This window comes from Hymenobacter sp. BT559 (genome assembly GCF_016427535.1).
GTDB lineage: Bacteria > Bacteroidota > Bacteroidia > Cytophagales > Hymenobacteraceae > Hymenobacter.
On record NZ_JAELXV010000004.1, the window covers coordinates 1 to 454,085 of the forward strand.

Here is a 454,085-nt window from a genome sequence, read left to right on the forward strand (position 1 = left end):
GCTGCAGCCCGAGCAGTGCCGGCTACTGCCGCTGGCGGGGCGCCGGCAGCCGGGCGCGGGGTATTGCCGCGCGGGCGCGCAGCCCCGTTTTCGGGGGGCGCGGCGGGGGCCGGGCGGTTGCTGGCCGCCGGGCCCGTTGTTGGATTTTTGTAGTTGTTAGAAGCCATGCGCGGGGCAAGCGTAAAAGCCAAATCTACGCTACAGGCCGCGGTTTTGAAGCAACCCGCAGCTTAGCTTTGGCGTCAACTAGCGTAGTTATCTAACTTTTATCCGCTCTACTGTTTACTATACATTATCCTTCCGCTCCTGCACTTTTACCATGGTTACTTATAGTTTTACACACCCGGACGGCCGAGAGTATTGCCGCGCCGAATACAACGAAACCGACCACTGGCTACAGGCTACCTGGAAGGGCGTAGTGACTACGCCCGATGGCCAGCACGGGGCTGCCGCCATGGTGCAACAGCTCCATTTGACGCAGGTACCCTATCTACTCAACGACAACAGCCAAGTGGTGGGGCCGTGGTTCGATTCGGTCGATTGGCTCCAGCGCATCTGGGCACCCCAAACCGAGCGCTTGGGTCTGCGCTATGTGGCGCACGTGCTGCAGCCGCACACCGAAGACGACCTAGGGCTGCTGCTTCAGCACAACCCTTTTGCGGGCAAGTTTGAGTTGCAGTTCTTCTCTACCCTGGCCGACGCGGCCACGTGGCTGCGCGACTGCCAGCGACTCGATGCCCAGCGTGGCTTGCAAGCGAACCCGCCCCACGCGACTACGGCGTAAGTGGTTTTAGCGCAACACAAACGTTTGATTCGTCTTGGCACCCTAGGGAAGGTCACTCCTACCCTAGTGGCTGCTCGTGGCAGGCGGTACCACTTCGTAGAGGTGCAGCCGCCAGTAGGCCTCCGAGTCGTCGAACACGCCCAGCAGGCGCAGCCCACTTTCAGCAGGCCGGGCCAGGCGCACTGCCGACAACACGTAGCGCCCACCCAGCCGCCGGAAGGCAGCTGCATCGAAGGCCCAGTGCTGCACGGTGCGCACGGGCCGCTTGCCCACCAGAAAATTGCGCCCAAGTTCGGCTGAGAACAGGTAGCAGCGATTGCCCCAGGCGTCGAAGTATGTGGCTAGCTCGGGGCTCTTGGCGAGCTCGCCAGCAATGAGCGGCCGGAAGGCGTGCTTGTAAGCCAGCGGGTAAAGCGTCTGGTACGAGTCGAGGGTGTAAAACCCGTTGAACTGCGCCACAGCGGGCGGCAGCCCCAGGCAGGCCACGCGGTAGGCAGGCGGCAGCTGACCCGTGCGGGTCTGAATAAGCGCCCGCGCCTGCCCCAACAACTTGGGCGCCACGTAGGCGGCGTAGCCCGGCGCATCGGGCCTAGGGCGCCCCGCCAGGGTGCGCACGTTGTTGGTAAACTCGGGATTGGCGGCCAGCGCGAAAGGTACTTGCAGCGCTACCAGCACGTAGGCCAGCCGCCTAGGTGGCAGCTGGCGCAGCACCAGCACCAACATTAACACCCAAGGCAGCGCCAGCAAAAAATAGAATCGCCCCAGCGAAAAAGCGTGCAGCAGCGGCAGCCGCCCCTGCAGCGCGGCCGACACCTGCGGCAGCAGGCCCGCTAGCAAGCTCAGCCCCGCACTAACGGCCAGCAGCCCTGCCACCTGGCGGCCCAGCTGCCCGCGCTGGGCGCCGGCCAACCGCCCCAGCCCCACGGCCACCGCCACCACAATGCCGCCCTTGAAGAACGGACTCGCGTGGTAGTGCCCTAGCCAGAATAGCTGCGCCGCCTCGCGCAGCCCACGGCCCAGGCCGGGCCGAGCCAGGCGCGCTAGGTCAAACTCTTCGCGGTGCGCCACGAAAGCCTTGGCAACCAGCAGCCCATAGAACAGTTGCCACTCGACCACCACGTAGCTAACCAGCAGCAAGGCCAGTCCGGCAATCCCGCGCCCGGTGGCGGGCCATGCGGCCCGGCCGCGCCGCCCTAGGTCGAGCAGCAGGCCCAGCCCCCACCCCACCGCCACAAATGGCCCCACCAGCACAAACGACGACCACCACGGCAGCGCCGCGCACACCAGCCACTCGGGCCAGCGGGCGCGGCCGTCGCGCAGGCTTAGAGCGGCCCGTAGTAGCGCCGGCTGGCCCAGCACGCTCAGCCCAAAGATGCTGTAGGCCGGCAGCACCGCCCACAGCAGCGCCACGGCCGCCGCCAGGCCACGCTGCTCGGGCCGGGCTAGGCCATAGCGGCGTAGTAGCCAGTACATGCTCAGCAGCCCGGCCACGCGCACCAGCGCCTCGTGCAGCAGATAGGCCGCCAGCGGCGCCGTGGGTAGCAAGTGAAAGATAAAAACCGTGACGCTCAGCCCCGAGCGCAGCGCGGCCCGCGGCAGCCCATCCATGATGGGCAGCACTACCGCGCCTGGGCCGTGGGCCAGCGCCAGGTGCAGCTTGGCCAGCAGGTGCGCCCACACCACCTCGGCCTCTAGGTTGTCGTGCAGCAAGATGAACGTGCGCGGCCCTAGGGCCATCAGCGGCAGCAAAAACAAAAGCAGGCCCGGCAAAGCCCAGCGCAAAGGCGAAGTAGTGGCAGAAGGCATCATGTAGAATAGCCGCAAAGAACGGCACCCCGCGGCGGCGTGCGTTGGCACGGCAGCTTTAGCTACCCCACGCCACCTGTGCCGTGCCGGGTGGCGAGAGCTGAGCCGGCACTACGCGCTACCTTGTGCAGCTAAGCTCCTTAGGCGACTTGTCTACTCTACACTGTCTCTCTCCGTGCCCTTCTCTCCCAAACCTAAACGTACCTGGCTATTGCCCGCCCTGCTGGCTGCCCTGAGCAGCCCCGACGTCCAGGCCCAAACCTACCTACCCACCCCGCGCGACGCCCGCATGAAAGTGCAGCCCCAGGTGCCAGTGCGGGCTTACGCCTTCCCGCTGGCCCAGGTGCAGCTGCTCGATGGCCCCTTCAAGGTGGCGGAACAAGCCGATGCTAAGTATCTGCTAAAAATCGAGCCTGACCGGCTGCTGGCCGACTTTCGGGAGCACAGCGGGCTGCAAGCCAAAGGCAAGCGATACGGCGGCTGGGAATCGACGGGGCTGGCCGGGCACACCCTAGGGCACTACCTCTCGGCCTGCGCGCTGGCCTATGCCTCTACGGGCCAGGCTGAGTTTAAGCAGCGCGTAGACTATATCGTGGCGCAGCTGGACGAGTGCCAGCAGGCCCGCAAAACCGGCTACGTGGGGGCTATTCCGAAGGAAGACCAGCTGTGGGCTGAGGTGGCCAGCGGCAACATCCGCTCCCACGGCTTCGACCTGAACGGGGCGTGGTCGCCGTGGTATACGGTGCACAAAATCATGGCCGGCCTGCTTGATGCCTACTTGTACACCGGCAATAAAACGGCGCTGGCCGTGAACCAAGGCATTGCCGACTGGACGGGCAACACCGTCAAGGGCCTCGACGAGGCCAAGATGCAAGACATGCTGGTGTGCGAGTACGGCGGCATGGCCGAAACCCTGGCCAACACCTACGCCCTGAGCGGCGACCGGAAGTACCTCGATTTGTCGTACCGCTTCTACGACAAAAAAATCCTCGACCCGCTGGCCGCCCGCACCGACATTCTGCCTGGCAAGCACTCCAACACCCAGATTCCGAAGGCCATCGCCAGCGCCCGCCGCTACGAGCTAACTGGCGATAAGAAGGATGCCGCCATTGCCGATTTTTTCTGGCAGACCGTGACTGACAACCACTCCTACGCCACCGGCGGCAACAGCAACTACGAGTACCTAGGTGCCCCGCGCAAGCTCAACGACAAGCTCAGCGAGAACACCACGGAAACCTGCAACACCTACAACATGCTGAAGCTCACGCAGCATTTGTTCGCCCATCAGCCCTCGGCCAAGTTGATGGACTACTACGAGAAGGGCCTCTACAACCACATTCTGGCCTCGCAAAACCACGCTACGGGCATGACGACCTACTTCGTGCCGCTGCGCATGGGCGGGCGCAAAACCTACAGCGACGAGTTTGACACCTTTACCTGCTGCGTGGGCTCGGGCATGGAAAACCACGTGAAGTACGCCGAGAATATCTACTTCCAGGGAGCCGATGGCAGTTTATATGTCAACCTATTTATCCCTTCAGAATTGACTTGGAAAGCGCAGGGCCTAACCCTGCGCCAAGAAACCCAACTGCCGGCCACCGACCAGGTAGCCTTCACCCTAACGGCAACTAAGCCCCGCGCTTTCAAGCTGCGCCTACGCCAGCCTAGGTGGACCAAAAACCCGCAGGTGCGTGTGAACGGCCAGCCAGTGGCCGCCATGCCCGACGCCGAGGGCTACCTCGTGCTCGACCGCAAGTGGAAAAATAAGGACCGGGTAGAACTGACGCTGCCCGCCGACTTCCACACCGAAGCCCTGCCCGACAACCCCGACCGCCGCGCCCTCTTCTACGGCCCCACGCTGCTGGCCGGCGTGCTCGGCAACACCGAGCCCGAGCCCGTAACCGGCGTGCCCGTGCTCGTGACCGCCAACAACGACCCTAATAACTGGGTGAAACCCGTGGATGCCCGGCAGCTGCGCTTCCAGACCGCTGGCCTGGGCACGCCCCACGACGTACCGCTCGTGCCCTTCAACCAAACCGGTAACGAGTACTACACCGTGTATTGGGACGTGTTCACGCCCGAAAAGTGGGCCACCCAGCAGCGCGTGTACGAGGCTGCTCGCCAAAAGCAGCAGGCCCTAGAAGCCCAAACCGTGGACATTCTGCGCGTAGGCGAGATGCAGCCCGAGCGCGACCACAATTTCACCGTCAGCGAAAAGGCCGAAACCGGCGAGGAACACGGCCGCAAATGGCGCACTGTGAACGAAGGCGGCACCATGGCCTTCACCCTGAAAGTAGCGCCAGCCAAGGCCAATACGCTGCTGCTCACCTACTGGGGCATGGACAACCGCGGCCGCGTATTCGACGTGCTGGTGGATGGGGAGAAGATTGCCACCGAAGACCTTAACAAGTACAAGGAGAGCCGCTTCTATGACATCTCCTACCCTATTCCGCCCGCCCTTACCAAGGGTAAGCAGCAGGTGAAAGTGACGTTCCAGGCCAAGCCTAATAACAGCGCCGGGCCAGTGTATGGCGTGCGCAGCGTGCGGGAGTAAAGTACCAGTGGTGCAGACTGCTCATGCTAGCTCCTCGGGTGAAACTCCGTAATGACTTGGCGCAAGTAATCGCGGTCGAGGTGGGTATAAATCTCGGTGGTGGTGATGGAAACGTGGCCTAGCATTTCCTGCACGGCCCGCAGGTCGGCGCCGCCTTCGAGCAGGTGCGTGGCGAAGGAGTGGCGCAGCGTGTGCGGGCTGATGGTTTGGCGCAGGCCGGCCAAATCGGCCAGCTTCTTGATGGTGGTGAAGACCGTAATGCGCGACAATTGCCGCCCCCGGTGGCTCAGAAACACGATGTCTTCGTAGCCGGGCTGCACGTTTAGATGCTGGCGCACGCCCCCTAGGTAGAAGTGCAGGTGCTTCACGGCCTCGCGCCCGATGGGCACCAGCCGCTCCTTGTTGCCCTTGCCCAGCACCCGCATAAAGCCTTGGTCGAAGTAAATATTCGAGAGTTTGAGGTCGCACAACTCGCTCACGCGCATGCCCGACGAATACAATATTTCTAGCAGGGCGCGGCTGCGCAGGCCCTCATTGGTGCTGAGGTCGATGGCGCCGAGCAGCCGCTCGATGTCGGGGTAGGACAGCGTATCGGGCAGGTGGCGGCCGGGCTTGGGCGCTTCGAGCGTGTCGGTGGGGTCGATTTTGAGTTGGTCTTCCATGAGAAGAAACTCATAGAAGGCCTTGAGGCCCGAGAGCGTGCGCGCCTGCGAAGTGCTCGACAGCCCGAGGTCGGTGAGGGCAGCTAGGAAGTCGCGGAGCAGGCGCGTGGTTACTTGCAGGGGGCCAGCCTTTAGGTTTTCAAGCTCCAGCCACTGGTGCAATTTGCGCACATCGCGGCGGTAGGCCTCGACCGAATTGGGCGAGAGCGATTTTTCCAGGCGCAGGTAGCCGTCGAATTGTTTGATAGCTTGGGGCCAGGTCACTTTGGTACGGGGTGAGTTATTTGCGGCGCGAGAGCAGGGCCGCGCCGCAAAAGTCGGGCAGAGTTGCCTTACTGCCGAGTCAGGCCGACTTTGCGCAGCCAGCTGGCAAACCTGGCACGCGTTGGCCACGCTCCATTTACTTACCTACCCCACCTACATGCTGTTTCTTTCACAAGTGCCACCTAGGAGCCGCGGACTAGCGGCGCTGCTGGCCTTAGCTGCCTTCGCCGCCCAGGCCCAAAGCCCCGTATCATCCGCCACAAGGCTTTGGTATCGGCAGCCCGCCCAGCAGTGGGTCGAGGCCCTGCCCGTGGGCAATGGCCGCCTCGGGGCAATGACATTCGGCGGCGCCGAGCACGAGCTGCTGCAGCTCAACGAAAGCACGCTGTGGAGCGGCGGCCCCGTAAAAACCGGCATCAACCCCGGCTCGGCGGCGGTGCTGCCGCAGGTGCGCCAGGCGCTGCTCCAAGACCAAGACTACGGCCGGGCCGACCGCCTGAGCCGCCAGATGCAGGGCTTTTACTCGCAGTCATACCTGCCGCTCGGCGATGTGCACCTGCGCCAGGACCTAGGTGGCCAAACGCCCACCGACTACTCCCGCGACCTCGACCTGGCCACCGCCACGGCCACCACCCGCTTCACGGCCGGGGGCGTGCGCTACGAGCGCACACTCTTTGCCTCGGCCCCCGATAGGGTGCTGGTGCTGCGCCTAACCAGCAGCCAACCCGGCAAGCTGAACCTGGACGTTTCGGCCCGCTCGCTACTGCGCTACCAGGTGGCCGCTGGCGCCCCCGCCGAGCTAGTGGTGCGCGGCAAGGCCCCAGCTAACGTGGACCCCAACTACTACAACCAGCCCGGCCGCCAGCCCATTGTGCAGGCTGACACCGACGGCTGCAACGGCATGCGCTTCGAATACCGCCTGCGGGCGGCCACCAAGCAGGGCACGGTGCAAGCCGACACGGCCGGCCTGCACGTGCGTGGCGCCACTGAGGTAGTGCTGTTCATCGCGGCCGCTACGTCGTTTAATGGCTTCGACAAGTGCCCCGACAGCCAGGGCCTGAACGAAGATGCACTGGCTACCGCCGCCCTGCGCGCCGCCAGTGGCCGCAGTTACGCCACGCTGCTGCGCCGCCACCTAGCCGATTATCAGCCCTTGTTTAACCGGGCTACCCTTACGCTGGCTGCGCCCGCAGCGACGGGCGGCGGTGCGACTCTGCCTACCAACGAGCGCCTGCAAGCCTACACGGCCGGCGCGGCCGATATGGGGCTAGAAGCGCTCTATTTCCAGTTTGGGCGGTATTTGCTCATTTCGTCGTCGCGCCCCGGCGGGCCGCCCGCCAACCTGCAAGGCATCTGGAACAAGGAGCTGCGGGCACCCTGGAGCTCCAACTACACCATCAACATCAACACCCAGATGAACTACTGGCCCGCCGAGGCCACCGGCCTCAGCGAGCTGCACCAGCCGCTGCTCGACTGGCTGCCCGGCCTAGCCCGCACTGGCCGCGCCACGGCCCGCGAGTTTTACGGCACGCGCGGCTGGGTGGCGCACCACAACTCTGACATCTGGGCTATGTCGTATGCGGTGGGCGACCGCGGCAACGGCGACCCGGTGTGGGCCAACTGGTACATGGGCGGCAACTGGCTGTGCCGCCACCTCTGGGAGCACTACCTCTACACCGGCGACCGAGATTTTTTGCGCCGGGCCTACCCGATGATGAAATCGGCCGCCCAGTTCTCGCTCGATTGGCTGGTGGACGATGGCAAAGGCCACCTGGTAACGGCCCCGTCGACGACGCCCGAAAACAAGTTTAAAGACGCCAACGGCCGCGAGCAAAGCGTATCGGTAGGCACCACGATGGACTTGTCCATCATCCGCGACCTGTTTGCCAGCGTGCGGCAGGCCTCGGCGACCCTCGGCGTAGATGCACCGCTGCGCGACAGCCTGCAAGTGGCTACGGCCCGCCTGCTGCCGCTGCAAGTGGGCAGCCAGGGCCAGCTCTTAGAGTGGTCGCAGGAGTTCACCGAAACCGACCCCAAGCACCGCCACGCCTCGCACCTCTACGGCCTGTACCCCGGCTGGGAAATCACGCCCCACACCAGCCCCACCCTACTGGCCGCCGCCCGCAAGAGCCTAGAAATAAGAGGCGATGCGGGCACGGGCTGGAGCAAGGGCTGGAAGATAAACTGGTGGGCCCGCCTGCTCGACGGCGACCACGCCCATCGCCTGGTGCGCCAGCTGCTGGCCTACGTGCCGCCCACCACGGGCTGGGGCGGGGCCGGCGGCACCTACCCCAACCTCTTCGACGCCCACCCGCCCTTCCAAATTGACGGCAACTTTGCCGGCACGGCCGGCATGGCCGAAATGCTGGTGCAAAGCCACGATGGCGCCCTGCACCTGCTGCCCGCCCTGCCCAGCGCCTGGCCCAGCGGCACGGCCACCGGCCTGCGCGCCCGCGGCGGCTTCGAGATAGTAGCCCTGCGCTGGGAGCAGGGGCGCCTCGCCGGCCTCACGGTGCGCTCGGCCCTAGGTGGCAACCTGCGCCTACGGCTACCGGCAGGCCTCAAGCCCGCTGGCGGCCCCGCCCTCACGCCCGCCAGCGGCCGCAATGCAAATTCCTTTTACCAGCAAGGCGAGTATTTTGGGGCCCAGGCCGGCACGCCAAGCGCCACAACGGCAACGGCCGATTATGACTTGGCTACAAAAGCGGGGAAAGAGTATACCTGGCGGTGGTAGGGCACAGCCCTGGCTAGCCTAAACCCGTCTGTGAGCGCAGCGAAGCAATCGCACCCGAACGGCGGCGCTTAACAGGGGCGATTGCTTCGCTGCGCTCGCAAGGACAGACGACACCTATTTTCTTTTATTTACATGAATATCCTCATTCTTAACGGTCCCAATCTCAACCTCCTAGGTCGCCGCGAGCCGCACATCTACGGCCATCGCTCGTTTGATGACTACTTGCCCGAGCTGCAAGCCGACTTTCCCGACCTCACGCTAACTTCCTTCCAGAGCAACCACGAGGGCGTACTGCTCGACCGCCTGCACGCCGCCGCGGGCTGGGGCGAAACCGGCGCCGAAAGCGCCAGCCAGGCCGTGGTGCTCAACGCGGGCGGCTTCACCCACACCAGCGTGGCCCTCGGTGATGCCGTGGCCGCTGTGGCCGGCGCGGGCCTGCCTGTTATTGAGGTGCACCTCAGCAACTTGGCAGGGCGCGAAGATTTTAGACATGTCAGCTACATTGGCAAGCATTGCGTGGGCAGCATCGCGGGCTTCGGGCTCGAAAGCTACCGGCTGGCCCTGCACTACCTGCTGCGGCAGCGCCCTAGGCCGGTGGGCTTTGGGCGGCGATAGGTGGCAGTAGCCCTGACTTTGTGGCCGGGGGGACGAGCAACAGCGGGCATCTGGGCACGCAAACGCTGAATGCTTGCTATGTCGCCTTCGGACTATAAAGTCGGGGCTACTGCTGAATACCTTTGCCGCTACTATGGCAACTCTCCCGACTTACACCTTCAATCCCGGCCCCGCGGCCGTGTACCCCGAGCTGCGCCAGTACCTGACCGATGCCTTCGAAGAGGGCTGGCTGTCGGCCCCGCACCGGGGCGAGCGCTTCACGGCGCTGGTGCGCCACTGCCTCGACCAGGCTCGTGCCAAGCTCAACATCCCGCAAGACTATACCATCCTGTTCACGTCGTCGGCTACCGAGTGCTGGGAAATCCTGGCCCAGAGCCTCACGCCGCGCCGTTCATTTCACCTCTACAACGGTGCCTTTGGGCAAAAATGGTTTGACTACGCCCGCGCCCTGCGCCCCGGCTGCACCGGCCTGCGCTTCGACATCAACGATGTGCCCGACCCGGCCACGCTGCCTTTCAACCCCGAGGAAACCGACCTCGTGTGCCTCACTCAAAACGAAACCAGCACCGCTACTCAGCTGCGCGATTCGTTCATTCTGAACGTGTATAACCGCCTCGGGCCGGCGCTGCTGGCCATTGATGCTACGTCGTCGCTAGGTGGGGTACAACTCAAGTTTATCAAGGCCGACGTGTGGTACGGCTCGGTGCAAAAGTGCCTGGGCTTGCCCGCCGGCCTAGGTATCATGGTGCTGTCGCCCCGCGCCGTGGCCCGCGCCCGCGAAATCGGCGACAAGGCCCACTACAACAGCATCAACAGCATGGTATCGAACATGCTGAACCACCAGACCACCCACACGCCCAACGTGCTTGGCATCTACCTGCTGAGCCGGGTACTGCAAGCCCGCGAGGGCATCAAGGCTATTGCGCCGCACCTGCAAGAGCGCGCCCAAAAGCTCTACGACTATTTCGAGCAGGTGCAGCCCCTAGGTCTGCGTCCGCTCATCGAAAACGTGGATGCGCGCTCCACCACCGTCATTGGCCTGCAAGGTCCGCCCGCCGTTATCGACGAGGCGAAGCGTCGCGCTCGCGACGAGTTTGGCCTGCAGCTCGGCTCGGGCTATGGCGACTGGAAAACCACGAGCCTGCGCATTGCCAACTTCCCGGCCGTGCCCGATGCAGCCTTTGAGGCGTTGGTGCAGTTTTTTGAAAGAGTTCGCAGCGAAGAAGTAGCGGCCAAGTAACGCGGTTACCCCACCCTCAGCCCCTCCCCTCCGGGAGAGGGGAGCCTGACGACTATAAACGTTCGCTTGCGGTCGGCTCCCCTCTCCCAACGGGGAGGGGCCGGGGGTGGGGTAACACGGCCGACAAGTTCTCCTATCTTCTTTACCCTCCTACCCTAAAACCTTGATTACCCTCTTCACCGATGGCTCGTCGCGCGGCAATCCAGGCCCCGGCGGCTACGGCACCATCTTGCGCTACGGCCCCCACGAAAAAGAACTGACGCAGGGCTTCCGCCGCACCACCAACAACCGCATGGAGCTGCTGGCCGTGATAGTAGGCCTCGAAGCCGTGACCCGCCCTGAGATTCCCATCCTGGTCGTGTCCGACTCGAAGTACGTGGTCGATGCCGTCGAAAAGCGCTGGGTCTTCAATTGGATTAAGAAACCCGACTTCGGCAAAAAAGCCAATGAGGACCTGTGGCGCCGCTTCCTGCGCATATACGAGCAGCGCAAAGTCTCCTTCAAATGGATAAAAGGTCACGCCGGCCACCCCGAAAACGAGCGCTGCGACGTGCTGGCCGTGCAAAGCGCCCTAGGTAAGGGTTTGCTGATAGATGAGGGCTACGAGGCGCTGGGATGATTTTGATGCTGCCTATCCAGCAGAGCAGTTCAACGACTGTTTTCGATTTAGAAAGCTTGACTCGGCCTAGAAAGGCAGCTACGCTGGCCAACCGCTACTCTTAAGTTTTATGCTGGCACCCAGCGCCACGCGGTCGCCCGCCAAGCTTCATTTTCACTCGCTGGAAGCGCTTCGGTTTTTTGCGTTTTTCAAGGTGTTTCTGCTGCATTTGCCACTGGCGATTCCATCGCCGGTGCTTAGCTACCTCAAGCGCGGCGGGGGCATCGGGGTGCAGTTTTTCTTTGTGCTGAGTGGGTTTTTGATTACCTACCTGCTGGTAGCCGATAAGCTAACGCGGGGGCAGGTCGATATACGCCGCTTTTTCATTCGGCGCAGCCTGCGCATTTGGCCGCTGTTCTACGCTATGGTGGGGCTGGCTTTTTTGCTGCCCGATGCCTGGGCCGACCGCTGGGGCCTACATATGGTCGGCGGCGGCTACGTGCCCGACTGGCGCTTCTCGTTCACCTTTCTGGAGAATTACAAGATGCTGCTTGCCGACAACTCGCCGCGCACCACGCCGCTGCCGGTGTTTTGGTCGCTTTGCATCGAGGAGCATTTTTACCTGGTTTGGATGCTACTGGTATTTTTGCTACCAGTGCGGCGGCTGCCTTGGTTTTTGTTGGCTTGCCTGCCGCTGGCCTGCTTATTTCGCTATCTCGAGCCACTGGCTCTGCCCACCAACACGCAGGTCGAAACCAATGACTTACTTACGCACCTAGATGTATTTGCCGTGGGTGGCCTACTGGGTTACTGGGTAGCTACCGACTACCCAGGCTTTTCGGCCAGAGTTAACAGTTGGCCACTACCGCTGCGCTACGGCATTATGAGCGTGGTGCTGGTCGCAGTGCTGTTCCAAGTTGATGTGCTGCCCTACGTTCCGCGGAGCTTGTTTAACGTATTCCGGCCGCTCCTGATTGCGACGCTTTTCAGTGCGCTGATTGCGCTCTTTCTACCTGCCCACTCAGCTATTCGCCTCAAAAGCCGTGTGCTGGCTTACCTCGGCACCATCAGCTACGGCCTGTATGTCTTTCATATTGTGGTCATCCACGTGGCCTTTCAATACTGCCTACTGTACCATATCACGCTTGATACCTGGGGTAAGGGCACTGTCATGTTCTTGGTCACCTTTGGCGGTTCCGTAGTACTTAGCAGCTTATCATTCCACTATTTTGAGCAGCCTTTCTTGCGGCTCCGCGACCGGCTAGCGCGGCCTTAATACTTGTCCCTTCTCACCCTTGCCCAACGACTACTTCCAGTTTCAGCAGTTCCGCATAAACCAAGCTGATTGCGCCCAGAAAGTCAGTACCGATGCCTGCATCCTGGGCGCGGCGGCCAACCTCACCGAGGCTACCCGCATCCTCGACCTAGGTACTGGCACTGGGCTGCTGGCTCTCATGGCGGCCCAGCGTGCCTCGGCAGCGGCTATCGAAGCTATTGAAATAGACCCCGCCGCCGCCGCCCAGGCGGCAGCCAACGTGGCGGCTAGTCCGTGGGCCAGCCGCATACAGGTGCACCCGCTGGGCCTGGCTGCCTACGTGGCTACGCAACCGGGCCTATTTAGCCACATCATTTGCAATCCGCCATTTTTTCGGCGCAGCCTGGCGCCGCCCGATGCGGCCCGCGCCACGGCTCGGCACGAGGGCGAAAACTCGCTCACGTTTGGCGACATCATCAGCTTTGCGGCAGCGCACCTGGCCCTAGGTGGCACACTCACGGTGCTGCTGCCCCCACCCGAGATGCAGCAGTTTGAGCACGAAGCGGCGGCCGCAGGGTTGCCCACGCAAGCGCGCCTCGTGGTGCAGCACCGGCCGGGCGGGCGCGCTACGCGCAGCATCAGCACCTTCGGGCAAGAAGCACCGAGCAGACTTCGGACCGACAACCTGATAATTCAGGATGCCGAGGGCGCATATTCAGCGGCGTTTCAAGAACTACTAGGCGGGTTTTATTTGGCTTTATAGTTTACGTAGCGTGGACTTTTAGTCCGCGACCCAAGCGGCTACATTGGCTTGCGGACTGAAAGTCCGCGCTACTTATAGCAGGGTGCGCAAGTGTGCTAGCTTTTCGCCGTGCAAGGCGGCCAGCAAGTCGGCTTCTAGGGTGCCAAACTCGGCGGCCGTGTAGTGGCGCTGCACCCGGCCGCCTACCAGCACACTAGCCTCATCGGCCACCTCGGTGAGGGTACCTAGGATGTGCGAGGTGAGCAGCAGGCCGGTGCCGCGGTCGCGCAGGCGCTTTAGTATTTCTTTGAGCAGTAGGTTGGCTTCGAGGTCGAGGCCATTGAAAGGCTCATCTAGAATGAGATAGGCAAAGTCCTGCACCAATACGGCGAGCAGCGCCAGCTTTTTCTTCATACCAGCCGAGTATTCGTCGGCGTATTGGTCGAGCGGCAGGTCGAGCAGTTGGTTCCAGGGGCGTAGGTCGGGCACGGCTCGCCGCCGCGCCTGCAGGCAAAACTCTACGTATTCGCGCCCCGTGAGGCGCGGGTAGAAATGAGGATCGTAGGGCACCAAGCCGGTGCATTCGCGCACTGAGCCGCCCGCTGCCGCAGCCCGTATTACGCCCGTAAAACCGGTCTCTAGCCCGTAGAGGCAATTGATAAGCGTCGTTTTACCCGCGCCATTGGCCCCAACCAAGCCGTGAATAGTGCCGGGCCGCACGGCCAGGCTCACCCCGCGCAGCACTTCGTGCTGGCCATAGGCTTTGTGGAGGTCAACGACTTCGAGCATACTTTGCTACGTGTAGTGGAAGGGAAAATAAAAAGACTAGTTACGCCGCTATCATTTACTACTAATCCTTTTTATAATCAATCAATTGCTGCAGCCGCCGCCGGCTTTGCCAGGGCAGGCCAATGGCCGCTACCAGCAGCAGCACCGGGTACAATGGGTGACCTAGAAGCAGCAAGACTATACTCAGCACCAACCCCTGCGTGGTGCGGAAATGAGTTTCGTTAGGGTAAAAAGCGTACTTCGCCACCACAAACAAGGCCACCAGCGCCAGCCAGCTAACGGCCACGGCCAGTGCCCCACCCCAGCCCGCCGGCCCGCTCACCAGCAAGACCCAGAACGGCACGGCTGTGACCGCCGCGTAACCCAAGCCTAGCCCCAGGCGCCGCCGCAAAAACTGCTTCGGCGAGCGAGCCGCTAGCGCCAGCATCGGAACCGGCTCGGCCGTGCCGTAGCAAGCTATCACCACCAGGAGCCAAATGAGTAGCGCCGCCAGCGGTGCCAGTGGCGACGCCCGCTGCCAACCGGCCAGTCCCACCAGCACGGGCCACAGCCACAGCCCCTTGGTAGCGCGCATGCCGCTTACCCACTCAAACGCCTCGCTGCGGAACGGGCTGCGCCAGCGGCGCCGACTGGCGCGGTCCTCGCCGCGGGGCGGGGCCCATGCCACTAGCGGGACTAGCGCTAGCAGCAGTACGGCGGCCCCGTAGGCGCGCCCAGCCACAAGTACGATGGCCACTGGCAACGCCAGCAGCCCATACTCCCAGGCCAGCCAGGTTCTAAAGCTAGGTGCTGTAGTGGCTAAAAATAGGTAATCGCCCCGCTGCCGGTGCACTGATAGCAGCAGCCACGCCACTACTACGGGTACCGCCCACCGCCCCCTAGGGTGCGCCGTGGCTACCACCAGCGCCTGCCCCACCGACATGAATAGAAAAGGTAATAGCAATGCCAAGCGCACGGCTCCCACCTCGCGCAGCAACCGGCCCGTTAGTCGTAGTCGCAGCCGGAGGTACGCCTCGGTGGGCGACACCCACACGTCAGCGAAGCTCATCCTGCTCCTGAAACGCGATGCCGTAGTCGGCCGCCAACTCGGCCAGAATGGGCTCGTAGAGGTCGGGCGTGGTTGGAATGACTACGCCACGGCCGGCTATCTCGCCGCGCAGCACGCGGCGCACGGCCATGCCCAGGGGCAGCCCCACCGTTTGGGCCATGGCGGTGTGCGTAGCATCGGTGCCCGTGACCACCAGCGAGGCAGTGCGGCTGCGTGCCTCGCCCCCAAGCTCGTAGTCGAACTGGTGCTGCATCACTACCTGGTCGCGGTCGTGCGGGCCTAGGGCCCATTTCTCGACTAATAAATGCTCAAGCAGCTGGGCCGCCGTGGCATCGGCCAGGCCCACCGGCTGCTCACCAAAAATGCCTAACCAAGCTAGGCGCTCTAGCTCGGGGCCGTGGGGGTCGAGACGCAATTGGGCAGCAAGCTGAACGGCCGCCTCGGCGGGTGCTGCGGGCTGCGGCAAGCGGCTGGCTACTAGTTCTTGCCAAGGTAACGTGGCGGCGTTACCCAAGCGCTCGGCATCGTTGGTGAGGCCTAGGGCCACCAGCGCCTGCCAGGCTCCGCAGTAGCCGGGGCGGCGCAGGGTACCGCGCAGCATGGTTTGCAGGTCGGACAGGCCATAAATAGCTTGGTAGCTCAGCGAATCGCGGTTAGCATAACCTTCAAAGTGGCCGTGGCCGGGCACCGCCAGCACCTCGGCCCGGCCAAATAGTTCGTCGTAATGGATGCTTTTTACCTCCCCGTTTTCCAGAAACTGCGCGGGACCGCCCTGCCCAGCCAGCACCACGTTGCGCGGATTCCAGCTGAGCTTGTAGCGCCAGGGGTTGGCTCCTTCCGACTCGGGCGCCACCAGCCCGCCGCAATACGATTTGAAGCCCGTGATGCGGGCGCCGGCGCGTTGCAACTCCCCGATGGTTTGCATGGCCGACATATGGTCGAGGCCTGGGTCGAGGCCGCATTCCATCAGAAATACCAGCCCAGCGGCGGCGGCTTCGTCGTGCAGGGCCCGCAGCTCGGGGCTCACGTAGCTGGCGGTGGCCAGGTGCCGGCCGTGGCGCAGGCAAGCGCGGGCTACCGCCGGGTGCAGGGCGGCGGGCAGCATCGAAATCACCAGGTCGGCTTGGCTCACCAGCTCGTCGAGCTGCGCCTCGTTGTGCCCCTCAAAGGCCACGGGCCGGGTGTAGGCCGAGTGAGCGGCCAGCACGGGCACCAAGTGCGCGGGCTGCGCATCGGCCACGGTCAGAAACCAGTTGGAGGCGGGCGCGTGGGCTAGCAAGTACTGAATGAGAGCAGAGGCCGAGCGGCCAGCCCCGAGCAGCAGAAGGCGGGTGGAGTGGGTCATGCCGGGCAAAAGTACATTTCGGGCTTACTTTGCCGCCCCATTTTTTCATTTCTGCGCATGGCCGCCCTTCCCGACCCCTCCACCCGCCGCCAGCTTAGCTTGCACTATCACGAGCTCGATACGCCCGACCAGCTCAGCACCCCCGAGCGCCGGGTGTGGGATGCGGCCCGCGCCGCCACGGCCCACTCCTACGCGCCCTACTCGCATTTCCACGTGGGGGCCGCCCTACTGCTAGCCGATGGCACTGTTTTTCAAGGTACTAACCAGGAAAACGCCGCCTACCCTTCGGGTCTGTGCGCCGAGCGCACGGCCCTCTTTGGGCTGGCCGGTAGCCACCTAGGGGCGCCGCCGCTCATCCTAGGTATGTCGGTAGCGGGCCGGCCAGCGCAAGGCGAATTTGCCGCCGCCCTGCCCTGCGGGGCCTGCCGCCAGGTAATGCTAGAGGCCGAAATGCGCCAGGGCCAGCCCATTTGGCTGCTGCTGCCGGGCCCCGTCGGTACGGTATTGCGTTTTGAACGGCTCGCCGATTTGCTACCATTTCACTTTTCGCCCTCCGATTTGCCGCCCCGGCTTTAGCATGGCGGCTGGGCGCTACTTATTTTGTAAACAAAGCGCCTGGCTAGCTATTCTAGTAGCTGCCACTTTTCGTTTTTTATGTCTACTCGTCTTATTCTGCAGCTAGCCGCCCTGCTCGGCGGCCTAGGTGTAGCCATCGGGGCCTTCGGGGCCCACGGCCTGCGGGCCATGCTCGAAGCCAGCGGCCGCTTCGATACCTTCGAAACCGCGGTACGCTACCAGTTCTACCACACCCTGGCTTTGCTGGCGGTGGGTGTGCTGGCCACCGCGCGGCCCGAGCTGCGCGGCCCCATCGGCACCACGGCGGCGCTGTGGCTAGGCGGCATTTTATTCTTTAGCGGCTCGCTCTACCTGCTGTGCTTCACGGGCATTACCAAACTGGGGGCGGTGGCGCCCATTGGTGGGCTACTGCTGATTGCGGGCTGGGTGCGCCTACTGCTGCTAGTAAGTAAGCTTTAGCGTAAACCTCGCCTCATGCAAGCCATAAAATTCTCCGAAAAAGTAACTATTTCCGCTGAGCCAGCGGTAATATTTGACTTCACGCAGGATTATGCGAACCGGCTAGTGTGGGACACTTTTCTGCGTAAGGCAGTCTTAGTTGAGGGCGCCACTAGCGCCGCGCTGGGCGTGAAGGCGTACTGCGTGGCCAAAAACGGCCTGGGCATGGAAACCGAATACGTCAGCTTCAACCGGCCCAAGGTAACGGCAGTGAAAATGACGAAAGGCCCCTTTCTATTTAGCTCTTTCCTAGGTTCCTGGAACTTCAAAGAGTTGACCAAAGGCACGACCGAAGTCACCTTTCTCTACTCATTTGGCCTCCGCTTTCCGTTCAATCTGATGGCACCGCTCATCAAGCAAAACTTGCAGCGCAACGTCAGGCAGCGGCTACGCGACTTGAAGCATTGCCTTGAGTAGCACGCTTCTACTTGGCCGGGTTAGCAACTCGACGTAGGTACTGACTACAAAAAGGGCGGCCCGGCAACTATTGCCGGGCCGCCCTTTCATTTAGCAATCAGCTAGCTGATTACGATTTTTTCATTTTGGCTTTCACCTTAGCGTCGCCGTCTTTGGTCTTTTGCTTGCCAGTCTCAGCCGTGTTTACGTCGGCAGTGGCCGAGGCAGTGCTTGGGTCTTTCACCTCGCCTACCAGCGATACAGTGGCGGCACCAGCGGCCGAGTTCGACTCGATGGTCAGCACCTTGGTTTGCATGCCCATTTTGCCAGCCGAGTTGAATTTGGCCGAAATCATACCCATTTTGCCGGGTGCGATGGGCTCCTTCGTCCAGTCGGGCACGGTGCAGCCGCAGCTCACTTGCACATTCGAAATCACGAGCGGCTGAGTGCCCGTGTTCTTAAACTTAAACACGTGGTCTACGATGTCGCCCTGCTTGATGGAGCCGAAGTCGTACTTCTCTTCCACAAACTTAATCTGGGGGCCGGCTGCTTTAGTGGTAGCAGCAGTAGTCTGAGCCTGAGCGGTGTAGCTTCCGGCAAATGCAAGGCCCAGGGCCAACAGCAGCATTTTAGTCATGGCAAGTAGTAGTAAAAAAGGGAGTAGGAGGAATAAACAAATTTACACGCGAAGAGGGCCCCGGCAAATCGGGGGCCAAACTAGCCCGCCTAGGTGGCCGCAGCATGAAGCTGCCCCGCCTAAACCCAAATCCTGGCTTTTCAATTCCTTAGAATAAGCAAATTACTGGGCTTACCTTTCAATCGGACTATTCTTCGCTCACTTCGCTTTCGTCGATGAGCCGCTGCTGAAAGTTGAGCAGAAACAGCCGCTCCGAGGCCCGCGTGATGGCCGTGTAGAGCCAGCGCGCAAACTCGCCCCCTACCGGCTCGTCGGGCTTCAGAAAGCCGTGGTCGACAAATACTGCCTGCCACTGGCCGCCCTGCGCTTTATGGCAGGTGAGGGCGTAGGCAAATTTTATTTGCAAGGCATTGAGGTAGGGGTCTTTGCGCATCTCGGCATTGCGCTCGCTCTTCTTGGTAAGGTGGCTGTAATCTTCGCCAATGGCTTGGTACAGGGCCTCGTTTTGGTCGCGGGGCAGCGAGGGGCTTTCGGTGTGCAGGGTATCGAGCAGCAGCTTTACTTCTAGCTCGGGCTCGTCGGGGTAGTCCACAAGCCGCACCCGCGCCTGGGCAAAGCGGCAGCCGAACACTTCTTCGCGGCGAATAATCTTGGTGACTTCCAGAAAGTCGCCGTTGGCTAAGAAGCCGATTTCCGAGTCCTTAGGTAGCCAGAAGTAGTTGTTGCGCACCACCATGATGTAGTCGCCAGCTTCAATCTCCTCTTCGGCATCGAACAGCGTGCGCCGGATGAGCTGGTTGTACTGGTTTGCGTTGCGGTTTGAGCGGCAGATGATGGTGGTGTTCTCGTGCCCAAAATTGCGGTAGGCCCAGCGCAAGCCGTCTTCGAGCTTGTCGCCACCCATCTTGAACATATCCTTGAAGCCCTTGGTATGCAAGTGGATAGCAGGCACCTCCTCGCGCAGTTCTTCGCGCAGCTCGGTAGCATTGACCAAGATGCCCGAGGCCTCGGCTTGGCGCATTACCTGGCGCAGCTCCACGCCCTCTACGCGAGCCCGAAAGCGGTGCGCGAGCAGCTCGGGGTCGAGGGCCGGGCTCAGGAGCTGGCCCACCGGCGGCAGCTGCGCCGTGTCGCCGATGAGCAGCAGGCGGTTGGTGCTGCGCTCAAAGACGTAACCCATCAGGTCGTCGAGCAAGCCGCTCTCGCCAAAAGCCTTCTCGTCCGATATCATGGACGCCTCGTCCACGATGTACAGCATTTCCTCCTGGCGGTTGGGCTGGCGCTGGAAGCTGAGGCGCTCGGTAGGCGCGCCGCTGGTTTGGCGATAAATCTTCTTGTGAATGGTACTGGCGGGCACGCCGGCGTAGGCGCTCATTACCTTGGCGGCGCGGCCGGTGGGCGCCATCAGGGTGTATTTGCGCTGCAAGCGCGCCAGCCACTGCACCAGGGCGCTCACCACGGTGGTTTTGCCGGTGCCGGCATAGCCGCGCAGCACAAATACTTTGCGGCCCGGCAGTGGGTCACGCAAAAACGCATCGAGCTGGGTGAATAGAGTGGCTTGGTCGTCGGTCGGCTCGAAAGGGAAATAGTCGCGAACGGACGGAAATCGGGTTTTTAACATCAGAAGGATAAACGTCTCACGCTTGCCAGCAAACGTGCTGTTGCCAAAGCGCAAAGCCTTGGGTTAATATATCACGAAGCAAAGTTTGCTCCGCTAAAGGCCACTGTGCTTTCGATGGCGTTTGCCAAGGGCCACTATCTGCATAGAGCAGGTCAAAAACTCGGTTTCGAAGGGGCGTTTTGTAGTTGCCAGCAAAGGGCTTACCCGTACCTGCACCTACATCATCAAACAAATTCCAAACTGCTAAACATTCGTGTAGTGGGCGCTTTTTATCATTCTTTAGCCAACTGGCTACGCTGTCTAAGTCTATTAGTGGAGGCACTTGCTTTACTAGCTCGTACCCTAGGTGCTGCGCAAAAGCAGCCAAGGCAGGCGCTGTTGCGAAAAGCGGCGCCATGCTCTGCGTGTCAACCCAAATGCTCTCGCGCGCCGGCTCGGGTGGGTCTTGCCATAGCAGAAAGCCGTCTTGCTGCTGCCAGCGCACCCCACAGGGATAATACATAGTTTCTGACTGCATCATTGCGACTGCGGCAGCGCTTTTTTGGTATAGCTAAGGTAGGCAAGCTAACCTGCGCTAGCCAATGTCATCTTTACCAGACCTAGGTAGCGTACAAGTTTATCCCGGCTTCCTGCTTAGCTTGCAGGGCTCATTCCTACCCTTTTCTTTCACTCCTGTGTCCTCCGTTACCCTGAAGCAACTGGCGCAACAGCTAGGTCTGGCTTCTTCTACCGTGTCGCGCGCGCTGCGCAACGGCTCCGACATCAGTGCCGAAACCAAGCGCCGTGTACAGGCCATGGCGGCCGAGCTACACTACCAGCCCCACGCTTACGCCAGCGGGCTGCGCAACCAGCTTAGCCACACCATCGGCGTAGTAGTGCCGGAGGTAAACGACCGTTTTTTTTCGCTGGCTATTGATGGCATTGAGGAAGTGGCGCGCCAAAACGGCTACCACATGCTCATTTGCCTCACCCACGATAGCTACGACCTCGAGGCCCAGGTAACACGGCAGCTTACCCGGGGCCGGGTCGATGGCGTGCTCATCTCGCTGGCCGGCGAAACCCAGGGCCCCGCTCACTTCGAGCAGCTGAGCAGCCGGGGCGTACCGCTGGTGTTCTTCGACCGCGTGAGCGACGCCCTAGGTACGGCTACTGTCACCACCAACGACTTCGACGCAGCTTACCAGGCTACCGAGCACTTACTTAGCACCGGCTGCCGCCACATAGCCTATTTGCTGATGTCGGGCAAGCTCTCCATCGGCAACCAGCGCCAGCGGGGCTACGAGGCTGCCCTAGGGGCCCACGGCCTAGCCCTCGACCCCGACCTGCTGCTCGAAAGCGGCGGCTCGAACGACGAGAACACCGGCGCTATCAGGGCCCTACTGCAGCGGCGGCCCGATATTGATGGGCTATTTGCCTCCACCGGGCGGCTGGCCCTCAGTGCCTACCAGGCCTGCCAAGAGCTAGGCCGGACCATCCCGCAGGATGTCAAAGTCATCGGCTTTTCGAACCTAGAAATCGCCTCACTACTGGCGCCGCCCCTTTCCACCGTCACGCAGCCGGCCTACGAAATTGGCCGCGAGGCCGCCCGCCTGCTGTTCAGCGCCATTATTGAGAAAAAGCCCTTGCTGGCCACCCAAAGCGTAGAGCTACCGGCCGAGCTTATCGTGCGGGGCTCTACCGCAAGCTTAGTGCATAGTGTATAGTGCGTAGTTATTGGTGCTTAGGGCATAGTTGTTATGCCCTAAGCACCAATAACTACGCACTAATAACCTATTGCACCACAGCCATGGTAGCCGAGGCCTTGGCCACGAGCACGTCGTCGCACCACACTTCGGCTTCGCAGAAGTGCAGGCGCCGCCCGGCCTTAAGCACCCAGCCAATGGCCTTGAGCCGGGTGCCCACGCCGGGATTGAGGTAGCTCACCTTGAGGTCGGACGTGACCACGCCCACCTCATCGGGCACGAGCGTGACGGCGGCAAAGCCCGCCGCCAGGTCAGCCATAGTGGCCACCAGGCCGCCGTGGGCAAAGCCCCGCTGCTGCTGGTGCTGCTGACCTAGGGCCAGTTCGGCCTCAATGCGGCCAGGCTCAATGCGGGTGAGGTCGGCCCCAATGAGGTGCATAAAGTGCTGGCGCTCGAGCTTGCGGCGAATGCGGGTTTCCAGGTCAGCGGTGGGAAGCAGAGAGGAGTCAGACATAAATGACAGAATAATTAATTGGTGGCAAGTGGCTCAGCAGCCGGGCCCGTTACCTCATACAAGGTGCAGCTCTCGCGCTGGTCGACGAGGCGCACGGCGTAGTGTTGTAGCAGACGTGCGCGCAGGTCGGGCATACATACCAATACCTGGGCGCCGGGGGCCAGCGTTAGGGGGAGTTCGGATGGGCTATAGGTTTGAAGCAACAACCCTCGGCTAACCGATACTTCTTGGTAAAACTGCAGGCCGCCGATATAGCAATTGGGATAATAAATCAGCAGGTGCGCGGGCGTTTTAGCAGGCTGGTAGTCGCGCACATAGGTGCTATACGCGTGTTCGCTACCCCATACCATTGTACTCTGCCGCTCCAGCAACAGCCAGTAAAAAGCTCGGCCATAGGGCAATACAAGCAAGGCTATAGCAAGCGCCCCACCCAGTAGCTGGCTCCACCGTGCGTACCGAATGGTAGCTGGTAGCCAGGTCCGCACATGGCCATAGGCTGCCCCCATCCCAAGCGCTATTAAGAGAGCCAGCGCCGGCATCATCGGCGCTACGTACCAATAGTGTTTTGTCTTGGACAGCGTAATAAGCAGCATCCAGCTAATTATGAACACACTCAGCAATACCCCTAGGCGGCGTACGGGCGGCGGCGCGAACACGAGCAACCCGGCAAGGGGCAAGAAAGGCACCCACAGCTGACACTGATAGCCGAAGAAATCACGAACGTAGAACAGAGTCGATATCGGGGGCAGGCCCGTCCCGGTGGGGCAGCCGGGTAGTACCTCATTAATCAAGTCGTGCGCAAACCTCCCGCCTAGCTCATTATTCCATACCGCAGCCAGGTAGCCTGGGAGAGCGTGCTCGCGCAATGCGTAAAAAAGCACCGGCCCCACTAGGGCGGTGGCAACGGCAAGCCAGCATTCTGGCTTGCGCAGCGTAGCCCACAGCTTTTTTTCTAGCAGTAGGTATAGCGCTAAGCTAGGCACACCCAGCAGCCCGGCTACGCCTTTGGTAAGCACAGCTGCCCCTACTGTACCAGCTGCTAGCACTAGATAGCGGGCCCGGCCAGTTTCTACATAAATAAAAGTAGCCACTAGTTGCCCAAGCACCCAGCAGCACAGCAGGGCATCGTAGTCGCCGCTACGGGCGACGTGCGGACTGCGAAAGCCCCCCATTGTGACAAGCACCCCCCCCGCCAGCAGGCCTATGCCCGGCTTACCGAGCCGCCGCCCCGCGAGATAAAGCCACCCCAATATTCCCACATCAGCTAAGAGGGAGGGCACGCGCACAGCCAGCGCAGTAGGTCCTAGCCAGTGCATACTCAGCGCCTGCAGCCAGATAAGTAGCGGAGGCTTCGTATTCCAGAGGTCGGGTTGATGATTGAATGTTGTTACCAACCACTGCCCATTCGAGCGCAACATCTCCAATGCATTCACAGCCTGCCGTGCCTCGTCGTCGGTTTGGAGCGGCACTTGCCCTAAGTCAAAAGCCAGCGGCAACGTGAGAAGCACAAAGGCTAGAATAGTCAATAAAACTTCACTTTTTTTCGACATAAATGCCTACAATATAACTACCTAATTGCACCCTAAGCAGCTGAAACAGAACTAGCACCGAGGAAGGCCGAGGTTCTGCTCTGTTCACAAAGATTGCGTGCCCTGCAGGGCAACCCACCCTCCATTTTAGCTGCTGGCAAAAACGAGAACGTAGCCTCTTGTCACTTTTCCTTCTCATCAAAGCTTGCCCAGCAGCTCAGTAACAGCGGCCGGGCCAGTGACTTCATATAGGGTGCAGGTCTCGCGCTGGTCGACGAGGCGCACGGCATAGCGTCGCTGCAAGCGTGCACGCAATTCGGGCAGGCACACCAATACTTGAGTGCCAGAGGCTAGCGTGGCGGGCAGGCTGTCGGGGCCGCAGCAGCGCAGGTGCAGCCCGCGTGCGCGCAGCGTTTGTTGGTAGAAGTGTAAGCTACCGAAATAGTTATCGTCGTAGTAAGCCAGGATGTGCGCCGGGGTTTTGGCCGGGCGGTAGTCGCGCACGTAGGCGGTGTAGGCGCGGTACTCGCCCCACACCTGGTAGCCCGAGCGCTCCTGCTTTATCCAGTAGAACACCCGGCCTAGCGGAATGGCGACCAATCCCACAGCTAGCGCGCCGCCCAGCAGCGGGCGCCACCAAGCGCGCTGCACCCAGGCTGGCAGCCAGCACTGGGCCCTAGTGTAAGCCGCCCCCGCCCCCAGCGCCAGCAGCAGAGCCAGCGCTGGCAGCATGGGGCCCGTGTACCACTCAAACTTGGTTTCAGAAAATGTAATGACGGCCAGCCACTCCAGCAAAAACAACCCTAGTAAGGCACCTAGGCGGCGGCTCGCCGAGGCGGGCCCCACCACCAGAAACCCCACCAGCGGCAACAGCGGCAGCCAGTAGCGGCACTGGTACTTCACGAGGTTGTTGACATGAAACAGCAGCGGGTGCGGGCCATACGACAAGTCGTGGGCATAGCGCCCGCCCAGCTCATTATTCCACACGGCAGCCAGGTAGCCCGGCAGCGCCCACTCGCGCAGCAGGTAGTAGCTCACCGGGCCCGCCAGGCCCACTGCCACGGCCCCCCAGAAGGCGGGGCGGCGCAGCGTAGTCAGTAGTTTCTTTTCCAGCAGCACGTAGAGCACCAGGCTGGGCAGGCCCAGCAGCCCCGCCACGCTCTTGGTAAGCACGGCTCCGCCCACGGCCACGGCTGCCGCAAACAGGTAACGTCGCCGTCCGGTTTCGGTGTAAGCGAAGGTGGCCAGCAGCTGCCCCAGCACCCAGAAGCAAAGCAGGGCATCGTAGTCGCCGCTGCGGGCCAGGTGCGGGCCGCGGTAGCCAGGCATCGTCACGAGCAGCGCCCCGGCCAGCAGGCCCAGGCCGGGGCGCCCCACCCGGCAGCCCGCCAGGTACAGCAGCACTACTACCCCCAGCGAGGCCAGTAGCGACGGCAGCCGCACCGCCACTTCGGTTGGCCCCAGCAGGCCCAGGCTCATAGCCTGCAGCCAGATAAGCAGCGGGGGCTTGGTGTTCCAGAGGTCGGGGCGGTGGTCGAAGGTGGTGATGAGCCACTGCCCGCCCGAGCGCAGCATTTCCAAGGAATTGACCGCCTGGCGGGCTTCGTCCCAGCTCTGGATAGGTAGGGCACCTAGGTCGAAAGCTAGCGGTGACCCAATCAGCAGCAGGGCCAGAACAGTTAAAATTATTTCGTATTTTTTCAGCATAAATGCTTACGCGCCAACCTGGCACCGGGCAAAGATAGCCGCCGCCCCAGGGGCCGGCCGGGCCAGCAGGCCAACCGCTGGGCCACCCTACACGTTAGGGCAGGGCTACGCTTTCGACTTCAAGCTTTGGTAAGAAGCTTGGCCTGACTACAACTATGGTACAAACTGATGACTTACTGCGCCCCTACGCTGGGCAGGTGCGGGTGCGAGTAGGCGGCGTGCTGCTGCGCGAAGGCACGCTGCTGCTAGCCGCCCACCGCGGGCTGCTGGCCGATGGCGCCCCCTTCTGGTCGCCACCCGGCGGGGGCTGGGTGTTTGGCGAGTCGCTGCGCGAGGCAGTGCGGCGCGAGTTTTTAGAAGAAACTGGGCTGGCCGTGCAAGCCGGCCGGCTGCTGCACCTGCACGAGTTTCGGCAGGGTGAGCTACAAGCGCTGGAGCTTTTTTTTGAAGTGCAGCCCGACGACCCCGCCGCAGTGCCGCGGCTCGGCCACGACCCCGAGCACGCCCCCGAGCGCCAGCTGCTGGCCGAGCTGGCCTGGTTTAGCCCGCGCCAGTTGCTAGCCTTGCCGCCCGCGCAGGTGCATCCCGTGCTGCGCGGCCTGCTCAGCATCGACGATGTTTTTGTACCCCAGCAGCTACTTAACTAACTGTGAGCTAGCACTCCGCCCAAGCTCCGCGCCGGGCCAGAGCGGTACACGGCACGCATTGGTGGGGGCGGCATGCTACTTTTACGGCTGGTGGCTGCCAGCGGCTGCCGCTTTTGCCCGTGCTTGCTACTGCTATTCTTCCGCCCTCGTCGGCCCTGCCGCCTGCTCCCGTGGCGCAGCTGCACGATGAGGCCTTCGACCCGGCCCGCCTAGGTGCCTACCACCTCGATATTCTCCTCACTGAGGGCCACTGCCGCTTGACGGTGCGCGAGGCGGCCCGCCAAAAAGTGCTGGTGCTGGAGGACTGGACACTGGCCACCCCCACGGCTCTGCCGGCCCTGGCGGCCGGCCACGAGCTGCTGGGCCGCACCGGCTGGGCCGGCGTGCGGCTGGCAGTGGGCGGCGGGGCCTTCACGCTGCTGCCCGCGCCCCTGTTTCGGCCCGGCGACGAGGCCGCGTACCTGGGCCTGCACCACCCCCTAGGGGCTACCGAGCAGGCCCTGGCCTACGCCCTGCCGCCCGGCTCGGCCGCGCACGAGCTCGTGAGCATTTTTGCCGTGGAGGCGGCGGTGGCCGAGTGGCTGCACGCTACCCACGGCCCGTCGGCGCGCCTGCTGCACCACACCAGCGCCCTGGTAGCCGGGCTGCTGCACCAGCGCGGCCCGGCCGCCCCCACCCGGCAGCTCTACCTGCACCTGGCCGGCCCCGAGCTGACGCTAGTGGTGCTGGGCGCGCAGCTGGAGTTTTGCAACGTGTTCGCCATCAGCACGCCCGAAGATGCCGTTTACTACACCATTCTGGTAATGCAGGAGCTGGGCCTTAACCCCGACCAGGATACCGTGGCTATCTGGGGCGACCTCACCAGCGAGTCGGCCATCTTCACGCTGCTGCGCACCTACGTGCGCTACCTGCGTTTTGGCAGCCGCCCCTTCGGCCTGCAATACAGCTACCGCCTCAATGAGCTGGCCGAGTGCCGCCACTTCGAGCTGTTCAGCCTCGCTTTTTGCGCCTAGGGCCTTTACATTTCATCTGGGTAACTATCAGTTATCATTTAGCAGACTAATGATAACTGCATCACTGGGCTGTTAACGGATACCTACTTGCTTGTTAAATGAAAAAGATTGCGCTTTTCCCCGGCTCTTTCGACCCGTTTACCAACGGGCACCTCGACGTGGTGCGCCGGGGCGCCGAGCTGTTCGATGAAATCATTATCGCCATCGGCAACAATAGCAGCAAGCAGCGCTACCTGCCCGTGGAGTGGATGGAGCAGCAGATAGCTGAGCTGTTCCGGGACGAGCCGCGGGTGTCGGTGCGCAGCTACCGCGGCCTCACCGCCGATTTTGCCCGCGATACGGGGGCGCGCTACTTGCTGCGCGGCTTGCGCAATACTACCGATTTTGAGTACGAAAACACCATTGCCCAGGCCAACCGCCACGTTAACCCGGCCCTGGAAACGGTGTTCCTTATCACCTCGCCGCTGCTGGCGGCCATCAGCAGCACCATCATCCGCGAGATTCATCGCTTCGGCGGCGATGTAAACCAGTTTGTGCCGTTTGCCCTACCTAGAGCGCAAAGCTGAGCGTGGTGTGACCAAACTAAAAAAGCCCCGACTTCTTGGTAGAAGTCGGGGCTTTTTTAGTAAGAGAAGGACTATCCTAGCTTTCTTCCAGCATTTGCAGCGGGTTCGATACCTGCACTTTGTAGTACTGCATGGCCACCAGGGAGGTAATAACCCCCGTCATAGCGCCCAGCAGCACAATGGCCAGCAAGGCAATCACAACCGATAAATCAAAGCCAAATAGATTTTCGACCTGCGTGAGGTCCATCGAGCTAGGCATTACTACCGTCAGGATAACAAAAAACAGTCCTAAGATGATGGAGGCCACCAGCGCTGCAATAATGCCCGTGCCATAGCCACCGAGGTAAGACATATGCTCGCCACGCACGTTGCGGTAGTTGCGAATCGCTAATACCGAGCCGATGATGAGGATAAGTACATCAAGCGAACCGGCCTCGATGCGTGAGAAAAAGCCGAGCAGCGCGGCCACTAGTGTGTAGACGCAGAGTACAGCCGCCGTGATGAGGCCGTAGCGGAAGCCGTTTCGTTCGGGGGTCAGAACAGGCGTAATGGAAGTGGAATGGGCAGCCATAAAAGACAAGTACGTGAGGTGAGAAAGCCGCCAAGCCAACTAGTGCGGCGGCCTAAGCAGCTATACTGTTTTTCGGGGCTTGGTGTTGTGCCTAGGTCACCTAAAAACTGCTGAGTGGCGCCCTAAGCTCAACCATTACCAGCTAGCCATTGGTGGCTGGCGCAGGGCACAAATTGGCGGGCGGGGGTGTTAGCTACCCTAGGGCCCCAGGGCGCCCATGCGGCAAACCCGGGGGACGCTGTATTTTTGCAGGGCTATTTGTAGTTTTTATTCTGGCTTAGATGATTTCGACCACCAACGTGAGCTTGCGCTACGGCAAGCGGGTACTGTTTGAAGACGTAACGGTGAAGTTTCTGCCCGGCAACGTGTACGGCCTCATCGGGGCCAACGGGGCGGGCAAATCCACCTTTCTAAAAATTCTTTCGGGCGAGATTGAGCCCAACACGGGCTCGGTCGAAATGCCGGCTGGCCAGCGCCTGGCCGTGCTTAAGCAGAACCAGTTTGCCTACGACGACCAGGAAGTACTGAAAACCGTCATCCAAGGCCATCAGAAGCTGGCCGACGTGATGAAGGAAAAGGACGCGCTTTACGCTAAGTATGACGCCGGCACGGCCACCGACGCCGACGGCGAGCGCCTAGGTGTGCTAGAAGGCGAGTTTGCCGACATGGAAGGCTGGGACGCCGAGTACAAGGCGGCCGAACTGCTGAGTGGCCTCGGCATCACGGAAGACAAGCACTACGCCCTGATGGCCGACCTAGGCGCCAGCGAAAAGGTGCGCGTGCTGCTGGCCCAGGCCCTGTTTGGCAACCCCGACGTGCTGCTGCTCGACGAACCAACCAACAACCTCGACGCCGAGAGCGTGCTGTGGCTGGAGAACTTCCTCGACAATTTTGAGAACACCGTTATCGTTGTAAGCCACGACCGGCACTTCTTGGACGCCGTGTGTAACTACATGGCAGACCTCGACTTCTCGAAAATCACGATGTACCCCGGCAACTACACCTTCTGGTATGAGAGCAGCCAGCTCGCGCTGCGCCAGCGCCAAGAAGTGAACAAGAAAACCGAGGACAAGCGCAAGGAGCTCGAAGAGTTTGTACGCCGCTTCTCGGCCAACGCCTCGAAGAGCAAGCAGGCTACCAGCCGCCAAAAGCTGCTGCAAAAGCTGACGCTGGAAGAAATTAAGCCTTCGTCGCGCCGCTACCCCTACATTGCCTTCAAGCCCGAGCGCGAAGCTGGCAACCAGCTGCTGAGCGTAGAAGGCATCAGCAAGTCGGTGGACGGTCACCCGGTACTGAAAAACGTGTCGTTTTCGCTCGACAAGGGCGATAAAGTAGCCATTGTGGGCCGCGACGACCGGGCTGCTTCCCTCCTATTTGACATCATCTTTGGCGAGGCCAAGGCCGACAAAGGTGACTACAAGTGGGGCACTACTATCACACCGAGCTATTTCCCGAAGGAGAACAGCGCTTACTTCCAGGCCGATAATATGAACCTTGTGGACTGGTTGCGCCAGTACTCGGTAGAGAAAGACGAGAGCTTTGTGCGCGGCTGGCTGGGCCGTATGCTGTTCTCGGGCGAGGAAAGCCAGAAGAAGCCTAACGTGCTGAGCGGGGGCGAGAAAGTGCGCTGCATGCTGAGCAAGATGATGCTCGAAAGCGGCAACGTACTGGTACTCGACGACCCCACGAACCATTTAGATTTGGAAAGCATTCAGGCCCTAAACAACGGCCTCAAAGACTTTACGGGCTCGCTTATCTTCGCCTCGCACGATTTGCAGTTTATTGACACGGTGGCCAACCGCATCATCGAGCTCACGCCCGATGGCATCATCGACCGCCGCATGAACTACGAAGAATACCTAGCCGACGAGACGCTGAAGGCGCAGCGCCAGAAGATGTACCAACTGGCCTAGGCAGACTAAGTTAAAGATTATGAATTAGAGATTATGAATTGCTTCCTAGGCTTGCTTGGGAAGCAATTTTTAGTCAATCTGCTCCTAATCAGTAATTTTTAATTCATAATTCTTACTTCTTACTTCTCCCCAATGAAGCGTTTGCTTTTCCCGTCGCTGCTGCTAGGTGCAGTAGCGCTGCTAGCTCCTGGTCGCAGCTGGGCTCAAGAAAAACCGGTGCTGAACACGGCGCCCGTGGTAATACCGGCTCCCGCCCCGGTAGTGACACCGGCCCCCGCACCCGTGCCGCCCACTACCCCGGTCGAGACTCCAGCCACCACAACGCCCACACCCACTACCCCCGCCAACGCTGACCTGCCCCAGCCCGACACGTACAGCCCCTCGGGCCTGGAGCTGCCCGAGCGCGAGCAGAAGCGCAAAGCTCTAGAGCAGCACGCCGAGCAGTACACCAAAATGTTTGTGTACTCGGGTATCGGGCTGGGCTACAGCTCGTACTTCGGCCTGAGCAACTTCAATTTCAGCATTTCACCGGCTATTGGTTACCGCGTCAGCGACCGCTTTTCTATTGGGCCGGGCATTAGCTACGCTTATAACTACTACGGTCAGGACAATGGCCGTGGCGGCAGTGTTAGCCTCAATACCAGTAGCTTTGGGGTTAAAGGATTTGCGCAGTTTATGGTGTATAACCAGTTCTTTGTGCACGCGGAGTATGAAGTAACGCGGGCAGAACTACTGGGCTTTGACCAAAATAACTACTACACCGGCAAAGTGACGCGCTCGGTGCAAACGCCGCTGCTTGGGGCTGGCTACCGCTCGCAGATTAGCAACCGCGCCGCCGCTGATATTGTGCTGCTCTACAATTTTCAGGATGACTACAACAGCATTTATCCCAACCCCGTCATCCGGTTTAACTTCTTGTTTAACATCGGACGCTAGCCGACAAATGTGACCCACAAAAAAGCCTCTGCTACCCTAGGGCAGCGGAGGCTTTTTTATAGTGTTCTAGCTACTAGCTTTATACAGGGCGACGGCCGCTGATAACACGCAGCAGAATAGCTACGATAGCAATTACTAGTAGGATGTGAATCAGGTTATTGCCGGCAATACCAGTGCCTAGGATGCCGAAGAAGCCGAGGGCCCATACGATGATGAGGATGACGGCGATGAGATACAGGAGGTTACCCATGAGTGAAAGGAGACGTGTTAAGATTGGAAGGGTGGTAAAAGGCTTTCTGGGCCTTCTGAGGCATTGTACGACGTCGCCAAAAAAAGGATGAATTTGTTATTATAATTTTGACTATTGTGGGCAACATCCCGGCTGCCGGAAGGCTGGCGAGTAATTTTGCGCGACAGAATTAGCTCTTTTCCGCCTCTACTAACGCTCCCACCCATGCAAGTTGCCGTTATCGGTTCGGGTACTATGGGCAATGGCATTGCCCACGTGTTTGCCCAGCACGGCTTCGCCGTTTCGCTCATCGACATCAATCAGCTCGCCCTCGACCGGGGCATGGCCACCATCACCAAGAACCTCGACCGCCAAGTAGCCAAGGCGACCCTGAGCGAGGACGACAAAACGGCCACGCTAGGTCGGCTGCGCACCTTCACCAGCCTCGAAGCGGGCGTGGCCGGCGCCGAGCTTGTAGTAGAAGCCGCCACCGAAAATGTGGACCTCAAGCTCCAGATTTTCCGAGACCTCGACCAGTACGCGCCCGCCGGGGCCATCTTGGCCAGTAACACGTCGTCGATTTCGATTACCAAGATTGCGGCCGTTACCAAGCGCCCGGCCCAGGTCATTGGCATGCACTTTATGAACCCCGTGCCGGTGATGAAGCTGGTGGAGGTAATTCGGGGCTACGCTACCTCCGACGAGGTGACACAGCGCGTGATGGATTTGTCGCGCCAGCTCGGCAAAACGCCTACTGAAGTCAACGACTACCCTGGCTTCGTGGCCAACCGCATTCTGATGCCCATGATTAACGAGGCCATTATTAACCTCTTCGAGGGCGTGGCCGGCGTAGAAGAAATTGATACGGTGATGAAGCTCGGCATGGCCCACCCCATGGGCCCGCTGCAGCTGGCCGACTTTATCGGCCTCGACGTGTGCCTAGCCATCCTGCGCGTATTGCACGACGGCTTTGGCAACCCCAAGTATGCGCCCTGCCCGCTGCTGGTAAACATGGTGATGGCCGGCCGCCTAGGGGTGAAATCCGGCGAAGGCTTTTACCAATACACCGCCGGATCGAAGGACTTGGTAGTGGCCCCTTACTTCAGACCGCAGATTCAAACGGATTTATAAGATTTAACGGATACGCTTGCTCCGCAAGCTGACTAGGCTAGGGTGCGAAATGTCATGACTGTTTGCGAACGACTTACTCGCTAGGCCACGCAAGCTGACTAGAGTGCAAAATGAGAAAAGCCGCAGTATAAGGACGAACGCAGCGCCACTTTTCTTCGTTAATAAACCAGCACGGTAGCGGAGTAATAGTCCGCAGTCAGCTTGCGCAGCAAGCGTATCCGTTAAATCTTATAAATCCGTTTGAATCTGCGATATGGAACATGCAACTTTCGGTGCCGGCTGCTTTTGGTGCGTCGAAGCCGTTTTTCAAAATTTGAAGGGGGTAGAAAAAGTGGTTTCGGGCTATACTGGAGGCCGCATTAAAAATCCTACGTACCGCGAGGTGTGCAGCGGCATGACCGGCCACGCCGAAGTGATTGACATCACCTACGACCCGGCCGTTATCAGCTACAAAGAGCTGCTCGAAATTTTCTGGAAAACCCACGACCCCACCACCCTCAACCGCCAGGGTGCCGACGTGGGCACGCAGTACCGCTCGGTTATTTACTACCACAACGACGAGCAAAAGCAGCTCGCCGAGGAGTACAAACAAAAGCTCAACGACGGCCAGGCCTTCCCGAACCCTGTGGTAACAGAAATCACGGCTGCGCCGGAGTTTTACCCCGCCGAAGACTACCACCAGAACTATTTCAACATGCACGGCCATGAGCCCTACTGCCAGTTTGTGGCTAAGCCCAAAGTGGACAAGGTGAAAGCGCTGTTTGGCGAAAAGCTAAAGTCGGTGGCCGCGTAGGAATTGGTCTTATATCATAAAAAAAGCCCGCTTGTCAGCGGGCTTTTTTTATGATATAGCGAAAGTCAGCGTCTCTTGAAGTTGCTTTAATCGCGGCAATGGCCAGCCAGCGCTTTCCTGTATTGCCCAAGCCTGCCCTTGAGGACCAAATGCTACTAAGAAATGAACGCTACCACTATGACTGGTTTGGCGGCTCAGTTGATAGTGCATTCGGCTCAGGGGCAGCGCAGTGCGCCAAGGCATCCTTAGCTGGTAGCAGGTTACTTGCGCCTTCTGGTAGTCAATGCATACAGCCAATGGTTCTGGCTTTAACAACAATGCCAGCACAGCAATAAGTAAGGAACTACCTACTACAACCAGTAGCACGTGCCACGCCTCTACTAGGGTAGCCGCGGGCTGCGAAGCAGTCCAACGCCATTCTAACAATGCCACCGCAACGCTAAGCCATAGTTGCCAAAGCGCTTGCCAGCGAATAAAGAAGCAGTTTGTAGTTGCGCCCACGCCAGCTACTTTCTTATACGCTCACGCCAAAATCACGCAGCGCATCATTCAGGCTCGTTTTCAAATCGGTGCTGGGCTTGCGCTGGCCGATAATGAGGGCGCAGGGCACTTGGTAGTCGCCGGCCGGGAAGCTCTTCGTGATGGAGCCCGGAATGACGACCGAGCGGGGCGGTACGTAGCCTTTGTACTCCTTGGGCTCGTCGCCAGTCACGTCGATGATTTTGGTGCTGCCAGTGATGGTCACACCCGCGCCGATTACGGCTTCTTTGCCGATGCGGCAGCCTTCAACTAAGATGCTGCGCGAGCCGATGAAGGCACCGTCCTCAATGATAACCGGGGCTGCCTGCACGGGCTCCAGTACGCCACCTAGGCCTACGCCGCCACTTAGGTGCACGCCTTTGCCTACTTGGGCGCAGCTGCCCACGGTAGCCCAGGTATCGACCATAGTGCCTTCGCCTACATAGGCGCCGATGTTGGTGTAGCTCGGCATCAGGATGACGCCGGGGGCCAGGTAGGCGCCGTAGCGGGCCACGGCGGGCGGTACTACGCGTACTTTTTGAGTGGCGTAGTCGGTTTTGAGGGCCATTTTGTCGTGGTACTCAAAGGGGCCAACTTCCTGAGTTTCCATCTTGCGGATGGGGAAATATAGAATCACGGCCTTCTTCACCCACTCGTTGATGGTCCACTCGCCGCCTTCCTCGGTGGGCGGCTCGGCTACGCGGAGTTTGCCTTTATCGAGGTCCTCAATGACGTGCTCGATGGCGGTTTGGGTTTCGGGCTGGTCGAGCAGGGTTCGGTCGGCCCAGGCAGCTTCGATGGCCTCTTGGGCGGCAAAGCGGTCGAGCACGGGGCTATGGTGGTTGGTAGTATCCATGAAAAAGAGAAGTAAAACTGGGCGCAAAAATAGCCCCGCGCTACCTTCGATTTTTTAGAAAAAACCAGCACCGACAGCGCCTAGGTGCCGCCAGCAGCCCGCCATGCGGCCAAGGCACTGCTAGTCAGCCCTCCGCCTTAGCAGCAAGCCGCAGCCTACGGGGCCCGTCAGCTTATTTATCCAGCGACTGCAGCCAAGGTAGCGCGTCAGCCATCATGGGCAAGATGCTCGATATGTGGGTACCGCCCTGAATGGGAATAAGCGTAACATTGGGAGCGCCGGCAGCCTGGAAACGAGCATAGGTGCTCGCCGAAGTCTGGTAAAATACGCTCTCGTCGGCGGTGCCGTGGTAGAGGCGCGTGGGGCTGCGCGGCACCCAATTGTTGAAGCTATTATCGGCAAGCTGCTGTTTGAGTACGGGCTCGCCGCTGGCACTACCTAAGGCGGTATAGAAAGCAGGTGTGAACAAAGCCGCCGGGCTGTTGGTGAGCTGGGCGTCGATAGTAGCCCGGTCTTTGGTGCCATCAAGTAATGATGGAATCCGCGCCGCGTAGGGCGTCTGGAAGAAGTCGGTCAACGGCCGGTTCCAGCCGTAGGTGGTGTTGTAGCCTTGCAGCAAAAGCGCCAGAAAAGAGGGCGTATTGTAGGTAGGCGCGGCTGCAATACCACTGAGCATGCCTGGCAGGTCGTAGCCACCCGCCCCCTCGGCGGCGGCCGTAAGCGTGAGCTGGTGCATGGTGTTGGTTTCGATTTCCTGCTGCGCGGCCATCGTCACGTAGCCCCCTTCGGAGTAGCCTATCAGAAACAGATTTTTATTGGTGGTAATGGTTTGCTGTTGCAGGTAATATTGCGCGGCCTTGAGCATATCCACGACCGTGCTGGCCGAAGTGGCCTTATCAAAATAGGGCTGTGCCACGTTGCTCGACGCACCTAGGCCAATAAAATCGGGAATGACTGTGACAAAGCCCGCGCTCGCAAAAAGCTCAAACCCCGTGAAGGTGCTTGGGAAATTGGACGGCGCTTCGGCCTGCCGAAACATGGTGCCGTGCTGCGCGCTGAGTAAAGCAGGTGGCTTGGGCGTATTGAGCGGCACGCCGAGCAAGCCGGACACCTGAATGAGCTGCCCCTTATACGTGGTCTTGTACAAGAACTTGTAGTACGTAGCATCGTACTTGAGCTGAGATGCAAACGCTCCGAAGCCGGCGAGCGTGGCCACGGTTTGCAGCTGCAATTTTGTAACGGTGCCAATGGGCTGCGCCGACACAAACAGGTCTTGGCCAGTGGGCTGGGTAGGCTGTGGGTCTTCGCTAGTATTGCGGCAGTTGCTGAGGCTGCCTACCAGCAAGCTGACCAGCAACAGCAGGCGAAAGGGGCGAACTAGTGTTTTCATAGAGCTAAGAAATTAAGAGCGACTTCGTGGGTGTGCAAGGCTGGCAGCTTTGCACGCTAGCCCTTGATGCCTAAGCAAGATAGGCGATAATGAAGCTATATGCTGTATGTCAGCCTAATCCGCCCGCACTGCGCTGCCTGGCAGCACCAGCAGCTTCTGCGCTTTAAGGAAATGCGCCACATCTTTGAAACATGTTACCGCCTCGCCCCGTGGCTCCGCGCTTCGAGTTTACCCCTAGGCTAGCTCCGGCCGATGACACGCTGCGCCCCGTGGTGCTGGCCTCGGTGCTAAAGCCCGTAGACGATACCCGGATGCGCGGCAAATTTGCCGAAACCATTCTGCAGCGGCCCGACTTGCGGGTGCACGTAGTGGGCCGCGACACTGGCGCTGACCTGCATGCGGACTTAGTGCAGCCGCGCATCACGCACAATCGCATTCTCTGGAGCTCGCGCCTGAGCCTGGGGCGCTTGGCGGCGCAGGGGCGCTACTGGCGCCTATTGCGGGCGCTGCGCCACGCCCCCGCGCTGGTGGTGGTGCACGCCCCCGAGCTGCTGCCTCTCACGCTGCTGTGGCAGCACCTAGGGCGCGGTCGGCAGTTTATCTACGACATCCAGGAAAATTACGCGCTCAACATTCGCAGCCAAGGCGTGTACCCAGCCGTGGTGCGCCAGGCGCTGGCCGCCGCGCTACGCTGGGTAGAGGCGCTGGCGGCTCGCCACGCCGCCGCCGTAGTGCTGGCCGAGGCCAGCTACGCCGACGAGCTGCCCTACCTAGCCACCCTGCCCGGCCACCGGGTGCTCCTGCTCGAAAACAAGTACCAGCCCCAACCCGGCGAGGTACTGCCTCGCACTGCGCGGCCGCTACCGGCCCGCACCGAGCCGCTGCGCCTCCTGTTCTCGGGCACCATTGCGGAGCTGACTGGGGTGCGCGAAGCCATAGCGCTAACTCGGCACCTAGGGGCTGCCTGGCCGGGCGGGGCACGGCTTACTATCATCGGCTTTTGCCAGCAGCCGACGCTACTAGCCGAGCTGCAGCAGCTGGCAGCCACCGAGGCCAGCTGGCTCACCCTCATGGGGGGGGCGGCCCTGGTGCCCCACGCGCAGATAGTGGCTGAGATGGGCCGCAGCCACCTAGGGCTGCTGCCCTACCGCCCGCACCCCAGCACCGAGCGCTGCCGGCCCACCAAGCTGTTTGAGTACCTAGCGCACGGCCTGCCGGTGCTGGTGCCGCCCAACCCGTTGTGGACGGCGCCGGTGCAGGCGCACCAAGCGGGGCTGGTAGTTGATTTCTCGCAGCCCGCGGCGTCGGCGGCGCAAGTGGCCGCGGCATTGCCAACGGCCATTTTTTACCCGGCCGGGCCGCCCACCGATGCCGTATTGTGGGCGGGCGAAGGCAAAAAATTACGGCATTTGCTGGAAAGCCTGCTGCCGCCCGCCACCTTTGTGCCCGCTTAGCGCGTTCCGGAGGAGGTAATTTTGCTTTTTCCCCTAGGCTGCTTTTCGCTATTGCTGGCCAGCTCTGGTTAGCCAATTCGCTCCCCTCCCACCCACTTTCCCGTTCATACTCAATGGCTTCATCTAACACTTTGCGCCACGCCGAAATTGCGGGCGTGGGCCACTACGTGCCCGACCGCGTGGTCAAAAATGCGGAACTCGAACAACTCATGGACACTACCGACGCCTGGATTCAGGAGCGCACGGGCATCCAGGAGCGCCGCTGGTTTGAGGAAGGCAAGGACACTACCGCCGGCATGGGCGCCGAGGCATCGCGCCGCGCGCTAGCCGCCGCGGGCCTCACCCCCGACGACGTGCAGCTTATCGTGTTTGCCACGCTCTCGCCCGACTATTTCTTTCCCGGCTCGGGCGTGCTCATGCAGCGCGAGCTAGGCATGAAGGACAACGTGCCGGCCCTCGACGTGCGCAACCAGTGCTCGGGCTTTATCTACGCGCTCTCGGTGGCCGACCAGTTTATCCGCACCGGCATGTACGACACGGTGCTGGTGGTGGGCTCCGAAATTCATTCTTCGGGCCTCGACAAGTCGACCCGCGGCCGGGCCGTGTCAGTTATCTTCGGCGATGGCGCGGGCGCGGTAGTGCTGCGGCCGTCGAGCCAAGAGGGCCACGGCATACTGAGCACGCACCTACACGCGCAGGGCGAATTTGCCGAGGAGTTGATTGTGAAGGAGCCCGGCGCCAACCGCGACGACCGCACCAACTACGTGGCTGACAATCGCGAGGGCATGTACCCCTACATGAACGGCCAGAATGTGTTTAAGCACGCTGTAGTCCGCTTTCCCCAGGTTATTAAGGAGGCTCTCGACCAGAACAACTACCAGCCGGTCGACATTGACCTGCTCATTCCGCACCAGGCTAACCTGCGCATTACGCAGTACGTGCAGCAGAAAATGGGCTTGGGCGACGATAAAGTGTTCAGCAACATTCAGCGCTACGGCAACACCACGGCCGCCAGCATCCCGATTGCGCTCAGCGAGGCTGTGCAGCAAGGCCGCGTCAAGCGCGGCGACCTCGTGTGCCTAGCCGCTTTTGGCTCGGGCTTCACCTGGGCCTCAGCCCTGATTAAATGGTAGTTGGCAATGAGCAGTTAACAATGAGCCATGAGCAGTTCGCTGCGACTTAGCGCCTTTGTTACCTGCTCTTTGCTCATTGTTAATTGCTCATTGAAAGCAATGCCCTCGCACACCGAAGAGAATTATTTAAAAACCATCTATAAGCTAGCCGAGGCCGAGCCGGGGCAAGACGTGAGTACCAACCGCATTGCGGCGGCGCTCACCACCCGGGCGGCCTCGGTGACGGATATGCTGCGCCGCTTGGCCGAGAAGGAATTGCTGCGCTACGAAAAATACCGCGGCGTGCAGCTCACGCCCGAGGGCCGGCGGCTGGCGCTGCTCACAGTGCGCAAGCACCGGCTGTGGGAAGTATTTCTGGTGCAGCAGCTGGGCTTTAACTGGGACGAGGTGCACGAAGTGGCTGAGGAGCTGGAGCACGTGCAATCGCCGCTGCTGATGCGGCGGCTCGATGAGTTTCTGAACTACCCCACCCTCGACCCGCACGGCGACCCCATTCCGGCCGAGGATGGGGCCATGCGCCGCCCCACCCAGCGCCTGCTAGCCGAACTGGAAATAGGCGAACGCGGCACCCTAGCAGCCGTTAAAGATACTTCCGCGCCCTTCCTGCAGTACCTCGACAAGGTAGGCCTGCCCCTAGGTGCCCAGGTTAAAGTACTGGATAAGGTAGCGTTTGATAACTCACTAGAGCTCCGTATTAACCGCGAGCGTACTATTTTGATTTCGGCCGAAGTTGGGCGCAATTTGTTTGTAACGTAGCCGTGTTGCGCTGGCCATTTGCTGGCGCGCATAGGGCCGTATACAAAATCCGACCAACCCGAAAAATTCGACGAATCCGTGGTTCAGACACTATCCGATACTATTGTGGCTTTGTCCACGCCGCCCGGTGCGGGCGCGCTGGCCGTGGTGCGCCTTTCGGGGCCCGAGGCGGTAGCCATCACCCAGGCGCTGTTTTCGAAGAAAAACCTGGCTGCCCAGCCCGGCCACACCCTACACTACGGCACCCTGCGCGACCCCGCCAGCGGCCAAATCCTAGACGAAGTAGTAGCGGCCCTCTACCGTGCGCCGCGCTCCTACACCCGCGAAGACGTAGTGGAGCTGTCGGGCCACGGCTCCGACTTCATTGTGCGCCAAATACTGGCTGCGCTGCTGCGCCAAGGCGCTCGCCTGGCCGAAGCCGGCGAGTTTACCAAGCGCGCTTTCCTAAACGGAGCCCTCGACTTGGCCCAGGCCGAGGCCGTGGCCGACCTTATCGCCGCCGACTCGGCGCTCTCGCACCAGGTGGCGCTGAACCAACTGCGCGGTGGCTTTTCGGACGAGCTGCGCGGGCTACGGGCCCAGCTCATCCAGTTTGCCGCGCTGCTGGAGCTAGAGCTAGACTTTGGCGAAGAAGATGTAGAGTTTGCCGACCGCACTGGCCTCACACGCTTGCTCACGGAAGTACAAGGTGTGGTGCATGGCCTGCTGCGCTCGTTCGAGCTGGGCAACGTGATTAAGAACGGTATCACGACCGTAATCGCTGGGCGACCTAACGCGGGCAAGTCTACGCTACTCAACGCCTTGCTGCGCGAAGAGCGCGCTATCGTATCGGCCATTCCGGGCACGACGCGCGATTTTATTGAGGATGAAGTCAGTATTGACGGGCTGCGCTTTCGCTTTGTGGACACGGCCGGCCTGCGCGACGACCCCGCTGACGAGGTAGAAGCCATTGGGGTGCAGCGCACGCGCCAGCGCATTGGGCAAGCAGCCCTGCTGCTATATCTCTTCGACTTAACGGCTATGACGCCGGCTGAGGTAGAAGCTGACCTAGGCGAGCTTACGGCCGCGCATCCCAAGCTGCCCGTGCTCGTGGTAGGCAACAAGCAAGACGCGGCAACGCCCACGCAGCTCGCTGCCTTTGCAGCGCTTTCTTTCCAAGACGTTGTGCTTCATACCATTGCTGCGGCGCCGCGCCAGGGGCTCGCGGAGCTGCAGGAAGCCTTGCTCACGCAGGTGCGCGGCGCTGGCCTGGCCACCACTGGCGCGGCCACTATCGTTACCAATGTGCGCCACGCCCGCGCCCTGGAGGCCGCCGCGCAGCACCTAGGGGCCGTGCAGCTGGGCCTGGCCACCGGGCGCGGCACCGAGCTGCTAGCCGCCGACCTGCGCCACGCCCTCGGCGCACTAGGCGAAATCACGGGTGATATCTCGTCGGATGACCTACTGACGAGCATTTTTACCCAGTTCTGTATCGGTAAGTAAATCGCAGATTCAAACGAATTTTTAGGATTTCACAGATACGCTTTCTGCGCGAGCTGACTATACGAAGGGCTTGAGTTGGGCTCTATACATAACCTAAGCTTGGATATACCAGTTCTAGTATAGGCGAGCAGTTTCTTATGTCTTGTGTAAGAGCTCCTCTTACTCCACCAGTCAGCCTGCCGCCGGCAGGCGTATCTGTGAAATCCTAAAAATCCGTTTGAATCTGCGGTCCGGCAGTTAGCTTCGCGGCCAGATTATTCCCTGACGTTTACCACCCACTCTTCTTTAGTACAATGGCAGAAACTGCTGACCTCACCCTCGACGGCAAGACAATTAGCTTGCCCGTTATCGAAGGCACCGAGCACGAAAAGGCCTTCGACATCGGCAAGCTGCGCGACCAAACCGGCTACGTTACCTACGACCCAGGTTACAAGAACACTGGTGCTACCAAAAGCGCCATCACGTTTCTCGACGGCGAGGAAGGCATTCTGCGTTACCGCGGCTATCCCATCGAGCAGCTCGCCGAGCAGGCCAGCTTCCTGGAAGTAGCTTACCTACTGATTTATGGCACCTTGCCCACGCAGGCCGAGTTTGATGCCTTCCGCTACAAGATTTCGCAGCACACACTGGTGCCCGAAGACGTGCGCAAGATTCTCGACGGCTTCCCCTCGTCAGCTCACCCCATGGGCATCCTAGGGTCTATCGTGTGTTCGCTCACGGCCTTCTATCCGCAGAGCATTTCGCCGCAGATGAGCGCCGAAGAGCTGGACCTCAACATTGTACGCCTCATTGCTAAGATTACGACCATCGCGGCTTGGAGCTACAAGAACTCGGTAGGTCACCCGTTCATCTACCCCCGCAACGAGCTCGACTACACGGCCAACTTCTTGTACATGCTCTTCAGCTACCCCACCGAGGAGTACAAGCAAAACCCCGTGGTAGTGAGCGCCTTGAACAAGCTCTTCATCCTGCACGCCGACCACGAGCAAAACTGCTCGACCAGCACCGTGCGCCTGGTAGGCTCCAGCAACGCTAGCCTCTATGGCTCGGTATCGGCCGGCATCAACGCCCTATGGGGCCCGCTGCACGGCGGTGCTAACCAAGAGGTTATCGAAATGCTCGAAGCCATCGAGCGCGATGGTGGCGATACCAGCAAGTTTATCGCCAAGGCCAAGGACAAGAACGACTCGTTCCGCCTCATGGGCTTCGGCCACCGGGTGTACAAGAACTTCGACCCGCGCGCCAAAATCATTAAGAAGGCTGCCGACGAGGTCTTGCAGGCCCTAGGCGTGCAAGACAGCCCGCTGCTGAAAATAGCCAAGGAGCTGGAAGAAGCCGCCCTCACCGACCAGTACTTTGTAGACCGCAAGCTGTACCCGAACGTGGATTTCTACTCGGGCATCATCTACAAGGCCATGGGCATTCCGACCGAAATGTTCACCGTGCTCTTTGCCATCGGCCGCCTCCCCGGCTGGATTGCCCAGTGGAAAGAGCTGCGCGAAAACAAAGAGCCCATCGGCCGCCCCCGCCAGATTTATACCGGCGAAACCGAGCGCAACTACGTGCCGATGGCCGAGCGAGCCTAGGTAGCTAGTTACCAACAACTAAAAGCCCCGCCTGCTACTAGCAGGCGGGGCTTTTAGTTGTTGCTTCTCCCCTATTTCAGCGGTTAGTAGCGCGCGTTTTCTAGCTTGCGCTGCTACTAAATTTCTCGCTTGAGGGTGATAAGGAAACTGGTGGCAGTACCGGCCGTGGTCACGCTTAGCATCGACACCATTTCCCACCCTAGGGCCCCCAGCTGGTTGAGGTGCTCGTTGAGTTGCTTGTAGTCGAATAAAGAAGCCACTTTTAGTATCCAGCAATTTGTACTCGAATTTCTTCATCATAACCCGCGGATTTCGGCCGCCGCCGATTTAGTCTCAAGCTATATCGGCGGTGGCGCAAATGCATTACAGCCGGTGGGCCGTCATGTTGGCCCGCAGCTGCTGGTAGGCCAAGCGCTGCTCGGGCCGGAGCAGGGTGGCAAGGGCGTGTTCGTAGCGGCGCTGGTAGTCGGCCAGCTGCTCGTCGCGCTCAGCGGCGGGGGCTTCGGCTAGGTTCAGCTCAAACTCTAGCTGGCGGCGCTCTTCGAGGTAGCGCAGGTGCAGCTGCTTTACTTGCACGTACTGGCCTTCATCGAAGTGGATGCGCTGGGCCAGGGCCTGCGTGAGCGCGGTAGCGTGGATGGCGACCGACTTAGGAAAGGTCTTAGGTTCTTCGCCGGGGCCATGAGCGGGGCGGGCACTGGTGAGGCCCGTCAGGAGGCAGGCGGCAGCTACTAGGTTTTTCATGCGTAAAAAAGGTAGAGGTTGGAAAAAGATGATGTTGTGTAAAGAGCCAGTCAGCAGCGTTGCCTAGGTGGCCGGGGTAACTGATTTCAAACCTACACGCTTTTTATTTTTTGGACAAAATCGGGTGACCATGTCACTTTTTTAATCAGGCCATTTTTCACAAAAAACACAACCCTCTCATTTTCGAGTTTTTATTTCAACTTGAAAAAGCTAAGCTTGAGGCATAAAAAATGCCCGCACAAAGGCGGGCACTACATTTTATTCGAACAATCCTAGTAAATTTTCGCCTTCTTAAAGCCTTGCTTTAAGTCTGCTTTACAGAATTCGCAGCTCGATGCGGCGATTTTGAGCGCGGTGGGTCTCCGTATCGTTAGCAGCAAGGGGCCGGGTTTCGCCATAGCCTTTGGCTCGCAGGCGGCTGGCGGGCACGCCTTGGCTGGTGAGATAGTCTAGTACTGCCTGGGCGCGGCGCTGGCTCAGGCTTAGGTTGGCGGCGGGCGTACCTACGTTGTCGGTATAGCCAGCCACTTCTACACGCAGGCTGGGGTCTTGGCGCAGAAACTCAACCAGGCGGCTCAGCTCGGTGCGCGAGCGTGGCTTGAGCGTGGCTTTATTCGAGTCGAAAAACAGGTTGTTGAGTACCGCACTCCGGCCGCTCTTGGCCGGGTCGAGGTAGATGTCCAAGGTCAGCGGGTCGAACTTTTGCTGGTTGGAATAGTCGAAGCTCAGGCTCTTGAGTAGGTAGCCGGGCGCGGCGGCGTACATGGCGTAGGCGCGGCCCTCGTTGAGCACGGCGGTGTACTCGCCGGTTTCGCCATCCGAGTACACTTGCTGCGTGAGGGCATTAGTATTTAGGTCGAACAGCTGCACCACGGCCTCAATGGGCTTCTTGGTCACGGCGTCGAACACACGGCCCTGGGTATAGGTGCTGGTTTCGCGGGCGCGGGCACTGGCGGGCACTTCGCTGCCGTAGAGCAAGATGGCGGGCGGCAGGCCCGGCGCATCGCCCGACTGCGGCCGCTCGGTGCGGGTATAGTAAGCGCGCTTGTTGTCGGAGCTAATGAAGAGCGAGGCCTCATTAGCAAACGTGTTGAGCGGGTACCCCACGTTGAGCGGCTCGCTCCACTGGCCCTTTTCGTCGAGGTAGGCCCGGAAGATGTCGGAGCTACCTAGGCCCACCCGGCCATTGGTACTGTAGTAGAGCGTGGTGCCGCTGGCATGAATGAAGGGCGCCAGGTCGTCGCGGGTGGTATTGATGGGCGCGCCTAGGTTGCGGGCGGCGCCCCAGTTGCCATCGGCCCCGATGGTGGTCACGTAGATGTCGTAGCCGCCCACGCCGCCACCGCGGTTGGAGGAGAAGTACAGCGTGCGGCCATCGGCCGATAGCGAGGGCTGCGAATCCCAAGCTTTGGAATTAACCAGCACGCCTAGGTTGCGTGGGGCCGTCCATTGGTTGCCGCGCCGGTGCGAGATGTAAAGGTCACAGTTGCCGAGGCCACCCGCCCGGCCGCAGCTGGTGAATACCAGCGTCTTGCCATCGCCTGAGATAGTGGCCGCGCCTTCGTTCTCTGGCGAGTTGATGACCGGTGAAATCGACTGCGGCGCCCCAAACTTGCCGTTGGCATCGACGGCGCTGATGAGCAGGTCCTCGTTTTCCTGGCCTTGCTTCTCGGGGTTGCGGCGCACCGTGAACACCAAGAAGCGGTTATCGGCAGTGAGCACCGGGAAGTACTGGTTACGAAATTGGTTGAGCGGCGCGGCCAGGCGCTCGGGCGGCGGGCCAGTGGGATGCGCCATGGCCTCGGCCGCAAAGTCACAGTTTTGCAGCTGTAGCTTGGCCGTTTCCACCTGCGTTTTGTTGGTGGGGTTAGTTTTCAAGTAATTGGTGAAGGCTGTGCGCACGGCGGCGTAATCGCCTACCTCCCCGGCTAGGCGGCCCATGACGAAGTAGTCGGCGGCACGGGCGGGCTCCACGGGCAGCTTGCTGAGGCCCGCCTGGTAGGCTTCGAGGGCCCTAGGGTGGTCGCCGAGGGTTAGCAGCAGGGAAGCCTTGCGCAGGTATGGCTCGCCGTAGTCGGGATACTTATCCGTAAGCTGCTGCCACACGGCGAGGGCCTGCTGGGGCTGGCGGTCGCGTTGCAATAGCTGCTGCGCCTTTTCGTAGAGGCCGCGGGCTTTGTTGTCGGTGATGCTGGCGGGCACTTGCGCCAGGGCGGGCGCCGTGGCTAGGCCAACCAGCAGGCTGGCAGAAAACAGGAATTTGGGCAGCATAGAGCAGGAAAGTCGCAAACGAGTACCCTAGGCAAGGTATTCTGACCAACCTAACGGTACAAGCCGCCGGACCGTTCAGGTTGCCTTCACCCAGGTGCCGCAAAGATGCACTGCCCCGCCCGCTACGGGATGTCGAGGTATTTGTGTGTTTGCAGCGACACCTGCCAGCGCGGATTAGCCTTCACGTACTCGATGAGGGCGGGCGTCATGCGGGCGGCGCGGCTCCACTCGGGCTGCAGGTAGAGGCGCGTGGTGCTGGGCACCAGGGCCGCGTGCTCCTCGGCCCATTTGAAGTCGCTATCGTTGAAAACGATAATTTTCAGCTCGTCGGCGTGGGCCAGCACTTCGGGCAGCGGGGCCTTAAACTTCTTGGGCGACACGCATATCCAGTCCCAGTTGCCCGAGAGCGGGTGCGCGCCGCTGGTTTCAATCCAGGTTTTAAAGCCAGCCTCTTGCAAGGCCTTGGTCAGCGGCAGGCAGTCGTGCATCAGTGGCTCGCCACCCGTAATCACAACGTTGCGGCCAGGGTACTCACTGGCCGACGCTACCAAGTCGGCAATGGCGTAGCGCGGGTGGGCGTCGGCGTCCCACGACTCTTTTACGTCGCACCACACGCAGCCCACGTCGCAGCCACCTAGGCGAATAAAGTAAGCCGCCCGTCCCGTATTAAACCCTTCGCCCTGAATGGTATAGAACTGCTCCATTACGGGCAGCGCCGCAGCGGGCTCGTTGGGCGAAAGAATGGGCAGGGCAGCAAAAAAATCGGTAACGGCAGACATAAGCAACTAAAAAAGGGCGCGACTTACGTCAACGCCCGAGGCGCGGCCGGGGGTTCCGGCCGCTCAAATTTACGAAGTAACTTATTCTTATCTGTCATTGCGAGCGTAGCGAAACAATCGCACTAGGACTGGCTCGCCTAGGTCCCGTTTGGGTGCGACTGCTTCGCTATGCTCGCAATGACAGGACAACTTTATTTCGGGTAGATTTCGCCCTTGGCCGCGCGCAGCGTATTTAGCAGCAGCATGGCAATGGTCATGGGGCCCACGCCGCCCGGTACGGGCGTAATGCGCGAGGCCAGTGGCGCCACTTCGGCAAAGTTCACGTCGCCCTTCAGGCTGAAGCCGCTCTTCTTGTTGGCGTCGGTCACGCGGGTTGTGCCCACGTCAATCACCACCGCGCCGGGCTTCACCATGTCGGCCGTTACAAACTCGGGCCGGCCGATGGCGGCCACGATGATATCGGCCTGGCGCACGATTTCGGGCAGGTTCTTGGTGCGCGAGTGGCATAAAGTAACCGTGCAGTTAGCCGTCTCCAAGTTCTTAGCCAGCAAGATGCTAACGGGCGTACCCACGATGTTGCTGCGGCCGATTACCACGGCGTGCTGGCCGCTGGTTTTGATGCCGGCGCGGGCCATTAGCTCCACGATGCCCGAGGGCGTGGCGGGCAGCAACGCGGGCAAGCCAGCCACCATGCGGCCTAGGTTGGTGGGGTGAAACCCGTCCACGTCCTTCTCAGGGCGAATGGCTTCAATCACCTTCTCGGCGTCGATGTGCTTGGGCAGCGGCAGCTGCACAATGAAGCCGTCGATGTCGGCATCCTCGTTGAGCTGCTGCACCTGGGCCAGCAGCTCGGCTTCGGTAATGTCGTCCTCGAAGCGCAGCAACGTGCTACCAAAGCCCACGCGCTCGCAAGCCAGCACCTTGTTGCGCACGTAGGTTTCGGAGCCACCATCGTGGCCTACGAGAATGGCGGCTAGGTGCGGCACTTTCTGGCCGGCTTCCTTTAGGCGGGCTACCTCGGCAGCAATTTCAACTTTGATATCCTCGGCGGTTTGCTTGCCGTCGATGAGATGGGGAGCTTCTTGGGGCATAAGGTTGCGCGGACTTTGTAGTCCGCGATTGGTTGAAAAAGGTATCTATTACATCGCGGACCAGCACCAAAGGGCAGCTTGGCTACAGTCCGCATACTTACTTACCGCATGGCAATACCCGCCGCTGTTAGGCGCTGGTAGATGCCGGCCAGTAGTTCGCTTTTCAGCACGTCCTCCTGGCGAATGTTGTTTATCCAGAACTGCACTTTGAGGTCGTAGCCGCTGGTGGTGATGCTACTAACCAGGATTTCGGGCGTGATGCGGTGCAGGGTGTTAGGGTTAGCTAGAATCTCCTCGCCGATGAGGCGCCGGGCCTCGGCCAGGTCGATATCGGGACCTAGGGCCAGGGCCAGCTCGGTGCGGATGTGGCTGTTGCTGAGCGTCCAGTTGATGACGTGGTTGCTAAGCAGGTCGCCATTGGGTAGGATGATTTCGGAGCCAGCCTGCGATGTGAGCTTGCTAGCCCGGATACCTATATCCTTCACCCGGCCCGTCTGGCCCTTCACCTCGATATAGTCGCCCACCTGGAACGGCCGCTCGAAGATGAGAATCACGCCCGACACAAGGTTGTTGATGATATTTTGCAAGCCCAGGCCAATACCGACACCTAGGGCGCCCAGCACAATGGCAATTTTATCGACCGGCAGCCCCGAGGCGATGGTAGCCAGAAACAAGCCCACGGCCAGAATCCCCAGCCGAACAGCCACCATCCAGGAGCCCTTGCGGTTGGCATCGGCGTTGAAATCATCGTCGGTTTCGCCGAAGAAATACCCCACGTACTTCTGCAACTGAATAGTAATCAATACAATGCCCACGAACAGCAAAATATTACCTAGGGTAAACGTAGTGCTGCCGAGCTGGTGCGGCGCCGTGAGCGCGTGCTCAATCAGCCGGTAAAAGAGGTTGTATAGGTTTAGGTTGGAGGTGAACAGCATTAGCCAGAGCACGCCCACCACTACCACCAGCGCCTTGCGCAGGCCACTCTCAATTTTGCCAAAGCTGAATCGGGCCGACATGCCGCCCGCCAACCGGCTGCGCTTGACTTGCAGGAAAAAGGCCTCGGTGGTGACCCGCACAAAGGCCGAGAGCGCCACTATCTGGGTCAGCCCAAAGATGGCCGTGGTGCTGAACATCTTGGCCAGGCTCACCCGGCCGAAGGCATTGGCCAGGATGGCCAGCGCGTTTAGAAAAATGAAGAGCAGCGCCACCGGCCGCACAAAGCCCGCAATGAGGTGGCGCTGCCGCAGGTAGCGCCAGAAAGCGAACCCCAGCACGCCCGCACCCACGTTGAGCAGCACCGCTACCCAGCGCATACCGAGGCCCGGTGCCCGCACCGCATAGCCTATCGTGAGCGCAAAAAACGCCCCCACAATACCGAGCCAGTACCAAAACAACGGCCGCGGCCAACTGCGCCAACCCAGCACCGTAAGCGTGAGCAGCAGCAGCAGTTGCAGCAAATCGGTATAGGCAGCGGGCGCGTGCAGGTCGAAAAACGGAGCCAGGCTGAACACCACCAGCAGCGAGGCCGCCACCGGCACCGGGCCTAGGTAGCGCAGGCGGTGCTCAGGTATCTCGGCCAGGGTAGTAGCGCCCGTAGCTGGCGTCTGGGCCGCCAGGCGCAGCGCCCGAAAGTTCTGAAACACCCAGCCGAAGAAAGCCAGCGCGAGGATGGCCATCCATACCCAATAATCCCAATTTTCAGCAAAGTAATAGCCTGTGAGCGAGCGCTGGGCAGCGTACGACTCGCGCACCAAGGCGCTAGTTTCTTCATCGGCCCGGATGCGGCTGGGGTGCCAGAGTGGCGGCAGCTCAGCCTGGCGGTTGCGGCCGTTGAAGCGGCCCATCTGCTCGCGCACCACGTCTTGCAGCTCCAGCACCTGGATGTAACCGTCAGATACCCGCGTTTGCAGGCCGGTTACGGTTTGGCGGCTGCGGCGCAACAGCACGGTAGCTTGGTCTTCCTTGCCTTGAAGGCGACCTAGGGCCCGACCCACGGGAGTAGTAACGGGCGGGCGAGCAGCAGCGGGCGGCAGCTGTCCGCTCAGTGTATCGAGCCGGGCCTGCATAGCGGCGAGTTGCTTGCTGCCATCGGCCAGGGTTGTACGCCAGCGGCCCAGCTTCTCCTGCATGTCGGCCAGCAGCACGCGGTACATCTGCAGCTGCTTCACATCTACCACGTTGCCGTACTGGTCGAGGTTCTCCCGAATGATATCAAGGTTGTCCTCCACCGTGGGTAGGTCGTCGCTGAGGTCTTCGGTATTGGTAGCGCGGCGGGCAGTGCCGTTGATGCGGCTCAGCACGAAGTACGCCCGCTCTACGCGCTGGGCCAGCGAATCGGGCAGCGCGGGCGGCGGCTGGCGGCGGGCGGGTATCTTGGCTTTAGCAGCCGGCTTTTGCGGCGCGGGGGCGGCCACTACACTACCTAGGTGGCCTGCCAGCAACAGCAGGAATATTATCCGAAAAGATACAGCGAGAGCTAATTGACGCATTCAATAATAGGATGTGATACAGTATATTGGCTTCTGTAGCAACCACTTTCGGGCCACCGTTCACTTTTATATGAAATATTATTTTAAAGCTTTAAAAAAGTATGCAAATGTTGAAGGCCGCGCAAGCAGGGCAGAATACTGGAACTTTATGTTATTTAATTATCTCATCTCGCTGGTGGTAGCTTTTATCGAAATCCGCCTGCGCACCAACTTCCTGGCTATTACTTATGCAGCAGCATTATTTCTACCGAGCCTCGCCGTCGGCATGAGAAGAATGCACGACCTAGGAAAGTATGGTATATATGCCCTCATACCGGTTTACAGCCACATCCTAGCTTGCTTCGCGGCCACTGCAGGCCCTAATGCCTACGGGCCTGCTCCTGGCAAACGGTAAGAAGTAGCCAACTGGTCTTTACGCACACATACCCAAACCCTTATTGAAAAAGGCCGGCCCCCTCGCAGGGGCCGGCCTTTTCGCTACTAGTCAATCTTGAGCACCGCCAGAAACGCTTCTTGCGGAATCTCCACTGAGCCCACCGAGCGCATCCGCTTTTTGCCTTCTTTCTGCTTTTCGAGCAGCTTGCGCTTACGCGAAATATCGCCGCCGTAGCACTTGGCAATTACGTTTTTGCGCAGTGCCTTCACCGTTTCGCGGGCGATAATCTTCTGGCCGATAGACGCCTGAATGGCGATGTCGAACATCTGACGGGGCAGCAGCTCGCGCAGCTTTTCGCAGAGGCGCTTGCCCCACTCGTAGCTCTTGGAGCGGTGCACGATGGCCGACAGGGCGTCCACCTTCTCGCCGTTCAGCATCACGTCGAGCTTCACCATGTCCGACTCGCGGTAGCCAATTAGCTCGTAGTCAAGCGAGGCGTAGCCGCGGCTAATGGTTTTGAGCTTATCGAAGAAGTCAAATACAATCTCCGACAGCGGCAGCTCGAAGTTCATCTCCACGCGCTCGGAGGTCAGGTAGCTCTGGCCTTTGATGATGCCGCGCTTCTCCATGCAGAGCGTGATAATCGGCCCCACGTACTCCGACGCCGTGATAATCTGCGCTTTGATGTAGGGTTCTTCAATGAGCTTAATCAGGTTCGGCTCCGGCATTTCGGACGGCGCATTGATGATAAGCTCCTGGTCTTTGGAACCTAGGGCGTGAAACTGCACGCTGGGCACGGTGGTAATCACCGTCATGTTGAACTCGCGCTCCAGGCGCTCCTGCACGATTTCCATGTGCAGCATACCTAGGAAGCCGCAACGGAAACCGAACCCTAGGGCCACTGAGGTTTCGGGCTCCCACACCAGCGAGGCGTCGTTGAGCTGGAGCTTTTCCATGCTGCTGCGCAGCTCCTCGTACTCAGTCGTATCGACCGGGTAGATGCCAGCAAATACCATCGGCTTCACATCGGCAAAGCCCTGGATGGCCTCCGGCGTGGGGTTGCCCACCGTCGTGATGGTGTCGCCCACCTTCACCTCGCGGGCTTCCTTGATGCCCGAAATGAGGTAGCCCACGTTGCCGGCGCTCATTTCGGTGCGCGCCTCCTGGTTGAGCTTGAGCACCCCGATTTCGTCGGCGCCGTACTCCTTGCCGGTGGCCATGAAGCGCAGCTTGTCGCCCTTGCGCATAGTACCGTTCTTGATACGGAACAGGACCTCAATACCACGGTACGAGTTAAATACCGAGTCAAAGATGAGCGCTTGCAGCGGAGCCTCGGGGTCGCCCTGCGGCGCGGGAATGCGCTCGCAAATGGCGTTCAGAATGTTCTCGATGCCGATGCCAGCCTTACCCGAGGCGTGGATAATGTCTTCCGGCTTACAGCCAATGAGGTCCACAATTTCGTCGGTTACTTCCTCCGGCATGGCGTGCGGAAGGTCGATTTTATTGAGCACCGGAATGATTTCCAAATCAGCCCCAATGGCGAGGTACAAGTTGGAAATCGTCTGCGCCTCAATACCCTGCGAAGCATCTACAATCAGCAGCGCGCCTTCGCAGGCGGCAATGCTGCGGCTTACTTCGTAGCTAAAATCGACGTGGCCAGGCGTATCAATCAAGTTGAGCGTGTACAGCTCCCCTTTGTAGGGAAACTGCATCTGGATGGCGTGGCTCTTGATGGTGATGCCGCGCTCGCGCTCCAGGTCCATGTTATCGAGGAGCTGGGCCTGCATGTCGCGCTTGGCCACGGTGCTCGTGAACTCGAGAAGCCGGTCGGCCAGCGTGCTTTTGCCGTGGTCGATGTGGGCAATAATGCAAAAATTACGGATATTCTTCAACGGAGAGCGGTTTTATCGCACACGAAGATACGGCCGATTTGCGGCCAGTTGTATGTTTGGGTATGGACCCACTCGCGACGGCTACTGCCCAGCTGCCCCCTACTGGTGCCCCCAGAGCCAGCGCGGCCCGTGTGGCGCACGGCAAGTTTCTGAAGATATTCTTCAACGCCACGGCCTGCTACCTACTAGCGTACCAGCTCGTAAGCCTGGCGTACCAAGCAGCCACGGTGTACGTGGCGCGGCGAGCCAGCGTGCCCGGTTTGTGGAACCTAGGTGGCGTGCGGTTTGAGCTGGCCGACAGTGGCTGGCGGCGCGACATGGTGCTGGACATTTACGGCGCAGGCCCTGCGCTGGTACTGCTGCTGGGTGGGCTGAGCTTTCTGTGGTTTTGGCAGCGGCGCCAGCAGCCGGGCCTCGGCAAGCTGCTGCTGCTGTGGGTGGCCCTGCACGCCACCAATACGGTGCTGGGCGGCCTGCTCGCCGATACGGTAACGCAGTCGGGCTCATGGTACCTGCCCAACTGGCTGCTGGGGCTGGGCAGCACCTGGCCCAGCACAGTGCTGGGGCTACTTTTTGCGGCAGGGCAGGTCGTGCTGGGGTTTGGGGCGGCCGGGCCCTTTTTGCAAGCGCAAGACTCGCGCACGATTATGCAGTTTGACCGGCGGGCGCACCTGGTGGTGTACGCCGTGGTGGGTCCCTGGCTGGTGGGCTCGCTTTTGCTGGCGCTCAGCAAAATGCCGCACCTAGGGGTAAACGAAGCGCTGCACTACGCCACCATGAGCCTGCTACTGATTCCGCTGACTATGGGCTGCCAGCGCGAATTCATCCGCGAGCGCGAGCTGCTGCCCCGCCCCACCCGCGTGGCCTGGGGCTTGGTGGGGTTGGCGCTACTGGCCCTGCTAGCGTGGCGGCTGGCCTTGGGCGCGGGCGTGGCTTTCCAGTAGATTGGATGGCCGTGGCTCGGGTTACAACGCCCAAGCTACTTGTTAAGCAACTCTGCGCTAGGCGCCAGGCACAGCGCCCGGTATTCGGTGGGCGTCATGCCCTCTAGCTGCCTGAACATGCGGGTGAAATACGCTAGGTTGCTAAAACCTGCCTTGAAGCAGATTTCGGTGATGCTGAGCGTTGGGTTGCGCAGGCAGCGCTTGGCCAGGCGCATGCGCTCCTTAATAATGTAGTCGATGGGCGACAAGCCAAATTCTTGCTTGAAGGCGCGGAAGAAATTGGGCTTGCTCATGTAGGCCTGGGCGCTGAGCTCATCGACACTGATTTTCTCGGCAATGTTTTGCTTGATGTAGTGCAGCGTGTGGGCAAAGCGGTTGGAAGTAGCTAGCACGGCCACGTTGCTTTCGGTGGCGTGCAGGCTTTGCAGCTGCATCAGGCGCAGCAGCAGCTCCTTCACGGCAAAATCGGCCAGGATGTCCTTATTCTGGGAATCGTCGAACCCTAGGCGTACCAGCTTATAGATGAGCGCCGTTATCTCTTCATTATTGTAAAAGTGGTGCTGCGTGAAGCTAAAGCTCCACTTGGCGCCTTCGGTGCGCGGGTAAAACTCGTTGAGGTAGTTGACCGTGTCGATGATTTGGAGCCGGTCGATGGCCAGCGCCACACACTGCGTGGGATTGGCATCCGAGGCCTCCGGGAAGTCAATCATCATCTTAAGGTGGGGCGGCACCACCATTGTGTGGCCGGGCAGATAATGAAAGGCCTGCTGGTCGAGCAGGTGCATTACCTTCTTACCGCGCAGCATATTGGTGAGCACTAGGTCGTTGAACGATTGCACCACCTGGTCGCTGGGCACCAGCGTTTCCAGAATGCTTAGCTCATACTTTTCTAAGGTCTGCACCCGGCGGTGGTCGATAAGGGTGGTTAGCTCGTGCGGCGGGGTACGCGGAATAATGGGCAATAAATCGGCGGATGACATAGTGGAAGAGAATAGCGGAGTGAGAATAGGAGGAGTAATGGCTTGCCCGGCGGCCTTGCTCACAAGACAAGCCTGCCTTTGCTAGGATACTGCCAGCGGTTGCTAGGATAGTGCAAGCCTTGCTTTTTAGGCGATTCTACTTTTGTGAAGCATTTATCGGCCGGCTAAAATGCTGGCCAAAACGCCTCTTTCTTCCTAATAAACCAGGGTTGAAAAAGCAGCAGTAGTTTCCCGATGAGCGAGTTAGATACCGATAGGCTAAGCCACGACCTGCGCCACAGCTTGCAGGTAATTATTCAAGAAAACCAGCGCCTGGCTGCGCAAGTAGATTTTGCCCCAGTGGCGGCCCTGATACCGCTGCTTCAACACGCCAAGCGGGTCTTTGTTGTGGGCGCGGGCCGCACCGGGCTAGCCCTTAAGGCCGCCGCCATGCGCCTGATGCACCTAGGATTCACGGTGTTTGTGGTGGGCGAGACTACTACCCCAGCCATTCAAGCCGGCGACTTGCTGCTAGCCGGCTCGGGCTCGGGTACTACCAGCACCATCGTGAAAGCGGCCGAAAAAGCTAAAGCAGCCGGGGCGCAAGTGGTGGCTATTTCTACCACCGCCGACTCGCCGCTGGCGGCACTGGCTACGCAGGTAGTGGTACTGCCCGCCGCCCAAAAGCAAGACCACGGCGGCACCATCTCGCAGCAGTATGCGGGTAGCCTCTTTGAGCAGTTGGTGCTGCTACTCACTGATGCCATTTTCCAAACGCTGTGGGCGCTGGATGGCACCCCAGCCGAAGAACTCTGGAAACGACACGCCAACCTGGAATAACCCCTAGGTGGCTTTTAACTAGTTTATTTTTCTTACCTCTGACCCCAACTGCCCCATGGCTAAGTTACAAGTTGCAATCGACCTACTGAGCACCAAAGAAGCCCTCGAACTGGCTGCCAAAGTTGCTCCCTACGTGGACATTATCGAGCTGGGCACCCCGCTCATCAAAAGCGAAGGTCTCGCCGTTATTAAGGCCATGAAAGCCGCGCACCCCGACAAGCTAGTGTTTGCCGACTTCAAAACTGCCGACACCGGCGAACTAGAAGCTGGCATGGCTTTCGGTGCGGGCGCTGACCTAGTTACCATCCTAGGCTCGGTAGACGACGCCACCGTAATCGGCGCCGTGAAAGCTGCCAAAGAGCACGGCAAAGGCGTGGTAGTAGACACCATCGGCGTAAAAGACCGCGTGAAGCGCGCCCAGGAAGTGAGCAAGCTCGGCGTTGAATTTGTGGAGCTGCACGCCGGCCTAGACGAGCAGGCTCAAGAAGGCTATTCCATCCAAGTGCTCATCGACGAAGCCAAGCGTGCTGGCGTGCCCGTATCCATCGCGGGCGGCGTCAACCTGAAGACCATCGCGGCCGTGAAGGCAGCCGGTGTGGCCGTAGCCGTAGCCGGTGGCGCCATCTACGGCGCCGAAGACCCCGCTGCTGCCGCCAAAGCCCTGCGTGAGGCGCTAAATGCTGCCTAGGGTACTCGCACTTACGCGTAGATTTCAAAGAGCCCCGGCAGGTCGCCGGGGCTCTTTTCGTGTTAGGCAAGTTATCAAAACCAGCAGAGTTAGCCTTAGTAAAGAGCTATTGAATAATTAGGTGCCCTAGGGCGCCGCCGCTAGTAGCACCGGCGCTGCAACCCCAAAGAGCAACTAGGGGCTCTGCCTAAGTACTGGCACCACGAAGGGGCCGTCGTTCTGTACTATGAATATTCGTTTTGTTGGCTACCTAGTGGCTACTAGTTTAGGAGTTGGGGTTGCGCTGGCCAAGCAGGTGCAGCCCAGCCAATCTGTGGAGGTACGGGTAGTAGATAGCCAGCGCAAGCAACCTATCCCCTATGCGTCGGTAGGCGTGGTGGGCCGCCCCCTCGGCACCGTGGCCGATGCTCAAGGCGGCTTTTTGCTGGCGCGGGTGGGTGCCGCGCCCACCGATACGGTGATAATTTCGTGCGTGGGCTACCAATCGCGCCGGCTGTTGGTGGCCGACCTAGGCAAGCTGCCCGAGCTGACGCTGACGCCCCAGGCCGCCGCACTCCAAGAAGTACAGGTGCGCGCCGACACCTGGAAGCGCCGCAACGTAGGCCGCGAAGGGTCAGGTGGCTTCACATTCTATAACTTCCACTTGCAGGCCGATAAAGAACCCGCCAACAAGCTGGGCCGCGAAGTGGGCGCCATCCTAGGGGTGAAACCCAACAGCTTTGTGGAAGAAGCTTACGTGTACCTCAGACAAAGCAGCTTCCGGCACCTGCGCTTCCGGCTCAACGTGCGGGCCCTGGATAGCCAGGACCACCCAGCGGCCAGCCTGCTCACCCAGGATGTGCAGTTTGCCGTGGCTGACTCCACTGCCAGCTGGCAGCACCTTGACCTCAAGCCCTACAACATCAATGTAGGCCCGCAAAGGCGCATCGCCGTGACACTAGAGTGGCTCGACGGCATCCCCACTAAGCAACAAGAATGGTACAGTGTCTCGATTCCAGCGGCGCTGTCGGCCACGCATCGCATGGTATTTCGAGACAAGTCGGAAGACCAGTGGAAAGTGCAGCCGATTAATTTGAGCTTGTATATTACTACCGTGAGCCCTGATTGACATAATTAATCCGCATGATTGACTTCACTCTTTGGCTCGAATTTGAGGAATTTTATTTTTCGGCTAGCCACGACTTCGCAACTGGTCAGCTTGAGACACATGACTGGAATAACAAAAATGACTTTTGCAACATACACGTTACGCTCGCTGATGGCCGACGCTACGGTATTAATGTGTGGACATTTGACTTTCTTGCGACTACCGTCAGCCAAGACAAAGCAAGCGGCGAGAACCTAGGTGGTATTTACCAAATACCACCTGACTTATTCGTGCATGAGCTTACCCGCGAGTGCATTGAGGCTACTATCGCAGACCTTCTAAAACGTGGCAACTTAGAGACTGTATTGAATCCATCAATTATCGATTCCACTTTAGCTGAATACGAAGGATAGAATACGCGCCCCGGCCGACCCCGCCGGGGCTTTTTCGTACCTTTATCGCACCCAAATACGGTGCGCTTAGTTGACTAGACCAACTGAACGTGCCCTGAAACTTCGCCCTACCCCTACCCCATGCATCCCACCCCAGCTGCCCCCTACAAGCCCAAAAACCACGTTCGCATCGTCACGGCCGCCGCGCTGTTTGATGGGCACGACGCGGCTATCAATATCATGCGCCGCATCATTCAGAGCAGTGGCGCCGAGGTTATCCACCTAGGGCACAACCGCTCGGTGCAGGAAATTGTGGACTGCGCCATTCAGGAAGACGCCCAGGCCATTGCCATCACCAGCTACCAGGGCGGGCACAACGAGTACTTCAAGTACATGTATGACCTGCTGAAGGAGCGCGGCGCGGGCCACATCCGCATCTTCGGCGGCGGTGGCGGCGTTATTCTGCCCTCCGAAATAGAGGAGCTGCAAGGCTACGGTATCACGCGCCTCTACTCGCCCGATGATGGCCGCTCGCTAGGCCTGCAAGGTATGATTAATGACTTGTTGGAAAAGAGCGACTTTCCCACGGGCGAGAAGCTGAACGGCGAAGTCGGTCATATAAAGGAGAAAGACGCCCGCAGTATTGGCCGGCTGATTTCGGCCGCCGAGAATTTCCCGGAGGAATTTGAGCGGGTGAAAAGCCAGTTAGTAGCTGATTTTCAGCAACAGGAAAACGGTGCCCAATCAACAACCGAAAACCAAAAACCACAAACCAGCGAAGCCCCCATTCTAGGTATCACCGGCACGGGTGGCGCGGGCAAGTCGTCGCTGGTCGATGAGCTGGTGCGGCGCTTCCTGCTCGACTTCCCGGAGAAGACGCTAGCCATCATTTCGGTGGACCCCAGCAAGCGCAAAACCGGCGGCGCGCTACTTGGCGACCGCATTCGGATGAACGCCATCAACTCGCCTAGGGTATATATGCGCAGCCTAGCCACGCGCCAGAGCAACCTCGCGCTGAGCCGCTACGTGCAAGACGCGGTGGACGTGGTAAAGGCCGCCGACTTCGACCTGATTATTCTGGAAACCAGCGGCATCGGCCAGAGCGATACCGAAATCATCGAGCACTCCGACGTGAGCCTCTACGTGATGACGCCCGAGTACGGCGCCGCCACGCAGCTCGAAAAGATTGACATGCTGGACTTTGCCGATGTCATTGCGCTCAACAAGTTTGACAAGCGCGGCGGCCTCGACGCCCTGCGCGACGTGCGCAAGCAGTACCAGCGCAACCACCAGCGCTGGGATTCGCCGCTCGACGAAATGCCGGTGTTCGGCACCATCGCCTCGCAGTTCAACGACCCCGGCATGAACCGGCTCTACCGGGCCATCCTCAGCACGCTGGAGGAGAAGACGGGCGCGCAGTTTGCCTCGCAGCTCGAAACCAGCGCCGAGCAGTCGGAAAAGGTCTACATCATTCCGCCGAGCCGCACGCGCTACCTCTCCGAAATCGCGGAGACCAACCGCGCCTACGACAAGCGCGTGGCCGAGCAGGTGGCCATTGCCGAGGTGGCGGGCTCGTTTGCGACCCTAGCCAAGCACTACGGCGCCGCCGATAGCGCCGACGCCACGGCCCAGGACTTTGCCAAAAACGTGCAAACCCAACTGCGCCGCCTCGACGCCGACGCCCAGGCCATTCTGGAAAACTGGGAGGCTACCCTCCAAAACTACCGCAACCCCGAGTACGTGTACAAGGTGCGCGACAAGGAAATTCGGGTCAAGACGCACACCACGTCGCTGTCGGGCAATGAGATACCGAAGGTGGCCGTGCCGCGCTACCTAGGCTGGGGCGACCGCCTGCGCTGGGCCATGCAGGAGAATTTCCCCGGCGAGTTTCCCTATACGGCGGGCGTGTTTCCGTTCAAGCGCGAGGGCGAAGACCCCACCCGCATGTTTGCAGGAGAAGGCGGGCCGGAGCGCACCAACCGCCGCTTCCACTACGTAAGCAAAGGCTTGCCCGCCAAGCGTTTGAGCACGGCCTTCGACTCGGTGACGCTCTACGGCGAAGACCCCGACCACCGGCCCGACATCTACGGCAAAATCGGCAACGCGGGCGTCAGCATCGCCTGCCTCGACGATGCCAAGAAGCTCTACTCGGGCTTCGACCTCTCGCACCCGGCCACCTCGGTGAGCATGACCATTAATGGCCCGGCGGCGACCCTAGCGGCGTTTTTTATGAACGCGGCCATCGACCAGAACTGCGAGAAGTACATCTACCAAAATGGCCTCGAAGCCGAGGTGGATGCCAAAATCGACGCCATTTTTGCCGCCAAGCAGCAGCCCCGCCCCCGCTACCAGGGCGAGCTGCCCGAGGGCAACAACGGCCTAGGCCTGCTGCTGCTCGGCGTGACGGGCGAAGACGTGCTGCCCGCCGACGTGTACCAGCAAATCAAGGCCTCGACGCTGACCCAGGTGCGCGGCACCGTGCAGGCCGACATCCTGAAGGAAGACCAGGCCCAGAACACCTGCATTTTCAGCACCGAGTTTGCGCTGCGCCTGATGGGTGACGTGCAGGAGTATTTCATCACCGAGAAGGTGCGTAACTTCTACTCGGTCAGCATCTCGGGCTACCACATTGCGGAGGCGGGCGCCAACCCGATTACGCAGTTGGCGCTCACGCTCTCCAACGGCTTCACCTTTGTGGAGTACTACGTGAGCCGGGGCATGAACGTCAACGACTTCGCGCCCAACCTGTCGTTCTTCTTCTCCAACGGTATCGACCCCGAGTACGCCGTCATTGGGCGAGTAGCGCGCCGCATCTGGGCCAAGGCCATGAAGCTGAAGTACGGTGCCAACGCCCGCAGCCAGATGTTGAAGTACCACATCCAGACCTCGGGCCGCTCGCTGCACGCCCAGGAAATCGACTTCAACGACATTCGCACCACGTTGCAGGCGCTCTACGCCATCTACGACAACTGCAACTCGCTGCACACCAACGCTTACGACGAGGCCATCACTACCCCTACCGAGGAAAGTGTGCGCCGCGCCATGGCCATTCAGCTCATCATCAACCGCGAGCTGGGCCTGGCCAAAAATGAAAACCCGCTGCAAGGCTCCTTCATCATCGAGGAGCTGACCGACCTGGTCGAGGAAGCGGTGCTGCTCGAATTTGACCGCATCACGGAGCGCGGCGGCGTGCTCGGCGCCATGGAAACCATGTACCAGCGTGGCAAAATCCAGGAGGAAAGCCTGCACTACGAGATGCTAAAGCACACCGGCGAATACCCGATTATTGGCGTCAATACCTTCCTCTCGTCCAAGGGCTCGCCCACGGTCATCCCGGCCGAAGTCATCCGCGCCACGGAGGAGGAAAAGCAGTACCAGATTACGATGCTCGAAGCCCTGCACGCCCGCAACGCCGCCGCTACCCCCGCCGCCCTGAAGCGCTTGCAGCAAATCGCCGTGCAGAATGGCAACCTCTTCGCTGAGCTAATGGAAACGGTGAAAACCTGCTCCCTAGGTCAGATTACGAACGCGCTGTTTGAGGTAGGCGGGCAGTACCGGCGGAATATGTAATCGAATTAATTTAGGTGCGTTAGAGAGCCTGCTATCATAATAAGAATAGTAGGCTCTTTTTTAGAATATGAGAATTCATTATTCAACTGCAATCATTCTGTTCGGGTTTCTTTCTGCTTGTTTAAATGCTTGTGGTCAGAACAAACATCTTAGAACAGATAATGCCCCAAAACTTTGGCAATATATAGATAACCCAGCTGCTAAAGATACTGAGTGTCGCACGGAAGTAGCTAGGGCAGAGCGTGATTTGCATGCTGGCAGGCTAATATTTTGCTCTCCCTCCGGATTTGGGTCTTCTCCATTAAGATACGAGCAACAACTACGAACATTAGCCAAAATGTACGGGCTCAGTTTCAATTACGAAATATTTTCCGATGTAATATTTGAGGGCCAAACTCAAGGTTGCTATAGTGCTGTTATGGACAAAGCTATTGCTGCTAAGTTCGGAAACGATTTTAAGAAGAAGATAGAGTCTCGTGCTGACAGTCTATTTACTGTAGCAGCAGAAACATCTACAGTTGATTATACTAATTGTGATACTCACCCCTCTCTACCCAACGAATCTGACCGCGACCCCGAGATTTATCTTAAGGTTTCGCCAAAATTGATTGCTAAACCTCGGCCAAAAATAGATGATTACGGCCCATTTATGGATATCAGATTTATAATCGAAAAAACAGGAAAAGGACACGATTTCGAGATGGTTTCCTATCTGGATTCGAGTAAGGACGGTGACACTATCAAGCCTTTTGAAGCAGAACTTTGGTCAATTGCTCAAAGTGAGTTACAAAGCATTTCGACTTGGGTGCCTGGTATGATTAAAGGGAAAGCAGTCAAAACTAGAGCGGTTGTAAGAGTACATTTTCAAGCAGATAAATAGCTTCTCAAACTGGCGCGAGTTTAGGCGCAGCCGTAACTCGTGCCTAACTATGATATGGAGGTTGCACCTCCACTGTCGCGCTAGCGACACGTAATGGTAGACGAGACTAGCGGAAAAGGCTGCGCGGACGTTGTTTGCCGCGTTGCGGCAGTGGAGACACAGCCTCCACGTCATGGCTAGGCACGAGTTACGGCTGCGCCTAAACTCGCGCCAGTGTTGTAGCCGGGGGAATTAAGCTGGTTGCTTAGTCGATTAGCAGGACTTCTAGTAGGCCGGGGCGGCCGGCGTAATTGCGGGCGCTGCTGTAGAGGAAGTCTTCGGGCGTATCGACAAAGCCGGCTACTACGGGGTTGCGGTGGAGGTAGGCTAGCCGCTGCTGCCGCAGGTCAGTAGAAGGCAGTTCGATGGGGTGGTTGCTTTGCTGCCAGAACTGATACTTGGTATTGTGCGCGTTGCGCTGTCCGGCGCGCTCAAATAGCCAGAGCATCCACTCGCGGCGGCTTTCCTGCCCATTTTCTTCAATGGCGCGGAGCACCTCTTTGGCCGTGTGCCGCTTCAAGTCGCGCAAGATGCCCGATAGATTCTCGGCTTCGCTACTAATGATAAGGTGCGCGTGGTTGGTCATGAGGCACCAGGCATATAGCTCCAACCCTTTGTGCTGCTGGCAGTAGCGTAGGCTATCCACGAAGATGTCGTTGTAAAGCCGGCGCGTGAATACGTCTATCCAATTGACGGTAGCAAAGCTGACGAAGTACAGCTGCTGCGAATCACGGACTTTGTATTTCTCACTCATCGCGGTAAAGAAACAGATTTAGCGCGAGTATAGGCCGAGTATACGCAAGCACTGGCGCGAGTTTAGCGCAGCGTAACTCGTGCCTAGCTATGACGTGGAGGCTGTGCCTCCACTGCCGCAACGCGGCAAGCTTGCGTAAGGGCTTCAGCTACAAACTGACAAATCAAACGTCGATTGCCGCTAAAGCGGCAGTGGAGGTGTAACCTCCACATCATGACCAGGCACGAGTTACGCTGCGCTAAACTCGCGCCAGTGCTTACCAATACTTACCAGTGCTAGCTCGACAATGCTAAGCCCTGCGTGGAATTAGCCTGGGCGGGCAACTCGGTACGTACCGCTGGCTGCTGGTGTAGCGAGCGCCAGTGTAGCGCACCTAGGCCGAGGGCCAGCACACCTTGCACTAACACCGTGTTTTGCACGCCGATGTGCTGCGCCGCTACCCCCACCAGCAGGCTACCTAGGGGCACCATGCCCGTGTAGGCCAGCACGTAGAAGCTGATGACCCGCCCGCGCATGGCGGGGTCGGCGGTGGTTTGCAGCAGCGTGTTGCTGATGGTGATTTGCGACATCATGCCGAACGCGCCCACCGCAATAAACGCGAGGGCCAGCGGGTACCACGGAGTGTGCGAAAACAGGATGAGCCCGACCCCAAAAATGAGGGTGTTGGTGGCTAGTATTCGGTGCAGGTTGGTTCCCGGCGGGCGCGAGGCCAGGTACAGCGCCCCAATAAACGCCCCCAGGCCGATGGAGCTGTCGATGAGCCCGAACGTGGTGGCCGTGCCGTGAAAAATGTCTTTGGCGTACACCGGCATCAAGGTGGTGAAGGGCAGCACCAGCAAGCTTACTGCCGCCAGCATCAGAATGATATACCGAATATCGGGGGTGGTACGCACGTACTGAAACCCTTCTTTCAGCTCGCCCAGGATGTTTTTGGCGTGCGGCTTGGCCACGTAAGCCGGCCGCTTGATGGCCAGCAGCGAGCCAATGACGGCCACGAAGCTCAGCGTATTGAGCGCGAAGCAGGTGGTGGCGCCCAGGGCCTCGATGGCTAGCCCGGCCACGGCAGGCCCTATCAGCTTCGAGAGATTGACCATGGACGAATTGAGGGCCAGGGCGTTGGGTAAGTCCTGCTTGTCTTCCACCAGTTCGTGCACCAGCGATTGTCGGGCCGGCACATCAAAGCCGTTGATGATGCCCAGCACCACGCTCAGCCCCAGGATGCCCCACACCGCACCCGGGCGGCCAAACACCAGCAGCGTGAGCAGCGCGGCCTGCACCATCGAGAGCACCTGCGTGGTGAGCAGCACGCGGTAGCGGTTGTAGCGGTCGGCCACGCCGCCGCCCACCAGCGTAAACGCCGCCGATGGAAACATGGTGGCAAACACGCTCAGCCCGAGCATAAACTTGGAGTTGGTTTGGGCATAGATGACCCAGCTCACGGCCGTTTTTTGCATCCAGGTGCCCAGCAGCGAGAGGGCCTGCCCCGTAAAGTAAAGACGAAAATTGCGGCTTCGCAGCGCGCGGAAAGTGCTTGTATTCATAGTAGTAATAAACGGGAGGCCTAGGGGCGCTCCCACTAGTTATTCGCTGGCAACCAGCTTGGTGAGCACCGGCAGCGCCTGCTGCAAGGCCGCTAGTTCGGCGGCCGAGCAGTGCTGGGTGAGGGTGGCGTGCAGCCACTCGTCACGCTCCTGGCGGGCGGTTTGCAGCAGCTGGCGGCCAGCGTCGGAAATGGCGATGTGCACCTTGCGCCGGTCGGTAGCCGAGGGCCGGCGCTCGATGTAGCCGCCCTCGGCCAAGTGGCGCAGTATCTGCGACATCGACTGGGTGGTGACCTTCTCCATCTCGGCCAATTCGCTGGGCAACAAGTGTGGGTGCTGGTCGAGCAGGCGCACCACCGAGCGCTCGGTGAGCGAAAGCTTTTCGCGGGTGGGCGAGTGGGCCCGCAGTTTCTTCACTAGCCGCGTTACCACGGTGCGCAACTCGGTGGCCAAGTGCTGGGCGTCGTCGGGGGCAAAAGCTTGAGTAGCCATAGTTACCAAGTAAACTTGTTAAGTAAGCTTACTATTATTTAACTATGCAATGCCTGCAAAAGTTTGCGGAGATTCTTATTCTTACGCCCCCTCCCATCGCCTATAGATAAGAGGTATACTCGCCGCCGCTTCTCTGGCCTACCAGACAAGCCGTTTCATACCCAGTCGTTTTGCAGATGGTGTATTGGCTAAGAAGCTGTTTGAGTTAGCCGGAAACAGGCCAAGATGTCTGTCATTGCGAGCGCAGCGAAGCAATCGCACCTGTTCAGTCGCGCCGCTCGAGTGTGATTGCTTCACTGCGCTCGCAATGACAGACGTTTTTAGCTAACTCAAACACGCCCTGAGTAGCCCTGCGCCTCAAGTGGCTATGGTGGCGAGCGCATTTGGCGTGCCTAGGTCTAAAAAGATGCTCCAAGTGGCCGCTAGCCTCGTTTTGCCTACGCAATTCCTCAATTAGCCTACAATCTCCTCCTAGGCCGCCGGCAACCTTTGCAGTGTTATTAACGCACCCAACTACCTTATGGCACAGCAACAAACAGCCGACAGCGGCACCGCCACCACACCGGGCAAAGTATGGTTTATTACGGGGGCCTCGCGCGGTTTTGGCCGCATCTGGACCGAGGCCGCCCTGCAACGAGGCGATAAGGTGGCCGCCACGGCCCGCTCGCTGGCTAGCCTAGCCGACCTCCAAGCTGCCTACGGGGCCAACGTCTTAACATTGGCCATGGACGTCACCCAGCCCGACCAAGTGGCGGCGGCCGTGGCGCAGGCGCACGCCCACTTCGGCCGGCTCGATGTGGTGCTCAACAATGCCGGCTACTCGCTGGTCGGCACCATTGAGGAAGCCAGCGCGGCGGACGTGCGAGCGCTCTACGAAACCAATATTTTTGGTACGCTGGCCGTTATCCAGGCCGCGCTGCCGCTGCTACGAGCCCAAGGCCACGGGCATATCATCGGCATTTCGAGCGGGCTAGGGCTGGTGAGCCTGCCGCTGATTGGCTACTACTGCTCTTCCAAGTGGGCCTTCGAGGCGATTCACGAAAGCCTGGCCATCGAAATAAAACCGTTTGGCCTGCACGTCACGCTGGTCGAGCCGGGCGCCTACGCCACCGAGTTTGGCAGCGACAACTCCCTGAAGTTTGCGCCTAGCATGGATAGCTACGCCGATTTTCGGACCAACTTTATGGCGCGTCTAAAAGGGTCCGAAGGCGGCGACCCGCGGGCCACGCCTCCGGCGCTGTTCGCCGTTGTGGATGCGGCCGAGCCGCCGCTCCGTATTTTCCTAGGTAGCCAAAATCTGCCCTGGGTGCGGGCCACCTACGCCGAGCGGCTCGCCACCTGGGAGCAGTGGGCCCCCGTGTCGGATGCCGCCCAGGGTACTGCCGGTAAGGCTCATTAAGGAGCCGGCCGGTAGTCCCGCCGCCCACTTACCCAACTACTCCCTACCTTACCAGTGCGGCCACCAGCGACGCGAGGCCTTTCCGCCCGCCGCTGGTGGCTTTCGGCTGCCCCATGAAAAAATCAGAAACCAGTCCGCTGCGGTTTAACTCCCTCGCTGAGGCCCACCAGGCGCTGGGCCTGCCCCAGCCCCAGCACCCGCTCATCAGCCTGCTCGACGCTGCGGCCCACCCGGTGCAGGGAGCAGCAACGCGGGAGCCCCACGTGCTCAGCTTTTATAAGATTGCCCTCAAAACCGAGGCCGGCCAAGTGGCCTACGGCCAAGGTCACTATGACTTCACGGAGGGCAGCTTGCTGCTAGCGGCCCCCAATCAGCTGCTGGGCAGCGCCCATGACACGGGTTGCCAGAGTGGCGTGGTGCTCCTAGTTCACCCGGATTTTCTGCTGGGCTATCCGCTGGCGAAAACCATCAAGCAGCACGGCTTCTTCTCCTACGCGGCCAACGAAGCCCTGCATCTCTCCGACAAGGAAAAAGCCACCCTAGTGGCCCTGTTTGCCAATATGCAGGAGGAGCTAAGCAGCCGGCTCGATGACCTAAGCCAGGAGGTGCTACTAGCGCAGCTCGACCTACTGCTAACCTACGCCCAGCGCTTTTATCAGCGGCAGTTCCTGACCCGGCGCCCGGCCAACCGCGTGCTGCTCCAGCAGATTGACGAGTTGCTAGATGCCTATTTCGAGGCCCAGCAACCTCTTGTGCAGGGCCTGCCCACCGTGCATTACCTAGCGGCGCAAGTAAACCTAACTCCCAGCTACCTAAGTGATATGCTGCGCTCGCTGACCGGCCAAAACGCCCAGCAGCACATCCATCACCGGCTGATTGAGCGGGCCAAGGAGCGCCTGGCGGTCACCAGCCTATCGGTGGGCGAGATTGCCTACGAGTTGGGGTTTGAACACGCCCAGTCATTTAGCCAGCTGTTCAAGGCCAAGACAAATACCACTCCCCTGGCCTTTCGGCGGTCGTTTGCCCCTCGGCGGTAGCAGAGGAAGTGACTTCTGGTAAGCTGTTCAAATTCGGCCGACTACTGGGCAGCGCTGCTAGACGTTGGCACGGTAATGCAGCAACCTCCTAGGGCCCGCGGCGGTTTGCCGCAGGCCCTCATACACTTTCATACTACTTTATTATCCGGCAATACTTGCAAGCCTTATCTGCTCACAAGTTCTGCTATGCCCTTAGTAGCCTGGGTTTTGCTCGGCCTGACGCTCGGTGGCACTCAGGGGCTGGCCGTTGCGGGAGATGCGCTCCAGGTGCGTTTGCGGAATGGGGCGCAGTTTGTGGAAGGGCTGGATGGCTACGGCATCGGGGTTGAGGTAGCGGGTGCGGACCACCAGCGTTTCGGTGCGGGCCAGGTCCTCCCAGCGGTGCAGCTCGCCGAGCAGCTCACGGGTGCGCTCATTCAGTATGAAGTGAATAAAGCGCTCGGCTGTAGAGCTCACCGAGGGCGGGTACATCTCCTTGGGGTCGTTGGTGGTGAAGCTGGCCTGCGTGGCCGTGAGGGCCGGGTAGGTGCTGGTCACGTCGCCGCGCACGCCGCCCTCGAAGCGGTAGTTAGCGTTGGGGCGCACCTCGCCGGCCTTGTAGGCGGCGCGCTGGCGCACGATGTTCACGTACTGCAAGGCTTTGTTGTAATCGCCCTTGCGGCCGTAGGCCTCCGCCGCAATCAGATAGGTTTCCGCGAAGCGAGCCAAGATGCCGTCCTTGGTGCCGGCCTCATCGGCGGCGCTGGTGCGGAAGGGGTCGGTGTACTTGATGAGCTGCGGAAACTTGTTGCGCAGGCCTACTGCGCCGGTGGGGTCGTAGCCGGGCACCACAGTGCCGGCAGCATTGCGCACGTAGCGGGCAAAGATGCCGTAGCGCGAGGCGTTTATTTGGGCCTGCGGAACAGGGTTTTGCGGCGTATTTACGATAACCGCAAATGCCGTATCGCCCACCGCAAACTTCGGCTGACCCACTAGTGCGGGCGTGGGCGCGTTGGCGGCGGTCCACTTGGGTAGGTTGGTGGCGCTGTTGGCAATCCAGGCCGTTTTCATCGTCTTATAAAACCGCGAATCGTTGCGGCGGTCGAAGATGTCTAGCGCATAGTTGGTGGGCATGATGCGCCGAAACGGACGGTCGTTGAGCAGGTCGCGGGCCATGCCGGGCTCAGTGTCGTACTGCAAGGTGAAGTACGAGTGCACCCGGTTGCCGAAGCGCCCGGACAGCGCGGGCACGTTTACAAACTGCGACGAGAAGATGATTTCCTTGCTCGTTTGGGCCGCCACGCTATTGGTATAGCTCGATATATCGAACAGCTTGGCGTAGTCGCTTTCCAGCGTGTAGCGGCCGCCGCTAATCACTTGGTCGGCGTAGTAAGCCGCGCTGTCGATGTCGGTGGGCCGCTGCCCGCGCACGTCGGTGATGGCGCTGCCGCGGGTCAGGTACACCTTGGCTAGGTAGTGCTGAGCCGCGCCCTGGGTGGCCCGCCCAAAGTCGCTGGTGGTCGGCGCTAGGTTGGTAGCGGCAAAGCGTAAGTCGCTGATAATGGTCCGGTACACGTCGGGCACGGGGGCGCGGGTGTACTCGAGCTGCACGCCCTCGGTGGGCTGCAGCACCAGCGGAATGGCCCCGTACTGCTGTACCAGCTGAAAGTAGTAGTAGGCGCGCAAAAAGCGCAGCTCGGCCAGGCGCTGGTTTTTCTGGACGTCGGTGCGCAGCGTAGTGGTGCCCTGGATGGCGGGGATGCGTGCAATGCCGATGTTGCAGCGGTTGATGCCGTCGTAGTCGGCCGTCCACACGCCATCCACGAAGCCATCGGAAGAGTTGAGGCGGCTGTCGTAAATATCCCACCAGTAGAAGTTTACCTGGTCGGCGTAGGTTAGCTCATCTACCCCAAAGTTGAACATGGCGTAGGAGTGCTCGTTGGCAAACTTGTAGCGGGTTTGCTCATAGCTCGACTTCACGAGGTCTTCCAGCCCCTGCTCGGTGCTGAAATAGTCGTTGGTGAGGGTCGAAACCAGTTCTTCGTTGAGGTAGTCTTTGCACGAGCCCAGGCCCAGCCCAAGCAGCGCCGTAAAGCCCAGAGTACGGAAAGTACGGGTAATTTTCATGAGAGATAGCAGCGGAGTGGGTGGGAATTAGAAGCCGAGGCGCAGGCCCACGATGAGGCTTTTGGTACCTAGGTTGCGGGCCTGGGCCAGTTCGCCCGAGGTAGAGCCAACGTCGCTGGCTTCGGGGTCAAGGCCCCGGAATTTGGTGAACAGGAAGGGATTGACCGCGTTGACGTAGATGGCCAGGTTGTTCGCCCGAATTTTGGTGCTGATGGCCGGCGGCACGGTGTAGGTGAGCGAGATGTTGCGCACCCGCACAAAGCTGCCGCTCACGAAGGGGTAGCCCGAGTTGTTTTTAGCCGCATCCTGGCCGATGGCCGGGCGCGGGTTCTCGTTGCTGGGGTTGGTGGGCGTCCAGTAGTCCACGGCTTGGCCGGGGTAGCGCCCGCCTAGGCCCGGCGAGTAGCCAGTAGCCACCAGCTGCCCTACCCGGACGTACACCAGGAAGCTCAACTCGAAGGCTTTATACGTCAGCGTATTGTTGAGGCTGCCGCTCCACTTGGGGCGGTTCGAGCCAAGTATCACAAAGTCGTTGGCGTTGATGATGTTATTGCCATCCTGGTCTACTACCTTGATTTCGCCAGGCTTGGCGCCGTACACCTTGGCCGCGTCGGCCTCCGAGGTTTGCCAGATGCCGTTGTTCTGGTAGTTGTAGTACACGCCCAGTGGCTGGCCGATAAACCAGCGGTTGCCCACGTCGCTCACCGCGCCCGAGGCCAGGCTCACAAACTCCTCTTTGTTGCGGGTAAATACGTAGTCGGTGCTCCAGCGGAAGTTTTTCGTTTCTACGTTCACCGTTGTCAGGCCCACCTCCACGCCGCTGTTGCGGGTGGCACCCACGTTTTGCAAGATGCTCACCACGCCGCTCACCGCGGGCAGGGCGCGCGGCAGCAGCAGGTCGGTGGTATTGGCGCGGTACACTTCGACCGAGCCCGTGATGCGGTTTTTGAAGAAGCCAAAATCTACCCCTAGGTTGAGGGTCGAGGTGCGCTCCCACTTCAGGTTGGGGTTGGGTAGGCCGCCTAGGGTGCCGGGCAGCGTGCCGGGCGTGGGCGAGTAGCCGTAGGCGGGCGTTTCGTTGAAGGCATAGGCCGACTGCTGCAAGGTGCCACCCGTAGTGTAGGGGTCTACCGAGGCCTGGCCTACGGTGCCGTAGCCGCCGCGCAGCTTTAGCTCGCTCACCACAGCCACATTGCGCAAGAAGTTCTCCTGCTGTACTTTCCAGGCCACGGCCACCGATGGGAAGAAGCTCCACTTATTGCCCGGCGCCAGCACCGACGCGCCATCGGCGCGCCCGGTCAGCGTCAGCAAGTAGCGGTCGAGGTAGCCGTAGTTGACGCGGCCCATCCACGAGGCCAGCGACCGCGCCGTGTAGTAGCTGCTGAAGCCGTTGGCCGCCGCCTTGTAGGTCGAGCTTAGGTTGTACCACTTCTGGCTGTCGTAGGGCAGGTCCAGCGCGTTCACCGACGAGCCTTCGCCGCGGTCGGACTGCACGCTTTGCAGCGCCGTGAGGCTCAGCGAGTGCTTGTCGCCAAACTGCCGGTCGTAGAACAGCAGGTTTTCCACCACATAAGTAAAATTCTGCCCCTGGTCGTACTGCCCATACGACACCGAGTTGGGCCCGCCCGCATCGCGGGAAATGGCCCGCGCCGACTGGAAAATACCCGTGCGGTTGTTGCGGAAATCAGGCCCCACGTTCAGGCGGTAGCGCAGGCCCTTCACGAAGGGCAGCTGCACATCGGCGTAAAAGCTGCCGAAGAAACGCGTCACGCGCCGCTCGTTGAAAGCATTGCTTTGCTCGCGCAGCGGGTTAAAAATCAGCGGGTCGCCGCCAGGATTGGTGATAAATGCACCATCGGGCGTGTAGGGCACGGCGTAGGGCAGCTGCCCGGTAGCCCGGCCGTAGACGTCGGGCCCGTAGTTCTGCACCGATAGGCTGGCATTGGTCGAGGCCCCTAGAGTCACGATAGGGTTTACCTTGAAGTCGAGGGTAGCGCGGGCGTTGTAGCGCGCAAAATCCTGACCTGGCTGAATGCCGTTCTGCTTGAGGTAGCCTACCGACATGGAAGCCCGCAGCTTGTCGGTGCCGCCGCTGGCGCTGAGCTGGTGGTTTTGGGTAAGGGCCGTGCGCAGGGCCAGGTCCTGCCAGTCGGTGGTGCGCACTTTGCTGGCGTCATAAATCGGGATTTGCGTCACGCCAGCTCCGTAGAGAGCTTTTTCGGCGTCGGTAGTGGGGCGAGTAGCCACCACGCGGTTGGCGCGGTCTACCCACTCGTAGCCGTCGGCGATGCCTTCCCAGGCATTCAAATCCTTGACGCCAAAAAGCGCAAAGTCGCGGGCCGGGTCGGCGTAGAGCGGCGCATAGGTGCCGTTGGCGCGGTTGGCCTCGCGCTGCACTTCCAGGAAGCCGCCGCCGTTAAACAGGTTCAGGGTGCGCGAGGCGCGGTCGGCGCTGAAGTAGGTATTGTAGTTAATCGAAAACTTACCTTCCTGCCCGCGCTTGGTGGTCACAATCACGACCCCGTTGGCCCCGCGCGAGCCGTAGATGGCGGTAGCCGAAGCATCTTTCAGAATCTCGACCGACTGAATATCCTGGGGGTTAAAATCATTGAGGCCAGTGCCTTGCGCCAGCGGAATACCATCGACCACGTACAACGGCTCGTTGGAGGCCCGCACCGAGCGGTTGCCTCGGATGCGGATGGCCGGCACCTCGCCGGGCCGGAAATTGCCCCCGGCTACGTCTACCCCCGCCGCCCGGCCTTGCAGCGCCTGCGTGATGTTCTGGGTCTGTACCTGCTGGATTTCCTTGGCCGACACCGACGAGAGGGCGCCGGTCACATCGCTCTTTTTCTGCGAGCCGTAGCCGACCACCACTACTTCGTCGAGGCCCTTGGCCTCGCCTTGCAGCCCTAGGTTAATGACCGACTGCCCGGCAATCTGCACTTCCTGGGTAGCATAGCCCACGTAAGAGAAGATGAGCACCCCGCCCCCACCGGCCGGCACTTGCAGGCTGTAGCTACCATCGGGGCCAGTGCCAGTGCCGTTGCTTGTGCCTTTGAGCAGGACAGTTACGCCGGGCAGTGCTTCTTTGCCATCGGCCGACGTAACCTTGCCCGTAATGGTTACGCGTTGGGTTTGAGCCTGGGTTTGCGCCTGAGCAAAGGCGGCGGGCACACTTAGGCCGGGCAGTAGCCATAGCAAGCGGCTAATTTGGTAGAAGTTACGCATACTACAAGCGGGGTGGGCAGATGAAAAGGTTAGTAAGTGCTTACTCGGCTGAGTGCCGAAAAGTACAGTCATCATTTTGACGTACTTGCCTGTACTTACCTGTTCTTCATCTTTCCCTCTCGCTTAGTCGGCAATGGGTCTTCTGACGCTATTACGGGTAGTTGCCTTAGCTGCCCTAGGCCGCTTGATTACCGACCTAGGGCAGTTGCGGCGTTATTGCTTCTGGCCGCACTCGTTGCAAAATCGTTGATCGGCTTTAATGCTGCTGCCACAGCCACTGCAAAACTTACCCGCAGCCGAAGCCGACGCGGCGGCCGTGCCGCACGAGCTGCAGAACTTTTGGCCGGGGCTGAGCTTAGAACGGCAATTAGCGCACTGTGAAATGCCCCCGCGATTCAAGAAATCAATGTTTTGGGTGTAGTCCTGCGCGCGGATTTTGGTATAAATCTGCTCGCTGGTAGCGCGGGCCTGCTGGGCCGACAGCTCCTCCTGCTCGTCGGGGGCGCAGGTTTCGCAGAGGCCGGCTTGGTAGTTCCAGCACACCTCGGGACACACCCAGTGACCGCAGCGGGTGCACTGCTTAAAGTGCTGCTTACCCTCTTGCACGGCAACGGCCAAGGCTTCGTCGTGGGCCTTGCCGCCCACGGCGCGCTGCATCTGGTACGCCGCGTTGCCGGCCTCATTAAAGAAGCCTCCAAAGAGGCTGCCGGCCGCATTCAGCAGGCTGCCCGCCATGCCGATGGTGCTAGTCTGGTAGCGCGACATGTAGCCGTTGTGGCACTTATCGCAGTGAAATTTAAACTGGTAGCCTTTGTCCGTAGACAGGTCGTCGTAGTTGGCAACGAATTGCAGCAGGTTACTCATGAGGTAGTAGCGAAAGGAATAGGGTGCAACGTAGAAGAGTGATTTGGGGCAGAAAAATACTAGCTAATCCGCGAGCACAAGCAAGCCAAAACCAAACTTAACAAGCCGCAGGAACCAGCCGCCGACCCTAGGAATAGCGCATTCTCTATCGCTGCTAAGCAGCCCGCATTACACCACACCGCCACCTGCTGGCGCGTCGCTCAGCGCCATTTTAGTGGAAAGCTCCGAACCTAGGCGTATCGCATTGGCCTACTGATGAGTAATACTAAGCGCATTTTCGCTCAAGAGTAGCACCAAGCATTGTCTGAACTCGCGCCATGTCGGGCGTCGGCCTTTGCGCTCGCCCCGATGTTTTCGGCTTACGTTTACTGCTTCACTACAACCTCACCTAGCTTCGCCCCGAAACCTATGCAACTCGCTTCTTCTACAGTTTTATCTCTGGCGGCGCTCCTGCTGCTGGGCAGTTGTGCTGAGCATAAGGTCCCCGAGGCAGCGGCTACTACCACGCCCCCGGCCAGCCCCGGCGCAGCGGCGGCCGATACTGCCCGCGTTAGTGGCCAGCCGTGCGACATCAAGCTGGCTGGCATCCACTTTACCAAGGCCGTGAACGGGGCCGACACCCTCACTAAAACCGATGCCCAAGGCAGAATGGCGTTTCGGGTGGGCGCGAAAAAAGACTTTTTCTGCGACCCCAACGACAATAAGCTCACCAACAACACGGCCCCTATCTTACTAGCCAAAGTCGATAATACCAAGCCCTTTACGCTAGTGGCCAAGGTAACGCCTGGCTTCACCGCCAAGGGGCTTTACAACGCTGGGGTGCTGTACGTGTACGTAAACGACCGGCGCTGGCAAAAGCATTGCTTCGAGCAAGACGAGCGGGGCAACCACCGCATCGTGTCGGTGCGCACCCTAGGTACCTCCGACGACAACAACCACGACATCGTGAAAGCCCCCACGGCTTACCTGAAAATATCGTCGGATACGCGCACCGTGGCCAGCTACTACTCGCTTGATAAGAAAACCTGGCAGCTGGTACGCCTCTACAAAAACGACTATCCCACCGAGCTGTGGGCCGGCGTAAGCTCGCAGTGCCCCATCGACACAGGGACCACCAACTATTTTGAGGACATCAGCCTGACGCAAAACAGCGTAACTGACTTCCGACTGGGCAACTAGCGGCCGGCTCGTGCTGGCGGCACCTAGGCGCCCGCCAGCACGGGCTTCTGGCCAGTACCCGCAGGAGCCGCGGCGGCCGCCGACCCGGTTTCGCGCAGCAGCAAGCTCGCCAGAATGGCCAAGCTGGTGCACGCTATCCAGAATAATCCGCCCTGCTGAAAGTGGGCGCTGGGGTCGGCGGTGTGGCCCAGGCTTTGGCCGTAGAAGCGCGCAAACAGCGGCCCCAGCAACGCCGACACGCCAAAGGTGAGGAAGTTCATGGCGCCGGTGGCGCTGCCCTTCACGTGGTCGGGGTTTGCTTCTTTGATGATGGAATACGGAATCATAGCCGCGCCCGAGGCCACACCAAAGAGCAGCAGGCTGAGGTAGAGCGGCAGCAGCGCGGGCAGAAATAATTGCTGCAAACCTATCAGGACCATGCCGCTAGCGCCCAAGAGCAGGGCCGGCTTGCGGCGGCCCAGGCGGTCGGCGAGCCACCCTAGGGCTGGGCAGCCCACTACCCAGCCCAGCGGCACCATTGAGCAAGCCCAAGTGGCGGCCGCGTAGCTCATTTGCTGGTCTTGCTGCAAGGCGGCCACGCCCCAGTTCATGGCAAAAATGGTAGTGGGCGCAAATAGCAGGCCCGCAACCAGCCCGCATAAATACGACTGCGGATTGCTAAATACGATTTTGTAGGGCGCCAGCAAGCCGCCTTGCGCGGCGGGCTGCTGCGCCTGGGTGCGGGCGTCGCTAGGGGTAATAAAGTAGAGCGCTACGCCGGTAGCCAGGTTGGCCAAGCCCATCAGCACCCAAAACAGGCGCACATCAAACCCCTGGTGAATGAGCGGACCCACCGCCGACTGGCCCAGCGCGCCGCCCAGCATACCTAGGCACTGCGTGGCCCCAATGGCCGTGGCCAACGACCGCGCCTGAAACCCGCGCGAAGCCAGATACACCGAGCCCGTGAAGGCAAACGCCGAGCCCGCACCTTGCAGCAGCCGACCGCTATTGCCAGCCGCCGCGCCGGGCAGTGCAAACAGCAGGCAGCCCAGTGCCACAATGGCAATGCCCGCCGGCAGCGCGTATTTGGCGCCAGTGCGGTCGAGAGCAACGCCGGCTACTAGCCCCGCTACCGAATAGGTGTAATAATACGTACCCAGGATGGCTCCAACCCCCACCGTATCAACCCCGAACGTGTGCGCCAGCTCGGGTATCATCACCGCTGGCCCCGACCGCACCGCGTACTCCAGAAAGTAAAAAAGGAGCGAAAACACCCACGCGATTACGTAGGGCCGGGTGCGGGTGGGGCTGTTGCTATCTTCCATTTTGCGCAGGCTTGTAGCCACTAGAACTGCCGACGCCAGCCAAAGGTTGGCCTGACTAGTGCAGCGCCATGAGCCAACCGGGCCCTATACCCAGCCGCGCGAACACCTCCTAGGGTGCCTAAATTGGTGCGGTGAGCCAAGTGCACCGCCCGCGGTAGCTGGCCACTCGCGGTTCTCTGCCTAAGTTCGCCTATGCGTTTTTCTACCCGCCTAGCCCTCGCCGCCACTCTCTTACTCGGCCACCGTGCCGCCACCGCCCAAACCAGCCCCGGCAGCGTTTGGAACAACAAGCAGTGCGCCGTGGTGCTCACCTACGACGATGCCGTAGATGTGGACCTAGACAATGCCGTGCCGGCTCTAGACTCCCTCCACCTGCGGGGCACGTTTTACCTCATCGGCTCGGCGCCGGCCCTGAGCAAGCGCCTGCCCGAGTGGCGCAAGGCCGCCCAGCGCGGGCACGAGCTCGGCAACCACGCCCTGATGCACCCCTGCGACGGTAGCCTGCCCGGCCGCGGCTTCGTGACGCCCGACAACGACCTGAGCAAGTACACCGTGAGCCGGGCCGTCAGTGAAATACGCGCCATGAATACGCTGCTCAATGCCATCGACGGCAAAACGACGCGCACCTTCGCCTATCCTTGCGGCGACCGCCAGATAGGCGGCGTCCGCTTCTACGACCAGCTCAGAAACGACTTCGTGGCCGCCCGCGGCGTTACGAGCGGCTTGCAAACAGCCGCGCAGGTGCAGCTCGACAACGTGGACAGCTACATGATTAATGGCCAAGATGGCAAGTACCTGATTGACCTGGTGAAGCAGGCGCAGCAGTCGCACACGCTGCTGGTGTTTCTGTTTCACGGGGTAGGCGGCGGCCATTCGCTCAACGTGGACCTAGGCGCGCACCGCCAGCTGCTGCGCTACCTCAAGGCGCACGAAAAGGACATCTACATCGCGCCGATGGTAGAAGTAGCCGAGAAAATCCGGGCCGCCCAGCAGGGCAGCGCCCGCAAATAGCGCGGGCTAAAAGTCCGCGCTACTTGTGCAGTTGCCTCTTGCCACCTAGGGCAGCAAATCGAGCACCTCGGCCAAGTGGTTTATCTGCTGAAATTCAACCCCGACTAAATCGCTATCAGCTACCTGCTCGTGTATCCAGGTGGCGTGGTAGGGCACGTGGATGGCGCGGTAGCCAAGGCGCGCCACGGGCAGCACATCGGATTTGAGCGAATTGCCAATCATGACAAAGTTGTCGGGCGTGGCTTGGTAGCGCCGAAAGAGCCGCTGGTAGGTAGGCTCGTCTTTTTCGCTCACCACCTCCACGTGGTCGAACAAGTCGCCGAGGCCCGAGCGGGCCAGCTTGCTTTCCTGGTCGAAAAGGTCGCCTTTGGTGAGCAGCATCAGGTGGTGGCCGCGCAGGCGCAGGGTGGGCAGCACCTCGGCCACGCCCGGCAGCAGCTCAATGCGAAAGCGCAGCAAGTCCTTGCCCAGGTCGAGCAGCTGCTGAATGTCGGCGCTCGTCACGGCCCCGTCAGTAAGCTGAATGGCGGTTTCTATCAGCGAGAGCGTCAGCGCTTTGGCGCCGTAGCCATACAGCGCCATGTTGCGCCGCTGCACCGCGTAGAGCTGCGGGTGCAGCGTGGCGGGGTCGCCACAGTGAGCCAGAATGTTGAAGAACGCGGCCTCTACCTCATCAAAGTGCGGCTGGTTGGGCCACAGGGTATCATCGGCGTCGAAGGCGATAAGCATTGCAATGAGTAGGCAGCCACTTAGCAGCAGAATAGCCTGTTACCGGCCACCTAGGCGGCAAAGGTACGGCTCTCCCCTGCCGACCTTTGCCGCCATGAAACACTTGCTGAACCTGACCGACTGGAACCGGCGCGAACACTTTGAGTTTTTCTCCCGCTTCGAGGAGCCCTTCTTTGGATTGGTGGCAAACGTCGATTGCACCCCGGCCCTAGCCGAAGCCAAGCGACTGGGGGTGCCGTTTTTTCTGTATTACCTCTACCAAGCGCTGCAGGCCGTCAACCAGGTAGAGGCGTTGCGCTACCGCATCGAGGACGGGCAAGTGTACACCTACGACCGCATTCACGCCTCGGCTACCATCGGGCGTCCTGACCATACGTTTGGCTTTTCCTTTATCGAGCTGCACGACAACCTAGGAGCCTTTGTGCAAGCCGCTAAGACTGAAATAGCAGCCGTGCAAGCCAGCTCGGGCCTGCGCCTGAGCCCCAATACCGCCCGGCTAGATGTCATCCACTTTTCGGCTATCCCGTGGGTGCGCTTCAGCGGCCTCACCCACGCCCGCAGCTTTTCGCACCCCGACAGCATGCCCAAGATTTCGGTGGGCCAAACCCACCAAGAAGGCGCTGCTACGTTCATGCCCGTGTCGGTAAACGTGCACCACGGCCTGGCCGATGGCTACCACGTGGGGATGTTTCTGGACGAGTTTCAGCGGCGACTGAGCTAGACAGCAGGCACCCAGTCCAGCCGCTACGCTATTGCTTCAGCAGCTTGTATGTGCCTGCCAGTTCGCCATCTGGGTTGCGGACGTGCACCAGGTACAAGCCCGTAGCCCAGCCGCTGATTTCGAGCGCCTGGTCGGCGCCGGTAGCCGGCCCGGTGTATACCAAGCGGCCGTCGCTGCTGTAGATGTGCAGGGCCTGGCCGGCGCGCAGCCCCTGCAAGTGCACCGTGGTGGTGGCCGGGTTGGGCACGAGGCGCACGGGGCCCGCCGCGCCGCAGGCCACCGCGAGGGTGGCTACGGAGCTGTAGGTGCTGGTGCGGTCCAGGTCCACCACCCGCAGGCGATAGTACCTGGTGCCTTCACCGGGCTGCTGGTCGGTGTAGCTGTAGGTGCCGCCGCTGGCGCTGTTGCGGCTCGCCACGGTAGCTAGCTTCTCAAACAAGTGTCCATCGAAGCTGCGCTCCACCTCAAACCGGTCACTCTGCACTTCGCTGGCCGTGGCCCAGTTGAGGCGTACGCCGCAGGTGCCGCTGGCCGCCGCCCGGAAGCTGGTCAAGGCCACGGGCAGGGGGCTAGGCACTTGCAGCTGCCCTACGCCAAACTGGCTAAAGCTGCTCAAACCCAAGCGCAGGGCATAGCCATCGGCTAGCTTTCGCCCAGCGCCGCCGCTGGGGCTAAGGGTGCCATTGCCGCTGGTCCAGTCGGCCGCGCTGCTACTGGCATCGGGGCGCTTAAGGATAGCGAAGTAATTATCTACCAAACCGCTAAACGGCAGTAGGCTAACCTTGGCGTCGTAGGTGCCGCCGCTGGGCTGGGCGCTGGGCGTGAGGGTCCAGACCCCAGCGCCGTGCACGGCGTAGTAAGGCGTGAGAAAACCGAGTTCCAGGAACCCTAGGTTGGTATCGGTGCCGGGCTTGGGGCCAAAGCGGGCGTCGAGGGTGCTGAAGCCCGTGCCCCGCAGGTTGTGGTCAACCAGCTCGTACAGCGCGTACTGGCTGGCCGTGCCCACCGGAAAGGCGTAGGTGGCCGCCACGTTGCTGGCAATGGCCCGGCGCAGGGTGCCCGCCACGTAGCCGCCTGGGCCGTAGCCGCTAATGCTGGTGGCGGCCGTGTTGCGGTGCACCCACTTGAAGCTGCCCGTAGCGATGCGGCCCGCCGTGAGCACGAGCGTGCCAGTGGTGCTGGCATCAGTAGCCAGCGTGAGGCCGGCGTCGTTATCAACCACCACGCTGCCAAACGTGCCGCCGCTTAGCGTTTGGGCACTGGTACCTAGGAACGTAACCTGGCTGGCGGGAGCGGCCGCAATGGTGCCAGCGGCCAGCCAGTCGCCGTTTACGGCCAGCCGCGCACTGCTGCCTAGGGTAAACGTAGTGCCTACTGGCACGGTAAGCATGTGCACGACGGCCCCGGCGTTGTTGAGGGTGGGCTGCATGGGCACATTGGCTGTCAAACCGTTGCCTAGGTCTACTAGGGCATCGTTTACGTTGATAGTGGCGTCGGTAGTGGCGTCGGGCACAGTGCCGCTGGCCCAGTTGTGGCAATCGAGCCAGTTGCCATCAGCCAGCTCGCCGTTGCCGCTCCAGGTGCCGGCCGCGCCCCCTAGGATGGCGTCGGTCACGATTGGAAACGTGCTGAGGTCTGTGTTGCTAGACGCCCCGCAGCCGCTGGTGGCCGACGTAGCCAAGGCCGTAACCTGGTACTGCATAGCGGCGGTACTGGTCGGAATGGGATAATAGTAGGGCGAGGCCGTGGCGCTTACGTCTTCGTAGGTATCGGTTGTGAGGTTGTGCACGCGCAGGCTGAGGGGGAACTGGGCCGTAGTGAGCGCCAGGCCCCCTACGTCGTTGGTACCATCATAGGCCGTGAAGTCGATACGTAAAAAGTGCGCCCCCTCGGCGGGGCAAGTAGTACGGTTGGTATAGTTGGCCTGTGGCACAAAGCCAAAGCTCCAGCCAGGGTTGTTACCCTGGTTGTTGGCCCCGTTGCGGCCGGCCTCGAAGTAGGCGCCGCCCGTGGCCCGGCTGTCGCGGATATAGGTGTAGTCGGCACAGATGCCGCCCGCGGCCTTGGTCCAGGTAAAGAGGCTGCCGTTTACGGAGCTTTGCAGCGTCACGGGGTTGTTGCGCAGGCCCACCGAGGCCAGCACTGCGCTAGGGCCAAACGTGGTAGTGGTGCCCACCGTGAACACGTAAGCCCGGCCCGGAAAAAAGGTCAGTGTGCCATTAACAGTGTTATTATTCTGAATATTAGTAGACCCCGTCAGCTGCAGGTTGCGAAAGGTGTTGTTGCCCACGAGCGAGCTGATGGTGGTGGGGCTGTTCAGCACGACATCGTAGTAGGGCTGGCCGCTGCCGCCAAAGTAGCTGGCGTTCACGGTGAGCAGCGAGGTGCCCGGTACGATGGTCGTGCCAGCGGCGTTCCAGGTGCCATTAATGTTGAGCCGCGAAGCCCCTAGGTCGAGCACTTTGGTCGCCGCCGTTAGCGTGGCGTAGTTGGCGATGGTCACGGCTTGGTCGTTGGTACTGAGCGTGCCGGCCGTGTGCGAAATGCCCGCCGCGCTGGTAAACCCATCGGCCAGCGTCACGCTGCCGCCGGGCACGTTCACGTTAAGCAAGCTAGTCAGCCGCTGCCCCGCACTAGTGAGGGTACTGGTGGTGTTTGCCCCTAGTATCGACAGGGTGCCGGCCAGGGCTAGGGTCATGCTGGGCGCGGGGGCCCAGGTTACGGAGCCATACACGCCCAGCAGGTTGCCCGCCACGCTGCGCAGGGTCATGCCGTTGGTGGCAGCGCGGCAATCGATGCTGCGGCAGCTCGCCGAGGCCAGGTCGAGCGTCAGCGTTTGCCCCGCAGTCAGAAACGAATTAGCATCCACCACCACATTATCGACGAGCGAAGGGCTGCACTCGCCGCTCGGGCCGCCGCTGCTCAGGCTCCAGTGCGCCACGTCGCTCCAATTGCCGCCGTTATTTACCCAATACAGCGTGCGCGCCGCTGGCAGCGTAATGCTGATGCCCGTATTGCTGCCGTTGTCTACGCCGCCTAGGTCCTGCCACCCCGCGCCGCCCGAAAAAGCGGTGTACTGCAGCGCCACGTATTGCAGCGGCGCATTGCTAGCCGACACAAAGCGCGTAGGCGCACTGGGCGCGGCCGGCCCCGTGATGGTGATAAAATTGGAGCACGTGCCCACGGCGCTCAGCGTGGCTTCGTTCCCGAACGTCTGAGTGACGGAACTACTGAATGTGTACGTCTTGCCGGGGCTCAGCAGCAGCTGCCCCCGGATGGTGTTGTTGCTGCCAATGGTGGCCGACCCATAAAACCGCAGGTTCTGAAAAGTGGAGGCCGAACCCGTGCTACCGACGATGTTAGCCGAGCCTCCGCCCACATTATTACTAAAGTTGACGGTGCCATAGGTCAGGCCCAGCGCCCCGCGGAAGTAGCTATTGTACGTGGCCACGTTGTTGCCATTGAGCATGTTGATGGTGCTGCGGCTGGCATCGAGCGCGACGGCCGACGTGGCCACGCCCCCCACCGGCACGCTGGCCACGTCCCAGGCGTAGTTAGTAGTCAGCACGTTGCCATCGTTGCGGCTGGTGGTACCCAACAGGTTCAGTACGCTGGCGCCTAGGTTCACGGTAGGCGGCGACAGGCTAACGGGGCTGTTTTGCACCGTGCCGGTGCCGTACACCGAATAGTTGAAGGCATAGCCGCTGCTAAACGACTGGGCGTTGATAGTGCGGTCGTTGGTGACAAATGTGCCCGCTTCCACAAATACGCGCCCCGAGGTCGTCACATCATCGAGCAGCGCGTAGGTGCCGCCCGCTGCCCGAAACCACAGGTGCGCCGCCAGGGGCTGCCCGGCCGTGGTGAGCGTGTAGCTGCCCGCCCCCGGCTGGCCCAAAAACAAGTCGACCGCCAGCGTCTGCGTGAGGGCGGCGGGCGGCACCAGCGTGAGCGAGCCAGCCACCGTGAGCATGCACCGCGAGGCCGTGGTCAGCGTGGGCTTGTTCGTAACGCCCGTCCAGTCCATGTTGCGGCACTGCTGCCCGCCGGGGTCCAGCGTCACCACGGCGCCCATGGCCGTGAAGGAGTTCGCATCGAAGTGCACGTTCGTAAACACGTTGGGCACGCAGGTGTTGCCGCCGCCTAGGTCGCCGCTGCGGCTGGCCCAGTGGCTGGGGTCGTGCCAGTTGCCGCTGTTGCCCACCCAGTAGAGGTCGGTCATGGGCAGGCCCTCCATGGCCACGCCCGAGTTGCCGCCCTGGTCGGCGCTGGCCATAGCCACGGCGCCCCCGTTGGCCGGGTAGCCAGCGCTGCCATCCGTAAACGTCAGGTCTTGCAGCACCACGTAGCTCAAGGGGTTTGAGCCCCACCCTCCGCTGCGGGCCAGCAGGGCCGGGCTGCCCGCCAGCGCCGACTGCACCGTGCCAAAGCCCGCGCAGCTGCCACTCGTAGCCAGTGTGGCCCCGCTGCCAAAGCTCAGTACCTTCGAGGTGCCCGCTCCCACCAGCAGCGTGGCATCGGGGCCCAGCGTGAGGCTGCCCCCGGCCCCAATGGTAGCGGCGCTGTTCAGAATGGCCCGGCTAGTTACGTTCAAGGATTTGAACGATGAGTTGGCCACGTTGAAAATTACACCCTGGCCGGCGGTTACGTTTACTTTGTTAAAAGCCAACACCTTGCCCGCGCTAAAGCTAACCGGGCTGGTATAGTTGGTGAGGGCACTGGCCCCAATGTTAATAGTGCTGGTGCCGGCCGTTAGCGTCAGGTTGGGGTTCGTGAGCAATAGGGCGCCGGTGCTGGCTTGCACCAGCAGCGTGGTAGTGCTGCTGCCTAGGTCCAGGGTACCCGCCACCGTACTGGCCGATAAGGTCGAGCCCGTGTAAGTGCTTAGGGTGCTCATGGTGAGCGTGGCACTGCCAAAGCTCACGAGCTTGGCCGCCGAGATATTAACAGTGGACCCCGCCGTGCCATTGAAGGCACTAGTAAACGTCCAGCCACCAGCGGCGTTATCAAACAGCAGCGTCGTCCCGAACAGAACCCCCTGCATATCTACAACCCCGCCCGTGGTGGCCGCCAGCAGCCGGTGGGGCACCGCAATGGGTGCGGCCGTGGCCATGGTGCTGGTATAGCGCAAGTTGCCATTTATCTCCAGCACGCTGCCGGCTCCCGGCGTCCAGGTGGCTTGGCGCACGTTGCCGCTCCAAGTCATGTCGTTGCAGGTCACGGTGCCCGCGATAGTCACACGCTGGTTGTCGACCGAGAAAGAATTGGCGTCAAAATATACGTTATCAGTGCTTTTGGGCACGTTTGGGTAGGCGTTGCCAGGGCCACCGCTGGTGCTGGCCCAGTGCCCTAGGTCGGTCCAGGCACCGGTGTTGCCTACCCAGTAGTAGTTGGCCGCGTGGGCAGCTGTGCTTAGGCCCAGCAAACTCAGCAGCAGGCCGAAGCACCTAAACCAGGCGCTGGCAGCACGGGCCCTAGGTAGAGAAAGCGGTATAAGGCGATAGCAACTCATAATAAACTTATAATCAATCAACACCAAGCAGTAGCACGCCCGTATTATTTCTGCATTAGCCTGACTCAGCACGCAGCACTGCACCCGGCCGTGCTATCTGCTAAGTGCAGTATTTATCTGCTTCTTATGTGCTGGGGGTGGCTGGATGAGTACCCCAGGGAGCATGCTGCTACCCTGCGCGACTTAGAATCTATTTTTGACTGTCATGCTGAGCCCCGCGAAGCATCTCTGTCGTTTCGCTAAATGGCTCTAGCATTGCGACAGAGATGCTTCGCGGGGCTCAGCATGACACGTGTTAAATTCCTAGGCAGGTTCTTAGGAACTGTTGCGGGCAACTTGCTTTAGAAGTAGTGCTGAGCTAATGGCGAAAAACTGAACAGACAGGTGGGTGCAATCACCACCGGTAGGCCCGCAGCAATTGCTTCCGGGCTCCGTACACCAAGCTTGTGCCAGCGCGCTGCTCGCTTGTAAATAACTAATGGTGAATGCGCTACGCAGTGAGTCCATAAGCCCCACTCTCCGAATGCTGGAGTAAGCTCTACTATCTGGAATGGCCACGCTTATGGTGGGCGGCTTTCGTTATGGGTAACTGCAGAAGAAAGCAGGCCCGACAGCCATTAGTGCAGCTAAGTCTGTCTCAAAATAATATGCTACTTTACAGCGTTTTTATTCTATAATAAAAACTCGCTATGAGGTTTGCTTACATGAAATGTGGTTTGTGGTTTGTCGCTGGCTCGTTGCTACTAGCTGAGGCGGCGCACGCCCAGACATCTACGCTAGCCGGTGCCTGGCAAGGGGTAGAAACCTTGCCTGACGACCCGCGCTACTGGCCGGTGGTGCTGCGCCTGCAAGGCTCTGACAATAATTTATTTGGCGTACTGTACCAGGAGGTAGGCGGCCAGGATTATGTCACCGTCAACTTCCAGATGAAAGGGACGCGCACCGCCAATAGCTTGCAGCTCACCCACGTGCGCAAGCTGAACGAAACCGGGCAAACGCCCAGGAGTTACTGGTGCGCCGGGGCCATTACCTTCACCTACGACGCCGCCCAGGAAAAGCTAACTGGCCATGCCGCCTACCGCCCGGTGCACGACTGCGACACCGGCGACTTCACCTTCTACCGCGTCAAGCTCAAATCGGCCGCTACCGTCAAGGCGGGCGCTCTCAGCACCCTGCGAATATCGGGCCGCGACGTGCGCTGGTTTGCCGATGCCGAGCTGAAGCAGCCTGTAAACACCGGCAATACCTACCGCACCAAGCTCACCAAAGCCACTACGTTCTATCTCACCCAGGGCTACTACCCCAGCGCCGAGAGCCCCGTGGTGCCCATTACCATTCAGGTGGCGGGCGCCGCCAAAACGCCACCTAGGGCTACTTCGCCTACACCAGCCCCGGCGCCCAAGCCAACTCCGGCCGACTCGCTGCCCCCGGTGGCTACCCCCGCGCCGCCGGTAGCGGTGGTCCCGCCTGCCCCCGCTGCCCCCACCCCCGCGCCCGTGGTGCTGCCTAAAGTGCTCTTCAAGCTGGGCAAAGCCGAGCTGCTATCCGAGTCGGGCCCGGCCCTCGACAAGCTGGTGTCCGACCTACAGGCCAACCCAGCACTGCGCCTGCGCGTGGCGGGCCACACCGACCGCATCGGCGAGCCCGGCAAAAACCAGGTGCTTTCGGAGCAGCGCGCCGCGGCCGTAAAAGCCTATCTGGTGAAAGCCGGCGTGGCCGCCGCCCGTCTCGAAACCATTGGCTACGGCGACAGCCGCCCGCTCTACCCCTCCCCCGATGTGCGCAACCGGCGCGTGGAGGTCGAGCAGCTACCCTAGGGCGGGGCGGCGCGTATTTTTGCGGTTTCCCTCATGGCCGACGACTTTCGCGCTTCCCTCCTAGCCCAGCTGGTAGCCCGCATTGCGGCGCTGCAATCTACTGGCGACCAACATTATCCGGCAGGCTTGTTTCCGAGCCTGCGCTGGAAGAAGGCGCTGGGCTACCGGCGCCCCGACACGAATGGCTTTTTCACGTCGCTCATCGTATTCACGCTGCGTGAGCGGCAGGCGCAGTTGCCCGCCGCGAGCCAGGCGGTAGTAGACGACATTGCAGCTAAGGCGCTGGCTATCTACCCACTGTACCAAAGCAAGAGCGGGCAGGCCACCTACAATTTCTACCCGCCCCGGCCCAAGCAGCACTTTCCGCATGGCTATCTACTGCACCGCACCCGGCATTTTGCCGCGCCCGACGACCTCGACTCAACCTCGCTAGCGTACTTGAGCTACCCGCGCTCAGACGCCGAAAACCGCTGGCTCAAGGCCAAGCTGCAAGCCCACGCTAACACCGTGAAGGGCTGGGCCGCCACCGGCCCTAGGTCGTTTCGGTGTAAGAAAGTTTACTCGGCCTGGTTTGGCGAGCGCATGCCCATTGACATGGATGCCAGCACCTTATCCAACGGCATGCTGTGGGCCGTGCGCACGGGGATGCCGCTCAATGAGTTTGACGAGGATAGCCTAGCTTTTATCAACTGGACCATTACCTCAGGCGAGTATCGCCGCCGCCCGCTCGATGTGTCGGCCTACTACGCCACGGCGCCACTCATTGCCTACCACGTGGGGCGCCTGCTGGCCGAGGCCGAGCTGCCGCAGTTGGCCGACGCCCGCGCCACCCTGCGCCGCGACTTGCCGCAGCTGCTAGCGGCCGCGCCAACCTTCATGGATAAGGTACTGCTGGCCACTACCCTACTGCGCCTGGGCGGGCAGCCCGCACCGCTCCTCGACCCCGCCTGGACGCTGGCCGAACTAGAACAGCGGAGCCGCGGCCTGTACTTCTGCATTGCGCCGCTACTCAATTACTACCCCCAAACGCGCTGGTTGGCCCGCTGGCGCCTCAGCCAGATTGACTGGGAGTGCCCCGCCCACTCGCTGGCGCTAGTAGCCGAGTACGTAGCCCTAGGTGGGGAATAGGAGTAAAATATTATGTATCCTAACGTGTTACCCCACCCCCGGCCCCTCCCCTCCGGGAGAGGGGAGCCGGACGACTGAATGACGGTCGCTTGCGGTTGGCTCCCCTCTCCCGGAGGGGAGGGGCCGGGGGTGGGGTCGTACGAGCGGCGAGCAATTATTTAGCTAAAATTAGCACTGCGCAAACACCTCCTGGCCAATCACCTGCGCTTGTTGAAACGCCGCCTTATCGATGCGTAGCAGCTCGCCCTGCGACTCCAAAAACGCCAGCAGGTTCTCAGTGGCCAGGTTGCCAGTGAGCGTGTCGGCGGCCATGGGGCAGCCGCCTATGCCACCTAGGGCACTGTCGAAGCGGCGGCAGCCGGCCTCGTAGGCGGCTTGCACGTTGGCCTGCCAGGTGGCGAGCGTGGTGTGCAGGTGCGCCCCAAACTCGATGTGCGGGAACGCCGGAATCAACTCTTTGAACAAGGGCGTAATAAGGGCCGGCGTAGCTGCCCCGATAGTATCGGACAGCGCCACAATGCGCACGCCCAGCGCCGCCAGCTCGGCCGTGAACTCGGCTACTATGGCGGGGCTCCAGGGGTCGCCGTAGGGGTTGCCGAAGCCCATGGAGAGGTACACCACCAGCGTTTTGCCGCTGCGCTCGCAGAGGGCGTGCATGGCGGCCACGTCGGCGCGGGCCTGGGCCAGCGTCTGGTTGGTGTTGCGGCGCTGGAAGGTCTCGCTCACCGACAGCGGAAAGCCTAGGTAGCTGATTTCGGGATAGCCGACAGCCTGCTCGGCCCCGCGCTGGTTGGCCACGATGGCCAGTAGCTTGGTCGATGTCTGGCTAAGGTCGAGGCCGGACAGCACCTCGGCCGTGTCGTGCAGCTGCGGAATAGCCTTGGGCGATACGAACGAGCCAAAGTCGAGCACGTCGAACCCCACCGCGAGCAGCTGCTGGAGGTAGGCCGTTTTGGTGGCCGTCGGGATGAAGTCGGCCAGGCCCTGCATGGCATCGCGGGGGCACTCGGTGAGCACTAAAGGAGACGTAGACACGGGTGGGAAGCTAGGTAAGTACGGGGCCGCAAAAGTAGGCAGGGCCGCCGCCCCTGGGGACGCTTCTCCCCGAACTTGCCCGCCGCGGCCTGTGTTGCAGGGCCATGCCCTTTTCGTTACTTACCGCCCTCGGCACGCGCCGGGCCGGCGGCTTGCTGCTAGCCTTGCTAGTAGTATTCAGCAGCTGCAGCACCTCCCAAACGCTGACGACGCTGTTCCAAAAAACCACCCCGCACGAAGACTACGCCCGCGCCCTCGACCGGGCCGGCCTGCGCAATGCCGCCCTAGGGCAGCGCTGGCAAGCCGCCGCCGACCAAGCCCTGCGCGACTCGCTGGTGGTGGCGCTGCCCGTGCTCGAAACTGGGTTCTTTCGGGCCGACCAGCCCACGGCCGCCAGCTATCGCTACCAGGTGCTGGCCGGCGAGCAGGTGCACGTGCGCCTGAGTTTGCAGCCGGGCGTGGCCCCGGCCCGCGTGTTTGTCGATGCCTTTGCCCTGGCGCCCGGCCAGCAGCCCGAGCTAGTGAAGTGGACCACTACCGACACCACGGCCGGCACCCTCGACCTGCGCTACCGCATCGAGGCCAGCGGGCAGCACCTGCTGCGCGTGCAAGCCGAGCTGCTGGCGGCCGGCCGCTACACCCTGCGCCTGTGGCGCGAGCCTAGCCTGAGTAACTTCCCGGTGCGCGGGCGCGGCGACCAGGCCGTGGGCAGCTTCTGGGGTGCCGAGCGCGATGGCGGGGCACGCCGCCACGAAGGCGTTGACATCTTTGCCCCACGTGGCACGCCCGCCGTGGCGGCGGCCGCCGGCGTCATTACGCGGGTAGGTGACACCAAAATCGGGGGCCGCGTGGTGTGGCTGCTCGATGCCGCTACTGGCCAGCACCTCTACTACGCGCACCTCGACCGCCAGCTAGTGCAGGCCGGCCAGCACGTGTGTCCCGGCGACACCCTAGGGCTGGTGGGCAACACCGGCAACGCCCGCACCACGGTGCCGCACCTGCACTTTGGCATCTACAAGAGTGGCCGCGGCGCCGTTGACCCCTGGCCCTACCTACACCGCGCCGACCCCGTGCCAGCAGCCCTGCCCGCCTCGGCCGGTGAGTACCTAGGCCAATGGGTGCGGCTGCGCAGCGCCAAGCCTGGCACTCAGTTTAAGCTAACTGATAGCCGCACCGAACTCCTGACCAGTAGCACGCCCCTGCGCGTGCTAGGCCAGCAGCGCGAGCGCCTGCGTGTGGAGCTGCCCGACGGCCGCCGCGGCTACGTGGCTACCCGCAACGTAGCTCCGGCGCAGCCCCTGCGCCGCCTCACGCTGCCCGCCGAGGTAGAAATTCAGGCCCAGCCGGCACCAGTGGCCGCTGCGCTGGCCGCTTGGCCGGCGCGCACGCCCGTGGTAGTGCTGGGCCGCGCGAGTGGCTACGCGCTGCTGCGCGGCCCGGCCGGGCAAGAGGGCTGGGCCCGTATTTAATTAGTCTTGGCTAAGCGCCTCAGGTGATTCGCTTTTACGCGCCTAGGGTGCTTTCACTAGCGTAAAGTGCACGGCCTGCTGCCCTAGGTGCCCCGTGGCTTGTAGGCTGCCGGATGCGGCAGGTGAGAGCGTGGCCGTGAGCGTATCGGGCCGTGGCGTGGGGCGGCGCCACACTACGCGCAATCGCCGCCGGCTGGCCTCGTAGGTGTAGTTTCCGTACAGGCGCCGCTTCGTGTCGTTAAACTCAAACACGCAGTCGTGGTCGATATCTAGGTACACGGTCGTCAACACGCTGTCTTGGCACGAGTGCGCCGCTAGGGCGCGGCCGTTGAGCTGGACGTTGCGCACGGCATATTTACCGGTGAGCTGCGGATAGGTATCCGGAAACTCGTGGACACTTAGCAAAAGCAAAGGGCCGTACACCACCGATAAGCGGAGCAGCGTGCGAACCAGCGGCCGGCGAATAGCGAGCCGAGGCAGGTGCGGGGGCGTGCGTAGAAAAAGCGTAATCAGCCGCTCATAGTCCAGCCCTCCTAGGTACAGCAGGCAAATGAAATGAATCAGCGCCTGCATGAACACGCCCACCGGCAGCTGGTAGAAATAATCGACGAGCAGGATGTTGACCATTACCGGCAGCAAGGTCAGCACGCCCAGCAGCCGCGTGCGGTGAAACAGCAGCAGCAACGCGCCCCCGATTTGCAGCGCCCCAATCGTGCACCGATACGGATAGGAGTACCCAAAATAGGCCCAGGTCAGGTCTTCGCCGGAGAAGCTACTGAAGGGCAAATCGAGCATGCCCAGCGGCACAAAAAACTGAAGCTTAAAAATTTTCTGCCACCCAATCAGCGATAAGTCGAAGGCGACGGCATAGCGCAGCACCCCTTGCCAGAAAGCCAGAATAGACGCATCGGCGGGCCGGCCCACCGGCTGCCGTCCCCAATAAACGCCGTAGCCGATGGCGCCCACCAGCACGAGCACGGCCCCGGCAAGCAGCCCAGCATACGGGGCCCAGGGGCCAACCACCCACCGGCCGACGCGCAGTAGCACGGCCCCGGCTACCAGGCCAGCCAGCGAACACACTAGTAGTTTGGCGTGCCCCCTAGGGCGGAAAGCAATGGTCGGCGGGGCCATGAGCGAGGGGAGGGTTAAGGAGGGAAAGCTCAAACCTCACCCCGCCCCGCTCCCACCGCGTTCGGCCTTATCCAACCGAACCCATTGGGGGCAGCCAAGCCCGGCCCGGCGGCGCCGGCTGTGGGGCGCTACCGGCCCGCACCTGTTGCAAAAACTGACTGGGCGTCAGGCCAGTTACTTTCTTGAAGGTGGTATTAAACGTAGTCTTAGAGCTAAAGCCGGCCTCGAAGGCGATGCCCACCATGCTTAGGTGCTGGTGCTGGGCCGAGGCTAGCAGCCGCTGCGCCTCGGCCACCCGGTAGGCATTGATAAACTGGAAGAAATTAACCCTGAACCCCTCATTGAGCACGTAGGAAAGCTCGTGGGTGGAGAGGCCCGCCCGCTCTGCCAAGGCCGGCAAGCTCAGGTCGGCTTCTAGGTATACTTTTTCAGCTTGTAGTAGCTGAAGCAGGCGCTGCTGCCAGTACGCCACCTGGCTTGGTGACAGGCGCGCCTGCTTGGGGGCAGCGGGCGCCGGGCCAGGCAGCGCGGGCGAGTCTTGCTGCCACAGCTCCTGAAGCTCGGCCCGTACCGGGGCCGGAAAGGCGAACACCTCGGGCTGGCGCAGGGCATAGTGGGCCAAGTAAAACACCGCACCTAGGTAGCCGACCGGGGTAAGCGCGAGCACCCAGCCTAGGTGGAAAAAAAGCTCATTCAGCCATAGCCCCACTAGCAGCGCCAAGCCCCACAGCACCTGCTTGAGCCACTGCAAATTGACTGGCTCTGGCTGCGCCGTGAGTTGTGGCAAGTGCTGTTGATGCCGCCGTAGGGCCAGGTAAGCCGCCAGCCAGTAGCCGATAGCCTGCACTTTAGGCGTCGTAAAAACCAGCAGGCGGCTAGCCGGAGCAGCACTGCTTGGCACCGCACCCAACGACCACCAGCCCAGGAGCGGGGGCAGCATTACCAGCAAAAACAGCAGCCAGGGCAGAAAATGAAGTCCGTCGCGCCACCGCGGCGGGCGGCTGGGCGCGGTGAACTGCACCACGCTCAAGTAAAAGGCCGGGGCCATGGCAAGGCGCGTCAGCTCTAGCCACCCGGGCAGGCTTGGGTAGTGCGCGGCTACCGTGGTGCCCGGCAGCACGCGGCCCAGCAATACGCACCCCACGCACGCCAGAAAAACTCCTAGCCACCGATTGGCCAGTTGGTTTACGCGGAGCGCGTTTGTAATCAGCAAGAACGCTAGCAGCAGCACGCCACCGCAAGCAAGGGAGTATACTAGTGGCACGGGCAAGCAACTGGATAGGAAAGGGTACTTGCTGGTGAAGATAGAAGAGAGAGGTTATGATTCGCTAAGTGCTGCGCTTGCCTACCTAGGATAAAGTAAATACCTTCCCTTTCTTCATAATCAACTTACATTTAGGCAGATATTTGCTCGCCTTCTACCTAAGTATACTCGTTCGCTTGGATAGGATGGCACACCTTGGCAAGGGCAGAAACCGAGCTTTGCCTTATTGGAGACCCTTTACTGCTTGAAGACACTCCTCTTTTTAAAGAAAGTAAGCTATGCACTGGATTCTGCGCGTGGGGTTATGTCTGGGGCTATTGGCAGTTGCCCCAGGGTTAGTAGTGGCACAGGAGGCAGCGGCCCCGGTGGGCGATGGCTTGCTGGGCAGTTATTACCGGGGGCGCAATTTTGAAGAGTTCCGGCACCGCCAGGTCGATGCCACCATCGACTTTCAACGCCGCAACCAGGCCCCGGCGGAAGGAGTACCGGCCGAGGACTTTTCGGCTCGCTGGACGGGCTGGCTGCGTGTACCTACGAGTGGCCACTACGTGCTGCACCTCGTTGTGGACGATGGTGCCCGGCTCTGGCTCGACGGCCGCCTCCTACTCAATGAATGGCGCGGTCAATCCGTCAGCTCATACACGCTCGACCTCAACCTGCAAGCGGGCCGCGCCTATGCCCTACGCCTCGACTATTGCCAATATGGGGCCGATTCGTATGCGCAGCTCGCTTGGGTGCGGCCCGAGCAGCTGGCGAAAGCGGAGCAGGCGGTTTCGTGGCGAACCCTGTGGGGCCTGGTCGCCGACCCGCCGCAACGTACGGTCATTCCCACTCGCTACCTCTTCAGCTATAACCCGACCCCGCAACCAGTGCCAGCACCCGCTCGCCCTGCCCCCCTGGTGCGGCGTCCGCAGGCACCGGTGCCGACCCCGCGCCACGTGAGCCGCCCTCTGGCCCACCGCCAGCCACCTGCTCGGGCCCGACAACCGGTGGCCACACCGCCTCGGCCGGCCTTGCCCGTTGCCGCACCTGTTTCGATAACTCCAGCAGATACCCGGCTGGCTGAGCAACTAGCACAGGGCCAGGCGCTGGTTTGGCCCAATCTATATTTTGCGCAGGGCCAAGCCGACCTGCTGCCAGCCGCGCGGGTTAGCCTCGATACGCTGGCGACCATTTTGCGTCAGCAGCCGGGGCTGCGGCTGCAAGTGCAAGGGCACACCGATAACCAAGGCGATTCGGTCCTTAATCGCCAGCTATCGCAGCGGCGCGCCGAAGCAGTTTGCCGCTACCTCGTGGCGGGCGGCGTCGCCGATGGTCGCTTACAAGCGAAGGGATATGGTGGCTCTCGCCCCGTTGCCGATAACCGCGTAGTAGGACTTCGGGCACGCAATCGGCGGGTGGTCTTGCAGCCACTACCTTAGCTAACAGCTCGGCAGCTCGCTGCTACTACGCCGCATATCCCTTGCCTTTTAATTCAAAACCCCCAAGCGCCCTACCTAGGACACTTGGGGGTTTTGGTTAGAGGTGTAGCGGTTGCTTATTCGCTCAGCACCACGGCGCGGCCGAGCTGGCGCGAGTACGCCAGGCGGCGGTCGTTGCCGCCGACACTAGGATACTCGAAGCTGATGGCATTGGGGTCGGCGAGCAGCGTGGCCCAGGCTTTGGCATCGAGGCCGGCGGGCCGGCGGGTGCTGCTGGGCACTGCCAGCGCTGCGAAGTGGTCTTCGCTGAAAAAGCCGTTCATGCGCCGCAGTATCGTAATCTCCTGGTCGCGCACGGTAGTTAGCTTGCTGCTCTGCGTCTCGGTGCCTTGCAGCAGGGCGCGGGCGGGCATTACTTCGTGGCGCAGCGTATCGCCCTTGGCCGTGAGCACAATAAGGTGCAGGCGGCTGGTAAGGATGCGCGGCCCACGCAGCTGCAACAAGAAGTTGTCTTTGGTTTTGGGGTCCGAAAAGCTGTGGCTGGCGCGCACTGTGTTGAGCACGGTGGCGCCGCTTACGCGGCGGCCCGCCCCGGAAGGCGGAATGTACAGGCTACGAGGGTCTTTGGTCGAAGCCGCTAGTTCGTGCTCCGAGTTTACGCAGGAGGTACCTAGCTGGAGTAGACCAGCTACCGCAAGCATAGTAATAATCGACGTTTTCATAGGTGGGAAAAGGATAACAAGAACCGCGCCGCCTAGGTCGCTCACTGGGCCACGGCGCCATGTTTATGTACGAATAATGAGTTTGGCAAGATTTAAAACCACCCGATTTCTAGGCCCAGCACATAGCGCGGTGGCTGCAGCGGCGCGCCGCCCTCCAGGGGCCGCAGGGCCTCGCTGAGGCGATAGCGACCTACCAGCGCCAGCGGGCCGCTGCCCAGGCGCAGGCCCACGCCGCCCAGCCAGCGCTGCAGGTAGGGCGGCTGGTGCCGGGTCACTTCAAGCCGGCCCTCAGTGGTTGTCTCGTCGATGGTCGTGTGGTTGGCACCTAGGGTGGGGCCACCGTAGGCGAGCAGGTCGAGGTAGGTGCCGACCACGTTGCCCCGCGGGCGCAGGCCAGCATTTAAGCGCAGACCTATTTCGCCTTGCAGCTGGTGATAAGTCAGCGTTTCAGTATCGTGCAGGGGCCCGAAGGGCGGGGCTTTGGGGCCCGCATCTTGGGCCAGCGCGTAGCGCAGGTAGGCATAGCGCAGGTCGGCGGTGAGCGCCAAGTTATCGGTAAAGCGGCGCTTGAGGCGCCCTCCTAGCTGCACCTCGGTCGAGCCCACGCCGTAGCGCAGCGGCAGACCCGCGCTGCTGCCCCCCAGCACCAGCCCGTAGCCGGTGTAGAAGTGCCCAAAGTAGCGGCGGTTGGGCCCCGTGCGGGGGGGCAAGGTATCGCGGGCCACGTCAGCTTGCAGCAGCACCTGCTGGGCACGCGCCACCGGCCCGGCCCCGCCAAGGCTCGCTACCAGTAGCCACGCGTACTTATTTTTCATAGAAAGAGCAACTTACGGGAATTCAGAAGCACAAAAGAGACCTTCTGGGTTGGAGGCGATTGGCTAATCTAAGCAACGAGCTTATTGGCACAATGCCAGAAATTCCAGCGAAGCTACTAGCAATAGGAGTCCATTTGCTACCTAGGGGGTTGCAGCGAATCTGTTATTTTTCTGAATACTCCCCAGTATACCCCTGATAATGTACACGCAGCACGGTGCCGCCGTGCAGCAGGCGGCGGGGCAATTGCAGCATGACGCGCTGCGCCACGGCGCGCACCTCATAGCGGTGCAGCACGCCTCGGGCGTTGGCTAGGTGCCAGTAGAGGCGCGCGGGGTAGGCCGCCGGGGGCAGCGGGGCATTGTCATCGGTAGTGGGCTTTTCCTGGCCCACGGGGGCAGCATCGGGGGGCGCCGTGGGCGTGGCCGGCGGCGTCGCAGCCAAAGCCGGGGCCGCCGCAGGACCTAGGGTTGCCAACCAGGCGAGGCCGGCCTCGTCGGGGTCGGTGAGCAGGGGCAGCGGCCGGGTGCTGGGCAGCGTAGCGGTAGGCCGCAGCACCACCACTACCACCGAGTCGTGCGCCACAAAATCGAAGGTCGGCTCTTTCACCTTGGCCGCTGCGGGTGCCGTGAAGTACTCGGCGCGCGGGCGGCCGTAGCCGTGGGCATAGTCATAATATGGGTAAAGCTCGGACGACGCGCGCACCTGCCGAAACACCTCCATGGCACCTAGGCGGCGCTGCTGCTGCCACACGCAGGCGGCAAAGCCCGCCACCAGCGGGGCCGAAAACGAGGTACCCTCCAGCCGCTCGTAGCCGCTGGGCGTGGTAGTGAGCACGATGCCGAAGGCCGATACGTCGGGCTTGAGACGGCGGTCGGCGCTGGGCCCTGTCGAGCTGAAGGCCACGTGCAGGCCAGTAGCCGGGTCGAGGCCCCCCACGGCCAGTGCCGAGTCGGCATCGGCGGGGGTGCCGATGCGGCCCCAGTCGTCGTCGCCGTCGTTGCCGGCCGCGCTCACTACCAGCATCCCCTTGCGCGCCGCGATGTTGGCGGCCCGAGCAATGAGCGAATGCCGGCCATCCATCCACTCGGGAAAGTAGCGCTGCGCCGTGTAGGCCAAGGACGAGCTAACGATGTCGGCGCCTTCGCGGTCGGCCCACTCGGCGGCGCGCAGCCACGCTTCTTCTTCGCCGATGCGCTCGCGAGCTAGGCTTTCGGTGCGGGCCAGCAGATAGGTGGCATCGGGGGCCAGCCCTAGGAGGGGGCCAGCCGCCAGGCTGTCGACAGCAGCCTCGGTGCGGCCGGGCAGGCGGCCCGCCAGGCAGCCTAGCACCTCGGTGCCGTGCGAGCCGGTGCGAAAGACATCGACGCGGTTTTTCAGAAAATCATAAGTAGCTACGATGCGCTTGTCGCGCCGCAGCGCCGCAAAGGCCGGGTGCGTTTCTACCCCATTGTAGCCCACGTCGAACACCGCGATGCGCACGCCCCGGCCCGTGAGGCCGGCCCGCCCAAGCGCCGCCCGGCCCAGCACGGCCGTTTGCTGGCGCGCCAGCAGGTAGTCGTTGGTACTTAGCTCGTCGTGGCGGCCGGGCCCTACCGGGGCGCTGGCAGGCCGGGCCGCCAGCGCGGCCGGCGCCAAAGCCTCGGGCCAGCGCACCACGCGCACCACGCCCGGCAGCTGGCGCAGGGCCGCCGCCTGGGCGGGCGTGGCCCGGCACGCCGCGGCATTAAACCAACGGCTGACGAGCGTGAGCGTATCGCAGCCGGCTCGCACCCGAGCCAGGTAGTCGGGCCGCACGGGCAGGTCGGTAGCCTCGTAGGCGGGTAGGCCCTGGCGATGGCGGCGCGCCTGCGCGGCCGGGCTGAAGTACCTAGCCGGATTAAACGCCACGCCGGTTTTGTCGGCAAAACTGACCCAGTAGCGGGCTGGCGCGGCTGGGTCCGGCCCGGGGCCTACTGCCCGCGCAGCCAGGGCCAGCGGCAGCAGGTATAGCCACCCTACCAGCGGCCAGCGGCCGCTCATTCTTATTCGCATAGCTCGGAGGAGAGATGTAGCAAGGACCCAGTGGGGCCGGCGCCGTAGCGGCCGGGGCAAAAGTACCTCCTGCGGCGCTCCTAGGTGCCGCCTGGGCGCGCCAGCAACCCCTAGTCGAGTCGTTTCGTTTGTAAGCCTGCTCCCTGGCCCACTGGCCGGGGTTACTTTTTTTTGCATTTTTGCGTATGCTTAAGCTCCCTGCATTTGTTCCCGCCGCCGCACTGGCGGCCTCGCTGCTCGTGTTGCCCGGTTGCAACAAAAAGGAAATTGCTCTCTTGCAGCAACAGAACGCCGACCTTACCAAGTCTCGCGACCAGCTTCAACTCGAAAAAACGGCTCTAGAGCAAGACAAAGCCCGCACCGAGGCCAGCCTCAACAATAGCTTGCTCAACAAAGACCGACAGGTGTCGCAGCTCAACCAGGCCCTAGGTACTACCGAGCAGGACCTGGCCGGCAAAAACGCTCGCATCGCCGAGATGCAGCGAATCCTGGATGAGAAAGACGCTGCCACCAAAGCGCTGCGTCAAAAAGTGAGCGATGCCCTCCTAGGCTTCAATTCTAACGACCTGCAGGTGAACGTAAAAAACGGCAAGGTTTACGTGTCGCTTTCCGAGCAGCTGCTTTTCAAGTCGGGCTCGACCAAAGTAGACCCCGCTGGCCAAGACGCCCTCATTAAGCTGGCTAACGCTCTCACGGGCAACAAGGATATTAACGTGCTCATCGAGGGCCACACCGACAACGTGCCCATCAAGGGCGTGGTGAACGGTGCCCGCGACAACTGGGACCTGAGCGTGCTGCGCGCCACTGAAATCACGCGCCTGCTCACGTCGGCTGGCATTGCGCCCGAGCAGATTACGCCCTCGGGCAAAGGCCAGTTCCTGCCCGTGGCGGCCAACGATACGCCCCAAAACAAAGCCCTGAACCGCCGCACCGACATCATCCTGACGCCGAAACTGGATGAACTGTTCTCGATTCTGAATCAAAACTAGAATCGCAGATTATAGCGGATTTAACGGATTACGCAGATACGCCCGCCTTCGGCGGGCTGACTATTCGAACGCAGGAGCGGCTTCGCCGGCTCATTTTGAGTTAGCCAAAGGCTACTCTGCATTCGAGTAGTCAGCCCGCCGAAGGCGGGCGTATCTGCGTAATCCGTTAAATCCGCTATAATCTGCGATTATTGGAGGCCATATTTGCTGAGCAGGTAGATGAGCGAGGCCATGCTGGCACCGCCTAGCTCTAGTTCGCGGCGATTCACTTTGTCGAACGTGTCGGCAGACGTGTGGTGGATGTCGAAGTAGCGCTGCGAGTCGCAGTCGTAGCCAAACAGGGCGGTGGGGTGCACAGCGCCTACCAACGGCTCGATGTCGGTACCCGAGTGGCCGGGCGTTAGCTCATTGGCGTGGTAAGGCGCCAGCAGCGGTCCCCAGGCCGCCACCTTCTTAAACACAGCGGGAGTCGACTCCACATTGAAGCCGCGGGGCGTGAAGCCACCGCCGTCGCTCTCGATGGCGGCCACGTGCTTTTCGTTGTTTTGCTTGGCTTGCTCGGCGTACTTGTTGCCGCCGCGGGTACCGTTTTCCTCATTCATAAAGAGCACGGCGCGTACCGTGCGCTCGGGGCGCAGGCCAGCCGCCTTCAGTAGGCGCACAGCCTCAATGCTTTGCACTACGCCGGTGCCGTCGTCGTGGGCACCCTGGGCAAGGTCCCACGAGTCGAGGTGGCCGCCCACTGTGATAATCTGGTCGGGGTACTTCGAGCCGCGCACCTCCCCTATCACGTTATAGCTAACCACATCGGGCAGGGTTTGGCAGCTCATTTCCAGCTCAAACTGCAAGCTCGGGTCGGCCTTGAGCAGCTGGCTGAGCTGGTCGGCGGCCAGGGTGCTGAGGGCCGCGCCGGGCACCTTGGTAGGCGTGTCGCCGTAGGCGGTGGTGCCGGTGTGCGGGTTGTTGTCGCGGGCGCTGGTGAGCGAGCGCACCAAAGCACCTACGGCACCACGGCGGCCAGCCTCGGCCGGCCCGCTGCGGCGCTGGTCGCCGGCCCCGCCGTAGGCCGCGCCGGGCTCGATGAGCGCATCATCGAAGGGCCGGTTGAAGAACACGAACTTCCCCTTCACGGCCGCGTCGGGCAGGGCTTTCAGCTCGGCTAGGCTTTTCACTTCTACCACGCCAGCGCGCAAGGGCTTGTTGCCGGGCGTGGCTACCGAGCCTCCTAGGGCGCACACGGCCATTGGCACGCCTTTGCCCTTATTTCCAAACACTTGTCCTTTTTCTTTAGCGCCACGCACCCAATGCGGCACCTGGCACTCCTGCAAGTATACTTTATCGAAACAGCCGGCTTTTTCCATAGTCAGCTTGCCCCAGGTTACGGCCTGCGCTGCCTGCGGCGAGCCGGCCAGGCGTCCGCCTATCTTTTCGCAGAGGTAGCGCAGGTTCTCGTAGCTCTGGCCATGCAGCAGGGCCTCGTCATAGATTTTGCGCAGGGTCAGCGAGTCGGTTTTGGTAGAGGTAGCGGCCGTAGTTTGAGCCTGAGCAGCAGCGGGGAGGCCGCCCACCAGCAGGCCAGCCAGCAGCAAGGAGGAAAGTAAACGCATAGGAAAAAGTAAGGCGGCAGAAAACGCAGTCGGCCAAAAGTACCAGCCTAGCGGCTTTTGTTCCTACTATTTCTTATTAGCGCCCTAGCTCACGCGCCCGCGCTGGCCCTAAGCTGCTAGTAAAGCAGCACTCAGGCGGCCCTAGGTCCCTCCAAAGCCGTACCCTGCGCTGCTGCGGCCAAAAGGCCACCTAGCTTACCTAGGCACTACTTGCGCTGGCTTACTGCATTTTATTGCTGCTCACAGTTTGGGGCGCGGCGCCGTAGCGGCTCATTACCAACCGGGCGGGCTGGCCCTGGCGCAGCTTTACTTTGAAGAGGTAGTTGTACTCCTCGTCGCGGATTTCGCCGGGCAGCGGGGCCACCCCTAAGGCCGATAGCAGTGGAAGAAGCGTATTAGAATGGCCCACTACCACCACCGTTTTGCCGCCAAACTCTTGGCTGAGGCGGGCGGCCAGCGCGGCCGGATTTTTGGCATCGTATACCTCGGGGGTGCGGCCGGTGGCCTGCGCCAGCGGGGCCAGGGTAGCGCGGGTGCGGCGCGTATCGGTGGTGAACAACGCTGCCGGGTGGCGCTTGGCGAGCAGGCGGCCCAGCTGCTGGGCGCGCACCTCGCCGGCGGGCGTCAGGGGTGGGTCGGAGAGGCCGGGCGTAAGGTCTTTTTCGGCGTGGCGCACTAGGTAAATAGTGACGGGCGGGCCTGCCAGCGCTGCACTCCACACCGTGAGTAGCAGCAGGCTTAGTACCAGCGGTAAGAATCTCGTTTTCATTGACCGGAGAAAATTTACGTATTGAGAAGTTGCAACATATTTCCCTAGGTACGCAACTAGCCCACGTACGGTAGCAAAGCAGTGTCTTCATCAAATAGACACCCAATCTTCATCTTTCCCTTAACGGGGCGTGCCGTATGTTGCAGTATCAATCCCTTCTCCCTCCCCGATACCATGCATGTTCTGCTAGTTGAAGACGAAAAAAGCCTGCACCAGGAAGTAAAGCAATTCTTGCAACAGGCTCAGTATTTGGTCGATTCGGCCTACACCTTCACCGAGGCTTCGGAAAAGCTGTACGTCAATTCCTACGACTTCGTGCTGCTCGACCTGGGGCTGCCCGGCGGCGATGGCCTGGAGCTGCTACGCGAGTCGCGCCGCAGCGAAAAGCAGGAGGCGTCCTTTATTATTCTCACTGCGCGCGGCGACCTCGACGACCGCATCAAGGGCCTCGACCTGGGGGCCGATGACTACCTACCTAAGCCCTTTTCGCTGCTCGAGCTCACCAGTCGCATGCAAGCCATCACGCGCCGCAAGTTTGGCCTGAAGCGCTCAGAAATCGTCTTCGGCGATGGCTTTGTAATGGACGTAACGGCCCGCACCGTGCGCCACGGCGCTCCTGACTCGCCCGAGGTGCCGCTCACCAAGAAGGAGTTTGACTTGCTGAACTATCTGCTGCTGCACAAAGGCCGCGTACTCACGCGCTTGCAGCTCGGCGAGCACCTGTGGGGCAACGTGCTCGAAGATGACTCCGACTCGAACTACATCGACGTGCACATTAAAAACGTGCGCAAGAAGCTGGCCCAGTTTGGCTCGGCCGACTTCATCGAAACTGTGCGCGGCATCGGCTACCGGGCCGTGTAGCTAGTAACCCGCTAGGTAATATTGTCATTGCGAGCGCAACGAAGTGAAGCGCGGCAATCGCATCAGCACGAGTTCCTCGAGAACCGTTCTAGTGCGATTGCCGCGCTTCACTTCGTTGCGCTCGCAATGACAAATTTGTTTTAGCAACTCGATTTATAATGAGACTAGAAACTAAGCTGGGTCTTTTTAACGGGCTTTCCAAGCTGCTGCTAGTAGTGCTGGGGGTGCTGCTGATTCCGCCCGTGGTGCAGCGGGTGGCCGTGGTGCACACCGACGAGCGCCTGCAAGAGAAAAAGCAGGAGGTGCTCAATCTCATTGCCCGCGATGGCCTGACTACTTTCCTGCGCGAGGAGCACGACGAAACGTATGCCGACTACAACATCCTGAAGCAAGAGTACATTACCATCACGCCCCTAGGGCCCAACAACGGCAGCGGCGCGACGACCGAGCGCATTTTTGAGGAACCTAGGCAGGTAGGCAAAGAGGTTGAAGACTTTCGCATTCTAAGCTGCGAAGTGCCGCTCGGCGCCACCAAGGGCGATACCGCTACCCGCCGCTACCGCCTCGAAATCGGCTCGTCGCTGGGCACCGTGGAGCTGCTCACCGATACCTTGCGCAGCCTGGCGCTGTGGGTGCTGGTGGCCGGGGCGGCCCTCACCGTGTTCACCGATGCGGCCTTTGCTCACTACTCGCTACGCCCGCTGCGCGAGCTCATTTCACGCAAGCTGCGGGGCATTCGGCAGCCGGGCGAGTTCTCGTTTGAGCGCCTGCACACCGACACCACCGATTTTCGGCGGCTCGACGACTCGCTCTCGGCCCTCATGCGGCAGCTGCAAGCCTCGTTTGATAAAGAGCGCGAGTTTATGAGCAACGTCTCGCACGAATTGCTAACGCCCACCAGCATTCTGCAATCACGCTTCGAGAACATGCTGCAAGACCCCACCCTGCCCGAGCCCCACGCCCGCCAGATAGTGGAAAGCCAGCGCACCCTCTACCGCCTGCGCAATACCGTGCGCACGCTACTGCTCATCGCCAACATCGAAAACGACCAGTACCTACGCGACGCCAGCGTGAGCCTGCGCCAGACAGTGGCCGACGTGGCCGAAGAGCTCGACGACCGCCGCCAGCAGCGCGAAATCTCGCTGCACGTCGACCTCAGCCCCGACTACGTGGTGCCCCAGGCCAACGCCACCCTGCTGCACACGCTGCTGCGCAACCTGCTCTCCAACGCCCTCAAATACAACCACGAAGGCGGCCAAGTGCGCGTCCTAGGTCGCCCGCGCCTCGAAGGCGGCTACCAATTGCGCGTCGAAGACGACGGCCCCGGCATTGCCCCCGACAATGTGCCGCTGCTCTTCGACCGCTTTCGACGCTTCCACGCCACCGGCCCCAAGGCCCCCGAGGGATACGGCCTGGGCTTACCCATTGCGCAGACTATCGCGCAGTTTCACAAAGCCGAGCTGCGCGCCGAATCAGAGCTGGGCAAGGGGACGGCATTTGTGGTGGATTTTGCTGCCTGAGCCATAGCAGCTGACTACTCTGCAAAATCGACGCAGAACACGCGTGTGCTATCGGCCGACGCATAAAGCGTTTGACCGCTACCGTAGTTGTCTCTTTTATAGAGAAATACTAGCACGCTATCCCCTAGGATTTCTGGTTTAAACCAATTTTTATCCGCCGCTGGGCCCGCTACAGTCCAGCCGGCAGTGGCTTGCTTTTGCACCCTGAAGCGGTGCAGTTTAGTGATACGCGCTAGTTCTTGGGGACAAGTTTTGAATTGTAGCCAAATAGCGTAATCAATCTTCGGAATTACTTGGTCTTGGTAGTTTATGACCTGCACACACGCTGCTTTCTGCTGGCCAAAAAGCGCCCGATAGATTTCATCCCCTGTTCGAGGCTCGCCTAACGCAGCCAGTTTGTGGTATGATTTAGTGGCCAGCCGAAATCCGGCCCACGCCACCGACCCTAGGAAAGCAATGAATAGCACGAATGCCAAGTGCTTAATTCTCTTTGCCTTTCTCAGTACTCCCCAAGTCAGCGCTCCCACAAAAAGCATAAATAAGAGACCCGCTACTTCAACTATTATGAGCAACTCCTTCATATATAGGCTTGTGTCAGCTATCACAGCGATGGGATAAGCGCTACCCCATTACCGGCAGCGTCACTGTCAGCTCTGTAAACTCTCCTTCTTCACTCGCCAGCTCAAACGTGCCGCCGTGGCCCTTCGTGATGATGTCGTAGCTCAGCGAGAGACCTAGGCCGGTGCCTTCGCCGGTAGGCTTAGTGGTGAAAAAGGGCTGAAAAATCTTTTGCCGGATGGCCTCGGGGATGCCGGTACCATTGTCGCGAATCTGGATTTTGACCTGGCCCGCTTCGCGCTGCGTGCGCACCTGCACCTCGGGGTGGTAGGCGGAGCCGGAGCTGCGCGCCTTCTGCTGCACGGTGTAGAAAGCATTGGTAAACACGTTGAGCAGCACGCGGCTGAGGTCCTGCGGCACGGCGGGCACCAGCCCTAGGTGTGGGTCGAGGTGCTGCAGTAGCTTGGCCTCAAAGGCTTTGTCTTTGGCGCGGGCGCTGTGGTAGGCCAGCTTGCCGTATTCTTCTATCAGGGCGTTGAGGTCAGTGGGCTCTTTCTGGCCGGTGCTGGTGCGGGCGTGCTCCAGCATGCCCTTCACGATGGTAGAGGCGCGGTGCCCGTGCTGGTTGATGCGCAGCAGGTTTTGGTGCACGTCGGCCAGCAGTTCGTCTTCCAGAGCCGGGTCGGGGGTGGGCTGGCGGCGCTGCTCCAGCAGCTCGTCGAGCAGCTCGGTACTTACTTCAGAGAAGTTGTTGACGAAATTGAGCGGGTTCTGAATTTCATGGGCGATACCGGCCGTCAGCTCGCCCAGGCTGGCCATTTTTTCGGATTGGATGAGCTGGCTCTGAGCGGTTTTCAAGTCGGCCAGCGCCGCTTGCAGGGCATTTCTCTGCTCTTCGAGCTGCTCGTTGGCCAGGCGCCGGGCGCGGTTGCTGCGGCTCAGAATAAAGGCAAACAGCGCCAGCAGCCCCACGCACACGCCCAGCCCCACCACAAACTGCTCTTGCCGCCGGGCGGACTGCGCCCGCAGCAGCCGCTCTTTGGTAAGACGCTGAATCTGAGTTTCTTTTTTGAGCAAGTTCTGGCGGTATTCGAGCGCGGCTAAGCGGCGGGTGGTGGCCTCGGCAGTGAGGCTGTCCTTGTAGGCGGTATATTGCAAAAAGTACTGGTAGGCTTTGGCGTAGTCGCCTTCTTTGGCAAAGGCCGTGCTCAGGGCCGCGTTTTTATCGCGCAGCTGGCGGCGGGCTGCCAGCTGCCGCACCACCTGTGGCGAGCTGTGGCGGCCCGCCAGCAGGGTATCGAGCCACTTGTCGGCCTGGGTGATGCGCGCCAGCCCCAGCCTACCTAGGGCCACGCCGGGCACGGCCGGCAACGTGGATACCACCCCCAGGGCCGCGGCTAGGCTCCGCACCCGGCGGCGCTCGTCTAGGCCCAGGGCGGCGCTACTTGCCTCCCTAGGCACGGCGGCTTTGAAGGCGGCGCTGGTGTTCATAGCATCGCCAAGCGCTTGCAGCAGCGGCGCGTAAAAATCGGCCTGGTCCGGTGCTTGGCGAGCCAGCTTCTGCTGCAATTGGCTCACCTGCCCTAGGGTCCAGCTGGCCTCCGCTACATCGTGCAGCTGGCTGGCCAGTTGGGTAGCTTCCTGCAGCCGGGCCACGGCGGCCGGGCGCTGCAGTGGTAGCTGCGCGGCGGCCAAGCGGCTGAGCACCACCACCTGCACCGGCACATAGGCTACGCGCCGGGCCTGCGCCAGCACCGTGTCGAGGGCACTGAGCGACGCGTGGGCTATTACTTTCTTCAGGCGCTCAATCTCTGCGGCCCGCCCATCGCTAGCAGCCTGAGGCTGGGGCGTAGTTTTTCCTTCTGGCCTAAACTCAATGCTGCCATTGGCGGTGCTGGCTTTGAGCAGCGCCCCGCCCTGGCCGAGGGTAGCCAGTACTTCCTTGTGCCCGTTGGTGGTCGTCACGGGCAGGCTGGTGTTGAGGCTGCCCGTGCCGGTGCTCAGCTGCACCTGGGCCGAGTAGCCGGCTGGCACCTGCCACCGAATGCTGCCGTTGGTAGTGTGCACATCGAGACCCTCGCCCTCCCACTGGCTGCCGCCGAGCACGATAGAAATGCTGCCGTTGCTGACGCTGCCCGTTACCTGGCCGCCTAGGTTGCGGAGGGTCACGCTGCCGTTGCTGCCCCGAAACTCGACGCGGGCCTGTATGTCTTCGAGCCGAATGCTGCCATTGGTCGACGACACGACGAGCGCCGTTTGGTGGGGCACAAATACTTCGTAGCGCACCAGGCGCTCGGCGCCGTCGTCGGGCAGGGTGGCCCGCAGCGCATTGCCCGCCGCCGCGATAGTTACGGCCTGCACCAGCGCCTGAGCTTCCTCGGTGGTGCGGCCACCGCTCTGCACCAGCGCTCTGATGCGTACATCGGGCCCGGCCCAGCCGTGCACGGTGGTGCCACCGTTGCCACCGTCGATGAGCAGCGACTGCCCCACGGGCGCGGGCATGGTCAGGTCCCGCACTTCGCAAAATTGCTGCTTGAGCCTGCCCACCCGCGCCCCCGGCCGGCACACGAGCGAAAACGCCGGCTCGGCCGGCACCTGCGCCGCGCCCGGCAAACCCAGGCTGCTGAGCCACAGCACGGCTAGTAAAGTTTGAAAAAGTGCTCGCATATCGTTGCCGAACGCCCAGCCACCACCGCAGTGCGCGGGCCAACAAAGGAATTACCGACCGGGCTTTTAATCGTTACCGGCGTACAGTTTTTTAATTCGGTTAGCCGGGCGCAGCAAAACTATCGGTAACGATTCCTATTTGTGGCCCGGTATCGGCTTGCTAAAAAAGCAGCTGATTTTGGTACTGTGGGCCTTATGCGCTACCCGCTAGCTGCCGTAACTTGCCGCATCCTTCCCCTTCGAAGCCCGATATGAAAGTCAGAAAAGCCGTCATTACGGCGGCCGCCCGCGGCGAGCGGCTCTACCCCGTAGCCGATACCATCCAGAAAGCCATGCTGCCGGTCGTAGACCTCGACGGCCTGCACAAGCCTACCATTCAAATTATTGCGGAAGAAGCATTTAGCAGCGGCATCGAGGAAATCTGCGTGGTTTGCGCCCCCGGCGACGGCGAGCGCTACCTCAGCGCCTTTGCCTCGCTGCGCGACAACCTAGGGCGCTCGTACCAGGGAAGCGACTGGGCCACCCAGCAGGCCGAGAAAATCGACTTCCTACTAAATCGCCTGCACTTCGCCGAGCAGACCGAGCCGCTGGGCTACGGCCACGCCGTGGCCTGCGCCCGCGATTTTGTGCAGAACGAGCCGTTTTTGCTTTTGCTCGGCGACTATCTCTACGTATCGGCCCAGGCCGGGCAGCGCTGCGCAGCCCAGCTGCTAGCGCTAGCCTCGGCAGAGGGCTGCGCGGTGTCGGCCGTGAACCCTACTATCGAGCACCAGATTGGGCGCTACGGCACCCTCACCGGCGCGCTCGTGGCCGGGCAGGCAGGCGTGTACGAGATTGAGAAAATCATCGAAAAGCCTTCGCTCAGCACCGCCGAGCTGGAGCTGGCCACGCCTGGCCTACGCGCTGGCTATTACCTGTGCTTCTTCGGAATGCACGTGCTCACGTCCAGCGTTTTCGACATTCTGGAGCGCCACCAGGCTACCAGCGGCGGCAACCTGCTGCTAACGCCCGCCCTGCAAGAACTGGCGAATACCGAGAAGTACCTGGCTCTCGAAGTGCAAGGCACCCGCTACGACCTCAGCCGCCCCCACGGCCTGCTGCGCGCCCAGCTGGCCCTAGGCCTGGCCGGCGACGCCCGCACCGAAACGCTTAGCACTATGGTCGAACTACTGGCCGAAGCCAACGGCCGCTAATCACTGAGGCATTCCTGCTACTTTCCATGAATATCCTCATTGAGACGATAACCGCGACCGACCCCGCCAAGCGGGACCGGTCGTTTTACGAGCTAGCCAAGGCCCTATCGGCTAAGGAACTGCTGAAAAGTCTGCGCGAGCTGGACGACTTCCGAAAGGCCACGCCCAGCCTCTACGACAAGGTGCGGGCCATCCTGTTTTTGTACGCTGGCTACCGTTTTTTCTTGCAGGAAGCGCCCGCCACGCCGGCCGTGGGCAAGATTCCCTACGCGGGCTTCGAGGACTTGCTGGCGCGACGCTTCGAGCAGGCCATCAGCACGTTTTTGGCGGAATTGGACGCACACGGGCCGAACGCCATGCTCTTCAGCGCGCTCGCCGACAGCTACCACCAGCTTTCCTTCCAAACACTGGCCAACCAGGTGCGCAAAAGCGTGCGCTCGACCAAGGGCAACCAGTGGATGTTCCGCGTGGGGCACCAAGACGAGCACCCCATCCGCATCCATAAAGCGCTGTTGCACCGCCAAGAAGGTTCGCTCTTCTACCCGGTGTTGCACGAGCATACAGCCGTGAGGATGGACCTGACGCACAGCGGCTGGTCGGATATTTTCTTCCTGGGCATGGACTACCCCGAGGGCGCGCGGGTCGTCAACCTGTCCATCGACCTAGGGGTATTTGGGCGCGATAAGGACATCCGGCCGCCGCTGCACGCCTTTGTGCGCGTCATCGCCGAGCCGGTACTGCGCCTCACGAGCATCGACCTGAACACGACCAAGGACGTGACCGACCTGGCCGACTTGTTCAACTTCGGCAACGACTACCTGAGTCTGGTAAAGGCGGGCGTCATTGCCTCGGGGCTCATCCCGCCCTCCTTCGAGGGCACGGCGCAGTCGCTGCCGCAGCTGCTGGAGCGCATCGTGGCGCCGGGCATGGGCATCGAGTTGGTTACCAAGGTTAATGATATCCCAAAGGGCTCACGCTTTGCGGTGTCCACCAACCTCCTAGGGTGCATTATCAGCCTGCTGATGCGCGCCACCGGCCAAACCAAAAACCTGACTGGCGGCCTCGATGAAGACGAGCGCCGGCTGGTGGCCTCGCGGGCCATTCTGGGCGAGTGGATTGGTGGCTCGGGCGGCGGCTGGCAAGATTCGGGCGGCGTGTGGCCGGGTATCAAGGCCATTCAGGGCACGTTTGCCCAGGCCGGCGACCCCGAGTTTGGCATCAGCCGGGGCACGCTGCTGCCCCGCCACCGCGTGCTGGCGGGCGATGACATTCACCCCGAAATGGGCGAACGCATCCGCAACTCGCTGGTGCTGCTGCACGGCGGCATGGCCTCCAACGTGGGGCCCATCCTGGAGATGGTGAGCGAAAAATACCTGCTGCGAGGCGAGAAGGAATGGGCCGCCCGGCAGTTTACCAACCAGGTGTTTGACAACATCCTAGGTGCCCTGAAAGAGGGCGATGTGCCCAAGCTAGCCGCCAACACCGCCCGCAACTGGGAGTACCCGATTAAGACCATTATTCCGTGGGCCTCGACCTACTTTACGGAAGAGATTATTGCCCGCGCCAAGCAGCAGTTCGGGGCCGATTACTACGGCTTCCTGATGCTGGGCGGCATGTCGGGCGGCGGCATGGGCATGTTTGTAAACCCCGAGCGCTACGAGGAATACAAGCTGCGCGTGCTGGAGCTGCTGCGCTCGACCAAGCAGGAGCTGTCGGCCGCGCTGCCCTTCGCCATGGAGCCGGTGGTATACAACTGGGACATCAACTACAAGGGCAGCTGGAGCACGCTGCACGAGGGCCCCGAGGCGCTGATGCCCGAGCAGTACTACGCCATCCACGTTTCGCAACTCGTTAAGCAAGACCCGGCTAGCATCTCCTATATCCGGCGGGCGGAGATTGATTTCTTCACCGCCCACTGCGAGCAAAACAACCTGGCCTACCCCCTGCTGCGCACCATCGTCAGCAACTTGTTTCAGGTATCAGACCCCGGCGCGCAAAACAACCGCAGCGCCGAAAACGACAAGGCCGACCGCATCAAGCAGGAAAACGGCTTCGATTATATTCAGCACGAAGACATTCGGGCCGACTTGCAGAAGGGCCGCATCGGTCTCTCGCGCAACCAGTTGCCGCTCGAAACCACCATCGCCGACGTGCAGCCCGGCGACGCTGCCTCGCTCACCGACCTCGGCGAGTACGCCCCGGCCGGCGAGGCCGCCATTCGGGCCGGCAAGGTGGGCGTGCTGAGCCTCGCAGCCGGCATCGGCAGCCGCTGGACCAAAGGCGCAGGCGTTATTAAGGCCCTGAACCCGTTTGTGGAAATTGAGGGCAAGATGCGCAGCTTCCTCGAAATCCATTTGGCCAAAACCCGCCGCACGGCCGAGCGTTACCAGGCCGTGATTCCGCACCTCGTGGCCACGAGCTACCTCACCCACGCTCCCATTCAGGCGCACCTGGCCAAGACCAATAACTTTGGCTACAACGGGCCGGTGTACCTTTCGGAGGGCCGCTCCATTGGGCAGCGCTTCGTGCCGATGGCACGCGACCTGCGCTTTTTGTGGGAGGAAATGCCCCAGGAAACGCTCGACGTGAACAAGCAAAAAGTGCGCGACGCCGTACGCAACACCATGATAGGCTGGGCCAAGGCCAAAGGCGAAGGCACCGACTACGTGGATAACATCGCGGCCCAGCGCTTCTCGCCGCTCGGCCACTGGTACGAGGTTTCGAACCTGCTGCGCAACGGCACCCTGGCCCGCCTGCTGCGCGAACAGCCGCAGGTCGAAACCCTGATGCTGCACAACATCGATACGCTCGGCGCCGACCTCGACGCGGCTGCCCTAGGATATCACTTAGCCTCGCGCAACGTGCTGACCTTTGAGGTAGTAGCCCGTCGCATCGAGGACCGCGGCGGGGGACTAGCCCGCGTCAACGGCCAGTTGCGCCTGCTCGAAGGCCTGGCCCAGCCCCGCGAGGAAGACGAGCTCGGCCTGAGTTACTACAACACCATGACCACCTGGGTACAAGTTGACCCGCTGCTGGCCCTCTTTGGCCTCACCCGCGCCGAGCTGCAAGCCGCCGATGAGGCGCGCCTGGCCCGCGCCGTGCGCAGTGTGGCCCAGCGCATCCCCACCTACGTCACCATTAAAGAGGTGAAATACCGCTGGGGCCACGGCCAGGAAGACATCTACCCTGTGGCCCAAATCGAGAAGCTTTGGAGCGATATGTCGGCCCTGCCCGACGTGCCCTGCGGCTACCTCGTGGTGCCTCGCCAGCGCGGCCAACAAATGAAGGACCCCGCGCAATTAGATGCCTGGGTCATTGACGGCACGAAGGATTACGTGGCGGAATTGGCAGCATTTTAGGCTGCTGGATAAATGGGAAGGCGGTGCTATCGAAACAGCATTTCGATAGCACCGCCTTCCCATTTATCTTGGCGCGAGTTTAGTGCAACGCAACTCGAGACTTATTATGAAATGAGATTGTATCTCATCTGCCGCAATGCGGCAAGCAACGTTTGTTCAAACTTGGAATAGCTTAGTACCTGTTGTCCTTTGTCGCTAGTAAGGCTAGTTGAGGGGGCTGAAATTAATCAAACGTAGCTAATACCTAGCTGTAAAAGGTGCTACCCAACTTTTTCGAGACATGATGACTTTCACTTCTTCATAAGAGAGCGGATAGAAGTTGTGGCAATCTACCCCTACATCAATGGATAGCGAATTCTCGTCGTCAGGCAGGTCGCCGTGCGAGTGGCCGTACAGGTGCCAGGTGCCGTAATGGCTGGCATTCCACACCCGCATGGCGTAGTGAAATAGCATTATGTGCCGCTTGCCGCGTGAGGCATCCGGGTCATCTAGCGTTAGCTCGTAGTAGGGTTTTATCCAGTCAAACCTATCGGCGCAGGCTAGGGCGGCATTTTCGTGGTTACCAGTTATCAGGCATATGCGACCGTTGAGGCGGTTGAGCAGAGGCCGCAGCTTGGCAGGCGGCAGCAGTGCTACATCGCCTAGGTGATACACTAGGTCTTCCGGGCCTATTTTCTCATTCCAGCGCTGCACCAGTATTTCGTCCATGTCCGCTGCGCTGGCGAAAGGCCGCTTCGAAAACTCGATGATGTTTTTGTGGCCAAAGTGAGTATCTGCGGTAAACCAGATGTTATTCATAGATAGAAAGGCAGTTTACGCTTGCCCTAGCATTGCCCCGCACTTGTACTACCCGCCCCCTACTGGCGCGAGTTTAGGCGCAGCCGTAACTCGCGCCAATTTCGCAATTTACTCTTACCCTAGCACCGACCGCACCTGCGCCACGCGCTCCTGCACCGAGCCATCCAGTAAGGTATAAGGGATGCCCAGCATCTCCAGCTGCATCAGGATGGCGCCGTGCTGAAACTGCCGCAGGGCCTCGGGGCCGCGCCAGCCGTCGTCCTCAAAGGGCGTGGTGGGCAGGCACACGAAGGTGTGGGCGTAGCGCTGGCGGCACACCTGGGCGAGGCGCTGCAAGGCAGGGTCGCAGCGGTGAAAATAGTAGTAGGAATACAGCGCCGTGGTGGCCGCGTTAGTGTCACACACGAGCCAGCCGTGGGCCTGGGCGGCGGCCTCGTCCTCCAGCTCCAGCTGGCGGCGGCCGATGTAAAGCAAGTCCTCGTAGATTAGCTGGCCATTTTTCTGCTCGTGCAGCGTGCGACCAAACTCAGGCACCCAGGCGGTACCTAGGGCCTCGGCTAGGGCGATAGACAGCGTGGTTTTGCCGCTGCTCTCGGCCCCAAGCAGCACTAGGCGAGGCACGGGGGCGGCGGGTACCACCCCGTATTGCGCCGCGATGAAGGGGTGAATATGCAGCGCCGACTCGGCGAAGCTTTCAGCCTCGGCAGCCAGGGCAGCACGCAGGTGGGTGCCGCTGGTGGGCACCTGCTGTCGCGGGTTATCTACAGCTACGTGGGTAGCCCCTAGGTGCTCGGCAAAGCCAGGCCCATAGGCTTCACTGCTGAATACTACATCGATACGCTGGCCTAGGTCGGTTAACCACTGGCGCACAAATTCGCGGTGCGTGTGGTCGTCGGCAGCATCGGGGGGCACGGTGGCAGTAGGCAGGCCCACGATGCGCAGCGGCGTGGCGCCGTAGTGCGGACCTAGGGCGTAGTCGTCGCCCCGGTACAGCTCGCGCAGCCAGTGGGCGCGCTCGGGGGCGGCGTGGCGGGGGTCGTCGGGGCTGGCATAGACCAGCACTACTAGCTCGGATACCTGGGCGGCGGCGGTTTCGAGCAGCAGCTGGTGGCCCCGATGCGGCGGCCAAAACTTGCCGACCACGAGGCCGGTGCGCGGGGGCGTGGGAGAAGCAGCGGGTAGTACGTTTGTCATGGGAAGGGCGCTTGTGGCGGCAAACGTACTGCCCGCTTTTCTATAAACGTTTCTGCTTTTTCCGGCATGACCTTGCCTCTTCTTGCCTTCGAGCACTGCACCGTGCGCTACCTAGGGCGTATCCTGTTCACCGACCTTAGCCTGCGCGTCGAGCCGGGCCAGCACTGGGCGCTGGTGGGCCCCAGCGGCGCGGGCAAAAGCACGTTGCTCGCTACGCTGGCGGGGCACTACGTGGTGACGGGCGGGCCGGCTACCTACCCGCTGCTGGCGGCCGAAGGCGAGCACCTGGCTGACCCCTTTTTTTCGTGGCGCAAGCGCGTGGCGCTGGTGGGCCCGCGGGCCACGTTTCGGGCCAGCGACAACCAGGGCCAGCTTTACTACCAGCAGCGCTACAATGCCGCGGCGGCCGAGGAGGTGCCCACCGTGCGCGAGTACCTAGGGGCCGTGGCGCATCCCGCCGGGCCCGCCCCCTGGACCTACGAGCGCACCACTGCCCTGCTGCGCCTTAGCCACTTGCAAGACGAGCGCCTCATCAAGCTTTCCAACGGCGAAACCCAGCGCCTGCGCCTGGCCGCCGCCCTACTGCGCCAGCCCCGGCTGCTGCTGCTCGATGCGCCCCTCACTGGCCTCGACACGGCCACTCGCGCGTGGTTTGATGATTTTCTGGCCGAAGTGGCCGCCTCGGGCATTACGGTAGTAATGGCCACGGCGCCGCACGAGGTGCCCGCGCTCATTACGCACGTGGCGGTGCTGGCCGAGCAGCGCATTATGCACACACTCCCTAGGGCCGAGTTTCGGCCCGACTTAGCACCTAGGGCCACCAGCCCGGCATTGCTGGACGAGCCCGAGCTGCGGGCCCTGAGTACGCCCGCGCTCGGTGCCCCCGCCTACCACACGCTGGTGCGCCTGCGCCAGGTAACGGTGCGCTACGGCGATAAAGTAGTGCTCGATAACCTAAGCTGGGAGGTAAAGCCCGGCGAGCGCTGGGCCCTCACCGGCCCCAACGGCGCCGGCAAAAGCACACTGCTGAGTTTGCTCAACGGCGATAACCCGCAGGCCTACGGCAAGGACCTGGTACTGTTTGACCGCAAGCGCGGCACCGGCGAAAGCATCTGGGACATCAAGCGTACTATTGGCTACGTGTCGCCCGAGCTGCTGCATTATTTTCCGGGGCAGCTGACCTGCCAGCAGGTGGTCGAAGCCGGCTTTACTGATAAGCTGGTGCGGGCGGCCGTCACGCCCGCGCAGCGGGCGCTGGCCAGCCGCTGGCTGCGGGTGCTGCACCTAGAGGCCAGCGCCGCGCTGCCCCTGCGGCAGCTACCCGCCAGCCAGCAGCGCCTAGTGCTGGTAGCGCGGGCCTTGGTCAAAAGCCCGCCGCTGCTACTGCTCGATGAGCCGGGCCAGGGCCTCGATGCCGCGCAGCTAACCCACTTCCGGGCCGTGCTCGACCGCCTGTGCCAGGTAAGCCCAGTGGCGCTGATTTACGTCAGCCACTACCCCACCGAGCTGCCCGCCAGCGTCACGCACGCCCTGCGGCTAGACCAAGGCAGAGGGCGCGTGGAAGAGCTATAGGTACGCTTACAGCACATTGAGACTGAGAACGCGTTTGGAATTTCAATTTTTGGGTTATGCTGAGCTTGTCGAAGCATCCCTACCGCCTCTAGCAGCTTTCTAGCAAAGCGGCAGAGATGCTAGAGGCAAGCCCAGCATGACAAATATTGTGTTTTCGTAACTCCCAAACACATTATTATTACCTATTCTACTAAGCGTAGCTAGGGGTTCGCACTTAGGCTGAACGAGGGCTAGGAGCACCTAGGGCTGCGCTATTTCATCGCGGCGCAGCTCGTGGCCCAGCACGCGCACCAGCAGGTAGCGGTGGCGGACTGCATCGTAGCGCAATGCCACGCCGGTACCCGTGCTGGGCCAGGGCGCTGTGCTACCTAGGGGCTGCCCCTTGCCATCAAGAAGCGACACTAGGCCCGGGCCGGGCTCGGTGAAAGCCAACACCTGGCGGCTGGCCCCAAAATCTAACCATTGCACCGGCTTGGGGCCCGATGTGAGTAGCTGTCGGCTCAGCAAGGGAGCACTGGTGGCAGTGGGGTTAAATACAGCGAGCTGGCCGCCATCTTCGCGGGCCACCACGAAGGCCCCGGCGCGGCCACTAGCCTCGGGCACCAGCGTGAAGGTGGCCGTGCGGCTCCAGGTAGCCACCCGGCGGCGGTTGGTGATGTCGCCGCTCAAGGTCAGGGTCAACAGCTCGCCGTGCTGGTTTACGAGGCGAAGTACGCTGCGAGCCAGCGTAGCGGCGGGCTGCGCCAGCAGCGGCCCTTCTAGGTGGGCCCCAGCACTGACCGGAAAGCCAGGGTAGCGCTCGCCGGCCTGCGTGAAGGCGTAGACGTAGCCATTGCGCAGGGCGGCCACCACCACATCGCGCCCGCCCACCGTGAGCAGCAGCGGCGGGCCAGCCAGCGGCGCTTCGAGGCGGCGGGGCCAGCCCGCAAACTGCCGCCCGCTGGCGTCGAGTAGCAGCAAATCGTTATCGGTGGTGGCGAGCAGAAGGTGCGGCACTGGGCGCGGCGCCACCGAGGTAGCCACTGCCGCAATGGTCACCGAGTCGGGCAGGTTGAGCGGGAAGCCGGGCGCCTGCTGGCCATCGGTGGGGCTGAGCCAGTGCAAGCGGTGGGCCGTGGCCAGCAGCACGCGGCCCCGCACCAGGCGCGGCGCGCCGCCCGCCACCACGGGCCCCGGCAGGGTATCGGCCCACAGGGCCACGTTGTCGCGGCTGCTGAGGGCGCGCACCACGCCCAGCGAGTCGGCCACTACGGCGGGCGTGAGGTCGTCGGGGGTGGCGGGTAGCAGCAGCGGCTGGCCCACCAGCGCCGTGCGGAACCTAGGGCTACCGGCCGCGGCATCGGCGTCGGCACCCGGGGCCGCGCCCTGGCCGGGGCGGCGCATCAGCAGTTGGGCGTAATACTGATTGCTGGGTTCATCACTGGCATCGGGCGCGCGCTCGGACGCGGCATCTGGCGGAAAGAGCTGCCACGCCACCTGCGGAAAGTGCTTGACCAGGCTTTCATTGCGCAGCAGGCCAGCGCGGCGCTCCTCGGCCAGGTAGCCCAGCAGGGCGTTCCAAGCTTGGCGCGTATCGGCCAGCACCGTGAGGCGGGCCTGCGGCAAGGTTTGCTGCAGCAGCGCCACCTGAGCGGCCGAGCGGCTCCAGGTTTGGCCGGCGGCTACGTCGGTGAGGTAGGCTTGCAGGGCCGTAGGCTCGCCCAGCACGAGGTAGTCGCGCACCAAGGCCGCCGACAGCGCCGCACCGGGGCTGGCAGCCCCCGCAGGCAGCAGCGCTGGGGCCAGCTGCTCGGCCGTGAAGCCCGCTCCGTACACGTTGTAAGGCCCCATGCGCACAAAAGCCGGCGATACGCCATTGAGGCGCCGCAGCCGGGCCAGCCACAGCGCCGCCCGCGCCGGGGCCGCGCACCGGGCCAGCACCAGCCGCGCTGGCGCCACGGCCGGGGCAGGCGCGGCCAAATACGTGAGGGCCAACCCTGGCCCTAGGGCTGCCCGCAAGCTATCGAGTGCCGCGCGGCCCTGTTGGCCAGCAGAGTCGGCTCGGGCAGCCGGTGGAGGTGGGCTGGCCAGTGGCCCAGCCACCGCTAGCACCAGGGCGGTGCGCAGCGTCAGCACATCGGCTAGGGGGCGCAGCGACTGCGCGGGCTGGCCGCGCAGCTGCTGGTGCCACGAGCGGGCGGCCGTTTCGGGGTTGGCCAGGCCCGTGAGCATTAGTTGGCCGGGCTCGATTTTCAGCCCTAGGAGGGCTTCGCGGGCCAGGGTGGCGGCTTGGTCGAGCTGGGCGTGGGTGCCGGGCCGAAACAGCACATCGAGCAGCCCCGGCAAGCGGCGAAAGTTGAGCAGCAGGGTAGCATCTACATCGCGCAGGCGCAGCAAGTCGGTGTCTTTGAAGCCGGCGCGCACAGTAGGCGCCTCGGCAGGCAGCTGCAGGCGCTGCACGGCGGCCTCTACCAGTGGGGCGTGGGTACTCAGCAGCAGGTGATTGCGGTAGTTGAGCACCGTGAGACGGCCCCCGCCTTCGGTAGCCGTCAGCTCTTGCAGCTCGTAGCCTTCGTAGGTGCGGGTGCTGAGGGTGTAGCGCGCATCGCGCCCTAGGGTCTCGAGCAGGCCCCGCGCCTGGCGGTACTCGCGCACCGTAGCCAGCGGTATCTGGTACAGCACATCAACCTGCCCCGGCCCCGTGATGTGCAAGGACGTGAGCACCAGCTTGCGCCCCAGCAGCGCTAGCAGCCCGCGCCGCTGGCGGGCTGCGGGGCTGGTGTTGCCGCCCGTGTCGAGGCTATCGGCCAAGGCCAACTGCCCGGCCACCTGCTGAAAATACCGTACCCCGCTGATATTGTCCCACACGCCGGCCTCCTGCAGGTGGCGCACCAGGGCGGGATGGTCGCGGGTAGCCAGCACCAGCACCGCATCGTCGGGCACTAGGGCGTAGGGGTCAATAGGCACGCTGGCCAGCGTGCGGCGGTAATACACGTAGGTGGCCAGCGAGAGCAGCAGCAGCGCGGCCCCCAGCAGGGCCAGAAGCTTGCGGGACATGAGACAAAAGTAGCCTGCCTAGGTCCTACTGCTCCCCAAACGACCAGGTCAACTGGGTATTGGCGGACGTAGCTGCTACGCAAAAGCGGCTTGGCAGTACTTACTTGCCGCTTGTTTAAGCTCCACTTTATAAGCCACCTAGGCTTTTCCATCTTCTATGCAACTACCTCTACCTTTCTTTCTATTCACTCGCCAGTGGGCCTCCAGATTGCGCCTCACGCTCGGGCTGCTTGGTGGCTCGCTGACTGCCGCGCACGCGCAGCAGCCAGTTTTTGGCGCGGCCCTCACGGTGGGCAATACCCGCACTAGCGGCGAAAGCTGGCTGCCCTGCATGGGCACCGATGCGCAGGGCAATGTGTACGTGGCGGGCCACTTTACAGGCAGCACGTACTTCGGCGCGCAACAGCTAACTAGCCGCTCTAGCCAAACCGATATTTTCATAGCTAAGTATGACGCGGCGGGCCGCAACCTTTGGGTGCGGCAGGCAGGCGGTGAGGGGCCCGAATCGGTGACGGGCTTAATGGTCGATGCCGCGGGCAGCGTGTACCTGGCGGGCCGCTATTATGGCCCGGCACCCTTTGGCCCTTACACCCTCACGACCAACCAACCGGCATCTATTTCCTCCGACATCTTTGTAGCCAAGCTCAACGCGGCGGGCACTTGGCAATGGGCCGTGTCGGGGGGCGGCCCCGGCGACGACGAGGGTGGGCGCCTAGCCCTAGGCAGCAGCGGGCAACTTACGCTGGTCGGTTCATTTGCGGGGGGCACGGCTACGTTTGGCCCGGCGCAGGTGGCCAACTCACAGCCCTCGGCCAGCACCCGGGACATCTTCGTGGCCCAGCTGAGCACCGATGGCGCGTGGCTAAATGCCGTGAGCGCTGGCGGCGCCGGCAGCGAAAGCGTTACGGACGTAGCTGTGGATGCGGCCGGTAGTACCTACCTCTGCGGCTCTTTCGGTAGCGAGCAGACCCAGTTTGGGGCCATTACGCTACCGAATGCGGTAGCCGACGGCTCGCACGACGCTTTCGTGGCCAAGCTCTCGGCCGCGCGCACCTGGGAGTGGGCCACTAGGTTTGGGGGCGCTGGCCACGATGCGCTGCAAGGCCTGGCGCTCGATGGCGCCGGCCGGCCCTACGTCACGGGCAGCTTCACAGGGGCGGCGGTGGCCCTAGGTTCCTTCTCACTTTCCAATGCCGCGCCAACCTTGCCTGAGGTAGTAGTAGGGGCGCTAACCACCGACGGCACTTGGCGCTGGGCGGTCAGCGCTGGAGGCCCGAGCGGCGATATTGGCAGCCAGCTTACTGTCGATGCGGCGGGCCAGCTTACCGTCACGGGTAGCTTTGGCAGCCGCAACGCGCAGTTCGGTGCCCTCACCGTACCTAACGCCAGCGCAGCGGACAATGCCAACGTTTTCCTGGCCCGCCTCGACGCCAGCGGCGCTTGGCAGTGGGTGCTGGCATCGACCGGGCCGGGCGAGAAGTACGGCTCTCAGCTGGTGACTGCGCCCGATGGCGGCCTGTACCTGGCGGGGGCTTACTGGCAGCAGGCCACGTTCGGGGCTACCGAGCTGGCGGGCAATGCCCTATTTCCTAGCATCTTCCTAGTGCGCGCCTTCGACCATATCGCGGTGCCGATGGTTTCAGCCGTGGCGCCCAGCAGCGCGTCGCCCGGCCAACTCGTCACGCTCACGGGCACGGGCTTTACCGGCGCCACCGAGGTCCTGTTCGATACAACCCCAGCGGACTTCACGGTGCAGTCGGCCACCCGACTCACAGCCACCGTGCCCCAAGGGGTCACGGCGGGCCTGGTGAGCGTGCGCACCAGCGCCGGCATTGGCACCTCGCCGCTGGCTTTCACGCCTACCGTGCTGGCAACCTCCCCCGCCAGCCCCAGCCACCCATACTTGTGGCCCAACCCGATTGAGACCAATGGCTTGTTGCATATCCAGCTACCTGCTTCGCTGGCGCCAGCCACCTCAACGCAGGTGGAGGTACGCAACCTCCTAGGGCAGCTTGTGCAGCAAGCGCAGTTTAGCGGGCGCACGCTGGCCGTGCCGCTCCGAGGGGTGGCCCCGGGCGTGTACCAGCTTACCCTAGTACCAGCGGGGCAGCCAGCCCTTTCGCGACGCCTCACCGTGACCGAATAGCCCTTAGGCCAAGCGCGAGCTTCAGGGTAACCTAGGGCGGCCCAAGGACCTTTATTCGTAGGGTAATGCAGCAGCAATCTACCTTACCTAGCCGCGGCAGTAGTTTATTTGACAAAAAACTAGTCTGATGGCCGACTCCCTACCCCCTGTTTCCGACAACTCAACGCCGCACTTCAAGCGTGCGCTCACCCTCTTCGACGCCGTGATGCTCGTGACGGGCAGCATGATAGGCTCGGGCATCTTCCTCGTGTCGGCCGACATTGCCCGGCAGGTGGGCTCGGCGGGCTGGCTGCTGGTGGTGTGGCTGCTCACGGGCCTCATTACCATGGCCGGCGCCATCAGCTACGGCGAGTTGGCGGCTATGTTCCCCAAGGTAGGCGGGCAGTACGTGTACTTGCGCGAGGCCTTTGGCCGATTAGTGGCGTTTCTATACGGCTGGACGCTGTTTCTAGTAATTCAGACGGGCGTTATCGCGGCCGTGGCCGTGGCCTTTGCCAACTACACGGGGGTGCTGGTGCCGTGGTTTTCGAGCCAGCACGTGCTCTTTACCCTAGGGTCGTTCAGCTTTACCACGGTGCAGCTGCTGGCCATTGCGCTCATCATGGGCATCACGGCCATCAATGCTCAGGGCGTGCAGTCGGGCAAGCTGATTCAGAACGTGCTGGGCTCGACCAAACTGGTGGCACTGGCGCTGCTCATCATCTTTGGGCTGGCGCTGGGGCTGAATGCCGACGCCGTGCAGGCCAACTTCCACGACCTCTGGACGGCCACGCGCTCGCCCGCGCCGGGGGTAGCGGGGGCCACCGTGCCCCTAGGTACCGGGGCGCTCATTATCGGCATTGGCATGGCCATGACCGGCTCGCTGTTCTCGTCCGACTCTTGGAATAACATCGGCTTCGCGGGCGAGGAAATCCAGAACCCCGAGCGCACGCTGGTGCGCAGCATGGCCATCGGCACGGCCATCGTCACGGCGCTCTACATTCTTATCAATGTGGTGTACCTGCTGGTGCTGCCCCTCAAGGGCTCGCCTGAGGCTACCACGCTGGCGGGCCGAGGCATCCAGTATGCCGCCGACGAGCGCGTGGCTACGGCCGTGGCCGAGTCGGTGATGGGACCTAGGGGCGCCATTGTGCTGGCTGTGCTCATCATGCTCAGCACCTTCGGAGCCAACAACGGCATTATCCTGAGCGGGGCGCGGGCCTACTACGCCATGGCTAAGGATGGCCTATTCTTCCCGTCACTGGCTACCCTCAACCGGGCTGGGGTGCCGGGCCGGGCACTGTGGGCGCAGTGCCTGTGGGCCTGCCTGCTGTGCCTGAGCGGCCGCTACGGGCAGCTGCTCAACTACGTTATGTTCTCGGTTATCCTGTTCTACCTCGTCACTATTATCGGCATTTTTGTGCTGCGCCGCACCCGGCCCGATGCACACCGCCCCTACCGCGCCTGGGGCTACCCGGTGCTGCCGGGCATCTACGTAGCGCTGGCCTCGGCCTTTTGCATTATCCTGCTCATTGCGCCCGACACGGCCGAGTATTCGCGCTACGGTCTAGGGCTGGTGGCCCTAGGGCTGCCCGTATACCTGCTTTTTGGCCGGAAGATGGGTGGGGCCTAATCTTGCGCTTCGCCCTGGCTTTTCACCTTTTCACTTTCACATGTCCTCCTTTTTTCTCAGTGGCCTGCTCGTAGCGCTGGCCGCTACTACCGCCTTGGCGCAGCCTACTCCTCCCGCTCGCCGCTGGCTCAATGCCCCTAAGCAAGTGACGCGCACCCCCAAGGGCCTGCGGGTGCAGGCAGAGGGCGGCACCGATTTTTGGCGCGTCACGCACTACGGCTTCATTCGCGACAACGGGCATTTCTACTTTCAGGAGCAAACCGGTGATTTTGAGGCTAAAGTAAAGGTAGTGGGCCAGTACCGCGAGCTCTACGACCAAGCCGGCTTGATGATTCGGCTCGATGAGAAGAACTGGATTAAAACCGGCATCGAGTACGTAAAAGGCGTGCAAAACGTGAGCGCCGTTGTCACGCGCGAGGTATCCGACTGGTCGGTGGTGCCCCGGCAAGACAGCCCGGCAGCGGTTTGGCTCACACTACTGCGCAAGGGCGACTACGTCGAAATCAAGTATTCCTTCGATAACAAGGACTTTAAGATGCTGCGCCTCGCGTACTTTCCGCCCACTCCCGGCCGCAGCGTGCAGATTGGCCTGATGTGCGCCGCGCCCGATGGCAAGGGCTTCCCAGTCGAGTTCGAAGACTTTACTGTAGCGCCGCTCGCGCCGGCCAAGAAATAACTGGCCCGGCCACGCTGCCGCTTATTAAAAAAGGCCCCGCAACCTACGTTGCGGGGCCTTTTTGCTACCTATGCTCAGGTTAAGCACCTAGGGTACTAACGAGCCTTCGCGCTCACGGCTAGCTTTATTGAAATGCCGTCTTCAAACGGTCGGCCGCGTGGTTCTGCGCCTCATTGGCGAGCGGCACTACATCGTAGGTACCAAAAAACTCGTGCGTGGTGCCCGTGTACAACGTGTAATCGACGCTTACGCCAGCGGCGGTCAGCCTATCGCGCAACGACATACCTTCCGTCTGGAGCGGGTCGATTTCGGCGGCGATAATGGTCGTGGGGGGCAGCCCCCGCAGGTCGGCTACGTCTACGAGCGAAATCAGGCGGTTGTCGCCGTCAGCAGGAGAATTAAAATACAGCCCGGTAAAATATTGAATATTAGGCCGATTCAGCGGTACTGCGCTGGCGTACTGATTGTAGGAGGCAGTAGACAGGTTGTTGTCGGCCACGGGGTACACCAGCAGCTCGTGCGCGGGCAGCGTGGCGCCGCGCTCGCGAGCCAGGATGCACACGGCGGCGGCCATGTTGCCCCCGGCACTTTCGCCAGCTACCGCAATCTTGGCGGGGTTCACCTTCAGCGCGGCGGCATTGTCGCGCACGTACTTGTAGGCGGCGTAGGCATCTTCGTGAGCAGCCGGAAACTTGTTCATCGTTTCGGAAGCCAAGCGGTAATCAACCGAGAACACGATGGCCCCGGTGCGGTCGGCCAGCGCCTTGGCCGAGGGCTCGTACACATTGAGCGAGCCAATCACCCAGCCCCCGCCATGATAGTACACAATGGCCGGGCGCGTGCCATCGGCCGCCAGGTTGGTCGTATTAGAGCTAGCCGGGGTGTAGATACGCACCGGCACGCCATCAGGGGCCGAGTTATAGGTATTTGGCGACGGCGCGGGCAGCACGCGCTGGCTTATAGTCAGACTGGGAGCCGAAGCAGGCTTGTCATTCTTAGCTAGCAGGGTATTCACGGCGTCAGTTACGCTGTGGTTCATGCGGGCCTGGCGAGCGCTGAGGGTAGGTAGCGCCGGGTCGTTGAAGGCAATAAACTGCTCGATAACGGCCCACATCTGGTCGTCTTCGTTGGGCGCGTAGCTGGGCTTGGGCGTAGTGGGCTGCACTAGGTCGGGCGCGGGGTCTTCGACGCGGCACGAGGCCAGCGAGCCACCTAGGGCCCCAGCTATACCGGCTAGCAGCAAAAATCGGGTAAATCCGCCTGCTAATCGGCCGGTAGAAGATGCGTGAGGTTGTTTCATGAGTAGCACTCCGGCAAGAAGAAAAATAAATAAACCGGAGCGTGAAACATGTACGGCGCCGGCTAAACCTAGTTTATCAAAGGCGCCATATCCCCATCTTTTTCTTGTCGTGCACAAAAAAGCCTGTGCTGGTTGGCACAGGCTTTTTTACTATACTTATATACCTACAAGACCCTCAGCTGGTGCGGGCGCCTAGGTAGCTGTTACCGCTTTCGGCGGGCGCTTGCCTTGCTGGGCCGCATTGGTTGGCCATCGGCGGCGGGCACCAGCGTTATGAATAGCGGCTGGCCGTCGCGGCTTTGAGCTACTTCCTGCTCGTAGCCGCTGTAGGCAAAAACGAACGTGTTAGTGCCAGCCGGCACGGGCAGCGAGTAATCGCCATTTGCATCGGTGCTGGTACCGCGGGTAGTGCCTTTTAGCAGTACGGTGGCGCCCACCAGCGGCTGGCCAGCTTCGTCTAGTATGCGCCCCGCCTGAATGCGCCGGGTAGGCGAGCCGATGGCAACGGCGCGGGCCTCGGCCGTCACGTCGCCAGTGCTGGCCGCGGGCGTCGTTTCGGCCGGCGGACGCATGGCTACCCGTGCCGTAGCGGCCACTGGGCGTGAGGCGCGGGGGTCTCCAGGAGCGGTTTTACCCACCGGGGTTTCCTCCGAGCTAGGCTCAATGGCTACGGAGGTAGCGCTAATAGGGTGCGTCGTAGCTACTTCGCTCGTTACGCCACAGCCCAGCACGCCGCCGCTTACAAAACCTACCAGCAAGCCGCTAGCTAGTATTCGTACCAAATGTTTCATTGCCACCGTAGCTGTTTGCGAAGTTAAGTTAGGGCCTTGTTGCTGCAATGTACAACCAAAGCCTTTGTTTGTGCAATGGGCCGCGCTACCCTAGGTGCTCTAAAATAGCGCGGCCAGTTGCACTTTAATAAGCTCAACTATTACAGGCGCTCGTCTTGGGGACGCTGCACCGACTTGCCAGGTGCGTCTTCGCCAAACTGCTGCTCGTGCATCCGAATGCCTTCGCCTTGCTCGTCAAGCTCGTAGCTACCCTCCTGGGTGAAGCCGGGGCCTTGGGCCTGCTCGCCGGCCGTGTCATGGTTGTTGCCACCCTGGGGCTCGGTTTCGGAGCCGCCAATGTGTAGGTTCTGCAGTTGGTCTTTTTGGTCGCTGCGCTGGGTGTAGCCATTGGCGCCCATGTTGCGGTGGGCGCTAGCGTCGTCGCTGTTTTTGTTGTTGCTCTGGTCGCGCTGGTAGTCGCGCTGGGCTTCGAGCTCCTCGTTTTTGGGGTCCACGCTGTTGGTGGGGTTCTGGTTGGCGGGCTCGTGCTTTTGGCCGCTGGCCTGGTTGTCGCTGTCGTCGCCGAACAGCTCGTCGCTGAGTATCATAATCTGAGTGGGTTGAGGAAACGAAGGAAGAGCCTCCGGCAACCGGGCGGGCCGTGCTTAAGTACACGGCCTGCGGCGCGGCCGGAGGTTACTCGGTGTACGCGCCAGCCGGCCCGAAGTTGGTCGGGCGCGGCCCCGGCGGCCGTTTCTTTGCGTTTTATTTTTCTCCGCGCCTTCTCATGGATTTTGGCAAGCTCTACCGCCCTACCCTTTTCAACTCCTGGCAATTTATCGCCTTCGTGGGCCTCATCATGAGCGGCGGGGCTGAGCTGATTATGCGCCTCATCAGCTACCCTAGGCCGGTGGGCTACGGCTGGCTCTATCTGTGCTGGGCGGCGCTGTTCGTAGGCGGCGCGCTGGTCAATGTCTTTGGCAAGCCCAAGCCACACGGGCACCATCACCATCATTGAGATACGAAACGCTAGGTATGAGAACTATACTATCTAAGCCTCTCGTGCCTCCTATCTTCCTAAAAATTCAGCGTTACGGCACGGCTTCCCGGGTAGCGCGCATAGCGCTTAACTCGCAATCCAACTGAACGTATAGCGGCTTCTGTCGGCACAATGAAGGGCGTGGTCTTTTTCTACCCTACCGGCCTGACCTTCCTGCGGCTTCTTTACGTTTCAGCCCCTATGCGTACCCGATTACCAGTCCTCGCGGCCGGGCTGCTGGCCCTCAGCGTTGCCGCCTGCGGCAAAAAGAAAGACGAAGCCAAAAAGGGCCCGCCGCCCATCAAAGAGTACCCCGTGCTGATGGTGCGCCCCGACTCCGTAACGCTCTACCAAGACTACCCGGCCACCGTGCAGGGCCAGCAAAACGTCGAAATCAGACCTAAGGTAGATGGCTATGTAGAAGCTATTTACGTAGACGAAGGCGCCAACGTAAAGAAAGGCCAACGCCTCTTTCACATCTCGGCGCCGCAGTATGAGCAGGATGTACGCACCGCCCGCGCCGGCGTGCTCACGGCCGAAGCCGACGTGAGCACCGCCCGCATGGGCGTGAATAAAGTGGCCCCGCTGGTGGCGCGCGGCATCATCAGCAAGTACGAGTTGGAGGGCGCGCAGTACACCCTAGAGGCCAAACTGGCCGCCCTGGCCCAGGCCAAAGCCACGCTGGCCAACGCCCGCACCAACCTAGGGTACACTGATATTGTGAGTCCGCTCGATGGCGTTATCGGCTCGCTGCCCAATAAGATTGGTAGCTTGGTGAGCAGCACCTCTACCGAGCCGCTCACTACTATTTCGAGCGTCAACAACGTGTATGCCTACTTCTCGCTCAGCGAGAAAGCCTTGCTCAGCTTCACCCGGCGCCGGCCCGGCCGCACCTTACAAGAAAAGCTGAATAAAGTGCCCGACGTACGCTTGGTACTGGCCGATGGCACCGTGTACAAATATCCTGGCCGTGTTAAAACTGCTATCGGCCAGATTGATACCGAAACCGGGGCCACTAGCTTTCGTGCCACTTTCCCCAATCCACAGGGCTTTTTGCGCAGCGGCAGCAGCGGCTCGGTTCGCACCTTCCAGCCCAAGGAAAACGTGCTCATCGTGCCTCAAAGCGCTACTTACGAGCTGCAAGGCAAGCGCTTCGTGTACGTGGTGGGCCAGGACACGGCGGCCCACGCCGTGGCCGTTACTACCACCCCTACCCCCGATGGCCAGTCGTTTGTGATAGACAAGGGCCTGAAAGCCGGCCAGAAAGTGGTACTAGAAGGCGTGGCGACGCTGAAAGAGAATACCAAGTTGAAACCTAGGGTAGTGTCGCAGCAAAAGGCAAAGACCGAGCTGGCGGGGTAAAGCCTAGCAAGTGCTGGCGCGAGTTTAGGTGCAGCCGTAACTAGTGCCTAGGTATGATGTGGAGGCTGTGCCTCACTGCCGCAACGCGGTAAGCGGCGGCTACATACGTCTTGCTAAGCTGACCTAGAGAAAATTGCCGCTAGCGCGGCAGTGGAGTTGAAAACTGCACCTCATAGCCGGCACGAGTTACAGCTGCGCCTAAACTCGCGCCAGCACTTGCTAGCCTGTTAGTACTGGATTAAGTAGAAGATTCTTATGTTAAAAATATTCATCGAGCGCCCGGTGCTCTCCACCGTTATTTCAGTTATCCTCGTGCTGCTGGGAGTGCTGGGCCTCACCACGCTGCCCATTGCGCAGTACCCCGACATCTCGCCGCCCACGGTGCAGGTATCGGCCAGCTACGCGGGCGCCAATGCCGACGTGGTGCTCAAGAGCGTGCTTACACCGCTAGAAGAGCAGATAAACGGCGTGGAGGGCATGACCTACATGACCTCGACCGCTACCAATGCGGGTGCGGCTACTATTCAAGTGTATTTCAACGTGGGCCGCGACCCCGATCAGGCGGCCGTAGATGTGCAAAATCGCGTGGCCAGCGCCACCAGCCTGCTGCCGCAGGAAGTAACCCTGGCCGGTGTAACCGTGCGCAAGCAGCAGAGCAGCAACTTATTGATTTTCGCGCTTTACAGCGATAACCCGGCCTACGACCAAACCTTCCTTCAGAACTACGCCCAGATTAACATCACGCCTCAGATTCGGCGCGTCACGGGCGTAGGCGCGTCCAACGCCTTTGGCTCGCGCGACTACTCGATGCGCGTCTGGCTCAAACCCGATGTAATGGCCATCTACGGCCTCACCCCGTCCGACGTAACAGCCGCGCTGGCTGACCAAAATGTGGAGGCCGCGCCCGGCGCGTTCGGGCAGAATTCTGACCAGAGCTTTCAGTACGTTATCAAGTACACCGGCAAGCTGGTGTCGGCCGAGCAGTTTGGCAATATCGTGCTCAAGGGCACGGCGCAAGGCCAGCTGCTGCGGCTTAAAGACGTGGCCCGCATCGAGCTAGGTGCCCAAGATTATAGCAGCAACAGCGCCACGTTTGGCAAGCCCTCGGTGGGCATTTCCGTAAACCAAACGCCGGGCTCCAACGCCCGCGAGGTTATCGAAAACTCGGTGAAGGTGCTGGAAACCGCCGCCAAGTCCTTTCCGGCCGGCATCCACTACGTGCCGCTGGTGAACATCAACGACTTCCTCGACGCCTCGATTGATAAGGTAATTCACACGCTCATCGAGGCGTTTGCGCTGGTGTTTCTGGTGATTTTCATCTTCCTGCAAGACTTCCGCTCTACCATCATCCATGGCGTGTCGGTGCCGGTGTCGATTATCGGCACGTTCTTCTTTTTGAAGGTCTTCGGATACTCCATTAATATCCTGACGCTCTTTGCTTTGGTACTCGCCATTGGTATTGTGGTCGATGATGCCATTGTGGTAGTGGAAGCCGTACACGCCAAGCTCGAAAACGGTTATTCGTCACCTAGGCGGGCGGCTATTGACGCCATGAGTGAGATAAGCGGCGCCATCGTGAGCATCACGCTGGTGATGGCGGCGGTGTTCCTACCCGTGACCTTTTTGGAAGGCTCCACGGGCGTATTTTACAAGCAGTTCGGTATTACGCTGGCCATCGCCATCATGATTTCGGCCGTAAATGCTTTGACCCTTTGCCCGGCGTTGGCCGCGCTGTTTCTGCTGCCACCCGACCACGGTAATGAGCAGCCCGCTGGCGACCAAGGCTCGGCCGGCGAGCTAGGACCGGATGACGCGAAAGACAATAAAAAGTCCGAAAAGAAAACCTTCCGCCAGCGGTTTAGCATCGCCTTTAATGCTGCTTACGACGCCCTGGTGGCCAAATACACCAAGGGTGTCGAGTTCCTAGGTGCCCACAAAGTGGTGGCGCTGGCGGGCGTGGCGGCCTTCAGCGCGGGGCTGTATTTCCTGATGTCGACTACCCCGAGCAGCTTCGTGCCGGCCGAGGACATGGGCACCATTTTCGTAAACGTGAGTCTGCCCCCGGCCTCGGCCCTGGAGCGCACCACGGCCGTGAATACGGAGGTTGATAGCCTCATTCGCACCATCCCGGCGGTGCGGGGCACGCTGCGCATCACGGGCCAAAACTTCCTGGCCGGCGCGGGCAGCAGCTACGGCATGGTCATCGTGCGCCTCAAGGAGTGGAGCGAGCGCCCCGATATGAATAACACGCAGGTTATCGACCAAATAACGAAGCTCACGAGCCACATCCGGGCTGCCGAAATCCGCAGTATTTCGCAGCCCACCATCACGGGTTTTGGGGCTACCAGCGGCTTCACCTTCCAGCTGCAAGACCGGGGTGGGCACAGTACCCAGGAGTTTTACCAGGTGGCACAGGACTTCTTGGCGGCACTCAACCAGCGTCCTGAAATTCAGTATGCCACCACGGCCTTCAATCCTGGCTTTCCGCAGTACCAGCTGGCCGTGAACGTGGCGAAAGTAAAGGAAGCCGGCCTCACCGAGGCCAACGTACTGAACGCCATGCAGGTGTACTACGGCGGGCTGTACTCGACCAACTTCAACCAATTCGGCAAGCAGTACCGCGTGATGGTGCAAGCCGACACCAGCTACCGCGCCAGCCCCGAGGGCCTGAGTAAAATATTTGTGCGCAATGCCAGCGGCACGATGGCCCCCATCACGGAATTTGTGACCCTGACGCGCATCTACGGCCCCGAAAGCCTCAACCGCTTCAACCTGTTCACGGCCATTTCAGTGAATGGCTCGCCCAAGGAGGGCGTCAGCTCGGGGCAGGCCTTGATAGCCATTCAGGAGGTAGCGTCGCAGAAGCTGCCGGCTGGCTACGGCTTCGAGTTTTCGGGCCTCAGCCGCGAAGAGCAGAAGGTAGGCGGGCAGGCGCTGTACGTATTCGCGCTTTCGCTCATCTTTGTCTACCTGCTGCTTAGCGCGCAGTACGAGAGCTACTTGCTGCCGTTTGCGGTGCTATTGTCCATTCCAATTGGCTTGTGCGGCACGTATTTGTTTGCCAAGGTGATGGGCATTGATAGTAACATCTACTTGCAGATTTCTATCATCATGCTCATCGGCTTGCTGGCTAAAAACGCCATTCTCATCGTGGAGTTTGCCTCGCTGCGCCGGCTGCACGGCCTAGGTATCGCGGAGGCAGCCCTAGAGGGCGCCAAGGCCCGCTTGCGGCCTATTTTGATGACTTCGCTCGCTTTTGTGGCGGGGCTACTGCCGCTGCTGTTTGCCAGCGGCGCGGGCGCGCAGGGTAACCGCAGCATCGGCACGGGTGCAGTGGGCGGCATGCTGTTTGGCACGCTCATCGGGGTATTTTTTATCCCGGTGCTCTACATCATTTTTGAAGGCTTGCAGGAGCGCATCAGCGGCCCGCCTAAAACGCGCGAGCAGATTGATAAAGAGAACGAAGAAGGCGGCCCCAAAGACCCCAAGAAAACAGATGAGCCTAAGGAACACCGCGCCGAGCCGGTAGTAGAGCTAGCGAATGACCATGCGTAATCATCATCTCCGTATAAGCAACAAAACCAGCGTGATGACTACCGCTAAGCTACCTAGGCTGCTCTTACCACTACTGCTGCTGGCCGGCAGTGGCTGCGACATCCTGCGCCCCTACGGCCGCCCCGACACGGCCACCACTGGCCTTTACCGTGACCGTACCCCTACCGACACTACCAGCTTGGCCCAGCGGCCCTGGCAGCAGCTTTTTACCGACCCTAATCTGCAAAAGCTTATTGCCGAAGGCATCGAAAACAACCGCAACTTAAAGGTGGCCGATGCCCGCATTGCACAGGCGCAGGCGTTGCTGGCCCAAAGCCGGGCCGCCTTTTTGCCTAGCCTGACGGGGCGCGCCACTACCACGCTTTCACGGGCAGGTGGTGCATTTGTGAGCACCGGCATTGGTGGCGGCTCCACTACAGTAGGCGGCACCACGGGCACGGGAGTTGGAGGCATTGGTACTGGCACCGGCGGAACGGGTACCGGAACAGGCACTGGTGGTACCGGCACGGGCGGTACGGGTACTGGCACCGGCGGAACGGGTACCGGAACAGGTACGGGCGGTACCGGGACAGGCGTAGGCGGCACTGGCACTAGCACGACCACCGACCAATCGACGGTAGTAACCGGCGGGGCAGCGCACCAATACCTGCTGGGCCTCAGCAGTAGCTGGGAAGCCGATGTGTGGGGCAAGCTACGCAGTACCCGCCGCGCCTACGCTGCCAGCGTAATGCAGAGCGAGGCGTACCGCCGCGTGGTGCTCACGCAGCTCATCGCCGATATTGCCGACAACTACTACTCGCTGCTGGCGCTGGATGCGCAGCTCGAAATAACCCGCCAGACGGTTAAAAACCGCATTCAGGACGTGGAAACCATGAAGCTGCTGCTCGAAGGTGATGTGGTGACCGGGGCCGCCGTGGTGCAAAGCGAGGCCAACCGCTACGCCGCCGAGGTCACTATTCCGGACCTAGAGCGCAACATTCGGGAGGCCGAAAACCTGCTGGCGACCCTCCTAGGTCGCACGCCCGGCCCCATCGCGCGCGGCACGCTAACGGGGCAAGATGCGCCGCCCGAGCTGCTCACGGGCGTGCCCGGCCAACTGTTGCGCAACCGCCCCGACGTGCAGCAGGCCGAGTACGCCTTTGCGTCGAATTTTGAGTTTACTAACGCGGCGCGCACCTATTTCTACCCCTCGTTTACCATCACCGCCAACGGCGGCCTCACCACCACCACGCTCACCAACCTATTTTCGCCTAACGCCATTTTCGCCAGCATCGTGGGTGGGCTGGCGCAGCCTATTTTCAGCCAGGGCCTCAACCGCGCCCGCCTGCGCCGCTCCGAAGCCTTGCAACAAGAATACCTCTATACTTACCAGCAAACCATGTTTGTGGCAGGCCAGGAGGTGAGTAACGCGCTGTTTTCGTACCAAAGTGCGGCCGACAAAAAGCGCATCCGCGCCCAGCAGCTCGCCGCCCTCAACCTGTCGGTCGATTACACCCAAGAGCTACTGCGCGCCGGCTTCGCCAACTACACCGAAGTACTGCAAGCCCAACAAAGCCTGCTGCAAGCCCAGCTCAACAGCGTGAATGACGAGCTTCAGCAGCGCCAGGCCGTGACCGACCTCTACCACGCGCTGGGCGGCGGCTGGCAGTAGTCACCCCAGCCCTAGGTACCCGATATTGCTAGCTGCTCAAGAATACCCGAGCAACTAGCTAGCAATATACTACTTGCCGGCATTATTGACCAGCCCGCGCAGCACTTCTTTGGTTTTGCTAACGTGGTCGGTGGCCCCGCTCATGGAGTTGAAGATGTAGGCAATTTTGCCTTGGGCGTCGATAACGAATGTGACGCGGCCCGGTAGCAAACCTAGGAAAGCCCTAGGTACCTCGTACTGCTTACGTAGCGTCCCACTGGTGTCGGCCAGCAGCGGAAATGGCAGCCGGTGCTTCTGGGCAAACTTCTGGTGCGAGGCTTCGCTGTCAGAGCTTACGCCCACTACCACGGCGCCTAGGTCCAAAAAGTCCTCGTATTGGTCGCGAAAGGCGCAGGCCTCGGCCGTGCAGCCGGGCGTGTCATCCTTGGGGTAGAAATACAGTACTACCGGCTTGCCGCGCTGGTCGGCTAGGTGAAAAGTACTGCCGCTGCCAGTGGGCAGGGAAAAATCGGGGGCTTGGTCGCCGAGCTGAAGCATAATGAGGATAATAAAAGGTGAGAGGTGAACAGCCGAACTCACAATTGTTCTGCTGCTCACCTCTCGCTAGTTCGCTTTTGCGCTTATTTCGTCAGCCAGCCGTTGGCGTCCATCCAGTTTTGCAGGCGCTCTATCCACTGGTCTTTGGTGGTTTTATTGTTCATGCCAAAGCCGTGGCCACCTAGGGGGTAAAGGTGCATTTCGGTGGGCACGTTGTGGCGGTGCAGAGCCTGGTAGAAAACAACGCTGTTTTGCACGGGCACTACCTTGTCATCCTCCGCATGCACGAGGAAGGTGGGCGGCGTTTGAGCCGTCACTTGCAGCTCGTTCGAGTACAGCCGCACTTGGTCGGCGCTCGGCGTCGCCCCTATCAGGTTGTTGCGCGAGCCGGCGTGTTTGAGGCTGTCGCTGAAGCTAATAACTGGGTAGATTAGCATCAGAAAGGCCGGCCGCACCGACGTGGCACCGGGGTTAGGGCCCACGGGCTTGGCAAAGTGCGTGCCCGCCGTGGCAGCTAGGTGACCACCCGCCGAGAAGCCCATCAGGCCAATGCGCTCGGGGTTAAGGTTGTACTTGGGCGCTTGCTCGCGCACCAAGCGCAAGGCCTGCTGAGCATCGAGCAGCGGCGCGATGCTGGGGTCGGGCTGGCTTTGGCCGTTGGGCAGGCGGTACTTGAGCACAAAGGCCGCCACGCCCATCTCGTTTAGGCGCTTGGCTACGTCGTGGCCCTCGTGGCCGCTAGCCAGCATGGCGTAGCCACCGCCAGGGCACACAATAACCGAGGTGCCAGTGGCTTTTTCCCGCGGGGGCAAGTACACCGTGAGCGTGGGCTGCACCACGTTAGAAATCCGCCCGTCCGTGTTCACCTCCTGCACGCGGCTGGGCTTCGAATCGGGGATAGAGCCGCTATAGAGCGGCAGCACGGGGCGGGGCACTTCCTCGAGGGGCGTAGCCGGCACCTCGGCGGCTTTATCTTCTGGCTGGCTCATGGTAGACGCCGGCGCAGCCGGCTTGGCCGTTTTAGCTGCTTTGGGGGCTTTGGTAGCTTTTGGCGCTTGCGCCAGCACCGCTTGCGTAGTGCCCAGCCCGAGGGCGAGCAGCAACATCGTTCTTTTCATAAAGCAAGAAATAATGCCCATTAGCGGGCAGTGGGACCACTTTACGCGCCGCGGCCGCTGCTGTTGCCAGTATGCTACCTAGGGCGCCTCCCTAGGCGCGCTAAAACCGAACCTCGGCCGCCACCTGCACCGACTGCCACTTAAACTCCCGCACTGCCGAGCGCTGCCCGATGCCCACGTGGTTTAGCCCTTGCAGGTAGCGGGCGCTCAGGCTCAGGCTGCGCCACACGCTCACCTCCAGGCCCGCCGTGGCACCTAGGCCGCGCTCTTCGGTGTCGTGCGTGATATTAGTGGTTTGGCCGCTGGCTTCCTGCTCCGCTTTCAGCATTAGGTCAAACTGGGGGCCTGCCACCACCGCCAGGCGGGGCAGCACGCGGTACTTCAGCAGCAGGGGCAGCGACAGGTACTGCATCTGGTAGCGAGCGCCGCCGCTAATCTCGCCGCTCTGCTGCGAATACAGGTATTCCTGCTGCAGCGCAAAGTGGTCATTCAGCCCTACTTCTACCAAAGCTCCCACCACAAACCCGGTCTTCCACTTGGTATCCACGGGCACCACGGGCTTGGGCTCGCCCATGTTGAAGTTGGTATTCGACTGGTTCAGCCCCAGCCGCAGCCCGAAGCGCACCGGTAGCCGGCGCGTGGACGGCGCATCGGCCGCGGCTTGCGCGCTAGCAGATGCCGCCCAGGCACCTAGCAGGCAGGTAAGTACTGCTTTTTTCACAAAGCAAAGCCCCGGATTTTGCCGAGACCGTGCAATATAGCGATACCTAGACGCTTAGCCCAGGCGCCGCCGCAGCACCTTGGCTACGCTATCGAGCCGGCGGGTCATCAGCTGCGCTACCTCCGGGTCGGTCAAGTCGATGCGTTGGTTGCGGGTGATGAGGTAGCGCGCCAAGGTCGCGTTCTCATCCAGGGCAAACACCAGTTCGTGCTGCGCGTCTTCCCATTCTGTGGCTTGGTCGGCCGACAGGTAGCGGTAGCGCAGTTCTATGGTTTGAGTTACGAGCTCAGACAGGCGCGTGAGCACCTCTACTTCGGCTGTAGATGGCACGCGGTATTCCTTGCCTATAACGGCCAGCATACCGAGCCGGGCGCCATCGCTGGCAATAAGGGCAGCTCCTACGTAGAAATTCAGCCCAATGGCCTGGGCTACATCGGGCTTGATGAGATTACAGCTCTCTGGCTTATAGTCAGATATTACGACCATCTCATCTGTCGAAATCGCTGCCGAGCACATGCTTTCGCTACGCACCAGGCCGTTTATTTCTGGCCCACCCGTGCGCGACTTAAACCATACGTAGTCTTCGTCGACGAGTGAGATGAGGGCAATGGGCGTGTTAAATAGCTGCGCGGCCCAGGCCGTGTAGTTATCAAATACCAGCTCGGGCGTCGTGTTTACGATGGCAAACTTATGCAGCGTCCGCAGGCGGGCGTCGTCGTGCGCTGGTATCAGCGAATCTGGAAAGGATGTGAGCATCAACTAGAGGCTGGCTTAGTAATTGGCCTCGCTACCCGGCAAATCAATTAAAATAAATTCGGCATCCTTGCTGGCCGTAATCTCCACTACTTCCTCGGCCGTAAGGCGAGCTTGGTCGTTCGTATTCAGGGTCGTACCATTTATAAGCAAGCTACCCTGCTTTACGTAGATAAAGGTAAGGCGGATTGCGAATGTCTTGAAGGTAATCGTCTTTTCGGCGTCGAGCCGCGCCCAGTATATTGTGCTGTTTGAGTTCATGTACACCACGTCTTCCAGCACTTTTTGGCCGGTCACGAGGGGTATTAGCTCGTTTTTCTTGCTGCTCAAGAAGCCTAGGTCCTTCTGCTCGTAGCTGGGGGCCAGGCCCCGCTGGGTGGGCATAAACCACAGCTGATACATGTGCAGCTGGCTGTCTTGGCGGTTCATTTCGCTGTGCGCCAGGCCGGTGCCGGCCGTCATGCGCTGCACCTCGCCCGCCGTGATGCTGGTGCGGTTGCCCAGCGTGTCCTCGTGGCTTACTTCGCCTTCCAGCACCAGCGTCACGATTTCCATTTCGGAATGCGGGTGCTGCGGAAAGCCATTTTGCGGGGCCACCGTGTCGTCGTTGAACACGCGCAGCGGCCCGAAGTGCATATTGCCCTTGTCGAAGTAGTCGGCAAACGAGAATAGAAAATACGAGCTGAGCCAAGTGGCCGGTGCGGCGTGGTGGCGCTGGGCCGCCGAGATGTAAGCGAGCATAAGGCAGAGAATTTTAGTGGACTTACGCGAGGGAATCGCTGAAGTTAACGATTGCTTATGCCGTCCACCCCAGCTAGCATCCTGATACTATTGCCATTCAAGTAGTTAACCCCTTAGCTCACCTTGGCCGATTACGCCGCGGCCCTGCTTGCCTGCCCGCAGGACTTAGGTTTGGCACCAAATATGTACTACCCATCTCGACAGTAAAGGCCGGCTTTCGGCCGGCTTTTTTGTGCCCTAGGTAGTCGGGTTTTCTATTTCGCGGGCCAGCTCGGCGTACCACGCCGCGCCATATTTGCGCTCCAGGGGCTCCTTCAAAAACTTGTAAACTGGCACCCCCAGCTTGGCCCCAAACGAGCAGGCTGGCGAGCAAATGTCCCAGCGGTCGTAGTTCAGCGCCTCAAAGCCTTCGTATTTAGTCACGCGAATGGGGTACAAGTGGCAGCTAATCGGCTTTTTAAAGTCGGTAACGCCCGCCAGATACGCCTGCTCGATGCCGCATTTCAGAATGCCCTGCTCATCGTAGAGCGCATAGGCACACTCGCGGTCGTTGATGGTGGTGGTGCTGTAGTCGCCTTCCCAATCCTCAATATACAGGCCTTGCTCGGCAATGGCCTGCTTACCCGCCTCGGTCAGAAAGGGCTCTATCTTAGCGTACTCCTGCTTCAGAATATCAAGCTCTTCTAGCTCCAGCGGGGCGCCTAGGTCGCCTTCTACGCAGCAGGCGCCCTTGCAAGCCCCGAGGTTGCAAACGAAGAACTGCTCGGCTACGTCGTCGGAAATAACGGTATTTTGGATAACAATCATGGATGGGGGCTGAATTTATAGGCTATAAAAAGCGGTTAGCTAACGGGGTGGTCGGCCGCGGGCTTGCTTAGCAAGCGGCGCGGGTGCTGCCAAAAACGGTAGCACAAAGATACCGCTCGCCCACCCGCCCAACTTATCTTTGTCAGCTAGCCGCTTTGGCACCTAGGGCCACCGCAGCCCCGCGGCGCCTCCCTTTTACCAAAAGCTAACGGCTAGCTGCTACTAGCTAACAGCTTACTTTAGATGGCTTTAGATTATCACGCTCTCCTCAATCCCTCGCAGGCCGCGGCGGTGCTCCAAACCGAAGGCCCCTGCATGATTATTGCCGGCGCCGGCTCGGGCAAAACGCGGGTGCTCACCTATCGCATTGCCCACTTGCTCGAGCAAGGCGTTGACCCATTCAATATCCTGGCCCTCACCTTTACCAACAAGGCCGCCAAGGAGATGCGCGCCCGTATTGAGAAGGTAGTGGGCCCGCAGGCCAAAAACCTGTGGATGGGCACCTTCCACTCAGTATTTGCCAAGATTTTGCGCACCGAGGCCGAGCGCATCGGTTTTCCGCGCTCGTTTACCATCTACGACACGCAGGACTCGAAGACCCTTATCGGGCAGATTGTGAAGGAGCTGGAGCTAGACGACAAGCTCTACAAGGCCAGCACGGTCTTAGGTCGCATTTCGGCCGCCAAAAACAAGCTGGTGTCGGTGCAGCAATACGTCAACGACCCCGTGATTCGGCAGGACGACGAGGCGGCACTGCGACCCAAGATTGGCGTTATCTACCAGCAATACCAGCAGCGCTGCTTCAAGGCCGGCGCTATGGACTTCGACGACCTGCTGTTCCAGACCAACGTGCTCTTCCGCGACCACCCGGATATTCTGAACAAGTACCAGAATAAATTCCGGTTTGTGATGGTGGACGAGTACCAGGATACTAACTATTCGCAGTACCTCATCACCCGCAAGCTGGCAGCTAAGGAGCGCAATATCTGCGTAGTAGGCGACGATGCGCAGAGTATTTATGCCTTCCGCGGAGCCGACATCTCGAACATTCTCAACTTCGAGAAAGATTACCCCGAGCTGAACGTATTCAAACTGGAGCAGAACTACCGCTCGACCAAGAACATTGTGTGGGCGGCCAATTCGGTTATTAAAAACAACCAGGAGCAGCTGCGCAAAAACGTGTTTTCGGACAACGAGGATGGCAACCTCATCGAGCTGATTAAGGCGGCGTCGGACAACGAAGAAGGCAAGCTGATTGCGCAGTCGATATACGAGGACAAGATGAATCAGCATCTGTCCTACGACAGCTTTGCCATCCTCTACCGCACCAACGCCCAGAGCCGGGCCATGGAAGAAGCCCTGCGCAAGCTCAACATCCGCTACAAGATTGTGGGCGGCTTGAGCTTCTACCAGCGTAAGGAAATCAAGGACTTAGTGGCCTACCTGCGCCTCACCGTCAACCCTAACGACGAGCAGGCACTGCGCCGGGTTATCAACTACCCCAAGCGCGGCATCGGCGACACAACTATTAGCAAGCTGATAAACGTGGCTGAAGAAGCCAACCACACCATTTGGGAAGTGGTGAGTAACGCCGAGCAGTTTTTGCCGGCCCGCGTGAGCAACCCAGTTGTGGGCTTTGCCGAAAAAATCAAGAGCTACACCATCGTAGCGGGCAAGGAAGACGCCTTTGAGGCGGCCAAGTTCATTGCCAAAAACTCGGGCATGATTGAAGAGTTGTACGCCGATAAGAGCATCGAGGGCTTGTCGCGCTACGAGAACATTCAGGAATTGCTCAACGGTATCAAGGAATACACCGACGACCCTGAGCGCGAAGACAAGTCCCTAGGTGCCTTTTTGCAGGATATTGCCCTCGTAACGGACTCCGACCTGAAGGACGCCGCCCAGGAAGGCGAGGCCGTGACGCTGATGACTATCCACTCGGCTAAAGGGCTGGAATTCCGCAACGTATACATCGTGGGCATGGAAGAAAACCTCTTCCCGAGCCAGATGATGATAACCTCGCGGGCTGACCTAGAGGAAGAACGCCGCTTGTTTTACGTAGCCATCACGCGGGCCGAGAAGAAGCTGACGCTCAGCTACGCTACCTCGCGCTACCAGTGGGGCAACCTGCGCAGCTGCGAAAAGTCGCGCTTCTTGGACGAGATAGACCCGCAGTTCCTGAACGTGAAATTTGCGGCTGGGCCGGCGGTGGGCGAGTCGCCCTTCCAGCACGTGTTTGAACGCCGCTCGAACCTTGTGGCTGCCCCTGTTCGTAAAGTAACGCCGACCAAGTACGTGGCCCCGGCCGACTTCAAACCTTCGGATACGAGTAACTTGCAGGCCGGTCAGCGCGTTGAGCATCCCAAGTTCGGCTTTGGCCAGGTGACGACGCTGGAAAAGCAGCAAGGCACCGTGAAGGCAATTATTCAGTTTGAAGAAGTTGGCGAGAAAACGCTGCTGCTGAGCTTTGCTAAGCTGCGGGTGCTATAGCGCGTCATGCTGAGCAAAGCGAAGCAGCTTGTGAGGCTCTTTTGAACTCCCATTCTAATGCGCGCCAATAAGCTGCTTCGCTTTGCTCAGCATGACAGCCACTCTTTGTTTGGCGCGACCAATTATTACTTAATGCAAGAAACACCCACCCCCCTGCCCTTCCACCTGCAACTGCTGGTGCGCGAATATGGGCAAAGCACCTACCAGCTCATTCAAGGGCTGGCTCAGATTGAAGACGTAGCCGAGCGCACGCGCCGTGCCGCCGGCATCGTGCAAATGATGCTGCGCCTGCGCCCCAGCCTGCGCGACCAGCCCGACGTTCAAACCCGCCTCTGGAACCACCTGCACGCGCTGGCAGGCACCGACGTGGCCCTCGACGCCCCCGTGCCGCTGACGCCGCCCCGCCTATATGCCGAGCGCCCCAAGCGCGTGGAGTACCCGCGCCAGGCTCCGAAGCTGAAGGCTTATGGCCGCGGCGTGGAAGCCCTGGTGGCCAAGGCCATTACCCTAGGTGACCCCACCGAGCGCGAGCAAGCTGCCGTGCAAATTGGGCGCACCATGAAGTTTTTGTACCGCCAGCACAACAAGGAAAACGCTAAGGATGTGACCATCATCCGGCACCTGGCCGAGCTGTCGGGCGGGCAGCTCAAGCTTGACGTGCAGGCCGTGGCCGACCAAGGCTTGTTTGAGCTTGCTAACATGCCCGCTACCGCACCTAGCACGCAGCGCTCTGCCGGTAGCCAATCGAGCAGCCGGCCTGAAGGCCGCGACAACCGAGAGCGCCGCGCTGAGCGTCCTGAGGGTGCCGCTTCTGGCTTTGGCAATAATAAAAAGCGGGATAAAAAGCGTAATAAAAAATTTCGCTCCGAGCCTCAGCAACCGCCGCAGTAGCTTTGCAGCTTGATTGGCGGGGCTTTTTAAGTCGTTCGGCCAATTGCTACTTGTTCATTGTTAATTGATAATTGGAAAAGAATGGCTGCATTTGAAGTACGCGGCGGACAGAAGCTGCAGGGGGAGATAATCCCGCAAGGAGCTAAAAATGAGGCGCTCCAGATTCTGTGTGCGGTGTTGCTCAGCCCCGAGCCCATCACCATCAGCAACGTGCCCAACATTCGGGACGTGAACAAGCTCATTGAGCTGCTGCGCGACCTAGGGGTGAAAGTGGGCCGTGTGGCTCCTGACACCTATGTATTTCAGGCTGAAGACGTACATATCGATTACCTCGATACGCCGCAATTTGTGGCCCAAGCCCGCGAGCTCCGCGGCTCGGTAATGCTCCTAGGCCCCCTGCTGGCCCGCTATGGCCGCGCCCAGCTGCCCAAGCCGGGTGGCGATAAAATCGGCCGCCGCCCGCTTGATACGCACTTTGTAGGCCTCGAGAAGCTGGGCGCCCAGCTCACGCTCGAAGGCACCGACTTTTACCGCCTGCACGTAGCCGGCAAGCTACACGGCGCCTCCATGCTGCTCGACGAAGCTAGCGTGACTGGCACGGCCAACATCGTGATGGCGGCCGTGCTGGCCGAAGGCACCACCACCATCTACAACGCCGCCTGTGAGCCTTACTTGCAGCAGCTGTGCCGCATGCTGGTGCGCATGGGCGCTAATATTCAGGGCATTGGCTCTAACCTACTCACCATTGAGGGGGTAGAGAGCCTAGGGGGCACTGAGCACCGTATGCTGCCCGACATGATAGAAATCGGCTCCTTCATCGGCCTCGCGGCCATGACGGGTTCCGAAATCACCATCAAAGACTGCCAGATTCCGGAGCTGGGTATCATCCCCGATACCTTCCGCAAGCTGGGTATCAAGCTGGAGTTCCGCGGCGATGACATTCACATTCCGGCCCAGGAGCACTACGAACTGGCGACCTACCTCGACGGCTCCATCCTTACCGTGAGCGACCACACCTGGCCGGGTTTCACGCCTGACTTGCTGAGCATTATCCTGGTAGTAGCCACCCAGGCCAAGGGCACGGTACTGATTCACCAGAAGATGTTTGAGTCGCGCCTGTTCTTCGTGGACAAGCTCATCGACATGGGCGCGCAGATTATTCTCTGCGACCCGCACCGCGCTACAGTTATCGGGCTCGACCGCCAGAAGCAGCTGCATGGCATCACCATGTCGTCGCCCGACATCCGGGCGGGCGTGGCGCTGCTCATCGCCGCACTCAGCGCCGATGGCAAGAGCACCATCCTGAACGTGGAGCAAATTGACCGCGGCTACCAGAACATTGATGAGCGCCTGAATGCCCTAGGTGCTGATATTCGCCGCGTGTGAGGTTCAAGCTAAATTTAAGTTTGACGCTATAACTAGCTTGCTTCCTGCGGGAAATAAAAAAGCCTGGTCAGTACTGACCGGGCTTTTTTAGTGGGCAGGTGGGTTACCCGCTCGGGGAAGCTGGATAAAGAGACAGCTGCGCAGCTGAGTTTTTTTTCCTTCAGCTTTCCCCCCCTTTTTTCTGATGAAACGCCTGATTTATCCGGCCCTGCTCGGGCTGGCATTGGCAGGGTGCAGCTCAGCCTCAACCGAGCAAAGCGCTACCAGCTCAACCGAACCTACAGCTAACCAGAAGGTTATTACGCCGGGGCCGGCCCCAGAGGTAGCTGCGCCATCCGAGGCGACTACTGCGTTCGCCGCCCCGGTACCCGCCGCCCGCTCACTAGGGCGCGATGTGGTGTACCAAGGCGAGCTCAATTTGGCAGTAGATAATTTTGAGCAGGCATCGGCGGGTATCAACCGGCTGCTGGCGCGGCACGATTCTTACTTAAGCACGGCGCACGAAGAGCGGGCCAACGGCCAGCAGCGCCAGGAAATGACGATAAAAGTGCCGCCGACCGAGTTTGCCGCTCTGGTGGCCGACCTCAGCCGCCTAGGTCATGTCGAAAACAAGGACATCGCCTCGACCGATGTCACGGCCGACCTAGTGCAAGCCGCTACCAACCTAGCGGCCAAGAAAACAGCCGTGTCCAAGTACCAGCAGCAGCTTGCCACCGCTACCAACCCTGCCGACGCGCACCGCCTCGAAGAGCAAACCCGCCAGCTGCGCCTCGACCTGGCCGCCGACCAAGCACGCTTGCAGCAGCTCGGCGCACGCAGCACTTGGGCCGTGCTTACGCTACGCTATTACCAGGTGCTGCCGACTCCCGAGCCTACTGCCCCGCTGCCCCAGTTTGCGCCGCAGTTTTTAGCTGCTTTCTACCGCGGCTGGTCGGTGGTACTCAGCATCTTGGTTGCGCTCACCAATTTTTGGCCCCTAGGGCTGCTGGGGGCTGCGGGCGTGTGGGCGGTGCGGCGCTGGCAGCGGCGCCAAGCCGCGGAGCTGTAGGCGGTATGCATTTGTGGCTTTAATGGCATCTGTTGAGGGCACCTAGGCCACCTGCCGCGCACGCAGCTTGGCTGGGGCTGTTCTTTTCACCCATTCTCTTTTAGGCATGAAAAAGTATCAATGGTTGGCCATCGGGCTGGTGGCTAGTATGCAATGGGGCTGTCAGCAGGCCGCTGAGAAGAGTGGAAGCACCGAGACATTAGAATTAAAAGAAAATGTGGTGATGGACGCTCTGCCGCCTCCCCCGGCCGCATCCACTCCCCCACCTCCAACCATTGACTCTGCCGCCGCGGTCGCCGAGGCTAAGGCTGCTGCGCCAATGGCCCGACTGCTCGTTTATCATGCCGAGGTACGGCTCAGAGCGGCCAGTATGCGCCGCGCTATACCCCAGCTAGATAGCCTAGTGCACCGCAGCAGCGGCTACCTCAGTAGCGCCGCTGAAACCCGCGCCGACGGCGAGTGGCGGCAGGTAACTACCCTGCGGGTGCCGCCTTCCCGGTTTCAAGCGCTGCTGAGCGGCTTGGCGGGCCTAGGAACCATCGAAGAGAAAAAGCTGAGTACCGACGACGTAACCGCCGAGCACGCCGATGTGGCAGCGCGCCTCCAAACCAAGCGCGCCGTGGCGCAACAGTACACCGCGCTGCTTGGCAAAGCTCAAAAAATCAAGGATATTCTGGACATTGAGGAAAAGCTAGGCGAGGTACGCGAAGAGATAGAAGCGACCGAGAGCCGACTCAAAACCCTGAACAACCAGGTAGCCTATTCCACCATCGAGCTTACGCTCTACCAGCCGCTGCCGCAGTCTGTGCCCGATGCCCCAGTCGTGTCGCTAAGCAGCCGTGCCGTCGAAGCCTTTTACGATGGGTGGCAACTGCTTACCTCGCTCTTGATTGGCGCCATTAACCTCTGGCCAGTATTGGTGCTCGGGGCGGGCGGCTGGGTGCTATGGCGACGCCGCCGGACGCGGGCCCATCATCTAGCAGTGCCGCGCCCGCCAGCCCCTGCGGCAGTTTCCTAACGCAAAAGCGGCCGCTGCATACCTAGGAGGATGCAGCGGCCGCTTTTATTATTTAATCGACTAATCTTTAGTCAACTACCATATCTACCACGCTCGTTACCAACGACAGGGCCAGGCTGAAAATTAGCGCGCTCAAAAAGCCCGTGACCGAGAAGCTGCTCATCAGATAGTCGGCGAGCTTCACGATGATGACGTTAATAACCAATAGGAAAAGACCTAGAGTTACTAGCGTAATCGGAAAGCCAATGAGCTTGAGTATCGGCTTCACAGTGGCATTGAGTAGCCCCAGCACGATAACTAGGATAGCCGCGCTGCCCACGCCATTGAGGTGCACATTGGGCAGCACCTGCGCCAAGCCGTAGGTAAGCACAGCCGTGAGAATGAACTTAATCAGGATTTTGCCCATGTGAGTGAAGGTGTTTGGGTGAAAGAATTAGTCGGCGCTTTCCTTGCCTTTGCCCTTAGCCGTCAGGCGTCCCTGCGATACGGCCATCCAGTTGCAGAGTTGGTAAAGCAGGCGGGCGCCTACAATGCCGTTCCACTCACTGTCGCCGGGCGCTACCTCATTCAAGTCGAGGCCGATGATGGTGCGGCCCGAGCGCACTACCTGGCGCAGCAGATAGGTGGCTTCTTCAAACTCCAGGCCTCCGGGCACAGGCGTGCCAGTACCGGGGCACAGCTTGGGGTCGAGGCCGTCGATGTCGAAGCTGATGTACACCTTCTGCGGAAGCTGCGCGATGATTTTACCACAAACCTTCTTCCACGACTTCTTCACAAACTTCTCTTCGCTCAGGAAGCGCTGGCCAAAAATGGCCACCCGGCCCACCGAATGCTCGATGAGGTCGGCCTCTTGCTGGCACATATCCCGGATGCCCACCTGCACTAGTTTCTTCACCTGCGGCAGTTGCAGAGCGTTGTACATAATGCTGGCGTGCGAATATTTAAAGCCTTCGTACGCCGGGCGCAGGTCGCAGTGGGCGTCGAACTGCAGGATGCCAAACCCTTCGGGGTGGCGCTCGGCCAGCGCGTGCAGGTACCCTAGGGGCGTGCTGTGGTCGCCGCCAAGCACGGCCACAGCCTTACCCGCATCGAGCAGGGCGCCGGTTTTTTGCTTGAGCCACTGCAGCAGTTTGTCGCCTTCGGCGTTGATGCGGCTTGTGGCGGGGCCGTGCAGGGTGGCTTCGGCGGCGGGCTGGCCGTTTTCGAGCCAGCCAATGTAGCCAGATGCCAGCGGCCGCAGGTCGCGGCTGGTCTGGGCAATCACCTCGTCTTCCTCTTCCATAGCCAGACCTAGCTTCCAGGCATCAGGCAGGTCGGGGTCGTAGAGGTCTACTTGCAGCGAGGCTTCGCGGATGGCTTCGGGGCCTTGCGCCGTGCCGGCGCGGTAGCTCACGGTTACTTCCCAGGGCACGGGCACTACTACTACCTGCGCTTCGTCGGGGGTAAAAGGTAGGCCAAATAAGCCGCCTGCCGCATCGCCCAAGGCATTAGGGTCAAAATTGGCTATTTTTTGAGCGCGAGAATCTGTTGACACGGGTAAAAAATAACACCAAGTGCCGGGCACTTGGTGGAGTGAAAAGTGAGCTTATAAATAGATAGAGCAAGTACCTAGGGGGCCAGCTACGCGCGGCGAACCGCTGCTAGGCAGCACTTTGCGTTTTCCCTAAAAAATCGTAGGTACGAATAATTTCCAGAATCTTTTCGAAGGTAGCCCGGTCGAAAAACAGCATGAGTGGAAGCTCTACCGAGTTGTTTTTGTCTGAGAACTGGGTAATAACCGAAAAAATCAGTGGCTGCAACGTGTCGGGGTCCGGCATTAAGCTATGCAAAGCCGTTGACAAGTCGCCAGTTGGCGTGAGGGGTGGTGCTCCGTAAATATTTGCCTTCAGAATGTTAGCCAACTGGGTCACCAGTGCTCCCGTAATGATATTGCTGATTTCCAACAGTAACGACTCCTGCAACTCATTAAGCTGCAAGGAATCGGGCACTTGCATGCGCAGGCAGACCTTGGACAGCCGCTGAATGTGCTGGCCCGAGAAGAACATAAACGTCGACCCGTTAAAATCGCCTCTGATGTCGCTTTGAATGGCTACGTAGCGCGCCTGGTACTCGCGCACCCGCCCAATGATATCGGTGCTCGGTAGCAAGTCTAAGTTAGGAACTTCCAGCATCACCCGCTCCTGCGCAATCACTGCGAAGCTATCGGCCGCACGTGCTAGGCCAATATTGAGAATTTCGCGGATAATGTCGCGTTCCAATTCATTCATTAAGACACTCATAACATTCTAGGCATAGAAGCAGCAAGCATAGCCTGCGCGGTACTTACGAAAGCAAGTGAAAAGCGGCTGAAGTCAGGGCCGTTTAGTTAGAAACAAGCGGGTGAGAGCGGGCACATCGAGCACTAAGCATAGCTGCCCGCTGCCCAGCAGCGTAACGCCCCCGAACAAGTCTATTGTGTCGAGCGGCTTACTCAAGGGTTTGACAACGATATTTTGCTGACGCAGGAAACGGTCTACTATCAACCCCAGGCGGCGGTTGTTGTAGCTCACCACCAGCACCTGGTGCAAGGTATCGTCGGCGGGGAGGTCGGCGCGGGTGGCGCGGGGCAAGGGCTCGTCGCCTTCCACATATAGCAGTTGGCGCAGGGGTACGAGGGGCACATTTTCTTCCTGCACGCGGGTCATGAGCAGGCCGCCCACGGCAAAAATCTCGTCGGCGTGTAGCGCCAGCACCGTATCGGTGTGTAGCAGCGGCACGGCGTAGGCACGGGCATCGAGCTCGACTAGCAAGGCGCCTTTTACGGCAATAGACGTGGGCAGCACCAGCGTAAACATGGTGCCCTTGCCTAGCTCCGAGCTCACGCGCAACTGGCCACCTAGGGAGTCGATAGCCAGTTTTACAACATCGAGACCTACGCCCCGACCCGAGATGTCAGTAATCTTTTCAGCCATCGAGAAGCCCGCTTCAAACAAGAGCATCCACACGCCTTCCTCATCGAGCAAGGCGGCGGCCTCGGCTGTTATCACGCCTTTGCGAATGGCTTTTTGGCGTACGGCCTCCGTGTCGATACCGCGGCCATCGTCCTGTATCTGAATCAGCACGTCGTCGCGCTCGGTAAGGGCCGAAATACGTAGCTGGCCCACCGCTGGCTTGCCAGCGGCTACGCGGGTAGCAGCATCTTCAAGGCCGTGGCTGACGCCATTGCGCACGATGTGCAGCAGCGCATCAGTGATGAGCTGCAACACATTGCGGTCAATCTGCACGTCTTGCCCGGCCAGCGTCAGCTCCACTTGCTTGTTTTCGGCCGCGGCCACGTCGCGCACCACCCTAGGAAACTTGTTGAGCAAAACTCCCGCACCTACCAGGCGCACATCCATCACGGAGTACTGCAAGTCGTCGGAAATGCGGAACAGGTGCTGGGCGGTGGTTTGCAGCGCCGCGTTGCCAAGCTCGGCGGCCAGGGTCAGAATGCGGTCGCGGTCAATGACCAGTTCCCCCACCAGATTCAACAAGTTGTCGAGCTTCTTAACCGGGATGTATACCAAGTCCGATAGCTCCAGCTTGCGGCCAGCGTCGGCGTCAGCTTCCTCGGTAGTTTGTTCTGGAGCGGCCTGCACGGGCTCCTCTCCCCGAATAAGCCGGTCGAGGTTGTCAAGCAGTACGTGGGCATCTGCCGATTCTTGGCCGGCACCCACGGCCCGAATCATATTGCCTAGGGTATCTACGGCCCCAAAGGTGAGCTGTACCAGCGAGCCGGTGAAGGTGCGCTCCTGCCCCCGAATCTGCCCGAAGAGGGTTTCCATTTTGTGGGCCACCTCCCCCATATCCACAAACCCCATGGCTCGGGCATTGGCCTTGAGGTTGTGCATAAGCCGGAAGAGCTCGTTGAGCGCCTCCGTGTCCTGCGGATTGCGCTCGAGCTCGCTCAGGTGGCGCGACATGGCGTCGTAGTATTCCAACGCCTCGGCCATGAACAGCTCCCGGTATTCCTGGTCGCGTGATTTCATAGCCGGTTGAGTAGTGCTTTGCGCGGGCTAGCTGGTAGCGGGCTTCTGGCTAGCCTATGCGCGCCCCGCCTACCGGCCGGGGGCGCCCCAACCGGCCAGCAAAGGCCCGATAGCAAACTAGCAGTAGACATCAGCAACAACACGATGCAGAAGAAGTAGATAAAACTCAGCTATTAGGCTGGTAATGAGGCTACGATATACAGCGAACCTAGGCGCGGGGGCCGTCGCCCTGTAAGGCACCACCTACTATTTCGAGCACACGCTCTTCCGAAAAGGGCTTCACGATGTAAGCCAGCGCCCCATTTTCAATGGCCTCGTTTACAATGGTTTCTTGGCCTACGGCCGAGCACATTACTACTTTGGCATCGGGCTGCTGCTGGCGAATGCCTTTGAGCACGTCGAGCCCCGTGTTGTCGGGCAGAATTACATCGAGGGTGATGAGGTCGGGCGTGGTAGCCACGGCCATTTCCAGCGCCTGCTGGCCGTTGGCGGCTTCGCCCACTACGTCGTAGCCGGCGTCGGTGAGCATATTTTTGAGCATCGTCCGCATATAGAACGAGTCGTCGACGATGAGAATGCGCTTATTCATGAAGCTGTACTTGGGATAAAGAGAAAGCGGTGGGAGGCTGGTGGCACAAGGCCACGCGGGCTCTCTACGGCTTTTCGGGCGGGGTGGGTGCGTTCGGGGCCTCATCGGCCTTAGCAGCAGGGGGCTCAACTCGCCCAGGCAGGCGCATTATCTCACTAGGAGTTAATAGCTTAGCCATATCTAATACAATAATAACCCCTTCGCTATCGGGCAGCTTAGCAATGCCTTCGAGGTACTTATCGCGCTGGCCGCTGTCTTGCACAAACTCGGGAGCCGGCTCGATGAGGCTAACCGGAATGGTGAGGGGGCGCGGCACCTCGCGCACCATCAGCCCTAGGGTGTAGTCGGCAGCCTCCACGGCCAAAGTGTAAGAAAAGTCGGGCACGGGCCGACCAGCCGGCCGCAGCTGAAACCGCTCTTCCAGGTCTACGATAGCGATGATGTCGCCCCGCAGGTTGGCAATGCCCTTGATAAAAGGCGGTGTTTTGGGCATTTTCACCACTTCGGGTGTCACCGTTACCTCCTTCACCTGCTCGATGCGAATGCCGTAGTCCTCGTCGCCCAGCCGAAAAACGATGAGCTGGACCACGGCTTCGGGTGCTACCGGGGCCGCGCGCCGCGAACCGGGTGCCGCAGAAGAATCAGCCATATATAGTTACGTACTTCCTAGGTTAGGCCTAGGTGCCTACCTCCGTGGGGTAGGCACCTAGGCAGCATTGCATTAGTTTTTCGAGCGAGCTTTAGTGGCGCGCGGGTGCGCAGCTTTAGCCGGAGTGGTGGGGGCGGGCTCTTCGGCCGCCGGGGCCGGAGTAGCTGCCTTTGCGCGGCGGCGCGGCGGCGCAGCAGCCGCCTGCGGCTCAGGAGCCGGCGCAGCCACGGCGGTAGCGGCGGGCTTGCGCATTGGCCGGTTGGGGCGGGCAGTAGCCATTGGAGCCGCCTGACCATTAGGGGCGGGTGCACTGGTATTAGCAGTGCCATAGCCTAGGGCACCACGCCCTGGCTGCGGGCGGGTGCTCGTCGGGGCGGGTGCCGCTGGGGCAACGGCGGGCGCCACTGGGCGCCGCACCAAACGACGCGGCAGGGGCTCGGGTTCCGGCTCTGGTTCGGGCTCGTAATATTCCACGAGCTGGAAGGTTTCGAGGCCGCCTTGCAGGTCGTCGGCAATGTCGGAGAGGCGCTGCGACGAGCTTACCAGCTCTTGCATCGAGGTCGAGAGCTGGCGGGCCGTGCCAGCCACCTGCTGGGTGCCGGTAGCCGTTTGCTCAGCAATGGCTACCACCTCTTCCACGTACTTCACTACGTCACCAATCGACGTTTGCTGCTGGGCCGTGGCCGTGAGAATGTCGCGCGACGTACGCAACGTTTCGCCGCTACTAGTCGCAATATTCTTAAAGGCCGTGCTGGCTTCAAACGTAGCATTTTTGCCCTTGAGTACCCGGCTTTCCATGGCGCTGATGGCCGCCGCAGCGCTAGTTGTATCCTTGCGAACGTCCTCAACGAGCGTCGCGATTTCACTGGCCGACTTGCGCGAGCCTTCGGCCAGCTTGCGGATTTCTTCGGCTACTACGGCAAAGCCACGACCAGCTTCGCCAGCGCGAGCCGCTTCGATGGCGGCGTTGAGGGCCAGCAGGTTGGTTTGCGAGGCAATGTCCGTAATCACGCCCAGCGACTTGCTGATTTCCTGCGAGCGCGTACTGAGTACTTCGATGGTACGCGAAGTCTGAGTGGCAGCACCGGAGATTTCCTCCATGTTCTTCACCACTTCGGCCACCGTTTTCAGACCCTGCTGCGAGCTTTGCTCACCCATGATAGCCGACTTGTTCACCACGTCGGCTTTGTTGGCCGTTTCGCGGGTGGCCGTCATGATTTCCTCAATCAGCTTAAAGGCCTGGTCGGTCTTGAGAGCCTGGTTTTGGGCACCTTCGGCCATCTGCTGCATGGCCAGGGCCACGTCAACCGTTACTCGGCTCATTTCCTGGCCTTTGTCCACCATCTCTTCCGAAGAAGTACCCACTACTTGCGCCGAATCGTTGATTTCGCCAAGTAGCGTGTTAAGGTTTTCCACGGCTAGGTTCAGCGAGTTCGACATCGAAAGAATGTCGCCCGTCGTCTGAATCTCTACGAGCTGCGTCAGGTCGCCCTCCGACATAGCCTGCACCACGCGGCTCACTTCCAACACTGGCAGGCCGATGCTTTCGATGAGCGCATTCAGGGTATCTACCAGCTCTTTCCACGAGCCCGATACGCCGCCCACCGTGGCGCGCTCGGTCAGTTTGCCCTCGGCACCCGCTACGCGGGCCACACGGCTTACCTCTGAGGCTAGGCGGTTGAGGTCATCCACCATCAGGTTGATGGTTTGAGCTAGGTCGGCTACCTCACCGGCGGCCTCTAGGGTCAACTTCTGCGTCAAGTCTCCTTGGCTTACCGCCGTCACGATTTTTACGATACCCCGCACCTGCGTGGTGAGGTTAGTAGCCATCGTGTTTACGTTGTCGGTCAGGTCTTTCCACACGCCGCTCACATTGGGTACTTCGGCTTGGCCGCCGAGTTGGCCTTCGGTGCCTACTTCTACGGCCACGCGAGTTACCTCGCCAGCGAAGATGTTGAGCGAGTCCACCATCTGGTTGATGTTGTCCTTGAGGTCGAGCAGCTCGCCGCGCACATCTACCGACACCTTTTGCGAGAGGTCACCGCGGGCTACGGCCGTGGTCACGTTGGCAATGTCGCGCACTTGGCTCGTGAGCGAGGCGGCCATGGTGTTCACGTTGTCCGTTAGGTCTTTCCAAGTACCTTTCACGCCTGGCACGTTGGCCTGGCCACCGAGTTTGCCTTCGGTGCCCACCTCGCGGGCCACGCGGGTTACTTCGTCGCCAAATACGTTCAGCGAGTCCACCATCTGGTTGAGGTTCTCCTTGAGCTGCAAGAGCTCGCCACGCACGTTCACGGTGATTTTCTGGCTCAAGTCGCCGCGGGCTACCGCCGTGGCCACGTTGGCGATGTCTCGTACCTGCGAGGTCAGGTTCGAGGCCATTGTGTTTACGTTGTCCGTCAGCTCTTTCCAAGTGCCCGATACACGAGGCACATTAGCCTGGCCACCTAGGATGCCTTCGGTACCCACTTCGCGGGCCACGCGGGTTACCTCGCCGGCGAAGATGTTGAGCGAGTCCACCATCTGATTAAGGATGTTTTTCAGGTCGAGAATCTCGCCCTGCACATCCACCGTCATCTTCTGGCTCAGGTCACCACGCGCTACCGCGGTAGCCACGTTGGCAATGTCACGCACCTGCGAGGTCAGGTTGGCTGCCATCGTGTTTACGTTGTCCGTCAGCTCTTTCCAGGTACCACCTACCCTAGGCACTACGGCCTGGCCACCTAGTTTCCCTTCGGTACCTACTTCGCGGGCCACGCGGGTTACTTCGTCGCCGAACACGTTCAGCGAGTCCACCATCTGGTTCAGAATATTCTTCAGCTCCAGAATCTCACCCTTCACGTTCACCGTCATCTTCTGGCTCAGGTCACCACGCGCTACGGCCGTGGCCACGTTAGCAATATCGCGCACCTGAGAGGTCAGGTTGGCAGCCATATTGTTCACGTTGTCGGTCAGGTCCTTCCAAGTGCCCGATACGCCGGGCACGTTGGCCTGACCGCCGAGCTTTCCTTCAGTGCCTACGTCGAGGGCCACGCGCGTCACCTCACCCGCAAACAGGTTGAGCGAGTCCACCATCTGGTTGAGGTTCTGCTTGAGTTGGAGTAGCTCGCCCTTCAACTCTACGGTCACCTTCTGCGAGAGGTCGCCACGGGCTACGGCCGTGGCCACGTTGGCGATGTCACGCACCTGCGAGGTCAGGTTCGAAGCCATCGTATTCACGTTGTCCGTCAGCTCTTTCCACACGCCCCCCACGTTGGGCACCACCGCTTGGCCACCTAGGCGGCCCTCGGTGCCCACTTCCTGCGCCACGCGGCTTACCTCGCCTGCGAAGACGTTGAGGTTGTCGATGGTGCGGTTGATGGTTTCGGCCATCAGCTTAAAGTCGCCCGATACCGGAATCTGGAAGCTCTCATCGAGGTTGCCCCGACTGATGTTTTTCAGCACTTTACCTACTTCCAACACCGGCACTGCAATGCTATCCACCAGACCGTTGATGTTGTTGAGCATGTCGCGCCAGAAGCCAGCCGCTCCGTCGGCCGAGGCACGGGCCTTGAGGTTGCCCTCTACACCGGCCACTTTCGAGATGCGCGACACCTCGCCCCCTACCCCGCCTATCATCTCTACCATCGAGTTGTAGGCTTCGGCGATTTCCGAGAAAATATCGTCGTTCTGCTTGGTCAGGCGTACCGATACGTCGCCTTTTTTGAAGGCGTCGAGCGCGAAAAGCACGCGGTTGAGCTGTTCATTGACGTAGTCAGAATCCTGGGTCGAGCTGGCATTGACACGGCGCGCGTCACGCTTGCGCGTGCTATCGCCACGTCCGGCACTAAGCGCAGGGGGCGCAGTAGTTACCTCCGCCGCGCCATCGACTTCGGGTAACTCAGAATTTCTTTTGGCAGTAGCCATATAATAAGGACAACGGGAAAGCTGGGCCCGCGGGGCCCGGCTGGTGGGGTTTGGCAAAAGTATAACAACGGCGCGGCTTGCCAAGGCGCGCCGCCTAGGGTACGTTTTTAAATCGGGTGCGGCGAAGCGTGCATCTTTGCCCCCGTTTTCAACTTTTCGGCCGGGCGCAACGTTCTTCGCACCGAGAACAAACTTGCTACCCGTCTTTTTCCCGCCTGCATGGTCAAGAATTTAGTTATCGTCGAGTCGCCCGCCAAAGCCAAGACCATTGAGGGCTACCTCGGTCAAGACTTTGTAGTGCGCTCCAGCTACGGGCACGTCCGCGACCTGCCTAAGGACAACAACGCCGTCGATATTGCCAATGGTTTCAAGCCGACCTACGTGGTGGATGCCGACAAGCGCGAGCTGATTTCGCAGCTAAAGAAGCTGGCCAAAGAAGCCGAAACTGTGTGGCTGGCGAGTGACGATGACCGCGAGGGCGAAGCCATTTCCTGGCACCTTTCCGAAACCCTTAACCTCAAGGCCGACAAGACGAAGCGCATTGTATTTCGCGAGATTACCAAGCCTGCGATTCTCAACGCTATTCAGCACCCGCGCGAGATAAACCTGGACCTAGTAAATGCCCAGCAGGCCCGCCGCGTGCTCGACCGCTTGGTGGGTTTCGAGCTGAGCCCCGTACTGTGGCGCAAGGTGAAAGCTGGCTTGTCGGCGGGCCGCGTGCAGAGCGTGGCGGTGCGCCTGGTGGTAGACCGCGAGCGCGAAATCAATCACCATAAATCGGCCAGCGCCTACCGCGTGGTGGCCCGCTTCGACGCCGGCCAGGGCACTACCCTAGAGGCCGAGCTGCCCGCTCGCTACAAAACCCGCGAAGAAGCTGAAGAATTTCTGACGCGCTGCATCGGGGCTACTTATAGCATTAATAGCCTCGATAAAAAACCTGGCAAGCGCAGCCCCGCCGCGCCGTTCACCACCTCGACCCTGCAGCAGGAAGCTTCGCGTAAGCTTGGGTTCTCGGTAGCCCAGACCATGACGGTGGCTCAGAAGCTGTATGAAGCCGGCCGCATCAGCTACATGCGTACCGACTCGGTGAACTTGAGTGAGGAAGCCCGCAAGGGTGCCCGCGAGGCCATCGAAGCGGCTTACGGCGCCGAGTACGTGCACGAGCGGCAGTTTAAAACCAAGTCGGCCTCGGCCCAGGAGGCGCACGAAGCCATCCGCCCCACCGATTTCAAGCAGGTAAAAGCCGGTGCCGACGCCTCAGAGCAGCGGCTGTACGACCTCATTCGCAAGCGCGCCATGGGCTCGCAAATGGCTGATGCGCAGATTGAGCGCACCACGGCCGTTATCGGCATCAGCACCCAGCCAGGCACTACGTTCTCGGCTACGGGCGAGGTCATCACGTTTGAGGGCTTCCTGAAAGCCTACGCCGAAAGTAAGGATGATGAAGACCAGCCCGCCGATGGCGAAAGCTCGTTCTCGCGCGGCCTACCGCCCCTGAGTGTGGGTCAAAACCTGCCCCTGCAAACCCTGACCGCCACCGAGCGCTTCTCGACCCCGCCCGCCCGCTACACCGAGGCTTCGCTGGTAAAGAAGCTAGAGGAAATGGGCATCGGCCGCCCCAGCACCTACGCTCCTACCATCAGCATCGTGCAAAAGCGCGGCTACGTGGAAAAGGATTCGCGCGAAGGCAAAGAGCGTAAGATTTACGCCTTGGCGCTGGTTGGCAATGAGGTGAAGACTGAGCAGCGCACCGAAACCTACGGCGCTGACAAAGCCAAGCTTTTCCCAACCGATACAGCCTTAGTAGTCAATGACTTTCTGGTGGAGCATTTCCCTGCTATCGTAGACTTTCAGTTCACGGCCAAGGTAGAAGATGAGTTTGACCAAATTGCCAACGGCCACGAAGACTGGGGCCATATGCTAGCCGGCTTCTACGAGCCCTTCCACAAGAGCGTGGAGCGTGGCCAAGACATTGAGCGCAGCACCCTAGGTAGCACGCGCGAAATAGGGGTTCACCCCGAAACCGGCGAAAAAATAACCGCTCGGCTCGGCAAATACGGCCCCTATGTGGCCCTAGGTGATACGGAAGGCGAAACCAAGCCCGCCTACGCCAACCTGCGCAAAGGCCAGTTTATCGAAACCATCACCCTCGAAGAGGCGCTGGACTTGTTTAAGCTGCCCCGCGTGGTAGGCGAGTTTGAGGGCAAGGACATGACGGCCGCCCTAGGTCGCTTCGGCCCCTACATTCGCCACGATAGCAAGTTCTATTCCTTGACTAAGGAGCAGGACCCGCACACCATTACGGGCGAAGAAGGCGTGACTCTCATCGAGGCCAAACGCAAAGCTGACGCCGAAAAGCTAATTAAGGATTTCCCGGAGAACCCCGATATTCAGGTACTAAACGGCCGCTTTGGTCCCTACATCGTGGCGGGCAAGAAGAACGTGAAGATTCCGAAGGGGGAAGAACCTACCGAGCTCACGCTAGAGCGCTGCCTCGAGCTAGCTGCCGCCACCCCCGACAAGCCCGCCAAAGGTGGCCGCTTTGGCAAAAAAGCCACCGCTGAGAAGCCCGAAAAAGAAGCTGACGCCCCGGCTAAAAAAGCGGCCAAAGCCCCCAAGGAGCCAGCGGCCAAAAAGAAAGCTCCTGCCAAGAAAGCAGCCACTGCCAAAGCTCCTACCGCTAAAAAAGCAGCTGCCAAAAAATAAAATTGTCAGCCCCTGCCTATAAAAAAAGCCTCGCTTACTGCGAGGCTTTTTTTATACATATCCGACCCTAAGCGTCGTTGATGGGCTTTATTCACCGCATGAACTGTCTCTACGTGCTTAGCCTGCTGGCTACCACCCTAGGGCTGCTGCCAGCCGCCAACCAACCGTCGCAAGCGCCCCCACCAGCGGCCGCCCCTGCTTATCCGTGGTTGCTGGCCCCGCCGCTGGCGCAGCAGCTGACACGACGCTTTCCGCCGCCCGCGGGCTGCCGGCGCGTGGCAGTGGCTGGTGGCTCATGGGGCGCGTGGCTGCGCGAGCTACCACTGCGGCCAGCGGGCACCCCCGCCCGCCTCTACACGGGGCAGCTCAAAGACAACCAAGCAGTGGTAGCAGCAGTAATTGACATCGACCCGGGCAGTAAGGATTTGCAGCAGTGCGCCGACGCCGTAATCAGGCTACGGGCCGAATACTTATTTAGCCAGAACCACAATAAAATACACTTTCACCTGACGACTGGCTACGACGCTTGGTTTTCGGACTACGTAGCGGGCCACACCTTCCGGGTGCAGGGCGAACAGGTGTTGCCGGCGTCTAAACCAGTGGAAGCACCTACCCACGCGGCCCTAGGCCGCTATTTGCTGCCGGTGTTTGGCTACGCGGGCACGCTGTCGCTCAGCCGCGAGCTACGGCGAATTCTGGTAGAAGAAGCGCGGCCGGGCGACGTATTCATTCACGGCGGCCGGCCGGGTCATGCCGTGCTGGTAGTCGATGTGGCCGAACACCTACAAAGTGGCCAGCGCTACTTGATGCTGGCGCAGAGCTACATGCCGGCCCAAAACATCCACATCTTACGCAACACCGCCCAGCCGGCCCTAGGTGCGTGGTTTGCGGTGCCAGCGCCCGAAGCGCCACTCGTCGAAACACCCGAGTGGACCTTCGCCCGAACCGAGCTGGGCCGCTTCGACTAGCGGCGGCCCGCTGGCGGCCGCTACGCGCCGTAATTTGCGCTTTCTGGTAGTTTTCTTGCATGAATCTGTTTTCCTACGCCACCCTAGCCAGCTACGAATGGCAGCACCCGCGCCTGCTGCTGCTGCTGGGGCTGGTGCCGCTGCTGCCGTTACTGCGGGGGCTGCTGGCGCGCCGCCGGCGGCAGGTAGTGGTGGCCTTTGGTCCGGGCGGCATCCGGCGCGACTGGCGGGCGCTGCTGCGCTTCGTGCCCGATATCGTGCTCAGCCTCAGCCTTGCGCTGCTCGTGGTAGCCGGCGCCCGGCCCCAGCACCCGAGCGAGCACCTCACCCAAACAGGCCGCGGCATCGACATCATGCTGGCCATCGACGTATCGGCCAGTATGGAGCTGGAAGACCTGAAGCCCACGCGCCTCGAAGCGGCTAAGCGCTTGGCCCGCAGCTTTGTGCAGCAGCGGGCCGGCGACCGGCTCGGGCTCATTGCGTTTGCGGGGCAGGCCTATTCGGCCGTGCCGCTGACTACCGACTACGACCTGCTGCTCGACAACCTAGGGGGCCTGCGCCCCGGCCTCATTGCCGACGATGGCACGGCCATCGGCACGGCGCTAGGGGTGGCCATCAACCGCCTGCGCGAGTCGGCGGCCCGCTCCAAAGTGTGCCTGCTGCTCTCAGATGGCGAGAACACGGCCGGCAGCCTCGACCCGCTGCTGGCCGCGCAGCTAGCCCACGCCTATGGTATCCGGCTTTACACCATCGGGCTGGGCGAAGACGGCTTCGTGCCCTACGGCCGCGACTCGACCAGCGGCAAGCCCCGCTACGTGCAAACCCGCCTCGACGAAACCACCATGCGCCAGTTGGCGCAAGCGGCCGACGGGCAGTTTTTTCGGGCAACCGATAATGTCGCCTTGCGCCAGGTCTTCAGCGCTATCAGCAAGCTCGAAAAATCGGACATTCGCACCCAGCGCTACCGCAGCGTAGAAGACTTCTACCGCCCCTACCTAGGGTGGGGCCTCGTGCTGTGGCTGCTGTGGCTAGGGCTCAAAAGCACCTTTATGAGCAATGTGCTAGAAGATTAATTATAAGTGGTAAATGATTAGTTGTCAATGACTGAAAATTAACCATTAACCATTAACCATTAACCATTAACCATTAACCATTAACCATTAACCATTAACCATTAACCATTAACCATTATTGATAATGTCGATTGCTGAAAATATTGCGGCGATAGAAAAAACGCTCCAAGGCACCGCGGCCCGCCTAGTAGTGGTGACCAAGACGCACCCTGTTGAGCGCCTGCGCGAAGCCTATGCGGCGGGCGCCCGCCTCTTTGGCGAGAACCGGGTGCAGGAAATGGCCGCCAAGCAGCCCGAGCTACCGGCCGATGTAGAGTGGCATCAGATTGGGCAGTTGCAAACCAATAAGGTGAAGTACCTGGCCGCCTTCGTGCACACCGTGCAAAGCGTAGACAGCCTGCGCCTACTGCTGGAGCTTGACAAGCACGCCGCTCGCCACCAGCGCGTTATCAACGGCTTACTGCAATTTCACATTGCCCAGGAAGAAACCAAAACGGGGCTGAGCCTAGCCGAAGCCGAAGCCATACTGCAGGCGCCCGAGTACCAGGCTATGCGGCACGTGCGCCTCACCGGTGTCATGGGCATTGCTACCAACTCGCCAGATGAGGCCGTGGTGCGTGGTGAGTTTCAGCAGCTAAAACAGCATTTCGACTATCTCAAGCAGCGCTATTTTGCCGCTAGCGCCGACTTCCGCGAAATATCGATGGGCATGAGCGCCGACTACCCGCTGGCTGTGGCCGAGGGCAGCACCCTGGTGCGGGTAGGCAGCGCCATCTTCGGCAGCCGCGGCTAGCTTCTTTTATGGAGCATCACCTCACTATCCCGCGCACGGCCCGCTACGAGCAGTTGGGTGAGCTCTCGGCCGCTACGCGCCAGCTCTGGCTGGTAGCACATGGCTACGGGCAGTTGGCCGAGTATTTTAGCCGCCACTTTGAATCGGTGCAGGCCCTCGACCCGGAGGGCACCGTCATTGTAGCGCCCGAGGCGCTGTCGCGCTTTTACCGCAGCGGCACCAGCGGCTACGTGGGCGCCTCCTGGATGACCACCGCCGACCGCCTCGCCGAAATAGCCGACCAAGCCGCTTACCTCGACGCCTTGCTCGACCATCTGCTGCGCGCCTGCCCGCCCGACGTGCGCGTGACAGTACTTGGTTTTTCGCAGGGTACTGCCACCGTCAGCCGCTGGCTAGCGGGCAAAGCTGGCCATTGGCGCCCCCAGCACCTAGTGCTGTGGGCTGGTGATTTTCCGGCCGATATCGAAGCATCAGCCGCCCGGCAATTACTGCACGGCCTACCCGTGGTGCTGGTAAGCGGCGAGCTAGATGGCTACGTCAGCCCCGAGAAGCTACAAGCGCAAGCTGAGACCCTAGGAGCTTTCGGCGCGCAGCCAACCATACATAGCTTCGAGGGCAAGCACACGATTTACCCACCCTTGCTGCGGCAGCTGCACGCGGTTTTTGCATAACTTAGGCATTTATAAAATGCTGGGCTGCGCATAACAAAGGCCCCTTCGAGCAAGGAACACGCAGCACGTGCGCATCCTTGCTCGAAGGGGCCTTTATCTAACCTATGGGCCACTGCTTACGCCTCGCGGCGGACGGTAGCGGCGGCAGCCTGCGCCGCCGGGAAAATTATGACCTCGGCCAACTGCACGTGCGGCGGGCGTGTCACTATAAATTGAATAAGGTCGGCCACATCTTCGGCGCGCAGCGGCTGCACACCCTTATACACGTTGGCCGCTTTCTCTTCGTCGCCCTTAAAGCGAACCTCCGAAAACTCGGTTTCTACCATGCCCGGCGCCACTTCGGCCACCCGGATGCCCTTCGGTAGCAGGTCGATACGCATGGTGCGGGTAAGCATAGACACGGCCGCTTTAGAGGCGCAATACACGTTGCCGTTGGCGTAGGCCTCGTGGCCCGCAATAGAACCTAGGTTGACAATGAAGCCTCCTTCGCCCATGTGCGGCAGCACGGCCCGGCTCACGTAGAGCAGGCCCTTCACGTTGCCGTCCATCATGGCATCCCAGTCGGCCACGTCGCCCTCCTGAATGGGTGCCAGGCCGTGGGCGTTACCCGCATTATTAATGAGCACGTCGAGGTGCTGAAACTCGGCGGGCAGCTCGGCCACGGCCGCCTCTACGGCTGCCCGGTCGCGCACATCAAACGTCAGGATATGCACGGGCGTAGGAGCCACCGCCTGGGCTAGCTCTTCTAGCCGCTCGCGCCGCCGGCCAGTTACTACGAGCTGAAAGCCCGCTGCCGCCAGCGCCACAGCCGTGGCCCGGCCAATCCCCGAAGAAGCCCCCGTCACAAACGCCGTCTTTTTCATTTATTTACTAGGTATCAGTTAATAAGCTACAGATTCTTAAATAGGCCTAAGCTTACTCGATGTTCAAGTAAAGCGTCACGGTGTTAGTGCGCAGGCTTTGCAAGCTGTTGCTGTACGTATTGTCGCGCGGGGCCAAGATGTTGCGGAGCCCGTGCGAAAAACGCAGCTCGGGGCCGAACTTGAAGTAGGGGTAAAATAAATCTAGCCCGAAGCCATATTCCAGCAGCACATCGTTCCGATTGATGGTCAATTGGTTGATAGCCTGATTATTTTGGCGTTGCGTCACAGCGAAGCTAGGCTTGACACCGGCAATCATATACACCCGCGTATTGCGGCGTCGGTTAGACTGGTATTTGAGCAGCAGCGGCAGCTCTAGCTGGGTCGTGGCCACTTCCTGCGTGCGGATGGTATCGGGCCTGCCTACCCCCCGCCCCGTAAATTCGACGCTACGAGTTTCGAACCGCAGGCCGGGCGCAAAGCGCAAGTGAAAAGGCGTGTTGACGTTACCTAGGCGGATGTCACCGATAAAGCCAACGGCCAGGCCCGGGCTTATTATCGAATTAGCCGCGATGCCGCGGCCTTGCTGCAGGGCCTGCACATAGGCATCGGACTGCTCGATAAAAAAGCGCGAAAATGAAGGCGCGATATAGATGCCTGGCCGAAAAAACCGCTGGTTGTAATTCGACAGGTTTTCGACGGTGATGCCCTTAATCCGGCCTTTGCGGCTGCGGTCAATGGCGTCGCTACGCTTGCGTTGGGCCAGCGCCGGGCCAGCCAGCAGCAAGAGCCCTAGCACGGCAAGCAGGCTCCAGCGGTGGCGGCGTCCTATTTGCGAGCCGTGTAGATAGAGCTGATGCCGAACGTGAGGGGTTGCCATGCGGGAGAAGTAAAGCCGACGCGGCGCAGAATGGCCACGAAGTCGGCACCATCGGGGAATGCCTGCACCGATTCGGGCAGGTAAGTGTAGGCTGACTGGTCTTTAGAAATCACTTTCCCAAACACCGGCAGCACCCGACTAAAATAAAAGTTATAGGCTTGCTTGAGCGGAAACGCCGTGGGCTTGCTGAATTCTAGAATCACCAACTGGCCGCCCGGCCGCAGCACGCGACGCATTTCGGCCAGGCCACGCTCTAGGTGCGCAAAATTGCGCACGCCAAACGAAGCCGTTACGGCGTCAAATGTATTGTCTTCAAACGGTAGGTTTTCCGAATCGGCCTGCTCCAGTCGGATGCGGTGGCTCAGGTTTTTGGCGGCCAGCTTTTGGCGCCCCACTTCTAGCATACCGGCCGAAATATCAACGCCCGTCACGTGCGCCTCGGGGGCAGCAGCGCGCAGCGTTTCGATGGCAAAGTCGGCTGTGCCCGTGGCAATGTCCAAGATGCGGGCCGGCCGCAGGGCCTTGAGTTCATCCACGGCCTTGCGGCGCCAATAGATGTCGGTGCCTACGCTCAGGAAATGGTTCAGGAAGTCATACTTCCCGGCGATGCTGTCAAACATCCGCGCCACCTGCGTTTTCTTATCGGCGGCGTCTTCTTTGTAGGGTACTACGGCCATAGTTTTCGGAGTGCAAAGAACGGCATACGGCCGCACAAAATTGTGATACGCGGCCCGAAGCTTTCGCAGCGGCCTAGGTTGGCACAGTTACGTAGCCAGAAGCCTTGCGGTATAAGCAGGACAAAAAAACGGCCGGACTGTTCGTCCGGCCGTCTCTTTTTTGTGGCAAAACTAAGCTAACCTATTCGGGCTTTGCTTTGATTTTGGCCTTTTCGCCCGAAGCGTCTTTGGCTTTCGAATCAAGTTCGCCGTCTTTGGCCTTCGTCTTCGATTTTTCGCCATTGGCGCCTTTGGTCTTTACTTTCACTTTGTCGCTGTCGTCGTCCACTTTGGTTTTCACCTTAGTGCCGTCGGCGAGCTTCACTTTGCTCTTGCCAGGCTGAGGACGAGCGGGCTTCACCGGTACGGCGATGATGGTCGTAGTCGGAGCGGGCTCCTGAATAACGGGCATCGACTCACCTTCCTTCAGCACCACGCGGAACTCATCGCGGCGGTTGAGCTGCATGTTCTCGGGCGTATCGTTCGGAGCAGCAGGGCGGCGCTCGCCGTAGCTAACCGTGGTGAGGCGGGCACCAGCCACACCTTGCTTCACGAGGTAGTTGCGGGCGGCATCGGCGCGGTTCTGGCCGAGTACCATGTTGTACTCATCCGTGTTGCGCGAGTCGCAGTGGCCTTCAATCGAGATGTTCAGGCCAGTGTTAGCTTGCAGAATAGCCGCCGTATTCTTGAGGGTCTTGATAGACTCCGGACGTAGCGTGTACTTGTCGGTGTCGAAGTATATCTTCTTGAACTGGCTGTTAGCCGTCGTGTCGATATAGTTAACGTAGAAGTTCTTAACAATCGAAGCCGAGTCAGCCGTCGAAATCGGTACTGCAAACTCTTGCGTTTCGATATTCTTACCGTCTTTGTTTACCGCTACCTGGTAGGTACGGCCCGACAGCAGGTTTACGCTGTAGTCACCATTCGGCTGCTTCGTGATGTCGCGGAAGCTGATAGCCTCGTTCGAAGCCGTTTTGCCGCTGAACACCAACTCTACCCCGGGGATAGACTGCAAGCTGTCGCGCTTCGAGAACACCTGACCTTTGATGGTGACGTTCTTGATGTAGTTGATGGTATAGATGTCTTTCTCGCCGTAGCCACCGATGCGGTACGAGCTGAGGTAAGCATACGAACCATCGGGAGCGAGGCGGTAGTACGAGTCAGCATCCGGCGTGTTGATGGGGTAGCCCAGGTTTTCGGGGCGGCCCCACTTGCGGCCAATGCTGTCCCACTGCGACTTGAAGATGTCGTAGTTACCCATCGTGTTGTGGCCACGCGAAGCAAAATACAACGTCTTGCCATCGCGGCTCAGGTACGGGCTGTCTTCGTCGTACTTGGTGTTGATAGCGTTACCTAGGGACTTAGCCGGGCCCCAGTCGCCGCCGTTCGAGCGGGTGCTGTAGTACAGGTCTAGCGTGCCATCTTCCGAGTACTTACCAGTCGAGAAATACAGCGTCTGGCCGTCGGGCGTAATGTAAGCGTCGCCTTCGTAGTACTTCGAGTTAATGTTGTCGTTCAGGCGCTTAGGAGCCGTCCAGTCGCCACCCGTTTTCTCCGACACGAAGATGTCACCGTTATTGTCGTTGCGGTACAACAGCAGTTTGCTATCGTTGTCATACAGCTGGATAGAGGCGTCGTGGCCTTTTGCGTTGAGCACGCCTGACAGCGAGCGGGGCTTCTCCCAGTTATCAGCATCAACACGGTGGGTTTCGAAGATGTCTTCGTAGTACTCACCGTCGGCCGCTAAGCCTTTCTTCTTTACGTCCGAGCCCGTTACCTGCTCGCCACGCGACGTATAAATCAGCGTTTTATCATCGGCCGAAATTACGGGGCTGTGCTCCGAGTACTGCGTGTTTACCGTGGGCCCTAGGTTCTTCACGAAGATGTCCTTGGGCTGGTTGAAGAGCACTTTCGCGTTCTTGCTGTGCTGAATCAGCTGCGCTACCTCTTCGCGGCGCGCGTCGTTGCGCTTCTTCAGCGTGGCATTGTACGCCTGGTAGTGCGTGATAGCCTCGTCGAAGTTATAGTTGAGGTGGTCAACCTGACCCAGCCAGTACTCAATGTCGCGCGACACCTTGGGCTTCAGCTTCTGCGCCTTATAGATATAGTCGCTGGCTTTTTCCTTATCGAAGGACAGGTACGCTACACCGGCCCGGAACAACGCTGTGGCGTTATTGGGGTCTTTGGCCAGCACCCGCTCGTAGTAAGGGATGGAGGCGCGGTAGTTTTCCAGGTCGAAAAGCTTGTTGCCAGTCTTAAGGTCCTTGCGCGTGCTCTGCGCCAGGGCGGGGCTGCTCGCGGCCGCCGTCAGGGCCAGCGCGCACGAGGCGTGCAGCAGCTTTCTGGATAGGTTGTCCATTGAAAAGAGGTGTTTGGGGTAATTAAAGAAGCGCATAGAGACGGAATAAGCCAGGACGTATCCCATAAGCAGTTCGGCGTCTTATACTAATTTTTAACGTCAGGGTTGGTAGTACTACTTCTAAATTGCTGCTGAACGACCGAAACAATTGGCACAAATATAGGCACCTGCCCGTGGCTGCTGGGCTCCTTTGCACCACCTAAGGCTTCAAACTGTTCGCTTCTCAACCCGTTACTATATCTGTTCAAGCAAAAGGTAACCCGGCAAATATAGGAAAGCTGCGAAAAAAGCTTGAAAAAGGTTCCTTTCCGCTAAATGCTTGGGCGGCACTGCCAGCCGAGGCGTGCTGCCAAGCTTTGGCGCGGCATCTTTGTACTACCTAGGGGCCATTCGCTCCTTTTTACTTAGCACCACTAACCTCCACGCTATGCTCATTCGCGACGCTCACTTTGTGAGCAGTAACACCCAGCTGGCGGCCTGCCCCACCCCCGACCGCCCCGAGTACGCCTTCATTGGCCGCTCCAATGTGGGCAAGTCTTCGCTGCTCAACATGCTCACTGGCCGCAACGGCCTAGCCAAAATATCAAGCACCCCCGGCAAGACGCAAGTCATCAACCATTTCATGATAAATGATGAATGGTACCTCGTTGACTTGCCCGGCTACGGCTACGCCCGCGTGAGCAAAAGCTCGCGCGCCGACTGGGGCAAAATGATAAATGCCTACCTCACCCGCCGCGAAAACCTGACTTGCGTGTGCGTGCTGCTCGACTCGCGCCACCCGCCGCAAGCCGTGGACCTAGAGTTTATGGAAAAGCTAGGCGAGGACGGCGTACCATTTGTGATGGTTTTCACCAAAACTGATAAGCAATCGGCCACTCGCACTAATGAATTGGTGACCGCCTACCTGGCCAAAATGGGCGAAATATGGGATGAGCTGCCGCGGCACTTCCTCACGTCATCCGAAACCGGCGCCGGGCGGGAGGAATTACTCGGCTTTATTGAGGAAGTAAACCGCCAGGTGGCCGCCGGAGCCGCCGATGCGCAGTAATTTGGCCCCTCAATTGCTCTTAGACCAATCTATTTTCTCGTAATCCTTTATTTTCCATGAAAAAAATTATGCTTTCGGTGCTAGGCCTGGCCCTGGCTGCTAGCGCCGCCCAAGCCCAAGCCACCAAACCTAACACTACGCCTCCCGCCCAAGCCCCCTCGCAAACCGAGCAGGGCACCGGCCTCAACCACGTAGGGGCCAGCATTCCGGTGGCGGCCTACTACGAAGGGGGCCAGGAGGCTATGTATGCCTTTATTGCTAAGGAGCTGAAGTATCCGCTGCTGGCCAAGCGCAACCGCATGCAGGGCCGCTGCATTGTGAGCTTTACCCTCAATCCCGATGGCACGATGCAGGGCATCAAACTGGTGAAGCAAGTGGGCGGCGGCACCGGCGAAGAAGCGCTGCGCGTAGTACGTTTGCTTAAGTTTAAGAAACCCGAATACCCCATCCTGACTAGCCTACCCATCGATTTCAAGCTCGGCGTAACGGGCTCGAACGCGCTGGAAAACTAGATTTTTTAATGGTGAATTGTTAGTGGTTAATGGTTAATTTATCAATCAACCGCTCTTTTACTCAAGTCATTAACAATTCATCATTAATCCTTAACCATTAAGAAAATGCCTTACGATTTGAAAGAACTGGCGGCCATCAGCGGCCAGAGTGGTCTGTACCGCCTCCTGAAGCCCGCCCGCCACGGTGTGTTGGTTGAAAGCCTCGATGCCAAAGCCGCTCGCTCGCTGGCGCCAGCCAGCAACAAAGTATCGCTGCTGAGTGAAATCGGCATCTACAGCCAAGACTCGGACGATACGGTGCCGCTGACGCAGGTTTTTGAGAACATCTACCAGAAGTATGGTACCAGCCTGCCGGTAAGCAACAAGTCGTCGGAAGCCGAGCTAACGAGCTTTCTGGCTGAAGTGCTGCCTGAGTACGACCGCGAGCGCGTGTACCTCTCCGATATTAAAAAGCTGGTGACTTGGTACGGCATCGTAAGCCAGCACCGCCCCTACGAAGAAGCGACCGAGAGCGAAGCATCTACCACCGAAACGACGGAAGAAGCTTAATTCCTAGGTTCGAAATTCTTCCATGCAAAAGAGACGGCGCCCCAACTGGGGCGCCGCCTCTTTTTTGATGGACCTTGGCCTGAATAAAGCTCTATAGGGGACCTAGGCGCCAGCAAAGGCGGCGGGCGTAGCTGCCGTTTCCTGCGCCATAAAGGCCTCGGCCTGCTCTACTAGGTCTTGGCTGCCGATGAAGATGGGGCAGCGCGCGTGGCATTCTTTGGGCTCGATGCTGAGCGTGCGCTGATGGCCGTCGGAGCTGCGCCCGCCGGCCTGCTCCACGATAAAAGCTAGTGGGTTGCACTCATACATGAGGCGCAGCTTACCCTTAGGGGTCTTGCCGGTGGCGGGGTAGATGTAGATGCCGCCCTTGAGTAGATTGCGGTGGAAGTCGGCCACGAGCGAGCCGATGTAGCGGGCTGAAAAGCTCGCGTCTTTGCAGTACTTCACAAACGCCGTTACGCCGGGCGAGAAGGTTTCGGACGCGCCTTCGTTGATGGAATAGACGGCGCCGGTTTTGGGCGTCTGAATGTCGGGGTGCGATAAGAAAAATTCGCCTAGGCTCGGCTCATAGGTAAAGCCATTGACGCCGTTGCCGGTGGTGTACACGAGCATGGTGCTGGAGCCGTAGATGACGTAGCCAGCTGCTACCTGGTGGGTGCCAGGCTGCAGGCAGTCGGCCGTGGTGCCGGGCCGGCCGGTGGGCGACACGCGACGGTAGATACTGAAAATGGTGCCGATGCTGACGTTGACGTCGATGTTGCTGGAGCCGTCGAGCGGGTCGATGGCCACCACGTACTTGCCCTGGTTGTTACCAGTTTGAATCATGTCCTCATCTTCCTCGGAGATGATGGTGCAGACCTCGCCCCCATTGCGCAGCGCCCGGATAAAGCGGATGTTGGCAATCACGTCGAGCTTTTGCTGGTCCTCGCCCTGCACGTTGCGGTTGCCATAGGCCCCGGCAATGTCGATGAGGCCCGAGCGGTTGATTTCGCGGTTCACGATTTTGGCCGCCAGCGCAATGTCGCGCAGCAGCTGCGAAAGCTCCCCAGTGGCGTAAGGGAAGTCTTCCTGCTTGCGCATAATGAAGCGGTCGAGGGTGGTGCCGACGGGCAAGGCGAGTTTGTTGTGGTCCATATAAACGTGAGGGAAGGAGAGCCTTCGCAAAGCTAGCCTTTTTTGACCATGCCACCTACCTGCGCCTTACTGCCTAGTTTTGGGGCCTATGGCAACTGAACTAACGGGCCTACAGGTCTACAAATTTGGCGGCGCCTCGGTGAAGGACGCGGCCGCCATTCTCAATCTGCGCCACATCGTCGAAACCACCGCCGCGGGCCGCCCGCTGCTCATTGTGGTATCGGCCATGGGCAAAACGACGAATGCCCTAGAGGAGCTGTTTGCCCTGGCCCACGCCGGCCGCGACTATACAGCTCCGCTGGTACGGCTGGAAGCCTACCACCAAGAAGCCGCCCACGCCTTGGCAGCCCATTTGAAGCCAGCTACCCAAACTGATGTGCAGGAGATGCTGCACGAGGCGTTTGAGGCACTAAACGAGCAACTAGCGGGGGTAGGCAGCGCGGCTAGCTACGACGAGCAGTACGACCAAGTGGTAAGCTACGGTGAATTACTCGCCTCTCAGCTCATTGCCTTAGTGCTGAATGACCTGCGCCCAACGCGCTGGCAGGATTGCCGCCCGCTGCTGCGCACCGACACTAGCTGGCGCGAAGGCCGGATAAATTGGACCGTGACCGAAAACAACCTGCGCGCCGCCCTGCCGCCCCTACTGCGCGAGGCGGGCGTAGTAGTGACTCAGGGCTTCGTGGGAGGCACTACCAAGGGACGCACCACTACCCTAGGGCGCGAAGGCTCCGACTACTCGGCCGCCATCTTTGCCTATTGCCTGCGAGCCGAGAGCGTGACCATCTGGAAAGACGTGCCGGGCCTGCTCAATGCCGACCCCAAAATCTTCCCGGACACAGTACGCTATCCCGAAATCAGCTACCAGGAGACAATAGAGATGGCGTACTACGGGGCTAGCGTTATTCACCCCAAGACGCTGAAGCCGCTGGCCGACCGCAAGATTCCGCTGCGGGTGAAGTCGTTTCTGGACCCCACGGCCGAGGGCACGCTTATCCACGACTGCCAGCACCCGCCGCTGGCGCCTGCTTTTATCCGCAAAACGGGGCAGTGCCTAGTGTCGCTGGAAAGCAAGGACTTCGCGTTTATTTCGGAGGAGAACCTGGAAGTAATTTTTGGAGCGCTGGCTCAGGCTCGCCTGAAAATCAACCTCATGCAAAATTCGGCGCTTAGCTTCTCGGTGTGCCTCGATGGCGAGCCTACGCGGCTGGCGCAGGCCGTGGCGGCCCTAGGTGCTCAGTTTCGGGTGCAGTACAACGAAGGCCTGACGCTCTTTACCATCAAAAACTACACGGCCGCCAGCGTGGCTCAGCTCGTGGCCGGGCGCACGGTGCTGCTGGAGCAGCGCACGCGCAGCACGTTTCAGGTGGTAGTGAGGGAGTAGCTGCGCATGTAAGGCTCAAGCTAGGCCCTAGGTATAGTCGAAAGCCGACGTGTAGAGTGGCTGCGTTGGGTTTTGCTTTACTTGTTCAGGCGCTAAGCCGTTGGCTCTGCATAGCACCTGCGTGTAGGTGGGCTGCTTCAGACGCTGCAGCAGCCCTAGCTTGCCGCTGCCTTTGAGATAGTGGTGCAAAGGTGAGGCAACATCGAGCAGCACCAGCGCCGAGGTGTAGCCGAAGTGGACCAGCACACTTTCTAGCAGGCGCAGCAGCTCGGGCTCGCGGCCGGGCAGTACATACAGGGCTTCTAAGGCAGCAAATTCGTACTTGGCAGGGTTGATGAGCCGCTTGAGCACTGGCACGTGGGGCAGCACCCGCAAGAGCAGCTGCCCACTGAGGCCAGGCATGGCCACGATGCGCCACCGCACCGGATTAGCCTGCACGCCAGCAATGATTTCGCCGTTTTCGCGCAGCACGAAGTAGTGCTGCTGGTCGTACAGGTGGTCGAACTGAACTAAGGAGTAGCCGGCGTAGGCCGCCGCCAGAGTGGCGCGCATTGCCGGCAACTCGGGCGCCGCTAACTGCCCAAAGCGGGCGTCTAGGCGTGGGTACAGCCGGCCAAAGGCCAGCGCCTCTAGCTGGGCTATCGGGTGAAAGCCTGCTTGGGCCGAGATGCGCAACGAGCGGGCATTGGCTTCTTCGATATAAGAGTAAAATACCTGGGGCGCGGGCCGGGTGCGCTCGATATAGCGCACAGCTTCTTGCTTGAGCCGGTGGCCATAGCCGTGGCCCCGGTGGGCGGCAGCTACGGCTAGGTAGCGGCCGTAGTAGCCGGCTACCTGCCCGGCGGGCGTTTGTACTAGGCGCTCCGACAGGCAGTAGGTGCCCACGAGCTCCTCGCCCACCCACAAGTCGAAGAAATAAGGGCCTGTGATGTGGTTTACTTTTTCGGCCTGGCCGGTGTGGCTGTACTGCGGGCCGTGCGTGCCATAGATAGTTTGCTGCAACAAGGCCACGCTCAGCGGGCTGGCCGTGCGGCTAATGGTGAGCCGCAGCGGCGGCGAATCGGCAAGGAGTAGCTGCTCCATAGAAGGTGGTAGTGCGTTGGGCGCAAGAAGTAGGCCGGCAAGCAACCGCCGACGCAAATTTGGAGTAAGCAGGCGCATTTGTACGCCACTGCTTTACCTTTCTCTTATGGCCGTTCTCGTGGGCAAGCGCGCCCCTTCCTTTAAAGCTACCGCCGTCATTGGCACTCAGGTCGAAGAAGAATTTTCGCTCGACCGCTACCTAGGCAAGCGCTACGTGCTGCTGTTCTTCTACCCGGCCGATTTTTCGGGCCTTTGCCCGACCGAGCTGTACGCTTTTCAGGAAATGCTGCCCGAGTTTGAGCGCCGGGGCGTGGCCGTAGTGGGCTGCAGCACCGACTCGCACCAGACACACCAGGCTTGGCTGCGCATGCCGCGCGAGTCGGGCGGCATCGCGGGCACTACTTTCCCGCTGGTGGCCGACGCTACCAAAACCATCTCGGCCAACTACGACGTGCTGGCCGGCCACTACGACTACAACGAAGCCGGTGAGATGGTCTTTGTGGGCGCGCCAGTAGCCTACCGGGGCTTGTTTTTGATTGACCGCGACGGCATTGTGCGGCACCAACTCGTGAACGACCGGTTCCTAGGTCGCCGCATTTCGGATGCGATGCGCATGGTCGATGCCTTGCAGTATTATGAAGAACACGGCGAGACCTGCCCCGCCAACTGGGAAGCAGATAAATAATTATGAATTAGTGGTTAGAAGTTAAGAAGTATGACTGCACAGTACTACCAACTCTTAACTCCTAACTATTAACTTAATTTTGTAGCCCCGCCCGGCCTGATGCCGGGCGGGGTTCTTGTTTTTGCGTTTCTTGTATTCATTGGGCTTGGCCCTGTATGCGCTGCTGCTGCGGCTAGTAGCACCTTTCAACCCCAAAGCGGCGGCTTGGGTAGCGGGCCGGCAGGGGCTGCTGCTGCGCATAGCGCAGGCCCTAGGGGCCGAAACGGCGCCGCGCCTATGGGTGCACTGCGCTTCCCTAGGCGAGTTTGAACAGGGGCGGCCGCTCATCGAGGGGCTGCGGCGGCAGTACCCGAGCCACAAAATTGTGCTGACTTTTTTCTCGCCCTCGGGCTACGAGGTGCGCAAGAATTGGGCGGGGGCCGACTACGTCTTTTACCTGCCGCTCGACACGGCTGAGCACGCCCGCCAATTTGTGGCGGCGGTGAAGCCCGCGCTGGCCGTATTTGTGAAGTACGAGTTTTGGTACTACTACCTGCGTGAGCTGCGCGAGCAAAGCATTCCGGCAGTGGTAGTGGCGGCAATATTCCGGCCCAGCCAGATTTTCTTCAAGCCCTGGGGTGGCTTCTTCCGGCAGATTCTAAGCCAACTCAGCTTCATCTTCACCCAAAACGAAGAGTCGGCCGAATTGCTGCGCGGTATTGGCCTGAAGCGGGTGCGCGTGGCCGGCGATACGCGCTTTGACACCGTGGCGGCCACGGCCGCCGCGCCGCCTAGGTCGCTACCGCTCGTTGAAGCCTACGTGGCCGACGGCGCGCCCGTGCTGGTGGCCGGCAGCACCTGGCCCGAAGACCTGCCTGCCCTAGCGCCGCTGCTACGCAAACACGCCCGCACCATGCGCTTTATCGTGGCGCCACACGAGGTGTCGGAAACCCATTTGCAGGAGGTAGAAGCCGCCATGCCGGGCCTCACGGTGCGCTACTCACAGGCTACACCCGCTACCGTGGCCGAGGCACGGCTACTGCTCATCGACAACGTGGGACTACTGAGCCAGCTCTACCGCTTCGGGCGGTTTGCCTACGTGGGCGGCGCCTTCGGGGCGGGCCTGCACAACACGCTGGAGGCGGCAGCCTTTGGGTTGCCCGTCTTTTTTGGGCCGCGCTACGAGCGGTTTCAGGAGGCCGTGGCGCTAGTGAACCTAGGGTGCGCTTTTTCGGCTAGCTCGGCCAAAGAGCTGGAAGCGGCTTTTGACAAGCTCTATTATAATGAAGCTGCCCGCCTCTCGGTGCAAGACGTAAGCCTCGACTACGTGCACCAGCACGCGGGCGCTACAGGGCGCATTTTGCGAGAATTAAGAGTTAAGGAATAAGAACTAGACGGGCGGTGCGCTTACGAACGCGTCTTTGCATTGCGTTTACCAAGTGTCATCTTCAAGGCCTAACCCAATATGACCGGAATCATCATTAAATCTACCGGCTCGTGGTACGTGGTGCGCGGCCACGAAACGGGTGAGCTTTACCGCTGCCGTTTGCGGGGCAAGTTCAAAAATAAAGGCCTGAAAGTGAGCAACCCGCTGGCCGTGGGCGACGGGGTAGAGTTTGACTTGCCCGAGCAGTCGGAGGGCGCGGGCGTGATTCATACTATCGCGCCGCGGCGCAACTACATCATCCGGCGCTCGGTGCACAAGAGCGAGCACGCCCACATCGTGGCCGCCAACCTCGACCAGGCGCTGCTGGTGGTCACGCTGGTGTCGCCGGCTACCTCGTTTGGGTTTATCGACCGCTTTTTGGTCACGGCCGAGGCGTATCATATTCCGGCCCTGCTGATTTTTAATAAGTCGGATTTATATGATGAGGACACGCTGGAGTATCAGCAGCAAATAGCCGGCATGTACGCCAGCGTGGGTTACCCCAGCGTGCTGTGCGCCGCCGAATCGGGCGAGAACGTGGCGGCCGTAGCGGCCCTGCTGCCCGGTAAAACCTCGCTGCTTTCGGGCCACTCGGGCGTGGGCAAGAGCACGCTCATCAATGCCCTGGTGCCCGACCTTGACCTGAAAACGGCCGAAATCAGCGAGTTTTCTGACAAAGGCAAACACACCACTACTTTCGCTGAGATGCTGGAAGTAGAGCCTGGCACTTATATCATCGACACGCCCGGCATCAAGGAGCTGGGCCTTGTGGACGTGCCCGCCGCCGAGCTGGCGGGCTACTTCCCCGAGATGCGGGCGCTGCTGGGCCAGTGCCGCTACCACAACTGCCGCCACGTGCACGAGCCTGGCTGCGCCGTCATCGAGGCCGTAGACCAAGGGCGCCTGGCCGTGCCGCGCTACGAGAGCTACCTCAGCATGCTGGCCGACGAGGACAATCGGCATTAGGAGTTAAGATTGTCCTTGCGAGCGCCGCGCAGCAATCGCATCTGTTCAGACGCGCCGTTCTGGTGCGGTTGCTGCGCGGCGCTCGCAAGAACACTTTTTAGCTTAGTTTTTCTTACCTACTAACTTCCCACCGCTATGCTGGTCAGCGTCCTACCCGTACCCTTCGGCGATGCCGGCCGCCAGCGGCAGTTCGAGGCCGTGCGAGCCACGCTAGCGGCTGAGGCCGACGCGCCGGCTACCGTGCTGCTGGGCAACCTAGGGGCCTTTTCGCCCATCCAGGCAGATATTCTTGTGGTGCGGCCCACAAGCTTGTCACTTGGGGTGCTGACGCCCCAGGCTGGGCAGCTCACGATACCGGCGCTGACCTATGGGAGCTGGCAGCTCGACGGGCAGCCTCTGCTAGATTTTACGGACGCCGACAACCCATTTGTGCAGTACCAGCAGCAGCTGCCAGTGGCACTGGCTTGGCTGAGCGAGCACCTAGGCTTGCCTGAGGAGGAGCTGCCGCCCTGCACGGGCTTTGCGCTGTTTGAGGCGCCGCTCACTTTCGGGCCGGGGGTAGAGGCGCAGCTGCACCAGCACGCGGCAGCTACTGATTTTCAGCTGGTGGGCGGAGCCGGGCAGTTTCTCACGCGCTTGCGCCAGCTACCAGCGGCCGCGGCTGCGCTAAACGAAGACGAGCTGCTGGACTGGGGCGAATACCTGGCCCGCGAGCCTTATGTTGACCATGAGCAAGACATACCCGTCAGCCCTTTCGACGACCTGCCTGCCTTGCTAACGCAAAAGCTGCGGCAGCTTTGGCACTGGCTTGGGGCTGCCGACATTCCCGCCGACCCGCCCTACGGGGGCGCCCCGCTCCTCCCCGACCCCGCCCTGCGCGACGAGCAAGAACAAGCGCGCCTGCACCAACTGCGCCAAGAGCTGCTGGCCGAGCTGCGGCAGCAGCGCGAAGAAGCTGCCGCCCGCGAGGCTACCCGCACCCAAGAGCTAGCCCAGCTGCGGCAGCAGCTAGCCCAGGCCGGGCAGCCCGCCGCCGAGCACCAAGCCGAGCTCGCCGCCAAAGCAGCTCTGGAAGAATCGTTGCGCACTGCCCGAGTCGAACTCGCTGCTCGCAACCAGGAGCTTGATGCCCGCCTCCGGCAGCTAGAGCAACTTAGCCAGCAGCTACGCACTGCGCCGGCAGCCGTGCCCGCTCGGCCTGCTAGCACGCCCGTGGCGACACCTAGGCAGGCTGCGGGCCGCGTAGCCCCTCCCAAAGTAGTTTACCGGCGCATGCAGCAGGCCGAGCGCTGGGGCCTGATAGCCCTGGCAGTAGGCATTCTAAGTGCGGGCGGAGTTGGCTTGTCCCGCTGGCTGCACCCACCTCAAGGCAAGCCTCTCACCAAGGCCCCCCACCGGACGGCGCCCGTCTACCAACCGGAGGAAGACGCAGTACCATCTCCCGTCATTATTTATGACAGCGTGGCGCACACGAGCCTGACAATGGCCGACACTACCCTAGTGCGCGAAGCTGCGGCATCCGATGCCAACCACGAAGCAGCCCGCCGAGCCGAGTCGGCGCCCGAGCGCTTAGATAGCGCGGCCTCGGCCCCCGAGCCACCTAGGCCCGCCCTTCCCGACTCGGCTGCCGCTAGCCCTGCGCCCTAGTTTCCGCGTACACTCAGCCATTTCAAGTATTCTTTACTTTTCATGGCTGATAAAATTGCCTTCCTAGGCCTGGGCAGCATGGGCGCCGCTATGGCCGCCAACCTGCTCAAGGCCGGCTTCCCGCTCACCGTCTACAACCGCACTGCCGCCAAAGCCGAGCCCCTGCGCCAGCAAGGAGCCGCCGTGGCCACCACTCCCGCCGAGGCCGTACGCGACGCCGACATCGTGTTCACGATGCTGACCGACGACAAAGCTCTCGAAGAAATAACGACCGGCCCCGACGGCTTTATTAACGAGCTGAAACCCGGTGCCATCCACGCCTCGTGCAGCACGGTGGCCCCCGACACCAACCGACGCTTGGCCGAAGCGCACCGCGCCCACGGCTCCTTCCTAGTAGCCTCGCCAGTGTTTGGCAAGCCCGATGTGGCGGCTGCCGGCAAGCTCTGGGTTGGCTCGTCGGGCCCCGCCGAGGCCCGCGAGCGGCTGAAGGCGGCGCAAGCCGCCATTGGCCAAGGCACCCACGATTTTGGCGACGACCCTGGCGCAGCCAGCGTGGCCAAGCTCTGCGGTAATTTCCTCCTAGGTACCGTGATAGAGGGCATGGCCGAGGCGCTGACGCTAGCCGAAAAATGCGGGCTAGACCGCATAGGCTTCTACGAGATGCTTACCAGCACCCTCTTCAACAATCCTATTTACAAGAGCTACGGCAAGCTCATTGCCGAGCAGCACTACCAGCCGGTGGGCGCGCCGCCGGCCATCATCCGCAAGGATATGAACTTGGTGGTGCAGGAGGCTTACAAAAACGAAGTGCCCATGCCCTTCGCCAACCTCATCCGCGACCGCCTTACCGCTACCGTGGCCCTAGGTGAGCCCGATGTAGATTGGGCCAGCTTTGCCAAGCGCGTGTCAGAAGACGCGGGGTTATAGTGTATTGGGTACTTAGTGTAATAGGTAAGGGGCATAATGCCGTTCAGCTTATGCGAACGGCATTATGCCCCTTACCTATTACACTGGGTGCTTATTTTTTCGCCGTCGGCAGCACTACGCCGTCGATGACGTGGGTAACGCCATTTTTGGAAATAACGTCGGCAATCTGCACCGTGGCCGGCGCGTCCTTACCATTGCTAACCATTACTTTACCGTCCTTCACGGTGAAGTGCAGCTTCTCACCGTTTACGGTAGTTATCTCCTGGCCATCGCGGATATCGGCGGCCAGAATGCGGCCCGGAATGACATGGTACGTGAGCACACCCTTAAGCTTAGCCTTGCTGGCCTCGTCGGTGAGGGCGGCTAGGGCAGCTTTGGGCAATTTGTCGAAGGCCGCATTGGTGGGCGCAAATACAGTGAAGGGGCCAGTGCCTTTCAGCGTTTCAACTAAGCCCGCGTCTTTCACCAGCGTTACCAGCGTACTCACGCTTTTGGCCTGGCTGGCGTTGTCCACGATGTCTTTGTCGGCCGTCATGGCCACGCCGTCTACCATCACCCCGCCGGGCTTGGCCATGCGCAGCGAGTCAGTGGGCATAGCAGCCGAGTCGGCCGTGGCCTTAGCAGCGGCAGCCTCTTCGGCAGTGGGGGTTTCTTTTTGGTCGGTACCGCCGCATGAGGTCAGCAGCAGGGCAGCCAAGGCCGTGGCGGGCAACTGGCGGAAAAGATTGGTCATAAAAATGAAAAGGTAAATTTTTGCCACTAAGCAAAACCCGTGGCCTATTGTTTGGCTTACGTAGCAGTAGCCGCCCTAGGTTATCCTAAACCCTGCGGCCAGGCTGCCGTTTTTACTTTTGCCGAGCCAGCGCGTAGCTGGCTTTTTCAACACCCTCCACCCGCATGAAGACTGCCGAAATCCACACGCCTAAAGGCGTCATGAAAGTTGAGTTCTACGAGCAAGACGCTCCCAATACCGTTAAGAACTTTATCGACCTAGCCGAGAAGGGCTTCTACGACGGTACCAAGTTTCACCGCGTCATCCCGAATTTTATGATTCAGGGCGGCGACCCCAACACCAAGCCCGGCGCCAAGGGCATGCCCGGCACCGGGGGCCCCGGCTACAAAATCAAGTGTGAAACCAGCGGCAACAACCAGTACCACGACCGTGGCGTGCTCAGCATGGCCCACGCTGGCAAAGACACTGGTGGCTCGCAGTTCTTCATTGTACACAATCGCCAAAACACCGCCCACCTCGACCGGGTGCATACGGTATTTGGCAAGGTAGTAGAAGGCGAAGATGTAATTGACCAGATTCGCGGCAACGACGAAATCACCAAAATTGTGGTGAAAGACGACGCTGCTGCGTAGTGTTCTTCTGCCTTATTGCACAAAATGCCCGGATTAGCGTCCGGGCATTTTTTTGTTTTGGCTTGGTTGTTTAGGCAGCAGCCCCGTATAAGCTAGTATCCTACTACTAGCAAGAAAACCATATTTAATTGAACTTGCCGTTAACTGGGCACAAGTTTAATCAGGCTCGCAGCAGCCGGTTTTCTTATCCAATTCCAGACCCATGAAAAGACCTAACCAACTCCTTGCCTTTGCGCTGGCCGCCAGCCTTTCTCTAGGAAGCTGCTCCTTAATTCGCTCCGATGCAAATTCCAGAAATCCGGTTATTGCCGAGCAAGCACAGCGTGTCAATGACTTGGAGCGCCAGGTCAGTGACCAGAGCCGCCTGGTTGATAGCGAAAGAGCGAAGGAGAAAGCGTTAAAATACCAGCTCAAAAGCGCCAAGCAGGAGCTGAAAGCTCGCAAACAACAAGCGAAAAGCGGTTACTAACGCTTAGCTGCTTACCTAGTAAAAAGCCCCGCGCACCTTTCGGTACGCGGGGCTTTTTTTAGTGCATCTATACGCGCGCAGGATGCTGCCTAGCGGCGGCGGCGGGGCTTCTCTTCTTCCTCATCATCGTCGTCATCGCCGAAGCTTGGCATGGTGAACATCGACGAGAGCAGGTCTTTGAACTGCGCGCCAGCCGTGAGACGATTGCGCGAGATGAGCGAGTGCTCGGCCAGGCCGTGCAGCAAGAACTCCATGAGGAAGTACGTGGTATCAGCGTCCTCTTTGGGGTGCAGCTCAGTCACAATGGCGCGCAAGCCAGGCACTTTGTCGAGGGCCGCGTGGTAATCATTCACGTGGGCATCGTGCAGGATGTCAAGCGTATTGCCATTGCCAAACCACTCCTGCACCGCTTTGTATGGCGAAGGGCGGTTCTTGAGCTTCTTGGCCTTGTCGGGGTCGGGGAAATATTGCAGAAACAGCGTGCGGATGGCTTTGCCCATCAGCTTCTCGGCTACGATGCCCGCGCCTTCCTGCTCGCCTTCGTACACCAGCTCCACCTTACCCGTAATAGCAGGCACGGCCGAGATGAAGTCGGCTACCCGCACGTAGGTGCGTTTCTCGCCATTGATGAGCGCGCGGCGCTCGGCGCCGGCTATCACCTGCTCGTAGGCCGAGATGGTGAGGCGGGCCGACACGCCCGACTTGGCGTCCACAAACTCGGAGCCGCGGGCCTCTACGGCCACTTGCTCCACGAGGTCGTGCACGATTTCATTGCTGATTACCAAACCTTTCTGCTCCTCTTTAATGCGGGCTTCCTGCTTGGTAATGCGCTTGCCGATTTCTATCGACTTGGGGTAGTGCGTGATAATCTGAGCGTCGATACGGTCCTTGAGGGGCGTCACGATGCTGCCGCGGTTGGTGTAGTCCTCGGGGTTGGCCGTAAACACGAACTGAATATCCAAGGGCAGCCGCACTTTGAAGCCACGAATCTGGATGTCGCCTTCCTGTAAGATGTTGAACAGCGACACCTGAATGCGGGCCTGCAAGTCGGGCAATTCGTTGATAACGAAGATGCCTCGGTGCGCCCGAGGTATCAGGCCAAAATGAATCACGCGCTCATCGCTATATGGCAGCTTGAGCGTGGCCGCTTTAATAGGGTCAGCGTCGCCAATAAGGTCAGCTACGCTCACGTCGGGCGTGGCCAGCTTCTCGGTGTAGCGGTCGAGGCGGTGCCACCAAGCTATCGGTGTGTCGTCGCCTTTTTCGGCAATGAGGTTGCGGGCAAATACCGACAACGGCTGCAGCGGGTCATCGTTCAGTTCCGAGCCTTCGACTACTGGCACGTACTCATCGAGCAGGTTGATAAGCAGGCGCGCAATGCGGGTTTTGGCCTGCCCGCGCAGACCTAAGAGATTGATGTGGTGCCCGGCCAGAATGGCGCGCTGCAATTCGGGAATAACGGTTTCTTCGTAGCCGTAGATGCCCGGAAAAACGTCTTCTTTGTTACGGAGTTTTTGGATGAGGTTGTCCCGCAATTCCTCTTTCACGGAGCGGGGCTTGTAGCCACTGGCGCGCAGTTGGCCCAGGGTGCGAATAGCGTCGTGTGTCATTACCCCTTAAACCCACTAAGGGGGCCTGAGGTTCAGCTAGCCGCGGTGGAGTTTTAAGGCACCTAGGTGCCTCTTGCGCCGCTGCCCAGCACCACGCCCCAATTGCTACTGCCCGCGCCCCTACTGCGGCGGCAACGAGAGTAGGTAGCCAATGGTAAAGTTAGCGTCCCAGTCAAATACAAACTGCTTGCAGCCAGTGGCTTCGGCTAAAGAGCGGTAAATAACCAGCCCGGCCTTAGTCTTGGCTTTATCAAATTGATACGCGCTGGGCACGTCGAGCACGGTATATCGCTCCTTGCCCTGGCGCACTTGCTTGGCCATTTCGTAGGGCACCCCGCCAATGATAAAGCAGGTTTGGCGCAGCTTGGCAGGCACCTGCTGGGCCTTGGCTTTTACATCGGCGGCCACTACATCATCGGCCGCCCCATACTCGTAGTATTTCGAGCCGAAGGTACTCACCGACTGTGGCTTGCCGTCGGCCACCCACGAAATCTCGGTGCCACCCGAGCCAATGTCCACCACGAAGGCCCGCTCGCTGAAAGGCGCCGGCATGGCCACGCTGAGGCCCAGGGCCGCTTCTTTTTCGGGGGTCATGCGGTTTACCACGTAGCCCATTTGGGTTAGCTCCTTGGCAATGCGGTGGGTGGCCGCCATCTTGAGTGCCCCCGAGCTTACTACGAAGTGAATATCCTTACCGCCCACACCGTAATCCAGCATATTGGCGATGTAGGCGCGCAGTCCCCGCCGAATTTCTTCGTTCGTAGCCAGGTTTTCCATCAGCAGGCTGTTGTCGAACTCGGCCTTCTGCAGCTCCCAATTGCGGCGGGCATCGGTACGCACCACAAAGGAGTTGAAGCCGCTGGCCCCGAGCTCTACTACGCCTCGTAGCTTGCCTCCTACAGGCTTGGGCGCGGGGTAGTTGAAGGCCGGCCGGGCGCTCGAGGTAGTGGTAGCGGTCGATTTTCCCTCGTCGGCGCCAACACTATCGGCAGCCTTCGACGTGTCCGAAGAGCCGGTTTCGGCCGCGGACTCTGGCTTGCTATCGCAGGAGAGCACGGCAAAACATAGTGCTGCTGCGGTGAGCAAGGTGCTTGGGCGCGTGAGAAGGGAGAGGTTTCGCATAGAGCTAGGGCCAGGGAAGGAATGAGGGCCTAAATATAGAGGTTGCTATTACAATACAGAATTGCACTACAGCCCGCCCAGCTGTGCGCCCTAGGTCAACTTGACGCAAGTAGTAGCACCTGCAGCCGCCCTACTTAGCTGGGCAGTTGCCCGGCTCGCTTAGGACTGAGCACGAAAAAGGGCAGCTTCCCAAAAGGAAGCTGCCCCATCATTCTTCTTACTTAAGAAAGCACCTTACAGCGACTTGCGCCGGTTTTTCTTGTAGTCTTCAAATACCAGATGCCCTAGGCCCTTCAGGCCCGAATAGTAGGCCTTGCCTTGGTTGACCTCCGTAAATTCCTCCACGAACTTTTGCAGGTACGGGTCGGAGGTAATCATGAAAGTGGTAATCGGAATCTTGACGCGGCGGGCGGCTGCGGCCAGGTTCAGGGTCTTGTTGACCACCTTGCGGTCAAGGCCAAACGAGTTTTTATAATAGCCGCCGGGCTCTTTCAAGCAAGTGGGCTTGCCGTCGGTTATCATAAATATCTGCTTGTTGGGCGTTTTTCGCTTGCGCAGCAGGTCCATCGCCAGCTCTAGGCCAGCTACGGTATTGGTGTGATAAGGGCCTACTTGCAGGTACGGCAGGTCTTTCACCTCAATCTGCCAGGCGTCGTTGCCGAATACAATCACGTCGAGCGTGTCCTTGGGGTACTTCTGCTTCACAAGCTCGGCCAAGGCCATCGCCACCTTTTTAGCAGGCGTGATGCGGTCTTCGCCATAGAGTATCATCGAGTGCGAGATATCTATCATCAGCACCGTGCTAGTCTGCGACTTATGCTCGTTTTCGCGCACCTCTAGGTCGCCCTCGGTCAGCATAAAGTTGTCGCCCTCCATGCCGTGGTTGAGCTGGGCATTGCGGATGGACTCGGACATCTGAATCTGCTCGAGCGAGTCGCCGAAGCGGAACTCGCGCAGGTCGGTGCTTTGCTCGTCGCCCTGCCCGGTTTGGGGCGTGCGGTGGTTGCCGGTGCTGCTTTTCTTGAGCTTGCCAAAAATTTCTTCCAGCGCCGATTTCCGAATTTTCTGCTCGGTCTTGGCCGTGATTTTTAGCTCGCCCCGCTCCTGCTCATTTTCATCGATATACCCCTTTTTCTTGAGGTCTTCGATAAAGTTGCCCATGCCGTAGTCATCGTCGGTGAGGCCGTACTGCTTGTCGAGCTCATTGAGCCACTGCAACGCCTCCCCTACATCACCGCTGGTAATGGTTATTAATTGCATAAACAGCTTGAGCAGCTGCTCAAAGCCTTTATCGCCCGAATTTTCATCGGGCACAAAATCACGAAAGCGGACGCCGAGAGCCATAGAAGGGGTAATAACGTATAGGCCAAGAAAACAAGCTCCGCGGCGGCAATGTTCAATTTGAGAACCTAGAGCGAGCAGTAGTGCGCCCTAGGTCAGCTTTTGAGCCGCGCCTCACCCAAGCTCCCTTTACCCCATTTCGATGAAAGCTATTTGGAACAACACCGTCGTGGCCGAGAGCGACGACACCATAGTTGTTGAAAACAACCACTATTTCCCCGCCGACTCTATTAAGCAAGAGTACTTCGAGGACAGCATTGCCCACACCACCTGCCCCTGGAAGGGCCGCGCTAGTTACTACTCGCTGCGCGTAGCAGATGAGCTGAACAAAGACGCCGCCTGGTACTACCCCGAAACCAGCCCCGCCGCCGAAAAAATAAAAGGTCGGGTCGCCTTCTGGAAAGGCGTGAAGATAGAGGAATAGTACGTGCTTATCGCATAAAAAAGGCCGCCTGCGAGGTATGCAGCTGGCCTTTTTTATAAGGAGGCTGTTCAAAATAACGCCTAACGCGGCAATCCCTAGGTGGTTGTGCCGCGCCCCTGTGCAGCCAAAAGCCCCGGCTGCACGGGGCAGCCGGGGCTTTTATAATACGCTCCTAGGTAGGCTATTGCCTAGCTAATCCACTTAAACTGGTACTCCAGCTTGGGCACGGGCATGCGGTCGCTCACGCGGCGCAGGCGGGCGGGCAGGGCCATGAGGTAGTCACGGCCCTTTTCGGCGGCCGGCGTGAGGCCAGTGCGGTCGGCGATTTTCCAGTCGCTGATGAGCGTGTCCAGAATCTCGGTGTAGTCGTTGCTGGTGTACACTCCTAGGCGCTGGGCAGCGTCGGTGAAGTGGCCAAAGGTCTTGCCGATGTCCACGCCCATCTCGCGCATGTAGTGGGCGGGCATCACGATTTTTTTGCGCATCATTTCCTCAAAGGCCAGCATCATCTCGCTAGGGTCGAGCTCAAAAATCTTGTCCACGAAGGTCTTGTAGGCGCGGGCGTGGCGGTTTTCGTCGCCTGCAATCATGCCACAAATCTTGGAAAGCTGGTCGTCGCCGGCGGTGCGGGCCAGCTGGCCCACGCGGCGGTGCGACACGTTGGTGGCCATTTCCTGGTAGCTGGTGTACACAAACGACTTGTACGGGTCGTGCGCCATACCTAGGTCAAAGCCGTCGTTGATGAGGTGCTGCGTCGAAATCTCAAACTCGCGCATGTTTACGCGGCCGCAGAGGTAGAGGTAGCGGTTGAGCAGGTCGCCGTGGCGGTTTTCCTCGGCCGTCCAGCCCCGAATCCACTTCGCCCACCCGTTGTTATCGTCGCGGTTCATGTTATCAATCTCATGAAACCACGCCTCGTAGTTGGGCAGCGCCTCCTCGGTGATGGTATCGCCGATGAGCACGGCCAGCAGGTCGTAGGGCAGGGCGGCGGCTTTCTCGCGCAATTCCTTTACTTCGTCGAAGAAGGTATCGCGGCGCGAATCGGGCAGAAAATCGGCAGGCTGCCAGCTTTTTTCCACGGGCTTCAGAAACTCGTAGATATTGTCTTTCAGGTAACCTTCGAGTTGCTCAAGTACTTCGCCGCGCGAAATAAGAAGGTTTTCAGGAAGTGTCATAAGATATAAGGGCACTGCACATGAGCGGGCAGTGAATAGAACACACGAAGGTCCGCTTTTAGTTGAATTGATGCCGTACATGATTAGGGCATTTGTGCGGCGGCGGGCCCCTAGGGTAGCAGCTTATTGCTGTGCTTAGCACTACCTTGCTTTTTCTCAGCTAGTAAGGTCTCGCTCTTTCTCCCCGCCCATGCCCAAAAAATACCTGGCCCTGGCCCTCGCCGCGCTGGCCGCCTGCCAATCGGCACCCTCACACCCCGAGGCTACGGCCCAAGCGCCGGCCGCGGCGGCCTCCTCGCCCAGCGCCAAGCCCGCTTTTTACCACGAGCCGTACCGGCCGCAGTTCCACTTTTCGCCCAAAGAAAATTGGATGAACGACCCCAACGGGCTAGTGTACGAGAATGGCACCTACCACCTGTTTTTTCAGCAAAACCCCACGGCGCCGGTGGCCGGCAACATCCATTGGGGCCACGCCACCAGCACCGATCTCGTGCACTGGCAGCAGCAGCCCACGGCTATAGCGCCCGATAGCCTAGGGCTGATTTTTTCGGGCAGCGCCGTGCTCGATGCTCAAAATACCAGCGGCCTAGGCCAGCCCGGCCGCCCGGCGCTGGTGGCCCTCTACACCAGCCACAGCGAACGCAAGGAAAAGCTAGGCCGCCAGGATGTCGAGAACCAGAGCCTCGCCTACAGCCTCGACCACGGCCAAACCTGGACGAAATACGCCCAGAACCCGGTGCTCAAAAACCAAGGCAGCCGCGACTTCCGCGACCCCAAGGTGAGTTGGTACGCGCCCGGCAAGAAGTGGCTGATGGCCTTATCGGCCCACGACCACATTGAGTTTTACTCTTCCAAAAACCTGTTGGCCTGGACCAAGGAAAGCGACTTTGGCCGCACCCTAGGGGGCCACGGCGGCGTGTGGGAGTGCCCTGACCTCATTCGGGTGCCCGACGAGCAGGGCCAGCTGCACGACGTACTGATAGTCAATATGAACCCCGGCGGGCCCAACGGTGGCTCGGCCACGCAGTACTTCGTGGGCAGCTTCGACGGCAAGACCTTCCGGACCACGCAGCCCGGCACGCGCTGGCTCGACTACGGCCCCGACAACTATGCCGGCGTGACGTGGACCAACCTGCCCGCCGGCAGCCCGGTTACGCTCATTGGCTGGATGAGCAACTGGGAATATGGCCAGCAGGTGCCCACCAGCCCCTGGCGCAGCGCTATGACCGTGCCGCGCACCCTGCGCCTGCGCAGCGCGGCGGGCCAGCTTCAGCTGGCCTCGCAGCCCATCGCGGGCCTAACCAAGCTTTACGACCAGCCCTTGACGCTCAGCAACGTAGCCGTGAACGGCCGCTACGACCTCGGCAAGCAACTCAACACGCGCACTGGGCGCTTCCGCCTCAGCTTTACCGTACCTAGGGCCCAAAATTGGTCGGTGGTGCTCGGCAACGACCGCGACGAGCGCCTGACCATCGGCTACGACCACGCCAAAAAAGAGTATTATATCGACCGCAGCAAATCAGGCAACGTTGCTTTTGCGCCCGCCGACAAAGGCTTTGCGCGGGTGGCCCGCGCCCCGCGCCTGGCCACGGGTCCCACCCAAGAGGTTACGCTGCTGGTTGATGCTGCCTCTGCCGAGTTGTTCGCCGACAGCGGCCTAACCTGCATGACGGGCATCTTCTTCCCCAGCGAGCCCTTTACTGGCCTGACGCTGCAAGCCGAATCTGCCCTGACCCTACCGCACGTGGAGCTGGTTGGGATGAAGTCAATTTGGGAAAAGTAAAAATAGGCAGGGAATATAAGGCCTTTTTCGTTCTACACCCGCTGTACAAGGTAGCGAGTGTAGAACAAAAAAGGCCTTGTATTCTCACTGCTATTCAACACTTTCAGCGGCTTACAAAAACAGCTTCAGGAACTTGTCTAGAAACCAGTTGCGCTCGGCTTTCATAAGGCGGGTGAGCAGCTTGTCGGAGGTATCGGCCAGCTGCTGGATGTCGGTGAGCACAGTGTGGAAGGCGCGGTAGTCAGGGTCAGTATCGTTGCCGGGCAGTTGGGCCAGCTGGTCGAGGGTGCGCTTCATTTGGTCGAGCTCGCGGCGCTTGCGAGCGGCAATGATGCACTGCGTCACGCGCAGTATATCCTTCTCAGCTACGAAGTACTCGCGACGCTCGCCGGGACGCAGTTCTTTATATATCAATCCCCAATCAATCAGCTCGCGCACCGTCTGGCTGGCATTGCCCCGCGAGATGCTGAGCTGCTCCATGATGTCCTCGGTGCTCAGGGCCTGGGGCGACACTAGCAGCAGAGCGTGCACCTGGGCCAGGGTTTTGCTCACGCCCCAACTCGTACCCGATACACCCCAGAGGTTTATGAATTGGGCTTTGGCTTCGGCGAGGGTGGGTGCAGACGGGTTGGGTTGGGTGGACTTTTCAAGTGGCATTTGACAACTCATTCAGCGTAAAGCGATTGCAATGGTAATATAGAGCACAATGGGTGTTAGGTAAGTAAACATCACTAAAACAACCTTTTGGGTAGTGCTCAGCGATGACGACAACACCAATAGACTACCTAGAAATGATACTGGTAGAAAGACAATGCCGATATAGGGTGTCATCGTCAGTAAGCAGCCTATACAGCTCAGCAGAAACCCCGCAGCATTGAGGCAGCCTTTCTTACTCATGACCCCGCGAGCTAAGTGTGCCTAGCGACATACTGGTAGTATCTCTTGTCTGCAACAATTCCCCCACCGCTACTTCACAATTCTCATACTCAAACTGAAAACCTGCCGCGAGCAACCGCTCGGGGTACACCTTGCGGCTTTTGAGAATCAGTTCGGTTTCGGTGCGGAGTACGAAAGCTCCGATTTTAAGCAGCCACCGGGGCTGTGGCAGCCGCAGGAGCGGGCGTAGTTCGCGGGCCAGCAGAGCGTTGAACTCCCAGTTGTGCAGCGGGTGCGGGGCGCAGAGATTGACCGGGCCGCTGAGTTGGTCGGCGTGGGCTAGGAACTCGACCGCCCGGCAAAAATCACGGATATGCAGCCAGCTAATCCACTGCTGGCCGGAGCCTTGCGGCGTGCACAGCCCGAATCGCGCGAGCCGCGCCATTACCGGAAACGCGCCACCATCGGCACCTAGGACAATGGCCGTACGCAGGGCCACGCAGCGCGTAGTAGCGGGCGCGGGGGCCGCCCAAAACGCTGCTTCCCAGGCCCGCCCTACTTCTTCCGAAAAGGGGCCGCCCGGCGTGGGGTTAGCTTCTACGTTGGCGGGTACGTCGCCGCGCGTATCGGGGTAAATAGTAGCCGTTGAAGAGTTTAGCCACACCTTAGGTGGCCGGGTACAGGCTGCCACGGCTTCGCCCAGCACGCGGGTGCTATCGGTGCGGCTGGCCAGGATGGCGCGGCGATTGGCTTCGCTGTAGCGGCAATCGACCGAGCGGCCAGCCAAGTTTATAAGCAGGTCAGCACCTTCTAGCTCCCGCGCCCAGGGGCCGAGCGTGCGGGCATCCCAATGCACATCGCCGGAACCGGTGCGGCTGATACTTACTACCTGGTAGCCCAGCCCTCGAAAATGCGCGGCCAAGTGCCGGCCTAGAAAACCATTTCCACCGACAAGAACGAGTTTGGGCTGAGACATGGGGCGGGGCGAAAGGCTAGTAATCAGCAGTGTGCCAGAACTACTGCCTTCGATGAAGCAAATGTATCACAAGTTTCAATAATTATTGAAACTTGTGATACATTTTATTTTACCTTACCTCACAGGTTCGTCATAGTTAGCTTGTCGAGGCATCTATACTATTTCCTCAACGGTGCGCTAAATATGCTTCGGCAAGCTCAGCATGACAGACGCTTACCTCATGTGGAAGCTTGATGTAAAGAATAGTACTCCTGCCGTACTCGCTGCAAGGTTGCCTCAGCGGCCGCCGTATTGGGCGTTTCGGGTAGCGAGGACGCGGCAAAAGCGGCTTCTACCCGCTCGACCAACTGCTCGGCTTCGGCCACTAGCTCAGCATACTCAAACTCGCCACGGCGGATTTGCAGCAAGAATTCACGGTTGGGGCGACGCACGTGTAACTGGCCGGTGCGGGCGATTTCCTCAGCCATTTGCAGCAGCCGAAAGACGTGCAGCATATTCTTGGCGTCGTAGTTTTTGCCGTGCTGCACGGTGTTGGCGTAGCGCTCTTTGTTGCGCTTTTCGACCCACTCCCAATACTCGCGAAACACGCGGCAGTAGGAACTGTAGCCGTTGCGGTTGAAGGACAAATACGCCACCGGCTCCTCCCCTTTCGGCACGGCCGAGAGCTGCACGTCCTGGCTGGTATCGGGGTCGCGCACGAGGCCGCGGTACCCTAGGTGCTGGGTGGGCGTGCGGTCCACGAACAGCGCATAAAGGTCGGTGAGATGCGGCACATTGGCTAGGCCGCACTGGGCGGCCGTGAGGCCTTGGCGGGCCAGCCATACCTCGGCGGGCTGCGCGCCGGCCCCGACGGTGACGTAGCAGAAATCCAACACCGATTTGCGGCCGGGCGGCTCGGGGTGGTTTATCTTCTTATTCAAGCCCTTGGCCTTGCGAATTTGGGCCACGGCGTACTCGGCAAAGCTTAGCCTACAGAGCCTAGATAGAAAATCCTGAGGCCGAAACTGGTCGAAGAGCGGGTGCTGGTACACGATGCAGTCGGACGGCGTGCCCAGCAGCTCTAGCACGGTAGGGTTGTTTTTCAGGAGCAATTCTACGAAGCGGCGCAGTTCGTAGAATACTTCATCGTTGGTTTCATTAGCTACCTGCGGCACGTAGTCGAGGCCAAAGAATGCATGCTCGGGCAGCACGAACACGCCTTTGAGGTCGGTATCGGAGTGCGGCAGGTTAGTGCCGTAGGCGCGGCTACCGCTCACGGCTTCGAAAAGTATCAGGCGCTGCTGGCGCAGGTCGGCAATGGTCATAGGCGCAAAGTAGCTTGAACTTTGCCGTCTGAGCCACTCTTGGCTACGCTTCATAATTCCCTCAAAGAACCAACCGTGCTTTGCAGGACACTGCCTAGGTTCGATTACTAGGCCTTTTTACCCTGATGCTACGCTGTTTACTATTTGGGCTACTGTTAGTCCTGCCGGCTACTTTGCGCGCCCAAAGTTTGCGCTTCCTTCTTCGTGACTCGACTAGTCGCCAGCCACTTATCGGGGCCAGCGTGGGCGTGCCCGGTACCGGCGTGGGCGGCACTACCGATGCCACCGGTGCGGTGCAGCTGACGCCTGCGCCGGTCGCGGGCACCCGGCTGCGCATAGAGGCCCTAGGGTACAAGCCGCGCACCGTGGCGGCCCCTGCGGCGGGCGGCGCGCCTACTACCCTGCTGCTGGCCCCGAGCGCCGCCGAAATCGACGAAGTGGTCGTCACGGCCACCCGCACCAACTCGCGCATCGAAGACCAGCCCGAGCGCATTGAGGTGCTGGGCGAGGAGGAAATGCAAGAGGAAAACGGCATCAAGCCCGGCAACATTGCCAGCCTGCTCGGCGACTTTGCGGGCACCCAGATTCAGCCTACCTCGCCCACTACCGGCAATGCCGACTTGCGCATTCAGGGCTTGCAGGGGCAGTATTCGCAGATTTTGCGCGATGGATTGCCGCTGTACGGCGGCTTTGCGGGCAGCTTCGGCATCTTGTCGGTGCCGCCGCTCGACCTTAGGCAGATAGAGCTGCTGAAAGGCTCGAACTCGACGCTGTTTGGCGGCGGAGCTATTGCGGGCCTGGTCAACCTGGTAAGTAAAACACCTACCCTAGGCAAGTCGCAGTTTACGGCCACGCTCAACCAAAGTACTCTGCGCGAAACCAACCTCAATGGCTTCGCCGCGCAGCGCGGGCAGCGCTTCGGCTACTCGGTATTTGCGGGCCTCACGCGGCAGCAAGACGTGGACGTGGACGGCGACAGCTTCGTGGACGTGCCCCGCGTGCGTAACTTCACGGTGCACCCTAGGCTGTTTTATTACCCCAACGCGCACAGCCAGTTGGCCGTGGGCTACACCGGTACCTTCGAGAGCCGACGCGGCGGCTACCAAAACACCCTGCGCAACCAAGCGGAGGCGCTGGGCGGCACTACGTATTTCGTGAATAACGCCAGCCAGCGCCACACCGTCGATGCCATTTATACTAACGACAGCGTGGGCACGGGCCGCCTTACACTGAAGGGCGCAATTACCAATTTCGGGCGCGATGTACTGACTAACACGGTGGCGTTCAAAGCTAACCAAACCACCTATTACACCGAAGCCAGCTACTTGCACGACCTAGGCCGCGGCAATACTATCGTGGCCGGCGTGAACATCAACGGCGAATTGCTGCGCAACGCTGCTGGCAGCGCCACGCCACTGCTGAGCACGTATACCTATAATACGGTCGGCGTTTTTGCCCAGGATAATTGGACGCCCACGCCGCGCTTTAACTTGCAAGCCGGCCTGCGCTACGACCACCACAACCCCTACGGCGGCTTTGTGCTGCCGCGTCTCTCGGCGCTGTGGCACGTTACCGAGCGGTTCACGGCCCGCCTCAACGGCGGCCTAGGGTACCGGGTGCCGGTGCCCTACGTCAATAGCCTCGACGAGCGCGACTACCCGCAGGTGCAGCCACTACGCGGCCTGCGGGCCGAAACCTCGCAGGGCCTCAACGGCGACGTAAACTACGAGCACCGCTTCGGGCCCGAAACGGTGCTGAATCTCAACCAGTCGTTCTTCTACACGCGACTTCAAAACCCGCTCATCTTGCCCGATGGCGGCATCGTGGGCGGCCCCGGCTCGGCCAGCTACCAGCCCGGCAGCGGCCCGCTTACCTGGCAAAATGCCGGCTCGCCCGTCGTTACGAAGGGCCTCGAAACCTACGTGCGCCTGCGCGCCCACGAGACCGAGCTGTACCTAGGGTACGTGTTTACCTACGCCCGCCGCCTCTACGACCCCGTGAATCCCAATGTGGAGCTGGCAGCCCGGCACAAGTTTGCGGCCGTGGCCGTGCAGGAATTCAGCGAGCACTTCGGCGCCGGCATCGAGGCCAGCTATACCGGCCAACAATACCTATCCGACGGCACTACTACCCCCGGCTACCCCATCGTGGCGGCGCTGCTGCGCTACCGCACCGGCCCCTGGACGGTAGTGCTCAATGCCGAAAACGTGTTCGACTACCGCCAAACCCGCCGCGAGCGCGTGGTGCTTCCCGTGGGCGGTAGCTACAGCAGCCCCATCTTTCGCGAGCTGTGGGCACCAGTAGAGGGGCGGGTAGTGAATCTGTCGCTCAACTGGCGCTTCGGGCAGTAGCGCAGTAGCTTGGACTTTGTAGTCCGAGCGCTCGCGGAGCGAGCATCTGGCGTCTGTACCGTTCTAGCGTGGATGCTCGCTCCGCGAGCGCTCGGACTACAAAGTCCAAGCTACTTCACCCAGGCTTGCAGCACCGCATCCAGCGCCTCATTCAGCCCAGAAGCCCTGGCTACCGGCAACGCCGCCTGCGCCGCCTGCCCGGCTGCGTACTCTTCTCCTAGGAAGGCGACCAGCGCAGCCGGTCGGGCCACCATCGTTTTCTCGTTAGAATGAGCCTTTTGCGCCAGCAGCTCCTCTACAACACCGTGCAAGCTCATCGGCAACAGCTCGCGCAATGGGGCAAACTCCATGGGCGGCAGCGTGTGGCGTTCGCGTATCCAGCGGGCAGCCAGGGCCGAGCGCAAGGCATAAAAGAGCCGTTTTAGGCGCACCTCTTCGCCGGTTAGCTCTTCCTCTACTCCGCGCCGCAGCTGCCCTAGGTAGTGGTGCAGGCCGGCTTTCAGGTTAAATGCCTGCGGGAGCAACGGCGTCAGCTGCGCCTGAAAACCCGGCGCCTCGTGGTACACAACAGGCGATTGCAGCCACTCGAACAGCGCCGCGTTGCTCCCGCGCAGCAGGCGCAGGGTTTTGCGCAGTTCCCAGCCGGCCAGGTCTAGCTCCTCATCGACGGGAAAATTGAGCGTGTCGGGGCCTTCGTCGAGCCCTAGGTACCAGTCGAGCGGGTGCACGTAGATAAAGCGCACGTCGTAGTCGGAGTCGGGCGAGGGAAAGCCCCAGGCCCGGCTGCCCGACTCGCAAGCGTACAAAATTCTGACGTTTTGCTTGGCTTCGAGGCTAGCTAATGCGGTAGTAATGCGTGTAATCATTAAACAAAAAAAAGGCCCGCCAGTGGCCTAGAAAGTCTTTTCTGAGAAAAATCACTAATTTCGTTAAACAAAAAGCTGTCCTAGGTCTTAGACAGAGCAACCTCGGCGCTAGCCGGCATTGAACAACTTCAAGCGTCGATAGCCTTTATAATAGAATGCCAAAATTTTGTAGCGGCCTTTCGCAAACCTACGTGCGAGTTGCCGGTACTTTGCCCATATTTCCTCCCAACCACTAACCCTTTATACCAATGGATAACCCCCAGAACGGGCAGACCTCGTCGGAAAACGGCAGCGGCACCGCTGTTAATGGCGTGGGCTCGGCGCAAGACCAGCGCACGGCCAGCGGCGAAACTGCCCAAACCCTGACTACCCGCCAGGGCCACCCGGTTTCGAACAACCAAAACCTGCGCACCGTGGGCAACCGCGGCCCGGCCACGCTCGAGAACTACCAATTTATCGAGAAAATCAGCCACTTCGACCGCGAGCGTGTACCCGAGCGCGTAGTGCACGCCCGCGGCGCGGGCGCCCACGGCGTATTCGAAGCCTACGGCACCGTGGGCGGCGAGCCTATCGAGAAGTACACCCGCGCTAAGCTGTTCAATACCAAGGGCAAAGAAACCCCCGTGTTCGTACGCTTCTCGACGGTGGGCCACGGTGGCCACTCGCCCGAAACCCTACGCGACCCGCGCGGCTTCGCGGTGAAATTCTACACCGAAGACGGCAACTGGGACCTCGTGGGCAACAACCTGAAGGTGTTCTTCATCCGCGACGCCATCAAGTTTCCCGACCTGATTCACTCGCAGAAGCCTGACCCGGTATTCAACCGCCAGACCGGCGAGCGCATCTTCGACTTCATCGCCAACACCCCCGAGGCCATGCACATGGTGGCCTTCCTATTCTCGCCCTGGGGCATTCCGGCCAACTACCGCCAGATGCAAGGCTCGGGCGTGAACACCTACAAGTGGGTGAACGCGCAGGGCGAAGCCGTGCTGGTAAAATACCACTGGGAGCCGCAGCAGGGCATCAAAAACCTGACCGCTAGCGAAGCCGAAGCCATTCAGGCCAAAAACTTCAACCACGCCACCCAAGACCTGTTCGACAATATCAAGAAGGGCAACTTCCCCAAATGGGAGTTGTCGGTTCAGATTATGTCGGACGATGAGCACCCCGAGCTGGACTTCGACCCGCTCGACGACACCAAAATCTGGCCCGAAGACAAGTTCCCCTTCTTGCCCGTGGGCATGATGACGCTGAACCGCAACCCCGAAAACTACTTCGCTGAAGTAGAGCAGTCGGCGTTCGGTACTGGCGTACTGGTGGATGGCCTTGACTTCTCGGACGATAAGATGCTGCAAGGCCGTACCTTCTCGTACTCCGACACCCAGCGCTACCGCGTGGGCGCTAACTACTTGCAGCTACCCATCAACGCGCCCAAAAAGCACGTGGCTACCAACCAGCGCGATGGCCAGATGGCGTATCACGTGGACGCAGCCCCCGGCCAGAACCTGCACGTCAACTACGAGCCCAGCAGCCTCAACGGCCTGAAGGAGTCGCCCTCACAGGGCCCCGACCACACGCCTTCGTACGCTGCCAAGCTGGTGCGCCAGACTATCGACCGCACCAACAACTTCGGCCAAGCCGGTGACCGCTACCGCCAGCACGAAGACTGGGAGCGCGACGACCTCGTTAACAACATGATAGGCGCGCTCACCGACGCCGCCAAAGTGGTGCAGGACAAGATGATTGAGCTGTGCACCAACTGCGACGCCGACTGGGGCCAGCGCCTGGCCGACGGCCTCAAGGCGGCTAATGCCAACGCCGACGGTGGCAACCAGTACAACGAAGGCCAGGCCGCCGCAGCGGTGGCTCAGGCAGAGGAAGTGGCGCACGATGCCAAGCCCTACTAGTTTGAAGCATCCCTAGGTCCGCCCGCGGCGGCCCTGGAACCAAGAACGCCGCCCTGGCAACGGGGCGGCGTTTTTTTGGTATTATGCTGATACTTAAAAATTAGCCTCAGCAAACTCCTGCGCGTACTGCTTTACCTGGCCGCGCACGTGGCGAAACTGCTGCATTATGTCCTCCTCGCTGCCAGTGGCCTTGGCAGGGTCAGGAAAATTGTGGTGCAGTTTCTGCGCCGACGACGGAAATACCGGGCACACCTCGTTGGCGTGGTCACATACGGTCAGCACGTAGTCGAAGGGCACCTGGGCATATTCCTCCACGTGGTTGCTGGTGTGCTGGCTGATGTCTACGCCGTCTTCGGCCATCACGCGCACGGCGCGGGGATTCAGGCCGTGCACCTCTACCCCGGCCGAATAAACATGGGCTTTCTCACCCAAGAGTTGCTGGAGGTAGCCGTGCAGCAGCTGGCTGCGGCACGAATTACCCGTGCAGAGCACCAGGATATTTTTAGGAGCCATATGATTGATAATAGTCAGGTTGGAAAGTTATGGAACCAGTAATGCGAAGCGTTACTACCCCGAATGTCTTACGCCTGGTACCAGCGCCGCCGAAACCAGAATGCCAGGTTGACTAGCGCAATCAGCGCCGGCACCTCTATCAGCGGGCCGATGACCCCGGCGAAGGCCTGGCCCGAATTCAGACCAAATACCCCAATAGCCACGGCAATCGCCAACTCGAAGTTGTTGCCGGTAGCCGTGAAGGCGATGCTAGCGTTCTCAGCATAGCCGGCCCCTAGGTACTTACCTGCCGCGAAACTGAGCACGAACATGATACCGAAATACAAGGCCAGGGGCAGCGCGATGCGTAGCACGTCGAGCGGAATACGCACGATAGTATCACCTTTCAGGCTGAACATGACTACGATGGTGAGCAACAAAGCCACCAACGTTACGGGGCTGATGGCGGGCAAGTAGACATTTTCGTACCACGCGTCGCCCTTCAGGCGGCGCAGAACCAGGCGCGAGAGAAAGCCCGCCGCAAACGGAATACCTAGGTAAATGAGCACGCTCTGGGCAATAGCGCCGATGCCGATGTGCACCGCATAGCCCTTCAGGCCAAAATAGGGCGGCAGCACCGTGATGAACAGCCACGTCAGCACACTATAGAAAAGCACCTGAAAAATGGAGTTGAGCGCTACCAGCCCGGCCGCGTACTCCCGGCTGCCATCGGCCAGGTCATTCCAGACTAACACCATCGCAATGCAACGAGCAATACCAATGAGAATCAGCCCCATCATGTACTCCGGTTTGTCAGGCAAGAGCCAGACGGCCAGCAAAAACATAAGCACTGGCCCTAGTATCCAGTTTAGAAATAAGGAGAGCCCGATGATGCGCGTGTTGCGAAAAACCACCGGCAGCTGCTCGTACTTCACCTTGGCCAGCGGCGGGTACATCATCAGGATGAGGCCGAGGGCCAGCGGCACGTTTACCGTTCCGACCGAGAAATAATTGATGGCCTTGCTGCTACCTGGTACAAAGTAACCTAGGGCCACCCCTAGGGCCATGGCCAGGAATATCCAGAGCGTGAGGCCCCGGTCGAGGCCCGACAATTTCTTCTCAGCCACCGCCGTAGCGGGCGGGGCAGCTTGTTGAGTAATTTCCATGCGTACAAGTTGTTAAGCCACGCCTACGCGTTGACTGCGCCGCTCTAGTAGCAGCGTATCGCGCCAGATACCAGCCAGGCAGCCAATGCGTTCGCGCCGGCCCACTACCCGGAATCCTAGGGCCCCGTGCAGCCGCACGCTGGCCTGGTTTTCGGCAAAAATGCCGGCTTGCAGTGTCCACAAGCCGTGCACTTCCGACTCAGCCACGAGGGCGGCCAACAGTTGCCGGCCCACGCCCCGGCCTCGGTCCCCAGCCGCTATGTAGATGCTTACCTCAGCCACGCCCGCGTAAACGCAGCGGCTCGATACGGGCGACAAAGCCGCCCAGCCCACTACCAGGCCGGCATCGGCCATAGCTACCAAGCGGCTGCGGTCCCATTCCTCCCAGCTGGGCGATTCGGTGGTAAAAGTGGCTTGGCCAGTAGCGATACCCTGCTCATAAATGGCACGCACGGCGGGCCAATGCGTTGGTAGCAGAGGCTCTATCTGCAAGTGCATCATACCGAAAACCACTTGCTTAGAAACTTTTACAAACAATTAATGAACCTAGGGAGGCCAGCGTAGCGGCGCGGGCAGCCTAGCAGCAACCGCCGCCCGGCGTGCAGCAGGCTACTTGCAATTGGGGCAGTGCAAACTGCTCATTGTTAGGAATACCGCAGGCATCCTGCGCTAGGCAAGCCGTTTGCTTCGGCGTCAGTAGAAAGTCGGTACCGTCGAACGTCAGCCCAAACTTGCCGATGGTGTCCTGCTGGTATTCTACCTCAATGTCCAGCTCTTCGCTGCCCAGAATCCGCTCCGACAGGTTCAGAATGTGCAGGAATTTTTGCGGGGCCAGCCGGTGGTCGTAGTCGCCGGCTTCCCAGAGTTGGAAGTTGGCCACGGTTTCTTTCCGCTCCACACCGCCACAGTCAATAAAGTGCTTGGTTACTAGCCCTACCTCCGTCACGTGGAAGTGGGGCGGCAGGTACGTGCCATTGGGCAGCTTGAAGTTCACGGCTTCCAGCCTCGCCAGGGACTGCTTCATTTCAGCGATTTTCATGGCTTTCTATGGGGTAAGGGGAAGAGAAACTTAATTAGCAGCCGCATGCATCAGCCCCAGGCCCGCATACATCGGTGGCCGTGGCCACGTCGAAAAAGGCCATAAACTGCTGCCGCACCTGGCGCAGCAGCTCAGTATTGAGGCAGTAGCACACGGTGAGGCCCTCGATTTCACCGCGTATCAGGTCGAGCGCCTTTAGCTCTTGCAAGTGCTGCGATACGGTGGTGCGCGACAGCGGCAGCTCGGCGGCAATGTCGCCCGAGATGCAGGTCGTCTTGCTGGCTAGCAGCTGAATAATCGCCACCCGCGCCGGATGGGCTAGGGCCTTAGCCACTCGGGCCAACTGCTGCTGCTCATCGGTGAAAACAGTGGTTTTGGCGTAGGTCACGAATGCATTCCTTAAGTATGACGCAAACATACGACATAGAACTCTGTAAACACAGATGGCTATTTTTCTGCGTTGCTAAGCCAACCCGCCTAGCTTAGCACTAAAAACAGCTAGCATACCCAAAACCAGTCTCGAAGCATTTAGCGACGATGCTATCCCTAATTATAAAGCTAAAATTATTCAGAGTAAGTATGGCCGCTATTCGCACTCTTGTTGCCGGGCAGAAATACTGCGTAGTGCAACAATTCGTTGACTACGACCAGCAAGTGCACCCGGTGGGCGAAACCTGGGTATTTGAGGGCACTAATTTCGTGCCCTATGAAGATGGCCTGACGCTGCATGTGCTCGTTTACGGTGTGCCTCAGGTCTACCGGTTTCAGTGGCGGCCAGAGGAGCAGGCGGCGCTTATCGAGAATTTTACCGATTTCGTAGCGGCCAGATAATTAAACGATTCCCACGCATTCCATGGTCATTTTCCGTTTCTTACCCTTCGCTGGTAGCTTAGCCTTGCTCACTGCCTGCCATGAGCAAACTAACCAGGCTGCTCAAGTGCCAACGGCCCACCCTCCTACCGGTCCGCAGTGCTATGCCTACCGCACCAAAACGGACACCATACGCCTGACACTGCAAACCACACAGCCCACCGTGACGGGCCAGCTAGTGTACCGCTACTTTGAGAAGGACCGCAACCAAGGCACCATCCGGGGGGTCATGCACGGCGACACCTTGCTAGCCGACTACACGTTCCAATCGGAGGGCACGACCTCGGTGCGACAGGTGGCCTTTTTGCGCCGCGATATTGGCTTCATCGAAGGCTTTGGCCCCGTAGCCGAGCGCCAGGGCAAGACCGTATTTGAGCAGCCGCACACGTTGCAGTTCGACGCGAAATACACATTAGTCCCCGTGGCCTGCCCCAATTAGCTGGTCCGAACGCGGGGCTATTTTCAGGCTAGCTTGTACCTTGAGCGTTCTTAGGTGCGGCTGTTCGCACTGATACTTCGCTCATGTCTCCTACTCTTCTTCGGGCTGGCCGGCTACCGCTGGCAGGCCTGCTAGGCCTGGCTCTGGCGGGCTGCCAGTCTGCCAAGCCCACTGCTACCCTAGCCACTACGCCGCCACCTGCGGCAGCAGCACCCACCCCAGCCGCGCCCACCGAGGCCATCACGGCGGCCGATATCAGCGGCTACCTGCAAGCCGTGTCCTCAGATGAGATGCTGGGCCGCAAGCCGTTTACGGCGGGCGAAGAGCGCATTACCGACTACCTGGCGGCGCAGTTTAAGACCTTGGGCCTGAAGCCTACTGGCTCCGACGGAAGCTACTTTCAGCCGGTGCCGATGGTGGAAATTGCGGTGTCGCCTGCGCCCACCATGCAAATTGCCGGTAAGGGCCAAAAGCTGAGCTTGAATTACAAGACTGACTACGTGGTATTCAGCCAGCGCGAACAGCCTACGGTATCGGTGCAAAACTCGCCGCTGGTCTTTGCCGGCTATGGTGTGGTGGCGCCCGAGTACGGCTGGGACGACTACGCTGGCCTCGACGTGAAGGGCAAAACCGTGGTGGTGCTCGTGAATGACCCCGGCAACGCGGGCCAAGACACTACGATGTTCAAAGGCAAGGCCATGACCTACTATGGCCGCTGGACTTACAAATACGAAGAAGCTGCCCGCCACGGCGCCGCCGGCCTACTCATTGTGCACGATACCCAGCCCGCCGCTTACCCCTGGAGCGTGGTGCTCAGCGGCGCGCTTGGCCCCAAACTGCGCCCCCAAACCGCCGACCATGGGGCCAGCAAGTGCGCCCTCGAAGGCTGGCTTACCCTTGATGCGGCCAAGCGCCTCTTTACGGCCGCCGGCCAGAACTACGACGCCCTCTACGCTGCTGCCAACCAGCGCGGCTTCCGCGCCCGCCCGCTGGGCCTCACGCTCAGCACCAGCCTCCAGCAGAAGCTGCGCAGCCAGACATCTAAAAACGTGCTAGCCGTGCTGCCTGGCACTACCAATGCCAGCGAGTACGTCATTTACTCCGCGCACTGGGACCACTTTGGCGTGGGTAAAGTGATTGCCGGCGACTCCATCTACAACGGTGCCGTAGACGATGGCACGGGGCTAGCCGCGCTGCTCAGCATCGCCAAAGCGTTTAAAAACGCGCCGGTGAAACCTGCCCGCAGCATTGTTTTCTTGGCCGTGACGGGCGAAGAGCAGGGCCTGCTAGGGTCCAACTACTATGCCCAGCACCCGGCCTTTCCGCTGGCCAAGACGGTGGCCGACCTCAACATGGATATGCTCTGGCCCTACGGCCGCATGAAGGACCTCACCGTTATCGGCTACGGGCAGTCGGAGCTGGAAGACTACGCCCGCGCCGCCGCTAAGGAGCAGGACCGCTACCTGCTGCCCGACCAGACGCCCGAAACCGGCATGTTTTACCGCTCCGACCACTTCAGCTTTGCCCACGTGGGCGTACCCTCGCTCTACGCCAGCGGCGGCTTTGAGAGCCGCACCCAGGGCAAGGCCTACATTGCTGAAAAGCGCCAGGCCTACACCACCAATATGTACCACAAGCCCGCCGACCAGTTCGACCCCAGCTGGGACTTGAGCGGCGTGGCCCAGGATGCGCAGCTGTATTTCCGCGTGGGCCAGCGGCTCGCCAGCGAAACTACGTTTCCGCAGTGGCGCGCGGGCTCAGAGTTTAAGGCGGCCCGGGCACAGGCAGCGGGGCGGTAACAGTAGGCTGCGCGGGGCCACCCCGGCCCCGCGCAGCCTAGGCCCGAGCTATCTTTTCGAGTAAGGCCTTGGTCTTGTGGATGCCTTCTGGCTCACTGGTGGTTTCTCCTTCGTATTCGATACCCACGATGCCACGGAAGCCGGAATCCTTAATGATACCGAACATCTTGGGATAGTCCGTTTCGACGCAATTGCCGGCCGCATCAAAGTCAAAGGTTTTGGCGCTGACGCCCTTGGCCAGGGGCATCCACTCCTTCACGGCCAAGTACTTATCGTACTCTTCGAGGCACTTGCCACGGTATAGCTCACCCGATTCGCGGCGGATACAGAAGTTACCGAAGTCGGGCAGGATACCCACGTTAGGCTTGCCCACCTGCCGAATAGTACCTAGCAGCCACTTGCCATCGGAGGTGTAGCTGCCATGGTTTTCGACTATCACGTTGAGGCCGGCTTTTTGGGCGTAGGCGCTGAGGCGGCTTAGCCCATCCACCGCGGCTTGCTGCACCTCCTGGGCCGTGCCCTTGCCGAAGGCATTGACCCGCACCGTGGTGCACCCTAGGTAGTGCGCAGCATCGACCCACTTGTAGTGGTTCTCGATGGCTTTTTGGCGCTCGGCCGCGTCGGGGGCCCCTAGGTCGCCCTCACCGTCTATCATGATGAGGTGGTTGCGCACGCCGTTGTCCTTGCAGCGCTGCAGCAATTCGCTCAGGTATTTTTTGTCCTCGGCTTTGTCTTTAAAAAATTGGTTGACGTACTCGACCACGCTGATACCAAACTCCTTTTTCGCCATTACGGGGAAATCAAGGTTGGTCATTTTATTAGCGAACAAAGCCTTGTGCAACGACCACTCGGCCAGCGAGATTTCGAAGAAAGGCTTGGCTTTAAAGGCCTCGGCGGCCAACTGTGGCGCTAAGGCGGTACCAGCGGTCAGGGCCGCGGTATTCTTTAAAAACTGACGACGAGAAACGGACATGGGGGTGGGATAAAAGAAGTGAGGGAGCCTGCGCCCCGCCGAAAGTAGCACTCATGGCGCCACGCTGCACAGCGGCGCTGGCAGCAATGGCGAAAAACCCTGCGCAACGCGTAGTTTTGAGGGCAACCCATCGCTCCCATCCAGCCCTGTGCTCTAATGAAAAAACTACTTTTTTACGGCGTTCTAGCCTTTTCCCTTGCTCTACTTGCACCTAGGGCCGCTCGGGCGCAAGGCCCGGTAGTGCTCAACCACATTGCGCTGTATGTGGTGGATTTGCAGAAAAGTGCCGACTTCTATAAAAACGCGCTGCTGCTGCCCGAGCTGCCCGAGCCCTTCAAAGATGGCAAGCACGTGTGGCTGCGCATTGGGCCGCACAGCCAGCTCCACATCATTCAGGGCAACAAAGCGCAGGAACACGATATCAATACGCACTTGGCGTTCAGCGTCAAGGACCTAGCGAAATTTATGGCGCACCTCGACAAGCTGCATATATCCTACGGCAGCTGGAAAAACGAGCCGGGCAAAACTACTCCCCGCCCCGACGGCGTGAAGCAGATTTACCTACAAGACCCAGACGGTTTCTGGCTGGAAGTCAACGACGACAAGTTTTAAAACATACCCTAAAAAATCAAAATCCCCTCCTGCTGTGGCAAGCTCAGCAGGAGGGGATTTTGATTTTTTAGCGTAGCCTTACAAGTCGGAGTAGTTGGCAGGCTGCAGGAAGGTGATGTCGATGTGCGACACGTTGTTTTGGTACTCGGGCAGGGCCGATAGGCGCTTCCATTCGGGGTCGGCGCCGAAGGCTTTCCAGTGGGCTTCGCGGTCGGCCTTGTTGGCGAAGGAAGTCATGTACATGAGGTTCGGCATTTTGGCGCCGAACAGGACTTCGCCATAGAAAATACCATTGAAGCCCAGCCGGTTGAAGAGCTTAATTTCGCCGCCTGCGTTGAACATCTGCATCTTATTGCGGAAGATTTTCTCGCTCGCGCCCTCGTAGCTGCGCAGCTCATACACCCGCTCGGCCTTAGGGGCCGTGAGCTTGGGCGCTGTGAGGGCAGTCATTTCGTCGAACGCCTTGAGGAAGATGGTTTCGAGGCGGCCATAGGCAGGGTTATTATAGGGCGCATTTTCGAAGCTGCCGCCAGCCGCCAGCAGCTTAGGGGCGGTGGTTTGGCGCAGCTTTTCCCATTGGCTCAGGGAGGCAAAGGGCGTGAACACATAGATGCGCTTGTCAACGGCCGTGTCGTTGCCGATGGCCTTGAACACGCCCACCGTGCCGACGCCCGCCGCGTGCAGTTGCGGCACGTACTGGTGCTGCAAGAAGCTATCGACTACCGCTACTTGGCGGGCAGTTTTGAGGTGGTATACTTTCAATTCAAAGTAGGCGGGGCGAGCAGCCAGCGGGCGGGCAGTGGCGCTCGGTCCAAAGCCTAGGTAGCCACCAATGAGCAGCAGCAGGAAAATATGTTTCATAAGAGGGTTAAGTGGAAACTGGGGTACGCAAGCTAGCGGCGCGCGGCCAAACCCGGTGCCCTACCCCGCGCAAGTAGCTAAGCAGCTAGCAATACACGTAGTAGCTACGGCCAGCGGTAGCCTCGGCGCTGGCTAAGTCGCACTGGCTAATTTCCATCCTTTTCTTTTCCCACCCAGCCCCGCCTTATATGGTAGCTTTCGCGCAAAGATTTTTTTTGTTGGCTCTTGGGCTAGTTGCTTTTTTGCACGCCTCGGCACAGCAGTTAGGCGTTTTTGAGGGGCAACAGGACATAGGCTCCGCCGCTAGGCCGGGCACGGCGACCTACACGGCCGCCACGCAGCAGTACGTGGTCACGGGCTCGGGCGCCAACGTGTGGGGCGACCACGACGAGCTGCACTACGTCTATAAAAAGCTCACCGGCGATTTTATTCTCTACACCCGCGCCGCGCTGGTGGGCCGCGGCGTGGAGCCGCACCGCAAAATGGGCTGGATGGTGCGCCAGAGCCTGGCCAGCAATTCGCCCCAGGTGTGCGTGGCCGTGCATGGCGATGGGCTGACTTCGCTGCAATACCGCCGCACGGCTGGGGCCGCCACTGCCGAAACCCAAGCGGCTATCACCCACGCCGACGTGGTACAGCTTGAGCGAGTGGGCACTACTTTCACGATGCGCGTGGCCCAGTTTGGCCAGCCCTTTGTGACGGCGCAGGTGGCCGACCTCGACCTAGGAGCCGAGGTGTACGTGGGCCTGTTTGTGTGTGCCCACAACGTGACCGTGACTGAAAAAGCGACGTTCAGCGACGTGCGCCTGGTGGTGCCCGCGCCCGCGAGCCTGGTACCCTACCGGCAGTACCTAGGCAGCCACCTCGAATTGCTGGAGCTCGCCACTGGCAAGCGCGACATTATTTATTCGGCGCCAGTTTCCTTGCAAGCGCCCAATTGGCGGCCCGATGGCAAGCGCCTGATTTATAACAGCGATGGCCTCATCTACAACTTTGACCTAGTAACTCGGCGGCCAAGTGTGCTGCCTACCGGCGACGTCAAGAATAACAACAACGACCACGTGCTTTCCTTCGATGGCAAGCAGTTGGGCCTCAGCAGCGGCGTGGAGGCACTGGGCGGCTCCATTGGGTACATTGTGCCGGCCACTGGTGGCCAACCCCGCCAGCTTACGCCCCGCGGCCCCTCCTACCTGCACAGTTGGTCGCCCGATGCTAAGCACCTGCTTTTCACAGGTGAGCGCAACCAAAACTTTGATATTTACCGCGTGCCGGCCGCTGGCGGGCCCGAAGTGCGCCTGACTACCGCCACGGGCCTCGACGATGGCCCCGAGTACACGCCCGACGGCCAGTATATTTATTTCAACTCAAACCGCAACGGACCCATGCAAATCTGGCGCATGCGCGCCGATGGCAGCCAGCAACAGGCCGTGACCTCGGGCGACTACCAAGACTGGTTTCCGCACGTGTCGCCCGATGGTAAATGGCTGGTTTTTATTTCCTTCCTCAAAGAAGAAGTGGCAGCCGGCGACCATCCTTTTTATAAGCACGTGTACCTACGCCTGTTGCCCATCGGGGGCACGGGCCAGCCCAAGGTCATTGCCTACTTATATGGCGGCCAAGGCACTATCAATACGCCTTCGTGGTCGCCAGATAGTAAGCGTCTGGCCTTTATCAGCAATAGCGCAGACGCCCGCTAGCGCCCTAGGGTACTTTAATAGTGAGCACGCGGCGCGAATGTGCGCTGAAATAGCCTAGCACGCCACCCGAAAAATTTGATTTAGGGTTGGCAGGGGTGGTAGTGGGCGCGCCGCCAGCCGTGAGAATCAGGGTGAGGGTGCGGAAATACTCGTACACGCCTGGGTCGATGTTTTGCATCTCTACGCGCAGGCTGTCGCCGGGCACTAGCTTGTCGAGCTCGTTGGGGTCGGTGCTGCTACTGCTGCGCGTGCGCAGCGCCTGGCTGATGTGGTTGCCGTCGGTGAACTCGTCGTTCTGTACGAAGATGGCATTGTTGAGCTTGCCATTGCGGTACTGCCGGAAGAGGTAGCTGTTGCCCTTGCCAGCCGGGTCGGTGTAGTCGACCACCGCCTGGATGTTATCGGTGCCAAACGCACTGAGCCGAGTACTCAGCTTCTCAAACGGCACCACCGGGGCCGGCAGCCGCGAGGTGGCCACGTAGGCCGCGCCGTCGGTTTCGACACGCAGCGTATAAGTGCGGCCTGGCACGCCCCGCAGGGTGGCGCCTAGGTACTGACCGGGCGTGGCAGTTTCGCGCAGCGTTTCAAGGCCGCCCGCATTGTCGGCCAGCGTGATAGTGGCCCCGCGCACCGCCTCAAAAGTGTTGGTATCGGTGTAGTTGGCCGAGCGGCTGACGCTGACCTGGCAGGGCTTGTTATCATCTACCAGGTTACCCTCGATAACGAGCTGCGCGGTCGAGGTTTTGAGGTTGAGGTCAACTATTTTTTCGCAGCCGGTGCCGGCTAGCAGCAGGGCACCAGCGGCCAGCATCCCCACCCGACTATTACAAGTTATTAGGCTGGACTTGTTGCTCTTTTTAAAGACCTGTAGCATAAGGCTTAGAAGCTGAAATTATACGTGGCCGAGGGCACCATCCGAAACAGGGCCGTTTGTACAGCCTGGGTTTTGGTGGCGTCGTTGGGGTCGGCCCGGAAGCTGATGCTGTAGGGGTTTTCGCGCCCTAGGGCATTATAAACCGAGAACGACCAGCTGCTGTGGAAGCGGTGGCCTTCCTGGTTGGGCTTCTCGTAGGTGGCCCCTAGGTCGAGGCGCTGGTAGTAAGGCAGCCGGTCGGCATTACGCAGGCCGTAGAGGCTTACCACCTGGCCGGCCACCACGTATTTGCCCACGGGGTAGGTTACGGCGTTGCCGGTGCTAGCCAGGAAGGTACCCGAGAAGGTCCACTTGTTATTGAGCTGGTAAATAGCTACTAGCGACAAATCGTGCGGCCGGTCCTGGCGAGCGTTAAACCAAGTATTGCCGTTAATTTCGGTAAACCGGCGCTCCGATTTGCTGAGCGTGTAGCCTAGCCAGCCGGTGAGGCGGCCCACGTCTTTGCGCACTAAAAATTCGACGCCGTAGGCCCGGCCCTTGCCGTAGAGCAGGCTGGCCTCCACGTCGAAGTTGCCGCGCAGCTGGGTGCCGTCGCGGTAGTCAATCTGGTTGCCCAGTGCCTTATAGTAGGTTTCCACGGTCAGCGAATAGCCTTTTTCGGCGCCCAGCGTGCGGTAGTACCCTAGGCTCACTTGGTCGGCCGTTTCGGGCTTCACGTTGAAGGTGGTAGGCACGTAAAGGTCGGTAGGCAGCGAGGTGCTGGAGTTGCTGAGCAGGTGCAGGTTTTGCACGTTGCGGGCGTAGCTGGCCTTCACAGTGCTGGCTTCGTTGACTTGGAAGCTGGCTGCGAAGCGCGGCTCCAGGCGCACGTAGGTTTTTAGAAACTCGCCCTTGGTGGGGTAGTTCGGGGCGGTGAGCACGTTGCCAGCTGCGTCGTAGGTCGAGTAGGTGCCGGGACCTAGGAGACTAAAGCCCGAAAGGCGCAGGCCGGTGGTGAAGTTGAGCCGCGGCGCGGCCTGCCACTCGTGCGAGGCGTAGGCCGCCGTTTCGAGCGAGTAGTTGGTGCGGTCGGCGGTGCCATTCACCGCCGAGCCCGCGTCGGCCGTGACGTAGCCCGGCGTGATGGTATGGTAAATGGCGTTGGCCCCGAAGCGCAGTGTTTGGGTGGCGCTGGGCGTAAACTCCACGTCCTGCTTCAGGTTCAGGTCCTGAATTTTGGATTTGATAACGAAGTTGCTAGCGTTGGCCGTGATGTCAATCCGGTAGTCGTACTTGCTGTAAATGAGCGAGGTATTAGAGAACACCCGGTCGCTGAACAAGTGGTTGAGGCGCAGCGTGGCCGTTTGGTTGCCGTAGTACTGGCCGAAGGTATTGGCCAGCCCTAGGGCATCGCGCCCGAGGTAGGCGCTGAGGTAGATGCGGTTGCGGTCGTTGAGCGCGTAGTTGGCCTTGGCGTTTACGTCGTAGAAATAGAGGCTGGAGTTCTTGGTGGTTTCGTTTTTTGAGAGCTTCAAAAACACGTCGGCGTAGGTGCGCCGGGCCGCTACCAAAAACGAGCCCTTGCCCTTGGTAATCGGCCCCTCCAAGGCCAACCGTGAGGCAATGAGACCGATGCCGCCGCTGCCGTGCAGCGTCTGGTTGTTGCCGTCCTTCATCTTGATATCCACCACCGACGACAGCCGGCCGCCATACTGCGCCGGCATGCCGCCCTTAAACACGGTCAGGTCCTTAAGGGCGTCGGAGTTGAAGGTCGAGAAGAAGCCTAGCAAGTGCGAGGCGTTGTAAACGGGTGCCTCGTCAAGCAAAATCAGGTTCTGGTCTACAGCGCCGCCGCGCACCGAAAAGCCGCTGCTACCCTCGCCTGCCGTCTTGATGCCGGGTAGTAGGGTCAGCGTTTTTATCACGTCTTTCTCGCCAAAGAGCACCGGCACCTTGGCCACCTGCTTCAGGTCCAGCGTTTCCACGCCCATCTGCGCCTTGCTGATGTTGGCCTCGGCACTGCGGCCCGTCACTACCACTTCGTTTAGCTCGCTGCCGCCGGGCTTCAGCTTAAAGTCGAGGCGCTGGCTGGCCCCTAAGGTTAGCTGGCGCGTTTGGGTGGCGTAGCCTACAAAGCTGGCCTCTAGGGTGTAAGAGCCAGCCGGCACGGTGAGGGTGTAGAAGCCGTAGGCGTTGGCGCCGGTACCCACGCCGGGCAGCTCGCGCACCCGCACGGTGGCGCCAGTGAGGTTCTCGCCCGAAGTGGCATCCTGCACGGTGCCGCTGAGCGTGATGCGGACTTGGGCCGACGCCGGCCCTAGGGTCAGCCAGAGCAGCACCAGCAGCCAAAGCCCAATTGGGCATACTTGTTTTTGCATATCAACTAATGTTAGCCAAGCCAACAGGCCACTAAAACGGCTTGCGAAGGTACTGCTTACCTCTGCGGAGTAGCCATTCTATTAGCTGAGCGGGCATAGATGCCTTCTATCGGTTGGCTACGGCCGCTTGTGCCGACCAGGCTATCTATTATTTGGATTAGCCAAAAATAATTTATAAAAAAAGTTCAATTATAATTCCAATAAATAATTTTACTTAACGTATAAAACAACTTAAAAGCCCCTCTTTTAGGCTTATAATTAGCTATTATGCAGCCGTCAAGCATTAGGGAGGGTACCTTTGTCCAATTATTGGATGAATTTCCAATAAATACACAATGCAATTTACCTTTCCTTCCGCTTACCTATTATGAAGTTATCCAATACCCTGTTCTTAGCAGTTAGCACCATGCTGCTTGCGAGTAGTGCGCACGCCCAATACTCCTTTACCGACACCGCGCTGATGCCTTACAAGCAGGACTTCAACAGCTTGAGTGGGACGGTGGGCCTGACAGGCAACCAGCTGACGGCCTTGCCGGAGGTATACGCCCAAGCCGAGTTTGGGACGTTGCCCTACACAGCAGCCTACAGCCCCACTAGCATTGGGAACAACGATGGGTCTAATACATACGCCAATTATTATCACTTTGGCCCGGTGGGCACCACTGTCAACGACCGGTCGCTGGGGGGCATTGCGGCTACTACTACTGCCGATGGCATTGGCTACGTAGGAATTAGGTTTAAAAACGGCTCCACTGTTACCATCAAGAACCTGGAAGTGCAGTATGCTATGGAGCAGTGGTACAACTCGGGGCGGCAGGACGCGGCCAGCGTGTCGGTGTCGTACCTGATGCTGCCGGTAGGCACGCCAGTTACTAGCCTGCTGGAAAGTGCGGGGGCCTGGAAGACCATTGCCCCCTTGCAGGTAAATGCCCCCTCGACGGCCACGGTAATTGCCAGCCGCGACGGCAATGCGGCAGCCAACCGCCGGGTGCGCCAAACTACCCTGGCGGGCATTAACCTGCTGCCCGGCCAGGAAATCATGATTCGCTGGGGCTACACGCTCAACAATACCACGAACGGCAACGGCCTGAGCGTCGACGACGTGGTGGTAACGCCCGAAACCAACGTGTACTACGTTAAGCGCACCGGCAACCTGGACGACCTCGCTAGCTGGGGACAAAACCCGGATGGCTCGGGTACTGGGCCCACCAGCTTTGAGGCCGATAACCAAACCTTTTACGTGCTCGGCGGCACCGCTACCGACCGCATTTCTACGGCGTCGCCGGGCGCGACGGGCATCACGGGCACCTGGACCGTGAGCGGCGCCAACTCCAAGATAGTAGTAGGCATGCCGGCTACCGCTACTACCGGCACCGCTGCCACCCCCGGCCAGCTGTACTTGGAGTACAACAAGAACATTGTGGGCACCATCGACGTGTCGGATGGCTCTACGCTCACCATTCGCAACACCAACCCGAACCGCACCTACGCGCTGGGCTCGCTGGGCATAACCAGCACTGTGGAGTACAGCGGCGGTACCTCGACCTCGCTCATCACGCAGAGCTACGGCAACCTTGTGATTTCGGGCAATGCCGGCGCCACCACGCCCACTGCCAAGACGTTGGCCGGTAACATCATCGTGAACGGCAGCGTGCGGCTCCGCAACATGTGCAGCCTGACCCTAGGTAGCTACGACCTGACCCTGGTACGCCGCGACAGCCTGAGCAACGGCGTGAAATACAACGCCAATATCGTGCGGGGCGCCTCGGCTACCAGCTACATCGTGGCGGGTGGCACGGGCCGGCTCCGCATTTCGGTACCTGGCAACGGCGTGGGCATTGTGTTCCCTGTGGGAGTAAGCGCCCCCACCAGCGCCACCGCTACCGCCTACACCCCGGCCACCCTGCAGCAAACGGCCGCCAACTCGGAAGATATTTTTGGGGTGCGCCTGCTGTCTAACCTCTACAACAGCTACAGCAGCACTACCGAAGCCGGCAGCGGTACGCCCAAAAACGAGCTAAGCGTAAACAAAACCTGGCTAGTAAGCGAGGAAGTAGCGGGCGGCTCCGATTTGTCGCTGACCTTGCAATACAACAGCGGCGATGCTACGGGCGACTTCGTGCCGGGCAATGCGCGCCTCATCCATTACCTCTACGCCACCGGCGCTTGGGACGAGCACACCACTGCCAGCGAGTGGGGCGCCACCACGGGCACCACGACGGGCAGCTTAGCCATCACGCGCGCGCACATCACCTCGTTTTCGCCTTTTGGCATCGTATCGGTCGACCCGACGCCGCTGCCCGTAAGCCTGACGGCCTTCGACGTACAGGCCACAGGCGCCGCCGCGGCCTGCACTTGGGCCACCGCCTCCGAAACCAATAACGACCACTTTGTAGTGGAGCGCTCGCTTGATGGTGCCACGTTTGCTGCCCTAGGTGTTGTAAAAGGCCAGGGCACCCACGCTGCCACTACCGGCTACCGTTTCGAAGATGTCGCTGCTGGCAGCCTAGGTGCCCCCGTGGTGTACTACCGCTTGCGGCAGGTAGACACCGATGGCCGGGCCAGCTACAGCGCCGTGCGCACGGTATCGTTTGGGGCGGCCGCGCTGGCGCTCTACCCCACCCCCACGCTGGACGGCGCGGCTACGCTCGACCTCACCCGCCTGGCGCCGCGGACGTACCAAGCCCGAGTGCTGGACTTGGCCGGCCGGGTGCTGCTCACGCGCACCGTCCTAGGTGGCCAGGCGCAGCCCTTCGATGTGCAAAGCCTGCCCGCCGGGGCCTATGTGGTCGTTATCACGGGGGCCGATACGCGCCAGTCGCTGCGCTTGCTTCGTAATTAACCGGCCTTCCCTACCTAGGGCCACTACGTAGCCTTCGCGGGCCACCGAGCGCAGCAGCGCCCGGTGGCCCGTTTTGCTGCCAAGGCCCAGTGGCGCGGCGTGACTTAACTTTTACCGAGATTTGCGCCCATATCTGTCCCGCGCTTTTGCCATGTCTGCTAGTTCCTCCGCTTCGCCCAACCCGGCGGCCCTACCCTCACTCACCGATTTTGCCTGCTTCTACCTCTACGGGCTCACCAACAACCCCTACCAGCAGTCGGCCGACCTAGAGAAATTTGGGCAGCTCTACCGCCTAGTTATCGGCGAGCACGGCGGCGTGGGGCTCGCCAGCTCCTTTCACCCCTACCAGCTCGTGAACCCCGCGGGCGTGACGGTGTGGTACGCGGCCTACGCGCAGCTCTATGCCCAGCCCAACCGCGCGGCGCTCTTCGAGGCCATGGCCGACGAGCAGGCGCGCTTCGTGGTGGCGCCGCCCGCCTCATTTAGCGAGTTTCACGTGTGGCCCGATACCCGGCTAACCAGCCCCGAAAATCCGGTTTTCAGTCACTACATCCCGTTTGTGCTACCCTTTTTGGTGCGCAAAGGCCCGGCCCCGCTGCGCTGGGACGCCGAGCTAGCCAATGCGGGTGGGGAGGCCGCACGCATACAGCCCTACCTCGACGCCGTGAATCAGGCCATTCGGTTTGTGCAGCCCAGCCCGGCCTTCGTGCTGGGCTTCGGCGAGTTTGATGAACAGCAGCCCGAGCGGCTCATCGAGCGGTTTATGGACTGCCGCGCCATGCTGCTTAGCCGGTAGGCAATATCCTATTACTACGGCATAAAGAAGGGCCGCCCTGCTTCGTCAGCAAGGCGGCCCTTCTTTAATATAAACTACTACCTAGGCCTGCCCAACGGCAGCCATGCCTACGGCCTGCTTGTTCACATAAAACTTGCGCTCCGTAATGCAGTACACGTTGCCTTTGGCAAGCACGTGCATGCGCACGTTTTCAATGGAAAGCGTGGTGCCCTTCTTGGCGGCGGCCGCGTTGTTGTGCACAATGTCGTGGCCATCCATAATAATGACCAGGTTCGAGCCGATGGTTTCGACCAGGTGGCCTTCGGTGATAAGCACGCCCGTGTCCTCCCCTAGGCCGATGCCAATGAGCTTGGGGTACAAGGCCACCGACTCGATGAGGCGGCCAAAGCGCCCGCGCTTCACGAAGTGCGAGTCGATGATGGCGGTAGGCAGCAGCCCGAGGCCCACGCCCATCTTCACGGCGCCCTTGAGCAGGGCGTCGGGCACCGAGCCGCCGCGTATCATGTGCTGCGACATGGCCATGGCCCCGGCGCTGGTGCCCGCAATCACGAAGTCGGGCTCGGCGTAGTAGCGCCGCAGCAGCGTGTCGAGAAAATCAGTTTCGGCAAACATCTCGCGCAGGCGCGACTGGTTGCCGCCCGACATCATCACGACGTCGGCGGCCAGCAGGCGCTCTAGGTACTCAGGCTGGCGGGCGTCTTCGGGGGTGCGAATGTCCATGATGCCCACGTTGTGGCAATTGAGCATGGCAAACGAGGCCGTATAGATGGGGCCTACTTCCTGCGGAATCATCGAGGCCGTGGTGATGACTTCGATGCGCGGGTCATCCTTGCCCGACTCGCTCACCACGCGCTTGAGGATGCCGAGCTCAAAAAAATTGAGGTAATACTTGCGCTTGCTGCGCGAGGTCGGATAAGTACCCTTGTCTTCGTTGCCGCCAACGGCGATAAGCTTGCCGCGAGGAATCAAATTTTTCAACGTACGATAGCTAGCTGGTTAAGCTCGCAAAATTAGGTTCTACAAAATAGGAACTCGTTAGTAGCGGCTCCTAGAGCCGGCGGCCACCCTAGGGGCAAGCCTTATGCCAGCAGCGCATCGAGCGTGCTCGTGGCCACCGAGTGGTAGTTGGGCCGCGCCTGCCGGTAGATTTCCTGGGCCCGCGCCCGGCCGTTGGGCGTGGCCAACAGCGCCCGGTACAGCGGCACCAAAAACTTACGCCGCCCCACGTGCAATAGAAACTGCGTGAGCGCCGCATCGGCTGGCGCGTACCCGGCCCGCAGCGCCAGCGGAAACCAAGCCGCGAGCAGCTCGGCGTTGCCCGAGGCTGTGAAGTGGAAGGCCGCGTCGAGCGCCGCCAGCTCGGCCGCGGGCAGCGTCGGCGACAAGCCCTGTAAAAAGTGCACCCACTCGTGGCTGCTCCATTCGGCAGTGGTGGGCACCAGTGCGGCGGCCGGCGTGCGCGAGTTGAACTGCGCCAGCACGGCGTCCACGGCCTCGAACCGCGCCGAGCGAGCCACGGGCGCATTGGCCGGCAGGCCGGGGCCATCGACCCAGGCGCCTAGGTCCAGGCGCTCGGTCAGGCCGGGCTCGGAGTCGAGCAGCTCCCGCTGGAGGTAGTCGATAAACGTGGTCGTGTCCATGCTCTGAAAACTGAACCGCGCGAAGTACTCCTTAATAAAGGTATCAAGGCGCGGGCGGCCCACCAGCTGCTCCAGAGTCAGTAGCAGCAGGCAGCCCTTCTCGTAGGCAATGTCATTGAGGCCATCGTCGGGGTCGCGGCCGGCTAGGTGCAGCTGCAGGTGAGTAGCCGGGCTGGTAGCCCCGAGTTCACCAATAGTATGATGCAGGTCGGCCTCGCCCAATACTTGCAGCATGTCAGCGTAAGTGCTTCCATATAAGTGCGCCATGATACGGCGCTCGAAATACACCGTAAAGCCCTCGTTGAGCCAAAAATCATTCCATGTTGCATTTGTAACCAGGTTACCACTCCACGAATGTGCCAGCTCGTGCGCCACTAAACTGGTAAGACTGCGGTCACCAGACAGAATTGTTGGCGTAACAAATGTTAAGCGCGGATTTTCCATGCCTCCAAATGGAAAACTGGGTGGTAACACAAGTAAATCATGCCGCCCCCACTTATAGGCGCCATACAATTGTTCGGCGGCAGCCACCATCTGTTCTAGGTCGGCAAATTCATAGGTTGCCCGCGCCAACGTGGCCGGCTCGGCATAGATGCCAGTGCGCTCGCTGAGCGGCGCAAAGTCGAGCCGCCCCACGGCCAGCGCCATGAGATACGCCGGGATAGGCTGCCCCATTCGGAACTGGTAGCGGCCATCGGCTGCGGTGTGCTGCGGGTTCTCGGCGCTCATCAGCGCCAGCAGCTGGCCGCGCTCCGGACCGAGGATTTCTATAGTGGCGTCATACGTGAAGCGGATTCCCGGCGAGTCTTGGCACGGCAGCCAGGTGCGCGCCAGAATGGCCTGCGACTGCGTGAACAGGAACGGGAACTCGCCTGCCGTTTGGGCCGGCTCTAGCCACTGCAAGGCCGCCGCGCTGGGCGCCGTGCGGTAGCGAATCGTGACTGCCGCCGTGCCTGCTGGCAGCTGCATGCGCAGGGCCTGCCCAAGCACAGCATCGACTTCGCCCAGAGTGTAGGCGGCCGCCGGGCCATCGGCCGCTTCACCTAGGCTCACGCTTTCGAGCAGCAGGTCGCGAGTGTCGAGCACGAGCGAAGTCTCCCTTGGCTGGCCAGCGGTAGCCGTCGCTGTGGGCTCGGCGAGCAGCCAGGTGGCGGTGCCCGCCAGCGTGCGCTGGACGAAGTCAACGGCCAAGTGCAAGCGCAGGTGGCGCACCCGCTGCGAGCCTTGACCGGCGTAGCTGTGTGGGTCTGAAACGAGGGAGGTAGCCGGGTGCACCGGTGAAGACAGAGGAGCCATGCGAAAGAGAAAAGAGAGCCGTTGGAGAAGCTTTGCTATACCAACACCGCGGCCCCAGCGAGGTTGCCCCAGCACATTGAGCGAGATGTTGGCGGGCCGCAACACGCCAGGCTCTGCGCTGGCCCAGGAGCCTGGCGGCGCGCGCTGCCGCCCAGCGGGCTTCCCTAGGTGCGGCTAAACGCCGGAGCAGCCTCGCACTCCCGCCACTTGCCGAGGCGTCGCACTTACAGAATTAATTTACCGGCAAAGAACCGTTTGCTAGTAATAGTACTATCTGGCGCGTACTTTGCACCTAGGCTTGCCACTGACCTAGGCAACCTACCCACCGGCCGCTCAGTAAACGCTACCATTCGCGTTCACTTTTGCTGGGCCACGGCCCGGTTTTTTCTTGCTTCAATGTATCTCAAGTTTCGCTTTAATTTTTTAGTACTCGCCTTCTGGCTGGGCTTGCTCAGCTTGTCGGGGCTGCTGACGTCGTGCGGCGGTAGCGGCGACCAAACCGGTACGCCCACGACTGGCGGCATCAAGCAGGGCATCGCTACGGCTGGGCCCGCGCCGCACCTCGATAGCGTGTTCGTCATCCGAGCCATGCAAACCAACGCCCGCTTCAAGGCGCAGGAGCGCTGGGCCCGCAAGTTTTACCGCGAGCGGCAGTTTCGCCTAGGTTGGTTTAAAGACCACCAACTCGTGCCACAAGCCCAAACCTTGCTCAACGTCATTGCTAAAGCAAAAGATGATGGCCTTGACCCTAAAAAGTACCAAGACAGTGGGTTAACTAAGCTACTGGCAGAATTTAAAACTGTCCAGGATTCGACGCGTCGTAACCAATTAGAACGTCAAATTGACGTAGCGCTATCAGGTACTTACTTCAACTGGGCCTCAGATTACTACCGGGGCGTGGCCAATCCGCGCGATACCAAGAACGATGCGTGGAAGGTAAAGCGCAATAAAATCAAGCTCGACCGGGCGCTGCTCACCATTCTGCGCGAGCGCGAAAGCACGTATCCCTACTACGACTTTGCCCCCCTGCACCCCGAGTACGACCACCTGAAAAAGGCGCTAGCCCTGCTACGCTCGCGCCAGCAAGCAGGCGGTTGGCCTACCCTACCGGCCTCTACCAACCTGCGCCCCGGCCAGGCTTCGCCCGTGGTAGGCCTGCTTCGCCAGCGCCTGCTCGGCAACGAAACGGCGGGCCCCGCAGCACCAGCTACCGAGCCCGGCCAAGCCTTGCCGGTAGTGAATCGGGAGCCCGCGCCCACCACGGCGGAGGTCTATAGCCCAGAGTTGGTCAACGCTGTGAAGGGCTTCCAGCGCGACGCTGGCTTGCCGCCCACGGGCATCGTTAGCGGCGAAACGTTGCGCCAACTCAACGTGCCGCTTAGCGCCCGCATCAACCAAGTTATCCTAAATATGGAGCGCTGGCGCTGGCTGCCCAAAAAGTTTGAGCCCGACTATTTGCTGGTCAATATTCCAGAGTATCGCCTGTACGTTTATGAGGAGCACAAGCCGGTTATGACCATGCGCGTCATCGTCGGCAAGACCCTCAACGCAACGCCCGTGTTCTCCGACAAGATGGAGTACGTAGTGCTCTCGCCCTACTGGAACGTGCCCTTCAGCATCATTGACAAGGAGCTTCGCTACAAGCTAGCCGCCAACCCGCAGGGCACTCTCGACCGCCTCGATATGGAAGTGGTGAAAGGCTACGGCCGGCGCGCCACTGTTATCGACCCTTCCACGGTAGACTGGGCCAATGTCACGCCGGCTACTTTTAAGTATACGCTGCGCCGCCGGCCGGGCCCCAAGAACGACCTAGGGGAAGTAAAATTTATCTTCCCGAACTCGAACGACATCTACCTCCACGACACGCCGCACGGCGAGCTCTTCTCCCAAACGGCCCGCAACTTTAGCCACGGCTGCGTACGTGTAGAAGAGCCCGTGAAGCTGGCCACCTACCTACTGCGCGACTTTCCCCAGTGGGACCAAACGACCATTCAGGACACCATCGCGCAACGCCGCGAGAAGTACGTTACGCTGAAGGAAAAGCTGCCCGTGTACTTGGTGTACCTCACCGCCTGGGCCGATGCCGATGGCCACGTGCACTTCCGCAATGACATCTACGGCCACGACAAAGCACTTGCCAAAGAGTACTTCGAGCAGAGCTAGCTTTAGCTAGTCAGCAGGGCTTAATGCGGTTTCTTCTGAGCTGCATCTACACAAAAAAATGGGGTCACTTCATCTGGCATCGGCCAATGAAGTAACCCCATTTTTTGTGTACTTACCAAGCTTAAAGCTATTCTTTAAGCAGTAATGACCGCTGTACACAAAAGCATATCTCCATGCATTTCAATGTGAAACATATGTAAAGCAGAAGTAATAAACCACTAGCATAACATCCACGCACATTTGTAATAAGCACTACAGTTTACGTATGGATACAAATGTATTAACATCTCATATATATGTAAACAATAGAGAGAGGCCATTTTACACTTGGAAATAGATATTATATGTTTACTTATGTGCACCTTTGTGCTCAAGTAACCTCCGCCTATGATTACGCGCATCCGCGAATTGTTAGAAGCTCGCCAGCTCAGCCCTACTCAGTTTGCTGACCTTATCGGGGTTGGCCGCCCGGTCATCAGCCATATTCTTAGCGAGCGCAATAAGCCCAGTTTAGAAGTAGTTCAGAAAATCATCGGCGCCTTCCCCGACATATCGCTGCCGTGGCTGCTCGCCGGCACAGGCCCAATGCTGGCCGCCGAGGCGGCACCCGCAGTCGCAGTGGCCACAAGTGCCCCGGTAGTAGCTCCGCAGCCGGTTTTAGCAGTTCCGCCACCGCCGGTAGCTCCTGCTACGCCGCTTTCGCCTGACCCCGCCCCCAGCCCGGTGGCCCCGGCCCGCCCAGCTCCTATGCCCCGAGCCGGCAACTACGCGCAGCCACCTAGGTTCCGTCCTGGGGCTGCTGTGTCTACTACCCCGGCCAGCACAGAGGCGGTTCCTCCTGTAGCCTCATTACCCACCGCTGCGCCTGCAGCCCCCGCACTACCTAGTCCGTCTCCTTTTGCTGCGCCTGTGGTCCCCGCTCCTGCCAGCACGCCCCAAATAGCGCCGCTTGCAGCTCCGTCGCCTATTGCCCCTCCGCCCCCAGCTTATGCCGACCTAGGTGCTAGCGAAAGCCAGGCTGCGCCCGCGGAGATGCCAGCCCCACCCCCCACTTCCGAAGTACCAGCCGCTACGCCTCACCCAGCTGCTGCCTTGTCGTTCTTGGGCGAGCCGGGTAAGGCTATTCGCCGCATCGTTATCTTCTACCGCGACGGCTCATTTAGCGACTATCAGCCCGAAGGTTATTAGCGGGGCCAGCCATTTGGCCCATCTTATTGGGCTGTGCCAAGCATGAGAGAACGCCAGTATTTACAAATCTAGCAGGCCAGACGACCTCGCTCCACAGGCAAACATCATCTTATTTTAACTCAAACGGGCCTGCGACCAGGTAGTATATAATGCTACCGGGGCGCAGGCCCGTTTCTTATTTACCTAACTACTAGGCTAACCTTATTGACTACCACTTAGCGCCTGTTAGTGCCATTTTCATTGCGCTGCTTTTCAGAAGCCACAATCAGTTTTCACAATAGCAGGCCACTGTTATGTGTGTACTTTTCCTCATTAATCTAATCTTTAAATAACCCAACGAAATTTCGACTTCTATTTACCAAATACTTTAACCTATTTTTTTAATCAATAATCTCTAATCATCAGACGTTTATGTCTAAATAATTAAAGTACTGTTTAAAGATTAAAATAGCCATTACGAAAAAAGACTTACTATTTTTTTCGTGCAAGAATAATCCTCACTTTTTAGGCAGCTGTCGTCTACTATAAGCAACTAGTGCTTGCTAATATTTCAATCAGTACCTATTATTCGAAAAAACCAATTACAGGTTAGCCAATAGCATTTGCAGTGGCTGAGCAAATGTATAGCCTAAAGCGGCTAACTAGCGCGCATGTTGCCCTAGGCTTATTCGGTCCGGGCAACTCCAGTAGCTACTGGCACCAAGCTGGCGGTTGCTCACCAGCAAGTGGCCAGTTAGCCCCGCTTACATCCTAGTAAGGGGCAGGCTCTAGCCGACGCATTCGCGCTGTTTACACCTATTCCTGTTAGCTGCTCCGCACAAATTACGCCAATTAGGTAGGCCTCGTTTGGCGGCTGCGGCTTACCTTCGCGGCATGAAACGTCTGCGCACCTACTCCTTGCTGCTGGCCGCCAGCGCGGCCCTGTTCCTCACCGCTGCCTGCTCGGTTGCCCCCGATGCGGAGAAAGACCCGAGCGCCGATGCGGCCTACAAGCGCGAACATCGTGCCGAAGGCTACCGCGAAGCGCAACGCAGCAACGTCAATTACTAAACCTCTGTAGCTAGCGCCCGAGCCGCCAGGCTGGCGCAGTGAGGTTCATACATGCAAAAGCCCCGACTACTGAACTAAGTAGTCGGGGCTTTTGCGTGGGGCCAGTACCCGCTTAGCTGTGCAGCGCCGGCGCTTCGGCCAACTCAGGCAGGGGCAGGCTGTCTAGTAAGCGCTGCTCTAGTAGGTCGGCCCAGGTGCGCAGGTACAGCACTACATCATCGCGCTGGTTATGGCGCAGCGCATTGCGCCGCTCAAACGGAATGGCCATGCGCACGGCGGGGTCAGATATTTTTTCTAGGTGGGTTAAATCTTGCCGCGAGAAGCCCATTGCCAGCATCTCGTCGATGGTCTGGTCGAAGGGCAGGCCGCTGGTGGGGCAGTAGTCGATGAGCTGGCGCTCCCAGTCGCCGTAGCGCTGCAGGGCCTGGGTATGAATCTCGGCCTTGGTGAGCGACGTTACCGTTTGGGCTAGGTGACCGCAATTACAGCTGCCCATGTGGCCCCACTGGTATGGAGCCTCGGCGGCCAAGCGGCGGGCTGTGTCGCGCAGGGCCTTAATCAATGGAAGAGAAACGCGAGAAGTCATGGGCTGAAAGGCTACTAGTTAAACAAATAGCTTCTGCTAGAAGCAATGCCAGCCGATTTTTGTTTCCGGCTGCCACACAAAAAGACGTTCCGGCTTCCCAACCTGAAGCAGGCTGCGAAACCGGAACGAATATAGCTACGAGGACTCGTTGCGCCTACCTAGCACTCAGCAGAACCTAGGAGCGGCGGCTACCGCCTTCGCTACCACCACGGCCGGCTTGCCAGGGGCGGCCGCTTGACCGGCGCTCGCTACCGCCAGCGCTACTTGCCGCTGCCGGGCGCCCGCCCGACTGAGGCCGCCCACCGCTACGCTGCTCGCCACGGCTAGTAGTGCCTTGGCTACCTGCGGCACGCGGTGCACCACCACGACCCTGGCCGCTACCGCCCGAGCGTCCCTCGCGGGGCGGACGGCCAGCCGGGCCTTTGGGACGAATGATGCGCTCGCTGCCGTGCAACGAGACCGGAGCCACGCTGGCCGTGGTAAACGGGTGGTTGCTGTCTACGTCAATCTGCTTACGAATAAGCTTCTGAATGTCTTGCAGATACGCGCGCTCCTCACCTTCTACAAATGTAAACGCGGTACCGAAAGCCCCCGCTCGACCCGTGCGGCCGATGCGGTGCACATATGTTTCGGGCTCGTTGGGCACTTCATAGTTGATAACGTGGGTCAACTCGTCTACGTCGATGCCGCGGGCAGCAATGTCGGTAGCTACCAGCACACGGGTAGTGCCCGCCTTAAAGTTGCTGAGGGCGCGCTGACGGTGGTTCTGGCTTTTGTTGCCGTGGATGGCTTCAGCCGTAATCTGGGCTTTCTCCAGCGTTTCGGTCACTTTGTTGGCGCCATGCTTGGTGCGGGTAAATACCAGCACGCGCTTAATGGCGGGGTCTTTCAGCACGTGGCGCAGCAGCGCGGGCTTGTCGTTTTTATCGACCAGAAACACCGACTGCGTTACGGTGTCGGCGGTGCTCGATACGGGCGTTACGGCTACCTGCACAGGGTTGGGGCGCAGGATAGTGGCCGAAAGCTCTTTAATAGCCTGCGGCATGGTGGCCGAAAAGAACAGGCTTTGGCGACCGGCCGGCAGCTTGGGCAGGATGCGCTTGATGTCGTGGATGAAGCCCATGTCAAGCATACGGTCGGCCTCATCAAGCACAAACACTTCGAGGTGCTGCAGATTGACGTAGCCCTGGTTCATCAAGTCGAGCAGGCGGCCGGGCGTGGCCACTAATATTTCGACGCCGCGCTGCAAGGCCTGCACCTGCGGGTTTTGGCCTACCCCGCCAAAAATGACAGTCGAGCGCAGCTGCGGCAGATGGCGGCCGTAGGCCCGGAAGCTCTCGCCAATCTGAATGGCGAGCTCGCGGGTGGGTGTGAGCACGAGGCAGCGGACGCGCCCACGTGGGCCCTGGCCTTTTTGGGCCTGAGCGGTCTGGTGCAGTATCTGGAGGATGGGCACCGAGAAGGCGGCCGTTTTGCCGGTGCCCGTTTGGGCCACGCCAAGTAGGTCGTGGCCTTCGAGCACCTGCGGGATGGCTTGCTGCTGAATGGGCGTGGGAGTGGTGTAGCCTTCCTCGCCTAGGGCGCGCAGGATGGGCTCAATCAGGTTGAGTTCGGTAAACGTCATGGGGTAGCGGGCCGCCCGCCAAACAAGCGGCGACCCAGGGCGGGGCAAGCGGAGCTCCCCGGTCGGAAAAAAATTTCAGGATAAACAGCCCGCACCTCACGCGCCACTTACGACGCGGCGGGCCGGATGGCCGTATATACGGCCGGCAGCCGGTCCGCAACCAGACTGCCCATAGCGGCAAAGGTACCGCTTATTTTTACAAGCTATGAAAATCACGCAACGCCGCCGCGTATTCGACGGGCATTTCAAGATTACCGAACTCACCGCCACCACTCCGCAAGGCGAAGAAATAACGCGCGAGCGTTTCGAGCCGGGCCATGCCGTGGCTGCGCTGGTGTTCGATACAAATAAGCAACAGTATCTATTCACGAAGCAGTTCCGCGTCGGCCCCGAAGCCGACCTGCTGGAAATCGCCGCCGGCATGGTAGATAAAGACGAGAGCCCCGAAACCGCCGTGCGCCGCGAGCTGCACGAAGAGCTGGGCTACGAGGTCGATGAGCTGACTGAAATCGTGAAAATGTGGCCTTCGCCCGGCACCAGCGGCGAAACCATCACGGTGTACTACGCCGAGGTGAGCCGCCAAACCGGCGCCGGGGGCGGCCTAGCCGACGAGCACGAGCACCTAGAAATGGTGGCCTTCACCCGCAAACAATTACTTACCGAGCCCTGGCAGGATGCTAAAACCCTCCTGGCCGTGCAGTGGGTGCAGTTGCACAAGTAAGTCCTCCGCCCTAGGTGGTAGCTGAGGCGGCTTTGGCTATGAAGCCTTTGCGCGCCCCGACTACCACCTAGTGGTTTCTACGGAATAGACAGCTGGTATTCAAATACCTGCTGCAGCTTACTGTCCGTAATGGACAGCAAATATGGCCCCGGCACGGCGGGCTTCACAAAGGGTACGGCCTGTTGGGCCTGGTACAGGTCGCGGCCGAAGAAGCGGCCAGAGCCGGGCTTGGGCGTGGCCGTGTACACCTCGGCGCCATCTTTGGTGCGGGCCGTGAGAGTGAGGGCCGAAGGGTCGGCGTTCTTGGCGCCTTGGCGGTGGATGGTGAGCAGCAGCGCCCCGCCGGGCGGCAGCGCGGCCAGTCGGCGCTGGTAAGTGCTATCGGCCCAGGTGTGAATGCGGCGCAGCTCGTCGATTTCGGCCAGCATCTCGGCTTGTGAGCGGTAGCACACGCGGGTGTAAGAGCCCGTAATGTCGGCGTCCTCGTCGGTGTTTTTGGTGATGTTGGCCACTACCGGGCACTCAGGGTCTTTTTGCGCAAACATGTATTTTTTGCGCGGCGGGCCAGCGGGTGTGGGGTACTTACTGGCGCTCTGGGCCGAAGCAATGGGGGCCGCTGCACTTACCAAGCCGATGCCCAGCAGCGCAGCTTTCAACAAACAGTCAAATTGCATTATAATATGATAAAATAGATAACATGGCTCAATCTATTGAACCCTGCAAAGAACGGCATCAGTTATCTATTCTTAGGCCGAGGGCTAATGCCGGGCCTCAACTATTTTGTGCCAGGCGCCAGCTTACTGGGCAGCGGCCGGCCCATACATCATCCCAACCTCCCAAAGCTCGTCGCTGTAGCTCAGCACTTTATGCTGCTGGCGGCTTGGCTGCACTTCGCCGCGGCGGGCCAGGTAAGCGTAGGGCACACCCGGCAGCAGGTACCGGTCATCAAAAACGTAGCGGTCAAATTTATTTACTTGGTACGCGCCTTCAACGACTTCTACTTTAGCCTCCTGCCGAAACCGGGCGGGCGGATACTGCAAATAGAAAAGCGTGTAGACGTAATTCAAAGGAATCTGGGAAGTGATGCGCACTTGTGTCGCACCTTGCAAACGGCGCACAGCCTCAAACGCCGGCCCCAGTCCTTCATTAAACTGCTTGCGGATGCCACTTCGCGGATAATTGTAGAAGTAAGCCCGGACACTATTGCCCCCCACCCCCACAAACCAGCTGAGCAGCAGCCCCCAGAATACTTGCCTAGGGCGGCCGGCGGGCAGCCACTTGCTGCCGACCGCACCACCCCAGGCTGCTAGTGCCAGGCAAGGCAGAAAGAGGTGATTGATACGATTGACATTCAGCTCAAACAAGAAGAATAGGGGCAGGCAAGCCAACCCCCAGGCCCCAACCAGCAGGCCTACTAGCGCCGCCGGCTGGCCAGTATACCATTGCTGCTGCAGCCCCCGCAACCGATAAAGCCCTACTCCCACGCCCACCACCGTCAGCCCCCACGTACCGCGCAGCAGCAGCGGGTAGTCGAGCATTTTATTATGGTTGGTGTCATCGTCGAAGCTGCGCACCACAAAATCCGCGTTATGGACCCATATTGCCGCCATACTACCCAGACCTTTATAGTCCAGTCGATTGATTAGCGTCACTGGCGTCGAAAAAAACAGCTTGTCAGTCCAGGCTAGGTTGCGCCCTAGCACGTAGTTTTCTGCGAAAAATAGCAGGAACGGGGCGGCGACGAGTACAAAGAGCCCCAGCGCCAGCCCCCAGGCCCACCACTGCGCTTTGATGCGCCCGAAGCAGCCCAGCAGCACGACGCCAAGCAGCGTCGGCAGCACCACCACCGTGGTGCCGTAGGCGTACAGCGCCAGCGCGAAGGGCAGCAAGGAGGGGATAATCCAACGCCGCTGCTGGCTATAAATAGCCTGGCCCACGCAGGCGCAACCCAGCAGCATCCAAAAAGGCAACAGGTTACTTTCCAACCCCCAGCGGCTTAGCATAAAATGCCAGGGTGCCAGCGCTAGCAGCAGCAGCCCGAGCAGCGCTGCCCGCCGACCTAGGGGCCGCAGACAGCAATAGAACAGCGGCAACGTCAGCAGCCCCATTCCTAGGGCGGCGAGCCGCGCCGATAAAATGCTCAGGCCGCACACCTTTACTAGTGGTATGGTCAGGTAGGCCAGCAGCACGTTTTGCCCACTACCCCACGCCGGGAAGTACGCCGGCCAGGGATTGCCCCACTTATCGCAGCCGGTCTCGGCCAGTGAGTAGGCTTCGTAGGCGCTGGCGGCCTCATCTTGGTTGAGGCCGGGCGGCACACTTGGGAAGTGCCACACACGCACAAAAATTCCTAGCCCAAGCACAGCAAGCACCAGCAGCCGGTATGCTCGTTGCCGGCCTAGGTATTGCTCCAGACTCCTCATTAACCTAGCTTAATAGATAGCAATGTGCATCTCGCCGGCCATGTTGCGGCTGGCCCGATACATGCCCTCCGAGTTAAAGGGCAGCGCTAGGTTGCCGGCGGCATCCACGGCAATGAGGCCGCCCTCGCCACCCACCGGGGCCAGTTTGTCGTGCACCACTACGCGGCAGGCCTCGGCCAGCGATAAGCCCCGGTATTCCATCAGGCAGGCCACGTCGTAGCTGGCCACGGCCCGCATAAAGTACTCGCCGTGCCCGGTGCAGCTGATGGCGCAGCGCGCATCGGCCCAGGTGCCAGCCCCAATGAGGGGCGTGTCGCCGATGCGGGCGTAGCGCTTGTTGGTCATGCCGCCGGTGCTGGTGGCGGCGGCCAGGTGGCCGCGCTGGTCGCGGGCCACAGCCCCCACGGTACCTTTCTTCCAGTTGGGGTCTAGCTTCGGCGGGTCGCTCGGAGTATGGTCGAGCTGCACCCGGCCGGCCGCGATAGCTTCCTGCAGCTGGTCGTAGCGCTGCTGGGTGAAGAAATACGCGGGCGGCTGCAGCGGCAGGCCGTGCTCGCGGGCTAGCTGGTCAGCGCCGGGGTAGGCCAGCAGCACGTGCTCGGTTTGCTCCATTACCAGGCGCGCCGCCCGAATGGGATTTTGTACCTCGCGCACCCCAGCCACGGCGCCCGCGCGCCGGGTGGCCCCGTCCATGAGGGCGGCGTCCATCTCGTGGTGGCCTTCGTGGGTGAATACTGCCCCCCGCCCGGCGTTGAAGAGCGGGCAATCTTCGAGCGAGCGCACCGTAGCCTCCACCGCATCGAGCGCCGGGGCGCCCTGGGCTAGCAAGTCGGTACCTAGGTCTAGTGCCGCGCGCAGCGCGGCGCGGTAATCGGCTTCTAAGGCGGGCGTCAGCGCGGCGCGGGCGATGGTGCCAGCCCCCCCGTGCAAGGCAAGTGCGAACATATTTTTAGCTTTTGGCCGCAAGAACGGGATTCGTGCTCATAAGCTTAGTGCGCGCCAACTACTTGACTGCGAAACAGGCGCTGCCCTAGGTTATTATTTCAACTGTATTTATCAAATAATCAAGCAGATAATTAACGTTAAAAATTCAGGTTTTTTGCTACAAAACTGACTTTACCGAAACCAAAACCTAGCCGCCTTCGGTTTTTATTCGTAGGTTTGACCTCCCAATCCCAATTTTCTCTTAACCATACAATACGATGGCATACGACGTAACCGGCCGCCTGCACGAAATCTTTGACGAACAGCAGGTTAGCGATAAATTTCGCAAGCGCGAGTTCGTCCTGGAAGTCCAAGACGGCCAGTATCCCCAGCAAATCAAGTTTCAGCTGACTCAGGACAAAACCAGCCTCATTGACCCCTACAAAATGGGCGACGAGGTGAAAGTTACTTTCGACCTGCGCGGCCGCGGCTTCAATAAAAACGGCCAGATGCTGTACTTCACTAACCTCGAAGCATGGCGCGTTGAGCCGGCTGCGGCTGGTGGTGCCCCGGCCGGTGGCGGTGGTGGCTATGCCCAGCCTCAAGCCGCTGCTCGCCCCGCTGCTCAAAACCAGAATCCAAACCTGCGGGCTCAGCCTTCGGCTGCCCCCATCGCTAGCGACGACGACAACGACCTGCCCTTCTAGACCGCAGATTCAAACGGATTTGTTGGATTAAACGGATACGCCCGGCTGCGCCGGGCTGACTGACAACCGACGAATAGTAACTACTTGATGTGCCGCTTCCTACCTAGGAGGCGGCACATTTGCGTTGAGGCTAGCGTTATATGCGTATAAAAGGAAAGCTCACAGCCGACAGCTGCTAGCTAACAGCTTATACTTATGAACTTACGCGCACTTATTAGCCGGGGCGAGGGCGAGGAACTGGAATTTAAAAAGAAGACCACCCACCCTACCCGTATTTCGCGCACGCTGGCCTCGCTGGCCAATACCCGGGGCGGCAAGGTGCTGGTGGGCGTCGACGATGACGGCCGGGTGGTGGGCGTACGCGACGCCGAGGAAGAAATGTTTGTGCTGCGCGATGCAGCGGCGCACTACATCGAGCCGCCGCTTACTCTGCATTTTCGCGAGGTAGAAACGGAGGACGACCGCATTGTGCTCATTGTGGAGGTGCCCGAAAGCCAGAACAAGCCGCACCGCGCTCAAATAGCGCCCGGCGAATGGCGCGGCTACATCCGGGTGCGCGACGAAAGCGTGCAAACCAGCTCGCTCACCGAAAAGCTACTGGAGCGCCAGCAACCAGAGGCCCGCTTCGAAAAGCTGCCGCTTACGAAAGACGAGCTGCGCGTGCTAGAATATCTGCGCACCACCCCACGCATTACAGTGGCCCAGTATACCAAGCTTATTAATGTGAGCCGCCGCCGCGCCTACCGTACCCTCATCAAGCTGACGCTGCACGGCTACCTGCGCTACCACGACAAAGAGAAAGAGCCGTATTACACCTTATAATCACAGATTGTAGCGGATTCAACGGATTACGCAGATACGCCCGCCTGCAGCGGGCTGACTATTTGGACGCAGGAGCGGCTTCGCCGGCTCACTCTAAGTTAGCCAAAAGCTAATCTGCATTCGAATAGTCAGCCTGCCGCAGGCGGGCGTATCTGCGTAATCCGTTGAATCCGCTACAATCTGCGATTTATTCCTGCTTGCGAGCGCGGGCGACTTTCTTCTCTTCCTTTTCGGCTTTTTTCTCCTTCATCGATTTGGTCGGCTCTTTCTTTTTTTCTTTGCGGGCGTCTTGTGCTTTTGCCATGAGTGAAAAGGTGGGTAGAGGGTAATGGGATTAAAAATAACTAAAAAATCGGCTTCCTAACGAAGTGGAGCTGCTGGTTGTTGTGCCAAAGCTGTATCAGGTGCGGGCATCATGGGCCAGTAGCGCTCGCGCAGTATCCCTAGGTGGTGCCGCTCGTGGCCAGCCGTAATAAAGAGCAGGGCGCGCACGCTCGTAGCGCCCCCATTGGCAAGGCCCACGCGGTCGAGCTGCGCGGGTGTGAAACTGCTAAAAAGGGCTAGCGTAGCCGCCCGCACGGCATGATACTCCGTTAGCAGGTCGCTCATCGAGCGGTCGTTGGCCTCGCTCGTAGCGGCATATTCGTTTTCATTGAAGCCAGGCAGCGACTGGGCATCGCCGCGGGCGAAACGCAGGGCCCGGTACGTAAAAATGCGCTCCGTATCAATGATATGTAGTAGCACCTCCTTGGGCGTCCATTTGCCGGGCGCGTAGCGCATGAGGGCCTGCGCTTCGGTGAGGCGGGCCAGGTCGCGGTGCAGTTCGGCGGGCTGCTGGCGCAGCAGCGCGAGCGGGTCGGCGCCTTCCGGAATCAGGTCGAGGTAGCCTTGCGCGTAGGGCTGGTAGGTGCCGGGCGCGGGGCGGGCTGGGGTAGCAGTGGCAGGCATGGTGGCAAAGGTAGCCGCCCGGCCCTTGGCCAAATACCGAAACCCCAGGCGTGCGGCGCCAAGCGGTCGGCGGCGTAGGTGGCGCTTGCCAGCCAACAGGTGCGCCCCTAGGTGGTGCTGTAAGTAGTCGTGCGTATCAACGCCTTCTACCCCAAAGGCCCAGCGCAAAAAATCGGGCATGATGGCGCCCCAGGTGTCTTGATGGTGGTGGCCGCCGGGCACCTCTACATAGCGCACAGCCTCGGTGGGCAGCCCCTGCTGGGCCAGCGTGGCCATCAGGTCGAGGGTATCGTCTATCGAGTCGATGATACCGTTGTTGTTGCGGTCGCTAGTTTCATCATCGGTGCCGGTTTGCAGCCAGTATTGCTGGCCGGGCCTAGGCGCCCGGGCACTTACCAAGCTGTGCATCAATCGGTCGGCATCGGTGTAGCCGTCATTCAAGCCTCGGCTGCGCCACCAAAATGAGCCGCTGAACGAGCCCGCCCGCTGAAACGCTTCGGGGTGGTGCCAGGCTAGGTCGAAGGCCGTGAGGCCACCTAGCGACATACCGGCTACTACCGCCTCCGCCGGGTCGGCGCTGGCGTGGTAGTGGGCCTGCACGTAGGGCAGCAACTCTTTGAGCACAAACTCGGTGTAGTGCCCGGCGCGGCTGCCGCGGCCTAGGTAGTCGGGCTGGGCTGCCACGCCGTACTCCTGCAGGCGGTCGGCGGCGTGCACCGCCACCAGCACGAAGGGGCGCACGGCCCCACGCTTATATAGGTAGTTGAGCGTGGTGGGCAGGCGCAGGCGCTGCAGGTCCTGGCCGTCGTTGAGGTACAGCACCGGGTAGGGCTGCGCGGCGGCCACGTCGAAGCCGGGTGGCAGCACCACGTCGAGACGCACCACGCGGCCCAGCCGGATAGAGAATAAGGATTCGTCGCGCCGAACGGCCACGGTAGCGCCACGCGGCGACTGAAATCGGAATACTGCCATTATCTACGCAAAGAAACACGCCCCACCCGCGTTTCCCAGAATTTTATCCAAAGTTGGTCGTTCAGATTTTCTGCTTAGTTTGCGGCCGGTTCCGGGGTGGGCTCCTTTCCCACCGGCACCTGCCTCTTGCACGAAGAATACCGCCGCTTCTACTCCCAGCACCTGGGCCTCGACATGGAAATGCTGGTCCTGGGTGACTACGGCTACCCCATCCTCGTTTTTCCGACCTCCAATGGCCGCTATTTCGAGGCCAAAGACTTTCACCTGGTCGACTCAGTACGCTGGTTTATTGACAACAAGCTCATTAAGCTAGTCTGCATCGACAGCGGCGACAAGTGGAGCTGGTATGCCAAGCACCTGCACCCCGGCACCCGCCTGCACAATCACAACCTCTACGACCGCATGATAAGCGAAGAGCTGGTGCCGCGCCTGCAGCAAGAGTGCCAAGTCGACAAGATAGGCGTGGCCGGCTGCTCCCTAGGTGGCTATCAAGCGCTTAACTTCGCCTTTAAGCATCCCGAGAAGGTGGCGCACCTGTTTTCGATGGGCGCAGCCTTCGATATTCGCATGTTTATGGGCGGCTACTACGACGAGCAGGTATACTTCAACAACCCGCCCGACTTCATGCCCAATGCCCAGAATGACAACTTCTACAAGATGAACATCATCTTGGGCACAGCCGAACAAGACTTCTGCAAGGACTCTAACTACCAGATGTCGGGCATCTTAAATGCCAAGGGCATTCCACACCGCCTCGATGTGCGCAATGGCACCCACGACTGGCCCGTGTGGCGCGAGATGTTCCCGGAATACGTCTCTTCTATCTTTTAATAAGGCTGTTGCGTACAATTGCACAGCCCCCCTCCCAAACACCCTTTTTGCCTTCACCCCATGAAAAAAATCGGCATTCTTTTCGGCCAAGAAAACACGTTTCCGCAGGCTTTCATCGACCGCGTCAACCAAAAGGCCGTTGATGGCATCACGGCTGAGTTTGTAAATATCACGGAAGTTGAGCAGGCTGTGCCCACCGACTACGCCGTTATTATCGACCGCATTTCGCAGGACGTGCCTTTCTATCGTGCCTACCTCAAGAACGCCGCCCTCACGGGTACGGCCGTGATTAACAACCCCTTCTGGTGGAGCGCCGATGAGAAGTTTTTTAATAATGCCCTCGCAGTGCAGCTCGGCGTGCCAGTGCCCAAGACGCTACTGCTGCCCAGCAAGGCCCGCCCCGACGACACCAACGAAAACTCGTTCCGCAACCTGTCGATGTTCGATTGGCAGAAGGCGTTTGAGAAAATCGGTTTCCCAGCCTTTATGAAGCCCCACTCGGGCGGCGGCTGGAAGAGCGTGTATAAGGTGGACAACCCCGATGAAGCCTGGCGCGCCTACGACGAAACCGGTCAGCTTGTAATGCTATACCAAGAAGCCGTTGAGTTTGATGATTATTTCCGCTGCTACTGCCTAGGTGGCAAGGATGTGCTCATTATGCCCTACGAGCCGCGCAACGCTTTCCATGAGCGCTACAAGACGGAGATGAAAACGCAGGGCGAGGCCGGCGAAAAGTTGCTCGAAACGGTGAAAGACTACACGCTGCGCCTGTGCCAAGGCCTGGGCTATGACTTCAACACCGTAGAATTTGCGGTGCGCGACGGTGTTCCAATCGCTATTGACTTTGGCAACCCCGCGCCCGACGCCGACATTAATTCGGTAGGCCCCGAAAACTTTGAGTGGGTGGTAGAGCACGCCGCAAATCTAGCCATCGAGCGGGCCCAGGCCCAGCAGCCCGGCCGCGACAACCTCACCTGGGGCACGTTTGTGCAAAAATCAGCTAGCCAAACCGCCATTGCCTCGACCGATGGGGCCGTGGAGGTTGGCAGCCCCGTGCATGAAACCAACGACCTAGGAGCCACTGGCATTCAAGCCGCAACGAAGAAGGCCGCGCCCAAAAAATCGGCTGCTCCTCAGCCCGTAGCCCCCGAGGGCGAGGTACCAACCGAGAAGCCCGCCGCGAAAGCCAAAGCGAAAGCTGCCCCCAAAGCAGAAGCCAGCGCTGAAAAGGCGCCCGCCAAACCCAAAAAGGCACCCGCTAAGAAATAACTGTTTTTCCTTTTTAGCTGCGTAAAAAAGGGCTGCCATCGCTGCTTGGTGGTAGCCCTTTTTGTAGCTTTTTGCTTCCTCTAGCGCCCTAGGGGTTCTTGCTTACTCATTTCTAGTCGCTGCCCACCTATGGCCCGGCCCGTTTTCACCCTCGGAATCGAAGAAGAGTTTCAAACCATCGACCCGGTCACGCGCGACCTGCGCTCGCACATGTCGAAGATTGTGGAGGACGGCAAAATCACGCTGCACGAGCAGGTGAAGGCCGAAATGCACGAGTCGGTAGTAGAAGTTGGTACCAACATTTGCCATAACATAGAAGAGGCTCGCACCGAAGTAGTACATCTGCGCCGTCAGGTTATTGAGTTGGCCGACCGCGTGGGGCTGAAAATCGCGGCGGCGGGCACGCACCCGTTTTCGCGCTGGCAAGACCAGCCCATCACGCCCGACGCGCGCTACGACAAAATAGTGGAGGAGCTGCAAGAGGCGGCCCGCTCCAACCTCGTCTTTGGCATGCACGTGCACATCGGCATCGAAAACCGTGACCTAGGCGTGTACATGATGAACGCGCTGCGCTATTTCCTGCCGCACTTGTTCGCGCTCAGCACCAACTCGCCGTTTTGGGAAGGCCGCGAAACTGGTTATAAATCATTCAGGACGAAGGTATTTGAGCGGTTTCCGCGCACCGGTATCCCGGGCTATTTCAATAGCGCGTCTGACTACGACGAGTTTATTGCCTTGCTCATCAAGACTGGCTGCATCGACAACGGCAAGAAAATTTGGTGGGACTTGCGATTGCATCCCTTCTTTGACACTATCGAGTATCGCATCTGCGACATGATGATGCGCGCCGATGAAACCATTGCCGTGGCAGCCGTCATGCAAGCGCTGGTAGCCAAGATTTACAAGCTAAAGTGCCAGAACCTGAACTTCCGGCTTTACCGCAGCGCCCTCATTAAGGAAAATAAGTGGCGGGCTGCCCGCTACGGCATCAACGGCACCCTCATCGATTTTGGCTCGCAGGAAGAAAAGCCCGCCCGCCAGCTCATTCTGGAGCTGCTTGATTTTGTGGACGACGTCCTCGACGACCTAGGCAGCCGCCATGAGGTAGAGTATGTACTTAAAATGCTAGAAATGGGCACTGGCGCTGACCGCCAGCTCGCCGTTTTTCACCAAACCGGCGACCTCACCAAAGTGGTTGACTATATCTTGAGCGAAACCACGCACGGGCTCTAGATGACCTAGGTACTACTTCAACGAACTTATTATTAACTTGCTACCGTTATTTTAAACAAGCCTTTTCTTATCGGGTTTATTAAGATTATTCATTAGCCTATGCCTACTTTCCGTATTGCAGTCCTGGATTTGTACAATAACACCCGCAATGAAGGGATGCGTTGTATCTACCAGCTTTTACGCCGCACTGAAGCCGCTCACCACGTAACATTTGCGGTCGACACGTTTAATGTCCGGGCCGAAAACCAGGTTCCGGGCCTTGACTACGACATCTACATTTCGAGCGGCGGGCCTGGCAGTCCCCTTCCTTCTACCGAAGCTTGGGAGCCTCTTTATTTTCAGTTTATTGACTCACTGCTGTCTTATAACCAGACAGCTGAGCGTAAAAAGCACTTACTTCTGATTTGCCACTCGTTTCAGCTCATAAGCCGGCACCTAGGGCTGGGCGAGGTGAGCAAGCGCAAGTCTACTTCCTTTGGCGTGTTGCCAGTGCACCTTACGCCAGCCGGCGAGGCCGACCCGGTATTTGACCAGTTGCCCGAGCCCTTCTATGCCGTCGATTCGCGTGATTATCAGCTTACTGATGTTGACGCTGACCGCCTGGCCGAGTTAGGGGCTTCGGTGCTGTGCCTCGAGAAAGAGCGCCCCCACGTGCCCCTGGCGCGGGCTGTCATGGCCATCCGTTTTTCGCCTGAGGTGCTGGGCACCCAATTTCACCCCGAGGCCGATGGCGAAGGCATGCTACGCTATATGCTCACCGATGAGCGTAAGCAGCAGGTAATCACGGCCTATGGCGAAGATAAATACGACGACATGGTGCGCCTACTAGCCGACCCCAATGCCATCGAGCGGACCGAAAACGTAATTATTCCGAACTTTTTGCGCCGGGCGCTGGCGCAGCTTGGCGAGTTGGCACTAGCCTAGGTCCCTTCTGCTATGCTGATTGCCAAGCTCTCTTAAGTCCATTTACTGGCGCGAACTTGACCGTTCGCGCCATTTTTTTGCTCGTCATTTCTTCCCCTTATGATTCCTGCCGCCCGCCACCTCTTCAACGCCGCTTTCACCCCCGAGAAATATCAGGAAATGCTGGCCGACATCGACCTGCAGCTACCGGGCCAATTGGACTTTCGCGTCGCTGAAACCCCGGTTTTCGTGCCGGCAGGCTTACGCGACAAACTCATTCGGGCGGGGCAGGATATCATCAATGTCATTCAGCAGCCCGATTTCAAGCAGCTCACCGAGCAGGCCATTCCGCCCCACCAGCGCGTGCCGCACGAAGATGAGCACGCTGAATTTTTAACGTTTGACTTCGCAGTGTGCCGGGGTACCGATGGCGAGCTAGAGCCGCAGCTTATTGAAATGCAAGGTTTTCCATCACTCTACGCCTTTCAGTCGTGGCTGCCTTTCATATTTCGCAAGCACTACCCTATTCCCGACTCGGTGACGCCATTTTTGGAAGTGCCAGATGCGGAGGCCTACCACGCCGAAATGCGCAAGCTGATACTGGGCAACGAGCAGCCGGAAAATGTCATTCTACTGGAGTTGTTTCCGAAGCTGCAGAAGACTCGGATAGATTTTATGCTCTCCAAGCAGTTCTGGGGCATCGAGGCCATATCGCTACCCGACGTGCGGAAGCGTGGTCGACACTTATTCTATGAGAAAAACGGCCGAGAAATCTTAATTAAGCGCATCTACAACCGCATCATCTTCGATGAACTGGTGCGCTACCCCGACCTGCACCCCGAGTTCAATCTCACCGACGATGACGTGGATGTAGAATGGGTGGGCCACCCAAACTGGTTTTTTCGCATCAGCAAGTACACGCTGCCGCTCATCAAAAGTGACTTTGCGCCGGCTAGCTACTACCTACACGAGCTGACAGAATACCCAGCCGACCTAGAGAACTACGTGCTCAAGCCCCTGTTCTCGTTTGCGGGCGCGGGTGTGCGGCTGCACGTGACGGCGGCCGACCTCGACGCGCTGCCCGACAAGCAGAATTACTTGCTGCAGCGCAAAGTGCAGTACGAGCCCGTGGTGCAATCGCCCGACGGCTTGGTCAAGTGCGAGATTCGCTTGCTTTATAGCTGGCCCAAAGATGAAACGAAGCCGCTACTACTCACGGGCTTGGCTCGTCTGAGCCGCGGCGAGATGATAGGCGTGGACTTCAATAAAAATAAGGACTGGGTTGGCGGCACCACCCCTTTGTTTGAGAAATAAGCTCGCTCTACTATTTTCTGAGCTTATAGGGCTAGCAACTATACCGATTAGCGCTGCGTATTGCCGAGCCAACGCTTCCCCTTTTGCCTCTCCTTATGTCGACCCTCACCGAACGCGGCCTCGAAATCTCCAAAAACGCTCTCTTTTCTAAATTCCTCGGTCGCAGCTCCAAGCTGCTCAGCAAGCCTTTTAAAGCTGTTCTCGTACTGAACGAAGTAGCTGATAAGCTGGCCGATAAGCATAGCAAGGAAAACAAATTCACGCAGCTGTTTCACACGGCTCACACCCTAGTGCGGCTCGTGCGTAGCTACGTCAGCGGCGAGTATCGCCAAATTCATACTACCACCATCGCGTCGGGCCTAGGGGTCCTGCTGTATGTGCTTTCACCCATCGACCTTGTGCCTGATTTTATTCCGGTGCTAGGGTTTCTTGATGACCTAAGCTTGATAAGCTGGTTTATCGGGAAGTTCCACGTGGAAATTACCCGCTTTCAAGAGTGGGAGCAGTCGGCCAGCGCAGCCCTGACGCCCACCCCGGCCCAAGGCGACCGCTCGCTGCCAGCCGTAGCTGAGCTAGGTCACTCCTAGGTCTTCCATTTCAAGAAAAAGCCCGTTAGCCTTGATAGTCAGCTATCAGAGCTAACGGGCTTTTTATTTACTTACAGTTGGCCGCAGGGCATAGATGCGCTCTATAATCTCGACTACTTTCAAACCATCGTGGGCGTTGGTGGTAGTCTGAGCGCCCGCTTGCACGGCTTGCACTACGTCGTCAATCACGTGGCTATGGTTGGCCGCCGAGCCTTGGTAGGCTCCGTAGTCGTTGGCGGCGTTAGTGGCGGGTAGCGTTGGCAGCTCGTAACCTTGCACGTGGCAGTAGTCGACTTTGTCTAGGTACTGCCCACCAATTTTGAGCGAGCCGCGCGCGGCCACCACCGTCAGGGAGCTTTCGAGGTTGCGGTCCCACACGGCTGTGCTGTAGCTAAGCGTGCCGCTGCCGCCGCGCACCAGGTCGAAGGTAACCACCCCACTGTCTTCAAAATCGGTAACAGATTGATGCGCAAAGTCCTGGAAGCGGGCGCTGATATTAGTGATATCCCCGAATACCCAGTGTAGTAAGTCTACGAAGTGGCTAAATTGCGTAAACAGCGTGCCGCCATCCAGCGCCTGAGTACCCCGCCAGCCGCCCGGCTGGTAGTACCGGGCATCGCGGTTCCAGAAGCAAGTGAGCTGCACCAGAAAAACCGGACCTAGGCGGCCGCTTTCGTAGAGCTGCTTGAGCCAGGCCGCGGGCGGCGAGTAGCGGTTTTGCATCACCCCAAACACCAGTTTGTTGGCTTGCTGCGCCGTTTGCAGCACCAATTCGGCGTCGGTGGTGCGCAGGGCCAAGGGTTTTTCAATCACGACGTGCAAGCCGTGGCTTAACCCAGCCACGGCCTGGCTGGCGTGCAAGCCATTAGGCGTAGCAATGGTAAGCACATCAGCCTCGATTTCTTGCGCCAGACATGCTTCTAAGGATGTAAAGAAGGGCACCCCCGGAAACGTGGCGGCCAGTGCGGGCCGTAGCTCTTCCCGCACATCGACCAGGGCCACAAGTTGCGCCTCGGGGTGGCGGGCTACCAGCGTGGCGTGGCGGTGACCAATATGGCCAATTCCACAAATAACGAAGCGAACCTTAGCCGTCGAATGAGTCACGCGCAAATATCAAACTGCGAAGAAAGCACGCGTGCTTTCTATTATGTAGTCGAGCTGCGCGTTCGTCAGCCCCGGGTGCAGCGGCAGCGATAGCACCTGCTGGCACAGCTGCTCGGCTACCGGAAACTGCCCTGCCCCGTACCCTAGGTAGGCGTAAGCTGGCTGCTGATGCACAGGGCGTGGGTAGTAAATAGCGGTCGGCACGCCGTGCTGCGCCAAGTGTTGCCGCAGTGCCTCGCGGCGGCCATCTCCTTCTATACGAAGCGTATACTGGTGAAAAACGTGGCTGCTGCGTGGGTCGCGCACCGGAATATGCAGGCCGGGCACGTTGGCCAGCCCGGCATCATAGCGGGCACCTAGGGCTTGGCGGGCGGCTTGCGCGGCCGGCAGATGCCGCAGCTTTACGCGCAGCAGGGCCGCTTGCAGCGTGTCGAGGCGCGAGTTGAGGCCAATATGCTGGTGGTGGTATTTCTGGGTTTGGCCGTGGTTGGCTAGCTGCCGCAGCAAGCTGGCGCGGGCGACATCGCGGGTAAAGAGCGCGCCGCCATCGCCAAGGCAACCTAGGTTTTTGCTCGGGAAGAAAGAGGTGGTGCTAACCTCCCCTACTGTACCAGCATAAGCCACCTCGCCGCTGGCAAAAGTAAAAGTCGAACCTAGGGCTTGGGCATTGTCCTCTATCAAAGACACCCCAGCGGCCGAGCATATATCTATTAAATCTTCTAAATCAGCACATTGCCCAAACAAATGTACTATTAGCACAACCCTAGTCTGCGGCGTGAGTGCCTCGCGCACCGCGGCTGGGTCGAGCATGAAGGTATCGGGCCGCACATCGGCCAGTACGGGGCGCAGCCCCAACAGCGCCACCGCCTCCAGCGTGGCGATGTAGGTGAAAGCTGGCACAATAACCTCGGCCCCCGGTGGCAGCCCTAGGCTAAGCAGTGCAAGGGTAAGGGCGTCGGTACCATTGGCGCAGGGCACCACGTGCGCCCCGCCCAGCCAATTCCCTAGCTCGCCCGCAAATGCCTGCACTGCTGGCCCTTGGATAAAGACTGCGTCCTGCACGGTGGCTTGCCAGGCAGCATCCAACTCCGCTTGGTAAGACGCGTGTTCGGCCGCAAGGTCGAGTAGCGAAATCGGAGCGGGTGGCAACAAAATGGTAAGTAAAAAGAGTAGACGCGGCCAAAGATACTGGCCGGTTAGCGGCCCGCTCCTTCTCGCAAGAACCAAAGTAACTTGAGCGCATCCAGCACTTTTAAGGAAGGTCTCGTGCTAAGCAGATTACGCCGCAATAGCGGCTCGCCCAGTGCTAGGACTGCCTGCAGGCCAGCGGCCAATTGGGCCCGCTGCAGGCGTCGAGCCATCTGGACCAACCTACTAGTCGCGCCTAGATTATTCTCGCGCAGCAGCTGCGCGAGGTTGCGCACAGCCTGCTCCGATTTTTCGAGGAAAGCAGCGGCTGTTTCTAAGCCAGCGTGCACAATGGGGTTATCTAGGTGGCAGAGTGGCACGCCGGCCGCCGCAAGCTGCCAGCCTAGCTTCGTGTCCTCGTGGCCGTAGCCGCGGAGGCGTTCGTCAAGCGGAAAATGCTGCAACAGTACCTTATGAATCAGCAAGTTATTTACCAATAACTGGTCGTAAGCCGCAGCTTGGCGCTGCGCTAGGGACCGAGCTTCGCGTTGCTGGCCGTACAGCCACCGCAGCAGCAAAGCAGGCTCAGTTGGCACCTGGTCGGCGTAGCGTACTCCTCCGGCCACTACGGGTGCTTGGCTGCTGGCCGCGGCATAGCGCGCCAGGTAGTGGCTGGCTGGCACTTGGCTCGTGTTGTCGAGCAGCAATACCCATTCGTGTATAGCACTAGCTACGAGTTGATTGCGCACAGCCGCGCGGCCTACGTTGGTGGCTAACTCTTGGTACACTACCCTAGGAAGCGCTGCTAGCAGTCGGTTTGCGGCGCGGTATACTTCCCCCGAGCCATCATCAAGTAGCCTGATTTCGGCGGGGCCCGGCCAATCGGGCAGCTGCGCTAGTAGCGCGTGCACCAGTTCTGATACGTCACGATTAAAAATCGGAATCAGAATGGATAAGCCAGCCATGCGCAAACGCCGCGAAGCGCTATTTCCGGCCTGAGTCTAACAACTGCCCGCCTTGGCATGTGAGCACGCGGTGCGGAAACCTATCGATTAGCTGGAAGTTGTGCGTAGCCATGAGCACGGCGGTGCCCGCGTGGTTTATCTCCGTAAAGAGCTCCATGATACCATCGGCCACTTCGGGGTCTAGGTTGCCGGTGGGCTCGTCGGCCAGCAGCAGCAACGGCTCGTTGAGCAGGGCACGGGCAATCACCACGCGCTGCTGCTCGCCCCCCGAAAGGCGGTGCGGCATTCGGTTGCCCACCCCGCTCAGGCCCACTTGCGTGAGCACTTCCTGAATGCGCTGCTGCTTGCGCGCCTTACCGCGCCAGCCGGTGGCGTTCAGCACGAACAACAAGTTCTCGCCGACGGTGCGGTCGGACAGCAACTGAAAGTCTTGAAACACAATGCCTAGCTTGCGGCGCAGGTAAGGCACTTTGCCCGCGGGTAGCTTGGCTAAGTTATACCCAGCAACCTCGCCATTTCCCACCAGCAGCGGCAGGTCGGCATACAAGGTTTTGAGCAGCGACGACTTGCCCGAGCCCGTGCGCCCCACTAGGTAAGCAAACTCGCCCTTGGCCAGCGCAAACTTGACGCCCGCCAGCACGGCGCGCTCCTCCTGGGTCACGGTCGCATCGCGCAGCTCTAGAATCGGCTCGGTCATAGTTTTTTAGAGTTCGAGCTTACGCAGCTTGCCAAATTCCAGCTCCGAGATGATAGCTGCCAGCGGCACCTCCTGGCCTTCAAGGCCGTAGCGGTGCAGGTCTTTTAGCGGACGGTCGGCCCGGAAATAAGCAATCAGCACAAACTGCTCGTCGCGCAGCTGGATATAATCCGGAATTTTGGCCTTGCCTTTTACTTTGATGATATACACGCTTTACTAATTAAAAGTACTGTCATCGCGAGGAGGAACGACGAAGTAATCCTTCCTGATATGCTAGCTAACGTCCGCTAAGCTAAAAGGAAAGATGGCTTCGTCGTTCCTCCTCGCAATGACAGACTATTTTTAAGCGTTTACTTTCTTGTGGTCGGCTAGAAAGGTAGCCAACCCTTTGTCCGTCAGCGGGTGGTTGAGCAGCCCGGTGATAACGTTGAGCGGGCAGGTCACGACATCGGCCCCTAGCTCGGCGCACTGAATGAGGTGCGGCACGTGGCGCACGCTAGCGGCCAGCACTTCGGTGGCGAGGCCGTAGTTGGCAAAAATCTCGATAATCTGCCCAATCAGGGCAATGCCGTCGGCGCCGATATCATCGAGGCGGCCCACGAAGGGCGACACGTATGTAGCGCCCGCTTTGGCAGCCAGCAGCGCCTGCCCCGCTGAGAAGATGAGCGTGCAGTTGGTACGGATACCTTTGTCGCTGAAGTATTTGATGGCTTTTACGCCATCTTTAATCATCGGCACTTTCACCACGATGTTGGGGTGCAGGTCGGCCAGGGCCTCACCCTCCCGGATGATGCCTTCAAAGTCGGTGGCAATCACTTCGGCCGATACGTCGCCGTCCACGATGTCGCAGATGGCTTGGTAGTGTGCCATCACGGCATCGGTGCCCCGGATGCCTTCCTTGGCCATCAGCGAAGGATTGGTAGTAACACCGTCGAGCACGCCTAGGTCTACGGCTTCTTGAATCTCGGCTAGGTTGGCCGTATCGATGAAAAACTTCATTTGTAGAGTGTTAGCTATTACCTGCTGGCTACTAGCCTTTTTGTAAAGAACCTGGTCGTGGCTTTAGCCATTTTGCCAAAAACAAAACCGGCCCAAAGCTACGCGCCGACTGCCCAAAATCGGCAGGCAAACGCGGCTCTGGGCCGGTCGGAAAAGACAAAAAAAAGCGAGCCAAAATCGCACCGCTCAACCACCTACCCTTGCTGCCTTCCGGCCCTGGGGGAGTTCAGCAGGAGCTGATCGTTCTGACTCGCCGGTGCAAAGGTACAACCATCTGGCGCAGATTCGTGCACTTTTTCCTTTTTTAAGGCCGTTGAGCGGCGTTAGCTGACCTAATGCACAGATTGTCGGGCAGAAATAGTTAGCAGGCCTTTGCAAGCAGCGGCGGCAATTCGGCACCTAGGGCTACCGGGCGGCCCTTCTGGGCCCTACCTTTGTGCCCCATGCAGCAGATTCTAATTCTAGACTTCGGCTCGCAATACACGCAGCTCATTGCCCGGCGCATTCGCGAGTTGCATGTTTTTTGCGAGATTCACCCCTATACTCACGCCCCTCAGCTGGCCGCGCGCATCAGTGCCGGCGACGACAGCTTGCGGGGCGTTATTCTTTCGGGCTCGCCCTGCTCGGTGCGCGATGCCGACTCGCCCAACCCCGACCTAAGCGGCATTCTAGGTAAAGTGCCCTTGCTGGGTATCTGCTACGGCGCCCAATTGCTGGCGCAGCAGGGCGGCGGCGAGGTACTGCCGGCTACCATTCGGGAGTATGGCCGGGCGCGGCTGACGTCTCTCGAAGAGGCCTCGCCCCTGCTCACTGGCCTGCACCTCGATACGCAAGTTTGGATGTCGCACGGCGACACCATCAAGACCCTGCCGGCCGAGTATAATATCATTGCCAGCACGCCCGAGGTGGCGGTGGCGGCCTACCAGCTACCCGGCCAGGATACCTACGGCATCCAGTTTCACCCCGAGGTAACGCACTCGACCGAAGGCAAGCAATTGCTGGCCAACTTCGTAGTCAACATCTGCGGCTGCGACCAGAGCTGGACCCCCGAGCACTTTGTAGACTCAATGGTAACGGCCCTGCAAAACACCGTCGGCCCCGATGACCAGGTCATCCTAGGTCTGTCGGGCGGCGTAGACAGCAGCGTAGCGGCGCTGCTGCTGCACCGCGCCATTGGGCCGCGCCTGCACGGCATCTTTGTCGACAACGGCCTGCTGCGGCAAGATGAATTTGCTTCAGTACTAAAGGCTTACGAAGGCCTAGGCCTGAACGTAACCGGCGTGAATGCCGCATCCGAATTCTACGCCGCACTAGCCGGCCTCACCGACCCCGAGCAGAAGCGCAAGGCCATCGGCCGCACCTTCGTGGAAGTGTTTGACCGCGAGGCGCAGAAAGTAGAGGGCGCACGCTGGCTGGCCCAGGGCACCATTTACCCCGACGTAATTGAGTCGGTATCAGTGCACGGCGGCCCGGCCGTGACTATCAAGAGCCACCACAACGTGGGCGGCCTGCCCGAGAAGATGAACCTCAAAATCGTGGAGCCGCTGCGCATGCTCTTCAAGGATGAGGTGCGCGAGGTGGGCGCCACCCTAGGGCTGCCCGCCGACATTCTCAACCGCCACCCCTTCCCCGGGCCCGGCCTGGGCATCCGCATCCTCGGCGACATCACGCCCGAGAAGGTAGACCTGCTTCAGCGCGCCGATGGCGTGTTCATCAACCTCCTCAAAGAGCGCGGCCTTTACGACAAAACCTGGCAGGCCGGCGCCATGCTGCTGCCCATCCAGAGCGTGGGCGTGATGGGCGACGAGCGCACCTACGAGCGCGTGGTAGCCCTGCGCGCCGTGACTAGCGTGGATGGCATGACCGCCGACTGGGCACACCTGCCCTACGACTTCCTGGCCGAGGTGAGCAACAAGATTATCAACCAGGTACGCGGCATCAACCGCGTGGTGTACGATATCAGCAGCAAGCCGCCCGCGACGATTGAGTGGGAATAAATCGCAGATTATAGCGGATTTAACGGATTGCGCAGATACGCCTGCCTTCGGCAGGCTGACTAAGCAAGGTAGAAATAAAAAAGGTCGCCTTAGGCGGCCTTTTTTTGTATTTATATAGAATATAGAAGTCAAGTACCTCATCTCATTTGCTTAGTTAGCCTGCCGGAGGCAGGCGTATCTGCGCAATCCGTTAAATCCGCTATAATCTGCGATTCTATGCGTTGGCACTGCCTCCAACATTTACCCGACGAAGGCCCTGGCTACGCCGCCGAGTGGCTGGCGGCGCACGGCCATACGCTCCGCTTTACTCGGCTATTTGAGCCTAATCCCGTTTTTCCGGACCTAGCCGATTTTGACGGACTACTCATTTTAGGTGGGGCGATGAGCGTGCACGACGAAGCGCGTTTTCCGTGGTTGGTCGAGGAAAAAGCTTTCTTGCGCGAAACGCTGCGCGCTGGCAAAATCACGTTGGCTATCTGCCTGGGGGCGCAACTAGTGGCACAGGCCCTAGGTGGCGAGGTGCGGCCCAACTCCGAGCCAGAAATTGGCTACTGGACCGTGCGCTTCTCGGCCAAGGCCCTCACTCACCCGCTGTTGCGCGGCTGGCCCGATAAAGCCACCGTGCTGCACTGGCACTTCGACACGTTCACGGTGCCGCCGGGCGCGCTACGCGTGGGCATGTCGGCTGGGTGCGCAGCCCAGGGCTTTGTATGGGGCGATGGCATCATTGGCCTCCAGTTTCACCCCGAGATGACGGAGGCGATGGTGGAACAGTTGATGGCTTTTGAAGGCCACGAAGCGGCCGAAGAACAAGAATTTGTACAGACCGCGGCCCAGATTCGCAGCAAGCTAAAATCGGGCTGGAAGGGACGGAAACTGCTGGAGACGCTACTGGAAAATATGGTGGCTCTGCATGAGAGCGAAGTCGATTTTTAAGTAAACACCTACCGTCCTGCTGAGCTTGCCGGAGCATCTCTACTGCACCGTTGAAAGAAGCGGTAGAGATGCTTCGGCAAGCTCAGCAGGACGGTAGGTGTTTTTGAAGCTACTCCTCAAAATCCTTTTGGCAGCTCAATCCCCTTAATAGTCTTGTACAAACTCAGCGCGTGCTGGTCGGTCATACCGGCCACGTAGTCGGTAAGCAAGAGAATTTGCTCATAGGCCGAGGCGCCGGCCTGTGGGCCGATGGCGCGGTACTGAGCAGGCAGCAGGTCGAGCAGCTTACGCGAGCGGTGGTTTTCTTTCTTGTCGAAGATGGCGCACAGAAAGGCATCAAGCAGGCCGCCGAGCACCTCAAAGCCCGCCGCCTCGATTTCGAGCACCGGGCGCGAGCGGTAGAGCTTGGCAATGCTGAGGCGCTGAATCTCTTGCAGATACTCGTAGCCGCTCAGCTCTTTTACCAGCGGGGCATCGTAGGTGCCACCTAGGATGGCGGGCGCGTGCTGGGCAAAGCGGGTGGCGGTTTCATCGACTAGCTGGCCGATGAGCGTGGCACGCAGGTAGCCCAGTTCCTCCTGCCAGTCGCGCCAGTGCAGGCCACTGCTGCCGCTGCCTTTAGGGCGGGCGTTGGGCGCGGCGGCGCGCAGCTCGCGCAGGAGCTCTAGGCCGCGCTCGTGGTCGATGAGCCCCAGCTTGAGGCCGTCCTCAAAGTCGATGATGCGGTAGCAGATGTCATCGGCTGCCTCCACCAGGAAGGCCAGCGGGTGGCGGTGGTAGAAGCCGGCCGCCGCGTCTTTGGGCCGCAAACCCAGCTCTTCGGCCACGAGCTTGAAATGCGGGTTTTCGGCCTGAAAATGACCGTACTTCTTCTCACTGGCGCCGCCTTGCTTCTTCTCGGCCTCGACCACCGAGGGGCGCGGGTACTTGGTAAACGCGCCTAGGGTAGCATACGTGAGCCCCAGCCCGGCCGAGCCGTTGGTGAGCGCCGGGTACGTGTGCGTGAGGATGCGGAAGCCCGCCGCGTTGCCCTCAAAATGCTGCAAGTCACTTTGTTCGGCGGTGCTGAGGCCGGTGATGAAGCGCTCGGCCGCCCGGCTGGCGAAGTAAGCCGAAATAGCATCCTCGCCCGAGTGGCCGAAGGGCGGGTTGCCGATGTCGTGGGCCAGGCAGGCCGAGGCCACAATATCACCGCAGTCTTGGGCAAAGTCGGGCAGCTCATTGGCGAGGCCCGGGTCGCTTTCGAGCACACGGCGGGCCGAAAGGCGACCTAGGGAGCGACCCACGCAGGCCGTTTCGAGCGAGTGCGTGAGGCGGGTGTGCACAAAGTCAGTTTCGGGCAGCGGCATCACCTGCGTTTTGCGCTGCAAGCGCCGGAAGGCCGACGAGAATACTACGCGGTCGTAATCAGCGAGGTAGGGCGAGCGGCCGGGCATAGGCACCTCGGCGGGGCGGTCGGGGTAGCGGCGGGTAGAAAGAAGCTGGGGCCAGGTCGTTGACATCTACTAGGTGCCACTTAATAGTTAATCAGGTAGCAATTGGCAAAGAAAGGTCATGCTGAGCATAGCGAAGCATCTCGCGTGGCGCAGTACTCAATGACCCTTGCAGACGTCAGCATGCGAGATGCTTCGCTGCGCGCTGCATGACTTTTATTTGTCCCCTGCCTCACCTCTCACCTTCTGCAATGAAGCACCGCTTACCGCTAGTATTTGCCCTGCTCAAAATCGTCTCGGGCCTGCTGCTGGCGGGCTACGGTACCTACGAGCTGCAGCGCGACGAATACTTGTACCTCGACTACGGCCGTCACCTGGCCTGGGGCTACATCGAGGTGCCGCCCCTCACGGCCCTGCAGAGCTGGGTGACGCTGGCACTAGGCGGAGGCTTTTTCTGGGTGAAAGCCTGGCCATTGCTATGGGGTGCGCTCACCATTTACGTGGTGGTGCGGCTGGCGCAACGGCTGGGCGGCGGGCCGTGGGCGCAGGCGCTGGCAGGCGTGTGCTACCTCACCACCGCCTACGGCCGGGTAAATCTGCTGTTTCAGCCCAACGCTTTTGAGATATTTAGCTTTACCCTAGCTACTTACTTACTGGTGCGGCACGCGCATCCCGACGGCCGGCCCCGGCACCTCTATGCCCTAGGTGTCGTGCTGGGGCTAGGCGTGCTCAATAAGTACACCACGTTCTTCTTTGGGGCGGCCGTGCTAGGGGCGCTGTTGCTCACGGCGCCGCGCACGCTCGGGCGACGGCCCATTTGGCTGGCGGTGGGGCTAGCGCTGCTGGTGGCGGCCCCCACCCTGCTGTGGCAGATGGCGCACGGCCTGCCCTTCCGGCACCACATGGCGCTGCTGCACGACCAGCAGCTGGTAAACGTGACGCCAAGTAATTTCTGGAAAGAGCAGGTGTTCATGAACCTACCGGCGCTACTGGTGTGGGTGCCGGGGCTGTGGGCCGCCTTGCGCGGCCGGCCCGCGCCAGCGGCCCGTGCGGCCGGGCTGGTGTACCTAGGCGGCATGCTGATTCTGAATATCTTGCACGGCAAAGCCTACTACGGCCTAGGTTACTACCCGGCGCTATTTGCGGTGGGCGCGGTGTGGTGGCAGGCGCGGCTGGCGGCACGGCCCCGGCTGCGGGTAGCCCTGCTGGGCCTCCCGTTGGTGCTGCTGGTGCCGCTGGCGTTTCTTATTTATCCGCTGCTGCCGCCGCCTCGTATGGCGCGCCTCGGCCAAACTCCCACTTTTCAAAAGTTGGGTATCAACCGCTGGGAAGATGGCCAAGTGCACGCACTGCCTCAGGACTTTGCCGATATGCTGGGTTGGCGCGAGCTGGCCGATAAAACCTTGCAGGCCTACCAGGCCCTGCCCGACTCAACCCGTGCCCGCACTCTCATCAAGTGTGACGACTACGGCCAGGCGGGAGCCATCAACTACTACAACCGCGGCCGCGCCATGCCCGCCGCCACCAGCTTCAATGGCAGCTATTTGCACTGGTTTCCGGCGCAGCCGCCGCGCCCTTGGCGGCACCTGCTGCTAGTGGGCGAAGGTCATCCCGAAGAGCTAGTACCTTATTTCCAAAGCCTGCGCAAGGTGGGCGAAATAACCCACCCCTACGCCCGCGAGCGTGGCGAAACCATCTACCTAGGCACCGGCCCCAGCCCAGCACTGCTGGCCCGCGTGCAGGCCGAGCGGCGGCAAGAATTGGCAGCTTGGGAAGGCGGGCTAGGACGCTAGGTAATACCACGCGAACAGCGTCGCAGCAAGAGTGGCCAGCTTCACGCATCGCTACTAGCAACCCTATTTATTAGAGCTAGGGCAGTCGCAAGCGCATCTACGGCAACATTTTAATTGGCTGCCTTGGTAAGGCAGCCAGCTAGGCTGATAAAAAAGCAGTAAGTGGCGCGGAGTACGTCAGCGTGAGCTGATGCATAGCCCGGGTGCACGCCACGTAGAGCATACCCTTGTCTATTTCTGTCTTGTAAGTAGCGACGGAGGCAAAGGGCACCATAACCTCGTCAAATTCGAGGCCCTTTGCCAAATAGGCAGTGGTGATGACAACGCCTTCTTTAAAAGTAGTGGACTCGGCCGTGAGCAACTGCACACCAAGGCCTTGCAACGCCTGATGCACCTGGGCAGCTTGCCGCAGGGTCTTGCACAGGATGCCCAGCGACTGCTTACCGCCTTGCTGGAAAGCCGCGACCCGCTGCTGCACTACTTGTAGCTCCTCGTCGGGGCTAGCGCAGCGCAGCACCTCGGGCGCTGGTCCATGTCTTTCCAAGGCAATGAGGTCGGGATTAGGGATGATGCGCTGCGCGAAGGCGGTGATTTCAAAGCTAGAGCGGTAGCTGCGGTGCAGCTGCACCACATCTGCCTGCGGGAAGACGCGCGCAATGGTCTCGGCCGCCGAAGCGCCGTAGGGGTTAATCGTCTGGTTTATATCCCCTAGGATGGTTTTGCGGCACGTAAACAGGCGCGATAGCACGGCGTAGTGCACCGGGGTATAGTCCTGCATTTCGTCTATCACCAAGTGCTTTACGTGCTCGTAGGCGCTAAAACCTTCCAGGCGCAGGCGCAGGTAGATAAGCGCAAAAACGTCGGCGTATTCCAGGCGCCCGCCCGGCTCGACCCGGCAGAGCTCGGGCCGACCTAGCCAGCGATAAAAATCACGGTACAGGTCCAGCACTTGCGTGAACTTGAACATGCGCGGAATGGCCTCGCCGATACGGGCTTTTTCGTGCCCGCCCAGCTTGTGCTGGGTGGCATCGCGCACGTAGGTGCGCACATCCTGGGCCACCTGCGGCAGGCGCTTGAAGAGCGGTAGCCGGTGGTAGGCCTTGAAGCGGCCCTGAATGAAGGCAAAGGGCACTGTCACTTTGCCCACCCGTAGCTCGCTGCCAGTAAAGTAATTATTCTCTACGTATAGCAAATACTGGTTTAGCTTATTCAGGAACTCGCTCGACGATTTGAACCGAATGCGCTCGATGAAGCCTGCATCAGGGTTTTCAAGCAAGGCCGATATCTGCTCGAAAAAGGATTGAAACGCGTACTTATTTTCAAGCAAGTCGGCCGCCAGCTCTTCCATGCCCAGCTCGGGAATGTGCTCCTCCCCTAGCTCGGGCAAGACGTTGGAGATGTAGTCAGCGAAGACTTTGTTAGGCGAAATGATGAGTACCTCTTTAGCCGAAATCGTTTCGCGGTAGCGATAGAGCAAAAACGCAATTCGATGTAGGGCAATGGAGGTTTTGCCCGAGCCAGCCACCCCCTGAATAACCATCACCGACGCCGTCTCATTGCGAATAACCGCGTTTTGATCACGCTGAATGGTGGCGACGATGTTCTTGAGTTTGTCGTCGGAGGACTTGGCCAGCTCGCGCTGCAACACGTCGTCGTGGATGTTGACGTCGTTTTCGAGCATATACTCCCATTGGCCGTCGCGAATCCGGTACTGTCGCTTCCGGTCGATGACGCCCTCGACCGAGCCGGCCGGCGTGGCGTAGGCGGCCGGCCCCAGCTCGTAGTCGTAGAACAGGGAGGAAATAGGCGCTCGCCAATCGTAAACCAGGCTGCGGCGCTGCTGCTCGTCCAGGAAGGAGTGCACGCCGATGTACACCGGCGCGGAGGCTTGGCCCTGCGCCTTAAAGTCGATGCGCCCGAAGTAAGGCGATTGCAATAGCTTGAATAGCCTGCGTTTGCGAACTACGGCGGCCTCGCCCGTAAAGGCCATGCGGTTAATCGACTGGTCGGCGGCCACTTTATCGGCGTCGTCTAGGCTCGACTGGTGCTCGTGCAGGTACTGCTTTTTCTGCCGGAGCTCATCGGCAAACTGTTTCACGGCGTCGTCGCCGCGCCTAATTGCCAGCGTCAGCTTCTCTTTGATTTCCGCTAAATAGGCTTTCTCTTCTTGCTCGGTTACGTTCAGCACGGGGTATATCTTAGCTACTAAACTACAAAGTTGCGCCTAAAAGGATGGCCGGGCGAAACTGCTGCACCAGCCGCCCGGCGACCTACCGGCCAGTCAGCACCAACGGGCGGCCCTAGGGCTAAACAAAAGCCCCGCGGCCGGTTGGCAGCGGGGCTTTGCAGTTAAGTTGAGCGACTGTACCCAGCGGCTAGTCTAGTTGGCGCACTAAGCGCTTGCGAATCGTCTCACCCGCCAGCTCAAACTGCAAGAGGTATACACCTGCTGGTAAAGACCTGAGGTCGAGGCGCTCCTGCCGCACAGGGGCGGTCAGCACCAGCTGGCCCAACCCGTTGAATACGTGCACCAGAGTACCGTCGAGGCGGCTCGCCGCGCGCACCTGCACCACGCCGGTGCTGGGGTTGGGGTAAAAGCTGATGGCAGCCGCCCGGGCGCTTTCGCGGGCTGCCAGGGGGGCATCTACCCGGCTCAGGGTGTTCAGGCTCTGGGCTAGGTTGATGAGCGAGTCGGCGGCTACAGCGCGGCTGCCATCGAGCGGGGCGTAGATTTCCAGGCTCGATTTCAGCAGTGAGTCGGCGGCCATCGCCAGCACTTCGCCTTCGTTCATGCCCGAGCGGTAAAACAGAAAGTCGCGCAGCTGCACGCGGGCCGGGGCCGCACTGCCCCCTAGGTCGAGGCGCGTGGGGCGCAGGCGCTCGGCCGCCGTGCCTTCGGCCAGGCTATCTACATAAAGCTGGGTGAGTCCCCGGCCGTAGTAGTGGGTAAGCACCAGCTTATGCCAGCGATTGTCGTTCACCACTTTGGTGCCCGCAATGGTGCGGCCCTTGGCGGAGGTGTAGAGCAGCTTGCCCGTGTTGGCTATCTGAATGGTGCCGGCCGCTAGCCCGGCGCTATCAAGCACTTGCAGCAGCTGGCCCGGGCTCGTGGTACGGAAGCGCAGCGTAGTAGTGAACGGATGCACCACGTCTTCGGGCACCAGGCGCACGAGGGGCGCGGGGGCGGTAGCGGAGTTGCGCAAGCTGATGCCCGCACTGACGCGGCGCTTAGGTTGGGCCTTGCCCGCAGCCAGGGCGTCGAGCAGCGAGGGCACGATGGCCCGAGCCATTTCGGCATGGCCTAGGTCGTTGGGGTGCAGGTCATCGAACCAGTAGCCGCGGGTAAAGCGGCCGTTACCATCGTCAACGGCCCCGAGTAGGTTCACCGTCGGCACGCTCCAGCCGTTGAGCAGGGCGTTGATGCGCTGCACGTAGCCGTATTCGGTGGCGGTGTAGTCGTTGCGGCCGTAGTTGCCGGCCACTATCGGCACCAAGCCATTGGCGCGGGCATGCGTGATGAGTGCCTGCATGTTATCCCGAAACTGGTTGAACGTGTTCTCTTTATTACTGCCCGTAATGCCTTCATTGCCGAGCGAGAGGCCGATGAACACGTATTTGCCGTTCTGCGGAAAAATGTCGTTGTCGAAGCGGTTGGTTACGTCCACCGTATTGTTGCCGGGCACCGATACGTTGGCCGTTGTCCAGGGTCCGCCGATACCAGCCGCACTGCGCGCCGCCAGCACGTCGGCGTATAAGGTAGTATAACCGCGGTTGCTGGTAGCCCCCGTACCAAACGGTACCGACGAGCCGATGTAGGTCATTTTAGTGGCGCTAATCGGCACATAGGGCTCCACACCTAGGTCATCAAAGTAGACACTGCCCGCGGCTAAGCCCGCGCTGTTGCGCCACACGGCGGCCGCCTCCACAAAGGCCGTACCCGCCGGAATGGCCCCTACCGCCGACAGCCGCACCCAAGTAGTAGTGGGCGTGCTAGCCTGCACCGAATCGGACTTGAAGCGCCCGAGCAGCGTACTAGTCGAGCTATAAAACAGCAGCTCTAGATGGGCCGCCTGGGTGCCGCTCAGGGCGCTGGCAGCCGGGTTTAAAAACCAGCCGTTGAGCCGGTAGGTGCTTACGCCACTAGTAGCCTGGTAGCTGATGCGCTGCTCTACGCTCAGGTTGTTAGGGCCCGTAAGCTGGGCCGCAAAGGAACCTTGGTGTTTCACCGCCTGGCCAATGGTAGCGCCCCCACCACTGCCACCCACGGTAGTCCAATAGGCCAGGCTACCCAACTCAAAACCGGGGTTCTGGAAGGTATAGTAGACGGGGGGCGTTGTCAGGGCCCGGCCCGGCACAATGTCGAGCCGCATTAGGTTAAGATAACCAAACGACCCTCTTATCTTACTCAGCTCTAGCGTGATGCCGCCGGCCGCGTCAGCCGTTAGGGTATCCGACTTGGTAACTGTGTTGTTGTTGCCGGGGTAGCCGTTGGCCCCCACGCCGGGGCCCGTCGTGGTCTGCGTGATGGTGCTAACGTTGGCCCCGGTAAATTTGTACTGCGATACCCGCGTCTCGTCTGCGGTCTGCCGCGAGCCAAATACGTGAAACACATAGCGCCGATTGGCAGCCAGGCCGCTAAAGCGTAGCGTGGCCATGCTGGTGCTGCCCGTGCCCTGCACAAAGAAGTAGTCTTGCGTGGCGGTAGCCACGGCATACTCTCCCAGTAGCGTGGCGCTCGGGGCTAGTAGCCCCCCGTTTAGTAGCCCATTGGTCAAGAAGTTAGGACCCACCTTCACCTTGATGCCGGTACTCTGGTTTTGCTTGTCCACGAGCCGGAAAGTATCGTTCACGCCCGTCCGGTTCAGCAGGTTGTTCCAGTAGCTGCCATTGGCGTCGGGGTTCACGGTGCTGTTACCATTCGTGCCATCATTAACCCCAAAGTCAAGGAGCATGGAGCGCACGGTAGGAGTTTGAGCGTGGGCTTGGCTCAGGCCCAGAATTAGTAGCGCTAAGAGTAAAAGCTTTCTTTGCATAAGCGTAACATACAGGTGGGAATGGAAGAAACAGGATGCTCAGCGCCTGCGCTAATTAACTCTACTGCAGCAGTTAACTGTCACAAACGTTTGCAATGATACACACAGCTATCCTCTATTATCAGTAGTTCCTAGGTAATACCCCACGCAAGTTTTGCGCAACGACAAGAGAAACCAGCCGCTTTATTAATAAAATATCTTATTATCAATTATATACGTTCAACAAAAAATAAAATTCAGTATTGAATAAACCTTTTAGCTACTAGGCCTGGAAGCAAGTAGTTGGCCTGCTTCGGCTAGCAATAGCGACCTCTAGGCTGGAGGCCGCCGGCCTCGTTTGGTTCTGCTTACTTATACAGGTATAGCAAGGATGGTGCGCCACGTTTATTGGCTAGTGCGCCAGCATCATAAACGTAAGCGTACTGGCCCCTGCTCTCTTCCACAACAAAGCCCCTCCCTAGGTAATACTTTCCTAGGGAGGGGCTTTGTTGTGGGTGCTTAGCCCTTGCTTCGCGTAGATAGCCAGCTTACTACTTAAGAAAGTGGCTAGCTATGCCTATGTGTGCGCTGCCTTGGACTGCTATTGCTGCACTACTAGCTTAGCCTGCTGCCGGCCGGGCCCTTGCACGCGCAGGACATAGGTGCCGGTAGCCAGCGCGGGTACGGCCAGCTGCTGCACTTCGCCGCCCGTAAGTACTTGCCGGTAGTGGCTGCGGCCAGCCAGGTCTACCAGCTCGACGAGGCATGGCGCTACCGGCCAGTTGGTCAGGTCTACGGTTAGCTGCCCGTGCATGGGGTTGGGGTAGGTGTGCAAGACTGGGGCGCCGAGTTGGGGTGCCCACGCCACGGCCTGGATGGGGCTCAGGGTAGCAGTACCATCCGTGTCTACCTGCCGTAAGCGGTAGTAGAGCGTAGTAGGCACTGCCGGCACAGCAGGCTGGTCTTGATAGCTATAGCTCATTTCCCGTGCCGAGGTACCCTGCCCCTCTAGCTGCGCCAGGGGCACGAAGTTGGTACCATCAGTCGAGCGCTCCACTACAAAGTAGGCGTTGTTTTCTTCGGAAGCCGTTTGCCACACCACCTGCACGGCAGAGCCAGCGGCCCGGGCCTGAAAATGCACCAGCTGCACGCCCAACGGCCGGCTTACGTCGGTGTTGGTTCTGCTATTGGCCGCCGTCCCATTATTGTTCGCCGCGTTCACGTCAGTGGAGGTTGTGGTAGCGGAAGCCGTGGCTGCCACCGTCGAGGTGCTGGCCGGGGCTGTGAAAGTGACTGTGTACGTAACGCTGCCATTAGCCGCTAGGGTGCCGGTCGTAGGAAAGGTCAGCACCCCATTCGTGTAGTTTGCGCCAGTGGGTAGTGGGCTGGTCAGCGTCAGGTTCTGGTCAAGCGTCAGCCTTGGCACCACCGTGCTAGCGTTAGTTGTGCCCACGTTGGTGGTAGTGATAGTGTAGGAGATACTAGTACCGGGCTGGACGGTAGCAGGCCCGCTGATGCTGGTGGCAATGTCGGCGCCGCTGCCCCCCACTTGCACCGTAATGGTTGCCGGGTTGGTAGGCGTAGCAGGCACGGCATTAGTGCCCGTGGTCGCCACAGTGCTCACCACGTAGGGTACAGAAAAAGAACCTACGCTGCTCGTGTTGGTGGGTGTAAAGGTGACGGTACCCGTGGTTGTGTTCACGGCGAAGGTGCCAGTGCTACCGTTGCTAGCAGTTACCGTCACCGTTCGGTCGATAGCGATGGTACTAGGGTTCAGGTCAATCGTGTTGTAGTCAAAGCTGCTACTGGCGGGGTTGTCATTACCCAGGATGTTGAGGGTGATGGGCGTGTTGTTGGGCGTCACTGCATTGTCATCTGCTGCCGTGGGCGGCACAACCACGTAAAGGTTGCGGATTTCGTGGGTATTCGTGAAGCCTCCCGTGGAGGCCGCGAGCCCGAGGCGTAGCGTGGGGGGCGGCGGCGTATTCAGCAAGAAGGAGTTGACAGCTGTCACTACGCCCGTACCATTTTGGACGCGAACCGTAATGCGAAACGTACCGCCGGTGGGCGTCACATTGATGGTAGCGCGCCGGTAGTCGGTGCTACCAGACTGGGCGCGAGTCGTGGCGACACCTAGGGCACTACCTGTGTTAGATGCCGTGAGCGTCGGAGTAAGTAAGGCGTAGCTACTTGCCGCATTGCCGCGCACAGCGATGGTGTTGCGCACGAAAGCCGTGCCGCCCCCAGTGCGCCCCTCATTGCTCGTATTGAAGCCCCCGTATTCATCCAGCCCAATCCCGATATAGCCGTTTGTGGCCCCGGGCGTGGTGGTGGTGTTAGGCGAGGTGCCCGTGGTAGCAGGGGCATAGCCCAGAGAGCTGCCAAAGGCACCCGGTGTGAAATTGGCCACCGACGTGCTGCCATCAATCAAAAAAACACTAAAGCCATCGGCTCCGCCCGTTGCATTAGCATAGGCAAAAAGCTCAAAGGAGATGTTGAAACCCTGCGCGGCCGAAAAAGCATCATTGCTAATGACGGCGCCCCGCTGGCTGGTTGTGTTGCCGGTTAGCCGCAGGTAGCCATTGCCGTCCGTATCGCCCACGCCGGAGGCGGAGTTAGCGGTCAGCACCGCATTATTACGCAAGGTGAAAGCGGACGAAGTAGCGTTCCGGAAGCTCTCGTTTATGAGTACTTGGGCCTTCGCTACACATGGCAACCCTAGGCCGCTGATGAGGCAAAAGCGCCCCACAATCTGACGAAATTTTGTGCGCTGCGCAGGAGGTTCAAACCACCGCTTGAATAGGTGTAAAAGCATGACAAAACAGGGGAAAGAAGGAGAGAAAATAGGAATATTCAAGATTACAAAGGCCCATACAGCGTGTGAGCCTAAAAATCGAAAGTATTCTCCCCATGTCAAGCACAGCGAATTATAGTCGAATTGTAGTATTTTTTATTAAAATGTTTACGCCTAAAACCACTTTCACTTCATAAACACTTCAGGATTTATTACTATAGACGAGCTTACTTAATTAAGTACTGTAGCGCTAATACGTGCCAATCAATGAGCCTCCAACTAGGCATAGTGTGGTTGCTCCAGAGGTATTGGCAAGGCAGCTTAAGCTCTTCTTTGCGCCCTAGTAAATGAAATGCGAGGCGCGCTGCCAACACTGTATAAAAGTTGTGCATTGGCGAGCGCGCATAGGTCCACTGGTGGGCCTTGCCCACAGTGTAGGTCAACCAGCTTGTGCTGCCTGCGCTGGCCCTAGCCCGGTGAGGGAGCTAGCTGCCTCTTGCCAAAGCCTACACTGCGTTTTGCGACGAGTATTTCACGGCAACCTCGCCCAGTAGCCAGCTGGCGCGGGCTGCGTGGCCCAACACTATTTAGGGTGGCAACCTGACTAGGCCTTAGAGAGCAAAGCGGCCCAGTTCCCACCTAGAAGTCATGCGCTATGCTGTTAGCGCGGCTCCGCAGTGTTTTCGGCCCGCTCTACAAGCCGACTACCAGCGGCGTGGCCACCACCTGCCTCGAAGTAGTTCTCGCCCTGAGGCACCCACCCACTGGCTCCTTATAGCTCTTGCTCAGTTGCTACCTCTACCCTACCTAGCAGCCGCACGGTAGCGTAGCCAATGAGCAAAAATGCCCAGAACACGACCGTGACGCCCCAGGTTTGCCAGTTGTGAAAGGGGTGCAGGAAGCGCTGCACAATGTCGTAGAACAGTGTAAACGGATTGCTGAGGATATCCCAGGAATTAAAGCGCAAATACCGCCCTAGGTACACCCCAAACGCGCTGAGGCCCAGCGCCACCGTGGCAAAGCCCCAGCCCGCCACAAAGCCCAGCCGCTGCCGCACCAGCGTGTGCATGTCCATGAGCGATGAATAAGCTAGCATCAGGCCGTTCCAGGCGCAGGACATGATGAGGGCTAGGTCGTACCAGTAGGGCACGCCGGGGCGCGGCTCCAGGTGAAAAAGGTCGGTAACGAGGTAGGGCGCGTTGGGGAAAAACAGCAGCCACACCGCGCCCACCGGCAGCAGCAGCCGGGCCTTGGGCCGCTGGGCCGCCAGGTGAATGGCCGCACTCAGGGCAAACGGAATAGCGGCCAGAAAAAGATTCCAGAGCAGAAAAACGAACGTGAGCTGCTGGGTGAGCAGCACCCGCACCGCGATGAGCACAAAGCTTAGGGCCAGCGACAAGCCGAGGGCCAGCAGCAGCGGCAGGCGGTGGCGCAGGGCGGGCTTAGATAAGGGCATGGCCAGGGACATAAGCACGGTACGAAAGGTGAATACGCTAAAGTAGAGCGCCGGGGTAAGCAAGTTGCGTGCCGGGCCCTCCCGGTGGCACGTACCTTTGCGGTAGCTAACGCGGCTACCTAGCCGTTTCAGTATCGCATGACTTATTTATTTCGGGCCGCCCCGTTGCCGCGGCGGTGGCGCTTGCTGCTGGGGCCCTGGGCCCTGCTGCTCAGCCTCGGCGCCAGCGCGCAAGGCCAGCTCACCCGCTACCAAGCTGCTAAGAATCAGCTCGACCAAGGCCACTACGCCGTGGCGATGCAGGAGCTGCAACCTCTGACCCAAGCCATTAACCACTTTGCGAAGGCCCCCGATGCGGCGTACCTCTACGCCGTGGCCGCCACCCGCGCCAAGCAGTGGGCCGAGGCTGAGCAGATGCTCAACCTCATTCGCAACCAGTACCCTACCTACGCGGGCCTCAACGAGGCGCTGTACCTGCAGGGCCAGGTATCGTTTGAGCAGGGCGACTACGACACGGCCCTGCGTACCCTAGGGCAGCTGCCCGCCGAGCAGTATGCTGGCCTGCGCGAGGCCATGCAGGCCAACTACTTAGCCAAGCTAAAAGACCGCGCCACCTGGCAGCGCCTGCGCCAGCGCTACCCCCAGAGCAAGCTCGTGGGCCGGCTCTACGCCGACTTTCTGCTGGCCAGCGCCCCGCTGCTCGACCCCGACCGTCAGCAGCTCGATGCGCTCATCTCGCAGTTTAAGCTCGAGCGCAGCCGCTACGCCGCGGTGCTGGCCACGGCGCCGGCCGCGCCCAAGGTCCTGCCCCGCAAGGGCACCTACAATATTGGTGTGCTGCTCCCCTTCGAGCTGCAAGACAATACCTGGCAGACCCGGCGCAAAAACCAGTTTGTAACCGACCTCTACGCCGGCCTGCGCCTAGCCCAGGATTCGCTGCAGCGCGCCGGCCAGTCGGTGCAGCTTTATGCCTACGACACGGGCGCCGATACGCTGACGCTGAAGTCGGTGCTGGCCCAGCCTGAGCTGGCGGGTATGGACATGCTCGTCGGGCCGGTATACAAGTCGGGCGCCAAGCTGCTGGCCCGCTTCGCCCGCGAACACCAGATAGTGTGCATCAACCCGCTTTCGCAGGATGCGAGCCTGGTGCTCGACAATGCGTACCACTACCTCTACATGCCCAGCGCGGCCACTCAGGGCCGGCTGGCGGCGCAGTTTGCCGCCACGGCCTTCGGCACTGGCCGGCCGGCCATTTTGCTGCACGAAGACGCCAAGGATGAAAATGACTTTGCCCTGGCCTATCAGGCCGCTTACGAAGAAGCTGGCGGCAAAATCTTGACTTCGCGCGCGTTTCGGCCCGAAGACCCCGCCAGCCTCACGGCCGCCTACACCGGGCTCGACCTGGCCAACGCCAGCCACCTCGTGGTGGCCTCCGACAACCGCAAGGCAGGCCCACCCGCTTTTGCGGCCCTAGGGGCGGTGCCCAGCGCCACCCGCCCCGCCCTACTAGTGCCCGGCGACTGGCTCGATAACCCCAGCCTGGGTGCCGGCCAGCTCGGCGGGCCCAGCGTGTACTACTACCACCCCAAGTACTTCGATGCGCAGCGCCCCAGCTACCGCCGCTTCCGGCAGCTGTACCTAGCCAAGCAAAACCTGCCGCCTTCCACGTTTGCCAGCCAGGGCTTCGAGTTGCTGTTGTTTTTCGGGTCGGCACTGCAGCAGTTTGGGCCGGCCTTCCAGAGCGGACTGGCCACTGCGTCGCCACTGCCGGGCGCCATTTTCGAGGGCCTCTCTTATCCCGGCGGCGCCCACGACAATCAGGTAGTGCCGATGGTGAAACTCAGCAATCTGGAATTTCAGCTGGTACGATAGGGTTTTAATGGTTAATTATTAGAGGTTAGTTCTAAGCGAACAGACAGTACCGAGCGGTCGCCTTTCTACTGCTAGAACCCGACAAGTAATTAACTATTAATACCTAACCATTAATCATTAATCAAGTGACTACTTCCGAAAATCTATTTTCCCGCGCCCAGGAGCTAATTCCGGGCGGTGTTAATTCCCCCGTTCGCGCCTTCCGGGCCGTGGGCGGCGCGCCCATATTCATGCAATCGGCCGAAGGTGCCTGGCTCACCGATGTGGATGGCAATAAGTACGTTGATTTCATCAACTCCTGGGGGCCAATGATACTCGGCCACGCGCCCGCCGTGGTGCTCGATGCTGTGCGGGAAGCTCTGCCCCACTCACTTTCGTATGGCGCGCCCACGCGCCGCGAGGTCGAGTTGGCCGAACTGCTCATTGAGATGGTACCGAGCGTAGAGAAAGTCCGCCTCGTAAATTCTGGCACCGAGGCCACGATGTCGGCCATCCGGGTGGCGCGGGGCTACACCGGCCGCGACAAAATCCTCAAGTTTGAGGGCTGCTACCACGGCCACGGCGACTCGTTTCTGATTGCCGCGGGCAGCGGCGCGCTCACCCTAGGTGCCCCTGACTCGCCAGGCGTGACCGAAGGCGTGGCCAAGGACACCCTCACCGTACCTTACAACGACATACCGGCCGTGAAGGCCGCCATTGCCGCTAACCCCGAGCAGATTGCGACTATCATCATCGAGCCGGTAGTGGGCAACATGGGCCTTGTGGCGCCCGCGCCGGGCTTCCTGGCCGAGCTGCGGGCGCTGTGCACCGAGCACGGCATTGTGTTGCTCTTTGATGAGGTGATGACCGGCTTTCGCCTCGCCCCTGGCGGCGCGCAGCAACTTTTTGGCGTCACGCCCGACCTCACGACCCTAGGCAAGATTATCGGTGGTGGCCTGCCCGTGGGTGCCTACGGTGGCCGCGCCGACATCATGAACCAGGTGGCCCCGGCCGGCAAGGTGTACCAGGCCGGCACGCTCTCGGGCAACCCACTGGCCACGGCCGCCGGCCTGGCCCAGCTGCGCTACCTGCACGAGCACCCCGAGGTATACGAGCAGCTCGAAGCTACCACTGCCCGCCTGGCCGACGGCACCCGCCAGATTGCCCAGGAGCTGGGCCTGAACTACACCGTCAACCGGGTGGGCTCAATGTTTAGCTTGTTCTTCACGGCCGAGCCGGTAAATAACCTGGAGGACGCTAAAAAGGCCGACCTGCCGGCCTTCGGGCGCTACTTCCACGCCATGCTGAAGCGCGGTATCTACCTGGCGCCGTCGCAGTTTGAGGCGCTGTTTATTTCCACGTCCATCACCGGCGAGCTGGTGGAGAAGTACCTAGGGGCCTGCCGCGAGTCGCTGGCCGAGGCGCACGGCCTTTCGCTTTAATTTCACGCCGCGCCTTTTTCACTCTTGAATTTCTGAGCTATGCGTTACTTGTGGAAGCTGCTGCTGTTCGTTCCCTTCCTCGGCTTTGCCCAGGGCGAAACACCCGCGCAGGCCAACAAAAAGCTGTTTGACCGCACCATCGACGAGCTGAACTTCCGCACGTTCGAAACGGTGTATGACAAGCACTTCACGCGTCAGAAATTTCCTGAAAACCTGCGCACCGCCGCAGCTCGGCGTGAGTTCTCCAACTTCGAGAATAACGCCGAGCTGCAGAAGCTGTTTCTGAACTACAACGGCGTGGCCGAACGCTACAAAACGCACTTTGGCGGCGGCTCGCTCTCGCAGGCCGAGTTTGAGAAGCAGCTGAATGCGGTGGTGCGCGACCGCAATTTCGAGTTTTTCATCCGCGGCCTGCCGCGCGATGAGCGCTCGGCCCTCATTCGCACCGAGCAGCGCATTATTAAGCAGGCCGTGGCTCGCTTCAATGCCAGCGGCGAAACCGCCACGACCAACGTGCCAGCCGCCGATGTGGAACCCGAACCCGCCGTGGCCTCGGCGCCCCTCACCACCAACGGCACCGCCGACCCCGAGGCTGAGTCCCTGCCTAACTCGGCCAGCCGCGAGCCCGAGCTGCGCAGCCCCACCGAGGCGGCTAGCGCCTCCGGCCCCGGCTGGGTGGGCTACCTCACGCTGTTGAGCAGTCTCGCCACCCTGGGCCTAGGCGGTTTTGCGCTGCTGAGCGTGCTGCCCGAGCTGCAGCGCCTGCGCCGCCGCGTGCGCGAGCTAGAAAATACTGGCGCTCAAGGCTCATCATATCCTGAAACCGACATAGAAATGCCCGAGCAGGAGCCAGCCCAGGCGCGGCCCAGCTTTCTGAGCCGCCTGCGCGGCCCTGCCAGCGGCGAGCTGCTTGCCGACAACTACGACGATGAGGAGGACGAAGAAGAACCCACTCCGCCGCATTCTGCGCGTTAGCCAGCCCTATACTCGTAGCGCCGATTTTTTAACCAAGCGCTACTTACCCTCTTATTTCCCCCGGCGGTGCGCCCAAAACAGACGCGCAATCTGCCAAAATCCGAGTTAATCCGTGATTCTTACCGACCAGCAAATCCGCGCCGAGATGGAGCGCGGCACCATTGTAGTGCAGCCTTACGACCCCAGCTGCCTGGGCACTAACTCCTACGATGTGCATCTGGGCCGCTACCTGGCCACCTACGACGACCCCGTGCTGGATGCCCGCCGCCACAACTCCATCACCACTTTTGAAATATCGGCCGAGGAAGGCTACGTGCTTCAGCCCGGCATCTTGTACCTCGGCGTCACGGAGGAGTACACCGAAACCCACGCCCACGTGCCTTTTCTCGAAGGCAAGAGCAGCGTCGGGCGCCTAGGTATCGATATTCACGCCACGGCCGGCAAAGGCGACGTAGGCTTTTGCAACCACTGGACGCTGGAAATCAGCGTGTCGATGCCCGTGCGGGTGTACCCGGGCATGCCCATCGGGCAGCTTATCTACTTTGGCTTGCAGGGCGACGTGCAAACCTTTTATAACCGCAAGCAGTCGGCCAAGTACAACGACCGCACCGACCGCCCCGTGGAAAGCATGATGTGGAAAAACTCGTTTTAGTGGCTGGTAGCTATGCCGCCTAGGGTACCTCAGCATACCAAGGCGGCGCTGGCGCAAGACTGAGTAGGTGGCCTAACCTCCGCGCTGGCTCCTTCGTTAGTACCATTGCCAGCGCCGCCAATCTTGGCACGCTAGTTGGCAATTTGGAAAACCTTAGTACCTACTCCGCATGACCTTGAAGCCTCTTTTTGCCGCTTGGTTGCTGGTGGTTGCCCCAGCAGCGGCGTTTGCCCAGCAGCCCGCCACGCTTTCGATCCCCACTCCGGTAGCCGTCCAAGACAAAACCCAGTCTAGCCCGCGCCTCAACCCCGTGGAAGCCCGGGCCGACCACCTAAGCACCCAGATGGTGCGCGACCTGCACCTCAACAACTACCAGGCAACCCGCCTGCGGGCCATCAATGCCGATAAAGTAACCAAGCTCGACGCCCTGGAACGCCAGTACGCCCGCAGCCCCAAGCAGCTAGAAGAGCAGTCAAAGCTAGTGGGCCGCGAGCGCGACCGTGAACTGCAAGCGGTGCTTACCACCGACCAGTACACCAATTACTTCGACGCCCGCCAGCGCTACGCCCAGTTCGACAAGAACTACGCGGCTTCAGCCTCGTCGGCCATCCTGGTCAACTCCATTCAGAACCCAGCCCCGGTGCGGGCCAACGATGCTACTATCAGCCCGGCCCGCAAGGAAAGCCGGAATACCCAGCCTGCGGTTCGACAATAACCAGCACTGACGGACACAAAAAACCGCCTTCGACGCTACGTCGGGGCGGTTTTTTCATTTTCGACGACTACTACTTGACTTAGTGCTTTACGAATTGGCTATCTGCGAAAGCGCGTTTGGTGGCTACGTGGCTAGGTCGGGCAGCAATGCTTGCAAGGCTGATAAGGTTTGCGCGGAGTAAGAATTGAGCATAAAGAATTTAAAACAATCTATTATATACCTAGGCGGCAAGCCATTACAAATTGCCAACAGCTATTCAGTGCTAAAGCAGGCCCCAGTTCCAATCACAAAAGCCAGAATCAGCACTAAGCTTAATCTTCCTCTCCAAGTATCAGTGCTTGCCGCTTTACGAACATAAAACCACCAGTCTACTGCTACCACCGACACCAAAGGTGCCCCACCAACAAGTAGCAAGAAGCACCATAAGTAAAAGATAATAAGACTCTTAATCCTAGCAACGCCTTTTCTACCAGCTACTTAATACTGCTAGTCGCTTGCGAGCTGTAGCTATTATTTCCTTAGCTTTTACCGATTCTGGACCTGTCAATATTAATTGGTCGAGCCAAGTAGAACCTCCGGCATCATCCTCCCACCAATTGAAGGTGAAACCCGTGAACTGGTACGCTAGGCCGCTGGGAGTGGGCAGTAGCTTTACCTGACATACCACGCTTATTACATGGCTTAGAGGGGTAGCTGCTTGGTAGCGACTAAGGCAGATAGCGAGCGGAACCCCATAAGACGGCTCCTGCTTGTTACCAGGTTGCGACGACTTAGCTGCTAGCAAGTTGACTAGCTTATTAGTATGCCAATGCTGCACTAGGTGGCGCCGTTGCAGTTCTGTTTTAGTACTATCTGGCCAGGGCAGCAAACCTTGCATTTCTATCTCACCCGTTTCGGGATTGTGAGGCCAAGTAGTGGCTGCTGGGGTTTGGGCTTGAAGAAAGCGAGGAAACAGCGCCAGAAATAAAAGCAAACGCTTCATACCCGCAAAAGTACCGCCGCTCAGACACAACAACGCCCGGCTTTGCGAGCCGAGCGCGCTATAGAGAAACTGCGCCCTCGCTCCGACAGCACCGAAGTGTTATTGAGACTCAAACTTAGGTTACGGCAGCCTAGCTCCTGTGCTTGTTTGCGCGCAGTGCAAGTTAGCTACAGCCTTTACCCTGTATTTCGTTCTACCAGCTTATGCTTCTCAAAGAGGCTACCTCTACGGGCGGGGTCGCTTCAAAACACCTTTCGGGGGCGGTCGTATCACTAAGCTCAAATTCTTGGACATGCGCTACGGCTATTACCGCCAAAGCACCGGCCTCACGGCCATCATCAGCGCCAACCTGGCGTTTACCATGCCCTAGGTAAGGTGCGTGGCCCGGCCAACGCCCTTACCTTGCTTCTATAGTCAGTTATGCAACAACATGTTGAGCGGCACCACACACACCGCCTGGGCTGGCTCCGGGCGGCCGTACTGGGGGCCAACGATGGCATCATTTCTACGGCCAGCCTGGTGGTGGGCGTAGCGGCGGCCAGCGCCACGCCGCACAACGTACTGCTGACGGGCGTGGCCGGCCTGGTGGCTGGCGCCATGTCAATGGCAACCGGCGAGTATGTGTCCGTTAGCTCGCAGGCCGATTCGGAGCGGGCCGACCTAGCCCGCGAGCAGGAAGAGCTGCGCACCGACCCTGCTGCCGAGCTACAGGAACTGGCCGATATTTACGTGGCGCGCGGCCTGGCACCGGAGCTGGCTACGCAGGTAGCGCAGCAGCTCATGGCCCACGATGCATTGGGCACCCACGCCCGCGAGGAACTAGGTATTTCTGAAGCTATTACCGCCAATCCTATTCAGGCGGCGCTGGCGTCGGCGGCCGCTTTTATGGTGGGGGCGGCCCTGCCGCTGGCCGTTATTTTGCTGGCTCCCGCCCCGGGGTTAGCTTGGACCGTATCGGTCACGGCCCTGGTCTTTTTGGCGGCCCTAGGGGCGCTGGCCGCCTACGTGGGTGGCTCGGGTATGGGCCGCGCTGCGGTCCGCGTCACGTTTTGGGGTGCGTTGGCTATGGGCCTCACGGCTGCCGTGGGCCACTTTTTCAGCGTGGCGCCCTAGGTAGGGCAATGCTTGCCCTCGCGTTTGCAGGTCTTATACTCATCAGATAAACACAAAAGAGGCTCCTCACTACCGTGAGGAGCCTCTTTTAGGTGTAAGGAGTAAAGCTTACAGGTTGGGGCGGTCGTCCTGGCCTTGCTCTTCGAGGTAGTCGGTGAGCTCTTGGCAGAGGGCACGCATTTTGGCGGCCATTTTCTGGTCGCTAGTGGCGGTCACGATGGTTTCGGCCATCGAGCCGATGGTGTCGACCACAAAATACTTCATCGCGTCTGTGGGCATGTCTTTGGTCCACAGGTCTATCTTCATCGTGCCATCAGCGTTGCGGTCCCAGATGGAGATGTTGATGGCTTTGGCAAAATGAATATCCTGCCCCGCATCGGTGGCTTGCCAGCTAATTGCTTCCGGCACTTTTTGGTCGTCCAGCGCGATGCTAAAACGGATTTCAGATTTCTTCATCACAAGTTCAAACGTAATAAAACAGACCCGCAGAATCCAGCGGGTTACACATAGTTATTCAGCATCACGGGCATCACCAGCATCAGGATGCTCTCGTTTTCATCGGCTTGGGCGGGCATCAGCAGGCCGGCGCGGTTGGGCGTGCTCAGCTCCAGCGTAATTTCCTCCGAGTCGATGTTCGACAGCATTTCGAGCAGGAAACGGGCGTTGAAGCCGATTTCCATATCCTCGCCGTCGTACTGGCAGGCCAGCGTTTCCTTAGCCTCGTTCGAGAAGTCGAGGTCTTCGGCCGAGATTATCAGCTCCGAGCCCGTGAGGCGCAGGCGCACCTGGTGGGTGGTTTTGTTGGAGTAGATGCTGATGCGACGCACCGAGTTGAGCAGCTCGGCCCGGTTGATAGTCAGCTTGTTGGGGTTGCTAACCGGAATTACGTTCTCGTAGTCGGGGTAGCGCTCGTCGATGAGACGGCACACCAGACGCATTTGGTTGAACGAGAAGAAGGCGTTGCTCTGGTTGAACTCGACACGCACCGGAGCGGCCTCGCTCGGCAAGGAGCTCTTGAGCAGGTTGAAGGCTTTGCGCGGAATAATGAGGTTGGCCGTTTGGCCAGCGCCCACATCCTGGCGGCGGTAGCGCAGCAGGCGGTGGCCATCGGTAGCCACGAAGGTCACCTGCTGGTCGGCCAGCTGCACCAGAATGCCCGTCATGGCGGGGCGCAGCTCGTCGGTGCTCACCGCGAAAATGGTTTTGTTGATGGCCCGCGCCAGCGACGAAGATGGAATCTCGACCGGCGCCGAGCCCTTCACCACCGGCACGCGGGGAAAATCAGCGGCATTTTCGCCCGCTAGCTTGTAGCGCCCGTTGGCCGAGCTGATTTCGATATTGTAAGTTTCTTCGTCCAGCGTGAAGGTCACGGGCTGGTCGGGCAGGTTTTTGAGCGTGTCGAGCAGGATGCGAGCCGGGGCCGCGATGCGCCCCGCCTCCTGGGCCTCGATGGGCAGCTCGGTAATCATGCTCGTCTCGAGGTCGGAGGCCGTAATCGTCAGCTTGCCCGGCTCAATCTCAAAGAGAAAATTCTCCAGAATGGGCACCACGGGGTTGTTCGTAACCACGCCGTTAATGCTCTGGAGCTGCTTGAGCAGGGCCGAGGACGAAACGATGAATTTCATAAATATAAGCTAGACAAGAGCCAATGTTTGGGAAGGAGCAAAGATACGTCCACCGGGCGGGGTTTAGAAAAGCCAGTACCTAGGCTCCGAGCGCTAACGATTAGCTCATCCATTACTATTATAACAAATAATGCTGGTAATAAGCATCTTATTCTCCCACATACCCTTTCCTTTGCTCGTTCAAAAACACCTACCTAGGGCGGGTTGCTTCGACGGCGGCCACTCTAGGCAGACCGGCGCACGCCTAGGGCAGGCAGCGTGCCTGCCTGTGTTTAGTGCAATGCTACCGGCGCAGCAGATTTCTGAGGCCGGACCATGGTGGCTGGCAGCAAGAGCCTTGCTGGCGGCGATGCCTCACAAACTGCCGGTTGCCGATTTTGGCGTAGGTTTTTGCCCGATTCGGGTACCGACTGCCGATAGGCAAGGGCCCTAGCTTTGCTCCGTGGGGCTGGCTATCGCTTGCCCCGCCCTCACCCTCCCACCCCCGTAGCATGAAAAATAGTTGGTTAGCCGTGCTAGGCTGCTCGCTGCTGCCGCTGCTAGCAGCAGCCCAAAAACCGGCCGCCCCGGTTATTCGCAAAAACATTCCCTTAGATTCTATCGGGCTAAGCGACCCGTTCATTCTGGCCGATGCCAAAACGCATCAGTATTATATGACGGGGACGGGGGGCATGCTCTGGAAAAGCCCCAACTTGAAAACCTGGGAAGGGCCCTACCAGGTAGCCCAACCCGACCCCACTTCCTGGATGGGGCCCAAGCCTATGATATGGGCTGCTGAGATTCACCCGTTCAAGGGCAAGTATTATTATTTCGCCACGTTCACCAACCCCGCTATCAAGATTGATACGGTGCAGGGCAGCGCCCTGGAGCGCCGCGCCAGCCACGTGCTCGTCAGCAGCCAGCCCACCGGGCCCTACGTGCCGGCGGGCGACGCCACGTACCTGCCGGCCAACAAGTCCACTTTGGACGGTACGTTTTGGGTAGATAAAGATGGTAAGCCCTACCTAGTGTACTGCCACGAGTGGGTGCAAAACCAGGATGGCACCATTGAGAAAATCGAGCTGAAGCCCGACCTGAGCGGGACCCTTGGCACGGGCAAAATTTTATTCAAGGCCAGCGCTGCGCCCTGGAGCCGCGAAAACCCGCGCACCGGCCCCGCCCGCCCCAACAAAGTAACCGACGGCCCCTACCTGTTCCGGACGAAAACCGGCCGCCTAGGTATGCTCTGGACCAGTTGGATTTATGATGTGTACACCCAGGGGGTGGCTTACTCCAGCAGCGGCACGCTCGATGGCCCCTGGCTGCAAGAGCCAGCCCCCATTACGCCGCCCAACTATGGGCACGGCATGCTCTTTCGCACTTTCGAGGGCAAACTGCTCATGTCGGTGCACAGCCACAAAGACATTAAGGGGCGCTACCGCCGCATTCCGCACCTGTTTGAGGTCGATGCATCGGGCGATAAGCTGATACTTGGCAAGCCCTACCGGCCCTAACCGAGAAGGCTTGACTAGTTGCTCTTAGGAGACTAGTTAAGCCTTCAGTAGCTGCGAAAAAGGGTAAGTGGCGGCGTGGTATATGATTTGGCAGTAATTCTGAAGATTGCAGTTAAGTGTTGTCCTAAAAACGACCTTTTTTTGTTTTAGCAGCAGCTTGCATATCACCTCAAAGCTTGCCGTATTCGACCCTACGCCATTTTTTGAACATCTGTACCGACCACTACTTACTAAAAATCTGGCTGGAAACCATGTCGCAAAATCATGTTAATTGTCCTTTAAGAATAGACGCAGGAGTTCGTCCTTTGAAATAATTCCCGCAACGCCAGCGGCGCATTATTCTCTCTATTCCCACCCTAGGTCCATTGCCATGAAAATTTTATTTTTAATTTCCTCTATTTGGTCAGGCGGCGGATTTGCGGTTTACCATACCCTGCCGCTGTGGGCTTTCGTAGTTTACGGCTTGCTCTCGCTCTTTTATTTGGCTACGTGGCTTATGCTACGCCGCGGCTTTTCGGTCAGATAGCCAGTGCATGACGTCTGTTACCCCTTAGGTTTTGCAAAGAAAAACCCCGCCCACCCGGCGGGGTTTTTCTTTGCAAAACCTAGGCTACCTTCTTGCTCAGGTGCCAGTTACAGGCTTGCATCAAGATGCCATCGCTGGCGAAGCCCGCGCCCAGTTAGCCGCCCAGCTTATTGATTTACTACTGGATATCCACATGCCCGGCGAGACCAGCTTCGAGTTCCTAGCCTCGCTAGGGGTCACCGGTCATCTTTACCAAGGCCTACGACGCCCATGCACTGCGCGCCTTGGAGGTTAACGTGTTCGATTATGTGTTTAAGCCAGCTAATACAACTAACTCTTAGTACTAACTAAATAGCTGAGCGATACTTGAAATGCCCGATTATACTGGTCGGGCTCGTTAGCATATACTGTCCCGTTGTATTGGTACTGGACTGCCGAATTGCGCAATCCCAGGCTGTAGCTGGCTTGCACTTGAAACCCTTTCAAGCGGTAGCCTAGGCCGGCTTGTAGCCCTCCATCAAAACGCTGCGCGTACCGATTGTCTCCATCCGACGCGAGGCTGGCCGCCTTCACCTTGCCTGCTCTCTCTTCGAAACCGCCAGTCTTGCTGGTATAGTTACCTCCTAGAAGTAGACTGGCGTAGGGCCCTGCAAATACCTGTAGGCCCTGCCCACTGCGCCCGAGTGTGAAGGCGAAATTCAGAGGCAGCGTCAGGTAGTTGAGGCGTACGTCTTCCTCATAGGGCGTGACCATATCAATGAGGAGCTGGTAGCCCGAGCTGCGGTATCCTTTCTGAGAAAATAATAGGCTAGGCTGCACAGCAAAATGACCGCTTTGCACCGTGCTCGTCAGCCCAGCCTCAAAGCCTGGGCGGCTCGTGTAAGAGGCTTGCGTGGGGTAGGTCACTTTTCCTGGAAAATGGCCGGAGGAAACGTTTAGCCCAACACGCGGGCCCATGCTAAAAGTGGTTTGGGCGTGAGCCGTGACTGCAAGCAAAAAGCCGCTGGCAAGCAACCAGAATGTAGGCGTTGTTTTCATATAGGCAGGAGCCCGCCAGCTGCCAAAGCGTTGCACGAAGCATTTGCAGCAGACATAAAAAGCTCCGTGGTGAACGAAGTTTTTTTATGTCTGCTTGCCCGATTAGCTAGCCATATCTTTTTTGGCAAGCTGTAATTCAGCGGGGATGAAACATCTCCTCTACGCACTGCTCCGTCTTAACCAGCCAAGGCTTTTTGGTCCAATACAAACTCAGCTGCTGCCTAGGTGTGCTGTGCGTCGGGTAAGCGCTGCTATTCTTTCTGATACAGTTTGAAGCCAGTTTGACTAAAAGCAAAAATCTCATTGTAAATACTTGATTTACAATGAGATTTTTATTCGCTAGCAGAGAGGAAGGGATTCGAACCCTCGATGACCTTTTGAGCCATACACACTTTCCAGGCGTGCTCCTTCGACCACTCGGACACCTCTCTGAATGGGGGTGCAAAGATAGGCGAAAAAATGAGGCGGTGCGTGCGTGCGGAGCTGCATGAGCAAAAAAGAAGGCCTTTTTCTGTTTCTTCTCTTTCGTGGCTCCCTGCTTGCCGTCCTCCCTGCCTACCCTACAGGGGGGTAATTTCGCCGCGCAGGTCTTGGCTGAGCAGCGCCCGCGTCTGGGTTTCGTCCAGCCCCAGGCCCAGCACAAACATCAGCTTGGTAATGGCCGCTTCGCTGGTGATGTCGTCGCCGCCAATCACACCTAGGCTGGTGAGGTGGGCGCTGGTTTCGTAGCGGCCCTGCACCACGCGGCCCTCTTCGCACTGGCTCACATTGAGGAGGTAAACGCCGCGCTGGCGAGCGCGCTCTAGACACTGCAAAAACCATGGGGCCGTGGGCGCGTTGCCCGAGCCGTAGGTTTCGAGCACGCAGCCGCGTAGGCCCGGCACCCCCAGCACGGCCTCTACCACGGCCGCCGTGATGCCCGGAAAAAGCCGCAGCACGGCCACATTCTCGTCGAGGTGCTCGTGCACGTGGAGGTGCGCGCTGGGCAGCAAGCGAATATCCTTGTCGGCAAACGTAAGGTTGATGCCAGCGCGGGCCAAGGGCGGGTAGTTTTCGCTTCTGAAGGCAGCAAACTGCTGGCTTTCAACCTTCTTACCCCGGTTGCCCCGAATGAGAATATCGTTGAAAAACAGCCCTACCTCGGGCAGCCGCACGGTGTGGGCCTGCGGGTGGCGGGCCGCGGCTATCTCCAGGGCAGTGAGCAGGTTGCGGGCGGCGTCGGAACGGGGGCGGCCCACCGGCACCTGCGCCCCCGTAAACACGACGGGCTTACCTAGGTGCTCGAGCAGGAAGCTGAGCGCTGCGGCCGAATAAGCCATGGTATCGGTGCCGTGCAACACCACAAACCCATCGAACTCGCTGTAATACTGGCCAATGAGCTGCGCCAGCCGCAGCCAGTCGGCGGGCGTCACGTTGCTACTGTCGATGAGCTGCGGCAGGGTCAGCAATTCTAGCCGGTAAGGCAGCTGCCGCAGCTCGGGCACCAAGTGGTCGAGCTTGCCAAAATGCATGGGCACCAGCTCCTGCCGGCTGTTGACGGCCATGCCAATCGTGCCGCCCGTGTACAGGATGAGCAAGCGCGGAGCGGTGGCATCGGTAGCGGCGGCCGTCGGGAGGGGTAGGAGCAGTAAATCAGCGGGGGGAGTTGGCATGGCGCAAAGAACGGCAGCAAGGTTGAGGTAACGCATCAGTTGCCTATTCCCCTGCAGCTTGCTACCAAAATTATAAGCCAGCTTCAGCTTGCCTTTATCGCCTACCTCACGCTCCCACCTTTATAACCAAGTCACTAATAGTCAGTAGATTTCAATAAACGCAACAATGTTGCTACTTGAGCATGCCACATTCGCATCACAAGGCTATTATGTATTGCAACTATGTTACATTATAATAAAATATGGTATGTTGCAGTATCAAAGTCCTGATTAAAAGCTCCTTGCCCCACTACCATTATTTACGCTAACCGAAAGAGCTCTTGCGCATTGCGCGTGGTGGCGGCGGCTACCGCTTCAGGGTCTTTGCCGAGCAGCGAGGCCAGGCGATGCAGCACCAGCGGCAGGTAGGCGGGCTCGTTGCGCTTGCCGCGGTAGGGCACGGGGGCGAGGTAAGGGCAATCGGTTTCGAGCACGAGGTGCTCAACGGCCACGTGGGGCAGCACCTTATCGAGGCCACCATTCTTGAAGGTGGCTACGCCGCCGATACCTAGCTTGAAGCCACCTAGGGCAATGATACGCTCGGCCTCGGCGACGCCATCGGAGAAGCAGTGAAACACACCGCGCAGCGTGCCATCCTGCGCCTCGGCCACTAGCTCGAAGGCTTCTTCGAAGGCGCTACGGGTGTGCAGCACAATGGGCAGGTCGTACTGCTTGGCCAGGCGCAGCTGCACGCGCAGGGCTTCCTGCTGCTGCGGCAGGAAGGTTTTATCCCAGTACAAATCGATGCCGCACTCGCCCACGGCCACGAAGGGGCGCCGGGCGAGCCAGTCTTCCAAGCGGTAAAGCTCCTGCTCAAAATCGGCTTTTACTGAGCATGGGTGCAGGCCCATCATGGCGTAGCAGGCCTGGGGAAAGTCGGCTTCTAGGGCCAGCATCCCGTCGATGCTGGTGTGGTCGATGTTAGGCAGTAAGATGGTTTCGACGCCGGCCGCTACGGCCCGGTGCAGCGCCTCGGCGCGGTCGGGCTTGAACTGTTCGGAGTAGAGGTGGGCGTGGGTTTCGATTAACTTCATTTTGATTGTTATTCGCTTTCACTTGTTGTTGCTCAATGCTCGCCGGATAGCCGACGAACACGAAGAATAAACAAGGCAAAGCGCATTTAAGGCAAATAGCGCCGCAGCCGCATGTAGGGAATCGGGCCTTTGTAGAAAATATCGCCCTCGGGCTCCAGCCCAAACCGCCCGTAGAAAGCCAGGGTATTGTGCCGGGCATCGCACCAAAGCGAGTGTGCCCCCCGGGCCGTAGCCTCCGCAATGGCGTGCTGCAGCAGCGCCGAGCCGATGCCCCGCCCCTGCCACGCCGCGGCGGTGGCAAATTTGCGGAAGCGGGCCACGTCGTCGGCGTCGATAAACAGCGAAAGAACGGACACTAGCTCATCGCCTTCGAAGGCACCAAAATGCTGACCTAGGTGGTCGTCGGGCAGCTTGATGTAATCGAGCGGCTTGGTGGGCCACAGCACGGCGTGGCGCAGGGCATAGGTTTGGGCGGCAGTAATAGCTTGAATAGTCATGTTTTCATGGAGGAGGACGTAAATTGGATAGGACTACGCAAGAAGGCCGCAAAAGGCTTTTGCTTAGTGATAGTGGCGGCCTTTCCAGTCTACCCCGCGGCGGCCAAACAGCCGACTCAGGGCAAGGTGGGTGGTGAGCGCCAGCGAGAAAAACTCGTAGCCCACCACCACAGCCGCGGCCGGCATGGGCAGGCCTGCCCGGCGCGTAGCCACCCGCAACATAAGGGCTTGGGCGCAGATTTTCAATAGCATGACCCCTAGGGCCCAGTCGGGACGCCCCAGCAGCAGCAGGCCGGCCACCGCCACCCAGTAGCCGCTAAACAGCACCAGCGCCACTTGCACCCGGCGTGGCAGGGCCGCCACCCCGCGCACCCAGCGCAGGCGCTGCCGCAGCAGGGCCGCCCACGAGCCCGCTGGCAGCGACGAGGCCCGCACGGCCGGCTCGAACAGCTGCCGGAAGCCGTAGCCCTGCGCATTCACGGCCTCAAATAAGGCAAAATCCTCAATAATGGTGGCGGGCATGGCCTCGTAGCCGCCGGTGGCCTGGTAGGCGGCGCGGGTTACGAGCATGTTGTTGCCCATGGCCGTCATGGGCTGGCCGCTGTCGGTGGCAACCTGGATGGCCCCCAGCGACAGTAGCCAGTCAACACCTTGCAGCTTAGCTAGTAGGCTTGGCCCCTGCACCACCGTGAGGCCCGTGACGGTGCCCACCCGTGGGGCGGCGTGCGCCAGCAGGCCATGCACCCAGGTGGTAGGCAGGGCAATGTCGGCATCGGTCAGCAGCCAGAAGTCGGTGGTGGTGAGGTGAGCCAGGTGGGCCAGCACGTTGGCCTTGCCCCGCGCCTGGCCTAGGGTACCCGTAATGGTGACTACCCGAAAGCTACCGGCAAAGCCCTGCATGGCGGCTTCGGCCACGGCGCGGGTGCTATCGGTGCTGGCATCGTCGCCCACCAATACTTCGAGCAGATGGGCGGGGTACTGGAGGGCACGCACGCTGGCCAGGCAGCGCGGCAGGGCCGCTTCCTCGTTGCGAGCAGCAATAAAGATGCTGACGCGGGGCAGCGGCGCGGGCAGTGGCTCAGGCGCTGGGGCGCCCGCCCGCGTGGCCAGCCGCCGCATGATGTACCCTAGCCAGCCCAGCCACAACACACAATAAACGACGCAGCTAACGTATAATACATTCATCATCAACAAGCTATCACCTAAAGTGTGGCAAACTCATACCCTAGGTCGCCGTAGTGCGCCAGCAGCCGGGGCAGCAGAAAGCGCAGCGAGCGGCTGGCCTTGCGCGAGTCATGCAGCACCACGATGTCACCGGGGCGGGTGGCGGCCAGGGTCAGGCGCAGTGCCCGCTCGGGCGCCAGGTCGCGGTCGTAGTCGCGGGTAAGCAGCGACCACATAATGACGCGGTACTCGGCTCGCAGCTGCCGCAGCACTGGCCACGTGAGGCGGCCGTAGGGCGGGCGGAAAAGGGGGATTTGGTACTTGGTGCTTAGTACCTGGTGCTTAGTATCTAGAGCCGACTGCTGGTTTCCAGGCAATTGCTTCTGCTCGTCAGTTTCTAAGCACCAAGCACTGGGCACCAAGCACTCCAAGAAACGCTGGCACGCGGCCACATCGGCCAGGTAGGCGGGGCGGGGCGTGCGCCAGGCGCTCAGGTGGTGCTGGGTGTGGTTGCCAAGGCGGTGGCCGGCGGCCAGGGCAGCGCGCGCAATGTCAGGATAGCGCCCTAGGTTGTCGCCCACGCAAAAGAACGTGGCCTGCGCCTGGTGGGCTGCCAACTGCTCTAGCACCCAAGGGGTTTCTTCCGGGATGGGGCCGTCGTCGAAGGTGAGGTAAAGCCGCGGGCGGCCCGTGGGGCCGGTGGGCGCGCCGCGCCACTCGCTACCCGGAAACAGGGGGCGCAGCCAAGCGGGCGGACGGGTGAGCGGATTAGGGGGCAGCAAAACGAAACCGAAGCCGGCAGAGACCGGTACTAAGCTACCTAGGGCCCGCTTCGAACTACAAACTTACCCCATTCGCTTTGTAGCGTACTGCCCAACCTAGCTCTTCACTCATCACTCCCCTGCTATGCCTCGCAAGTCCTTTTCCGAACTCATCAATAGCCCCGGCATGCCCGTGCTCGTCGATTTTTATGCCGACTGGTGCGGCCCGTGCAAAACGATGGCGCCCATCTTGCAGCAGGTGGCAGCCCAGCACGAGGGCAAGTTGCGCATCATCAAAATCGACGTAGATAAGAACCCGGCTGTAGCTCAGCAGTTTCGGGTGCAGAGCATTCCCACGCTCATCCTTTTTCATAAAGGCCAGCCGGTGTGGCGGCAGGCGGGCGTGGTACCCGCGGCGCAACTCAACCAAAGCGTAGGCGCTTACTTGTAAATGAGATTTAGGTGAACTATTCGACCAGGTGTAAACTAAACACTTGCGGGGGGCGTTGGCTACGCGCCACGCCCCCCGCGGTGATTACTTTGCAGCATGAGTCGGATTGCCTTACGCAATAGTGTATTAATTAGCTTATTAGTTGTATTATTACCCGGCCTAAGCTTAGGGCAGGTGCGCTACCTCCTGAGCGGCATTGTGCGGGCGGCTGATGGCACGGCCCTACCCGGTGCCACGGTAGCGGTACCGGCCATAGGGCTAGGCACCGCCACGGAGGCCGATGGCACCTACCAACTGAACCTGCCCGCCGGGCCGCAGCAAGTGGTGGTCTCGTTTGTGGGCTATACTTCCCAGACAGCCGACGTCAAACTAACTCATAATCAGCGCTACAACTTCACGCTAGCCGCCAGCCAGAGCGAGCTCGGCGAGGTGATGGTGCGGGGCCAGCAGTCGCTAAAAGAGAAGCTGACGACCACCCAGATGGGCGTCGAGCACCTCAGCATTCGGGAGGCGAAGCTGCTGCCGGCGCTGTTTGGCGAGGTCGATATTCTGAAAACCTTGCAGCTCAAGCCCGGCGTGCAGAGCGGCGGCGAGGGCAGCAGCGGCTTGTTTGTGCGTGGTGGCTCCTCCGACCAAAACCTGGTTGCACTCGACAACGTGCTGGTGTACAACCCCAATCACTTGTTCGGGTTGTTTTCGGTGTTCAACTCCGACGCCGTGCAGAGCGTGGACCTGTACAAGGCGGGCTTTCCGGCGCAATTTGGCGGGCGGCTGTCGTCGGTGGTCGATGTAAAGCTGCGCGAGGGCGACCGCCAGAAGTTTACCACGTCGGGCGGCATCGGGCTTATTTCGTCGCGCCTCAGCTTCGAAGGGCCTATTAACAAGGGCAAGGGCTCGTTTTTGGTGAGCGGGCGGCGCACGTATTTCGACATCTTTACCCGCGCCCTCAACCGGGCCAATGCCGGCAAGGAAGACTACAGCCCCATCCCGGACTACTATTTCTACGATTTCAACGCCAAGGCTAACTATACCCTAGGTGAGAAGGACCAGTTGTTCTTTACGGGCTACCTCGGGCGCGATATTTTCGGCTTCACCTCGCCCAATGGGTTCAAATCCAATTTTACTTGGGGCAATACCCTAGGGGTGCTGCGCTGGCAGCACGTGTTTTCGCCCAAGCTGACGCTGAACACATCGGCCGCCGTAACGACCTATAAGTACGACCTCAACAACAGCATCGACCAGTTTAGCTTCAACCTGGGCTCGACTATCCTAGATTTTACCCAGCGCGCCGACCTCGACTACGTGCCTAACGAGCGGCACACTATCAAGGTAGGGGCCATGCTCACCGAGCATCAGTTTGGGGTGGGCCGCTTGCAGCGCAGCTCGCAGGACAACAGCGTAAATTTCGGGGCCGACGTCAATTACGTCGGGCAGGAAGCTGGCCTCTACGCCTCCGACAACTTCAAGGCCAGCGAAAAGCTGCAGCTCGAAGGCGGGCTGCGGCTCTCGGGCTTTCGCAGCGGCTCCGATGCCTACGGCGGCATCGAGCCCCGCGCCTCGGCCCGCTACTCGCTCTCCGATAAGGTGGCGCTGAAAGGCAGCTACGCGCTCATGTACCAGTACGTGCACCTGGTATCGAACTCGGGCGCCTCGCTGCCCACCGACATCTGGTACCCGTCGCGGCTGTCCGTCAGGCCCGAGCGCTCGCAGCAGGTGAGCACTGGCGTGAGCTATTTGCTGGGCGATGGCAAGTACTTGCTCACCAATGAGGTGTATTACAAATGGGCGCGCAACGTGATTGATTTCAAGGACGGCGCCCAGATTTTTGCCAATAACGACCTCGACTCACAGTTCCTGTTCGGGCGCGGCTGGGCCTACGGCAATGAGCTGTACCTAGAAAAGAAGACCGGCAAAACCACCGGTTGGGTGGGCTACACCCTGGCCTGGACCAAGCGTAATTTTCCGCCCCAGCTCGGCACCACGGGCATCAACAACGGCAAGGATTTTTATCCCAACTACGACCGCCGCCACAACCTCAACGTGGTGGTGCTGCATCAGCTCAACACGCGCATTGACCTCACGGCCAGCTTTGTGTATACAAGCGGTGCGCCCACTACCCTACCCCTAGGGCGCTTTGCCTTGCAGGACATCTACCAGGGCGGCATTCAGGCGGTGCCCATTTACCCCGACCGCAACACGTACCGCCTCATCCCCTACCACCGCCTCGACCTAGGGATGGTGTACAAGCTGCGCCCTTCGCGCATGGGCGGCAACCGCGACCTGACTTTCAGCATCTACAACGCCTACAACCGGCGCAATGCCTACTTCATTTACTTCGACCAAACCCGCGACAAAGCCACTGATAAGGTGACGGGCTACGCAGCGCGGCAGGTATCGCTGTTTCCGCTCATTCCTTCGTTGACGTACAATTTTCGCTTCTAAACCGCAGATTCAAACGGATTTGTCGGATTTAACGGATACGCCCGCCTTCGGCAGGCTGACTATTTCTAGCTTGTATTGCTTTTTATGTTTTTATGGATAGCTTAGGTTTTGTGCGATTGACACGGGCGCTTGGCGCTGCGACTTTGCTAGGGGGACTGGCGGGGTGCGGCAGCTTGCAGAAGGATATTGATGTGCCGCTGCCCGCCTACGCCAACGAGCTGGTGGTGGAATGCTACCTTGAAAACGGCCGGGTGCCGCGGCTCACCGTTACCGAGTCGGTGCCGTACCTCGATAATAGCCAGGCCGCGGCGGCTGGCTCCTATTTGTTGAAGCTATCTAACGGTCAGAGCGTGCAGCTGCCCGCCGACGTAGCCGTGAAGCTGGTTTTGCCTAGCGGACGGACCATGAACATGGCCTTTAAGCCCGGAATGGATGAGACCACTGGTAAGTACTATACCCACATCGGGACGGCGCCCATCACAGCGCGGGCGGGCCAGCAGTTTGCGCTGGATGCGCAAGACCAGCGCGGACGGCACGTCACGGGCACCGCGGTAGTGCCCACATTCATTCCTATAGACTCGGTCAAGTATAAGTTTAACGCTGAGAGCGACACCAGCCGCCGAGCATACTTCATGACGAAGTGGACCGACCCCGCTGCCACCACCGACTACTACCGCCTGATGCTGCACAAGGGCCGGCCATCCAACAATTCCGAAACCGACAACGACATCCGCGACCGGCTTTTCAATGGCCAGCCCTATGCGCAAGTCACCCGCTACCGGTTTCGGCCCAACGATACCGTCACGGCCACGCTTTACCACGTCGATTCATTGTACTTTGACTTTCGCCAGTCGGTGCGCAATGCTCGCAATGCCAACGGCAACCCGTTTTCACAGCCCTCCGGCATCCACAGCACCGTGCAGGGCGGGGTTGGCGTCTTCACGGTGCTTGTGAAAGACCAGAAAAGGCTGATATTAAGATAGTCCGTTGGCGTGCCCTAGGTACTACTCGCTGGCTAGCACGGCCTTCATGAGGGCCGTGAGCCGGGGCTCGGCCACAGCCGCGGCAGCCAGGATGTCGGCAATTACCACTGGCTTGAGCTGGCCGGGATAGCAGAGGTCCGTAATGACCGACACGGCCAGCACGGGCAGCCCTAGGTGCCGCGCCGCGATGACCTCGGGCACCGTACTCATGCCCACAGCATCAGCCCCAATGGTGCGCAGGTAACGGTACTCGGCCGGCGTTTCGAGCATGGGGCCGGGCACGGAGGCGTACACGCCGCGCTGAGTCGTTTCATTCTGGCCTAGGGCCACGGCCGCCGCGCGGGCGCGGGCCAGCAGCGCCGGGTCGTAGGCCGCATACATATCGGGAAAGCGCGGGCCGAGCTGCGCATTGTTGGGGCCGATGAGTGGGTTGCCGGGTAGTAAGTTGATGTGGTCGTCGATGAGCATTAAGTCCGAAATTTGAAACTCGGGGTTGAGCCCACCAGCCGCGTTGCTCACGAATAATTGCTTGATACCAAGCAGCTTCATCACGCGTACCGGGAACACCACTTGCTCCATCGAGTAGCCCTCGTAGTAGTGAAAGCGTCCTTGCAGCACCACCACCTTTTGGCCACTGAGCGTACCTAGGAGCAGGCGCCCGGCGTGACTCTCCACCGTACTCACCGGAAAGTGCGGAATATCGGCGTAGCTGATTTCGTACTGAATCTCAACTTCTTTGGCCAGCGCCCCCAGGCCCGTGCCAAGGATGATGCCGGTGCTGGGCTGAAATTTTTGGGTTTGGCTTTGAATGAAGGCGACGGCTTCTTGGAGGTGTTGCATAGTGTTGATTTTTATAGCGCTAACGTAGGACCCCACCCCCGACCCCTCCCCTCCGGGAGAGGGGAGCCAACCGCAGGCTAACGTCATTCAGTCGTCAGGCTCCCCTCTCCCGGAGGGGAGGGGTCGGGGGTGGGGTCTTTACGTCAAAGACGAAATCACTGCACCGTCAGGCGGTCGTTCTTAGTGTCGGCATCCATGTACAGGCCGTGGTCGAGCGAGACGGCGCGCACGGCTTTGCCAGCTGGCACTGTGATGCTAGCCTGCTGTTGGTTGGCGCGCCAGAGCTCGGGGGTGCGGTGCAGGGTTTCGGTGCTGCCATCGGCGTAGTCCACTTTCAGGTCCACGGGCACGGCGAAGCCACCGATGTTCTTGATGCTGACGGTCGTGCCCTGGGCAGTTTTGTCAGCTTTGGTGAGGGCTAGGTCGATGTAGTTGTTGCTGAAGAACCAGTTTTGGAAAAACCAGGTCAGGTCCTGCCCCGAGGCGTTGCTCATGGTGTTGAAGTAATCCCACGGAATGGGGTGCTTGCTGTGCCAGCGGTCCATGTAGGTGTGCAGGCACTTCTTAAATAGCTCATCGCCAAGCATGTCCTTGAGGGCCAAGTAGCTGAGCGACGCCTTGCCGTAGGAGTTGTTGCCGTAGCCGGCCTTGAGCTCGCTGCTGGGCGTGATGACGGGCAGGTCCTGGGCAGTGCTGGGGTTGTTTATCCAGTTGGTCACCCGAAACTTGCGGTAGAAGTCGTCGGCCACCGCGTTGCCATTCTCAGCCCGCCCGATGAGCAGCTCAAACGTGGTCGCCCAGCCCTCATCCATGAAGGCGTAGCGGCTCTCGTTGATGCCCATGTAAAACGGGAAGTACGTGTGGGCAATCTCATGGTCCTGCACCAGCTGCGCAAATTGCAAATCGTCGGCCGGGCTGTCGTTCACCATCATAGGATATTCCATGTCGGCGAAGCCCTGGAAGGCCGTCATTTTCGGATACGGGTACGGCACGCCCGGCCAGTTGCGCGAAAACCACCCTAGGGCGTTCTGCCCAAACTTTACGGAAGAGTGAAAGTCCTTCGTCGCGTCGGCAAAGGCAGCCTGCACGCTGGCCCGGCGCTTGGTGGCGGGGTCCACAATGACACTGGCCGCATCCCACACGTAGTGGTCGCTGAGGCCTACCGTCATGTCCGGAATATCTGTGGCCTTCCATATCCAGGTATTCATCGGCTGCTGGGCCGTGATGCTCTTTTTGGCGAGGTCGGCGGCGGTAGCCACGTGAATCAGCGCGTCGCTGGTCATCGACTTTTCGAGGCGCTTGGCCGCTGCTGGCTGGAGCACCTGCTTGGGATTTTGAAGCGTGCCGGTGGCCCACACAATGTAGTTGGCGGGCGCTTTCACGCGCAACGTGTAGTCGTTGAAGTCGTTGTAAAACTCCTTGTCGTTCAGGAAGGGGAGCCGGTCCCAGCCGTTGTAGTCGTCGTAGACGGCCACCCTAGGGTAGAAATACGCCAGGAAGTAGGTGGTCTTGTCAATCATGCCCTCGCGTCCGCTCTGCACCGAAAGGGGGAAGTGCCAAGACACAGCGAGCTTCACCGAATCGTGCGGCGCCAGCGCCTTGGACAGGCGCACGCTGGGCGCGGTCCCTAGGTCGGGCGGCAGCGGGCGCAGTTGGCCGGCCACCTGGAAGCTGTCAATCACGACGCCCGAGGTGAGATAGTCGGGCGATACATCGCCCTCTCGCGCCGCCTCGGGCTTGTGGACATTCATAATGATGCGTAGCACCAGCTGCTTCAGCGTGTCGGGGCTGTTGTTAAAATACGTAATCGTTTCGCGCCCCCGAATGTCGCGCGACGGCGGCGCGGCCTGCACCGTGATGTCGTAGCGGCCGCGGTTTTGCCAGTATTTGGGGCCGGGGCGGCCATCGGCGGCGCGGGTGCCTCGGTCAAACGCCCGCTTGATATCGCGGGGCTGGTAAAGCGTGGGGGTAGTTTGGGCGGTGGCGGCATGGGCGAGGCCAGCCAACGCTAGAGCACTTAAAAAAACGGAACGCATGGAGTGGGCTTAAAACTCAAAATCGTCTGTCGTGCCGACGAAGGGCATCTTGGTCGCAGCGCTGCAATGACGCAAGCAAACCAGCCAAGATGCTTCCTTCGTCGGCACGACAGACGATTAGGCAACAGACAAACTATTCAATTACTTAATTTCTAGCTCATAAGGCAGACGAGCTTGCACGCCGCGCATTTGCATGAGCTGCTGGTACTGGCGCACGGCCGGGTACAACGGGCCCAGCTTGGCTTGCAGTAGGCGAGCCTCGGCAGCAGCCTGGTCTTCATCGTCGCCGCCAAAGCGGCTGAAGAACTTCTCTATGGCCGACTTCTGGCGCGGGAGGCGCTGCACTTTGTAATCGTCGGCCTTGAGGTGGGCGCGGCTAGCGGCTATTTTGAGGGCATCATCATACGAGCCCAGCACATCGACCAGGCCGATGGCTTTGCCCTCGCTGCCGCTCCACACGCGGCCCGACGCGATGCGGCGCAGGCGCTCGACGGGCATGTGCCTCCCTAGGGCTGCCTTGCTCGTGAAGTCGGCGTATATCTCGTTCACTTCCAGTTGCAGCTCTTTTTTCTCGTAGTCGGTAAGCGAGCGGGTAATGGTGGGCAGGTCCGAAAACTTGCCCGTATTCACGCGGTCCACGGTAATGCCAAGCTTGTCGGCCAGCAGCGGCTGGATGTTGGGCAGCACGCCAAATACGCCGATGCTCCCCGTAATGGTATTAGGGTGAGCCACAATAGTATCGCAGGCCATGGCAATGAAGTAGCCGCCCGAAGCCGCCACGTCGCTCATGCTGGCGATGATGGGCTTCACTTTCTTGGTCAGCAGCACCTCGCGGTAAATAATATCAGACGCTAGCGACGAGCCGCCCGGCGAGTTGATGCGCAGCACTACGGCCTTCACTTTATCATCAAGCCGCGCCTTGCGGATGGCCTCGGCAAACTTGTCGCTGCCAATGTTATCGTCTGACCCGCGGCCCGTTACGATATCGCCTTCGGCGTAGATAACCGCGATGCGGTTGCCACTGGTGTTGCCCTCCTTTTCGTCGGCCTTATCAGCGTCCTGGTAATCACCTAGGGATACGAGTCCAGGCTTTTTGTCTTTGGCCAAACCCAACTTGCCGCGCAGGTAGTCCTGCACCTCATCGAAGTAGCCGAGCTTGGTCACCAGCTTCAGGCGCAGCGCGTCCTTGGCATTGTGCACCAGCATCGAGTCAGAAATCACTTTCAGGCGCGGCGCAGGAATCTGGCGGCTGGCGGCTACCTGGCCGAGCATGTGGCCATTGAGCGAGTTGAGGTAGGCCACCGTCTGGTAGCGGGCCGAGTCGGAAAAGCTTTCGCGGAAGAACGGCTCCACGGCACTCTTAAACGAGCCTACTCGGAAGATATAGGGCTCAATACCAGCCTTGTCGAACAGCCGCTTGTAGAACATTACCTCCGAGCTCAGGCCATTGAACTCCAGCGTACCTAGCGGGTGCAGATAAATCTGGTCGGCTACCGAGGAGAGGTAGTAGCTTTTCTCGGAGGCGATTTCATGGTAGGCCACGATGAATTTGCCGCTCTTTTTGAAGTCGAGCAGCGCGTCGCGCACTTCCTCCAGGCTAGCCATGCCGCCCTGCACCAGCTCTAGGTTGAGTAGGATGCCCTTGATGTCGTCGTCGGTTTTGGCCCGGCGAATTACCTCCTTCAGGTTCACCAGCCCGATGGTGGCGCGGTCGCCTCCTAGGGGGTTCAAATCGGCGCTCTGAGCGCGCTCCGAAATGGGCTTGTCGAGCTTCAGCTCTAATACCGAATTAGAAGCTACCGACTTTTCGGTGCTGCTGCCCAGCGCCTTACCTAGCCCGATGAGCAATATGAACCCCAACACCGAAAACAGCACCAGCCCCACTATCGTGGCCAGCACAAACTTAAAAAATTGCCTCACAGGACCGCAGATTATAACGGATTAAACGGATTTCGCAGATACGCCCGGCTACGCCGGGCTGACTAACTCGGGCGGCAAGATACGGCCGCTGGTTTCTGCTACCTCTATCGCAACGCGGGCTCTGGCATTACACCAGCAGCACACGTCTCCTGTTAGTCAGCCCGGCGCCGCCGGGCGTATCTGCGAAATCCGTTTAATCCGTTATAATCTGCGATTAATAGCCGTACTTTTCTTGCCACCAGGCACGCAGGCGCTCCCGAATTTTAGCTTCCAGCGGATTGTCGCCGGGGTCGTAAAAGCGGGTGCCGCTCAAGGCGTCGGGCATGAACTCCTGGTAGGCGAAGTTGCCAGCGCCGTTGTGCGAATACTGGTAGGCGTCACCGTAGCCTAGGCTCTTCATGAGCTTGGTGGGCGCATTGCGCAGGGGCACTGGCACGGGGTGCACGCCGTGCTGCCGCACCTGAGCCTGCGCCGCCCGGATGGCCGTGTAGGCTGCATTGCTCTTGGGCGAGGTGGCGAGGTAGATAACCGTTTGGCTCAGAATCAAATCGGACTCGGGCAGGCCGATGACGGTGCAAGCCTGGAAGCAGCTCTGAGCCAGCAGTAGGGCGTTGGGGTTGGCGTTGCCGATGTCTTCGGAGGAGAGGATGAGCAAGCGGCGGGCAATGAACTTCACGTCTTCGCCGCCCTCCAGCATCACGGCCAAGTAGTAGAGCGCGGCGTTGGGGTCCGAGCCACGAATGCTCTTGATGAAGGCCGAAATCACGTCGTAGTGCATCTCGCCGCCCTTGTCGTAGCGCGCAATAGGGCGCTGGGCGGTTTGCTGCACGGCCGCATCGGTGAGTTGCACGCGGCCGTTGGCATCGGGCGGCGTGCTCTGCACCACCAGTTCTAGCAGACCTAGGAGCTTGCGGGCGTCGCCACCGCTGAGGGCCAACAGCGCGTGGTCTTCAATAACATCGACCGAGATTTTGCTCAGTACCTCGTCCTCGGTCAACGCCCGGCGGATGATTTCGCGCAGCGTTTCGGCGCTCAGCGCCTCCAGCGTGTACACTTGACAGCGCGAAAGCAAGGCCGGAATTACTTCAAACGAAGGGTTTTCGGTGGTGGCACCGATGAGCGTGACAGTTCCGTTTTCGACCGCCCCTAGCAGGGCGTCTTGCTGGGCCTTGCTAAAGCGATGAATCTCATCAATAAAGAGCACCGTGCCCGGCTGCTTCTTGGCGCGGTCTATCACGTCGCGCACGTCCTTCACGCCCGCATTGATGGCCGACAGCATAAAGAAAGGCCGTTTCAGTTCCTCGGCCAGCAGCAGCGCCAGGGTGGTTTTGCCCACGCCCGGCGGGCCCCACAAGATGAGCGAGGGCAGGCGCCCGGCGGCCAGGTAGCGGCGTAGCACGCCGTTTTCGCCCAGTAGGTGGGCTTGGCCAGCGTAGTCGGCCAGGCGGTGCGGGCGGCGGCGCTCGGCCAGCGGGGCGGTGGTAGGATTATCAAAAAGCGAGGCCATAGAGCAGTGTTGCGCGAACTTTGTAGTTCGCGTCCGTTTGGTTGCCCGCTAACGGACGCGAACTACAAAGTTCGCGCAACGTGCGCCCCTCCCCTATGGTTTCTAAGTTTCGCCTGCACACGGCGCTGTTTCTGGTGTCGCTCATCTACGCCGGCACGTATAGCCTGGCCAAGGATATTATGCCGCACTACATGCAGCCGCTGGGCATCGTGACGCTGCGTATCAGCGGGGCGGCACTGTTCTTCGCTTTGCTGAAACGCATAGTCGCGCCCAATGACAAAATCACGGGTCGGGCCGACAACATTCGGGCGGTGGCCAGCGGGCTCCTAGGTATCGCGCTCAACCAAGTTACCTTCTTTGCGGGCCTCAACCTCACCACGCCCATTAATGCCTCGCTGCTCCAAACCGTCTCGCCCATCGTGGTGGTGCTGGCCTCGGCGGTGCTGCTGAGCGAGAAAATCACGCCCACCCGGCTACTGGGCATCTTATTGGGTGCGGCGGGCGCAGCGGCCCTCATTCTGAGCCGCCCCAGCACCGGTAAGGTGCCCGCCAACTTGCTGCTTGGCAACACCTATCTGCTGGTAAATGCGGCCGTGTTTGGACTGTACTTGGTACTGGTGGCGCCGCTCATGCGCACCTACCATGCCTTCACGGTGCTGGCGCGCATCTTTTTGGTGGGGGCCATCGTGGTGGTGCCCCTAGGGCTGCCGCAAGCCATCGCGGCCGACTACGCAAGTTTTCCACTCTTCATCTGGGGCGAGCTGGGCTACATGGTTTTCTTTCTCACCATCCTAGCTTATCTCTTGAATAACTGGGCGTTGAAGTTTGCGTCGCCGGCGCTGCTGGGCGTGTACATCTACTTGCAGCCGGTGCTGGCGGTGCTCATTGCGGTGGCCACGGGCAAGGACACGTTTACCCTGGATAAGGCATGGCAGGCGGCGCTCATCTTCCTGGGTGTCTGGCTAGTGGGCCGCAAGCCCAAGGCCGCCGTGGAGGCTACCCCCAGCCCGGCCACAAGCTAAACTGTACGGCTACAGAGTCGGCAGCTAACCTTGCTCGCCGGTGGAGCCCTGGGCCAAGACTGTACGCTAATTCTGAAGTCGCCCTAACCAAGTTAAAAAAGCCTCGTTGAGTACGCAGCGAGGCTTTTTCGTGCCCGCTCGACCTCATTATTCCTTCATCTTAAGATGACCGAAACTACTACTTCGCGTGCCACCGCGGCGGGCACGCTCATTGCCCTAGGTATTGTGTATGGCGATATTGGTACCTCACCGCTTTACACCGTGCGGGGTGTGTTTGAAGGCCGGCCCGTGAGCGAGGCCGTAGTGCTGGGCACCGTATCGGCCGTTATCTGGACGCTCACCTTGCTCACTACCTTCAAGTACGTGCTGGTGGCCATGCGGGCCGACAACAATGGCGAGGGCGGCATCTTGTCGCTTTACGCGCTGCTCCAGCGCCTCAACTATAAGTACTTGTACCTGCCAGCCATTGTGGGGGCCGCCGCCCTGCTGGCCGATGGCGTCATTACGCCGCCCATCTCCGTGTCGTCGGCCATTGAGGGGCTGCGCATCCTGCGGCCCGAGTTGCAGACAGTGCCTATCGTACTGGTTATTCTGCTGGGGCTGTTTACCATTCAGCAGTTTGGCACGGCCATTATCGGCAAGCTCTTCGGGCCAGTGATGCTGGTATTTTTCACGATGCTGGCGGTGCTGGGCGTGCAGTTTTTGGTGAAGGATTTTAGCGTTTTGCGGGCCTTCAACCCTTACTATGCTCTGCACATGCTGGCCAGCGAGCCAGGCGGTTTTTGGCTCCTAGGTTCCATTTTTCTATGCAGCACGGGGGCCGAAGCGCTCTATGCTGACATGGGCCACGTGGGGCGGTCCAATATTTACGTATCATGGGCCTTTGTGAAAGTGTGCTTGGTGCTCAACTACCTAGGGCAGGGCGCGTGGTTGCTCCAGCACCTAGGGCAGCCGCTCGGCGACCGCAATCCGTTTTTCGCCATGATTCCGGCCTGGGGGCTACTGCCGGCTATTGGGCTGTGCACGCTGGCTACCATCATTGCCTCGCAGGCACTCATTTCAGGGTCGTTTACACTTATTATCGAGGCGTTGCGGCTCAATTTTTGGCCTAAGGTGAAGGTGCTTTACCCCACCGACTTGCGCGGGCAAGCCTACGTGCCATCGCTCAATTGGCTGCTGTGCGCGGGCTGCGTGGGCGTGGTGCTGTACTTCCGCGAAAGCTCGAATATGGAGGCGGCCTATGGGCTGGCTATCACCTTCACCATGCTCATGACCACGGTGCTGCTGGCTTTCTACCTGCACCTGCGTAAGGTCAGCCCGGTTTGGATAGGGCTGCTGGTGCTGGTGTATTTCACCATCGAGGGGTCCTTTTTGGCGGCCAATCTGCGCAAGTTTCCCGAGGGCGGCTACGTGAGCGTGGTGATGAGTCTGCTGCTACTAGCCGTGATGGTGAGCTGGATACAGGGCGGCCGCCTGCGCGATAGCTTTATCAAGTACGTGCCGCTGGCCGACTGGCTGCCCTTGCTCAAGGAACTGAGCGCCGACACCTCGGTGGCTAAGTACGCCACCCACTTGGTGTACCTCACCGATTCGGCCGACCCGGCGATGGTCGAGCGAGGCATTACGCACTCCATATTTCAGAAGAGTCCCAAGCGGGCCGATGTGTACTACCTCATCCACGTCATCACCACCGACGAGCCTTATACCAAAGAATACCACGTCGATACGGTATTGCCCGACGACCTGGTGCGCATCGAGTTTAAGCTAGGCTTTCGGGTTGACCATGCCATCAACTACATGTTTCGGCAGGTGGTCACGGACCTGGTAAAGACCAAGGAAATCGACATTACCTCGCGCTACAACTCGCTGCGCGAGCAAGACGTGGTGGGCGATTTTCAGTTTGTCATTCTCAACCGCACCCTGCCCTACGCGCAGTCATTGAGCGCCTGGCAGCGGCTGGTAGCGCGGCTGGCGGGCGGCCTGCGCTGGCTGGGCATCACGCAGCAAGAAAACTTTGGGCTAGATAACTCGTCGGTGACGTTTGAGAATATCCCCTTGCTTGTTCCGGAGAGGCCCGAGCTGGCGCTCACGCGGGTATAAGTCGGCTGTAGAGTAGACTAACGGCCAACCTTGCTTTCACTTGGCCGTTAGCCTACCCTAGTTTTAAGCTGGCTCATTACCTCATGAATTTTACTGGAAAAAACATTCTACTTGTCGGCGCTTCGTCGGGCATCGGGCTAGCTACGGCCCAGCTGCTGGCCGCCGCAGGCGCCACCCTTTTCACAGCCTCGCGCCACCAGTCGGCCGAATTGGCGGCCCTAGGTACCACCCACATCACCTACGACGCTACGCAGCCCGTGGGCACGGCCTTCGACCAACTGCCCGACGTGCTCCACGGCCTCGTGTATTGCCCAGGCTCCATCAAGCTGCGGCCCTTCGAGCGCGTGCCGGTCGAAGATTTTCGTAGCGACTTTGAGCTGAACGTGCTCGGCGCAGTACAGGCGCTGCAAGCCACCATTAAGCGCCTCAAAAAGGCCGAAGGCGGCGCCAGCGTGGTGCTGTTCAGCACGGTAGCGGCCGCCGTGGGCATGAGCTTCCACACCAGCATCGCCACCGCTAAGGCTGCTGTAGAAGGCCTCACCCGCGCCCTGGCCGCCGAGTACGCCGCCAGCGGCTTGCGCGTCAACTGCTTGGCACCCAGCCTCACCGACACGCCCCTGGCCGCCGCCCTGCTCAACACGCCCGAGAAAGCCGAGGCCGGCGCCAAGCGCCACCCCTTGCAGCGCGTGGGCCGGCCCGACGACCTAGCTGGCATGGCCGCCTTCCTGCTCTCCGACCAAGCCACGTTCATCACAGGCCAAGTGCTGGCCGTGGATGGCGGCATGGGCAAGCTGAAATAATACCGAAATTAAGATAGCTTACATCCCGGACACGGTCGTCATGCTGAGCTTGTCGAAGCATCTCTATCGCATCATCCAACGGTGCGATAGAGATGCTTCGACAAGCTCAGCATAACTGAATAAGAACGTTATTAACGAATGAAAATTAGCATCTTCTGGCATCGGCGCGACCTACGCTTTCAAGACAATGCGGGGCTGGCGGCCGCGCTGCAAAGCGGGCATCCGGTGCTGGCCTTGTTCATTTACGACCAAACCATCCTCGAAAAGCTACCTAGGGAAGACGCCCGCCTCACGTTCATCTTCGACCACGTGGAGCGGCTGGCCGACGAGGCGCACGAGGCCGGCGGTGGCTTCGTGGCCCGCTTCGGCAAGGTGCCGGAGGTGTTCAAGCAGTTGCTGGAAGACTACGACGTGGCCGCCATCTACACCAACGAGGATTACGAGCCCTACGCCACCGAGCGCGACACGGCCGTGGCCAAGCTCGCCGAGAAAGCCGGCGCAGAGTTCAAGGCCTTCAAGGACCAAGTTATTTTCGCCAAAGACGAGATACTGACCAAGAACGGTAAGCCGTCGAAGGTATTTGGCGCCTACTCCAAGGCCTGGCAAGCCCGAGTGAAGCCGGAGGACTTCAAGCCTCACCCTTCGCAGCGGCTATTCAAAAAAGAGAACCTAGCGGCGCTCAAGGCTAGCGACAAAAAGCGCCCTACCCTAAAGGACCTAGGCTTTGAGCGGCACGAGCAGCTGACGCCGCCGGCCCGCTTGCCCGATGCCGATGTGGTGAAGCATTACGACAAAACCCGCGATTTTCCGGCCGATAACAAGGGCACCACGCACCGCTCGGTGCATCTGCGGTTCGGCACCATTAGCATCCGGCAAATCATGCAGCAGGCGCAGGAGCTGAACAACAAGCTCTTGAACGAGATGATATGGCGTGACTTCTTCATGATGCTGCTCTGGCACTATCCTAACACGTCGTATGAGGCCTACGACCCCAAAATGCGCCACCTGCCCTACCGCGACGACCCCGAGCAGTACCAGGCCTGGACGGAAGGCCGCACCGGCTACCCGCTCGTGGATGCGGGCATGCGCCAGCTCAACCAATCGGGCTATATGCACAACCGCGCCCGCATCGCGGCGGCGGGCTTTTTGGTCAAGCAACTGTTCATGGATTGGAAGATTGGCGAGCATTACTTCTCCGAAAAGCTCATCGACTACGACATGAGCAACAACATCGGCAACTGGCAGTGGATGGCCGGCACCGGCGCCGTGGCCGCGCCCTGGTTTCGGATATACAGCCCCGAAAGCCAGCTCAAGCAATACGACCCTGATTATAAGTACGTAAAGCAGTGGGTGCCCGAGTTTGGCACCGACGACTATCCGGCCCCGATAGTAGACCATAAGTTCGGCCGTGAGCGCGCCCTCGACCTTATCCGCAAGGGCCGTAAATAAGCGACCTAGGCCCGAACCAGGCCCGTGCGGTAGTGGTTATAGAGGCATGGAATCCTCTGCTCTCAAAGCCGCTTACCTCGACTACCTGCGCCGCCACGGCCACGCGCCCAAAACCGTGTTTGCCTTCGCTGAGGCACAGGGTATTTCGGAGGGCGAGTTCTACCGCTCGTTTGCGTCCTTCGCCGCCATCGACCGCGAAACCTGGGCCGATTTTGGCCGCGAGGCCCGCGAGCAAGCCGCCCAAGAGCCCGCCTGGCAGAACTACAGCAGCCGCGAGCGTTTGCTGGCCTTCTACTACACGCTGCTCGAAATCTTGAAGAACAACCGCAGCTTCGTACTGCTTACCCTAGGTCGCTCGCAAAAGCGAATGCCGGCCTTGGTGCCCAAGGTCTTGAACAAGTTCGAGGCTGATTTTAAATTCTTCGTGGAAGAGCTGCTGCACACCGGCCGCAATACGGGCGAGGTGGCCAGCCGGCCCTTCTTGCAGGATGGCTACGGCCGCATATTCATGCGCCAGCTCCAGTTTATTCTGCTCTATTTCGTGCGCGATGAGTCGGCCAACTTCGAGCGCACCGACGCCGCCGTAGAGAAAGCCGTGACACTGAGCTTCGACTTAGTGGGCCGCAACACATTTGATTCGGCCCTAGACTTCGGACGGTTTCTGCTGCAAAAGCGGGCCTAGAAACGCAGCCTTAATTTTTAGGCGACACTACTAACCGTCTGTCATGCTGACGAAGAAAGCATCTTATCAGGTTAGAATCTTGCGTGATAAGATGCTTCCTTCGTCAGCATGACAGACGGTTAGTGAATGCTTTCGCCATTACAATCTTCCTATCCTTCTCGACCTATCCCAACAATGTCTGACCAACCTCAGGAATCGCTGCCGACCTCCAAAGTGGCGCGCGCCGCTCGCTTCGCTAAAACCGGCTTCAAAGTAGGCGCCAACTACGTGCAGCACTACGCCAAAAAGGCGGTGGGTGCCGACGCCACCACCGCCGAACTGCATCAGGCTAACGCTGAGGAGCTGTACGGCACGCTCAGCGAGATGAAGGGCTCGGTCTTGAAGGTGGCCCAGATGCTGGCGATGGAGAAAAACCTGCTGCCCCCGGCCTACGCCGAGCAGTTTCGGCAGGCGCAGTACCAAACTCCGCCGCTGTCGGGGCCGCTGGTGGTGAAGGCGTTTCGCGATGCTTTTGGGCACTCGCCGAGCGAGGTTTTTGACGAGTTTGACCCTAATGCCCGGCAGGCGGCCAGCATTGGGCAGGTGCACTTTGCCCGCAAGCTGGGCAAGGACTTAGCCGTGAAAGTGCAGTATCCCGGCGTGGGCGCCAGCATCCAGTCCGACATTGCGATGGTGAAGCCGGTGGCACTGCGCATTATGGGCCTAAAGGAGGAAACGCTGCGGCCCTACATCGCCGAAGTTGAGGCGCGCTTGCTCGAAGAGACTGATTATAAGCTTGAACTAAGCCGCGGCCAGGCCGTGGCGGCCAAGTGCGGCCACCTGCCGCACTTGCAGTTTCCGGCCTACTACCCGGCCCTGTCATCAGCACGCATCCTGACTATGGATTGGCTGCCCGGCCAGCACATGAAGGAGTTTTTGGCCACTAACCCCAGCCAGGAGGTACGCAATCAGCTCGGCCAGGCGCTTTGGGATTTCTACCAGTACCAGCTGCGCGAATTGCGGCAGCTCCACGCCGACCCGCACCCCGGCAATTTCCTCTTCAGCACCACCAATGGCGGCACCGTGGGCGTGCTCGATTTTGGCTGTATCAAAGATGTGCCTGCGTTAGAGCAGCAGCAATTTCTGGCCCTGCTCGACCCGGCCACTCTCGCCGACCCCGGCCGCCTCGAAAGCCTGCTGACCGAAGCCGGCGTGCTGCGCCCCGGCGACGCGCCGGCCCTGCGCGAAATGTACCTGCGCACCCTCACGCAGTCGCTAGGCCTAGTGGGCCGCCCCTTCCGCGAGGACACCTTCGACTTCGGCGACCCGAGCTACATGCAGAGCCTCTATGCGTTGGGCGACGACCTGATGCAGGACAAGGACCTGCGCCAGCAGCGCGAGCCCCGCGGCTCGGCCCACTTCGTGTACCTCAACCGCACATATGTCGGCCTTTTTTCGCTGCTCACTGACCTAGGGGCCGTGGTGCGCACCGTGCCAGCCGCAGCCTAGCGAGCGGTTTCCATCTCCAGGCTAGCCATGATAAATGGGCCCACGCCCTTGAAATCGTTTTTCTTCAGCGGCTCGTTGAGGTAGTATTCGTAGGAGCCATCGCGGTAGGGCGAGCCGCCCAAGCCGCCCACGCTCACGGTGCCGGTTAGCGCCAGCGAGCCATCTGGCTCGGTCTGCACAAACTGCTGGAGGATGCCCGCGTAGCCTTGCTTGGCTACGGCCGCGTATTTCTTATCGAGGTACCCTAGGCGCACGCCCTTGGCCAGGGCGTAGACGAACATGCACGAGCCCGACGCCTCGACGTAGTTGCCGGCCCGCTGGCCTTGGTCGGTAACCTGAAACCAGCAGCAAGTTTTGGCATCCTGGTAGCGGGCCAGCACCGGCGCCAGGCGCTGCAAATACTTGACTAACTGCACCCGCTGTGGATGGCTTTTAGGGAAGTAGTCGAGCACATCGACCAGCGCCATCGCGTACCAGCCCATGCCCCGGCTCCAAAAATTGGGTGATTGGCCGGTGCTGGAGTTGGCCCATTTCTGGGCGTGGCTTTCGTCCCAGCCGTGGTAGAGCAGGCCGGTTTTGGGGTCTACAAGGTGCTTTTCTACCAGGGCAAATTGCTGGGCCACATGGTCGAAACCGGCTGGCTCGGCAAATACTTGGCTGTATTCGGCGGCGAAGGGCTCGGCCATGTAGAGGCCATCGAGCCACATTTGGCTGGTATACTTTTTCTTGTGCCAGTAGCCGCCTTCGCTGGTGTGCGGCTGCTTAGCTAGTTGCTGGTGTAGCAGTTGCGCCGCCTGCCGATATATGGCTTGGCGCGGACCAGGCGCCCGACCTAGGGCCAGCAGCACCCGGCCAGTATTGATGTTGTCGAGGTTGTAGTCCTCCGCCTTATAACCCACGATAGTGCCATCGCCGGGCAGCGAATAATCTAGCGTGCGCCCTACGTAGTCGTGGTAGCGGGGCAGGCCGGTCTGCTGTGCCACCCGCTTGATAGCCAGCAGCATCAGGCCCTTCTCGTAGCCCCAGCGGGCCGCTTTGTTCTGAGCCAGGCCCAGCGAATCGGGATACCAACGCAGGAAGGCATCGGCCATGCGCTGCGAGTAGGGCTTAGGCGCTGTAGGCTGAGCTAAAGCAGCAGTACTGAGCAGCAGGCAGATAAGAAAGCGAAGCATAAGTAAAGTAGCGTGGACTCTGCGAGTCCGCGAGTGAGCGCAGCGAGCATTCTACGTTCTAATCTATCCAGACGCAGATGCTCGCTGCGCTCACTCGCGGACTCGCAGAGTCCACGCTACTGCCTGATTTTAAGGCATTTTTTGGAGGCCTTCCCAACGCACTTTCCAGGTTTTGGGAATGCCGGGGTTGGCTTCTTTGCAGCCGTCGTAGCCGGCGCACATGAGGGCCACAGCGGCGAGCAGGCCACCATTGCCGGGCAGGTAGAGAGGCAGGCGGCCTTCCTGGTAGTTGTGGCCGTTGGGGAGGTAGGTATTGGTACGCACCTTCATCAGCAGGGCATCCACCGCCTTTTCGGGCAGCCCGAGGCGAGTGGCCGTCATCGAGGTAAGGGGGAAGTCCCAGCCCCAGGTTTTGTCCCAACTCCAGTCGGTCCACACCAGGTCGAAGGTGCGGCGCATGGTGGCAGCATCTTGCTGGCCGGTGGCGGGCATGAAGCCTAGGGCCCCGAGCACGGCAGGGTGGTCGGTTTTGTACTCGGGGTTGGTGTAGGAGTCAGGCGCGCTTTCAGCGGCCAGGTACACGCCATTGGCCTGAGGCAGCTGGGCGAGCTTGTCCAGCACTTCATCCCACTTGGCGTTGCGCGGCTGACCTAGGCGCTCGCGCCACTTTTGCGCCGTTTCGAGGGCCCAATGCCAATACACCAGCTCAAAGGTGGGGTTGAAGGTTTCCTCCGCTTTAAACCGCTCCTGGGCCGGAATGACGCCCTTGCCAAGGATGTAACGGCCTTTTTCTTTCTCCAAAAACGGGTACGAAGCGATGAATTCAGCCGTTTGGTTTACACGCTCTTGGTACAGCTTGAGGGTAGCTGCGTTGGGGTGAGCGCGGTAGGCTTCTTCGGCAAAGTAGATGGTGTGCGGCTGCTGCCAGATAAGAAACGCGCCCACCGACGACGGTCCTTCGGCGCCCCAGGGGTCGGTCATTTTCTGCCAGCGCCAGCCGGCGTAGCCTTGGCGCTGGGCAATGGCGCGGGCCTCGGCCTGCACGTCGGGGCGGGCGTACCAGGTTAGGCTGCGTTCCAGGATTTCGGGTCGACCCCACAGCGCGAAGTGGGCCGCGTGCCACCAGTGCATTTCGAGGTGCGGGCGGCCGTACCAGCTATTAAGCAGCAAACCAGTTTCTTGCGGGGGCTGCGAGCCGGCATTGTGCACCTTAGTAAGGTACTGCGAGAGCACGATGCGGCGCTCCAATTCGGCGGCCCTAGGGTCGGCGGTACCGCTAAAATCGACCGCGCCGCCGCTACGCCAGAAGGTGCGCCACTGTTCTTGACTATTGTTCAGGGTATAAGAGAAAGTAGGAGTGCCTCCCGTTTTGCGGGGCGAAAAACGGGCGCTTATTTCCATCGAATTACGTTGCCGGCCTGGCGTGAGTATAAACTCGTGCGGCCGGCTGGGTACCAGCTTGGCCGCGCCCGACCAGCCCAATTGTACGAAATAACGGGTCGTATCAATTTGGTGCGTTAGCCAAGCGAGTCCGTCTTGTAGGTCTGCTTCTTTTACAATAGCAGAAGTGTGTTTGTCGGAATGCGAATAATCAGTGGCCATGTCAGCCCAGCCGGCCGTGGGAAAGGGAAAGCGCAGCGCCACCTTCAGCCGCCCGGTTTTCAGTAGCTCCGAGGTGACCCGAGCTGCCACGGCATCCTGCGTTTGGTGGCCCACGGTTATGACATCCACGGCCGTACCCTCCACTGTGAAGTGGCTGCGGATTTCGCCCGTCCACGGGTTCAGCTCCTGGTGAATGTTCTTGATATCCTGCACGGTGGCGGGCTGGCCGTTTTTCTTCAGAATAACGAACCCTAGGTTGCCCAACTGCAAGCGGTGTGGGTTAGCCCGCAGGTAGTCTACAGCTTCTTTGTTGCCGGGCGTTTTCACCTGCACCGCATAGGGTACGGGGCGGCCGTTGAGGGTGTAGGTGCGCAGGCTGGCGTCGAACTTATATCCCTCTTTATTCGGAAAGCGGTGCCAGCCCCACTCCGACTCGGTGCCCAGCGGCAGGCCTTTTTCGTAGTGCAGCGGGAAGGTTTGCAGGCCTGTCATGTCGGCCGTGAAGGCAAATTTGCCGTTGCCCACCGACAGCGAATTGAGCGAGTCAGTAGTCGTAACAACGACTTTGTGACGCTCGACGAGCGCCTGGCGGTCGATGGGCGCCGGCTGCGCAGTGAGGGAGCGCGAGGCTAGAAACAGCAGTCCTCTAACGAGGGCAAAACCAGTATTTTTCATAAGCATCTCTAATCAATCGCGACCTAGCGTCACGCTCATCAACCCTATCACCACATCGTTGGCCAAGGCCCGCACAGTCAGGCTTTTCAGCTTTCTCTTAGGGTCGAGTGGCAGCTCCAGCACGGTGGCGGCACCACCGTCAATGGCCTTGGTGCTAAAGCCTTTGATAGTGGTGTACTGGTTGAAGTCTCTGGTAATGAGGCCGGTCTTGAGGTGCACGCGGTAGGGCTTGGGCACACCTAGACGGAAGGCGAAGCCATCCTCCACGTAGTCTTGTTCGATGGGCCACCAGGTGTCGGGGTTGCGCAGGGGCAGCGTGGCGGCGGTGCCGTCGGCGTAGGCCACTACTACTTCACCATTAATGAATTGGCTCTGCATGGCGCTGGTGCTGCCGGCCATCAGGAGCACGGCGCGGCGGGCGCGGCCCCGAAGCGGCAAGGTGGCCTGCCGGGGGTAATTATCCCACTGTGATACAAAGAGGCTATTCTTGACGCCGGCCGCGCCCGGCGTGCGCAGGGGCACGCCGCTGGGCAGCTGCACTTCGTTTTTTGCGCCTGCCAACCGGCGCAAACCCGCATCGTCGATGGTGGCCTGCGTGAGGGGGTAGCACCAGTTGCCGATGCCCTGGGTGGGCAGTTCCAGCGTAGCCGTTTCGGCCCGCGGCGAGAGGTACTTATTCTGAAAAATGCGGGTTATCTGGTCGTTGTAGTAAGGCCCTAGGTCTACTGGTTCCCACTTGGCGGGCGCCGAGGCGCCCGCAGCTAACGGGTCAGGCAGCGGGCTTGGCACGCGCAGCTTAACAGGCTCCCACCACTGCAAGTCACCCTGCCGCAGCTGCACAAATGCCGTGCGACTGCCCGGCTGCCCGGCCGCTCGCGCCGCCAAGCCGGTAGCAGTGGGCTGCGGCTGGCCTAGCGCCTGCTGCGGGTCGAACACAGGCCCCACCGTGGCCGGGGCAAACTGCACCTTGAAGCTGCCGCCAGGAACCACTGCCATCTCGGGCGCCGCGGGGCACGGGGCCTGCCCCCGCCATCGAATAGCAACCACATAGCGCGCCGCGGGCGCACTACTGATTTCGATAAGTGGGCGGCCCACCGCGCCGGGCACGTTGCGCCAGGGGGCGGGCTGGCCGTTTACCGTCACTTGCTCGATGTGGTCGGCCAGGGCGGGCACTTGCAGGCGCAGGACCAGCTGCTTGGGCAGCAGCTGACTTATCGTATACACCTCGCGCGGCCCTTGGCGCCGAAACTGCAACGCCACATCGGGCACCGTGAGGCGGGCCGAATCCCAGGCGGCGGGCAGGCCGGGGCGCACGAGCAGGGTATCGCGCAGGGCATTGGGCCGGATGCCAAACAGGCCCTCGACCAGCGAGCGGGCGGCCACCCCAATGGGGTCGGCAAAGTCGCGGTAGAGCTCACCACGGTTGGCGTCGTAGAAGCTGATTTGCTGAAAGTTGCCGGGGCTGGCGCCTAGGTACATGCTTTCGAGCAGGGCGCTCTTCCAGAGATGAAAGGCGTCTTCGCGACGGCCAGCCTGCCAGTAAGCCAGCGTAGCGTGCAGGTTTTCGGCTAGCGCCACGTTGTTCAGAGACCAATCGTAGGGCTGCCAATTCGTAGTCGAAAGCAGCTGGTAGTTTTCATCGGGCAGCCCCGCTGCCCGCACCGGAATATGTGGAATTTCCGCATCGACGTAGCGTAGTGCCTGGTAGGCCTGGAAAGCATCAGGCACTTCCGAGTCGAGGGCGTGGTAGATGGTCCAGAGGCCGGCGCTGGGGTGCAAGGCCTTCAGCCCTAGGGCATCCTGGTATTCGGCGTACCACCCTAGGGCCGGCAGCCACAGGCGCTGCCCTAGCGCAGTCCGGATGCGAGCGGCCTCCTGGCGGTAGGGTGCGGGGTCTTCGCGCAGCAGCGTGGCCAGCTCGGCCGCTTGCTGGTTGGCGAAGTAGTTATAGGCCGACGTGTGGGTCACAGCGCCGCCGCTGTACTGCAAAGCGTCGCTGGCCCAAATGGCGGCGTAAGCATCGTAGAGACCATCGCCGTCGGGGTCAAAGTTGCGCTTTTCCCAGGCTAGGTGGCGCTGCAGGGTGGGCCACAGCGCGCGGGCCTCGCCTAGGTCACCGGTCCAGCGCAGGTGGCGCAACAGGGCGTCCACGTACACGAGGTTCATGTCGTAGTGGTGGGGCCGGAAGTCGCCGCCGGGATTGCGGCTGATGTAGCCGCTGCTGAACACCGCCGTGCCCAGTTTTTCGAGCTGCCGGGCCCGGTGCAGGGCCGTGTCGGGCGTAACCGGGCCAGTGGCGGGGCTGGTGAGTTGCGACTGCGCGTAGGCCCCAATGTGCTGGCTGGCGCGGTCGTGCCAGCCCAGCGGGTCGGCGGCGTAGGGCCCGCGCCAGCCGTTGAGCCGGATGCGCCAGGCCACCGCGCCGTGCAGGTACGAAGGCGCTTCCCAAATAGCATCGGCGGCCATGGCTAGCGCCCTGCCCAGGGTATTGATATACGGGTCGGGCGTGCTGACTTGCACCCGATTGGCGAGTGTAGCGCGCGCGGCCTCGGCTTGCGCAAAGGCCCTAGGTAGCTCCTTATAGGCCAACTGCTTGCTTGCCGTGGGCTTTAGCACGTTGAAATACAAGGCTTCGCCGGCTCGCACGGGCAGCACCCCGGCCACTACCGGTGCGGCCGTGGCCGCCGAGGCTAGCAGCTGCGCCGGTGACGCTTGCTGCGTGGCATCGGCTAGCCGGAGCTGCGCAGCGGGCGGCCCCACTCCGGCCAGCAGCTTGGGAACGGGCGGGGTGGCCGTGGCTTTGGCTGGCTCCCCTACCCCGTAGGTCAGGCTGAAGGCGTTGTTTTTCAAGCTAAACGCATTGCCCCGGCAATACTCCGGCTTGAGATAAAAGCTGGATTCAGGGTCGGCGCCGATGTCGCCATCACGGCTGAATTTCTTGCCCGTAGCCCCGCCAAAGGCCCATAGCAGCTGCACGCTTTTGGCCGCTACGTTGTCGAACTGCGCCTTGATGAGGACGCCTTCGGCATTAGCCATCGCTTGCACTTCGAGGTGCAGCCGGCCGGCGCCCAGCAGCGGGTCGGTGATGTCGTACAGCATCGTGCCCGGCCGGTAGCGGGCCGTGATGCTGGCCGCTTGTATCAACCACTTGCTCTGACCATTAGCAAGCAGGCCGAACTTCAGGTTGCCGCCCATGCCGGGCAGGTAGAGCGCAAACTCGGGCAGGTCGCCAGCCTCGACGCGGAAGGCCGTATTAGTACCGTACAGCGCCCGGTTGAAGCGGTGCGCGCCGTTGGTAATGACAAAGTCTTGGCCCTCGGGGTGGTAGCGCAAGGTGCGCGGCTGGTTGTGCCAGAGCGGCGCTTGCGCGTACGCACCACTGCTAAGCAACAGGAGCAGCACCAGCCGTCTAGCCTGGCAGCCCGTGGCAAAGCATCGGCCTAAGCCGGCAAGCAGCGCACTCCGCCAAGCAGAAAGGAAAAACACGGCCATGCGTGGGGTGGGAAAGGACACGCGAAGGACGCCCTAGGTCCCGCCCCTACTCTCCTGTACTGTACGGGTAGTACCCCACTCTTACGAATAGCGCTCGGTTATACACGCGCTGGCGAACGGGGGACTCTCGCGGCTATGGGCAAAAAGCTATGGCGAGCGCCAACACCCTTCGTACTACTACAGCTGATGTTGATATTTTGCCAGTGTATCCCAGATTTTGTACATAGCAGCACCGCCAGCCTTGCCCGAAAGGTTAGTGTTCAGCAGCAGCACGCGGCCAATGCCAGACTTAGGGTCAAAAAACAGCAGCGATACGACGCCGGGGTCCCCACCGGTATGGCCGATGAAGCCGGTGTAGCCGAAGCCCATGAAAATGCCTACGTTGTAGGGCTCGCTGTAGGGATTGCGCTCGTTGCGCTGCTCAAAGTTGCTCGCCGCCAGTTAGGGCCGATACAACTCTCGGTAGCTCGCGGGCCCCAATACGGTTCCCTGGCCTTGGTAGCCCCGGATGAGTTCGTGGAGGTATTTGCCTAGGTCGGCAACGGACGAAATGAAGCCACCATCAGGATAAGTGGTCAGCCCGTAGTAGGGAAATGCCACCGCTGGCGACTGAAACAGCCGCGAATAGCGGGCGAAATTGACGTCGCTGAAACGCCAGCCCGAGTCACGCAGGTGCAGGGGCCGGGTAAGATAGCGGGCCGTAAAGTCCGGAAACGGCTGCTTGCTGGCCAGCTCTATTACGTATGCCGCAAGGGCCGCGCCCACGTTAGAATACTCGTACCGCTCTCCAGGCCGTTGGGCCGAGAACCCCTTCGCCTGGTACCACTTGCCCTGCGGGGTCAGGACATTTTGCAGAAATACGGGCAGGCTTACCGCCGAATCAGCGGGAATAAACGCTTGCTCGTCCTCAAACACCAGCGGCAAGCCCGTGACATCCTGGCCAGGCTTTAGGTAATAGTTTTTACTGAGGTAAAAGTCATTATCGCAAATACCGGACGTGTGGGTCGCTAAGTGCCGCAGCGTAATCGGGACATCAGGAAAAGCCGGATTGAAGACCGGGAAGGGCAGGTATTTGGCAATGGGGTCGTCTAGGTTTAGCTGACCCAGCTCCTGGCCTTAAGCAACGCCAAGCCCACCAGGGTCTTGGACACTGACCCGATATTTTACACGGTGTGAACGCCGTAGGCTTGTTGGGCCTTGGCGTCGGCAAAGCCAAAGCCACGCTGGTAAAGGACTCCCTTTTGGCTTACAATAGCCACTCCGAAGCCTTTGAAATAGCCCTGATTATACAACGTTTCCAATTCCGCCGTCAACGCATCTTGCGCAGCCCGGCGCCGGGCGGGCTGTGCCATAGTCGGCATAGCGAGGCCGAAGGCAACAGAAAGCAATAAGGCAATGATTAATTTGAACACGAGACACTTATAAATAAGTTACACCAAAACGTTTATCATTGCTACGCAAGCAGCGCGTAGCAATGATAAACGTTTTGGTGTAACTTATTTGTACTTAGAAGGAGAACCCATAACGCGAGCTATAAGACCCGCGCCACTAGCCCGCTAAGCGCCTGCGTGCACGTAGGGCGAAGCCATTCGGCTGATGGGCTGATAGTCCACGAAGTCCACCTCGGGTGACAGGTAGCCTTCACGTACGGGTTCTTCGCGCAGCAAGTCGGTGCTAAGATATTTCTTGTTGCTGTCGCAGAGCAGCGTGACCACGGTGGCCTCGGGGCCCAGCTCGGCAGCCAAGCGGATGGCACCAATAACATTGGCGCCCGACGAGATACCTACCGCCAGCCCGAGCTGGGTGGCCAGCTTTTGAGCCACCAGGATGGCGTCGCCGTCTGAGGCCTGCACCACAGCATCGAGTTCGTCGAGCTTCACGATGGCCGGAATAAACTCATCGGAAATGCCCTGAATGCGGTGCGAGCCCACTTTGTGGCCGGTGGTGAGGGTCGGCGACTCGGCTGGCTCTAGGGGGTGCACCCGTACCCCCGGAAACTGCGCCCGCAGGTAGTGGCCGGTACCCATCACGGTGCCGCCCGTGCCCACCCCCGCCACAAAGGCATCGGGGCGCCGACCCACACTGGCTAGCTGGGCCGCTATTTCGGGGCCGGTAGTGCGGGCGTGGGCCTCGGCGTTGTAGCAGTTTTCAAACTGCTGGGTCAGGAACACACGGCCATCGGCGGCGGCCATCTCCTGCGAGAGCTTGATGCTACCTAGGAAGCCGCCCTGCGCCTTGCTGATGAGCGTAACCTCGGCTCCGAGCGAGCGGATAATGTCGATGCGCTCGCGGCTGAGCCAGTCGGGCATGAGAATGCGCACGGGGTGCCCAAGGGCCTTGCCAATGGCCGCAAACGCGATGCCCGTGTTGCCGCTGGTGGCCTCCACAATGGTGTCGCCGGGCTGGATTTTACCCTGCTCGTAGGCCTGCTGCAAAATGTAGAGCGCCATGCGGTCCTTGAGGCTGCCGGTGAGATTGTAGTGCTCGCACTTCACAAAAATGCGGCCCGGCTGGCCTTGGTACGTGTAGTGCAGCGCCAGCATGGGCGTATTACCGACCAGGTGCCAGAGGTGCGCAAACTTGTTGGTAACGGCCGAGGGCAAGGGCGCACCGGCCACAACGTCTTGGTACATATAAGTAAGGAGAGAGTGCCTAGGTAGGCCGCACGGCCCACCACCGGGCTAAGCGTTGCTATTTGGCTGCAAATAACTGAGCTAATTTAGCTTGCAGCTCTTCGCCGCGCAGGTTCTTCGCAATTACTTTACCTTGGGGGTCTACCAAGAAGTTTTGGGGCACGGCGGCGATGCCGTATTGCACGGCCACGGCATTTTTCCAGCCTTGCAGGTCCGAGAGCTGGGTCCAGGCCAGGCCGTCGGTTTCGATGGCTTTCACCCAGGGCTCCTTTTTGCCATCGAGCGACACGCCCAGCACTTCAAAGCCCTGTCCGTGGTACTTGTTGTACATAGCTACTACGTTGGGGTTTTCGGCGCGGCAGGGGCCGCACCAGCTAGCCCAGAAATCCACGAGCACGTACTTGCCTCGGAAATCGCTCAATTTCACCTGCTTGCCATTGACATCGGCCTGGGCAAAGTCGGGCCGGGTACCTAGGGCCGTTTTGTCCCAGGTTGTCATAAACTTGTTGATGCTGCGGCCGGGCTCGGAAGCCTTGGCCAGAGGGCCCAGCTGCTTGTAGAGCTTGCTGGCCTCGTCGTAGTTCGGAAAATCGACGAAGCGCCACTGCACCACCGAGGCCGCCACCACCGAGTTGGGGTGCGCCTGCACGTAGGCCTCAGCAATCTGCTTCGACTCGGCTTCCAGCGCCGCGAAGCGGGAGTCGCCTTCCTTGCGGGCTTCGGGTGTGGCCTCTTTGGCGCCGGCGGGCGTGGCCTGCTTCAGCATTTCATAGATGGGGCCCGCTTTCATCGTAATGGCCTTCCACTGCTTGTCGTAAGTAGCGTACTCGTCTTGCGTGGCCGAGCCCTTCACTATGGGCGTCTGCTGGGCATCGGCGGGCAGTTCCACCGTAAGCGGGTGGTTTTCAACAAACAGGCCAGCGTAGCGCTTCACGGCCGGCAGGCGCAGCCCGTACCAAGTGGGCTCGGCCACGCGCCCCTTGAAGGCAAAGTGGCCGCTCTGCACCGTGGTCGAGTCTTTGGTGGGGGTCGTGCCGAAGCTCATCAGGTACACCTTGGTACCGTCGGGGGCGTCTACTTTACCTTGCAAGGAGTAGCCGGGGGTAGCGGGCTTGGCCTTGGGGCGCGCGGCCACCGGTTTCTTCTGGGCGGCTACTGAGCCAGCCGTGAGCAGGGCGGTGCTCAGTAGCAGAGCACCTAGGTTGCGGGAATGGGTCATGGTTGAAAAGGACTAAGACTAAGTGGTGTATTTTAAAACGTAGTGGCACGCTGTGTTTCAAGTTGTTTGTCATAGCGAGCGCAACGAAGCAATCGCATTACCACGAGCCGTTCAAGTGCAATTGCTTCGTTGCGCTCGCCATGACAAACCTTTTCTTGAGCAAATCCTGACTCTGTTAATACCCAGGGTTCTGCGTCAGCGCCGGGTTAGCTAGTAGCTGCGTGGCCGGAATGGGCCACACGTTATCGTTATTGTCCCAGGTGGTACCCTTATAGGCACCTAGGACCGCCGCCACGCGGCCCGTGCGGATGAGGTCGAACCAGCGGTGTCCGTACTCGGTGAACAGCTCCAGCCGGCGCTCGTTTTCCACGGCCAGCAAGGCATCGGCCGAGCTGAGGGTAGTGGCGAGGGCAGGGACCCCGGCGCGGGCGCGCACCACGTTCAGGTCGGCAATACCGTCGGCCACTTTACCCTGCCGGATGCGCGCCTCGGCCCGGATGAGATATTGTTCAGCCAGGCGCAGCACTACGCTATACTCGGTGGCGGCGCCCGCGTTGGCCGTGGCTATGCGCTGCTGGTACTTGAAGGGGTAGCGATAGGTGGTGCCAGCCACGGCGTAGGAGTTGGTCCAGGTGGTGCGGCGATTATCGGGCGTGCCGAAGGCGTTGTACAACGCACTAGTCAACTGGTAAGTAGCCGCGGGCGCCACCGTGAGCGAGGACGGTATGAAGTAGCCCCCCTCAGCCGTATTGGTCGAAACGGTGCCCGCGCGGCGCAACTGCCAGATGGCCTCCTGGCTATTGGCCAAGAATACCTGGTTGAGGGCTGGCAGGGTATAGAGCGTGGTTTGGCTTAGCACGGCGCTGGCCTGGGTTTCGGCGGCGGCCCAGTTTTGCTGGTACAGGTACACGCGGGCCAGCAGCGCGGTGGCGGCGGCCTGGTTTACGCGCGTACGCTCGTTGCTCACGGGGTAGGCAGTGCCCAGCGCCTTCTGCGCGTCGAGCAGGTCGGTTATTACGGCGGCGTACACGTCGGCCTTGGGGGTGCGGCCTAGGGTGCTGTTGGCGGCGTAGTCGGTGCCAAGCACCAGCGGCACGTCGCCGAAGAGGTTAGCGAGGTAGAAGTAGTTGAAGGCCCGCAAAAACTTGGCCTCGCCCAGCAGCTGCGTCTTGAGGCTCGCCGTGAGGGTGGTACTGGCGGTGAGGCCGGCCACGGCCGTGTTGCACTGGTAGATGTTAGTGTAGGCCTGGCTCCAGAGCAGGCTAGGGCCGTTGCCGGCCGGGTTCACCTGGTTGAGGCGGTACTCGTCGAAGGCGGTGGTGGCGTAGAGCAGTTCATCGGCTTCGAGCCCGAGAAAGGTCGAGAGGGCCGCGTCGTTGGCGATGCCGGGCACGTTGGTACCCCGCGAGGTGAGGCCGATGTAGATGCCCAGCACGCCCGCCGTGGCCGAGGCGTCGGCCGAGTACACGGTCGTGTCTACCACCTGGGTGGGCGGCGGGCCCACGTCCAAGAAATTGCACGACCCTAGGCCTAGTAAAGCCGGCAAGAACAGCCGACGCGAAAAACGAAGTAGCGTTTGCGTTTGCATAACAAGTTAAGTTTCTAGCCAACAATTAGATGGACACCTGCACCCCACCCGTGAGCACGCGCTGGGGCGGCAGCGCGAAGAGCGGCACCTCGGGGTCGAAGCCGTTGTAGCCTGTGATAGTGAACAGGTTTTGGCCCTGCACGTAGAAGCGCAGCCCCTGCAAGTGCCAGCCCTGCACAATAGCGCTGGGCAGCGAGTAGCTCAACGACAGCGTTTTGAGACGCAGGAACGAGGCGTCGCTAAACACCGTGGGCGAGTTAGTGTAGTTGAAATACGTACTGTAGGCGGTGCCAAACGACGAAGTGGCCTTCGGAATATCGGTCACGTCGCCGGGCTTCTGCCAGCGGCGCAGGGCGTCAGTGGTCCAGTTGCTCAGGCCCTGGCCAGGAGGCCCCTGGGGCACGTAGCTCCGGGCCGTCTGCTTGGTGAATTGCAGAAAGAAATCCAAGCTAAAGCCTTTGTAGCTGAGACTATTCTGCAAGCCCCCGAAGTACTTGGGGTAGCCGTTGGCGCGCACCTGGTTATTAAGAGCGGGGTTGGACGTGTACAGGCCGGTGGGGCTCACGTAAGCGCCGGCGGCCTGGCCGGTGGCCGGGTTGATGCCGGTGTAGGCGTAGGCGCGGGTGATGGTCGTGGGCTCGCCCAGCAAAAACTGATTGTTGTAGAAGGAGGCGGCCAGGCCCGGAAACTCCAGCAGCTCATTGCGAGGCACGGTGAGGGTGGCGGCCGAGGTCCAGGTAAACTTGCCGGTTTGCACGTTGGTCGTGTTCAGGCTAAACTCGAAGCCCCGGTTCAACACCACGGCCGGGAAGTTGGCGGTGATGCTCGAAAAGCCGGTTTGGCTCGGAATAGCGAAGCCCACCAGTTGGTTGTCGGAGATGCTGCGGTAGTAGTCGGCCGTGAATAGAATGCGGTCCTTCAAAAAGCCCAGCTCGATGGCTAGGTCCAGCTTCTTCACGTTTTCCCAGCGGAAGTTAGTGTTGCCCAGCCGGGTGGGCGTTAGGCCCAGCAGCGAGCCGTAGGCCGAGCGGCCCGTGGACTGGAAGGTAGCCAGGTAGTCGTAGTAACCGCTGGTACCTAGGTCGTTGCCGGTAATGCCGTAGCTGGCGCGCAGCTTGCCGTAGCTCAGGGCCGGCAGGGTGTTCTTGATAAAGCCTTCCTCCGAAAACAGCCAGGCCACACCGCCCGCTCCGAAGTTGCCCCAGCGGTTGTTGGGCCCAAACTTCGACGAGCCATCGCGGCGGAAGGTGCCGTTGACGATGTACTTGCCCTTGATATTGTAGTTCAGGCGTCCAAATACCGACTGGTAGCGGTAGGTAAAGGCGTTGTCGGTGTAGTAGGTTTTGGTGCTGGCAGCGGTCAGGTTTTCTAGCACCGCATCGGAGATGTAGTCGGTGGCCGCTACGTAAAGCTGGTCGGTGGCCGTTTGCTGAAACGTGCCGCCCGCCAGGGCTTGCAGCTCGCCCGGCCCCACTCTGTGGTTGTAGGTCAGCTGCGGTTCAGCGAGGTAGGTGGTGGTGGCGGCGTTGGCAAACTCGGCCGAGGCCTTCGCGGGGCCGAACAACGTGCTAACGGCCGCGGCGGGCGTGGGGCTGAACTGCTCCATCGTCAGCCGGTTGAGGCCGGCGCTCACTTTGGCCGCCAGGCCCGGCAAGATGGTGTAGCTCAGGGCCACATCGCCGAGCAGGTTGCGGCTGGTGTTGGTGATGCCGCGCAGGGCCAGGGCGTAGGGGTTGGTTAGGCTCGTGCTGAAGTTGAACGTGCCGTCGGCGTTGTAGGGGTTGTAGTTGGGCGGCAGCGTGATGAGGGTGGTATAGTCCTGCGCCGCCTGCTTATTGTCGGTGTGCACGTAGCCCATCGAGGCATCGAGGTGCAGGCGCCCGTTGGCCGAAGCCTGGTTGATGGCCAGCCGCCCATTGTAGCGGTTGCTGAAGTAATCGCCCAGGTAGATGCTACCCTGGCGCCGGAAGCCGCCCGTGAGGGCAATGCGCGTGAGCGCGGTGCCGGCCGTGTAGCTAGCCTGCGCATCGGTCACGGAGGCCGTGTTGCCAATCAGCGTTTTCTGCCAGTCGGTGTAGCGGGTTTGGTCGAAGGAAACGAGGTCGGGCGCGTTGCTGGCCGTGGGCGTAATGCCGTCGTTGGCAAAGGCTTCGCGGCGTAGGGCTAGGTACTGCTCGGTGTTGAGCTGGTTGATGAAGCGGGTGGCCCGACCGGCGCCGGTGTACACATTTACATCGAGCTTGCCCTGGCCAGTTTTGGCTTTTTTGGTGGTGATGAGCACCACGCCGTTGGCCCCGCGCGAGCCGTAGATGGCCGTGGCGTCGGCGTCCTTCAGCACGTCGATGCTGGCAATGTCGGCGGGGTTGATACTATTGAGCGGGCTGTCGTAGCTGCCCTGCGGGGCAAACGCCCCGAAGGCCGCGAAACTGTTCAGCCCGTTGGCCGCGTAGGGCACGCCATCGACCACGTACAGCGGCTGGTTGCCCCCTAGGAGCGAGTTCTGGCCCCGAATCTGCACGTTCACAGTCGAGCCGCCAAAGCCCGTCGTGGGCGTCACGAGCACGCCCGCCAAGCGGCCCTGCAAGGCTTCAATGGGGTTGCTAACTGGCTGCTGCGCAATGGTCTTGGCATCGAGCGTAGCTACTGAGCCGGTGTTTTCTCGCTGGGTAGTGGTGCCGTAGGCCACTACCACCACGTCGTCGAGCTTACTCACGCCGCGCCGCAGCTGCACCTCAATGCTGGTTTGGCCATTCAGCGCAATTTCCTGGGGCTCGTAGCCCACGTAGGAGAAAATGAGCACCGCGTCGGGGCTGGCCACCATGAGGTTGTAGTGGCCGTTGGCGTCGGTAGCGGTAGAGGGCGTTGTGCGAGCGTCAGCCGACTTCACGCGCACCGTCACGCCCGGAATGGGCACGCCGTTCTCGTCGCGTACGATGCCCGTGACTTGAACGGGCGCGGCCACCGAAGCCCGGCTGACGGGCTTGGCCTTCACAATAATCGACTTGTCCTCAATAGTGTACGTCAGCGCCTGGCCGGCAAACACTTGGTTAAGCGCCTCCGCAAGGGTGGCGTGCTGCAAGTTGAGCGTGACGGGCCGGGCCGCCTGCACCATCTGGGTATTATACAGAAAGGTGTAGCCGCTCAGCTGCTCGATTTTCTTGAGCGCCTGGCTCAGCGGCACGTTGCGCTCCACGAGCGTGATGCTTTGGGAGGGCGTGGCCGCCTGCGCATAGGAGGCGGTGTGCAGTTGCCCGGCCCCCAGCAGCAACCCCACGGCGGTGGCTTTTGACCAGCGCCCTAGGGGACGCTCGGCGCCCAGGCCCAATTGGGAGAGTAAAGGAGTAGAATTTCTCATCGTCAATGGTTTGGTGAAAGAAGCAGAAAGTGTAGCCTGGCCAGAACCGGGGCAAGGCGCGGCCCAGAACCCCTAGGTAGGGGCGCGGGCAAACGATGGGTGGGCAGGAAAAGGAAGAGGCAGGTCCTAGGGCTGCACCGTGATGCGGCGGCCCTGAGTCGTGAAGTGCACGGCGCCGGTTAGCTCCAGCACGCGCAGCACGTCGGCGGCGTCTTTGTAGCGGGATATTTTCCCGTTGAAGTCCTTGTTGGTCAACGTGCCCTGGTACTGCACATCTACGTCGTACCAGCGGGCCACCTGGCGCATAATGGCCTCAATAGGCTCGTCGTTGAACACGAAGTAGCCGTTTTTCCAGGCCACGGCGTGCTGTACGTCCACCTCGCGGACCTGCACCCGGCCTTGGGGCCAACATCGACCCTGCTGGCCCGGCTGCAGCAGCGCCTGCTGTGGGCCCTGGCCCAGGCGCACCGACCCTTCGAGCAGCGTAGCGGCCAGGGCCGGCTCGTCGTCGTAGGCCTGCACGTCGAAATGAGTACCGAGAACCGTGACTTCGGCTCCACGGGCGGTTACCTTAAAAGGATGCCGGGCATCTTTGGCCACTTCGAAGTAGGCCTCCCCAGTCAACTCCACGCGCCGCTCGGCTCCCGTGAAAGCTACCGGAAAGCGTAGCGATGAGGCTGCATTCAGCCATACCTGGCTGCCATCGGGCAGCGTAAGCTGGTACTGCCCGCCGCGGGGCGTGGCCACCGTATTATAAAGGAGTTGGCTGGCGGTGGCGGCGCTGGTGGCGTAGCGTAGCTGGCCGTCGGCCGTTTTTTGCACCTGGCTGCCACCTTGCTGGGCCAGCAGCCCTAGGTGGGCCTGGTCAAGCAGCACGGTGCGGCCATCGGCCAGCGTGAGTAGGGCTTGGTTGCGGCCGGGGCGCAGGGCCACCGGAGCGGCCGGGCGAGCGGGCCGCCGCGCCACGGTGGGCGCCGCGCGGTGCTGCCAGCCCCAGTAGCCCCCCGCCACCAGCACCACTACGAAGGCTAGCAGCGCGGCCCACGGCGTGCGCCGCCGCCGGGCGGGTGCTGGCACACCGCTCTGCCGCAAGCGCTGAAAAATAGCGGCTTGCGTGGCGGCCTCGTCGCCATGCTCGGCCTCCTGCCAGGGCAGGTCGGGCAGGTCGGCAGTGCCTAGGGTTGCCTCAAAGCGGGCCCGCTCGGCGGGCGTGGCCGTGCCGGCTTGGTGCTTTTCGTACAGGTCTAGGTACTCTTCGTCGGTCATGGGGCAGGGCGTCTACCTAGAGAGAGTAGTTTTCGGCCTCCAACACACACACTTTCGGTAAAGAAAACGTAATTATTTTTTCATAAGCGGCTTAACTCGGTAATTTGCAGCGTCTAATTTTTACTTGTCAGCTTTATACTTAGAGAAGTAGTTTGCTTGCTTCTTCCCAAGCAAGCCGCTTTTCGGCACACCTCTGCCATACCCCGCCATGCCCATCTCGGATGCTGCTTTGTGGGAAGCCATTCAGGCCAATGACACCTCTGCCTTCGCTACGCTTTATGAGCGCTACTGGCGGCGCCTGTTCACGGCGGCCTATGCCCGCCTGCCCGACCGCGAGGCGTGCGAGGAAATCGTGCACGACATATTTCTGACGCTCTGGACCGAGCGCGCCCGCCTGCAAATTCAGGCCTTCCCGGCCTACCTAGGGGCCGCCGTGCGCTACCAGGCCGCGCGCCACCAGCGGGCGCTCAGCACCAGCCCCTTGCGCTACGCCGACGCCCTCGATACCCTGAGCACCGAAGCCGACTACAACCACGGCGAAACCCAGTTGCTGGGCCTCGACCTGGAGCAGCGCCTGGCCACTGCCCTCGGCCAGCTGCCCCAGCGCTGCCAGGAGATATTTCTGCTGAGCCGCATGCAGCACTTCTCCAACGACGAGATTGCCGAGCGCCTGCACATCTCACGCCGCTCGGTCGAGAACCAGCTCACGACGGCGCTGCGGCACTTGCGGCTCACGCTCAAGTGTATGGGCGTGCTGTGGATAATTCAGAATTTAGGGTGAGGCTGGGCGCAGACTCTACAAAATCTCGCTACCTCTATATACATAAGATGGCGCGGGACTGCACCCCGTGTCGCCTATTAGCCGTCCTCTGGCCGGCACGTCTGGGTACGGTAGCTGAACGTTCGCTAGCGTGCCGGCCAGAGGTCGGCAGATAATCAGCACGGGGCGCAGCCCCGCGCCATCTTATATAGCTTAGCCCTGGTTCCTACAGCGCGTAGCCCAGCGTGAGCAGGAAATTGCGCGGCGCGCCGGGAAACAGGCGGATGTAATCGTAGCCGCCTACCCAGTAGGTGCGGTTGGCCAAGTTATTGGCATTTAGCTGCATCGTGACGCGGCCGGTGCGGTAGTAGAGCGCTGCGTTGAGCAGGATGTAGCTCGGAATGGTTTGGGCGGTGTTGAGCGAGAGCGTGCGCACGGTGGCCAGGTTCGAGCCGAAGCCGATACCTAGGCCGCGCAGGGCGCCCCGGTCGAGGGTGTAGCGCGTCCAGAGGTTGGCGAGGTGGCGGGGGGCGTTAGGCTTTTGGGCGCCCACTTCAGCGGCCACCGGGCTTTCGGTGATGCTAGCTTCGTTGTAGGCGTAGGAGGCCGTCACGCTCCAGTTCAGCGAAAGCTGACCTAGGACGTCAAACTCCAGGCCCTTCGACTCCTCGGCGCCGACCTGGCGCAGCAGGTCGGGCTGGCTGGGGTCGTTGGCGTTGTAGAGCACGTTGGTTTGGCGGATGCGGTAGGCGGCGGCCGTGATGCTGAGTCGGTCTTGCAGCCAGCTCGACTTGCCGCCTACTTCCAGCATATTACTGGTCAGCGGCTTGAAGGGGCCGCCTGCATTGGGGTTGGCAATGGTGGCCGCCGTTTGGGGGTTGTAGCCCTGCACGTAGGTTCCGTACAGGTTCACGTGCTCGTTGAGGGTGAACACCAACCCGGCGCGGGGCAGCAGCGCGTGCTGATGCACCTTAGTTTCGGCAGCCGTTTTGTAGCCCACCAGGTCGGTGTAGCGCTCGTAGCGCAGGCCCAGCAGCGCCTGAAAGCGCCCTAGGCGCAGCTGGTCCTGCACGTAGCCAGCGTGCAGGTTGTAGTAGGTGGGGTCGAAGGAACGGGGCGTGAAAAAGAGCTTGCTATCATCCTGCATCCGCTGCGAGCCCAGCACGTCGGCGAGGTCAAAGTGGGGCACGTTGGGCACGGGGTTGCCGCTGGCGTCGAGCAGGTAGCGGGTGCGGTTGGCGGGCACGTAGGTAGCAATGGCGGCCGTGTTGGCGGCGTTGCGGTAGCCAGCGGCTGTGAGTTGCGAGGCGCCGGGCGGCAGGGTTTCGCTGCCGTAGTCGTAGCCCAGCACCAGGCGGTGCGCCACCGGGCCGGTTTCTAGGTCATAGTTGACAAAGGCCGAGAGATTATCGATGTAGCGGCGGCGCTTGCGGGCAAATACCTGCATCGCCACCTTAGTGCTAATATCTTGTCCCGCCGCATTTTGAGCGTAGGCATTGGCGCTGCGGTGCTCGTAGAGGTCTTCCGCGTAGCCGGTTTTGATGTAGGAGAGGTTGCCGGTGAGCCCCTTGGTAAACTGGTGGCTTAGGGAGCCGGTCACGTTGTAGGTCTGCTCGTTGAGATAGTCATTGCCGGTGGCCAGCGACTGCGACGTGGGCGTGGAGTATATGTCGTTCTTGTAGGTCGCCTGGCCGCGGTCGAGGCGGCTGTTCGAGTTGTTGTACACAATGTCCACATTGAGCCGGGTGCGCGGCGAGGGCAAAAACGAGAAGGACGGCGCCACAACCAGGTTGCGGTCAAACTGTAAGTCGCGGAACGACTGCGCGTCTTCGTAGCCTAGGTTGAGGCGGTAGAGCAGCGTGCTGTCCTTGCTCAGGGGGCCGGTAAAATCGGCCAGCGCCCGAAAGTTCTGGAAGCTGCCCAGCGACACGCTTAGCGACTTGCGATTTTCGTTCAAGGGCTTCTTGGTCACGCGGTTGAGTACGCCGCCGGGGCTAGCGTTGCCAAACAGCGCCGACGACGGCCCTTTTAGTACTTCTACGCGTTCGAGGTAGTTGGCCAGCGGTTGCTTCCAGAAACCGGTGCTGGTGCGCAAGCCATTCAGCAGCTGCGTATTGCTCTGCCCATTTACCCGAAAGCCGCGAATCACGATGTCATCGTAGAACGTGAACTGCGTGACACCGCTAAAGTTCTTGACTACCTCGCCCACCCGCATCAGGCCCTGGTCGGCAATGAGCTCCTTGCTGGCGTAGGCCACCGACTGCGGCAGGTCTTTAATCTCGGTTTCCGACTTGCTGCCTAGGAAGGTGGCCTTGGTGCGGTAGGTGGTTTCCTTGCGGCCTAGCACCTCCACTTGCTGCAAGGCCTGGTGGGCGTTTTGCAGGGTGGCGGGCAGGCGCAGGCCGTGGGCGGCGGGCAGCGTGACGGTGCGGCGCTGGGGCTCGAAGCCCACGTAAGTCATCCGGATGGTGTAGCGTTGGCCAGCGGCTAGCGGCAGCTCGTAGCGGCCCTCGGCATCGGTAGTGGTACCTAGGGTGGTGCCCTCTACTACTACGCTCACCCCAGGCAATGCAGCCCCGGCGGCATCTTTTACCTGGCCTTGCAGCGCACCAGCGTGCAGGTTTTCAGCCGATTGCATTTCTTGGCCCCAAGTATTATAACAGCAGAAAACCAAGAGAAAAAACGTGCAGAAAAAGTGCCGCATACCTTATTTAGAATGATTAAAAACAAGGCAAAGGTATTGGGGCTACACACGAAACCAAGCAACTGGGTAAAAGAATAGTACTACGGGGGCAGGCAGGCGCCCCTAGGCTATAAGCTGGCGCACTAGGAATGACTAACTTACCTGCTACTAAAATTTTACTTCATCCTGCCTACGCAGTACTTGAGGCCTGTGCGGAATTGTGCTCGCAGACTTCGCAAGCCACGCTGAAAAGCCGCACCCATCTTGCCCGATGCGCCAACAGCGGGCAACCTCGCTCCTTGGTTATCTTGCCTCGGTCAAGCGCGAAAGCCTGTGCCGGCCTGCGCCTTGGTTGCGTAGACGTTGGCCCGGCGATTCGATTTTTCTTCCTACTGCAATGGCTACTTACACCTTAGCGATAGTCGGGTACCTGGACACGCAGCCCAAACAAACGGGCCTGACTTTTGAGCAAGTAAAAACTGCGCTGGAACAGCACCGCGAGCTGTATTCCTCCCAAGTTCAGCGGGCCCTTGCGTGGGCCGAGCACGCCAACTCCGGCGAAAGCTGGCAAACTACTACCGACCTGCGCGAGTCGGACCAAGCCGATATTTACTTAACGCGGGAATAAGGCACCTGCCGGGCTCAAATAAAACGTTGACGTTGAGGCGGATTTACCAGTGTAGCACCCTGCTACACCTAGGCGGCCCGGCTACCTAGGCGCACCCTCCCAAGGCTACCTAGGTGGGCTTTGCAGCTAAGCCTAGCGGCTGAGCGGCTACTCGCCGGTATAGGCGTCGCCGCCGATAAAAATCAAGTTATCGGCCGGGCGTGCGGGGGTGCCTTTTGCTCCGATAGCAAACGACTTGCGCACAGTGCGCCCGTCGGGGTAGGTCAGCGTGAGGGTGTGGCCTTGCAAGCGGTAGGTGCCGCCGGCACTGCGCCGGCTGCCGCCCGCCGCATTGGCCGTCATTACACCGCCGTTGGCACCTTCGGTAAAGTGGCTGGCATCTACAAAGTTGAGCTTACTGATAACCAAACTGGTGGCCCCGCCCACGCTGCCGCCACTGGCATTTTTATAGGTACGTTTCAGCGGCACAGCCCCCGCCGCGTAGGCCGGAAACCAGCTGCCCGTGCCTAGCGCATACGAATTGGGCCGGCCCTTGGCGTCGGTGAGGACGAAGGAGTTTCCGTTTTTGCGCCACGTACCCCAGGCGTCCGGGCGCCTGGCGCGGTCGGCCGCGGGGTTGAGGCTTTCCAGGGGCTCCTCCCCCACGTCGCAGTACTGCCCATTGGCCAGCAGCGCCACTGGCTCGAAGCTGAGGCCGCCGTAGGCATCGGAGCGTGCGCGGAAAAACCACTGCGCCCCGGCTGCTACGCCTGCGCCCGCGGTAGCCGGGGCCGGGCTGGCAGCGGCGCGGGCACCGGCCGGGGCAGCCGGAGCTACTGTGGCGGCCGGGCCCGCACTTTTTACTAGTCCTTGCTCGGTCAGCGTCAGCGCGTTCACATCTACCTTAAAAAGCTGCTGAAACCGCGTGGCTACGTTGCGCCGAAAAGCCGCTGCCTTGGCTGCGTCGGTTCCTTGCGCGCCCACACTCACCAGCACTGTTTGCAGCTTTAGCAGCTCTCCTAGCTGCGCCGCTACGCTGGCCGGGCGGCCCGCCAGCACGCGGGCGGCGGTGGGGGCAAACTGCTGCCGCACGGCGGCCGTGGGGCCGGCCGGCAAGAGCGCCCCACCCGGCACTTCGCCGTGGGCTACACGGTAGGTGGCCACCAGGCAGGCCGCAAAGGCATCGGCCACGTTGTTGTTTTGCAGGCCCGTACCCGGTAGCAGCTTCGCGTACAGCGGCTCATAGTCGGCCGGCCCGCCCGGCCCGAACATAGCCGCGAATTTGGTGACCGTGGCGGAGGTGGTGCCAGGCTGGCGCCGCGCAAACGCTTCGGCCGTCGTGCGCCGCATTGCCGTGGTGGTGGTGTAGCGCAGGTAGGGCGCCGCCACGGCGGTGGCCCCAGCCGCAGCCGCCGGGGCCGTACTCGCTGCTCCTCGCTCGCCGCTGCGGGCCTTGCTGCGGCGAATGGTTTCATTGAGCATGGCCTTGTTGAGCTGCGAGTTGGTCAGCGCCATCATGTTGCTGGCGTAAATTTCCATTGTCAGCTCTGGCGATTGGGCCCGGCTCGTAGCGGGTGCCAGCAGGCCAGGCAGCACACCTAGGCCCAGGAAAAACAGATTTTTCAGGCGCATAGCCAAGACGAATAAATAGTGGTAAGCTAGCACTATAGCTAGCCGCTGCACACTAAACGACAACTTCTTCACCCTAGCCCGCAACGTAGCCGGGCGCTGGCCAGCAGCGGCCGAGCCATACTAACGAGCAACTCAGCCAGAGGTTAGCGAGCGCCGCGCCGCTGGCTCCATGTCAACAATCATTTGAAGGCCGCCTAGGCTGCTTCTCCAAGCAAGGCCTGCTCAACCGAAGCCCCCAAGGCCAGCCACAATGGGTTGGCTCTGTCCTCGGGGAGCTTGCCAGGCGGCTGCGGGGCTCGAACCCAGGTGCGTAAGCACTTGTAGCCACTGCAAAGCCTATGGCCGCAAGCCTTTTATTTTTACGGCATGAGCACTAGCCTCTCCTCTCCCATCGACTTACAATCGGCAGGCTTTCAGGTGTATGAAAGAAACCTGCATATGCATGAGGCAGCACCGCCACGGCTTGCGGCGCAGCTATTTAGCCGGCGTGCCTATTACAAGGTGCTACTGATGGAGAGCAAATGTCTGATTCACTACGCGCACCAAAGCCTAGAGCTGGACGGGCAGTACCTGCTCTTTACCAACCCGCATATTCCGTATTCGCTGGAGCTGCGCACCGACCAGCTGCACGCCTACGCTTGCTTGTTTACCGAAGAGTTTGTAAAGGCCGCCGACCGCTCGGAAAGCTTGCAACAGTCGCCGCTGTTTCGCATTGGCAGCACCCCACTATTTAAGCTCGCTGCGCCACAGGCAGATTACGTGCGGGATATCTTTCAACGGATGCTGACCGAGCAGGAAGGAAGCTATCCGTTTAAGGGCGACCTAATTCGCACGTATGTGCAGTTGCTTATTCACGAGGCGCTGCACCTACAGCCGGCTGATACGTTTGTGCAGCCCCGGAACGCCGCCACCCGCCTCACGTCGCTCTTTCTGGAGCTGCTGGAGCGCTTGTTTCCTATCGAGCAGCCGACGCAGCAGCTGCCCCTCAAAACCCCTCAGGATTTTGCCGACCGGCTGGCCGTGCACGTCAATCACCTCAACAAAGCCGTGAAGCAGGTGACGGGTAAGCCCACGAGCGCCCACATTGCCGGCCGCATTCTGGACGAGGCCAGGGCACTGCTTCAGCACACCGACTGGAGCGTAGCCAGCATTGCCTACTGCCTGGGCTTCGAGTACCCGACCTATTTCCAAAACTTCTTTAAGAAGCACACCGGCTGCACGCCACTGTCCCTACGCCGCAAGCCCTGACCCTAGGCTTGGCGCACGGGCCTTATGGCCCCGATGGCGCACTCCCGCTGGCGGGTGTAGGGAGGCCTGGCGTGTTTCGTATACTTTTTCGATTGATTTCAGTTACCAGCCAGGTAGCACCGGCCCGGAGCTTTGCCGCTGTATTTTATCAACCCAGATAAGCCAGATGGAAAGCAACCAGCAGTACCAAGACCTCGCCGGAAAAACGGCGTTGATAACGGGCGGCACCAAAGGCATTGGCAAAGCCATTGCGGATAGATTAAGTCAAGCAGGAGCCCGGGTTATCGTCACTGCCCGGCATCAGCCCGAGGAAACCGATTCGCCGCCTCCTTTTATCAAAGCCGACATCACCCAGCCCCAACAGGTAGCCGAGTTGGCCCAAGCCATCACCGAAACGTACGGCGGCCTTGACATCCTCGTCAATAACGTGGGCGGGGTGACGGCGCCCGGTGGGGGGTTTAGTAGCCTCACGGACCAAGACTGGGAGCAGGAGCTGCAGTTTAACCTGCTGGCGGCCATTCGGCTCGACCGAGCGCTGCTACCCACCATGATAGCGCAAAAAAGCGGCGTGATAATTCACGTTTCGTCGGTGGCCGGAATAAAGCCCGTGTGGTATCACAATTTGGCTTATGCCGTGTCCAAAGCGGGGCTGAATGCCTATAGCAAAGCCTTATCGAATGAACTTGCCCCCAAAGGCATCCGCGTACTGACCGTATCGCCAGGCGCAACCAACACGCCGTTGATGCAGCAGCTCGTTCAGCGCTATGCGGCCACTGCTGGCCTAGGGGCCGACGAAGCCTTTCAGCAAATGGCGGCCCAAGCGGGCGGCATCCCGATGGGGCGGATGGCTGAACCGGCAGAAGTCGCTGCGCTGGTTTATTTTCTGGTTTCGCCAGCAGCGTCTTACCTGACCGGCGCCAACTATTTAGTTGATGGCGGCACCGTGCCCGTGGTTTAAGGCTGCTTAAGCGCGTGCTCTGCACGAATCCGTAGTGCGCTACAGGGCCACCGACCTCCACGCCCGCAGCCTCCAGTGCCTGACCTAGGTGCCCGGCCGTGAGCCCCCACCCCTGGCCTCTCTCAGGGAGAGGACCAGCAGTGGGGGCTCACGGCCGGGCAACCAGTTAATGCTCCTTAATAGCCAGCATTCTGGTCGTAGAGACCGGGGGCAGCGCTCAGCTCGTTTTGAGGCACGGGGTAGAGCAGCAGGTTGGCCGTAATGGGGCGGGTAATCTTCGCGCTCACGTCGTCTTTGAGCACCCAGGCGTTCATCACGTCCAGGGCCAGGCCCGAGCGCACGAGGTCGTTCCAGCGCAGGTTTTCGCCGGCAAACTCGCGGCGGCGTTCCTCCATGAGGGTGGCCAGCGTGAGGCCGGTGAGGGCGGGCTGGGCGGCGCGCGTGCGGATGGGCGCAAGCAGGGTGGCCGCATCAGCGGCCGAGCCGCCTACGCCGCGCACCTGGCACTCGGCCTTCATCATCAGAATGTCGGCGTAGCGCATCACGATGAAGTTGATGGGCCAGTCGCCCCGGCCCGTGCCGCGGCCGGTGGCACTGAAATACTTCTTATAAAACGGCCGGGTTTCGGTGATACCCGCCTGGGTATAGCCCGTCGTTAGAATGTTGAATGTCTTGCGGGTATCGGTAGTGGCGTAGGAGGTATTTACCAAGTCATTAGAGCAAGGTTTAATCTCGACCGAGCCGGCCCCGAACGGCAGGCCGCTAAACGTGTAGTAGGAGTCTGGAATCACGACGTTGGGAAACGACCCGCCTAGGCCGAGCGACGCATTTGAAATGTACTGAATATCCCACAGTACCTCGGCGTTATTCTCGTTGTTGTACGCAAATACGTTGGCGTAGCTGGGCAGCACCGAGAAGCGCCCACTGTTAATGATGTCATTGAGCAGTGGCAGGGCTTTGTCGTACTCCTTGCTGTCCAGGCCGGGGCCGTTGATGCCGTAGGTGGGGCCCGAGCGCGTGAGGTAAGTGAGCGCCAGCAGGCCTTCGGCAGCGTACTTGGTGGGCCGCCCTAGGTTGACCGCGGTGTAGGTGGTGGGCAGGTTGACAACGGCCGTTTGCAGGTCGGAGAGAATGAGCTCGTACACCTTCGTTACCTCGCTGCGCGGCGTAGCGGCCACCTCCTGCGGACTGAGGGCCTTATCTAGTACCGGCACTTTGCCAAACTTGCGCACTAGGTCGAGGTACATGAAGGCGCGCAGGAACTTCGCCTCACCCTCGTAGCGAGTGCGCAGCGAGCCAGTGACGGCGCCGTTGGTGGCCAGCTGGTCGAGCAGCGTGTTAGCCCGGAAGATGGTCAGGTAGTCCGAAGTCCAGGCGTCGGCCACGTAGGGGTTGATGACCAGCAACGAGGCCGAGAAGTTGTTGATGGGGTCCCAGTCGCGCGAGCCAATAGCACTGATGGCGTACATGTTATCCGAGCGCGCCTCCGACAAAATCACTTCCCGGTCGGGGTAGCCGCGCAGGGTGTTGTACACGGCCGTCATGGCCTGGTCGAAGTCGGTAGCGGTTTTGTAAAACGTATCTACCGACCCGTTGGAGATGGGAACTTGGTCGAGGTCTTTTTCGCAACCGCTCAGCGCGAGGCTGCACGCGGCCGTAATAAGTAAGAATAAACGCTTCATGGGAATTCTTAGAAAGAGAGGTTGAGGCCCAGCACCAGTGACTTAGCCAGCGGCAGCCCGCCGTAGTCGGAGCCCGACACGAAGTTGCCGGTGTTGCTGGTGTTCACGGCGTCGGGGTTCAGGCCGCCGTAATAGTTGTCGTGGCCGAAGAAGTTTTCGGCCGTCACGTAGAGACGGGCGCCCTGCGCGATGCGCTTATTAATGACGCGCCCTAGGTCGTAGCCCAGCGTAATGGTGCGCACTCGGAAGTAATCGGACGAGTACAGCCAGTCGGTGTTGCGGATGAAGCCGAAGCTGCCAGTGGCCTTGCCCTTCACGCCATCGCCGGGGTTTTCGGGCGAAAACCAGCGGTCGCGCACGCGCCCTAGGGCGTTCTCCTTGTAGCCCACACTGGTGCGGTCGATGGCGCGGCCCAGGGTCGAGTAGATTTTGCCGCCGTTCTGGCCCTGCACCAAGAAGCTCAGGTCGAAGCCTTTGTAGCGCAGCGTGTTGGTAATACCCCAGGTGTACTTGGGGTTGGGCTGGCCCACCACCTGGCGGTCTTTGCTGTCGATGACGCCGTCGCCGTTGTAGTCTTCGTAGCGGGGGTCGCCGGCGGTTTGGGCGCCGAAGCGGGCTACCCCACCGTCGACATCAGCTTGGGTCAGAATGCCAGTTTGCTTCACTACGAAGAAGCTGTACACGGGCAGGCCCACTTGCAAGATATTGCTGGGCGTGTCGAGGCCGTTGGGCACCTCGATGGTGGCATCGCCGGGCCCTAGGTGCACTACTTTGTTCTGGTTGTGGCTCAGGTTCAGCGAGGTGTTCCAGGAGAACTCACCTTGCAGGTTGCGCGACGATACTTCCAGTTCCCAGCCCTTGTTCTGCACCTCGCCGATGTTGGTGAGGTAGTTGGTGTAGCCCGAGCCCGAGGGCACCGGCACGTTCAGCAGCAGGTCTTGGCTGGTTTTGGTGTAGTAGTCGGCCGAGGCCGTGATGCGGTTCTGGAACAAGCCAAAGTCCAGGCCGAAGTCTACGGTGCGGTTGCGCTCCCACTTCAGCTGCTCGTTGGCGGCGCGGTTGGGGGCCTGGCCGGTAGCTTGCACGCCGGCGTTGCCGCCGAAGGTGTAGTTGTAGAAGCCCAGCGTGGCAATGCTGCTGTAGTCGCCGATGTTGTTGTTGCCCGAGTAGCCCAGGCTGGCCCGCAGCTTCAAGTCGCTGAGGGTGTTATTGATGGGCTCCATAAACTTCTCTTGCGAGATGCGCCAGCCCGCCGACACGGCCGGGAAGATGCCCGAGCGACTATCGGCGCCGAAGCGCGACGAGCCATCGCGACGGATGCTGGCCGACAGCAGGTACTTACCATCGAAGCCGTACTGCACGCGGCCGAAGTACGAGAGCAGCACGTTCTGCGTCTCCGTATTGGCCGACGATACGACGATGGTGGCGGCCCCGTTTAGGGTCGTGACGGAGTTGTTGATATAACCGCCCGACGAAGACAGGCTGGCGTCGTTTTCAAGCTTCGAAAAGTTATACGACTGACCTAGCAGCACCGTAAAGTCGCTCTTGCCCACCACCTTGCTATAGGTAGCGGTGTTCTCGTTAGTAAAGGTGCGGCGGTGGTAGGCGCTATACGAGCCCGAAGCCAGCGACGTAGTGAGGGTTCGCGTGGGCGGCGAAAATGACTTTGAGGTCACGTCGCTGTTGTCGAGGTTTAGTGTCGAGCGGATGCGCAGGCCGTTGAGGGGCTGGTACTCGGCGTAGGCGGTACCTAGGGTCCGAAAATTGCGGCTTTCGCCCTGGTACGCCTTGATGACGGCAATGGGGCTGGCCGTGCTCACGCCCCAGCGGTAGGCTTCGTTTTTGCCGTAGGCGGTGTTCACGCCGGCCGTGTCTTCCACCACGGGCGTTTCGGCCAGCAGCTGGTGAAAGCGGTTGTCCTTGCCCTCGATGCCGGGGTCCATAGAGATGGAATACGTCGGCGTCAGGTTCAGGCCAAACTTGAACTTGTCGTTGGCTTTTACTTCCACGTTGGCGCGGGCCGAGTAGCGCTTGTAGTCGGTGCCGATGGCGAAGCCCTGCTGCCGGTTGTAGTTGCCCGACACGTAGTAGTTGACGTTGGGCGTCGAGCCGGCGGCGCTCACCTGGTAGTTTTGGGTGCCGCCGGTGCGGTAGAGCTGGTCTTGCCAGTCGATGTACTGCAGGCCGGGGTGCCCAGGCAGGGCCCAGCGGTCGTCCAGCATCAGGTCAGGGTTCACGTTGTTGCCGGTGAGGCCCAGAATCTGGCGGCGCTGCGCAGTGGTTTGGCTGGCCGTGCGGCCCGCGCCCGACTTCACCCAGTTGTTATTGATAATTTCGGTGGCGCGCGAAGCCCACTCGTCGCCGCTCAGCAAGTCCAGCTTTTTGGCGGCCCGCGAAATACCCGCAAAGGCATTGACGCTGATTTGAGCCTTGCCGTTTTTGCCGCGCTTGGTGGTGATGAGCACCACGCCGTTGGCGGCCCGCGAGCCGTAGATGGCGGCCGCGGCGGCATCTTTCAGTACCTCAATGTTCTCGATATCATTGGGGTTGATGTTGTCGAGCGGGTTGCCGGTGCTGTAGCGCCCGCCGCCGTTGGGCGCGGCCTGGTCGAGCGGAAAGCCGTCGATGACGTACAGCGGCTCGCTGCCCGCCGTGATAGAGCCGGCGCCTCGCACCCGCACCGAAAAGGCGCGGCCTGGAATGCCCGAGGTCTGCTGCACCTGCACGCCCGCCAGCTGGCCCACCAGCGCCTGGTCGACGCGCGTGATGGGGCGCTCTTCGAGCTTTTCGGCATTGAAGGTGGCAATGGCGCCCGTGATGTCGCCGCGCTTCTGGGTGCCGTAGCCCACTACCACCACGTCGTCGAGGCTCTTGGTATCCTCGCTCAGCTTCACGTTGATAGCGCCCGGACCCGTGAAGTTGTGCTCTTGGGTGGTGTAGCCGATGAAGCTAAAAATGAGCGTACCCGCCTTATCGGGGGCGTTCAGCGAGAAGCTGCCATCGGGGCCCGAAGTAGTGCCGCGAGTGGTGCCCTTCAGCACCACCGTCACACCGGGCAGGCCGCCGCCCTTAGCATCCGTCACGCGGCCGGTCAGCTGCCAGTCGGCCACAGCGCGGGGGTGAGAGGCGTGGGCCAGGGCAGCCACCGGAGCCACGCCCGTAAGCAGCACCGGCAGGCAGCACACCAGTAGCCGGCGGCGGGGCCAAGCGTATTGTTTCATCATGAGTAAAGGGTGGGGTTTATAAAGACAGAAGGAGGAAGCGAGTGATGAAAAACTCACTGTTTGGTGACCAATATTACCGGCTTGTTTTTCAGACACTCTCCTGTAGAGTACTGGCTATCGCTATTTTTAAACCCTGCCAACTACCTAGGAAATTGCGCTAGCTAATGCGCAGCACAAACGCCGAAGCTGTGCCCGCTGCCCCACCCTGCGAGGCGCAGAACAAGTATTTCGGTTGGCCATGGCGCAGCAGCAGTTGGGGACGCTCCAAGCGGCCGTAGCGCTTGAGGTTGCTCGGCGCCGGCGGCTGTTGCACGCCGTAGTCGGCCAGGGGCAAAAAGGCGATTTTGGGAAAGCTCCAGGCCCGGCCGTCTTCCGATTCTAGGTAGAGGCCCACGTCTTGGCTGTACACGCCCATGTCGCGGGCCAGCAGATTGAACTTGTCGTGCTGCCGCCACACAAAGGCATCTTCAAACTGCTTGTTTTGGCCCTGGCCCGAGAAGTCGATAACTGGGTTACCGGCGTACTTCACGTAGGGGCCGCCTAGGTGCTCAGCCACGGCCAAACCATACTTGCGGTTTCCTCTGATGGGCTGGCCCTTAGCAGCCTCGTATTCGGCTGTGTTCCACGACTTGTAGTAGAGCCAGTACTGGCCGTTGGGGTGCTTGAGGAAGGCGGGGTTGGTGGTGCAGTGGTCGTCCCAGGCGCCGGCGGGGCCGGGTAGCAGCAGGGGCTGGTCGGGGCGCGTCCAGGGGCCTTCGAGGGTGGGCGCGGTAGCCAGGCCGATGCGCTTGGTATCGGTTTTGCCGTTGGAATTACCCATAAAGAACAGGCAGTACTGCCCATCCACGAACTGAATACTGGGGTTGTGGCAGGTGGTGGCATCCCAGTAGCCGGGACCCCTAGGTGCCAGTACGGTCTCCTGCACGGCGAAAGGACCCTCGGGGCGGTCGGCCACGGCGCGCACTATTTCGGAGCCATTGAGCCAGCCGCCCATGCTCTTCTTGGCATCCCAGCGCGAGAAAAAGACGTGCACCCGGCCATCGGGCCCATAGATGGGCGAGCTGCACCACACGTAATAGCCGGGCAGTTCCAGCGCCCGCCCCACCGGCCGCAGGTGCCGGCTGATTTTGGCAAAATCGCGGCGCGGGTAGGCGCTCGGCGGGGCGGCAGCAAAACCGGCCCAGGCGCGGGCCAGCGGAGCCAGGGCCAAGGTAGTGAGGAAGGTGCGGCGGGTGGGCATGGGACAGGTTGAAAGCACCCTCAAGTTGGCCCGGCGCCTGCCCGCCACTCTCCTGCACTGTGCGGGTAGGCGGCGCGAAGCCACTAGCATAGGTGGCCCGCTGAGCAAAGCAATTTCGGCCTTTTAAACAAAGTACCCCGATTGAGGGGTGTCTACCTTTGCATCATCAAGTAGCGCCTCTCGCCGCCGCAAACCACCTAGTAAACAGCCACCCGCAATTACCCATGACTGCCAAAGAGCAAAATTGCTACGCGGACTTAGTTGCAGTCTGTAGCGGCGACCAGCGCTACGGGGATGAGAAAACCTTCGCCGACAACGTGCTGGTGAGCGTGCTCGCCGGCGAGCTGAAAGTGGTGCACGCCAACCGCACGCAGTATTGCGGCGCTGGCGACACGGTATTGCTGCCCCGCCACCAACCCGCTACCCTGCTGAAGCAGCCCAAAGACGGCCGCGCCTACCAGGCTGTGCTCATGAAGCTACCCAAGGCCCTGGTGCAGGCCTACTACCGGCAGCATACCCCGGCGCCGGCCCAGCCAGCGCTCAGCGGCCCGTTGCTATTCCCGAAAAACCCGCTGTTGCAGAGCGTCTTCGCCTCCCTACTACCCTACCTAGAGCTGGAACACCAGCTGCCGGGAAGCCTACTTACGGTGAAAATAACGGAGGTCATCGAGATACTGCGCAGCCTCGACCCGCACAGCGATGGGGTGCTGGCCGATTTTTCGGAGCCAGGCAAGCTGAACCTGGTCGAGTTTATGGAAGCCAACTACATGTTTAACATGCCCTTGGCAACCTTCAGCTACCTAACTGGCCGCAGCCTCACCACCTTTAAGCGAGACTTCAAAAAGGCCTTCCAGCTGAGCCCCCAGCGCTGGCTCACGCAGCGCCGGCTCACGCTGGCGCACTACCAGCTAGCGGAGAAGCGGCGCAAGCCCGTGGACCTGTACCTGGAGGTAGGCTTTGAGAACCTGGCGCACTTCTCCTACGCTTTCAAAAAGCAATTTGGCTACCCGCCGACCGCCCTGGCCGGGCAAGCGCGGGGTCCCCAGCCAGTAGCGGCCTAGGCCCGCAAGGCATCCTAGGGTTCGCCGCGGGCAAGGCAGCGCCCTAGGTTACTTTATCCCTCTCATTACTAGCCACACCATCCTAGTCAACTTGACCGGGCCGAATAGTTCTGCCCGTTAGTTTCCTACTCACCTTCAATTAGTTTCACTGATGAAATCAGCCTTGGTTACCGGCGCGAATAAGGGCATCGGCCTGGAAGTCGCCAAACTACTCGCTCAGCACGGATTCTTCGTGTATATCGGCAGCCGCACCCTCGAAAAGGGGCAAGCCGCAGTGGCACAGCTCAATGCCGCGGGGCTCACAAACCTCGAAGCCGTGCAGTTAGACGTCACCCAGCCTGACTCTATTCGGGCGGCCCGGGCGGCGATTGGCGCTAAAACGCCGGTGCTGGATGTACTGGTCAACAACGCCGGCATTTCGGGCGACCTGGCTCAGTCGGCCCGCGAGACCACCCTTGAGCAGTACCAAACTGTGTTTGCCACCAACGTATTCGGAGTGGCTGGCGTCACGCAGGCGTTCCTAGACCTGCTGGAACAGTCGCCGCAGCCACGCATCGTTAATGTGAGCTCGGCCATGGCTTCCCTGACGTTGTTTGCAGATTTCGAGAACGCCAATTCTGCTTACCGGGTGCCGGTGTACCAAGCATCGAAAACCGCCCTAAATATGTACACGCTCAACCTAGCTTATGAGTTGCGCGATACTCCTTTTAAGGTAAATGCCGTGTGCCCGGGCTATACCCAAACCGACTTTACGGGCCACCAGGGCACCAGTACGGTCGAGGAGGCCGGACAGCGCATTGCGAAGTACGCACTGCTGGGCCCCGATGGCCCCACCGGCAAGTATTTCAGCGAAGAATATTTCCCGGCCCCAGCCACCTGCCCTTGGTAAGTTTCGGCACGTTATTCTTGACCTAGGCGAGTCTTTGGAGCGGCCTAGGTCAAGAATATTACTATCATTGCCCACAAGCGGTTAACTAGCAGGTAGCAAGCCACCTGCTAGTTAACCGCTTTTCGCAGGTACTTCTTCAGGCTCAGGCCCTTGGCCTGCCGAACGCCCTGGGCTACCAGCTCAGCGTTGAGGCGGGCGCCGGCCTCGATGGTGTGGGTGTGGTCGGTGGCGTTGAAGTAGGTGCTGCGCACGGTGGCTTCGCCGGCCTGGTCGTAGCGGTCGGCGATAAGCTGGTTGAGGTCGATGAACGTGGCGTGGCCCTGGCGGGCGGCTTCGGCGGCCCACTGGCCGTAGTCATTGCGGTTGCGCTTGACCTTGCCATCCTTCCAGTCATTGCGCGGAATGGGCGAGCACACGATGACGGTGGCGCCTAGCTGCTGGGCCTCGCTGATGTACTGGCGCAGGTACCAGCCGTAGCTGTGCACCACTTCCTGCTGCTTGGTGAGGTAGTTATACACCTCCTGGCTCTCGTCGCCGTTGCTCTTGATGGTGCCCCGCGCCCGCGTCGAGTCGGTGAGCGGGCTGCTATCGTTGTGCCCAAACTGCATCATCACGTAGTCGCCGGGCCGGATTTTGGGCCGCACTTTTTCCCACCAGCCCTGGCTGCGGAAGGTGCGGGTGCTGGTGCCGCCGCGGGCGCCGTTTTCGATGCGCAGGCGGGTGGTATCGAAGGCGGCGGGCAGGTAGTAGCCCCAGCCCCAGAGGCCGCCATCGCCCCGGCCCTGCCCGTTTTTCACCGTCGAGTCGCCGATGAGGTAGAGCGTAGGCCGGGGCTTGGGAGCCGCCATACTCAGCAGCCAGCCGCTGAGTAACAAGAGCGTGGCTAGTAGCGGCCAGCGGCGAGAACGGGTTTTCTGGGTGGGCATGAGCCAGACGGGGAGCGGTTTGGAAAGAAGGAGCAGCAAGCAAAGTACTTGTAGCAAGCCCTTGCGGCGGCAAGTACGGTGGGGTCACCCCTAGGGGCTTCCCGCACCCTCCTGCTCCTGCCCTACAGCACAGGACGGTGGCCGAGCGCCTTGCCGAGTACTTGCAAGCCTCTTACTTTGCGAACGATGCTACTTTTCTTACGCGGGCGCGGCGGCCTGCTCCTTCTCCTAGGGCTGCTACTGGGCCCGGCCGGCGCGTGGGCGCAGCACCCCGCGGGCCGCCTGGCACCCAAGCCCCTCTACCGCGACCCGGTGTATGACGGCGCCGCCGACCCTGTGCTCATCTGGAATAAGAAAGCTAAGAAATGGTGGATGTTCTACACCAACCGCCGCGCCACCGACACCACCGCGGCGGGCGTGACGTGGGTGCACGGCACGCGCATCGGCATTGCCGAATCGGGCGACGGCGGCGCCACCTGGACCTACCGCGACACGGCCAATATCAATTACCGGCCCCAGCCGGGCTACACCTTTTGGGCACCCGATGTGGTCAAGGACAAAGGCACGTACCACATGTTTCTGACCTACGTGCCGGGCACCTTCATCGACTGGAACCACCCGCGCACCATCGTGCACCTCACCAGCCCCGACCTAGTAAACTGGCAGTACGTGAGCACCTTGCCCCTTGCCACCGATAAAGTCATCGACGCCAGCGTGTTCCGCTTGCCCAATGGCACCTGGCGCCTGTGGTACAACAACGAGCGCGACCACAAGAGCACCTACTACGCCGACAGCCCCGACCTCACGACCTGGACCGACCACGGCCCCGCCCTAGCCGACCGCGGCGAGGGCCCCAAGGTTTTTCGCTGGCACGACCAATACTGGCTCATCATCGACCCTTGGAAAGGCCTAGGTGCCTATCACTCCACTGACCTTCTGCACTGGACCGCCCAGCCCACCCGCCTACTCGAAGCCCCAGGACGCGGCCCCGACGACCAAGCCATCGGCGGCCACGCCGATGTGGTAGTGAGCGGCGACCGGGCGTATCTTTTTTACTTCACGCACCCCGGCCGCGGCGCAGCTCACCCCGCGCCTCCTAATAGCATCGGGGCCAAGCGTAGCGTCATTCAGGTGGTAGAGTTGCACTACCAAAACGGCCAGCTCACCTGCGACCGCGACCAGCCTACTTATATGCAGTTGAAGGCGGGGAGGTGAATTTTACGTGGGTAACCCCACCCCCGACCCCTCCCTCCGGAAGAGGGGAGCCTATCGTGCTCTGACGTAAGCGAGCGGCCGGCTCCCCTCTCCCGGAGGGGAGGGGTCGGGGGTGGGGTAAACCCGCTAATTGCCATCCGGCTTGGCCACGGCGCTACGGGGGCTTTCGGGCCAGTGCCACTGGGCCAGCGCATCGGGCCGGGCAGGGTCGAAGGGCGGCAGGCCTGGGCGCAAGTATTTTACTAGGTCGAGCTTGGCCGCTTTCATGCCTTCGACCACGCAGCGGGCTATTTCGTAGGCGCCGTAGGGGTTGAAATGGGTGTTGTCGGCCAGTGGCGCGGGCTGGCCGGGGTAGCTATTGGCGGGGTAGTGCACAAAGGCTTTTTTCGACTCCTCCTCCCCCATCGATTCGTATAGCTTGGTAGTCATGGCATTGAGGTCAATCAACGGCACCTTCTCCTGCTGGGCTACCTGGCGCACAGCGGCCGGAAAGTCACCTAGGCTATTCTCTATCTTGCCCCCGGCCCCAAACGAGCGGCGGCTAGTGGAAGTAACCAAAACCGGAATGCCGCCCCGCTTGCGCGCCTCTGCCACATACAGCTTCAGCCGCTGGGTATAGGACAAAAAAGCCCCGTCGTTCGGGCCTTTCTCCTTCTGGTCGTTGTGCCCAAACTCGATAAAGAGGTAGTCGCCGGGCTTTAGCACACTCAGCACTTTATCTAGCCGGTGCGACCCTAGGAAGCTAGCCAGACTCAGGCCCGATTCGGCGTGATTGGCCACCGCCACGCCGGGCCCGAAGAAGCGCGGCAGCATTTGGCCCCAGGCGGCCCAGGGCTCGTCGTCCTGATTTACCACCGTCGAGTTGCCGGCCAGGAAAACGGTGGTAGCGGCCGAGGCAGGCGTTATTTCCAGCGCCACTAGTGCGCTGGGCGCTCCGTCAAATTCTAGCGTTAGCTTATCGTCCCAATCAAGCTTAGCCAATTCACGCGGCTTCAAGCTAGCCTCGCCCCCACCCGCGATGCGGCGGTTCTTCACGTTGATGGTCCACGTCTGGGTCACGAACTGGCCCGGCCGCGTGGCCGTTGTTTCGAGCAGCAGCCGGCGCGATTCCGCTTTGATAAAATTGGAAGAGGTGCCCTTGAGGTCGCCTAGGGTCACGGTCACGTTGTAGTTGCCCTCGGGCACATTTACCGAAAAGTAGAAAGGCTGCTGGCTGGTCACGAAGTCGCCTTTCAGAGCGTCTTTGCCGCCGCGGTCTACACCCGTAGCAGTGGTACCGAAGTCGAAGCCGTAGCCAGCCTCCTTGGTGTAGGTAGCCGTGGGCGGTACTGCTTGGTAGCCAGCGGCCGCCCGACCAGGCCCAAAGTCGAATTTAAGCGTCGGCCCTGCTGGTTGAGCCGCCGCACTGGCCGCCCACCCCAACAGGGTCGCGTTTAGCAATAAGCTGACTTTCATAATTTAGGAAACCGCTGTTAGCTAGCCGGCCGCAGGTACTTGCGAAGCGCCAGCTTCTTATCGGCGCGAATGCCGTCGGCTACCGATTCGGCGTTGAGCTGCGCCCCTGCGGGGCTGGTGTGCGTGTGGTCGGTAGGGAAGAATTTCTTGGTTTCTTCAGGACCTAGCTTTTCGTACTTGCGGGCCGTGCGGTCGTTGAGGTCGATGAAAACGACGCCTTCCTGCTGGGCCACCTCAGCGGCCCACTTGCCAAAGTCCTGGTCGGCGCGCTGCACCTTGCCATCCTTCCATTCATTGCGCGGAATCATGGAGCACACCACCGGCGTAGCGCCTTTGGCCTTGGCCTCTCGAATGAATTTGCGCAGGTACCAGCCGTAGGTATTCACCGTTTCGGAGTGGCCGTCGGGCCACACGAGGCTTTTGGTTTCGGGGCCGGTGCCACGCAACACGCCGCGGCGACCAGCCTTGGTGGTATCAGGTACGCTGCCCTCGTTGTGCCCAAACTGCATAATCAAAAAGTCACCGGGCCGAATGGCCGCAATGGTTTTCTCCCAGCGCCCCTCCGAAATAAACGTGCGTGTGCTGCGCCCCGCCATCGCATTATTGACAATGTGCACCCGTGTAGTGTCAAAGTAGGCGGGCAGCGCCGTGCCCCAGCCCTGATAACCGGGCGTGGTGTTGCGCACCGTTGAGTCGCCAATGATATAGAGCGTGGGAACAGGGGCTGGCTTAAACAGAAAAGCACTGAGGCTTAACAAGAAACCGAGCGCTAGTAGTAGGCGGAATTTAAACATAGCTTTCAGTAAATCATTCTACTAGCGCGTTTACCCAGGCCCCTCCCCTCCGGGAGAGGAGAGCCCTACGTTCACTAATGTCAGAGCACGATAGGCTCCCCTCTCCCGGAGGGGCCGGGGGTGGGGTCTTCACGTTAACCTAGAATTACTTGGCTACCACGACTTCAGTAGGCTGCTCGGTCTTAGCTGTGGCTGGCTTTTCTGAGCCTAGGTAGTTGCCGTAGCCCACGACCACCGTGGAGAGCACTACGGCCAAAATGCCTAATTGAACCGTACGCATAGTCAGCTTATTAGCGCCGCGCCACTCGTGCAGCAGCAGGCCCCACATCGAGCTGAAGGCGATGATGAACGCCATGTGTAGCGTCCAGCCCGAGAAACGGTACTCGCCCATCTGGCTGTCGCCCATGCCGTAGAAGAAGAACTGGAAGTACCAGGTAGTGCCCGCCAACGCGCAGAAAATGACGTTGCGCAGCGCCGGCATCGTGGGGTTGAGGTAGTCGGTGTAGGTCTTGTTCTTGATGTTAAGGTAGAGGCACCACGCTGCATTGGTGGTGAGGCCGCCGAGCAGAATGATGACTAGAATGGCGTTGTTGACAAATAGCGGATTGGTGCCGTTTTTGGCAGCTAGCTCAGCAATCGGCTGCCCGGCCGTGAGCCCAAACGACATGCAGGCGCTCATCACCCCCGAAAACACCGCCACTAGCAGCCCCTTGCGCAAATCAAACTCCGCAATCGAGGCTTGCTTCTGCTCTTTAGTGAGGGTCTTCTCTTTCAACAGACCGGCGCGACCGCAAATAAGAATACCCAGCACGCACACGGCCAGTCCCAGCATAATGAACCGCCCCGACGAGGAGCCGGTCAGCTCGGCCATTTTCCCTTCATAGATGGGCGGCACCAGCGTGCCAAACACGGCGCACAACCCGAGGGTCACGGCCATGCCAAGGCTCAGCCCTAGGTAGCGCATGGCCAGCCCAAACGTGAGCCCGCCCATACCCCAGAGCACGCCCCAGAAATACGCCCAAAAGATGGTGCTGCTAGAAGCTTGGTGCAGCACGTCAAACAGGTGCGGCACCGTCAGGTAGCCCAGTATCCAGGGGGCCGCCAGCCACGATACCAGGCCGCCTACCAGCCAGTAGCTTTCCCAGGACCAGCCTTTGATTTTCTTATAAGGCAAATAGAAGCTGCCGGAGGCGAAGCCCCCGAGTGCGTGCAAAATAACGCCCCAGATAACGGCCATAGGGTGGGTGGGAATGTGGTAGATAGAAGGATAGCGGCAAAGCTGCGCGCCACCTAGGGCCAAACTCTCCTGTGCTCTCCTGAGAAAAAACAGGCCGTTAGCCAGAAGCCAAAAGCCGTATCTTTTTTACCTGCAAGCAGGAGAGTGCAGGAGGTTGGCGCCGCTGCGACCACGCAGTTTTGCGTTAAATTAAACGCTGGTCATTTCCCGGCCGACCATTCCGACACCTCTATGCACCCTACGCTCACTTTCCAGCATGTCAGTTACTTGTGGGATGAAGCCAAAGCCGCCGAGATGGCCGGCGACGAAGTGGCCCTGTTCCTGTACCGCTCCAATTTGCTCGGCGCCGACCTGCGCCTGACTAACTACGCCGGGGGCAACACGTCGGTCAAAATCCAGGAAACCGACCCCGTGAGCGGCCAGCCCGCCGAGGTGATGTGGGTGAAGGGCTCGGGTGGCGACATTGGCACGCTCACCAAGGCCGGCTGCGCCAACCTCTACGTGGAGAAGCTGCATCAACTCAAGAACCGCTACCGCGGCCTGGCTCACGAAGACGAGATGGTGGGCTTGTTTGAGTACTGCCTCTTTGACCCCAAGTGCGCCACGCCTAGCATCGACACCCCGCTGCACGGCCTGCTGCCCTTCAAGCACATCGACCACCTGCACCCCGATGCGCTCATCGCCATCGCAGCCAGCAAGGACGGCGAGAAGATTATGCACGACATCTGGGGCGACACCATGGGCTGGCTGCCCTGGCAAAAGCCGGGCTTCGACCTAGGCTTGCAGCTCGAAAAAATCGTGCAGGAAAATCCAAACCTGCGCGGCGTTATCCTAGGTGGCCACGGCCTCTTCACCTGGGGCGAAACCAGCTACGACTCCTATATCAATACACTGGAGGTCATTGAGATGGCCGCCACCTACCTAGAAGCTAATTACGGCAAAAACAAACCCGTCTTCGGCGGCGTGAAGCTCACCGATGGCCCCGACGCCACCGAGCGCCGCCGGCTGGCCGCCGCCACCATGCCGGTGCTGCGGGGCCTGGCCAGCAGCCAGCGCCGCATGCTGGGCCACTACACCGACGATGTGCGTGTGCTGGAATTTGTCAATTCCAACGACCTAGGGCGCCTCGCCGCCAAGGGCACTAGCTGCCCCGACCACTTCCTGCGCACCAAAATTCGCCCGCTCGTGCTCGACCCCGCGCAGATGCAGGGCGACGCGGCCAGCGTAAAGACCTACCTGGAAGGCCTGTTTGCCGCCTACCGCGAAGACTACAAAGCTTACTACGACCGCTGCAAGCACGACAACTCGCCCGCCGTGCGCGACGCCAACCCGGTCATCATCCTGTGGCCCGGCGTGGGCTTGTTCTCCTTCTCGAAAGACAAGCAGACCGCCCGCGTAGCCGCCGAGTTCTACACCAATGCCATCAACGTGATGCGCGGCGCCGAGGCCGTGAGCGAATACCAGGGCCTGGCCGAGCAAGAAGCCTTTAATATTGAGTACTGGCTGCTCGAAGAAGCCAAACTGCAGCGCATGCCCAAGCCCAAGAGCCTCTCGGGCCAGATTGCCTACGTCACAGGCGGCACCGGCGGCATTGGCCTGGCCATCTGCGAGCTGCTGCTGCAAAACGGCGCTTGTGTGGTGGCTACCGACCGCGACCGCCTCGAAGAAACCCAAACCAACCTGCGCAAGAAGTTCGGCAAAGACGTAGCCCTCACTGCGCCCATCGACGTGCTCGACGCTGAGGCCATTGCCGAGAGCCTGCGCCAAACGGTGCTCCAGTTTGGCGGCGTTGATATCGTGGTCAACTGCGCCGGCTTAAGCATCAGCAAGCCGCTAAGCGAAACCACTCAGGCCGACTGGGACATCCTCAACGACGTGCTCGTGAAGGGTCAGTTCCTGGTGAGCCAGCAGGCCGTGGCCATTCAGCGTCAGCAGGGCCTAGGCGGCGATATTGTCAATATTGCCAGCAAGAACGGCCTGGTAGCCGGCCCCAACAACGTGGCCTACGGCACCGCCAAGGCGGCCCAGCTGCACATGAGCCGCCTGCTCGCCGCCGAGCTTGGCGCCGACAAAATCCGGGTCAACACCGTGAACCCCGACGCCGTGCTGCGCGGCTCCAAAATCTGGGAAAGCGGCTGGGCCGAGGGCCGCGCCAAGGCCTACGGCATCACCATCGCCGAGCTGCCCCAGCACTACGCCAAGCGCACGCTGCTCGGCGAGGAAGTGCTGGCCGAGGACATCGCCAAGGCCGTGCTTGTATTCGTGGATGGCTCGCTGGCTAAGAGCACCGGTAACGTCCTCAACGTGGACGGCGGCGTGGCCATGGCCTTCGTGCGCTAGCGCTCGCCTGCCCCTACCTAGGAAAGCTATAAAACGTCAGGCCGAGTGCGCTCGGCCTGACGTTTTACGTTTAGCAGCTCGCAGTTGCGGGGATTTTGTAGTCCGTGTGTGGCCGAACGGAAGTGGACTACAAAGTCCGCGCAACTGCAGGCAGTATCGTTGTAACAGTCTTTTTGGCGGTTTGCAGTAGCTTTGATGTCCTACTCTTCCCACCTCATTCCTTCTGCACTATGTACACTTTGCAGCTCAAGCCACTCGACAAAACGCCCAAGTACAAGCAAATTGTGCAGTCGGTGATTATGGATATCGAGCGGGGCGTGCTCCGCAACGGCGACCAGTTGCCGAGCATCAGCGAGCTTAGCATTGAGCATTACCTGGCCCGCGATACCGTCGAAAAAGCCTACCGCGAGCTGCGCGAGCGCGGCTTTATTACCTCGGTGCAAGGCAAGGGCTACTACGTGCAGGCCCGCGACACAAACAAGTTGAAAATCTTAATGATTTTCAACAAGCTAAGCTCTTATAAAAAGGAGATTTATTACGCTTTTTTAGAAGCCCTAGGTGACCGCGCCACCGTCGATTTACAGATTCACCACTACAACGTCAACCTGTTTCAGGAGATAATTGAGAAGAGCCTAGGCAAGTATAACTACTACGTTATCATGCCGCACTTCACGCTTGACACGGACACAGCGCTGTACCGCAGCATTATCAATACCATTCCGGCGCACGAGCTAGTGCTGCTCGATAAGGACCTGCCCGACCTGAAGCAGGAGTGCCTGCGCGTGTTCCAAGACTTCGACAAGGACATTTTCAACGCCCTCGTCAATACCCAAGACCTGCTGGCCAAGTACTCGCGGCTGGTGCTCATCCTGCCCTCCGACGCCAACCACCCCGAGGAGCTGCCCTGGGGCTTCCGCTCTTTCTGCCTCAGCCGCGACAAGGAGTTCTCGGTGGTTGAAAACGCTAAGAATGAGGTCTTGAGTGAAGGCACGGCCTACGTTGTCATCCGCGAAACTGACCTAGTGGAGCTGGTCAAGAAAATCCGCCAAACGAGCTTTCTCCTAGGTCGCGAAATCGGCATCATCTCTTTCAACGAGACGCCGCTCAAGGAGCTGCTCAATATGACGGTGATTACCACCGACTTCGTGGCCATGGGCCGCACCGCCGCCCAACTGCTGCTGGAGAATAAACGCGTGAAGGTGAACAACCCATTTTACACGATTCGGCGCGGCTCGCTGTAAGCAACTGGCCCAGCGTTGACTTGAATTTCATAAGTTTACTTTATGAAATCAAGCGAGGCTATTGCCGATTATTATCGCCAGCACGGCCACGGGCACCCCGACACGGGGCAGGTGGCGATTTACCGGATTGAGGAGGTAGCGCAGCCCGTTTCCTTCCCGCACGTGCGGTGGGACTTCTATAAGATAAAGCTGCTGTGCAATGCGCAGGGCATCTTATCGTATGCCAACCACCGGGTCGCGGTGCAGTCCTGCGCCTTGGTTTTTGTAAACCCACTAATTCCCTACTCCTGGGAGCGAACGGCGGGCAGTGAAACTGGCTATGCCTGCTTATTTACAGAGGAATTTATTACCCAGCAGCTCAAAACTGCTAGCGTGGCGGGCTCGCCGCTATTTCGGGTGGGCGGCAACCCGGTGCTGTTTCCGCCACCGGAGGTAGTAAGCCGGCTCAATAACCTCTTTGAAGCCTGCCTGACCGAAATCCAGTCGTCGTACGTGCACAAGTACGACCTACTGCGCAACTACTTACAGCTTATTCTGCACGAGTCGCTCAAGCTGGCCCCGGAGCCAGTCTTGTACCAACCGGGCACCTCGGCAGCCCGCCTGAGCTCGCAGTTTTTAGAGCTACTAGAACGGCAGTTTCCGCTGCTTTCGCCCCACAGCCCCCTCCCGCTCAAGACAGCTCAGGAATTTGCCAGGCACCTAGGCGTTCATCCCAACCATTTGAATAAGGCGCTGAAAGAAACAACTGGGCGCACTACCACCGGGCACATTGCGGGCAAACTGGTAGCCGAAGCCAAGGCCTTGCTGCGCAACAGCAACTGGAGCGTGGCTGAAATTGGCTATTGCTTGGGCTTCGAGCACGCCTCCAATTTCAACAGCTTCTTCAAAAAGAACACGGGGCAGCCACCTAACCAGCACCGTCGGCAGCCGGAGGCGCTTTCATAAGTTTTGACTTGATTTGCATAATTCTACCACAGCAACAGCCTAGACCTTTGTGCTATCATTTTTGATTCACTAAAGGGCAGAAACAGATGGAGAATGTGCAAGGTAAAGTCATTGCGATTACGGGGGCTAGCAGCGGCATCGGGGCCGCCACGGCCCGGCTACTCGCGGCGCATGGGGCAAAAGTGGTACTTGGGGCGCGCCGACTCGACCGCTTGGCGGCGCTCGCAGACGCCATCGTGGCAGCGGGCGGCGAAGTGGCCTACATCCGCACTGATGTAAGCCAGCGCACCGATGTGGCGGCGCTCATTCAGCTGGCCTGCGAGCGCTACGGGAAGCTCGATGTACTCATCAACAACGCTGGCATCGGCCTGATTTCACCCCTGGATGAACTACGCGTCGAAGATTGGGAAGCCATGATTGATGTCAATATCAAGGGTACGCTGTATGGCATTGCAGCGGCGTTACCCGTTTTTCGGCGGCAGGAGGTTGGGCATTTTATAAATGTGCTTTCTACCTCGGGCCTCAAGATTGTACCGCTGCAGTCGGTGTACGCCGGCACCAAGAATGCCGTGCGCGCCATCTCGGAAGGGCTGCGCCAGGAGGCCGGCGACAAGCTGCGCGTGACGATAATCTCGCCGGGCTTCGTGCACACCGACTTTGCCGACAGCATGACCAACCCCGAAGCCAAGGCCCAAATCATTGCGGCACGCGACCAAATAGCTATTTCGCCCGATGCTATCGCGCGGGCCATTGCCTTCGCCATCGAGCAGCCCGCCGATGTAGATGTTGGCGAAATAGTAATTCGCCCCACGGCGCAGAGCTAAGTGCTGCAAAGAGTATGAAGTAATGAACGAGTGCTTGTCATTGCGAGCGCAGCGAAGCAATCGTACCTGTTCGGCTACCGTTCGGGGGCGATTGCTTCGCTACGCTCGCAATGACAGGTGGGCTTTCATAAGAGTATCTGAAAGAGAGGTTCTCAGCACACGCCCCACATACAGGAGAGTTCAGAACAGTTTGGGCAGAGCGGGCGGGGTAATTTGCTACTCTCAAAAACCGGCTTATTCCCCACCCTAGCGCCATGCTCACCGAAGACCAAATTCACGACCTGAACCAGCCGCTGCTGGCCGAGCACCACTTGCAGTTTGACTATCTGGCCGACCTGCTGGCCCGCCGCGGCCAGGATGCGCACCAGCTCATTCTACAGCTAGTCGAATTTCAGGTGGCCATCCCGAGCTGGGCGCTGGGCACGGGTGGCACGCGCTTCGGGCGCTTCCCGGCCGGGGGCGAGCCCCGCTCGCTAGAAGAGAAAATCGGCGATGTGGGCTTGCTGAACCAGCTCAACGGGTCGTCAAACTCGATTTCGCTGCACATTCCTTGGGATATTCCGCAGGACATAGCCGGCCTGCACCAGCTCTTGAAAGAGCAGGGCTTGTCGATTGATTCGATGAACTCCAACACCTTCCAGGACCAGAAGGAACAGGCGCACACCTATAAGTTTGGCTCGCTGAGCGCCACCGACCGCGCCGTGCGCGAGCAGGCTATTCAGCACAACATCGACTGCATCCGCTACGGCACCGACCTAGGGGCCAAGGTGCACACCGTGTGGCTGGCCGATGGCTCTAACTTTCCGGGCCAGAGCCACTTGCGCCGCGCCTACCTGCGCACCCAGGAGAGCCTGGCCGCCATTTATGAGGCGCTGCCTTCAGACTGGACCATGCTCATCGAGTACAAGCCCTACGAGCCCAACTTCTACTCGATGGTCATTCCCGACTGGGGCACGTCGTACACGCTCTGCCAGAGCCTGGGCCAGCAGGCGCAGGTGCTCGTAGACTTAGGCCACCACTTACCCAATACTAACATCGAGCAGATAGTGGGCCGCCTGCGCCAGCTGGGCCGCCTAGGGGGCTTCCACTTTAACGGCTCGGGCTACGGCGACGACGACCTCACCACCGGCAGCGCCAAGCCTTTCCAGCTCTTCTTGATTTTCAACGAGCTAGTCGACGCCAACCAAGACGCTAGCCTGGGCGCCAGCACCGTGGCCTACATGATAGATGCCAGCCACAACACCAAAGACCCGCTCGAAGACTTGCTCCAATCGGTTGATAACATCCTGGGTGCTTACGCCAAGGCGCTACTCGTAGACCGCGCCGCCCTGCAAGAAGCTCAGGAAGCCAACGACACCGTGCGCGCCGAGGAAATTCTGCGCGACGCCTTCCTCACTGACGTGCGCCCGCTGGTGGCCGAGGCCTACCGTCAGAGCGGCGGCGCCCTGCATCCGGTGCGCGCCTACCGGGCGGCCGGCGTGCGGCAGCAACTCATTGCGCAGCGCGGCAAATTCAGCTTATCTACTGGCCTGTAAGCGATGGCGACGAAGAAACCTGTGTACGCCGTTTTCGACATCGGCAAAACCAATAAGAAGCTGATACTCTTCAATGAAGAGCGGCAGATTATTGACGAGATGCTGCACGTGTGTACCGACGTGCTCGACGATGACGGCTTCCCCTGCGACCACCTGCCGCGCCTCACCCAATGGATGCAGGACCACTGGCACCGCCTGCGTCACCACCCGCACTACACCGTGAAGGGCGTCAACTTCACGGCCTACGGCGCTAGCTTTGTGCACCTAGGGACCGACGGCGAACCGGTACTGCCACTGTATAACTACTTGAAGCCCATTCCGGAGGACTTAGCTGCCCGCTTCTACGCCGAGCTGGCCGAGTCGCCGCAAGATTTCACGGCCACCACTTGCTCGCCGCAGCTGGGCATGCTCAACTCGGGCTTGCAGCTCTACTGGCTCAAGCACGCCAAGCCCGAGCAGTACGCCAAAATCCATACCTCGTTGCACCTGCCGCAATACTTATCGTATTTGCTTACGGGCGAGAAGTTTAGCGACTTCACCAGCGTGGGCTGCCACACGGCGCTCTGGGATTTTGAGCGCGGGCAGTACCACGATTGGGTGCAGCGCGAGGGCATCGACGAAAAGCTGGCGCCGCTCACTAAAGACTCAATTGCTTCGGTGGTCGATGGCATTATGGTGGGCGTGGGTTTGCACGATAGCTCGGCGGCCGTGATGCCCTACTTACTGGAAGTGGATGAGCCGTTTATGCTGGTGAGCACGGGCACTTGGTGGGTGACTATCAACCCCTTCAACAGCCAGCCGCTTACGCCCGAGCTGCTGCGCCGCGACGTGGTGAGTTTCCTTACGCCGCGCGGCCAGCCCATGCGGGCGGCCCGCGCCTTCCTAGGTCGCGAGCACGACTACCAGGTCGAGCGTATTGCGCAATACTTTCACGTGAAGCCCGATTTTTACCGCTCGCTGGTGCTGGCCCGGCCTTACGACGAGGCCTCGGCTTCGTTTGTGCCCGCGTGCCTAGCGGGCGGTGGCCCCCTTCCCGACGCGACCGAAGGCGAGTGGGACCTTTCGGGCTTTCGCACCGCCAACGACGCTTACCAGCACCTCATTCACGGGCTGGTTAACATTCTGTTAGCTTCTATGAAGCTGGTGTGGCAGGGCGAAAAAATCATCTACGTCGATGGGGGCTTTGCGCGCAACCCGCTGTTTATGCAAACCCTCAGTTGGAATTTCCCTAAGGCGGAAATCCGCACGCTGGAGGTGCCGCAGGCCACGGCCCTAGGTGCCCTAGTGCACCTCGAGCAGGGAGAAGCGTGGAAGAAAACGCAGCTATTGTTTAGTTAATTTGCGGTAGTGCTCACGTTTCAAAAAACGGCTGTCATTGCTGCGCTCGCAAAGACAGCCGTTTCTTGCTTGAACCTGTTCCGTAGGTCAAGCAGCTTCTGAGCTAGTTGCGCCGCCCTAGGTTTGATGTATTCTATGAAAGTCGCCCTATTCGTCCCGTGCTACGTTGACCAATTTTATCCTCAGGTCGGTATTGCTACCTACCAGCTGCTCGGGAAACTAGGCCTGCAGGCGGCCTTTCCAGCCGCCCAAACCTGCTGCGGCCAGCCCCTAGCCAACAGCGGCTGCGAGCGCGAGGCGCTGCCCATCTACCGGCACTTTGTGGACACGTTTCACACCTACGACTACACCGTGGTGCCCTCGGGCAGCTGCGTGTACCACGTGCAGAAGCACTTCGACAAGCTAGAGCAAACGCCCGCCGTGCAGCACGTGCGCGCCACAACCATCGACCTGATTGATTTCATTACTAACATCTTAGAAATTAAAGAGCTCCCTGGCACCTACCCCCACAAAGTGGGCTTGCATCTGAGCTGCCACGGCCAGCGCGGCCTGCACCAAGCCAACGAGTCAGAGATGACGCCCGTGCGCGATGGTCAACTGCGCCGCCTGCTGGCCGGCCTCGATGGCATCGAGCTCACCGAGCTCGACCGCAACGACGAGTGCTGCGGCTTTGGGGGCACGTTTTGTGTGAGTGAAGCCGCTATTTCGGGCCGCATGGGCCACGACCGGGTGCAGGACCACCTGCGCAATGGCACCCAAGTGCTTACGGGCGGAGACATGTCGTGCCTGATGCACCTGCAAGGCATCGTGCGCCGCCAGAAATTGCCCATGCGCGTGCTGCACGCGGCCGAAATTCTTAACGGCCTGACCCCCTAGCCCATGTCTTACCTCACCCACGCCAGCCGCGCCGAGGCCTTTACCCTCGACCACGAGCGCACCAGCTGGCACGACGAAACACTGTGGTTTGTGCGCCAAAAGCGCGACAAAGCGGTGTACGCCGTACCCGAGTTTCAGGAGCTGCGCAACCTGGCTTCGGCCATAAAGGACCACACGCTGAGCCGGCTCGATGAGTACTTGGCGCAGTTTGAGGCCGCCGCGCAGGCCAATGGCGTGCGCGTGCACTGGGCCGCTAACGCGGCCGAGCACAACGCCATCGTGCTCGACATCATTCGGGCGCGCGGCGCTACTCGCGTGGTCAAGAGCAAGTCGATGCTGACTGAGGAATGCCACCTCAACCCCTATCTGATTAAGGAGGGCATCGAGGTGATTGACACCGACCTAGGCGAACGCATCATCCAGATGCGCGACGAGCCGCCGAGCCATATCGTGCTGCCGGCCATCCATTTGAAGAAGGAGGACGTGGGCGCCACGTTTTTCAAGCACCTAGGTACCGCCGAGGGCCTCACCGACCCGCAGCAGCTCACGGAGGCCGCCCGGCAGCACCTGCGCGCCAAGTTCCTGGCCGGCGAGGTGGCGCTGACGGGCGTCAACTTCGCCATCGCCGAAACGGGTTCGGTAGTGGTGTGCACCAATGAAGGCAACGCCGACCTAGGGGCGAGTTTGGCGCCAGTGCACGTGGCCAGCATGGGCATTGAGAAGCTAGTTCCGCGCCTGAGCGACCTAGGCGTTTTCACGCGACTGCTGGCGCGCAGCGCTACGGGCCAGCCCGTCACGACCTATACTTCGCACTATACAAAGCCGGTGGAGGGCCGCGAGATGCATATTATCATCGTGGATAATGGGCGCACGCAACAGCTCGGGCGGCCCGATTTTCGGGCTTCGCTCAAGTGCATTCGGTGCGGGGCGTGCATGAATACCTGCCCGGTGTACCGGCGCAGCGGTGGCCACAGCTACGACTTCACGGTGCCGGGCCCAATTGGCTCCATCCTCTCGCCCAACATCGACCTCAAAAAGCACAGCACCCTGCCCTTCGCCAGCACGCTTTGCGGCTCGTGCACCGACGTGTGCCCCGTCAAAATCGACATCCACGTGCAGCTCTATAAGTGGCGGCAAATTGTGTCGGAAGCCAACCACCTGCCCACAGCCAAGAAACTGGGCCTGAAGTTTATGGGTCGGCTACTCGCCAGCCCTACCGCTTTCAAAGTCAGCGGTATGCTGGGCAGAAAAGGTCTGCGCCTCCTCCCCTACGGCCTCACCCACAACAAAACCGTCAACGCCTGGGCCATTGCCCGCGAACTGCCCGAGCCGCCCAAGCAGAGCTTCCGCGAGTGGTACGCCCAGCAAGCCCAACCCGCCACATGAGCACCGCCCGCGACCGCATCTTGGCCGCCGCCCGCGCCAACAAACCCGCCGAAACGCCCCTGCCCACCGTACCCGACTTTTGGGGCGATAATTCGCTGGAGCGCTTCAGCACCGTGCTTGCCAGCATTGGCGGCGAAGTAGCACAGCTGGCTTCACTGAGTGACCTAGAAACTACTGTGCATAAGCTCTGGCCCGAGGCGAAGCTCATCGCCTCGTCGCTCTTCACACCGACCCTGCGCATCGACCAGCACACGCCCACCGACGTGCTGGCCGACGTAGACCTAGCCGTGCTGCCCGTCGAATTAGGTGTAGCTGAAAACGGCGCCGTGTGGCTGCCCGAAGCGAATATGCTGCACCGTGCCCTGCCCACCGTGACGCAGCACCTAGCCCTGGTGCTCGATGAGCGCTGCCTCGTAGCCACTATGCACCAAGCCTACGCCCGGCTGCCCGATGGTCCCGGCGGCTATGGCATGTTCGTCGCCGGCCCTTCTAAAACGGCTGACATTGAGCAGTCGCTAGTGATTGGGGCGCACGGCGCGCGGAGCTTAGTCGTGCTGGTTTATTAAGACCTAGGTATTCCAACTATCAGTACTTGAAAGCCTAAAACCGGCTGTCATGCTGAGTTTGCCAAAGAATCTCTATCACTTCATTCAATGGTGCGGTAGAGATGCTTCGGCAAACTCAGTATGACAGCCGGTTTTTCTTGGAAGCTAAAAAGCCGGCCTAGGTCAGGTTATACTCAGGCTGCCACTTCTCGATGGTGTGGTTGTAGATGGCCTTATTGGCCAGGTGAACGGTGCACGCCGCCCGGGCGCCGGTAAAGACGTTGGAGTCGGGCAGCTTTTTCTCGTTTACGGCGCGGTAGAAATCGCTTAGCGCGTACCAGGAGCCATCTTTCAGAGGCTCGGCGCCAGTCGTAATCGGGATGCCACCATCCTTGTTCCACGTGATTTTGGTGGCGCCCGTTACACCGTCTACGGTGCCGTACTGCTTTAGCGTGTCCTTCTCGGGGTAGTACACGCCCTCATCGACGAGCAGCGAAATAGTGCCCTTGGTGCCCTTGAGCTTGAAGAGGTAGCCGTCGCGGGCATTGCCGCAGGTGGCACCGAAGTTGCCCACGATGCCTTCTTTGGCGTAGCGCGCCATCACCTGCACGTTGTCGTAGGTTTCGCGGCCGTCTTTGTAGTAGTCGATGCCACCCGTGCCAAACACCTCGTCGGCGTGGGTGTCGAAGGCCCAATTGATGAAGTCCATTTGGTGCGAGAGCAGTTCGGCCGCCAAGCCGCCCGAGTACTCGCGGTACATGCGCCAGTTGATTTTGCGCTCCAGGCTAGGCTCGGGCACGGGGCGGCGCCAGCTGCCATTGCGGTCCCAGCGGCAGTCTATCTGCGTCACCTTCCCTAGGTAGCCCTGCTTAATCATTTCTTTCACACGGTAGTACAGCGGCGAATAGCGGTACTGGTGGCCCACCTGCAAGGTTTGGTTGGGCCGCAGCTGCGCCAGCCGCACGAGTTCCAGGGCCTGCGGAATGTCGTAGGTCATGGTCTTTTCCAAATACACCTGCTTGCCGGCGGCCAACGCGTCTTTGGCTACCTGAAAATGCAGATTCAGCGGCACCGAGATAATAACAGCATCCACAGTGCGCGCATCGAGCAAGGCGTGGTAGTCGGTGTAGGTTTTGGCCTTGGCGCCCGACCCAATTTTCTGCGCCGCTGCTAGCCGGAAAGGCAGGTCGTCGCACAGTGCTACCACCTCAAACTTATCGGTCAGCTCCTGCAATATCTTGAGCAACCCCGTGCCGCGGTCGCCGCAGCCGATGATACCGATTCTGAGTTTGCTCGCCGCCACTGGCGCCACAAAAGCGGCCGCGAGCTCTTGGTGCAGCAGCAGCCCGCTGGTCAGCAAACTTGTTTTCTTGAGGAAATCTCGTCTTGGAAAGTCCATTACTCGGGAGATAGGAGGCGTTGAAACCCCGGCGTGGCCGTGTCGGCAACGGTCCCGTCGGGGCGCTGATAAATCAAGTAAGCTTGCAGGCTAGCGTGGCGCTGCAAAAAAGCTAGCGCGTTGGCTAAGCCCATGCCCATTAGGGCGTTGTCGTAGGCGTCGGCGGTAAGCGCATCGGGGGCCACAACCGTTACGCTAATCAATTCGTTCTGAAAGGGGTAACCAGTCTTAGGGTCGATGAGGTGGGCGCTTTTCACAGCGCCCCAGCGCTTAAATTTACGGTAATTGCCCGAGGTAGTCACGCCGCCCTTTTCCAGCTGAATGACTTGCTGCATACTCGTAGGCGGCAAGTCACTGGTATCGGGCCGCTCAATGCCAATGCGCATCAGCTCGCGGCTCGGAAACTTCCGCCCCCGCACCCGGATTTCGCCGCCCAGCTCCACTAGGTAGTTGCGAATGTGGTGGCTTTCGAGCAGGGCCGCCAGCACATCCACGGTGTAGCCCTGGGCAATGCCATTGAGGTCGAGATGCACGGCGGGCTGGTCCTTCACCAGCGAGTCGCCGCGCAGGTGCAGCTTCTCGGACCCTACCCCTTTCAAAATGGCCTGAATAGCGGCCGCCGATGGGGGCGCCTCCGTGTGCTGAGTGCCGAAGCCCCAGGCACGCACCAGGGGCTCGACCGTAGCATCAAACCGCCCATCGGTATCCTGGTACACCTGCAACGCCTTGCGCACTACCACCTTTAGGTGCCGGTCGGCCACGACGCCCCTAGCCGCTGCATTAAACTGGTTAATCAACGAGCCCGACTGGTAGAGCGATAGGGAAGCATCAATCTCCGCCAGCTTGCGGGACACATCCGCGCTCGTAACGGCACTATCGGCAGCGTAATAGGTTATGGCATACGTGGTACCCTGCGCATAGCCATTGAGTTGAAACGCCCGCAACGCAGCCTCCCTAGGGGGCAGCAGCCACAAGCCAAGCGCAAGAAAGAGGCTATGCAACACGACGAAGTTGAGAATGCTGAAATTTATTGGCCTGCTGAATACCTTAGTGGCGAGCTACCTAGCCCTGCAACGAGCTTATTTCAGTTCTATGATGCGTGGACAAGTTACGCTTCGTCGCCACAACGAAACTGCCCTAGGTATGCTCAAGCCGACTGTACCTGCCAGTACGGCGCAGGAGAGTTCGAGCCAACTTTTTCCTCAGAATTGTACCAACTCTTTTCTTCGATAGGAATTCGCCTGTTTTGAGCGCTAACTACTGTGGAGCTTACGACTTAGCAGCAGCTTAATTACCTAGTAAGTGCCACAAATTCTAGCATACATTGCCACGCAACACGCGCGCAACGGCCGCCACGAATCAACACTAACCTCTCTTCCATTTCCCACCTAATGACCATTCCTATTCTTTCTAGCAGCGCCCTGCTTCTTGTGGCAGCTTGCTTTTCGGAGGTTGCGGCCCAGCCCTCCGAGCCCGTGCGCGTGACCAAAGACGCCAAGGCCAAAAAGATTGACGTGTATGTGGGCAAGCAATTGTTCACCAGCTTTCTGTATCCCGACTCGCTGGAAAAGCCGGTGCTCTACCCCTTGCGCGCCGCCAACGGCACCGTCGTGACTCGCAGCTTCCCGCTCGACTCCCGGTCCGGCGACCCCACCGACCACCCGCACCACATCGGCGCCTGGTTCAACTTCGAGAACGTGAACGGGCTAGACTTTTGGAATAACTCATACGCCATTCCGAAAGAGAAAAAAGCCAACTACGGTTGGATTAAAACGGATAAGATTCTGAGCACCAGCAGCGGGCCCACCGGCACGCTCACCTACCACGCCAACTGGACCAACCAGCAAAATGAGGTGCTGCTGCAAGAAACCACCCGCTTCGAGTTTAGCGGCACCGGCCGGGCGCGCACCATCGACCGCGTCACGACCCTCAGAGCCGACCGCGACGTCACCTTCACCGATGCCAAAGACGGTCTGCTAGGTTTGCGCTTGGCTCACGAGCTGCAAATGCCGAGCGACCAGGACCAAAAGTTTACCGACAGCAAAGGCATCGTGACGACGGTAAAAGCCGGTACCGACCACCTAGCCAGCGGTACCTACCTCACCAGCGCCGGCAAGCGCGGCAACGACGCCTGGAGCACCCGCGGCGCCTGGTGCAAAGTCTACGGTAAAATGGGCGCCGACTCCGTCACGGTAGCTATCCTAGACTATCCCCAAAACCCGAACTATCCCACGTTCTGGCACGCGCGCGGCTATGGCTTGTTTGCCGCCAACCCCCTAGGTGAGAAGGTATTCACCAACGGCAAGTCGGCTAAAAACCTCCAGCTTAAGAAAGGCGAGTCGGTAACATTCCGCTACCGCATTCTGATTGACGAAGGAACCCAGACCCTCTCGACCCAGCAGCTAAACGAGGCCGCCGCCGCATTTGCCAAGAAGAGCCTAGCTACTGCTAAATAAAAAGCTAGGCTCACTCCGAAATTAAGCAGAGATATAAAGATGGGGCATGCAGCGCGCAGCGAAGCATGACCCGTCTTTTATAAAAAATTAGTTTAGGAACAAGTCTACTGACTGATGGCGCGGGCTCTGCCCCGTGCTGACTATAGGCAGGCCTCTGACCTGCTTGCGATGGCGTGCGCTCTTCCGCTGCCAGCCAAAGGCCGGCGAAGTAACCGACATGGGGCATACCCCGCGCCATCCACGCCCATTTTTTACATAGTGAAGACAAAAAAGAGGCCGCTCCCAGAGGAAGCGGCTTCTTCGCATTTATCCACTTTTCAAGAACCTAGGGCTCAAAATTTGATTTTTGAGCTATTCTGCACGGCGATGGGCTCTTCGTCCTGAGCCGTGATAGTTACGTTTTTAATTATCCAATCTTTGGCGTAGTTGAGGCCGCCGGCAGTGGCGGCGGTCATGGTCACGTTGTCGAGGGTCATGCCTTCGAGCAGCGAGTTGGGCTGGCCTTCGGCTGAGATGGCCGTCTTGGCGTTTTGCACCTTCACGTTGCTAATCACCACGTCGCGGAAGTGCGGCAGGCCCTTTTCGGGGTCCACTTTGGTCAACATGGCTTTCCAGTGGGCGGGCAGCGTGGCTTCGGTGTAGCCCTCGGGCAGGGTCGAGTAGCTGTAGGCGGGGTTCCAGTTCATGGTGAGCAAAATGGCAGTACCCACACCGTCCATCTCAATGTTATCGACCCGGATATCTTCGACCGTGCCGCCCCGGTTGAGGGCCGACTTGATGCGGATGCCCACCTTGGTACCCTTGGCCTTGAGGTTGCGGGCAATGACGTGGCGAATGCCGCCCGAGGTTTCAGAGCCGCAAGTGAAGAGTCCATCGCCGGCGCCGGCCACGCAGTTTTGAATGACGATGTACTCGGCGGGGCGGTTCACGCGCAGGCCGTCGGCATCGCGGCCCGCTTTCAGGCAAAAGTTGTCGTCGTTGCAGTCGATATCAGAATTCTGCACCAGCACATAGCTGCTCGAGTCGATGTCGATACCGTCGGTGCTGGGGCCGTGGCCGCCTAGGTTGTTGCGCACGGTGATGCCGTCCACGGTCACGTTCTTGGAGTACAGCACGTGTACCGTCCAGAAGCCCGAGCGCTGGAGCGTCACGCCTTTGATGGTAATGTTGCTCGAATTGGCCATTACTAATAGGCGCGGGCGCTTGGCGTCGTAGTCTACTATCCAGCGCAGGCCCTTCTTATCGTAGTCTTTGCGCATGGCCCAGTAGCCATCCCAGAAGGGTTTGCCCTGGCCATCCACAGTGCCTTCGCCCGTGATAGCGACGTTGTCCTGGTCGAGAATATTGATAAGGGCGGCGGGCCACACCATCTCGATGCCGGCCACGCGGGTCATGCGCTCGGGATAGTCCTTGAGGTCCTGGCTACCAAGCAGCGTTACGCCTTTATCTAGGTGCAGCTCCACGCCTTTTTTCAGGAATAGCGAGCCCGTGAGGTACTGGCCGGGGGCCAGCGTGACTACGCCGCCCTTTTTGGCCGCGGCGTCGATGACTTTCTGCAGCGCTTGCGTGTTCAGGGTTTTGCCATCGCCTACGGCGCCGTACTTGGTGGCGGCAAAAGTGGCTTTGGCGGTCGGCATCGTCTTGGCCCCTACCTGCTTGACCCAGGCGGGGTCGGCATTGGCGGCCGGGGCAGCGGGGTGCACAAAGGCACTCAGCACTAACAGCAATAGGGGGAGAACGCGGGTGGGAAAGAGTTTCATCAGAGCAGATATTCGCCCCGCTAATTAGCGGGCCGGTAGTAGTTTCAAAGGTGCGGCCAGCGCGGCAAGCTACCTACCCGCACTCACCTGCCGACGCGCATAATGTCCCGATTACTCCTGGTGAAATACCCGCGCCAGGGTCGTCACCACCGGTGAGTTGTCAGGGTTAGTTTCCATCAGGTCAGCCATGTAGGCCCACCAGCGCTGCATCAGGGGCAAGCCCGGTAGCGCGTCGGCGGTGTGGCCCGGCAGGCGCTTTTGCACCCCAAAGAGTCGCCCGCTGGCCGCGTCCAGAAAGATGGAGTAGTCGCGGATGCCGGCCTCGTGCAGAGCGGCCGTTAGCTCGGGCCAGATTTCGTCGTGGCGGCGCTGGTATTCGGCCGCTACGCCCGGCTTGAGCTGCATGGTAAAGGCTATTTCTTCCATTGCTTATAAATCCTTATGAGTATCCAATTATCTACTTCTCCTCTTCATCTGTCATGCTGAGCTTGCGAAGCATCTTCTCACGTCAAAGCAACCTAGCGTGAGAAGATGCTTCGCAAGCTCAGCATGACTAGATGAACGAGTGAATACAGGAACCAGAAGCCGCTTTACAACGAAGGCCCACCTGCCGCTACCGGCGTCAGGGTCACCGGGCCTAGCAGGCCCGACTCAATGGGCGACCATGGCGCGGCCGTGAAAAGGCCATCGGCACCGCGGTTTTCCTTAAGCTTGGCGGCCATGTTCACGTTGTAGAATTTCTTCCACTCCTGGCCGGTGCGGTCCATGTCAGCAATGCGATTGGCCATGCCATTGCTGACACTCACAGCTAGCGTATTGGTGGCTTTGAGCTGGCTTTTAGGTACGTACAGCTGATAAGCCGGCCCAATCAGGGTACCTAGGTCCTGCCCATTGAGCTGCACGCGGGCGCTCTGCCCCACGCGGCCTAGGTCGAGCAAATAGCCTTCGGCAGTGCCCTGTGGCAAGGCGAAAGTGGTGCTGTACTGGGCCGTGCCGGCAAATTTCTGCCCGGCCTCGCCGGCCAGCTTCGTCCACGAATCGAGCTGCGTGGCGCGCAAGGGCGCGGGCAGCGCAGGCCCGCCCGATACAAAGTGCACTTCCCAGGGACCAGCTACTGGCTGGGGCGCGCTGCTGGGACGGTAATACGCATAGGCTAGGCCAGTGGCCCCCGCCGCCGCTTTGGTGTCGAGGAGGCAGGAGCCGCCGGGCGGTAACTGTACGTATACTTCGGGCCTGCCCTGAGCCGACTGCCGCAGCGAGGCCACGCCCAGCTGGCCGGTCAGGGGGTCGTAGAGATTGGCTGCTTTGGCGGGCGTGGCCAAAGGTACCCAAGCGTTCAGCGGCTTATCGCCCCAGTTAGCCAAGAAGTAGGTGTGGCCGCCCGCAGTGCGGCGGCGCTCTACCTGCAAGCCGCTGTCTACGAGCGTTTCGCGCTGCACGCCGGCTTGGGCCAGCAGCTGCGGCACATTGGCACCTAGGAGGAAGGCGCCTTTGCCCACCGTGGCGAGCTGCCCGCCACTGGCGGGCTTAAACTGCAATTGGGTCGTCAGCTTTTTAAAGGCGGCCTGGCGCTGCGCGAGATTACCTAGGCCGGGCACGTCGGTGGGAAGTTGGTCTTGCACCACCACGGTAGCACCCGCCTGCGCCAGCGTCACGAGGTGCTGCCAAGTGGCCAGCGGCATGGTGCGCGCCGCCGGCACCAAGATGGTGCGGTACTGCGTGCCGCCGCTGGTGCGCAGTACGGTGCCATTGGCCTGCACCTGCTGTAGTTGCTTATCCGATATAAAATCGTAGCCGAAGCCCTGCTTGAGCAACAGCTCGCTGGTGGCGTCGATGGGCAAGCCCTTGAAGCCGTGCTCGATGCCATCAAAATGCTGGAGCAACACCTTGCCCGGCCGCTGGTAGGCGTCGTACTGAGGCAGGTAGAGCAGCACATCGTTGGCAGGCTGGCCGGCTTGTAAAAAGCTCTGGCAACGCGCGGCGTAGCGGTTCAATTGGCCGAAATCCTGCCAGAAGGGATTTTGCGGCGTGAACTCGACGGCGGCGTAAAACAGCCAGCCGGGCCAGGCCGCCGCCTGCGGCGAATACGCCGTGCCGTGATAAAACACGTGGTTGACACCCCCGAGCAGCATGCGGTCTACGGCCTTTTTCACGTCGCTCAGCTTCGAGAGAAAATGGTCGTTTTCCCAAGTAGCCGTTTCGGCCGAGGTCAGCGGCTTGCCCGTGACGTGGGCGGCCGACGAGGCAAACTTGATGCGCGTCAGGTTCTCGCCCTCGGTCTCAGGGATGTCGGTGGCGGCGTAGAGGTCCAGGATATTAGCCGGCGAGCCGTGGGCCTGGTTGCGGATTTTGGCGCCGTAGCCGTGGGCCCAGGTGGCCCAGGTTTGGGTGTAGTTTTCGAGCAGCAGCTCCGAGATGGTTTCGCGGTAGTCGGTGAGCACGCGAGCGTTCTCGTCGGCGCTGGCTTTGGCAAACAAGGCTGGCAGATGCTGGCGCAGGTCGTAGCCCCGCCGCCGCTGAAACTCGCTGAACATGAGCGGCGTCCAGTTGGCTTCACCCTGCGCGTCGTCAACCTCGTACGAGTCGTTGAAAAAGGCTCGCACGCCCTTGACGTCACGGCCCTTAAACGCCTGGTCGAAGCGCTGCAAGTAGTGCTGGGTAGCCGTTTTGGAGAAGTGGTCTACCACGTCGCCTTCGCCGCCGGGACCGGCCCGCTCCACCTGCTTGCCGTGCCAGCCCTGGAAGATGGCGTACAGCGTCCAGGTGCCGGCCGGGGCCGTCCAACTGAGCTTGCCAGTAGCATCGACCTTACTGGTGAGGTCGATGGCCGCCCCTTTTTCGGGATAAGCCATAAGTGCTTGCAGTGGCAGCGGCTTCTCGAAACGTACCTGCTCTAGGGCTAGTGCTTGCAAGTTGGCATTGGTGGCCACGGGGTCCTTGAGCTGCTTGATATCAACTTTGTGGCCGATTGCGGTGGCAATCGGCTTCTGCATAAAGCTGATTTTCTCGGCCAACTGCTCGCCCCCTTTCACCGAATAGGTTTGGTAAGCTACGTACTTACAAGCGTCGGCGGGCGTCACCCACGGGCCACCGAAGGGCCAGCCCGAGGCTTGCGCTACGTCGACCCCTAGGTTCAGCTTTTTGCCTTCGGTGAGGGTATGACCCAACATATCCAGCCATTTCGGCGAAATGAAGTCAATGAATTGACTCTCGGCGCCTTTCACGCCGTAGATGGCCGTTATTTCGACGCCACCCAGGCCAGCTTGCTCGTACTGCGTCAGCAGGTGCGTGAGGTCGGGCGCATTCACGGCGCTGCCCTCCCACCACCAGCGCGTCCAGGGGCGGTTTTGCTGCGTGATGGCGGGCCAAGTGGGCGCCTGCGCCCGGGCGGGCAATTGCGGCAAGGCCGCACCTAAGGCTAAGGCAAGAGCGAGCGATTTTTTCATAGAATATTACTCTGTCATGCAGCGCACAGCGTAGCATCTCGCGTGTTGACGTTCAATAACGTGAGAGATTACTGCGCCACGCGAGATGCTTCGCTGCGCGCTGCATGACCAACGTTTTGCTTTCTCTACCTTATTTCAACTTATACACCTCACTACCAGCCAGCAGGAAGCACCCTAGCCCATAGTCTTCGAAGTCGGGCTTGCTGGTGTAGCTCACTGGCTGGCCGTCTTTTGGCTCTTTGCCGGTGCCTTGCACGTAGCCTAGGGCACCGTCGGGGTGCACGCACTCGGTGGCCATGGCGTTCCAGGCTTTGGCGATGAGGGGTTGATACGTGGCCTTATCCAGCAAGCCTTGGCGCACGCCCCAGGCCATGCCGTAAGTAAATAAGGCCGTGCCCGACAGCTCCTTACCGCCAAAGTTCGTGGGGTCGTGCAGGCTCACGTTCCAGTAGCCATCGGGGCGCTGGAGGCGGGGCAGTGCCCGCATCATTTGCAGGTAAGTTTGCTCATACTCGGCGCGGTGGGGGGCATCTTTGGGCATAATGTCGAGCACGCGCACCAGCGCGGCTACCACCCAGCCGTTGCCGCGGCTCCAGTAGCAGTCCTGGCCGTTGGGCTCCTGGTAGGGCGGCACAAAGTCTTTGTCGCGCCACCACAGGCTGTCCTGCGCATTATACAGGCCGTGGCCGCCCTGCTGCAGCTTAGTGTGGCTATAAAGGCGGTACATCTTGCCATAATAGGCAGTGTCCTTGGTCATTACGCCGAGCTTGGCAAATACGGGCATGGCCATTTGCAAGGCGTCTATCCACCACCAGTCGTCTACCTTGTCGCTATGCACCATGTTGTCGACGGCAGCTTTCAGCTCCTTGATGCGCTCGGGCTGGGGGGCGATTTGGTAGAGGTCGAGGTAGGTTTGGCCGGCGCATTGGTTGTCGGCGTTGCGGTCGGTGGGGCCGTTGCGCAGGCCCCACTGGTGCTTTTGGCCCCAGTCCACGGCGTAGTTGTAGTACTGCTTTTTTTTATCGAGCCCGTACAGCGCCATCAGGCCCTCATAATACACGCCGCGCGTCCAGATATGGCTGGGCCGCAGCTTGTTGGTCATGATGTCCTTGCCAGGGTCGGGCCACTGCTTCATGAAGTAGGCATTGGCCAGCGTCATCTTCTTTAAGACCTCCTTCTTCTTAGGCAACTGCTGCGCGGTAGCACTGCCAGCCAGCAGCAAACCAAGACCTAGGAGCCCGCAGCTTATCTTCTTAACGTCAAGCATAAATCTCATTTTTTACGAAGCGGCCTTGGCGATTTCCACCGCGTACACCTGCTCCTTACCTTCAAAATTGGCTCTAAAAATCACCCACTTGCCATCGGGCGAGAAATGAACATTGGGCTCCAGTTTGTAGCCGTGGTGGGCCATGCTCACGAGCTTTTCGGCCTGAAACTGGTCGCCCGCGGGCCGGAATAGATATATCCACTGGCCATCGGGCGCCTTGGCTACCTGGCCGGGGTCGCCGCCGTCGCCCGCAAAGAGCGTTTGGTCGGGCGAGATGTTATAGTGTATCGACCACTCGTTGCGCTGTAATTGGTAGCGCTGCTCGGGGCCGCCCGCTACGGGCGCGCCAGCTAGGTAAAAGGTCACGCTACGCGGCTGCTGCAAGTCAAACCAGATGGTTTTGCCGTCAGGACTAAAAAACTCGTGGCCCGCAATTTCACCGTCTACCGTGCGCTGGTGCATCAGTTTGGTAGCGTGCGTTTTGATGCTGATATGCCAGATGCGGTCCACCTTGCCCCAGGGCCCCTCGTGACAGTACATGAGCAGGTCGGGGTCGGTGGGCGAAAACTGCACGTGGCCCAGCCAAGTATTCTCCTGGTAAATCTCCTCGCGCTTACCAGTCTTGGTGTTGATAGTGAACAGAATATGCTGCACATTAGCATCGTAGATGCGGTTGAAGAAGTCGCTCTTGGCCGGGTACTGCTTGAAGATTTCGCGCGCCTCGGCGCCACCTAGGGAGCCTGCTAGCAGGGTTTTATCAGCATTCAGCGTCGAGATGCTGCCCGGAAAATCGCTCGGAAAGGCGTAGACTTTGCGCTCCTTGCGCGTGTCGGCGTTGACCGCATATACCTGGTTTTCTACCTGATAGTACACGTCGTGGCTCTTGCGGGCTACTATCTCGCCGCTGATGCGCTTGTAGTAGCCAGTGAGCGGGCGCACTTTATGGGTTTGCAGGTTGAGCAGGCGCAGTTGCTGGCCCTGCGCATCGGTATGGTAAAACACCATCTCATCCTGACCGGCCGCCGTTTTCAGGAACGGGTTATTATGGAAGTAGAACCCGGCGTTGGTGCCATCCAGCGGCGTGAGGCGCTGCACTTTATGGCCAGTGGCCTGGTCTACCCACTCAGCAGCGGGCATAGGCTGCTGGCCGCCGGTTTCGAGGTGAGCCTGGGCACAGGCACCTAGGGTGGGCAGCACTACCGCCGCGCCGAGCAGCGCCGCAGTTAGGTGGTTTTTCATAACAAGAACAGGTTGGGTGGGAGAGAAAGGCACGGGTGCGGCGCGAGGCAACGTTGCGGAGGCTAACTATCGGGCACGTAGCGCGCTATATCGCGCAGCGCCACCACGCGGTAGTGGTGGTCGTACAGGTACTGCAGGTATTCCTCAAATAAGGCGGGTGGGGTCGTTACCCAGTCGTGGGCCAAGTCGGGCACCCCATGAATCGTCAGCACTACTAGGCGCTCGTCTTTGGCCAACGCCAGGGCATCTAGAATTTGCTGGCGATTGGTAGCCAGCGTGGTATAGCTCGGAATGAGCAGCGGGTTGTCGTGGGCGGGGTCGTAGGGGCGGTCGCCGCCAGTGCGGGCCAGGCGGTAGCCTTGGTGGCGCAGCACAGGCAAGGCGCTGGGCGCGGTGTCGTAGCCCGGATAAGCAAAGGTGCGCGGGCGCGGCAGGTGCTGGGCCCGGCAGCGGCTTTCCAGCGAATCTAATTCCGCCGTCAGCTCACGCTCAGTCATTTTGTTTACGTGCCGGTGCGTGAGTGTGTGGCTCCCTACCTCGAACTCCTGGCGACCTAGGTCCCGAATTTGCGCCCAACTCATGTATTTGGTTTTGTCGCTGAAAGGCGGCTCCCGAAACTCGCACACGAAGAACGTGGCTCCAAAGCCGTATTTCTTCAGCAGCGGCGCCACATAGGTGGCGTGGGTAAGGGCCGCATCGTCGAAGGTGAGCACCACCAAGCGGTCGGGCACGGGCCTAGGGCGCGCGCCTACCCGCTCGGCGCCGGCGAGCAAGCTCAGCAATAGCAGCAGGTGGGTGGGGAGGTTCATAGCGCGGCCCTTCTGCCTGGCTTGGCAGAAGGGCCGCAAGAAGGGGTGCCCACTTAGGCAAACTGTCCTGTACTCTTCGGTGTGGGACTAGCCGCGCCGCTACCTTAGGCGAGTACTAGTCTTCTACTTTAGAAGAGCTAAGGTTACTTACTCTAGGCTGCGACTGATACCCATTTCTAGCCCACGTAGCTCGGCCAGCCCGCGCAGGCGGCCTATGGCCGAGTAGCCAGGATTGGTTTTCTTGTGCAGGTCGTCGAGCATCTGGTGGCCGTGGTCGGGGCGCATGGGCAGGCGCACCTGGCGCTGGCGCATCACATGCACCAGCTCGCGCATCACGCCGCACATATCCACGTCGCCCTCTAGATGGTTGGCTTCGTAGAAGTTACCAGCCGCATCGCGCTGAGTGCTGCGCAAATGAATGAAGTGAATGCGGTCGGCAAACTGGCGCACCATGGCCGGCAGGTCGTTGTCTTCGCGCACGCCAAACGAGCCCGTGCAAAAGCACAGCCCGTTGCGCAGCGACGGCACTGCCTCGGCCAAGGCGGCCACGTCGGCGGCCGTGCTCACTACCCGCGGCAACCCTAGGATGGGGTACGGCGGGTCGTCGGGGTGAATGGCTAGATTCACGCCCACTTCCTCGGCCACCGGTACTATTTCCTGTAAAAACAGGATGAGGTGCTGGCGCAGCTTGTCGGCATCGATGCCCGCGTACGCATCCAGCGCCTGCTGAAACTGCTGTATCGTGAAGCTCTCCTCGCTGCCCGGCAGCCCGGCAATAATGTTGCGCTGAAGCAGCTGCCGCTCCTCTACACTCATGTGCTGGAAGCGCTGGCGAGCCGCCGCCAGCTCGTCGGCCGAGTAGTCGCCTTCTGCCCCTTGGCGGCGCAGCAGCAAGGTGTCAAAAGCTATAAAAGCGGCTTTTTCAAAGCGCAATGCCTTAGAGCCATCTTCTACTTCATACGCTAGGTCAGTGCGCGTCCAGTCGAGCACGGGCATGAAGTTGTAGGTGACCGTGTAGATGCCGCAGGCCGCCAGGTTGCGAATAGACTGTTGGTAGTTAGCAATATGCGTCTGAAAATCACCGGTGCGCGTCTTGATGTTTTCGTGCACGGGCACACTCTCGACCACGCTCCACGTCAGCCCAGCCTGGGCAATCAGCGCTTGGCGCGCTTGGATTTCGGCCACCGGCCACACTTTGCCATTAGGAATGTGGTGCAGCGCCGATACGATGTCAGTCGCACCAGCTTGGCGAATATCGGCGAGGCTTACGGGGTCGTTGGGGCCAAACCAGCGCCAACTTTGGAGAAGAGACATTAGGTCAATTAGTAATTATCAATGAGCAATTAACGGTTTTCTGCTCGCCATGCCGCGCCTGGGGCAAACGAGCATGCTGCGCAATGCCGTAAAAGTAGAAGCGGCGGGCTAGTGGCTTTCATGGCTCTCGGCCATTGGCATGGCCCATTTGCCCTACCTAAGGCTCGGTAACATTCGCCGGGTCAGCTGTTATGGCAGCATACCCCCACCGTTCTCCTTCTTTTATGAAAAAAATTCTGCTCTTCGTGGTGGCCGTTTTTAGCAGCGGCGCGGCCGTGGCCCAGGGCCCCAGCGCGGCCACCGCACTCAGCTGCTGCGCCCGCCCGGCCACAGCCAGCGCCACCGAGGCCTTCGCCATGCTGGCCAATGACCAAGACTTTATCGGCGGCCACGACGCGCCCCTGCCCTACTCGTATGCGGGTGAGGGCCAGATGGTGGAGTTTAAAACCACCGATGGCCAGATGGGCCACGCCTTCGAAATCAAAAGCGCCAAGCCCAGCAACAAATACCTGTTTGTGTACCAGGAATGGTGGGGCCTCAACGACTATATTAAGAAGGAAGCCGCTCGCTTTGCCGAAGAAATGCCCGGCGTGAATGTGCTGGCCGTAGACCTCTACGATGGCCAGGTAGCCACCACCCCCGAAGAAGCCGGCAAGCTGATGCAAAGCATCAAAACCGACCGGGCCGTGGCCATCATTAAGGGCGCACAGCTCTACGCGGGCCCTAGGGCACAGTTTGCCTCGGTGGGCTGGTGCTTTGGCGGCGGCTGGAGCCTGCAAAGTGCCCTGCTCGGCGGCAAGCAAACAGTAGGCTGCGTCATGTACTATGGCATGCCCGAGAAAGACGTGGCCAAGCTCAAAACCCTTCACTCCGACGTCCTAGGGCTGTTTGCCGAGCAAGACAAGGGCATCAGCCCGGCCGTTGTGGCGCAGTTTGAGAAGGATATGGCAGCCGCCGGCAAAAAAGTGACCGTGAAGGAATACCCCGCCGTGCACGCCTTCGCCAATCCCTCTAATCCCAAGTACGACGCGGCCCTGGCCGCCGACGCCCACCAACGAGCACTCGCCTACCTCAAGGCCCGCCTCAAAGCCTAGTAGCGTACGGGCCTTAAGTTCAAAAAGCCCGCCTCCTGGACCTAGGAGGCGGGCTTTTTTTGGAGTAAGAATACAGCAAATAGCTAGGCCTTGAGCAGCTGTCAGTGCGAGCGCAACGAAGCAATCGCATCAGGATGAGTTCACCTAGGTGCCATTCAAGTGCGATTGCTTCGCTGCGCTCGCAATGACAATTACTTAAAGCTTAGCTCGCCTGCCGCAGCTCAGCAGCGCGCTGGGCAAAGCTGCTGGCCCGGCTACCCACGGCCGCGGCCGCCAGCGGCGAAGCATGCGGCCCGGACGCCAGACGCTGGGTTTGCGCCAGCTCGGCCACCAGCTGCTGAACTTCGGCCAGCAGCTGCGCCCAGTCGCGCGCCACAAAGTAGGGCTGTGTCCCGGCTTCGGGCAGCAGCCCAGCCGCGGGGGCACCTAGGAGCCGCAGCTGCCGAGCGGCCCCCGCCAAGGGCTGCAAGCTCTCGGCCGGTGCGGCGGCGGCGGCGTGCAGGTGCCGGGCTGAGGTCAGCAGCGTGAAGCCGTACAGCTGGGGCTTTTCGCCAGCGGGCGCCAGCAGGCCCAACTCGAAGGTGGCCCGCGTGAAGCGCCGCAGCAAGGCCGTGGCGGCGGGCGTGGTAGCCAGCGCCCATGCCTGACCTAGGGCCTGCAGCGCCTGGGCATAGCCGGGCTCCAGCAGCAAGGGCAGCCGGCCCATCACTTCCGAAAATAAATCGACGCCGTGCGCGGGCTGGTCAAACTCGGCAAACGTGCGCAGGCGCGTCACGAGCGGCAGCTCGCGCCGGGCCAGGGCGGCGTAGTACGCAGCCTCGGGCAGGGGGCCGCCCACAGGGCGCAGCGTCCAGCCGGTGCGCTGGTGCACCACTTGGCTTAGCCGGCCCACCTGGGGCACTTCCTCGCGGCGCAGCCCTAGGGTTGCCACCCCGGCCGCAAACGCCGGGCACGCCCGACGGTGCAGCAGCGCGTGCTGGCGGTCGAAAAGCATCTTCCAGACCATGCCCGAGGCGGGCGTGGCAGGGTGGTGAGGGCGGGCGAGCAGGTGCAAAGTCATGATGCGTCGCGGGGGTGAAAAGGGTAAAAAAAAAGCCCGATTCCTAGAGAAGGAATCGGGCTAAAGCTTAGGTTAAGGCTAGAAGGGAAAGCATTCTTTATTTCCCTGGTGGCCGGCTATGCCGCACGATTCCGAGGCCCAAATTGGGTCGCTTAATCATTAGGCAATAAATGGTCGAGAAGCCGGTCATGTCGGGGGCAAATATACGGGACTTACCAAATTGTGCAACTGGTTGAGCCTATTTTCAAGAAAAAATTATCAATTATCCTATTTTATCATCAACCATTGATAGGCCGGCCCAAACTCGCGCCGCCAAAACCACTCGGCGTGCTGACCATCGGCGGGGGTTTGGAAGGCAATATGAGTTGAACTGACGCCGCGCGCCAGCAAGGCGTCGCGCACTTCGGCCATGTGTGGCACCATGGTAGGTCCCTCGGCCGGGCCCGCCACAAAATAAAACCGGCTTTTGCTGGGTACCGGTCGCCGCCGCACAAAGGCCAGCACCGAGTCTTTGGCAAACCAAAAAGCGGGCGAAAACACCCCCACCCGGCCAAACACCGCCGGGTACTTCACGCCCGCATACAGTGAAATAAGCCCGCCCATGCTGGAGCCCATAATGGCGGTGTGGGCTGCCTCGGGGCGGGTGCGGTAGTGCTGGTCGATGTAGGGCTTGAGGGTGCGCACCAGAAACTCGACGTACTGGCTGCCTTCGCCACCCTTTTTGAGGCGCTCATTCACCCAGGGCGAGTACTCGTCGAGGCGGCGCTCGCCGCCGTTGTCGATGGCTACTACCACGCAGCCAGCGGGGTCTTGGCCGCTATCAGCTAGCTTATTCAGGGTTTCATCGACGGCCCACTCGCCGGCGTAGGCGGTGGCTTCGTCAAACACATTCTGGCCATCGTGCAGGTACAACACCGGGTAGCGGCGCTGGGAGGTGGCATAGCCCGGCGGCAGGTAGAGCCAGATGCGCCGCCGACGCCCGCCTAGCTGCGGCAGCCGAAACGAATCGGCCAGTATGCGCACATTGGGCGCGGCGGTATGGAGCTTGGGGGGCACGGCAACGGAGCCACCGGGGCGCTGGTCTTGCCAGGCGGCTACCCGCAAGGTAAGCGTGCGGGGCCCGGGTCCAAAGTCGGCCCGGCGGTTGGGCCGGGGCTGAAAGCTGCTGTCGGCCTCGCCAGTTTGCCACGAGCCGCGCGTCAGCTTGAACTCCTGGGGCCCGCGCACGGTGGCGGGCAAGGTGAGCTGGTACGAGCCATCGGGCTGGAGCCGCAGGGCAAAATCGGGCGCGGCGGGGTTCCACTCATTGAAGGAGCCCGCCACGTACACGCGCTGGCCCGCGGCCAGGGCCGAGCCAGGCAGCAGCCGCAGCGTAGTCTGGGCGCGGGCCTGCGCGCTACCTAGGCTGGCCACTAAGCTCGCTGCCAATATGCGGCAGTAGCTAAGCTGGCGCATATTGGCAGCGCACTAGATTTTTTAGGAGCACCAGCTGCCCTAGGTGGTAGTGCAGATGCTCGACGGCGCCTTGCAGGTTCTTATAAGCAGAAGCGTAACCTGGCAAAATAGTATTGGGCAGCTTGGTTTCGTCGAAGCTGCGAATCGCCGCCGCTAGCTCTTGGGCCGATTGGTGGCTATCGGCCAGCAAGGCCTGCCAATCGGCCGCCTTTTCAATCGCTGGGGCATCAAAGCCGTTAGCTGGGCCTACGTCAGTAGCCACCCCTTGGGCGCGGCGCGCCATTACGCGATTCCAAAACGTGAGGTGGTGCAGGAGAGTCGCAATGGTATTGGGCGAGGCGGGCGTCTGAGTCGTGGCCTCGCGCCATGTCACATCGCGCAGCGTCGGTAAGATGGCCACTTCCGTCCAGTTGTTGCCCTCGTACACTTCGAGCACGTGCTGCGCAATCGCTTCGGTGAGTTGCATAACTAGGGCGATTAGACTAGCGAATAACCTCCCCAGCGCCGGCGCCACGCTCCGACACGTCAATCTTGCGCAGCGTGTACGCCGCCCGCACCGAGTCGACGCCCGGCAATCCATTGACCTCAAAGTTGATACGTGAGCCGCGCTTTTGCGGACCGCTTACGAAGTGGCGATATTCTTCGGCCGACTCGCGCACCACGTACAGTTCGCCAGGGCTGGGCACCTTGAGGCGGGCGTAGGTACTGCGGCCGTCGGGGGCGGGGTAGCGCTTTTCACTACTGGCCAGCAGGCTCACGCCCGTGAGGCGAAACCGCTCATCGTTGGGCGCCTGGCCAGGCGGCGTGTAATTACCTAGGCCGTCCACAAATACTTCGCGGCGGGCTACTAGGTCTTCGAGCGGCGTGGTTTTCAGCAACGGCAGGTTTTTTTCTTCCATCAGCAACTGTTGCACCGCCGTGCCGGGGTCGGCCTGTTGGTAAAAAACCAGGACGGGGTCTTTTATTTTTATCTTACTGATGACGAGCGGCGGCTTGGCCTCTTCTTCGACCACGCGCCGGGCCGCCTCCACGGGTGGCGGTGGTGGCGGCGGCGCCTTTACCCCAGGCTTGCCTTTTACCGGCGCCTTGCCGGGCACGGGCTTTCGGGCTTGGGCAGTTGCCGAGCCGGCAGTGGCACCTAGCAAGGCCAAGGCGACAAGAAAAGAAGAAAGCGTACACTTCATAGCAGCGCCGAATCGGTCAAAAGTACAAAATTGGCTTGAGTTTGCGCAACGAACTGGCTCTTTGCCACCATCCAAAGTCAAAGCTACTGCCAGAATGGGATGCGGTCCATCACCCACCCGGTTTCCGACGGCGGCAGCGGCTGGCAGCCCTTGCCCACAGTAGCTACGAAGCTTTCGACAGCGGCGTTTTTTAGTAAGGCCCACCCCTAGCAAGCCAAGTGCCAGCGCCCATATAACGCCCAGCTCATGCAGCGTGCTCAGCCCTTAGCCACGGCTCAGCGCTACCCCTAGAGCGGCCAAAATCAGGTTTCAAAACGTTCTATCCCAAGTATGAATATTTCTGCTACTTACCCACTAATGCACGATTTCGGGAGCGGCGCACGTAATTTTGCGAAATCGATTTCGTAAGCTTCTGCGCGCGCCCTCGGGCCCACCAGTGCGGGAGGCTGAGAAAGCAGTTCTAGCGAGGAAAAGGCCTTTTTTCAAAACCTTCTCCCCGCTATTGCCTGTTTACCGCTCCCCTTTCCTTACGGATTGTTTTTTCCACTTTTTTCCCCACCCGATTTGTTGTTTATGAAGCAACCCTACCTGGCGAAACTCCGGTTTCTGCTATTCTTATTACTCAGCTTAGCTGGCCCCCTAGGGGCGGCTTGGGCGCAGGCCACCACTGGCACGGTAACCGGCCGCGTGACGGACACCAAAAACGAAGGCATCCCGGGCGTAACAGTCGTAATTGAAGGCACGCAACTCGGCAGCAGCACCGATGTGGATGGCAACTACACGATTTCCAACGTACCGGCCGGTGGCCGGGTGCTCATCATCTCGTTTGTAGGCTACACCACCGTGCGCCAGCCAATTGCTGTGGGCGAAGGCAAAACCCTAACGGTGCCCGCCCAGGCACTCAGCGAAAGCGCTACCCAGCTCGGCGAGGCCGTGGTAGTAGGCTACGGCACCCAGCGCCGCCAGGACCTGACCGGCGCCGTGGAGCAGATTTCGTCGAAGTCGTTCGTGAAGGGCCAGGTAACCAACCCCGAGCAGCTCGTACAGGGCAAAGTGGCTGGCGTACAGATTACGGACGCAGGCGGTGCCCCTGGTGCTTCTACCCAAATTTTGATTCGCGGCGGTTCGTCGCTGTCGGCTTCCAACGCGCCGCTCATCATTATCGATGGCGTACCGGTTGACAACACGGGCCTTGCGGGCGCCACCAACCCGCTGAGCCTCATCAACCCCAATGACATTGAGAACATTACGGTACTGAAAGATGCTTCTTCGACGGCTATTTACGGGGTGCGCGCCTCCAACGGCGTCATTCTAGTAACCACCAAGCGTGGCGTAGTAGGCGACGAAGTCCACGTAACGGCATCGACCCAGCAGTCGGTAGCTACCGTAGCTAAATATTCTAATGTGCTATCGGCCGACGAGTTCCGCTCGCTGGTAAATACCTACGGCACCACCGGCCAGCGCGCCATCCTAGGCAACGCCAACACCGACTGGCAACGTCAGATTTACCGCCCCGCCTACACGGCCGACAACAACGTGAGTGTGAGCGGTGCCGCCGGCAACCTCCCCTACCGGGCCTCGGTGGGCTACCTCTCGCAGCAGGGCCTGCTGAAGCGCAACGACCTGACCCGCTACACCGGCTCGCTGAGCTTGACGCCCGTGCTCTTCAAAGGCAGCCTGCGGGTAGCCCTGAACCTGAAAGGCTCGTGGATAGACAACAACTTCTCGAACCAGGGTGCTGTGGGAGCCGCCACCTCGTTTGACCCCACCCAGCCCGTGCGCTCAGATGGCTCGCAGTACTCGGTATTTGGCGGCTACTACGAATCGCTGAACCCCGATGGCACCCTCAATACGCTGGGCATCCGCAACCCGGTGGCGCTGTATGACCTACGCCGCGACCGCAGCACCGTGAAGCGCAGCATCGGCAACCTGACGCTCGATTACAAGATTCCATTCGTACCGGGCCTGAGTGCTAACCTCAACGTGGGCTATGACGTGCAGCGCGGCCGCGGCACCACCTTCGTGCCTGCCAACGCCGCTGACAGCTACGTGCGCAACGGTGTGAACAACTTTTACTCACAGGACCTCAACAACTACCTGCTCGAAGCCTACGGTAAGTACGAGCGCACCTTAGGCCCCGGCCGCCTCGAATTTTTGGCTGGTTACTCGTACCAGAAGTTTGAGAACCGCTCATACGTGTTCGACGACCGCCGGGCCGATGGCAGCATTTACGCCCCCGTAGCCCTGAGCTACAGCGGCCAGAGCACGTACCTGAACACCAACGTCCTCATTGGCTTCTACTCGCGCCTCAACTACAATATCGCTGATAAGTATCTGTTCACCGGCACGTTCCGCGCTGATGGCACTTCGCGCTTTGCCCCCGGCCGTCAGTTTGGCTACTTCCCCTCGGGTGCCTTTGCCTGGCGCTTGAAAGGCGAGGAATTCCTGAAAAACTCGGCGGCTATCTCCGACCTGAAGCTGCGTTTGGGCTATGGCCAGACCGGCCAGCAGGACTTACCCGGTAGCTACTATCCCTTCCTTGCCAACTTGTCGCTCAGCAACCAGAGCGCACAATATCAGCTAGGCAACACCTTCTACCGCACCCTACGCGCCGACCAGTATAACCCCAACATTACTTGGGAAACCACGACGACCTACAACGTAGGCCTGGACTACGGCTTCTTCGGCGGCCGCTTGTATGGTTCGGTTGATGTGTATAAGCGCGACACTAAGGACCTACTCAACTTTGTGCAGATAGCGGCCCTGCAAGGCCTATCGAACTTCGGCAACTTCAACGTGGGCTCGCTCACCAACAAAGGGGTAGAGCTTATCGCGAACCTGGACGTGGTGAAATCCGAGGAGCTAAACATTACCGTAAATGCGAACGCTACCTACAACCAGAACCGCATCACTCGCCTCACCAACTCCGACTCGCCCAATGATGTAGGTCAGCTGACCGGCGGCATCTCGGGTGGTACTGGCAACACGATTCAGGTAAACTCGGTGGGCTACCCCACCCAAGCGTTCTATGTCTACCAGCAGGCATATGACACCAATGGCAAGCCGCTGGAAGGCGTGTACGTAGACCGCAACGGCGACGGCACCATCAACAGCTCTGACCGCTATCGCTACAAGACGGCCCGTCCCAACTGGATTCTGGGTGGTGGCGCCAATGCTACCTACAAAGGCTTTAACCTGGCCTTTACGCTACGCGCCAACCTAGGCAACTACGCGTACAACAACGTACGGGCCAGCTCTTTCTACGACGCCAGCACCAACAACTTCTTGGTTAACCGCAACCGCGAAGTACTGAGCTCGGGCTTTACCTCGGCTCAGTACTTCTCCGACTACTTCATGGAGAACGCCTCGTTCCTGCGCATGCAGAACGCCACCCTGGGCTACAACTTCGGCGAACTCGTGAAGAAAGGCACGAACTTAGGTTTGTCGTTTGCGGTTCAGAACGTATTCGTAATCACCAACTACAAGGGCATTGACCCGGAGGTTATCGGCGGTATCGACCAAACGATTTATCCACGTCCGCGCACGTTCACGGTTGGTCTTAACCTCGGCTTCTAATTTCCCACCCCTCGCATATGCAAACTAAATTCACTCGCACGCTCGGGATGCTGGCGCTGGCCGCTGGGTTAACGGCCCTCTCCACGGCTTGCACCAAGGACCTTGACCAGGTACCCGACTACTCGGCCAACGCCGAGGTAGTGTACAGCGACCCCGCCCAGATTCAGCAAGTGCTGGCCCGCCTCTACGCTACCTATGCCATAAGCGGCCAAACGGGTCCGTCCGGCGCTCCCGATATTTCGGGCATCGACGAGGGCTTCTCCAACTATATCCGGGTATACTGGCAGCTGCAGGAAGTCACTACCGACGAGGCCGTGCTGGGCTGGAACGATGGCAACCTGCCCGCGATTAATACCATGACCTGGAACGCGGACAACGAATTTGTACGCGCTACCTACGACCGCATCTACTACCAAATCGGCCTCTGCAACGAGTTCATTCGCCAGACCACCGATGCCAACCTGGCCAGCCGCGGCATCACGGGCGCCACGGCCACTACCGTGAAGCAGTACCGTTCCGAGGCCCGCTTGCTGCGCGCCATGAGCTACTGGCACGTGGTGGACCTCTTCGGGGGTGGGCCGTTTGCCACCGAAGCCGACGTGCTGGGCACCCTGCCGCAGTACAAGACTCGGGCTGAAATTTTTGCCTACGTAGAGTCGGAGCTAAAAGCCCTCGACGGCACCGACGCCAGCAATGGCGGCCTATTGGCCCCCAAGGCTGTGTATGCCCGCGCCGACCAGGCCGTATGCTGGACGCTGCTCGCCAAGCTGTACCTGAATGCGCAGGTGTACACCGGCACAGCTCGCTACACCGACGCCGTGACCTACGCCAACAAGGTGCTCGCCGCCAACTACCAGCTGTGCACCACGCCTTCGGCGCAGTACTCGGCCTACCAGAAGCTGTTCTTGGCTGACAACAACACGAGCGAAGCCCGCAACGAAATCATTTTCCCCATTGCCTTCGACGGTACCCGCACCCGGGGCTATGGCGGCATGACCTACCTAGTGCATGCGGCCGTGGGCGGCACGCTTTCGCCCGCCACCATCGGCATCAACTCGGGCTGGGGTGGCTTCCGGGCGCGCCAGCAGTTTACGTCTATACTCACCAGCAACACGACCAGCACTTCTGACGCGCGCCGCAGCATTCTCTACACCTCGGGCCAGCGCCTGAACGTGGATACGCTCACGGCATTCCGTAATGGCTACCTGCTGCCGAAGTATAAGAACGTGACCTCAACGGGCGTGAAGGGCTCGGATGCCGCGGGCGACTTCCCGGATACCGACTTCCCGATGTTCCGCCTCGCCGACGTGAAGCTGATGTACGCCGAAGCTGTACTGCGCGGCGGCACGGGCGGCACCGCCGGCACGGCCCTCGACCAGGTAAACGAAGTGCGTCGCCGCTCGGGCTCGGCTAACCTATCGGCCGTAGCGCTCAATGACATCCTCGACGAGCGCGCTCGCGAACTGTACTGGGAAGGCCACCGCCGTACCGACCTCATCCGCTTTGGCCGCTACACCACTGGCTACAACTGGGCGCTGAAAGGCGGCGTGAACAGCGGCCGCGACGTAGATGCCACTCGCGCCCTGTTCCCGATTCCGAACACGGACATTGTGGCCAACCCCAACCTGCAGGGCAAGCAAAACCCTGGCTACTAACACACTTTTAGCTTGAGCGCCGGAATTCTTTAGCTCGCTAAAGGGTTTCGGCACTCAAGCACAAGGTGCGGCGGTGCCCCGCTATTTACCCACCCGTATTTTATTGTTCCATGAAAACTTGGATTACCCAAACGGCGGCCGGTGTTGTGGCTGTTGCTGCCCTCAGTCTGACGGCTTGTAAGAAGGACGAGGTGCAGGCCACCCTCACGCCCACCAACTCGGTGTCGCTGACTGCCTCGACCACCAACGTGGTGCTGACGCAGGCCAACGCGGCTGCCAATGCTGCCACCTTCACGTTTACGCCGCTCACCTATGCCTGGGCCAACGTAGACAAACCCTACAGCCCAGCCACTACCTACACGCTGCAAGCTGCTAAGCAGGGCACTAATTTCGCTAACGTCATTTCATCTATCGACCTAGGTGCGGGCCCGAGCAAGACCTTCACCGTGGGCGACCTCAACACCCCGCTGCTGGCCGGCGGCCTGCCCGTGGGCACGGCCACGCCGCTAGACATTCGGGTGAAGGCGGTGTATGCCACTAATGCCCCAATGTATTCGGCTACGCTGCCCCTCACGGCTACTGTGTACTGCGCGCAGCCGGCAGCTAACCAAGCCTGGTCTATCATCGGCGCGGCGGCCAAAGGCTGGAGCACCGATGCGGTAATGACGTATGACTGCGCCCAGAATGCTTTCACCTACACAGGCGCCTTTGCGGCCGATGAGTACAAGTTTCGCTACGGTGCCGACTGGAAAGCTAACCTAGGCGATGGCGGCGGCAGCGGCGCCCTCAAGCAAGATGGCGGTAACCTCAAAATCACTAAAGCCGGCACGTACACCATTACGCTGAAGCCAGCTTCGCTGAACAGCGACGGCAAAGTGTCGGATGGTAGCACGTATACCATCAAGTAGCACACCTTAGTGCTTCGCTTCTAAAAAATAAAAAAGTCGCTGCTGGTCAGCGGCTTTTTTTATGGCTACGGCTCGGCGGTTTTCGGCACCAAAATGGCTATTCCCGACGTTGCTTCACCTATCATTGCTGGCGCGGAACTACGCCCCTCTCCTACTTCTATGCTTATCAAGCACTCCGTTTTCTTACTATTGCCCTTGCTAGCTGGCTCATCGCTGGCCAGCGCCCAAGTAGCCTCTACCGTTAAAAAGCCTACGGCGACGGCGGTTCCTACTTCGGTCGAGGACCGGGCCAACGCGCTCACGACTAACATGGCGCAAGCCTTGGGTCTGACGCCGGCACAGGTCGAAAAGGTCCGCGTTGTCAATACCAACTCGGTGCGCAATGTCGAGGCGGCCCGGCAGCGCTTTCGCCAAGACCCCACCAAGCTGCGCGGCTACATTGAGGACATTGGTCTAGCTCGCCTCGAACAGCTAAAGGAAGTGCTCACGCCCGCCCAGTTTACCCGCTACCAGCGCAAGCGCGAGGAGAAAATGGGCATCCCCACTTCGCAGGGCGCGCAGAGCACCCCGCCACCCGGCCTAGGGCGCCCAGATAGCGAATAGCAACCGGCAAGCCACAAAAGCAAGAAGCCCGCGCACAGCTGTGCGCGGGCTTCTTGCTTTTGTGGCGGCTGCGAGGACCCTAGGGAATTTACTCGTTGTTGCGGCGCGCTTCCTGCTTGTTGAGGGTCGTGAGGAAGAAACGCGTGAGGGGCGTTTCGCTTTCGTAGCCGCTGCGGCGCTCGTTGGCGGCTGGGCTTTCGCCGGTGGCGGGCAGGGCGCGGTTGACCCAGGCCAAGACATCGACGGTGGTGCCCGGCAGCACGCCGTGGAAGCCTGCCAGCAGCTTGGCGGGCAGCGAAAGAATAATCTCGCCATCGCCGCGGCGGGCAGCGTTCCATATGCGGCGGGCAGCCTGCTCGGCACTCATCGTGAAGCCCGGCAGCGCATCGGCAATGCTAAACCAGGCGTATTCTTTTTCGTGCTGGCCCTTTATTTCGGCATGGCCGGGGCTGCCCGTGCGCAGCAGGCCGGGGCACACGGTGGTGACGTAAATACCATATTGATTCAGCTCGGCCCGAAAGCCTTCAGACAGCCCTACCAGCGCAAATTTGCTGGCGCTGTAGGCTGTGAGGTGCGGAATGGCAACTTTACCACCTAGGGAAGAAATATTGACTATGCGCCCCTCGCCGCGCTGTTTCATGCCGGGCAGCACCGCCTGCATGGCGTGGAAGGGTGCCCAAAAGTGCGTATTCATGGCATCCTCAAAATCGCGGGTGTCCATGTTTTCGAGCGGGCCACCGATGATGATGCCCGCGTTATTGACGAGCACATCAATGGGACCTAAGCGGTTTTCGACCTCCTCCACGAGCGTGCGCACGTCATTGGCATCGGTAAGGTCGCGCGAGAGCGCAAGCACGGAAGCCTCGGTGCCGCCGTAGTCAAGCAGGTCTTGCCGGGCACGGGCGAGTTCCTGCTCATCGCGGGCGCAGATGGCAACGCGGGCGCCCTCGGCTACGGCGCGGCGGGCTAGCACCAGTCCCAGCCCGCGCGAGCCGCCCGTGATGAGTACGGTGCGGCCCTCAAGCTCATACGAGCCCCGGCGATTGCGCCAAACGGTGGTGGCAAGAGCAGCTAGGCCGAATCCGGCGGCCCAGAGCCAGGAGGTAGTACGTGCAGTTGGCTTCATGCTATGCTGTATGGAAATTGGCCCGGAAAGGTTGCGTTAAGCAACGTGCAAAATATGGGTGGCTTTACCTGACACGCGCAGCATCTTTGCCAGTAGGTCCGCCTCTTTCCTGCATCTTATGATGACATTAGTACTGATTGCGTCTTACCTGCTAGCTTACCCATTATCAGTGGCCGCTAGTTGGCTTCTGCTGATTGCTTTGCACGAAGGGGGGCATGCGTTGGCGGCGCTGCTGCTCATGCCCGGCGAAGTGCAAGTCTACCTAGGCTCCTACCACCAACCCGAGGCAAGCTATCACCATCAGTTCGGGCGCTTGCATGTATTTATAAAACGCAAAATCTGGCAATGGCGCGGAGGCTGCTGCTACGCCAATAAAGCGGCGGCCGTTTCTCGCTGGCGGTACTGCGTGTTTGTGTTGGCGGGCCCCTTGGTACCCCTCCTCGTAGCTAGCCTGGGGTTCTACCTGGGCATGCGCTACGAAAACGGCATGCACCGTATATTTCTCTTGCTATTTCTCTTCTTTGCTATTGTTAGTGCCCTTAAAAACCTCTTTCCCAGCCATAACACAATCCCATTAGCTAACGGGCAACTACTTGGTTCTGATGGCTTCTTGCTGCGGCAGGCACTTTTTTTGCCGGCCCTTACCCGGCAAGCAGAGCAGGCCGCCGCTAGCTTGGCAGCAGGCAACTATGCCGAAAGTGCTAAGCTCTACTTGGCGCTGCTGAGGAAAACGACACCTACTTGCGATTTGCTGCGCCGTACTATCCATGCCTTGCTTCAAACTGAGCAGTATCCCAAGGCGTTGCTTCTAAGCCGGCGGCAGCATTTATTCACCGCTGAGCTAACCGATGACGACCGGTTTACGCATGGGCTTATTCTTTCGCGCCTAGGTCAGCACTTGGCCGCTATCGACGCTTACACGGCCCTCATTGAGCAGCCGCAGCCCTACCTGAACGCGTATAATAACCGCGGCTATACTTACAACTTGCTGGGCAACTACACGCTGGCACTCGCCGATTTCAACCAAGTCATTGCGCGCGAGCCCGACCAAGCCTATGCTTACAATAATCGAGGCTTGGCCCTGCTCAAGTTGGGCCAGGAAGCCGCGGGCTTAGCCGATATTCAGCATGGCTTAGCGCTCGACCCTACCAATGCCTATGGCTATCGCAACCTAGGTATTTATTACCTCGACCGGGGCGAGTATCCAGCGGCACTTCAGCACTTTGAACAGGCACAGCAGCTTGATGCTACGACGCACGAGCTGAGCACTTACATGGCAAAAACCCACCAGCACTTGGCACAAGGTGCCAGTACTGGTGGGCTATTACCGTAGCAGCACCTTGCTGCGCAATGGGCTATTTACCCAGCTTTTCCTGGAAGAAAGCCAGTGTGAGCGCCCAGGCCTCGGCGTCAGCATCGGCGTTGTAGCTGGGGCGCTCGTCGCAGTTGAAGCCGTGGTCTGCGTAGGAGATGACAGTGTTGATGTAAGGCTTGCCGGCCGCTTCAACGGCCTCGACTACCTGCGCTATGTGGTCTTTGCTGATGTGCTGGTCGAGACCGCCCCAAAAGAAGAGGTGCGGCGCGTGCAGGTCTTGGGCCAAACTGGTGATGGTGTGAGTGCCGCCACCGTAGTACGACACGGCCGCCACCACGGGCACCACGGCATTGGCCCGGAACGATACCTGCCCACCTAGGCAAAACCCGATGCTGCCGATTTTATCTTTTTGCACGTCGGCCTGGCCTTGCAGCCAGTCGTAGGCAGCCTTGATGTCCTGGTTCAAGCCCTCGGGCGTGATGGCTTGGTAATGCGGCATGGCCTGGGTGGCAAACTCGGCATAAGGAATTTCGAGACCCGGCGCGGCCGAGCGGTGAAACAGCTCGGGGGCTATGACCACGTAGCCCGCCTGGGCCAAGCGGTCGGCTACGCTGCGGATATGACCATTCACGCCAAAGGCTTCTTGAAACAAGAGAATGCCGGGCGCCGGACCGCTGGCTTGGGGGCGCGCTACGTAGGCGTGCATCTGGGTGCCGTCGGCTACGGCCAGTACCAAAGAGTTAGGGGTGCTCATTGTGCTAAGTTGAGGAGCGAGAGTGCTGCCAGCAACAGGACGCCGGGGCACGATGTTTTGCGAGGCTCTTGCGCGTGGCTGCTGTACATGCATTTAGAAGCAGGCGCCTAGCCATTAAGCGAGCTAGTGCCAGTGGGTTTAGTAGGAATTCAGATACACACTTCATTAAATCTTCATTTTCAAGCGAAAGGAAATCGGTTAGCAACGCTATTTTTTGTTTGGAATATTTCTAAACAGCGCTCAACTTTGCGTTTGTATTGAACGATTCTAAATAAGCGCATGCGCCAACTTGTACTTCCGGTTCTGCTCTCGGGCAGCTTGCTTCCCACTTTTGCCTTTGCCCAAACACCTGCTACGCCACGCCCGCACCACGCTCACCGGGGCCGCTTAGGTACCATCACGGGCCACGTGGTGCTGGCCGATGGCCAACCTGCCGACCACGTATCGGTGATGGTGAAAGGCACGCCCCACGGCGCAACCCCCGATGCGGCCGGCAACTTTAGCTTGGAGGCTCCTACAGGCTGGCAGATTATTACGGTGACAGGCCTAGAGTACGCGGCGCAGGAAGTTTCGGTAGAAGTGCTGGAGGGCCAAGCTACCACCGTGCCCACGCTGACCTTGGTGCGAGGCCACCGCCAGCTCGACGAGGTGAGCGTGCTGGGCAATAAAACCCTTAACCAGCGCCCCACTGCCGTGGGCAAAATGCCGGTAGCCCCGCTCGACCTGCCCCAGGCGGCCATTACGGTGGGGCAGCAGGTGCTGGAAGAGCAGCAGGTGCTGCGCGTCAGCGATGCGGTGGTGAACACGCCAGGCCTCTACGTGATGGGCAACACCGGTGGCACCCAGGAAGAGCTGGCCAGCCGGGGCTTTGCCTACACCAGCAACAACACCTTTAAGAACGGGGTGCGCTACAACAACGCCATCTTCCCCGAAGCCAGCTCCTTAGAAAGGCTGGAAGTGCTGAAGGGCAGCGCGGCCATCTTGTACGGCAACGTGGCGGCCGGCGGCGTGCTCAACCTCGTCACCAAAAAGCCTCGCTTTGAGCGTGGTGGCTCGGTGGGCCTGCGCCTAGGTAGCTTCGGATTCGTGAAACCTACCTTTGACGTGTACGGCGCGGTGGGCACCAGCGACAAGGTCGCCTTCCGCCTAAATGGCACCTACGAGCGCGGCGACAGCTACCGCGACCAAGTAACGGGCAACCGCTTCTACGTCAACCCCTCGCTGCTCTTCCGCCTCACACCTAAGACGGACCTTGTGCTGGAAGGCGACTTTTTGCGCGACCGCCGCACGCCCGACTTTGGTATTGGGGCCATCAACTACGAGATTATCGACTCGCGCAGCCGCTTCCTCAACGTGCCCGGCGCGCTCAACTCGACCCAGCAAACCAGCACCACGGCTACTCTCACCAGCCACCTCAGCGATAACTGGAGCATCCGGGCCATCGGCGGCTTCCAGCGCTACGAAAACGAGCTGAAGAGTGGCGCCCGCCCCACCAACGTGGTGGGCACCCCCGGCGCCACCTACGGCAACTGGACCCGCACGCTGCAGCGCAGCGAAACATATCAAAACTACTTCCTAGCCGAGGTTGACTTGACCGGGCAGTTCCGCACCGGCGCCATTGGCCACACGCTGCTGGTGGGGGCCGATGCCGACCAGTACAATACCAACACGCTGGCGTACACCAACCCGGCCTCCCCGACCAGCGCCACTACGGCCATTTCGGCCTACGATGTTATTAACATCTTGGACCGGAGCCGGGTACTCACCCAGCCCACCCAGCGCCTCAGCGGCTTTGAGGCGCTGGTAAATAACTCGCTGACGAAGGACAACACCCGCCGCGCCGGCTTCTACGCCCAGGACCTAGTGAGCCTCGGTGAGAAAGTGAAAGTGCTGGCTGGCCTGCGCTGGAGCTACCAGGAAACCCCCAGCGACGTGTATTACTACACCAACCCGGCTACGCTGACCGCCAAAACGGCCGGCACCTACGTCGAAAACCGCCGCTATGACAATGCCTTTTCGCCGCGCCTAGGGGTGGTGTACCAGCCCGTGAAGAACTCGGCCGTTTTCGCGTCTTACTCCAACTCCTTCACCCCCAACTCGGGCATCGACGTGACGGGGGCCGCGCTGGCGCCCTCGGTTATCGACCAGTACGAGGTAGGCGTCAAAAACGACCTGTTTAAGGGCGCGCTGTCAGCCAACGTGACGCTGTACCGCATCGTGAACAGCAACCAGACCCAGACTGTGCTGCAATACCTGAGCGGCACCAATACCCCCAATCCCAACTACAACGCCGCCTACCCCAACGCCCAGGAAATGGCCGGTGAGGTTACCAGCAAGGGGGTGGAAGTGGACGTGCAAAGCAAGCCCTACCTAGGGTGGTCGGTGCTGGCGGGCTACAGCTACAACAACACGGCCTACACTAACAGCAACGTGTACGAGAACGGCAGCCGCCTACGCTACAACCCCGCGCACACCGCCAACGCTAGCGTCTTTTATAACTTCAACTCAGCCTTCGACGGTGGCTTCTTGCACGGCCTGTCGCTGGGTGCCACCGGCTACTACGTGGGCGACCGCCTGGCTGGTCGCAACCCGCGCTTGGTAAACCCCACCACCGGCGCCCCCAACTACACCGATGCCTTTAAAATCATCGCCTTGCCCAACTACTTTCTCTTCGACGCCAACATTGCCTACACCTACCAGCGCTTCACGTTGCGCGCCAAAGCTGCCAACCTGCTCGGCAAGCTGAGCTACAATGTGCACGACGACAACAGCGTGAACCCCATTGCGCCGCGCACTTACGCTGCTACGCTCAGCTTCCGCCTCTAGCAGGAAGAAAAAAGGCTCGTTTTGTCGCTACTTTTCACTTGTTAATCTGCAACTCCTTGACCCACCGGCGTGCCGGTGGGTTCTTTGCTAAACTCAATTTTTGGTTATGAAGCTATTTTTCCGCCGCATTCACTTGTACCTTGGGCTGGTGTCGGGGCTGTTTCTGGTTGTGGTATGCCTCACGGGTAGCATCCTGGTGTTTGAAGAAGAGCTAGAGCACGCCTTCCACCGCGAGCGCTACGTGGTAGAAGCGGCTACCACACCGCGCCTGTCCCTGGCCCAGCTCACTGCTGCCGTGCGGGCCGCCAAGCCCAAAGCCAGAATCAACGGCTTTAAAGTATACGCTGACCCCACCCGCACCGTGGAAGTGAATCTAGGCGGCGCTGGCCGCCCCGGTGGCCCCCAAGGCGAACCGCGCGGCGCAGGCATGGCTAGCCAAGCCGAGCGTCAGGGCCAGCGTGGCGGCGAACGCAGCCCGGCGGGCGGCCCGGCCAAAGGCGGTCCTGGTAAGGGCGACCGCGGCCCTACGCTTTTCCTAAACCCCTACACCGGGGCGGTGCTTGGGGAGTTCAACAAGCAGCAGTCATTCTTCCACTTCATCGAAGAAATTCATCGGGGCCTAGTAGCGGGCCGCGTGGGCAAGCTGGTGATGGGCATTAATTCTAGCATCTTCGTCTTCATCTTGGGCACCGGGCTGGTATTGTGGTGGCCGGCCACGCGCCGCGCCCTCAGCTCGCGCCTGCGCGTGAAGTGGGACGCCAGTTGGAAACGCGTCACCTACGATTGGCACACCGCCCTAGGGTTCTACAGCTCGGTGTTCTTGCTCATCATGGCGCTCACAGGTGTGGGCATGGCCTTCGACTGGGTGGGCAAGGGCATTAATACGCTCACGCACTCGCCCCAGCAACGGCCCGAGCCTCCTACTTCAACGCTGCCTGCCGGGCTCGCCCCCGCGGCCTTTGGAGCCGATGCGGCCCTGGCGCTGGCTCGCCAGCAGGCTCCCGACGCGAAAAGCTACATTTTGCAGCTACCCAAGGCGCCCGATGGCAGCGTGCAGGTGGGCATTCTGCGCCCCGGCGCCCTCATGGAGCGCGCTACTGATGATGTGTACCTCGACCAGTATACCGGCCAGGTGCTGCGCCAGCAGGCCTATGCCGAGAAGCCCGTAGGGCAGCGCATCCGGGGGCTGTTCAAGCCTATTCATACCGGCGCCATCTTTGGCTGGCCCACTAAGGTACTAGCGTTTGTAGTCGTACTGCTGGGGGCTACTTTCCCCATCACGGGCACCCTCATGTGGCTCAATCGCACCCGTAAATCACGTAAAAAGAGCGTGCCTCGCGTAGCTGTAGCTTAGCCTCTTCGCAGGCGTTACGCTCTCCTAGGTTAGCCAAAGCCGCTGCTCCGAAGCTGAACGCTACGGGAGCAGCGGCTTTGTCGCGCTTGCCCACAGTGCCAGCGCAATGGGTCGCCCTAGGTGCCCCTATCCAAGAACCTAGGCTCGATACATATCCCAGCCCAATTTGATAATAAACCCGCTGACAACCACCAAGAACAGCACCCGCACAAAGCTTGTGCCGCGTCGCAGCGCCAGCCGTGCCCCCAGCGCCGAGCCCAGCATATTGCAAGCCGCCATGGGCAGGGCAATATGATAGAGCACCTGCCCCGTCGAGATAAAATACGCCAGCCCGGCAATGTTGGTAGCCACGTTTACCACCTTGGCCGAGGCCGAAGCGGCCAGAAAATCATAGCCGAACAGCCCCACGAACGCAAACAGCAACAGGCTTCCTGTGCCCGGCCCAAAAAACCCGTCGTAGAACCCTAGGGCAGCGCCCAGCGCCACGCCAGTCAGCAGCTCGCGGCGGCCGTGCAGCCGCGGTGCGTGCAGGCTACCAAAGTCCTTGCGCCAGAACGTATAAGCTGCCATGAGTACCAGCAGCGCCAGCACCAGCGGCCGCACCAAGTCTTTGTCGAGGCCGCTCACGGCGCGGGCTCCTAGCAGGGCAAAGCAGCCCGCCACCACCGCCGCCACACCCACCGTGCGCCAGCGCATGGGCACGGCATTCGACCCGCGCAGGTAGCGCGTTAGCGCTGCCGTCGTGCCGGCCAGGCTGGCCACTTTGCCGGTACCTAGGACGGTAGGCACGGATACGTTGGGCAGCAACAGCAACAGCGCGGGCAGCTGGATGAGCCCGCCCCCGCCCACCATGCCATCAATAAGGCCCGCCCCAAAAGCAGCCAGGCAGAGCAAAATGAGGGTAATAGTAGATATGACCACTATAATGAAGCCAACTGAATGCGCAAGCAAGTCAGAATAATAAATGCGGCCACGATGTACAGACAAATACGAAGCGGTTTCACAACGCTTCTGCGTGCAAAGTTGGCTTCATTAGGTACTCGCTTTTGCATCAGAAGCCATAGACCAGTACCCCAGGCGCCCCCCAGTACCACCCCTAGCAACACGGATGAATTAATAATCCAAAGCGATACAAAGCAGACGATACTCAACCACAAAACGTACCGTGCAAAGCTTATTTGCCCAACCTTTTTTAAGGACTGAAAGGCCATAATACCTCCAGCCAGCGGACCAAAAATCAACGAAAACCAAAAGAGCGCTATAGGAGAATAAATACTTATTCTCTCCTCCTCAGTTGACTGATTTATCATCATATGTACCAGCTAATAATAGCCCTAAAACGGCGGCTCCTCGCCAAAGCTATTGCTCTTGGGGAAGGGCACCGGTGAGGGCGGTGCATCGTTCATGCGGCTACCTAGGCGAATGGTCTGGGGCTGGCCAAAGCCGGCGTCACCGCCACCTGGCCCTTCGCTGTCGAAGCTGCTGCCCGGCAGGGCATTGGGCGAGTACGAGGCATCGCCGAAGCCCCCGGCCCCACCCCCATCGAAGCCATCGAGGTCGGCAAACTTGGTAAAGCGGCCGATAAATTTGAGCTGCACCGTTTCGAGCGAGCCGTTACGGTGCTTGGCAATGATAACCTCGCCCATACCCTGGGTAGGGTTACCCATCTCGTCTTCGGTAATCTTATAGTATTCAGGGCGATACAAGAAGATAACCATGTCGGCGTCCTGCTCGATAGAACCCGATTCACGCAGGTCACTTAGTTGGGGCTTCTTGTCACCGCCCCGCGTCTCTACCGAGCGCGAGAGCTGCGACAGCGCAATTACCGGCACGTTCAGCTCTTTAGCAATGCCCTTGAGCGCACGCGAAATACTGGCAATTTCCTGTTCGCGGTTGCCGCCCTTACCCCCATCGTTGCCGCTCATCAGCTGCAAGTAGTCAATGATAATGAGCTGAATATCGTGCTGCGACTTGAGGCGGCGGCACTTGGCCCGTAGCTCCCGGATGCTGAGCGCCGGCGTGTCGTCGATGTAAATGGGGGCCGTGGACAGCGACGAAATCTTGTGGTTAAGCTGCGACCACTCGTAGTCGGCTAGGTTGCCTTTTTTGATTTTCTCTGAGTCAAGCTCCGCCTCGGCTGAAATCAGACGATTGACGAGCTGCAGCGACGACATTTCGAGCGAGAAAATGGCCACTGGCTTCTTAAAATCGACCGCCGCGTTGCGCATGGCCGATACTACGAACGCTGTTTTACCCATGCCGGGGCGCGCCGCCACAATCACAAGGTCAGATGGTTGCCAGCCGCTCGTGACGCGGTCGAGGGCAGAGAAGCCGGTGGGCACGCCCGTGAGGCCGTCCTTTTGGTGCTTCTTTTCTTCGAGCTCCTTGATGGCTTTCACCATTAGGTCCTGCATCGAGTCTACGCCCTTGCGCATGTTGTCTTCCGACACCTGGAAGATATTTTTCTCGGTAGAGTCGAGCAACTCAAATACGTCGGTGGTTTCCTCGTAGGCATCGCGCAGAATGTCGGTGGCCGTGCGAATAAGCTCGCGCTTGATGGCCGCTTCCAGAATCACGCGGGCGTGCGCCTCGATGTTGGCCGCCGAGTTGATGTGCATGGTCAGGCCAGCCACGTAGCCCACGCCGCCGGCGGCTTCGAGCTCGCCCATCTCGCGCAGCTCCTGCACCACGGTAAGCTGGTCGATGGGCTCCGACTTATCAAACAAGTTGCTGATGGCCTTGTAGATGCGCTGGTGACCTTCCTTGTAGAAGCTCACCGGCTTCAGAATATCTACGACCGTCGTGAGGGCGTCTTTCTCTAGCATGAGGGCGCCGAGCACGGCCGCCTCCATTTCGAGGCGCTGCGGGGGCAGCTTGCCGGTGGGCGACGTGGGCACGGGCACGCGGGTGCCGCGCACGCCCTGGAAGGCGGCGGCGGCGCGGGCCGCAGATTGCTTGAGGCGGTCGTCCATACGGTCGTTCATGGCGGGAGAGAAGCGGGAGGCAAGAAGGAGAATAGCAGCGCAGACACCAAACGCAAGTAGGCCGCGCTGGCGGGGCCGGTGAGGGCCCGAACTAACAAAACTAACCAGTAAGGGTTCGAAAAGAAAGTGTGATGAATCGGTTTCTTTTTAGTATAGCAGTGGGCCCAAGCGACCTAGGGCCACCACTGTGGCCGTACTTTCGCTGCTTCAAATCTGCTGGCTACCCGGGCTTTTGCCGGTGCCGCCCGCGCCTCGCTTCTAGCTACCCAAAACTTGGAAAGTATTCACCTGATTGCCGTTGGCGGCAGCATTATGCACAACTTGGCGCTGGCCCTGCACCGGCGCGGCGCCCACGTCACGGGCTCCGACGATGAGATTTTTGAGCCCGCCCGCACCCGCCTAGGTGCCGCCGGCGTGCTACCCGCGGCCGAAGGCTGGTTTCCCGAAAAGATTCACGCCGGGCTAGCGGCCGTTATCGTGGGCATGCACGCCCGGCCCGACAACCCCGAGCTGCTGCGCGCCCAGGAGCTAGGGCTCAAAATATACTCCTTCCCCGAGTACATCTACGAAGCCAGCAAAGACAAGCAGCGCGTAGTCATTGGCGGCTCGCACGGCAAAACGAGTATCACGGCGCTCATTCTGCACGTGCTGCGCTACCACGGGCGGCAGTTTGACTACGCTGTGGGGGCGCAGCTGGCGGGCTTCGACCTGATGGTGCAACTGACCGACGACGCGCCGATTATCATCATCGAAGGCGACGAATACCTATCGTCGCCGGTAGACCGGCGCCCCAAGTTTCACTTGTACCAGCACCACATCGGGGTGATTTCGGGCATCAGCTGGGACCACATCAACGTGTTTCCAACTGAGGAAATCTACCGCGAGCAGTTCGAGATTTTTGCTCGCCAAACACCCAAGGCCGGCGTGCTCATCTACGACCGCGACGATGAGCAGACCCAGCTCGTGGCTGTGCCGACCAGCCCCGACGTCACCTACGTGGGCTATGGGCCGCACGAGCACGTTATTCGAAACGGCCAGACATTCTTGCTCACCAAGCGCGACGACGAAGTACCCATTCAGGTATTTGGCGAGCACAACCTGCGCAATATTTCGGCCGCCAAGGAGGTGTGCAAGCAGCTGGGCATCAAAGGCAAGGACTTTTACCAGGCCATCACAAGCTTTAAGGGTGCGGCACGGCGGCTCGAATTGGTACAGGCCGGCGCTACGTCGGTGGTGTACAAGGACTTTGCCCACGCGCCCAGCAAGCTGCGCGCCACGGCCCAGGCCCTGAAAAAGCAGTTTCCGGCGCGGCGGCTGGTGGCCTGCCTCGAGCTACACACCTTCAGCTCGCTCAACCCCGACTTCCTGCCGCAGTACGCGCACTGCTTCGACGCGCCCGATGTGGCAGTGGTGTACTTCAACCCTCACGTGCTGGAGCACAAGCGCCTGCCCCCGCTGGCCCCCGAGGCCGTGGCAGCGGCCTTTCAGCGGCCCGACCTGCGGGTGTTCACGGATAGCCAAGCCCTGGCCGCCTTTCTGCACGCGCAGGCATGGGCCGATACCAACTTACTGCTGATGACCTCGGGCACCTTCGACGGGCTAGACCTAGCTGCGCTGGCGGCCGAGGTCACTGAGGGCTAGCAGCAAAGCCTGCCAACAGTGCTTTTTCGCCTCCTAAAGAGTGGTTTTCGGGTAAGCGACCGCTTTGTTCAGCTTATTCTACCTAAATTGCTTCTTTATCTTCATTCTATGCAACATATTGCCTACATCAGCCGCGCCGTGCGACCCCTCACCGACGAGGATTTGCACGAGCTGCTGACGCAGTGCCGCCGCGACAATAAGCGCCACCATATTACGGGCGTTCTTTTTTATAGCCACGGAAATATTGCCCAGCTTTTTGAAGGTGAGTCCGAAGCCATAGACCCTTTGTTTGGGCGCATCTTGCGCGATGGCCGTCATTCGCACGTGCAAAAGCTGATTGACAAGCCAATTGCGGCGCGCAGCTTCGCCGACTGGTCAATGGCCTTTCACCCTCTCGAGCCCGAAGCGTTTGAGGCCCTGCAAGGATTTTTACTGCCGCACCACGTGCCCGCGCCCCCCAGCACGCTCACTATTGCCGACGCCATGCTCATCGACTTGGTGCGCCTAGCTGTGTTTGGCGGAGCCACGCCGCCCCAGGCCCCCGCGCCAACGGCTGGCCTAGACCAAGCCTAGCCGTTGGCCCACCCCCGCAGTGCCCGCTGGGTGCTGCGGGGGTAGGCTTACTTTATGTACTCTCATGCGCGAGCACTCCGAACAAACAATTCTGCGCCACGTGCCAGCGGGCGTAGCTACCCTACAGGGCCCTGAGCTTTGCTATGGCTTTGTAAATGAGGCGATGGAAGCGGTACTTGGAGGGCCGGCCCCCGAGGGTGTGCCCATTGCCAAGCACCCCGGCTTTTTGGCCGCCGACCTGCTCGACGTGATGCAGCGTGTGTACCAATCGGGCCGGCCGTTTATTGCTAAAGCGTACTGCCTGGCGCTGCCCGGCCCCGACTCGCCCAACCGCTACTACGACCTCACACTGGAGCCCTTCCGCGAAGCCAGCGAGGTTATTAGCGGCCTGCTGCTATTTGCGGTAGATGTCACGGCCCAAGAGGAAGCCCGCCAGCAGGCCCACCGCCTCGAGGTCGAAACCCGCCGCCTCGATACGCGCCTGCGCGTGCTAACCGAAACGGTGCCTCAGATTACGTTTACGGTCGATGCCAAGGGGCACTACGACTACGTGAGCCCGCAGTGGTACTACTTTACGGGGCAGCCGCCCACGGCGGCCGTAGATGCCATTTGGCCGCTGCTCATTCACCCCGACGACCGGCTGCGGGTACTCTACCAAGCAGAGGCGGCCCGTGCGGCGGGCGCAGGCTGGAGCTACGAGTACCGGCTGCGCCGCCACGACGGGCAGTACCGCTGGCTGCTGAGCCGCGCCCTGCCCGAGCAGCTGCATACGCCAGGCGAGCCGGTATTTTGGCACGGGGCCCTCACCGAGATTCACGACCAGCGCGAGCTGACGGAAGCCCTGCGCCGGGGCGAGGCCGAACTACGCTTTCTGGCCGACAGCATTCCGGAGCTTATCTGGACGGCCTCAGCCGAAGGGTTTATCGACTACTACAACCGCCACACCAGCGAGTATACGGGCTTGACCCAGGAGGAACTGGGCCCCACGGGCTGGGTCAACCTGCTGGCCCCAAAAGAGCAGGCCGAAGCTGCCCGCCAGTGGGTGCACAGCATGGCCACGGGCGAAGCCTTCGAGGGGGTGTTCCGGATGCGGCGCCACGATGGGCAGTACCGCTGGCACATCATTCGGGCGCGGCAGCTGGCCGATGGGCAAGGCCTGCGCTGGTTTGGGGCCTGCACCGATGTCGACGACCAGCACCGCCTGCGCGAGGTGCTGCAAACCCAGTACAACGAGCTGGCCCGCACCAACCACGACCTCGACACCTTCGTGTACACGGCCTCGCACGACCTGCGGCAGCCGCTTATCAACCTGCGCGGCTTGTTCGAGGAATTGGCGCGCGTGGCCTCGTTCGACGACCCACAGGCCAGCTCTATGCTGCAGATGGTGGAGGATGCGCTGGCGCAGCTTGAGCTCACCATCCAAGACCTAGCCGCCACCGTGCAAGACCAGCGCGGCCTGTCGGCCCCCGCCGAGCGGCTCGACCTGCGCAGTATTACCGACGAGATATTACTGGGCCTGCGCATGCAGTTTGTGCAGGCTGGCGCCACGCTGGAGTTCGACCTTGAGGGCGCACCCACCCTGCACTACGGCCGCGCCAACCTGCGCTCCATTCTGCACAATCTGCTCAGCAATGCGCTCAAGTTTGCGCATCCCGAGCGCCCGGCCCACATCCGGGTGCGCAGCTACCTGCAGGATGGGCAGCCTGTGCTTTCGGTGCAAGACAATGGCCTAGGTATGGTGGTGCCCTCGCCCAACAGCCCAGGCTTCCGGCCCTTTACCCGGCAGCATACGCACGTGCCCGGGGCCGGCGTAGGCATGTACTTGGTGCAGCGCATCTTAACCAGCCGCGGCGGGCACCTAGAAGTGGCCAGCACCCTGAACGAGGGCACCACCTTCACGGTGCACTGGACGGCTGCCCAGCCCGGCGAATAGCCGCCCGCATGACCTATGGTTGCACAAAAAAGCCCGCTACTTAGCGGGCTTCTGGGGCTTGGGCCGGCCGCTATCGTTGGCTAGCAGCACGGCGAGGGCCGCGAGCGAAAGGCGCAGTAGCCACTTGGTAGTTGGTTTCATCTGACGGGGAAAAACGAATTCTCATTAAGCACCTGGAACGAGCAGCTGTTGCCGCCCGAGTTGTCGCCGCACGACGACCCAATGATGCGGCTGCCTTCAAAATCGAAAAAGCAGGTGGGGCAGCCGTTGCCCGTGAGCACGTAGCGCTCGGCATCAGGCGTCAGCAGCAGGGCCCCGTTGCCGGTGTCGCGCAGGGGCAGCGCCATGGCCCGAAAATGGCCATCGCGCAGGCCCATGCCCACGAGGTAATAGGTAGTTTTCTCTTTGGGCGCGCTAGGCGAAGGGCGCACAAGTATTTTATCTACCACGGTGCCATCGCCAAACTCGCGGATAAATGCGGCGGCCAGCACGGCCTGCCCCATACGGAAGGTGGGCGGGCCAGCCGCGTTTACCTGAGCTATCTGGCGGCTGCGGGCGGCGCGGGCCGCGGCCTCATCGGTGAGGCGCTGAGCCTCGCGGGTGGGGTCGCTGCTTTCGCGCGTGCGGGTAGCCTCGCAGGAGGTGAGCAGCAGCAAGCCCGCCAGCAAACCCAGCAGCCCGATACCTAACAAACGTGGAAGAAGACGCATGAGTAACACGACAGATTACTAGCTTAATGAAATAAAAATCACCATTCACCTTTTAATTTATGCACACTTACTATTTACTAATCAGCTTATTGCCTTAATATAACAACCTCTACTACTAGCGGGGCTTATAGTATTTCTGGGCCTCGGGCAACAGGCGCTCGATGTCAGCAATGCGGGTAGCATCGGCGGGGTGGCTCGACAAAAACTCGGGAGTACCGCCCTGGCTCTGAGCGGCCATGCGCTGCCAAAAAGGAATGGCCTGCGCAGGATTGTAGCCGGCCATGGCCATAAAAATGAGCCCTAGGTGGTCGGCTTCGCTCTCCTGGTTGCGGCTAAACTTGAGCAGCAGCACCTGGCTGCCCAGCTGGGTGCCGGTGCCCACGGCGCTGGCAAAAATGCTTTGGGTGGCACCGGGGTTTTTGGTGAGGGCCGTGGAGATGGCCGAGGTGCCAAGCTGCGCCAGCATCTGGTCGCTCATGCGCTCCGAGCCGTGCTTGGCCACGGCGTGGGCTATTTCGTGGCCCATTACTACGGCCAGCCCGGTTTCGTCGCGCGTGATGGGCAAGATGCCCGTGTACACGGCTACTTTGCCGCCGGGCATGCACCAGGCGTTCACCGTCTTATCGTCCTGAATGAGGTTGAATTCCCACTGGTAGCCCGCGAGCTGGTCGCTCTGGCCCTGGTCACGGAAGTACTTCTCAACGGCGGCCTGAATGCGCTGGCCCACGCGCCGCACCATGGCTACATCGTTCGCGTTGGTCGAAAGCTTCGACGTGTTGAGGGTTTCTTTATACTGCGTTACGGCCAGCGAATTCATTTCGCTGTCTGATACCAAGTTGAGCGTGCGGCGGCCCGTAATAGGCACTGTGGTACAACCAGCTAACAGGGCAATACTCGCGGCAACAATAGCTTTTTTGAACAACATACGAAGGTCGGGTTTTGGGAAAGAAAGAATAGCGAACACGGCACCGCCTAGGTGGCAACTAGAAAGCCAACAGTAGCAAGGCGTGGGTGGCAGCTATACGCAACCAGACGGGGAGAATGTTTACTTTGTGCTTTGGGTATGCAGCCAGCCCGAACGAGCGGCTACTACGAAGGAAATACCACGTCTTGAAAAAAGCTAACTTTCCTATATACTATCCAACTTTTTCCTCGTTCTCTGCTTTCTGCTTACCCCCCTCTCTCCGCCTCGCCTTATGAAAATCATTTGCATCGGCCGCAACTACGCCGACCACATTGCCGAGCTTCAAAACGAAACGCCTACCGCGCCCGTCATCTTCCTCAAGCCTGAAACAGCGCTCATCCAGCGCGGCCAGCCGTTTTTCTACCCCGACTTTTCGAAGGATGTGCACTACGAGCTGGAGCTGGTGCTGCGCATCAGCAAAAACGGCCGCCACATCGAGGAGCAGTTTGCCCACACCTACTTCGACGCCATTACCCTAGGTATCGATTTCACGGCTCGCGACTTGCAAAGCGAGCTGAAGAAGAAGGGCCTGCCCTGGGAGCTAGCCAAGGCCTTCGATGGCTCGGCGCCGCTCTCGCCCACTTTCAAGCCCGCTACCGAGTTTGCCGATTTCAGCAACATCAACTTCCGGCTGGAGGTAAATGGCGAGGTGCGCCAGCAGGGTAATTCGGGTTTGATGCTGCACCCATTTGCCAAGATTATCAGCTTCGTATCGCGCTACATCACCCTCAAGCAGGGCGACTTGCTCTTTACGGGCACGCCCGCCGGCGTGGGCCCGGTGCAGCCCGGCGACCAGCTGGTGGGCTTTTTGGAAGACGAGAAAATCTTGGATGTGGCCGTGCGCTAGCGCCTAGGTCAGCTTACGTAAGAAGGAAGACGGCAAGCGCGAGCTTGCCACAGCGCGAAGTATATTTTGTTGACTATCAAATTTATGCGCCGGCTTGGGCTGTCGGCTGCAGGCGGGTTGCTATTGCTTACTACCGTTAGCCACGGCCAAGACGAGGGCGACGACACCACCACCCACCGCGTGAGCGGGCCTATTCGGCCAGCCGCTGCTGCCACGGCCGTAGCGGTGGCGCCGGGCTATTTTTTGCTGCCCATCATGCCGGGCCAGCAAAATTTTCTGGCGGCCAGCATGGGCGAGCTGCGGCCCAACCACTTTCACGGCGGGCTCGATATTAAGACGGCGAGCGTCATTAACAAGCCCGTGTACGCGGCGGCCGATGGCTACATCTCCCGCCTCAAGCAATCGTCGTTTGGCTACGGCAACGTACTGTACCTCACGCACCCTAACGGGCTGACGACGGTGTACGGCCACCTCAACGAGTTTTTGGACCCCGTGCTGACCGAGCTGCGCCAGCATCAGTACGAAAAGCAGACCTACGAGCTAGAGCTGTTCTTTAAGCCCGGCCAGTACCCAGTGAAGCGCGGCGACATCGTGGCCAAGTCGGGCAATACCGGCGGCTCGGCGGGCCCGCACGTGCACTGGGAAGTGCGCGACGGCCAAGACCGCCAGCTGAACCCCCTGCAGTGGGGTGGCTTTCCGGAGATACAAGACCACCTAGGGCCTATTTTGCAGGCCCTGGCGGTGGAGCCGCTGGCCATTACGGCGCGGGTGCGGGGGCAGTTTGAGCGGGCGCTGCTGGTGCCGAAAGTGCAGCCAGCGCCGGGCGCTACTACCGTTTTTCCCGACACGGTGGCGTGCGTGGGCCAGGTGGGCCTACTGCTGCAAGGCTTCGACCGCTTTGACCAGGCCTGGAACAAGAATGGTATTCAGCGCGTGACGGTGCGCGTGAACGGGCAGCCGCACTACCAGCACATTATCGACGCGGTGCCGTTTCCGGATGGCTCGCGGCAGGTCAACAACTTCGTGGACTACGCCTACCACTTTCAGGCGGGCCGCATGCTGCAAAAGCTGTGGGTAGACGAGGGCAACGACCTGCCGTTTTACACGCCGCCCGGCCTAGGGCAGGGCAAGCTGACCGTGGAACCCGGCAAGGTCTATACCGTTGACTACGAGCTCGCCGACTCGTATAATAATAAGGCCACAGCGCGCCTGGTGCTGCGCGGCGAGCCCGCCGAAGACTACGCCGCGCTGAGCCCGCCTCCAGCGGCCGGCCCGGCCACCAAGCCCCTACTGCGCTACGACATCACGCGCAACCTGCTGCGCGCCGTGGTCACCAACGCGCCCCTCGACACCGCCGACGTGCCGGCCAACCTTGTGCTGCGCCGCAGCGGCCGCGAGCTGGCCCTGCGCCCCAGCTACCGCAAAGGCCGCGAAACCACTTACCTCTACGACCTGCGCGCCGGCCTGCCCGACTCGCTGGTCCTAGGGGAGGTATCGAAGCGGTTTGACCGGCAAGTGATGATACCTGCGGGGCAAGAAACTAGCTACACCACACCGCACCTCAACTTGGTTTTTGGGCCACAAACGCTGTTTTCGCCGCTCTATCTGAGCACGGCCCACCGCCCCGCCACGGCTGCCGCACCCGAAACTTGGGTGGTAGGCTCGGCCCTCACGCCGCTTTACCTACCGCTGCGCGTTACGCTCAAAACCACTACCCCACCCACCGACCGCGCGCGCACGGCCGTGTACAGTGTCACGGCCAAGGGTGGCCGCGCCTACGTGGGCGGCAAATGGGACGAGAGCGGTCAGCAGGTCTCGTTTAACACAAAGGTGTTTGGGCAATACCGCCTCTACACCGACACCAAGGCGCCCGAAGCTCGCCTGCTAGGCAAGCCGGGCGGCCAGCTACTATTCCGGGTAGGCGATGACTTGTCGGGGCTGGCCTCGTACCGGCTTTTCGTGGGTGGGCGCTTCCGGCTGCTGCGCTACGAGCACAAAAACAGCACGCTTTTTACTGTGGCGAACGACCCCAACGCCCCGGCCCTACACGGCCCCGCCGAGCTGCGCCTGACCGACCAAGCCGGTAATGAACGCGTCATTCCGCTGAGCTTGTAAGAATATCTTCAAGCAAATTGCCCCGCTAGCACTCTCCTAGGGAGCGTTAGCGGGGCAATTTGCTTGGGCTTAACTAATACGCACGCGCAGCTGATGGCGGCCGGGCTCCTCATAATGGTAGCTCAGCAAGAAACCGCTGGTTTCGCAGATTTGGCGGGCGATGGGCAGACCTAGGCCCACGCTGCCCGGCAGGCGGTCGGGCCGGGGGCGCAGGCGGGCGAAGAGCTGGTCGGCGGGCAGCGCCTGCGGGCGGCCGGTGTTTTCGACTAGTAAGTAGTGCGCCGTGAGCACCACGCGCAGCTGGCCGCCGGGCACGTTGTGCCGAATGGCGTTGCTGAGCAAGTTGCTCACCAGGATGTCTAGCAGCGAGCGATTAGCCGACACGCGCAGGCTCGGCACCAGGTCAGTTTCGAGCGTGAGCTGGTCACTTTCTAGCTGCTCGGCCAGCTGCCCTAGGTGGGTGCGCACCACGGCGGCGAGGTCTACCGTTTCGGTAGCGAAGTAAAGCTGCTGGTCGAGGTGCGTGAGCAGCAGCAGGCTGCGGCTGAGGTGCGTGAGGCGCTGCGTCACGGCCAGCAGCGGCTCGATGTGGCTGGCTTGCTCCTCCGTAAGGCCGGGGGCTTGCACCAGCAAGTCGAGCTTGGTGCGCAGGATAGCCAGCGGTGTTTGGAGCTCGTGGGCGGCGTTTTCAGCAAATTCGCGCTGGCGCTGGTAGAGGCGCTGGTGCCGGCCCAGCACCCGCCCAATAGCCGCGTTCAACGCCTTAAACTCGGGGATATTCGTGGGCTCCAGCGTTGGGGCGTGGTGCTGGTCGAGCTGGTACTGTTGGAGTGTGCCTAGGGTGCGGTAAAACGGCCGCCAGTAGCGCCGCGCCAGCACATGCTGAATCAGCAGCATGCCGCCCAGCAGCACCCCAAACAGTACCGCCTCAGCCAGCACAATGCCGCCCAGCAGCGCTGGCCCATCGAGCAGCGAGGTGCGCACCTCTAGCCGGTAGGCCCGGCCCTGAAACCCGACTAGCCCCGCCACTTGCCGGTAGTATTGGTTTTTACCGGTGAGAGTATTAAACATCAGCCGGTCGCGAAACGCGTTGGCCGCCGGCCGCGCGGGCGGCGCACCAGCCAGCGGCACAAACTCCACATTGTGGTCGATGCGGTGCCAAAAGCTCAGGTCGGCGGGCGTGCGTAGCTCCTGGCGCAGGGCCAGCTCCACGCGCTGCTTACGCCGGCCCAGGGTGCGGTCGACGTAGTTATAATACAGCCGGTGAATGACCTCATAGTACACGAACGTGCCCGCCACCGCCACCACGCTGGCGTAGAGCAAGAAGATGAGCGTGGTACGGGCGAGAAGCTTCATAAGTATGCCCTTACGCCTCGCTCACATCAAACCGGTACCCTAGGCCATACACCATGCGGATGTAGCTGGGCGCGCCGGCCTCCGTCAGTTTGCGCTTGAGGTTTTTGACGTGGGCGTACACGTTCTCGAAGGTATCGAACTGCTCGGCTGCATCGCCCGAGAGGTGCTCAGCAATGGCACCCTTGGTTACCACGCGGCCTTGATTGGCCAGCAGCAGCAAGAGCAAGTCAAACTCGGTGCGGGTGAGGGTAAGCGGGCGCTCGGCCACAGCGGCGCGGCGGGCGGGCACGTCTACGCGCAATTCGCCCACGCACAGCAGGTTGGTACCCTGGTAGTGGCGGCGCCGCACCAGCGCCGCAATGCGGGCGCTTAACTCAGGCAGGTAAAAGGGCTTGGGCAGGTAGTCGTCGGCTCCCAGCTCGAGGCCCGCAATGCGGTCGCCCACGGCGGCGCGGGCACTGGTGATGATGACCGCTGCGCCAGGGTGGTGCTTTTGCAATTCGCGCAGCAAATCGAGGCCGTCGCCGCCGGGCAGCCCTAGGTCCAGCACAATGCACTCGTAGCTGTGCAGCAGCATCTTCTCTTGGGCCTGGGCAAAGGTGGTGGCCACCTCACACACGTAGTGCTGCGCTCGCAGGTAACTCACTAGGCTAGCTAGCAGGTCGGGTTCGTCTTCAACGAGCAGCAGTTTCATACAAAGACCTAAGGCGGGTGGGAAAGGCGGACCAGCGAGAAGTGAGTAGTCACTAACCGCCCAGAAAGAAATTCAGGCGAAAGCTAATTTCTTCCAAATGTATTCTAAATCTCCTAGGTATTTCGCCACAGTCTTCGAGCGAGGCCACTGGCTGCCACGCTCTTCCACGCCCTCTTTCCCCACCCAATGCTTTCTCTCCTAGGGTTTTTGATGATAAGTACGTTCATGTACCTCATCATGTCGAAGCGCATGTTTGCCATGACGGCGCTTATTCTAATTCCGATTCTGTTTGCCCTCATCGGCGGGTTTCGGGCCGAAATCGGCGACATGATGTTAGAGGGCGTGAAGAAGATTGCGCCCACCGGCGTGATGCTAATTTTCGCCATCATGTACTTCGGCATCATGACCGACGCCGGCCTCTTCGACCCCATCGTGGGCAAGATTCTCAAGGTCGTGGGCGGCGACCCGCTCAAGGTGGTCATCGGCACCGCCATTCTGGCGCTGGCCGTGTCGCTCGACGGCGACGGCACCACCACCTACATCATCGTGGTGTCGGCGATGCTGCCGCTCTACCGCCACCTCCAGATGAATCCGCTCATCCTCACGGCCACCGCTTTTCTAGCCAGCGCCGTGATGAACATTCTGCCCTGGGGCGGCCCCACGGCCCGCGTGCTCTCGGCCCTGCATCTCGATAGCAACCAGGTTTTTACGCCTCTCATTCCGGCCATGATAGTGGCGGCGGGCTGGGTCATTTTTGTGGCCTACATCTTCGGTAAGCGCGAACGCAAGCGCCTAGGTATCATTGTCATCAACGAGCACGCCGATGAGCTGGTGGCTGAGGCCAACCACGAAGACCTGAGTCTGCGCCGCCCCAAGCTGCTGTGGCTGAATGCCCTGCTGACCCTGGCCCTGCTCGCGGGCCTTTTCATGGACCTGATGCCGCTGCCCATCCTCTTCATGACGGCCTTTGCCCTCGGGATGCTCATCAACTACCCGCGCCTGGGCGAGCAGCGCGGCCGCCTCAACGCCCACGCCGGCAACGCCATGATAGTGGCGGGCATGGTGTTCGCGGCGGGCATTTTCACCGGCATCCTGGCCGGCACCAAGATGGTCGATGCCATGTCGCAAACCATCGTCACGCTGATTCCAAACGCCCTAGGGCCACACCTGCCCATTGTCACGGGCATTACCAGCGCACCGTTTACCTTCTTCATGAGCAACGATGCCTATTACTTCGGCATCCTGCCGCTCGTGACCAAGGCCGCCACTCAGTTCGGCGTCACGGTCGAGGCTATGGGCCGCGCCTCGCTGCTCGGGCAATCAGTCCACTTGCTTAGCCCGCTGGTGCCCAGCACCTACCTGCTCGCTGGCTTGGCTGGCGTCGATTTTGGTGACCACCAGCGCTTTACCCTCAAGTGGGCCTGCGGCACCGTGGTCGTGATGCTCATCGTGTGCCTGCTGCTGGGCGTGGTGCCGGTGTAAGCTCGCCGGCCCCTAAGTGCCCCTTTTACTCTCTTGCTATCCCCACCCAACTCTTTCATTTTCATGAAAAAGGCTCTATTATTTCTCACACTGTGCTTGCTGCTCGGCAGCCGGGCCCAGGCTCAACGCAACCGCGCCGCCTACAACGGCTGGCTGCAATACACGGGTACGTATTCGCTCAACGAGCGCTTCGACCTCAACCTAGGGGCACAGTACCGTGCTTACAGTGGCCTCACCGACAAGCGCTTGCTACTGGGTCTGGCCAATTTGCAATACAACCTCAAAAACGCGCCGCTGTCGGTGGGCGCGGGCTACATGTACCTGCAACTACAGCCCTACACCACCGCCGACCAAGTAGAAAAGTTCGACAACCGCGAAAACCGCTTGTATCAGCAGGTTATCTCAACCCAGAAGTTTAACCGGGCCCGCCTCATCCACCGCTACCGCATCGAGGAGCGCTGGACGGCCGCCGGCTTTCGGCTGCGCTTTCGCTACTTGGCCTCGCTGCGCCTGCCGCTGGGCCCCAAAACCAACCTCAACCCCAAATGGTACTTAGCGCTGAAAGACGAAATCCGTCTCAGCGACCAGCCCAACCCGTTTGACAGCAACCGCGTGTGGGGCGGCGTGGGCTACATTTTCAATAAAAACCTGGGCGGCGAACTACTCTGGATGACCCAGTTCGACGGCGGCCAAAACCGCTCTAACTACGTGGCCTTCATCCTACGTCACGACTTTGGCTGGTCGGCCGACCACCCCGAGCGCCGCGTGCGCTTCCTGCCCCAATAATCTTTCCTGCATGAATCACTACCTCCAGCAAATTCTGGATAACCCGCTGGGCGCGCTGGCCATCGTGGGCAACCTCGTCATCATCGAAAGCCTACTCTCGGTCGATAACGCGGCCGTGCTGGCTACCATGGTGGGCGACCTGCCGCCCGAGCAGCGCAAAAAGGCCCTGCGCTACGGCATCTTCGGAGCCTACGTGTTTCGGGGCGTGTGCTTGGTATTTGCCGCGTTTCTCATCAATTTTTGGTTTTTAAAGCCCCTAGGTGGCCTCTACCTCCTGTACTTGGTTTGGGACCATTTCCGGGCCGGGCCGGCCGAGGGCGACGAACACGTGGAGAAAGAAAAAAGCTGGCTTTACAAGCGCACGCTAGGCGTCTTTGGAAAATTCTGGGCTACCGTGGCGCTGATAGAATTGATGGACCTAGCATTTTCAATCGACAACGTGTTTGCCGTGGTCGCCTTCACCGACAACCTGATTTTGGTGGTGGCGGGCGTATTTATCGGCATCCTGGCTATGCGGCTGGTGGCGCAGGCCTTCGTGCTGCTGATGGGTAAGTATCCGTTTCTCGAAACGGCTGCCTTTGTGGTCATCGGCATTTTGGGGCTCAAGCTCGTGCTGTCGCTGTTCGAGCACTTCCAGCCGGCGCACCCGTTCACCGCCTTTCTCAGCAGCGAAGGAGCCGACGTGGGGCTGACTGTCATTACGGTGGCGGTGTTTCTGGTACCCTGGGCTACCTCAGTGCTGTTTGACTACCCTAGGCGGCTGGGGCCGCGCTAGCACGTGCGGCCTAGGCACGGGCCTTCAAATTACCCTAGAGCATAGGTTATGCCGCGTAGCACCGGCCGTTTCTCGCAGCACGCGTGGGAAACGGCCGGTACTACTTTTGTCTGCCCGCCGTGGCGGCGGGCGCTTCTACTTCGCTCTACTCCTCCCCCATATGCTTCCCGAAATCGGCACCCTCGCCCCCGACTTCACCGCCCCCGACCAACACGGCAATCCTTTTACGCTGAGCAGCCTGCGCGGCCAGAAGGTAGCGCTCTACTTCTACCCCAAAGACGACACCCCCGGCTGCACTGCCCAAGCCTGCAACCTGCGCGACAACGAGATGCAACTGGCCGCCCAAGGCATCAAAGTAGTAGGTGTGAGCACCGACGACGCGGCCTCGCACGGCAAGTTTGCGCAGAAGTACGACCTAAGCTTTCCGCTGGTGGCCGATGCCGACAAAGCCATTGTGCAGGCCTACGGCGTGTGGCAGGAAAAGAAAAACTACGGCAAAACCTACTGGGGCACCGTGCGCACCACGTTTTTGCTGGACGAAAACGGCGTGATAACCCGCGTAATCAAGCGCCCCGACACCAAAGAGCACGCCGCCCAACTACTAAAATAACCGGGGCACTGAGCCAGCTTTTTGCTTACCTTGCGCCCATGCACCTGGCTTTCTGCACCGCGCCGCGCTCTCGTCCCACCTTCCTCTCGCGCAGCTTTTTCTGGTTATTCATCAGCGCGTTGGCGCTGTTACTGTCGGCTTCGGCCGCTCGGGCTCAAAACGCGCCGCCCGAGCGGCCCAAGGTTACGCGCATTTTGTTCTTGCTCGATGCTTCGGGCTCGATGATGGCGCCCTGGGAAGGCCAGCCGCGCTGGGAAGTAGCCAAGCGCCTGCTGGCCAAAATGGCCGACTCACTCAACGCCTACCCCAACCTGGAGCTAGGTTTGCGCGTGTACGGCCACCAAAGCCCCAACGCCGAGCAAAACTGCGAAGACTCGCGCCTGGAAGTGCCCTTCGCGCCCAAAAACGCCGCCGCCATCAAGGCCAAGCTCAAGACGCTGAAGGCCCAGGGCAACACGCCCATCACCTATTCGCTGGGGCAATCGGCCAATGACTTTCCGATTGATAAAACGTCGCGCAACGTGCTGCTGCTTATCACCGACGGGGTGGAGTCGTGCCAGGGCGACCCCTGCGCCACGTCGTTGGCCTTGCAGCGCAAGCGCATTTTCTTGAAGCCCTTTGTGATTGGCATTGGGGCGCAAAAAGACTTTGGCAAGGCGCTGGACTGCCTAGGTCGCTACTACAACGCGGCGGAGGTCAAGACCTTCAAAACGGTGCTCAACGACGTCATTGCCCAAACGCTGGCCAAAACCACAGTGGCCGTGAACCTGACCGACGAGGCCGGCCGCGCCGTGGAGTCGAACGTGAACATGACGTTCATTAATAACGTGACCGGCCAGCCCGAGTACAACTATGTGCATTACCGCGACGCCGCGGGCAAGGCCGACGAGCTCGCCATTGACGCCTTGCAGAGCTATGACTTGGTTATTAATACCCTGCCGCCCGTACGCCAGGCCAACCTCCTCATCAAGCCCGGCAAAGCCAACGTATTGAGCTACAAGACGCCGCAGGGCACGCTGGCGCTGCAAGGCCCCGGGGTGAGCCCTAACCCCTACGGCGGGCCGGTGCAGGCGGTGGTACGTACCCCCGCGGGCGCCACAGTGGTGGCCCTGCCCTTCGGCACCAAGCAAAAGCTGCTGGCCGGCAACTACGAGGTCGAAATACTGACGCTGCCCCGCACAGTGCAGCGCATCAGCGTGCGGCAGGGCATGACCAGCACCCTCACCTACCCCGCGCCCGGCACCCTCAACATTACCAGCGACTTGAAGGGCCACGGCAGTATCTACCAAATCGACAACGACGATAACCAGACCTGGGTGGCCAGCCTACCCGAAACCAGCAGCAAGGTGAACCTAGCCCTGCAGCCGGGCGTGTACCGGCTGGTATTTCGCACCGCCACTAGCACCGGCAGCAAGTTTACCGACGTGCGCAACTTCACCATCCGCTCGACCCAAACCACCTCAGTCGCCATTTTCGGGCGCTAGGCACGCCACTTTGCCAAGCGCGATACCTAGTCATTAAACTTTGCGCTTCTTCCGTCGTCTAACCAGCCCGCTCGCTTCTTTTCGCGCTTGGAAGACCACGAAATCCTCCGCAAGTTTCAGGACCCCGCCAGCCGCAACCTGGCGTTTAACCAGCTCGTGCGCAAGTACCAGCAGAAGGTGTACTGGCACGTGCGCAAAATGGTGGTAGACCACGCCGATGCCGACGACCTCACGCAGGACGTGTTTGTGAAGGTGTGGAAGTACCTAGGCGACTTTCGGCAGGATGCCCAGCTGTTCACTTGGATTTACCGCATCGCCACCAACGAGTGCCTGGGCTTTTTAAAAAGCAAGCGGCGCAAATTCTTCTTGCCCCTCAACGACGTGGGCGCCGAGCTCGCGGCCAAGCTGGAAGCCGACCCGGCCGTGGCTGGCGATGAAATAGAGCTGAAGCTGCAAAAAGCTATCCTGCGCCTGCCCGACAAGCAGCGCCTGGTGTTCAACCTACGCTACTACGACGAAATGCCCTACGAGCAGATGGCTGAGGTCACTGGCACCAGCGTGGGCGCCCTCAAGGCCAGCTACCACCACGCGGTGCGCAAAATCGAGGAATACGTAACGGCCGCTGACGTGCGAGGCTATTCTTCCGACGCAGCGAATTAAACCCTAGGTTAGTTTTTTCATCTGTTATTTATATGAAACCCCCATTCCGCCTCGACCAGCACCCGCGCCGCTGGCCCCAGCCGCTGAGTGCCCCCCCGGCGGGCTACTTCGAGCAGCTGCCCACCCGCGTGATGGCGCAGGTGGCCGCACCCGCCTGCCGGCCGCTACTGCCGAGCTGGCTGCGGTCGGTGTCGGCCTCGGTGCGCACTGGACTGGCCTCAACGCTGCTGCTAGGCACGTTTGCGGCCTCGCTCTGGCTGGGCGTGGAGCCAGTGCAACCTCTTTCTGCTACGAGCTTGGGCGATGTGCCACGGGCCGAATTGCTAGACTACCTGACTAGCGAAGTACACCTCGACATGACCGACCTAGCCGAGCTGCCCACACGCCCCCTAGGTATTACCAACCACTACCTGCGCCCTTCGGCTCCCGAGCTAGCCGACGCCTTCGACGCGCAGCCCACCGACGAGGCCGCGCTGCTGTAAGCTCTTTTGCTATTGTTTATGAACACCCTACGCTTTTTTCTTTTGAGTAGCGCTTACCTGCTGCTGGCGGTAGCTCGGCCGGCCCAGGCGCAGGTACGCCCCCTCGCCCGGCTGGGCCAGCCAGCTGGTGGCCGCCTCACCCAGCTCGATAATGCCCGCATTGCTTTCATTACGAGCCGCGTGGTGCTGACGCAGGACCAGGCCCAGCGCTTCTGGCCCGGCTACAACGAGTTTATTGCCAAGCGCCGCGACCTCAACCGCTCGGCCCGCCTGCTGCGCCGCGATGCCGACAACGCCAGCCTAAGCGACGCGCAGCTACGCGACAACTTCAACCAAGAGTTTGCCCTGCGCCAGCAGCAACTGAATTTGGAAAAGGACTACTTCGAGCGGGTGCAGAAGGTGCTATCACTGCGCCAAGTGGCCCAGCTCTACCAAGCCGAGCGCGACTTCACAAAGGAAGTGCTGCGGCGCGTAGCCGACCCTAACCAAACCGATGCACTGCCGAGCCCTAGGTAGCTCACGGACAGCAATAGTGCTTGTATCATTTCTACTTGATACCTGTCATGCTGAGCCCCGCGAAGCATCTCGCACGCTTGGTTGCTAAGCCGTTCAACCAAGCGCGTGAGATGCTTCGCGGGGCTCAGCATGACAGGTATTAGCAACAATCTGCTAGTTGATAATCACGCTAGCCGCTTACACCACCGGCTCGCCGAGCATAGGGAAGCCACGCTGATGCCAATAAGGATAAATGGGTGCCGTGGCGCTGGCCGCATCGAGCTGCGCCACTTGCGCGGGCGTGAGGTTCCAGCCTACGGCGCCTAGGTTCTGGCGCAGCTGCTCTTCATTGCGCGCGCCCACTACGAGGTTGACTACCGTGGGGCGCTGTAGCAGCCAGTTGAGGGCCACCTGGGCCACCGTTTTGCCAGTCTCGGCGGCCACCGCATCGAGCGCGTCGATGATGCCGAAGAGCAGTTCGTCGGGCACCTTGGGGCCTTGGCTACCGCCCTGCGCCAAGCGGCTACTGTCTGGGATGGGCTGGCCCCGGCGAATCTTGCCACTGAGCAGACCCGCCGACAGCGGGCTCCACACGATGGTGCCCACGCCTTGGTCAACGCCCAGGGGCATCAGTTCCCACTCAAACTCGCGGTTGGCGAGCGAGTAATACGCTTGATGACCCACGTAGCGCGCCCAACCGTAGCGCTCCGACACCGATAGCGACTTCATCAGGTGCCAGCCCGAGAAGTTAGAGCACGCGATGTAGCGCACCTTGCCGCTCTGCACCAGCGTATCAAGGGTGCGCAGCGTTTCCTCAACTGGCGTGTGCGTGTCAAAGCCGTGCATGTGGTAAATGTCGATGTAATCGGTACCTAGGCGGCGCAGCGAGTCTTCGCAGGCCTGCACCAGGTGCGCCCGCGACGAGCCGTAGTCGCGCGGCCCCTCGCCCATCGGGAAGGTCGCTTTGGTCGAAATCAGCACCTCGTGGCGTCGGCCTTCCAGGGTCTTACCTAGGATTTCTTCAGCCTTGCCCTGCGAGTAGACGTTGGCCGTGTCGAAGAGGTTGACGCCCGCCTCCAGGCAAATGTCCACCAGCCGGCGAGCTTCCTCCACCTGGGTATTGCCCCACGCCTTAAAGAACTCATTACCACCGCCGAAGGTAGCCGTGCCGTAGCTCAGCACGGGTATTCTCAGGCCCGAGCGCCCTAGTTGTCTGTATTCCATAGTTGCAAGGCGGGCCGGTGATAGTGCAAGTGGCCCGCACCTACTAACCGGCCGCGGCCGCCTTAGGTTGGCGGTACCTTTGTAAGGTTATGTTAACCCCCCGCCAGCTTTTTCTCCGCCACCAGGCCCAAACCTCCGGCTTCCCGCTCTTGCTAGAAATCGAGCGGGCCGAAGGCGTATACATGTACACGCCCGAAGGCCGGCCGATTCTCGACCTTATCTCCGGCATCGGCGTCAGCAACGTAGGCCACCGCCACCCTAGGGTGCTGCAAGCCATACAGGACCAGCTCGATAAATACCTACACCTGATGGTGTACGGCGAACTGGTGCAGGCGCCCCCCGCCCGCCTCGCCCACGCCCTGGCTGCCACCCTCCCCGCCGCGCTCGATACGGTATATTTCACTAATTCGGGCGCTGAGGCTATCGAGGGCGCCCTCAAACTAGCCAAGCGCCACACCGGCCGCACGGGCTTAGTTTCGGCTTATAACTCTTACCACGGCTCCACGCACGGCGCCTTGTCCATCACCGGCTCCGAGGGTTTCAAAAACAGCTACCGCCCGCTGCTGCCCGATGTAACGCACCTGCGATACAACGAGCTAGCCGACCTAGCGCTGATAACCGAGCACACGGCCGCCGTCATCCTCGAAACCGTGCAGGGCGAGGCCGGCGTGCGGGTACCCGCGCCCGGCTACCTAGGCGCCGTGCGCCAGCGCTGCACCGAGGTCGGCGCCCTGCTCATCCTCGACGAAATTCAGTGCGGCTTTGGGCGCACCGGCACGCAGTGGGCCTTCGAGCAGTTTGGCATTGTGCCCGATATCTTGGTGTGCGCCAAGGGCATGGGCGGCGGCATGCCCATTGGAGCCTTCATTTCGTCGCCCGAAATCATGGTCGGTTTCCAAACCAACCCCATCCTAGGGCATTGCACCACCTTTGGTGGGCACCCGGTGAGCTGCGCGGCGGCGTTGGCCACGCTGCAAGTCATTCAGGAAGAAAATTTACTCGCCAGCGTGGCAGCCAAGGCCGCCCGCATCCGGGCCGGCTTGCAGCATCCCGCTATTCGGGAAGTGCGCAACCAGGGCTTGCTGATGGCTGTGGAGTTTGAATCGTTTGACGTACTCAAGCCCATTATCGACCGGGCACTGGCCCACGAAGGCATTCTCACCGACTGGTTCTTGTTCTGCGATAATTCCTTGCGCATTGCCCCCCCGCTCACCATCACCAACGAGGAAATCGACGCGGCCCTGGCCGGCCTGCTACGGGCCATTGAAGTAGTTGTCTGAACCGCGGATTCGTCGGACTTTTCGGATGAATCGAATTTTGAAGTCAGTACGCGGTAGCCACTAAAGACAGGCTAGCCAGCAAACGAAAAGGGCTGCCCTTGCGGGCGGCCCTTTTACTGCAACAAAATTCGCTTCATCTGAAAAATCCGACGAATCCGCGGTTCAGACTTAGTGCTGCGGTATATTATTGTAGTTCAAGAACGAGAGGCTTTCCTCTTTGATGCGCTCGCGGGGCATTGCATCTTTCACGCCTTGCGAGATTTTGCGCACCAGCACGCCCACAATGGCTTTGCGGAAGCCGAGCTTCTCGGCCATCATGATGCAGAAATCCATTTCGGTTTCGTCCACAATGCCGTCGGCTAGCATCATGTCGACCAAGTCAAAAATCTGGTCGAACCGTTCCGAGTCGTTGTTTGGGATATCCGAATCGCAGCTGGTTTGGCCCAGCACAAGCTTGCGCACGTTGGGGGCCGACATGCCGTTTTTCTTGCCGACCGTAATGATGAAGTTCATCTCACGGTCGTCGATGTGTCCGTCGGCCTTGGCCAAGGCAGCGAGGTTACACAAGTGGCCTTTAATTTTTTTGGCCTGCTCATTTTCGAAAAAACCAAACATAGAGCGGTAGAAAAGAGGTGGAAGGATGTTCGGCCGCGGGCCGGGTGGGAAGTGACCGAAAAATAAGCAGAAAAAGTGTGATAAACTAGCGCTTTTCTCAGAGTTAATGAGACTAATACGCAAGCGCCGTAAAAATGTCCGGCGAAAAACCGCAACACTGCCCAATAACTGCCGCCCACGCACGACCTTTGCGAGCTTAACGGCTGCCAGCGCTGGATAGAGGCCAGCTGGCGCTACTTAAGAAACCGGTTTTATGAAGCGAATTGGAGTTTTTACCAGCGGCGGCGACGCACCGGGCATGAACGCCTGCGTCCGCGCGGTGGTGCGGGCGGCGGTCTACCACGGGCTGGAAGTATACGGCATCATGCGGGGCTACAGCGGCATGATTAAGGGCGAATTTGTGCGGATGGACTCGGCCTCGGTGGCCAACACCGTGCAGCGCGGCGGCACGATTCTGAAGTCGGCCCGCTCCCAGAAGTTCATGACCAAAGAGGGCCGCCAGCAGGCCTTCGACCAGCTAGTAAACAACGGTATTGAGGGCCTCGTGGCTATCGGGGGCAACGGCACCTTCACGGGTGCTACTATTTTTGAGCAGGAGTTTGGCATCCCGACCGTGGGCGCGCCCGGCACCATCGACAACGACCTGTACGGCACCGACTACACCATTGGCTACGACACGGCCGTAAACACGGCGCTGGAGGCAATAGATAAAATCCGGGACACGGCTGACTCGCACGACCGCTGCTTTTTTGTGGAAGTAATGGGCCGCGACTCTGGCTACATCGCCATTCCGTGCGCCATCGGCGGCGGTGCCGAAATCGTGATGGTGCCCGAAACAGCCATGAGCGTAGAGGCTGTTATCGAGAACCTACAAAACAGCTACACGCGCCACAAAACTTCGTTTATTGTGGTAGTGGCTGAGGGCGAAGAAGAAGGCAACGTGCACCACGTGGCCCGCCGCGTGAAGGAGGCCCTACCCCAGCTCGACACCCGCGTTACCATCGTAGGCCACATTCAGCGTGGCGGCTCGCCCACGGCGGCTGACCGCCTGCTGGCTTCGCAGCTCGGCATTGCGGCCGTAGAAGGCCTTATGAACGGCATGAAAAACGTGATGGCCGGCATCGTCGACCGTAAGCTCATGTACACCCCCTTTGACGACACCATTCACAAGCGTAAGGTTATCAACCAGAGCTTTATGCGCATGGTTGAAATCCTATCGGTTTAGATACCATTCTACTAGCCCCTGGCTATTGGCTTCTTGCTAAGCAGGAGCCAATAGCCAGGGGCTACTTGCTACTAGCCTAAGTCAACCCATTGGTACGCTGCATCTCGCCGCAGCCAGGTAAGCTGGCGCTTGGCGTAGTGACGCGTGTTGCGCTGCAGCAGGCGCACGGCTTCGGCATAGTCGTAGGCACCATCTAGATAGCCAAAGATTTCCTGGTACCCCACAGTTTGCAGCGCCTGGTGATGGCGGTAGGGTACTAATCCTTCTACCTCGGCCAGCAGGCCGGCTGCCAGCATTGTCTCCACGCGCTGGTTGATGCGGTCGTAGAGCACCTCGCGCGGGCGGTTCAGTGCCACTTTTACTACCCTAAAGGGCCGCGCTGCCGCTGTAGCCGCCGCGGCGGCCGGGCCCGTATGGTAGCTGGAAAAGGGCCGCCCGGTGCCCCGCGTTATTTCTAGGGCGCGCAGCACGCGCTGGTGATTTTGCAGGTCTACGCGCTGGTGGGCTACGGGGTCGGTGGCCGCCAGCTCGGCCACGAGGGCGGGCAGCCCTAGGGTCTGCAATTCGTGCTGCAGCCCCTGGCGCACGGCGGGGTCCACGGCGGGCAGCTCGTCGAGGCCATCGGTGAGGGCTTGCAGGTAGAGGCCCGAGCCCCCAGTGAGTATCACTACCGGCAGGCGTCGAAATAGCTCGTCGAGTACCCCTAGGGCATCGGCGGCAAAGCGACCAGCACTATACTCCTGCGTAATGCTGTGCGAATCAATAAAATGGTGCGGCACGCCCTGCATCTCCTCCGGCGTAGGCTTGGCCGTACCAATGCTGAGTTCACGAAAAAACTGGCGCGAGTCGGCAGATAAAATCTCGGTACCCAGCTGCTGGGCAAGGGCTACGCTCAGCGCAGTTTTGCCCACCGCGGTAGGTCCGGCCAAGGCAAGTAGCACAGGGCGCGGGTCGGCAGCTGTGGGCACCAGCTGAGCTACTAAATCGGGGGCAAGCATAAGTAAGGCAACTAATAAACCGCCGCAGCCTAAGCGCACCTAGGCCAGCGGGCAGCACAAAATTCGCGCTACGGCGCCACTAGGGCGCCAGCAGCGTCTGGTACAAACCAATTAATATTTTTTCTTCCTCTCGCCAGTTCCATTCGCGGCGGGCGCGGCGGCAGTTGGCGGCCAGGCGCTGGTGGTAGGCGCCGGGCTGCCCACCGGGCAGCAGGCGAGCCAGCCCGGCCACCAACGTAGCGGGGCCTAGGTCGGGTACCAGCGCGGCTACTTCGTGCTGCGCATTGAGGGCACGGTACTCCGGAAAGTCTATACACAGCTGCGGCACGCCGGCCTGCACGTAATCGAAAAACTTGTTAGCCAGCGAGTAATAATAGCTTAGGCCAGTATTTTCGAGCAGCATAATACCTACGGTGGCTTGGGCTGTGAGCTGGCGCAGCTCGGCGGGCAGCACGTAGCCCCGAAACTCGACCTGCCCCGTTGCCAGTAGGCCCAGGCGCTCGGCATGCTGGCGCAGTTCAGCCGAGCAGTCGCCTTCGCCGCAGATAACAAGCCGCGCTGGCACCTGCGGCATGGCGTTGAGGAGCTGCGCCAGGCCGCGTCCCACATTCAGCACCCCTTGGTAAAGAATTATAGGGGCAGCTTGGTAGCCAGTACCCGGTGCCCGGTGCTGGGCATTTGAGGTCAACATGACGCTTGCAGTTGCCGGAGGCTGCTCCCTACTACCTAGGCGCGTAGCGTCATTCTCCCCTGGCATGGGCACATTGCGCACCACCGCAAACGGACACCCAGCATGGCGCTGCGCCAATAGCCGCGCGAGCGACGGCCCTACCGTGTAGCGCAGCTGCGCCCGGGGCACAATAAAGTCTTCAACCCACTGCCAAATGCGCTGCACGCGCGGCCTGCCCACTACCTCCGGCACCTCCGTAAAAAGCTCGTGCGCATCGTATACAAATACTTGTTTCCCAAGCTTCGACCTAGCCCAAACTGGCAGGGCGGCATCGAGGTCGGCGCAACACCACACCTCGGCCCGGCAACGCAACAAATACCAGAACAAACGTATAGTATATTCCAGATAAAATAATTTCCCTTTTTGAAACCAGCCGCGCAGGCGATGCTGCTTGTAACACTGAGCTGTAAGCGCTACAGAAGCAGTTCGCTGCCAACCTATTAGCTCCACTTCGTAGCCCGCCGCCGCCAGGCTGCTGCACACCCGCTGCATGCGCTGGTCGTAGTTCAGGTCGGTGGTCACGGCAAAAACCAGGCGCGGAGCCGGTGCAACGGAAGCGACCACAACGGACTGAATGCTAAAATTAATTGTGAGAACAGAATTTGTACCCCAAATTTAGGCTTTACTAAGCTGCTGCGTGCTTAATTAGTAGTTATTATTGGTGCCAACAGGCTATTATGCGAGGTTTCTTAGCCCCCCCTTCCCCTACTTTACCCCCCGCCGCGGCCCTGCTCGACCAGCTCCAACTGGCTTACATCCTGCTCGACCGCCAAGGGCTGATAGTGGAGGTTAATGAAACATTGCTGGTCCTGACGGGCTACACGCGCGCAGAGGTTATCGGCCAGTCATACCACGAGCTTTTTTCGCCGATTAGCTACCGCGAGCAGCGGCAGCAGGAGCTGTTGCAAATACTCCGCGAGCAGACCGCCGAACCCTACTACGACCACGACCTACTAGGCCGCGATGGGCAGCTCGTGCACCTGCACTGGCAGCAGCAACTGTTGCGCGACGCTGAGGGACAGGTAACGGGCCTATGGGCCGCGGGCCACCAGCTAAGCACTGTGCGGGAAATGCCCAGCACCACTAGTCCCGAAGCCCCGGCGTACCTACAGGAGTTTTTCAACGACTCGCACGACCTCATCCTGCACCTGAAGGCCGACAACTCGTTCTTGTTTATTAATAAGGCGGGCGAAGAAACCCTAGGCTACCAGGCCAGCGAGCTCACCAGCCGGTCGCTGGCCGACATTGTGCACCCGTATTACCGTGCCAAGCTGCTGCACCAGCTGCGCCGGCTCTACGAAGGCCAAGCCCTCAACAAGCTTGAAACGGTGCTAATGACGCGCACGGGCCGGCCCGTGCACCTCATAGGCTCGGTAAGCTGCGTGCGCACGCCGGGCCAGCCGCTTAGCGCACGGGTGGTGCTGCACGACATTACCGACCGCATCAAGGCCGAGCGCCTGCAGAAGGTTTACTACAGCATTGCCAACCTTGCCATCTCGGCGCGCGACCTACCGGCTCTTTACGGCGCCATTCATCGGGAGCTGAGCAAGATACTAGAAACCAATAACCTGTATATTGCCCTGTGCGACGACCAGCGCACGGTACTGCGCTTCGCCTATCACATCGACCAGTACCCGCAGCTCAACTCGGGGGCATCGCGGCCATTCTCGTCGGGCGTGTCGGAGTACGTGATTCAGCAGGGGCAGCCGCGCTATTTTAGCCGGGCCGACTTGCTAGCACTGCTGCATGATGGCACCATTACAGCCTTTGGGCGCCTGCCCGAGGTAATGCTTGTGGCCCCGCTTAGTGTGGGCGAGCGCACTATTGGGGTGCTGGCCGTGCAGGACTACGACCGGGCCGACACGTATGCGCCCAGCGACCTCGACATTCTGCACTTCATTTCGAGCCAGGTAGCGCTGGCCATCGACCGCAAAAGCCAAGAGGAGCACCTAGCTCGGCAAAACGCCCGCCTCAATGCCATTTTTGAGAGCGGCACGCACTTGCTCTGGAGCGTGACCCGGCGCGGCGACCTCGTATCATTCAACCGCAACTACGCCGACAGCTACTTCCGCCGCAACGGTGTAATGCCCGCACCGGGCATGAACCTATTTGAGACCGAGCGAATTACGACAGCGCCCGAAACGCACGACACCATTTCGACCTACTACAAGCTGGCACTTCAGGGCCAGCCGCAGCAGTTTGAGGTAAACACGCCCGACTCCTTAGGCAACCCTCTTTGGAGCAGCGTCAGTCTTAACCCTATTTACCTGCCCGACGGGTCGTTTGAGGAAGTGTCGGCCCGCGCGCAAGACATTACCGAAAGCAAAAACTCGCAGCTGGCCCTGGCGGCGCAGGAAGAGAAGTTCCGCTCGATTTTCGAGTCGTTCCAGGACATCTATTACCGCACCGACGACGAGGGCTTCTTCACCATCGTGAGCCCTTCGGTGCGCGATATATTGGGCTACGAGCCGAGCGAGGTGCTGGGCAAGACGGTAAAAGACTTTTACTACCAGCCCGAAGAGCCCTTTACGCTACCTAGCGAACTAAAGCGCGGCGGTGAGCTGCGCAACCGCGAAATTCAGTTGCGCCACCAGGATGGCCGCCCCGTAACGGTGCTCATCAATTCGCGCATCACGCCTAGCGGTACCGAGGGAATCGCCCGCGACGTAACCGAGATTCGCCAGATTCAGGATGACCTGCGCCTGGCTAAGGAGGAGGCCGAGGCCGCACTGGCCGCCAAAACGCAGTTCTTGGCCAACATGAGCCACGAGCTGCGCACGCCCATGAACGGCATCATCGGCATGATTGACCTGCTGCACCAAACCGGCCTAAGCGCCGAGCAGGCCGACTACGTGGATACGCTGCGCAAGAGCTCCGATGCGCTCCTGACTATCCTAAACGACATTCTGGATTTGTCGAAAATCCAGGCCGGCAAGCTGCGCTTGCAAGAAGCCCCGTTGGTACTGCGCGGGCTGCTCGAGCGGCTGCACTCGCTGTTTGCCTACCGCGCCAGCCAGAAAAGCTTGCGCTTTACGTACCACATTACCTCGCACACGCCGCCGCTCATTATCACCGATGAGATGCGCCTGCTTCAGATTCTGTCAAACCTGGTGGCCAATGCCCTCAAGTTTACGGCGCAGGGCACGGTGAGCGTGGTAGTATCGTCGGTAGCCACGGAGGGCGAGTTTCACACGCTGCGCTTTGCGGTGCAAGACTCGGGCATCGGTATTTCGCCCGATGATGCCGTGCGGCTCTTTACCAGCTTTACGCAGCTCGATACGACCCCAAGCAAAGCCTTCGGGGGCACGGGCCTAGGCTTGGCTATTAGCAAAGAGCTGGCCGAGCTCCTAGGGGGCGAAATTGGGGTATTTTCGGGTGTGGGCGAGGGCAGCGTGTTCTGGTTCACTATCCGCTGCCGGGTAGCCACGGCCCCGCTGGTCGCCCCTAGCGACGAAGCTGCGCCTGAGGTTAAGCTAGAGCTGCCACCCGCGTTGCAGCTGTCCACCACGGGCCCCGCCCCACGCATCCTGCTCGTCGACGACAATGCCATCAACCAGAAAGTGGCGGCCCGCCTGCTCGACAAACTGGGCTGCGAGGTTGAGATAGCCAGCGATGGCTACGAAGCCATTGCGCGGGCCACGGCGCTGGATGCCAAGTACCAGCTCATCCTGATGGATATCCAGATGCCTGGCCTCGATGGCATTGCGGCCACTAGCGAGATAAAAGCGCGCCTAGGTGAGCAGTGCCCGCCCATCATCGCCATGACGGCCTACTCGATGCCCGACGATGCAACGCGCTTTGTGCAGGCGGGCCTCGACGACTACCTGGCCAAACCCGTCAAGCACCAGCAGTTGTCCGACATGCTGGCTCGCTGGCTGCCCGAGCCGCCGCCCGCGCCCGCAGCCACGAATACTATCACGGCCACGCCCGCCCCGGTTACGCTCGATACGGAGGTGCTCAGCCAACTGCGCCAGTTGGGGGGCCACGAGTTCACGGCCGACCTGTACAGCGACTTCGAGCAGGAGGCCGGTGACCTGCTCAAACAGGCAGCTGTGTGCATAGGCGCCGCCAATTGGGAAGGCCTGCACCCCCTCATGCACCAGCTCAAGGGCACAGCCGCTACCCTAGGGCTGGTGGCATTATCTGGCCAGGCCCTCCGCATCGAGCAACTACTGAAAAGCTCGACCACAGGAGCCTTACCCATCGAATTTAAACTTTTACAACATTACTTTGCTCAGTTCAAAGCAGTATACCCCGGCGTAGTAACCGCTCCCGAGCCCCTATCTGCCCCGGCCTAATTCTGCCTTAACCCTTTCTTCTATAACCCGTTCTCTCGTTGTTCCACTCGCTACTCGTCTTACGCAATGCCCGCTGAAAACACCACGAAAACTATCCTCATTGCCGAGGACAGTTCTGTTATCCTGAACCTGACGCGTAAAATTCTGGAGCAGCAGAAATACAAAATCTTGTTGGCAAAGAACGGAGGCGACGTGCTACCGCAGCTCGAGAAGAACTCGGTTGATGGCATCCTGATGGACATCAACATCCCGGTGAAGGATGGCATGCAGTGCACCCGCGACATCCGGGCCCATGCCGATGAGCGCATCCGGTCGCTGCCCGTTATTGCCATCAGTGGCAACGCCAACGACTACACAATGGCTGACTTTCAGGCGGCCGGCGTAACTGCTTACCTGCCCAAGCCGCTCAACTTCGACGAGTTGGTGCGCATGGTGCGGCAGTACGTAGGCTAAAGCCAGTTATGAATTTTTGAGTTATGAGTTTTGAGTTGTTTACAGGCGTTGTGCTTCTGGCATAGCAAAACTGGTCGGTCGACGCTCACCAATTCATAACTCAAAACCTAACCCTCATAACTCTCCTTGACTATCACGTTTCTCGGTACCGGCACCTCTTCGGGGGTGCCGATGATAGGGTGCGACTGCCCAGTGTGCCGCTCGCTCGACCCGCGCGACCAGCGCCTGCGCGTGGCCGTGCACCTAGAGGTGGAGGGGCGCAGCTTGGTCATTGACACGGGCCCCGACTTTCGGCAGCAGATGCTGCGCGCCCGCGTGAGCCACCTCGATGCCGTGCTGTTTACCCACGAGCACAAAGACCACACGGCGGGCCTCGACGACATTCGGGCGTTCAACTTCCGGCAGCAGCAGGAAATGCCTGTGTATGCCGAGCCACGGGTGATTAACCAGCTCAAGCAGGAGTTTGCCTACATTTTTGCTGAGCAGAAATACCCTGGAGTGCCGCAGGTGCGCCTCCACCCCATTGAGGCCGACGACCAGCCATTTGACGTGGCGGGCGTGGCCGTGCAGCCCCTGCGGGCGCTGCACTACCGGCTGCCGGTGCTAGGCTTTCGCGTGGGCAGCTTTGCCTACCTCACCGATGCCAACTTCATCGGCCCCGAAACGATGGCGCAGTTGCGCGGCGCCGATACGATTGTGCTGAATGCTCTGCGCCACGAGCCGCATATTTCGCACTTCACACTTGGGCAGGCCGTTGAGATTTTACAGGACCTAGGGCCGCGGCGGGCTTACCTCACGCATATCAGCCACCAACTGGGCCGCCACCGCGAGGTAGAAGCGGGGTTGCCATCGTGGATTCGGCTGGCGTATGACGGGCTGAAGATTGAGATATAGCGGCTTGTGCTGGCTAGCCACCGTCTATCCTATTTTCTGCTCGGTTACTACTACTGAAAAGAGGCACTAGGTGCCACGTAAGCTGCGTACCGCCTACGAGCCCGGCTGATTTTTGGGTTTTATGCACACCAATTATTACTTCCTGCGCCAACTGGCTCCGGCCCTTATCGAGCGGCTGCGGGGCTACCGCGTAGCCAGCTGCTTTTCGCAGGAAAAGGACGAGCTGGTGATAGGCTTGCTGAGCAATACGGGCGCCGAGTTTTGGCTAAAGGCGCAGTTAGGGGCGGCCTTCCCGGCCCTGGCCCTACCCGAGACCTTCCAGCGGGCACGCCAAAACTCGGTAGACCTGCTGCCCGAGCTGCTGGGCCGCACGGTGGCCGAGGTCACGGCCTGGCCTCAGGACCGGGTGCTGCAATTCACGTTTGCAGAAGACGGCGCTACACTTGTCTTGAAGCTATACGGGCCGCGGCCGAACGCTATTTTTCGGCCTGCGGCGGAAGCGCCGGCCCAGCTGTTTCACCAGCGCTATACTGCCGATGCCGACTTGCAACCGGCTGCCACGGCCGCCCTGCCGCTTATTGGTGCTACTGGCAAGCTGCCGCCCGCGCTAACCGACCTGCCAGCCCGCTTCCTGCGCGAGCAGCGCGGCTACGACCCCGCCCCACCCGAAACCAAGCAGCGCTTAGCGCAAGAATTGCTGGCCGAGCTAGAGCGTCCGGCCCATTATTACCTCATCGAGCTAGATGGGCGCACCCGGCTTAGCCTCGTGCCCCTAGGTACCATTTTGCAGACGCTGCCGGGCGATGACCCCATTGGGGCGCTACGGCGGTTTGTGCCGCTGGCGCTGGGCCGCCGGGCGCTTGAAACCGAGCGCCGCCAGCTGCGCCAGTTACTTGAGCGCCGAGCCGACGAGGCGAGCACCAGCGCCCACCTAGCGCGGCAGCGCCTGCACGCGCTGGCCCACGAAGCCGGCTACCGCCACCGGGCCGATTTGCTGATGGCTCACCTGCACGAAATCCATCCTGGCGCTACGCAGCTTGAGGTTATTGACTTCTACACTAACGAGCCGGTGGTGCTCAAACTCAAGCCCCTCGAAAAGCCGCAGCGCACTGCCGAAAACCTTTATCGCAAGGCTAAAAACCAGCAAATAGAGGAGCGTCAACTTAGCGAGCGCATTACTCGGCGCGAAGCCGAAGCCCTGCAAACGCTGGAGCTGCTGGAAGAGCTCGATACGCAGCCCACACTGCACGAATTGCGCAGCCTGCGCGCTTGGCGTAAGCAACACGGCCTAGACCCAGCTACGGCGGCTAAAGCAAGCACTGAGCTTCCTTTTAGGGTATTCGAGGACCAAGGCTTTACCATCCTGGTGGGGCGCAACGCGGCCAACAACGACTTGTTAACCCAGAAATACGCGCACAAAGACGACCTCTGGCTGCACGCGAAAGATGTTACGGGCTCGCATGTCGTCATTCGGCACCGGGCCGGGCACACGGTGCCGGAGCCCGTGGTAGAGCACGCCGCCCAGCTGGCCGGCTGGTATTCGCGCCGCCAGCACGATTCGCTGTGCCCCGTAACGGTGACGCATAAGAAGTTTGTGCGCAAGCCCAAGGGCGCGCTGCCAGGGCAGGTGGTGGTAGAGCGCGAGCGCGTGGTGCTAGTAGTGCCCGCCAACCCCTTTGAGCATACTGCTTAGGTAGCCCCTGGCTCTCTTCTATTAGCTAAGCGGGTGGGAACGCTGTAATATACAAAAAGCCCGCTTTGCAGCGGGCTTTTTGTTTTTGCGTGCGCGCGGGGAGATTCGAACTCCCACACCCGAAGGCACCACCCCCTCAAGATGGCGTGTCTACCAGTTTCACCACGTGCGCAAAAGGCAATCGGTAACTTGGGCGGCTTAGCGGCCGGCTTCACTGAGGTGGTAAAGCGGGTGCAAAGGTACGCGCCCAATTTGCTTCTACGCAACACTGAGGCAAAAAATGCTTGAAAAATTAAGCTCTTCAATTATCCTTCACGAAGCCTGTGAGTTCTTTGGCAAGGTCTTAGCTCAGCTTTGCCTGCTCAACTTTTTTTCAATCTTCGCTCATGCCTGCCACCAAACAATCATTTTTTGGTCGCTTTGCTGAAAAAACCACACAGTACTCGGGTTCCACGGCCGTATTTGTAAGTGCAGTGGGCCTGGTGCTGCTGTGGGCCGCAACGGGCCCTTTCTTCCAGTATTCCGAAACCTGGCAACTGGTCATTAACACGAGTACCACCATCATCACCTTCTTGATGGTATTTCTCATTCAGCGGGCCCAAAATAAAGACTCGCTGGTACTGCATCTTAAGCTCAATGAGCTGCTGGCGGCTACCAAGGGCGCCAGCAACCGCCTTATCAATGCGCAGGACTTCTCAGAGGAAGAAATCAAGCTCATTCACCAGTTTTACTGCCTACTGGCCGAAAAAGCCAAGGAAGACAATGACCTAGGCGAAACCCATTCGGTAGAAGAAGCCGAGGATAACCACCACGAGAAGCTGGCGGCCCACCGCGACTAATAGCAAGCTGCCAAGCTTACCTTAGCCAGTAGCCCAAACTAAAAGGAAAGGGGCCCGGTCAGTACTGACCGGGCCCCTTTCCTTTTAGTTTGGACTTGTGCAAGACTAGCGGCGGTGGCGCTTGGCTTTGGTCTTGGTAACCTTCTTAGCGGCCGTATGATGCGTAGTGGCCTTTTTGGTTTTCGTCTTGGTCTTATGCGCAACTGCCTTCTTGGTGGTGCGGTGCGCAGTGGCTTTAGTAGCCTTGGTGTGGCGAGCAGTTTTGCTGCTGCGCTTGGTGGCTTTGGCCCTAGTAGCGGTACTGTGGTGGCGGGTGCTGCGCGCGCGGCTGTAGTGGCGCAAGGCCGTATGGCGCTCGGTGTGCGTGACGACGGCTACGTCTTCGGGACGGGCTTCGGCAGCTTCAGCGTCGTGGGTGATGGCATCTAGCTCGGGGGCCGCAGTGCTTTCCAGCTCGGCCGACGAGGCCATTACCTTCGTCATTTCAGCCATTTTCTTGCGGCGGATGGGCATCAGAAAGTCGCGCTCGGCCCGCTCACGGATACTCAGTTTTTCCTCGCCGGGCAGTTTGGTTACGGCCGGGGCTTTATCGGCTTGGGCCATGGCCGCTGAAGAGCTCAGCAGCAGGGCACAAAGGGCAATTAACTTCCGCATCAATAACTTAATGAGTTGTTTAGGAAAAACAAAAATAAGCCGTTGACCCTGACCGACCAAGGCTACGGCACCTCGAGCAACGGTCTTTTTTCAACCTCTGCTCGCGCTGGCAGCCGCCAACTAGCGCTGTATCAGAGCCTCTAACGCCGGGCACCGCAAGCAGTGCTTGAACCCGGGATTTATCCTATTTTGTGGCTTCGGCAATGCGCAGGCGATGCCCTACCGACTGCGCCTCAAACTCGGGCGCATACAGGCACTGCACCTGGCTGAGGCCACCTGAGAAGTCGCCAGCCTGGCTGGCCCGCAGCCGGTATTCGAATACATGCGTGCCCCGCGGCACTGCGCTTAGGAAGAAGTTTGTGGCCGCATCGCAGGGGCTCTCATAGTATCCTAGGCCGTTTTGGTACCGGTAGCCGCTGAGCTGATTGAGGGGCTCGAGGCCAGCGGCGCGCTGGTCTTTGAGGTGCACATATTCGAGGGCACGGTCGGTGCGCAGCACGAGGCGCACTACTAGCGCATCGCCCACGCGTAGCGGCGTGGCCGCCGTGAGGGGCTCGAGCTGTGGGCCGCTGGCGGTACGCGTTTCGCGATAGAGTTGGCGCTCGAGGCTGAGCGGCGTGGCGGCAGGCGTCACCTTGTCTAGGTCCTCAAAGTACTGCCAGTAGAGCGCGCCCCAGGCCACACCCGGGCTGGGTTTGGTCAGGGTTACCTTACCTAGGGCGGGCTTTATTTCGGCGGCGGGCCAGGTGGTTTTGAGGTAGCCAGTGCCAGCCTGAGCACCGGTGGTCGGCACGGCCTCGCCGCCTACGGTGGCTTGCAGGGCAGGCGCGGCGGCCGTCCAGTCGGTGCCGCGCAGCAGCAGAGCATAGCAAGCGTCGGCGGTGGCGCGGGTGCTTTCCCAGTTGTGGGTTTGCTTTTGGGTGAGCAGCCACAGCTTCATTTCGTCCACCGATTTTTGGTCGTTTTTGATTTCGTCGAAGGCCTCGATGAGGGTGGCCTGGGTTTCGGTGGGGGCCTCGCGCCAGTAGTAGCCGCCGCGCACGTCCTTCCAGTACATGCCTAGGTCGGGCGAGTGCAGGGCATTTTCGGTGAGCGCGCGCAAAATGGCTTGGGCGGCCGGGGCGGCCTTGCTGTCGCGGTGCAGCGCCAGGGCCAGCTGCGCTTGCAGGTAGCGCGTTTGGGTGGGCCAGTAGGTGGCGGCCTGGCCGCGGTAGTAGGCGTAGGCCGCCTGGGCAGCGGCGGCCGGGACGGACTGGGGCCAGAAACTACGAGCGTACAAAGCCTGCACTACTAGGTCGCCTAGGTGGTTATCGGTGAGCTTCACGCCCTTTTGCTGGCGCAGTGCGGCGTAGTCGCGGGCGGTGGCACCGTCAAGGTAGCGCAGGGCATTTTGCAGCAGCGGGCTGGCTACGTCGTTTTGGCTAGCATCGAAGGCGCCGAGCTTCTTGAGCTTGCCGAAGCCCGCCACGATGAGCTGCGTGATGTAGCGGTCAGCCGGCATCTTCTCGAACCACGGGAACGAGCCGTCGGGTAGCTGCATGGCTTGCAGCTTGGCCAGGGCGCGGGTGGTTTCGGCTTGCAGGCGCGGCTCGTCGAAGAGGGTACCTAGGCGGGCCAGGCGCTCGGTTTCGGTCTGGGCATCGCGCACCCAGGGAGTCTCTTGCAGCAGCAGGTTTTTGAGGTCCTGGTTTTGGGCGAGCTTGCTGGCTAGCTGCTCGCGCTGCTGGGCGGTGCCGCTTTGGGCCTGGCGCTGCCACTCGGCCAACATGGTTTTGAAGCGCGGGTTAGCCTTCAGAATTTGAGCCGCCAGCAGGTTGGCGTAAAGGCGGCTGAATACCTGCTCGGAGCACTCGTAGGGGTACTCCATGAGGTAGGGCAGACTTTGCACGGCATACCAGGCGGGGTTGGCAGTCAGCTCCAGTGTGAGCGAGTAGTTGCGCCGAGTGGGGCTGCTGGTGCTGGTGAGCTTCTTCAGCTCGTAGGTGCGGGTGCCAGGGCCCACGATGGGCAGCGGCAGGCTCTCGGTGATGAGGATTTTGTTAGGCAGGACGGGCAGGGTGTTTTCCTCGCCGTCGGAGTACGAAGGATTGTTTTTCGTTTCCCGCTTTTTGCCTTTCGGGGCCTCTCCCCCAGCCTGAGCTACCACGCGGTAGGTCACGGCTACGGGCGCAAAGTCGGCGGGCAGGCTCAATTGCCAACCTAGGGCCACGCTTTGGTGAGCAGCGGCTGTTACGGCTTGCTGGGCGTTGCCTTTGAGCAACTGGCTGGTGAGGTCTTGCCCGGTAGCGGCGTCGAGCAGGAATAGCTGGGCCGTGCCGCTGAGGACGCGGTCGGTGAGGTTAGAGAACTTGGCGGGGAACGTAAACGTGTCGCCGGGCCGCAGGAAACGCGGCGCGTTGGGCGTAATCTGAATTTCCTTCTGCGTTACGAGCTGGCGGGCCAGTTGGCCGGTGTGCAACTGTTTGTCGTGGGCCAGGGCTAGCAGCTGCCAGCGGGTCACGGCCTCGGGCATCTGGAATTCGAGCACTACGTCGCCGGTTGCGTCGGTGTGCAGGGCAGGCTGCCAGAAGGCCGTCTCGCGGAAGTCGGTGCGAGTGGAAACAGTAGCAAGGTCAGGGCCTTGCTGATTTTCTTGCTTGCCACGCGCAGCATCGGCCGACCTTACCTCACTATCTTTTGCTATGACGGGAGGACTAAATTTTACTGTATTTACCCTAGGAGGAGCAGGCGCGGCTGCGGCCATGCTACGCATCGACCTTGCAGGAGCGGCGTCTGCCTCCGGTGAAAGCCCGCCTCTTACAGTACGCACTACCATACGCCTACCTCGGCTATAAATAATTTTATCTGTTACTTCAGTAGTCTCGGCCAAATACTGTTGCCAATCATTTAGCTCCGGATAATTAACAGCTTCTGGGCCTGAACTACCGTCCGTAGTATCGTAGGAATCCGAGCGAGTTTCTCCAAACTCGCCCTGCCACCAGAACCGCGCTGGGTAGTCTCCCCCACCAAAACTTAGCTCCTCAAAGCTGTGCTTGCGGAATATATCTAGGCTCTGGTCATAGAGCGTGGCTAGCAGCTCGGCCTCGGCGGGGCGGCCGTTGGCTTGCCGAATGGTCACGCGCCAGGTTTCCTTTTGGCCGGGCTGGAGCCGGTCGCGGAAGGTGGCGATGCTGAGGCGCAGCGGCTGGGGCTGCTCGGCCACCTGCACGGTGGCGTCGTGGAGGTAGAGGCGGCCGTCGCGCACCTGCGTGGTATGGATATACAATGGACCTAGGGTGGTGGCCGGACCACTTTCTACCTCCAGGCGGCGCTGCTCGCCGGCCTTCAGAGTTAGCCACTCCTGGCGTAGGATTTGGCCGCCGCGCTCTACTTCGAGCAAGATGCGGGCGTCGGCCTCGCGGCTGCCCAGCAGCACGAGGGTACGCCCACCGGGGGCTACCGTATCGGCGGGCACCGCAAACCAGTTGGGCGTGGCGTAGGGCACGGTGCTGGCCTGGGCATCGTAGAGCACAAAGTCGAGGCGGGCGTGGGCCGCCGTATCGGGCGCGGCGGCTTGGGCTTCGAGGCGGTAGCGGCCGGTGGGCACGCCCGCCAGCAGGGCGCCTAGGTCGAGCGAAGAGCTGGCTTTGGTATCGAAGGGCAGTGTCTTAACCAGCTCGGCAGGCGCCTCATTGTCCGGGGCTTCGGGGGCGGGGCCAGGCACGCCGGGCGGGCCCTGGCGGTAGCGGCGGGCCAGCAGGCGCAGCGTGCCGGTGGCGGGCAGCGGCTCGCCGGTGGCGTTGGTGCCGAGCAGCGTGACGGCCGGCAGGTGCTGCCGGTCGATAAGCTCGGGGCCAGCGAGCTGCAAGCTGAGCGGGTTGCGGCCAATGACCACGTTGCGGGTGCCGGTGCGCGTCTCGCCAGCGGCATCAGTCACGTCGGCGGTTACTTCAAACAGGTAGCCCGGCTCCCATCGGCGGCCCGGCTTGGTAGCAGGCAGCGGCGGCGTGAAGGTGAGCACGAAACGCCCTTCGGCATCGGTAGTGGTAGTGCCGTGGGCGATTTCCTGGCTGCCACGCCCCCCGCCGGGCGGGTAGATGCGGCGCCCTCGCGCACCGCCGTACTCGGCAAACAGCGGCCACAGTTCGCGGCGCGTGATGCGGTATTTCACGGTAGCCCCATCCGTGGCCTGCCCGGCGTAGGCACGGGCGCGGCCGTTCAAAGTCAGCGGTTGGCCGAGCTGCGGCCGGCCGGGGACCGAGTCGAGCGTTACCAAGAAGGTAGGTCGCTTGTAATCTTCTACCGAGAAGCCCAGGCTGCCATTGTCCGTTTGCAGGGTCATCTCGCCATTGAGCAGGCCCGCCGGCAGCACCAGTGAGCCATTGAACGAGCCGTACTCCGAGGTGGTAAAGGTCAGCGTTTGGGCGGTTTGGCCATTCACATCCACGAGGCGCACGCTCACCGGTTGGCCCGTTAACAGGCTGTTTTTGGCACCTAGGGTCTCAGTCAGGATGCCTTTGAAGTAAAGCGTCTGCCCCGGCCGGTAGATGGCGCGGTCGGTGAAGAGGAAAGTACGGCGCTGCGCTGGCGGGGTAGCGGGGCTGCTAGGGTAATAGCCATTGAGCGGCGTCAGCAACGTATCGCGGCCCAGCCACGAGCGCACGCTGCGCAATTGCTCGCGCCCTAGGTTGTTGGTGGGCTGACTCGGCGCCAGCAGCGTTGCTTCGCCAGTAGTGCTGGTCAGCTGCACGTCGCCCAGGCGGCGGTCGTCGCGCTGCTTGGTACGGTTGTAAACGTTGTAGGAAGCCTGGTTTTTCACCCCAGCCAACGGCGCCCCGGTGGCTCGGTTGAGTAGCAACACCGAAGTGGCGCCAGTGGCCGCAGGACGGTGTACGAGGCTTAGTTGGCTGGCACCCAGCAGAGCGTAGGCCGTCACGGTACCGCCTGGCGCCGCGCTAGCGGCCGGGTCGGTCGAAAGAACGGCTTTATTGCTGAGTAAAATGAGGTAGTACCCAGCCGGCAGTGCCGCGCCCGCCACCACCGGCTTGTGCTCTTTGTAATCGAGCGGGTGCGCGGGCAGCGGCAGCGCCCAGGTAGCGGCCGGTGCTGCCTTCAGGGCGCGGGCAAAGCGTTTGGCCAGCGGCCGGTCTTGCACGTCGTAGCCAGCCCCCTGCTCCCACTCTTTCGAGGTGATGCGATATGCCCAGGCGTGCAGCTCCGTCACGTTGCGGGCCGTAACATCGAGGCGCCAGGGCTGGCCGGGCACCACAATATCGGAGGCCGTGAAGGAGACTTCGGGCTGCTCAATCTGGGCGCGTAAGGTTCGCGCCCGCGCCGCGCCGCGCGACTTTGGAAACCGAGCTTCGGCGGCCCGTGTCAGGGCCACGGCGACTACGGGGTCAGCTTCGCGCTTGGCTTCAGCCTGGCGGGCTATAAACTCCGTGCTGATAGGTAGCGCTTTGTACGCGTCGGCCATCCGGGCCAGGGCGGGCTCGTACTGGTCACCTAGGTCGGTATTCTGGGTCAGGCCGTGCAGGTAGTCGAGGCGCTGCAGGTCCACATCGGCCAGCGCGGCGGAGTTATTGGCACCTAGTCGGGTGGCGGTAAGGCGCTGCAACAGCCGCAGCACGTGCAGCTGGCCATTGAGCGAATCGGCGGCTGGAGCATCCAGCTTCAGCGCGGCAAACTCTTGGGCGCTGCCAAACAGCTTGGGGTCGGTGGGCTCGAACTGCTGCTCGGGCTGCGTGATGTACAGCTCCTGGTCTTGTAGGCCCGCGATGGCGCGCTGGGCCAGCAGGTCGTAGAGCGTGGGGCGCAGCTGGCGGCCTTCGGCATCGCCGCCGGTGGCGAGGTCACCTAGGGCGGCCAGGGTAGTTTTTAGCTGGCGCTGGGGCTCATCTTCTACCGACTGGTAGTAGTGCCGCACAATGGCCGCGCCCAGCCGGCCGGCATCCCAGGTGGCGAGGGTGGTGCCGCCATCGGCGGCGCCGGGCGTGGCTTGGTCGGCAGTGGGCGCGGCGCCCTGGGTACGCTCGTAGAGCTGGTAGCGGTACTCGTTGTAGTAGTTGGCGTACAGCCCCGCCAGCAGCGAATGCAAGATGGGCCGGGCCGGAAACTGCGCCGTTTTCAGGTCGGCTTCGAGTAGGGCGATGGCCTTCTCGTCGGCGTCATTTTCCTTGTTGCTGAGCAACCTTATTTTGTAGAGCAGCGCCCGCACGTAGGCCGAGGCGTTGTTTTCGCGCTTAGCCTGCTGGTATATTTTCTCAACCAGCGGGGCGGCCGTGGCCGTCTGGTCCTTCTTGAGCAGGGCGTCGATTTTCTTCCACTGCGGGGGCAGCGGTGGGTTGGGGCCAGGTGCCGCCGAATCAGCCAGAAAAGCAGTCATTAACAGCGAGCCAACCAGGCCCAGCAACAGTAAGTAGCGCATGGGAAACACAACAGTGATACCCCAAAGATGCCAGAACCGCGCCAAGTGCACATTTTCTAATGAGCAATTAACAATGAGTAATGAGCAGGCTACTTATTGAGTCTATTAGTTACTCATTGCTAATTGCTCATTGAAATCTTCCTCGCCGCACCGGAAAAAACAGTAGTTGCACTATCAGCATGACTACGCTGGTGTACAAGATGCTGACGCCCACCCGCCCTAGGGTCACGAGCGGGTGCTGCAACGAGCCCAGCTCCAGAAAGAAAAAGGCCACGTGGTGCACCGTCACGAGCAGCGACAAGTACACTAAAAACCACTGCCAGCCCATCTGGTGCACATTCACGGTGTCTTGGGCATCATAGCCGTCGCGCGGCGTAAGCAGGCGCAGCACCCAGGGCCGCAGGTAGGCTAGCAGCACGGCCGAGGCGGCGTGCAACCCGCCCGTATCGTGCGCAATATCAACGGTAAAGCCCATTGCAAACCCTAATAGTAGCTGCAGAGCGATGGGCGTGTTGATAGGCAAAAACAGCAAAAACCCTAGGTAGAAGAAATTCCAGCCTAGGTTAAACAGCACCACGCTGCTGTTGTCGAACAGCAACACGTAGAGGCCTACGTACAGGGCAAAGCGCAGCAACTGCCCGCCGATGGTTGCGACGATGCTCATGGCTTTTTGGCTTTAGCGGCTTGGGCCTGGGCCGCCTTCACGGGGGCCGGCAGCTCGCCGGTGTGCTGCTCTAAGGAGTCGCGCTCGGCGCGGGGCGGCGTGGGCACCACGTACACGTAGGTGAGGCGGCTAAAATCGACCCCTAGGCGCAGCGTCACGGTCGAAAAATTCTTGTTGGGCTCGGTCGTGAACGACTCAACAGTGCCGATAAACACGCCGGCCGGAAACACCGAGTTGTAACCCGACGTCACGACCGAGTCGCCTTTTACTAGCCGGTTTTGGCGCGGAATGTAATCGAGCATGGCGTGCGAGTAGTCGGTACCCTCGGGCCAGCTCACGCTGCCAATGGTACCATCGCGTTTGATTTGGGCCGCCACTTGCAGCTTGGAGTGCAGCACTGAGGCCACGCGGGCGTAGTGCGCGCTCACGGCTTGCACCTTTCCCACTACCCCCGCCGCGCTAATTACGCCGCGGTCGGGCTGCACGCCATCGACGCTGCCCACGTTCAAGGTCAAGTAGTTGTCTACCTCGCGCAGCGAGTTGTTAATCACGCGCGCCGGCACCAGCGGCTGGGTGGCCTGCTTGCTGCCACCCAGGAGCAGTGTGTCGGGCCGTAGCGAGCCCTGGGCTCTCAGCTTGGCATTTTGCGCAAGCAGACCCGGCGCCGTCGCTACCTGGGGGGTAGCGGGGCGTAAGTGCCGGTATACGATGCGGCCCAATGTGTCGCGACCTACGGGCAGCGAGTCGGCTTCGCGGTGCGCAAAATCGGGGGGAAAGAGCTGGCGGCGCAGTTGGGCATTATCAGCTTGCAGCTGCTTATTCAGCTCATCGAGCCGGAAGTAGTCGGTGACTTGAGTGCGGCGAGCCAGCAGCACGCCCATGTAGGCATTGGCCGAGTTGAAAAACGCGGCCCGCTGGTACGAGCTGTTGGTCAAGAAGAAATACAAGCTCACCACCTCCAGCAGCACAAAGAGCATAACTCCTTGGTAGCGCAGCAAAAAAGCAATGAGGTTACGCATACAATTACTAATGAGCAATGAGCAATGAGCAGACTAGTAAGGCAGCCTGTCCATTGCTCATTGTTCATTGTTCATTAAGTCAGAAGGACGCCCCGGAAGGCTACGATGTCCTTGATGGCCTTGCCGGTGCCACGCACCACAGCGCGCAGCGGGTCTTCGGCAATGTGGATGGGCAGCTTGGTTTTGGCAGCCAAACGCTTGTCGAGGCCGCGCAGCAAGGCGCCGCCACCCGTCAGATGAATGCCGTTCTCGTAGATGTCGGCCGACAGCTCGGGCGGACTGATTTCCAAGGCTTTCAGCACAGCCTCCTCGATTTTGGCCACCGACTTGTCGAGGGCAATCGCGATTTCGGACGACGTTACTTTAATCACCTTTGGGATACCCGTCATCAAGTCGCGGCCACGCACCTCGTAGTCAGGAGGCGTTTGTTCGAGCTCGGTGAGGGCCGCGCCCACCTCAATCTTGATGCGCTCGGCCGAGCGCTCGCCGATGAGCAGGTTGTGCTGGCGGCGCATGTAGTCGAGGATGTCTTGGTTGAACACGTCGCCGGCCGTCTTGATAGACTGGTCGCAGACGATGCCCGACAGGGCGATAACGGCAATCTCGGTAGTGCCACCTCCGATGTCGATTATCATCGAGCCCACGGGCTGCTCCACATCGATGCCGATACCTATGGCGGCCGCCATCGGCTCCTGTATCATCCACACCTCCTTGGCCCCGGCGTGCTCGGCCGAGTCGCGTACGGCGCGCTTCTCCACCTCCGTAATGCCGCTCGGAATGCAGATAACCATGCGGTGCGAGGGCTGAAACAGGCGCGTGCGGGTGTCGATGAGCTTAATGAGACCCTTTATCATCTCCTCCGCGGCGTGGAAGTCGGCAATAACGCCGTCTTTCAAAGGCCGGATGGTCTTGATGTTATCGTGGGTCTTTTCGTGCATCTGCTGGGCCTTGCTGCCCACGGCGATGACTTTATTAGTAGTGCGGTCTTTGGCAATGATGCTGGGCTCATCCACCACGATTTTGTCGTTGTGAATGATAAGCGTATTGGCCGTGCCCAGGTCAATGGCGATGTCGCTGGTCAGGAAGTTGAAGAAGCCCATTATAGAAAAGGCGGCGAGAAGCAGAGGAAATGAATAGACAAAGGTACGGCCGAAACGGCCGCCCTAACGTCCAACTTTTAGTGCTTAAAGTGCCGAACTCCGGTCAGCACCATCGCCAGCCCTAGGCGGTCGCAGGCGTCGATGCTGTCCTGGTCTTTAATCGAGCCTCCGGGCTGCACCACGGCGCGCACGCCAGCGGCCGCCGCAATCTCAACGCAGTCGGGGAAGGGGAAGAAGGCGTCGGAGGCCATCACAGCGCCCTTCAAGTCGAAGCCGAAGCTGCCGGCCTTCTCAATGGCTTGGCGCAGGGCATCAACGCGCGAGGTCTGCCCTACCCCAGATGCTAGCAGCTGGCCAGCGCGCGCCAGCACAATGGTGTTGCTCTTGGTGTGCTTGCAGATTTTGAGGGCAAACTCCAGCGCCTCGGTTTCGTCGTCGGTCGGGACCGACTTAGTTACGGTGCGGAAGTCCTGGGCCGACTCGGTTTGCAAGTCGGCATCTTGCTCAATAACGCCGTTGAGCAAGGTCTTAATCTGCTTCTTGGGGAAGTCAACCGGCTTTTGACGCAACAGAATGCGGTTTTTCTTGCTTTGCAGCAGGGGCAGCGCATCGGCGGCGAAGCTCGGCGCGATGAGCACCTCGAAGAATAGCTTGTTCAGTTCTTCGGCGGTGGCTAGGTCTACTTCCTTGTTCACGATAATAACACCGCCGAAAGCCGACACCGGGTCGCAGGCTAGGGCATTGACATAAGCCGTGTGCAGGGTTTCGGCCTGGGCCACGCCACAAGCATTGGTGTGCTTGAGAATGGCCACGGCGGGCGGGCCCTCGGCAAACTCACGCATGAGCTGCACGGCGGCATCCACATCCACGAGGTTGTTGTAGCTCAGCTGCTTGCCGTGCAGCTGGTCAAATAGGGCCCCTAGGTCGCCGTGGAAGGCGCCGCTCTGGTGGGGGTTCTCGCCGTAGCGCAGCACGGTGCTGGCGCCTTGGCTGCCGCCTTCGAGGCTAGTGCCCTGGCTGACGTATTTGAAGATTTCGGTATCGTAGTGGCTAGTGGCGGCGAAGGCCGCGGCAGCGTAGTGGCGGCGGTCTTCCAGGCTGGGGCTGCCGTTGGTTTTTTCGAGCAGCTCAGTCACGGCCTCGTACTGGTCGCGCGAGCTCACTACCAGCACGTCGCGGTAGTTTTTGGCGGCGGCGCGCAGCAGGGAGATGCCGCCGATGTCGATTTTCTCAATTACGTCGGCCTCGGGCGCGCCGCTGGCCACGGTTTCTTCGAACGGATACAGGTCAACCACGACCAGGTCGATGGGCGGAATGCCGTGCTGCTGGGCCTGGGCGAGGTCGCCAGACTCGTGGCGGCGGTGCAAAATACCGCCGAACACCTTGGGGTGCAGCGTTTTGACGCGGCCACCAAATACTTCAGGGAAGCCGGTAAGGTCTTCTACGGCCGTGACTTCGGCGCCTTGCTCTTCTAAAAACGTTTGGGTACCGCCGGTTGAGTACAGCTGCACGCCGAGGCGGCGGAGCGTGGCTACCAGCGGGGCCAGCCGGTCTTTATGGTACACGGAAAGCAGAGCGGCGCGAATGGGTTGGTCAGACATATAAACGGGGAGCAGTGAAGCGCAAAAGATGGAGAAACCGCGGGCGGCGGCCGGGCTAGGCCGGTGCAGTAAGCGGTTTGATGCCGCGAAGGTACACCCGCTAGCAGGCGTCCCCAAGCTGCCCGCCGGCCTACTAGCGCTCGGCATTTAGTACGCTGGAGGTAACTCGCAGGGCCCTTTTACAGTTAAGATTAGTTCATACGGCACTCATTTTGACCGACTCGCGCTCTTATTTTATGCTAAAGGACTTACCATCGGCTGTTACCGCCCAGTCGCTGTCGCCCTTACTTCCGCTGGGCGTGGCGTGCGCCAGCTGTCCACCTGGCCCGGCCCTGGCCGTAGCTACGGCCGCTCGCCTGGCTCCACACTTGCTGGGCCGCGCCGCTGATACTGACCAAGTAGGCGGTTTTCCGACCCAGGAATTTGCTTGGCTGCGCGAGGCCGGGCTCCTCACGGCCGCGTTGCCCACCGCCCTAGGTGGCATGGGCCTAGGCGAGCCCACCGCTGCGCTGGCGCTGCTGCAAGTGCTCTACCACGTGGGCCGCGGCAACCTAGCCGTAGGACGTCTTTTTGAAGGCCACGTCAATGCGTTGCTACTGATACAGCGCTTTGGCACGCCGGCCCAAGTGGCCCGGTTTGCGGCCGATGCCCGGGCGGGCCACGTGTTTGGGGTCTGGAACACCGAAAACCCGGCCCGCGGCGTGCGGCTAGAGTTTCTGGCCGATGGGCGCTACCGCCTGCACGGCGCCAAGACGTTTGCCTCGGGCTCGGGCCACATCACGCGGCCGCTGCTTACCGGCGCGCTGCCTGGCAACCATGGCTGGCAAATGCTGGTGCTACCCGCCGATGAGCAACGCCCCGCACTAGACCGCAGCTTTTGGCGGCCCCTAGGTATGCGGGCCACGGCTAGCTTTATCGCCGACTTCGAGCGCCTCGAAATCGAAAGCGACTGCCTGCTGGGCACACCCAATGATTACTATAAACAGCCCTGGTTTGGGGGCGGGGCGGTGCGCTTTGCGGCCGTGCAGCTGGGCGGCGCCGCGGCGGTGCTCGACGAAACCCGACGCTTTTTGCGCAGCCTAGGCCGCACCGATGACCCTTACCAGCGCCAGCGCCTGGGCGAGATGCTGACCATGCACGAAGCCGGCCAAGGCTGGCTGCGCGGCGCCGCTACCCGCGTGCCGCTGCCCGTGCAGGCCAACGATGTTCCTGCCCCGGACGCCACCAGCGCGGCCCTGGCCTACGCCAACCTCATGCGCACGGCCACCGAAGAAATATGCCTGCGCACCTTGCAGCTGGCCGAGCGCTCGGTGGGGGCACGGGGCCTGCTGCAGCCCGAGCCCTTCGAGCGCTTGCACCGCGACCTCACGCACTACCTGCGCCAGCCTGCCCCCGACGCCATCCTAGCCGATGCCGGCCGCTTTGCACTGGATTCGGATAAGCCCAGCTTCGAGCTGTGGCAGCCACTATAGCTTGGGCTTGGTAGGCCGAACTGCTTTCTTCCGCTTCTACTTCGAATTCCTTGTCTTCTCCCGACTCCCCTTTCCTGGCCTACCCTAAGCGGCCCGCCGACTTCGCCGCGACCCTAGGGGCCACTGTCATCATCATTCCGCACCCCGACGATGAGGCCCTGGGCTGCGGTGGCTTGCTGGCGCTGCTGCGCCAAGCTGGCCAGCCCGTGGCCGCCGTACTCACCAGCGATGGCAGCCAGTCGCATCCCCACTCGCAGGAGTTTTCGGCTGTGGCCCGGCGCGAGCTGCGCTATGCCGAGCTGCGCCACGCCCTGAGCGTGCTGGGGGTAGACGAGCGCGACGACAACGTGCGCTACCTGCACCTGCTCGACGGCTCGCTGCCCACCGAAGGCCAGCCCGGCTTTGCGGAAGCGGCGGCGCAATTGGCTGATTTTCTAAGCGAAAAGCAGCCCGACACCGTGCTGGTGCCCTGGCGCCGCGACCCCCACCCCGACCACCGCGCCACGAGCCAGCTCACGGCCGCGGCGCTGGCGCAACTGCCGCAGCCCCCGCGCCGCGTCGAATACGTGGTGTGGGCTTGGGAGCGCGCCGCCCCCGAAGACCTACCTAGTGCGGAGGAGGCCGTCGGCTTTCAGCTCGACATAGTGCCCGTGCTAGCCCAAAAGCAGCGCGCCATTCGGGCGCACCGCTCGCAGCTGGCGCCGGGCATCATCACCGACGACCCCAGCGGCTTTCTGCTGTCCGAATCTATGCTCGCGCATTTTGCCCAGCCCACCGAAGTCTTTCTAGAAGCTCTCACCCCATGAACGAGAACCAGCCCAACACCCTCGCCCCCCACTACTTCGACGACGTGTACCGGGCCAGCACTGACCCCTGGCAGTTTGCCAGCAGCCCCTACGAGCGCGAAAAATACGCGGCGACCCTAGCCGCATTGCCTCGCTCCCACTACAACCGCGCTTTTGAGATTGGCGGCTCTATCGGGGTGCTCACGGCTCAGCTGGCGCCGCGCTGCGGCTATCTATTGAGCGTAGACGTGAGCGAGGCGGCCTTGGCCCAGGCCCGGCAGCGCTGCGCCAATTTGCCGCAGGTCGAAATCAAGAAGCTGCAGGTGCCTAACGAGTTTCCCGAAGGAGAGTTTGATTTTATTCTGGTATCGGAAGTAGGCTACTACCTCTCGCCGGCCGACCTAGCCCGCGCCGCCGACCAGATGCTAGCGGCCCTGCCAACGGGGGGCCAGCTTCTGCTGGTACACTGGACGCCCGTGGTGCCCGACTACCCCCAGACTGGCGACGAGGTGCACGAATTTTTTCTGGCCAAAGCTCAGCCGGGCGGCCCGCTACGCCACCTCACCGGCCAGCGCCACGACAAGTATCGCCTCGATTTGCTGGAAAAAAACTAACCTAGGGCTCTCGCAATTGTCCCAAGCAAAACGGCTCGCAGGTTGGGCGGCGCACGGTGCGCCGCCCAACCTGCGAGCCGTTCCTAGTTCTAAGTCGCGCAACTGGCGGCCGCGCTAGCAGTAGTTTTCTCCTTGGCGCACGGCTTGGCGCAGCCAAGCCAGGGCTTCGCCGAGTGGCACGCGGGTGTCGTAAGGCTGCTCTAGCACGGCGCTGGCGCGCGTGCCCAGCACCCACTCCCAAAACGCCCCGAACGATTGAGCAGCGTGCAGCCTTTCATACATATCTCCAGCCTGCACGCGCAACATCAGGGCCCACTCACGGAATCCTGCGGGCGTGGGCTGGCTGCGCTGCTGCCAGTAGGCACGCAGCTCGCGCCGGGCCTGCCACAAGGCGGCGAGCTGGCGCGGACACTCTACCTCGGGCTCGCGCTGCTCCTGGGCGTTGGCAGCCCACTCGCGCAGCTGCCACGACAGCCCCACCTCTACTCGGCCTTGCTGCCGGGCCGAGGTGCTCACGCGCACCCTAGGGCTGTGGCGCACGGGCAGGTCGTGGCGGCACAGGGCGCGCCACAGGGCTTCATCTTCGAGGTAACGCACCACGGGCAGGCCGCCTACCTGGCGGTAAGCCGCCACCGTAAGTGCCAGGCTGGCGCCAAAGTGCTGGTGGTGGCGGGGCCAGGGGTCGTGCTGGCAGGGATCGAGCAAGCACTCTAGCTGGTTGCGCAGTAGGTAGTAGGTAGCATCGCGGAGCTGGGTGCGGCGCACGGCCAGCGCATCGCTCACCAGGGGCTCGCTACACGGGTTCACGGCTACCAGCTCTTCGGGCTCAGGGTCGCCGGGGCGGGTAAGAATGCGCCCCCCCACGGCCGCGGCGCCGGCCGCTACTTCGGCTTGGCACGCGGCGAGCCAGTCGGGCGCTACCAGCGTGTCGGCATCGGTGCTAAGGATAATGCCCCCGGGGCCGGCAGTTAGCTCTAGGCGCTGGGCGGCGGCATCCATGAGCAGGCGGCGCGCCTGGCCCACGTGGGCCAGTTCGCCGGGCAGCTGCAGCTCGGCCACGTGCAGGGCCAGGCCGGGGTAGCAATAGGCCAGTTGGCGCACCACGGCGGCGGTGTGGTCCTGGCAGTTGTTGGCCAGCACGATTATTTCTAGGCACCCTAGGGGCAGGGGGGTGCCGTCGAGCGTAGTTTGGGCGGCCAGCGCGGCCAGGGTAGCGGGCAGTTGGTGCGCCTCATCCTTGGCCGGGATGATAACGCAGGCTTTTAGCTCAGAGGCAGGCGGCGGCAGCTGGCGCCACAAGGCTCGCGCTAGCTGCGCGGGCGTGGTGAGGGGCCGTGGTAGCCGGGATTGCCGAGGCAGCAGTGCTGGGGTGGCCATGGCTTCACGCGTGGCGTGGAAGCGGGCGGGCGTAGCAAGATTGCTCATAGGGTAGCCGGTGTACGCCCCTTTGCGCGCCTGGGATAGGCCACTGCTTGGCTATGAGGCCCAAACGGCTTCTACTTTAAGCTCGGTAGCAGTAAAATAAGCTGGGTATTTTATTCAAAGGCAACCGTTTAGCAAAATCCAATTTTTTATAAAAAAACTAGTGCTTTTAGCCAAGATAAAGCCTAGGCTAGCGGCGCAGACGTAGCTGACACCGAGCACAAAAAAGCCGCGCAGCCCAAGCGGCCACGCGGCTTTTTTGACGAGTTAAGTTAGCCAGAAGCCTTACAGCTAGGTTAGCTCAGCCCTAGAAGGCCTCGCCAATGGCGAAGTAGAAGCCAGGGTCTTTGCCGAAGGCGTAGTCGAAGCGGAGGTTCACGCGGTCGCGCCGGATGAAGTTGAAGCGCGCCCCTACGCCGCCCGCCGTGTGGATACCCCCAAAGGTGTAGTCGCTGATGTTGTAGCCCACCTGCCCCACACCTAGGAAAGCGGCGGCATCGAGGCGCCAGAACAAGTGCTGGCGTAGCTCGGCCTGGGCGGTCATCATTTGGCGGTCGCGGTAGCGCTGTTCGTAGATGCCGCGCATCAGGTTGGCGTTGTCGTAGAGCGTGCCGCCTAGGTTAGCGCCGAGGCCGGCCAGCGCGTGCCACGGCACCGTGCCCGAGTGAAACTGCCCGAGGTACTGCAGGGCCAGAATAGTCCTGTTGCCGAAGATGGGCTGGAAGTGGCGGGCGTCAATCTGGTAGCGCACAAAGTTGTAGTCCGAGCCGATGTACTTGCCGTTGAACATCACCTGCAAGTCGAGCAGGTTGCCCCGCGAGGCACCTAGGGCCACATCGCGCGTGTCGAGGGTGAACACCGGACCTAGGCCCGACACGCCAAAGTTTTGGCGCTGGCGGTCGTCAAGGCGCGGGTCACCCTGCTGAAAATAATTGATGCCCCCAATCTCGTCGCCGTTGTCATTTACGCGGCCAGGCTGCGGCGCAATGTTGTACACCCGCGAAAAGCGGTATTGCAAGCCCACGAACCGGTTGGGAGCAATGCTCTTCTGGAAACGCTGGTTGATAATGAACAGGTTGAAGTCCAGAAACGAGCGGTTGCTGTTCGACACATCGTTGCCGATGCCGAAGTAGTAGAGGCGGTTTTTATAGGAGCTAATCTCGCCGTTGAGATAAAACTTCTCGCCCGGCGAATAGATGGTGTGCACAAACTGGAGCAGGTTCTGGCTTTCCTGCGTGGTCCAGTACTGCACACGGGCGTTGGAGGCGCGCGTGAGTGTGTCGGTACCAAAGCGGCCGCTCAGCAGCCCGCCCAGGCCGTAGCCAACGCCCGTTTCCTGCTGGTAAAACAGCACGGGGATGGGCAGAATCGTGATTCGCTTGGCCGGCTTAGGAATGTTAGCGGGCGGGGGAGGCGGCGTACCAGGTGTGCGGGTAGTATCGGGCTGGCCGGCTGGCAGGCCCTGGCCTTGGCTCACGAGCGACCCACCTAGTAACCCTGCCAGCAGCAGCGGAAAAATGCGCATATAATGATGAAGAAAAGAAGTAGTGAGGGCCTCAACGCAATTAGGGCCCTGCTGGTTGGCTAAGGCATACCTAGGCGCCCGGCCGGGCGGCAAGCCCAACTGGCAAATAGTGCTAATTCCCTACGTTTCAAGGCGCCGTTAGGCCAGCAGCATGCTCAGCACCCCGGCCAGCATAATACCCTTGCACCAGGCGCTGAGCTGCCTAAAGTGCCGGCGGCGGTCGGCCCGCCACAGCAGGCGGCCCAGCCATACCAGGGGCACCAGCACCAATAGCAGTAGCCAAGCACTTAGGGCCCAGCGCCCTAGGCTTAGCAGCTCGTAGGTAGCCCCCAGCACCAGCACGCCTAGGCACGCTAGAAAGCCTCCGGCTACCCACTTGCTCCGCACCACGCCCCACACCAGCGGCAGGGTGTGGCAGTCGTGCTGCGCATCGCCGCGCATGTCCTCAATATCTTTTATTATTTCGCGCACCACGGTCAGCAAAAAAGCCGCCAGTGCATACAGCCACACGGCTTTCTGGCCCGTTAGCAGCTGCAACTCGGGCAGCAGCACTAGCGCCGCCGTAAGGGCGGCAATGCTCACATTACCCACCAGCGCCACGCGCTTGAAGCGAGCCGAGTAGCCCCACAGCAGCAGCGCCGCCCCAAGGGTCACGAGCCCCAGCCGCCATGACAAGGCCGCGGCCAGCAGCACCCCTACCCCACTAAGCACCACGTGCGCCAGCATGGCCTTGCGCCGCCCCAGCAGCCGCCCCACCACCAGCCGGCCGGGCCGGTTAATGGCGTCAATCTTGACGTCGTAATAGTCGTTAATAATATAGCCCGCGGCAGCTACCAGCAGCGCTGCCACCACCAGCAGCCCAAAGCTGGGCGCCAGCAGGGTGGCTCCCAGCGGCCGGCCGGGTTGCAGCAGCGGCCCGCGCACCAGCACCAGGCTCAGTAGCATAATGGCCAGGTTGGGCCACCGCACCAGCCCCGGCAGTGCCCGCAGCAGCGGCCTAGCGGGGGCCGTAGGGTCAGGGTTGGGGTGGGCAGAAAACATGGCGCACGCAAGAAAAGAGGCCCAAAGATACTAGCTTGTTTCCGCGGCAGGTAGCCCACCTAGGTAGCCGCCCACGCAAAAGCCCGGCCTTGTGGGGCCGGGCTTACTGCTAGCACTACGGTAGGCTAGTCAAAAGAACTATTGTGCCTTGGTCAGCGGCGACTCAACTACGTGCTCCGATACAAACCACACTTGCAGCTCGTTGGCGCGCATTACATCGCTTACTACCAGGTCATTGGTGCCATCGTCGCCCGACTCGTCGGCCTTCTTAGCATATTCGTGGCAGTTTTTCAGGATAATCTGGTGGGCTTCCAGCAGGCGCGAAATCTGCACAGGAGCTTCTTCGCGGTCGCGCGGAGGGCGCGGAATGCTGGTAATCTCGGCTACGTCGAAGGCCATTGCCACGGCCACGCCACCCAAAATCTGGATGCGCTCGGCAATAGTGTCTACCAGTTCGGCTTGCTCTTCATAGTGCTTGTCGAACAGCAAGTGCAGTTGGTAGAAGGTCGGGCCCACTACCTGCCAGTGGCTCTTCTTATATAGGTCGCGCAGGCTGATGGTATCGGCGAGCAGCTGGTTTAGCATCTGCACGCTTTCCAGGCGCACATGGTCGTCGAGGCCGATGGGCAGGCGCTGGCTCACAGTGCCAAAGCGCTGCGTGGGGTTGGGGGCCTGCACCTGCTGGTTGAGAATCGGTTGGATATTCACCGCCGAATTCGTCTGCGGCTCACCAGCGCCTTTCATCGTCGTCAGGCCTTTGGTATCTTCTTTTTTGGTTTTGGGAGAGGCTTGCGTAGCCATAAACAACAGAATTTTGAGTTAGAAAGCAGGTCTAGTGCCAGCACCTGCCCGCTGTGGAGCGCGGCGGCTAGCGTTGGGTTGTTTACGCAAGGCTGGCGGCTAAGTTGAGGCCACGACTTGCTTTATTTCGGTTTCTTTCACCTGCTAAGCTGCTTTCACCGTTACCGCTTTAGGCTGCCTTCTACTTCTTATTACTATCGAATAACTACATGGCTTTCCCGTTTTTTGGCGACGATAAGTCGACCGTGGCCCGCTTGCTCGCCACTCTGCCCCAACAAGGCCGCCTCGAATGGATAGGCCTGCGCCCCGCCCGCCGTGCCGAGCTGCTGGCCGTGCTCGAGGCCGAAGTACTCACCGACCAGCGCCTGGCCGGCGACCACGCCAGCCCCAAGCCCGGCGGCAAGCGCCAACTCACCCTCATCCAGCACGAGCACCTAGGCGCCGTGGCGGGCTACCTAGGGCTGCCCGAGCCCGTGGCACCGGGCCGCCTGCGACGCAACCTAGTAGTGAGCGGCCTCAACCTACTGGCCCTCAAGGGCCGCCAAATTCAGATTGGCGACGAGGTATTGCTCGACATTACGGGCGAGTGCCACCCCTGCTCGCGCATGGAGGAAGAACTCGGCCCCGGTGGCTACAACGCCATGCGCGGGCACGGCGGCCTCACGGCCCACATTGCGCAGGGCGGAATTATTCGGGTGGGCGATGCCGTGCGGGTAGTGACACCCGCCACGCCTACTTAGGTTCTGGTAACGTTCTAGGTACCTAGGCAGTCATAAAAAAGCCTTCACCAATAGCGAAGGCCTTTCTACTTATGAAAACACGACTCCAAAGAGCCTGCCCCATTTACGCGGCTAGCCGACTAGCTGGATTTCGAGACAGCCAGAATAATTAGGCGCCGTCCATACGCACGATTTTGGGCGTGAACGAACCTAGGACGTTCACTAGCTCGCGCTGACTGGCCATCACGGTGTGGATGTCTTTGTAAGCCATCGGGGCCTCATCGAGCCCACCACCGATGAGCTCCACGCCGTAGTCGGCGAGGTGGCGGCGCACCTCGGCTTCGCCGAGCTCGGCCTTGGCGCGGGTGCGCGACATAAGTCGCCCGGCCCCGTGCGAGGCTGAGGCCAGCGACGCCGGCACCCCGCGGCCCCGCACGATAAAGCCGGGCGCCGTCATGGAGCCGGGGATGATACCGAGCACGCCCGCGCCGGCCGGCGTGGCGCCCTTGCGGTGCGTGATGACTTCGCGGCCATCGGCTAGCGTTTCTCGCCAGGCAAAGTTGTGGTGGTTTTCCACTTTCGCTAGGGGTTTCTCGCCCAAGGCTTTGGCCAGGCGGCGATGAATTTGCTCGTGGCAGGCCGAAGCGTAGTCGCCGGCTAGGGTCATGGCGGCCCAGTACTCCTGGCCGGCCTCGGTGTCGAGGCCCAGCCACGCTAGGTACTGCGCTTCGGCGGGCAGCTTACATACATCGCGGGCCAAGCCGGTGTAATGATTCGCCACGCTGGCACCCAGGCCGCGCGAGCCCGAGTGCGAGAGCACACCCACGTACTGGCCCAAAGGCAGCCCTAGGCCGTTGGTTGGGTCGGTGATTTCGACCAGCCCAAACTCCACGAAGTGGTTGCCCGAGCCCGAGGTACCGAGCTGCTCCACGGCCGTGGCGTGCTTGTTTTTCAGAAATGGCACCGTCGCAAATTCGTCGCGGTCCAGCACATCGTGCCCTAGGCGCTGGCCGCGGTCCCAGCCGCGCCCACCGCCAAAGCGGGTATTGGCGAGCAGCACGTTGCGCAGCTCCTGGGTGCGCTGCCCTAGGTACTTGGCTGGCAGGTCGAATACCGAGAGCGCCATACGGCAGCCGATGTCCACGCCCACGGCGTAAGGAATCACCGCATTATCGGTAGCCAGCACGCCCCCGATGGGCAGGCCGTAGCCGTGGTGGGCGTCGGGCATGAGGGCGCCTGCCACTGTCACGGGCAGCTTCATAGCCACTTCCATCTGGTGGATGGCACCCTGCTCAATATGCTCGGCCCCAAAAGTGGCGTACTCCTTGCGCGGCACCAGCGCCACGTGGCGCGAGGGGGCCGGCAGCAGCGCGGCCGCCGTGTGGCTCCACGCCAGGTCGGTGAGGTAGTCTTTCGGGTTAGTCAGGATGGTTTTGAGCAGCGCCAGCTGCTCGGTTTGGGGCAGGCGCTTGTGTTCTTTGCGCTGCAATTGCGCCAGCGCCAGCCCGATAGCGCGGCCCTCGGGAAACCCGAGCTGCCGCAAGTCATTGCCACGTAGTTGTGAGGCCATGTTTTTAGTACTTAGAGGTTGGTGCTTAGTGCATAGTATGTAGCGGCTGTTACAAAGCACTACACACTAGGCACTAGGCACTATTAAAAAGCCGGAGCGACAAGCGGCTCGCGCAACGGGCCTAGGTAGGCCCGACGTGACAGGTCGGAGTAGCGCGAGCCTACGGCATCCGGCTAGCTTTTGAATTGAGTGGGCTATGCCAAGGCGTAATAGTGGTCCCACACGCGGTCAATGGCGCTGATGCCTTCCTGCATCAGCCAGCTCAGCACCCAGCCGCTTTCCTCGGCGGTGGGGGCCCGGTTGTGCTTGCCGCGCACCTGCACCAGCCGCCGCTCGGGCGACACCTGGAGCGTGAGCTTACGCGCCCCACCCAGCGTGAGCGAGTAGATGCCCGTTTGACCGCGCAGGCAGCGTTGCATAAACGACGCCACGCAATGCTGCATCTGCTGGCCTTCTTCGAGCAGCTCGGGGTAGCTCAGTAGCTGCCGGATGCGCACCCAGTCGCCCGCGCCGCCCACAAAGTCCGGCACCGGCAAGCCTACCCAGGTAGTAGCGAGTAGCTGGTTGAAGTGCGGATTGGCCCGCCCGCGGCCGAGGCTGCGCTGCCAACGGGCCGTACTGGCCAGCAGCGACGCCAGCGAGCGGCCCCGCACCGAGAAGCCGGGCTGCGGCGGCTCGGTGGGCGTGCCCTGGTAGCGGCGCAGGCGCACGTAGTCGCACACCGGCCCAAACTGCCAGGCGTCTACCTCCGGCTCGGCCCGAAAGAGCTCAAGCACGGCCAAGTACGTGTCGTCGTCGGCGCCGATGGGAAAGCGGCCCAGCGGTGAGGCCAGCACCACGCCCAGGTACTCGGGCGCCCCGCGCTCGGCCAGTTGGGCGTAGCGGTAGGCCTCGTGAAAGGTGCAGCCGGCCGGGGCCTGCTGCATGAGATGTGCTTGCCGTTTGTTGAGGCGCACCGGCAGCCCTGCGAAGCTGCGCAGCGGCTGGCCACTACCTAGGTGCACTAGCAGGGTACTTGGGCAGAGGTCGTTGCGTAGGTCGGGGGCCTGGCCCCAGCAATGGCGCACCCAGGCTGGCACATCGCCAAAGCCGTCGAAGAGGTGGCGCACCAGGCTATCAAGCTGCCGAAAGGCGTTTTTGGAAGGCGGTTGCCAGTCGTCTAGCTCGCGCCGGCGGCGGTGGTAGTGCCGGCCTACTTGCACGAGGGCCGGCGCCAGCTCGGGGCGCGCGAACAGCGCGGTGCGGCGCATGGCCAACTGGCGCAGCAAGTGCGCGATGCGCCACTGTTCATCGGCTGGGTAGCCGCCTAGGTGGCGGTGCAGCGCGGCCAGCACCGTATGCGGCTGGGCCAGGCGGTTGAGTTCGACCGTGCTTTCGGCCGAAAGCAGAAAATTGATTTGACGCGGCAGCGGCCATTTTTCCCAGGTGGGGCGCTGAGCTAGGGCCACATCGGCGGCCTGGGCCACGCGCACGCGCCAGGGAATAGGTTTGTGTCGGTTTGCCATGAATGCAGGGCCGGCGTGGCCCAGGGGCGGCCGGCTTAGGGGGGTGAGAGGAACGAGAAAAACATAGTCTGAGCGGCAGGAGCAATGTCTTTTTGCATGGTGCAGTTAAGTTTTGGCCAGCCTGATAGCTAGCGTGATACAATGAGTTAAAGGCAAAAAATGGGGCAATAAGCGAGCAGCGACTTGGCGTAGTAATTCTGCTTTCAGCCACTCAGCCACCGCGCCGCCGGGCGGCAGGCGCGGGCAGGATTCGAACCTGCGGCAGCCTAGGAGGCCACGGAATCTAGAAGTAGCGCTGCCCTACGGCACCCAATGCGATTACTAACTAAGCTGGGCAACAAGCGCAAAGCCTGCCAATACGTGCTTTGCCATTTTAAGCTATCGCTGGAAATTGTTGCTACAGCAGTCCAGCGAGCGGGATCCAAACCCGCAATCCCGTCGTCCCGAAACGAAGTAAGGCCCTGCTACGGCACCAGCTTAGGTAGTAAAACCATTTAAAAAGCAATCCAGGCAACAAGCGGTCGGCGGCATTTTCCAGGCCAAGACCTAGAAAACAGGGAGTCGAACCCCAACTCTGATTAACAGTCAGATTTCACCAAGCGAAGTAGCGCCTTCCTACGGCACTGGGTTTTGATTTTTCTTTTGGGGCAACAAGCGCCCGGCCCACAGTCCTGCTCTATCAGTTGAGCTACGGCGGCAGTCTAGGCCGCTACCGGCGGGATTCAAACCCGCAACCTGGCGAATCGCAATCGAAGTATGGCCGGGCTACGGCACCCAAATAAAAAAGGGAAACGAGGCGACAGGCGACGAGCCATCCTGCTCTAACCAACTGAGCTACAGTAGATGCCGGAGTAACTAGCGGCGGGGCTCGAACCCGCGACCCGGCGAATCGCAATCGAAGTAAGGCTCGCCTACGGCACTCGTTTTTTAGTACTAATCAGCCAACCGGCAGAAAAGCTGTTTTCACGTCAGAAAGAAGATTTTAGGTCAACACCTTTTCAAGCTGCCGGGGTAATAAGTCGCCTGCGACTACTGCTCTACCATTGAGCTACTCAGCCAATTTTTGTAAGTAGCGGCCGAGATAAGAATCGAACTTATAACCCGAAGGAACGCCCGGCTACGACACCCGGCAGCAAGAAAGAAATACAGGGCAACAGGCGGCCAGCGCACTATTTGCCGCTAGCCAGTGCCAGCGCCGGGACTCGAACCCGCGGGCACTACCGCAGCAGCACCCGAAACCGACCACGAAGTAGCGCCGACCTACGGCACCTGATTAAGAAGGAGTTGACCCTAGGTGTGGAACGGGCCGCCGGGGCAGCAAGGCCCCAGCGGTAGTCCGTTCCGGCCAGCGGCTGTCCTTAAGAGGTCAGTCGTTTGCCTAAGTTGTGTAGCATAGAAAATGCTCGTTTAGAAGGTGGTACAATTATGCTGCCAATTCTTTGTAATCAAGGGCTTCTTCAAAAGCCCGCAGCACGGCGTGCGGCGGCTTGGGGTCAAAAATGGCGAAGGTTATGCACCGAAAGCGGCCTCGAATAGCGGGGTCGGCCAGCGCCTCGGCAAAGAGCTGAGCCACCTGCGCCGGGTCGTTGGCGAAGACGCCGCAGCCCCAGGCCCCGAGTACCAGCGCCTCTACGCCGTGGCGCGCGGCGGCGGCCAGCACCAGCCGCAGCCGCTGGCGCATGGTGGGCACTAGCTGCGGCAGCAAGTGAGGCGCGTTGCGGGCCAGCGCGCCAGCATTTACAGCTGGGGCCGTGATGATGTCGAGCAGCAGCGGCCTAGGTCGCCACTGGCCGCCGTCGGTGCGCAGCACGGGCACGCCGGGCGAGTAAATGAGATGGTCGCTGTAGAGTGCCTTGCTCGTGGCCTGGCTATTATAAGCATACATCTCAGCAAATTGCGTGAGGCACGGATATAGCCCCGACGACCGGGCCAGGCTTTCCTCCTGGGCCTGGCTGCCACCTAGGAAGCCGCCGCCAGGGTTGCGGGCCGAAGCAAAATTCAGGACCCCTACCCTACCAAACTCGTTCGCCAGCTGCGCGGCGGCTTCGAGCGTAGTAGCATTCTGCACCCGCACCTCGGCCAGCGGGCCGGCGGGCCAAGTTAGCTCGCGCAGCAGGTCGGCCGCATCGGCGGGGCGGTAGAGGCGGCTACTGGCCTGGGCGGCGCGCTGGGCTTCAGCAAACTCGACGCGGCCAGTGGGGCCGGGGTAGTAGCCGTTTTCCAGGGCGGCCAGGGTTTCGCGGGCCAGTTGTTGGCGGTAGTCGCGGTTCATGTGGGGGAAGTCATTAGATATTGAAGCTTTAATCCTTATCGCATTAGGTTGTGCTCAGCATAACGAAAAAGGAGGTCAGGAAAAGCTTATAGCCGCTTAGAAATCGGGCGACAGACGCCAGGGCTACCGACCTTTCGGCCGTTTTCCGACGGGGCAAGGCTACCCCAATCGGACCGCAACGAAGTATGCCCTGACTACGGCACCGATTTCAGAGCGAGCGGTAGCGGCCGGGGGTTCCGCTTGATTGCCCGGCCGTGCAGCTTGGACTACAGCTCGATTTTCTGAATTTCGGTGAGGGCGTCGCCGCCGTTTTCGAGGGCCGCGAGCACGTCGAATACCTTGTCGGACCAGCCGGCAATGAGGGCCACGCCGTGCTCGGCGCGCACGTCGAGCGGGGTGGGGCCGTGACCAGCGAGGTCGAAGAGGTAGAGGCGAGCCTGCGGCGCCACGTTGGCGCGGTAGGCGGCCCACTCCTGGGCTACTTCCACGCCGCTGCCGCTCCAGAGCTGGCAGTCGGTGAAAATCATGACCTTATCTACCACCTCACGGCGCTGGCGCAAGTCCTGAATCACGAGGTAGCCATTGGTGGAATAACCTACTTCGCCCTCGCGGCGGTACAGCTCCTGCACGTTGCGCAGCACCTGGCCCTGGGGCAGGGCAATGCGCTTCCAAGTATTTCCGAAGATGCCCGTAACTACGTGCTGGCAACGGCTTTGCAGCAACATGGCCAGCACCAGGCCCACATCGTAGAGCAGCACTTTGCTGCGCGGCGAGATGGGTTGCTGCATCGAACCCGACACGTCGCAGGCCACCACCACGCGGGTAGTGCCGTCGAAGCCGCGCAGGTTGGCCACGCTGGCCGAGATGGCTGCTTCGAGCGCTGCTAGCACCGGGGCCGTCGCGCCGCTACCTAGGGCCAGTACCTCGCGGTAGGCGGCCAGAAAGCGAAAGGGCAGCTGCTTGGCGCGGGCTACCTGGCCGGGGTTGGCCAAGGTGGCACAAGCGTGGGCTAGCACGTCGGCGCTCACATTAGCTTCCAGCAAGTTACGCAGGTTGCGCAGTAAGGCCATGTAGCCCAGGCGGCCGCTGGTAACGAGGGTTTCCCAAGTGCGAGCCACGGCGGCCTGGCGCTCGGCAGGCGAGGCGTAATCGACTTGCCCGGCGGCCGACAGCTCGGTTTCCCAAGTATAAGGCGTGGGTAGGGTGCCGGCCACTAGTTGGTCAAATACCGCTTGCTGGCCTTCGTCCCGCGGCTTGGGGTGCACCAGGAACAAAGCATCGCGCAAGCGCACGGCTCCGTCGCGGTTGTACTTAGCCAATTGGTAGGCATCGAACTTATTGAAGGCCAGCGCCAAGCCATGCTGCACTTGTTTGGAGAGCCGCCCTAGGGTTTTGGTTCCGCTGCGGCCGTTGGCCTGGGCGTAGAAGGCCAAGAGCTCCGGGATTTCATCGGCCCGCTGCACCACCCGCGCCACTAGGCGGCTCACCAGGTTGTCGCCCCGGTGAATGCGGGCCAGCTCTACGGCCAGCACCAGCGGCACCGAGCGCAGGTAGAGCTGCTCGCGGGCATACACTGCCAAGCGGGCTACGAACTGCGACTCGTTTTTCGCCACCAGCTCGCGCAAACGGGCCAGGCGAGTGTCAGCCTTTTCGTAAAACTGGTCGCTGAGGGCGGCCGTGGCTACGGCAGCGTACAGCTCCAGAGCCGGAGTGAGTACGTAGGCAGGTGCACCTTCGTGGTTGCGAACAGGGGCAGGCGGCGCTTTGCGAAAGTTAAAGTTGAAGCGCATGGTGGGTGGAGGCAGAGATGATAAATAGGAAATTATTTAATTCCGCTGGCAATTACTTTTGAATTACAAAGGCAATACTTTTCCTTTCGAATAAAAACGCGTTTTTATTCGTTTTGTAATTACACAAAAAAGCCCAGCTTGTAATAGCCAGGCTTTTTTTATGCAACGGCGCTAGTAATTACTAGCGTTTATATCGCAAAGAAAAAGCTTGGCCGTGCCGCTTACTCCAACCGCGTAAGGGCTGGCTCGAAAGCTGCTGCAGCAGGTAACTGGGGCGGATAAAAGACATCGGGCAAAGAAGGAATAAGCGGCTAATGAACCGATTAAACACAAAAAAACCCGAGCTTAGGGGCTCGGGCAGTGGCAGTGCTAACCTAGGGTTAGCGGCAGGCACATGTACCGAGCAGCGGCAGCCTTTCTGGCTGCATCTTATCCGAATTCCGGCGGCTGAGTGTGAGGTGATACATGGCTGTGGTGGTTTAGTGTGACAAAGGTAGGCGAACAATTTTTATATATCCAACTAATTTAAAAAATTATTTCAGTTATTTTTTAAATTAGTAATTAGCACCTCCTAATTACAATTTAATAAAACAATTAATAATACATACTTAGTAAAGTGAATTACGCAATTACTCTTACTGTATAATAAGCGCTGTATTTCTACTGCCAATTACTTTTGTTGTGATGGCTGATTCTTCCCTTCCCTTACGCCGACCGCTGCCCGAACGCCTTATAGCGGCTGAGCCAGTTGGTACCCCAACCCAGCAAGCTTTTCGGCAGGCCATTGGAGCGGTAGAAGAGCTTCGCGAGCAGCTTCACAGCCTGCGGGCGTCTCAAGCGGCCACGCGCCAAGCTTATTGGCGGCAAGTGGGACCCCTGGCGGCAGCTACAGTGGTGGCGCGGCGGGCACTATATGCCCCGTTAGAAAAAGCGTTGCTGGATGGGTATCTAAGTCGGGCTGAACTGCAACAGGTAACCGATTTGCTGGTGCAAAATGCCCACAGCCTGCAAGAGCGGTTTGGTGAGGACGAAGCGGTTATCCTAGGTCGCTATGCACCGGCACCAGTTCCAACTGAGCCGCCGCTGAGAGCCGAAGCCGAAGATGGGAGTGCGTCTCCCCTGCCCGCTCATGAGCAGGCCGCGACGGCAGCGCGTGCCCAGCGGCAGCAGCGGGCGCAAGCTGCTCGTGCCGCCAAGGCCCAAGCTGCCGATACGGAAGACCAAGCACTGCTCCAAAATACCAAAACGGCCTACCGCCAATTAGCCCGCCTGCATCATCCCGACCGCGCGGCCCAGGCCGACGAGCCCACACAACGCGCTCAAACCGAACTGATGCAGCGCATCACGGCTGCGTATGCCGCTAACGACCTAGCCACCTTGCTGACCCTGTTGGCAGACGCACCGGCCACCACTTCCCCTATGGCTGAAACGGAAGCCCTGTTGCACCGCTACACCCAGGCCTTAGCCCAGCAGCAGGCGCAACTAGCAAAAGACCTAGTAGCGGCGCAACGGGCCGATACTACCGCGCCGTGGAGCGGTACCGAGAAGCAACAGCGCACCCGCCTGCGCCAGCTCAAACGAGATTTGCGGGCTGAGCTGGATTACCTAGGCTACCTTTTGCCGCAACTAGCCGACCCAGCAAGCCTGAAAGCACTGCTGCGAGAATTGACCAACCGGAGTCAGCACGCTCTTTAATCGGGTAAGCTGCTTTGCTAAACTGTAGGCCCAGCTAGAGACCTAGGGCTGCTACGGCGGCCTGCACTGCTGCGGCCCGGTAGGCAGGCGCCGTAGCAGGAGCTTGTAGTAGCTTGAGCAGGTTCATGTATTTGCGGCGGCCTTCGGCCAGCATCTCGGCCGGTACTTCGAGCGGAAAAACGCCAAAGGGCTCTACCTTCTGCACACCTACTAGCAGGAAGCGCTCGGCCCGCAGGGCATCGGTATAAAAAGCCGCCTGACGGTCATAGTCATAGGCCGAGCACTGCCAGCGGAAGTGGTCGGCATCGCGAGCCAGCGTAGTTTTAAAATCGATAACGGTATAGGGCTGGCCGGGTTGGTCGAGCACGAGGTCAGCGCGCAGCTTGCAGAGCGTGCCTGTGGTGGGCTCCGTAAAGAGGGCACTACGCTCGGTGAGGCCCTGAGCAAGCAGTTGGTTGAGTTCCGTATTCAGCTTCACGCCTTCCACCAGCCACCACACAAGGGTATCGTTGAGGCCAGGCTGCCCAGCGCGGTAGTCATCGGGCTCGAGCAAGGCCGTGTGAAAGGCCGTGCCAAAGCTCAACGCGCCCGAGCCCGAATCGGTGCGCGGGGGGCGGCCATCGAGGGCATCGCGTAGGCGCGACAAGTCAGAATTGGCAATGGCGGGCAGGGCCCGGTAGTCGTCGTAGGATACGCGTAGCAGGTCGGGGCGGTGGGCGGGGGTAGGGAGCAAGTCGGGCACGGTAGCTTAACAATAAAACCCAGCCGAAAGTACCGCCCGCCGCTCCAGTAAGCACTATTTTTTTATACACCCACGCTAAGTAGCTTGGGTATAAATACAAAACTGCCTCGGATGCTCACATCCGAGGCAGTTTCTAAGACCCTAGGGTCAGCTTAGCTAGCACTAGTTATTGCTGATGAGGTATAGCCGCAGCTGCAATTTATTATTCACGAGATTAGGTCCTCCCAGCACTACTCGCTCGGGCGTGATGGGCGAAGCAGTATTGAGAAGCAGGCCGTCATTAGTTACTGTCCCATTCAACACGTCTTTGCAATATTCAAGCACTGACCACCGGTAACCGAATTGATTAATTCCTGCTAGATTGGCTACATCAGTTCTATAATCGAACGTGACAGGAGTGCCAGTAGCAGTAACATCGCTGTCTAGCCGGGTATTCTGCACCAGGGCAATGGGTTGGTTATTCCGGTTGCTCCTGTACAAGCTCAACCTAGCTGGCGGAGCCAAATTAGCTCTAGCACCCGACGTATTATCGGGCATTTGGGCTATCATTACCGCGTTCGTAATGATAATATTTCGCCCGAAGCTACGCAGGTTAGTCAGGTACGGAATCTCAATCTTAGTTTGCAGTCCCAGCAGTCCCTGAATGTACGTTTGCTGTGTAGTGAGGGCAGCCGGAATCTGCTGGAGCGACGTGGTAAGCGTGTTCAAGCCAGCAATGGCCGAGCGGTCGGCCTCTGCCTGGTAGAAGTGCCGGCCCGTACTCAGAGCAAATGCATAGTTGAGGGCCGTGGCTGGGTCAGTCGGCTCGTGGTAGTAGAGCGTGAGGGCTGCCGTCTCACTATTGGCCGCAAACTGCACCAACGCAGCTTCGTCGGTAGCACCAGGCAGCAGCGCCAGCCCCGGGAACCGGGCGTCCAGCTGCTCCTGGCTGGTAAGCAGCCGCGCTTTGCCCGCATCCAGCAGCTCTTGGCCAAAGGCGCTCGCTAGGCGCAGGCGTAGCGTAGGGATGTTCCGGCGCGCCCGGCGCACGATTACTTGGTTAGGGTCATTTACCGACTCGGCCCGTACCCGGCCACTCATGGGCGTGAGTTTGGGCGAGGCGTAGCCGTGCTGCGTGGTAGGTGCAAACGAATTCAGCCGGTGCACATCGACGAGCGTCTGCGTCTTGGTTGTGTCGCCATAGCGGTAGGTGTTGGGCTTGAGCACTAGCACCAGCGAGTCGAACACCTGGGTTTGGCTGGGCGTGAAGTTGCTCGGCAAGCTCATCGTCACGTAGCTCTTGGCCGTGATGGTACCTAGTTGTGGGTCTTTGTAGCGCCCCACCAGCAGCAGGTTCGACCCAGAAGTAATGATAGAGTCGCGCAGTACCGTCGAGGCCCGAATAGTAAGCGTATCTACCAGATAGGCACCCGTATTGGCGTCGGCGCTAGGCAGGCCGACGCCAATGTTGCCGGGCGTGCTGGAGCAGGCCGCTGCCACTAGCAGCAGGCTCAGCCCCAGCAGTAGCCGTTGCCACCCGGTAGCCAGTGCTACCGGCGCCGAGCTAAGAGCAGACTTATTGTTGCGAAGCATTCGGGTCAAACTTCCAGAAATCGTCGAATGCCGTGGTGCCGGTGGCGCCTAGGCCTACGTAGCCCGTGTTGCCGATGCCAAATGCCACGGGTAGCGAGCGGGCCGAGCCAGTGAAGGGGTTTTTCAGCGTCCAGGTGTCGGCCGCCGGGTCGTACTGGTAGCACGACAGCGAGTTGCTACCGTTGTTACCCACGGCTACGAAGCCGATGTTGTTGACAGCGAAAGCAGCGGCCTGCGTGCGGGCTACACCACTGTAATCGTAGCTCTCGGTCGAGTTGCTGATGTTAGCCAAGCTGCGCTTCTGCGTCCAGGGCGCCGTGGTCGAGGCGGGGTCGAAAGCCCAGAATTGCGTGTCGGTCGTGTTGTTATTGGTGCCGAAGCCCACGTACATCACGTTATTGAGCGTGAAAGCCGAGGCATTTACCCGCTTGTTGCCGGGGAAGCCGATATCGGTCCACGAGTTGGTAGCGGGGTCGTACTTATACATGTCCTTCTCGTAGTTGCCGCCAAAGCCGCAGCCTACGTAGCCTACGTTGCCCACGCTGCCGGCCACAGCGCCGCGGCGGCCCGTACCGGTAGTGGTCAGCGGGAAGTCTTTGATACGCGTCCAGGTACCAGTGGTCGTGGTCGTGGTCGTGGTGCCATTCGTGGTGGTGGTCGTCACGGTCGGCGTGGCAGGGTCAAACTGCCAGAAGTCGCTTAGGTAATTGCCATTTTGGTCAAAGCCAGTGCCTACGTAGCCTTTGTTATTAGCAGCAAAAGCAGCAGCCAGGTAGCGGGCCGGCGCAGTAGCGGGCATAGGCGTTAGCTGGGTCCAGCTGCCCTTGGCGGGGTCAAACGCGTAAAAGTCTTTGAGGCGGGTGCTGCTTACGTCGTTACCCGTGCCTACGTAGGCGATGCCGTTAATCACAAAGCTTACGGCGCCGCTACGCGTTACCCCCGGAAAGGAGTTGCCAGCCGTCCAGTTACCAGTTACCGTGGTGGTAGTTTCGTCCTTTTTGCAGCTGCTCAGCCCAAGGCCGACGAGAAGGAACGCCAGGGTCAGGAAACGGCCTGCCCGCAACGAAAAGTTTTTCATGTAAAAAAAGTAATGGATTGCGCTTAAGAGTAAGCCAGCAGGCAAAGTGGTTGCGTTAGCTCGGTGTAAAAAGTAATGTTTGGGCTGACCTAAAGCCCTGCAAGGTACGGCGCAGCCTGCTTTTGCCCCAATTCTCATCGACCAACGCGAGCTTTTTGCCGAGCAGTTAGCTGCGTAAAAAGACCGGCCGGCGCGGTAACTACCCCAACGCTAACCGAGCAGTTTTCTTGCCCGCCGTTAGTCAAATCGGATGGCCACCATGGGCTTGATGCGGGCGATGAGGTAGGTAGGAATGAGCACGGCCAGGCCCGAGGCCACTAGCGTAGCTACGTTGAGCAGTATCATCATGGTAGGGTCCCAGGCGATGGGCACGCGGTCCATGTAATAGTTTTCGGGGTCGAGGGGAATGACCTTGAAATAGTATTGCAGCGCGCAAAAGCCTAGCGCTACGGCATTGCCAATGAGCAAACCACGCAGCGTGATGGCCACACCCCGGAAGAAAAACATCTCCCGAATCTGGTTATCGCTCGCCCCTAAGGCCTTCAAAATGCCTATCATCTTGGTGCGCTCCAGAATCATGATGAAAATGGTAGCGACCATATTGAAGGTGGCCACGAAGATGATGAGCACTAAGAAGATGATAACGTTACGATTGAGCAGCTGCAGCCAGTCGAAGAGCTGCGCATACTGGTCAGTTACTTTCTCCACGCGCACCTCGTAGGGTAGCTCTTCATAAAACTGGTCGAAGGTGCTATCGAGCTGCTTGAAATCGCGCAGGCGCACTTCGAGCCCGCCCACTAAGGAGTCGGGCCAGGCGTTGAGCTCCTGCACCTGGCGCAGGTCGCCGAGCACGTACACCTCGTCAAACTCGTCGAGGCCCGTCTGGTAAATGCCCGACACCCGAAACTTACGCACCCTAGGTGGCTGCTGAATGAAGTAGAACAGCGCTTCGCTGCCCACTTTCAGCCGTAGCTTATCGGCCACCTTGCGGCTCACCACAATGTCGGGGCTAGCGGCCGTGTCGGTGAAGGTGATGAACTTGCCGTCCACCATGTTCTGGCGCATTGAGTTGGGGCCGTGCTTCTCATTGATGCCTTTGAGCACCACGCCGAGCACCTCGTCGGTGGTTTTGATGATGGCCGTTTTGCGGGCGAAGGGCTGCACCGACGCCACCTGGCGATAGGCACCTAGGCGCTGGCGCAGGTCGGGCTCAGAGAGCGGAGCTACTTCGAGCGAGTTAGTATTGTCGTAGCGCGAGAGCTGAATGTGCGCGCCAAACGAGAAGATTTTACCCTGAATTTGCTCGCGGAAGCCTTGCAGGATGGAGAATGACACCAGCATCACGGCAATGCCCAGGGCTATGCTCACCGTGGCAATGCGGGTGACCGAATGGGTGAAGGAGCCGACGTCGGCCCCGTCCATTTTGCTTGATATGTAGCGGGCAATGTTCACTAGCGGGCGTAAAGCTACGGCTGGGCTGGCGCACGGCGGCGGCTAGCCGCCGAACACGTGTAGTTTTGGCGTATGATACTACGCATTTTGGCCGGCGCCAGCTTCCTAGGTGCCCTCGGTTTAGGAATGTTCACCCAAAGTGCTGTGCCGCCAGCGCCCCAGCCTGCGGCAGCACCGACCTTGCAAGTAGGCGCCGCCCAGCTGCCCGCTTATCTACCTTGGCTGCAAGGCAAGCGGGTGGGGCTAGTTGTGAATCAAACCTCGCTGGTGGGGCGCACGCACTTAGCCGACACGCTCAAGAGCCGAGGCGTAAACCTAACGGCCATTTTTGCGCCCGAGCACGGCTTTCGTGGGGAGGCGGCTGATGGGGCCACCATCGCCGATGGGCGCGACGCCCGCACGGGCGTTATGGTGCGCTCGCTGTACGGCAAGACCAAGAAGCCGACTCCTGAAATGCTAGCCGACGTAGATGTATTGGTATTCGACATCCAAGACGTAGGCACGCGCTTCTACACCTTCATTAGCACACTGCACTACGTAATGGAGGCCGCCGCCGAGCAGGGCAAGACTGTGGTGGTGCTCGACCGACCTAACCCCAACGGCGCAGTGATTGATGGCCCGGTACTTGAGCCCAAGCATCGCTCGTTTGTGGGTCTCGACCCACTGCCCGTTTGCCACGGCCTCACGGTAGCCGAGTTAGCCAAGATGCTCAATGGCGAAAAATGGCTGGCCGGCGGCCGCCAGTGCGCCCTCAAGGTGGTGCCGATGGCCGGGCGCTACACCCATACCCTACCCTACGCCCTGCCCGTGCGCCCCTCGCCCAACCTGCCTACGGCCCGCGCTGTGGCGCTGTACTCGAGCATTTGTTTTTTTGAAGGCACCAACGTGAGCGTAGGCCGCGGCACCGAGCGGCCGTTTGAGGTAGTTGGCAGCCCCACGCAGCCCACTAGCCGGCCCTACCAGTTTACGCCCCGCCCCAATGCGGGCTCCCCTACCCCGCCCCTCAACGGCCAACTGTGCTACGGCCTCAACCTGCACCAGCCCGCCCCCGGCGAGCCAGCGGAGTTTTTTACGCTTAAGTACTTGCTCGATTTTTACCGACAGAGCACCGACAAGGAGCATTTCTTTACCAAATACTTTGAGCAGCTGGCAGGCACCGACTCACTGCGGGCGCAAATCATAGCGGGGCGCTCGGAGGCTAGCATCCGGGCGAGCTGGCAGCCGGCCCTAAGTCGCTACAAAGCGCTGCGCAAAAAGTACCTGCTATACCCCGAACGATAAAGTAAGCAAGCTGCATCTGAGCTATATATAGGAGAAGGAAAGGTGCAACACCCCCTTTAGCGCGACGCAGGCCTGGCCTGCACCTAGGCTGCATTGGGGGCGGGCGGGTTACTTTCGCGCCGCGCTCAGGCGGCCTAGGTCGCTGGTTGGCGCCTTCAGTTCATTATGCCTACTCCGCTCCGCCTCATTTTTATGGGCACGCCCGATTTTGCCGTGCCCACCCTCGAAACCCTGCTTGCGCTGCCCGAGGCGCAGGTGGTGGCCGTCGTCACGGGCCCCGACCGGCCCGCCGGGCGCGGGCGGCAGCTGCAAGCCTCGGCCGTGAAGCAGGCGGCCTTGGCCCACGGCCTGCCCGTACTGCAGCCTACTAATCTGAAAGACCCCGGCTTCCAGGAAGAGCTACGCAGCTATGCCGCCGACTTGCAAGTGGTGGTGGCTTTTCGGATGCTGCCCGAGGCCGTGTGGAATATGCCCCGCCTGGGTTCAGTCAATATCCACGGCTCGCTGCTGCCGCAGTACCGCGGCGCGGCCCCCATCAACTGGGCCCTGATGCACGGCGACCAGGAAACGGGCGTCACGAGCTTCTTCTTGCGCCACGAAATCGACACTGGCGACCTGATTATGCAGGAGAAGCTGGCCATTACGCCCGACGATGACTTTGGGTCGGTGTACGATAAGCTGAAGGTCCTAGGTGCCCAGCTGGCGGCCCGCACGGTGGCAGCCATTGCGGCCGGCGCGGCACCCAGCACGCCCCAGCCTACCTCGCCCGATGGCCTGCGCCCAGCCCCCAAGCTCACGAAGGAAACTGGCCGGCTCGACTTTGCGCGCTCAGCCACTGAGTTGGTGCACCACGTGCGGGGCCTCAGCCCCGCGCCCGCGGCCTATACCACCCTGCCTGATGGCCGCGGCCTGAAAGTATTTCGGGCGCAGGCTGTGCCGGGCGAGGCCGCTGCACCCGGCACCTGGGCTACCGATGGTCGCCAGTACCTGCGCGTGGCTACCGCCAGCGGTTGGCTCGACCTATTAGAAGTGCAGCTCGAAGGCAAAAAACGTATGAGCGTGGTCGAGTTCCTACGCGGCACCCGGCTAGAGTTTTAGGCCCTAATGGGCACGTACTCGCGGCGCGCCAACCGGGGCACCTAGGCACGCTTTTTACATTATTAGCAATTATTTATATGGTTTCTCTTATTGTGGCCGCCGCCGAAAACGGTGTTATAGGCCGCCAGGGCCAGTTGCCCTGGCACCTACCCGCCGACCTCAAGCACTTCAAGGACCTTACTCTAGGCCACCCCATCGTGATGGGCCGGCGCACATTCGATAGCATCGGGCGGCCCCTGCCGGGCCGCACCAACATTGTGCTCACGAGCCACCCCGGCTGGTCGGCACCAGCGGGAGTGCTCGTGGCGCACTCGCTGCCCGAGGCACTAGCCCTGGCTGCCACTCAGCCGGGGGGCGATGAAATCTGCGTTATTGGCGGGGGCGAAATCTACCGACAGGCCCTACCCGGCGCTGCGGTGGTGCACCTCACTGAGGTGCATACGACTGTGGCCGATGGCGACACATTTTTCCCAGCCCTTTCGCCCACCGAGTGGCGCGAAGAAACCCGCCAGCGCCACCTCGCCGATGACCGCCACGCCGTAGCCTACAGCTTCGTGACACTGCGGCGGCGCTAACAAACCGGACACTAAAAAAGGCCCGTCTATCGTAATAGACGGGCCTTTTTTAGTGTCCGGTTTTTAATTTGAATTTATCGCAATAGCACGAGTTTGCCCCAGTCTTTCTGGAAAGCTTTGTCGCCGGCAGTAGCACGCTGGCTAAATTGCCCGCTGGGGTCGTTGAGCGAGACGCGGTAGAGGTAGGTGCCATTAGCCAGCCGGTCGCCATACTGGTCGGTACCGTCCCAGGCGTAGTCCGTGATGTTATTGCCGATGTGCAGCGGCCCCAGCTCGCTCATAAAGATTTCGCGTACTACTCGGCCCGTGAGCGTCATAATCTGAATTTTCATGTCGCGGGGCAGCTCCTGGCCCGTCACCGTAAATACGAAGCGGGCCGTGCTCGTGACCGGGTTAGGATAAGGAAACACGTTGGTGATGGTAGATTCCTTCACAACCTCAAACCGAATCTGGTAGGTCTGGGTACCAGCGGCATTGCCCGAGCGGTCGCGGCCCTGCACTTGCAGCGTGTAGATGCCGTTTTCAAGCGGCGTCGTTTTGCCCGGCTGAAAGTCGAGGCGCGCCACCGAGCCAGCCTGTGAGGTCGAGTCAATGGTGAACTGAATCTCCGAATTACCTAGGGTATTTATCAGCATAGGAGTCGTCTGGCCGGGCTTCTGAAGCAGCACCGTAAAAGCCGACGCATCCTTGATGTGCCGCAGCTTGTCTTCGTCCTTGAGCTGAATGCTAACTACTGGCATCGGCGATACTATGTCGCCGTTGAGCAGGTGACGGCCATCCACGGCCACATCGAGCGTGGGCGGCACGTTGCCATCGCCAATAGTGTAGGGCGCCAGTGTGAGGGTATTGTTGAAAAAATACAGCTCGGACTGACGGTTGGTTACCGGGTTCACCGTTACGACTGGCGTGAGGGTTCCGAATATCCCAACTACATCCAAGCTCACTTGCACTGTCATGCTTTCTCCGGCTTTAAGAATGCTAGGCGCCGTGAAAGTGGCCGACTTTACTGAAACGCCGCTGGCATTGAGCAAGTCGATGCGCGTGACGAGCGGAGACCCGAAGTCGATGCCGCCAATATTCTGGAACACCACGGGGAAGGCAATTTTTCCATTATTTGCAGCCTGACCAGCCAACGTTGCCGGGTCGTAGCTGGCACTGGCTACCAAGTCACGTCGCACCGTACCCTCGGGCAATCCCTTGTAGGCCACGAGCCACTGCCGCAATTGTGGCGGCACCCGGTTTACCGAGTCGCGCAGCGTTACTTCGAGCTGCAAGTAAGGATATTTAGAGGCCTGTACCGACGTCAGGCTATACGACTTAGTTTTGACGTCGGGTGCCAGTTCAGCCGTCGCATTGTTGGCATCAACGCCCAGCACGCGCAGGGTGTAATCTGAGGTAGTATTTTCGCGCTTGATAACGTTGAAAAGCGTTTGCCATTCCTGCGCCGGGCCAATGCGCGTGCTCAGCACCCTACCAGCCTGGCCGGGGGCACGCACCGTATCTACGAAGTTCACTAGCTGGTTGTAACCGGGCTGAGCTAGGGTGCGGTCGGGGCCTTGCTCGCGCACCAACTGGCCGCCGGCTGCCAGCTTCTTGGCTAGCAGCGCCCAGGGCTCGCCGTTGCGCAACTGGCCGCTGGCAGCGAGCTGGCTGCCCAATTGCTTGGTAAGCGCCGCGCGCACACTGGCCGGGAAGGCCGCATAGCGCAGGCGGTTCATACTAATGAGGGCCACGTAGGCGCCTTCGGGCACATTGTTGAGGAACGTCACGAGCTGCTGCTGGCGCGCCGCACTGTTGTTCAGGTTATCGAGAGTGTCGCCGCTGGTGCTGCCAAAATGGTAGAACTGCTGGTCGCCTAGGCCGCAAGTGCTGTATGGCCCACCGGGCACTGCCACGCGTTTGAGCGTGCGGCCATCCAGGGCTACTAGCAGCAGATTGGGCGAACTGGTGCCGCAGTCGCCTAGGTAAGGCGGCACCGTCACATCGGTGCGAATGCCATAGCCGTTACCAATATTGAAGGTACTGCCCGCCCCGGCGGCGCCCCCGCCTACCGTGAAGAGTGTTACCGTCTGGAGCTGGTCGGCAAAGCGCCAGCGCCCTGTGGGTGCAGCCACAGCCACCGCTTGAAGTTGGTCGCGCTGAAACTGCGCATGGTGGCTTTGTGACCAACCACCCGCCACGGCACTTGAAATAACCCGGAAAGACGATTGCTGCCAATTAGGGTCTTCGCCCGCTGCGGGCTGGCTAAAGCGCACCCGCCAGTACCACACCACGGAGTCGGGGCGTGCCCCAACCAGTGTCGGCGGCTGCCAGCTTACTACGGCTGCCCCTGAGAGGTTGAGAGTCTGCTTAAGTGCGCCGCTGTTGAAAGTAGCCACGGTATCGACCTGAAAATCGTAGCCCCGCGCCACCGCTGCGGCATCGTTGTTTTGCGCCACAAGCTGGGGTCGGCTAGTGCCCACAATCGCAAATTCGGTGGGCGTCACCAGCGTTATCCCGCCTTTCAGGAAGGAGTAGGTGATAGTGGCTGCATTATTTGTTTCGTCGAGCTCAGCTACTTTATTGGCATAGTCCAGCTCTACCTTGAAGGTGTTATCGCCGTACACGTCGCCCGTGTTACCTAGGGTAATAACATAGGTCGTATCGCGAGCCCACGCCTGCTTGAAGGTTTGGGTAATCACTTCGGCTGCCCGGCCCCCACTATATGTACGAGTTACCCTAATTTCCACGGGGTCGGTGGTGATACGCGCGGGATTGCTTACACCAACTCGCAGCACGAAGGGCGCAGTAGGCGTGATAGCGGTAGCCCCAGCGGCCGGCGCCAGCGACAAGGTTGCGTTGCTGGCAATAAAGTCGGGCTTGGCCGGCGCGTACAGGCGCAGGGCCGGGTCGCCCTGCCAGGTAGTACTCAGCAGCTGCTCTTGGCCAACTACCGACTGGAAGGCGGGTTTGGTCTGCATTTGGCGCACCACTTCGTTGTATACCTGCGCTACAGGCTGACCAAACCATGTGGCATTATTAAACAGCAGCTCATACATCTTATCCTGCACGGGGTCGAGCAAGTAGGCATAGGAGTCGCACGCCTGAGCCAGCATACCAATCGAACCCTTTTGGGGGGCTAATAGCCAGTTGACGCCAAAAATTTGCGTATTAAAGGCAAAATCGCCGGCAATGCAGCCATTGTACATCATGATTGGGTAACGCCCTACATTTTGATAGCCGTTAGCATCGTCATTGATGTTGCCAATATCTAGGTTGAAGTAGTTGAGGGCGCCGTGGCCGAAATAAGTAATGGCCGCTAATCCCGCATTAAGCTCCGTCGAAATATTGAGCGGGACAACAAATTGATTCGTTGTGTTTTTACGAAATGTTGTAACCTTCCCTCCCAGTAAAGGGCGCGGTACCCGGCGAGCATAGCCATTGAGATAGCCCTCAAACTCCCGGAACTCATCGTTGGTAGCGCCGCCCACCAGGTGCACCACATTCTTGCGCCAGGTTTGGGGGTCGGTCGGGCTGTAGGTCGTTAGCTTTTCTTCGTGCTGCTGCAGCTTGGCTAGGTAGTTCATTACTTCCTGCGGGGTGGTAGCTGGCACGCGCCCGGTAGGCATGCGCGCCACGAAGTTATTGTTAGGCCAGTCGCTCGATAGGAAGTTATCGGAGGTCGAGGCCGTTGAGGTAGGCACTAAGTCGACACCCTGCTCACCCAATATGCGGCTTGTGTAAGCTGCCACAATGCCGCCACCTTCTAGGATGTAATCTTGGCCTGGCTGTGTACCTGGACCTAGGCCCTTACCCAATAGGAGTAAATACTTGGCTTGGACAGCTGGTGACGAGCCTACTAGCCAGAGCGCAAAATGACGCAGGGCCATCACTGACCGTTCGCCATAGTGAAACTGGTCATAAAGCTGCGGGGCCGTTACCATTAGAGTATCGTAGCGGCCACCAGCCCCCGAGGCCCGATAGTTGGCATAGGCACGAGCGGCGTTGGACACGCTACCAGCGGCTCGCATCAACTGCGGGTGAGTGATGATAACAAAATTGGGTTTGGCGGGGTCTATTGCCCGGAAGGTGACACGCCGCGCTGCTGTAGGCACCAGCCACACATTGGTATCGGTCAACAGCAAACGGTGCGTACTCTGCTCCGAAGCTCCCGGAAACACAAAGCGTCGAGCAGTGCCTCCCATCGTTTGGGCAGCCGTAGAGGACACACGCTGCACATTCCAAGGGTCTTGCACGTCGTAGCCCACTACCGTCGCGGGCACATTAGCTAGCTCGTATGTGGCAGGGCCAGCCAGCAGCGAATCATTCTGGAACCACACGCTGCGGCGGTCGTCAAACCACACACTCTGTTGCGGCGCCGTTACTTTCAGGTAAGCATAGCGCCAGACATCGTAAGGCGCCGCTACGCGTGGATCGAGCGAAATGCACTGCACCGCAACGGTGCCATTGCTAATCTCTTCGGGTTGAATAACGTATCCGCCGCGAACTGGATTATAGTTTTGAAATTGGAGAACCCCTAATTCCCTTTGCGCGCCGGTTGGAGGCGTCACCCGTACGCTGACTGTATGCTGGCCAGCAGGGCCGCCCTTACCGCTAGAAACACTACCACCTACTAGGCAGACTTCGGCTTTGATAGCCGGGGCCCCACCCTGCGTAGAAATGGCTCTTAGTAGGCTATCGGTGCGCACCGACTCGTTGTTTGTTGTACCTGAGAAAAACCCCTCGCTGCTTTCTAGCCACGGCATGTGAGCAGTGCCTTCAGTGGGGCCTTGTACATAGCCCCTTACCACTAGCTTCAGCGACGTTTGCAGGCGCCAGGCATGAGGTGTGCCCCCGGCCACTGCGGGCTGCGTCATGCGCTTGCCAGTCCGACTGCCCCAAGTAATAAAATAGGCCGCTGTATCGGTGTAAAAGCTATAGTATTGGTGGGCTTGGTCGCCTGGGTTTTTATAGAACTCGCGGTCTAGCTTACCATCATTGCGCTGGCCGTAGAACTCTAGGTAGCTTGTGGCATCGAGCGTAGCTTGGTTACCGCCTTGATACATAGCCACCTCTTTACCCCGCCGCCAGAGCTGAAACTGCGTGGGGGCCACGCCCGCCGCATTGAGGCTACGTAAATAGTTGTAGTCGAGACGATAAATACCATCGCGCCACACTTTTAGTTTGTAGTAAGGCTGGCCAGCTACTATCCATTCGTTGCCGTAGGGCCCTGATTGGGCGTATGCGCTCAAGCTCAGCAACACGCCTAGCAAGACGAGTAAGCCTCTGCCCACGCCCCGTAGTATAGTGGTAATTTGCCAACCAGCGGTGTACTGTTGTGTCATCGCTTAATTAGAATAAGCCGGCCTGCGCCAGCGGTATAGAAATAATAGGTTTCAGCTAATTTGGTAGCTCCTGGCCGCCCTAGGTGCCCGGCGCTTAGTTGCTGGTGCGCAAGCCGCCGGCCCGGCTCCCAAACCCATAGCCGAGGCTTACTATCAATGAGTTAACACTGGCTGAATTATCAAGCGTCAGCCGCGACAGTGCCAAGTCAACGCGCAGGCCGCTCAAGGCCACGCCGGCACCCAGGCTATATTGCCCCTTCCACTCATCATGGTAGGTAGCCGGCGTACCCGCGGGCACGGCATCCATCATCTTTATTTGCTGATAGTTGCCAACGCCGCCCCGCAAGAAAACCAGGTTGCGGTAGCCTATTTCCACTCCTGCTCGTGGGTCAATACTTACGCGGCTGGCGGCAAGGAGCGTTCCGCGGTTGCCATCGGTGGTAGTTTCGAGGTCGGTGGCTACCAAGGCTGTAAACTGGGCCGGCAGCTTGAACTGATACCCAACGCCTATTACCAACCTAGGCAGCGTCAGCTCAGTAGAGTTGGTCGGAATAATTTCGCCAGGAACAGTAGTGGCCTTAAAGTTCTCGGCGTTGATGCTCCAAGCATTGAAGGTTGTTGTAATGTCGCGGGCCGTTAGGCCCAGGCGCCATCCTCCGCGATTGTACTGCACGCCAGCATCTATCCCAAAGCCGTAGGCGTTAGCATAGGAGCCAATGTTACGATAAATCAGCTTGGCGTTAGCCCCTACACTCAGGCCTTCAGGCCCTAGCTTACGGGCGTAGCTCAGCAGCAAGGCATAGTCGGCTACCGAGAAATATTTGATTCTATCGTACTGAATTTGACCATACTCATTGATAAGGGCCCGGGTGTCGGCAATGTTATCGACGCCCGAGCGCAGCAACGTGGCCCCCACCACGGTTTTATCATCGAGGGGCATGGCAAAAGCGGCGTAGTCATTTTTCACGACCCCCGAAAACAATTCGGAATGCATGAGCACTCCGTCGTAGCGGGCCTGCAGATTGGTGAGGGCAGCGGGATTCCAGTAGCCTGCCGTGGCATCAGTGGCTAGGCTTACTTGCACTTTACCCATACCTAGGGAGCGTGCCCCTGCGCCTAGGTTTAGAAACTCATTACTGTACTTAGGGGCGCTGGTTTGGGCATGAGCGCCCACCACGGCGGCCAGGGCTAGCCCTAAGCCTAGGCTCCACTTCGTGCACCACGACCGAATAGCAGGGGTAGATGTTAGCATAGCAGATATAAAGACGAAGAAAATTGTCACGCCAACGCAAGTTACTGCCAGATAGTGCGAGTAGCTACCTGTCTTATTCTGGTTCGCCAGCGGCAACTCCTCTTAATCTGCTCGCATTCCAAGCATTAGCTCGTCAGTTAGCGATGCAGGAGCTAGCTGGGCGGTAGCCAGCTAGTATTTTCTTGAACTTTTCTAATTACAGGGTAAGGTTTGCCCTCATTTTGAAACCTCTTGGTGGCCTAGTCTTAAAAATATTTTTTTGAGCTCCTTCCTATGCCGCAACAAAAAATTTTTACACCGAGTATTATGCAATACAAAGTACCTGTACTACATTTGTACTGTTCCTCACCTACTACTAGCCCATACCGCCCATGAAACTAGAGAACACCCAGGTGCAGATGCGCAAAGGCATCCTCGAATTCTGCATTCTGGAGATTATCGGCCGCGGGGAGGCCTACGCCAGCGATATGCTGGAGGAGCTCACCCAAGCCCGCATGATAGTGGTGGAGGGCACGCTTTACCCGCTGCTCACGCGCCTCAAGAATGCCGCCCTACTCGACTACGTCTGGAAGGAATCGACCTCCGGCCCACCGCGCAAGTACTACACGCTCACCGACTCGGGCCGCCAGTTTTTGGAAGAACTGCGCCAGACCTGGGAAGAAATGGCCCTCTCGGTCGGCATTATTCGCCAGCCCCGTCGCCCCGCTTAATCACCCTGCATTTCCGCCCCTCTTTCAGCCTAAAACTGCCGCGCTTCGCCGCCTGCGGCCTTTCCCATGAAAAAGAACATCAGTATCAACTTGCAGGGTATCATCTTCCACATCGAAGATGATGGCTACGAAGTGCTTAGCCGCTACCTCCACGAGGTGAAGGCGCACTTTGCCAGCTACCAGGGCCACGAGGAGATAGTGGCCGACATCGAGGGCCGCATTGCCGAGCTGTTTTCGGCGCGTCTCTCGGCTGTTAAACAAGTCATTACCCTCACCGACGTGCAGGAAATGACCGCCAAGATGGGCCGCGTGAGCGACTTTGCCTCGGAACCTGATGAAGACGACGAGCCCGCCTACGCCGAGCCCACGGCCGCCAGCCAGTCGGCCGGCTTCGGGCGTGGCTACACGGGCGGCGCTACGCCTCCGCCTGCTGGCAGCCAGGGCACGGCCGACGGCCGCCGCCTCTACCGCGACCTAGCACACCGCAAAATTGCGGGCGTATGCGCTGGCCTGGCGCAATACTTCATGGTAAACCCGCTGGTGGTGCGGCTGATTTTCCTGGCTTTCGTCCTATTGCCCAACCTCATTGGTGGCGTGCGCTTTTTTCCTGGCAATGGCTTTGTGCGTCATCACTTTGATTTTGGCGGTATTGCGCTCATTGCTTACATCGTACTGTGGATAGCCCTACCCAAGCGCGACGACGCCCCCGCCCCTATCGATACGCTCGACTTTGGTGGCTCGCTCACCGGCCGCAAGCTCTTCCGCGATGTGGATACTGGTAAAATAGGCGGCGTATCGGCTGGCCTGGCGGCCTACTTCCGCACCGATGTGGTGCTGGTGCGGGTGCTGTTCTTACTGAGCTTGTTCCTAGGTGGCTCGGGCTTCATTATCTATCTCATTCTGTGGGTAGTAGTACCCGAGGCCCGCATGGTATCGGAGAAAATGCAGATGCGCGGCGACGCCGTCACGCTTTCGGGCATCGATAATACGTTGCGCACCAGCGCCTTTGAAGGCGATGCAACTACGCCGGCTGGTAGCCGCTCGGTAGGCACTTTTCTAGAGGGGGCGGCGCGTAGCGCCAAGCCGGCGGCCTCCTTCCTAGGTACTGTTATTCGCTGGTTAGTAGGCTTATGGCTGATTTTCTGGGGAGGCGGCTGGCTGATTGGCACGCTGGTGCTCCTAGGTGCCGCCCTGAGCATTATTCCCTTCACAGCCGTGGAGCATACCAGCAATGGCTTTATGTTCGACAATGAGTTTGGTGCGGTAGTGCGCAACCTGCCCCCTTGGGGCGCAGTAGCTATGGCGCTGACGGTAGGCATTATAGCCATCGGCCTGATACTGCTGGGCCTGCGCCTGATAATGCGCCGCTGGATACTAGGCCGCAACACGGGGCTGGTGATGCTAGGCTTGTGGCTACTAGGCGTGGCAGGTTCGGTAGCAGCCGGTTTGCAAGTGGCTCGCGAGTTTCAGGCTAAGGGTACCTACGACACAACCCTGCGCCTAAATGCTACGCCGGGCCGAGGCATCGTGCTCGACTCGCGTGATGTGGAGGACCGCATGGAATGGGTGAATCTGAACGTGGCCCCGGCCGATAGCGGCAAGGCACCCTACGTGGAGCAGGAGTTTCGGGCCAACGGCCGCACCGAAGAAGCCGCCCGCCTCACGGCCCAGCAAACGATGGTGTACAACATCGAGCAGCGCGATTCGACTATCACTTTTGATGAGGGTCTGCGCCTCAAGGACAACGCCCCGTACCGCAACCAGAAGCTGCGCCTGACCTTGTACCTGCCTCTGGACAAAGTGTACCGCCTCACGCCCGACTTTGTGCGACACCTGCGCGGCGAAGACTTTACTAGTGGCGAGCTGCCCAACACCGATGGCGACCGCTCGTACCGTGCCCGTATCACGCGTGAGGGCAAGTTTGCTTGCCTCGACTGCCCGCCCGCTGACCGGGAGGATGCTGACAACGACAATGATAACGACGGCGATGAGGTAGTAGACATCGATGCTGATGGCACCAAAATGAAGCTGCACGTGAATACCGATGGCAATGAGCCCACCGTGCGCATCAGCACCAGCGCGCCCAACTTCAACACCGACCCCGGCCACTACGGCACCGGGCGCAAGACCCTTAGCAGCGGCGAAGAATTCAGCGAAATCGAAGCAGGCGGTCTGTTTCGGGTACTAGTGCGGCAGGGCAACAGCTATAAGGCTGAGGCTGCCGGCCGCAGCGGCGACCTCGACGACGTGCGTCTCGAAGTACGCGGCGAGCGGCTTATCATCCGAGGCCGCCGCAACAACGGCTTGTTTTCGGCTTTCGGCAACCACCGCAATCCAATACTGGTAACCGTGACGCTGCCCCGGCTCAAGCGCCTGGAGCTAAGCGCCGCCTGCCAGGCCGACGTAAGCGGCTTCCGCGACGAAGACCTGCGCGTGAATGCTTCCAGCGCCGCCTCGGCCCGCCTCGCCGTTGAGGTGCCGCACCTCGAAATCGACCTCAGCAGCGCTGCCCACGCCGAGCTCAGCGGCTCGGCCAACGAGCTGTCGGTAGACGGCTCCAGCGCCAGCTCGCTCAATGCCCTAGGTTTGCGCGCTACCAAGGCTTCCGTCGACCTCAGCAGCGGCTCCGAAGCCAGCGTGCGCGCCACCGATGTGCTGAAAGTAGACCTCAGCAGCGGCAGCCAAGTGAAATACGCCGGCAACCCCAACCGCATCGAGAAAGACCTCAACAGCGGCAGCTCGCTAGAGCAGGTGAAGGAGTAATTATTACTGGTTAGTTGTAAATGGGTAATGCCGCTCAACGACTCCCAAGCGGGGCGTTGAGCGGCATTACCCATTTACAACTAACCAGTAACTAGCAGCTTAGCCGCCTATCTGCTTGGCCTTGTAGCCTTCTTTCAGCAGCACTTCCAGCACTTTGGCGCGGAAGTCGCCCTGCACTACTATTTCGCCGTCTTTAGCGCTACCGCCTACGCCGCACTTGGTCTTGAGAAGCTTACCTAGGGTCTGTAAATCTTCCTCGCGGCCCACGAAGCCGGTAATGAGCGTAACCTGCTTGCCGCCGCGCTGCTTTTTGTCGAGCTGCACGCGCAGCTGCTGTTGCTGGGGTGGCAGCGTGGTAGCCTCCGCTTCGCCGCTGGTTTGGTACGTAAAATCGGGATTGGTAGAGTACACCACGCCCTGGCGCTGGTCTTTTTTCATAACCGAAAATTACGTGGTAGCTGGCTCTTGAGCCAGCGCCGCCTGAATGCCATTCCAGAGGGCTACACGGGCAGCCATACCCTGGCGGGCTACCTCAGTGGTCTGTTGCCAGCGGGCCAGGTCGGTGCCGCAGAGGTCGCGCACCATTTGCTGGGCCAGCGGAGCGTGGTTTTCCTCGTCGAGCTCGATGTGGCGGTTGAGGTAATAAATAAATGTGTCGAGCTGACCTGGGAAGCGCCGCCCTAGGTCGGCCACCAGGTGCCGAAACATATCAGGAATAACGTCTTCGCGGCCAAACGTAAACGCGGCCGCTACGGCGTGCGGCTGCCCGGCCGCAATCACGGCAAAGGTCTGCTTCACAAATTCCTGCACGGCTGCCGGGGCCTGGGCGGCGGCTAGGGCGGCGGGCACGCTGGCCCCCTCCCCTAGGGCGGCAAGCAGGCGCTCGGCGGGCGCGGTGTCGGCCCCGGCCTCACGCATGGCGCGCAAATACAGCTCGAAGTGGCTGGTAGGCTGGCCTTCGGGGTCAACATCGGTTTCTTCTTCCAACACTATCTCGTTGATGAGGCGGCGCGTGGCGGGGTTGCCGGTGGGCACCCAGGGCAGCGTGGTGCAGGTAAGGTCGCGCTGCAAGGCTTTGAGCAGCGACATAAAATCCCACACCGCAAACACGTGGTGCGCCATAAATACCCGCAGGTCGTCGAGCGAGTGGATGCTGTAGTACAGCGAGTGGTCGACCAACCGCTGCCGGGCCGGCTGCAAGTCAGCTTGCAGCTCTTTAATAAAATCCTGAGCCATTATAGTTCTGCTTTATGCAGCTAAATTAAGTTCTACCTGCCTAACAGCCGAACACGATAAATAGCTTACGCGCTGCTCAAAAACTGCCAGTGCGCAGCAGCTTACGATGAAAGGCGGCCAGCGGATTGCCGTGTTTGCTCGCTACACAGCCACTTCTAGGGCCAGCGGCAGCAAGTCAAATTCAAACTCGGTGCCGTGGCCTAGGTAATCGCCATCGGCATGGCAGCCGATGGGCGCGGCGGCACGCACCGTGGTGTGGCTCGTGTGGCTGTAGGCGGCGCCGCCAGTGCGCGGCAGCGTACCTAGGGCCATACCCAGCACCACTTGCACGGCTCGCCAAGGCGGCAGCGCATCCATGAGGCACATATCGAGCAGGCCGTCCTGCAAATTGGCGTCGGGCGCGATGTAGGCGTTGTTGCCGTACTGCGAGGCATTGGCAAAGGCCAGCACGTAGCAGTTGGTTTCGAGCTTCACACCGTTGGTTTCGACTACCACCGGCACCGACTTAAACGTCTGGTATTCGCTCAGGGTCACGCGCATATAGGTGCTCAGTCCCCGCGAGCCGGCTTGGGCAAACATTTGGCTCACGCGGGCATCAAACCCCAGCCCAGCCGTGCAAAAAAACGGCCGGCCATTGACCCGCCCTACGTCCATACGGCTAAAGACGGGCTCGCGCAGGCGGCGCAAAGCCCGGCTTAGGTTTAGGGGTACTTTGAGGTGGCGAGCTAGGCCGTTGCCCGAGCCGCGCGGCACAATGCCCATGGCGGTATTTTCTTGGTGCAGCAGCCCCTGCCCTACCTCGTTCACGGTGCCATCGCCGCCTACGGCCACCACTACCCGGCAGCCCGCCCGCGCAGCCTCGCGCGCCAACTCGGTGGCGTGGCCGGGCCCTTCAGTGGGGCGCAGCACGTAGTCGCCCTGGCTTTCAGTGCCAAAGTGCCGCGCCAACAGCACCGGAAACTCGGCCCGGCGGCCGGTGCCCGCCATCGGATTAAAAATGAAACAAGTACGCGGCATACCTTCTAGCGTCGCCCGCCAGGCGACTATTCAAAAAAGACAATAAAAAAGGCCCGCCTAGCAGGCAGGCCTTTTTTATAATTATTAATTGTTAGTTGTCAATTACTTTAAAGGGCAATTAACCATTGACAACTAATCATTAATAATTAAATTAACCTTGCATTTTCTCGCCCAGCTTCTGGATGAGGTCGGCGGTGCGGGTCGAGTAGCCAAACTCGTTGTCGTACCAGCCTACTACTTTCACCAGCGTGCCGTTGGTCGAGGTCAGCTGCGAATCGAAGATGCACGAGTGCGCGTTGCCTACGATGTCGATGCTCACCAGCGGGTCGGTGCTGTACTCCAGGATGCCTTTCAGCGGGCCTTCAGCAGCCTTTTTGATGGCTTCGTTGATTTGCTCCTTCGTGGCTTCGGTCTTCAGAATGGCGGTCAGGTCGGTCGTCGAACCATCCGGAATGGGCACGCGCATGGCGATACCATCGAGTTTACCTTTCAGCTCGGGCAGTACCAAGCCCACGGCCTTAGCGGCGCCGGTGCTGGTCGGGATGATGCTGTAGGCAGCGGCGCGGGCGCGGCGCAGGTCTTTGTGCGGCGCGTCTTGCAGGTTTTGGTCCGAGGTGTAGGCGTGCACGGTTGTGATGTAGCCCTTCTCAATGCCGAAGGCATCGTTCAGCACCTTGGCCATCGGGGCCAGGCAGTTGGTGGTGCAGCTAGCGTTCGAGATGATGGTCTCGTCGCCGGTCAGGGTGTCTTCGTTTACACCTAGTACTACGGTCGGGATGTTGCCGGTAGCAGGGGCCGAAATCACAACTTTCTTAGCACCAGCCGTGATGTGCTGGCCAGCGCCGGCCTCGTCTACGAAGCGGCCGGTCGATTCCAGCACTACATCTACGCCCATGTCTTTCCAAGGTAGCAGCTTGGGGTCGCGCTCAGCGAGGGCAGCAATGCGCTGGCCGTTTACGGTGAGGCTCTCCTCATCGTAGCTAACCGTGCCATCGAAGCGGCCGTGTACCGAGTCGTACTTGAGCAGGTGCGCGAGGGTTTTATTGTCCGTGAGGTCGTTAATAGCCACAATCTCCACGTTGTCGCGCCCGAGGAGCGACTTGAAGGTGAGGCGGCCAATGCGGCCGAAGCCGTTGATGGCGACTTTGATTTTTGCCATGGTGTTGGGAAAAATGGAAGTAGGACGGGCCGCCCAGGCGGCACCAGTGAAATGTGCGGCGAAGGTACGCGCTAAGGCTCTTTTACCGAAAAGACAGCCTCGCACCTTCTGCTTCTCTTAACAGCTACACCAAGCGCGCAGTTTTTTTTCGGCTGAAAATCAACGCAGTTTTAATTATGTGCTACGTTTATTAGCCCCAATATTTGGTTTGAAAGTAAACCGTTGTACCTTTGCACCACCAAAACAAAAACGGTCCGTTCGTCTAGGGGTTAGGACAGTAGATTTTCATTCTACCAACAGGGGTTCGATTCCCCTACGGACTACTAA

Annotated in this window: 358 protein-coding genes, 4 tRNA genes and 1 other RNA gene; 174 read left to right on the forward strand and 189 right to left on the reverse strand. The window is 60.3% G+C overall.

The genetic code is table 11. From position 1 onward, the window contains the following. On the reverse strand, positions 1-191 hold a 191-nt coding region (locus JAO77_RS14540), incomplete at its 3' end, for a hypothetical protein (RefSeq protein WP_213019402.1). A 128-nt stretch (positions 192-319) separates the two neighbouring features. Between JAO77_RS14540 and JAO77_RS14545 the strand changes: the two genes are divergently transcribed. Beyond that, positions 320-784: a hypothetical protein gene (locus tag JAO77_RS14545; RefSeq protein WP_198991104.1), complete on the forward strand. Its 465-nt coding sequence runs from the start codon at positions 320-322 to the stop codon at positions 782-784. Positions 785-847: 63 nt separating this feature from the next. On the opposite strand, the gene JAO77_RS14550 is transcribed toward JAO77_RS14545, so the two are convergent. Continuing rightward, positions 848-2,593 carry a DUF6044 family protein gene (locus JAO77_RS14550; protein WP_198991105.1) on the reverse strand — a complete coding sequence of 582 codons (1,746 nt, stop codon included), beginning with the start codon at positions 2,591-2,593 and terminating at the stop codon, positions 848-850. Positions 2,594-2,765: 172 nt separating this feature from the next. On the opposite strand from JAO77_RS14550, the gene JAO77_RS14555 reads away from it, so the two are divergent. Then, positions 2,766-5,144: a beta-L-arabinofuranosidase domain-containing protein gene (locus JAO77_RS14555; RefSeq protein ID WP_370550219.1), complete on the forward strand. Its 2,379-nt coding sequence runs from the start codon at positions 2,766-2,768 to the stop codon at positions 5,142-5,144. 26 nt (positions 5,145-5,170) lie between these two features. On the opposite strand, the gene xerD is transcribed toward JAO77_RS14555, so the two are convergent. Beyond that, a complete protein-coding gene (gene xerD / locus JAO77_RS14560; protein WP_198991106.1) occupies positions 5,171-6,070 on the reverse strand; it encodes a site-specific tyrosine recombinase XerD in 900 nt (299 codons plus the stop codon). A 157-nt stretch (positions 6,071-6,227) separates the two neighbouring features. Here xerD and JAO77_RS14565 point away from each other — a divergent pair, with 157 nt between their 5' ends. The 6 genes from JAO77_RS14565 (at position 6,228) to JAO77_RS14590 (ending at position 13,275) form a co-directional block, all read left to right on the forward strand. Further along, positions 6,228-8,804 carry a glycoside hydrolase family 95 protein gene (locus JAO77_RS14565; protein ID WP_198991107.1) on the forward strand — a complete coding sequence of 859 codons (2,577 nt, stop codon included), beginning with the start codon at positions 6,228-6,230 and terminating at the stop codon, positions 8,802-8,804. A 132-nt stretch (positions 8,805-8,936) separates the two neighbouring features. Next, on the forward strand, positions 8,937-9,419 hold the full coding sequence (locus JAO77_RS14570; RefSeq protein ID WP_144843568.1) for a type II 3-dehydroquinate dehydratase: 483 nt from the start codon (positions 8,937-8,939) through the stop codon (positions 9,417-9,419). Between the two features lie 133 nt (positions 9,420-9,552). Then, positions 9,553-10,659 (forward strand): aminotransferase class V-fold PLP-dependent enzyme, encoded by a 1,107-nt coding sequence (locus JAO77_RS14575; RefSeq protein ID WP_198991108.1) that lies wholly within the window; start codon positions 9,553-9,555, stop codon positions 10,657-10,659. Positions 10,660-10,822: 163 nt separating this feature from the next. Next, a complete protein-coding gene (locus JAO77_RS14580) occupies positions 10,823-11,278 on the forward strand; it encodes a ribonuclease H family protein (RefSeq protein ID WP_198991109.1) in 456 nt (151 codons plus the stop codon). Positions 11,279-11,387: 109 nt separating this feature from the next. Then, entirely contained in the window at positions 11,388-12,533 is a 1,146-nt protein-coding gene (locus tag JAO77_RS14585) for an acyltransferase family protein (RefSeq protein WP_198991110.1), read from the forward strand. Positions 12,534-12,552: 19 nt separating this feature from the next. Continuing rightward, positions 12,553-13,275 carry a tRNA1(Val) (adenine(37)-N6)-methyltransferase gene (locus tag JAO77_RS14590; protein ID WP_198991111.1) on the forward strand — a complete coding sequence of 241 codons (723 nt, stop codon included), beginning with the start codon at positions 12,553-12,555 and terminating at the stop codon, positions 13,273-13,275. Between the two features lie 72 nt (positions 13,276-13,347). Here JAO77_RS14590 and JAO77_RS14595 read toward each other — a convergent pair whose 3' ends face one another. From JAO77_RS14595 to JAO77_RS14605, 3 genes are all read right to left on the reverse strand, one after another. Next, entirely contained in the window at positions 13,348-14,043 is a 696-nt protein-coding gene (locus tag JAO77_RS14595; protein ID WP_198991112.1) for an ABC transporter ATP-binding protein, read from the reverse strand. Between the two features lie 61 nt (positions 14,044-14,104). Beyond that, entirely contained in the window at positions 14,105-15,091 is a 987-nt protein-coding gene (locus JAO77_RS14600) for a hypothetical protein (protein WP_198991113.1), read from the reverse strand. Next, positions 15,078-16,436, reverse strand: a complete 1,359-nt coding sequence (locus tag JAO77_RS14605; protein WP_198991114.1) for a saccharopine dehydrogenase family protein — start codon at positions 16,434-16,436, stop codon at positions 15,078-15,080. Before JAO77_RS14605 ends, JAO77_RS14600 begins: the two co-directional genes overlap by 14 nt. 57 nt (positions 16,437-16,493) lie before the next feature. On the opposite strand from JAO77_RS14605, the gene JAO77_RS14610 reads away from it, so the two are divergent. The 3 genes from JAO77_RS14610 (at position 16,494) to JAO77_RS14620 (ending at position 17,927) form a co-directional block, all read left to right on the forward strand. Next, the gene (locus JAO77_RS14610; protein WP_198991115.1) at positions 16,494-17,012 is read left to right on the forward strand and encodes a cytidine deaminase; all 519 of its coding nucleotides are present in this window, start codon (positions 16,494-16,496) and stop codon (positions 17,010-17,012) included. A 78-nt stretch (positions 17,013-17,090) separates the two neighbouring features. Then, a complete protein-coding gene (locus tag JAO77_RS14615; RefSeq protein WP_198991116.1) occupies positions 17,091-17,471 on the forward strand; it encodes a DUF423 domain-containing protein in 381 nt (126 codons plus the stop codon). A 15-nt stretch (positions 17,472-17,486) separates the two neighbouring features. Beyond that, on the forward strand, positions 17,487-17,927 hold the full coding sequence (locus tag JAO77_RS14620; RefSeq protein ID WP_198991117.1) for a type II toxin-antitoxin system RatA family toxin: 441 nt from the start codon (positions 17,487-17,489) through the stop codon (positions 17,925-17,927). Between the two features lie 109 nt (positions 17,928-18,036). On the opposite strand, the gene JAO77_RS14625 is transcribed toward JAO77_RS14620, so the two are convergent. Next, positions 18,037-18,543 (reverse strand): DUF1573 domain-containing protein, encoded by a 507-nt coding sequence (locus JAO77_RS14625; protein WP_198991118.1) that lies wholly within the window; start codon positions 18,541-18,543, stop codon positions 18,037-18,039. Positions 18,544-18,730: 187 nt separating this feature from the next. Continuing rightward, a complete protein-coding gene (locus JAO77_RS14630) occupies positions 18,731-20,164 on the reverse strand; it encodes an ATP-dependent DNA helicase (protein ID WP_198991119.1) in 1,434 nt (477 codons plus the stop codon). 674 nt (positions 20,165-20,838) lie between these two features. On the opposite strand from JAO77_RS14630, the gene JAO77_RS14635 reads away from it, so the two are divergent. Next, positions 20,839-21,867, forward strand: coding sequence for a LacI family DNA-binding transcriptional regulator (locus tag JAO77_RS14635; protein WP_198991120.1), 1,029 nt, complete (start codon positions 20,839-20,841; stop codon positions 21,865-21,867). 67 nt (positions 21,868-21,934) lie between these two features. On the opposite strand, the gene JAO77_RS14640 is transcribed toward JAO77_RS14635, so the two are convergent. The 3 genes from JAO77_RS14640 to JAO77_RS14650 form a co-directional block, all read right to left on the reverse strand. Continuing rightward, a complete protein-coding gene (locus tag JAO77_RS14640) occupies positions 21,935-22,360 on the reverse strand; it encodes a PaaI family thioesterase (RefSeq protein WP_198991121.1) in 426 nt (141 codons plus the stop codon). Between the two features lie 14 nt (positions 22,361-22,374). Then, positions 22,375-23,868 carry an ArnT family glycosyltransferase gene (locus JAO77_RS14645; protein WP_198991122.1) on the reverse strand — a complete coding sequence of 498 codons (1,494 nt, stop codon included), beginning with the start codon at positions 23,866-23,868 and terminating at the stop codon, positions 22,375-22,377. Positions 23,869-24,087: 219 nt separating this feature from the next. Next, on the reverse strand, positions 24,088-25,596 hold the full coding sequence (locus JAO77_RS14650; protein WP_198991123.1) for an ArnT family glycosyltransferase: 1,509 nt from the start codon (positions 25,594-25,596) through the stop codon (positions 24,088-24,090). 155 nt (positions 25,597-25,751) lie between these two features. On the opposite strand from JAO77_RS14650, the gene JAO77_RS14655 reads away from it, so the two are divergent. The 3 genes from JAO77_RS14655 to coaD all read left to right on the forward strand — a co-directional run bounded on the left by JAO77_RS14655 (position 25,752) and on the right by coaD (position 27,822). Further along, positions 25,752-26,243 (forward strand): NUDIX domain-containing protein, encoded by a 492-nt coding sequence (locus tag JAO77_RS14655; protein WP_198991124.1) that lies wholly within the window; start codon positions 25,752-25,754, stop codon positions 26,241-26,243. A gap of 119 nt (positions 26,244-26,362) precedes the next feature. Beyond that, complete coding sequence (locus tag JAO77_RS14660; RefSeq protein WP_198991125.1) at positions 26,363-27,256, forward strand: DUF3822 family protein; 894 nt, start codon at positions 26,363-26,365, stop codon at positions 27,254-27,256. Between the two features lie 98 nt (positions 27,257-27,354). Next, positions 27,355-27,822 carry a pantetheine-phosphate adenylyltransferase gene (coaD, locus tag JAO77_RS14665; protein WP_198991126.1) on the forward strand — a complete coding sequence of 156 codons (468 nt, stop codon included), beginning with the start codon at positions 27,355-27,357 and terminating at the stop codon, positions 27,820-27,822. Positions 27,823-27,898: 76 nt separating this feature from the next. Here coaD and JAO77_RS14670 read toward each other — a convergent pair whose 3' ends face one another. Beyond that, entirely contained in the window at positions 27,899-28,393 is a 495-nt protein-coding gene (locus JAO77_RS14670; protein WP_198991127.1) for a DUF4199 domain-containing protein, read from the reverse strand. A gap of 281 nt (positions 28,394-28,674) precedes the next feature. Here JAO77_RS14670 and JAO77_RS14675 point away from each other — a divergent pair, with 281 nt between their 5' ends. Together JAO77_RS14675 and JAO77_RS14680 are read left to right on the forward strand one after the other, a co-directional pair. Further along, the gene (locus JAO77_RS14675) at positions 28,675-30,306 is read left to right on the forward strand and encodes an ABC-F family ATP-binding cassette domain-containing protein (protein ID WP_198991128.1); all 1,632 of its coding nucleotides are present in this window, start codon (positions 28,675-28,677) and stop codon (positions 30,304-30,306) included. Positions 30,307-30,438: 132 nt separating this feature from the next. Continuing rightward, positions 30,439-31,242, forward strand: a complete 804-nt coding sequence (locus JAO77_RS14680; protein ID WP_198991129.1) for a hypothetical protein — start codon at positions 30,439-30,441, stop codon at positions 31,240-31,242. A 79-nt stretch (positions 31,243-31,321) separates the two neighbouring features. On the opposite strand, the gene JAO77_RS14685 is transcribed toward JAO77_RS14680, so the two are convergent. After that, positions 31,322-31,492 (reverse strand): lmo0937 family membrane protein, encoded by a 171-nt coding sequence (locus tag JAO77_RS14685; protein ID WP_198991130.1) that lies wholly within the window; start codon positions 31,490-31,492, stop codon positions 31,322-31,324. Between the two features lie 204 nt (positions 31,493-31,696). Here JAO77_RS14685 and JAO77_RS14690 point away from each other — a divergent pair, with 204 nt between their 5' ends. Both JAO77_RS14690 and msrA read left to right on the forward strand, forming a co-directional pair. Then, on the forward strand, positions 31,697-32,602 hold the full coding sequence (locus tag JAO77_RS14690) for a 3-hydroxybutyryl-CoA dehydrogenase (protein WP_198991131.1): 906 nt from the start codon (positions 31,697-31,699) through the stop codon (positions 32,600-32,602). Between the two features lie 253 nt (positions 32,603-32,855). Further along, positions 32,856-33,395 carry a peptide-methionine (S)-S-oxide reductase MsrA gene (gene msrA / locus JAO77_RS14695; RefSeq protein ID WP_198991132.1) on the forward strand — a complete coding sequence of 180 codons (540 nt, stop codon included), beginning with the start codon at positions 32,856-32,858 and terminating at the stop codon, positions 33,393-33,395. 514 nt (positions 33,396-33,909) lie between these two features. On the opposite strand, the gene JAO77_RS14700 is transcribed toward msrA, so the two are convergent. Beyond that, positions 33,910-34,770, reverse strand: a complete 861-nt coding sequence (locus tag JAO77_RS14700; RefSeq protein WP_198991133.1) for a 2,3,4,5-tetrahydropyridine-2,6-dicarboxylate N-succinyltransferase — start codon at positions 34,768-34,770, stop codon at positions 33,910-33,912. A gap of 172 nt (positions 34,771-34,942) precedes the next feature. Then, positions 34,943-36,160: an alpha/beta hydrolase family protein gene (locus JAO77_RS14705; protein WP_198991134.1), complete on the reverse strand. Its 1,218-nt coding sequence runs from the start codon at positions 36,158-36,160 to the stop codon at positions 34,943-34,945. Between the two features lie 191 nt (positions 36,161-36,351). On the opposite strand from JAO77_RS14705, the gene JAO77_RS14710 reads away from it, so the two are divergent. From JAO77_RS14710 to JAO77_RS14730, 5 genes are all read left to right on the forward strand, one after another. Then, positions 36,352-37,614: a glycosyltransferase family protein gene (locus tag JAO77_RS14710; protein WP_198991135.1), complete on the forward strand. Its 1,263-nt coding sequence runs from the start codon at positions 36,352-36,354 to the stop codon at positions 37,612-37,614. A gap of 113 nt (positions 37,615-37,727) precedes the next feature. Next, positions 37,728-38,747, forward strand: coding sequence for a 3-oxoacyl-ACP synthase III family protein (locus JAO77_RS14715; protein ID WP_198991136.1), 1,020 nt, complete (start codon positions 37,728-37,730; stop codon positions 38,745-38,747). A gap of 99 nt (positions 38,748-38,846) precedes the next feature. Further along, the gene (locus tag JAO77_RS14720) at positions 38,847-39,503 is read left to right on the forward strand and encodes a metal-dependent transcriptional regulator (protein WP_198991137.1); all 657 of its coding nucleotides are present in this window, start codon (positions 38,847-38,849) and stop codon (positions 39,501-39,503) included. A gap of 78 nt (positions 39,504-39,581) precedes the next feature. Continuing rightward, complete coding sequence (gene mnmE / locus JAO77_RS14725; RefSeq protein WP_198991138.1) at positions 39,582-40,985, forward strand: tRNA uridine-5-carboxymethylaminomethyl(34) synthesis GTPase MnmE; 1,404 nt, start codon at positions 39,582-39,584, stop codon at positions 40,983-40,985. A 293-nt stretch (positions 40,986-41,278) separates the two neighbouring features. Continuing rightward, positions 41,279-42,571 (forward strand): citrate synthase, encoded by a 1,293-nt coding sequence (locus JAO77_RS14730; RefSeq protein ID WP_198991139.1) that lies wholly within the window; start codon positions 41,279-41,281, stop codon positions 42,569-42,571. A 116-nt stretch (positions 42,572-42,687) separates the two neighbouring features. Here the strand turns inward: JAO77_RS14730 and JAO77_RS24390 are convergent, their stop codons facing one another. From JAO77_RS24390 to JAO77_RS14760, 6 genes are all read right to left on the reverse strand, one after another. Next, positions 42,688-42,831: a DUF4177 domain-containing protein gene (locus tag JAO77_RS24390; RefSeq protein WP_198991140.1), complete on the reverse strand. Its 144-nt coding sequence runs from the start codon at positions 42,829-42,831 to the stop codon at positions 42,688-42,690. Positions 42,832-42,934: 103 nt separating this feature from the next. Then, entirely contained in the window at positions 42,935-43,315 is a 381-nt protein-coding gene (locus JAO77_RS14740) for a hypothetical protein (protein ID WP_198991141.1), read from the reverse strand. 315 nt (positions 43,316-43,630) lie between these two features. Continuing rightward, complete coding sequence (locus JAO77_RS14745) at positions 43,631-45,586, reverse strand: OmpA family protein (protein ID WP_198991142.1); 1,956 nt, start codon at positions 45,584-45,586, stop codon at positions 43,631-43,633. A gap of 122 nt (positions 45,587-45,708) precedes the next feature. After that, positions 45,709-46,365 (reverse strand): 7-carboxy-7-deazaguanine synthase QueE, encoded by a 657-nt coding sequence (locus JAO77_RS14750; protein WP_370550220.1) that lies wholly within the window; start codon positions 46,363-46,365, stop codon positions 45,709-45,711. A 191-nt stretch (positions 46,366-46,556) separates the two neighbouring features. Then, positions 46,557-47,456 (reverse strand): bifunctional 5,10-methylenetetrahydrofolate dehydrogenase/5,10-methenyltetrahydrofolate cyclohydrolase, encoded by a 900-nt coding sequence (locus JAO77_RS14755; RefSeq protein WP_198991143.1) that lies wholly within the window; start codon positions 47,454-47,456, stop codon positions 46,557-46,559. Between the two features lie 101 nt (positions 47,457-47,557). Then, a complete protein-coding gene (locus JAO77_RS14760) occupies positions 47,558-49,945 on the reverse strand; it encodes a mechanosensitive ion channel family protein (protein ID WP_198991144.1) in 2,388 nt (795 codons plus the stop codon). A gap of 70 nt (positions 49,946-50,015) precedes the next feature. Here JAO77_RS14760 and JAO77_RS14765 point away from each other — a divergent pair, with 70 nt between their 5' ends. Further along, positions 50,016-50,339 (forward strand): DUF805 domain-containing protein, encoded by a 324-nt coding sequence (locus JAO77_RS14765; RefSeq protein WP_198991145.1) that lies wholly within the window; start codon positions 50,016-50,018, stop codon positions 50,337-50,339. Between the two features lie 86 nt (positions 50,340-50,425). Here JAO77_RS14765 and lepA read toward each other — a convergent pair whose 3' ends face one another. Continuing rightward, positions 50,426-52,213 carry a translation elongation factor 4 gene (gene lepA, locus JAO77_RS14770; protein ID WP_198991146.1) on the reverse strand — a complete coding sequence of 596 codons (1,788 nt, stop codon included), beginning with the start codon at positions 52,211-52,213 and terminating at the stop codon, positions 50,426-50,428. Between the two features lie 62 nt (positions 52,214-52,275). On the opposite strand from lepA, the gene JAO77_RS14775 reads away from it, so the two are divergent. Beyond that, complete coding sequence (locus tag JAO77_RS14775; RefSeq protein ID WP_198991147.1) at positions 52,276-53,157, forward strand: hypothetical protein; 882 nt, start codon at positions 52,276-52,278, stop codon at positions 53,155-53,157. Positions 53,158-53,192: 35 nt separating this feature from the next. Here JAO77_RS14775 and JAO77_RS14780 read toward each other — a convergent pair whose 3' ends face one another. Then, positions 53,193-54,137 (reverse strand): helix-turn-helix transcriptional regulator, encoded by a 945-nt coding sequence (locus JAO77_RS14780; RefSeq protein WP_198991148.1) that lies wholly within the window; start codon positions 54,135-54,137, stop codon positions 53,193-53,195. 234 nt (positions 54,138-54,371) lie between these two features. Between JAO77_RS14780 and hxlB the strand changes: the two genes are divergently transcribed. From hxlB to JAO77_RS14810, 6 genes are all read left to right on the forward strand, one after another. Next, positions 54,372-54,956, forward strand: coding sequence for a 6-phospho-3-hexuloisomerase (gene hxlB / locus JAO77_RS14785; RefSeq protein WP_198991149.1), 585 nt, complete (start codon positions 54,372-54,374; stop codon positions 54,954-54,956). A 55-nt stretch (positions 54,957-55,011) separates the two neighbouring features. Then, on the forward strand, positions 55,012-55,644 hold the full coding sequence (gene hxlA, locus JAO77_RS14790; protein WP_198991150.1) for a 3-hexulose-6-phosphate synthase: 633 nt from the start codon (positions 55,012-55,014) through the stop codon (positions 55,642-55,644). 226 nt (positions 55,645-55,870) lie between these two features. Beyond that, positions 55,871-56,752 (forward strand): carboxypeptidase-like regulatory domain-containing protein, encoded by an 882-nt coding sequence (locus JAO77_RS14795; protein WP_198991151.1) that lies wholly within the window; start codon positions 55,871-55,873, stop codon positions 56,750-56,752. Positions 56,753-56,766: 14 nt separating this feature from the next. Then, positions 56,767-57,144 carry a hypothetical protein gene (locus tag JAO77_RS14800; RefSeq protein WP_198991152.1) on the forward strand — a complete coding sequence of 126 codons (378 nt, stop codon included), beginning with the start codon at positions 56,767-56,769 and terminating at the stop codon, positions 57,142-57,144. A gap of 120 nt (positions 57,145-57,264) precedes the next feature. Then, a complete protein-coding gene (locus tag JAO77_RS14805) occupies positions 57,265-60,693 on the forward strand; it encodes a methylmalonyl-CoA mutase family protein (RefSeq protein WP_198991153.1) in 3,429 nt (1,142 codons plus the stop codon). A 67-nt stretch (positions 60,694-60,760) separates the two neighbouring features. Further along, positions 60,761-61,573, forward strand: a complete 813-nt coding sequence (locus JAO77_RS14810) for a hypothetical protein (protein ID WP_198991154.1) — start codon at positions 60,761-60,763, stop codon at positions 61,571-61,573. A gap of 244 nt (positions 61,574-61,817) precedes the next feature. Here the strand turns inward: JAO77_RS14810 and JAO77_RS14815 are convergent, their stop codons facing one another. The 3 genes from JAO77_RS14815 to JAO77_RS14825 all read right to left on the reverse strand — a co-directional run bounded on the left by JAO77_RS14815 (position 61,818) and on the right by JAO77_RS14825 (position 64,399). After that, the gene (locus tag JAO77_RS14815; RefSeq protein WP_198991155.1) at positions 61,818-62,366 is read right to left on the reverse strand and encodes an REP-associated tyrosine transposase; all 549 of its coding nucleotides are present in this window, start codon (positions 62,364-62,366) and stop codon (positions 61,818-61,820) included. A 275-nt stretch (positions 62,367-62,641) separates the two neighbouring features. After that, positions 62,642-63,907 (reverse strand): MFS transporter, encoded by a 1,266-nt coding sequence (locus tag JAO77_RS14820; protein WP_198991156.1) that lies wholly within the window; start codon positions 63,905-63,907, stop codon positions 62,642-62,644. Between the two features lie 39 nt (positions 63,908-63,946). Continuing rightward, positions 63,947-64,399 carry a MarR family winged helix-turn-helix transcriptional regulator gene (locus JAO77_RS14825; RefSeq protein WP_198991157.1) on the reverse strand — a complete coding sequence of 151 codons (453 nt, stop codon included), beginning with the start codon at positions 64,397-64,399 and terminating at the stop codon, positions 63,947-63,949. A 520-nt stretch (positions 64,400-64,919) separates the two neighbouring features. Between JAO77_RS14825 and JAO77_RS14830 the strand changes: the two genes are divergently transcribed. Both JAO77_RS14830 and JAO77_RS14835 read left to right on the forward strand, forming a co-directional pair. Further along, positions 64,920-65,798 (forward strand): SDR family NAD(P)-dependent oxidoreductase, encoded by an 879-nt coding sequence (locus JAO77_RS14830; protein WP_198991158.1) that lies wholly within the window; start codon positions 64,920-64,922, stop codon positions 65,796-65,798. A 113-nt stretch (positions 65,799-65,911) separates the two neighbouring features. Next, a complete protein-coding gene (locus tag JAO77_RS14835) occupies positions 65,912-66,835 on the forward strand; it encodes a helix-turn-helix domain-containing protein (RefSeq protein ID WP_198991159.1) in 924 nt (307 codons plus the stop codon). 192 nt (positions 66,836-67,027) lie between these two features. On the opposite strand, the gene JAO77_RS14840 is transcribed toward JAO77_RS14835, so the two are convergent. The 3 genes from JAO77_RS14840 to JAO77_RS14850 all read right to left on the reverse strand — a co-directional run bounded on the left by JAO77_RS14840 (position 67,028) and on the right by JAO77_RS14850 (position 73,033). Further along, positions 67,028-68,941 carry a RagB/SusD family nutrient uptake outer membrane protein gene (locus JAO77_RS14840; protein WP_198991160.1) on the reverse strand — a complete coding sequence of 638 codons (1,914 nt, stop codon included), beginning with the start codon at positions 68,939-68,941 and terminating at the stop codon, positions 67,028-67,030. 27 nt (positions 68,942-68,968) lie between these two features. Beyond that, positions 68,969-72,169, reverse strand: coding sequence for a SusC/RagA family TonB-linked outer membrane protein (locus JAO77_RS14845; RefSeq protein WP_198991161.1), 3,201 nt, complete (start codon positions 72,167-72,169; stop codon positions 68,969-68,971). A 213-nt stretch (positions 72,170-72,382) separates the two neighbouring features. Then, complete coding sequence (locus JAO77_RS14850) at positions 72,383-73,033, reverse strand: zinc ribbon domain-containing protein (protein ID WP_198991162.1); 651 nt, start codon at positions 73,031-73,033, stop codon at positions 72,383-72,385. Positions 73,034-73,441: 408 nt separating this feature from the next. Between JAO77_RS14850 and JAO77_RS14855 the strand changes: the two genes are divergently transcribed. Beyond that, entirely contained in the window at positions 73,442-74,212 is a 771-nt protein-coding gene (locus JAO77_RS14855; RefSeq protein ID WP_198991163.1) for a DUF1349 domain-containing protein, read from the forward strand. Between the two features lie 23 nt (positions 74,213-74,235). On the opposite strand, the gene JAO77_RS14860 is transcribed toward JAO77_RS14855, so the two are convergent. Continuing rightward, on the reverse strand, positions 74,236-75,516 hold the full coding sequence (locus tag JAO77_RS14860; RefSeq protein WP_198991164.1) for an MFS transporter: 1,281 nt from the start codon (positions 75,514-75,516) through the stop codon (positions 74,236-74,238). 192 nt (positions 75,517-75,708) lie between these two features. Between JAO77_RS14860 and JAO77_RS14865 the strand changes: the two genes are divergently transcribed. Further along, positions 75,709-76,527: a polysaccharide deacetylase family protein gene (locus JAO77_RS14865; protein ID WP_198991165.1), complete on the forward strand. Its 819-nt coding sequence runs from the start codon at positions 75,709-75,711 to the stop codon at positions 76,525-76,527. 45 nt (positions 76,528-76,572) lie between these two features. Here JAO77_RS14865 and JAO77_RS14870 read toward each other — a convergent pair whose 3' ends face one another. Beyond that, positions 76,573-77,256: an HAD family hydrolase gene (locus JAO77_RS14870; RefSeq protein ID WP_198991166.1), complete on the reverse strand. Its 684-nt coding sequence runs from the start codon at positions 77,254-77,256 to the stop codon at positions 76,573-76,575. A 94-nt stretch (positions 77,257-77,350) separates the two neighbouring features. Between JAO77_RS14870 and JAO77_RS14875 the strand changes: the two genes are divergently transcribed. Beyond that, positions 77,351-77,977 carry a chloramphenicol acetyltransferase gene (locus tag JAO77_RS14875; protein ID WP_198991167.1) on the forward strand — a complete coding sequence of 209 codons (627 nt, stop codon included), beginning with the start codon at positions 77,351-77,353 and terminating at the stop codon, positions 77,975-77,977. 28 nt (positions 77,978-78,005) lie between these two features. Here the strand turns inward: JAO77_RS14875 and JAO77_RS14880 are convergent, their stop codons facing one another. Beyond that, positions 78,006-83,486, reverse strand: a complete 5,481-nt coding sequence (locus JAO77_RS14880; RefSeq protein WP_198991168.1) for a T9SS type A sorting domain-containing protein — start codon at positions 83,484-83,486, stop codon at positions 78,006-78,008. A gap of 689 nt (positions 83,487-84,175) precedes the next feature. On the opposite strand from JAO77_RS14880, the gene JAO77_RS14885 reads away from it, so the two are divergent. Together JAO77_RS14885 and JAO77_RS14890 are read left to right on the forward strand one after the other, a co-directional pair. After that, a complete protein-coding gene (locus tag JAO77_RS14885) occupies positions 84,176-85,303 on the forward strand; it encodes an OmpA family protein (protein ID WP_198991169.1) in 1,128 nt (375 codons plus the stop codon). Positions 85,304-85,336: 33 nt separating this feature from the next. Further along, entirely contained in the window at positions 85,337-86,431 is a 1,095-nt protein-coding gene (locus tag JAO77_RS14890) for a hypothetical protein (RefSeq protein ID WP_198991170.1), read from the forward strand. Positions 86,432-86,599: 168 nt separating this feature from the next. Here the strand turns inward: JAO77_RS14890 and JAO77_RS14895 are convergent, their stop codons facing one another. Continuing rightward, positions 86,600-87,421: a hydroxymethylglutaryl-CoA lyase gene (locus tag JAO77_RS14895; protein ID WP_198991445.1), complete on the reverse strand. Its 822-nt coding sequence runs from the start codon at positions 87,419-87,421 to the stop codon at positions 86,600-86,602. A gap of 149 nt (positions 87,422-87,570) precedes the next feature. On the opposite strand from JAO77_RS14895, the gene JAO77_RS14900 reads away from it, so the two are divergent. Continuing rightward, complete coding sequence (locus JAO77_RS14900) at positions 87,571-88,935, forward strand: M23 family metallopeptidase (protein WP_198991171.1); 1,365 nt, start codon at positions 87,571-87,573, stop codon at positions 88,933-88,935. A gap of 42 nt (positions 88,936-88,977) precedes the next feature. On the opposite strand, the gene JAO77_RS14905 is transcribed toward JAO77_RS14900, so the two are convergent. Together JAO77_RS14905 and JAO77_RS14910 are read right to left on the reverse strand one after the other, a co-directional pair. Then, on the reverse strand, positions 88,978-90,099 hold the full coding sequence (locus tag JAO77_RS14905; protein WP_198991172.1) for a hypothetical protein: 1,122 nt from the start codon (positions 90,097-90,099) through the stop codon (positions 88,978-88,980). A 34-nt stretch (positions 90,100-90,133) separates the two neighbouring features. Beyond that, positions 90,134-91,297, reverse strand: coding sequence for a helix-turn-helix domain-containing protein (locus JAO77_RS14910; protein WP_198991173.1), 1,164 nt, complete (start codon positions 91,295-91,297; stop codon positions 90,134-90,136). A gap of 311 nt (positions 91,298-91,608) precedes the next feature. Between JAO77_RS14910 and JAO77_RS14915 the strand changes: the two genes are divergently transcribed. Next, positions 91,609-92,751 (forward strand): PA14 domain-containing protein, encoded by a 1,143-nt coding sequence (locus JAO77_RS14915; protein ID WP_198991174.1) that lies wholly within the window; start codon positions 91,609-91,611, stop codon positions 92,749-92,751. Positions 92,752-92,867: 116 nt separating this feature from the next. On the opposite strand, the gene JAO77_RS14920 is transcribed toward JAO77_RS14915, so the two are convergent. From JAO77_RS14920 to JAO77_RS14930, 3 genes are all read right to left on the reverse strand, one after another. Further along, complete coding sequence (locus tag JAO77_RS14920) at positions 92,868-93,473, reverse strand: hypothetical protein (protein ID WP_198991175.1); 606 nt, start codon at positions 93,471-93,473, stop codon at positions 92,868-92,870. Between the two features lie 92 nt (positions 93,474-93,565). Further along, complete coding sequence (locus JAO77_RS14925; protein ID WP_198991176.1) at positions 93,566-94,288, reverse strand: hypothetical protein; 723 nt, start codon at positions 94,286-94,288, stop codon at positions 93,566-93,568. A 163-nt stretch (positions 94,289-94,451) separates the two neighbouring features. Beyond that, positions 94,452-96,308, reverse strand: a complete 1,857-nt coding sequence (locus JAO77_RS14930) for a S8 family serine peptidase (RefSeq protein WP_213019403.1) — start codon at positions 96,306-96,308, stop codon at positions 94,452-94,454. A gap of 197 nt (positions 96,309-96,505) precedes the next feature. Here JAO77_RS14930 and JAO77_RS14935 point away from each other — a divergent pair, with 197 nt between their 5' ends. Further along, the gene (locus tag JAO77_RS14935; RefSeq protein WP_198991178.1) at positions 96,506-97,309 is read left to right on the forward strand and encodes an OmpA family protein; all 804 of its coding nucleotides are present in this window, start codon (positions 96,506-96,508) and stop codon (positions 97,307-97,309) included. 188 nt (positions 97,310-97,497) lie between these two features. On the opposite strand, the gene JAO77_RS14940 is transcribed toward JAO77_RS14935, so the two are convergent. Beyond that, positions 97,498-98,916, reverse strand: coding sequence for a M20/M25/M40 family metallo-hydrolase (locus tag JAO77_RS14940; protein WP_198991179.1), 1,419 nt, complete (start codon positions 98,914-98,916; stop codon positions 97,498-97,500). Between the two features lie 220 nt (positions 98,917-99,136). After that, positions 99,137-99,685 carry a histidine phosphatase family protein gene (locus JAO77_RS14945; RefSeq protein ID WP_198991180.1) on the reverse strand — a complete coding sequence of 183 codons (549 nt, stop codon included), beginning with the start codon at positions 99,683-99,685 and terminating at the stop codon, positions 99,137-99,139. Positions 99,686-99,859: 174 nt separating this feature from the next. Here JAO77_RS14945 and JAO77_RS14950 point away from each other — a divergent pair, with 174 nt between their 5' ends. Both JAO77_RS14950 and JAO77_RS14955 read left to right on the forward strand, forming a co-directional pair. Continuing rightward, on the forward strand, positions 99,860-100,546 hold the full coding sequence (locus tag JAO77_RS14950; protein ID WP_198991181.1) for a response regulator transcription factor: 687 nt from the start codon (positions 99,860-99,862) through the stop codon (positions 100,544-100,546). A gap of 158 nt (positions 100,547-100,704) precedes the next feature. Then, positions 100,705-102,066, forward strand: a complete 1,362-nt coding sequence (locus JAO77_RS14955) for a sensor histidine kinase (RefSeq protein WP_198991182.1) — start codon at positions 100,705-100,707, stop codon at positions 102,064-102,066. 14 nt (positions 102,067-102,080) lie between these two features. Here the strand turns inward: JAO77_RS14955 and JAO77_RS14960 are convergent, their stop codons facing one another. Together JAO77_RS14960 and JAO77_RS24185 are read right to left on the reverse strand one after the other, a co-directional pair. Beyond that, positions 102,081-102,647 (reverse strand): hypothetical protein, encoded by a 567-nt coding sequence (locus JAO77_RS14960; protein WP_198991183.1) that lies wholly within the window; start codon positions 102,645-102,647, stop codon positions 102,081-102,083. Between the two features lie 40 nt (positions 102,648-102,687). Then, on the reverse strand, positions 102,688-105,291 hold the full coding sequence (locus JAO77_RS24185) for an ATP-binding protein (protein ID WP_235998447.1): 2,604 nt from the start codon (positions 105,289-105,291) through the stop codon (positions 102,688-102,690). Between the two features lie 251 nt (positions 105,292-105,542). On the opposite strand from JAO77_RS24185, the gene JAO77_RS14970 reads away from it, so the two are divergent. Together JAO77_RS14970 and JAO77_RS14975 are read left to right on the forward strand one after the other, a co-directional pair. After that, positions 105,543-106,484: a UTP--glucose-1-phosphate uridylyltransferase gene (locus JAO77_RS14970; protein ID WP_198991184.1), complete on the forward strand. Its 942-nt coding sequence runs from the start codon at positions 105,543-105,545 to the stop codon at positions 106,482-106,484. Positions 106,485-106,510: 26 nt separating this feature from the next. Further along, positions 106,511-109,843, forward strand: a complete 3,333-nt coding sequence (locus JAO77_RS14975; protein ID WP_198991185.1) for a UTP--glucose-1-phosphate uridylyltransferase — start codon at positions 106,511-106,513, stop codon at positions 109,841-109,843. 237 nt (positions 109,844-110,080) lie between these two features. Here JAO77_RS14975 and JAO77_RS14980 read toward each other — a convergent pair whose 3' ends face one another. Both JAO77_RS14980 and JAO77_RS14985 read right to left on the reverse strand, forming a co-directional pair. Then, positions 110,081-110,641 (reverse strand): metallophosphoesterase, encoded by a 561-nt coding sequence (locus JAO77_RS14980; protein ID WP_198991186.1) that lies wholly within the window; start codon positions 110,639-110,641, stop codon positions 110,081-110,083. Between the two features lie 114 nt (positions 110,642-110,755). Then, positions 110,756-111,835 carry an AAA family ATPase gene (locus tag JAO77_RS14985; protein ID WP_198991187.1) on the reverse strand — a complete coding sequence of 360 codons (1,080 nt, stop codon included), beginning with the start codon at positions 111,833-111,835 and terminating at the stop codon, positions 110,756-110,758. A gap of 66 nt (positions 111,836-111,901) precedes the next feature. Between JAO77_RS14985 and JAO77_RS14990 the strand changes: the two genes are divergently transcribed. Next, positions 111,902-113,407 (forward strand): ATP-binding cassette domain-containing protein, encoded by a 1,506-nt coding sequence (locus JAO77_RS14990; protein ID WP_198991188.1) that lies wholly within the window; start codon positions 111,902-111,904, stop codon positions 113,405-113,407. Between the two features lie 240 nt (positions 113,408-113,647). On the opposite strand, the gene JAO77_RS14995 is transcribed toward JAO77_RS14990, so the two are convergent. Beyond that, positions 113,648-116,443 carry a hypothetical protein gene (locus JAO77_RS14995; protein ID WP_198991189.1) on the reverse strand — a complete coding sequence of 932 codons (2,796 nt, stop codon included), beginning with the start codon at positions 116,441-116,443 and terminating at the stop codon, positions 113,648-113,650. Positions 116,444-116,600: 157 nt separating this feature from the next. Between JAO77_RS14995 and JAO77_RS15000 the strand changes: the two genes are divergently transcribed. The 3 genes from JAO77_RS15000 to JAO77_RS15010 all read left to right on the forward strand — a co-directional run bounded on the left by JAO77_RS15000 (position 116,601) and on the right by JAO77_RS15010 (position 120,877). After that, positions 116,601-118,589: an IPT/TIG domain-containing protein gene (locus JAO77_RS15000; protein ID WP_198991190.1), complete on the forward strand. Its 1,989-nt coding sequence runs from the start codon at positions 116,601-116,603 to the stop codon at positions 118,587-118,589. Between the two features lie 127 nt (positions 118,590-118,716). After that, the gene (locus JAO77_RS15005) at positions 118,717-120,201 is read left to right on the forward strand and encodes an APC family permease (RefSeq protein ID WP_198991191.1); all 1,485 of its coding nucleotides are present in this window, start codon (positions 118,717-118,719) and stop codon (positions 120,199-120,201) included. Positions 120,202-120,241: 40 nt separating this feature from the next. After that, a complete protein-coding gene (locus JAO77_RS15010) occupies positions 120,242-120,877 on the forward strand; it encodes a DUF1349 domain-containing protein (RefSeq protein WP_198991192.1) in 636 nt (211 codons plus the stop codon). 124 nt (positions 120,878-121,001) lie between these two features. Here JAO77_RS15010 and JAO77_RS15015 read toward each other — a convergent pair whose 3' ends face one another. From JAO77_RS15015 to JAO77_RS15025, 3 genes are all read right to left on the reverse strand, one after another. Continuing rightward, positions 121,002-122,177 (reverse strand): alpha/beta hydrolase, encoded by a 1,176-nt coding sequence (locus JAO77_RS15015; protein ID WP_198991193.1) that lies wholly within the window; start codon positions 122,175-122,177, stop codon positions 121,002-121,004. Positions 122,178-122,380: 203 nt separating this feature from the next. Continuing rightward, positions 122,381-122,968, reverse strand: coding sequence for a carboxypeptidase-like regulatory domain-containing protein (locus JAO77_RS24190; protein WP_235998448.1), 588 nt, complete (start codon positions 122,966-122,968; stop codon positions 122,381-122,383). Positions 122,969-123,108: 140 nt separating this feature from the next. Further along, entirely contained in the window at positions 123,109-123,555 is a 447-nt protein-coding gene (locus JAO77_RS15025; RefSeq protein ID WP_198991194.1) for a hypothetical protein, read from the reverse strand. A gap of 53 nt (positions 123,556-123,608) precedes the next feature. Here JAO77_RS15025 and JAO77_RS15030 point away from each other — a divergent pair, with 53 nt between their 5' ends. The 4 genes from JAO77_RS15030 to JAO77_RS15045 all read left to right on the forward strand — a co-directional run bounded on the left by JAO77_RS15030 (position 123,609) and on the right by JAO77_RS15045 (position 130,554). Then, on the forward strand, positions 123,609-123,965 hold the full coding sequence (locus JAO77_RS15030) for a hypothetical protein (protein WP_198991195.1): 357 nt from the start codon (positions 123,609-123,611) through the stop codon (positions 123,963-123,965). 222 nt (positions 123,966-124,187) lie between these two features. Then, on the forward strand, positions 124,188-125,348 hold the full coding sequence (locus tag JAO77_RS15035) for an efflux RND transporter periplasmic adaptor subunit (protein ID WP_198991196.1): 1,161 nt from the start codon (positions 124,188-124,190) through the stop codon (positions 125,346-125,348). Between the two features lie 255 nt (positions 125,349-125,603). After that, positions 125,604-128,903 carry an efflux RND transporter permease subunit gene (locus JAO77_RS15040; protein WP_198991197.1) on the forward strand — a complete coding sequence of 1,100 codons (3,300 nt, stop codon included), beginning with the start codon at positions 125,604-125,606 and terminating at the stop codon, positions 128,901-128,903. 34 nt (positions 128,904-128,937) lie between these two features. Further along, positions 128,938-130,554, forward strand: coding sequence for an efflux transporter outer membrane subunit (locus JAO77_RS15045; RefSeq protein WP_198991198.1), 1,617 nt, complete (start codon positions 128,938-128,940; stop codon positions 130,552-130,554). Positions 130,555-130,623: 69 nt separating this feature from the next. On the opposite strand, the gene JAO77_RS15050 is transcribed toward JAO77_RS15045, so the two are convergent. The 6 genes from JAO77_RS15050 to JAO77_RS15075 all read right to left on the reverse strand — a co-directional run bounded on the left by JAO77_RS15050 (position 130,624) and on the right by JAO77_RS15075 (position 135,231). Continuing rightward, positions 130,624-131,091, reverse strand: a complete 468-nt coding sequence (locus JAO77_RS15050) for a peroxiredoxin (protein WP_198991199.1) — start codon at positions 131,089-131,091, stop codon at positions 130,624-130,626. 83 nt (positions 131,092-131,174) lie between these two features. Next, on the reverse strand, positions 131,175-132,209 hold the full coding sequence (locus tag JAO77_RS15055) for an alpha/beta hydrolase (RefSeq protein WP_235998449.1): 1,035 nt from the start codon (positions 132,207-132,209) through the stop codon (positions 131,175-131,177). A 100-nt stretch (positions 132,210-132,309) separates the two neighbouring features. Beyond that, entirely contained in the window at positions 132,310-132,930 is a 621-nt protein-coding gene (locus JAO77_RS15060) for a porin family protein (protein WP_198991200.1), read from the reverse strand. Between the two features lie 54 nt (positions 132,931-132,984). Continuing rightward, positions 132,985-133,686 (reverse strand): GAF domain-containing protein, encoded by a 702-nt coding sequence (locus tag JAO77_RS15065; protein WP_198991201.1) that lies wholly within the window; start codon positions 133,684-133,686, stop codon positions 132,985-132,987. 15 nt (positions 133,687-133,701) lie between these two features. Then, positions 133,702-134,424 carry a pirin family protein gene (locus JAO77_RS15070; RefSeq protein WP_198991202.1) on the reverse strand — a complete coding sequence of 241 codons (723 nt, stop codon included), beginning with the start codon at positions 134,422-134,424 and terminating at the stop codon, positions 133,702-133,704. Between the two features lie 237 nt (positions 134,425-134,661). Further along, the gene (locus JAO77_RS15075) at positions 134,662-135,231 is read right to left on the reverse strand and encodes a DUF3109 family protein (RefSeq protein ID WP_198991203.1); all 570 of its coding nucleotides are present in this window, start codon (positions 135,229-135,231) and stop codon (positions 134,662-134,664) included. Positions 135,232-135,474: 243 nt separating this feature from the next. On the opposite strand from JAO77_RS15075, the gene JAO77_RS15080 reads away from it, so the two are divergent. The 5 genes from JAO77_RS15080 to JAO77_RS15100 all read left to right on the forward strand — a co-directional run bounded on the left by JAO77_RS15080 (position 135,475) and on the right by JAO77_RS15100 (position 142,064). Next, complete coding sequence (locus tag JAO77_RS15080; RefSeq protein WP_198991204.1) at positions 135,475-137,721, forward strand: ATP-dependent helicase; 2,247 nt, start codon at positions 135,475-135,477, stop codon at positions 137,719-137,721. A gap of 132 nt (positions 137,722-137,853) precedes the next feature. Beyond that, positions 137,854-138,612: a DUF4290 domain-containing protein gene (locus JAO77_RS15085; protein WP_198991205.1), complete on the forward strand. Its 759-nt coding sequence runs from the start codon at positions 137,854-137,856 to the stop codon at positions 138,610-138,612. An 81-nt stretch (positions 138,613-138,693) separates the two neighbouring features. Then, entirely contained in the window at positions 138,694-139,998 is a 1,305-nt protein-coding gene (murA, locus tag JAO77_RS15090) for a UDP-N-acetylglucosamine 1-carboxyvinyltransferase (RefSeq protein ID WP_198991206.1), read from the forward strand. A gap of 184 nt (positions 139,999-140,182) precedes the next feature. Then, complete coding sequence (locus JAO77_RS15095) at positions 140,183-141,046, forward strand: DUF4349 domain-containing protein (protein WP_198991207.1); 864 nt, start codon at positions 140,183-140,185, stop codon at positions 141,044-141,046. Between the two features lie 106 nt (positions 141,047-141,152). Then, on the forward strand, positions 141,153-142,064 hold the full coding sequence (locus tag JAO77_RS15100) for a DUF4349 domain-containing protein (protein WP_198991208.1): 912 nt from the start codon (positions 141,153-141,155) through the stop codon (positions 142,062-142,064). A 67-nt stretch (positions 142,065-142,131) separates the two neighbouring features. Here the strand turns inward: JAO77_RS15100 and JAO77_RS15105 are convergent, their stop codons facing one another. The 7 genes from JAO77_RS15105 to JAO77_RS15135 all read right to left on the reverse strand — a co-directional run bounded on the left by JAO77_RS15105 (position 142,132) and on the right by JAO77_RS15135 (position 151,215). Then, positions 142,132-142,470, reverse strand: coding sequence for a phage holin family protein (locus tag JAO77_RS15105; RefSeq protein ID WP_198991209.1), 339 nt, complete (start codon positions 142,468-142,470; stop codon positions 142,132-142,134). A gap of 27 nt (positions 142,471-142,497) precedes the next feature. Then, positions 142,498-143,598 (reverse strand): agmatinase family protein, encoded by a 1,101-nt coding sequence (locus tag JAO77_RS15110; protein ID WP_198991210.1) that lies wholly within the window; start codon positions 143,596-143,598, stop codon positions 142,498-142,500. A 106-nt stretch (positions 143,599-143,704) separates the two neighbouring features. Then, positions 143,705-144,331 carry a chemotaxis protein CheC gene (locus JAO77_RS15115; RefSeq protein ID WP_198991211.1) on the reverse strand — a complete coding sequence of 209 codons (627 nt, stop codon included), beginning with the start codon at positions 144,329-144,331 and terminating at the stop codon, positions 143,705-143,707. Between the two features lie 84 nt (positions 144,332-144,415). Then, complete coding sequence (locus JAO77_RS15120) at positions 144,416-146,071, reverse strand: chemotaxis protein CheA (RefSeq protein ID WP_198991212.1); 1,656 nt, start codon at positions 146,069-146,071, stop codon at positions 144,416-144,418. A 208-nt stretch (positions 146,072-146,279) separates the two neighbouring features. Then, positions 146,280-146,660, reverse strand: a complete 381-nt coding sequence (locus JAO77_RS15125) for a response regulator (protein WP_144843900.1) — start codon at positions 146,658-146,660, stop codon at positions 146,280-146,282. A gap of 64 nt (positions 146,661-146,724) precedes the next feature. Further along, positions 146,725-147,309, reverse strand: a complete 585-nt coding sequence (locus JAO77_RS15130) for a chemotaxis protein CheW (protein WP_198991213.1) — start codon at positions 147,307-147,309, stop codon at positions 146,725-146,727. Positions 147,310-147,381: 72 nt separating this feature from the next. Beyond that, positions 147,382-151,215: a HAMP domain-containing protein gene (locus JAO77_RS15135; protein WP_198991215.1), complete on the reverse strand. Its 3,834-nt coding sequence runs from the start codon at positions 151,213-151,215 to the stop codon at positions 147,382-147,384. Between the two features lie 219 nt (positions 151,216-151,434). Between JAO77_RS15135 and topA the strand changes: the two genes are divergently transcribed. From topA to JAO77_RS15160, 5 genes are all read left to right on the forward strand, one after another. Next, positions 151,435-153,921, forward strand: a complete 2,487-nt coding sequence (gene topA, locus JAO77_RS15140) for a type I DNA topoisomerase (RefSeq protein WP_198991216.1) — start codon at positions 151,435-151,437, stop codon at positions 153,919-153,921. 98 nt (positions 153,922-154,019) lie between these two features. Then, on the forward strand, positions 154,020-154,889 hold the full coding sequence (locus JAO77_RS15145; protein WP_198991218.1) for a DUF4846 domain-containing protein: 870 nt from the start codon (positions 154,020-154,022) through the stop codon (positions 154,887-154,889). 59 nt (positions 154,890-154,948) lie between these two features. Beyond that, complete coding sequence (locus tag JAO77_RS15150; RefSeq protein WP_198991219.1) at positions 154,949-155,962, forward strand: VWA domain-containing protein; 1,014 nt, start codon at positions 154,949-154,951, stop codon at positions 155,960-155,962. Between the two features lie 124 nt (positions 155,963-156,086). After that, positions 156,087-156,755 (forward strand): YggS family pyridoxal phosphate-dependent enzyme, encoded by a 669-nt coding sequence (locus JAO77_RS15155; protein WP_198991221.1) that lies wholly within the window; start codon positions 156,087-156,089, stop codon positions 156,753-156,755. A gap of 8 nt (positions 156,756-156,763) precedes the next feature. Next, positions 156,764-157,426: an alpha/beta hydrolase gene (locus tag JAO77_RS15160; protein WP_198991222.1), complete on the forward strand. Its 663-nt coding sequence runs from the start codon at positions 156,764-156,766 to the stop codon at positions 157,424-157,426. Positions 157,427-157,542: 116 nt separating this feature from the next. Here the strand turns inward: JAO77_RS15160 and JAO77_RS15165 are convergent, their stop codons facing one another. The 4 genes from JAO77_RS15165 to JAO77_RS15180 all read right to left on the reverse strand — a co-directional run bounded on the left by JAO77_RS15165 (position 157,543) and on the right by JAO77_RS15180 (position 162,241). After that, the gene (locus JAO77_RS15165) at positions 157,543-158,289 is read right to left on the reverse strand and encodes an SDR family NAD(P)-dependent oxidoreductase (RefSeq protein WP_198991224.1); all 747 of its coding nucleotides are present in this window, start codon (positions 158,287-158,289) and stop codon (positions 157,543-157,545) included. Between the two features lie 52 nt (positions 158,290-158,341). Beyond that, entirely contained in the window at positions 158,342-159,166 is an 825-nt protein-coding gene (porT, locus tag JAO77_RS15170; RefSeq protein WP_198991226.1) for a type IX secretion/gliding motility protein PorT/SprT, read from the reverse strand. Further along, positions 159,115-159,843, reverse strand: a complete 729-nt coding sequence (ubiE, locus tag JAO77_RS15175) for a bifunctional demethylmenaquinone methyltransferase/2-methoxy-6-polyprenyl-1,4-benzoquinol methylase UbiE (RefSeq protein ID WP_198991227.1) — start codon at positions 159,841-159,843, stop codon at positions 159,115-159,117. The genes porT and ubiE overlap by 52 nt, the downstream gene beginning before the upstream one ends. Before the next feature lie 181 nt (positions 159,844-160,024). After that, the gene (locus JAO77_RS15180; protein WP_198991229.1) at positions 160,025-162,241 is read right to left on the reverse strand and encodes an OmpA family protein; all 2,217 of its coding nucleotides are present in this window, start codon (positions 162,239-162,241) and stop codon (positions 160,025-160,027) included. A gap of 427 nt (positions 162,242-162,668) precedes the next feature. Between JAO77_RS15180 and yihA the strand changes: the two genes are divergently transcribed. The 3 genes from yihA to JAO77_RS15195 all read left to right on the forward strand — a co-directional run bounded on the left by yihA (position 162,669) and on the right by JAO77_RS15195 (position 164,350). Further along, a complete protein-coding gene (gene yihA / locus JAO77_RS15185; RefSeq protein ID WP_198991230.1) occupies positions 162,669-163,289 on the forward strand; it encodes a ribosome biogenesis GTP-binding protein YihA/YsxC in 621 nt (206 codons plus the stop codon). A 56-nt stretch (positions 163,290-163,345) separates the two neighbouring features. After that, the gene (locus tag JAO77_RS15190; RefSeq protein WP_198991231.1) at positions 163,346-163,801 is read left to right on the forward strand and encodes an energy transducer TonB; all 456 of its coding nucleotides are present in this window, start codon (positions 163,346-163,348) and stop codon (positions 163,799-163,801) included. Between the two features lie 105 nt (positions 163,802-163,906). Next, entirely contained in the window at positions 163,907-164,350 is a 444-nt protein-coding gene (locus tag JAO77_RS15195; protein WP_198991232.1) for a DUF5606 family protein, read from the forward strand. Between the two features lie 102 nt (positions 164,351-164,452). Here the strand turns inward: JAO77_RS15195 and fbp are convergent, their stop codons facing one another. Further along, entirely contained in the window at positions 164,453-165,484 is a 1,032-nt protein-coding gene (fbp, locus tag JAO77_RS15200; protein ID WP_198991233.1) for a class 1 fructose-bisphosphatase, read from the reverse strand. 88 nt (positions 165,485-165,572) lie between these two features. Here fbp and JAO77_RS15205 point away from each other — a divergent pair, with 88 nt between their 5' ends. Beyond that, entirely contained in the window at positions 165,573-166,868 is a 1,296-nt protein-coding gene (locus JAO77_RS15205; RefSeq protein WP_198991234.1) for an aspartate kinase, read from the forward strand. A gap of 27 nt (positions 166,869-166,895) precedes the next feature. On the opposite strand, the gene JAO77_RS15210 is transcribed toward JAO77_RS15205, so the two are convergent. Beyond that, positions 166,896-167,951 carry a GNAT family N-acetyltransferase gene (locus JAO77_RS15210; RefSeq protein ID WP_198991235.1) on the reverse strand — a complete coding sequence of 352 codons (1,056 nt, stop codon included), beginning with the start codon at positions 167,949-167,951 and terminating at the stop codon, positions 166,896-166,898. Between the two features lie 106 nt (positions 167,952-168,057). Here JAO77_RS15210 and JAO77_RS15215 point away from each other — a divergent pair, with 106 nt between their 5' ends. The 5 genes from JAO77_RS15215 to JAO77_RS15235 all read left to right on the forward strand — a co-directional run bounded on the left by JAO77_RS15215 (position 168,058) and on the right by JAO77_RS15235 (position 173,581). Next, positions 168,058-168,636, forward strand: a complete 579-nt coding sequence (locus tag JAO77_RS15215; protein ID WP_198991236.1) for a peroxiredoxin — start codon at positions 168,058-168,060, stop codon at positions 168,634-168,636. Between the two features lie 121 nt (positions 168,637-168,757). Further along, entirely contained in the window at positions 168,758-170,002 is a 1,245-nt protein-coding gene (locus JAO77_RS15220) for a 3-deoxy-D-manno-octulosonic acid transferase (RefSeq protein ID WP_198991237.1), read from the forward strand. A gap of 78 nt (positions 170,003-170,080) precedes the next feature. Continuing rightward, positions 170,081-171,007, forward strand: coding sequence for a ribosome small subunit-dependent GTPase A (gene rsgA / locus JAO77_RS15225; RefSeq protein ID WP_198991238.1), 927 nt, complete (start codon positions 170,081-170,083; stop codon positions 171,005-171,007). Between the two features lie 135 nt (positions 171,008-171,142). Next, entirely contained in the window at positions 171,143-172,654 is a 1,512-nt protein-coding gene (locus JAO77_RS15230) for a hypothetical protein (protein ID WP_198991239.1), read from the forward strand. Positions 172,655-172,696: 42 nt separating this feature from the next. Next, a complete protein-coding gene (locus JAO77_RS15235) occupies positions 172,697-173,581 on the forward strand; it encodes an NAD(P)-dependent oxidoreductase (protein ID WP_198991240.1) in 885 nt (294 codons plus the stop codon). Between the two features lie 91 nt (positions 173,582-173,672). Here JAO77_RS15235 and JAO77_RS15240 read toward each other — a convergent pair whose 3' ends face one another. After that, a complete protein-coding gene (locus tag JAO77_RS15240; RefSeq protein WP_198991241.1) occupies positions 173,673-174,314 on the reverse strand; it encodes a fasciclin domain-containing protein in 642 nt (213 codons plus the stop codon). A gap of 164 nt (positions 174,315-174,478) precedes the next feature. On the opposite strand from JAO77_RS15240, the gene JAO77_RS15245 reads away from it, so the two are divergent. Together JAO77_RS15245 and JAO77_RS15250 are read left to right on the forward strand one after the other, a co-directional pair. Continuing rightward, on the forward strand, positions 174,479-174,946 hold the full coding sequence (locus JAO77_RS15245; RefSeq protein ID WP_198991242.1) for a peptidylprolyl isomerase: 468 nt from the start codon (positions 174,479-174,481) through the stop codon (positions 174,944-174,946). Positions 174,947-175,148: 202 nt separating this feature from the next. Then, the gene (locus tag JAO77_RS15250) at positions 175,149-175,415 is read left to right on the forward strand and encodes a hypothetical protein (RefSeq protein WP_198991243.1); all 267 of its coding nucleotides are present in this window, start codon (positions 175,149-175,151) and stop codon (positions 175,413-175,415) included. A gap of 89 nt (positions 175,416-175,504) precedes the next feature. On the opposite strand, the gene JAO77_RS15255 is transcribed toward JAO77_RS15250, so the two are convergent. The 3 genes from JAO77_RS15255 to JAO77_RS15265 form a co-directional block, all read right to left on the reverse strand. Continuing rightward, entirely contained in the window at positions 175,505-177,025 is a 1,521-nt protein-coding gene (locus tag JAO77_RS15255; RefSeq protein ID WP_198991244.1) for a sigma 54-interacting transcriptional regulator, read from the reverse strand. Positions 177,026-177,145: 120 nt separating this feature from the next. Then, complete coding sequence (locus JAO77_RS15260; RefSeq protein ID WP_198991245.1) at positions 177,146-178,147, reverse strand: hypothetical protein; 1,002 nt, start codon at positions 178,145-178,147, stop codon at positions 177,146-177,148. 234 nt (positions 178,148-178,381) lie between these two features. After that, a complete protein-coding gene (locus tag JAO77_RS15265) occupies positions 178,382-179,491 on the reverse strand; it encodes a vWA domain-containing protein (RefSeq protein ID WP_198991246.1) in 1,110 nt (369 codons plus the stop codon). 139 nt (positions 179,492-179,630) lie between these two features. Here JAO77_RS15265 and JAO77_RS15270 point away from each other — a divergent pair, with 139 nt between their 5' ends. After that, positions 179,631-179,912, forward strand: coding sequence for a DUF427 domain-containing protein (locus JAO77_RS15270; protein ID WP_198991247.1), 282 nt, complete (start codon positions 179,631-179,633; stop codon positions 179,910-179,912). Between the two features lie 188 nt (positions 179,913-180,100). Here JAO77_RS15270 and JAO77_RS15275 read toward each other — a convergent pair whose 3' ends face one another. After that, positions 180,101-181,087 carry an acyl-ACP desaturase gene (locus JAO77_RS15275; protein ID WP_198991248.1) on the reverse strand — a complete coding sequence of 329 codons (987 nt, stop codon included), beginning with the start codon at positions 181,085-181,087 and terminating at the stop codon, positions 180,101-180,103. A gap of 190 nt (positions 181,088-181,277) precedes the next feature. Between JAO77_RS15275 and JAO77_RS15280 the strand changes: the two genes are divergently transcribed. Then, positions 181,278-182,870, forward strand: coding sequence for a glycoside hydrolase family 32 protein (locus tag JAO77_RS15280; protein WP_198991249.1), 1,593 nt, complete (start codon positions 181,278-181,280; stop codon positions 182,868-182,870). Between the two features lie 111 nt (positions 182,871-182,981). Here the strand turns inward: JAO77_RS15280 and JAO77_RS15285 are convergent, their stop codons facing one another. The 3 genes from JAO77_RS15285 to JAO77_RS15295 form a co-directional block, all read right to left on the reverse strand. Further along, a complete protein-coding gene (locus JAO77_RS15285) occupies positions 182,982-183,527 on the reverse strand; it encodes a GbsR/MarR family transcriptional regulator (RefSeq protein WP_235998450.1) in 546 nt (181 codons plus the stop codon). A gap of 232 nt (positions 183,528-183,759) precedes the next feature. Further along, a complete protein-coding gene (locus JAO77_RS15290) occupies positions 183,760-184,722 on the reverse strand; it encodes a TIGR01777 family oxidoreductase (protein WP_198991250.1) in 963 nt (320 codons plus the stop codon). Between the two features lie 218 nt (positions 184,723-184,940). Beyond that, complete coding sequence (locus JAO77_RS15295) at positions 184,941-186,026, reverse strand: DNA polymerase beta superfamily protein (RefSeq protein ID WP_198991251.1); 1,086 nt, start codon at positions 186,024-186,026, stop codon at positions 184,941-184,943. 188 nt (positions 186,027-186,214) lie between these two features. On the opposite strand from JAO77_RS15295, the gene JAO77_RS15300 reads away from it, so the two are divergent. Then, a complete protein-coding gene (locus tag JAO77_RS15300) occupies positions 186,215-188,377 on the forward strand; it encodes a TonB-dependent receptor plug domain-containing protein (RefSeq protein ID WP_198991252.1) in 2,163 nt (720 codons plus the stop codon). A gap of 110 nt (positions 188,378-188,487) precedes the next feature. Here the strand turns inward: JAO77_RS15300 and JAO77_RS15305 are convergent, their stop codons facing one another. Continuing rightward, on the reverse strand, positions 188,488-189,243 hold the full coding sequence (locus JAO77_RS15305) for a nucleotidyltransferase domain-containing protein (protein WP_198991253.1): 756 nt from the start codon (positions 189,241-189,243) through the stop codon (positions 188,488-188,490). Between the two features lie 248 nt (positions 189,244-189,491). Between JAO77_RS15305 and JAO77_RS15310 the strand changes: the two genes are divergently transcribed. Beyond that, a complete protein-coding gene (locus tag JAO77_RS15310) occupies positions 189,492-191,150 on the forward strand; it encodes a catalase (RefSeq protein ID WP_198991254.1) in 1,659 nt (552 codons plus the stop codon). 93 nt (positions 191,151-191,243) lie between these two features. Here JAO77_RS15310 and JAO77_RS15315 read toward each other — a convergent pair whose 3' ends face one another. From JAO77_RS15315 to JAO77_RS15335, 5 genes are all read right to left on the reverse strand, one after another. Further along, a complete protein-coding gene (locus JAO77_RS15315; RefSeq protein WP_198991255.1) occupies positions 191,244-191,663 on the reverse strand; it encodes an arsenate reductase ArsC in 420 nt (139 codons plus the stop codon). A gap of 68 nt (positions 191,664-191,731) precedes the next feature. Then, on the reverse strand, positions 191,732-192,808 hold the full coding sequence (gene arsB / locus JAO77_RS15320) for an ACR3 family arsenite efflux transporter (protein WP_198991256.1): 1,077 nt from the start codon (positions 192,806-192,808) through the stop codon (positions 191,732-191,734). Between the two features lie 12 nt (positions 192,809-192,820). Beyond that, the gene (locus tag JAO77_RS15325; RefSeq protein WP_370550223.1) at positions 192,821-193,309 is read right to left on the reverse strand and encodes a GNAT family N-acetyltransferase; all 489 of its coding nucleotides are present in this window, start codon (positions 193,307-193,309) and stop codon (positions 192,821-192,823) included. Positions 193,310-193,385: 76 nt separating this feature from the next. Beyond that, positions 193,386-193,847 (reverse strand): DUF6428 family protein, encoded by a 462-nt coding sequence (locus JAO77_RS15330; protein ID WP_198991257.1) that lies wholly within the window; start codon positions 193,845-193,847, stop codon positions 193,386-193,388. A gap of 34 nt (positions 193,848-193,881) precedes the next feature. Next, on the reverse strand, positions 193,882-194,235 hold the full coding sequence (locus JAO77_RS15335; protein WP_198991258.1) for an ArsR/SmtB family transcription factor: 354 nt from the start codon (positions 194,233-194,235) through the stop codon (positions 193,882-193,884). A 191-nt stretch (positions 194,236-194,426) separates the two neighbouring features. Between JAO77_RS15335 and JAO77_RS15340 the strand changes: the two genes are divergently transcribed. From JAO77_RS15340 to JAO77_RS15350, 3 genes are all read left to right on the forward strand, one after another. Further along, on the forward strand, positions 194,427-194,678 hold the full coding sequence (locus JAO77_RS15340) for a DUF3601 domain-containing protein (RefSeq protein ID WP_198991259.1): 252 nt from the start codon (positions 194,427-194,429) through the stop codon (positions 194,676-194,678). A 64-nt stretch (positions 194,679-194,742) separates the two neighbouring features. Then, entirely contained in the window at positions 194,743-195,156 is a 414-nt protein-coding gene (locus tag JAO77_RS15345) for a hypothetical protein (protein ID WP_198991260.1), read from the forward strand. Between the two features lie 83 nt (positions 195,157-195,239). Then, complete coding sequence (locus tag JAO77_RS15350; protein ID WP_198991261.1) at positions 195,240-196,955, forward strand: M28 family metallopeptidase; 1,716 nt, start codon at positions 195,240-195,242, stop codon at positions 196,953-196,955. A gap of 37 nt (positions 196,956-196,992) precedes the next feature. Here the strand turns inward: JAO77_RS15350 and JAO77_RS15355 are convergent, their stop codons facing one another. Further along, complete coding sequence (locus JAO77_RS15355) at positions 196,993-197,928, reverse strand: sugar phosphate isomerase/epimerase family protein (protein WP_198991262.1); 936 nt, start codon at positions 197,926-197,928, stop codon at positions 196,993-196,995. A 156-nt stretch (positions 197,929-198,084) separates the two neighbouring features. Between JAO77_RS15355 and JAO77_RS15360 the strand changes: the two genes are divergently transcribed. Continuing rightward, positions 198,085-198,540, forward strand: a complete 456-nt coding sequence (locus tag JAO77_RS15360; protein ID WP_198991263.1) for a VOC family protein — start codon at positions 198,085-198,087, stop codon at positions 198,538-198,540. 78 nt (positions 198,541-198,618) lie between these two features. Here JAO77_RS15360 and JAO77_RS15365 read toward each other — a convergent pair whose 3' ends face one another. After that, on the reverse strand, positions 198,619-199,401 hold the full coding sequence (locus JAO77_RS15365) for an NIPSNAP family protein (protein ID WP_198991264.1): 783 nt from the start codon (positions 199,399-199,401) through the stop codon (positions 198,619-198,621). Positions 199,402-199,643: 242 nt separating this feature from the next. Here JAO77_RS15365 and JAO77_RS15370 point away from each other — a divergent pair, with 242 nt between their 5' ends. Then, positions 199,644-201,098, forward strand: coding sequence for a TolB family protein (locus JAO77_RS15370; protein ID WP_235998451.1), 1,455 nt, complete (start codon positions 199,644-199,646; stop codon positions 201,096-201,098). 4 nt (positions 201,099-201,102) lie between these two features. On the opposite strand, the gene JAO77_RS15375 is transcribed toward JAO77_RS15370, so the two are convergent. Together JAO77_RS15375 and JAO77_RS15380 are read right to left on the reverse strand one after the other, a co-directional pair. Further along, entirely contained in the window at positions 201,103-201,972 is an 870-nt protein-coding gene (locus JAO77_RS15375) for a DUF4249 domain-containing protein (protein ID WP_198991266.1), read from the reverse strand. Between the two features lie 5 nt (positions 201,973-201,977). Beyond that, entirely contained in the window at positions 201,978-204,329 is a 2,352-nt protein-coding gene (locus tag JAO77_RS15380) for a TonB-dependent receptor (RefSeq protein ID WP_198991267.1), read from the reverse strand. Positions 204,330-204,696: 367 nt separating this feature from the next. Here JAO77_RS15380 and JAO77_RS15385 point away from each other — a divergent pair, with 367 nt between their 5' ends. After that, positions 204,697-207,171, forward strand: a complete 2,475-nt coding sequence (locus tag JAO77_RS15385) for a T9SS type A sorting domain-containing protein (RefSeq protein ID WP_198991268.1) — start codon at positions 204,697-204,699, stop codon at positions 207,169-207,171. A gap of 151 nt (positions 207,172-207,322) precedes the next feature. After that, positions 207,323-207,967, forward strand: a complete 645-nt coding sequence (locus JAO77_RS15390; RefSeq protein ID WP_198991269.1) for a hypothetical protein — start codon at positions 207,323-207,325, stop codon at positions 207,965-207,967. A gap of 81 nt (positions 207,968-208,048) precedes the next feature. Here the strand turns inward: JAO77_RS15390 and JAO77_RS15395 are convergent, their stop codons facing one another. Further along, the gene (locus tag JAO77_RS15395; protein ID WP_198991270.1) at positions 208,049-208,945 is read right to left on the reverse strand and encodes a cyanophycinase; all 897 of its coding nucleotides are present in this window, start codon (positions 208,943-208,945) and stop codon (positions 208,049-208,051) included. Positions 208,946-209,046: 101 nt separating this feature from the next. Then, positions 209,047-210,903: a M1 family metallopeptidase gene (locus JAO77_RS15400; RefSeq protein WP_198991271.1), complete on the reverse strand. Its 1,857-nt coding sequence runs from the start codon at positions 210,901-210,903 to the stop codon at positions 209,047-209,049. Between the two features lie 396 nt (positions 210,904-211,299). On the opposite strand from JAO77_RS15400, the gene JAO77_RS15405 reads away from it, so the two are divergent. From JAO77_RS15405 to JAO77_RS15415, 3 genes are all read left to right on the forward strand, one after another. Then, on the forward strand, positions 211,300-213,066 hold the full coding sequence (locus JAO77_RS15405) for a L,D-transpeptidase family protein (RefSeq protein WP_198991272.1): 1,767 nt from the start codon (positions 211,300-211,302) through the stop codon (positions 213,064-213,066). Between the two features lie 387 nt (positions 213,067-213,453). Next, positions 213,454-214,254 (forward strand): helix-turn-helix domain-containing protein, encoded by an 801-nt coding sequence (locus tag JAO77_RS15410; RefSeq protein ID WP_198991273.1) that lies wholly within the window; start codon positions 213,454-213,456, stop codon positions 214,252-214,254. Positions 214,255-215,127: 873 nt separating this feature from the next. After that, positions 215,128-215,304 carry a hypothetical protein gene (locus JAO77_RS15415; protein WP_198991274.1) on the forward strand — a complete coding sequence of 59 codons (177 nt, stop codon included), beginning with the start codon at positions 215,128-215,130 and terminating at the stop codon, positions 215,302-215,304. A 112-nt stretch (positions 215,305-215,416) separates the two neighbouring features. Here JAO77_RS15415 and JAO77_RS15420 read toward each other — a convergent pair whose 3' ends face one another. Beyond that, positions 215,417-215,890 (reverse strand): hypothetical protein, encoded by a 474-nt coding sequence (locus JAO77_RS15420; protein WP_198991275.1) that lies wholly within the window; start codon positions 215,888-215,890, stop codon positions 215,417-215,419. Positions 215,891-216,065: 175 nt separating this feature from the next. Continuing rightward, positions 216,066-217,514: a DEAD/DEAH box helicase gene (locus JAO77_RS15425; protein ID WP_198991276.1), complete on the reverse strand. Its 1,449-nt coding sequence runs from the start codon at positions 217,512-217,514 to the stop codon at positions 216,066-216,068. A gap of 205 nt (positions 217,515-217,719) precedes the next feature. On the opposite strand from JAO77_RS15425, the gene JAO77_RS15430 reads away from it, so the two are divergent. Then, positions 217,720-218,235, forward strand: coding sequence for an NUDIX domain-containing protein (locus JAO77_RS15430; protein ID WP_198991277.1), 516 nt, complete (start codon positions 217,720-217,722; stop codon positions 218,233-218,235). A 77-nt stretch (positions 218,236-218,312) separates the two neighbouring features. On the opposite strand, the gene JAO77_RS15435 is transcribed toward JAO77_RS15430, so the two are convergent. The 3 genes from JAO77_RS15435 to JAO77_RS15445 all read right to left on the reverse strand — a co-directional run bounded on the left by JAO77_RS15435 (position 218,313) and on the right by JAO77_RS15445 (position 221,603). After that, positions 218,313-218,909 (reverse strand): hypothetical protein, encoded by a 597-nt coding sequence (locus JAO77_RS15435; RefSeq protein ID WP_198991278.1) that lies wholly within the window; start codon positions 218,907-218,909, stop codon positions 218,313-218,315. Positions 218,910-219,032: 123 nt separating this feature from the next. Beyond that, positions 219,033-220,658, reverse strand: coding sequence for an ArnT family glycosyltransferase (locus JAO77_RS15440; protein ID WP_198991279.1), 1,626 nt, complete (start codon positions 220,656-220,658; stop codon positions 219,033-219,035). Between the two features lie 9 nt (positions 220,659-220,667). Then, positions 220,668-221,603: an isoaspartyl peptidase/L-asparaginase family protein gene (locus JAO77_RS15445; protein ID WP_198991280.1), complete on the reverse strand. Its 936-nt coding sequence runs from the start codon at positions 221,601-221,603 to the stop codon at positions 220,668-220,670. Between the two features lie 257 nt (positions 221,604-221,860). Between JAO77_RS15445 and JAO77_RS15450 the strand changes: the two genes are divergently transcribed. Beyond that, positions 221,861-222,289 carry a DUF3127 domain-containing protein gene (locus JAO77_RS15450; RefSeq protein ID WP_144844092.1) on the forward strand — a complete coding sequence of 143 codons (429 nt, stop codon included), beginning with the start codon at positions 221,861-221,863 and terminating at the stop codon, positions 222,287-222,289. Positions 222,290-222,484: 195 nt separating this feature from the next. After that, complete coding sequence (locus JAO77_RS15455) at positions 222,485-223,111, forward strand: AlbA family DNA-binding domain-containing protein (RefSeq protein ID WP_198991281.1); 627 nt, start codon at positions 222,485-222,487, stop codon at positions 223,109-223,111. 360 nt (positions 223,112-223,471) lie between these two features. Here the strand turns inward: JAO77_RS15455 and JAO77_RS24195 are convergent, their stop codons facing one another. Then, a complete protein-coding gene (locus JAO77_RS24195; RefSeq protein WP_235998452.1) occupies positions 223,472-225,031 on the reverse strand; it encodes an alpha/beta hydrolase-fold protein in 1,560 nt (519 codons plus the stop codon). A 126-nt stretch (positions 225,032-225,157) separates the two neighbouring features. Here JAO77_RS24195 and JAO77_RS15470 point away from each other — a divergent pair, with 126 nt between their 5' ends. From JAO77_RS15470 to JAO77_RS15495, 6 genes are all read left to right on the forward strand, one after another. Then, positions 225,158-225,862, forward strand: coding sequence for an esterase family protein (locus JAO77_RS15470; protein ID WP_198991282.1), 705 nt, complete (start codon positions 225,158-225,160; stop codon positions 225,860-225,862). A 60-nt stretch (positions 225,863-225,922) separates the two neighbouring features. Further along, a complete protein-coding gene (locus JAO77_RS15475) occupies positions 225,923-227,131 on the forward strand; it encodes an ATP-grasp domain-containing protein (protein ID WP_235998453.1) in 1,209 nt (402 codons plus the stop codon). Between the two features lie 129 nt (positions 227,132-227,260). Further along, complete coding sequence (locus JAO77_RS15480) at positions 227,261-228,364, forward strand: carboxylate-amine ligase (protein WP_198991283.1); 1,104 nt, start codon at positions 227,261-227,263, stop codon at positions 228,362-228,364. 99 nt (positions 228,365-228,463) lie between these two features. Continuing rightward, positions 228,464-229,288 (forward strand): type 1 glutamine amidotransferase, encoded by an 825-nt coding sequence (locus JAO77_RS15485; RefSeq protein ID WP_198991284.1) that lies wholly within the window; start codon positions 228,464-228,466, stop codon positions 229,286-229,288. A 99-nt stretch (positions 229,289-229,387) separates the two neighbouring features. After that, a complete protein-coding gene (locus JAO77_RS15490) occupies positions 229,388-230,581 on the forward strand; it encodes a hypothetical protein (protein WP_198991285.1) in 1,194 nt (397 codons plus the stop codon). Between the two features lie 95 nt (positions 230,582-230,676). Beyond that, positions 230,677-231,168: a YkvA family protein gene (locus JAO77_RS15495; protein WP_198991286.1), complete on the forward strand. Its 492-nt coding sequence runs from the start codon at positions 230,677-230,679 to the stop codon at positions 231,166-231,168. A 63-nt stretch (positions 231,169-231,231) separates the two neighbouring features. Here the strand turns inward: JAO77_RS15495 and JAO77_RS15500 are convergent, their stop codons facing one another. The 7 genes from JAO77_RS15500 to ffs form a co-directional block, all read right to left on the reverse strand. Then, the gene (locus tag JAO77_RS15500; protein WP_370550225.1) at positions 231,232-232,272 is read right to left on the reverse strand and encodes a Gfo/Idh/MocA family protein; all 1,041 of its coding nucleotides are present in this window, start codon (positions 232,270-232,272) and stop codon (positions 231,232-231,234) included. Between the two features lie 9 nt (positions 232,273-232,281). Further along, on the reverse strand, positions 232,282-233,424 hold the full coding sequence (locus tag JAO77_RS15505; RefSeq protein WP_235998454.1) for a DegT/DnrJ/EryC1/StrS family aminotransferase: 1,143 nt from the start codon (positions 233,422-233,424) through the stop codon (positions 232,282-232,284). A 44-nt stretch (positions 233,425-233,468) separates the two neighbouring features. Further along, positions 233,469-234,365 carry a glycosyltransferase family 2 protein gene (locus JAO77_RS15510; protein ID WP_198991288.1) on the reverse strand — a complete coding sequence of 299 codons (897 nt, stop codon included), beginning with the start codon at positions 234,363-234,365 and terminating at the stop codon, positions 233,469-233,471. Between the two features lie 19 nt (positions 234,366-234,384). Then, positions 234,385-235,062 carry a cell division ATP-binding protein FtsE gene (locus JAO77_RS15515; protein ID WP_198991289.1) on the reverse strand — a complete coding sequence of 226 codons (678 nt, stop codon included), beginning with the start codon at positions 235,060-235,062 and terminating at the stop codon, positions 234,385-234,387. A 6-nt stretch (positions 235,063-235,068) separates the two neighbouring features. After that, positions 235,069-235,272, reverse strand: a complete 204-nt coding sequence (locus tag JAO77_RS15520) for a fructose-6-phosphate aldolase (RefSeq protein ID WP_144844129.1) — start codon at positions 235,270-235,272, stop codon at positions 235,069-235,071. A gap of 132 nt (positions 235,273-235,404) precedes the next feature. Further along, on the reverse strand, positions 235,405-236,061 hold the full coding sequence (fsa, locus tag JAO77_RS15525; protein WP_198991290.1) for a fructose-6-phosphate aldolase: 657 nt from the start codon (positions 236,059-236,061) through the stop codon (positions 235,405-235,407). A 160-nt stretch (positions 236,062-236,221) separates the two neighbouring features. Beyond that, an RNA gene (ffs, locus tag JAO77_RS15530) (signal recognition particle sRNA small type) lies at positions 236,222-236,318 on the reverse strand. Between the two features lie 186 nt (positions 236,319-236,504). Between ffs and guaA the strand changes: the two genes are divergently transcribed. Next, positions 236,505-238,058: a glutamine-hydrolyzing GMP synthase gene (guaA, locus tag JAO77_RS15535; protein ID WP_198991291.1), complete on the forward strand. Its 1,554-nt coding sequence runs from the start codon at positions 236,505-236,507 to the stop codon at positions 238,056-238,058. Positions 238,059-238,274: 216 nt separating this feature from the next. Continuing rightward, positions 238,275-238,994: a type 1 glutamine amidotransferase gene (locus JAO77_RS15540; protein WP_198991292.1), complete on the forward strand. Its 720-nt coding sequence runs from the start codon at positions 238,275-238,277 to the stop codon at positions 238,992-238,994. Between the two features lie 116 nt (positions 238,995-239,110). Here JAO77_RS15540 and dgt read toward each other — a convergent pair whose 3' ends face one another. Next, positions 239,111-240,496 (reverse strand): dGTP triphosphohydrolase, encoded by a 1,386-nt coding sequence (dgt, locus tag JAO77_RS15545; protein WP_198991293.1) that lies wholly within the window; start codon positions 240,494-240,496, stop codon positions 239,111-239,113. Positions 240,497-240,678: 182 nt separating this feature from the next. Here dgt and JAO77_RS15550 point away from each other — a divergent pair, with 182 nt between their 5' ends. Beyond that, positions 240,679-242,220: a glycosyltransferase family 39 protein gene (locus tag JAO77_RS15550; RefSeq protein ID WP_198991294.1), complete on the forward strand. Its 1,542-nt coding sequence runs from the start codon at positions 240,679-240,681 to the stop codon at positions 242,218-242,220. A gap of 139 nt (positions 242,221-242,359) precedes the next feature. Here the strand turns inward: JAO77_RS15550 and JAO77_RS15555 are convergent, their stop codons facing one another. The 4 genes from JAO77_RS15555 to JAO77_RS15570 all read right to left on the reverse strand — a co-directional run bounded on the left by JAO77_RS15555 (position 242,360) and on the right by JAO77_RS15570 (position 251,482). Then, complete coding sequence (locus JAO77_RS15555) at positions 242,360-244,408, reverse strand: HelD family protein (RefSeq protein ID WP_198991295.1); 2,049 nt, start codon at positions 244,406-244,408, stop codon at positions 242,360-242,362. 187 nt (positions 244,409-244,595) lie between these two features. Next, on the reverse strand, positions 244,596-247,253 hold the full coding sequence (locus JAO77_RS15560; protein WP_198991296.1) for an SGNH/GDSL hydrolase family protein: 2,658 nt from the start codon (positions 247,251-247,253) through the stop codon (positions 244,596-244,598). A gap of 580 nt (positions 247,254-247,833) precedes the next feature. Next, positions 247,834-250,047, reverse strand: a complete 2,214-nt coding sequence (locus JAO77_RS15565) for a T9SS type A sorting domain-containing protein (protein ID WP_198991297.1) — start codon at positions 250,045-250,047, stop codon at positions 247,834-247,836. 751 nt (positions 250,048-250,798) lie between these two features. After that, positions 250,799-251,482 (reverse strand): DUF1361 domain-containing protein, encoded by a 684-nt coding sequence (locus JAO77_RS15570; protein ID WP_198991298.1) that lies wholly within the window; start codon positions 251,480-251,482, stop codon positions 250,799-250,801. A gap of 138 nt (positions 251,483-251,620) precedes the next feature. Here JAO77_RS15570 and JAO77_RS15575 point away from each other — a divergent pair, with 138 nt between their 5' ends. From JAO77_RS15575 to JAO77_RS15600, 6 genes are all read left to right on the forward strand, one after another. After that, positions 251,621-253,354, forward strand: coding sequence for an ABC transporter substrate-binding protein (locus JAO77_RS15575; RefSeq protein WP_198991299.1), 1,734 nt, complete (start codon positions 251,621-251,623; stop codon positions 253,352-253,354). 125 nt (positions 253,355-253,479) lie between these two features. Next, positions 253,480-254,775 carry a glutamate-1-semialdehyde 2,1-aminomutase gene (hemL, locus tag JAO77_RS15580; protein WP_198991300.1) on the forward strand — a complete coding sequence of 432 codons (1,296 nt, stop codon included), beginning with the start codon at positions 253,480-253,482 and terminating at the stop codon, positions 254,773-254,775. Between the two features lie 39 nt (positions 254,776-254,814). After that, positions 254,815-255,750: a hypothetical protein gene (locus tag JAO77_RS15585; RefSeq protein WP_198991301.1), complete on the forward strand. Its 936-nt coding sequence runs from the start codon at positions 254,815-254,817 to the stop codon at positions 255,748-255,750. A 112-nt stretch (positions 255,751-255,862) separates the two neighbouring features. Next, positions 255,863-256,402 (forward strand): dCTP deaminase, encoded by a 540-nt coding sequence (dcd, locus tag JAO77_RS15590; protein ID WP_198991302.1) that lies wholly within the window; start codon positions 255,863-255,865, stop codon positions 256,400-256,402. A 169-nt stretch (positions 256,403-256,571) separates the two neighbouring features. Further along, positions 256,572-257,117, forward strand: coding sequence for a DUF4890 domain-containing protein (locus JAO77_RS15595; protein WP_198991303.1), 546 nt, complete (start codon positions 256,572-256,574; stop codon positions 257,115-257,117). Between the two features lie 1,402 nt (positions 257,118-258,519). Then, the gene (locus JAO77_RS15600) at positions 258,520-259,212 is read left to right on the forward strand and encodes a VIT1/CCC1 transporter family protein (protein WP_198991304.1); all 693 of its coding nucleotides are present in this window, start codon (positions 258,520-258,522) and stop codon (positions 259,210-259,212) included. Between the two features lie 108 nt (positions 259,213-259,320). On the opposite strand, the gene gldC is transcribed toward JAO77_RS15600, so the two are convergent. Both gldC and dnaN read right to left on the reverse strand, forming a co-directional pair. Then, the gene (gldC, locus tag JAO77_RS15605; RefSeq protein WP_144844195.1) at positions 259,321-259,668 is read right to left on the reverse strand and encodes a gliding motility protein GldC; all 348 of its coding nucleotides are present in this window, start codon (positions 259,666-259,668) and stop codon (positions 259,321-259,323) included. A 44-nt stretch (positions 259,669-259,712) separates the two neighbouring features. Then, a complete protein-coding gene (gene dnaN, locus JAO77_RS15610; RefSeq protein WP_198991305.1) occupies positions 259,713-260,837 on the reverse strand; it encodes a DNA polymerase III subunit beta in 1,125 nt (374 codons plus the stop codon). Between the two features lie 491 nt (positions 260,838-261,328). On the opposite strand from dnaN, the gene JAO77_RS15615 reads away from it, so the two are divergent. Both JAO77_RS15615 and JAO77_RS15620 read left to right on the forward strand, forming a co-directional pair. Then, positions 261,329-262,330 (forward strand): glycoside hydrolase family 43 protein, encoded by a 1,002-nt coding sequence (locus tag JAO77_RS15615; RefSeq protein ID WP_198991306.1) that lies wholly within the window; start codon positions 261,329-261,331, stop codon positions 262,328-262,330. Positions 262,331-262,700: 370 nt separating this feature from the next. Continuing rightward, positions 262,701-262,856 (forward strand): hypothetical protein, encoded by a 156-nt coding sequence (locus tag JAO77_RS15620; RefSeq protein ID WP_198991307.1) that lies wholly within the window; start codon positions 262,701-262,703, stop codon positions 262,854-262,856. Between the two features lie 330 nt (positions 262,857-263,186). On the opposite strand, the gene JAO77_RS15625 is transcribed toward JAO77_RS15620, so the two are convergent. From JAO77_RS15625 to JAO77_RS15655, 7 genes are all read right to left on the reverse strand, one after another. Next, complete coding sequence (locus JAO77_RS15625) at positions 263,187-263,894, reverse strand: porin family protein (protein WP_198991308.1); 708 nt, start codon at positions 263,892-263,894, stop codon at positions 263,187-263,189. 343 nt (positions 263,895-264,237) lie between these two features. Further along, positions 264,238-264,325, reverse strand: a tRNA-Ser gene (locus JAO77_RS15630). A 129-nt stretch (positions 264,326-264,454) separates the two neighbouring features. Then, positions 264,455-265,546 carry an asparaginase gene (locus JAO77_RS15635; RefSeq protein ID WP_198991309.1) on the reverse strand — a complete coding sequence of 364 codons (1,092 nt, stop codon included), beginning with the start codon at positions 265,544-265,546 and terminating at the stop codon, positions 264,455-264,457. A gap of 299 nt (positions 265,547-265,845) precedes the next feature. Beyond that, complete coding sequence (locus JAO77_RS15640; RefSeq protein ID WP_198991310.1) at positions 265,846-266,619, reverse strand: TatD family hydrolase; 774 nt, start codon at positions 266,617-266,619, stop codon at positions 265,846-265,848. Positions 266,620-266,705: 86 nt separating this feature from the next. Beyond that, entirely contained in the window at positions 266,706-267,116 is a 411-nt protein-coding gene (locus JAO77_RS15645; protein WP_198991311.1) for a GNAT family N-acetyltransferase, read from the reverse strand. 63 nt (positions 267,117-267,179) lie between these two features. Beyond that, on the reverse strand, positions 267,180-268,304 hold the full coding sequence (locus tag JAO77_RS15650) for a glycosyltransferase (protein ID WP_198991312.1): 1,125 nt from the start codon (positions 268,302-268,304) through the stop codon (positions 267,180-267,182). 14 nt (positions 268,305-268,318) lie between these two features. Continuing rightward, positions 268,319-269,062: a polysaccharide deacetylase family protein gene (locus tag JAO77_RS15655; RefSeq protein WP_235998455.1), complete on the reverse strand. Its 744-nt coding sequence runs from the start codon at positions 269,060-269,062 to the stop codon at positions 268,319-268,321. Positions 269,063-269,186: 124 nt separating this feature from the next. Here JAO77_RS15655 and trxA point away from each other — a divergent pair, with 124 nt between their 5' ends. From trxA to JAO77_RS15670, 3 genes are all read left to right on the forward strand, one after another. After that, entirely contained in the window at positions 269,187-269,492 is a 306-nt protein-coding gene (gene trxA, locus JAO77_RS15660) for a thioredoxin (protein ID WP_144844347.1), read from the forward strand. A 174-nt stretch (positions 269,493-269,666) separates the two neighbouring features. Next, entirely contained in the window at positions 269,667-271,934 is a 2,268-nt protein-coding gene (locus tag JAO77_RS15665; protein ID WP_370550227.1) for a TonB-dependent receptor, read from the forward strand. 92 nt (positions 271,935-272,026) lie between these two features. After that, a complete protein-coding gene (locus tag JAO77_RS15670) occupies positions 272,027-272,917 on the forward strand; it encodes a DUF4249 domain-containing protein (RefSeq protein WP_198991314.1) in 891 nt (296 codons plus the stop codon). 21 nt (positions 272,918-272,938) lie between these two features. On the opposite strand, the gene JAO77_RS15675 is transcribed toward JAO77_RS15670, so the two are convergent. From JAO77_RS15675 to JAO77_RS15690, 4 genes are all read right to left on the reverse strand, one after another. After that, entirely contained in the window at positions 272,939-273,757 is an 819-nt protein-coding gene (locus tag JAO77_RS15675; protein WP_198991315.1) for a purine-nucleoside phosphorylase, read from the reverse strand. A gap of 155 nt (positions 273,758-273,912) precedes the next feature. Then, the gene (locus tag JAO77_RS15680) at positions 273,913-275,793 is read right to left on the reverse strand and encodes a M1 family metallopeptidase (protein ID WP_198991316.1); all 1,881 of its coding nucleotides are present in this window, start codon (positions 275,791-275,793) and stop codon (positions 273,913-273,915) included. Positions 275,794-275,934: 141 nt separating this feature from the next. After that, entirely contained in the window at positions 275,935-277,713 is a 1,779-nt protein-coding gene (sppA, locus tag JAO77_RS15685; protein WP_198991317.1) for a signal peptide peptidase SppA, read from the reverse strand. Between the two features lie 214 nt (positions 277,714-277,927). Continuing rightward, entirely contained in the window at positions 277,928-279,220 is a 1,293-nt protein-coding gene (locus tag JAO77_RS15690) for a replication-associated recombination protein A (RefSeq protein ID WP_198991318.1), read from the reverse strand. A 95-nt stretch (positions 279,221-279,315) separates the two neighbouring features. On the opposite strand from JAO77_RS15690, the gene JAO77_RS15695 reads away from it, so the two are divergent. The 6 genes from JAO77_RS15695 to JAO77_RS15720 all read left to right on the forward strand — a co-directional run bounded on the left by JAO77_RS15695 (position 279,316) and on the right by JAO77_RS15720 (position 286,761). Further along, complete coding sequence (locus JAO77_RS15695) at positions 279,316-280,242, forward strand: DMT family transporter (RefSeq protein ID WP_198991319.1); 927 nt, start codon at positions 279,316-279,318, stop codon at positions 280,240-280,242. Positions 280,243-280,407: 165 nt separating this feature from the next. After that, positions 280,408-282,342, forward strand: coding sequence for a KUP/HAK/KT family potassium transporter (locus JAO77_RS15700; protein WP_198991320.1), 1,935 nt, complete (start codon positions 280,408-280,410; stop codon positions 282,340-282,342). Between the two features lie 83 nt (positions 282,343-282,425). Continuing rightward, positions 282,426-283,142 (forward strand): SDR family NAD(P)-dependent oxidoreductase, encoded by a 717-nt coding sequence (locus tag JAO77_RS15705; RefSeq protein WP_198991321.1) that lies wholly within the window; start codon positions 282,426-282,428, stop codon positions 283,140-283,142. A 138-nt stretch (positions 283,143-283,280) separates the two neighbouring features. Then, complete coding sequence (locus JAO77_RS15710) at positions 283,281-284,591, forward strand: cryptochrome/photolyase family protein (RefSeq protein ID WP_198991322.1); 1,311 nt, start codon at positions 283,281-283,283, stop codon at positions 284,589-284,591. A gap of 46 nt (positions 284,592-284,637) precedes the next feature. After that, positions 284,638-285,273 (forward strand): TetR/AcrR family transcriptional regulator, encoded by a 636-nt coding sequence (locus JAO77_RS15715; RefSeq protein WP_198991323.1) that lies wholly within the window; start codon positions 284,638-284,640, stop codon positions 285,271-285,273. A gap of 174 nt (positions 285,274-285,447) precedes the next feature. Then, positions 285,448-286,761, forward strand: coding sequence for an ABC1 kinase family protein (locus JAO77_RS15720; protein ID WP_198991324.1), 1,314 nt, complete (start codon positions 285,448-285,450; stop codon positions 286,759-286,761). Here JAO77_RS15720 and JAO77_RS15725 read toward each other — a convergent pair. From JAO77_RS15725 to JAO77_RS15775, 11 genes are all read right to left on the reverse strand, one after another. Then, a complete protein-coding gene (locus tag JAO77_RS15725; protein ID WP_235998456.1) occupies positions 286,758-287,933 on the reverse strand; it encodes a glycoside hydrolase family 88/105 protein in 1,176 nt (391 codons plus the stop codon). The genes JAO77_RS15720 and JAO77_RS15725 overlap by 4 nt on opposite strands. Positions 287,934-288,062: 129 nt before the next feature. Continuing rightward, the gene (locus JAO77_RS15730; RefSeq protein ID WP_235998457.1) at positions 288,063-290,210 is read right to left on the reverse strand and encodes a hypothetical protein; all 2,148 of its coding nucleotides are present in this window, start codon (positions 290,208-290,210) and stop codon (positions 288,063-288,065) included. Positions 290,211-290,222: 12 nt separating this feature from the next. After that, a complete protein-coding gene (locus JAO77_RS15735; protein ID WP_198991325.1) occupies positions 290,223-293,612 on the reverse strand; it encodes a DUF4450 domain-containing protein in 3,390 nt (1,129 codons plus the stop codon). Between the two features lie 267 nt (positions 293,613-293,879). Beyond that, positions 293,880-294,071: a hypothetical protein gene (locus JAO77_RS15740; RefSeq protein ID WP_198991326.1), complete on the reverse strand. Its 192-nt coding sequence runs from the start codon at positions 294,069-294,071 to the stop codon at positions 293,880-293,882. Between the two features lie 72 nt (positions 294,072-294,143). Then, on the reverse strand, positions 294,144-294,809 hold the full coding sequence (locus JAO77_RS15745; RefSeq protein WP_198991461.1) for a serine hydrolase domain-containing protein: 666 nt from the start codon (positions 294,807-294,809) through the stop codon (positions 294,144-294,146). A 56-nt stretch (positions 294,810-294,865) separates the two neighbouring features. Continuing rightward, on the reverse strand, positions 294,866-295,114 hold the full coding sequence (locus JAO77_RS15750) for a hypothetical protein (protein ID WP_198991327.1): 249 nt from the start codon (positions 295,112-295,114) through the stop codon (positions 294,866-294,868). Positions 295,115-295,258: 144 nt separating this feature from the next. Then, on the reverse strand, positions 295,259-296,335 hold the full coding sequence (locus JAO77_RS15755) for a PLP-dependent cysteine synthase family protein (protein ID WP_198991328.1): 1,077 nt from the start codon (positions 296,333-296,335) through the stop codon (positions 295,259-295,261). 58 nt (positions 296,336-296,393) lie between these two features. Then, the gene (locus JAO77_RS15760; protein ID WP_198991329.1) at positions 296,394-297,554 is read right to left on the reverse strand and encodes a TlpA disulfide reductase family protein; all 1,161 of its coding nucleotides are present in this window, start codon (positions 297,552-297,554) and stop codon (positions 296,394-296,396) included. Between the two features lie 175 nt (positions 297,555-297,729). After that, positions 297,730-299,142: a RagB/SusD family nutrient uptake outer membrane protein gene (locus JAO77_RS15765; protein ID WP_198991330.1), complete on the reverse strand. Its 1,413-nt coding sequence runs from the start codon at positions 299,140-299,142 to the stop codon at positions 297,730-297,732. Between the two features lie 25 nt (positions 299,143-299,167). Continuing rightward, the gene (locus JAO77_RS15770; RefSeq protein ID WP_198991331.1) at positions 299,168-302,497 is read right to left on the reverse strand and encodes a TonB-dependent receptor; all 3,330 of its coding nucleotides are present in this window, start codon (positions 302,495-302,497) and stop codon (positions 299,168-299,170) included. A gap of 126 nt (positions 302,498-302,623) precedes the next feature. Then, positions 302,624-303,763, reverse strand: a complete 1,140-nt coding sequence (locus JAO77_RS15775) for a FecR family protein (RefSeq protein ID WP_198991332.1) — start codon at positions 303,761-303,763, stop codon at positions 302,624-302,626. A gap of 208 nt (positions 303,764-303,971) precedes the next feature. Between JAO77_RS15775 and JAO77_RS15780 the strand changes: the two genes are divergently transcribed. Beyond that, positions 303,972-304,544, forward strand: coding sequence for an RNA polymerase sigma factor (locus JAO77_RS15780; RefSeq protein ID WP_198991333.1), 573 nt, complete (start codon positions 303,972-303,974; stop codon positions 304,542-304,544). A 205-nt stretch (positions 304,545-304,749) separates the two neighbouring features. Here the strand turns inward: JAO77_RS15780 and JAO77_RS15785 are convergent, their stop codons facing one another. After that, positions 304,750-307,161 carry a TonB-dependent receptor gene (locus JAO77_RS15785; protein ID WP_198991334.1) on the reverse strand — a complete coding sequence of 804 codons (2,412 nt, stop codon included), beginning with the start codon at positions 307,159-307,161 and terminating at the stop codon, positions 304,750-304,752. A 442-nt stretch (positions 307,162-307,603) separates the two neighbouring features. Here JAO77_RS15785 and JAO77_RS15790 point away from each other — a divergent pair, with 442 nt between their 5' ends. After that, positions 307,604-307,834, forward strand: coding sequence for a hypothetical protein (locus JAO77_RS15790; protein ID WP_198991335.1), 231 nt, complete (start codon positions 307,604-307,606; stop codon positions 307,832-307,834). 147 nt (positions 307,835-307,981) lie between these two features. Here the strand turns inward: JAO77_RS15790 and JAO77_RS15795 are convergent, their stop codons facing one another. After that, positions 307,982-309,445 carry a hypothetical protein gene (locus JAO77_RS15795; RefSeq protein WP_198991336.1) on the reverse strand — a complete coding sequence of 488 codons (1,464 nt, stop codon included), beginning with the start codon at positions 309,443-309,445 and terminating at the stop codon, positions 307,982-307,984. Positions 309,446-309,811: 366 nt separating this feature from the next. On the opposite strand from JAO77_RS15795, the gene JAO77_RS15800 reads away from it, so the two are divergent. Together JAO77_RS15800 and JAO77_RS15805 are read left to right on the forward strand one after the other, a co-directional pair. After that, entirely contained in the window at positions 309,812-310,693 is an 882-nt protein-coding gene (locus JAO77_RS15800; protein ID WP_235998458.1) for a helix-turn-helix domain-containing protein, read from the forward strand. 166 nt (positions 310,694-310,859) lie between these two features. Further along, positions 310,860-311,651 (forward strand): SDR family oxidoreductase, encoded by a 792-nt coding sequence (locus JAO77_RS15805; protein WP_198991337.1) that lies wholly within the window; start codon positions 310,860-310,862, stop codon positions 311,649-311,651. A 176-nt stretch (positions 311,652-311,827) separates the two neighbouring features. Here the strand turns inward: JAO77_RS15805 and JAO77_RS15810 are convergent, their stop codons facing one another. The 3 genes from JAO77_RS15810 to JAO77_RS15820 all read right to left on the reverse strand — a co-directional run bounded on the left by JAO77_RS15810 (position 311,828) and on the right by JAO77_RS15820 (position 317,797). After that, a complete protein-coding gene (locus JAO77_RS15810) occupies positions 311,828-313,333 on the reverse strand; it encodes a RagB/SusD family nutrient uptake outer membrane protein (RefSeq protein ID WP_198991338.1) in 1,506 nt (501 codons plus the stop codon). Positions 313,334-313,341: 8 nt separating this feature from the next. Continuing rightward, complete coding sequence (locus JAO77_RS15815; protein WP_198991339.1) at positions 313,342-316,557, reverse strand: SusC/RagA family TonB-linked outer membrane protein; 3,216 nt, start codon at positions 316,555-316,557, stop codon at positions 313,342-313,344. Positions 316,558-316,714: 157 nt separating this feature from the next. Continuing rightward, on the reverse strand, positions 316,715-317,797 hold the full coding sequence (locus JAO77_RS15820; protein ID WP_198991340.1) for a glycoside hydrolase family protein: 1,083 nt from the start codon (positions 317,795-317,797) through the stop codon (positions 316,715-316,717). A gap of 224 nt (positions 317,798-318,021) precedes the next feature. On the opposite strand from JAO77_RS15820, the gene JAO77_RS15825 reads away from it, so the two are divergent. Beyond that, a complete protein-coding gene (locus JAO77_RS15825) occupies positions 318,022-318,858 on the forward strand; it encodes a helix-turn-helix domain-containing protein (protein WP_198991341.1) in 837 nt (278 codons plus the stop codon). A gap of 151 nt (positions 318,859-319,009) precedes the next feature. Next, on the forward strand, positions 319,010-319,747 hold the full coding sequence (locus JAO77_RS15830; RefSeq protein WP_198991342.1) for an SDR family oxidoreductase: 738 nt from the start codon (positions 319,010-319,012) through the stop codon (positions 319,745-319,747). A gap of 107 nt (positions 319,748-319,854) precedes the next feature. Here JAO77_RS15830 and JAO77_RS15835 read toward each other — a convergent pair whose 3' ends face one another. Continuing rightward, positions 319,855-320,673: a rhamnogalacturonan acetylesterase gene (locus JAO77_RS15835; protein ID WP_198991343.1), complete on the reverse strand. Its 819-nt coding sequence runs from the start codon at positions 320,671-320,673 to the stop codon at positions 319,855-319,857. A 186-nt stretch (positions 320,674-320,859) separates the two neighbouring features. Here JAO77_RS15835 and JAO77_RS15840 point away from each other — a divergent pair, with 186 nt between their 5' ends. After that, positions 320,860-321,888 (forward strand): glycoside hydrolase family protein, encoded by a 1,029-nt coding sequence (locus JAO77_RS15840; protein WP_198991344.1) that lies wholly within the window; start codon positions 320,860-320,862, stop codon positions 321,886-321,888. 126 nt (positions 321,889-322,014) lie between these two features. Here JAO77_RS15840 and JAO77_RS15845 read toward each other — a convergent pair whose 3' ends face one another. The 3 genes from JAO77_RS15845 to rhaT all read right to left on the reverse strand — a co-directional run bounded on the left by JAO77_RS15845 (position 322,015) and on the right by rhaT (position 325,374). Beyond that, a complete protein-coding gene (locus JAO77_RS15845; RefSeq protein ID WP_198991345.1) occupies positions 322,015-323,343 on the reverse strand; it encodes a rhamnogalacturonan acetylesterase in 1,329 nt (442 codons plus the stop codon). Between the two features lie 17 nt (positions 323,344-323,360). Next, positions 323,361-324,137 (reverse strand): rhamnogalacturonan acetylesterase, encoded by a 777-nt coding sequence (locus tag JAO77_RS15850; protein ID WP_198991346.1) that lies wholly within the window; start codon positions 324,135-324,137, stop codon positions 323,361-323,363. 145 nt (positions 324,138-324,282) lie between these two features. Next, entirely contained in the window at positions 324,283-325,374 is a 1,092-nt protein-coding gene (rhaT, locus tag JAO77_RS15855) for an L-rhamnose/proton symporter RhaT (RefSeq protein WP_198991347.1), read from the reverse strand. A gap of 231 nt (positions 325,375-325,605) precedes the next feature. Between rhaT and JAO77_RS15860 the strand changes: the two genes are divergently transcribed. The 9 genes from JAO77_RS15860 to JAO77_RS15900 all read left to right on the forward strand — a co-directional run bounded on the left by JAO77_RS15860 (position 325,606) and on the right by JAO77_RS15900 (position 336,425). After that, the gene (locus JAO77_RS15860; protein WP_198991348.1) at positions 325,606-327,714 is read left to right on the forward strand and encodes a bifunctional aldolase/short-chain dehydrogenase; all 2,109 of its coding nucleotides are present in this window, start codon (positions 325,606-325,608) and stop codon (positions 327,712-327,714) included. 230 nt (positions 327,715-327,944) lie between these two features. After that, a complete protein-coding gene (locus JAO77_RS15865; RefSeq protein WP_198991349.1) occupies positions 327,945-328,955 on the forward strand; it encodes a GntR family transcriptional regulator in 1,011 nt (336 codons plus the stop codon). Between the two features lie 42 nt (positions 328,956-328,997). Next, complete coding sequence (locus tag JAO77_RS15870; RefSeq protein ID WP_198991350.1) at positions 328,998-329,900, forward strand: helix-turn-helix domain-containing protein; 903 nt, start codon at positions 328,998-329,000, stop codon at positions 329,898-329,900. Positions 329,901-329,986: 86 nt separating this feature from the next. Further along, positions 329,987-330,724 (forward strand): SDR family oxidoreductase, encoded by a 738-nt coding sequence (locus JAO77_RS15875; RefSeq protein WP_198991351.1) that lies wholly within the window; start codon positions 329,987-329,989, stop codon positions 330,722-330,724. Positions 330,725-330,978: 254 nt separating this feature from the next. Next, positions 330,979-332,259 carry a sugar isomerase gene (locus JAO77_RS15880; RefSeq protein ID WP_198991352.1) on the forward strand — a complete coding sequence of 427 codons (1,281 nt, stop codon included), beginning with the start codon at positions 330,979-330,981 and terminating at the stop codon, positions 332,257-332,259. A 3-nt stretch (positions 332,260-332,262) separates the two neighbouring features. Continuing rightward, entirely contained in the window at positions 332,263-333,597 is a 1,335-nt protein-coding gene (locus tag JAO77_RS15885; protein WP_198991353.1) for an FGGY-family carbohydrate kinase, read from the forward strand. 135 nt (positions 333,598-333,732) lie between these two features. Then, complete coding sequence (locus JAO77_RS15890) at positions 333,733-334,473, forward strand: (Fe-S)-binding protein (RefSeq protein ID WP_198991354.1); 741 nt, start codon at positions 333,733-333,735, stop codon at positions 334,471-334,473. A 3-nt stretch (positions 334,474-334,476) separates the two neighbouring features. Next, positions 334,477-335,859 carry a lactate utilization protein B gene (locus JAO77_RS15895; protein WP_198991355.1) on the forward strand — a complete coding sequence of 461 codons (1,383 nt, stop codon included), beginning with the start codon at positions 334,477-334,479 and terminating at the stop codon, positions 335,857-335,859. Then, positions 335,856-336,425, forward strand: coding sequence for a LutC/YkgG family protein (locus tag JAO77_RS15900; protein WP_198991356.1), 570 nt, complete (start codon positions 335,856-335,858; stop codon positions 336,423-336,425). Before JAO77_RS15895 ends, JAO77_RS15900 begins: the two co-directional genes overlap by 4 nt. Positions 336,426-336,582: 157 nt before the next feature. On the opposite strand, the gene JAO77_RS15905 is transcribed toward JAO77_RS15900, so the two are convergent. Further along, positions 336,583-337,803 carry a Gfo/Idh/MocA family protein gene (locus JAO77_RS15905; RefSeq protein WP_198991357.1) on the reverse strand — a complete coding sequence of 407 codons (1,221 nt, stop codon included), beginning with the start codon at positions 337,801-337,803 and terminating at the stop codon, positions 336,583-336,585. Next, positions 337,803-338,777, reverse strand: a complete 975-nt coding sequence (locus JAO77_RS15910) for an FAD:protein FMN transferase (RefSeq protein ID WP_235998459.1) — start codon at positions 338,775-338,777, stop codon at positions 337,803-337,805. The genes JAO77_RS15905 and JAO77_RS15910 overlap by 1 nt, the downstream gene beginning before the upstream one ends. A 417-nt stretch (positions 338,778-339,194) precedes the next feature. Between JAO77_RS15910 and JAO77_RS15915 the strand changes: the two genes are divergently transcribed. Beyond that, positions 339,195-340,259 carry a DUF6807 domain-containing protein gene (locus JAO77_RS15915; protein ID WP_198991358.1) on the forward strand — a complete coding sequence of 355 codons (1,065 nt, stop codon included), beginning with the start codon at positions 339,195-339,197 and terminating at the stop codon, positions 340,257-340,259. A gap of 332 nt (positions 340,260-340,591) precedes the next feature. On the opposite strand, the gene JAO77_RS15920 is transcribed toward JAO77_RS15915, so the two are convergent. From JAO77_RS15920 to uxuA, 7 genes are all read right to left on the reverse strand, one after another. Beyond that, positions 340,592-342,019: a glycoside hydrolase family 28 protein gene (locus JAO77_RS15920; protein ID WP_198991359.1), complete on the reverse strand. Its 1,428-nt coding sequence runs from the start codon at positions 342,017-342,019 to the stop codon at positions 340,592-340,594. A 111-nt stretch (positions 342,020-342,130) separates the two neighbouring features. Further along, on the reverse strand, positions 342,131-342,445 hold the full coding sequence (rhaM, locus tag JAO77_RS15925; RefSeq protein ID WP_198991360.1) for an L-rhamnose mutarotase: 315 nt from the start codon (positions 342,443-342,445) through the stop codon (positions 342,131-342,133). A 164-nt stretch (positions 342,446-342,609) separates the two neighbouring features. Then, a complete protein-coding gene (locus JAO77_RS15930) occupies positions 342,610-345,465 on the reverse strand; it encodes a glycosyl hydrolase (RefSeq protein WP_198991361.1) in 2,856 nt (951 codons plus the stop codon). Between the two features lie 130 nt (positions 345,466-345,595). Further along, positions 345,596-346,732, reverse strand: coding sequence for a glycoside hydrolase family 88/105 protein (locus JAO77_RS15935; RefSeq protein ID WP_198991362.1), 1,137 nt, complete (start codon positions 346,730-346,732; stop codon positions 345,596-345,598). A 12-nt stretch (positions 346,733-346,744) separates the two neighbouring features. After that, entirely contained in the window at positions 346,745-347,971 is a 1,227-nt protein-coding gene (locus JAO77_RS15940; protein ID WP_198991363.1) for an oligogalacturonate lyase family protein, read from the reverse strand. A 62-nt stretch (positions 347,972-348,033) separates the two neighbouring features. After that, the gene (locus JAO77_RS15945; protein ID WP_198991364.1) at positions 348,034-348,780 is read right to left on the reverse strand and encodes a polysaccharide deacetylase family protein; all 747 of its coding nucleotides are present in this window, start codon (positions 348,778-348,780) and stop codon (positions 348,034-348,036) included. Between the two features lie 147 nt (positions 348,781-348,927). After that, on the reverse strand, positions 348,928-350,094 hold the full coding sequence (gene uxuA, locus JAO77_RS15950) for a mannonate dehydratase (RefSeq protein WP_198991365.1): 1,167 nt from the start codon (positions 350,092-350,094) through the stop codon (positions 348,928-348,930). Between the two features lie 224 nt (positions 350,095-350,318). On the opposite strand from uxuA, the gene JAO77_RS15955 reads away from it, so the two are divergent. Next, complete coding sequence (locus JAO77_RS15955) at positions 350,319-351,188, forward strand: dienelactone hydrolase family protein (protein WP_198991366.1); 870 nt, start codon at positions 350,319-350,321, stop codon at positions 351,186-351,188. 202 nt (positions 351,189-351,390) lie between these two features. Here the strand turns inward: JAO77_RS15955 and JAO77_RS15960 are convergent, their stop codons facing one another. From JAO77_RS15960 to JAO77_RS15975, 4 genes are all read right to left on the reverse strand, one after another. Next, positions 351,391-352,248, reverse strand: coding sequence for a hypothetical protein (locus JAO77_RS15960; RefSeq protein WP_198991367.1), 858 nt, complete (start codon positions 352,246-352,248; stop codon positions 351,391-351,393). Between the two features lie 267 nt (positions 352,249-352,515). Then, the gene (locus JAO77_RS15965; RefSeq protein ID WP_198991368.1) at positions 352,516-353,676 is read right to left on the reverse strand and encodes an alpha/beta hydrolase-fold protein; all 1,161 of its coding nucleotides are present in this window, start codon (positions 353,674-353,676) and stop codon (positions 352,516-352,518) included. 13 nt (positions 353,677-353,689) lie between these two features. Beyond that, entirely contained in the window at positions 353,690-354,169 is a 480-nt protein-coding gene (locus tag JAO77_RS15970; RefSeq protein ID WP_198991369.1) for a DinB family protein, read from the reverse strand. A 16-nt stretch (positions 354,170-354,185) separates the two neighbouring features. Continuing rightward, on the reverse strand, positions 354,186-354,887 hold the full coding sequence (locus JAO77_RS15975) for a hypothetical protein (protein ID WP_213019406.1): 702 nt from the start codon (positions 354,885-354,887) through the stop codon (positions 354,186-354,188). 573 nt (positions 354,888-355,460) lie between these two features. Here JAO77_RS15975 and JAO77_RS15980 point away from each other — a divergent pair. The 4 genes from JAO77_RS15980 (at position 355,461) to JAO77_RS15995 (ending at position 361,629) form a co-directional block, all read left to right on the forward strand. Then, complete coding sequence (locus tag JAO77_RS15980; protein WP_198991371.1) at positions 355,461-358,463, forward strand: SusC/RagA family TonB-linked outer membrane protein; 3,003 nt, start codon at positions 355,461-355,463, stop codon at positions 358,461-358,463. A 17-nt stretch (positions 358,464-358,480) separates the two neighbouring features. After that, positions 358,481-360,118: a RagB/SusD family nutrient uptake outer membrane protein gene (locus JAO77_RS15985; protein ID WP_198991372.1), complete on the forward strand. Its 1,638-nt coding sequence runs from the start codon at positions 358,481-358,483 to the stop codon at positions 360,116-360,118. Positions 360,119-360,228: 110 nt separating this feature from the next. Further along, the gene (locus JAO77_RS15990; protein ID WP_198991373.1) at positions 360,229-361,026 is read left to right on the forward strand and encodes a SusE domain-containing protein; all 798 of its coding nucleotides are present in this window, start codon (positions 360,229-360,231) and stop codon (positions 361,024-361,026) included. Positions 361,027-361,185: 159 nt separating this feature from the next. Further along, positions 361,186-361,629, forward strand: a complete 444-nt coding sequence (locus JAO77_RS15995) for a DUF4890 domain-containing protein (protein ID WP_198991374.1) — start codon at positions 361,186-361,188, stop codon at positions 361,627-361,629. Between the two features lie 88 nt (positions 361,630-361,717). Here JAO77_RS15995 and JAO77_RS16000 read toward each other — a convergent pair whose 3' ends face one another. Then, the gene (locus JAO77_RS16000; RefSeq protein ID WP_198991375.1) at positions 361,718-362,755 is read right to left on the reverse strand and encodes an SDR family NAD(P)-dependent oxidoreductase; all 1,038 of its coding nucleotides are present in this window, start codon (positions 362,753-362,755) and stop codon (positions 361,718-361,720) included. A gap of 118 nt (positions 362,756-362,873) precedes the next feature. Here JAO77_RS16000 and JAO77_RS16005 point away from each other — a divergent pair, with 118 nt between their 5' ends. Continuing rightward, positions 362,874-364,088: a tetratricopeptide repeat protein gene (locus JAO77_RS16005; RefSeq protein WP_198991376.1), complete on the forward strand. Its 1,215-nt coding sequence runs from the start codon at positions 362,874-362,876 to the stop codon at positions 364,086-364,088. A 22-nt stretch (positions 364,089-364,110) separates the two neighbouring features. Here the strand turns inward: JAO77_RS16005 and JAO77_RS16010 are convergent, their stop codons facing one another. Further along, on the reverse strand, positions 364,111-364,824 hold the full coding sequence (locus JAO77_RS16010) for a dienelactone hydrolase family protein (protein ID WP_198991377.1): 714 nt from the start codon (positions 364,822-364,824) through the stop codon (positions 364,111-364,113). A 279-nt stretch (positions 364,825-365,103) separates the two neighbouring features. On the opposite strand from JAO77_RS16010, the gene JAO77_RS16015 reads away from it, so the two are divergent. Then, positions 365,104-367,650 carry a TonB-dependent receptor gene (locus JAO77_RS16015; RefSeq protein ID WP_198991378.1) on the forward strand — a complete coding sequence of 849 codons (2,547 nt, stop codon included), beginning with the start codon at positions 365,104-365,106 and terminating at the stop codon, positions 367,648-367,650. 106 nt (positions 367,651-367,756) lie between these two features. Then, complete coding sequence (locus JAO77_RS16020; RefSeq protein WP_198991379.1) at positions 367,757-369,004, forward strand: PepSY-associated TM helix domain-containing protein; 1,248 nt, start codon at positions 367,757-367,759, stop codon at positions 369,002-369,004. Positions 369,005-369,142: 138 nt separating this feature from the next. Here the strand turns inward: JAO77_RS16020 and JAO77_RS16025 are convergent, their stop codons facing one another. Then, entirely contained in the window at positions 369,143-369,925 is a 783-nt protein-coding gene (locus JAO77_RS16025) for a sulfite exporter TauE/SafE family protein (RefSeq protein ID WP_370550228.1), read from the reverse strand. A gap of 413 nt (positions 369,926-370,338) precedes the next feature. Beyond that, positions 370,339-371,988, reverse strand: coding sequence for a replicative DNA helicase (gene dnaB / locus JAO77_RS16030; protein ID WP_198991380.1), 1,650 nt, complete (start codon positions 371,986-371,988; stop codon positions 370,339-370,341). 273 nt (positions 371,989-372,261) lie between these two features. On the opposite strand from dnaB, the gene JAO77_RS16035 reads away from it, so the two are divergent. From JAO77_RS16035 to JAO77_RS16045, 3 genes are all read left to right on the forward strand, one after another. Further along, positions 372,262-373,629 carry a UDP-N-acetylmuramate--L-alanine ligase gene (locus JAO77_RS16035; protein WP_198991381.1) on the forward strand — a complete coding sequence of 456 codons (1,368 nt, stop codon included), beginning with the start codon at positions 372,262-372,264 and terminating at the stop codon, positions 373,627-373,629. Between the two features lie 108 nt (positions 373,630-373,737). Beyond that, the gene (locus tag JAO77_RS16040; RefSeq protein ID WP_198991382.1) at positions 373,738-374,202 is read left to right on the forward strand and encodes a BLUF domain-containing protein; all 465 of its coding nucleotides are present in this window, start codon (positions 373,738-373,740) and stop codon (positions 374,200-374,202) included. A gap of 64 nt (positions 374,203-374,266) precedes the next feature. Further along, positions 374,267-376,135: a PAS domain-containing sensor histidine kinase gene (locus JAO77_RS16045; protein WP_198991383.1), complete on the forward strand. Its 1,869-nt coding sequence runs from the start codon at positions 374,267-374,269 to the stop codon at positions 376,133-376,135. A 137-nt stretch (positions 376,136-376,272) separates the two neighbouring features. On the opposite strand, the gene JAO77_RS16050 is transcribed toward JAO77_RS16045, so the two are convergent. Both JAO77_RS16050 and JAO77_RS16055 read right to left on the reverse strand, forming a co-directional pair. Further along, positions 376,273-376,845 (reverse strand): hypothetical protein, encoded by a 573-nt coding sequence (locus JAO77_RS16050; RefSeq protein WP_198991384.1) that lies wholly within the window; start codon positions 376,843-376,845, stop codon positions 376,273-376,275. Between the two features lie 115 nt (positions 376,846-376,960). Then, positions 376,961-377,710 carry a M48 family metallopeptidase gene (locus tag JAO77_RS16055; RefSeq protein ID WP_370550229.1) on the reverse strand — a complete coding sequence of 250 codons (750 nt, stop codon included), beginning with the start codon at positions 377,708-377,710 and terminating at the stop codon, positions 376,961-376,963. A 331-nt stretch (positions 377,711-378,041) separates the two neighbouring features. Here JAO77_RS16055 and JAO77_RS16060 point away from each other — a divergent pair, with 331 nt between their 5' ends. Both JAO77_RS16060 and JAO77_RS16065 read left to right on the forward strand, forming a co-directional pair. Beyond that, positions 378,042-378,656: a fumarylacetoacetate hydrolase family protein gene (locus tag JAO77_RS16060; protein ID WP_198991386.1), complete on the forward strand. Its 615-nt coding sequence runs from the start codon at positions 378,042-378,044 to the stop codon at positions 378,654-378,656. 123 nt (positions 378,657-378,779) lie between these two features. After that, positions 378,780-380,771: a M23 family metallopeptidase gene (locus tag JAO77_RS16065; RefSeq protein ID WP_198991387.1), complete on the forward strand. Its 1,992-nt coding sequence runs from the start codon at positions 378,780-378,782 to the stop codon at positions 380,769-380,771. Between the two features lie 69 nt (positions 380,772-380,840). Here the strand turns inward: JAO77_RS16065 and JAO77_RS16070 are convergent, their stop codons facing one another. Together JAO77_RS16070 and JAO77_RS16075 are read right to left on the reverse strand one after the other, a co-directional pair. Next, a complete protein-coding gene (locus tag JAO77_RS16070) occupies positions 380,841-382,127 on the reverse strand; it encodes a sensor histidine kinase (RefSeq protein WP_198991388.1) in 1,287 nt (428 codons plus the stop codon). Positions 382,128-382,137: 10 nt separating this feature from the next. After that, complete coding sequence (locus JAO77_RS16075) at positions 382,138-382,821, reverse strand: response regulator transcription factor (protein WP_198991389.1); 684 nt, start codon at positions 382,819-382,821, stop codon at positions 382,138-382,140. A gap of 147 nt (positions 382,822-382,968) precedes the next feature. On the opposite strand from JAO77_RS16075, the gene JAO77_RS16080 reads away from it, so the two are divergent. The 8 genes from JAO77_RS16080 (at position 382,969) to JAO77_RS16115 (ending at position 389,616) form a co-directional block, all read left to right on the forward strand. After that, a complete protein-coding gene (locus JAO77_RS16080; RefSeq protein ID WP_286192471.1) occupies positions 382,969-384,303 on the forward strand; it encodes a CitMHS family transporter in 1,335 nt (444 codons plus the stop codon). Positions 384,304-384,366: 63 nt separating this feature from the next. After that, complete coding sequence (locus tag JAO77_RS16085; protein ID WP_198991391.1) at positions 384,367-385,089, forward strand: DUF2490 domain-containing protein; 723 nt, start codon at positions 384,367-384,369, stop codon at positions 385,087-385,089. A gap of 10 nt (positions 385,090-385,099) precedes the next feature. Continuing rightward, complete coding sequence (locus JAO77_RS16090) at positions 385,100-385,864, forward strand: TerC family protein (RefSeq protein WP_198991392.1); 765 nt, start codon at positions 385,100-385,102, stop codon at positions 385,862-385,864. Between the two features lie 160 nt (positions 385,865-386,024). After that, on the forward strand, positions 386,025-386,474 hold the full coding sequence (gene bcp / locus JAO77_RS16095; RefSeq protein WP_198991393.1) for a thioredoxin-dependent thiol peroxidase: 450 nt from the start codon (positions 386,025-386,027) through the stop codon (positions 386,472-386,474). 38 nt (positions 386,475-386,512) lie between these two features. After that, positions 386,513-387,958, forward strand: a complete 1,446-nt coding sequence (locus JAO77_RS16100) for a vWA domain-containing protein (RefSeq protein ID WP_198991394.1) — start codon at positions 386,513-386,515, stop codon at positions 387,956-387,958. A gap of 87 nt (positions 387,959-388,045) precedes the next feature. Further along, a complete protein-coding gene (locus JAO77_RS16105; protein WP_198991395.1) occupies positions 388,046-388,618 on the forward strand; it encodes an RNA polymerase sigma factor in 573 nt (190 codons plus the stop codon). Positions 388,619-388,650: 32 nt separating this feature from the next. Continuing rightward, complete coding sequence (locus JAO77_RS16110) at positions 388,651-389,100, forward strand: hypothetical protein (RefSeq protein WP_198991396.1); 450 nt, start codon at positions 388,651-388,653, stop codon at positions 389,098-389,100. Positions 389,101-389,118: 18 nt separating this feature from the next. Beyond that, a complete protein-coding gene (locus JAO77_RS16115; RefSeq protein ID WP_198991397.1) occupies positions 389,119-389,616 on the forward strand; it encodes a hypothetical protein in 498 nt (165 codons plus the stop codon). Between the two features lie 177 nt (positions 389,617-389,793). Here JAO77_RS16115 and JAO77_RS16120 read toward each other — a convergent pair whose 3' ends face one another. After that, complete coding sequence (locus JAO77_RS16120) at positions 389,794-390,819, reverse strand: aldo/keto reductase (RefSeq protein ID WP_198991398.1); 1,026 nt, start codon at positions 390,817-390,819, stop codon at positions 389,794-389,796. An 89-nt stretch (positions 390,820-390,908) separates the two neighbouring features. On the opposite strand from JAO77_RS16120, the gene JAO77_RS16125 reads away from it, so the two are divergent. Continuing rightward, a complete protein-coding gene (locus tag JAO77_RS16125; RefSeq protein WP_198991399.1) occupies positions 390,909-392,099 on the forward strand; it encodes an aspartate aminotransferase family protein in 1,191 nt (396 codons plus the stop codon). A gap of 168 nt (positions 392,100-392,267) precedes the next feature. On the opposite strand, the gene JAO77_RS16130 is transcribed toward JAO77_RS16125, so the two are convergent. Then, positions 392,268-392,714 (reverse strand): tellurite resistance TerB family protein, encoded by a 447-nt coding sequence (locus JAO77_RS16130; protein ID WP_198991400.1) that lies wholly within the window; start codon positions 392,712-392,714, stop codon positions 392,268-392,270. Between the two features lie 253 nt (positions 392,715-392,967). Between JAO77_RS16130 and pfkA the strand changes: the two genes are divergently transcribed. Beyond that, positions 392,968-393,939 carry a 6-phosphofructokinase gene (pfkA, locus tag JAO77_RS16135; RefSeq protein WP_198991401.1) on the forward strand — a complete coding sequence of 324 codons (972 nt, stop codon included), beginning with the start codon at positions 392,968-392,970 and terminating at the stop codon, positions 393,937-393,939. Between the two features lie 71 nt (positions 393,940-394,010). Here pfkA and miaA read toward each other — a convergent pair whose 3' ends face one another. Next, entirely contained in the window at positions 394,011-394,937 is a 927-nt protein-coding gene (miaA, locus tag JAO77_RS16140) for a tRNA (adenosine(37)-N6)-dimethylallyltransferase MiaA (RefSeq protein ID WP_198991402.1), read from the reverse strand. A 79-nt stretch (positions 394,938-395,016) separates the two neighbouring features. After that, on the reverse strand, positions 395,017-396,231 hold the full coding sequence (locus tag JAO77_RS24560; protein WP_198991403.1) for a glycosyltransferase: 1,215 nt from the start codon (positions 396,229-396,231) through the stop codon (positions 395,017-395,019). A gap of 113 nt (positions 396,232-396,344) precedes the next feature. On the opposite strand from JAO77_RS24560, the gene JAO77_RS16150 reads away from it, so the two are divergent. The 4 genes from JAO77_RS16150 to JAO77_RS16165 all read left to right on the forward strand — a co-directional run bounded on the left by JAO77_RS16150 (position 396,345) and on the right by JAO77_RS16165 (position 403,005). Continuing rightward, positions 396,345-399,965: a PAS domain S-box protein gene (locus tag JAO77_RS16150; protein WP_198991404.1), complete on the forward strand. Its 3,621-nt coding sequence runs from the start codon at positions 396,345-396,347 to the stop codon at positions 399,963-399,965. Between the two features lie 66 nt (positions 399,966-400,031). Beyond that, positions 400,032-400,418, forward strand: a complete 387-nt coding sequence (locus JAO77_RS16155; RefSeq protein ID WP_198991405.1) for a response regulator — start codon at positions 400,032-400,034, stop codon at positions 400,416-400,418. 126 nt (positions 400,419-400,544) lie between these two features. After that, positions 400,545-401,312 carry an MBL fold metallo-hydrolase gene (locus JAO77_RS16160; protein WP_198991406.1) on the forward strand — a complete coding sequence of 256 codons (768 nt, stop codon included), beginning with the start codon at positions 400,545-400,547 and terminating at the stop codon, positions 401,310-401,312. A 121-nt stretch (positions 401,313-401,433) separates the two neighbouring features. Continuing rightward, a complete protein-coding gene (locus JAO77_RS16165) occupies positions 401,434-403,005 on the forward strand; it encodes an NFACT RNA binding domain-containing protein (protein WP_198991407.1) in 1,572 nt (523 codons plus the stop codon). A 90-nt stretch (positions 403,006-403,095) separates the two neighbouring features. Here the strand turns inward: JAO77_RS16165 and JAO77_RS16170 are convergent. Further along, a tRNA-Leu gene (locus JAO77_RS16170) sits at positions 403,096-403,177 on the reverse strand. A 214-nt stretch (positions 403,178-403,391) separates the two neighbouring features. On the opposite strand from JAO77_RS16170, the gene JAO77_RS16175 reads away from it, so the two are divergent. Then, positions 403,392-403,844 (forward strand): low affinity iron permease family protein, encoded by a 453-nt coding sequence (locus tag JAO77_RS16175; protein ID WP_198991408.1) that lies wholly within the window; start codon positions 403,392-403,394, stop codon positions 403,842-403,844. A 105-nt stretch (positions 403,845-403,949) separates the two neighbouring features. Here the strand turns inward: JAO77_RS16175 and JAO77_RS16180 are convergent, their stop codons facing one another. The 6 genes from JAO77_RS16180 to purH all read right to left on the reverse strand — a co-directional run bounded on the left by JAO77_RS16180 (position 403,950) and on the right by purH (position 415,288). After that, positions 403,950-404,447 (reverse strand): hypothetical protein, encoded by a 498-nt coding sequence (locus JAO77_RS16180; RefSeq protein ID WP_198991409.1) that lies wholly within the window; start codon positions 404,445-404,447, stop codon positions 403,950-403,952. Positions 404,448-404,682: 235 nt separating this feature from the next. Beyond that, positions 404,683-410,862 (reverse strand): alpha-2-macroglobulin family protein, encoded by a 6,180-nt coding sequence (locus JAO77_RS16185; RefSeq protein ID WP_198991410.1) that lies wholly within the window; start codon positions 410,860-410,862, stop codon positions 404,683-404,685. Between the two features lie 169 nt (positions 410,863-411,031). Further along, entirely contained in the window at positions 411,032-411,568 is a 537-nt protein-coding gene (locus JAO77_RS16190; protein WP_213019407.1) for a hypothetical protein, read from the reverse strand. Further along, the gene (gene mreC, locus JAO77_RS16195) at positions 411,565-412,587 is read right to left on the reverse strand and encodes a rod shape-determining protein MreC (RefSeq protein WP_198991411.1); all 1,023 of its coding nucleotides are present in this window, start codon (positions 412,585-412,587) and stop codon (positions 411,565-411,567) included. The genes JAO77_RS16190 and mreC overlap by 4 nt, the downstream gene beginning before the upstream one ends. A 74-nt stretch (positions 412,588-412,661) precedes the next feature. Beyond that, positions 412,662-413,687: a rod shape-determining protein gene (locus JAO77_RS16200; RefSeq protein WP_198991412.1), complete on the reverse strand. Its 1,026-nt coding sequence runs from the start codon at positions 413,685-413,687 to the stop codon at positions 412,662-412,664. A 77-nt stretch (positions 413,688-413,764) separates the two neighbouring features. Next, complete coding sequence (gene purH, locus JAO77_RS16205) at positions 413,765-415,288, reverse strand: bifunctional phosphoribosylaminoimidazolecarboxamide formyltransferase/IMP cyclohydrolase (protein ID WP_198991413.1); 1,524 nt, start codon at positions 415,286-415,288, stop codon at positions 413,765-413,767. A 236-nt stretch (positions 415,289-415,524) separates the two neighbouring features. Between purH and JAO77_RS16210 the strand changes: the two genes are divergently transcribed. Genes JAO77_RS16210 through JAO77_RS16220 form a run of 3 tightly spaced genes read left to right on the forward strand, consistent with a single transcriptional unit; the run spans position 415,525 to position 418,159 of the window. Next, positions 415,525-416,760 carry an acyl-CoA dehydrogenase family protein gene (locus JAO77_RS16210; RefSeq protein ID WP_198991414.1) on the forward strand — a complete coding sequence of 412 codons (1,236 nt, stop codon included), beginning with the start codon at positions 415,525-415,527 and terminating at the stop codon, positions 416,758-416,760. A 50-nt stretch (positions 416,761-416,810) separates the two neighbouring features. Next, positions 416,811-417,566 (forward strand): PIG-L deacetylase family protein, encoded by a 756-nt coding sequence (locus tag JAO77_RS16215; RefSeq protein ID WP_235998460.1) that lies wholly within the window; start codon positions 416,811-416,813, stop codon positions 417,564-417,566. Continuing rightward, entirely contained in the window at positions 417,563-418,159 is a 597-nt protein-coding gene (locus JAO77_RS16220) for a class I SAM-dependent DNA methyltransferase (protein ID WP_198991415.1), read from the forward strand. Before JAO77_RS16215 ends, JAO77_RS16220 begins: the two co-directional genes overlap by 4 nt. 114 nt (positions 418,160-418,273) lie before the next feature. Here JAO77_RS16220 and JAO77_RS16225 read toward each other — a convergent pair whose 3' ends face one another. The 4 genes from JAO77_RS16225 to JAO77_RS16240 all read right to left on the reverse strand — a co-directional run bounded on the left by JAO77_RS16225 (position 418,274) and on the right by JAO77_RS16240 (position 422,948). Continuing rightward, on the reverse strand, positions 418,274-419,584 hold the full coding sequence (locus JAO77_RS16225; RefSeq protein ID WP_198991416.1) for a glycosyltransferase family 2 protein: 1,311 nt from the start codon (positions 419,582-419,584) through the stop codon (positions 418,274-418,276). 304 nt (positions 419,585-419,888) lie between these two features. After that, a complete protein-coding gene (locus JAO77_RS16230; RefSeq protein WP_198991417.1) occupies positions 419,889-421,106 on the reverse strand; it encodes a BamA/TamA family outer membrane protein in 1,218 nt (405 codons plus the stop codon). 138 nt (positions 421,107-421,244) lie between these two features. Next, positions 421,245-422,147: a geranylgeranylglycerol-phosphate geranylgeranyltransferase gene (locus JAO77_RS16235; RefSeq protein WP_198991418.1), complete on the reverse strand. Its 903-nt coding sequence runs from the start codon at positions 422,145-422,147 to the stop codon at positions 421,245-421,247. A gap of 138 nt (positions 422,148-422,285) precedes the next feature. Next, positions 422,286-422,948: a Dps family protein gene (locus tag JAO77_RS16240; RefSeq protein ID WP_235998461.1), complete on the reverse strand. Its 663-nt coding sequence runs from the start codon at positions 422,946-422,948 to the stop codon at positions 422,286-422,288. Positions 422,949-423,157: 209 nt separating this feature from the next. On the opposite strand from JAO77_RS16240, the gene JAO77_RS16245 reads away from it, so the two are divergent. Next, positions 423,158-423,688: an MOSC domain-containing protein gene (locus JAO77_RS16245; RefSeq protein WP_198991419.1), complete on the forward strand. Its 531-nt coding sequence runs from the start codon at positions 423,158-423,160 to the stop codon at positions 423,686-423,688. Positions 423,689-423,836: 148 nt separating this feature from the next. Here the strand turns inward: JAO77_RS16245 and JAO77_RS16250 are convergent, their stop codons facing one another. The 5 genes from JAO77_RS16250 to JAO77_RS16270 all read right to left on the reverse strand — a co-directional run bounded on the left by JAO77_RS16250 (position 423,837) and on the right by JAO77_RS16270 (position 430,804). Continuing rightward, the gene (locus JAO77_RS16250) at positions 423,837-425,237 is read right to left on the reverse strand and encodes an RtcB family protein (RefSeq protein ID WP_198991420.1); all 1,401 of its coding nucleotides are present in this window, start codon (positions 425,235-425,237) and stop codon (positions 423,837-423,839) included. A 194-nt stretch (positions 425,238-425,431) separates the two neighbouring features. Beyond that, the gene (locus JAO77_RS16255; protein WP_198991421.1) at positions 425,432-426,742 is read right to left on the reverse strand and encodes a PcfJ domain-containing protein; all 1,311 of its coding nucleotides are present in this window, start codon (positions 426,740-426,742) and stop codon (positions 425,432-425,434) included. 707 nt (positions 426,743-427,449) lie between these two features. Further along, positions 427,450-427,585: transfer RNA gene (locus JAO77_RS16260), tRNA-OTHER, on the reverse strand. A gap of 580 nt (positions 427,586-428,165) precedes the next feature. Beyond that, positions 428,166-429,014, reverse strand: coding sequence for a TIGR02452 family protein (locus JAO77_RS16265; protein ID WP_198991422.1), 849 nt, complete (start codon positions 429,012-429,014; stop codon positions 428,166-428,168). 266 nt (positions 429,015-429,280) lie between these two features. Next, positions 429,281-430,804 (reverse strand): TROVE domain-containing protein, encoded by a 1,524-nt coding sequence (locus JAO77_RS16270; protein ID WP_198991423.1) that lies wholly within the window; start codon positions 430,802-430,804, stop codon positions 429,281-429,283. 684 nt (positions 430,805-431,488) lie between these two features. On the opposite strand from JAO77_RS16270, the gene JAO77_RS16275 reads away from it, so the two are divergent. Further along, complete coding sequence (locus JAO77_RS16275) at positions 431,489-432,499, forward strand: J domain-containing protein (protein ID WP_198991424.1); 1,011 nt, start codon at positions 431,489-431,491, stop codon at positions 432,497-432,499. A gap of 34 nt (positions 432,500-432,533) precedes the next feature. Here the strand turns inward: JAO77_RS16275 and JAO77_RS16280 are convergent, their stop codons facing one another. The 4 genes from JAO77_RS16280 to JAO77_RS16295 all read right to left on the reverse strand — a co-directional run bounded on the left by JAO77_RS16280 (position 432,534) and on the right by JAO77_RS16295 (position 437,313). Further along, entirely contained in the window at positions 432,534-433,241 is a 708-nt protein-coding gene (locus JAO77_RS16280) for a PD-(D/E)XK nuclease-like domain-containing protein (RefSeq protein ID WP_144844563.1), read from the reverse strand. A gap of 162 nt (positions 433,242-433,403) precedes the next feature. After that, a complete protein-coding gene (locus JAO77_RS16285; RefSeq protein ID WP_198991425.1) occupies positions 433,404-434,813 on the reverse strand; it encodes a DUF4270 family protein in 1,410 nt (469 codons plus the stop codon). Further along, on the reverse strand, positions 434,797-435,891 hold the full coding sequence (locus JAO77_RS16290; protein ID WP_198991427.1) for a Kelch repeat-containing protein: 1,095 nt from the start codon (positions 435,889-435,891) through the stop codon (positions 434,797-434,799). Before JAO77_RS16290 ends, JAO77_RS16285 begins: the two co-directional genes overlap by 17 nt. A gap of 237 nt (positions 435,892-436,128) precedes the next feature. After that, entirely contained in the window at positions 436,129-437,313 is a 1,185-nt protein-coding gene (locus JAO77_RS16295; RefSeq protein WP_198991428.1) for an ABC transporter permease, read from the reverse strand. 102 nt (positions 437,314-437,415) lie between these two features. On the opposite strand from JAO77_RS16295, the gene JAO77_RS16300 reads away from it, so the two are divergent. From JAO77_RS16300 to JAO77_RS16310, 3 genes are all read left to right on the forward strand, one after another. Next, on the forward strand, positions 437,416-438,624 hold the full coding sequence (locus tag JAO77_RS16300; protein ID WP_198991430.1) for an exo-beta-N-acetylmuramidase NamZ family protein: 1,209 nt from the start codon (positions 437,416-437,418) through the stop codon (positions 438,622-438,624). 165 nt (positions 438,625-438,789) lie between these two features. Beyond that, the gene (gene fmt, locus JAO77_RS16305; protein ID WP_198991431.1) at positions 438,790-439,722 is read left to right on the forward strand and encodes a methionyl-tRNA formyltransferase; all 933 of its coding nucleotides are present in this window, start codon (positions 438,790-438,792) and stop codon (positions 439,720-439,722) included. 77 nt (positions 439,723-439,799) lie between these two features. Further along, on the forward strand, positions 439,800-440,297 hold the full coding sequence (locus JAO77_RS16310) for a dihydrofolate reductase (protein WP_198991432.1): 498 nt from the start codon (positions 439,800-439,802) through the stop codon (positions 440,295-440,297). Between the two features lie 74 nt (positions 440,298-440,371). Here JAO77_RS16310 and porU2 read toward each other — a convergent pair whose 3' ends face one another. Continuing rightward, positions 440,372-445,621 (reverse strand): putative type IX secretion system sortase PorU2, encoded by a 5,250-nt coding sequence (porU2, locus tag JAO77_RS16315; protein ID WP_502213821.1) that lies wholly within the window; start codon positions 445,619-445,621, stop codon positions 440,372-440,374. A 94-nt stretch (positions 445,622-445,715) separates the two neighbouring features. Then, positions 445,716-446,873, reverse strand: a complete 1,158-nt coding sequence (locus tag JAO77_RS16320; RefSeq protein WP_198991436.1) for a putative type IX sorting system protein PorV2 — start codon at positions 446,871-446,873, stop codon at positions 445,716-445,718. A 371-nt stretch (positions 446,874-447,244) separates the two neighbouring features. Between JAO77_RS16320 and JAO77_RS16325 the strand changes: the two genes are divergently transcribed. Both JAO77_RS16325 and JAO77_RS16330 read left to right on the forward strand, forming a co-directional pair. After that, positions 447,245-447,583, forward strand: coding sequence for a PadR family transcriptional regulator (locus tag JAO77_RS16325; protein ID WP_144844577.1), 339 nt, complete (start codon positions 447,245-447,247; stop codon positions 447,581-447,583). 66 nt (positions 447,584-447,649) lie between these two features. Further along, a complete protein-coding gene (locus JAO77_RS16330) occupies positions 447,650-450,346 on the forward strand; it encodes a GIN domain-containing protein (RefSeq protein ID WP_198991438.1) in 2,697 nt (898 codons plus the stop codon). A gap of 99 nt (positions 450,347-450,445) precedes the next feature. On the opposite strand, the gene JAO77_RS16335 is transcribed toward JAO77_RS16330, so the two are convergent. From JAO77_RS16335 to gap, 4 genes are all read right to left on the reverse strand, one after another. Further along, the gene (locus JAO77_RS16335; protein WP_198991439.1) at positions 450,446-450,784 is read right to left on the reverse strand and encodes a translation initiation factor; all 339 of its coding nucleotides are present in this window, start codon (positions 450,782-450,784) and stop codon (positions 450,446-450,448) included. A 9-nt stretch (positions 450,785-450,793) separates the two neighbouring features. Next, positions 450,794-451,582 carry a DUF3050 domain-containing protein gene (locus JAO77_RS16340; RefSeq protein WP_198991440.1) on the reverse strand — a complete coding sequence of 263 codons (789 nt, stop codon included), beginning with the start codon at positions 451,580-451,582 and terminating at the stop codon, positions 450,794-450,796. Between the two features lie 141 nt (positions 451,583-451,723). Next, positions 451,724-452,599 (reverse strand): diacylglycerol/lipid kinase family protein, encoded by an 876-nt coding sequence (locus JAO77_RS16345; protein WP_198991441.1) that lies wholly within the window; start codon positions 452,597-452,599, stop codon positions 451,724-451,726. Positions 452,600-452,750: 151 nt separating this feature from the next. Next, positions 452,751-453,758 (reverse strand): type I glyceraldehyde-3-phosphate dehydrogenase, encoded by a 1,008-nt coding sequence (gene gap, locus JAO77_RS16350; RefSeq protein WP_198991442.1) that lies wholly within the window; start codon positions 453,756-453,758, stop codon positions 452,751-452,753. Positions 453,759-454,009: 251 nt separating this feature from the next. On the opposite strand from gap, the gene JAO77_RS16355 reads away from it, so the two are divergent. After that, a tRNA-Glu gene (locus JAO77_RS16355) sits at positions 454,010-454,081 on the forward strand. The last annotated feature ends 4 nt before the right edge of the window (positions 454,082-454,085 follow it).

Bases quoted from the DNA above. Each gene is read 5' to 3' on its own strand.
- JAO77_RS14545 (WP_198991104.1), top strand. From the start codon at position 320: ATGGTTACTTATAGTTTTACACACCCGGACGGCCGAGAGTATTGCCGC.
- JAO77_RS14550 (WP_198991105.1), bottom strand. From the start codon at position 2,593: ATGATGCCTTCTGCCACTACTTCGCCTTTGCGCTGGGCTTTGCCGGGC.
- JAO77_RS14565 (WP_198991107.1), top strand. From the start codon at position 6,228: ATGCTGTTTCTTTCACAAGTGCCACCTAGGAGCCGCGGACTAGCGGCG.
- JAO77_RS14570 (WP_144843568.1), top strand. From the start codon at position 8,937: ATGAATATCCTCATTCTTAACGGTCCCAATCTCAACCTCCTAGGTCGC.
- JAO77_RS14575 (WP_198991108.1), top strand. From the start codon at position 9,553: ATGGCAACTCTCCCGACTTACACCTTCAATCCCGGCCCCGCGGCCGTG.
- JAO77_RS14585 (WP_198991110.1), top strand. From the start codon at position 11,388: ATGCTGGCACCCAGCGCCACGCGGTCGCCCGCCAAGCTTCATTTTCAC.
- JAO77_RS14595 (WP_198991112.1), bottom strand. From the start codon at position 14,043: ATGCTCGAAGTCGTTGACCTCCACAAAGCCTATGGCCAGCACGAAGTG.
- JAO77_RS14600 (WP_198991113.1), bottom strand. From the start codon at position 15,091: ATGAGCTTCGCTGACGTGTGGGTGTCGCCCACCGAGGCGTACCTCCGG.
- JAO77_RS14605 (WP_198991114.1), bottom strand. From the start codon at position 16,436: ATGACCCACTCCACCCGCCTTCTGCTGCTCGGGGCTGGCCGCTCGGCC.
- JAO77_RS14610 (WP_198991115.1), top strand. From the start codon at position 16,494: ATGGCCGCCCTTCCCGACCCCTCCACCCGCCGCCAGCTTAGCTTGCAC.
- JAO77_RS14615 (WP_198991116.1), top strand. From the start codon at position 17,091: ATGTCTACTCGTCTTATTCTGCAGCTAGCCGCCCTGCTCGGCGGCCTA.
- JAO77_RS14620 (WP_198991117.1), top strand. From the start codon at position 17,487: ATGCAAGCCATAAAATTCTCCGAAAAAGTAACTATTTCCGCTGAGCCA.
- JAO77_RS14625 (WP_198991118.1), bottom strand. From the start codon at position 18,543: ATGACTAAAATGCTGCTGTTGGCCCTGGGCCTTGCATTTGCCGGAAGC.
- JAO77_RS14630 (WP_198991119.1), bottom strand. From the start codon at position 20,164: ATGTTAAAAACCCGATTTCCGTCCGTTCGCGACTATTTCCCTTTCGAG.
- JAO77_RS14640 (WP_198991121.1), bottom strand. From the start codon at position 22,360: ATGTCTGACTCCTCTCTGCTTCCCACCGCTGACCTGGAAACCCGCATT.
- JAO77_RS14650 (WP_198991123.1), bottom strand. From the start codon at position 25,596: ATGCTGAAAAAATACGAAATAATTTTAACTGTTCTGGCCCTGCTGCTG.
- JAO77_RS14655 (WP_198991124.1), top strand. From the start codon at position 25,752: ATGGTACAAACTGATGACTTACTGCGCCCCTACGCTGGGCAGGTGCGG.
- coaD (WP_198991126.1), top strand. From the start codon at position 27,355: ATGAAAAAGATTGCGCTTTTCCCCGGCTCTTTCGACCCGTTTACCAAC.
- JAO77_RS14670 (WP_198991127.1), bottom strand. From the start codon at position 28,393: ATGGCTGCCCATTCCACTTCCATTACGCCTGTTCTGACCCCCGAACGA.
- JAO77_RS14675 (WP_198991128.1), top strand. From the start codon at position 28,675: ATGATTTCGACCACCAACGTGAGCTTGCGCTACGGCAAGCGGGTACTG.
- JAO77_RS14680 (WP_198991129.1), top strand. From the start codon at position 30,439: ATGAAGCGTTTGCTTTTCCCGTCGCTGCTGCTAGGTGCAGTAGCGCTG.
- JAO77_RS14685 (WP_198991130.1), bottom strand. From the start codon at position 31,492: ATGGGTAACCTCCTGTATCTCATCGCCGTCATCCTCATCATCGTATGG.
- JAO77_RS14690 (WP_198991131.1), top strand. From the start codon at position 31,697: ATGCAAGTTGCCGTTATCGGTTCGGGTACTATGGGCAATGGCATTGCC.
- msrA (WP_198991132.1), top strand. From the start codon at position 32,856: ATGGAACATGCAACTTTCGGTGCCGGCTGCTTTTGGTGCGTCGAAGCC.
- JAO77_RS14700 (WP_198991133.1), bottom strand. From the start codon at position 34,770: ATGGATACTACCAACCACCATAGCCCCGTGCTCGACCGCTTTGCCGCC.
- JAO77_RS14705 (WP_198991134.1), bottom strand. From the start codon at position 36,160: ATGAAAACACTAGTTCGCCCCTTTCGCCTGCTGTTGCTGGTCAGCTTG.
- JAO77_RS14710 (WP_198991135.1), top strand. From the start codon at position 36,352: ATGTTACCGCCTCGCCCCGTGGCTCCGCGCTTCGAGTTTACCCCTAGG.
- JAO77_RS14715 (WP_198991136.1), top strand. From the start codon at position 37,728: ATGGCTTCATCTAACACTTTGCGCCACGCCGAAATTGCGGGCGTGGGC.
- JAO77_RS14720 (WP_198991137.1), top strand. From the start codon at position 38,847: ATGCCCTCGCACACCGAAGAGAATTATTTAAAAACCATCTATAAGCTA.
- JAO77_RS14730 (WP_198991139.1), top strand. From the start codon at position 41,279: ATGGCAGAAACTGCTGACCTCACCCTCGACGGCAAGACAATTAGCTTG.
- JAO77_RS14740 (WP_198991141.1), bottom strand. From the start codon at position 43,315: ATGAAAAACCTAGTAGCTGCCGCCTGCCTCCTGACGGGCCTCACCAGT.
- JAO77_RS14745 (WP_198991142.1), bottom strand. From the start codon at position 45,586: ATGCTGCCCAAATTCCTGTTTTCTGCCAGCCTGCTGGTTGGCCTAGCC.
- JAO77_RS14750 (WP_370550220.1), bottom strand. From the start codon at position 46,365: ATGTCTGCCGTTACCGATTTTTTTGCTGCCCTGCCCATTCTTTCGCCC.
- JAO77_RS14755 (WP_198991143.1), bottom strand. From the start codon at position 47,456: ATGCCCCAAGAAGCTCCCCATCTCATCGACGGCAAGCAAACCGCCGAG.
- JAO77_RS14760 (WP_198991144.1), bottom strand. From the start codon at position 49,945: ATGCGTCAATTAGCTCTCGCTGTATCTTTTCGGATAATATTCCTGCTG.
- JAO77_RS14765 (WP_198991145.1), top strand. From the start codon at position 50,016: ATGAAATATTATTTTAAAGCTTTAAAAAAGTATGCAAATGTTGAAGGC.
- JAO77_RS14775 (WP_198991147.1), top strand. From the start codon at position 52,276: ATGGACCCACTCGCGACGGCTACTGCCCAGCTGCCCCCTACTGGTGCC.
- JAO77_RS14780 (WP_198991148.1), bottom strand. From the start codon at position 54,137: ATGTCATCCGCCGATTTATTGCCCATTATTCCGCGTACCCCGCCGCAC.
- hxlB (WP_198991149.1), top strand. From the start codon at position 54,372: ATGAGCGAGTTAGATACCGATAGGCTAAGCCACGACCTGCGCCACAGC.
- hxlA (WP_198991150.1), top strand. From the start codon at position 55,012: ATGGCTAAGTTACAAGTTGCAATCGACCTACTGAGCACCAAAGAAGCC.
- JAO77_RS14795 (WP_198991151.1), top strand. From the start codon at position 55,871: ATGAATATTCGTTTTGTTGGCTACCTAGTGGCTACTAGTTTAGGAGTT.
- JAO77_RS14800 (WP_198991152.1), top strand. From the start codon at position 56,767: ATGATTGACTTCACTCTTTGGCTCGAATTTGAGGAATTTTATTTTTCG.
- JAO77_RS14805 (WP_198991153.1), top strand. From the start codon at position 57,265: ATGCATCCCACCCCAGCTGCCCCCTACAAGCCCAAAAACCACGTTCGC.
- JAO77_RS14810 (WP_198991154.1), top strand. From the start codon at position 60,761: ATGAGAATTCATTATTCAACTGCAATCATTCTGTTCGGGTTTCTTTCT.
- JAO77_RS14815 (WP_198991155.1), bottom strand. From the start codon at position 62,366: ATGAGTGAGAAATACAAAGTCCGTGATTCGCAGCAGCTGTACTTCGTC.
- JAO77_RS14820 (WP_198991156.1), bottom strand. From the start codon at position 63,907: ATGAATACAAGCACTTTCCGCGCGCTGCGAAGCCGCAATTTTCGTCTT.
- JAO77_RS14825 (WP_198991157.1), bottom strand. From the start codon at position 64,399: ATGGCTACTCAAGCTTTTGCCCCCGACGACGCCCAGCACTTGGCCACC.
- JAO77_RS14830 (WP_198991158.1), top strand. From the start codon at position 64,920: ATGGCACAGCAACAAACAGCCGACAGCGGCACCGCCACCACACCGGGC.
- JAO77_RS14835 (WP_198991159.1), top strand. From the start codon at position 65,912: ATGAAAAAATCAGAAACCAGTCCGCTGCGGTTTAACTCCCTCGCTGAG.
- JAO77_RS14840 (WP_198991160.1), bottom strand. From the start codon at position 68,941: ATGAAAATTACCCGTACTTTCCGTACTCTGGGCTTTACGGCGCTGCTT.
- JAO77_RS14845 (WP_198991161.1), bottom strand. From the start codon at position 72,169: ATGCGTAACTTCTACCAAATTAGCCGCTTGCTATGGCTACTGCCCGGC.
- JAO77_RS14850 (WP_198991162.1), bottom strand. From the start codon at position 73,033: ATGAGTAACCTGCTGCAATTCGTTGCCAACTACGACGACCTGTCTACG.
- JAO77_RS14855 (WP_198991163.1), top strand. From the start codon at position 73,442: ATGCAACTCGCTTCTTCTACAGTTTTATCTCTGGCGGCGCTCCTGCTG.
- JAO77_RS14860 (WP_198991164.1), bottom strand. From the start codon at position 75,516: ATGGAAGATAGCAACAGCCCCACCCGCACCCGGCCCTACGTAATCGCG.
- JAO77_RS14865 (WP_198991165.1), top strand. From the start codon at position 75,709: ATGCGTTTTTCTACCCGCCTAGCCCTCGCCGCCACTCTCTTACTCGGC.
- JAO77_RS14870 (WP_198991166.1), bottom strand. From the start codon at position 77,256: ATGCTTATCGCCTTCGACGCCGATGATACCCTGTGGCCCAACCAGCCG.
- JAO77_RS14875 (WP_198991167.1), top strand. From the start codon at position 77,351: ATGAAACACTTGCTGAACCTGACCGACTGGAACCGGCGCGAACACTTT.
- JAO77_RS14880 (WP_198991168.1), bottom strand. From the start codon at position 83,486: ATGAGTTGCTATCGCCTTATACCGCTTTCTCTACCTAGGGCCCGTGCT.
- JAO77_RS14885 (WP_198991169.1), top strand. From the start codon at position 84,176: ATGAGGTTTGCTTACATGAAATGTGGTTTGTGGTTTGTCGCTGGCTCG.
- JAO77_RS14890 (WP_198991170.1), top strand. From the start codon at position 85,337: ATGGCCGACGACTTTCGCGCTTCCCTCCTAGCCCAGCTGGTAGCCCGC.
- JAO77_RS14895 (WP_198991445.1), bottom strand. From the start codon at position 87,421: ATGCAGGGCCTGGCCGACTTCATCCCGACGGCCACCAAAACGGCCTAC.
- JAO77_RS14900 (WP_198991171.1), top strand. From the start codon at position 87,571: ATGCCCTTTTCGTTACTTACCGCCCTCGGCACGCGCCGGGCCGGCGGC.
- JAO77_RS14915 (WP_198991174.1), top strand. From the start codon at position 91,609: ATGCACTGGATTCTGCGCGTGGGGTTATGTCTGGGGCTATTGGCAGTT.
- JAO77_RS14920 (WP_198991175.1), bottom strand. From the start codon at position 93,473: ATGAAAACGTCGATTATTACTATGCTTGCGGTAGCTGGTCTACTCCAG.
- JAO77_RS14925 (WP_198991176.1), bottom strand. From the start codon at position 94,288: ATGAAAAATAAGTACGCGTGGCTACTGGTAGCGAGCCTTGGCGGGGCC.
- JAO77_RS14930 (WP_213019403.1), bottom strand. From the start codon at position 96,308: ATGAGCGGCCGCTGGCCGCTGGTAGGGTGGCTATACCTGCTGCCGCTG.
- JAO77_RS14935 (WP_198991178.1), top strand. From the start codon at position 96,506: ATGCTTAAGCTCCCTGCATTTGTTCCCGCCGCCGCACTGGCGGCCTCG.
- JAO77_RS14940 (WP_198991179.1), bottom strand. From the start codon at position 98,916: ATGCGTTTACTTTCCTCCTTGCTGCTGGCTGGCCTGCTGGTGGGCGGC.
- JAO77_RS14945 (WP_198991180.1), bottom strand. From the start codon at position 99,685: ATGAAAACGAGATTCTTACCGCTGGTACTAAGCCTGCTGCTACTCACG.
- JAO77_RS14950 (WP_198991181.1), top strand. From the start codon at position 99,860: ATGCATGTTCTGCTAGTTGAAGACGAAAAAAGCCTGCACCAGGAAGTA.
- JAO77_RS14955 (WP_198991182.1), top strand. From the start codon at position 100,705: ATGAGACTAGAAACTAAGCTGGGTCTTTTTAACGGGCTTTCCAAGCTG.
- JAO77_RS14960 (WP_198991183.1), bottom strand. From the start codon at position 102,647: ATGAAGGAGTTGCTCATAATAGTTGAAGTAGCGGGTCTCTTATTTATG.
- JAO77_RS24185 (WP_235998447.1), bottom strand. From the start codon at position 105,291: ATGCGAGCACTTTTTCAAACTTTACTAGCCGTGCTGTGGCTCAGCAGC.
- JAO77_RS14970 (WP_198991184.1), top strand. From the start codon at position 105,543: ATGAAAGTCAGAAAAGCCGTCATTACGGCGGCCGCCCGCGGCGAGCGG.
- JAO77_RS14975 (WP_198991185.1), top strand. From the start codon at position 106,511: ATGAATATCCTCATTGAGACGATAACCGCGACCGACCCCGCCAAGCGG.
- JAO77_RS14980 (WP_198991186.1), bottom strand. From the start codon at position 110,641: ATGAATAACATCTGGTTTACCGCAGATACTCACTTTGGCCACAAAAAC.
- JAO77_RS14985 (WP_198991187.1), bottom strand. From the start codon at position 111,835: ATGACAAACGTACTACCCGCTGCTTCTCCCACGCCCCCGCGCACCGGC.
- JAO77_RS14990 (WP_198991188.1), top strand. From the start codon at position 111,902: ATGACCTTGCCTCTTCTTGCCTTCGAGCACTGCACCGTGCGCTACCTA.
- JAO77_RS14995 (WP_198991189.1), bottom strand. From the start codon at position 116,443: ATGTCCCGCAAGCTTCTGGCCCTGCTGGGGGCCGCGCTGCTGCTGCTC.
- JAO77_RS15000 (WP_198991190.1), top strand. From the start codon at position 116,601: ATGCAACTACCTCTACCTTTCTTTCTATTCACTCGCCAGTGGGCCTCC.
- JAO77_RS15005 (WP_198991191.1), top strand. From the start codon at position 118,717: ATGGCCGACTCCCTACCCCCTGTTTCCGACAACTCAACGCCGCACTTC.
- JAO77_RS15010 (WP_198991192.1), top strand. From the start codon at position 120,242: ATGTCCTCCTTTTTTCTCAGTGGCCTGCTCGTAGCGCTGGCCGCTACT.
- JAO77_RS15015 (WP_198991193.1), bottom strand. From the start codon at position 122,177: ATGAAACAACCTCACGCATCTTCTACCGGCCGATTAGCAGGCGGATTT.
- JAO77_RS24190 (WP_235998448.1), bottom strand. From the start codon at position 122,968: ATGAAACATTTGGTACGAATACTAGCTAGCGGCTTGCTGGTAGGTTTT.
- JAO77_RS15025 (WP_198991194.1), bottom strand. From the start codon at position 123,555: ATGATACTCAGCGACGAGCTGTTCGGCGACGACAGCGACAACCAGGCC.
- JAO77_RS15035 (WP_198991196.1), top strand. From the start codon at position 124,188: ATGCGTACCCGATTACCAGTCCTCGCGGCCGGGCTGCTGGCCCTCAGC.
- JAO77_RS15040 (WP_198991197.1), top strand. From the start codon at position 125,604: ATGTTAAAAATATTCATCGAGCGCCCGGTGCTCTCCACCGTTATTTCA.
- JAO77_RS15045 (WP_198991198.1), top strand. From the start codon at position 128,938: ATGACTACCGCTAAGCTACCTAGGCTGCTCTTACCACTACTGCTGCTG.
- JAO77_RS15050 (WP_198991199.1), bottom strand. From the start codon at position 131,091: ATGCTTCAGCTCGGCGACCAAGCCCCCGATTTTTCCCTGCCCACTGGC.
- JAO77_RS15055 (WP_235998449.1), bottom strand. From the start codon at position 132,209: ATGAAAAGAACGATGTTGCTGCTCGCCCTCGGGCTGGGCACTACGCAA.
- JAO77_RS15065 (WP_198991201.1), bottom strand. From the start codon at position 133,686: ATGCTCACATCCTTTCCAGATTCGCTGATACCAGCGCACGACGACGCC.
- JAO77_RS15070 (WP_198991202.1), bottom strand. From the start codon at position 134,424: ATGCTCGCTTACATCTCGGCGGCCCAGCGCCACCACGCCGCACCGGCC.
- JAO77_RS15075 (WP_198991203.1), bottom strand. From the start codon at position 135,231: ATGATTGTTATCCAAAATACCGTTATTTCCGACGACGTAGCCGAGCAG.
- JAO77_RS15080 (WP_198991204.1), top strand. From the start codon at position 135,475: ATGGCTTTAGATTATCACGCTCTCCTCAATCCCTCGCAGGCCGCGGCG.
- JAO77_RS15085 (WP_198991205.1), top strand. From the start codon at position 137,854: ATGCAAGAAACACCCACCCCCCTGCCCTTCCACCTGCAACTGCTGGTG.
- murA (WP_198991206.1), top strand. From the start codon at position 138,694: ATGGCTGCATTTGAAGTACGCGGCGGACAGAAGCTGCAGGGGGAGATA.
- JAO77_RS15095 (WP_198991207.1), top strand. From the start codon at position 140,183: ATGAAACGCCTGATTTATCCGGCCCTGCTCGGGCTGGCATTGGCAGGG.
- JAO77_RS15100 (WP_198991208.1), top strand. From the start codon at position 141,153: ATGAAAAAGTATCAATGGTTGGCCATCGGGCTGGTGGCTAGTATGCAA.
- JAO77_RS15105 (WP_198991209.1), bottom strand. From the start codon at position 142,470: ATGGGCAAAATCCTGATTAAGTTCATTCTCACGGCTGTGCTTACCTAC.
- JAO77_RS15115 (WP_198991211.1), bottom strand. From the start codon at position 144,331: ATGAATGAATTGGAACGCGACATTATCCGCGAAATTCTCAATATTGGC.
- JAO77_RS15120 (WP_198991212.1), bottom strand. From the start codon at position 146,071: ATGAAATCACGCGACCAGGAATACCGGGAGCTGTTCATGGCCGAGGCG.
- JAO77_RS15125 (WP_144843900.1), bottom strand. From the start codon at position 146,660: ATGAATAAGCGCATTCTCATCGTCGACGACTCGTTCTATATGCGGACG.
- JAO77_RS15130 (WP_198991213.1), bottom strand. From the start codon at position 147,309: ATGGCTGATTCTTCTGCGGCACCCGGTTCGCGGCGCGCGGCCCCGGTA.
- JAO77_RS15135 (WP_198991215.1), bottom strand. From the start codon at position 151,215: ATGGCTACTGCCAAAAGAAATTCTGAGTTACCCGAAGTCGATGGCGCG.
- topA (WP_198991216.1), top strand. From the start codon at position 151,435: ATGGTCAAGAATTTAGTTATCGTCGAGTCGCCCGCCAAAGCCAAGACC.
- JAO77_RS15145 (WP_198991218.1), top strand. From the start codon at position 154,020: ATGAACTGTCTCTACGTGCTTAGCCTGCTGGCTACCACCCTAGGGCTG.
- JAO77_RS15150 (WP_198991219.1), top strand. From the start codon at position 154,949: ATGAATCTGTTTTCCTACGCCACCCTAGCCAGCTACGAATGGCAGCAC.
- JAO77_RS15155 (WP_198991221.1), top strand. From the start codon at position 156,087: ATGTCGATTGCTGAAAATATTGCGGCGATAGAAAAAACGCTCCAAGGC.
- JAO77_RS15160 (WP_198991222.1), top strand. From the start codon at position 156,764: ATGGAGCATCACCTCACTATCCCGCGCACGGCCCGCTACGAGCAGTTG.
- JAO77_RS15165 (WP_198991224.1), bottom strand. From the start codon at position 158,289: ATGAAAAAGACGGCGTTTGTGACGGGGGCTTCTTCGGGGATTGGCCGG.
- porT (WP_198991226.1), bottom strand. From the start codon at position 159,166: ATGGCAACCCCTCACGTTCGGCATCAGCTCTATCTACACGGCTCGCAA.
- ubiE (WP_198991227.1), bottom strand. From the start codon at position 159,843: ATGGCCGTAGTACCCTACAAAGAAGACGCCGCCGATAAGAAAACGCAG.
- JAO77_RS15180 (WP_198991229.1), bottom strand. From the start codon at position 162,241: ATGGACAACCTATCCAGAAAGCTGCTGCACGCCTCGTGCGCGCTGGCC.
- yihA (WP_198991230.1), top strand. From the start codon at position 162,669: ATGCTCATTCGCGACGCTCACTTTGTGAGCAGTAACACCCAGCTGGCG.
- JAO77_RS15190 (WP_198991231.1), top strand. From the start codon at position 163,346: ATGAAAAAAATTATGCTTTCGGTGCTAGGCCTGGCCCTGGCTGCTAGC.
- JAO77_RS15195 (WP_198991232.1), top strand. From the start codon at position 163,907: ATGCCTTACGATTTGAAAGAACTGGCGGCCATCAGCGGCCAGAGTGGT.
- fbp (WP_198991233.1), bottom strand. From the start codon at position 165,484: ATGGACCACAACAAACTCGCCTTGCCCGTCGGCACCACCCTCGACCGC.
- JAO77_RS15205 (WP_198991234.1), top strand. From the start codon at position 165,573: ATGGCAACTGAACTAACGGGCCTACAGGTCTACAAATTTGGCGGCGCC.
- JAO77_RS15210 (WP_198991235.1), bottom strand. From the start codon at position 167,951: ATGGAGCAGCTACTCCTTGCCGATTCGCCGCCGCTGCGGCTCACCATT.
- JAO77_RS15215 (WP_198991236.1), top strand. From the start codon at position 168,058: ATGGCCGTTCTCGTGGGCAAGCGCGCCCCTTCCTTTAAAGCTACCGCC.
- rsgA (WP_198991238.1), top strand. From the start codon at position 170,081: ATGACCGGAATCATCATTAAATCTACCGGCTCGTGGTACGTGGTGCGC.
- JAO77_RS15230 (WP_198991239.1), top strand. From the start codon at position 171,143: ATGCTGGTCAGCGTCCTACCCGTACCCTTCGGCGATGCCGGCCGCCAG.
- JAO77_RS15235 (WP_198991240.1), top strand. From the start codon at position 172,697: ATGGCTGATAAAATTGCCTTCCTAGGCCTGGGCAGCATGGGCGCCGCT.
- JAO77_RS15240 (WP_198991241.1), bottom strand. From the start codon at position 174,314: ATGACCAATCTTTTCCGCCAGTTGCCCGCCACGGCCTTGGCTGCCCTG.
- JAO77_RS15245 (WP_198991242.1), top strand. From the start codon at position 174,479: ATGAAGACTGCCGAAATCCACACGCCTAAAGGCGTCATGAAAGTTGAG.
- JAO77_RS15250 (WP_198991243.1), top strand. From the start codon at position 175,149: ATGAAAAGACCTAACCAACTCCTTGCCTTTGCGCTGGCCGCCAGCCTT.
- JAO77_RS15255 (WP_198991244.1), bottom strand. From the start codon at position 177,025: ATGACACACGACGCTATTCGCACCCTGGGCCAACTGCGCGCCAGTGGC.
- JAO77_RS15260 (WP_198991245.1), bottom strand. From the start codon at position 178,147: ATGCGAAACCTCTCCCTTCTCACGCGCCCAAGCACCTTGCTCACCGCA.
- JAO77_RS15265 (WP_198991246.1), bottom strand. From the start codon at position 179,491: ATGGCTCTCGGCGTCCGCTTTCGTGATTTTGTGCCCGATGAAAATTCG.
- JAO77_RS15270 (WP_198991247.1), top strand. From the start codon at position 179,631: ATGAAAGCTATTTGGAACAACACCGTCGTGGCCGAGAGCGACGACACC.
- JAO77_RS15275 (WP_198991248.1), bottom strand. From the start codon at position 181,087: ATGACACTTCCTGAAAACCTTCTTATTTCGCGCGGCGAAGTACTTGAG.
- JAO77_RS15280 (WP_198991249.1), top strand. From the start codon at position 181,278: ATGCCCAAAAAATACCTGGCCCTGGCCCTCGCCGCGCTGGCCGCCTGC.
- JAO77_RS15285 (WP_235998450.1), bottom strand. From the start codon at position 183,527: ATGCCACTTGAAAAGTCCACCCAACCCAACCCGTCTGCACCCACCCTC.
- JAO77_RS15290 (WP_198991250.1), bottom strand. From the start codon at position 184,722: ATGTCTCAGCCCAAACTCGTTCTTGTCGGTGGAAATGGTTTTCTAGGC.
- JAO77_RS15295 (WP_198991251.1), bottom strand. From the start codon at position 186,026: ATGACCATTGCCGACCTGCGCCAGCAGCGCCTGATACTTTTCGAAGCC.
- JAO77_RS15305 (WP_198991253.1), bottom strand. From the start codon at position 189,243: ATGATTACACGCATTACTACCGCATTAGCTAGCCTCGAAGCCAAGCAA.
- JAO77_RS15310 (WP_198991254.1), top strand. From the start codon at position 189,492: ATGGATAACCCCCAGAACGGGCAGACCTCGTCGGAAAACGGCAGCGGC.
- JAO77_RS15315 (WP_198991255.1), bottom strand. From the start codon at position 191,663: ATGGCTCCTAAAAATATCCTGGTGCTCTGCACGGGTAATTCGTGCCGC.
- arsB (WP_198991256.1), bottom strand. From the start codon at position 192,808: ATGGAAATTACTCAACAAGCTGCCCCGCCCGCTACGGCGGTGGCTGAG.
- JAO77_RS15325 (WP_370550223.1), bottom strand. From the start codon at position 193,309: ATGATGCACTTGCAGATAGAGCCTCTGCTACCAACGCATTGGCCCGCC.
- JAO77_RS15330 (WP_198991257.1), bottom strand. From the start codon at position 193,847: ATGAAAATCGCTGAAATGAAGCAGTCCCTGGCGAGGCTGGAAGCCGTG.
- JAO77_RS15340 (WP_198991259.1), top strand. From the start codon at position 194,427: ATGGCCGCTATTCGCACTCTTGTTGCCGGGCAGAAATACTGCGTAGTG.
- JAO77_RS15350 (WP_198991261.1), top strand. From the start codon at position 195,240: ATGTCTCCTACTCTTCTTCGGGCTGGCCGGCTACCGCTGGCAGGCCTG.
- JAO77_RS15355 (WP_198991262.1), bottom strand. From the start codon at position 197,928: ATGTCCGTTTCTCGTCGTCAGTTTTTAAAGAATACCGCGGCCCTGACC.
- JAO77_RS15360 (WP_198991263.1), top strand. From the start codon at position 198,085: ATGAAAAAACTACTTTTTTACGGCGTTCTAGCCTTTTCCCTTGCTCTA.
- JAO77_RS15365 (WP_198991264.1), bottom strand. From the start codon at position 199,401: ATGAAACATATTTTCCTGCTGCTGCTCATTGGTGGCTACCTAGGCTTT.
- JAO77_RS15375 (WP_198991266.1), bottom strand. From the start codon at position 201,972: ATGCTACAGGTCTTTAAAAAGAGCAACAAGTCCAGCCTAATAACTTGT.
- JAO77_RS15380 (WP_198991267.1), bottom strand. From the start codon at position 204,329: ATGCAAAAACAAGTATGCCCAATTGGGCTTTGGCTGCTGGTGCTGCTC.
- JAO77_RS15385 (WP_198991268.1), top strand. From the start codon at position 204,697: ATGAAGTTATCCAATACCCTGTTCTTAGCAGTTAGCACCATGCTGCTT.
- JAO77_RS15390 (WP_198991269.1), top strand. From the start codon at position 207,323: ATGTCTGCTAGTTCCTCCGCTTCGCCCAACCCGGCGGCCCTACCCTCA.
- JAO77_RS15400 (WP_198991271.1), bottom strand. From the start codon at position 210,903: ATGGCTCCTCTGTCTTCACCGGTGCACCCGGCTACCTCCCTCGTTTCA.
- JAO77_RS15405 (WP_198991272.1), top strand. From the start codon at position 211,300: ATGTATCTCAAGTTTCGCTTTAATTTTTTAGTACTCGCCTTCTGGCTG.
- JAO77_RS15410 (WP_198991273.1), top strand. From the start codon at position 213,454: ATGATTACGCGCATCCGCGAATTGTTAGAAGCTCGCCAGCTCAGCCCT.
- JAO77_RS15415 (WP_198991274.1), top strand. From the start codon at position 215,128: ATGAAACGTCTGCGCACCTACTCCTTGCTGCTGGCCGCCAGCGCGGCC.
- JAO77_RS15420 (WP_198991275.1), bottom strand. From the start codon at position 215,890: ATGACTTCTCGCGTTTCTCTTCCATTGATTAAGGCCCTGCGCGACACA.
- JAO77_RS15425 (WP_198991276.1), bottom strand. From the start codon at position 217,514: ATGACGTTTACCGAACTCAACCTGATTGAGCCCATCCTGCGCGCCCTA.
- JAO77_RS15430 (WP_198991277.1), top strand. From the start codon at position 217,720: ATGAAAATCACGCAACGCCGCCGCGTATTCGACGGGCATTTCAAGATT.
- JAO77_RS15435 (WP_198991278.1), bottom strand. From the start codon at position 218,909: ATGCAATTTGACTGTTTGTTGAAAGCTGCGCTGCTGGGCATCGGCTTG.
- JAO77_RS15440 (WP_198991279.1), bottom strand. From the start codon at position 220,658: ATGAGGAGTCTGGAGCAATACCTAGGCCGGCAACGAGCATACCGGCTG.
- JAO77_RS15445 (WP_198991280.1), bottom strand. From the start codon at position 221,603: ATGTTCGCACTTGCCTTGCACGGGGGGGCTGGCACCATCGCCCGCGCC.
- JAO77_RS15450 (WP_144844092.1), top strand. From the start codon at position 221,861: ATGGCATACGACGTAACCGGCCGCCTGCACGAAATCTTTGACGAACAG.
- JAO77_RS15455 (WP_198991281.1), top strand. From the start codon at position 222,485: ATGAACTTACGCGCACTTATTAGCCGGGGCGAGGGCGAGGAACTGGAA.
- JAO77_RS24195 (WP_235998452.1), bottom strand. From the start codon at position 225,031: ATGGCAGTATTCCGATTTCAGTCGCCGCGTGGCGCTACCGTGGCCGTT.
- JAO77_RS15475 (WP_235998453.1), top strand. From the start codon at position 225,923: ATGAAAAAAATCGGCATTCTTTTCGGCCAAGAAAACACGTTTCCGCAG.
- JAO77_RS15480 (WP_198991283.1), top strand. From the start codon at position 227,261: ATGGCCCGGCCCGTTTTCACCCTCGGAATCGAAGAAGAGTTTCAAACC.
- JAO77_RS15485 (WP_198991284.1), top strand. From the start codon at position 228,464: ATGCCTACTTTCCGTATTGCAGTCCTGGATTTGTACAATAACACCCGC.
- JAO77_RS15490 (WP_198991285.1), top strand. From the start codon at position 229,388: ATGATTCCTGCCGCCCGCCACCTCTTCAACGCCGCTTTCACCCCCGAG.
- JAO77_RS15495 (WP_198991286.1), top strand. From the start codon at position 230,677: ATGTCGACCCTCACCGAACGCGGCCTCGAAATCTCCAAAAACGCTCTC.
- JAO77_RS15510 (WP_198991288.1), bottom strand. From the start codon at position 234,365: ATGGCTGGCTTATCCATTCTGATTCCGATTTTTAATCGTGACGTATCA.
- JAO77_RS15515 (WP_198991289.1), bottom strand. From the start codon at position 235,062: ATGACCGAGCCGATTCTAGAGCTGCGCGATGCGACCGTGACCCAGGAG.
- fsa (WP_198991290.1), bottom strand. From the start codon at position 236,061: ATGAAGTTTTTCATCGATACGGCCAACCTAGCCGAGATTCAAGAAGCC.
- guaA (WP_198991291.1), top strand. From the start codon at position 236,505: ATGCAGCAGATTCTAATTCTAGACTTCGGCTCGCAATACACGCAGCTC.
- JAO77_RS15540 (WP_198991292.1), top strand. From the start codon at position 238,275: ATGCGTTGGCACTGCCTCCAACATTTACCCGACGAAGGCCCTGGCTAC.
- dgt (WP_198991293.1), bottom strand. From the start codon at position 240,496: ATGTCAACGACCTGGCCCCAGCTTCTTTCTACCCGCCGCTACCCCGAC.
- JAO77_RS15550 (WP_198991294.1), top strand. From the start codon at position 240,679: ATGAAGCACCGCTTACCGCTAGTATTTGCCCTGCTCAAAATCGTCTCG.
- JAO77_RS15560 (WP_198991296.1), bottom strand. From the start codon at position 247,253: ATGCAAAGAAAGCTTTTACTCTTAGCGCTACTAATTCTGGGCCTGAGC.
- JAO77_RS15565 (WP_198991297.1), bottom strand. From the start codon at position 250,047: ATGCTTTTACACCTATTCAAGCGGTGGTTTGAACCTCCTGCGCAGCGC.
- JAO77_RS15570 (WP_198991298.1), bottom strand. From the start codon at position 251,482: ATGCCCTTATCTAAGCCCGCCCTGCGCCACCGCCTGCCGCTGCTGCTG.
- JAO77_RS15575 (WP_198991299.1), top strand. From the start codon at position 251,621: ATGACTTATTTATTTCGGGCCGCCCCGTTGCCGCGGCGGTGGCGCTTG.
- JAO77_RS15585 (WP_198991301.1), top strand. From the start codon at position 254,815: ATGCGTTACTTGTGGAAGCTGCTGCTGTTCGTTCCCTTCCTCGGCTTT.
- JAO77_RS15595 (WP_198991303.1), top strand. From the start codon at position 256,572: ATGACCTTGAAGCCTCTTTTTGCCGCTTGGTTGCTGGTGGTTGCCCCA.
- JAO77_RS15600 (WP_198991304.1), top strand. From the start codon at position 258,520: ATGCAACAACATGTTGAGCGGCACCACACACACCGCCTGGGCTGGCTC.
- gldC (WP_144844195.1), bottom strand. From the start codon at position 259,668: ATGAAGAAATCTGAAATCCGTTTTAGCATCGCGCTGGACGACCAAAAA.
- dnaN (WP_198991305.1), bottom strand. From the start codon at position 260,837: ATGAAATTCATCGTTTCGTCCTCGGCCCTGCTCAAGCAGCTCCAGAGC.
- JAO77_RS15615 (WP_198991306.1), top strand. From the start codon at position 261,329: ATGAAAAATAGTTGGTTAGCCGTGCTAGGCTGCTCGCTGCTGCCGCTG.
- JAO77_RS15620 (WP_198991307.1), top strand. From the start codon at position 262,701: ATGAAAATTTTATTTTTAATTTCCTCTATTTGGTCAGGCGGCGGATTT.
- JAO77_RS15625 (WP_198991308.1), bottom strand. From the start codon at position 263,894: ATGAAAACAACGCCTACATTCTGGTTGCTTGCCAGCGGCTTTTTGCTT.
- JAO77_RS15635 (WP_198991309.1), bottom strand. From the start codon at position 265,546: ATGCCAACTCCCCCCGCTGATTTACTGCTCCTACCCCTCCCGACGGCC.
- JAO77_RS15640 (WP_198991310.1), bottom strand. From the start codon at position 266,619: ATGAAGTTAATCGAAACCCACGCCCACCTCTACTCCGAACAGTTCAAG.
- JAO77_RS15645 (WP_198991311.1), bottom strand. From the start codon at position 267,116: ATGACTATTCAAGCTATTACTGCCGCCCAAACCTATGCCCTGCGCCAC.
- JAO77_RS15650 (WP_198991312.1), bottom strand. From the start codon at position 268,304: ATGATGAATGTATTATACGTTAGCTGCGTCGTTTATTGTGTGTTGTGG.
- trxA (WP_144844347.1), top strand. From the start codon at position 269,187: ATGCCTCGCAAGTCCTTTTCCGAACTCATCAATAGCCCCGGCATGCCC.
- JAO77_RS15670 (WP_198991314.1), top strand. From the start codon at position 272,027: ATGGATAGCTTAGGTTTTGTGCGATTGACACGGGCGCTTGGCGCTGCG.
- JAO77_RS15675 (WP_198991315.1), bottom strand. From the start codon at position 273,757: ATGCAACACCTCCAAGAAGCCGTCGCCTTCATTCAAAGCCAAACCCAA.
- JAO77_RS15680 (WP_198991316.1), bottom strand. From the start codon at position 275,793: ATGCGTTCCGTTTTTTTAAGTGCTCTAGCGTTGGCTGGCCTCGCCCAT.
- JAO77_RS15690 (WP_198991318.1), bottom strand. From the start codon at position 279,220: ATGGCCTCGCTTTTTGATAATCCTACCACCGCCCCGCTGGCCGAGCGC.
- JAO77_RS15695 (WP_198991319.1), top strand. From the start codon at position 279,316: ATGGTTTCTAAGTTTCGCCTGCACACGGCGCTGTTTCTGGTGTCGCTC.
- JAO77_RS15700 (WP_198991320.1), top strand. From the start codon at position 280,408: ATGACCGAAACTACTACTTCGCGTGCCACCGCGGCGGGCACGCTCATT.
- JAO77_RS15705 (WP_198991321.1), top strand. From the start codon at position 282,426: ATGAATTTTACTGGAAAAAACATTCTACTTGTCGGCGCTTCGTCGGGC.
- JAO77_RS15710 (WP_198991322.1), top strand. From the start codon at position 283,281: ATGAAAATTAGCATCTTCTGGCATCGGCGCGACCTACGCTTTCAAGAC.
- JAO77_RS15715 (WP_198991323.1), top strand. From the start codon at position 284,638: ATGGAATCCTCTGCTCTCAAAGCCGCTTACCTCGACTACCTGCGCCGC.
- JAO77_RS15720 (WP_198991324.1), top strand. From the start codon at position 285,448: ATGTCTGACCAACCTCAGGAATCGCTGCCGACCTCCAAAGTGGCGCGC.
- JAO77_RS15725 (WP_235998456.1), bottom strand. From the start codon at position 287,933: ATGCTTCGCTTTCTTATCTGCCTGCTGCTCAGTACTGCTGCTTTAGCT.
- JAO77_RS15730 (WP_235998457.1), bottom strand. From the start codon at position 290,210: ATGAAAAATACTGGTTTTGCCCTCGTTAGAGGACTGCTGTTTCTAGCC.
- JAO77_RS15740 (WP_198991326.1), bottom strand. From the start codon at position 294,071: ATGGGCTTCGGCTACACCGGCTTCATCGGCCATACCGGTGGGGACCCC.
- JAO77_RS15755 (WP_198991328.1), bottom strand. From the start codon at position 296,335: ATGTACCAAGACGTTGTGGCCGGTGCGCCCTTGCCCTCGGCCGTTACC.
- JAO77_RS15760 (WP_198991329.1), bottom strand. From the start codon at position 297,554: ATGACCCATTCCCGCAACCTAGGTGCTCTGCTACTGAGCACCGCCCTG.
- JAO77_RS15765 (WP_198991330.1), bottom strand. From the start codon at position 299,142: ATGCAAACGCAAACGCTACTTCGTTTTTCGCGTCGGCTGTTCTTGCCG.
- JAO77_RS15770 (WP_198991331.1), bottom strand. From the start codon at position 302,497: ATGAGAAATTCTACTCCTTTACTCTCCCAATTGGGCCTGGGCGCCGAG.
- JAO77_RS15775 (WP_198991332.1), bottom strand. From the start codon at position 303,763: ATGACCGACGAAGAGTACCTAGACCTGTACGAAAAGCACCAAGCCGGC.
- JAO77_RS15780 (WP_198991333.1), top strand. From the start codon at position 303,972: ATGCCCATCTCGGATGCTGCTTTGTGGGAAGCCATTCAGGCCAATGAC.
- JAO77_RS15785 (WP_198991334.1), bottom strand. From the start codon at position 307,161: ATGCAATCGGCTGAAAACCTGCACGCTGGTGCGCTGCAAGGCCAGGTA.
- JAO77_RS15790 (WP_198991335.1), top strand. From the start codon at position 307,604: ATGGCTACTTACACCTTAGCGATAGTCGGGTACCTGGACACGCAGCCC.
- JAO77_RS15795 (WP_198991336.1), bottom strand. From the start codon at position 309,445: ATGCGCCTGAAAAATCTGTTTTTCCTGGGCCTAGGTGTGCTGCCTGGC.
- JAO77_RS15800 (WP_235998458.1), top strand. From the start codon at position 309,812: ATGAGCACTAGCCTCTCCTCTCCCATCGACTTACAATCGGCAGGCTTT.
- JAO77_RS15805 (WP_198991337.1), top strand. From the start codon at position 310,860: ATGGAAAGCAACCAGCAGTACCAAGACCTCGCCGGAAAAACGGCGTTG.
- JAO77_RS15810 (WP_198991338.1), bottom strand. From the start codon at position 313,333: ATGAAGCGTTTATTCTTACTTATTACGGCCGCGTGCAGCCTCGCGCTG.
- JAO77_RS15815 (WP_198991339.1), bottom strand. From the start codon at position 316,557: ATGATGAAACAATACGCTTGGCCCCGCCGCCGGCTACTGGTGTGCTGC.
- JAO77_RS15820 (WP_198991340.1), bottom strand. From the start codon at position 317,797: ATGCCCACCCGCCGCACCTTCCTCACTACCTTGGCCCTGGCTCCGCTG.
- JAO77_RS15825 (WP_198991341.1), top strand. From the start codon at position 318,022: ATGACTGCCAAAGAGCAAAATTGCTACGCGGACTTAGTTGCAGTCTGT.
- JAO77_RS15830 (WP_198991342.1), top strand. From the start codon at position 319,010: ATGAAATCAGCCTTGGTTACCGGCGCGAATAAGGGCATCGGCCTGGAA.
- JAO77_RS15835 (WP_198991343.1), bottom strand. From the start codon at position 320,673: ATGCCCACCCAGAAAACCCGTTCTCGCCGCTGGCCGCTACTAGCCACG.
- JAO77_RS15840 (WP_198991344.1), top strand. From the start codon at position 320,860: ATGCTACTTTTCTTACGCGGGCGCGGCGGCCTGCTCCTTCTCCTAGGG.
- JAO77_RS15845 (WP_198991345.1), bottom strand. From the start codon at position 323,343: ATGAAAGTCAGCTTATTGCTAAACGCGACCCTGTTGGGGTGGGCGGCC.
- JAO77_RS15850 (WP_198991346.1), bottom strand. From the start codon at position 324,137: ATGTTTAAATTCCGCCTACTACTAGCGCTCGGTTTCTTGTTAAGCCTC.
- rhaT (WP_198991347.1), bottom strand. From the start codon at position 325,374: ATGGCCGTTATCTGGGGCGTTATTTTGCACGCACTCGGGGGCTTCGCC.
- JAO77_RS15860 (WP_198991348.1), top strand. From the start codon at position 325,606: ATGCACCCTACGCTCACTTTCCAGCATGTCAGTTACTTGTGGGATGAA.
- JAO77_RS15865 (WP_198991349.1), top strand. From the start codon at position 327,945: ATGTACACTTTGCAGCTCAAGCCACTCGACAAAACGCCCAAGTACAAG.
- JAO77_RS15870 (WP_198991350.1), top strand. From the start codon at position 328,998: ATGAAATCAAGCGAGGCTATTGCCGATTATTATCGCCAGCACGGCCAC.
- JAO77_RS15875 (WP_198991351.1), top strand. From the start codon at position 329,987: ATGGAGAATGTGCAAGGTAAAGTCATTGCGATTACGGGGGCTAGCAGC.
- JAO77_RS15880 (WP_198991352.1), top strand. From the start codon at position 330,979: ATGCTCACCGAAGACCAAATTCACGACCTGAACCAGCCGCTGCTGGCC.
- JAO77_RS15885 (WP_198991353.1), top strand. From the start codon at position 332,263: ATGGCGACGAAGAAACCTGTGTACGCCGTTTTCGACATCGGCAAAACC.
- JAO77_RS15890 (WP_198991354.1), top strand. From the start codon at position 333,733: ATGAAAGTCGCCCTATTCGTCCCGTGCTACGTTGACCAATTTTATCCT.
- JAO77_RS15895 (WP_198991355.1), top strand. From the start codon at position 334,477: ATGTCTTACCTCACCCACGCCAGCCGCGCCGAGGCCTTTACCCTCGAC.
- JAO77_RS15900 (WP_198991356.1), top strand. From the start codon at position 335,856: ATGAGCACCGCCCGCGACCGCATCTTGGCCGCCGCCCGCGCCAACAAA.
- JAO77_RS15905 (WP_198991357.1), bottom strand. From the start codon at position 337,803: ATGGACTTTCCAAGACGAGATTTCCTCAAGAAAACAAGTTTGCTGACC.
- JAO77_RS15915 (WP_198991358.1), top strand. From the start codon at position 339,195: ATGACCATTCCTATTCTTTCTAGCAGCGCCCTGCTTCTTGTGGCAGCT.
- JAO77_RS15920 (WP_198991359.1), bottom strand. From the start codon at position 342,019: ATGAAACTCTTTCCCACCCGCGTTCTCCCCCTATTGCTGTTAGTGCTG.
- rhaM (WP_198991360.1), bottom strand. From the start codon at position 342,445: ATGGAAGAAATAGCCTTTACCATGCAGCTCAAGCCGGGCGTAGCGGCC.
- JAO77_RS15930 (WP_198991361.1), bottom strand. From the start codon at position 345,465: ATGAAAAAATCGCTCGCTCTTGCCTTAGCCTTAGGTGCGGCCTTGCCG.
- JAO77_RS15935 (WP_198991362.1), bottom strand. From the start codon at position 346,732: ATGCTTGACGTTAAGAAGATAAGCTGCGGGCTCCTAGGTCTTGGTTTG.
- JAO77_RS15940 (WP_198991363.1), bottom strand. From the start codon at position 347,971: ATGAAAAACCACCTAACTGCGGCGCTGCTCGGCGCGGCGGTAGTGCTG.
- JAO77_RS15945 (WP_198991364.1), bottom strand. From the start codon at position 348,780: ATGAACCTCCCCACCCACCTGCTGCTATTGCTGAGCTTGCTCGCCGGC.
- uxuA (WP_198991365.1), bottom strand. From the start codon at position 350,094: ATGTCTCTTCTCCAAAGTTGGCGCTGGTTTGGCCCCAACGACCCCGTA.
- JAO77_RS15955 (WP_198991366.1), top strand. From the start codon at position 350,319: ATGAAAAAAATTCTGCTCTTCGTGGTGGCCGTTTTTAGCAGCGGCGCG.
- JAO77_RS15960 (WP_198991367.1), bottom strand. From the start codon at position 352,248: ATGACTTTGCACCTGCTCGCCCGCCCTCACCACCCTGCCACGCCCGCC.
- JAO77_RS15970 (WP_198991369.1), bottom strand. From the start codon at position 354,169: ATGCAACTCACCGAAGCGATTGCGCAGCACGTGCTCGAAGTGTACGAG.
- JAO77_RS15975 (WP_213019406.1), bottom strand. From the start codon at position 354,887: ATGAAGTGTACGCTTTCTTCTTTTCTTGTCGCCTTGGCCTTGCTAGGT.
- JAO77_RS15980 (WP_198991371.1), top strand. From the start codon at position 355,461: ATGAAGCAACCCTACCTGGCGAAACTCCGGTTTCTGCTATTCTTATTA.
- JAO77_RS15985 (WP_198991372.1), top strand. From the start codon at position 358,481: ATGCAAACTAAATTCACTCGCACGCTCGGGATGCTGGCGCTGGCCGCT.
- JAO77_RS15990 (WP_198991373.1), top strand. From the start codon at position 360,229: ATGAAAACTTGGATTACCCAAACGGCGGCCGGTGTTGTGGCTGTTGCT.
- JAO77_RS15995 (WP_198991374.1), top strand. From the start codon at position 361,186: ATGCTTATCAAGCACTCCGTTTTCTTACTATTGCCCTTGCTAGCTGGC.
- JAO77_RS16000 (WP_198991375.1), bottom strand. From the start codon at position 362,755: ATGAAGCCAACTGCACGTACTACCTCCTGGCTCTGGGCCGCCGGATTC.
- JAO77_RS16005 (WP_198991376.1), top strand. From the start codon at position 362,874: ATGATGACATTAGTACTGATTGCGTCTTACCTGCTAGCTTACCCATTA.
- JAO77_RS16010 (WP_198991377.1), bottom strand. From the start codon at position 364,824: ATGAGCACCCCTAACTCTTTGGTACTGGCCGTAGCCGACGGCACCCAG.
- JAO77_RS16015 (WP_198991378.1), top strand. From the start codon at position 365,104: ATGCGCCAACTTGTACTTCCGGTTCTGCTCTCGGGCAGCTTGCTTCCC.
- JAO77_RS16020 (WP_198991379.1), top strand. From the start codon at position 367,757: ATGAAGCTATTTTTCCGCCGCATTCACTTGTACCTTGGGCTGGTGTCG.
- dnaB (WP_198991380.1), bottom strand. From the start codon at position 371,988: ATGAACGACCGTATGGACGACCGCCTCAAGCAATCTGCGGCCCGCGCC.
- JAO77_RS16040 (WP_198991382.1), top strand. From the start codon at position 373,738: ATGCAACATATTGCCTACATCAGCCGCGCCGTGCGACCCCTCACCGAC.
- JAO77_RS16045 (WP_198991383.1), top strand. From the start codon at position 374,267: ATGCGCGAGCACTCCGAACAAACAATTCTGCGCCACGTGCCAGCGGGC.
- JAO77_RS16050 (WP_198991384.1), bottom strand. From the start codon at position 376,845: ATGCGTCTTCTTCCACGTTTGTTAGGTATCGGGCTGCTGGGTTTGCTG.
- JAO77_RS16060 (WP_198991386.1), top strand. From the start codon at position 378,042: ATGAAAATCATTTGCATCGGCCGCAACTACGCCGACCACATTGCCGAG.
- JAO77_RS16070 (WP_198991388.1), bottom strand. From the start codon at position 382,127: ATGAAGCTTCTCGCCCGTACCACGCTCATCTTCTTGCTCTACGCCAGC.
- JAO77_RS16075 (WP_198991389.1), bottom strand. From the start codon at position 382,821: ATGAAACTGCTGCTCGTTGAAGACGAACCCGACCTGCTAGCTAGCCTA.
- JAO77_RS16085 (WP_198991391.1), top strand. From the start codon at position 384,367: ATGAAAAAGGCTCTATTATTTCTCACACTGTGCTTGCTGCTCGGCAGC.
- JAO77_RS16090 (WP_198991392.1), top strand. From the start codon at position 385,100: ATGAATCACTACCTCCAGCAAATTCTGGATAACCCGCTGGGCGCGCTG.
- bcp (WP_198991393.1), top strand. From the start codon at position 386,025: ATGCTTCCCGAAATCGGCACCCTCGCCCCCGACTTCACCGCCCCCGAC.
- JAO77_RS16100 (WP_198991394.1), top strand. From the start codon at position 386,513: ATGCACCTGGCTTTCTGCACCGCGCCGCGCTCTCGTCCCACCTTCCTC.
- JAO77_RS16110 (WP_198991396.1), top strand. From the start codon at position 388,651: ATGAAACCCCCATTCCGCCTCGACCAGCACCCGCGCCGCTGGCCCCAG.
- JAO77_RS16115 (WP_198991397.1), top strand. From the start codon at position 389,119: ATGAACACCCTACGCTTTTTTCTTTTGAGTAGCGCTTACCTGCTGCTG.
- JAO77_RS16120 (WP_198991398.1), bottom strand. From the start codon at position 390,819: ATGGAATACAGACAACTAGGGCGCTCGGGCCTGAGAATACCCGTGCTG.
- JAO77_RS16125 (WP_198991399.1), top strand. From the start codon at position 390,909: ATGTTAACCCCCCGCCAGCTTTTTCTCCGCCACCAGGCCCAAACCTCC.
- JAO77_RS16130 (WP_198991400.1), bottom strand. From the start codon at position 392,714: ATGTTTGGTTTTTTCGAAAATGAGCAGGCCAAAAAAATTAAAGGCCAC.
- pfkA (WP_198991401.1), top strand. From the start codon at position 392,968: ATGAAGCGAATTGGAGTTTTTACCAGCGGCGGCGACGCACCGGGCATG.
- miaA (WP_198991402.1), bottom strand. From the start codon at position 394,937: ATGCTTGCCCCCGATTTAGTAGCTCAGCTGGTGCCCACAGCTGCCGAC.
- JAO77_RS16150 (WP_198991404.1), top strand. From the start codon at position 396,345: ATGCGAGGTTTCTTAGCCCCCCCTTCCCCTACTTTACCCCCCGCCGCG.
- JAO77_RS16155 (WP_198991405.1), top strand. From the start codon at position 400,032: ATGCCCGCTGAAAACACCACGAAAACTATCCTCATTGCCGAGGACAGT.
- JAO77_RS16165 (WP_198991407.1), top strand. From the start codon at position 401,434: ATGCACACCAATTATTACTTCCTGCGCCAACTGGCTCCGGCCCTTATC.
- JAO77_RS16175 (WP_198991408.1), top strand. From the start codon at position 403,392: ATGCCTGCCACCAAACAATCATTTTTTGGTCGCTTTGCTGAAAAAACC.
- JAO77_RS16180 (WP_198991409.1), bottom strand. From the start codon at position 404,447: ATGGCCCAAGCCGATAAAGCCCCGGCCGTAACCAAACTGCCCGGCGAG.
- JAO77_RS16185 (WP_198991410.1), bottom strand. From the start codon at position 410,862: ATGACTGCTTTTCTGGCTGATTCGGCGGCACCTGGCCCCAACCCACCG.
- JAO77_RS16190 (WP_213019407.1), bottom strand. From the start codon at position 411,568: ATGAGCATCGTCGCAACCATCGGCGGGCAGTTGCTGCGCTTTGCCCTG.
- mreC (WP_198991411.1), bottom strand. From the start codon at position 412,587: ATGCGTAACCTCATTGCTTTTTTGCTGCGCTACCAAGGAGTTATGCTC.
- JAO77_RS16200 (WP_198991412.1), bottom strand. From the start codon at position 413,687: ATGGGCTTCTTCAACTTCCTGACCAGCGACATCGCCATTGACCTGGGC.
- purH (WP_198991413.1), bottom strand. From the start codon at position 415,288: ATGTCTGACCAACCCATTCGCGCCGCTCTGCTTTCCGTGTACCATAAA.
- JAO77_RS16210 (WP_198991414.1), top strand. From the start codon at position 415,525: ATGCTAAAGGACTTACCATCGGCTGTTACCGCCCAGTCGCTGTCGCCC.
- JAO77_RS16220 (WP_198991415.1), top strand. From the start codon at position 417,563: ATGAACGAGAACCAGCCCAACACCCTCGCCCCCCACTACTTCGACGAC.
- JAO77_RS16225 (WP_198991416.1), bottom strand. From the start codon at position 419,584: ATGAGCAATCTTGCTACGCCCGCCCGCTTCCACGCCACGCGTGAAGCC.
- JAO77_RS16230 (WP_198991417.1), bottom strand. From the start codon at position 421,106: ATGCGCATTTTTCCGCTGCTGCTGGCAGGGTTACTAGGTGGGTCGCTC.
- JAO77_RS16235 (WP_198991418.1), bottom strand. From the start codon at position 422,147: ATGTTTTCTGCCCACCCCAACCCTGACCCTACGGCCCCCGCTAGGCCG.
- JAO77_RS16240 (WP_235998461.1), bottom strand. From the start codon at position 422,948: ATGGCTACGCAAGCCTCTCCCAAAACCAAAAAAGAAGATACCAAAGGC.
- JAO77_RS16245 (WP_198991419.1), top strand. From the start codon at position 423,158: ATGGCTTTCCCGTTTTTTGGCGACGATAAGTCGACCGTGGCCCGCTTG.
- JAO77_RS16250 (WP_198991420.1), bottom strand. From the start codon at position 425,237: ATGGCCTCACAACTACGTGGCAATGACTTGCGGCAGCTCGGGTTTCCC.
- JAO77_RS16255 (WP_198991421.1), bottom strand. From the start codon at position 426,742: ATGGCAAACCGACACAAACCTATTCCCTGGCGCGTGCGCGTGGCCCAG.
- JAO77_RS16265 (WP_198991422.1), bottom strand. From the start codon at position 429,014: ATGAACCGCGACTACCGCCAACAACTGGCCCGCGAAACCCTGGCCGCC.
- JAO77_RS16270 (WP_198991423.1), bottom strand. From the start codon at position 430,804: ATGCGCTTCAACTTTAACTTTCGCAAAGCGCCGCCTGCCCCTGTTCGC.
- JAO77_RS16275 (WP_198991424.1), top strand. From the start codon at position 431,489: ATGGCTGATTCTTCCCTTCCCTTACGCCGACCGCTGCCCGAACGCCTT.
- JAO77_RS16285 (WP_198991425.1), bottom strand. From the start codon at position 434,813: ATGCTTCGCAACAATAAGTCTGCTCTTAGCTCGGCGCCGGTAGCACTG.
- JAO77_RS16290 (WP_198991427.1), bottom strand. From the start codon at position 435,891: ATGAAAAACTTTTCGTTGCGGGCAGGCCGTTTCCTGACCCTGGCGTTC.
- JAO77_RS16295 (WP_198991428.1), bottom strand. From the start codon at position 437,313: ATGGACGGGGCCGACGTCGGCTCCTTCACCCATTCGGTCACCCGCATT.
- JAO77_RS16300 (WP_198991430.1), top strand. From the start codon at position 437,416: ATGATACTACGCATTTTGGCCGGCGCCAGCTTCCTAGGTGCCCTCGGT.
- fmt (WP_198991431.1), top strand. From the start codon at position 438,790: ATGCCTACTCCGCTCCGCCTCATTTTTATGGGCACGCCCGATTTTGCC.
- JAO77_RS16310 (WP_198991432.1), top strand. From the start codon at position 439,800: ATGGTTTCTCTTATTGTGGCCGCCGCCGAAAACGGTGTTATAGGCCGC.
- porU2 (WP_502213821.1), bottom strand. From the start codon at position 445,621: ATGACACAACAGTACACCGCTGGTTGGCAAATTACCACTATACTACGG.
- JAO77_RS16320 (WP_198991436.1), bottom strand. From the start codon at position 446,873: ATGCTAACATCTACCCCTGCTATTCGGTCGTGGTGCACGAAGTGGAGC.
- JAO77_RS16325 (WP_144844577.1), top strand. From the start codon at position 447,245: ATGAAACTAGAGAACACCCAGGTGCAGATGCGCAAAGGCATCCTCGAA.
- JAO77_RS16330 (WP_198991438.1), top strand. From the start codon at position 447,650: ATGAAAAAGAACATCAGTATCAACTTGCAGGGTATCATCTTCCACATC.
- JAO77_RS16335 (WP_198991439.1), bottom strand. From the start codon at position 450,784: ATGAAAAAAGACCAGCGCCAGGGCGTGGTGTACTCTACCAATCCCGAT.
- JAO77_RS16340 (WP_198991440.1), bottom strand. From the start codon at position 451,582: ATGGCTCAGGATTTTATTAAAGAGCTGCAAGCTGACTTGCAGCCGGCC.
- JAO77_RS16345 (WP_198991441.1), bottom strand. From the start codon at position 452,599: ATGCCGCGTACTTGTTTCATTTTTAATCCGATGGCGGGCACCGGCCGC.
- gap (WP_198991442.1), bottom strand. From the start codon at position 453,758: ATGGCAAAAATCAAAGTCGCCATCAACGGCTTCGGCCGCATTGGCCGC.